The sequence below is a fragment of the Sphingobacterium sp. Ag1 genome (genome assembly GCF_000988325.1).
Lineage (GTDB): Bacteria > Bacteroidota > Bacteroidia > Sphingobacteriales > Sphingobacteriaceae > Sphingobacterium.
In genome coordinates this window covers 461,372-922,744 of the sequence record NZ_LBGU01000044.1, presented here as the reverse complement: position 1 = coordinate 922,744, position 461,373 = coordinate 461,372, and the positions used below count along the sequence as shown (strand labels likewise).

The following is a 461,373-nucleotide window of genomic DNA, read 5'->3' as shown; positions in this document are numbered from 1 at the left end:
ACCACCGCCTTCACGCTCCCACAATTCTTCTTCAAAGCGTGCCGATCCGTCTAATTTCTCCAGCGCCTGACATATTTCGTCCTGAATTTCTTTATAAGCTAAAGCAATCGCTTCTTTTGTTATCATCTACTCTATTGCTACTTTATTATGTTAATTTTTCGCTCAATGCTTGAATAATTTTAGATGCAGGGAGGTGTTCATACAAAATTTGATGCACGGCATCGCATATAGGCAATTCCACTGCATATTTTTTCGCATACTCTTGAATACATGCCGATGCGTAATACCCTTCAGCCACCATATTCATTTCCAATTGCGCAGATTGTACACTATAGCCCTTTCCGATCATATTACCAAAGGTTCTATTTCGGCTAAATTGGGAATAGGCTGTTACCAAAAGATCCCCTAAATAAGCCGAAGTATTCACATCCCTTGACGTATCACCATCTACTTTACCTACAAACCGGCGCATTTCGCGAATTGCATTGGAGACCAGCACAGCCTGAAAATTATCACCGTAACCTAAGCCGTGACAGATACCTCCAGCTAACGCATAGATGTTTTTCAATACTGCACCAAATTCTATTCCGAGTACATCTTCCGACAGAATCGTCTTGATAACCCTTGACGACAGAAAGGAAGCAACCAATGCTGCACTATCCAGGTTCTTACAGCCGAAAGTTAAATAAGACAATTTGCCTAAGGCAACTTCCTCCGCATGGCAGGGACCACCAACCACACAGATCTGTTCAATATCGACCTCATACCGTTGCTCCAAAAACTCACCGATAATCAAATTATCTTTGGGAATAATCCCCTTGATGGCGGAAACAACAATTTTATTTCTAAAATCTTCCTTCGTCACATTGGCCAGTGCATCCTTCAAATAGGCCGCAGGCGTATTTAAAATGACAATATCTGAATTAGTAATTACGTTTTTAGCATCGGTATCAATCGTCGTAATACTAAGATCAACCGAAACACTGCTCAGGTAAGTCGGGTTATGTTTGAATTTTTGAATATATCCTGCATCCTCTTCCTTTCTTACCCACCAAAAAATATGCTTGTCTTGGTCATTTTCACATAGCATCTTGATCATAGCAGTAGCCCAACTTCCGCTACCAATTATACCAATCTTTTTCCCCTGCATGTCTTTAATTTGTTTTCGACAGCAAATATACTTATTTACTAACGAGATATACGATTCACGCAGTGAGATATGATACTTTCGTTACTTTTTAAGCAAATAAACGCTCCCAGAATCCTAATTCCAAGCCAACATAATAATCGTTGTTTTCGAATTTTATAGGGTAAACGCGAATAAAATCATGCTGTTCCGGATTACCTCTTCCCGACACCAGATCGAATTCATGGCGATGAAAAGGACAGATTACTTTTCCACGTTCACACCAGCCATTTTTCAATGGTGCCCCAGCATGTGGACATTTAGGCGAGAAAGCATAGAGTTGGTCTTCGTACCAGGTAATACAAATAATTTTTCTACCGAATTTATGTTCGCTGATGCCCTGATTTTTAAGAAAATCGGCATGTTCAATTTTGTACCAATGAACCATTCGACAAGATAGCTAAAAATTACAGTGAATTTTCTATCTTTGTGCAATTTCAAAAATTTGCACTATATATGGCTTTACAATGCGGTATCGTAGGTTTACCAAACGTCGGTAAATCAACATTATTTAACTGTTTGTCGAACGCGAAAGCGCAAGCGGCTAACTTTCCATTTTGTACAATTGAACCAAATGTTGGGGTAATTACCGTACCGGATGCCCGTCTCAATAAATTAGCTGAATTAGTCAACCCGCAACGAATTGTTCCAAACACCATCGAGATTGTCGACATCGCCGGTCTTGTGAAAGGAGCTTCAAAAGGTGAAGGCTTAGGCAATCAATTCTTAGGAAATATTCGTACAACAAATGCTATTATTCACGTTTTAAGATGTTTTGACGATGGGAACGTGATCCACGTCGATGGTTCGGTAGACCCAATCAGAGATAAAGAAATCATTGACACCGAATTGCAGCTTAAAGATTTGGACACTGTTGTAAAACGTATCCAGAAGGTAGAAAAAATGGCTAAAACAGGCGGCGATAAAGATGCAAAAAGAACGTTTGACATCCTATCAATCGTCAAAGATCATCTTGAAGCTGGAAAATCTGCACGTACAGCAGCGATTGAAGCGGAAGATTTTGAGTTCATCCAGGATTTAGCCTTGTTAACAGCCAAACCAGTACTTTATGTATGTAATGTAGACGAAGGTTCTGTTAATACAGGTAACGCTTACGTAGAACGTGTTAAGGAAGCTGTAAAGGATGAAAAAGCCGAGGTATTGATTATCTCAGCACAGATCGAATCTGAAATTGCCCAACTGGAAAGCTACGATGAGCGCAAAATGTTTTTGGATGACCTTGGCCTTGAAGAATCTGGCGTACACAAGCTGATCCGCGCTGCATATTCGCTTTTAAATTTGGCGACTTATTTTACCGCTGGTGTACAAGAAGTTCGCGCTTGGACGATTGAGAATGGATTTACAGCACCTCAGGCTGCAGGTGTAATTCACACAGATTTCGAAAAAGGATTTATCCGCGCTGAAGTAATTAAGTATGACGATTTCGTCACGTTTGGCTCCGAAAATGCAGTAAAAGAAGCTGGAAAATTATCAGTGGAAGGAAAAACATATATTGTCCAAGATGGCGATATCATGCACTTCCGTTTTAACGTATAACCATCCCGCCTGTTCAAACAGGTAAGCATAAAAAAGAGGCGAACACTTTTGAAGTATTCGCCTCTTTTTTATGCTTTATCATCTCCTTTTTTATTGTCAAAACTATGCCCCACCTAGCGGACGGGCTATTATCAAATTCGCCTTGTAAGCACAGTGAGTCCACCATGAGTCCACGTTGAGTCCACTTTTTTATTGTACAGTCACCGTGCTCTCACCGTGGTCGAACCTCACTCACAGGGCGAAGTAAATACTGCATTGTTGTCAGGCAGACCTGTAGAAGCCTCTACTAAAAATACTTTTACATTAAGCTAGGGATACAAGGCTTGCTATTTAACAAAATAGCGATGCTCAATCACCTCTACTTTTTTGATATCCTTATCTTCCAATACTTTCTTAACATCACAATGGCCGGTTACGCCACGATAGATCAAGGCTCCACCAAGGGTTAGTCCAGACAATCCAGTAAGTGGGGACTTAAACAGTTTTTTAACACCCAAGCCCAATATGAATCCGCCGGCAATCACCGACAGAACACGCTCAGAGGTGCCAATATTTTCTTCGATACAATCGTCTTCGATCTTTGTTTTTATCTTATCAAATGCAAAGTTTAGTAGGTTACTCATAATTATCTCTATTTTATTTATCGTACATGTTATAAACAAATGGTGTCCTAAAAAAGTTTAGGAATAGAATAATAGTTTTTTATGTTGTTTCTCCGACGACATCTCTTATATTCGTATTTAACAAATTAGAAATACATGCAAATCAAAAAATATTCTGGTGAATTGGTACCCTTTAATGGTGAATCGCTACGCCATTCGCTTTCTCGTTCCGGTGCCAATGCTGACCAGGTCAATCAGGTCTACGATAAGGTACTCAACGAAATATATGATGGGATTTCAACAAGAGAACTCTATCAGCTGGCCTTTGATACGTTAAAAACAGTACGAAATTCTTACGCCGCTCGCTACAGCCTTAAGAAAGCCCTGCGTGAACTTGGCCCCGAAGGTTTCTACTTCGAAAAATACATTGCCCACCTTCTGCGATCCATCGGATATGAAAGCACCACGGGACAGACCGTACAGGGACATGCCGTTTCGCATGAATTGGACGTAGTAGCCTATAAGGACGGTAAACTGATCACCGCCGAATGCAAATTTCGAAACGATATTGACGCGAAAATATCCGTAACGACGCCCATGTATTATCTTTCAAGATTCAAAGATATCAGCAATATCAATTATCAGTTTTTTGGAAAACAGCTGCAATTTCAGGAAGGTTGGCTGATCACCAATGCATACTTCACCTCCGACTCGATTGATTTTGCCAAATACTATCATATCAACCTGCTCTCGTGGGATTATCCCAAAGAAAATAGCATTAAAAAAAGAGTAGATAAAGCAGTTTTTTACCCAGTAACCTGCCTAACAACTCTTTCAGACCTTGAGGAACAACAACTGCTCAAAAATCAGCTTATTTTAGTGAAAGATATCGTCAGTAATCCCGAAAAATTGGATCTCCTAAACTTAACAAAAGAACGGAAAGAAAAGGTCTTAAACGAGGCTCGCGAACTCATCAACTATCAGGTGGAAGAAGAGTATTAATTATATACTAAAAAAGGTGTTATGTATTGCTGTTCGAACAGCTATACATAACACCTTTTTCTCAGTAGTCGATATTACATCTAAAGCTTGGTCGGATAATAGATCCTGCCATATTTTGCAAGCTCGCTTAAATCCGTCTTTTCCCAAAATATACCATAAATGGCTGCTCCGGACCCCGACATAGATGCGTAAATTGCTCCTTTTTGGTATAAAGTTTCTTTGATTTCTTTCAACAAGGGATAACTTTCGAAAATACCATCCTCAAAATCATTTCGAATATGAAATTTCCACTCTTGGATAGGCAAACGAATCGCTTCTTCCAAACTAACTTCGGGTGCCTTAGGTTGCACAGCAGCAAAAGCTTCAGCCGTAGAAATATGAATATTAGGCATAATTACCACAAGATGGTAGCCATCCAGATTTAGATCTAAGTCTTTAAAATCTGTCCCAATACCTGTTGCAAAAACAGGATTATTTGCGATAAAAAAAGGACAATCGGCACCTAGCTTTTCGGCGTATCCCGCCAGCTGCTCTTCAGTAAGATTCAATTGAAAGAGCGTATTGAGTCCTTTCAAAACAAAAGACGCGTCCGCAGAACCGCCGCCTAATCCTGCTCCAATCGGAATTTGTTTGATCAAATCAATGGAAACGGGTGGAATGCCATAATCTTTTTTCAACAATTCAAAGGCTCTTATACAAAGGTTATCATGGAGATTCCCTGGGATACGTTCCCCTTGAATGTTTAGTGTTGTCTCCGCAGCAGTCGTTTCCAATAATTCGATAATATCGTAAATCGGAAGTGGATAGAAAACGCTATTCAGTTCATGATAACCATCCGTACGCTTGGCAATGACTTGCAGCCCAATATTTAGTTTAGCGTTTGCAAAAAGTATCATGTGAATTGCTCTAAATCGTATATTTCAAAATTAATAACTTACCAATGAAAAGATATTATCACTGAACCTAGATAACCGTCCTTTCGCTTTAAGGAAATCCAAAGAGATAATAAAACTGTAGGCGACAATCTCCCCACCAAGTCGTTCAATAAGTTTACTGGCGGCAACGACGGTACCCCCTGTCGCTAAAAGGTCGTCGTGAACCAATATACGGCTTCCTTTTTCAAAAGCATCTTCATGGATTTCAATGGTTGCCTGGCCGTATTCCAGTGCATAGGATTCAGATACGGTTTTAAAAGGCAATTTACCTTGTTTTCGGATTGGAATAAAAGGCAAGCCCAGCCTATTGGCAAGTAAAAATCCAAATAGAAAACCCCGACTCTCAATTCCAGCAATAGCATCTATCTCTATGCCTTGCAATTGATCAATAATCGCATCAACCATTTCGCTACACAATGCCGCATCTTTCAACAAAGGGGTAATGTCTTTAAAGACAATACCAGGTTTAGGAAAATCCACAATATCCCGGATTTCCAGTTTCAATTTATCTTGAATCATTCTCAAATATTAAATAAGGCGCAATCTTCGCAATCGCAAGATCTGAAAGTGTTCCTATTTTTGTCAAGTCCTCAATATTGACATAACTTCCATGCTGATCCCTATAATTGACGATTAGTTTCGCATCTTTAGGGCTAAGATACGGATGTTTGGCCAATGAATTTGCATCAAGCTTATTAATATTGATTTTTTTGATTCCATCTAAATTGGCTACAACAATATAGTCTTTAATCTGGTCATAGGTCTCGGCTGTAACTCCATAAACCTCCTTTAATTGTTCTATGCGGTAGAACCCACCAAGAACCTCTTTATATTTCAAAATGCGTTTGGATAGAACCGAACCTATCCCTTTAAGACTGATTAATGCTGTCGTATCACAGGTATTAATATCGATAAGCTCGGCTTTATTTCTTTCAAACTTATCGTAAAGCAAAGGCGCTTTATTTTGTTGTTTTGTTCGCGCTGAATCAGGCATTGTTTTGATTTGAATGTAGGGCTCTAATCTGTTGTAAAGTCGGCCATTGATCGAGTAAATTTTCTTCAGATCGGTTTTTACTCTAAACCTTCCACCTTTTTTTTCATAGTTTTTCACGACCGTAATCTGTTTATCAGAAAGCCCCAACTTATGCCAATCAGCGTGTGGTAAATTGTTTGGATCAAAATAGAATAGTTTGGTCTCTTCCAAAACCGAATGTTCAGATATTGCCCCCACGCTTTTGTCTTTAGTCGAATAGGTTGCCTCGACCTCCTGTTTGTTTACCGGACCAGAGACCTCAAGAGAGTCATGAAAGGATTGTTCAAATAATTTGGCCTGATTGGGAATTGGATCGCGCGTATTGCTTTTAATCAAAGCATAGATCGTCACAAACAGCATAATGATTACCAAAATAATGAAAAACCCATTTTGTTCTGTTTTATTAAATTTAAAATAAGCCAATAGCCTCTTCATAAGCCGCTAATAGTTGGAATATCTAAATTTAATAAATTATAAGGAAAATAAAAAGGGAATTATTAAAAACAATTCCCTTTTTATTAATTATTATCTACAAAGAGATTTATAATTTCGACTTATCCACTTTTTCAACTTGGCTACCATCCTTTAAAGTTTTTGAAATAGCATCAAATGGCCGAGAGACCACTTCATCCCCTTTTTTCAGCCCTGAGGTAACGATGATATTTTTATCATCCTGAATACCGGTCTTTACCAACACTTGCTTAACAGTTTTATCTTTTAGGACAAATACATACTCATCTACTTTCTTATTTGTATTGGTAGAATCTTTATCATCAGAACGCACAGTTACCGATTGAATCGGAACCACCAGCCCTTTATCATGTTTTGTAAATATCTGTACGGTTGCTGAAAGTCCCGGCTTAAATGGCGATGCCACATTCTCTTTCATCAAGTCCTGATACGATTCTGCACTGATTCGAACTTTTACATTAAAATTTGTTACCTGATCTGTCGATGATGTCGTCGTCGTTGTTGTTGCTATATTTTTAGACGAGCTAGCAATTTCCGTCACAACACCTTTAAACTTCCTATCCTTAAAAGCATCGACTTCGATCTCAGCTTGATTCCCTACCCTTACATTATTAATATCATTTTCATTTACATCGACATTAACCTCCATCGAGCTCATGTTGGCTATACGCATAATTTCTGTACCCGCCATCTGAGCCGTTCCAACTACACGTTCACCCTTTTCGATAGACAAGAGCGAGATGATACCATCTGAGGGCGCGTAGATTGTCGTCCGATTCAAATTATCCTGTGCTTCTTTTACTGACGCTTGTGATTGGTCAATGCCATATTTTGTCGAACGTACCGTTTCCCTTTGTGCTTGGATAGAAGCCTGTGCAGCAAAATATTCGGCAGAACTTTTATCCATTTCTGAAGCAGAAATAACACGTTTTTCGAAAAGCTCCTGATTCCGTTTATAGGTAGCTGCAACATTTTTGAAGTTTTCTTCTTGTTGTTTTAATTGCTGTTGTGCAGCTGCGAGATTGGCCCGCTGTGAATTCATTGCCGCAACCGAACGATCATAACCCGACTGCAAAATATCTGGTTTGATGCGACAGAGTACCTGTCCTTTTTTAACAAAATCACCTTCTTTAATGTTAAGCTCAACAACCTCTCCAGATACCTCCGAACTCAACTTAACCTCCACCTCAGGCTGAATCTTCCCACTCGCAGAAACTAATTCATCGACATCAGTCTCCTTTACGACATCCACAGCGACTTTAGTAATCTCTCCCTTTCCAAACCAGCCAGCTTTAAAACCTATGAAGCCAAGGACCACCAAGAGCACTACGATGATCAGTATAATTTTTCCAATGCTACGTTTTTTCTTTGCCATTTCTTTTGTTAGTTCAAATAGATTAATTGTTATCGAATTGAATTGGATTTCCAAGGTAATAATCGATGATCTTCGATCTGAATATTACGTTATATTTTGCTTGAATAAGGTCAAATTCGGCCTTATTTCGTTCTGTTTGAGCTGTAAACAATTCCAGTGAATTCGCCATACCAATATCATAACGCTCCTTTGTTGCCTTAAATGCTGTTTCAGCACTTTCAAATGCTACAGTAGCCGAGCTATAGCGTTGTTTGGCCGCATTCACATCCAATACAGCCTGATTAACGGCCTTGTTTAAGTTATTTTTTGCCAACTGCTCGGATGCTTCCGCCTGTTTCAAACCAATCTTTGCCTTCGCCACATTCACTTTATTCTGATTTCTCGAAAAAATTGGAATGGCCAGTGATAAACCGGTAAAAAAGGACTTATTATCGGAGATTTGTTGGCCAAACGGCACTCTAAAAAGAGTTGTAGGATCTAAGGGATCGGTTTGTCTTGTCGTTGCGGAGGAGTAATTCGTTCCATAGCTCACATTCAGATTAAGCGTGGGATAATAGCCTCCCTTCGCGATATCGATTTGTTTCAAAGCCACCTCTTTATCCAATGCAGATTTGTGAATATCGGGCTGTAAGGTGAGCGCTTTTTGGTAAACATCCACGGCATTCTTATCCACTGCATAAACCAATATGGCTTCCAGACTCGGGCGTTCCAAAGAAATAACGGTTTCAGGAGGCATTTCCATCAACTGCTTCAAGGTTAACAAAGACATTTCGTATGAATTTTTTAGATTAACTTTATTCAGCTCATTTGTGGCAACCTGATTTTTTGATTTGGCAAGATCGGCAATTGTTTTATTACCAACTGCAAATTGGATGGAGTCTAAAGAAAATTGTTGCTTTGATAAAGCAATCTGATCTTCACTGGCAACCATCATCTCATGATTGGTAATTGCTTCCAAATAATTCACCAACACATTGAGCACGAGATCATTCTTGATCTTATCTACCTGAGTCGCTGTGGACTCCAGTTGCAATTTATTCGCTTTGATCTGATTGACCTGCTGAAAACCCTGAAATAAGTTGACACTAGATCCCACGGAGCCACTGGTTCCTTTTGTCCAAGTGTTATTAACGATTCGTCCAGAAGTTAAATCGAAACCAAAACCATAACGGAAACTTTGATCCACAGTAGCACTGAGGTTTGGCAACAAATTACTTTTTGCCTGAAACAGGTCCTGCTCAGCAAGATCTTTGTTCAGGGCCGCTTGCTTTATCTGTACGTTCCGTTCCAATGTCATACGAATGGCCTCGGCCACCCCCACAACCTGTTGGGCTTGAACCAAAACATTAGTTCCAAGAAATAACCCAGTAAATACTACTGCAGAATAATAAAATCTTTTCATGTCCATATGTAGAACCATACATTTTTTTTTAGATTTGAACTTCATTTATCGGTTATGTATTTTGTCAAATCTCCATTTTTCCTTAGATGGCTATATCCCAAATCAATATGGAACATGCCACGTCATGAAAAAAAAGTCTATCTTACTTTTGACGATGGTCCAATTCCTGAAATTACACCTTTTATACTCGATATCCTAAAAAAATATCAGGTGAAGGCAACATTTTTTTGTGTTGGTGAAAATATTAAAAAAAATCCACATTTGTTTCAACGAATTTTAGCGGAAGGACATCAGGTGGGCAACCATACTTACAATCACCTCAAAGGCTGGGAGACAAATGATGAGCAGTATTTGGCAAATGTTGCAAAATGCCAGGAACTGACCCATACCGACCTTTTTCGCCCGCCTTATGCCCGAGCAACAAAATCCCAACTCCGTCAACTCTATAAAAAATACCGTGTGATCATGTGGGATATTATGTCGGGTGATTTTGATCCGAATTTAAGTCCCCAGAAATGCCTCGAAAACGTTTTGCCCAATATTAAAAATGGCTCTGTTATTATTTTTCATGATAATATCAAAGCCATTCCCCGTGTCGAATATGTTCTCCCTAAAACAATAGAATTTCTATTAAAAAATAACTATCAGCTTTCGAGAATAGATTAAGGTTTACTTCTAGCAAACGTCACCTCAGATTCATAATATTTACCTACACTGACACTGAAATACCCCAATGCATTGTTGCTTAAATTTGAAATCGGATTAGATGGCGAAGCCGAACCAGGATTAATCATTTGAAAACTATTCCAGTAATTGTAGGCGCCTACATCGATACATTGACGTAGGATACGCACACGATCACCAACTTTCAAATCTCTATCGCGGTCGACAATATCATGCTGCACCTCTAAGCCATTGTTATACTTATCATTAAAGACATCGATAAAACGTAATTTACCTCCATTCACCGACATCTTATACTTATAATAATTACCTTTTTCCGGGGGGTCAACAAATACGAGAGTTGGATAGTAAATGGTATCAGTAAAAATAATGCGCTGTGAAAGCCCTATAGAATCCACATCCACATAGCTGGGAACCTTTGATACCCCTTGAATCTCCCTCCCATCAGCGGTCTTTACCTGTAACTGATAAGTGGCCTTCTCCTGTAAGTGTAATGTCTTATTGGTATACAGCCCGTCAGCCCCCGCTTGAAACGTATAAGTGCGATTATTTTGCATATTCTTAACGATCACCTCTGCATCTGTTATCGGAGAAAACAGCGAGTCTTTAATACTTACAACCTGCTGTATACTAATCTCATGTTGTTGATCCGAAACCATCAAATCTGCGGTGATAACCAATTGACCTGTATTTTCGGGCAGTTCCAAATCTATTTTGTCTTCGCAGCTCCCTAAAGTAAATAATGCAACAGCTATAACTCCTAATATCTTCTTCATTCTTTGCTAAAATTTAAAATTCCACGTAATCGATGGTATCGCCCCAAATAATGCTATCCGATAAATCTCGGTTACATTGGATTGTCCTTCTTTTTCTCTAAAGTCTATCAAATACGCATTTTTTCGGTTATAGGCATTATAGAGACCAAACGACAAGCTCGAGTAGCTATTCTTTGTTCGCTTAATATCATAAGTTGCTGCCAAATCCAGGCGGTGATAAGCAGGCATCCGCTGCCCATTTCTTTTATCGTAATAGAAGATCGTACGATCGTCAACAAAATATTTCCCCGCGGGCATCGTTACAGCATCTCCTGTATAGTAGACAAAATTGGCACTTAAATTCCACTTCGGATTTAACTGATACTGCGCTACGATGGCTATATTATGGGTTTTGTCCTGCCGTGCACTAAACCACGCACCATCATTGATTTGTTCAAATTGCCGCTCACTTTTGGACAAAGTATAACTCAACCAGCCGCTAAATCGCCCAAGTCTCTTTTTTAGAAACCATTCAATTCCGTATGCCCTACCTTTCCCAAACAGCAATTCCCCTTCCAGTAATTCATTTGCCTGTAGATCGGCACCATTCCTATAATCAATCTGGTTCTTTAAGTCCCGATAATAACCTTCGACTGAAAATTCGTACCTATTAGATGCAAAATTTCGAAAGTAGCCCAGCGAATACTGATTGGATAACTGCGGCTTAATTGTATTATTGCTCAATACATATTGATCGGTAGGAAGACTGCTGGTCGTATTACTCAGTTGATGCAAATACTGAACATTGGTATTAAACGAAGCCTTTACCGTTGTCAAATCATTGATCGCGTAGTTTAAGGAAACGCGAGGCTCCAGATAGACGTACTTTTTACCCAACTTGCCATTTCCTACATAGGTAGAATCCACGGCCTCGCCAGCAGGATCGAAAGTATAAAATGTTCCCGGTCCCAATGCTGCGTAAGCGGATGCTCTCAGTCCATAGTTTAATTTTAAACGGTCGGTAACAGACCAGTCATCGGTTAGATATGCAGCAACATCAGCACCCTTACGATGTTGAATTTGCAATGAATTCACCTTCGAATCTTCCCCCGCTTCGATACTTGCCGGTCGGATTTCCTGCAGGGCTGCCTGCAATCCAAATTTTAGATTGTGACGGTCCGAAAGATTGTACTGAAAATCTTGTTTAAAATTGTAATTAAAGATATCTGAGCGGATCTTAAAGTTATTATCATCCTCAATCTTAACCTGATAATTGAATTTACTAAAAATTAACGTTGTATTGCTAAACAACCTATTGCTCCAGACATGGTTCCAACGCATGGTTCCAGTCGCATTTCCCCAATTGAAATCAAACAGATCATGATAAGCCATTGCATCCTTACCGAAATATCCAGACAAGTAAAGTGTATTCTTATCATTGATACGATAATTTAACTTTGCATTGAGGTCATAAAAAAAGAGCGCACTCTTCTTAATATTCTCATCACTTGAAAGCTTTAAGAAAAGATCGGCATAGGTACGTCTGCCGGAGATCATAAATGAGCTCTTGCCTTTTTGAATAGGTCCTTCCAATTTAAGACGCGAGGCGATAAGTCCCAAGCCACCTTCTACGTTGAAATGCTGATTGTTTCCGTCCAAGGTGGTTATTTCCATAACCGACGAAATTTTACCCCCATATTGAGCCGGAACCCCACCCTTGTAGAAATTCACGTCTTTGATCGCATCGGAATTAAAGGTCGAGAAAAAACCGAACAGATGGGAACTGTTATAGACAGGAGCCTCATCCAGCAAAATCAGGTTTTGGTCGCCACCACCACCACGCACATAAAAATTGCTGCTTCCTTCCCCACCACTGGTTACTCCTGGAAATAGCTGTATGGTCTTGAGAATATCCTTTTCTCCAAATAGTACAGGGACTTTTTCGATTTCTTTAGGGCTAAACTGCGTAAGCCCAGGCGTTAGATCCTTTATTGATTTGCGCCTATTTCCGGTCACCGTCACCTCGGCGAGCTGATTTTCCTCAGGTACCAACTGAATAATATAAGTGGAGTCCTTATCCAAATGGACAGAAAATCCTTTTGTTCGATAGCCTACCGACGATACTTCTATCCCTTTGCTGCCATCACGGACAGACAAGCTAAAAAAACCATATTTATTTGACGCAGTGGATTTTTTCTCCGCATCGTTTCGTATCACGGCACCAATAATATTCTCACCGCTGATACTGTCCCTAACAAACCCCGAAATAGATTTAGACTGTTGACTATACGCTTGCTGCGCGCAGAACAAAATGGAAGAAAGACAAAAAACAACCTTTATAGGTTTAAACATAATCAAGTGAAGTCAAAATTTTGCTGAAAATAATAAAAAAGCCTTACAATTTGTAAGGCTTAATAATAAGTTTATAATTTGTTAGTTAAGGTCTCTGTTTAACAAAAATAGCATTTTATTCATTTATGCCAAATATTTATCCATTTTTCTTTTCACTTTTCTTCGCTTGATCAAAATATCCCTTAAAAAAAGCCATTTGATAAACAATTGACCGAGACCAGTACTCCCAATTGTGCCCACCTTCACTTGTAACAAAGGTATGATTTATATTATGGTACATCAATTTATCATGCAGCGCAACATTCACCGTGTAGAAAAAATCTTCCTTACCACAATCGATGATTAAGCGAAGTTTATTATTGATTAATTTGGGAACCATATTCATAACAACACGATTATCCCATTCTTGCGGTACATCAGCATAATTCCCTATGCGATCTTTAATTTCCCAATTTAGGGGGAAAGGTCTAAAATCTACCCCACCGGCTGTACTTCCTGCAGCGCCATAGCTATCTTGATGTTTTATGGCCAGCGAGAGCGCGCCATGCCCACCCATACTTAAACCCGTAATAGCCCTTCCGCTCCGATCTTTGATCGTTGAATAATGCTGATCTACATAATCGATCAGCTCTTTGGACACAAAGGTTTCATATTGGTAGTTTTTATCGTTCGCGATGTCCCAATACCAGCTTCCAAAACCGCCATCGGGACAAACCACCATATAACCATACTGATCTGCCAATGCGCTTACACTTGAATTTTTAACCCAATTGCTATAATTACCAGAATATCCATGCAATAGGTAAAGGACGGGATAATTGATTTTGCTCGAGTAATTTTGCGGAAGAATTACGACTGTCTTAATTGCTTTACCCATAGACGGGCTCTGAATGGACAGGGTATCCACTTTGGCAGCATAGGAGTTCGTGAGGGTGCATAAAAATAAAGTGAATGCAATTAACAGCTGTCTAATACCGGCCAAACAAAATAGGCCGCTTTTGATAGGATCGGTTTGATGAGAATTATGCATCGAATAACTGAAAATAGGTCTAGTGTTTATCATAAATGTATTGATTTCTTTCAAAGAAATAAAGATAGGATTTTAAACCAAATGGACGCTCGCTAATTGTATAAAATCCAGTTCCATTGCTATCGAAAGCTATTGCTTCCCCCTGTGGCTCTACCTGATAAGGCAGAATAGCTGGCTTTCGTTGCAATACCTGCTTCCAGGATTCACTTCGGTTTCTCTGCCAATAGAAAATATGGGTAATATTCTTTACAAGCAGTTGTGTACCTGTCTGATCTATAGCAGAAGCCGTAGCAAAAGTAAATGGCAGCTCTGCTATCCTATTTAAGGTAAAATATTGCTGTTTAACATTTGTAAATACAGCGGCACTATAAACAGTCGATCGAAATTCACGTTTAGATATAACATACAACATGTTGTCAATTGGATCAATCATAATCGATTCGGCATCTAACCGTTGCTGGCCAGGAAATTTAAGAAAGATAGCCCGAATGGACTTCTTCGAAATAAGCCCAGGATCATCGGCCTGAGGCTCAGGAAATACATACAGGCATGTCCAGGTTCTTTTCCCGGCGTTGTTTCCGATGTCCGCGAGGACGAGAAAATAGGTATCTCCAATTTTCACCCGATCGATATCCTCACAGTCGACGACAGAGACCCCTTCAAGTGAAAATTTTTTCAGTAGTTTGGCCTGACGATCAATTAAATAAATAGTTGCACCGTCACCACTATCATTGTGTACCCAAAAATTACCCTCCTGATATGCCGGTGTAATACCCGACACTTCCTTCAATTGTGGATCAGTCAGTTCCCCAAGAGCAATTTGCGTTTTAAAATAATCCTTCCTATTTTGGCTGTACACCTGCAAACTTAACAGAGAAAATGTAAACAGCAGGCACAGATTCAATCGTGCAATATTCATGTTTAAAGATACGTTTTTATTGATATTTACATTCCAATTATGAAGAAGCTTTCCACATACAGTTCATTACTCCTTCTTTTAAAACTCTTATTTCCTTGTCACAGCCTACTCGCGCAGAATTCTTCATTTCGTGTAAAAGTAAAATCAGGTCTTCGACAAACACCCCCCTATCTTGTCAAGTACTACAACAGCAAAGATTGGGAGAAATTCAATACCGAGATACGCCAATTTGATTATGATCCCAAATTTGAATATGACATCAAGATCCTCAAACGTCAAAACGGTTCGCGTCCAACATACAGCTTAGCCAAAACGATCACAAAATCATTATCGGAAGAGACGGCCGTGGACACATGGGAAGTTGGAGAAAACTACGTAAATGCTCAGAACCTTGGTAAATTGAAGTGTCTGCAGATAAAATCTGATAAAAAAAATAAATGGGAATACCTCACTGCAACCATTCAGGGTTTCGATTACCAAGAGGGCTACCGTTACCGCATTCGGGTAAAACAAACGAAACAAAAAAATACAGACACCATCAGGTACAGCTTAATTGAAGTTGTCTCAAAAGAACGTACAAATGAACTGCCCAGTGTGGCCGCATTTCTGGCTCGTTTTAAATGGAATTTACTTCAGTTAAATGGAAAGGATGTCACCGACAGCAAAGCAAGCATTGGGTTCGATGCCCGAAATGGCACGATTACCGGAACAACAGGATGCAACAATCTTTGGGGAAATTTCACTATTAAAGGGGACAAAATCAGCTTTATACACCTAGCAAGCACCATGCGTGCCTGCAATGGCCAAAATATCGAAAATGACTTTTTCCAAATTTTTGAACAAAAACAAATTCAATTTGACATAGCCGAGCAAACCTTAAATTTATACAACGACAGAAAACTAGTCATGATTTTTGGGTTGGAGCGGGAATAAAAAACACCCAAAGTCTGGGAGACTTTGGGTATCTTAGCCATATTATTAACCTATTTTATGAAAAGTATTTATGCCATTTGGAAATGACATAAACAAATATGTGAAATAAATCGGAAACAATCGAAAGCACAATAATATTTTAACAAAATTTTAACATTTCAAAAAATAATGAGATAAATGAGCATAAAAATGATTCATTTTGACTCATCCCGATCCATATTTATCCTGTATCTTACAGGTTTAAACCGATACAATGATTAAAACATTTTTAACATCAACAGCCTTACTTTTAACCGCGACACTTTTTGCCCAGAAGAACCCTGTCATCAAGGGAAACTATGCCGATCCTGAAGGTATTATCTATGGCAATAAATACTGGATATTCCCGACCTATTCGGCACCTTATGAAGAGCAGATATTCTTCGACGCGTTTTCATCTTCCGACTTGGCCACCTGGACAAAACACAGCCGCATCTTGGAAAACAGCAATGTCAAATGGGCGAAAAAAGCTATGTGGGCACCAGCGGTATTGGAAAACAAAGGCAAATATTACCTATTTTTTGGTGCCAATGATGTACATCAAGGCGAGATCGGAGGCATCGGGGTGGCTGTGGCCGACAAGCCAGAAGGTCCCTATAGCGACCTATTGGGCAAACCCTTAATCAACGATATTATCAATGGCGCTCAACCGATAGATCAGTTTGTTTTTAAAGATAAAGACGGAACTTTCTATATGTATTACGGCGGTTGGAAGCATTGCAATATGGTGAAGCTCAAGCCAGATTTCACCGGCTTGCTCCCTTTTGATGATGGTAGCTTTTACAAAGAAATCACCCCTAAAGATTACGTTGAAGGACCATTTATGTTTATAAAAGATGGAAAATATTATTTCATGTGGTCGGAAGGCGGCTGGACAGGCCCCGACTACAAAGTCGCTTATGCCATCGCCGATTCACCATTTGGGCCTTTTGAGCGCATCGGGACAATATTAGAACGAGATCCGGAAGTCGCTGTTGGCGCCGGACATCATTCAGTCATCAAAGTGCCCAACAAAGACAAGTATTTTATCGTCTACCACCGTAGACCGCTTGGCAAAGATGGAGCCAATGAGCGCGTCACCTGTGTCGAGGAAATGAAATTTGACAAAAATGGACATATCATACCTGTTAAGATGACCTTTACAGGTGTAAAATATCCATTAAAATAGCAAAATACTCGTTTTTGTAAACAACAAAAAAAGCCCAGATCAATCGAACTGGGCTTCTTTTTTTATGAAAACAATTACCGCTTAAATGCTAGAAATTGCATTATTTAATGTTTCAGATGGACGCATTGCCTTAGCTGCTAATTCATCATTCGGGAAATAGTAACCGCCGATGTTTTGTGCATGCCCCTGTGCAGCGATCAGTTCTTCATTGATTTTCGCTTCATTATCTGTCAACACCGTTGCAACAGTTGCAAATTTCTCTGCCAATTCAGCATCTTTTGTCTGTGCCGCCAAAGCCTGAGTCCAGTATAGTGTCAAATAGAAATGTGATCCGCGATTATCAATCTGACCAACTCGACGTGCCGGAGATTTATCGTTCGCTAAGAATTTTTCTGTTGCTTCATCCAAGGTCTCCGCCAATACAAGCGCTTTTGGATTATTCTGTGTTTGAGACAAGTGTTCCAAAGAAGCACCAAGCGCCAAGAATTCACCCAATGAATCCCAACGCAAGTAACCCTCTTGAAGGAATTGTTCTACGTGTTTCGGAGCCGAACCACCAGCACCTGTTTCAAATAAACCACCACCATTCATCAATGGAACAATAGACAACATTTTAGCTGATGTACCCACTTCTAAGATCGGGAATAAATCCGTCAAATAATCACGCAACACGTTACCAGTTACTGAAATGGTATCTTCGCCCTTACGAATACGTTCCAAAGAGAATTTCGTCGCATCAATCGGAGATAAAATACGAATATCCAAACCAGTTGTATCAAAGTTTGGCAGGTATTTTTCTACTTTTTTGATGATTTCTCTATCATGTGCACGGTTTTCATCTAACCAGAATATAGCTGGAGTTTCAGATAAACGAGCACGATTCACAGCCAATTTCACCCAATCTTGAATTGGTGCATCTTTCGTTTGACACATACGGAAGATATCACCTGTCTCCACTTTTTGCTCCATGAAGACATTTCCTGCAGCATCCACCACGCGAATAACGCCGTTTCCTGCAGCTTGAAAAGTTTTATCATGGGATCCGTATTCCTCAGCTTTTTGCGCCATCAAACCTACGTTTGGCACAGAACCCATGGTTTTAGGATCTAAGGCACCATGCTCCTTACAGTCTTCAATTGTTGCTTCGTAAACGCCAGCGTAACAACGATCAGGAACCATCGCGATAGTATCTTCTTCTTGACCGTCTTTATTCCACATTTTACCACCAATACGGATCATTGCTGGCATAGAAGCGTCAATAATAACATCAGAAGGCACGTGGAAATTTGTAATGCCTTTATCCGAATTTACCATCGCTAAAGCAGGGCCGTTTGCGATAGCAGCGTCGATAGCAGCTTTCACTTCAGCCTCTTTCGCATGGCCTGCTATTTTAGCATAAACCTCACCTAAGCCGTTATTTTTATTGATACCCAGCTCTTTGAATAAATCGCCATATTGCGCAAAAACATCTGCAAAATAAGTTTCAACAACAGCACCAAAGATAATCGGATCAGAAACTTTCATCATTGTTGCCTTTAAATGTGCAGACAACAATACACCTGCCGCTTTCGCTTCAGCGATAGCATCTGCTACAAAAGCTTTCAATGCTGTTAAACTCAACGTTGAAGAATCAATAACTTCACCCGCTTTCAATGGCGAAAGTCCTTTTAATTCTGTTACTGCACCTTGCTCATCAACAAACTCAATTTTAAATTGGCCTTCATTTTCTACGGTTACAGACTGCTCTGAGCCATAGAAATCACCTGAAGTCATTGAAGCAACCTTTGTTTTAGAATCTTTCGCCCAAGCACCCATTTTATGTGGGTTTGCTTTTGCATAGTTCTTCACCGCTTTAGGCGCACGACGATCTGAATTTCCTTCACGTAATACAGGATTTACCGCAGAACCCAATACTTTGGCATATTTCGCTTTAGCTGACTTTTCCTCTTCTGTTGTCGCTTCATCAGGATAGTTTGGAACAGCGTAGCCTGCTTGCTGTAATTCAGCGATAGCACCTTTTAACTGCGGAATCGACGCGGAGATATTCGGTAATTTAATGATGTTTGCTTCAGGAGTTGTTGCCAACTGACCCAACTCAGCCAATGCATCAGCAATTTTTTGATCTTCTTTTAAAAATTCTGGAAAGCTAGCAAGAATACGGCCTGCTAAAGAGATATCTCTCAATTCAACATCGATATCAGCTGTAGCTGTAATCGCTTGAACGATAGGCAAAAACGAATAAGTCGCTAATAAAGGAGCTTCATCTGTTTTTGTCCAAACAATTTTTGATTTGTTTGACATAGTAATCTATTAGAAATATGTTTAATTTTTAATGCTATGTGAAATCATTGAAAAATCTGAATTTCTCAAAAATTCGCCTAAAGATAAGAATAAATGCCATAATTAACGAGGAATTGCACCCCTTTTGACAATAAAATTGTGAAAATAAATATATTTTGGCAATACAGAATAAGTCGCCCCTCCTCTACCCAAAAGTATTTCCTCTTGACATTTCAGTGACCAGATACTACAGGCGAAATCCTATTTTAGCTCAACATAAAAACACGACTTACAATGAAAACATTCAAATTGAACAATGGAGTTGAAATTCCGGCAATTGGATTTGGAACCTGGCAAATTCCTGAGGGCGACGAAGCTTATCAGGCAGTTAAAGAAGCACTTGCCGCTGGATATACACATATTGATACTGCGGCCATATATGGCAACGAAAAGAGTGTTGGAAAAGCGATAAAAGACAGTGGTATCGATCGTAATTCGCTATTTATCACAACAAAACTCTGGAATACCGAGCGTGGATACGATAAGACAATTGCTGCATTCGAAAAATCACTCAGCGATCTACAATTGGATTACCTCGATCTTTACCTGATTCATTGGCCTGCCAACGAAACGCAATTTGCAAACTGGTCTGACATCAACGCCGATACCTGGCGGGCTTTTGAGCAGCTGTACAAAGAGGGGAAAGTTAGAGCGATCGGCGTGAGTAATTTCCCCAAAGACTACCTCGCCAAATTACTGGAGTCAGCGACAATCATCCCTGCAGTGAACCAAATTGAATTTCATCCGGGTTACCTTCAGCAAGATACTGTGGCACTCTGCCAATCCAATGACATCCTTGTTCAGGCTTGGTCACCCCTGGGTTCGGGCAGAATATTACAGGATGAAACACTCGTTGCGCTGGCTAAGGAAAAGAATACTAGTGTTGGACAACTCTGTATCAAATTTGCTTTATCTCAGGGTATCTTGCCGCTGCCAAAATCAACCAATCCCGATAATATTAAAAGAAATTTAGCGATCGACGATTTTGAGCTGACAGCAAGCGATATCAAAACTATCCTCGATTTACCTGAAATGGGCTTTTCTGGTTCTGACCCTAAAAAAGTTGCTTTTTAAAGGCGATAATATAGGATTGATGGAGTCGCTCTTGGGCTGCTCCTCCAATCTTATATTGTTGAGCTTCCAGTACCAAAGAAACTGATTCTCGTTTCCTGAATACATTTAACATATTTTACTACCGTAGTGACCAAGTTGCCTAAAATATTCCGTACCTTTTCATTGAAAAAATGAATGAAATAGAACTTATAGATCAATCGGAATTTCCTGCGAAGGGAGAAGACTACTACTATCACCCCTTATGGACGACTTGTATACTGCTGTATAGAGGCTCTATGCAGGTCAATAGCAATGGTACGCCCACCGACCTTCAAGCCGGTAACATCCTGTTTATCGGATACAATAAGTACTATAGCTTTACGACAATCAGTACCAATGCTGTTTTTAAAATACTCCATTATGACCGGAATTTTTCCAACCGAATACGCTTGTCAATCAGTCGGTACGATGCTTATCGATTAATTAATTCCAACCGCTCCACACCCTTTACTCCTGCCGCCAACGATTTTGAAGCTATTTGGACATTGTTAACCACTTTACATAGCAACCGTAAAAAACCAATCGATCCGAAGAAGGATTTCCTCCAAAAAGCCAATATCAATATTTTTATGGCGATTATCTACCTTTTGGCCGATGTGATCTATACCGCTGGTGAAAGCTCCGGAAAGGCACGCAACAAGAGAAAGGAAGAAATTACCGTCCATTTTTTACAGCTTATCGCCGATCACTACAAAACGCAGCGCGATCTCGCATTCTACGCCGACCGCCTCCACATCTCCATCAAATACCTTTCGATCAGCGTCAAGGAGATTACACAAGAATCGCCCTCGGAAATTATCAGTAACTGGCTAGTCACAGAAGCTAGAGCGCAGCTCACCATTTCCACCAAAACAATCAACCAGATCTCACAAGAGTTTAATTTTTCAGATCAATATGCTTTTAGCAAGTTTTTCAAAAAACATGTCGGCATAACACCTAAGCTATTTCGTGAACAACAGGCAAATCTTGTTACCAATTGAACATCATAAAGCAGTAATCAAACATTTCTTGTCACCCCAGGGCATACTAACTTTGTATCACATATATAAACAAAGTTAAATACCATGAATACAAAGTCAAGAGCCCGAAAAATAGGTTTTTACTTGACGTTATGCTTCTTTACATTATTTTGCAATCAAACATACGGTCAAGACAGCATAAACAGCCGAAAAATATCAATTGAAAAACTGTTCGAACTTGCTATCCATAACCACCCAAATCTTATTGTTTCGGCGTCGGCCGTAAGTATCGCCCAACAAAAAACGGAAGTTGCAAAATTAAGAAGGCTTCCCGAAATTAGTGCTTCAGCATCGGCTTTTTACCTCGGCAACGCTGCGTTGATCGACAAAGACCTTTCGGGGTCGGAAAAAGTCCCCTTACCCCATTTCGGTAACAACTATGCATTGGAAGCGAAAGAACTTATCTGGAAGGGCGGTGTCGTAAAAAATAGCATCAAAGCATCCTCGCTGGGCGAAGAACTGGCTGAATTGGACCATAAAAATGAAGAACAGAACATTAAAATTTTGGTTTTAGGCTATTACCTTGATCTATTTAAACTGAAAAATCAAGAAGCTGTCTACAATCAAAATATTGAGCTTGCGCACAAGAGACTGGACCTGACGGAAAAATTATATAAACAGGGCATGATCACCAAAAATGATGTTATCCGCAACCAATTGCAAATATCCGAGTTGGAGTTAGCCAAAGAGGTGATTCAGAACAATCGGAAAATCCTGAATGACGAGCTTATAGTCGCATTAGGGCTACCGGAGGGCACAGTAATTGAGCCGGATGACAAACTATTAAACAGCAGTTTTCAGCTGACAGACCTCGCGAGCTTAAAACAAGACGCGTATGTATTCAGCCCGGGCCTTCAGCTCGCGGCCAAGGAAGCCGAACTTTTGCAGACAGAAAAAGCTATTACAAAATCAGAGCGATCCCCTGCCCTCAGCCTATTCGCGGGAAACAGTCTTGTGAAACCTATCACCAATGTGATGCCGGTCATCGACAAGTATATGAATACCTGGAATACCGGTATCTCCCTGAATTATACGATTTCTTCACTCTACACGACAGGAAAAAAGCTTAAACTAAATGATCTACAAATTGAAAAGAACGAAAAATACACAAGTGCTCTGAAACAAAAAACCAGCGTCGCTGTTAATACTGCATACATTAAATACAATGAGGCCTACTCACAACGCAAGACGCTGGAATACAATAAAGCCCTTGCAGATGAGAACTATCGTATTATTGAGAAAAAGTATTTGAACCAATTGGCGTTGATCGTCGATATCATGGATGCTTCAAACTCAAAACTTGAAGCGGAATTGAAATACACAAATGCTGAAATCAATATTGTGTATGCATATTACAAACTTTTAAAAGAGACTGGAAAGATCTAGTACATTTTCCTTTTGCCTAATTTAATCAGTTTTATATATGTAAGGCCTCATTAAGTAATTAATGGGGCTTTTTTATCGGCAATACTGCATTATCTTAACTCATTATTATGGCAAATTCATTTTTTAAAACGATCAGATCATCCATCAAGCACTGGTATATTCCATTGATTATCGGCATTCTATTAATTCTTTTGGGGTTCTATACCATTTACACACCTGTTGCCGCATTTCTCACATTAGCGATTCTATTTTCATGGTCATTTATTATTTCCGGTATTTTGGAAATTATCTTTGCCGTGCAGAACAAAGATGAAGTGGACGGTTGGGGTTGGTACCTCACCGGAGGGATTCTTTATACCCTATTCGGCATATTACTGATTGCCAACCCGTTGCTTTCAGCCAGCACGTTGGCGTTTATTGTAGGCTTTTATGCGCTCTTTAAATCCTTTCAGTTGCTATCCTTTTCTTTTGACCTCAAAAATTACGGCAGTAAATCTTGGGGCTGGAATTTATTATTTGCCATTTTAGGCATTATTTTCAGCTTTATCTTACTTTGGAATCCGCTATTTGCAGGTTTTTCGCTGGTCATATGGACCGGAATGGCCATAAGTACAGTGGGCTTTGCAGCCTGTGTCTTTGCATTTCAGCTGAAAAGTCTCAAAGACATCCCGAGCAAGCTGCCAGACGAGTGGAAAGAGCGTTATCAGAAGCTTAAAGAAGAATTTGATCAACACCGCAAATAAAAAAAGGGCTTAGTTGCCCTTTTTTTATCAATATTGCTCCGACTGTTAAGTTTATTTACTTATTTCGACAATCTTAAAAGGCACATTATGAAGTGGAAAATCTTGTTTATCCGTCTTTACCCGACTGATTTTCATGATCACCTCTAATCCCTCATAAATCTCGCCAAAAACGGTAAAATCGTGATCAAGTCTTGGCTGTCCGCCACGAGCCAAGTACTCCTGACGTTGAGCTGCAGTATATTTTATCCCTTTCTTCAATTCCAGACTATCCAGTTCTGCTACCGTGATTTTCTTTCCGACCACGAAATAGATCTGATTTAAAAAAGATGCTTTTGCGGGGTTTCCATCCCGTCCTGCACCCAAGGCACCTATTTTATGATACGCCCGGTCATCGAACTCTGCCGCCAATCGCGGTTTTCTATGAAGAGGATCTGCCGCCTCACGTTTTTCAATATCGATATCATGCTCTCCGCCCTGCACAACAAAATTTTCGATAATGCGATTAAACAATGCTCCTTGATAGACCGTATCCCGAATAGATCGCAACATCAAATCGCGATGATTGGGGGTATAATCATAAAGTACAACTTTAAAATCGCCAAAATCAGTCTTGAAAAGTAAATGTTTTGATTGGGCATAACAATTCCCCAATACAATAAAAACAAAGCTTAGGATGGTTAGAATTTTCCTCATCGTATGAATTAATCGGTTTCTTAGATTTCATATAAAAATACATTAAATTTCGATTTTTGAAAGACATTGAGCGGTAGTTTTCCAAATGCGCTTGAAGAATATCTGTACAGGATACTTCCAAAACTTTTCCTGCACTAAAAAATTACAGCCATCGTATGGAATTAAAACTTGCAAATAAGCGTAAATTTATCTTAGTTTGGATTAAAACTATTCAAGACTATGCAGTATACAGCAAATCCAGACCGATATCAAGATATGATCTATAATCGTTGTGGTCAATCCGGTCTTCTATTGCCTGCCATCTCATTGGGAATGTGGCATAATTTCGGTGACGACACAGCCCATCAAACGAAAGTTGATATTTGCACAACAGCGTTTGACCTGGGAATTACCCATTTCGATCTCGCAAACAATTATGGTCCGCCTGCCGGAAGTGCCGAAAAGGCCTTCGGACAAATATTAAAAGAACAATTTTACGGTTTACGCGATGAGATGATTATTTCATCAAAAGCGGGATATCACATGTGGGACGGGCCTTACGGAGAATGGGGAAGCCGTAAATATGTGATATCAAGCTGTGAGCAATCACTTAAACGCCTGGGTATCGATTACGTCGATATTTTCTATTCACATCGTTTCGACCCCAATACCCCCTTGGAGGAGACCATGCTGGCGCTAGATCAGCTTGTCCGTAGCGGAAAAGCGCTTTATGTCGGTATTTCATCCTATAATTCGCAACGCACAAAAGAAGCCCATGCAATCCTGAAATCATTGGGCACACCTTTTATTATTCATCAGCCTAGCTATTCTATGCTAAACAGATGGGTAGAAACCGATGGCTTGCTCGATACCTTGGATGAGATAGGCATTGGTTCTATCGTCTTCTCTCCTTTGGCACAGGGCATGCTCACCGATAAATATTTAAAGCATATCCCCGAGAATAGCCGTGCGGCGCAATCCAAATCACTTCAGACAAAATTTCTGAATGAAGAAAATCAAAAGAACATCCAGGCCTTACATGCAATTGCACAGCGTAGAGGGCAATCACTGGCACAAATGGCTATAGCATGGGTTTTACGCAAGAAGCAAGTTACATCGGCGCTAATTGGCGCCTCAAGACCACAACAGGTCATTGATTGCGTGGGTGCGCTGAAGAATCTGACGTTTAGCCCGGAAGAAGTTCACGAAATTGATCTTTATGCAAAAGACGGCCATATTAATATCTGGGCTAAATCGGCTGAGATTGATTAAGATCAATGCCATAAAAGTTTTCATCCAAGTAACTACTTTGCGCATGGCTGAATTCCATAAACTAAAAATGAGCCTGGATAATACCGGGCTCATTCCGATAATTAACCCATTTTTTTCAATATCTTTTCAAAGGTGTTGATATTCCGGCTTGTCATCTTATCTTTTAGATTCTTTTTCCCCAACACCTTTCCGAAGCTGGAATCCAAGGTATTGCCCTTGGGTACTCGCCAATAAAAGACCGTATCGACAATTTCTCCCGTCTCTCCCGGCACATGTGTCGAATTGCTGAATTCATCCATCAGTATTGTTTCGACACCTGTTGTCCCTACAAAAGCATAGACATGGAAGTCCGTATGTATTTCAAAAGGAATATTTGCCTGCAGCAATTCCACTTCTTCCTGTGATCGGATGAACAAAAAAGCTTCATAAGAAAAATATGCCGACATGGAATCCTCCAGTAACTGCTTGAGCGAGGCGGGCGCTTTGTCCGACGAAAAAACAATATTTCCAGAAGCCAGTACCGAAGTAACGTCCGTTACACCGGCGTCCTTAAAAACCTGACAGACATCTGACATCTTCATATTGGTTCCCTTCACATTGACGCCGCGTAGAAAAGCACAGTATTTCATAGTATTACATTAATCGATTATTTCGTCCATCGGATCCCAAAACAGCTTTCTAAAGTCCTTGATCCGTAAATTATTGACAACAAGCCCCTCGGCTTCAAGCCGTTCTTGAAATTCAGGCACTGCAAGCGTGCCGCCACTGGAAACAACACGGTGGGCGGGTACATCGCTGGGACATCCTCCCATAGCCTTTCCGACATGTCGCGAATGATTTGGATAGCCCAAGGCTTTTGCTATCGACCCATAGGTCGTCACTCTACCATTCGGAATCAGTTTGGCCAACTCATATATCTGCTGTTTGAATTGCTCATCCATGTTAATTTATATTTTATTTATGGTGTTTATTTATGTCAAAAAATTTTCTTTCCCTTTTCCACAGCAAAAAATGGAAAGCAATCTAAGTTACAAAAAGCTATTATAAGCGGTACGGTCTTTAATAGATTCACTTATCTAACTTTTTGTTTCCGTATGATTGTGGGGGAAAATATTCTTCCAATTGTCTATATACACGATTCCAGCTAGGGTTATCGTCAGCATTCAGTTTTACATATTGCCCCATTTTTGTTGTAATGCTTATTTTTATATCTATTCCGTCGTATGGCTGACGCGATTCCTCTTCTTTAGCGGCAATAAATTTTTCCAAATCAATTTTATCCAATAACAAGTTCCATTTATCTTCTGTGTTGACATATGATTTTAGGGTACTCTGCGCTGTATCAATTGCAGAAAACAGACAATAAATACTATCTCTTGTTATCTTCATCGTATAGCCTTTTGAAGGTGTTACTGTAAATCCGCCAACCATAGAAATTGACACTGCTGTAATCTCATTTTTAGTATTTTCTGCCGTCACCCGATGTGAGTTATGGGTACAGCTTTCTCCTAAGAATAGCTGTCCGACCAAAAGTGAGAACTGTAGGATCAATTTTCCGCCCATATCTTGTTCCTTTAAACGTTAATAAGTAAATAATCAAACAAAAAAAGCGTTATCTGTTGTCAACAGACAACGTCTTTTGCTGCTTTCCTAATTTACAAAAGTTATTAGGATTTCGTGCTCCCAATCGCTATATTCCTTACGTATCAAATCGATCCCTCGAAATATACTCTCAGCGTAAAACCCACCAATAAGCAAAGCCGCAACTATCGCCATGACCAGCCTTGCCAGACTAAAGGCAACACAGACTATTGCAGTAACAGCTCCTAGGAAAAATACATTAGCGGTTAATTTTTCTTCATTCTCTTCGCTCTTTTCGTCGGGCTGTAATTGCAGCATCTGATTGCTGTATATTCAATTTTATATTCAGACAAAAGCTGTCCAATTATTTCGTTGGTTTCGTTTTCGTTCAATCCTATTTTTTCTCCGAGATCAATTTCGTTTAGTTGACCATCATTGTCTATTAGTGCCCAGTAATATTTGTCTTTATTTTCCATGGTTATATGTTTTTTGTACCGCTATCATCATATGTGGACTGAATGGAAGAAGGTAGCTATCATTTTCAGTAATTTGAATAAGCTCCATGAGTACTCTCCGCCGTTGGTAGTTCTGCATATTGGCAAAAAAGTCTTTGTCCAACCATGCCATACCTTCAACTGCATACGTATTTAAATAGGTTAATTGTTGATTTAAAAATTCATTCTTTAATTGTTCGGGCCTATGATAAAATGCTTCTGCTAAAAGCCAAGGGAAATCAGGGGGCGGATTATGTTTGCCAAGTGTTAGTTCTTCCTTACACATTTCAAAAAATGACTTTTTGTGGATTAACCCATTTAAAAGACCTACCAAAGTGGATGCAGTATAATTAATGGCAAACCCCAATATAACGCCGTTGTTTTTGAAAACTCGTTTGGCTTCACAAATGGTTAAATCCCGGTCCTCTTTCTCTTGAAGATGATAAAGTGGACCGTGTAGTATAATAAGGTCGGCATAATTATTTGAGAACTCTAATTTTCGAGATTCTCCTTTGTGCACAGCAAATTTGTTTTTCAATTTATTAGCTCTGTCGCGGGCTATTTTTAAATGTTTTGTAACGGGCTCTACCAAATGAACTCGATGTCCTTTCTTTGCAAGCCATTCCGAATACTTCCCTGTGCCACCACCGATATCAATTATGGTTAATGGTGAAGCGATGATGTATTTTTCAATAAGTGATTTTATTCTTTCAAACTCAAATACTCCCATTCCCTTATCAAGTCTGGTTTCTTCCGATACTTTATCGTAGAACAACTCTATTTCTCTACTTATTAATTGTTTACTATTCATTATATTCCTTGTATAATAAGCATTTTAAATGCTATAACATCGTAAAATGATAAACCAATCGATTTGATAATCAATTTTTCGGTTGTGATTTAATAAAATAAGGGGATACAATTATCTGTGCACTGAAAGTCAAAAGATTTCACGCAGTTATAGCTCTTTTTCGAGCATGTCTTTTTTAGTTAAGACGCAGATAATATGTTAGATATAGTATAACAGACTACAAAGATAGATTTTTTTTTCTACCTATTCATTTCTTTAAATGAAATTTCTATGATGCCCTTTGCTCCTGACGTACAATCAATATTTTTACATTTAATCGAACCAAAGATTCTCTAATTCAAGTCGTTAAGCAGATTTACATATTGATTATCAATAGTTTACACCAAATTCTGTAGCAAGATTTTTAAAATACAAATATTGCCACGAATTTGCCACAAACTTTTAGCGTGTTTTTGAAAATTTTAGCAATTCCCATAACAAAAAAATCCTGCCAATCATTGATTTTGGATGATTTATCTTTTTTTTACCCCTATTATCCTTCGTTGAAAGTATAAAATAAAAACCTTATTTTGGCGTAAAGTAACTTTAAACATAGTGTTTTACTTTGTACCCCCGTATTCGCCAAAACCTGTCATTATTTTATGATTCCAAGTATTTCGGTTTCAAAAATCATTGTCGCACCGCTTTTTATTGCCTCGGAACTAATAAGTTTGGCTGGAATAAATAATTTATAATTACTTCCTACATTCATTAGAGTAATCCCTTCGATCAAACCCTTCATTAGATTTCGAACTTCATAGGTATTCGGAGGACTATATCCTCCCTGTTCTTTTACTTCCTTTCCGAACATTAATATTTTTTTATGGATAACTTGGATTTTATCCGATGCCGAAACTCTGGGGCCATTTCCTTGCTTCAATATTTCGTATTGTAAACCACTTGCAGTTGTTATAATGCCTGGTTTTTTTCTATTTTCTTCAAAAAATAGATCAGCCTCTTCTGGGGCAGTGAGTATCTTTGCTGTATTTGGTGTAAGTGTTTTTTGCGGCTGTATATTAACTTCAGATTCTACACGACTTTCTCTTTTACTTACTGTAGATTGTTTTGGTGGATTACTTCTATTTCCCGTAGAATTAATCGTGATACATCTTGCAACAAAGGTATTATCATTAGGTAGAATACGTTCTCCATTTTTCCAGCATTGCCCATTATTTGTAAATCCATCATACCCTACAACATAAACATCATTTCCATGAACCGCGATATGATAGGGCTCAGGAATAGATGAATTAGAATACCCCTTTTCACTAACGATCGTTTCTACTCCATTTTTAAGGTAAAACGGCTGATATTTCGAATTATACCCCATGACATACACATCATCACCTGAGACTGCAATATCTGTTGCCTTATCATGATCATCAGTATAGGGAAAAGAGGTGAGTCCTTTTCCACTTTCCCAATAACCAACTCTCGTTTTAGGGCCTACCCCGGAGATATAGAGTTTTTGTCCGACAGCGAGCATACGTGTGGGGCTAATCTCTCCTGCTGAAGCGTCAAATGGAGCTACCAACTGTCCATTTTTCCAATATTTCGTCTTCCAATCATAATAACCAGAAACATACACATCGCCATTATCATCTATTGCAACACCTGTTGCACCGCCGTCATTAGAGCCATCAGTAAGTTCCGTAGGTTGACCATTTTTCCAATAAATGGCCACATATCTTGAAGCGGCTGGTAATGGCTTATACTTTAAAAATATTCCGGCAAGAGCAATATTACCATTTTTTACAGCTATTGCGTTGATTTGTACCACTTCCGAATGACTATTTAATGCATATTCCTTACCATCTTTCCAATAAACAGATTTCTTATTATGAAATTCTGCCATAACGACGTCCTCACCATCAGAAGCGACAACCTGAACTTCAGCAGCATATCGCCCATCCGTTAGTTCAACAAGAACGCCATTTTTATAATAGGCAGCTATCCTTTCGCTTCCAAGCAAAAGATCGTTGAATGTTGCTTTGAAGCAGAATGCTTAGAGTTTTGAGCATAGGTGGTAAAACTAAATAGAAAACTAAGGAGCGCACAGCATCGTAATGCTAGCAAAATAGGGCTTTTCATGGTGTATCATTTTTCAATTTCAAATGTTTCAATATCATAAATAAATACTTGATATGGTGGAATATCTTTTGCTCCTTCTTTTCCATACACAAGATTATACGGGATAATAAACCTATAAACTCCTCTGGCTCGCATTAATTGAACGGCTTCCTGCATTCCTTTGGTTATAAAAGTACTGGCAGACATATTCCCACCATTTCCACCTCGATAGTGCCCTCTTTCGATACCGTCAGGAAAACTTATTCTATAGTTCACTGCAATTCTTTGATCAAAAGTTACTTTCGGTCCGGCCCCTTCTCTAAACACTTGATATAATAAACCACTTGGAGTTTCGATGATACCGGGAACTTTTCTCATCTGTGCAAGGTATTGATCAGCTTTCTCTTTCAAAGTTAAATCCGAAGTATTATTTGCAGAAACATTGTTTAATGTTGAATTAGGTACATTCCCACCCCCTTTCGATACCACCATAGAGCTTATTTCAGCACAATCAGTAAGATTGGTTTCCTGCCCATTTTTCCAGTACACTTTTCTATTAGAATTCTCCCCAGCAACATATACATCACTTCCTGAGACTGCTATGGCCAATGCCTGTGTAAAAGTTGGACCCTTAGCTAAAACAACTTCCTGCCCGTTCTTCCAATAGACGGCCATGGATTCACCTGTGTTAGGATCCCTGCTCATTCCGGCAACATAAACATCATTTCCCGACACGAAGATAGAACTGGTTAATCTCGTTGCATAGCGGCCGGTACCCGTAGAGAGTATAATTTCCTGTCCGTTTTTCCAATAGAGGGCCATCTGCTTATTTGTATTATCTGCTCCTTTGGACGCATAAGATTTATAACCTGACACATAAACATCATTTCCTGAGACAAATATAGACGAAACCTGCACACTGTTGGGATGATGCAATGTATTATCCAATGTAACTTTAGCACCGTTTTTCCAATAAGCCGCCTCGTCTGTAGCATTTGCCACATAAACATCATTTCCCGACACGAAATGCACACGATCATTTATCACACTAGATGGGACTTCATTTGGAAAGTTTGTTTCCTGACCATTTTTAAAATAATAGTATTCATTTAAAGTACCGGGTTGATATGGAAACATAAAAATATTTCCGTTAGAAATATCAATTCCGTTTAAATACGATGTTTGTTTATTCCCATATTGATCAATCTTAATCGGTATTGGCTGAAACTGTTCATTTTTCCAATAAGCAGCTAAACTATGGCCGTCAGCGTCCAGTATATTCCCGGCAACATAAATATCATTGTTATTTATGACTATAGATCTACCTAATGAAACAGTTGAAAATTGGGTTGGTCCCTGCCCTTGTTTAAGAACTACAGGTTTGCCATTTTTATAGTAAGCAGCAAAGGTCTGCCCTGTTTTTCTGTCATACCAGCTTCCAGTTATGTAAACATCCGTTTGACTGATCGATGAACTAGATTTTGGAGCGTTAGTTTTATCGTTTTGGGCGTAAGAAACAAAACTGAATAGAAAACTAAGGAGCGCACAGCATCGTAATGCTAGCAAAATAGGGTTTTTCACGGCGTAGTTTTTATACTATTAAACTTAATCTAAGCTATTCTCTTGTAGATACTGATTAATTAAAGCATTATTTCACAATTTCCAAAAGTTCATTTTCTATGATAAGTATTACTGCCTTATTTGTTTGTTTAGGGTGGCCAAGTTTGGCAGGGATATAGAATTTATATATGCTTCCTACATTCATTTGTAAGAGACCTTGTGCCTGACCTTGTATAAGGTCAGCAACGCGAACGATACCTGCTGATTCACCTTTGATCACTCCCTTAATTTCTTTTCCTTCCATAACCGTTCTTGTATGCGTTATTTTCACTTGATCCGATAAGTTAGGTTTAGGTCCTGTACCCTGACGAATAACTTCATACTGTAAACCACTCGGTAGCGTAATAACGCCGGGTTTCTTTTTATTTTCTTCAAAAAAATCATTAGCTTCCTTTTCTTTAGGACTTAAATCATCCTTTTCAAGGTTTGGGGGAACATTGGTACTCTCATTTTTTGCGACAACTCTATTTTGCTTCGAAATTCTATTATCACCTGCCTCACTAGATATCACGAAATTTGTTTCAGACCATGAACTGCCTTCAATTTTAGGTAATTTTATGATTTGACCATTCTTCATTAATTTAGGGGGCGCTATATCATGGCCATTACCAGCATTTCCCACAATATACACGTCATTACCCGACACCGCCATGGAAAGCGGTTTATAGATGAAAAATTCTCCATCTTTGAGATTCGCCAATAATTGTCCATTTTTCCAACATTTACCCACATCGGTTTCATCTGCATAGATGGTTCCACTGTTCGCATATCCGTTTCCATTACTGTCGTCAACACCAGCTACATATACATCATTGCCCGACACAGCAACACAGGTGGCCAGACCAAGTATATTGGATAGACTTTCGGTGTGACCGTTTGTCCAGTATCCAGGTTGCCGGCTTTGCATTTGGCCCACAGCATAAACCTTTCCTTGAAGTTGGGAAATGCCAGAGACCTCTTTTAAGTCACTGATTGTCTCTTGTATTTGGCCGTTCTTCCAATACAGCACCTCATGAGATGTATTACTCCCGATAATATATATATCATCATCTACTGCAGCGATGAAATGTGCAGAGCTAGAAGTACGGTTACTAAGGGGCAGTTCCACAGGCAGGCCATTTTTCCAGTACATCGCTAAATCACTGGGTGTCCTACTACGATCCCTGTGACACCCGGCCACGTATACGTCGCCATCTTTAACGATAATAGAATAAGCGTAATTCCAATCTTTTTTATCTTTTGTTAACCTTGTCTCCTGCCCATTTTTCCAATATACGCCCTGTCCACCAATATTGCCCGCTACATAGATATCATTCCCCGAAATAGCGATTGATGTTGCTTCTGCGTCAATTTGCCCATCAGTCAGCGTTACTGGCTGGCCGTTTTTCCAGTATACAGCAGTATGGCGCATTGTAGCTTCGTTGTAACAGGAACCTGCAACATAGATATCGACCTGTTTTGGGCTGCTCTTCGCGTTCCCTGCATGCTGTTTCGGCGCAGAAGCTCTAGAATTTTGAGCATAAGAAGTAAAACTAAAAAGAAAACTTAGGAGCGCACAGCACCGTAATGCGTGCAAAATAGGGTTTTTCATGGCGTAGTTTTTATACTATTAAATTTACGGAAATTTTGAATCAATATTCCAAATAAATTTTGTAGTTATATAAGCATAAAATCAATTCTCAAAGGAAGTTCAATTGATTAATACACAATTTATTTTCCTAAATTTATATGCAGAATAATGAGTTTTAAGAAATATAATTATGACCAATAATTCCAATGACTTGAAAGATGGAGATCGATGTAAGGTAATTTCTGGTACACATAAAGGCAAATCAGGTTTTGTAACTGATCTAAACATCAGCAAGACTGGTCATTTGACAATAACAGTAGTACAAGAAAGCGGCATCAGATTCAAAACACTTGCAAAAAATGTTGATGTGTTATTAAACAATTAGAATGGTATTTCTTCCTCAAATGGGGAAGTAAAAGAAGTTCATAATCTTCCAAACAGAGACGTATCACCTTACCTAAATAAAACCATCAAAATAGTTTAAATATTAGAGAATAAATCTCGCTGCAATAAAATAACCTCCACCAATTACTATTAATGGAAGAGCTATTGAAAGAAGTACCAATGTCCATATAAACACTCTGAAATAGCTATATAAACTTACTTTCGACGGATCGGCGGGATCATAGATAACAGTTGTTGTCTCCCCTATTTCCCAAGCCGGTGGATCAGTTCCTTCGGCTAGTTCGTATGTAATTAACTGGTTATCTTTTGTCCGAAAAGTGAAGATTGGGGCAAAAACCTCGCCATCAGATTCGTATCTATGAAAGTCAATAACAGTTGCAGTAACTTTATTACCATTTTTTAGAAATACCATTGTATTACGGAAGCTGTAGATTCCCAACACAAGGAAGACGAGCCCTAGTCCTAGGATCCAATAATATTGCCACATAGATTTATTTTTAGTTAGTTCCACTTCAAATTACATTTATATATCTACTTGATATACAATCACTAACGAATATAATACAATTTTCAAAAGCCGATGCAAATTATTGTCTTACTAACAATTCAAATTTGAATCTATTATTCAAAAAAAATCACGGTTTCTCAAAGTATCCTTATTAAGACATTTCATTGTGGATAGTAATTTAATGTTCGATATGGATAGATATTTTCAGCAATCAATAGGAGAAAACTCCAAACATCCCCTTATAAATAAGGATAAGCGTAATCGTATCAAATAACGCATGGGAAGCTATTGCAACCCAAAGATTGCCAGATTTTTTATATAACATAGACCAATATAATCCTCCCATCACGGCGGCAATAACAGCAAAGATGTCTTGTTGCAAATGGTAAAAACCAAAAAGTATACTTACTACAAATATGCTAACCATAGGACTGTATCCTTTAAAAATTCTCTTTTCTAGCACATTTTGAATGTAGCCTCGAAATACGATCTCTTCGTAAAGCCCACCAATAACCAAAGCTGCGATTATTGTAACTACCAGCTTCGCCAAGCTACTTTTGATAAAATTGTATTCTGTGTAATCCGGGACTTGAAAGAAGTATTTTATGCTAGGTATGTAAACTAATTGCATAAAAGCGATCCATGCTATCGCAGTAATAGCCCCTAAGAAAAAAGCTTTAACAGTTAACTTTTCTTTAAAAAGTCCGATATCCCGAAAAGTTCTTCCTTCCCTTCGAAGCATCAGATAAATTGCTAGCATGCAAACAAGAGAATAAGAATAAAAAGGTAAAGGCACAAAGTGGGGAAAAATCAAAAGGAATACAATAAAACCTATAATCCCCATTTTTGAAACTATCTTTTTTTCCATAAGCTGGTAAAATAAATGGTTTGTTAAACTTAAAGATATTTAAACAGCTATCAAATTTGATGCAATAAAATTATTCAAATTGTATATCATACCAGTCAATATGCAACCCTAGATTAAAAAAATCAAATGCATTGACTGGTTTGCCGACCTTCCGTTTGAATTCGATCCAACTTTGGTGATGCCCTCGCATTATATTGATTTCATGAGTCATCCTAATCCCTATCCCGGAAGAATTATTTTTCAAGACATCTATAATCAAAAATATAATAAAGTTCTGTAACTGGCATTTCATTACGCTAAGTTCTGGAAAAATCTTACTCCGAAATTGAGGAAAACCGTCGGTACTTTGACTATTGACACAAAATAGGCGTATTATCTACCTTAAAATTAAACTTTAGTATTTATAATCTATAAAGCACCAATCCGTTTCCGAAATAATTTTATCCTTATTTAGTGCCTGTATTTTAATGCGATGAACTTGTGCACCCGCACCGTCAAAAGTTACGGCCTTGGCTTTTGTTTTACCTTTTATATATGGATAGAAATTAATAGCCTCGTTGAAACTATGATGACCCGGTCCATCTGCGTAAGAGTATTCAATAATTATTTCATATTCTGTAGCTTGCGCTACTGGGGTCCATTCAATTTTCGTAGTTCGAGGAAATTGATCCAAAACAGCATAGTTTTTCGGTTCAAGAATTTGAGGAACATCGGCATTGCCATTCTCATCTTCTGAGACACCTTTATTTTGCTTCGAACTTCTATTCTCACCTTCCTCCCCCGCTACGACGAAATTTGTTCACACCATGAACTGCCTTCAATCTTAGCTAATTTTATGGTTTGACCATTCTTCATTAATTTAGGGGGCGCTATATTATGGCCATCGGTGGCATATCCTACAATATATACATCATTACCGGACACAGCCATGTAAAGCGGTTTATAGATCGTATATTCTGTATCTTTGAGATTCGCCAGTAATTGTCCATTTTTCCAACATTTACCGACATCACCTTCATCTATATAACCTCTTCCATCAAGTGTATAGCCGTTTCCATTACTGTCGTCAACACCGGCTACATATACATCATTGCCCGATACAGTAACGCAAGTGGAGATACCAAGTATCGCGGACAGGCTTTCGGCGCGGCCATTTTTCCAGTACGCAGGTTGTCTGCTTTGCGTTTCGCCTACTGCATAAACATTGCCATGTAGCTGGGAAATTCCAGTTACATGTTTTAATTCATTGATTGTTTCTTGTATTTGGCCGTTCTTCCAATATAACACATCGTGGTGGTCTGTAGCACTCCCGATAATATATAGGTCATCATCTACGGCTGCGATGGAAGTGGCATAGCTAAAATTATTACTGCCAACGGGTAGTTCAACAAGCTGGCCGTTTTTCCAGTACCTCGCTAAGTCATGCCATCTCCCGTCAGAGGACATATATCTATAAAAACCAGATACATATACGTCGCCATTTTTAACCATAATGGAATAAGCATGATTAGAAGCTGCTTCATCTTTTTCCAACTTTATCTCCTGTCCATTTTTCCAATATACGGCATGCCCAAGACTATTGCCCGCTACATAAACATCATTCCCTGAAATAGGCTTTCACTTCCTTTTGGTTCCATCTTGTAACATCCAACTGTCGTTTTGTGGAACATTCTTTTGAAATTCCATCCACCGTAATTCGAACATAGACTAGGCGGATATTTCGGCTTTTTTCTCTTGGGCTCTTCAGAAAGAAGGTTAGCCCATAACTTTGTTCTAACATAATCAAACTTTTTAAGGGTTATAAATGTCGAACCAAAGATTTTTTCAGTTTTCAATGTGGCATTTTGTGGCACATTTTTGCAGAAACTCAATGTGCCACGAATGTGCCACAAATATTATGAGTGTTTTTGAAAATTTTAGCAATTCCCATAAACAAAAAAAATCCTGCAAATCATTGATTTTGCAGGATTTATCTATTTTTTAGTGCTTTTTAAAAACTTTAAATTTGCACCTGGCGGAGAGTGAGGGATTGCCACCTAACCTTATATCAACTTATAAACCAATTAGTTACAAATTGAAAATCGAAAGATGCCACATATGGGCCACACACTCGTCTATCTTGTTAATTCTCTTAAAATCTTAATTACAATAAACTAAGTTCATTATACAAATATAAGTATTTTTAGATCAAAAACTTTTCAATATCAGACATTTGTACTTTATTTTTATAATCCCCCACACTGGGGATGGTGGGCTTCCAGTCGAAAACTTGATTCCACTATTATCCTTCTTTGAAAGCATTAAATAAGATAAATCTACTAGAGGACTCGCTAAGTGATTCAGGGCCATTTACTGGAACTTTGGCAGCCAGGTCAAAGGTCTATTGGGTCCTTTCATGCGCAAGGTCAATCATATCAAGCTCACAATGTCCCTAGAAACATTCAACTTCGCAGCCCAGTATTTACGTAATCAGAAAATGACAAAATTGATGAAATTTTTCAAACATGGCTAAGGCTTTTTCCTTTTCATTCATTGCTGCGTAAACGTAGATCATTTTGTAAAAAGAACCATGGCCGCCGTTATTAATCAGAAAAGATTCCATCTGGTCTTTTGTATTCGGATTTTCCAGACAACATGCCACCCCCAGCTCGAAATATTTTGAATTGGAAATTCCCCAGAAACCGGATGTTAAGAATTGTTGTTTATCCGTCAAAGCCATAAACAAATCAATATTCCCGTCGATGGATACCATTTTTTCGATCCACCTTCGCCATATCTCTTTATCTTTGATTTCGATTTTATTATGATAATTACCGTACATGGAACATAAGTCCTGAAGACCATTATGATCCACGGCCTTCTCTATGAGCGCCGAAAATTCACCTTGGCTGATGTCCTTATCGCTTCCATAGCTATCTGTTTTGGTAACTAATATATTTTTCTTTCCATAGAGTGTACAGTAAAAATCATATAACTCAAAGTAATTGTCCAATACCCCGTCCTGATAATCAAACTTACCCTTTACCATATCAACAATATTATATGCTTTATCAAAGGAGAGCTTTTTGACCTGATCATCATAAAAATCAGTGCTAAGGACTTCCATTTCGACGTTAAATAAGGACTGTTTATACTTATTACGGAATCTCCAACTATTTAGGATGTCACCCACTTTATGATAAGGAATTGCGTTGTTTTTAATGTCCTGTATCAAAAGGGCTATGATTGACAGGTTCTCGACGTGTTTCTCGAGATTCTTTTCTTTAAACTTTTCCAGATATTTATAAGAAAGTTTTAGATCATACGGGGCCATAGCTGCCAGAAAATTTAAAATTCCATAGCGCGTATGATCCCGGTCTGTAATTTCATATAACCGTAAGTTCATTGTATAAACCGATGCAGCATATTTCTTTAGTTCGTTCTTAGTTAACCAGTTTTTCGACAGGATTTTAGCAAAGGACTCATTAAAAAATTCAGAAATAAAGATATCTTTCCTCCACCCGTGGCGAAGTTTACTATTGAGAAAAGCTTCTTTTACATAGCTTATGGATTTCTCCATATTGAACTGCGAATACATTCCACTCAGGATAAAGCAACGGTCAATATATTCCGAATAGTCATTCTTCCAATTTTTTAGGGAATCTTCATAGGGTAAAAGTTCAGTTTCTGTGACAATATTGGCAAAGTTCTCCGCATCTATTTTGTTGAGCCAGGTCAAAAAAGCCAGCTCGTCAAAATCGAAAGCAAGTCCGCCGGCCAATTGCAGGTATTCCGTCCTGTTTCCTTTAGAGAAATAAAAAATATAAGCCCACAGCTCCGAAAGCAGCGTTTTTACCCTTGGCGTACTGTGATAAAAATGTTTAAACCTGTCTCTATAGGAGACCAGATTTTTGGAAAAGGATATTGGTTGCTCTAGAGCCTTGCAATAGAAATCATACAGTACGGAGTATTTAACAACATCATCCGATGCAGGGAAATTTGTCGATAAATCCACTTCCTGGATAAACCTATCGTCACCAGCTATAAAATAGCTCAGGGCAAACGGATGGATAAGCCTCTTGAAACTAAATTCCCGAACATGACCCTGGCTTGGTCTAAGAAGCGCAAATATTTCATCTACCTGCTTCTCTGTAACTGTTTTTTTCAGAACTGTCCTAAAGAAAAAAACGGATAGATTGTCAAGAATGGGCCTTCTCCTGTAGCTGGCAAGCTGGTCTGAAATAGCCTCCTGTAATGCTTTGTTATCAAAAAACAGAGGCAAAAACTCCACGGTCGACAACAGGTCCAGTAAAAAGCAGAGTTCGACACCCGTTAGCTCCCTAACCAGTGTGGTCATTTGCTCTTTAAAATGCTTTAAGCCTACCTTAAAATAAGATTTTATCGCATATTCCATGGGGGACTGATTATCAAGCAGTGAATTGGAGTATGTATCAAAGTCCTTGTAGGATTTGCGATAATTTTTTAAGAAGAATCCAACATAGGTTTTAGATCCCTCCTCCTGAATAGCGAATTTGTAGTACAGTTGCCCCTCAAGATCTTTCATTTCAGTGGTATTTTCAAATCTCCCGAATTTTCCACTGCACTTCTCAATGACGCTTAAAGCCGCATCCTTTTTTCCTTTTTCAAAGAACTTGAGCGCATTTTGATATGTTCCATAGATGTAACTCTTGGTATTCAGTATATCGTCATTTAACAAAAACTCCAGCGTTCTTGGTTTCTGACAAGCTAAGGCATTCATAAACTGCAATGACTCACTGATATACCATTGATCACCGTTTTTCTGATAAAACCTGATACTTGCCAGCAAAGCCAGGGCAGTAAAGTCATTTGTTTTTGTATACTCTTTCTGCAGGTACTTCATAAAGATATCATCAAAGAAATCTGGGCTAAGGACAATGCCAGTCTTGCGGATAATCCCCATATCCCTTTCAAACTTTTTCTTAAGTCTTCTGGCAAAGAAATACTCCTGATACCTTCGGTGCTGATAGATATACGTATCATTGTTCTGATCCCCTGCGCTCTTATCAAAAAATGTATTTAAAGTGTAGCTTGCAATCCTGTTGATATCCTTGAAGTCCAGCTGCGGGAACTCCTTACTCAAAAATTTGCCGATAGAGGAATGTTTAAATCTATACTGGTATTTTTTAGAGAAACGGTAGGATAATTTTTCGTTGATCCTGATGATTTCCTTTTCCTTCGGAACCAGTAAGTTAAGCTCCTCAAGGTCCTGACGGTGGTGTACTGTTTTCAGTAGCCCGTTTATTTTCAATTCCAACAGATCAATGATCGTCGTATTTTCTGTAATATCATTAATAGTATCCCATAGCAGTTTAACCAGGAAAATGTCCGTGATTCCATCAATAAGCTGACTGTTCCTTTCTCTTAGCAGGTACAGTTTATCTGTTTTTTCCTGTTTATCTTTCTGCTGGAAGTACCGTTCGAGGTCCACAAAAGTCAGGTCACTGATATCATAACTGTCAAATGAACCAAAGTAATCATTGACTGTAAGCTTATTAAGGCTTCCCCTGCGACAGGAGATCATAATTTTATCCGTACTGTGTACTTCTGAAAGCCTTTTTACAAACCGCAGCGTGAGGTCCGCATGCTGGCTGTTTAGTTCGTCCAGCCCATCAAGGATATAGATAAAGCGGATATTTTGATTCCGAATCCGGTAATCTTTCTGGCGTTGCCTGATCAGGTTTTCCAGGCTGTCGGAATAACAATCCTTAAGATTGACCAGCATGGGCAAAATATGATTCTTATCAAATACGCTTCTTGTCCCGAACAATTTAGCATACTTGAAAAACAAATATTTGATCAGAACGCTCTTTCCGGAACCGGCATTTCCTGTGAGCATGGAGAGCTTTGCCATAAGCTTTAATTCAGTCAGTTCTTTGCCGGGAAGCCTCACAATCGGCAGATCCAGGAACCCTGAAGATTGTATAAAATTGGAGTCCGCTATTGAAATATTGCTTTTGATGAAGTTCCCCTCATCGCCAGTACCAAAGTAAAGCTGGGCAAGATCCAAATTATGGGGCTGATTCAGGGCAATCTCAAAATTACTTTGAGTAAACCAATTAATGATAACATTTTGTCTACCAGACAGATAAACGATTTCCTTTGCTCCGTCTGAGGTTAATTTAGCGTTTGAGTTCAGAAAAATCGTGATCTCATCCAGTTTGTCCCCGAATAAATTCAGTGCTTTTACAATTGATTTTTTAATCTGGACGTAATCGGTCTGTCTATCAAAAAACTTGGACTGAAAGCCGACGATTTTTTTTGTTGATACAGATTTCTTTGGATAGGTTTCCAGCCCCGCCTGATTGAAATCGGCCATAATGCCTTCCGCAAATTTATGCTTTCTGCAAAAAATCTGGTAGCATAATTCTTCAAACGCTTTGGTGTAATTCTCATTTTTAACTCTAAAGGAATTCCAGTCTATCTTATTCATCAAAAGTATTTTTATAGGGATCTGAAAACAAATACAATGGCTATTATGCTATTAGTTGCAAATTAATTATTTTTGACGACAATTCGGGCCCTGATTGGGTAATATCCCAATATGAAGAATGCATGTTGCTCAGAACGTAATCAGGGACATTGAATCGCCATTCAGTTCGCTTCTTACCCTTTTTAACGATGTAACAACGAGAACATTTTATTTTTCAGATGGACGTGCCTGATGGCTGACCGCGCTTTCCGCTCCAAGTCCCCGCTGCGCTGCGTGATTTTCCCTTCAATCGCTCACGTAGTATTTTATACATTTCTGTTCTTATCCCAAAGCACATTGACCACCCTACATATTCCGCTCTTTAAAAAACCTTAGGTCAATTTAAGCAGCTTGCAGCGAAATGAGAATATTCTAAACAACTATATCGATAAAATGGAAAAGTCAAATTGAATTCTATTGTCCTAACTTCGTAGTAACTCAAAAGAAAATTTTGATATCTAACTCACTAAACATCATAATTTTTAAAAACCTTCTCCATATCATCTTCAAGTAACCTGTACGTCCAGTTTCTTAAAACACAGAATTTATCGACCTCAGGAGTTCTGAAGTCATAAAAAGTATGTCTATGGTTCAAAACATTATCATTATAAATAAATTGACCAAATGAAAATCCCCTGAGAACAGATATGTCGGCCTCTTTATGAGCCAGTTCCGATCTAAAAACTTCATCTGCAGGAATTTTACTGATATGAACGCCTACCCGACCCTGCTTTGAAGGTCTATAGCCAAAAAATCCACGACCGCGAAAGCCATCTTTATCACAATAAAAGAAGTATTCGTGCGGACAATTGTTATAAAACTGGAACTCTTTTTTATAAGCTGGAAAATTTTCTTCCACAAAACTTTTATAACACAATTCAACATGATTGAAAAAGGATTCAGTATATAATTCAGCCTGTGTTTGACTAAATTGATAAGCTCTCAACTGATTTAAATTTCTCCCCTTAGTGCTTTGTTCAAACTCCTTTGCCTCACAAACAGATTTGTCCGGCAAAGGCAGATGGTGATTTTCTATTATTGTATATCCCCTTTCTAATAAAACATCTACGATCTTATCGAGTTCTTCAAATGGCGGAAAATCTCCTACTGTATTTAGATCTGGTACGATAAAGTTTTCCGCTAAAGCCTTTTCCACAGCAATGTCCAAATCTTCTGAGAAGAGTCCTTCCCTATTTCTAAAATGATGGAAGACTTTAAACAGATAAATTTTATCTTTAAGTTCTTTGAGGTTTATAGGATATATTCGTTCAAACCTTGGAATATAGTAATCGTCTATTTTATAATTATAATTAAGTTTTTTATGATAATAGTATAATAGCAATGATACCTGTTCTAACAGCAATAAATCGGAACTATAATTCGGTAACCGGCCTTTTTTCATCAGTTCCCTTAATTGTTTAAGTACATTTTGCTTCACGATCTTTTGCGTGTCAGCAACTAAAAATTCCTGATTACTTCCATGTACACAACTTACTCCCAGATTCAGAAAGTAACAATAGTTATCTTCTGAAAAAGGATCTTTAAGATCCTCAAGTCTAATTTTATCCGAAGAATTCGCTTGTATTTGGTAGAGCGCATAGCCATTTTCATGTAATTCATCATTAGAAAGGATTATTCCTATTTCTCCATTTGTCTTTGGGTCAAACAGAGCTTTTGTATTCTTAAAATGTTTATCTAAATATTTATTGTACTTTCTAACATACTTGACCGCTTTGTCTTTTTTAAATTGTGATAATGTTCTTCTATGGGAAAAAGATGCATTTTCCATATAAAAAGCGAGCGCGCTCTGACCGATATAATTCTGATAAAATTTTTCAAGTATATCGTAGAACTTATCATCGCTTAATTTATTCAATTTATAACTATGAAAACAAATAACATAATCGCGAATTTTTGAGAAGTAAAATGATATGTTGAATGAATCTTCCTTGTTTGATCTAATCAAAATATTTCTTGAGAATAAATCCTCAGACAGACTTTCGTTGACACTAAGCTTAAGACCTTTCAGAATATTGTTTATATCGATCCCATTGTCATCACGCGATTCATGGGAAGTGTATTTACTGTTCAGCAACACTTTTCCTATTTTTGAAAGTATTCTTAACGCAGGTTGTATACCAATTTCTGTTTTTTCCAGTGATTCCTGCAAATAAGTTCGTATTAACTTTATATCGTTAATTTTTTCAGGAACCTCTTTACCCTTATACACTTGACTGAAGATTTTTAAAAAGAATCCATTTTTCAATTCATTCAACAGACTCTTTGAGATAGGGCCTTTAAATCCAAAAATACTTTCATACTTGGGAATGATCTTTATCAGATCCGATTCCGTAAAGTCCTCCAACAAAAACCCTGTTTTATCTAGTGGAAGATTGGTAATCTCAGGATATTTCTCTAGTTCTTCATGGAGGTGTGATTTTGTTCCATTTATCTTTAAAATGCCGTCCCAAATGGTTAATTTACAGCTGATACAAATTTTAATATTGTCAAAATTTCTACAGGATAGTGCTATTTCACTTAATTCATATGAGATATTTTGATTTGTACTTTCATCTACTGCATCAATAAAAATAAGAACTGTTTTGTTGATGCTTCTGCCTAACTCGTTAAGCTTCTTAAGTACCAGACCACTGTCGCTCTTTCCCGAAAAAACAACATTTAAATCTTGTGCAATATGCTCAAGGGGAGATTTGTGTAACAATGCCGCATTATAGAAAAACACGAATTTGTCTTCCAGACTTTGTAGAGCGAGTGAGCACATAGAATTTGTTTTTCCAACTCCAGCCGCACCCACAATCGCATAAATCTTTGCGTCGGAATTCAGGAAATTATCAAAATGTGCAAAAAGGTCTTCCCTCTCACTATAAAGTTCTCTTATGAATTTAGCAGAGGGCGAATGTATCGATCCCATAATAGGGCCCATCCTATCTTGGACCTGAGCTTTACAAAACAATCTTAAATTTTCGGAAGAAAAGGATATAAACTTAGCTAAAGCCTCATATCTTATTCGAAGATCTTCGTCCATCGATAAAGAATAGCCATTTTTAAAAAATTCAGAGTGTTCTGCTATATTTTTACCAGTCAGCTCTTCTTTTGACACTGAATCGAAAACCTTTGTATCCTTTCCATTGGTAATTATTGTGAAAGGGGCAATATTTCCTTCCAGGGCCCTAGCATATGATATTCCCTGCTCTATATCATTTTGATCAATTAAAATTGAATCATTCTTCAACTCTACAATAAATAGATTTGTTCCGTTTCTTTTACAAAGGATATCAGACCTACCGTTAATAGGACGAACCTTTTTGCCTAGTCTAATTTTAAACTTATATTCTAAAGAAATTTCGGACAGGTTAAACCCCAGATCCTCTATATAAGGTAGCAACAACTTTCCTCTTATTTCCTCTTCGTTCATCACTAAATTAATATTTATATCAGGCCTCCACTATACATTAAATGTACAAATCTATTGCGCAACGTATTTCGTTTCATCATAGAAAAGATTTACACAACTCAGTTCGTCACTGTAAATAAAGCACTTTTCTCTAAAATCCTTACCATAAGGACATTTTTCAACCTTTAAACTTTTTACGGAATAGAATTCAATTTTATTAACTACCTCATCCGTTGAAAGATCATAACCATCTAATGATTCTAAAAAACTATAATTTAAGATGTGACTATTAATATGGTGTGTACCGGTGTAAAAAAGAGAGATAACAAAAATTTTGTCTACCTTTTGAAAAAAATCATCTTGTCTCTTTCTAATTAACTTTCGTATTGTTCTGCCATCGTTTACTACGTCGGTGACAATAAGCACGTTCTTATACAAGCCATTATTCTCAAAATTTAGTAACCGTTCAGACTCATGATGCTCATCATGCCTGTAAGAATATGGCAAAAAAGTGTATGGCTTATTATATTTTATAGCAGCTTTTGTTGAAATTACATTTCCTTCATAGCCCAAACCAATTATCATGTCAACATTATTTTCTCCGATTTTTTTCTCCAAAACATCTACGATTGCATTCTTTATAAAATTTAAATTGTTTCTATTTTCAATTAGTTTCGATACATCGATCCAATTATGGGTTCGTGAAGTTTCACTATAATGATAATGCCCCGTATGGAAAATTTTAAGCTCTTTTACTTTATCATATAAAATATCTGTGAATTCTGGATTATAATAAATAAGATCACTAACACTTTCTGCTGAAGATATTTGTAATTCCAAACTGTCATCTAGAGATAGAATATCTTCCCCCATAATCTCAATTATTTCTGCTTCCATTGCTGGAGGATCTTTCTGGAAAATTATGTATTCCTCTTTTTGATGAATTGAGCTGTTCCTCCTAATATCCCACTCGTCACCAAAATCATTATCTTTTATTTTTAAAAGTCCATATATTTTATTCTTTAAAATTATGTCATCATTAATTTCGATAGGATAAATCTTAAAAGTTGCATCGTCGTCTAATGCTGTCAAACAACCAGAATCACTCACAGTTATTTCCGCACTTGATATTGGCCTTGAACTACATATATGCTCATTTCCACAGAAGATGTAATTGATGTCATATTGCGTTAACTTGCTGACAACCCTTTTCCTATTTTCTAAAAGCCATTGCCCCCCATGCCTATTATCAAATGCAGAAGTCATATTATGGTGGGTACAAGCAATAACTTTTTTACCCTCAATAGGAATGCTTTTATATTCTTCTTCAAAATCAGCAATAGAGATACTGCCGTCCAATTGCTGTAAATCAATATCAATACAAGAATTTAGGCCTAGAAGCAAAATTTTGTCCTCAACAACAAGGGTATCGAAAATTACTTTATTGGGATCAAAATTTTTATCAAGTAACTCTTTATAAAATTTGGCAAAATTTGCATATTTTGCGTTATTGACTGATTCTTTTGATGGAGTATCATGCTCTGCATAAAAACTTTGTAATTCTCTTCTATTCAAGTCATGATCACCTGGTATCAATAAAATATTATTTTTATCAATATTTAAATCTTCAATAATTCTTAAAATATACTTCGTTGCGAATTCAAATTCTTTTACTTCTCCGGCGTTGGTGATATCGCCAGTAATTAGAAGATAAATCTTTGCATCCAAATAGTCATTCTTGATGATTTTTGTGAATTTTTCGATATATCCAAAGGCAGATTCCGTTTCTGAAGATGTAGTTAAGCTATAATTCACTTTAGCTGCACCTCCACCTAAAACCTTGTTTAATGATACATGTAAATCTGAAATATGTAAAACTATTCTATTCATCTAATGGCTTTAAATTGGTATAAATATAGTATCCTAAGTCTTTGTTATTACTTTCAGAAACTGAAAATATGGCAATCGTCCTGTCAATATTATCCAGATTTAAATCCTCTCTTGTCAATGTCTCTATCTTGACCAATGAAACATTTCCCAAATATTTTCCTCCAGAAAATTCTATAAGATTTTTTGTTATTTTAACCTCCGTTCCTAAACATACAAGATCAGATACTATAATGTATTTTTTGTTTTCAAAATTGTGTTTTTCAAGTTTATTGTACAGTTTATTAATTGGCCCTATCTTGTCAAAAATAAGAATATCCAACTTTAATAATTTCGACAAAACTGACACTATGAAAGTACTCGTTAAACTTTGTCCAACCAAGATAGGACCACTATTAATTTTGTCAGACCATTTACTGTATATTTTCACTGCTAGCTTGTATAAAGCAAAATAAATAAATGGTCTTTCAAGACTAATTAACTTCTTTAGATCGATGAATGAATGTAGGTAGACAAAGGATGAAGCATGTTTTTTATCATAGGTCTGAATGTAGTTGTCTTTTAAAAGCTTTTTAAAATAGTTTTTAAATATGGAATTGGCGTTTAGCTCAACTTCATAAATTTCATCAAGTTCCCCATGAAAAAAGTAGCATATGTCATAACCATTGTTACCATTCAGTATATTTTTAGGGTTATCAATCGCCTCCAAGGAAAGTGCCTTAATTAAATCAGCAATTATATTTTTAAATATCAGTTTATAATCCAATCTTCTGATCTCAATGATTTTTTCTAAAATATTATTTTGAATATGGACGATGTGTCTAAAGTCAAGTATTATATATTTTATTTCTGGATCTTGTTCTTTCTGTAGGTGCGTTAAAAGTCTACAAATCGTTTCATACTGCAGGCTGCCAACAAAAATCCCTTCGTCATTATCTTTGATGTAATTAGAGGTAAAGACCTCTTCTGCATGCAAACTAAAATATAAATAGTTTGCATCTTTTATTTGCGAAACTATCATATTTAATTGTTTGGAATTTCTACTTCGATATGCACACCTCGAAATTTAACATTGAAAAATCTGACCGAAGAAAATTTGTGGTCATCATTATATTTATTGCAGATTCTTTGATAGAGCAAAACGAAATGATCTAAAATAGATTCTTTTAATGCTGTCATTTGAGGCATTTCTGATACAACTGAATCACCATTGATTAATAATTTCCGATGAATATCGAACAACTGATTTCGAAGGTGATCTAAATCAATTAACTCCTTTTGCATTCTGCTAGAAATAATGATCTGGGCATTGTCGCAATGCAGCCTAAAATATCCATTGGATTTTAGTACAACTGATAACATTAGATCAAATAATCCTCTCCGATCTTTAAGTGAGGAATAATATAAGGTTTCAATAATATAATTGAAATTCTCTAGAATTTTTGTATTGATTTTGAGTATGGTAAATTCTTGTAATCTTTTAATCAATTCCAATGGTTCATAAAGAAAATCCGGCGATTTTGATTTTAATGATTCAACCAATCCTATACCATTATCAGAAATTGAAAATTTTGTTGCAAATTTATTCACAAACATTAATGCAAAAGTATTTGATCTCGAGTGCAATACCCCATTAGTAATTAATTCAGACAAAATTTCAATATATAAATCTATCTTGTCTGCTGTATTAGCATTATCAAATAGCAAATCTTGGAAATGATCCCTAACAATATAGCTATACTCGGAAATTAAAAAGTCCCTTTTGTCATCTTCGGCTGTATATTCTTCTAATTTTTGAGCTAGATTATTTTCTGATAAAGAGTAAAAACGAACTCTATGGTCAGACCGTGGTCGGTTTGCAATAAAATCTCCTAAATATTCTTGCTTAAAATTAAGAATTTTCCTACCATGTGGATGATATGGATTTGTATTATCACCTGCAATATAGAAGAAATCACTTTTATATAAAAAATTAAGAACATGTTTAGTAGCTTGATTATTATATAAAGATAGATTTATAGGTTTTTTATAGAATTTACTTAATTGTTCTGTTAAGCTCAGCAACAAAGGAATAGTAATAGGTTCAATATTATAATTTGAATCAAATATTTGCGAATCTCCATTTTCGACCAACTTGAAAGAAATTCCACCCTCTGTTATTATAGAATTGGCAACATCCTTAAGAAATCTAGTATAAAAGAAATATGGAGTAAGCTTTTCATTATTTTTTAAAATACTTACCATAGATTTTCACGGCTATTAGTAATATAGATTTATACTACCTGGTTTTAGACAAATTTAACAAAATAAAACAATAGCTACATCATTATCTTATTTTATGCGCAAATTTTTACACTACCTTAAAATGTCAATATTTTAAAAGCTGCATATGTTCTATCTAACTAAGGAGACAGTCACTATTTAAATTATTTCTTATGTCAAGTAACACCGTGTAATAAGTAAAAGGTCAATCATGCGCGAAATCACTCGTAACCCTCGTTAATATTTTTCCTATTTTATAGTTTTATTAAATTTCTACTTTCCGAACCATAATTTTGTAAATTAGACATACAGAGCTAAAAACCTTATTTTATGAAAAATCTATTAAGTCCTTGGCAATGACGGTGCTCATTGGCCGGGCAGTCGCGAGGGACCCATCTGCAAGTTCTACTAAACTTAATCATACGGATGACCTAAAAACACGCGTCGCTGCCCTCGAAAAATCGGTGGAGGACACGAGATTCGCAGAAATGAGACTTCAGGATAAAAATGCAACCGAACGGTTCAGAAGCAGTATGACCCTCATTCGATCCGGTCTGGAAAATGGAACACAGATCGAAAGCACTCTTCTAAATTCCATAAAATTACTTACCCTAGCGGACATCACAATAATCCCTACCGACATTAACAACCCAACATCCAACTCTCTTGGCACTTCTTTTCCGACATGGCGATCGCATCGGCATCAAAAAACCTTTTGCCAAAATATTCTGGAAATACAACAGAAAACACAGCTTTCGAAAGGAGATTTAAAAGCATAATGAGCGCTATAATTAATAACCCTATTGTGCAGACGCTGGCCAATAGTAATCCGATATCCGGAACCATCAATACTATAATCCAACAGGCAGGACTCTTCCAGAACCGAACTTCACTGGTTAACATGTCATCACAACGGATCAAGGACAAAAAAGACGTCTCCCTGGCCGTCAATTTTCAGAGTCCTAACGGTCCCCATTTCGAAGCGGAACAGCTAAAGAAGTTCTATGAGGAAATCAAGGTAAGAGTCGACTTTTATCGCCAGTTAAATGAGCTGAACATGAAGCATGCAGATGCCATCAAGCTACTCCAACCCAAGGCTAAAGTAATCAAAAGAGGTATTAAGGTGAGTAAAACCGAAATATGTAAATTACTGCAAATACCCCTTCTAAATTCTCATCGGTATTTGATGCTAAGTACGACACACAGGATGTAAGAAAAATGAAAGATATCCTTATGGATGCAAAATTTGCAGATGCAGTTCCATCCTCGATAAGGCTACACAACAGCTACGTGATTTACTGGAATTCAAGACTATAGTGGATACAGAAGTTTATAATTATATAAAGGGATATATCGGTATTTTGAAGGCATTTAGGGATAACAACGGTGCCAGCTTATCCCCTGCAAAAGTGGATGCTACGATCAATACCCTAGAAGAAAAATTCAAATCCTTCGCCCAAAGCCTGCTGTATAGCATGGGTAAACATATAATCAATTCTTACTCTCTGCCGAGACACTAAACTTTTCACATTGCCTTAAAAGTTTATTGGCCGTGCCGACCTCCGATACCTCGGTCGTATGCGCTTTCCGCTTTATCTTTTGCAAAAACATAAGGTTGCCGCTTCAATTGCTCACGCAAAAGTACCGGCGCCACTTGTGCATCCGGATATCAAATACTGCTCGAAAACCGTAAGCAGATTGAGAATCAACATCATCACAAAACCCATCTAAATAGCAATTTATAGTAAAATCCCCTATGCTAAAAAAATTCCTTGTCCTAAATCTGGAAAGATTGTACCGAAAAGCCCAATCGTTTTACCGATATGAAAATGAAAATGTAATATTTAAATCATGTTTCACTATATTTTAAAACAATCTTGATTTGTAAACGTTTTGTTACAATAGGGCTTTTTTAGATCATTTTGATGTTGTAGAGATTCTTTGCAGAAGTGATTTTAATAACCTTAAAAACATAGCGTTATGAACGGAATCATCTTTCAAGCGAAAAGCCTACATGTCGGTTGTACTGCAAAATTTTTATTTGAACCTGCTATAAATTCAGCAAGCAGTCCAGCAGTAGTTGAGCTTAGTACCGGCGAAAAAGCATACGCTAAAATATTGAGAACAGTTACACCTGTAGTTACAATCATGGTAGGTGAATATCTGAATGAAAAAGGAAAACGAATGGGGGAATCCTCTTGGCTCATGTCCTACAATTATGAATTGAAATCATGGCAGATCATTGAAAATCTAAACTAACAAATCTGTTCTGTTTCTCCAAGGGATAATGATAAGTCGCGTATTGTGTAAATCTGCTTTGTAACCTGTGCAGCATTTATTACCCGATAAAAAGAATTTATCAAGGTCTAAGTCGATAATACAATATGTAGAAAAGTCCCGGTTGTATAACTGTACTGTTCCAGTCGTTCATCTCAATAGATCCCAGATTGGCTCTAGAGCAATGTAGCCTCGTCTTTTGCGACGAGTTTATATTTTACATAATGATATACGACCGTTTCTTAAGTTAGGCGGCAAATAGCAAAACTAAATAGAAAACTGAAGAGAGCATAGTACCGTAGTGCGTGCAAACTAGGTTTTTTCATGGCGTAGTTTTTATACAAATAAATTTAGGCAGATATTGAATCCTTAATGCAAAAAATTATCGCTGCATTTCAAATTTCATATCACCCATCGATTTCAGACTACCTATTACTAACAAACCAACAAAGAACTACTAATTAATAGATCACAAATTAAAAACCACATAATGTATTATACATAATAAATGAGATATAGTTCAACAATAACTGTAATTTTTGCTCATTTTCAAAGTAGTTATTCTCGAATAAACATAGAGTTTAAGAAAACATTGCACTATTTTTGTTACATTATTGTTACATTATATGTTTTAGGCACATATAGATGGGTCGTAGGTTAGAATGCATACAAATGCTATTTAATTCTATTGCCATTATCGGCGCTCATACACTAAGGGAGAAATATAGTCTTCGGCTTTGGGAATAAGATAAAATCATGGAATCTTTAAAAAGCAGCACTTACTACTGCCAATTCGAATGACTTCTATACATCAGATATTATGAGCTTGATCTTGCAACCAAAATATGTATCCAAAACACATTAGAGCTACACACCAAATTGACTGACATATCTTTGTTGAAGGCAAACAAACTTAACTTAAGAGTTTAAAAGGATTTATTGGCATCCATCCAGTGAATCTTACATCACCTTTGTTGAAAAATAGTAAAATAGAAGTACAAATACTTAGTCCAAAATTACCAAAAGCATTATACGATGTATATGCTTACTCATTAAAATATGAATAGAAAGAATTACTGGTTAGCAACAGGATTAGAATTAAATAAATTGATATGTGACGGACAAAAATACAATATAGACTATGATATCATGGTGGAAATTGAAGTCACAGCACTAGGATTCAAACGATTTCGCCAAATAGCACAAATTATTGAACCGCCAGTTCTAAAAACTGACCAGGTGAACATTGACAGATCCTATTTTTTTTTCAATAAAACACTACTCCCCGATCCGATCATTAGAGTCTTGTTCGAAGAGAGAATTCAGAACAACTATGAGTTTGAATTCAATGAAAATGAAATTAAATATTTATCCCAGCTTTTTTTTATTGTTAAAAATTACCAAGAGCACGAAGACCATGAGTTAAGTGATAAATTTGTTGCCTCTATTCTTTGCCAAATGGTAATTTTCTATAAAATGGTCATGGAAAAGATGGTTGCAAACCAACCACAGTTCAATTTCAATACGTACACGCAGAGAACGGCAAATGAATTCCTCAATCTCATTGCCACTAACTTTAGAAAGGAAAAAAAACTGACTTTTTATGTTAATCAATTGCTAATTAGCAAGAGAACGCTTTCCAATATAACCAGAACTGTATTTAACAAGAGCCCTAAGCAGCTTCTCGACGATCATATTATCGAAGCTGCTAAAATGCTTTTACACAGAACAGATATGAACCTAAAACAAGTAAGCTCTGACCTAGGCTTTTTAGATGTAAATTACTTTTATGTGTTTTTTAAGAAGTGTACAAATATGACCCCTAATGAGTATAGGAGCAAAAAGATCCCAAGTCAATCTGAACAATAATTTTAACTGATAAAGTGACCAGTTGGTTGTAACAGCAAAAAATCAAAAGCACATTTTACGATAAAAAGTGAGAGCATCCGCATTGAGCAGACACTCTCTTCATAAAACAGCTAAATATGGGCTTACTCATATTTTTTTATTGCCGGGCCAAAGGAAAAAAAACGAATTCAACGTACATGGCGCAATAAAGTTGGAACTTTGGTAATACCTAGCTTAATTTGTTATTTGCCTATATAAGTCAATGTACTCGTTTGCCGGTTTATCCCAGGAAAAATCCAAAGACATTCCCCGGTTCCTTAACGTCTTTACTTTGTCTGCATTTCCGATGGTGTTTAATGCCCGACGGATAGCATTAACGGCATCTGAAGGCTGAGAATCCCGAAAAACAAATCCAGATCCATCTATGGACCGGTCAACATCCGTCACGGTGTCCCACAATCCGCCGGTTCCTCTTACAACCGGGATTGCACCATATTTCATAGCGTAAAGCTGATTCAGCCCGCAAGGTTCAACCTTTGAAGGCATTAACAATAGGTCCGCTGCAGCGTAAACTTCATGGGCAAGGCCTTCATCGTAACCAAAAAAAACTGCCAATCTCTTCGGATATTTTGCCAAAAGAACTTCCAACCTATCCTCAATCACTTCGTTTCCGGAACCAAGGATGTACACACATAGATTGTTTGACGGCGACGCAAAAAGCTCCTCGATAATCTCTGGTAAGAGATCCGCTCCTTTCTCTTCCACAAACCGGCCAATGTAGGCCAGCAGATGCGGCATAGTGTACAGACTTTCCTTCTCACAGAGAGATTTCTTATTTGCCTTTTTACCGGAGGTCACAGAAGATCTACTATAATTTTTAAAAATTAGCGGATCGCTACTTGGGTTCCAGTAGTGCTCATCTATTCCATTGAGTATGCCAAACCCCTTCAAGGACTCCAAGCGGAATAGACTTTCAAGTCCGTTTGCACGCTGTTGTAATTCGCTAAAATATCCAGGGCTAACAGTTGTAAATGCATCACAGCACTTTATTGCGCTAGCAAGAGGGTTGATTACACCATCCCAATCCAACAACCCCGATTTCCACCGTTCAAATTCGGGCAATAATGCACTTTTATCCCAATTTAAACATCCCTGGGATTGAGTATTGTGTACTGTGATAACAGATTTTATCAAAGCAAGCGATCGGAACTCCGAAGTCCATTTCATCAAGAAAGGGATCAATCCAACGTGGTGGTCATGACAATGCACGACCTCAGGATATTTCGCCAGGCTTCTTAGCCAGGTAAGAAAAGCAAGCTGAAATGCAATCCACTGCTCAGCTTCATCAGGATAACAATAAACCTTTTCACGGTCCAATATATTGGGGATATGTACCAGATTAATGGGAAAACCAAGGACGTCCGACTTTTCCTTAAGTACGGTAAATGGAATCTGGTCACCTCCCTGCCTAAACGCACCTTCAAAGATAACCTCGAAGTCATGCTCCTTGGTAAAAGGAGTTATATAATATGGACAGACAACTTCTGAACTAATACCAAATTTCCGTTGATAACGGGGTAATGCGCCAACTACATCAGCGAGACCTCCTACTTTAGCTACTGGAAAACATTCGACACTTACATGAATAACTTTCATAGAATTATTATTAAATAGCTCAAATAAAAACGAGATCATTAAACATATGGATAAACTGCGCTCAGCCCAGATTACTTTTATATATATACCACATTCTAGGGAATACCTCTTTCACCCTTTTGCATATTATTGTAACTATTGTTAGAATATTCTTCATTATTTTGGTTACTGGAAAGAATTTAGCAATAAAATATAGCTGGCAGAAATTTTCCCGAAATTTTGCCCGAATACAAATGATTAATGCCCAAAAACAAAATTCTTAAGCCATAAACTACACTTAATTTTGCTATTTAAACAAAACTTAAATAAGTAAACAAATTAGTCTGGATCAAAACTATCGGTCTAGCTAGCTCAAAGTTTATTTTCATAGCGGTTGATTGCCAGCGGGAAATTATTTTTTTAAAATACAGCCAGCTAAATCAAAAAGGATATAAAAATCAGTGAATTGCTATTTGAGTTATCATTAAACCCATATCTCAAATGGTGAATTTTATAATATGGATTACACAGGTATGAAAATATAGGCCCCTAACGATGGACGAAATAATTTATATTGACCAGGAACCAACTATTTTAACAGTGCTTAATGCAAGTTTTAGTTCCGATGTCTACATACATACGCTGTCATCTACCGTTGAAGCTGAGAAACTGCTGCAGAGCAATCCACACATCAAAATTATATTTTGCGATCAGCAACCACAAGGTGAGCAAGGCATTGATTTTTTTCAACGAATAAAAGAATTATATCCAAAACCTATCCGGATACTTATGATGGCGACCATGGAAACGAACACCGTTATCGACGCCATAAACAGGGCCAATATATTCAGAATTCTAAGCAAACCCTGGATCGAAGATGAAGTCATATCCGCAATTTCAGAAGCAAATAAGTTTTACACGGCAAACACAATGCTCGAACTAAAAAACCAGCAGCTCCAAAAAGCTTACGCCGAACTTGATAAATTTGCGTACACGGTAAGCCACGATCTCAGGGAACCAATTTTAAGTGTCCGTGCCGCGCTGAGTCTGGGTAAAGAAATCCATGATATTGAAAAGGTCTATGAATTATTGAACGTAATGGATGCTTCCCTGACGTCACTGGGAAAATATATAAAAAGCTTGGGCGAATATTATGTAATGCGAAAAGGGGAACTGCTTATAACACATATTGATTTTCATGAAATTGCACAAAATATCAGAGAATTTTATAAGATCTCCATCCAAAATCTAAATCTCTCCCTCAGTATTTCCATAAAACAGGAAGAAATGTTCCATTGTGACAGAACGCTGATCGAGTTGATCCTGCATAACCTTCTTTCAAATGCATTTAAATATCAAAAGAAAGAAAATCCAAACAAAAACATCGAGATGCTAATAACCGCGAATAGCAAGGAAGCGGTAATTTCAATCGGCGACAATGGGATCGGAATCCCGCCTGACAGCATTGAAAATATCTTCACTTCATTCTGTAATGCCAGTAATCAGGCGCAAGGCACAGGACTTGGACTATACAGTGTACGTAGGGCGCTGTTAAAGCTAAATGGAAAAATTGAGATAAACTCAGAAATCAATAAAGGAACAACCGTTATTGCTCACATTCCCAGCGAAAAAGCCAGCGTTTTCTAAAGCTTGGCCAGCCCACAAAATGATGCTCGGTGAGCCGGGAGATTGATATCATACATACTTTCTTTCTATCAAAAGATAAATATGCGTTCAATTGCCCAAAGCAACAGTAATCATGCCCAAATTCACTGTAACGAAACCATATACATTGCGTAAATTTAACTCTGCAACACTCCCTAAGCTGAAAACATAACAATTTAAACTGACCAGCATAGTGAAAAACTGCGGGAGCATTGCTGCAGTAGATCAGGAAACTCCCTTTTCAAATTTTAAATTTAAATAGCTTGCCTATGCACCAGCACACATTAATAGTTGACGATAACAGATTAAATCATTTCATCCTCGATTTTCTATTGCGGAACAGTAATTCTGAAATCCAGCCCATCTCCTACTATAATGGATTTGAAGTAATTGAAAAGCTAAAACAATCGGATGGTCCCCAGGAGAAATTCCTTATTTTTCTAGATATAAACATGCCTGTAATTAACGGCTGGCAGGTACTGGAATTCATTGAAGAATCTGACCTCCTTGAAAACATCAAGGTAATCATATTAACCTCCGAAGTCACCCCTCAAATTAAAAACAGGGCCTTTTCTTATAATAGCGTCATCAATTTTGTGGAAAAGCCTATCAATAAAGAAAAGATTATGGAGCTGATCGATTGCGAGTAATAAGTATGTCTTTTATGATCCATCGCAAGCTCAACTGACAACCGCCTCATTACTTCACTTTCCAAGACGTGCAATTGTTACTTCTATACTTACAGACATGTCGTGCGACACAGCAAACAAGTACATCCCATCCTTTTGGCACTGCAGTTCCTATACCGCTCAAAGTTATCATTTCGGGGTACAACGCAGCAAATATATCATAGGGCGCTTATGTCCTTTTTAGAAACGTATGCATGACGGATAACAGCCGGGGCTAAGAACTGAATGAAATTAAAAAGCCCAGCGTATGCCAGGCCTAAAAACAAATTTAGTATGTTAATAATGGGATAATGTTCTAAGATAGGATATTTTTGAACTCTTTTAAACAGAAAATAGCCAGATTGCCCATATCCACACACTTATTACCTATTATCAAAGTTCTATCCAGCCGCTGCGCACATCACAAAGATAAACGAGGTGGAATAGCGCTATCAAAACATGAAGATATGATTTTAAATGCAATTGCTTTTGATTATCAAGATGCAGGCCCAATTGGTATGTACGCTCAAGACAAATTGATTGACAACTATTTTAGATCAGGTAGTTATCAATGATAAAGATATTTCCGGTAAACCAGGATAATATTAGTAGAATAAATTTAGAAAGTGAAAACGGTCATCCATCTTTAGTGATGAAAAATATAAATCAGGTGCGTTAATATCGAATTATTCGGCCCATTCCAGATGTCTAATACATATACTGATATATATACATTAGATAACTGAATATAAACCAAACAGTGATAGATAGATAGATAGATAGATAGATAGATAGATAGATAGATAAATAAATGAAACAGAACCTCTGCTTTGTCACAAACGTAACTGGATTAAAAAATAAAATATCAAAAACAAACATATTCACCAAAGAAGCAGTAGCAACTTTCTGTATAAGTTCTTAACTAGATTGAATTGGTGGTTATAAATAAAGATTCTGCTGCATAACAGCAAATGAATGTCAAAAATGAAAATGACAGCTCACACAAAATGGAGCTAGTAGTTTCGCTCTCTGTATACGAACAGAACAAAAACGGTAAAATTGGTAAGTATGTCCTAAATAATAACCTTGAACATGATATTATTACGTATTGTTGCTTCCTCATCGAGAAATTAACGGATTATAATTGGACACCGGTATCGTTGAGCGAAATGCTGGCCTTTGAAGATATTACATATAATACCATCAAAACAGTCAAAAGAATTTCCCTTGGTTCTCTCAAGTATTCTAAAGTACAAAGCGACCGTACCAGGACGCTACAGACTTGTCAAAGAAGCGTGGCTGCTTGGACAGGAGAAGGATAAAAAGCAACTGACAGCCGAGTTTGAAATCAGATAACAGCAAGAGGTCCAAGCAAAATACTAGAGGTCGTTCCGTCCGGAAGAACAACCTTTAGCATTCCTGATTTGCTACATTATGAATAAGACCTATTTCTTATTTCCCCTGCTCCACTTGTTTCAGTGCTTCATTATTTCTTGCTTTAAATTTGAAGGATTGAAAATCTTTATCTTTCGGTATATCTAACTCAATCCTTCCCAGTTCAGCGATTTCTATTTTAAAATTTTGACCTTTGAAGTCCAAAACGTGTCCGCCTTGTTGGCTACTCGAAGAAAGATAATGAAAATGAAAGCCGCTAATTTGTATACCGTTAAGATATTCCGGTAAATGATAGCCAACCAATGTTCCCCCAGTATTCCGGATATCAAAAAACTTCTGCCTGTCTAAGATGTTTGAAAGTAGAGGAAAGGGCTCTTCTTTTACTGCAGGGAAAGCTCTTGTCCTCACAATGCCAAAATCTCCGGAAACCCGGATGGCATACATTCCATTTTTATTGGCCAGTTTATTTTCGATAATTTCCAAAATTTCTTTCTGTTGCATTGAATCGGCAATTATAAATGTAGTATCTGCCTTAAAAAAGGTAACCGAAGCAAAGGAGGACTTGTGATCATTATCCAGAACAACGGTTTCTCCTGTGGATTTCGTTTGATAGGCCACTCCATTGAGCACAGTCAATTCTCCGTCCAGCATATCAGGTGCACCCAAACCGAAATCGCCTTTTAACTTCATATCCTTAACAGCCAATGAACCTTTATAGAGACCGCCAATAAAACCATCAATTACTCCGTAGTTATAAAGTACATTATTGTGCGGATGTGCTTCAGCTATAAGTTTGTTCATTTCGGCAATGATTACTTTGTTGTGAAACATTTGTGGCATGTAAATTTTTTGGCTCACTGGATTGTAATAAATATCAGCAATACTTTCACCAGTCAGATAGGATTGTCCTTTGTTTTCCGACAAATCATAAATCCACATTTTCCCGAAGCCTTTTACCGGGAATGTGACCCAATCGGAGATTAGCAAATGCCTGTTATCGATCCATTCTATACCATCAAAGAATCCGCCTGCAATATTGGGAACTTGGGTAAAAGCACTGTTTCCGGTTTTGATGTAGACAGAACCATCTCCATAATTTTTGCCATTCGTACAGACTACCAGTTGCTTGGTTATTCTATTGTAGTTAATTCCATTTGCGGTAGGTATATTTCCGATAATTTCAACGGATTTTGTTTTGGTAGCTATCTTATAGATATTGCCCGAAACGGTCTCCGTAACAGCAATAAAACCATTTTCTAACCCGCAAATATCGTTGAGCACAGTAGCCTGGGGTATAGACAATTCAAACACTGTTTTCCGTGTATTAATGTCAAAGCCTACAATACGCTCTATATCGGCAACATACAAAATACCGTTTTCAATCGTCATCCCTTTGGGGGCATTCAATACACCATTTGCAGGTAGAAATTTGAGTTCGATCATTTTTCCGTCCTCAGAAATCTCACTGATAAACCCGTCACCGTCCTTACTGAAAACATCTTGTCCTTGGTTAGACACAAAGAAACGTTTACCGTCAGTAGTAACGCTTTCAGGGGTTGCAAAACCATTGATTATCTGTTGTGAAAAGCTATTTGCCCCAATACAGATAAGGGCTGCTGTGCATATGTGTTTTAATTTCATTCCATTTCTTTTTAAAATTCAATAATGATCTTGCCGAAAGCATTACCCGATTTCAGTTTTTTGAACGCTTCCTGTGTTTGTTCTATCGTATAAACGCTGTCTATAACTGGTTTTAGGTTATTCTTTTCAATGGCATTTACCAGATCAGCCAGTTCCTGCGCATTGCCCACAGAATAGCCCTGCAAACGGATATAGTTCATAATAAGCGGAAACACATCAAATGATAATTTGCTGCCCGACATAAAGCCGACCAGACCCACAAAACCATGTTCTTTTACAGAAAGAATACTTTGCTCAATACTTTCATTGCCTGCAACATCTAGCGTTACATCAACACCGACACCATTGTTTCGCCGCTGTATTTCGTTGCTCCACTCCGGAAACTCCTTGTAGTTGATAACTTCATCTGCCCCCAATGCTTTGAGTTTGTCCTCCTTTTCTTTGTTTCCCGTAGTAGCAATAATTTTCAGTCCTGCCATTTTTGCAATCTGCAAAGCAAATAGAGATACCCCTCCACTTCCTTGTATCAGGACGGTCTGTCCGGCTCTGATATTCGCCTGCGTTACAAGCATTGCCCAGGCGGTCAGTCCCGCCACGGGTAATGATGTTGCTTCCGCATCTGTCAGGTTCTCGGGCGTACGCACGAGTGTATTTTCAGGCTGGACCGTAAACTCAGCCAATGTACCAGATACCTGCAGGCCGGCTCTTTGTATATTATGGTATGGTGTCATTTTTCCAGCCTCCCAACGGGTGATGAAAGGAATAAGCACACGGTCGCCCATCTTCCATCTTGTTACGTTCTTTCCGATACTTTCTACGACCCCCACACCTTCTGAAACTGGAATAAATGGAAGCGGAATATTAAAGCCCGTCGTATTTTCTACAGTGAGAAGGTCCAGATACTGAAGTGAAACGGCTGTCGTCCTGACCAGTACTTCGTTCTCTCCAATTTTGGGTATGGGAAGTTCAGTCACTTTTAAATGTTCCACACCGTAATTGTCTAATTGTATTGCTCGCATAATTTCAACCTATTTTTTACACAGCAAAGTTCACACTTCCTTTTTTTTGAAAATTATGCAAATCAAACAGATGGTTATGGAGTTTAAACGACCTCGACAAACATAATCAGCGATACCATTTAAAAAGTAAGCTTTTCACCTGTCCAACCTGTAGTGCGAAGGAACTGTTCCCAATTGAGCGTACTGGGATTTATACCCCTGCTCCACTCCAGGTTTCGGTCCTTTTTGAAATACCCATATTCAACAGCATATTCGGTCATTCCCAAAATCTCGCTTACCAAATCCTCATTAGCACGTAATTCTGGGAAGTGTTCAAGTATTTCCTCCCTTGAATAGGCGGAAGAATATTCAGCCTTTTTCCCGGTTACTTTTGTGAAGGTTTCCACCATTTCCTGTGGCGAGATGATATCCCCGAGCACTGGCAGCGATCTGCCGGAATATTTTTCCGGATGGGAAAAAATTTCCAGTACAGCAGGTCCGGTCGCTGTAAGTGGATCAACAAAGGGAGCCCGGAAATTCCTAGGCAAATAAATCGGAAATACAAGTTTATCACCTTTCACTTTTGGTGTATAAAATTCAATCAGATTGGTAAAAAAGAATGCCATGTATATAAACGAACTTGTTACCGGTAGTGTACGGATATATTCTTCAACTTTGGCCTTGTCTGTAAAATGAGGAGCAAATAATTTCCCTTCGGAAATTTTATCTACATTTTCCAGACTGCTGAAAACAATGTGCTGCACCCCAGCATCTACAGCGGCATCTGCCATCTGCTTACCTAATTCAAATTCATGTGTAAATGGTGGAGCAATATTTGGGGTGATAAGAAAAACGCCAGCACAACCTTGGAATGCTTCTATAAATTCTTTTTTATAGCCAAGATCAAGTGGTAGACTCACAAGTTCTGCACCTTGTTCTACTAGCTTACTTGCCTCTGCTGAATTACTTCTACGCGTAATGCCGCGTACACGATAACGCCCGCTGTCTAATAGTGAATTGGCTACACTAAAGCCCTGTTTGCCTAAAATGCCAGTGATAGCAATGAGCGGTCTTGCATCGTTCTGCCTCGAACCTTGTTCATTTAATTTTGATGTCATTGTGTTCGTATTTATTTAACTATAAATATTATAGTTGCAAAACTAATTTTAGCTTTCTAAATTTGCAATATCTATCAAAATGGATAGGTGCAAAAAAGTTACGCAATGAAAACAGAATGTATTGGCGATTACGTAAAGTTAAACGATAAAAAGTATCCTTGTACAGTAAGCCTCACAATGGACCTGATAGGCGGCAAGTGGAAAACGGTTATCCTGTATCATCTAAAGGATGAACCGAAAAGATATAATGAACTTCGTAAAGAAATGCCATCTGTTACAGAGATGACATTGAGCCTCCAATTAAAACAATTGGAAAAAGATGGCTTGGTATCAAGAAAAGTATATGGCAAAAAGCCGCCTATTAAAGTTATTTATGGCTTAACTGACTTTGGCAAATCATTGCTTCCGGTTTTAAAAGCCATCACAGAATGGGGTAATCAGGTCGTTGCTGAAAAAGGCGAATTCATTTACGCCGAAGAAAACTGACAAGCGATTATTAATAACAACTAGATGGCTTCTTTTGCTTTTGTAACACTACTGGAACTATGTTCCTTTCGATATTGCAATGGTGTGATCTCTGTTTGTTTTTTAAAGAAAATGATAAAGTTGGATGAATGTTCAAAGCCTAAACTATAAGCTATTTCAGCTATGTCCCAATTGCTGAACTGCAACAGCGCCTTGGCTTCCTTCACCATTCTTTCGGCAATCCATACCGAAGTTGTTTTACCGGTACATTCCTTTAAAGCCCTATTTAATGTATTGGTATGGATGTTAAGCTGTACAGCAAATTCATTGGCCGTGGTGAGTTTAAGGATTTGACTGGGCGCATCAATGGGATATTGACGTTCCAGTAGTTCGAAAAATAGCGTACTGATGCGTTCAGAAGCATTGCCCGGGCGGTAAAACGTTTCAGGGGGCTGTATCTTCAACGCCTCATGCATAACAATTTGCACATAACTTCTCAATAAATCATATTTATGATGGTAGTCCGAGCCAATTTCGCTAAACATGTTTTCAAAAATTCCCGTCAGTAACAAAATGCTTTCTTCATTAGGAAAAAACACGTGGTTGCCTCCGACCTTAAATAATGGTGACCGGGATAGGCTCTCATTTTTCAGGTCACGATTAACGAAATCTTCCGTGAAAAGACAGAAATAACCAGCTTGGTCCTGGGACGTCGGAGACCACGAATAAGGAATTAAAGGGTTAAGAAAAGTAATAGATGGTTTATCAATGCTTATCGCTTTATCGGCATAACTAATCACACCTGTTCCTTTCGTGATAATTGAAATTTTATAAAAGTCCCTACGGTTGGGTGGAAGAGCCGTACTATCGCACGCAAACTCTTCCCTGCGATATACATTGAACTGTCCAAATTTTGAATATTCCTGGTCATGTCTTCTGTAAAAATCTGCTATGTTCTCTTTGTTATTCATTGTATAAAGTTATTAAATTCAAATATTTCGGAACAGAGAATAACTTTTCTTTTAAATTTTAAGCTTTAAAAAAGGGATATTATAAAATAGCGTCTTCAAATGCACTAAACAACTGATAGGTATTACTTCACAATTTCAAATAGCTCAATTTCAAATATACGTAAAGTTCAAGAATCCTTATTTTTAGCATATTTATGAGTAGCATTCTATAAATGCTACCACCATTTATTAACATTATCCTAGTTCTTGATTAGTAATCCGATTATATTGTGACTTCCATCTGATGTGAGACCTCATTTCTTTCTAATTTCTGTACCCACCAAGGTACTATTGCCCTTCACATTCACTTTATCCGAAGTAGTAACCTTAAAACCGGTTCCCTGTTTCAGAACCTCAGATAGAATACCATTTAGTAAACTTATATCTTAAGGTTTATGTGGCTGAACTATGCGACGAAATATCCTTTGGTCCGTTAGCACTGAATCAGAATGGAGCCTATTTCCCTCTTTATTCCAAAGTACCCGCTTTACCCTCAAAATAAGCTTTCTATCAATTACTTCCAACTCTATATCATCATTCTGATTTTGGATTGCCGTAATTACGAGCAGTTTTCCTTTAACGGCTGCTCGTAGGATTTTGGCTGGTGCCTCACCTGAACCGATGTCCATAAAAAGGGCGTAATCTTTCCCTTGTTCAAACCGTATTTTTACTGTATTGGTTTGAAACCTGGTTTTATACTGCCAAGTCCCTTCAAATACAGACGTTATGGAAACAGGAATAACAGCATTTTGGGCATAAGATAGTTTTATACCTGATATTAAAAATATACCTATAAATAGCTTTTTGATGTGGCGGGATAGTAATTTCAATTTAGTTACTCTTTAAATTTTACCTTCTAAAGATCGTTAATTTTTTATTGTCATTAACTCATTTTATGACATATCATTTTATTATGTTTTAAGTACAAGGTTCTTAGGCTCAGGTAAGGTTTTCCCCCCTAGCTCGCGGTTCGACCGAATCGACCTAAACATTGTCCGGATATTTGAAACGTATTTTAAGGATTTGTCAGCATTTCTGTGAACCATCCTCATGGTCCATCAGACCCTGGTTACTGTTTAAAAATTGCCTATAGTGCTTAACGACGTGGGCATTGATTCTCTAGAAAAATGCCTTTTGCGCTTTCTCATACTATTTGTTCCTGATCACATATTATTTAGTGCGTAATATCGTAAAAACAAAAAAATATCTGATTTATATTTGCCTCACAAAACAAAAAAAGTTCTTGAAAACCTGTTTGCCCTTGCAATGTGAGCATACAAACGACTGTTAACATTGAAAATCTAATTATTCGCGCATAAAAGCTTAGCGAATAGCCAAAATGCAGAAAGTTTCATCTTAACAGCACTCAATACTTATAAGCACATCTACAACAAGAGCGTGGGACCATCGGGAATGCAATCAAATTAATTAAAGGGTTCAATCAAATATGGGAAAGATTAAAAACGATGAATTAGCCAAATTTATTTCAGCTAGAATTAAAGAAATCATGTATGTCTGCGGGCTCTCCATAGCAGAACTTGCTCTTTACACTGATCTTTCAGTTACTTCTATCAGACATTCTTTAAATATGAAACTTATTACTTCTGCTGAAACGATACTGCGAATCTGCCGGCCATTTTCAATTACCCTAGCTGACTTTTTTGATCAGGAAACCCCCATCATAATCGACACTAAAGCTCGGGCTGAACTCACAAAATTTAAAGCTAAACATCAAAAAAGTGAACAGGTCCCTTCGTACAAGCGTCAAACAAGCGATGTGCTCAAACAACAACGCGACTTTATGGTATGGATCATTCACTCTTCTGATTATTTCGCCAAACCAAAAACGATCGAACAAATGGTAACAGACTTCGCCAAGGATTACAACATGGTCTTTACCGCCTCAAGAATCTATGCATTACTCCGCAAACATTTAGCAGAACATGCCCTGGGGAAAAAGCTGCTTCCTCGTAAATCAATTCAAGGAAAAATTTCGGAAAGACCTTATGAATATTTTAAATTCACCAAATAAAAAACTAGCCGCTAAATTGGAACGGCCAAGATCCAGCATCAGCTGATTGAAATGGTTATTTTCTGTTACTGCAATGGGGCAATAAAAATATATGCTGAATATGAAAAAGCCAAGGCCAGTCTGGCCTTGGTTCTACTTAAATAAACATTTGAAATATATCACGACATTTCATTTATGAAACTAACTATTCTCATATTCTTTGCGTAGATGATCCAAAACCAACAAATTTACCTACCGTTAGCTTTATGCGTATTCCTTTTTCAGATTTTGCATTCCCATTGAAAAGGGGGCGGTAATCATTATGAGTTCTGCATATGCTATGACAATGCATTTTGCTTAATAATCTTATACCTTTCTTCCTAAAGGCTGAATTTTAAATATTATTTTCAGGTTCCTTTAAGCATTTACGACTTCAATACGATGTGTGCCATCTGATACACACATCGTATTTAATTCAATCTACATTGGATTCTGTTTGACTACGCCCAAAGTTCTGTCAATCTCTCCTTGAGGAATCAGAAATTCCCATTGTTTATCACCGGCTGGTACATCAAATGTAACTGCCAAGGTCGTATTATGATTTGCACCATTTCTATCCAGAGCCAGATTCAGGCGCTTTAGGTCATAAAACCGAAATCCTTCACCCCAAAGCTCTATTCTACGTTGCGTCAGAACTTCATCAAGTAAAGTCGCTCCACTATTGCTAGACAATGTGTAGGAAGGATCTCTGCTGATTGCAAGATCAAACAGTACTTTGCGTGCATCACTGTCTCTTCCGCCTATATGTACCAATGCCTCAGCTTCAATCAAATACATCTCCGCAGCACGCATAAACATCAAGTCCCCATTACTGTTTGCTGGATTGGGCAGTGTAAACTTTCGGGTCATATAAGCCTTCCTTACTCCGCCAGAAGCAATAGGAAAGTCAACTTCCTTGGCCGTCGGATCCCATAGCTTTTTCCGGATATCTGTTTTCGAAATTTTATTGTATAACTGGGAATTAATAGCCTTTGGATTTCCCCGGGTATTTGTGGAACTATAATTTCCGATAAAAGCATAAAATGAAAAGAAAAATGTGGGTTGGTCTTCCCGGTGCTGAATTCCCCAGATCCATTCAGGATTACCAAAATTGACAAAGGATGTTAAATACTGGTTACCTGTCATTAATGTAAAACCAGTCCTTGCTTCCTTTGCCATCTGCGCGGCAACAGGATAATTTTGTTGTGTCAGGGCTACCCTAGCCTTGATTCCTTTAGCTACGTTAATATTTAAATGCGAAATATCAGGACGTGGGACAGCATTTCCAAATAAGACGATAGCTTCGTCCAAATCTTTATTTATCTGTGTATAAACCTCTTCAACAGTATTTCTTGGCACAGCACCCTCTGTTTTCTGAAGAATTAACGACATACCCATCGATGAGTTATCTCCTCCCTTACTATAACGCTTTCCAAAAAGTTGAACCATCTGATAATAACTCCAGGCACGGTAGCTTAAGGCCTGTGCCTTCAAAAAGTTTTTCTCTTCTTGTGGGCCAACAGCGGCATCAATATTACTGATAATCTCATTAGCATTACCAATGAGCGCATAATAAAATCCATAGTTGAAACTTAAAATACCCTCATTCACATTTCGATGTGCCAACCATTTGTACTCAACATTAAAAAATCCGTTTGCCGCCCCGGTCATTACCATATCTTCCCCCAATACTTCCATATATAGCATATTTCCGGATTGCCCACCGGCTTCCTGATTGCTGTACCATTGACTATACAACATCCTATGCATACCATTTATAGCAGCATAAGCATTTTTTGTTGTCGCAAAAACTGTAGAAGGCGATATTCTAGATGTTGGGTCCTTTTGTAAAAAGTCCTTTTTGCACCCAGAAAATAATAGCGCGGTCAATAAAATAACCATACAGTTTGTCTTATTAATCATATTTCGTATCATATCTTAAAATCCAAAATTTACACCAAAATTAATAGTTCTAGCATGTGTATACGCTGCATTACCTGTCGGCCCTGTCAACCCGCCAACTGGATTGAACCCCTTCCTGGCTGACCAATAAAATAAATTCTCCGCGCTGGCAAAAACACGGGCTTTTTTTAGCCCAATTCTGTTTATAACGGCTGCAGGGAGACGGTAAGCTAAATTAACAGCACTAATATTCAGATAGGAGGCCTTCTGTAACCAGCGGGACGAAGTTGCGCCATTCTGCGACGTGCGATTTAAATCCATGAGCGGAATATCGCTATTATCTCCAGGGCTTTTCCAGGCATTCAATAGATCCCGGTGTAGATTACTTCCGTTAGACGGTCCCGAGCTCATTAGTCCTGCATACTGTCCTTCATAAAAATAGCCTCCCAGACTATAGGTCATTACAAATCCAAAATCAAAATCCTTATAGGAGAAGTTATTCACGATACTGCCGTACAATGGCGGTAAGGCAGATTTGTTCAGCCATCCCTGACGGGCAGAGTTATGGTTAAAAGTAACTGTATCTGTCACACCGTTTCCTTTATCGATTAACTTGAAGTCCGCATTCTCCGGATCGTAGGTCACCCCGTCGGCCAATCCCAAATAAAGGGCTCTTCCCGTTTCAGCATCCACACCATAATATTCTCTGGTAAAGTAATCATAAATCGATCTACCGACCACGCGTTTATACGGTGAGGATACAATCTCAGGAGTTTCCTCAGGCATTTTTGTGATCTTATTTTTGACGGTTGTCAGATTGACCGTCAAATTCCAATTAAAATCGGTCTTCCGGACAATATTGCCCGTCAACGAGATTTCGATCCCTTTATTGGTGACTGCTCCCACATTTTTTTGGATAGAATATGAATTACTCGTCGTACCACCGTTGTGGTAGGGCTGATTGACATTGAATAATAAGCCGTCTGAATTACGATAATAGTACTCAAAAGAACCAGTTAATCGTCCTTTCAGAAATGAAAAATCAACACCAATATCCAGTGGTTTTTGCGATTCCCAGGTTAAATCTGGACTTCCCAGCGATGTCAATATAGCTCCTGCGGCAGAAGCATTGTTGTAACCGATGGAATAACCGGGCTGATAAGGATAGTAGCTGCCCACATCAGCATTTCCTAACTTTCCATAAGATGCTCTGATTTTTAAAAGATCGGTAAATTCATTTTTAAAAAATCCTTCTTTATCCAGGCGCCAGGCCGCTCCCAGTGACCAGAAGTTTTTCCAACGCAAATTAGATATAAACCGCGAGTTCCCGTCGCGACGAATCATTGCACTCAGATAATATTTAGTATCAAAATTATAGTTTGCGCGTGCAAAATAACTTTCAATAGCTCCCTCCGTAAGCCCCGATGTCAGCGAACTGATATCAGCAAAATTTGAAAAAGTATACAGGCCCTCAAACCCCTGGCCCGTGCGCCGACCTGAAATTTCGTCGAGCTTGTAATCATAATTTTCATGTCCTAAAACACCCTCTAAATTATGTTTGCCAAACACATTATTCGAACGTAACAATTGATTAAAAGTATAGTTAAACTCCCTATACCAATACTGATTATAGCGTCCCGCTGGAGCTCCGTCACCCACCTCTGTATTCTGGTAACCTTCCTCCCGGTAATTCGTTATATCCGGGCTAAAGGTTGTACTAAAGGTCAGCCAAGGCAAGATATTTACATCAATATATGCCCGGGCAGAAACAAAATCCCGGCTTGACTTACTTCGGTTTTTAAGTGTTTCAGCGAGAGCATGACGTCCACTGTTAAAAGGCCTGGACAAGCCAAATTCCGAAACCAAATTTCCATAATCATAACGAGGTTTACCTAAGTCGTCATAGACAATTTCCCCTGTGCTGGGATCATGAACATATACAGGATAAATTGGTGCTATCGCCCTCGAAAAATAAAATGGGTTGCTGATATTTCCATCATCTGTATCCGCATAATCGTATTTACTGCTTGCTCCAGACAGATTAACCCCCGATTTTAGCCAAGGAGTTATCGCTGTATTTACATTGACCCGTCCCTGAAATCGGTCCAGAGAAGACCTTAATCCCCAGCCGTTATCATCCAGATAGCTTAGAGATGCGTACAGATCAGTATTCTTTATCCCTCTTGAGTAGTTAACTCCATATTCATTGCGCTTTCCAGATCTCGTTGACGCATCTTCCCAGGAAGGAGCATTTTTATATTTTAACAGTGCATTTGGATTTATTTTACCGTTAACGTCCACTAATTCATTGTTCGCTACATTAAAAGCATTGTATCCCCCAAGTAATTGTACAATATCGTTATATGTTTTTCCATTATACACCTGTTGACCGGCCTGATTTCGGGGCAATAGACCTGAACCGATTTGTCGTGCGATATCCAGAGGTATCCGATTACTTGCCGAGGAGGCATACGCTAAGCTGTTGGTATAGGCTTGCCACATCAATTCATAATATTCGCCGGGAGATACGGTACTATAATTGGGTACCGCATTCTTATTATAGCCCATCTGAACCAGCGCATTAAAATCCGCCTTTCCTTCCTTCCCTCTTTTTGTGGTAACCATAATGACACCATTTGCACCCCGTGAACCATACATAGCGATCGTCGCTGCATCTTTTAACACTGTGACCGTCTCAACATCTGCCGGGTTAATGTTCGCCATACCTCCGTCAAATGGAGCACCGTCCACAACAACCAGTGCGCTGTTGCCCGCTGAATATGATCCAACTCCCCGGATCCGTATCGTGGGTGAAGAACCCGGAGCACCAGAAGGCGCCGAAGTCTGCAATCCGGGGCCAGCTCCCTGCAGTGCTGTAAGGACATTTGAAATAGATCGTTTATCGATCTCTTTGGAGCCAATTTGTGCGGCCGATCCTGTAAAATCGGACTTTTTAACAGTTCCATAGGCAACAACGATAACCTCATCCAATTCCTTTTCCGAGTTCAATAGCGAAACATTAACCTGACCACTGTTACTGACTGCCCTGGTCACTTCCTGATAGCCGACGGCCGAAAAAATTAAAATCGATTTGACTGAATTCACCTCAATCGTATAGTTTCCGTTTCCATCTGTTTGCGTGGCTTTATTTTCCCCTTCAACTCGGATAGTGACACCTACTAGGCCAATTCCTTTATCTGAAGAGATCACTCTTCCACTAATTTTACGATTCTGCGCATATGCAATGCCTATCAGGCATATGGACGCAAGAAAAAAGCTCAGCAATTTCTGTTTCATGTGTTAGATTAATTAAAATTTAGTATTGGTATAAATTCGTCTCAATTAAAAATAGAACTCTAGAAATAACTATTCTAAACTAGACGACAAGTATTAAATAATATATAAATCCCCTGTATTTGTGCTTCCAACTACGACGAACAAGAAAAACAAAGAAACTCTCAGGCGGTGCTAACAGATCAAAATCCACTGCCATATTGACAAATAAAAACGAACAAAAAATTAAGGAGATATAGTGAATAAATTTTGGTTAGACTTGTTTAAGTTGTTAAAAATTGCTGAACTAAAATCTCCTATTGGATCACAATTAATACATTACAAACATAATATATAATATTGTTGTTTTATAATAAAAATCAAATTTTTAATAAAAAAACATCAAATTATTTAAATTATTGCAAAATATTAATTCCAAAAGCCATGTTATTTATCAAATCAATAAAAAAAAGTAAGACATAAATCTCGTAGCTGGAATTGAGAGAGGGTGTATAGATAGATCTCAAAAGCAGAGCTGCACATCTCCTAAACGACACATTAAATAACTATGGCGTCAAGAAACGCGGTATGCTGTGGCGCGAGAGCAGATTAGTTATTCTCCGTATTTTCCATTTCCTTGATGACCAACCCAAGCACGTGAATATATTTCCCTCTGATAACGGTGCCTTTCGTTTGCTCTACCTTCTCAAGCTCCATTAAGATCTCATTCTGAGAGCTCCCTGAATCCACCATTTTGGAGATCCTAAGAATGTCGGTTTTATAAAGCTCGTACAAACAGCTATATAGATCTATAACATTCGCTTTTATTATTCTGGCCTTTTGTTCAACCTTCATATTTTTTAACGTCTCAAGATCTTTATCGATTACTTTTATGTAATGACTTTTAACATATCCCGCCATAGAAACACACGGCTTATTGCCTCCAGAATCATTATGCATAGGCACTTCTATTCTAAATTCTCTGCTGATATCATAAAAATGCTCTTCCAAGCTACCTGGAACCTTTTTATCGTTTATAAAATTGGTATAAATTATCTTAACAGATGCATCTCGCACAGAACATGCAATAGTCAAAAGCGATAAAAAGAATAAATACCGGAGATAAAGCAGATTCATAAAATTTATTGGGATTCCTTGGTAATATTATACACACAAGTTTTATCTTTAACTTGTCAATTTCAAAACTAACTCAGGCTTATCTAGGTCTGCCGAAATCTCCAATATAGGATCGCAGCTATAAGAACAACGATATAGCAGATATAAAAAACGAACGTGAAAAAGAACCGCTGTTTAAGCGATAATACATTCCAATAACAGTCAATTGAATTGATGGCCTTAATAAGCCAATTTTTAAATGCCTTCATACTTTTACTCAGGTTCAAGTTCTTTCAAATAAGGAAATCATACTACCCCAAAATCCCAATGACCAGACAGGCATTGAAAAAAGATCTTTGTTTTTGTTTTTCAAGTTTACAGAACTAATTCAAAATTTTACAGGGCCTATTACCACCCGAAATGAACCAGATTAGGGCAAAAAAAACCGAAAGCAACAAAAACACTGAGAAACAGCTAATTACCGACAAACAACACAATACAAAGAAAATCAACGTTGAATAAATTTTCGCTTATTATGAAAACTTTTAGGCAGATTCGATTCTTTCTAAACCTCCTAATTTATGATTTACATAATTACGTCCCACAAGCGAAGCCATGATCCCAAATTCAACACTAAAGTCTGGGCGGTCATCAAAAATGATCACGCAGGCATTATACTCAAAAGATATAGAAGATGGACTTAAAACCGCCATGAGCCCGCGTTTACATCATTTGCATTGATAACCAATGCAAAAAAATCAGCTGCCGATTCCAGGAACATATGCTTGAATGAACTGGATCAGAAATGAAAATATAACAAAGGTGATCATTAAACGCCTAGACATTTCATCTGCAATATAATTTACGAAATGAGAAGTTCTATCGTAATGAAAATCGCTATTGTCTTGCCTGAGGCGCTTAAAAGATACCTATTTCTAAACTCCGTTGGGGTAAGTTTGGTCATTTTCTTAAAAAAGGTCATAAAGTTGCTCGTTTCAGTAAAACCTAAATTTGCGCTAACCATTTTTAATGGAATATTAGGCTGCTTCAGATACGCTTTAGCCATTTCTACGATATAATTATCCAGAATGCATTTAGGGCTCTTTCCAAATACCTCCTTGGTTATTTTAGATAGCGTTCTTTTGCTTACCAAGATATTTTGCGCATAAAATGACAGATTTTTATTGACGTTATGATAGGTAACAACATCTTCAAAGAACCGATGGGCACGCTCCTTATATAATTTATTGTCTATATATGCTTCCAGTTTCGCTGAACTCCGCTCCCGTAGAATTTTATAGTACATCACAAAATGCCCCAGAACATTAGCGATGAACTTTTCACAGAGCTCATGGTCTTCCGTCAACTGGAAATTTTTGATGATACTGCTTAAATGTTTGATATGGGCTACTTCATTTTCTTCGAATATAAATTCATAGTCATCACTTTTCCGAAAATCGAATATCACCCTAACCGTTGGATCGGTAAGCAATGTTTTATTGAAAAAGAACAGATCCATATTCCCGTAAACCTGGATATCAGCCCGCTTTTTTAGATCAATAATTTTTGTGGTGTACAGATATTGATGCCGATCAACAGCTGTAATACTTGAAATGGACAGAATATCATAGCTGCCCATACACCGATTTCCTGTAGCTACATCTTTTAAATAGTCAGCTCCACTTATCATTAAATAATTATGTGCTCTCATAATCTTTTATTCACGTTAATGCCGATAATCCTGTCTCTAGAAACAGTCTCGCGGTTCATGCCCTTAACCTGAAAATCATACTATCAGCTCTTGAATCCATAACAAAAAATACAATAGTTTGCCTATCCGCCAAACAGACAGATTCAGTCAAAAAAAAGGAGATCCACAAAATCTCCTTGTACTCCATTATTGAAAACGGTCCAGATCTAAGATCCAGAAATGCTGATAGATAATTATTCCAGATCTATCTAAAAAAGAATGTTTATAGGTTTTTGCAGAAGTTGTCGATGACTTTTACCCTATTGCGGAGAAACGTTTTCAGCTTGGCTTTATTTTCTGCAAATTTATTATCTCCGATCCCCCATTTTTTATAATCCTTCTTCTGGGAGTCCCGGATCTGTGCGGCGTAGACCTCGATAAACTGCATCAGCTCTTCAAATTTTTCGTTCTTATAATTATTCCATGAACCAACAAATAATTTTTTGACCTCCGGATCTTTTAAAATCCGCTGATAAAACTGGGAACCGATCCGCTCATCGGTCTCCCTTATTAGATCCATGTCCTTGTAATTGAAATAGGTGTTATCGTGATCCTCGCTAAATCCAAATGCGAAATCAAAATCCCATATTGGACCCATCGTATATTTTCCACCCATTTTTTTATGCATATATACGCTCTTTGGATGATTTATCTCATTATTCCAGGCAAGCATATTTACAATCAAAAAGTTCACAAACTGCTGTTTATCGAAGAGCTGGCCATAATCATTATTCGGGAAATTCTTCTCATAGACTTTGTCCTCAAAAGACTGAAATTCTGCTTTCCACTGATCAAATTGTGCATCCGACTCAACGTCCGGATCCTTTAACATCACGGGAAGATTAGCATGTTTGCTCCTGAACTTATAGTCCTCATCGAAATAGTTATCGAGCTCCCAGAGCACACCGCCCTCCCCTAGATCAACACGATTCTCTTTTATCTCGACCTGTTGGGTCAGATTATAATTCCCTCTATATTCACCATTGACAGTAAGATCAACAGCAATAATATCGTGGGTATAAGGCATCTCCAACTGTCTACCCATCTTCATTGCTACTGCATTGGTCATCAATGTATAATCATTATAGTTGGCAAGTAGTACCCAATCCTTTGCCTCGGGCAAACCTAAAATAACGGATTTCTTATCCAACTTCAATCGATAAGGCTTTTTTGGATTTGTCCAGGAATTGTTTCCGCGTCCCTTAATCTTTGTTTTTGACTTTGGCAGATCCGCAAACCGACCATTTCCGGCTATTTCGATTTCCGCATTGAGATAGATTTCCTTGTCCGTGACCTCTTTATTCTCTTCAATATTAACGTAAATATGGGGGATATTTGCCTCAATGCTATTATCTAAAACGGGAAGTTCTTCCACATCCTCAATTTTTGGTTCTATTATCGGTTTTTTGGTACAACCAATAACAGCCAGTATGCAGAGTATCCCCGTGATACAAATTTTAATATTCATTTTATATACTTTCTTAAAAATTTCCTTTATATTTTAATTTTCATCTCCCAGTTTAGCCTCAAGATTACTGATACGCTCTTTCAAGGAGGACTTTTCGATCTCGTAATTCAAGCGCTCCTTTTCCAGTTTCTCTATCCTTTCGAACATCCGTATTCCTATGTTTTCAAGGTCGCTCCTTTTCGTTACCGCTTGGTCAATCCTGGCGTTCTCCATGCGTTCTCTTGCCTCAGTCAAAAGTGTTTTAATCCAACTGATAATTGTACTTTTTTTTGCCACATGATATTTTTCCATTGCTTCCTGTATCAACAGGTTGCCAGAGGCAATTGCGCATACAATTGCTATTTTACTTTCTTTACTTAATCTTTTATTTTTCATTGGTAGAAATCGCTAGTGAATAGTATGGAAAAAATCCATCTCACACACTCAAAACTAACAGGTCCTTTTTTCTTTTCATGATTTGTCTGACAAAAATAACATTAACAAACCGCCTAGAACAAGTTAAAAGCTAAGGTTTTCGTCTATTTAAAAGACTTTTGCATTTAAAAAGAAGTGATCGTAGCTTTTGAAGAAAAGCATAGCAGTCCTTATAACCGTTTTTTAGGACGATCAGCTAATCTCTTTAAATTTCATGTTGATTTATAGCTGAGATTCCAGATCTTTTTTGGTAAAGTGAACAAATGCGGATGGCGGAAGACCGGTTTGGTTTTTAAAAGCCGTAGAAAAGGTACTTAAAGAAGCAAAACCACACATTTCCGCTAAATGAGCAAGTTTAAAATCTAAAAGCGTCGGGTCCTTTTTGATACGTCCAATAATATAGTTAATCCGGTTAGACTGCAAATAGGTATAGAAATCCGTATTCCGGTATTTTTGAATTATATAGCTCGCGTAGCGCTGGTTGGTCCCCATATTCCCAGCCAGTTTGTTCAAGGAAGTCGTTTTGTCCAGATAAAACTGCTCCATCTCCTCTCTTAAAAAATTCGCATATAATCGGTCCTCGGTTTCCTTTGAAATATTGATATCCTTGGCTTCTTTCTTTAAGTCCTGCTCCTTTTTCACCGAAAATAACGCTGATTCAGTGATAATCTGGTCAGTATCCACAACAGGTTCCGTACTTTCAAGCTCTTTTAGTTTAAGATAACGCTTCTTGTAGGAACGCTTTAACAAAAGTAAATAGCCTGCAATGGCAATTGAAAATAATATCACCAACAAAATCCCACCCACTGCCATTATATACCGGGAATAATAGACTTCTCTCGTTGAGCCGGCCTCTTCAAGAAGACTGTCACTGATCTGTTGAGCTATTTTTACGTCCTTGTCCTTGATATTGTTAGCACGCACCAGGTAGTCATTCGCCCTGGATGGCTCGCCGATCAACGTGTAATAGGTCGACCAGGTCTGATTTGTCAGCATCTCCAGCTCCTCCACATTTTTACCTTCCAAGTAAGGATCGATCAATTTCAACTTTTCATAAGCCTTGGCCGGATTCTTCCTGGCCAGAGCTACTTCGGCCATGATCCGAAAGATATAGGGCTTCAAGTTTGTATCCATATTCCCCAGCTTATTTAGGGAAGCCTGTAATAAAGTATCTGCAGCATCAAGATTACCCAGATGGAGCTCACATATTGCGCGCAGCTGATCATTTGTGGCCTTGATCAATACCGCACGTTTGTCATCGTCACTTTCAATACGAATCACCGAGGCGGCTTCCGATACATATTTCTTTGCCTTTTGGTAATCATTTTCCGCTGCTGCATGGAAAAACCACTCATGCGCAATATTGATTTTCGTGAGAATCTGGCGCTCTTTATCCTTCTGCTTTTCATTTGCTTCAGCGGCCTCCTTCAGATAGCGCTCCGAGACTTTCATAAGGCCTAGTCGGCGAAATGTGGTTGATAGAAGTCCTGAAGTAGATGCCTGCCAAGAATAATTGAGCGTCATTTCTGCAAGGGAATTTGCCTTAACAGCACATTTTATGGAACTACTCATATCCCCCTTATTTTCATAAAGCTTCGCTAGGAGCATATAGGATTTTATCTTTTGTTCATCAGTTTGCGCAGCTCTAAGCAGGGAATCTGCAACACGTTCCGCCTCAACCACATTTGTTGCCAATAAGGAGACATTCACCTCAATATAGCGCTTATCAAATTCCTTTTCTTGAACCGATTGCCCATAGATCTCTGGTAAGATAATTAGCAGCGAGAGGCAGATAAATAAAAGCTTTTTCATAACGTCTTAAGTTGTTCTTTATTTCCCGTTGTGCTATTTCCTGTAAAACAAATTTTCAGATCAGGTAAAAGAGAAAAATAACTGTTAAAAGGATTCCCAGCAAAATTGCACACAACAACTTTAACTTTGAATTACCCTTTTTATTTTCAATTCCTTTTTTCTTATGGTTGTCATTAAACGAAACAAAATCATAATAAGCCCGGAGCTGATTGGAATCGATAAGAACTTCTATCGCTTTCTCCACCTCCCGTTTCATATGCAGCAATGCCAGTTGGGTAGAAAGATATCCGACTTCATTCCCCAGGAGCTCTTTACTTTGAAAGAAATCATTAAAAGCATTGTCAAGATCGTCGGATACCATAAAATCCGGATCAGAAAAATGGAATTCAATCGCAATCGAAAGCTCCTTTTCAATTTTCATCAGCTGCACTAACAGCGCCTTTGGATTGTAAGTCTGTAAGTTCATTCAGGGAGAAGCATTTATGTACCAAGTGGCTTAAAGTACTAAATATCTCATTTATGACAAACTACATTTTCTTACAGAAAGAAACACAAAGAAATAAAACCGTAATAATCAATAATTTAATTATAAAAGAAAATCACTCTTAATTGATGGATTTCAAAACTATTTGTTGTTATGAATACTCTTCCCCATATCTTCATCCATGTAATAGCCTTTGTTGTTCTCATCTCCATCAACAAAACGCTTAAATCCTCCCTCAGCATTCATTTCCTCCGTATATAGCTCTTCATAATCCTTTGTATACATGGCGTTTGGCACAACATTAATATCAAATACTATTTCCTTAAAATCAGCTCCCTCAAAATTACCATACAGTGTTACATAATGCTTGACATAACCTATATTCTTTGCACTGTTATAGCTCAATGTCAGCAGCCGATCCTTACCCGGGGGAACAGAAAAGTGATCTGAATCATCATTTACCTTTAAACAGCCGCATGAAGTAATGATATCGGATATCATCAATGGATTCTTTCCGGTATTTTTGATTTTAAAAGATAGATCCTTTTGCTGCCCTGCTACCAGTGGATAATAATGGCGCTGGTTATCCTCAATCTCCATGGTCGTCTTTCTATCTTTGATGTTCAGGCAGCCCGAAAATAATACGGCTATCGTAAACACCAAGCAAGAATTAAAATATCCGTATCTCATCGCAGGCAATAACCGCATTTTTAATTTCCCTATTTTTATAGATTCTAATTTGTAATTTTTCATTTTCTTTTAGTTCTAAACTTTTATTTAATATTGCATATCGGTCGCCCAACATCAGATCCGCCTTGCCAAAACTCGCTATCCGATTGCCATTTTTGTATAATACTATTGCATGGGGTATCAGCATCCTATGCCGTTCATTTACAAGAAATCGAATCTGCAATTTTGTCGGTTTGACTCCATCTATGAGTTTCATATCGGAAATTGTTATATCCCGACCTGTAAGAAACCATCCCTGATTAAAATCTGTCAGGAATCCTGGAACATTATCGTAGAGAAAATCGCTATTTTCAGATGACTGCAGCCCCTGCAGTGAGAAAACTGTTAAAGAACTGATTCCATTTCTGGTTAACTTAGCTTCTTTTAAGTCTTTCCATGCCTTACAATAATCTAATAATTGGCCGTCCGTTTCTTTATAATTCTTTAGGAAGGGATAGCTCTCAAATTCAGACAGCTGGTTCAACACCGGATCAATATCTGATTGCAGCACAATACCATCATTCTCGATACGGAAAAATCCCCCCCGCTTCCCTCCCATCTGATAGGCTATCTGTAGGCTTGTATAAGCTAATGCAGTAATTAATTTATGTACTCTTTTTCTTTCATCCCCGTTCGTTTCGCGCGCGAGTACTTTTAACTTCTCATACATTTCCCGAAAACTCTTTTGGTCAAAATATGATCGTGATGCCGAAGTAAAGCTGGTGTATATACCTGAATCCAGGTTTTGTGAGCTCATCAAATTTTCTATTTGCAGATAATATCTTGTCAGTAAATCTCCCGTTACGGGATAAAAGCGCTTAAAATAATCAGATATCAATTTATCTACGGACAGTGTGGGATCGATCATTAGCGCACTCAATACATAAGTCTTCACATCATCGAAAGTAGAATAATCATATCCGCTGCCATTCAGAAATATTCCCCGGCAATGCAATGATTCAAAAAAACGCAGCTGCGACTGAACCCTTTTTAACACAGGATATGGTGTAAGGTAATCGTCAAAATTCGATACATAATCCCATAGGTAAACGTTAGTGGTCTTCTCATTCCAACCTTGTATCAACTCAATAAACTCACTGACATGTTTATTTTTGGGATCTAGCTGCCCTCTTTTCGCAAGATCGACCGTACTAATAAAAACGCCCGCGTTACTTTTCAATTTCATATCAGGCACAGTCTTCGTCGTCCCATAAGCCAATGTATAAAAATGATGCTCTGGAAATCGTTCTGCCAGCCTGTTTAATAAAGAAACTGTTGCCCCCGTCGCTTCTCCCGGTTTATTTCCCAGCTTTTGGCAACGGGAACACGTGCAAGCTAAATCATTATCGTTGGGCGCTATCATAAACCACCTACTCACTTTCTCCCCAAATTCATCGATAATGTAATTTTCCACTGCGAGGAATGTATTCTCAGAAGAAAAGCAGAACTGCTGCTGATCTCTTTTACCATGCACCAGCGCATAAGAATCCGGAGGAACAGCTCCGCGGAACATTTTGCCAAAATGATGCCCCCAGATCCCCCAGTCCTCATCCGTATTATGTGTATGCAGTATATCAGCATATTCTCCGGTAAGATTAGGAGAGAAATGTGGTTCCCGATATTGAAAAGCAAAAACACCCTTTTTATCGCTAAAATCAATATAAGCTGGTGGCAGATCGGAGACATCCAAAGACTGAAACTTAGCAAAATGATCAATTAACATGTAGCTCAGCCACTTTAATGTAACTTTGTCCCTTCCATAAATGGATATCCGGTTCTCTCCATTCTCAATGACATAATCGTATTTCAGATCCGGTACAATTTCCAGATAAATAATCCCGCCGATAAATCCAGCTTGAACGCTATCTGAACGCAGGATTTCGAATCCCTGATCAGCTTTTCTGCGTTGAAAAATGTGCTGATATAGATAATCGGCGCTTGTACTACTTTCCTTGTCGCCATTTGATGTAATAAGCAACCTCCGTTGGGCGAAATCGAACTGCCTATCCTTGCAGCTGAGGATCATCGGAAACAGTACCAAAAAAAACAAGAATTTAAAATGATACATGCACCTGAAAATATAGGTTATATAAATTTTTATAATTTCCCGAATTTACCGTACCGCCCGTCTGGAAATTATACCAACTTCCCATCACACTTGCACTGACATTTTTGGTAAAAGACCGACCGACACCGGCTCCCACCATCGCGTTGAAAACATCGAAACTATTATAGAGCTGATTGTTCAGAAGATCAGCATCCGGAGCATTACCTATACTGGCAGTCCCAAGCAGATAATTTCTTCTGCTATTCATGAAATATTGAACCTTTCCGGCAATACTATATAGATAAATCCGCTCGCCCTCATAGTCCAATAGATAATTGTTCATTTTCAGTCCCAGTCTTACATCCTCAAGTTCCTTGGTTAACCCCAGGTTGATATTGAACAGATTTTGACCACTGAAGAATCGTCTGTAGCCTAGTCCCATTTCCCCTTCCCAGCTCGGCTTCCACTCGTAAAATCCTGTCGCATTGACAGCAATCTTTGCAAAATATCTATTCGCAAGAGCAATATCGAACCTGGTGGAAAATTTTGTGGTCCACGGTTTTGTCCACTCAAACTGTCCCTGGATTCCCTTACCTTCCTCCCTTCCGGTATAATGGATCCGCCCGATATAAGATGAACCATCGTATGCAAGCCTACCATAATCCAGTGAAGAAATAGAAGATATCCTGTTGTCATCCCCAAACCTTGCGCGGAGATGTGAGATCGCAACATAATTCTTTAACGCCCGATGTCCCAGATAATTTAAATGATCCCTAAAATCGGCATATTCCATCAACGTAGGCTCATAAAACTTCTGATAGTAATATGCGGAATCAAATTCCCTTAATCCTTCGAAGGCTAAACCCTTCAAATGCTTCAGGGTTTTATTGTCCTTATAATTCAAGGCCGTATCTACAACTGCCAAAGCTGTCTTATGCTCCTTTTGTTTCAACAGCTGGCCGGCATAGATTTCTGTAGTATGGCTAAACGTATTGACCAATGGCTCATGATAGGGGCTTTTTTGAACCTGTCCATGCAATAAATTCCATGATGAACGCACCTGCGTTGAATCATGGTTCAATGCTTCTGCTAGTTTGATCTTAAAGGTTATATCGTCCCCATAATGCTGCTCAGCAATCTTTGCATAACGGAGCATCTCTTTTTGATCTTTCAGCTGATAACTTACATTGATCATGCACAACAATGCTTCCTGATTTTGGGGGGCCACCGCAAGCCAGCGCTTGATTAGCTGCTGGGCTTCGGGCAACCGATAATCTTCGCGTAACTCTTTCACAATGGGTGAAATAATTTCAGAATATCCCTCGATATATCGTTCCCTGTCCTCTGAGACCGAATTTGCCAGCACTTTTTCAAAAACGTCCAGGGAAAGCTCATATGACCCCTGCTTGAGGTAAATATCAGACTTTTTCAATAGTAAGTCCGGATCATTGGGATTATCCAACAATATATCATCCAATGTCTCCATTGCCTCCTTATATCTCCCAATCGACATATAGGCATTAAAAAGTCCACGTTGTGCGGCCCGTACGCTTTCGGTATCGCCAAATTGTATCGCCTGTTTCCAGTCCAGGATTGCTTCGGCAACGTTATTATCAACCATATTTTCCCTGGCTTCCCGAAGACTGATATTCACAAATGACTCCTTAAGATCTGTATCACCGGGATACTTATTAAAAAATACCTTGGTCAGCTCATTAACTTTCGCCTCGTTCCCCATCTTTTTAAATGCTGTAAGTTCCAATAGATCGAGCTTCTTGCTCTGTCCTGCACTTCGCCTGTGCTTATTTAAAACCAGGAGGGCTTCCTCTCCCTGTCCCTTGGACAGCAGGTCATTGAAAACATAACTGAACGCTTCCCTGTTATTAGGGCTACCATCGAAAATTTTACCATAAAAAACAGCTGGATCATTATTTCTTGCATTTCTCGCAGCTTCCTTGAGAAAATAACCGCGCTGACGGATTAACCGCTGATCTCCATAACCGTTATTTATCTGCTGATCGATCAAAGTTAAAATTTCAGGATATCTCAGCTCATGGTCCAAAATCGATATCTTTTTCTGGATCAAGGCCCCGCTGCCGGGAAACTGATTCAATCCTCGATCGCAATACATCAGCGCACTGTTGTAATCCCCTGATTTAATATAACTGTCTATGAGGGGTAGATAGTTGGCGAAATTCGTAGGTTGCTCATCAACCATTTTCCTTGACAACTCAATGGATTGATCAATCTTTCCCTCCTTTTTGATCAGTAATTGTCGTTGCTGACTGAGGTAGGCCTGATCACTTTTTAGCTCAGTATCCTCAGGGTATATCTGGGAAATCCGTTTCAATAAACGGTCCGCCTCCACATGATTTCCCATAGCGCGGTACAAGGCGATCTTTTTTCGCCAGAGACCTTTCCAATATGGATTCACTTCCAACAATTCGTTGACATAACAGATAGCACTTGAATAACGTTTTGTTTCAGTTTCAACTGTAACCAGCATATGTTTTGACTCCACATTTGCTGGTGCATACTCCAATGACTTAACCAGCTCATATCGTGCACGGCTATAATCTTTGCGGTGGATGTAATACTTTCCGATCAGCATGCGCATATCCGAGTCCTTCGGATTTTTCTTAAGCACCTCGTCAGCAATTTTTCTTCCTTCATCCCATTTACCCTGTTTATAGAGTTCATTGATCTCGTGTGCATCCTTATTTCTTTCAATGCTCGTAATTGCCCGCTGGGCGACAGCAGCCTGAGAAAAACATATCGATAATGAAAGGGCTATAAATAGTTTTGTTGTCTTAATTTTTTTAAACATCATCAATTTTTTTAAGCGTTTTTGGGGTGAGAAAATCCTTTACGGGTCATTTTACCCCATTTGATATCACGTCTGGTCAAATATTGAATGTATCCCCTGAGTGTAAAAATCACTATGAAAGGATGATACAGAATAGGCTCCAAAGCAGAAAATAGAACGAGTTTCAGGTATTCCCAAAAATTCCTGTACAGTTTGTCGAGCGTCAGATCATAAAGTACCGTGATCACCGAGACTGAGAAACCAATGAGATAGGCATACAATAACATCATCCAGAAAGTATCAAAGTTAATCTGATGAGTTATCAGTAGAAAGATCATAAACAACAACCCTACAAATTCAATTATCGGCGCCAAAAATTCGAAGAAAATTGTATAAGGCAATACTATAAATCCCAAACGGCCATAATCTTTATTAAAAATTAGCTTTCTGTGATCGACCAGAAATTGAAAAAGACCCCTGCCCCAGCGGCTTCGCTGACGGCTTAAAACCTTTAAATTAGGTGGACCTTCTGTCCAGCAAAGACTATACGGACACTGCGCGATTCGATAAGGTCTCTCATTCTCGAGCATATAGGCCGCAATACGAGCTGTCATATCCATATCCTCAGCATGGGAAGACGAATCAAAACCGCCAACGGCAATGATAATTTGAGTGTCGAAAAGACCATATCCTCCAGAAACATTTGGGATAGCATTGATCACATCCCATCCCATCTTACCAACGAGATAGGATCTCAGGTATTCCGTTTCCTGAAACAAAGGAATCAAGCTGCTTGGGGCCTTAACACGCGTAATACGCCCATTGTCTACCGTACATCCATTTGCCATCCGCATGGTTGCTCCCACCGCGATTACATGTTTGTCAGAATCAAGAATAGGGAGTACAATTTTACCCAGGCTGTCCTTTGAAAGAATACAGTCAACATCCGTATTGATAAAATAATCATACTGCGCTATATTTATTCCCGCATTAATCGCATCAGCCTTGGTTCCCCCATTTTCCTTATCGATCACGATCAATCTATTGAATTCCGGATTTGTAGAACGGAATAAACGTTTGATAGGCTTACAATGAACCTTATAAATTACATAATATGGGACCTCCTCCAGTTCAAACTCCTTGATTAGAATATCCAAAGTCTTATCCTTACTTCCATCATTCACAACGACAACTTCGAAATTCGGATAATCAAGATTCAACAGGGAATGCACGCTGTCAGAAATAATAACTTCTTCGTTAAATGCGGGTGCAACAATAGATACCGCAGGAGCCTTTTCCGGAAAATCCCTTAAATAATTCTCTTCCCGTTGGGTATATCTATATCGATAACGCACGGTATTATAATAGCTCATAATCATCAGGGCCAAATAGGACAACCCGAGAAAAGTAGCATAGAAATAGATTAGATATGTAAAAAAATAAACCATGATATTGTGAACTTTTAAGCAGTAATGAATAGTTTTTCAGAGAAAATCTGACTCAACAGAAGACGTTCCTTCTCTCTAGATTGCAATACTGCCTCCTCCTGCAAGTGAAGAAGCAGTAAATCTCCCTCCTTACCTTGAGAACGAATCGAACGTGCAACCAACATTTTAAGATTTTCATCTTCAGTCAGACAATATGCATCAGTAAGGAAATTTAATGCTTGCTCACCTTTCAGCTTTCCCATCGTTTTGATTATCGATTCACGGACCGATGTGGATTCTAAATAAAACCTCCCGATCAGCGTGGAAATACATTCCTGATAACCCAGATCCCCCAAAGTCAAAATGATCTGTGATCTAATGTCCCTGTTCTCTTGAACATCGAGCATGGTAATTAATGTCGGACATGCATCCTTTTGATTAAAAAATCCTATCTCCTGAATGATGAACTTGATATATTGGACATTCTTAGAATTGTTGACCCATCTGAGTAAGTTTGGAAGAGGAACTTCCTTGGATTTTTTCACTAATGTCGCGTGCAACCTCAGCTTATCCAGTTGCGTAAAAGCGACATCAAAATTCTCCTCCATAAAACGGAAGGGTGTATAACTATCCTGGCTGGCATACAGATTTCGGGCCGTCTTTCTTAGGTCCTTGTCTTTGTGGAACATTGATTTTGATAATATACCGCTGTTCACGCCATTGTCTATCTCACCAACGACCTGCAAAGCCTCTCTTCGCTTGGATAAGCTGGGTGTACGCATTCTCTTTTCCCAGAATCCCATTAACCGCAGCGCCTCCAAACAATACTTATAATTCATCTCATTGAGGTTTCCGCTTTTCGCTGACTCATTTTTCACCGACAGCACTAGATCGGTCAGTACATCAGTTTTCCATTTTCGGGATTTGGCAACATCATATCTTAATAACTCCTGAATTTCCCCGATCTCATAGTTCTTTTCCGATTTAAGTACAAAAGCTAACCTTTCTTCAAAATGCTCCCGGGTTTTCTTTCTTTGGCGCTCTACTTTGTTGATCTTGTATCCGATAAATAATAATCGCACAATACCAAAAAGAATGACCGCAAATAATACCATGACAAGTACAACTGTCATTCGAATAACCAATGGATATCCATTGTACAAAGCTCCTAAGTAGCTTACATAATAGAGATAATAATCATAATACATAATGTTCATATTTTAAGGTGTTTTTTATTCAATTAATACCGTTTCCTAAATAAGCAAATACGTTTTGCCTACTTGCTGGGACAAAATTGAAGATCTCTAAAAAAAAAAATGTCTCAGATTCTAACCTGAGACGTTTTCAATTAAAAACAAGTCATCATATAAACAAAAATAAAATTGTAAAATATTGTAAATGAGCTAATTAAACAATATTACAACGTATAAAACGAAATCTTTAAAAAGACAGATTTTCAACCATTTAAAAACTTTTTTTAGCAAAAATTTTCAATTAAGTTGAAAAAAAGACAGCACCTGAAGACCCGATAAATATGGAATCGCAAACTCGTTTTCAGGAACATAAAATTCCAACGATCTCCTAACGTTTTACCCGTAAAATCAATAAATACGGCAAAAATATATCCGATCAAATTCTTTGCTCACTAGATCTGTTTGATACAGACCAAATCTTCCCATAAGAAAACAAAACAATTATATTTCTGAGCTACCTGAAATATGGATATTCAATATAAAACACGAAATTAACGTAATGTGACAAACTGATAGGCTGCGGAATTTACATAAACGTCCTAAAAAATGTCGGTGGAGCGACCTGCAGCTTTCTTACATAAAAAAGACTGATGTTGATCTTATGAAAAGTTCTTTGCAAATGTTATTGAATATGGGATAGGCAACAATTGGACTAACACATTAGAAAAAAACACCTAATTATATTTCCGATGTAGCATAGAGAAGCTTACAAATGAACTACGCGAAGAAAAACGCTGTTAATAAATATGGAGAAAAGCTCGAAAAAGCGACAAATGTGGTCAGGAGATATTATTTTTATGAAATAGATGTCCAAAAATTGTAGGATACTTTAGCAATAGGATTAGCCCCCCCCCCGATTTAAGCGAGACATCTCTTACCATACTGAATGGGAGTGCAGCCAAATTCAAACTGAAAACTTCTATAAAAGGAAGCGCGGGAATTAAAGCCACACACAAAACTTAGATCGTCAACAGTTGACGTGAGTTGAGAGGCTGCGAGCTGCTGGGCAGCATAATTTACCCGAAGCTGATTGATAAAACTATTAAAGCCCTTACCGAATTCCTTTTTTAAAAATGGAGAGACATCATTCATAGGAATACCGATTTGTTTACAGAATTTTTCTTTGTTAAGTTCTGTATCCAGATAAACCCTGTCTTCAATAAACCATTCCAGCCTACGTTTGTACGATAATTCCCTCTCTCTTAAGTTTGAAATACGTGAAAATTCGACCTCACAATTTATCTGAACTCCTGGAAATTCATTTTCTATCCGGCTTTCCCCTATATACCCCCTATCGATATTTATTATTCGATGGGATATGAGATATAATTTTACTAGTAACGAAAAAAATGCCAAGTAAAATGTCTGAACAAAAAGCTCATGGATTTCCGACCTGCTCCGCAGTTCGACCATAACAAAAAGCTCCGCGATCAAAAACATAAACAATGTCGCATATATATATACTTTATAGCTATTTTTTTTCAATAGCCCAAGTATATAATTGGCAACCTTCATATCGTCCCTGAACACAATGTAGGTAACATAACCGAAAAAATGCAGCAAGCTGAAAAAATGTACAGATAAAGAATTCTCTACTTCAAAATCAAATAAAATAGAACGTCTGGTTCCAACTATTAAAAAAAGCAGTAGTCCAAATAGAAAGGGCAAGAAATGAACGACTGATTTTTTCAATGAACGATCCCTCTTTAAACCACCAATTAGTAATAATATTGCTGGACCATAAAGTAAACCAAAAGGAAGTGATAGGACAAGATATAATTCGTCCGTAAACAGATAATTCACCATCAAAATAGATGTCTGGTGCAACATAGCCAATATTAAAAACACGAGCAAATAGGCATTTATCCTTCTTTTTCTTTTTGACAGGTTCAAAAAGAAAAAGTAGAGCGAACTTATTAAGACCAATATCGTTAAAAAGGTTAGAAACATACTTCCATAGTTTTCGAATTCGAGGTTGCCGTCGAAATCGGAAACTAAAATAGAAAAACAAAATGCAGGTTTATGCGGGTTTGTAGAACACTTGTTTTATTTGTAGCTACACAGCTACAAAGCCCAGTACAGGTAAGAAATTTAAGGAATAAATAAGACCGGTCTGGAATGATCTGAAAACTGAAATCGCAACTTTGCGACAAAATACAACAATTGAATCTATAAAAAACGTCACTTGATCAGGTGACGCTTTTGTAGCATTTGTCTTCGAAGAATCAATTCTCCTGCGAACGCGGTTTAGAATATATAATCACGATCTCATTATTTCGACAAATCTATAGTACGCGACTTAGGCGGATACCAAAAATACGAGCCGCAACATTGGGAAGCATTTTGTCCCCGTTTTTCGCAGTATAAATTATTGTACCTGAAGGCAATTTACCAATCGTCTTAAGTCATCTCCGGATACTTCTGAACCGGTCATCAAAGAGTGAAAGCGATCGTGTAAGCTACAATTAATATTTTTTGCGAAAGATGCAAACTTCCCATCTTATTAAAAAAACTGCGCCTTCTAGGTCGCCCCCCTTTTATTAAATGGCTCTACCCGCTCATCCTTGCATTGCAAAATAGAGTCAATTAACAGAGAAAATCACTGCTTCCTTCCATGTAACCGTTTCAACTGGTCGTTTAGCCCCATTAAAAGTACTTGTTGCTTCTCCTGTGATGTTAAAATAGAGTTCTTGTGCTACGGCGAATTTTGAAAGCAAAAAGGCTTCAACATCAACAGTCCATTTTTGTTTGGTTCGGTCATCCCGGAGTTCTATTTCTCCCTTAGGAATTTCTATCATTTGATCATTTACACTTTTTTAATCTGACTTTCATTCTTTTACCTGCTGTTTGTGTTTTAAATTGAAATGAATAACGTGCAAAGCTCTAATTTACAAAAAAAGCAAGTTGTTTTTTAGCGTAGGTTTCGAATGTCATTTAGATTGCTTTTTCGTTGCCCTCATCGGCATATAAACTCGATGTTTTATTCCAACTTCAGGCAATTCATGAATTGCCTGAAGTTGGGAGGTTGACGAAAATACTTTATTCTATATCTTAATAACGTAATTCGTTTAACGTAGTTGACTACTTCGCTTTCACTACTTTTTATCAGTAAAATAAATTTCCAGACCCTGATCCGCAGATTTTAAATTGATGAGATAACCAGCCTGCTCCGTTATTTTAACAGGAACACCTTCCGATTCAAAAGCACTGTTGTCCAATTGCTCTTTGGGCTTGCTGATCTTGCTCATGATCTTGGATTTAGCAATGTAATAGGTGTCACCCTCCACTTTTAGGACCTTGAACCAACCAAAGCCCAGGCGGTCGTCAGCCCCCTGCGGTGCTTCGAAATGGCCAAAAAAGATATCACCTACAGCAGGCTTCTGTTCCATGGCGATTGTTTCGGACCGCTTTGCCAGCGGCGGCTTCACGCCATCGTAAACGATCATGCACAATACGGCTACAACCAGCAGCGAGGCCATCCAACCCAAAATGGTCATCTTGAACACAAAGGGTGGCCTAGGGACTTCACTGCTCTTTTCCTGATAAAAAACCTTCATTTCGGCTGTCCACAGACGCCTTGGGATAACCGCTCCGGTAGGTAGATCCCTAAATTCGCCAGCCTCTTTTTTAGAATTTACTGTACATACCGCCAAGTGCATCTTAGTTCGCAAGAACACCAGAACCATGGCCTGTTCTGCTGCCAGAGGATTTTGCAAATGGCCGGCGGCAAAACGCGTTACTTCATATTGTTGGAGTAGGAAAAACATAAGTTTAGAGTTTATAGTTATTTTATGTTGGGATTAGATGACACACTTTCCAGAAAGGACGTTAATCACTTTGCTTACTATAGCGATTATCGGCGACGACCTGCAAATAGTTATCTATATCCGCTAGTATATCAGGAGCGATCTGTGCAGACTTGGTAAACGGATGAAGTAATGCCTGTCCATACTGAATTTGGACAAAGGCCATCACAGATTCACCACCCCACATCCAATTATAAATTAAAGCATGTCCCTCTTCAGAAAATTTGGCAAGCTGCTTTATAAAAGCGAGCATAGGTAATATTTCATGATAGTTTTCACTAAAATTGAGAGCCATAAAAGTCCAGCATTGTTTGTCCTCGTCGTAATGCTCCGCTGCTGCGAAAAAGCGGTCATGGAGCAGTTCATCAACAACATCACGGTAGGATTGCTTCGCATACGCAGGGATAGTTTCCAATGCTGTTTTACTATACATTTCGCGGCTGTGCCACCATTCTCGCCAATTTTCATCAGGCTCTTCGGGGCTGGGCTTCGCCAAAAAGAACGTAGCTAAATTTTTCTTTGTGATTTGTACCCGAATATAAAGCGTATTTAGTTCCATAAGATTGTTTGTTAAATGATTCCTGCTTTAAATAGAAAATAACCAACGCTGATCAAGACCATCGGCAAGGCCATAGCCAATAAGATATTGCTGGCCAAATACACCCCCCAATAAGAGCGGATTCGTATATCGTTGCTATTATTCGGATCATAGATCAGACTTATTTTTTCACCGACGGCATAAGCCGGCGGATTGGCACTAGCTGTAGGCGAAAAACTTCTTACACTACCATCGATGCTATATTCCATCAGAGGCGTGTACATGGTACCACCATCACTGCCACGAGAGGGAATATTTTCGACGACGGTCGCCTGTACGCGCGAACCAGTGGCCATCAGTCTTCTTGCGCGGCTAAAAGAGACGATACTTAGCATAAGGAGTGCCAGTCCAATAATGAGCAGTATCATATGAATTGCTGTTGCCATTTTCATTTTTTAGAGTTGAAGTTTGGTTTCCTTTTTATTTATAGTGAATAGTGATTCCATGCCCCATATATTGATAAGCTTTTCAACCATTTCTAATTGTTCTAAATTTTCACTAGCGTTAATCTACTTTAAGGCACGGAACATTGTTTCAGTAATAAAACTCTCTTTTTCAGGCCGGATAAAGCCTTTAATCTTTTAAAATCTTGCCCCACATCAACATACCGAATTCGTATATCAGCTTTCCTTCCCGACACCGCGATTTTACCTTCACGCAATACAGTGGTAAGGTGGATATAATGCTCAAAGAGCACCAAAAGCGACCTGCTATTCGCTCAGCTTGCAAGCAACCCGTTGCGCAAAACTGTTTCGCTGCTCGGAAGAACAAGCATGCCCAGTTCTTTCGGAAGCCCCATTCTGTGACCATGATGAATGTCATTTTCATAAATCCGTATAGCTTTTATCGTTCGGGACTTCCTCGCGTTTTGATTTTAAGTTACCACCACCGAGCCTCAGGTAGCGCGTAAAATACGGTATCTGCTTTTGGTTGCCATGGAGCCTGATGAAAATACCAGCTCGCCTCCACCTTATCCATAAATTTCGCTATATCCATAGTCCCCCACTGATAGGCCGTCCCGTACCTTTTACCTCCATGTTGGATCTTGCCAAAAACAAATGGTGTCGAACTGCCCGAGACACCACCAGTAAACTGGACGGCTTTCTCGATGTGAAAGCTAGTACCCGCCGGAAACCTTTCCACCAGTGCATAGTCACCCAGCTGAATACGTTCTTCAATATAGGGCCAATCCGGATGCAGACTGTCCAAAAGCAGATAGGGATAACCATTTTCTGGGTACAGTTTAACCTTTTCACTGATTAGCACCGTCTGTTTATCCAGTATGACCGTTTTGCCCGCCCACTGCTTAAACGGTGGATATTGGCTGATACGCGTAGACTTAGTCTTGATGGTGGCATACAGAAAAAATCCGAAGGCCAGCATGGCCACCAATCCTATTGTGATGATTATTCCCATAATTTTCTTTACCGACATATTTCAGTTGATTTGTTTGCCTCGACCAATTCAGCCTTTCCGCTCCTATTTTTTGAACTCCCTTCAATTTCATACCGCAAAGAGCTAATGATGGCGACCATTTACTGCCGAGCTCTTTTTCCATATAAATAGCTGTATTCCCCATCAAATGCATACCCCAGCTCATCCCGCACTTCAAATCGGAATAGCTTTACATTTTTTGTTTTGATGGTTTTAATGGATTTTGCGATACTGTTAATGTAAAATGCCCACCGTTTGTCCGTAGCGTAAAAGGTATGATCACATTCCCGGTAATATCTTCCGTCCACGCATTCCGCTATAATGCTAAAACTGTCCGCATCCGCATCGCGTACGATTTCATCACGAAAATAGACATGCTTGCTGTCTTTCGCCACATTGCTGACACGATCTCCGTGGAGCACTTCAAAAGACGCAGCATCGGCATCTTCGACTTTTTTAAAATACGCACTATAGATCACATCGCCTACGAGCTGATAGATCCCGGGCAGCTCCCTGACATCAGCAAGGCGGTAGACTAGCTTGTGCTCAAAAACATAATCTTTGCCACCCGATGTTGCCATACCGTTTTCAAAATCAAGGATCTGAAAATCCGCAGGATCCGCATCGGGCAGTATACAGAACCTATTGTTATAACTTTCCAGGTAAACATGGTTTTTATCCTTTAAGTAATGAAAAGTAGAACCGTTGCTTTGAATGATTTCAAAGCTCGGAAAATCTATACAGGAATAAAACTTTCGGTACACCTCGATGTCGAAATGCAAGATATAGTTATTGTCTATGACCACAAAACCATTTCCTAGATCCTTCCTACCCATGATTTGCTTGTTTTAGTCCGTATTGTTTTCCTTATCCAAAAATGGAAATTGCTTATCAAATAATTCGCCGACCAGAGGCAATGGCTTTTTCACGTCATTGGCCGCATTGATGATACCAATGACCATTACAATAAAAAAAAAGATACCAGCATAAGCTAATGTTCCTGCAAGGGGGGCGGACACAATGGAGACGATTTGGACGATCACGCCAAAAAGAAAAGAAAAAAGGAGAAGCCCCAACCCCTGCTTGAGGTGATAGCTACTGAAATCATTTCGCTGCGATTTTCCGCCGAAATAAGCGGCTAGCCATAAGATGCCGATATAGCTAAGAATAGATTGTACTTTCGGGTTCATCATGTTTCATTTTTTTGTTTAAGCAAATATGTCAGAATCTGAATCAAAAATCTATCCTAAGGTGCCGACAAAACATCTACTGACCAAAAAAATGGTATATACAAAACATCTACAAAACCCATACAAACCTGACAAACAACATATTATAACAAGCTAAGATTAGCATCAGTATAAAAATCATTACGGAATTAAATATTAAATTTGCTACGCCGCACGTTTGTTGTTTATATATCATATGTATTTGAAGAACTTCTTTCTCCTGATCTTGATCCTTTCGAAACCTTGCTTTGCAGAAGCACAGTTAAACCCAGCTGCGCAGCAGACATTACGTAAATTGGAAAACCTCCGGATCAACAATCGGGCAAAGGAAGCGCTGGCACTCCTCGAAAAAACAATCGAAAACAAGAAAAATACGGCCGATGAAATGGCCTATTTCTACGCCCAGCAAAGCCTGATCTACGGTACACTCGACAGCCTGTTGTTGAGTAAGAGAAGTCTGGACAATAGCGAGAAATTCGCCCAGCAGGGAATGACAAACGAAGCAAAAGCCATGGCTTACCGTGCCGAGGCCGCACTGAACCGGCAACTGGGTTTACCCGATCAGGTCGTAAAAAGTGCCCTGAAAGGATTGCAGCTCCTTGAGAAAAGCGAAAAAGATCCACAAAATCAATACGCCCTGAATTACCTGCTGTATGGGGTATACAGCCGTTGGAACGAATATGAGAAAATGAACCATTACATTCGTCAATGCGAGCATTATGCACGAAAAGCCGATAATAACAATTCGCTGGTGAATGTCTATAATGGGCTCTCTAGCATGTTTCAGGCCCGGTATGAAAAGCAGAAGCAAAGATCACTGCTGGACAGTAGCTTCCATTACCTCCAAAAATCATTCGGCCGCTACCAGCAAGCTCCAAGTAGCATCAGTCCGAATAGTTTTGTGATCACCTGCATCAACTTGGCAAATTTTTACTTTGAGTTTTCAAATGCACCGCTGCACGAACGAAAAAAACAGGCATTCCATTATTTGGCTCTGGCAGAAACTGAGCTAAAAAAGCATAATGCTGCCGCAGATTACTGGGTTAATGTCTATGGGATAAAGAGTGATTTTGCTTTACTGGAAAACAACCTGTCACTTGCAGAACAGTATTTGTTGCAGTCTATCACCCAGATCAAACAGGACGAAAATACCTTTTATAAAGCAGAATATACGGTATTTAAGCACCTCGCTGAAATTGCGACCAAAAAGAATGATCTGAAAACGGCGCTCAACTACCAGCAGACAGCGGAGCAGCTGCTGAAAAAAACCTTCGATCAGCAGCAGTTATTTAATGTACAAAAGTTGGAGGTCCAGTATGAGACCGAAAAGAAAAACCAGCAATTGCTCTTGCTCGATCAGAAAGCTGAATTTCGGAAACGACAAAATTACCTTTACGGTGGAATTGCCCTTGCACTGCTGCTCGGGCTGGGTTTTATGTTCCGCTCCTATCACTTTAGATTGCGTTATTCCATCGAACGTGAACGGAAGCTTCAACAGGAAAAGCGCGATGGCGAAAAACAGACTGCAATGCAGCTCCAGCTGGAAAAGGAAGAACAGGCACGTTTGCGAGCCGAGCAGGAATTGTTGGAACTCAAGAGCAAGCGGCTTGAAAAAGAAGCATTGGCTAGCAGCTTAATGATCGAACATAAAAACGATATGTTGCAGCAGATCAAAACCCAGCTGAATGAGGGTGACGCCGCCCCTATAAAAAAGCTCCTAAAAGAGGAAAAGCTGATCAGTGCCGATTTTCAGGATGTTATCAATCAGATCCAACTGCTACACCCCGATTTTTTCAGTCAGCTTTCAGCCAAAGCTGTGAAGAAGCTCACTCCGCTCGATTTAAAATACTGTGCCTACATTCACCTGCAGATGAATACCAAACAAATTGCGCAGGTCATGCATGTGGAGGCCCAGAGCGTCAGAATGTTTAGATATCGCCTGAAACAGAAATTCGGTCTGGATAAGGATACAGATCTGGAAGAATTTTTGAGAGGATAATAAGATGAAGGCTTTTTTACAGTATCTTAATCGAAAAAATTAACGATTAAGCTATCTAATAATATTGAAATTATCACTAGCCTATCAAATAGGAGTTTTTTTTTATAATTCCAGAATTGCGCTCAAATCAAGCTTCCAACATACAGCTACCCATTTTATTTTCTAATTGGCACTTGAAGATCTGTTTAACCTTCAATTAAATAAAACTTGTTTTATTCTTCTTTTTCTTGCAACTCTACCTATGCTGAGCGTGATTAATAATTATTTCGATACTCCGTTCTCAAGCAATTTGGGGAACGTGTAGACAATTTGTAGATAGAATAACAGTATAAAGTTTGACTACCTTTACCCCACAGGCTGGAAAGTCAGCCGATCATTTTTTAAAGTAACATATGAAGAAATTAACTATTGGAGAAAATACGCTTTTCCTGAAACTGCTATTGATCAGCAGTAGTTTTATTTTATTGATGGCCTGTGGCAAGGATAGTGAGCCGATCGAGGATATTCAGCCTGAGCCTATCGAGGTCAACGTTTACGTAACAGGAATAAAAAAGGTGAATGGGGTAAACAGGCCATTCTATCTTAAGGACGGAAAGGAAATCATGCTTGCATATAGCGGAAACGTATCTGCTACCGCCAACGATATTTTTGTTTCGGATGGGAATGTCTACGTTGTAGGATTTATAAACTCCGATTTAACTTGGCAATACCACCCTAAGAGTGCCGTGCTATGGAAAAATGGTATAATCCAAAATCTGGAAATGCCCACAGCCACGTTAAAGTCCGAGGCTAGGGCTGTATTCGTTTCCGATAAAGATGTTTATGTAGCCGGGAGACATCAAAAAGCCGGGGGAAATTGGGTTGCTTGCGTTTGGAAAAATGGAAAGGTCATCAATGTGACGGACGGAAGCAATATAGCCAGACTGTATGACATATATGTACGCGGCAATGACCTCTATGTGACCGGATATGAAATAAATGACGAAATAGGAACCCGGGGAACATACTGGAAGAATGGTACTCCAACTGTGCTGGAAAATAAGAATAGCGAAAATATCGTCCCTAATCAGATCACTGTTCTTGGCAGCGACATATATGTTGTCGGTACGGGTTTTGACGGAATTGGACAGAGCGCCCAGTATTGGAAAAACGGAAAACAGTCCATACTACCATCACAACCTGAGCAGCCAGTGAATTATGGTCAGGCAATAACAACGGAAGCAGGTAATGTGCTCATAGGCGGAACCCTAAATAACCAGCCAACGGTATGGAGAAATGCGGTATCACTGAATTGGAATATCAATTCCGATCCTTCGATAGATGCTGAGCTTTCGGACATGAAAGTGCTAAAAGGGAATATTTTTGCAACCGGATGGAGAAAAAGTGGAAAAAGTAGAACACTATGGATATGGAAAAACGGACAGGAATATTTCAGTACTGCACCTGGTAGCCACTATACGCCGAACGGTCTCTTTGTTGTTGAAAGATATTGAGCAAAGTTTTCCATATAAGGTAGAAGTCCTCCCAAAAACCACTTTCTATTTAAAAGGTTCATTTTTACTCGTCTTATTTATCTTCCCATTCATCATCTTCTTCTTCATCCTCATATGACGTGTATGACCAGTCAGCTTCTATTCTGTCTAGGATTTTAGCAAAACGGCTTTGGTCACTTGTTCCGATAAAAACAGCATAACATTTATCATCGTCTTCAAATGAAAGACTTACGACCTCATAAAAATCGTCTGTATATACTTTTTGTTTTTCATAAGAAATTTCAGCGCTTGATCTGATTAAATGTCAAAAATTGTGTTTTGGTAAAATGTATGGCGGCATTTGCAAGACCTTTTAAAACTATTCAAATTGCAGAATGCCGATTAAATAATTGTTCAGTATGACTTAGTTCAAAAAAAATGGCTACCTAGGTAGCCATTTTCACTATTGTTTTTCTTATGATATCTCGATCATTTTAGGAGGTTTCTGCTTTGCATCTTCTTTTTTAGGAATGGTCAACATAAGCAGTCCATTATCATATTTTGCATTAATGTTATCCTGATCCACAACATCTTTTGGAAGCTCGAAACTTCGCTGGAAAGATTGATAACTAAATTCCCGTCTGGTAAAGTTATCTTCTTTAGTTTCTCTGTTATCTTCCTTCATGGATGATATGGTAAGCAGGTTACCATCGAGCTTGATCTGAAAATCATTTTTGTCCATACCAGGTGCTGCAACCTGCACCTCATAGGCGTCTCCAGTTTCCTTAATATTTACAGAAGGTACGGTCGTACTGGTGGATGAGTAATTGTTATTGCCCCAGTTAAAAAGTTCACGACCGAAAAAATCATCAAAGATGCTGGAAAAGCCTACATTGCTATTTCCGTTTCTTCTCATTAGATTATTCATTGTAATCTCCTTTTAAATAAGTTTAACAATCAATTTACTAACACTCCAGCTGGCCAGCTGTACGATATCTAAAACAAAAAAAATGCCATTTGCAGAAAGATGAAATTTTTTCATACCGGCTGTCAAATTTTCAGATTTCTCGCTTTAAACTGGGACTGGACCTATTTTAGGAAACGATATAAATTATCGGCTGGGAGCTTACCATTTATCGCTGCGCCACCAAAATTTAAAAGTGTCATAACATTTCCGGTACGAGCTTTTGCTGAAATTAAAAAAAAACTTTAAGTTTAAATCCGCATTCCAGTTCATTATTATAATTAAATATGGCAAATTACATTGGACTAACAAAAGATGCAGGCTGGCAATTTGGAATCAGAAAAACTGTGCCAACGAACATTGAAAGACTTTGGGAAGTCTTTTTTTCAGACAGGGGATTAGGCTACTGGACTGAAGGTGTTGACCAAAACTTTTCGACTTTTAAAGAATATTCACATATCCGAACTAAATGGAAACACAAAAATTTTGAAGAAAATGCCCATTTACAGATCAGATTTATTCCTTCTAAAAATAAGGATAAGACCACAATTTCAATTCATGTAGATCATTTAAAAAATGAAAGTCAACGTGAAGTATCCAAAAAGTACTGGTCGGTTGTTATTGAAAATCTTAACTTGTTAACAGAACACCTGATTTCAGTCTAAAGGGTTTAGACTACTTTATACCATCTTTAAGGAACTAAAGCCACGGCTAAAAAAAATGTATAAAATAGAATAATAGCAAGATTATTTTATCCCACCGATCTTTGTCGAAACGGATCTTTGTCGAATAAGCCTAAGTGAATCTTATACTTATTCACTTACGAAGATAACCTCAGCTCCCAAACCTTTCAGGTCATTCATGATCGGCCGCAAGCGGAGCTCATAATCTTCGTCAATCACCACGGGTAATGAGTGCGATAGTTCAAGGGCCTCAGGCAATGAAAGCTCCATTAAACCTCGAAGATAACTCAGCACCCTAATTTTATTTGAACCGACACTGGTCAACAATAATTTTCCGGGTGTCCAGGCTGCTGGAACAATTTGTTCAGAAACGGGTTCATTTTCATTCTCCTGACTCAGGACCTCAATGACTTCTTCCCAAAAAAGGTTATCCGGCTCAATTTCCTTGGTAAGCCAATCGACAAGTAATTCAATGTCATTTTGAAATTCTGCAATCTTATCCAAGAGATCAGAAAAGGCTACCAGACTATCCGCTATTTTTACTGCCTCCCATTTCCCTGCGCCATGGGGAGCATAGTATACCGGAAAACCTTCGTTTCCTTCTGTAAAATCAACAAAGAAAGGATCATCAAGACCATTCAATGCCACGACATACCAACCTGGCTGCCATTGTCCTACTGCAACTCCTGTTAGGTTTTCCTCCGTTATTCCATGAAACCTGAACCCGCTCTGCCAACTTTCCAGTTCATCAATTTTTGGGTAATGAAAAGGGAGGTACATATTGCCGCATACATGCTGCTTTGTTATAAACCGTTCGACCGGTAATGGGATTGTCTTCATATCTTGCTCGTAGGATTGTTATCAATTATGATACCGTTTCAGTTCTTCTCGGACCAGCCAGCAGTTTTTATTTTTCTTCCCATTCATCACCTTGTTCTTCATCCTCATATGACGTGTATGACCAGTCAGCTTCTATCCTATCTAGGATTTTATCAAAACGGCTTTGGTCACTTGTTCCGATAAAAACAGCAGAACATTTGTCATCGTCTTCAAATGAAAGACTTACGACCTCATAAAAATCGTCCGTATATACTTTTTGTTTTTCATAAGAAATTTCAGCCACCGGTGTCATGGTTTCCCTGATCAGTTGTACAGTTCTCGGATCAACACTTTCCAGAGAGATCGCATTATATTTCAGTCCTCCTAAAGTACCATTATAGACAGCCATCAATAAAAAGAAATCTGCTAAGCTGTTGGTTTCTAAATACCATTCCGGATCTTCCTCGGTGCCAGAATTTCCCCAAACCGGGGGATTATCCAAACTTAAATCATCTTCTTTTATACCCCAGGAAACGACCATTTGATTTTCTTCAAAGATCATTAGATACCCGTCCATTGAAAAACCACTTTCTTTTTCGGGTTTTAAAAGCTTATTGTAGGAATAGTTGACCTTTTCGTTTTTTCCGAAAGCCCGATAATAGTTTTTGAGTTCTTGGGGCAATTTCACTTGCAATCTCATTTCAAGCGCTAAGATTTCACTTTCAATAAATCCAAAATTCTCCTCCTTAGGTAAGTTGTACAATCTTCTTATTTTCTGTAAGTAATCCATAATGATCTCAACTTTCGATAACAATTTGTCAGAAACTGTATTAAATATCGTTTTCAATTGACGGCCTGCAAAACAGCAACCATAGCAGACAAGATAACCAGCCAATGTACGACAATCAAAATATTCAGTTTCTTTAGCAAGATAAATAAAATTCCGAATGTAATACCCCACGACAGAAACCACCAAATCTGATCAATTGATTTTAAGCCGTGCTGGAAAATGAAAGGAACGGCCGCTATTAAAACAGATATCCATTTATTTAGATGGTTGCTTGCCAGTGCCTTTATTGCAAATCCCCTGTAGACAATTTCTTCTGATATTCCAGCAACTAAACCCATCAGAATAAATATTATCCTTGCCGTTGTCGTTTTGGGCGTCAGAGAAGAAATGGCATTTAACTTCTGAAGGTCTACATTCCCATGACTCAGCGCCATTTCGATCATGATTAAGAGTGCAAATGCAAACAGCAGATATCCGACGGTAAAATAAATCGTTTTCTTCTTCGATAAGGTAAACCCGATTTCCTGCCAGCCCCAACCTTCCGATTTTAAAATTTTTGAAACCAAGAATAGCTGAACCAGGTACCAAACCGTAATAATGATCCAAAAGGTATTGAAAAAATCAAGGCCTAAACTTGTTATTACTCTGCGATTTAATAACAGCAAGGAAATCAGGGTTGATATCACGGGGAAGCCTATAAGTACCGCAAAAATTTTGTTCAGGGGCATTTTGGAAGTAATTGTATTCTGTTGCATCTTTTCGTATTTAATGGGTTTGCGATACAAAAGTAAACAGGGACCATATGAGTGAAGTTACCATATGGTAATTCTTAGATTTTTTGGGACCGCAGTCGACTTAGGCTCTGCGGGGTGATCCCCAGATAGGAAGCCAGATATTTTAGAGGGATTCGTTCAATACCCTTTTTTGTGTCAACGAGTTCCATATATCTTTCTTTCGCTGATTTGAGCAAAAGATCGATCTGTTGCTGTTGTTTTAAAATAAAAGAACTTTCTGCACAGAGCCTCGTGATCTTTTCCCCATAGTTTCCGCTATTAAATGTTTGTTGGAAATTGGCGTGAGATAAACGGAATAGGGTGGAATCTTCGAAAAGCCTTACTTCGATCGGTGTTGGCTTCTGTAATGTAAAGGACATATAGTCATTTATAAAATCATTCTCAAAAGCCATATCTATACAGACAAAGTTGTTCTTGTTCCAGATCAGGTTCCCTCCACTCCCTTTGATTATGATATTTAAATATTTCTCAGTTGTGTTTACCTCTTTTATGATACTGTCTTTTGGATACTCTTTGATCTCCCCCAATTTTTCAAAGTTATTCCAAACCTGGATATCCAAGTTGATAAAAGGATCAAAGATTTGTTTGAGTATACCTGCTGTCATAGTATCAGTTCGTTTAATTGGTGTTAATAGGTCTTGTATTTTCAAATATACAAACATATATAAGATGGTATAGATATCAGAAAAAATAGTATTTTAGTGATTAACAATATCCTATCCAAAACAAATTAAAATAAAATATGGAAGCAATCAACAGATGTCTAGCAAAACTTGACGAAAGGGAACAGAAACGTTATCATTTTGAATTTGCCAAACTGGATGAAGACCAAAAGCAGCAGTTGGAAGCACTGGTTTCCCGTATGGAACTAGCCGGAGCAACAAAGCCTTTGAGCTGGGCATGGAGTGAATTCCAGGAAGGTATCCCACAATGGGCCCGTTTTATGATAATAAAAGGTATGTACCAGTCTGCTACAGATGTCGAAGGAAATGCTGACGCTGCCATTGAATTTAATCGGGATGCGACTGAGATCTTCGAAGAGATGTCGGAAGCTATCGGTGCTAAAAGGTTAAAACAGTTCCTTACTGCTTATGGCAAAGGCATGTTATATAATATGATCGGTATCTTTGATGAGGGGAATCCGGATTATGAGAGCAAAGATAGCTGGCTACTGGTCAGTCAGGATCGTGAAGCGGATACCATAGGGAGGCCTATTGCCGGGCTACATGAAGATTTCCTGGAATTTGAGGGGGAATACAGTACTGAAGAATAACCAATAGTGAAAATGAAAACAACATTGATTTTTATTGGTATAGCCTTGTTGGTCATAATCGCAATAATGATCTTTAACTCCTGTTCCCGAAAGATCACAAGAACTTTGCTGACAGATAATAAGATCTACCACTGGAAAATCTACCATACCACCGAAAATAACTATCCTGCCGGAAAATTTCAGTATTTTGAAGTATTTCTGGGCGAGCAAAAATTGGTTCTGCCCAAAGAGCTAACCGGTGGGGTACGTGACATTTCACAGTTTCATGCTGCCGGTTCATTTGGTAATCATGAGACAGACTACAATGCTGTTCTCATCGTCTTTGAAGGCATTTCAAAAAATGAAAATGGCTTTGAGCAGCGTCATATGGTCAGCATTAAAGTCAGTCCACTAACTATAAATAAATTATTGCTGACCAATATGTGTAGCGGTCAAGCAACTGAAATGATTATAAAAAACGAAGAATAAACACTATGTGCAATGCATTGCTATCTTCCGTTTATATAATCTGTGATACTTGTATAAGAAACTGAGCGCCCCACCCATTCAATCACGAGTTATCTAATTGACATTCTACCAAAAAAATGCAGTTCTTCACCTATTTTTTGCTTTTATCAACCTACTTTTCCCTTTGCTTGCTACTTACCTTTGGATAACAACTTTTTTGGGTTGTTATTTAAGATAATATTAATGGACCGCTGGAACGAAGGGATTCGTTCCAGTATTTTTTTTAGGCCAATTCACTAAATTTTTCCGACTGACCATTCATATTGCAGCCATCTCTATAGCTCCTAAAATTTAAACCGATAGAACATGTCAGCATCATGGGGGTCAATTCAGATGGACCGGACAAAATTAAACGCGACATGTTAAATTAACAATAATTTCACGATCAGGTTCTCAGGATCTAAAAACCTCCTTTACGATATTGTACCGGGCTAATCCCCAAGTGTTTCTTGACAAAATGACGAAAATTGGATTCATCGGAAAACCCCATTTCATAAGAGATCTGTGAAATGGACATATCGGTATTACTGATGTAACGCAACGCCTCTTTCAAAACAATGTCGGTTATCACATTTTTTGCTGTTTTGTTCCAAACGGCCATGCATAGACCGGACAGTTTTCTCGGGGTAATATTCAGTTTAGCTGCATAATACCTGACCTCATGATGTCGTTTATAATGCTTGTGAACAAGAACAGAAAAACGGTTGACAATTCCCTGCGCCGTGAACCCCTGCTCTAAATAATATCTTCGATCAACCTCTTTGTTCCAGACTCCATCAAGTATAAGTGATTCAATAAAATTATGAACAAGCAGCGAGGCCATCGGGTCCTTTCTGGACATATAAACCCGTGTGTGTTCAATCACCTGCTGCCTCAGCACCTCCGGTTTTCTCGGGCTTCTAACTACTGTTAGAATCCGCCCGCAATCGAAGAAAAGCTCAGAATTTATCAGGACTGTATCTATCCTTGATCGCTCATAGAATCTCGCGGTAAATCTAATTAAATAGCCAGACAGCAAGCTCGGACAGCTAACTACAAAATTTTTTGCCGGACCAATAAACACCATAGAACTATCCATAACAGCAAAACTTTCATTTTCGAGGATAAGCTGAATTTCAGTAAAAGTTACCAGGATATTAAACAGATCTTGGCCTTTGTACCAGGGTGGGAATCTACCGGACTGCAGATCCCCCAATGCTACAATTTCAAATTCAAGCCCGCTTCCGTCCATATATCTGCTATTAGGATCATCCCGACCGATATCAAGCAGTCCTTCAGTTTTCATCATCAAGCCAAAATTTAATATCTTCCAAAACCATCTTAAGGTTGGTTTTATTGAATATGAAAAGAGTGCCACTAGCCTTGAAATTCTCAAGCTCATCGATATCCTCTGTTGTCGTATATCCAAAAAGTTTGATTGAAGGAAATTCGTCCCGAAGATGCAAGGCGGTCTGCTGACAATCCATCATAGGCATATGGAGATCCACAAGACACACCTCGGGCAGGTCGGCCATTTCCCCCAATTTCGCCATCAGTTCCACACCATTGCTGCAATTTAAAATGAGCTCAAATTCCCTGCTGTTGCCGACCATAAGCTCGGCCAGGTTTCTCTGGAAAAGACTGTCATCCACAAACGCAATCTTTATTTTTCTACGGGGATTATTTCCCATCTTCTTCCTGTGACAAAGTGTCAAGTAAAGGGACTTCCTGATCGGCATCGTCCCGCCGGACAAAATCAGTGGGGCCGAAACCGTTTTCCATCTCCACCTCAATAACCGCGATTACAGGTGCCTGGTATTCGAGTTTAGGTGATAATCTATTCTTAATCATTTGGTTATTTAGCATATAGAATATGCACAAGCTTTATTAAATTTCAATTAATCTAAAGACCCAACAATTACTAATGCGCCGACAAGTTTTCTTTAATGAGCATGTGCTGAAACTCCGATCTCTTCTGATCGTCATCTTCCGCTTCCGCTTTTAGCCTAGCTAATTTTTTCTTTAATCGAACAATTTCGTCGCTGTACTGCTTATCATGAATGGCATTATGCGTTTCCCTGGGATCCCGCTGCAGATCATAGAATTCCCATGCGGGATCAGTTGGCTTTTTATCAGTTCCCGTCATTTCCAGGGGTTGACCATAGAAATAAATCAACTTATAACGCTCATCACGCACACCGAAATGCGCTGGACGCTTGGGAGCATGTTGCCAATACCGATAATACATTGCGCTGCGCCATCCCCTGGGAGCAGATCCCAAGAGGTTGCTGCGAAAGCTTTTACCCTGTATATACGCCGGCTTTTTGATGCCCGCATAGTCGGCAAAGAGTGCTGCAAAGTCAATATTCAAGACCATATCATGGACTGTGCTGTTTCCCTGAATTTCCCTTGGATAACGAATAACAAAGGGCATCCGCAACGATTCTTCATACATGAGGCGTTTATCCATAAAATTATGCTCTCCTAAAAAGTAACCTTGATCTGAGGTCAAAATAACAACAGTATTTTCATCCAGGTTGGCGGATTTAAGGTAACGTAAAATCTTGCCAAGGTTATCATCAATACCTGCCACGCAACGTAAATAATCCTTAATAAATTTTTGGTAGATCTTTTTACGTGCATCCAAAGCATTTAATCCTTCCGTAGAAAAGGGAAGTTCAGGATACGTGGTCCAAAATGATCCCGTAGAAGCCTGCTCATAGCGATGTCCGAGTTCTTCCAATGGCTGCCCATCAAACGATCGCCCGGTTGTCCTCGCCCCTGAATCCAAAAAGGTGGGTGGATAAGGAAACTCCACATCCTTATAGTAATCCTTAAACCGATCTGCAAAATCAAATGGCTCATGGGTCGCCTTAAAATGGCACATCAGAAAAAAAGGTCGATCAATATCGCGTTTTTTTATCCACTCAAGGCTCATTGCTGTGGTGATATCGTCGACGTATCCCTCATAAGACTTACCCGGCTTTTCATCATCATTCCAATTATCTTTGGATAGATAACTCGGATTATGGTACTGCCCATGGCCGGGCAGTACCTCAAAATCGTCGAATCCGCTCGGCATTTTCTTGAGATGCCATTTTCCGAAAATAGCCGTCTGATAACCTGCCTTTTGGAGATCTTTGGCGATGTTTTCTTTTTCGGGGTCCAGGGCATCCTCTAGGGTATAAACCTGGTTTTTGTTGCTATATTGTCCCGTTAAGATCGTGGCGCGGCTGGGCGTGCAGATCGAGTTGGTGCAAAACACATTATTGAGTAATGCACCTTCCCGTGCCATTTGTTCAATGTTCGGATTTTTGATGATATCTCTGAAAATACCACCATATACGCCCCAGGCCTGTGCTGTGAAATCATCCGTCAGGATGAAAACGATATTTGGACGTTGATGCAGGTTGCTTTTTTGTGCCTGCCCCAACAAGGGCACTGCTCCTGCCAAAATGCAATATAATAAGCTCAATATATTTAACGGCGTTTTCATAGGTATAAGTTTATTGATTATGCACCTCTTGGATCCATTTTTCGTAGAGCTTCCTTAACTCCTGTACAACAACAGGATTATCTTTTGCAAAATTTCGCTTTTCCGAGACATCTTCTTTTAGATTGGCGAGAAAGAATCCCTGTCCGTCAAGTTCCTCTGCTTTGGCAAACATTGGATACCGAAGAAGTTTCCAGTCGCCTTTTCTAACGGCCCATTGCGGTTTGTCTTTGGTACCACCTTGACGCCAATAGAATACTTGATGCTGTGCGGGTGCATCGTTATCCTTAATGATACCGGTTAAGCTCTTACCGTCCAATTTACGGTTGGGCAACTTAATACCGCAGTATTCGGCCAATGTGGGATACCAATCAATATTCGAGGCAAACTGATCGCGCACCTGATTGCCTTTTATTCCTTTTGGCCAGCTGATAATAGCTGGGACGCGTGTACCAGCTTCAAATAAGCTGAATTTTGCACCCCGAAGATTGCCTGCCGTACCGCCGGCCCCAAAGGTCCGGGTTTCCTCAGAAAAACCCTGATCGGGCTGAAAAATGACAATCGTATTTTCGTCAAGTCCGAGTTCCTTTAGCCTATGGAGTACCAGGCCGATCTTCTCATCCATAGTAGAAATAAAGGCGGCATACTTGTCCCTGGGCGATGCCACTCCTTTTTCCTTATAGTATTTCAGCCATTTTTCCTCTCCCTGCAAGGGATAATGTGGGATATTGATGGCAAAATAGATGAAAAAAGGATTATTTCTATTGGCCTGCATAAAGGTATTCGTCTCCCGAACCATGAGATTAGGGAAATAGACCCCATCCTCATGGATCTCTTCACCATTTTTCCAGAGGTCATGTCTATTGGGTCCGTCCCAATAGAAAAAATGGGAATAATTATCTATACATCCGCCCATAAAACCATACGAATAATCAAAACCTTGTGCATTGGGCATCGTTTCTTTGGTATAGCCAATATGCCATTTACCGATATGGGCTGTTTTATATCCGGCGTCCCTAAACAATTCACCCATCGTATACTGGTCATTTGTCATGCCTGCCACCCCTTCGTCCGAGGATGCCATTTCCTGCAAACCTGCGCGCTGTGGATAACGCCCGGTCAGCATCGACGCCCTGGAAGGTGAGCAGATGGGCGAAGCGGAGTAAAACTGGGTAAAACGCACCCCGCTGGCACCCAAGCTGTCCAGTACGGGTGTGTAAAGGTCTTTACCGCCATAAGAATTCAAGTCTGTCCAGCCTTGGTCATCTGCATAAATCACGATGACATTTGGACGTTTATCTTTTGCCTGTGCACTGAGCTTTGAAAAAGATAGGGTGCCAATAAGGCCTATTAAGAGCAATTTATAGTTCATGTGTATATCTATTTTGATTATGGATTAATGCCAGTTCGGATTCTGTTCCAATGCCGGGTTCAATTGTACCTGATCGGCTGGAATCGGCCATAAGTAATCCCTGTTTTTATCAAAGGTCCTGCGGCTGACAACCTCGCCTTTATAATTGAGAACAGGCTGATTATTGGCCGTCTCTGCAGTTTTCCAACGTCTGATATCTGAATAATAAATTCCTTCAAAAGCTAGTTCAACACGGCGCTCCCTCCTAATAACATTACGCATTTCTTCTTTATTCAAACCCTCTTCTACTTTCGGCATATTCACAGATTTCCGCTGACGGAGCTGATTTAAGGCATCATACACTTTTGCATCTGGTCCGCTTGCTTCATTTCGGGCTTCGGCGAAAATTAAAAGTGCTTCTGCATACCGAATCAGAATTGGATTCAGTTCCGATCCATTATTGCCAATTAAAGGGATATTGGTATCATCTTTATAGGATGTGTATTTTTTTAATCCAAATCCCGTATTAACAACCTGACTGGCTTGGGTGATCTGCCCATTGTATCGATATCCGATACAGTTTATGGTCTGCAGCAGACGGGGATCCCGATGTTCATAAGGTTTTGCGGCATCATATTGTCCAGATTGATTCCACGGCTTTCCGTCATCCATGAGATAAGCATCGATAAGGTCTTTTGTCGGGGCCGGTCGGTTAAGCTGAAAACTGACATAGTCGAAGCTATTAAAGAAGCGTGGCATACGGTATTCGACATCGAATATAACCTCGGAATTGAGCTCATTTTCTAAAAGAAAAAGTCCTCTATAGCTGTCAAATAACTTATATGTATTCAGGTCCATCACTTTTTGCGCATCTGCATAGGCTTCTGCCCAGCGCTCATTGTATAAAAGAACACGTGCACGTAGGGTTAAAGCTGCTCCTTTGGTTGCCCGGCCAAGATCCGCACCACCGTATTTAAGGGGCAGGCTTTCGGCGGCTTCCGCTAAGTCCTTTAAGATCTGTTCAACGACTTCGGCTTTACTATTCCTTGGCAATGTGGCCTGTTTTTCGAGATTGGGCTGCTCCAGAATTAGCGGGACACCACCGAACACATCAGTTAAATAAAAGTAATTTAATGCCCTTAAAAATTTAGCTTCGCCTATAGCACGTTTCTTTAGATTTCCATCCATTTCAATGGATTGCACCCTGTCTAAAAAAGTATTTGCTCTCCCTATCCCCTTATAGGCTACCTGCCACCTGTTGGTAACCAAGGCTGTCAATCCATTATGGACACCCCGGGCAATAGCATCGGTACCATTGGCTTCATTATATGCATAACCGTTTGGTGTGATCATGTCCGTTTCGTAAAACCAGTTTGATCCTGCTCCCTCTAGCAGAACACGATAGCATCCCGTCAGTGCAGCCATCGCTTCATCACTGTTTTTCCAATAGGTCGCTTCACTATATTGATCAGCTGGATTTATATCAAGATTATTGTCACATGCAGACAGCCCAGCGAAAGACATCAATAACGCAAGTCGGAGTATTTTTATCGTTCTCATTCGTATCAGTTTAGAAAGTTAGGTTAAGTCCAGCTGTAAAAGTTTTAACAGTTGGATATTCATAAAAAGTCGATCCATTGAGGTTTTTTTCTGGATCAAAATCAGTCATTTTGCTAATCGTCAGGAGATTTTGTGCATTAACGAACACCCGCAATTTGCTGATGCCAACCTGATCTACCCAAGTTTTCGGAAGGTTGTATGCCAGCTGCAGATTTTTAAGGCGCAGGTATGCTGCATTCCTTAGCCAAAAACTGGAGCTCCTAAAATTCTCTGTTGTACTCCCCTCAAATGTTGTCAATATCGGCAACGATGCATTCGGGTTATCTGGCGTCCATGAATCAGTGACCCACTTCTTGGGCACAGATGTACCAAACCAGAATGGCATTGCGCCAATATTTTCAGCATAGGTATATACATTACCCACACCTTGGAAGAAACTTGACAGGGAAAGATCTTTATAACTTAAATTGATATTGAATTGATAAGTCAACCTAGGAATATTGGATCCGACAATCTGCCTGTCGTTTTCGGTAATGAATTTGTCATTGTTGAAATCTTCGTATTTAAGGTAGCCCGGCTTCGTATTATTGGTTTGAAAAGGACTGTTTTTGACTTCTTCTTCACTTTGGAAAATGCCATCCGCTTTGATCAGATAATAGGAATTGATCGGATAACCTTCTTTTAAGATCGTACGTCCGTTGTAGATAGTCCGGCCTTTAAGACTGACGATCTTATTCTTAATATAGGTAATACTACCACTTAGCTGATAGCCAAAGCCATTTATCTTATCTTGATAATTCAAACCCAGTTCTATTCCAGTGTTGTCCACTGTACCTACATTTTGAATAGGTCCTCCCAAAGCACCAACTTGATCGGGCAAGGTGACCATCTGCAGGATATCGGTTGTACGTTTTTTGAAAATCTCTCCTGTAAAACCGAGCCTGTTATTAAACAACTGGGCATCGACACCTATGTTTCCCATCGTAGTTGTTTCCCAGGTAATATTGGGATCATTATAATTGAGAACGGCACTACCGGATGCGATTGCCGATCCGAATGGATAGTCCTGTCCTAGGCTGATCAGGTTGACAAATCGGAATAGATCAATACGTTCATTTCCGAGGGAACCATAAGACGCACGTAACTTCAAATCATTTACCCAGGTAATGTCATGCATAAATGATTCTTGTTTCAGACGCCATCCGGCGGAAAATGACGGAAACATTCCCCATTGTTTTCCTTTTGCAAAACGTGAGGAACCGTCATAGCGCATATTTGCTTCAAATAAATACTTTTCTTTATAGCTGTAGTTGGCCCGGCCAAAATAGGACAGCAATTTAGACTTGAACGAAGTTCCACCTACCTGCGCATTGGATGATCCGGCATTCAGTTCATAAAGGTCATTTCCGAGATAACCCTCATTTTGGGCATAAAAATTCTCGTCCGATGCACTTTCCCTACTATGCCCTACGAGCAATTTGATCTGATGATCATCTGCAAATGTTTTTTGCCAGTCCAGGGTTTGGAAGAGCGTAATCGTAGATGCTCCGACGCTCGTTTTTCGCAGTCCTCTGTTAGAAGGACTCGCTCCATCGAAAGGAACACGCTGTGCATCATTTGTTTTAACCTGATAAACATAAACATCAGGAACGAATCGGCTGTTACGATCGTCTGTTTTGTTTATTGCCCCATTGATCTTATAGGTAATATCAAACGGAAGTTTATATTCTGCAAACACGTTTAAAAGCGCACGCTGCTGCCTTGTATTATTTTGCCCCTCATTGGCTAGTACCAACGGATTTCGGTACACATTGTGGCCCGGTGTCCGAATAAAAGTATTGGCATAGCGTCCGTCCGCCAAATAAGTCGGGTGGAAAGCTTGTGCCTTAAAGGTCATTTCCATCAGGTTAGCAACACTTGAAGTAGGCTCATCCAAGTCCTTGTAGCTTACATTTATAATACCGCCAACCTTTAGACGATTGGTAATCTGTGCCTGTGTATTATAGTTGACGCCATATCTGTTTGCAGAAGTTCCCATAACAGCACCATCCTGTTTCAGGTAATTTAACGACAGCGAATGGGTTAGTTTATCCGTACCTCCGGAAAATGAGACATGATGATTCTGGATGGCACCTTTGCCAAAAATAATTTTAAACCAGTCATTATTCGGATAGACAATTGGATCCTCTTTCATTCCTTTGGCATATTCCTCGATCAGTGCATCCGAATAATCAACTTGTGCTTTTCCCTCATTCCGTTGCGCCTGATTCCTGAGCTTCATAAACTCAATCGGATCTTTGACAAAATCCGGTAAATAGTTGGCTTCTTGATAACCAAAATAGTTATCGTATTTCACTTCAAATTTTCCTGCTACACCACTCTTGGTTGTAATCAAGATAACACCGTTCGCAGCTCTTGCTCCATAAATCGCCGACGATGCTGCATCTTTCAATACAGTGATACTGGCAATATCAGCGGGATTGACATTGTCCATGGAATATTCAATCCCATTTACTAGTACAAGTGGATTATTATTGTTCAGCGTGCCCTGCCCCCTGACTCTCACCGTGGCCTCATCCCTACCGGGCTGTCCCCCAGGTTGATTGACATAGACTCCTTGAACCCCCTGAAGCAATTGTGAAGCATTTGAAAGTGGCGCATTTTCTTGTCTTTTGAGGTCCACGGTCGTCACAGCACCTGTTAAATTGCTCTTTTTTGCAGTACCGTAGCCTACAACGACAACTTCCTCGAGCTGGTCAACTTTCGGGGTTAATTTGATCTGATATTTCAACAGTGCAGAGACCACAATTTGCTGATCCTGATAGCTCATAAACCGGATGAGCAATTGATCCCCTTCTTTTGCTTTTAAGCTGAAATTCCCCTGTTCATCTGTAGAGGTCAGGCCCCCTTGAAGATTTTGAATAGTGGCACCGGCAATAGGTTTGCCATCAGTACCCGTAACAGTTCCACTTATTTGCTTTTGCTGTTCAAGAATACCCTGCGTTACAATCAGGTTTTGTTTTTCCTTTTCTATCAGGATCTGTTTCCCACGCATCACATAATGCAGCCCGGTATTTTCCAAGGTTTTCTTTAATGCTTCTGGCAGTGAAACATTTGTCAGGTGGACAGAGATGAGATTTTTATTGATAACATCTTTCTGAAGATAAAGGATATGATATCCCGATTGTTTGCTTATGCTCGCCAAAATCTCCTTGAGGTTTCCATTAGTGACAGAAAGCTTTATCTGCTGAGAATAAACCACAGCATTCACGTAACTACTGCTTAGAAGCAGTATCACTACACTCAACTTTAATTTCATGATAGGTTTAATTAATGTAGGTGTCAGCCAATTGGAAATTGGCACAAATTTTTTATACATTTGACATTAGGTTTTAAATTGTTGCTGAATAGGTCTTTAACATATTGGAACCATGGGTACATATAGTCATGTGCGCATGTCGGCAGAAAATGTTCCTCCGATCTTACGGCTTACAGCGTTCGTCGCATCGATAATTGTCACGTTATACCACCTAGAAACCACTTTCATAAGTTCATTTAACTCGAGGCCATCGCTTGCAAAATATCCGTCTTTCCAAGAAAGCAGCTGCGCAGCGTCAAATTTTTGCTGTACAATACCGCCATGTTTATTTTCAGTCAGTACCTCAATTCCAGGCGTTAATGTATATTGTTTATTTTTAAACTTAAAATCTACTCCGCCTTCTACGAGTGAAGTCCGCACGTAATCTTCCTCAGCAAAAGATTGCACATTGAATTTTGTTCCTGTAACAAGGACCTCCCCCTTGTCTATCATTACTTTAAAAGGTGATTTTTTATTATGAGCAATTTCAAAATAGCCCTCCCCTTCTAAGTAAACAGTACGATGGTCTTTATCAAAAATCTGTGGTAATTTTAATGTGGCCCCAGCATTTAACCACACAATTGAACCATCGCCCAAAATGACTTCTTGCTTTCTTTGTGCCGGGACATTAATTTTAAGGAGTACCGGTTTGGTATCCGAATTACCGTCCTGCTGCATTCGTTTTAAGTCCTCAGCGACATTATATTTACCGTGTAATGTTTTCACTGAACCATTGGGAAAAATCATGGTCACCTCGCTGCTTTCGAAAGTCTTCGATTTGGCGAGAACAATTTCTTTCTTAACAAAAGAAGATTGCTGTCTAGTCGTTAGCAGCCAAAGACCAGAAGCAATCAAAAGAACTGCAACGGCGGCATAGGAAACAATCGTCTTCCAGCTGATTTGTTTTATTTCAGCTTTAGGAAGCATAGGTAATCCCGCCCGGATCCGTGCATCGACGTCCCTTTTATGTGCTTCATTCTTCCACGGTGATGGATTAATGATGGGATATTTAAGGAGATAATGTTCGATTGCCTTTATTTCCTCGGGCGTACACAGATTATTTCTATACCTGTCAAAAAGTTCTTTTGCTTCCTTTTCGTTCATAAAGTATTTGGTTTTATTATTGCCTATATACTATTAAAGAGTGAATCTGAAAAGCAAAGTAGTAGATGGAAGAAAAAAAAAATTAAAAAGTATCCAATAGGATCAATACCATCAGATAAGGTATGTACGCTTTGTCTATTTTAGTTTTTAGGATTTTGATCGCATTACTAATCTGTTTTTTGACCGTTTTATCAGATATATTGAGTTCCTCGGCGATCTCCAGATAAGACAGGTGCGATTTTCGACTCAATAAGAATATTGTCCTCATCTTCTCGGGAAGCAGATCGATATGACTTTGAATCATGGTATTTAATTCCTTAAAATCTAGTTCCTGATCGACAGCCGAATTGTACTTGCAATAGTGGCTGGCATAATCATCCAGGTTCTGCTCATTCTTTAGGATATCTTTGAGCCGTCGAAATGATAGATTTCTGGCCATGATAAAAAGAAAAGCTTTTAAGGATTTGATCTGTGGTAATTTGGCCCTGATTTCCCAAAGATCAGTGAAGGTCTGCTGAACAATGTCAATAGCTTCCTGTTCATCGGGTATTATTCGAATGACCTGTTTATATATTCCTTCCCAATGCTGTTTGTAAATCTGCTCAAAATCAATTTCCTCGGACTCTGATCTCGAAACTTCATGAATATACTGCAGATCGTTTTTCATAAGGCAGACTCTATTTTCTTGGATTGGTTATTCTTTACAAACAATCTTACAAACTTTTCTACACTTTTCAAAAAACAATCACGCTAGCTCAGTCAGAGATCTATGCTTAAATACTGACTTTGAACAATAAACTTATATTTTATTTTTTGCTCCAACAAATAACGCGCAGACACGGATTCCGATTTCACCTATTGCCGGAAGTAATTCCATATACTGGCCTATACCAAACGTTCCATAATTGAGGGATAACGTATTTCCACAAAAGTTTATCAGATACACAAAACAGCCCAACATCAATAATATTCCTAGCACCTTGCGAAGGAAATCTGATTTATGGACCAGATATCCAAAAGGTAAGATCCATCATTCCCAGAAAACAGTCATGATCAAAATTCCATTGTCGTATTGGTCAGCATGACTTTATTATGAGCCTCGGTACCCCCTTGGACTTTCCTTTGTTTCAAACCATCAATTATTGTAAGTATATGATACACTTATTCTGTAGGTTCATCAGTGAAATGGGAACGGTGATAGTTGCCAAGAGAGCCATAGTCCTAGCAACTATTTCATTAGTAGAGCTTAATAAATAATCAAGGGCAATAGCCAGGAAAATAAATGCCAGGTAGCACAGTACACTGCTTGCCAGACTCAGACGAGACATAGTTTCATGGTCAAGGATATTATGAAAGGTTTTAACAGGATCATCCCATGCAAATAACTGTTTAGGAACATACGCCATGCCCAGGTTCATTCGGTAACCATGAAACGGACTACAATGCATGGTAAATAGTGTAAAAAAAACTCCCATAGCAATATTCAGCCATTTTGTAAATTTTGTATTTGACATCAAGGATAGAAAAATCATAAGCGCAGGAATCGCTAATATTAGGGTAGCGAGCAGCAATTTCATCTGACTGTCAAACATATTTTGTCCACTGAGAAGTCCTTCCACTTTTTTAGGGAGGTAAAGCTCAAAGTAATCCCCCTAAATGTAGCAGAACATAATAGCCGTCCATAGAACAGACAGTTTTATCCTGATGTTTACCTTATAATCTTCCAATTTACTTTTCATAATACTTAGTTTATGCTTTATTTTTTGCTCCTATGAATAATAACCATAGACAGGTTCCAATTTCACCTATTGCGGGTAATAATCCCATGTATTGACTAACTCTTAATGCTCCATAATTGCCTGATAACGTATTTCCAAAAAAATTGATCAGATAACCTAAACAGCCAAGCATCAATAATATTCCTAGCACCTTGGGAAGGAAACCGGATTTATAGACCAGATATCCAAAAGGAAAGAGCCATAATCCCCAGAAAATAGTCGCGATCAAAATTCCATTATCATATTGGTTCAGGTATAACATGACTTGATTATGAACCTCAGTACCCGCTTGAACATTCCTTTGTTTCAGACCATCAATTATTGTAAGTATATGATACTTATGCTGTAGGTTCATTAGGGAAATGGGAACGCTGATAATCGCCAACAGAGCCATAATTTTAGCCACCTTATCATTGACAGATCTCAATATATAATAAAGGATAACAGGTAGGAAAATAAATGCCAGGTAGCACAGTACACTGCTTGCAAGACTCAAGCGAAAAATCGTTTCATGGTCCAGGATATTATGAAAGGTTTTTGCCGGATTATCCCACGCAAATAACTGTTTGGGCACATAAGCCAGGCTGAACATTCCTGTGATCACGACCACTAAATACAGTAGTCCTGCGATCCTTGAGAGTTTTCTTTTATTTTCCATCGGTTAGTTTAGTAGATAAGTATCAAACTATCAGCTTTTGTTACAGAAATATATCAACAAAATCCTCCTATTTTCTTAAAAGCTTTAATTTTTATACCGATTTTTTCATGCTCAAAAAGATATAGAATTAATAAATAGGCCACTTGTTAAAGTGGCGCTTTTATCTTCAGCAGCCTTCACAGCAGTGAGGTTATCAAGACGTTAAACAATATATGACTACTATTCTACTATTCCTATAAATCTATAATAGGCTACTAAAGCAGACAGCAGTTATCGACGTTAAGATTGAGGCTATTTTCAAAGTCCAAGGAAATATAATATCTATAAAACAAAGCAGCTCCAGAACACCTAGTATTCGGATCGGCATGATTGATTTGCCATCCTTATCTGTTTGTTGAGCAGTCTAAAGAAATCTCTAAAAAAGGGTCTGCATATAGATAAACAATACAATTTTTTAACAAAATGACATATCCAGATAGTCCTACCGAATTTTATTGGCAATTTCTTCATATCACTGGCAGGCCAATTGATTACCTTTCATGCAAGACAGATACAGAACTGAGATCAACAATGCTCCGCTAAGTTATGGAAGTTTTCGTCATGTCCTAGGACCACTCGAAACAGGCATGCCTTATGCTTGATACACTTATAAAAGATCAATAGAAGACAGATCCATCGACGATTAAGTTTGTTTACACTTTAATTGCTCCTTTTTGAATCGCATCAAAGTTATCTGGCCAGACTGTTTTATCGTCAAAAATTGAATTTTTAAAATTTGCTTTGTCCAAATGGTAACATTTCATTATTGCACCTCTTAAAACAGCTCCTTGAAAATCAGTACCGTCTACATTTGCGTCTATTAAGTTCGCATTTTCTAGGTTAGCCTCATTAAATAATGCGAAATTAGCTAGACATCCTTTCAAATTTGCCTGAACCAAATTAGTCTTCCTTAGATCTGCAGTGATTAGATTTGTACCTTGTAAGTTACACCTTTCTAAGCTTGCGTTGTACAAAAAAGCTCCTCTTAAATTGGAATCAATTAAGCTAGAAGTTGATAAATTTGTGTTTTCTAGCTCTGCTCGATGCAAATTCAAATTATCCAATGACACACCAATTAAATTATCATATGGCACTTCAACATGTTCGTCTGTTAAACAATAAATTATCATATAAAAAAATTAATGACCTCCCCAATCTACTAAATCTACTGTTGTCTGGTTCATAGGTACGATCCTGTTTGTTTGGCTCGAAGACAATGTCCCCGGTATCTCGTGGGTTCAATGCCAAATATTTTTCCTGCCACATAGCGATGATTCCCTTCAGTAATTACTCCGTTTGCAACTTTTATCGGTGGTGGCTTCAATCCCTGTTCTAACATCCTAACATAACGTTGAACCATGGGCAAAGAAACTCTTCCCTGAACTGTTTTGAGCGTCGAGTTTTTTAACGCTTTCTCAATTGTTTTGACAGTTACAAGAAAATATCACAGTCCATTTCTTGGACTGTTGTCATATATACCTATAGCACCCCCATAAAAAACTCCATGCTCTTTTATTTCAAAACAGTTCAATATGTCTTCAAGCCGCACAGACAGAATAGGGCTATCGTCTCCATGCAGTATAATTTTTTCTCATCTTAACTTATTTTCCGCCAGCATTGACGAGGTAAATCCGGAAATCTGAGACCAGTCAATATGGATAATTTGGACCAACAAAAAATCAATCTAAATAAGTTTAACTAGATTTTTTATATCTTTTTGTACATTATCTCTTCTGATCAATTCTCAAAGGAATACAGTCCGAGTTTCAGAAATCTCTACTAAGCCTCCTACATTTATAATAAAATATTATTTAAGAATTTATAACATCCTCATCTAAACGACCAACTATAACCGCTTTTTCCAATTGACCTATGTTTAATGATTTTCGACCTTTTTCCTTATTTCTAAAGAGGTCTTTGATCAGGCTAGAAACATAGTCTTCTTCATTGCCAAAATAGTCTCCTATTTTAAATCCGCTTATATCAACGTTAAATTTTTCAGCAAAGGCAATAAAAAAATCATCTGCATCATCACCTGTTATTTTTAAATCAACCAATAATTTTGTATCCCTATTAATTTCCGTTTTTTTAAACAAAAAAGGAAATGGTAAGGTATAACCCCAACCACCATCATACACGAATGTTCTGATTTCGTTTAAAATTTCATCTTCGATATCCATGATCTTAGAATCTAAGGAAACTATATTTATAATTGTTATGCTTTACTTTAGATACATCCAGCCATTCTTTGGATCCGCTTGAAGCTTATAATAGTCTCCTCCGCCCATACTAAATGCTTTAGCGCCCGCTGCAATTTCTTTTCTAAATTCCCATAAATCTGTTGATGTTATCGCCCATCCAGCCACAGGGATGGCTCTACCTAATAATCCACCCAAACGCTTAAAAATTAAACTAGTAGTCTTCTTGCCTATAGTTTTTGCAACTTTATCACCTGCTTTTTTTTCAATTGTTCGTACTGTTACTCTTGAAGCGAGAGAAGCAACTGAGGTACTCTTGTTCTTACCTAGTGCAAGTGCATGGCCGTAAAAATACTTAACAATAACTCCATCTTTCGGAAGAACGGTTGCCCCAGCATAATCAAACCAGGTCCCCAAGGATTAATTTTCTTGTAATCGGTCACTGTAACTTCTTGCAATGTTTTAGTTGTATCAAGGCCCATAGGATCAATAAAACTAAGAGGATTGTTCAATACATAGGCATAAGGACTTGAATTATAATGAACCGCAGAATTATCAGCTGTAATCACATTGCGTGGACCTAATAAACTAAAATAGTTACCTGCATTTACTCTACCTTCACCAAGGTCCACATTATATCCCAAATTTGAAAGTTCCTTAGCATAAGTATCATCATATGCACTCCAATATTCATCCTCTTGAAGCGGATCCACCACATTCCACCGTCCGATCTCTGCATCATAGAACCTAGCCCCGTAATCGTACTGTCCATTAAGTTCATTCTGGATCTCCTTACCGTTATAAAGATACTTATTATTTCCTCCAGCGACAATACGTTGTTTTCCAAATGGATAATAATCGTCTTTTTGCAATACCTCGACCAACCCATTACTGGGGTTACGAACTGTCAATTTGACCCAACATTATCGCTGATTCACCTAGATCTGGTGAGTTGAATACTTCTCCATTGGAACTAAAGAAACCATGGTCGCCTAGTCTACCTGATTTCCTCACGAAGAAGTGTATTTGAATCCCCAGCCCGATAGGTAGCCCCGTCTCCATAGATCTCATTTGCAGCAGCTTGATCAACAACCCGACTGTCGTAAAAGACTTCTCCGTTCATGCTCACCCAGTACTGCAGCATACCTGTAGACTCTGTGAATTTTATCGGATTATTATAAACGTAACGGTAACGAGACCAATTATACGCCTTCTCCGCCAACGGATCTACCGCATTAGAACGGTCGATCTCAGCATCGTAGAACCTAGCACCATAATCTAATTAAATACAAAATACTATTCCAATGGAAACTCAGATCCGATTAAATTTCAACATCAAAATTATATAGGAGCTTACGTTCGACATCCAATATGTATAAATCTACAGAGTAAACATGATCAGATTCTTTTTTATAAAAGTAACTGTAAAAATTATCATTTGATTTCAACACTTTATACGCGTCATTTATTTTTTGACGAACATCTGGTCTATCGATATTATATTTAAAAATCAAGTCAAAATCTTCCACTAATAGCTTTGGTGTTTTTTGCCATTTCGAAATCTGCATATTTTTTCTATACTTATCAATTTTAGAAAACCCTGTGGCAAAATGTATCTCTCCATTAAGATTGAAACGGACTATTTCAAGGGAAAAGCCATCATTGTTAGCCGATTCTTCATTATATAGAAAGATTTGTTCTTTAGGTGTAATATTTACTCCTAGAACATCTTTATAAAAATCATCTTCCATTCTACGGCTTGTACAGCCACTTGCTAGAATCAAAAGGATCAGGATTAAATCAACTTTAATCCTTTTTAACTTTCCCATCTCCATATCTAAATATCCTAAATTTTGTACCTTCACCTGCGATAGCCTTTCCAGCATGGGTCCCCCAATTTCTTAAAACTCGCCTCACTGTCCCATCGTTTTCTTTTATATCAAAATCGTACTCATCCAAAAAACCATTCTTTCCGCCCAATGAAACTCTTCCAGTTAAAGCGTCCTCTAATTTTATATAAATTGTTCCATAAACCAATCCTGTCGCTTGGTTCGTTGAAAAGAAAAAATTATAGGGTCCCTGCTGCTCTTTTAAACCTTGCAAGTATTCAACTGTCACAGGAGATAACTCAATTTTTGCAGCAGCGACATACAACGGGGTACCTCTATTAGATTGATACCACCCATTTGCTTCTGGAAGCGTCAGATAACCATCATAGTCAGGCCGATCAGGCAAACTCGCATAATGAGTAGCATATTTCAATGCTGCCTCTTTGTTCTCAAATCCAAAATTCGGATCACCTGCTTTATAAGTGCTATGTTTTTGAGCATCCTCCCGCCGCATGCCCTGAACAAAGTGTTCTTTTTTCATCACAACTGCTTGGCCTTTCAAGCCATCTTCATCTGTACCTAAGAAATCTCCATCTACATCATAAATTGTGGAGACACTCATCCCATCGGGATCAATAAACCGGACCGGATTATTGAAGGCATAGTTGTAGGGGGAATGTCTTCGCATCTGCGCCGCCAGTGGATCCACCACATTCCACCGTCCGATCTCTGCATCATAGAACCAAGCCCCGTAATCGCATTGGTTACCACGACTTTTTCGTAGTCGGCCCGATTCTGCGGCAGCTTCAAACCGCTTTTCTCAAAGAAATTTACCTACCCAAAGATAGTTGTTTGTTTGGTTTGTGCAAGTGGTATTTTACGGTTGGTCTGTTCATCTGTTGCAGCAAATGTAGCCTCCGAAGTTTAGGCCGGTAAAGGGCTTTCGCGGCATAAATGCTCATTTCACTCCGCTTTTATTCTACGTTCCCTTGACAGGCCTACCTTCTCCTGCTTCTGGTGGCCTAACAGAAGATCACCCCGAACCCATGACGACATTGGGCGCCTACAGGTCGGCCTTCCGGCGATGGAATGGGCTTTGATCTGTGCGCTGGATTTTGTGCGGCCCTTTCTGTCGCCGGAGGTTCCTCAGAGGTTTGGGGAGTGGAAGACTCCCCAATATACAATCGCCATGCTGCCGCAGGCCCGCACACTGCCTGACCGGAGGGAGGTGTGCAAATGAGCGTAAGCCGTGGGGCTATTTGATGCCGGATGATGACAAGAGACAGATACTTCTTGTATTTGATACAATCATAAGGGATTATAAGGATAGAACAAACTATACGAAATATCCAGACCAGCGACATGGCCTTTGACCATACAACAGTGGAGAGGTTTCAGGATATTGAAAAGCTCAGCGAAAGCAAAAAGGATCACGTATTTGCACTGCTCGATGCGTTCCTCGCTAAGAGCAAGATGCAGGCTATACTCAAATAAAACAACAACGACCAATCTTTATCGGATTGGGCATTGTTGTAAACACGTTAAGATTATTCCCGACAATCGACTATATCCCCATCAATTTATCATAGTTCCATTTCAGTAAATAGATAGAAACAACCCAATAATTAATCAATATTGCTATTATAATAATCCAGGCTATGATTATATACTTTTTCTTCTTTTCAGGGGCTTCCTCTTCAATGGACTGAACAATAACACGCCATTTATTATCATATAGAAAGATATACCAGTTAAACAACACCGGCGGTAAAACGGCTAATAAAAGATGTTTAAACTCTAACCTAACCGGTAAAATCCTAACGTTAGTAATAACATAATGTTCATTAATCAATGAACCAAAACCCCACAGGGTTAATGCGATCAAACAAACATAGGCTACAAAATCTTGTGGAAAAATTGTGCTGCTCTTTGCCGCCAATCTATAAAGAACATAGAAAATATAATGATATATCTTTTTCAAAACATTAAAATTTTTGGGATCCCCATGGTAAAATCCTGAATGGCACCCGGCTTCCCTTGTTAATTGTACTATCAAGATGACGCTGATCTTTTGACGCCGCATTAATATATCCACCAATACCCCCAGGATAAACTAGTTCCATCCCACTATATGCTGCACTTACTGCTGTTCCATAAAGACCGCCATATAAGCCCAAAGCTCCCGTTCCGGTATTTAATGCAGCCTTTCCCGGAGACGTAGAATTTGGACTATTGGGGCCAATATGAGGATCATAATAATTATAAACTCCACCGATATCAATTGCAATTCCAGCCCCAAAGCTAAAACCTCCTAATACCTTTCCAACATTATACGTACTTGTATATTGATTACCCATCCAATTGCTCGGATACAATTTCGGGCTAAAAGGTTTCGTAGATGTGCGCACAGCACCGTAATGCTAGCAAAATGGTTTTTTTTATGGCGTAGTTTTTATACTATTAAATTTACGGAAATTCTAAATTAATATTCTAAAAAATTATTTCTGTTTTAAAAATATAAAGCTCTGAAAGAGCGCGGCCCATACAAAGTAATCCCAAGTACAAATAAGGGTGCATCAAGTCTTTAGTTGATCGCCATCCGTTACAGCTTTCAACCAGTTTTCAACCACAGTTCATGTGAAATAGATACTTTTCACATTTTTTAACATAATTAAGAGACATTTGACATATATTTGTGTCAAATGAACGAAGAGAAATTAATTAGTAGCGCAGCAAAAGTTTTAAATGAGGATTTTTATGCCCCATTAGAAAGAGTGGCCGAAGCTGCCCAAATAAGCAAGCGAACTTTATACCGATATTTTAAGGACCGAGATGCTCTTATAGCAGCCTGCTATGCCGATATGTTAGAAACCTGGTATCAGGCAATGGTTACCGCTTTTAACAGCGAAAATGATCCGATCAAACAATTGGAGGCAATGCTATATGCTGCTATTGATTGCGGTTCAAAGTATATTTTCTTACACACATTGGAGGAGAAGCATATTGACCGGGCAGCCATAGATAAAGATAAAGTAATGGCCTATGAGCGAACAAAAGAAAGATGGTTCGCTATAGTACCTGAATTGCAGGAAAAAAATATTGTAGACAATCGCTTATCTGCTCCCTGGATCAGACATCTCTTTGAAACCATAGCAAGGACAAGCGTTAAGGCATTAAATTCTGGTGATGTTGCTCCAAATGATCTTAAAAAATTTGCTTGGCTGTCCTTTAGCCGCAGTATAGGCATAATATAATCTATTTATATAAATTAACATGATACAATCTTTTTTACTTATAGGGCAATCAAATATGGCGGGACGCGGTATTCAGAACTCAGTACCGCCTATAATCAATGAATCAATAAAGATGCTTCGTAACGGCCGTTGGCAGATAATGGCTGAACCCCTGCACAACGACAGGCCTATGGCAGGTGTTGGGCTCGCGTCTACTTTTGCTTCCTCTTGGTATGCGGATCATCTTGGACAAGAAATCGGCCTTATCCCCTGTGCCGATGGCGGTACCAGCCTGGATGACTGGCAAGTCGGTGGCGTACTATTTGATCATGCTGTTTTTCAGGCAAAACTGGCACAGCGAAGCAGTAAGTTATCGGGAATTCTTTGGCATCAGGGAGAAAACGACTCATCAGCAGAACAGGCCGCAAAATATGTCGAAAAATTTGAAGTTATTGTCAGGGAGCTACGTAATCAGTCAGGAGCTCCTGAAGTTCCCCTGATCGTTGGCGGGCTTGGTGATTTTTTGCCCAACGGGCTATTCGGGACACACTTTCGTGACTATAATATGGTAAATAATGCCTTACAGGAATATGCAGCATCGCACAGTAATTGTCATTTCGTTACCGCAAAAGGTTTAACCGCTAACGAAGATCAAATCCATTTTAACGCGCCTTCGCTTAGAAAATTCGGGCTTCGATATTATTGGGCATTTAACAATGATGCAGATGTGACTGAAGTTTTACCTGATGAAGACGAATTACTGGAAAAGATTTACGGACGTAAATTGTCGTCCAATGAGCAGAAATTTGTTTTGGAGGTTCAGTTTGCATCTGGAAAAATTACATTGCACGAATTTCAGGAGCAAATAAAGCTCATCACTCAATAACATAATAATTTGTATTCAGGTCATGCCTGCCAAGAAATGCTAAATACCATAAATTATATCATCGAAAATTATAAATCAATATTGAGGCCAGTGTTAGGATAAAACTAATCGAAAAAGTGAGTCTCATGCTACTGGATCCCGGAACTCAACAAAAAATGTGGTCCCAGCATTGAGCTCACTTTCTATCGTGACTGAAGCATTTAACTTAGCTGCGATCTGTTTAACAATTGAAAGACCAATCCCATTTCCCTCGTATCCTTCCGTGTTTGGCATCCGTGAAAAAATTTCAAATATACTATCAACTTTGGCCATATCCATACCAATGCCGTTGTCTTCTATCCGGTATATAGTGGAATCGACTTTACGGTAACTGTCCACCTGAACAACTGGCACCGGCTGTTTACTACTGTATTTGATGGCATTGCCAATAAGATTTAAAAATAGTTGATAAACAAGTGTGCGTTCACCCAGGATCGGAAGCGTTTCTCCAAGATTAAAATCAAGATCATCAGAACCATACCTAAGTCTACAGCTTTCCACAATATTCAGGATCTTTGACCGCGGCTCAATAATCTCAAACTTTAACTCTACATTGGTGACCTTTGACATGGTGTAGACCTTATCCATCATATCGTTCATTAACCTGGCATTATCAACAATATTCTGTAATGATTTAGCAAAAAATTCATCTGTAACCTGCTTATTGTGAAGAAGCATCTGGGCAGTAAGATGAATACTGGTCAGCGGATTTTTCAGATCATGAGTTAGGGTGTAACCAAAAGTATCCAGTGCATTATTGGAACGAATAAGCTTTTTGTTGAGTTCTTCTAATTCACCGCCGCGTTGTGCAACAGCCTGTTGGACGATATATTTGATATTTTTTATAAACGTAAGTTCTGAAGTAAGCCACTTTTCCGCTTTGCCATGTGTGATTTTTTTCCACGCTTCAAACGATGATCTTGGAGAAGGAAATGTTATTTGGCGTTCCTGATCCAGACTCATAATTTTCTCAGGCTTACCTGCCCAGGTTTCTTCAATGATACGTGGCCCCCTGAAAACATAAAGGTACCAATTATTGCTAGGCAAAATGGCAATTCGTACGAATCCGGGGCAATTGTCTTCTCCCTCAAAATCTGTATCGGAAATAAATTTTTCGGTGACAAAGAACTCTTCCTCACCAATGGCTTCCTCTATCCTGCGCAGGATTATGTTATCGGGAACCTCCCCCATTGCATGAAAACCCTGAGCGTGCTTTATGATAATACCTTGTGCCCGTATCAGATCCATTATGCGCCCCGAAAAGCTCTCTAACACCTTTTGAAGGTTACTTTTTACCAGTAGGTCTCCTTTTAGATCTTGTTCAAACTCAGCCAGATTTCTTTGTAGAGCTACATTTTCTTTCTGTGATTCAGCCAGATAATAATTGACAGCATATTGCGTAAGAAAAATACAGAGATGTCTTTGACTCAAGTCCACATGCAACGGCTCACGGTTTTGGCAGGCAACCAGCCCCCACAGTTTACCTTCTACGATAATACTGAAGCTTGCGCTCGCCTTTGCTCCTGAATTGCGCAGGTATTGAAGGTGTAAAGGAGACAATGCCCGAACACTACAACGTGTAAGATCAAGATCCTCGGCACAACGGCCCATCATATTATAAGTTATTCCGTCGATATCAGCTGTATGGCGCGCATGAAATACACGATAAAGCTCCCTGGCTTGAGAAGGAATATCAAATTCCGGATAGCGGTATCCCAATAGTGGTTCGAGTTCTGCGTGTTTGCATTCTGCGATAACCTTGCCGCTATTATCTTCCAAAAATTGATATACCATAACACGGTCATAGTGCGTAATTTTTTGTATTAGCTCAGTCAAAGACTGCCAGGCAGAACCATCCTGGCGGTGGCTCTCGAGATACTTTGCATAATAGTACAATTTTGTGGTCTTGACCGCTGCCGGATTGCAAGCTTCCATCTCTAGATATAATCTTTCATTATATCGATAAATACTGAGAAAAAAATCGTCATCCTTGATTTTGATACGTTCCACATAACGATAGAAGATCTTATCAGAGATTTCTTCTTCAATTTGTTTAATGCTCAGACTCGGCACGGGAACGATAAGATAAAGTATCTCCTCCAGCGATTTTTTCAATAAAGAAACTGTCTCTAATCCGGTAATATCAAAACAATTTTCACTAGCAGCAATACAGCCCTCTTCATCGAAGATGAACAAATACCCGAAAAACTGGACTTTTCCACATAGATGGATCTTCTCTTCATGACAGCTGATTTCTCGCATTTGTTATTCTAATTTAGTAGGACTTTAATGAGTGCTTGAAGTATTTGACAAACGCTTTAGGCGAATGTACTAAATATAAACCGTCCGCCTTGCATTTATTTGCTCCATTCAATCCAAAAACAGCACTATTTTAGTTAACGCTGATAAAAGAAGTATGCTAGTACACGCTGGACTGATATAATTTAACAATCTGAATCAAATAAAATTTCCCCATGTTTTTGAGCCCATTTTTTTAGCTCAAGTAAAACAAGGTCGAGCGTTTTTCCATGTTCTGTTATTTCATATTCTATTCTAACTGGATAGTTACCGTAAATTGTCCTTTTTATAAGGTTGTTCAACTCTAAAAATCGTAATTCCTTTGAAAGCATTCTTTCTGTGATTCCAGGTATTGATTTTGATATTTCACTAAAACGTTTGTTTTCAAATCGAAGTGAAATCAAGATTGGTAATTTCCATTTCCCATTCAAAACAAATAAGAAATCGGACACCAATTTTAGAGCCTTTTCACATTGTTAGGACTACTTTCAAAAATGTTCTTAGGAGATGACCAATTGAAACTTTAGACTTGATGGTTATTGTACAATCTCTAAAAGTTCTGTTTCCATAACAAATATTATTGCGTGATTTGTTTGTTTAGGGTGACCAAGTTTGGCAGGAACATATAATTTATATATGCTACCAACATTCATCTGCAATAGCCCTTGTGCCTGACCCTGAAGAAGATCAGCTACTCTTATAATAATCGGTGATTGACCTTTGATTACACCCTTAATATCTTTTCCTTCCATAACCGTTCTTGAATTCAATATTTTCACTTGATCCGATAAGGTAGGTTTAGGACCTGTGCCCTGACGGATAACTTCATATTGTAAACCACTCGGGAGCGTGATAACACCAGGTCTCTTTTTATTTTCCTCAAAAAAATCATTTGCCTCCTCTTCTTTGGGACTTAAATTTTCCTTTACAAGGCTTGGGGAAACATTGGTACTCTCTTTTTTTGCGACAACTCTATTTTCAGAAATAGTTCCATTCCTTTTTGATACCACCATAGAGCTTATTTCAGCACAGTCAGTAAGATTGGTTTCCTGCCCATTTTTCCAGTATACTTTTCTATTGGAATTCTCCCCAGCAACATATACATCGCTTCCTGATACTGCTATAGCCAATGCCTGTGTAAAAGTTGGGCCCTTAGCCAAAACAACTTCCTGACCGTTCTTCCAATAAACGGCCATGGATTCACCTGTGTTAGGATCCGTGCTCATTCCGGCAACATACACATCATTTCCGGACACGAAAATTGACCTGGTCGATCTAGTTGCATAACGGCCAGTTCCCGTAGAGAGAATAATTTCTTGCCCATTTTTCCAATAGACGGCCATCTGCTTATTTGTATTATCTGCTCCTTTAGACGCATACGACTTGAAACCTGAAACATATACATCACTTCCTGAAACAAATATAGACGAAACCTGTACACTGTTTGGAACATGCAATGTATTATCCAATGTAACTTTAGCACCGTTTTTCCAATAAGCCGCCTCGTCTGTAGCATTTGCCACATAAACATCATTTCCCGACACGAAATGCACACGATCATTTATTACACTTGCTGGGACTTCATTTGGAAAGTTTGTTTCCTGACCATTTTTAAAATAATAGTATTCATTTAAAGTACCGGGTTGATAGGGAAACATAAAAATATTTCCGTTAGAAATATCAATTCCGTTTAAATACGATGTTTGTTTATTACCATATTGATCAATTTTGATCGGAATTGGCTGGAATTGTTCATTTTTCCAATAAGCAGCTAAACTATGGCCGTCAGCGTCCAGTATATTCCCGGCAACATAAATATCATTGTTATTTATGACTATAGATCTACCTAATGAAACAGTTGAAAATTGGGTTGGTCCCTGCCCTTGTTTAAGAACTACAGGTTTGCCATTTTTATAGTAAGCAGCAAAGGTCTGCCCTGTTTTTCTGTCATACCAGCTTCCAGCTATGTAAACATCCGTTTGACTGATCGATGAACTAGATTTTGGAGCGTTAGTTTTATCGTTTTGGGCGTAAGAAACAAAACTGAATAGAAAACTAAGGAGCGCACAGCATCGTAATGCTAGCAAAATAGGGTTTTTCACGGCGTAGTTTTTATACTACTAAATTTACGGAAATTTTGAATCAATATTCCAAAAAATATCCCGATTTAAGTCTATACAAATTCCGTCGCCTGTATTTGCAACCAACTAAGCATCTTGCCTAATATCTTCCCACCTATTTCTTGTCATTTCAAACTTTACCTCTTTACTCCCATGCATTCCATTTTTCTCCCAGCCTAATTTCAGATAACCGCAAGAACAGCGACCCCAAGGATAAAAAGACACTGCAAGATAAAAATAAGAGGCTTCAAGGGTTGCTCCGAATATAGCTCCAGGCACCATTTAAATGCGAATCGAATCACACGGTAAAGCAGAAAAGAAATGAGGCTTGACAGCAGCACAAACAAAATGACCAACCCCAAAAAGCCAGCCCCACCAAGGATCACAAAGAGATCCTTCCACAATAAACCACCAAGAAACTCTCCGGAAACGAATTGAGCATTACCCATAACTGTAATATGGTTATGCGATCTGTTAATATAGAGACCTATAGCAAGAACGACTACTGCTGTAAGTCCATAAAAATCTCTTCTGTTAAAATGTCCTGCCAAAATGATCATCACGAGCACCATAAATACAAGGCCTCTCCCATCATGCAATAAGTTATGCACTGAATTTGTACCGAAAATCCCCTCGCTTACATAATTTAAAATAGCCATCAGGAAAAATAAAAATACGATGCATTTAGTTGATGCACGCCTAGTTTCTGCATACGGGTTTTCCGCGATAGCATTCATCTGTGATCTTACATTAGAGTGAAACTGCTGAATTTTTGCAACGATAGCCGCATTTTTGATGTTACTTTCTGCCCGTTGAATAATAAGCACAAAAATTGCGAGCATGGCAATGATGAGAGTTACCATTTTTATAAAATTAATTTTTAAAGGTTGGTATTTATAATTGACCTGCCAAATAAAGGTCGATAGGTACCTCTAAACGGGAACTCCTGCCCTTCTGTTTTGACCAAAACCGACACAGCAAATATAAAAATTGAACGTTTAAAAATCTGTATGATAAGTCTTTCCAGTTTAAAACCTGATTAATTAGAAATAATAAAATGAGAAATAGGCTGATTATGATCAGGACGTGCCCGTGTACTTTATCAGAAAGTACGCGCTAAAGTACACGGTCGTGCTATCCGCTATATCTTTTGCAACCCGCAAAAGGATGCCGCTTTTATCACTCACCCAAGTTAGCTAAATACAATGCGACAATTCCCGCAACGACCTACTTGGAATAAAATACTTAATTTATCCTCCAGCTAAAAAAACAAAAGCAGGAAATCCTGCTTTTGCTTTTTTTATGCTACAAATAATCTATTTATTAGCTTTATCCATCATTTCTTTGGCTGTAATTAACCCCAATGCCCATTTTATTGATATGCTAAACAATATTTAAAAAATACTTGGATTATTTTTCAGAACCATCATAATCATAAACTTCAAGCGTCCACTCGATCATTACTTCACCGATCCAATCTAAAAAATTGGTATTACATTCTTCAACATCTGCGAGATCTTCATATTCAATGTCCCATTGCCAAAATACCACAGGACATAGTCCATCCTTTATCTTAGATAGATCCAAACAATAATGGTTTCCCTGTCCGTCTGGCGAAAAAGGGAAAAAAGGCTTTGGCATTTCTTGTTCAGCTTCAAAATGTTCAAAATTGTAAACAAAATCCAAAGAGCTACCACCATAGTTCTCTGATAAACCATAAACTTCTGTTCCTGCAAGTGAAAATTTATTATGTTTCTTTAAAATATATTTAAAGTCTTCGGGAAGTTTAAATCCAATCTGGCTTTCTAAATTTTCGAGACGCGAATCCAAAATGGGTTCACCTAAATATAAAATTGAATCAGAGAATTTATACAATTCCTCAAGCCTTTTATCACATTCTACTATTATTTCCATATTTAATTATTGGAGAACAGAATAAATAATTGAAAGTAAATACTCCTTATTCTCATCATCCTTTGGAGGCAAAAGAAATCCGATCATTAGTTGAGCTTTCTTCGAACTATCCGGGATCATGATCTCTGTTCTCTCATTTTTAATATTAAAATTATCATCCTCTACAATGGTATTTTTCACCTGATAGCCATATTTCTCAAACGAGGAACAAATTTTCCGATACTCATTGATCAAATCATCCACATTTTTAAACCAAATCCGTTCATTAACTGAAAAAGCACCAAACTGAACTTCTTCTTTCTGTATAACTGAAATTTCACCTTTTTTTATCTCGGATTTAATTAAAGGGTTCTTAATGAAATCCGCCTCGTACGTGTATGTATTATTCGCTACAATATTTCCCTTCTCATCTTGAAAATTAATTCCTCTATTAACGCCGTATTTAAATTTTAATTGGGAATTCATGGTCATGGCTCTCGGATCTAAACTTAAATCTAAATCTAGTAATAGTTTTCGAAGTTGTCCATATGCCTCGTTTTGAGCAAATAAAATTGTACTCAGTAATGTAAATATTATGACTAATGTATTTTTCATAAACTATGTTTAAAAGAGTAACAAAAGCAGGAAACCCTGCTTTTGCTTTTATTATGCCAGAAATAATCTATTTATTAGCTTTGTCCATCATTTCTTTGGCTGTAATTAACCCCAAAGCCCATTTTATTGATATGTACTTTTTCGCCTGTGGTTTTAGAAAAGTATAATATGAAGTTCCCACACCTGAACTATTTACATATTCAGGAACATAAAAAGGATTAAAGGTTTTTACCTTTTCAAAAGTCCAACTAAAATTGAATCTTCTCTTAGTGGCCTCCATGAGGTAAAAGTTCAATAGAAAAACATTTTCTTTGTTCCACGCTGTCTTCCTCATCCGTTCATCAATAAGATCCATTTCTTCCTCAGTTGGAGTATAGCTAACATTCAATTTAAAGTTTTTATTAAATCGCTCTAATATTTCTAATGACTTTTGTTCAATATTTTCAGGAGTAATTTTTTCGATTTCATCCTGTGAATCACTTTCTAAAAGACCTCCCAGATCAATGGGTTCCTCAAAGTTCAAAATCCGTAGAGCTTCGTCTTTATCATAAACATAAAGCGCATAATTTCCAAGATTAGGTCTGACATAGTAAATTTCCTTTGTCTTGTGTTTAGTACAAACCCTGGAAAGTTCTAAATTGGATTCAAAGAAAGCAAACTCATAAGGATTATGTTCGTCACTATTAGTTTTGATAATTGAATAAGGTTTCTGTCCCATTAGATTAAATTTTGATAATGTAACTTTGTTGGACTAGGTTAGGTTTATATTTTTAGACGCAAGAACTACCATATTTGGCCGTTCACAATCTGCAAATTAAGATCATTATTACTCTTTAAATGACGTCAGATGGTTTTTACTGCTAAGTATAATTCCATTTGGATATTCATGTTAACTAATCTAAAATTAAAAAGTAATATCGCTATGTGTGAAACAGCATTTTTTATAAAACAAAGTAGGTAAACCCTACTTTGTTTATTATTTAAAGACTTTTATAATCCTAAATATAATTTAAAATCAAAATGTTTTCTCGCCTTTGGATCTAGCACACGATAATAACTTTGTGCTTTGCCGTCCCTACCAATATACTGGGGAATTAAAAAAGGATTGAAGGTATTCAGAACCTCAAAATTCCAGTTAGGAAACTTAAATTTTCTCTTGGTGACTTCCATCATATAGAAGTTCAACAAGAAGCGATTTTCTTTATCCCAAACAGTCTTTTTTACCCTTTCATTTATTGTTGCAAAATCACTCTCTTCTGGATTGTAATCTACCCCCAATTTGAATTTTTCGTTAAAACGGGCGAGAATATCCTTTGATTTGATTTCTATATTTTCAGGTGTAATTTTCTCGAGCTCCTCCTGAAAATCTGTTTCCAATATTCCATAATCGTAGGCTTCCATAGAATTTAAGAATGCCATAGCATTATCCTCAATATCAAAACTCAAAAAGAATTTCTTATTGTCACTGGCCATTACTCTAAATTCGTCCTTCTCCTTGTGCTTTGTACAGGTTTTATGCGTATTTAGATTTTGCTTGAAAAATTCAAAATTCTGCAAATCTTTTCTGATTGCTTCAAAATTATTAAGATCATAGTTTGTCTCAACGATTTTAAAATTCTGCTGTGCCATTAAATTCATATATAATATTGGCAATAAAATTAATATAATTTTTTTTATGTTCATGACCTTTAATTAGGAGTTTTATAAGCTGGTACGCTCGTTCCGCCCAATTTTACAGTTGTGTTAAATAGATTGATAGTAGAGGTTGTTATAAACCGAACCCTCATAACACTTCCCTCCATTCTATATATACTAAAAAATTGTACTAGATCAATGTTTAAATTTCTGGCATACCCCATTAAAGGGCCAGTCAAATTAACGCCTGCAGGTGAAGCAATGATCATGACACCGCCTGGTACACCGTATGTCAAGTTATTAATTGATAATGCGTTCATTTCTCTTTTTACCTGCGCAGTCGCCAATCCAATATTTCTGAATGTATTTTTAACTTCATAAAACACGCCGTCCGGAACATAATTTGTACTTGTAGCCAATGGCGAAGTTGCATCAGGAACAGTACCATAATAATTTCTTCCGATCGTATTGTCTTTCACCGTAGGCCCGATATTGAATTGTGCCCAATCTATAAATACCTTTTCAAACATATGCCCTAGATAGTTTTCGTCAGTTCCTCTTAATTGCCCTCTACCTTTCCCAAGAACATACTGCGCGTAAATTTCTTTCGTTAATGGCATATACCAGCCGAACATGTCAGGATCTGCACCACTTTGGTTGTAATCAGGAGATATAATGTATTTAAAACGATCATCCGTTACATCGGTAGAAGAAATACTATTCCTTCCAATATTAAAGGAGTAACTTACTCCGGAAAATCCTGTTAAAGCACTTTTAAATATGTTTTGGCCATTTGCCAGTCCATTAAAGATGCTACCAACCGCTCCAACTACTGAATTCTGAAGCATTTTGGAACCGTTTACGTTAATATTTGTTATCCCTTGACCGAGTGCTGCTCCTGCGAATGCTCCCCCTACCACGGCAGTCCATGAATTTTGCCAGTCCCATTTTACGGGGTTCAACTGTCCATGATTCGCTTGAACACCACTGATATAACTTCCTACGATTGCTCCAATCAACCAACCCCAGAATTCGCCGCTTGGATCGTTATACATCATAGGGTTATTCATCACATAACCGTACTTATTGTAGCTTTGGGTATTGGTTGGTTCCTGTATATTCTCATCTGCATTTAAGAACCTTCTCAATAATGGATCGTACAATCTTCCATTCATATGGACGATACCCACCTCAACAAAATGCTCATGGCCGGTATATCCCCGATCAAGTAGTAATAATGAACTATCTGTTATATCAACCCCAGTAATAACTGCATGATTCCCAATTTGTAAATGCGTAAAATTACCCCACGCATCAAAATGTCGCTGTTCCAGTTTATTTCCTGATTCATCGCTGATCGCCAAAATACTTCCCAGATAGTCTTTATGTAAAAATTTATAAGACCCCTCGCTTTCCTGATAGTTCTTTAAAAAAACAATATTTGTTTCATATGGGGTTCCGCCAACATATAAAATATGCTTTTCCTGACTGTTTGTATTATCCTTTACGATCTCAAACGTGCCGTCCTCGCTGTACAGCTTAGTGAAATTACCCTCCTCTTCAGGACCAAAATTACCTCCATAAGTCACTTTTTGCCTCATGCTGGTTAACCCATACTGAAATCCAACATCACCCTTTTCCCCATCTATATAGACAGGATCATTATTTTCGTTATAGAGGATGGTTTGAATTAAGTCGTTATTATAATTCTCTATTCCCTGCGAATTCAATGTCATACCTGTTGCCTGATAAACTTTTGAGGAATTCTCAAATTTCATCGTGCCTACCTGATCATTTTGGGTTATTCTTCCTTTGATATCATAGGTATTTCTGTTCGAGTTTGGTTTTACTCCCGAAATCGGATTAGTCCAATTGATAAGTCTGTTGTTATCATCGTAATCAAAAGATTCATTAATAGTAAAATCGCCTCCGGTAATCCGCGTATTCAGCTCATTCTTAATGGCATTAAAAGAATATGAAAGTTGAAGAATACTAGGCTTAATTGTTGACGAATGGTTTATACCGGACAAATAACCGCTACTATCATAAGTATTCGTAATATCAGCAGCACCCAATTTTGCCGTTAGAACCTGCCCTTTGACATTCGTCGTTTTTATTTCTGAAAGAACCTTCCCTGATTTGTGGTCTTTAACCTGAAAAAGTGCTCCGTTCCATACATTATAAACATTTTCTATTGCAACCTGCGTCAAAAAGTTGGAAGATTGCAAGGTCTTTTGGTACGATTCTACTCGGCCTTTATTATCATAAATAGTATTTACCTGGGAATAAATCCTTCCGTTGCTATTTTCAGTATAACCTACCAATCTGCCATAAGTGTCATAATTATAATTAACTACAAACGGTTGACCGTTAGATTTACCGGATTTTGTATTTACCAAGCCATTGGGATAATAGGTAAATGCAATATCTTTGTTTGTTTCAGGACCTCCATTGGCAGATAGTTCAGTTTGTGCGTTGAGCTGGCCATATGCATTATAACTGTAATTCTTTTCACCTTTGGGACTAATTACCTTTTTTGCTCGCCCAAAACCATCGTATTCATAGTTATATATACCATTGGAAGGATCATGGAATTCTGATTTTCTACCCCAAGAGTCATATTGCGTGGATACAATGTTATTATCATACTTTGCCTCAATTTGATCTCCGGCAGCATTGTAGGAATAGGTAATAATTCCTCCTTTATCAGTTGAAGAAATCAAATTGCCTAAAGCATCAACCGTTTTTGCAGTCGTTCTTCCATACCCGTTAACCTCTTTCACAGTTGTTGTTAAGCCCGAAATAGTTGTCAAAGTTTGTTTACCACTAAAAGCCGTTGATGTTATTGCCACTGGATAGACAGTGTCGTCATAACCTAAAACATTCCATTGACTGGCGCTTTGACCTTCAAAATAAGGCTCAGATTCTTTGATTTTTCTGCCTAAAACATCGTACTGTGTATCCTGAGAAACAAACTTCCCTTGTTCAAAAGCCTTGGAGGAAACTTTGTACTGCTGCCCCAATGAATTAGTGAATTTTTTAGAAACATTTCCGTCAGGCGCATTTTCGGTTACTGTAATATTATAATCAGCATCTCTTTCATATAAAAATGTAGCCGTACCAGATAAATTGGTTGTAGAAGTTAGAATTTTTCCCCAACCATCAAAAGTATTTGTTACTGTAGTATTGAACGCATCGGTTTTAGAAAGGATTTGCCCCCTGTCGTTATAATTTGTTACAACCTGCAAACCTAAATTATCAGTTTGTACATTTACAAATCTTCCTTTGGGCTCATAAGTGTATCCGGTGGTTATTGTCTGCGAATCTATGCTGTTACTTGATACTTTTTGCGTTATATTCCCGAAATCATCATGTAAAAAGGTATCCAGCGTAAAGCCAGTATTATCTCTATTCCAATTCTTTATAGTTTTTATCAGGTTATTTTCATAGGTAAGTTCCTGCTTACTGCTCTTGCTGTCATTATAGGCCTGAACTAATTCTGTTTTAGAAGTTGTGCGTCCAATGTAGTAGTCTGCACCAATGCCCGCAGGATTGTTTGCGTACAAGTAATTGTTAGTTTTTATGGCGTAAGTATTATTTACTTTTGTCACGTCCTGCAATGGTAAATAGTACGCACCATAAGTAACAGTGTTCTCTGTAATAGTTCCAGTTAAGAAATCTTTTGCTCTGGTCACTTTTGGTAGAATTGCCGTTACTACGAACGGTTTCTCATCATTCGAAATGGAAGTACTTATCTGGCCATTAACAAGTTTATCGTATTGATACGAGGTTGATTTGAAGCTCAATAATTCACCATTGTTCTCGGAGATATCTAAAGGAAATACTTTAGACTCATCATTTGTCCGTATGCTCCATTCTTTAACAGGAACTCCTTCTTTTTGAGGATCTGTTTCCGTTCCTGACCATATATATGTGTTGAATAAATTATAGGTTGGATAGATCTTTGAATTCCACGAAGAACTTGCCATCTGGCGAAAACCAACAGTCTTTTTATTATGCAGATTTATTATAAGCCCGCGATAACGAAACTGTTTAACTCTCATCACATTTGCCTGTACACTACCTTCACTAAGCAATGAAACTAATTGTGTACTGACATTCTCAAGCTCAATTAAAGGATATTGTACAGTTTGAACAGGCTTGTAATAATTTTTTACGGTCGTGTTATTATCATTATATATAATCGATGTTGAGACTCCCCCTTGAATGATTTTATTTGTTGATAATCCCTGAAGTGTATTAAAATGGGTATAACCATTGATTCTTCCAACATATTGGCTTGATGTCGGGCTATAAATGTAAAATTCATTTTGCCTCATCCCTAAAACCTCTCTATAGATATTAGGTGAATCGTAGTTATTCGTAACTGTAGGCCGAACATTAAATTGAATTTTTCCATTCTGAAAGCCTATATTTTCACTAACTTTTATTGAAAATGATGAACTTGCAGTTGTTGGTGAAGCAATATTATAATTTGTACTAAAATTGATGATATCGGATTTACCATCAGTATTAATGTCTAATACTTTGGCAGTAGAATAATTACCGTATTGAGAATAAGTATTATTTTCCGTTCCGAAAAAATCAGTATAATACGCACTTTTCAAAAAGCTTGTTCCGGTGTTCAGATTAATGATATAGTGGTCATTTAAATCTGTTCGCACAAATAAATCTGATAGCCCATCCCCATTAAAATCGGCAAGCTGCACCCACGACGGATTTCCAGAAAAATCGGCAGAATAAACTTCTGTGACACCCCAGTTGCCTTGCGCGTCCTGATTTATATTATACCCTTTTAAAGTATTTCCGGCGACAGTTTCACCCTCGATCACCGAAGGCGAGGTAACGTATGATTTCCCAATATCAACAATGCCATCACCGTTAAATTCACCAAAATAGAGATTCTCGCTTTTGTCAAAAGCAAATTCAAAAGGTGAAGAAGGGTCCATCTGTTTAATAACCAAATATTTATAATCGTCATAATTGTATGTCTCACAATCTCCGTCTGGCGGTATATAATAGGTCGAAGCTCCGTTAACTGACTGATTAGTACACCACGTTTCCGTAGTATGGTTCTTTTTTTCAATCAAAATTTCAGGTATTCCATCGCCTTCAATATCATACGGTATCAATTTTTTTATAGTTGTTGATTTATTGAAGGTATTGTACGGATTTGGTATTGTCCAATGCTCGCTCTCATCCCATTGGGCTTTTGGAATATATTTTGTACTCACTAATGTCAAGGCATTAGGATAGGTAAACGGCAGACCATGTGAATAATCAATAGGCTTCGTCAAATCAATCAAATAATATTTGACGGTAATATCCTTTGCAGCGTTAATTGAGTACGAAACAAAACCTTCTCTACTGGTGACACTATTATTAGAATCTTTCAAAGCTGTAGCAACAGCTCCCTGATAAACATTTTCTGTACCCAAATAATATGCAGGGCTATCGAACCCATTTCCCAATAGCATATAATAACCAGCCGGTTCAGTCCCGGACCCATTTTTATAGACAATAAAATCGGTTATTTTTATACCACGAAAATCACCACTTAAGGTTAAATCATAAAACTTTCTCCATGTCCCGTCAGAAACACTACCAGGAGGACTATTGTTACTGAATTCCTCTCTATAAAACCGAACCGGATTTGAAGGTTCGTTGGACGCATTAAACTCCTGAATTTGTTCGACCAATTGGTATTTTGAAATGTTTAACTTGTAGGTTATAACATATTTTTTATATTGTAAATCATTGGTCTTTACTGTTATATGGTTTAATAATTTGTTTTGAATAAGTGATACACCATTGACATAGGATTGCTCAATAAGCTCTCTTGTGGTCGTTTGATTGTAGGTAAATACGATTTCATTAAAATGAGGTTTTCCTAAATTTTCATTTCCACCCCAGTTTATTGTAGATATTACCGCAACATGGTTCCCGGGATCTTGTATGTATTCGTATGTGACATAGTTTCCCTGCGCATCTTTCCATTTTACAATATTATATTCCAATGGGGTTCTGGCATCACTGTCACCAGAAGTCTCCGCGCCATACCAGGATTGCGTTCCATCCGGAAAAGTTACTTCCCAATATTCGGGTCCATGCCAAGTCTGGCCGGTAATTGCACCGACAGACTTAAATTTCGTATTTGAATATTTTTCGGTCACATACTCCGCGCCATCTTTTCCATACTCGCCTGATTTTAAAATCAATCTTTGGCCATTAAAACTATAATAGTCTGAATAATCAAGCTGGATACCTTTCATAACCCCATCTCTTTCAATGTCTCTTCCTGTTCTTGAAATCGAAGAAATCCCGGAAATATTCCAGCCATATCCAGCTACACCATTGGCCGATCCATTTGTATATACGAGACTGACGTTAGGTCCAACATTCTTGACGCCGGGTGGCAATGCGATTGGCAAAGTAAACTGAAGCTGTCCTCCTCCATTGACATCAATATTTCCTTTAGTGTCATGTACGAATTCCGAAGGAGGTATTAATTGTCCAAAAGTTAACATCGAAATGAAAACAGAAAAAAAGGACATTAAGAATCTCTTGTTAATTTTGTTTTTCATAGCTACTTATCTTTTGGTGATGTTCTTGCTAAAAATTCTGCCGTCCTTTAAGGTAAAGCGCACTACATATACGCCCCATTCAAATCCGGTCATATTCATCTTCAGTGACCTATTTAGGCTGGGAATGTTCGCTTGTTGAAATTTCCAGTGGACGGTACTGTGCTGATATAAGGAAACTGACTCTATTAATCCATCTACTTCTTCGGTCCAATCGATCGTCAGGTAATCGTTGACGGGAACCGGATAGAGGCGTATCTGTTTCCAGAAAGCAGCCTCGTCGGAAATTGTCGACTCGGTAACTGATGCCGTTTTTGCAGTTGAATTCGGTGCGTTTTTTGCGCCCGCATCCGGACCGCGATATCGCTGATTGCCAGCCTCATCGTACTTGAAATAAATTTCTGTTGTCTGGGAGTACCCTATTATGCCAATCAATATGGACATCAGGGATAAAAATTTTCTTTTCATAGGTTCATAAAATTATTGTGTTAATAATAGAAATGTTTTTACTTCAACAATTCCTGCTGGGCATAGAAAGCCCCTGTGATGCATAGATTCAATGCATCCGTGTAATCTTTACGCATAGTGTATGTTTATTATTTAGGTTGTCTTTTCATCTTCTGCTTTTGGCAGTTATTTGTGTTAATATAGATTGGGGAGATCTATTCATTTCTGTGACAAATTTATCTGACGGGTACGCCAAAACTCGACGTGTTATAATTGGCCAGTAAATTTCGTATGGTCGAAATTAAATATTGTCAAATCGCAAACTTGTAGGGATTCCCCCATTTTTATATCCGTGTTTTTACGGTAAAAGACCTTAAAAGTGCCTTTTGAAAAAACGCGAATTCGTGAAGGTAAACTGAATTTGAAAAGATGACAATCATCTCAGTTATAAATTTTAAGAAAACAGTTATAAATTTCATAACCGCGGTTATAAATTATTTTTTAATATATTAGCGTTAAAATTAAAAAAACATGTCTATGATAGGAACCAAGCTTGCAAGATTACGTAAGCAAAAGGGGCTTTCACAAGATGAAATAGCAGCACTACTCAACGTTTCCCAACCCGCATATCACAAGTGGGAATCAGGCTTATCCAAACCAACAAACGATAATATCCTTAAAATCTGTGAAGTTTTTGAAATAGACGTTGACGAACTTCTACATGATGAAACCTCCACTTTCACGGGTAATACCATAAGTGATTCAACGGTATTGAACTCTTCCAACTCTGTTATTTCCAATATTAATATGTATTCTCCTGAATTAATGGGTCAGCTCTTGAAGAATCAGGAGCAGATCACCCAGATACTTTTAACACAGAATAAATTGATAGAGACAATGATGCAGAATATCCATAAATCTTAAATAATTGTAGCGAATATGAACAGAAGCCCTTCAGAAATGAAAGGCTTCTTTTTTGTATCATGGCAAATCCATTATATTTAAACCGAAATTTGATGAACCATGAAGCTTAATAAAAGATCCCTAAAAATTGTAATTCTTTCGGTTATAGGATTATTATTCCTTCCTGTAAAACTGTTTATTTTAAAAAATGATCTTAAACCGATCAGCGGAGTAATAACGGAAGTCAAAAAATCTTCAACAAGAGTAGCTTACTATAAGTTTAAACTTGCTGGCGATTCATCTTTATATTATAATTCAGGAAGAGGCTTGCTATCCAATTTCAAAAATGACAAAGAAACCTTATATAATCGTAAAGATAAGGTGATCAATTTCTATATAAATAAAAAAGACCTTTCTGCTATTAATAAAGGAAGAGAGATAAAATACATGGGCCTTAACAATCAAAATCTATGGATAGACCTGTACTATCATTCAGTTTCCGCTCTTTGGAATGTTGTATTTGGGATGCTATGTATTGTGATGATGGCATTAAATACCTATGCCGTGTATACCTATAAGCACAAGTTATTTGAAAAATTCATCATTCTATATTTACTCCTTGGTATAGCTATGTTTGCGTTATAAAAAATCACTTTCCACCAATACCAGACAAGATCGAAAATAATATAACCGCTGAAAAACCGACAATCTCATTTTATGGCGCAGTCAGAATTTTCAGCGGCTCATTATATTTTACTTACTACTAACGCTTTACTTTTAATAATCCCGTATCTTTCAATTTACCTTGAAACAGTTCTTAATCAAATCATTCCAAAGTTTTTATAGGCTTGCTCGGAATATACTCCCTTACCATAACCATTAGGCTTAAAATTAAATGTAAAACGAAGAGCATCCTTCAAAGCATTTTTATTGAAGGGAATATGAATAGCAGAAGCAGTTCTGTCCGCAATCCTAGTGCGCAGTGCTGCAGGAAGTTTTGACAGAAGCGGGGTACAATCATAAATCGGCGTACTAACATCCACATATGTAATTATTAAAGGTATTTTGCAGGTATCAACAGCGTATTCAATCTCAAAGGGAACCCAATCGTCGTCATTCTTTGTAGTTTCACCAATTATAAGTATCATATTCTTACTATTATTAAGTCGTTCTTTTAAACTTCGTCTTAAGGTTTCTTTAGAGCTGGTGTCTCTGACAGCGCCAGTTTTATCATGACTGTTTACAATTGTGAAGTCATCACTTGTTCTACCCGACCAGGCCTTAATAATATTATAATATCTTATATCCGAATCAAGAGGATAATTTGTTCCATTTGCATGGAACGCTACATAAGTTCCGTTTCTATACGCCATAATAATCAGTTTTTTTCTAAGGTAAATAATGTTTTAAAAGATCACGAACCTCAAAAAGGTTTACTCCAAATTCTTCCGCGTCACTGGGATGTACAACAATGATCAGCTTTTTGCTAAAAACAGTATGTTCACTTGCTTGTGTGAATGATTGTGCTAAACGAGCTATTACCCGTTTTCTATGGGTCTTCACCCTTCCACGACCTGTGCCGACCAGAGGTAAAACAATTGGGTCATTTTCGCCTTTCGCAATTATAAAATCCCAAAGTCCGTCCAAGGAAGTAAGCACTTCCTGCAATGTTGAACCTGCTGTATTATCATAATTTAGATTTGACATAGCTAACCAATAAAAGGTCTCTCCCATAATATCCATTCTTACCGTAGTACCAAGTGGGTACTTCTTGTCCTTACCTGCCCTTTTTTGATATACAACGAAATTTAAACCTACAAGTCCATTATCAATGAGGTTATCCAGCGCCTGCATATTCTGCTGAAAATATCTTTTCGTAAATTGGCCCTGCAAACTTCCTTGTGCGATAATACCCGTTTGAATATCTGTATCAAATGTGGTATTCGTACTTATGACCTTTTGACCCTTCTCGTTAAAAATATCTCCGATCTTAACAACTATTACCTGGTCTCTTCCCGCAACTTTGTAAGTTATACTGGTAATAGGCCTTCTTGTAATGATCACAATAATCAAGGATATCCCCACTAGGATAAGAAATGTGTAAGATGGAAGCTTATTCTGGTCTAAAAGTTTGAAAAAAGATATCATTTCAAAAATTGTCCAAAACGCTCCAAGAACCGCAAGAAACATTTTTAAGGAATCGTATGTCCACAATGCATACTCCCAATAAGACTTAGTCTTGATAGACTGCCATGTATAACTTAAATTCATAATAATACTATAGGTCAATAGTTTTCTTTCACAGCAATATAGTGATTTCTTATCAATTAACATCAACTTTATATCATTGCCGTAGCTGAATAAAATTTCAATTCAAGACCTTTCATAACTAACATCGTCGGCATATTTTTATTTTGACATTATTAATTACCTCGTATTTCCAAAGCAAACGCCAAAGCACATTTATTTTCACTACTTATTGCCGGTACCATAAAAGAGCTTTCGGCTCCCCTAACATAGCACATTGAAAGCTGTTCCCACTGCTTATTCCGACACCTACCATCTTCCAATTCCCTATGAACTATACTGCTCTATGACCTGGTAGTTTTTAGGGTATAAAAATTATTGAAATCAGTTTTTGTCAAAAGAACAGTCGAAAAAGACATTCAAAGGTACATCGGGCATCCAACCCACATCCCGCAAAAGACTACGGCATAAACACATGCCATCGCACATACCCATCCTTTATTCCGTTTCCTTTTGCCTTCTGCAATTGCCCAATGTCCTGATTGACTTTCTTTTTTTTCCTGTTTTTTCTTTTGAAAAAAATGATTGGGGCGGAGCCTCGGCAGGACTTACAGGAAAGCGAACGTAACAAGATTGTATAACAACTCAAAAACAAAAGTTATGAACATTTCAGGAAGGCTGACCTCACAAGCAACAGTCAGCAAAACAACATCGGGTAAGGAAGTGGTAAACTTCACAGTGGCCGTGAGTGACGGCTACAAGAACAAACAGGGGCAATGGATAGACAACACCGAATTTGTCGATTGTGCCTATTGGAAAAACACCGTTGTCGCATCATGGCTCAAACAGGGTCTATTTGTGGAACTTTCAGGGCAGATCAGCGCAAGGGCGTGGACAGGTAAGGACGGGCTGATAAAGGCAGGGCTAAATTTCAATACCTCCTCCATTAAACCAGTTTGGGGAACAGCATCACCAACCGAATCCGTACAGGATAGCAAGCAACAGGAAACTACCAATACTGCCAAAGAGGAAGAAAAAGACGACCTACCATTCTAGGCAGAACAGCGTACGAACTTAAATCATTTCAACATTTAATCAATAAAAATCATGGCACATAATTTAAATTACAACAATAGAACGGGCAGGTATTCCTTTTTCAGTGTGAAGGAAAAGGCATGGCATGGACTTGGGCAGGTCGTTCAGGACTACCCCACTAGTGCCGAGGCAATCAGACACGCAGGGCTCGACTATGAAGTGGAAAAAAGCCCACTCTACACCAAAGGTTCGGGAATCGTTAAAATTGCAGATGGTATCGTTTTACAGGATACCGAAATCGAAGTTCCTAACTATTTTGCCAATATCCGCACGGATAACAATACTGTATTGGGAGTAGTTGGCAAAGACTATCACATTGTTCAGAATAAAGATGCCTTTACTTTCTTCGATTCCATAGTAAGGGGTGGTAGTGGCATACTATACGAGACTGCGGGGGCTCTCGGTCAGGGCGAACGCATTTTTATTACCGCCAAACTACCCAACTACATCCGTATAGGTGGCTCGGATGATGTCATTGAAAAATACATCTTTCTAACTACCTCCCATGACGGAAGCGGAAGTATAACGGCAGCCTTCACCCCTATCCGTATAGTTTGTCAGAACACCCTTAACGCATCCCTGCGAAACATGAGCAATGTAGTTCGCATCAAACACACAGCAGGGGCTAAACAGCGACTGAATGACGCTCATAAAGTGATGGGCTTGGCTAACACCATGACCACACAAATGGACGGGATTTTCAACAAGTGGGCTACCATCAAAGTAAAGGACAGCGAAGTCAGAAAGCTGATACAACTTGCCTTGTGCCCGAATAAAGAATCCTACAATCTACTAAAAAAAGGTGCGGAAGAGGAACTTTCCACAATGTTCAAGAACACGGTTGACGATGCCTTTGCCTACGCTATGATAAACGACACACAGCAGTTAGAGACAACCAAAGGGACATTATTCGGGGCTTACAATGCGGTAACCGGATATTTTCAGAATGTCAGAAACTACAAGGATAGCGAAGCCAAATTACAGAGCATCGTACTTGGTGGCACTGCGCAATTGAAATCGCAGAAGGCTTTCGAGCTATGCACCTCTTATGAAAAAATCGGAGCAGATATATTTCAATTGAATTAAACAAACCTTAAAAGGTGGCAGGATTCTCAAAAAACTGCCACCCATTAAAAACAGACGATTATGAAAGCATTAAACGAATTGACCAACACCGAAAGTGCATACCAAATGGCAAGGCTGTTCCCGAACGAACTAAAGGCTTTGACAGAATTCATAAAATCTGAAATAACACATTTTCGAAAACAGGAAGAACCTATAAGGAAGGCTTGGGCTAAGGAAAGTATTGCTACAGCGGATTATTGGTATATGCTCATCCGCAATGCAGAGGAAATTTTGACGGATTTCAATATACAATTGTATCGCAGTCCACGAATATTTGCAGACCAGTTTTTCTACTCGCACAATTCAGTTTTTGCCATACACTGCCTAATTCGGTATGCAGGTTCAGGCAAAGCATCATACCAAATGCGCTTGGCAATAGAACTCTTTTTCGGAGAGGAAGAAGTTAAAGAAATGGAATTTAATAGTAAAGAAGATGAAAACACTAAATCAAATGAATAACCTCGACAGGGCTTATCTAATCGCCAACCTTTTTCCCGATGAACTGAAAAACCTGACGGATTTCATCAAAAAAGAAGCAGATTTCTTTCAGGACAACAGGGAACAGATTTTTAAAAACTGGTCGGAAAAGCATATTACCGCTGAATTATGGTACAATCTGATAGCTTTTTTTGAGCGGAGATACGAAAAGAACCGTACAAGGTTATACAGAAATAAAAAGACTTTTAGAGATCAGTTATTTGACGGTTACGATGCCCTGTTCGCCATTCACTGCTTAATAAAATATGCAGACGAACAAAATTGCAGTTCCGAATTAAAACAGGCAATACACCTGCTATTTGGAAATAGGAAATTATTAACACTAACCTTAAATGAAATTAAGCCATGAAACTATCCGACACACCAACAAAGCATTTCATAATTGAAGCAAATACATATAGTGAATTTGACTGCTGTGATTATGCCATTGTCCACATTTCCGATGAATGGATAACGACTCAGAAAAACAGAATTGCATCTTTAAAAACAGATTTCCCCTGTCGGGAATATACTTACGAGACTTTTGAAGATTTCTCCGTGAATTTCCACATGGATGACTGCGAAATCATAACCAATACACTGGATTTACTTGAAGATAAAAAATATTCATTTATAGAATTGGAAACTGAGGAATTGCAACTTCTATCCGCTCCCCAAGAACAGCTGGCTTCTAAAAAACTGATACTGTACAAAAGCTTCGAAGGTCATTATGTTGCAAACGGAATGGAAACAGGCGAAGAATTCTGGACAGCAGAATTCCCTTTGAAGGAAATAATTGACCTGATTTTAAACAACTTAAATGTAAAACCATGACACGTTCAACCTTACATATCAGATTATCACACGGAGAGCAGATTATCTGTGTTGCCAACCTTACAACTACTGCTGAGCAGAGTAACATTGTAGAGAAGGTCTTTAAGCCATTGCTAAACTTCAATACTCCCGACATACCATTAAACCATGAGCCATGAAAAAATCAGATAAAGTTACTGAGATCATGCTCGTGAAAGCATTCAGTCCACTTGGTAGGAAAAATCATGAAGTAGCCATCATCCCCCTTACGGGGGACTGGCTAAAAAAGTCACTTGAAACCACTGAACTTCTTGAAGTGCTGAATTTAGATTCCGATTCAGGATATGTTTCAAGGAAAGACCACGGAGCATCATTTCTTACGTGCAGAAGCAACAAAGTGCCATTTTATGAGCAGTGGTTCGGTGAGAACGACATGGCTTTCTTGGATGCACAAACCGAGGAAATTGAACATCTATGCAAACACTTTGAATGCATCCAAAGTGAGAATCTAGTTGTCTGTCCAAATGGACTTGCAAATTACGAAACACGAAAGGGAATCAACCTAATTACAGTTGACTTTGACATCAGGTTGATACAGGAAATTTTAACGTCAAAAAATTAAATGACATGACACGTTCAAACTTACATATCACGCTATCGGATGGAAAGCGGATGATCTGCGTTGCCGATAGTACAAGTGCGCCTGAGCAGGGCTACATTGTAGAAGAGGTTTTTACGCCTTTGCTAAACTTCAACAACACTGACCAAGAGCTTGCTTTTCTAAAAATTCATTGTACAATGGACGAAAGACGGGTGAATGCGGATTACCGCTATTACATCAACCTCATTACAAAAGAGGTCATGATGTTTGAAGAGCATTTTAACTACTCCGCGGAAAAATTCAGAAAGGGCAAAAATATAACAGAACGCTATACAAACTACGTGGAGAAGTTAAATAACCAAGATAATGAAAAATCAAATTGATACAGAACTCCAAGCCGTAGATATCATTGCCGAAATGGTGATGAAGTTCGGACAGCTTCACGTCCTAATACTCGGGAAGAAGACTGGAAACAACTGCACAAAGTAAGGCAATGCCTTGAAAAAGTATTCCATAACAATGGCTACCGCCTGAACTATAACGGAAATTAAAAAAAACACCTCATAAAACTTTAAAAATGGAAACACTGGCAAAATATAAGTTCGCAGACTGGCTATATAACAGGTTTGTCGAAAACTATAAAAATCAGAACGTCGTGGAAGCCTTCATTTTCTACGATATTCTCTCCCATTATCAAATATTCGCAATGGAAGTTCGCAAAATGTCCGATCAACGAAGGCATATCAAAGAACTGTACAGAGATATCAATAAGGCTCTGAAAAACGGAACCGCTCATAAGCTCTTTCTCACAGGCGAGGAAGGTACAGCAGAATTTCAAAGGGAAATGAAAGCCTATGAAAACCATCTACGGGAACAGGGCTTTTCAGAATCCTACATAACTGATCGTGTAAGCGATAAAGCAATGAACTATTATGGAAACAGCTAATTTTTTCAGACAAATTGCACAGATGGACATCAACAGCAAATTGACGCTATCCATTACAAAAGCAACAGAAAACAGGATACTCGTATCTATCTTGATCGAGAACGACAGTTGCGGAGACAAGGCTAAAAACGTTATTCCTCCCTTTAACTTGAAAGGAAGTCCCGAAGAACTTGACAATGGTTTTTTTGAACATATCAAAAAACCCGTTCAGAGGGCAGATGAACTGATTTCAAATATGGAGAACTTTCTTAAAGGGTTGGAAACGGCTAAGGCTAATTCTGCAATGGAAAAACAAAAGTCAGAACAAGAAAAAGGAAAGTCCAAAAAATACAGCGAAGCAATGATAAAAGCGGACACCCTTGCAACAGCAGGTAAATATAAAGAAGCTTGGACAGTACTCCCAAAAGTTGCTGATTATCCCGACCACAAGGACGAAATCAGAAAGAAACAGGACCTCTACGAAAAACAATTTGCGCCCGATCTCTGGTCAACTTCTGAACAGAAATCAGAGCAAGTCGAACAACAGGAACATAACCCATAAAAATCAATAATATGTTAGTAGCAACAGAACTTCAACGAGTATTTATACTCAAAGAAAAAGAACAGGAAATCAGGCTTGACGACCCTGAGCCAAAATGGAATCTTCAGGCAGTTTTAAACTTTTACTCCAACAACTACCCTTCCCTAACAACGGCGAAGATTTCACACCCCACGATTATTAATGATGAAATCGTTTACAGGTTTGAAACTGTAATAGGAACGAAAGGCTAATAAAAAAAACAATAAAATGAATTATGCAAAGAACATATCCGGACACAATAAAACTACAAGAAAAACCACGGGTAGTAGAACTGTACACCAAGTTGGGCGAATTTGCAAGCTGGATGAAGCGTCCCAAAGATGCGCAAGAAATTCAAAAGGACACACGAAAGTCCCTTCCCCCAACGATGTTGCCAATGCCTTTTTAAAGGCAAACTTTCTGCCAAGATTGGCAGAAACAGAAACTATACAGTCTTCTGATAAATCAAAAATGGAAAAGGACTTTTATAAATCTCTTTCCGAAGTTGAGGAAAAATACAACATATCTTTACAGGACTGTAAAGAAATACCTTTCCCTTATAACATTTCTATTTCCTTATCGCAACTCAGAAAAAGGATGAAAAAGTGTACCGACGATTGGCGGGAACTACGGTTAATTTACGACCGCGATAGCACTTACTTCGCGCAGGAAGACAGATATGATACAGGAATGACGTTGTACTATATCCCTGTGATTCCGTTGTATACACTATTGAATAAACGACAAACTTCACAAGTTGGTAAGCTTTTATTATCTGTCTATGCTTATTGCTATCAAGTTTTAAAAATAGAATATTATCGAAACGAAAATTGCTATCTCAATTGGAACTATGATCGTATACAGGATTGGATGGAATCTGATGGTGAAACAGAAATTTTGGAAGAACTTAAAAAAGCTAAAAAAATCGGGGACATAATGAAACCGAAATTATGCGACCCTGACAACCTTGCTACTTTTGAAACACGTTTGACAAACTATCTTCCAACCGATGATTTTGGCGAAAATTGTCTACAAATCGCAACTCGATTTTTTAATCTCTTTATAAGTCATCCGAATACTGCCATCGATGTCAAATATTATCCATTAGCATCTAGGGAAGTATTGGAATATGAAAGTTATAATGTGACATTGGATAACTACCTGTCGTTTTCAGCTGACGTAAATGGACATCTCCACGAGACGTTGTTTACGATGGTCAATGATGACCTTCAGGAATATGGTGAAATTGATGAACCTACCCGATTTATTCCAATTGATGGCAGGGACATTCCTGATAATAATTTTGAGTTTGAGCGTGAAGTTTTCAGCAGTATCAATGAGTTGATCGCACTCATGGACTTTTAATGGAAAAAAATTATAAACAATCTTACAAACACTTGAATCATGGAGGATATTACAAACAGCTTCGAAAAGTACTTTTATCCATCTTGTGCATTGGTATTTTACCAATCAGAAAAAGGATATAATGATACTTACATCGAGTACAACGACATAGATAGGAATGGAAGTCCTATTAATGCACACCCATTAACCCTTTTAGAAGCGAAAAAACTTGCAGAATCGTTGTATACGGACGAAGAAAAGGGCAGATTGTTAAAATCCGACGGACTATTACCAAGTAACATCCTATCCTTTGATGCACAAAAAGCAAAAATAATCTGGTTTACGAAAGCACAGAAACGTCAGCTTTACTTCAGTGAAAACTTGGGAATTGTTTCGGGGCGAGCCTATGTGCCTGCGATGATCTGGAAAGCAGACAGAGAAGCACTTTCTGTTTTTGCTCTTTCATCGGACAGAAGACCAACCACAAACTCAGGAATATACCATGCCCCATTTTTTAATATCTATCAAAGTGGAAACGTGTGTTTAGGAACAGTGGACATTCAACTCAGAGAAATAAATACCGTAACGGCATTCACCAATTTGTGGGAGTCCTATTTCTTTAATAGTTATTTTACCCATCTTATGAGTGGGCATAATCCTGTTGATGGTAATTGTGTAGTGTTATGGAACGACTTGGTCGATTCCGATAAAGAATTCCCATGTGATAAATTAATAAAAACTAATCAAAAGCTTAAAGACATACTGCTATGAGAACGCCAAAACAAACAGTCCATTTTTTGGACAGCAATCTTTTAAGCCCCACAAATCCTATCCGTGTCAACGTAATCGGTGCAGGTGGCACGGGTTCAAAAATGATAACCTGCTTAATGGAAATTAATCACAGCCTGATTGCGTTGGGCTATGCGGGTCTGCAGGTTCATCTTTGGGATAATGATGTGGTAACCGAAGCTAATCGGGGTCGTCAGCGATTTGCTGAATCCGAAAAAGGTCTGCAAAAAGTGGTAGCAATCATTAATAGGATAAACCGTTGGGATGGTCTTCGGTGGAAGGCTGAATCAGCAAAATTCCAAAGAAATCAAAATGGTGTTATACCTGCAAATGCAAGCGCCGCAATTTACATATCTTGTACTGATACCGTTTCTTCAAGATTTGAGATTTCAGAAATTATTAATTCTCTCGGGACATTTCACGATTATCGGCAAGATCAACCAAAATATTGGCTTGACTTTGGAAATAGCCGATTTACGGGACAAGTCCTTTTATCGACCATTAAAAAAATTGAACAGCCCAAATCAAAGAAATTTAAAACAACCGATATGTTGCCATCAATAATCGAGGAATATGGGAAATTGATGGTCAACTCGGAAGCTAAAGATGATACCCCGAGTTGTTCCCTCGAAGAATCTCTTCAAAAACAGGATTTATTCATTAATTCTACACTCGCACAGATGGGAGCTTCCCTACTTTGGAATCTTCTAGTTAGTGGCATGACCGAATATCGGGGGTTCTTTCTGAACCTTAAAGATTTTAGATCTCAACCCATAACCGTTGGCAATTGAAAAAATTGCCGGCGGCCAAAAGCCTATGGCTTTTGGCGCAAAAATCGGCTACAACGGCTGGCACTTTCCTACTTCCACCACCAGCTCAGCCGTTGCGGATTATCTGTGGGATACATGGTATCCCAATTCGCTTCGCGTATAAATCTTATGGAGATAACTTTGCATTTTTATTTTGCGGGTCTTTAAACATGTTCAAGTCTAAGCTGATAATATGCTGACATTTTATGGTTGTCAACAGCTTTATATAATGAAATTATTTTGACGTAAGCCGTACTGAGGTCGCCCTTAGGGTTTTCATTGATCCAGTTTTCTAAAATCGGAATTGCTGTCATTTGACGTCCCATTTGTTCCAACACGCTCACTCTTTCCAAAATAAGAAATATATCCTTTGGATGGATCTGCAACAGTTGATCGAGACACTCTCCATACTTATGAATAATACCTGATAAACGATATAGTGCTGTTGCACAATTCAACAGAATTTGGTTATTCGGAAATTTTTTTAATCCATCTTCTACAAAGTCAAGGACCGAAGACCTATTTTTCCTATCCCACGATGGATCTTTTTGAAGCATCATTAAATAGATTGAGCCTTTTTTCATATAGAACAATTCGATATCATCTTCCACCAAATATTTGATAGCATCTTCACAGCAACTTATCGCCTGCTCGTAAGCCGAAAAGCCGATCTCTGAAATCGTAATGGGATCAAGAAGCATCTTTATGAAATCAGTATAATAACTCTTTTCCTGAGGATAGTGATCCAGTATTTTGTGATAAGTTATCAATGCATTTTCGATCTCTCCCCTACGTAGATATTGCGCTGCCAACTGTTTCATGTGGCTCACTTCGCGCTCGTTTCTTTCCATGATATGTGTTTTTTTCTAGGTTATCAGCTGGATGTATCATTAGTATTATCCATTCAGCATCAAGAAATATAGTGCATTGAAAAATCACCACAAAATGATTTGCCCACTTTTTCAAAAAGTGTCGCATTTCTACTATATAAGGATGTCGCAATTAGTTCAAAAGGCAATATGAAGTTAATAGAAGCTAATTATCCATCATCGAGGTAATTTCCCTATCTATTTTCATATCCTTCGTTAGAAGTCTCCTCTTCATGATGCAGCAGCACTCACTTCACTTCGACGCTTATCAACATATTGGGTAAAGTTGATGCCATTAATCGTGCGGAAAACTTTGGAAAAATTTGTCCGCGAAGATATTCCACATTCCTCCGCGAGACTTGCACTGCTATATTGTAGATATTTTGGATCAGTATTTAGTTTTTCTGTAATGTATGCAATACGCAGTTCACAAAGGTAAAGGTGAAAGTTTGCACCTCTATGCTCCTGGATAATTTCAGAAAGATAATTCTGATTCACACCAAATCTTTTGGCAAGTGATTTAAGTCTAACCGTCTTATCAAGAAATTCCTTTTTAGATTCGAATTCTTCAAGTTTGGAAAGTATATCATCAACAATATTTCCGCCAATACCCGTTCTCTTGTAGGTTCGCATACGAAAGACCCCTTCCTCCGATGTATTCAAAGTACCTCCAGCCAGTTTAATTCCTAGTATACTATTTAGTCCTCTAACGCTCTTCCTCGATTTGATCCGCAACATCAAATAGAACGAGCAAAATATAATCAAAAAGAAACCGATCATATAAGCACCAATTTTGATCCACGAACTTTGCTGCAATTGGCGTTGTTTCTGCAATAACTTATCAGCATCATATTCCTTATGAATTTTGGCGGATAGATAAACAAAATCCTTTTCCAGAACATTATCTACCTTAAGAAGCTGAGTGGTATAGTATAGAGTTTTGGCATTATTGCCACGATTACCGTAATAATTTATAAGATCCTCATAGATATGTCGGACTTCGGGCAGAACAAATGAATGCTTCACAAAAATAGAATCTATCTTTTCAAAGTATTTTATCGCGTCCTCCGTATTTCCCAGTGCCCATTTACATCTACCGAGGTAAGAATAGGATACTGTTAACCATGCGAAATCGTTGATCTCACTAAGCCTTTGGGTGGAACTTAGTAGAGCAGCAGTCGCACCGGTGTAATCTCTATTGCGAAATTTACGGATTCCCTCTTCTTTGAGGAAATAGCTATGTTCCTGCTTATGGTCGGGATTTTTCCAAGTTCTGGCAAGACCAAGAGCAACCAGTGAATCCGCTTTTTTGAAATTGCCCAATTTACGGTAGCAGACTGCCATTTGATGAATTGTGTTCAGGTAGCCCCTCTGGTTGCCGAACATCACATTAGGATGCAGGTTCTTTTGGGTCTCACCTTCAAAAAATTCCCTTGCCTCCTCAAAATCATTTAGGGCTTCGCCATAATAACCGATGTAACTTTTAACAACACCGATGTGATAATTTATCTTATTTCTATAGTATGGATCTTTGTTTCTTTTGTTTTTTTCAAATGCCTTCAAATACTCATTTAATGCAAGCTTATATTTTCTAAGGTAGAAATAGTACACCACTCCTTTGCTTAAATAGGCACTGCTGATCAAGCTATCGTTCTTCTTAGCTTTAGCAACATAAATAGCACTATCAGCATATTTTAATTTAATCTCGGGATCGCCTGAATAATACCGGGCATCTGTATATCCGAGAAATAGTTGCTGTTGATTTTTTTCAAGTTTAGCTTTTCTGATAAGCTTTTCAACAAGAGGAAGTGCAGCCGAATCATTTTCCGCCAAATTTTCATATTGCCTCTGAATGAGGTAAAAATCACTAAGCTTTTCCTCCTGCGCAAATAGGAATTCGCACAGAACTAGAAGTAGGATAATTAAAAAATGCTTTTTTAGGCAACTCATGGCTATGTATTACCATAAAATTAAGAAAATTTCCCATATAGCACGCCGAAAGAGACCCATCTTAAGGAAAATCCTTTTTTACAAATATAAACCCTGAATTTCAACCATTTAACGAAAATCGCATCAAAGCAGAAGGTGTGAATTTGATTTCTAATACATGTGAATGCCATCTAATACACCTTAAAAAAGCAGCAATTTCAAAAATTTTCCACAAAAATATTAGGTGACTTTTTTTCAATTATTTACATCAACCGCAACTTGCTTTTCTGCGGTGTGGATGTGATTACTGATACCACAAGTCTTTTTTTCCGATCTGAAAGACTGATAATTTGGCTCCAGAATTCAACTACGTCTCGGCCGAGATAATCTAAAAAATTTTACAATGAAAAAAACAACGGTTATCTCAATATCGGTAATCCTCTTCACCCTTTGTGCACTGCAATCGTGCAGACAGGATGAGATGGACATAGCGCCAGAAACAAGCAGTCTGGCAGAAAAAGAAAATCAGCAGAATCTCTATTTAAAAACAGAGACAGACAGTCTGCAAACGTCATCGGATTTACAGTTTGATGGTGATGGAAATGAGATCAAAGATCCCCCTCCAAAGGACAAGGACCAATGGAGACATTAAACTGTGAAAATATTTGCGGACAGTGTGCATTTGGATTCTGATACAACAAGTTCTTGCATCTGACCTAGAGGCAGTTCTACATTTGGTGAAATAGAAATTTTGAAAACAGATTTACATCTGCTCCAAAAAGGATCATCTCTTCAAAAATTTATTACAAAAACAAGAAAGCCACATTATGAAAACTAAGACCTTCATTTCGGAACTGATCATTTTCCTTCTCATTATCCTATGGGCGTATACGTTCGCCAGTAAGATCTTTGATTTCGACACATTTGATCGGCAGATAAAAGGAGCATATCTATTGTCAAGAGCTGGCTCTGTACTACCTTATCTATTACAGGCGGTACACCTCGTGATTGTGGTATTGCTAGTCAATAAAAAATGGAGATGGCTGGGATTGTTTTCTTCCCTCAGTGTTCTTACTCTTTATACTGCGTATCTGATTTATATTTTAAAATTTGCGCCGACCATACCATGCTCCTGTATCGCCGTGATGAAAGGGATGAACTGGAGCGAGCAATTGAGTTTTAATTTTATTGCCCTGGCAATCAACATTATTGGTCTGATCACTTTTTTTACGCTAAAGCGTGCCCCACACGGTGTTCAGACCACTTAAACCAAACTAATAACCAAACAGGGGTAGCCGAAAACCTGAACCAAGAGTAGGCAAAAAACTAAAGTTTAGCTTTTTGATCTATAAAAGCATCAACATCATGAAAAATTTGAGACTAACCTTAGGGGTTGCAGCTATTGCAATCGGAAGTTTCGCAGCATTTTCTTTTGCTCCAGTAAATAGCAATGCAAAAGTGGCTTTACAAGAATTTTACGTGAATCCTGACGGTTCACGAGGACCACAGGTGACAGGTGAAAATCTTTGCCCAGATGATAATCCTAATATTCTGTGTTCACAAGAATACAATACAACGACTAATCTACCAACAGGAAATGCCAGCAAGATGCATTATGGTGAAATAGAATAAAAAAGGCTGTCCAAAAGGACAGCTTTTTTTATTTTTTACAATAGATTATTAATAAATGCTATAAATTCATTCTTTCTTGATCTAGGTTCGGGAGGTATAGGAGCTATATTTCCCTGTTTATCTACAACTATCAATCTAGGATATGCATAAATATTTAGATATTTCATCATAGGATGTTCTCTGCTTTTACCATCCGTATATAATTGCAACGAATTTGAACTTGAATATTTTCCAATTCCCTCTAACCACAAGTCTCTCTTGTCAATACCAATTGAAATAAATTGGACATTTTGGCCCTTTATTTCATTTTCTATTTGTTCAAGTACAGGAACCATCAATTTGCATCCTCCACATCCGTTATACCAAAAATCTATTACAAGTACTTTCCCTTTGAAATCAGTTAAATTGTGTAACTTTCCCATTGAATCTGGCAGAGTAAAATTATAAAATGGTTTTCCAACACTAAGTCTTCCTTCCATATCATTATATAATTTAACTACAGTATTATAATTAGGATTATTAAAATCAGACTCATTGCAATAGTATTGATAAAGCTTTACAGTCGTCGAATCAAAACCACTTCTTATAGAGGCTATTAAATGTCTCGACAATAAATAGTCTCTAATTTCTGGATACTTTTTTAGTCGCTTCACCAAAATTTCTGCATATCGAATCCTATTCTTTTTTTCAAAATTATCAGCACCCACTTTGACGGGGTTTTTAAACTCACTTAAAATCAAATACGAACCGATGGTACCACCATACCGCACTACATCTTTCTTATAAAATACATCCATCCGTTTCTTACGTATGATATATTTATCAAATAAAAATCTAAGTGAATCGCTTTCACTCCTTTTACTTGATCTCATAAGGGCCGTCATAACACTTGCATATATTTGAGCCTTAATTAGATCTTTAATATAAAGATCAACAGTGTTATCTTCTTTTAAGGTCGAATTAACCACACTTAATTTTTTATCTGTTGATTCATACTTATAACTTATACTCTGCTTCGCATAATCAGGATCTTTGGCATAAAACGTAAGGCACCTACCAATTGCTTTTTTATATAAATCTATTTTCTTGCTCCCTTTCCCACTGACGTTAACTTTCATTATTCCCCAACCAAAAAAGCCAGCTTCTTTTATGGCAGGAACATCGAAGGTGAGGTTATCATTGGGCTCAATTAAAACATAATAATCGCCCGGCATAGTTACATATTTGTTATTTACCCTTAGACACATAAAGCTCGGATGTTTTATATCAAACGAAAATTGACATTTTCCATTGTTGATAAGAGCCGTATCTGCAAAATATTGTAAACCTAAATTTAACATCGGATCAGTTATGCCAATAGTCACCTGGAGCACTGTTGTGTCTATCTGAGGCATATTAACAGATATTCTTGTGTTACCTTTTGCTATGCAAAGGCAATACAAAATGGACAGAAGGGGTAATAATATTTTTTTCATGTAATTAATCATTTTGTGCAATACCATTAAAATTGATAACAAATTGAGGGATCGGTAAGATATACCTTGGATCACCCGCAGGCAAAGAATATATTTGATCACCAATTTTCCGGGTTAGTGTTTTCGCATATCTAGGATCGCGATTTAATCTTTTGAGGTCCTGCCAACGCAGGCATCTTGTGAGCAGTTCTTTTCTCCGTTCATTTAATATAATATCTAATGTTACATCAGCGGTTCCTCCATTGTAAGGTACGAACTTGCCAGTTTTGAATCTTTTTATTAGTAAGGTATTCAATTGATCAATTGCACCATTTATATCACCAAGTCGCAACCTAGATTCAGCACCAATTAACATAACTTCGGGTGTTGAAGTTCCTGAAAACATTGCAGGTCTGTAATGTCCTTTAAAACTAAATCTCCCATCCGCTTCCTTTTTAAAAAAAAGTACTTTTCGCAGATCATTCCCCTGATAGCTGTTATACAAGTCCTGATTTATCCTGCCAACTGTCGCATAGTTTACGGACATGCGCGGACTTAATGGAATATGCATCTCTTTACTCTGAATACTCAGAGGACGGCTTCCTGCAGGATTTACTGTATTATAATCCTCGACGTAATTATGGTATTTGAGACTTGAATCTGAAGCATCTTTAGCTTTCTGAAATTCGTCCATATACAGATACGTCCTAGCCAATAGTGCGTAGGCTCCTCCTTTTGCTATATGCGTTTGTGAAATCTTTTCAACTGGCAAAGTCTCCGAAGCAATTATAAGGTCTTCTACAATTCTTTGATAGGTCTCCCCTAAAGTAGACCTATAAATTTGTTCTCCAATATCATCAGTCAATTTCAAAGGAATACCTAAATCAGTTTTAGAATTATCTTCATCATAATATTTACAAAAAGTCATTGCTAAATTTAGAAATTGTCTTGATCGATGGTACAGCGCAGTCCCCCTTAGACGATCATATAACAGCTCATTATTGGCTGTACGGTCAATTTTTTTTAGTGCCGTAAGTACTACATTACATATCTGTACCTGACTATACGCTACATTCCACTCATTTTGAATGCCTGCTAATTCTTCATAAACAGTAACGTTCCAAGTCGCTAAATTGCGTTGGAAGGCAAGCGGTAAAGCATTGAATTGATCAACTGTATAATCCGCTTCGTCAGACGACATTTCTGTAGAACCACGACCATCCTGTTCAAAAGTTGAAATATTTAATAAAAGATCAAGGTCATTAAGGGTGGTGGGAACGATAAGTTTTACATTTTGCTTCTCTTCCAACCATTCTTTAGAACATGCGTTCAATAGAATGAATGCTATTCCGATAGCAATAAAATATATTCTTTTCATAGCTTTACTATTTAAAGTGCACAATTAAGACCAACTGAAAAATTACGGGTGGGCTTAAAGTTTGGATAATCTGGATCTAAATAGTCAACCTTGGTTGATTTCCACAAGATCCCGAGGTTGTTCGCCTGAAAAAAGACTTTTAAGCTCTTAATCCCTATCTTCTTTATCATACTTGTTTTAAAATCGTAAGAAATTACAACGTCCTGCAATCGGATATGGTCTCCTCTTTCCACCAAGGCCTTGGAATTTCTATAGTATTGGTCAGCAAGACTATTCGCCGGATATAGCAGCGCAGGAACATTTGTTGATAATTCATCTCCAGGATTCTGCCATCTGTTATAATAATCACCATGCCCATAATAGTTATTGAACAACCCAGAATAGGAAATACTATTCCTTCTAAAATAGTAGCCGAATCGATATGTGATATTGAAAGAAAGTTCAACTCCATTGTAATTGAATGTATTTCTCAGCGCTCCGAAGTGTGTCGGCAGTGCAGTACCATGGTAAACAAGATTATTCTCAGGATCTTGACCTAAATATTGCGTTATTTGAGAATATTCAGTGGAAGGCTGGTTCTCCAAATACCCCCTTGATTGACCAGTTATTGGATCTAAACCAGCCCAAGGATAAGAGTAAATACCAAATAATGCTCTCCCCACAACCGGTGAATATGCCGATGCATTTCGGTAGATGCTGTTATCGGAAATAAAATTGGCCAAGGTTGTCGCCTTTTGATATTTTGTTACTTTATCCTTTGCAATTGAGAAAAGCATAACGGTTTTCCAGATAAAATTTTTGGATCGTAGATTGATTGAATTGATTTCTACATCCAAACCTCTTCCATTCATGTCCGCAAGGTTTCCTCTGTATGATGTAAACCCTGTGGTAGGATCAATTGGACCGTTACCGATCAAGTCCGTACCTTTTCTGCTAAAATACTCCACACTTCCGGAAATACGACTATTTTGTGTTTCGAAATCTACTCCTATATTCCATAATCCGTTTTTTTCCCATCTTAAATTTTTATTGGGTGGGTTAAGTAAATAGGCGGCGGGCATTTGATTGACACTATTAGTTGTTAACATAGCAGTTGTGTATGCAGTAATTGTCCGGTCCACATTACCACTATAACCAAAAGTAGACCTCAAGCTTAAATTTGGAAGCCATAAAATCTTGTAAAATTTTTCCTTGCTGACATTCCATTTACCACCAATTGACCAAAGAGGAACTGATTTCTGGTTCGTTTCCACACCAAATAAATTTGACTGATCAATTCGTGCACTTGCTGAAAAAACGTAGCGAAGGTCATAGTTATATGCACCATTGAAATAAAAGGACCGCATTCTATCCAAGGTTTCAGAAAAATCATTGGTATTAACAATTGAAGCTTGGCCGCCATTTCCATATAAGTTAAATTGAGTAAGGTAATCAACTGCGACACTTGACCCAACACTAGGATCAAAACCATACAAGCCACTCGATATACCTGTTGCTTTTGATTGCCTTACCTCAAACCCTGCTATTGCATTAAATTGATTTTTGTTCCACTTATGGTCATAGTTTAGCTGAAATCTTCCATTTAAAGCATTAAGTTCTGTATTTGTATTATCTAACTTCCCTCCTAAAGGAATGTTTCTAATTAATATTCCATTATCGACAGAGGTATAGAGATTTATTAAATTTCTCATATAGTAACTCTGTTGATCATAATAATTTCGAGAACTACCAATTTGACTTTCGTACTGGAATCTTGCTTCAGCGGATAAAGAAGAAATGATATTGTATTTTAAAGCTGTATTAACTCTAATTTCGGAATGTTTTGCCTTATTGTCTTGAAAGTTCAATTCATCCAGTGGAACAAAATCCCAGTTTAATAGTCCTTCCGAAAGTGCTTTTTGCTTTAAGGAAGTACTAAAGTCCTTTATTACAGATGTAGGGTCACCATTGTCTGCAACCAGTCTCGCATAAGGATACATCAATTGCTGACCCATATTGGTTAGCATTGACGCAACGTTAGAGTATGATTGATTATTTTGATTGTACGAAAGTCCAGCCGAGATCTCCAGTTTCTGGTTTGGACGGAAAAGCTGGTTGCTGTTTAAACTTATTCTATTAAAATCACTCCTCTTTTCTGAATTTTGGTTTTTGTCGAATCCTGCTGAAAAGTAATAAGTATACTTGTTGGTTCCTCCATTAAAATTTAGAGCATATTGTTGTTTCACGCTAGGTCTGTATAGGTATCTGCTTATGTCTTTCCGCAAATCATATTCTCGGAGTGAATTAATCTGATCTGTTGCCTCCCGTTCAGTCAGTTTTCCATTTTTTTGGTCATTTAAAATACTGACAACAGGTGAGTAGGGACTATTGCTAGCGGTATTGCCTATGACATCATCGTAAAACCCCTTTTCAAAAAGCATCTTTTCAATATCAATAAAGTCCGTTGGTTTGATCTGTGGGATATAATTCAGATCAGGCTTCTGACCTATGGTGAGGTTGGAGGTAAAACCTATGCTCATCGGCTGGTCTGCTCGTCCTTTTTTAGTTTTTATGACGATCACACCATTACCAGCACGGACTCCCCAAATCGAAGCTGCGGCCGCATCTTTTAAAATATCAATATCCTCAATATCGTTCGGATTTATATTGTTGATATCACCTTCGTACGGAAAATTGTCAACAACAATAAGTGGCTGGTCATTACCAAAGATCGTAGCCTGTCCCCTGATCGTTAACTTCGGCGAACCTGAACGCTCATCAAATAAAATTGAAGGTGCTATCCCTTTCAGCCTGCTGATCACGTCAGTTGAAACCTGCCTATTGAATGTCGCATTGTCCACTTTGGAAAATGAACCCGTAGCCCTCTCCTTTGGGATCGACTGATAACCACTGGCGACAACACTGACCTCCTCTATCCTATTGGAATTGGTTGTCAGTACGATCTGTTCGGCATTCTTTGCGGCTACCTCAGTTTGACTAAAGCCTAAGTAAGAAATTTGCAATTCAGATTGAGCATATACGTCGGGAAGCTCAAAAGATCCTGTATTGTCCGAAGTGGTAATAAAATTGGTGCCCTTAACTTGGATCGTAGCTCCTGCCAGTGGGTTGCCTTTTTCATCGACTACCTTACCTTTTATCGTCTCCTTTTTTTTTGAACTGGGCGTATTTTTTTCGTTTGCTGCTTTCCTTGCTTTTAAAATAATGACACCTTCAGCAATTTCATAAGAGATCGGCTGGTTTGCAAACATTTTACTGAGGACCTCAGTAATGCTCGCATTTTTTAGATTCAATGTTATCGGATTTGCCTTATTTAACAGTTCGTCATTGTAGGCGAAATCATACTTGGTAGTTTTCCGGATTTCAGAAATCGCTTTGGATAAAGGCGCTTTCTGCAAGGTCAGATTGATCTGCTGTGCCTTTATTAGGGTACTACTAGCAAGTAGCATAAAGAATAATGTACTCTTTATACCACTGCGCAATAGCTTTCTCCTGTCGGAAAATAGTTCCAACCGCGGAAGGATACTTTCCTTGTTGGAAAAATCATGTTTTTTCATAGATTTGTGTAGGGTTAAATTAAGTTTTCGTTGCTGGAAACTCTAGTGTATAGACCCGATCGCCGGAGTGCGCGAACACTCCGGCATTCTTTCAGGCCAACATATGAAACAGTAATTACTTATTGTCTATTATATCAATCCTCCTTCCTGTAACTTTAAAGTTTAAATCTGTGATCTGTTCCAGTGTATACAGAACAGTAGATAATTTCTTTTCCCTGCTTATTGTAGCATGTACCTTGATATTTGGTACTTTCTTATAATCAACATCGATGTCATACCAGCGTTCAAGCTGCTTCAACACCTCTTTCAAAGGTGTAGCTGCAAACTGGAACTCGTTTGAAGTCCATGCTGTATATACTTCGGTATCCACATCTTCAACAGAGCAAATAGAAGATAGAGAATACAGTTTTCCTTGTTGTCCCGGTTTCAAAAGGACAGGTGTAGGATTTTGAGAATTGGTAAGTTCAACACTTCCACTGACGAGCGTAGTTGAAATTGCGGTTTCATTCTCGTAGGAATTGATGTTGAATTTCGTACCCAGGACTTTTAGCCTTTGCCCCCTTGAAGTAACAATAAAAGGCTTTTTGGCATTATGGGTAACTTCAAAATAACCCTCTCCTTCCAGTTCAACTTCTCTTTTATTTCCAGTGAAGCGGGTTGGATATTTTAGCGTGGATTCTGCGTTCAGCCAGACCTGCGTTCCATCAGGAAGTACTGTCTTATACTGTCCCTTTCTTGGTGTACTCAGCGTTGCGTATTGCATTTTACTGTCGGATATCGATCTTCCGTCAAGGTAGATCTGCCCATCCTTATCCATTGTCAAAGTTTTACATTCAAGTGCAATTCTGCTACCATCACCCAAGCTCAAAGTAGCCTGATCTTTTCCGGGATCAATGTCTGCCGAAGTGGTTATGATATTCTCTCGGGTGTTATCCTTCTTATGCTTGTACATTAGTAATGGAATTGACAAGAACAAAAGCACCGCAGCAGCAGAAACCCAGTAGCGAAGCTTCTTGACGGATTTTTTACGATCGAGTTTTGCATGTAATTTTTTGAGCCTGTCTTCGGTCGTAGACTGTGCCGAGTCGAAATCTACTAGATTCTTTGCCAACTGCTCGTTGTCAAGAAGTTCCTGAAAAACTTTTTTGTTGTACTCGTTTTTATTCGTCCAAATTTTTACCGTACTGAGTTCGAGCGGAGTCAGCTGCTCACCCCGCACATATCTTGTGAGAAGGGGTATGATAAATTGTTCCTCAAAAATCCGTTGGTTTTCCATTGGTTCCATTTATTATAGAAACCGGAAAGGATGTGGCTTTGTCCAAAAGAATTTGAAAAAAAATGAAAATTTTAGAGATAAAGTAACAAAAGCGCGATTCCTGCACCAGAGAGGCGTTTTTTTAAGATCGAAATAGCTCTGGCTTTCTGGCTGCCAACCGTGCTCACACTGATCGAAAGTTCCTCAGCAACTTCCTTTGCTGTTTTCCCTTCCATCAGCCGCTCCATAATAATCCGGCATTGCTCCGGCAACAGTTCAAGAGCCTGGTACAATTCCCGATGAACCTCAGAAAGTACGATCTGACTCAAAATATTGTTTTCGTCGGATTCATTAAAAGTTGAGGTATAGCCATCAAACCTTTTCTGGCGAACCTTCTCCTTTTCAATTGCCTTAAAACAGGAATTTTTTGTCGAGATATATAGAAATGCCTTGATGCTGTTGAGCGATTCAAAGGAGTCTCTTTTTTCGTGGAGTTTCACGAAAATATCAAGCACAATCTCCTGTGGATCTATCTGATCGAAACTGACAAGAAGCCTATTTGCAAAAAAAATTAATGCGGAATGATATAACCTGAAAATCCGGTCAAAAGCCAATCGATCACCGCTCTGAAAGTCTATGAGCAGTGCCCTTTCTTCGATCGTACGCATGGATGTCATAATAGGGCAATTGGTAATGTAGAAGCAAAGTTAGATTTTTTTTCCTGCATTAAAAAAATCTAATTTGATGTAGTGTCCCAATTAAGTGCTAAAGTATTGTAAAGCATATTTAAAGGACTTAAATCATTTCCTAGTTTTAATTATTTACGTTAAATTACCAGTATTATTCTTTTATAGAGCCGATGATCGAAACGCAGATAAACATTTCAGTAAACAGAAAAACAGACATAGAAGTGATAAAGGATATATTGATCCGAAATAAGATAGATTCTCCAATCTATATTGCAGAATATGGAGAACATTTCGGTATCGATTTCACAAGTACTTATGAACAGTGGGAACTTGACAAGCATATATGCCAGTCATTTCCCGGCTATGATCTGTCATCGGAGCTACCCCGTGGAAGAAAAGAAATACGGTTAGAAATTTCCAGACATCAGTCTGATCTGTGTACAACAGATTGGGGATATCCGATTGAAAATCCCTTGAATGAAACTAAGTACCTCGTTAAAAAGTCAGTTGAAAAACCCGACGAAGCTCCCGTTAAATTTAATCCAGAAATTAGGGTACTTTTTGGTTCTGAAGAACAAACTTATCACATCAACATTATTCCGGGCATCAATAACGCCACTCAGGAAAAGGGGTTTTTGCTGCTTAATGAGTTTAAGGTTGAAGCCGATCCTGAGATTGTTGATTTCTTTCCGGATAAATTATATAAATCAAAGCTTGATGCATTCCATAGCGGAAGGGATAAAATAGAAGAAACCGTTGACAAAGATTACGGGCAGTACCTTGCAATAAAGAAGAAAGAGAAACAGCAAAGAGAAAAAATTCCCAGAAAAATAATTCGGGAATTCGTAAAAAACTGTAATAGTAGCAATTATGACGCCATTATAAAAGATTTATCGCAGGTGATCAATTTCGAGATCAGGGTCAACCGCCGGCAAAAATTTGCCACCTCAGGACTTGCTGACTTTAAAAATTATATCGAAGCATCCTATCAGGAACTATGCAAAAGGGATTTCAAGATTAAATCCACTTGGTCATTTCATGAGCAGGATGTAAGAATTATCCTAGACACATTTACTCCCCCCGAAGAAACGGACGATGCACCAAAGAACAATTATAGAATCTTCCTGAATTTTAGGCTGGAAGAAAATAAAATAGCGCAGATAATTTTAGAACGATGATTATTCAAATCTGACAGCGTTCTTGATAGTGCTATAGGAAAGGATAAACGGATCAAAGTGTTGAGGAACGACTTGATCCGCTTATCCTTTTTTTTTGGCCTCTTTCCAAAAAGTGGAACCTAATATTCCCTCCAATAACTGTCTGTCACATTTAAATCGGAAAAAGCGCTGACTTAAACGTTAATTTGTCCTCCCCTGTTCAGCCCCTGAGATTTGGACCAAAAACCGTCCAGTAGTAATTTAAGCCGGATTGCTCCACTAAAGATCGATAACCTTGTACTAAACAGGACTCCTTGTCAGTTATCCAATTTTTTGCCTTTTGTCAAAAGTTTGCTGGTTTGATAAACTTAACTTAGTGTTAATAATTCATTAAACGAAGAAATATGCGACACTAACCTAAAAACCACATAAAATGTTAAGAACAATTTTCAGAAACTTAATTTATGCAGTATTCGCGATTATGCTGCTACAGTCATGTGAAAGGGATATGGAAACAAATTCCCAAACCGATGAAACTTCGGTAGCCAAAAAATGGTATGAGGACAAGGGCAAGCCCTTTCCTTTGGATTGGTCAAAATTACAAGTAATAAAGGGGAATAATAAAACGACACTTGTGGTTCCCATTCAGAACGGCACAATCCTCGGCTGGGGATATTCGATGAAGCAGAACATGGTTTTTAATGTTGAAGAAAATAAAGTTGCCAGCACCAATAAAGTAAGTCTTTTCGCAGACACACGTACTGTGGCGGAATTCTCAGAACAGGCCATTGCTAATTTCGTAAAAAAACAAGTGAATCGAACTGAGGATCTGGGAAAAGTATATTATATGGTATATGATCTTGATGATACCTTGTTGTACAGCCAATCACTTGACTCAACTGGCCTTAAAAAGGCAAACCTTCAATTGAAGATTAAGGATGCCGACAGCACCGTAAATAAAGAAAACGTCAAACCTGACACAAGTAAAAATATACCTGTTGTATGCAGCGAGTGGTATCTGGTAGAATACTTTGACGATGGTACTGCATATTGGACTTATCTATATACAACCTGCAGTGGCACCGCAACTGGAGGTGGCGGCGGAGGTGGTGGTGGTAGTCATGGAGGTGGCAGCGGAGGCACTTCAAGTTCATCTTTTGTGGCGGCTGCGCCGGTAACTACCATCGACATTGAACAGCGACTGGATTGTTTCAAAAATATCGTAGATAATGCAGATACAAAATATAAGGTTACCTTGAATGCACACAGAATAGATTTAAATTCTGATAAGCCCGGTCACGCATTTCTAACGATTGAAAAATCAAACGGTACCCAGCTTCAAAGACTTTCTTATGGCTTTTACCCGCAATCTGTTGCAGGATCAGCTACAATGCAACCTACGCCCAGTGCAATGGGAGAAGAATCTAGTGATTTAGACCGGAAAAGCGATGCAAGATATAGTCTGTCTGTCACCAAAGCGCAATTCAATTCGATAATCAGCCAGTCTATTGCCTTATCAAAAGTCCCCTATGATCTCAATGAAAACAACTGTACTCATTATGCTACCGATGTATTTAATTTACTCTTACCAAGTAATGGACAGTTAAACAATAATGGTTTTTTAACACCAGATGGCGTTTATACATATTTAGCAAATTTTAAACAGGCAGGCAATCCAAATGTCACATTAGGTCGGATTGATCCCCCAAAGAGCACAAATTGTCAATAAGCGATATGAAAAGAAAATTTATTATAGGAATTGTACTATCTGTTCTGGTGATACCCAATACACCGGTTATAGGTACGGAGATATTGAAGGCCATTGATGGTGACCATTTTCGATATGCTAATGCAAACGCTTCTTTTACCGGTGTAGAGTATATTGATACGTATACTCCTTGGATGAGCAAGTGGGTAACATTTGGATTTATCTATGATACTAAACCGGAAATGGTCAATATGGAAATTTTTAGGTTGTATAGAATTAACCCACTGTGTTTCTGGCGCTGGCGCTATTATTTAACCGTTAGCAAAAATTTCGAATACCGCGACTGGGAAAAAATAAAGCCAAATAGAGTTCCCTTCAAACCATTAAATAAATGGCAGGACTTCTAATTTTCCCTAAAAAAATCAAATGGAAGTAGCCTAGTATTTTTCTGTAATAAACGGTCTATATACTTGGAAAAACTCTCATTAGTTGGGAGTTTTTCTAATAAAACCCATCAAAGTTATATAATACCCAATAGATAAATGCAGCGGTCCTTCCTACCGCAAATAATGCTGATCGCCTGTAAATAAAAAAAAGATATGAAGAAGAAAACAATTAGAATGATGAGAAAAGCAATTATTATAGTGCTTACCACTATGATCGTAGTTCCCAATCTGCCTTTCATAGGTAAGGACATTTCGCATCGGTTAGATGAGGGATATTTCAGATATTCCAATTTAGATGGATCATACAAGATAACTCAAGATTTTCATTTTAAAAGCCCCGGTTTCGAAACATTCGGTTTTGAACAATGGATAAAAAGGACATCTCCCGCCGAAGAAAACCGGAAACTTTACAGATTGTACAAAATCAATCCATTATGCTTTTGGCGATGGAGCAATTATCTTAGACATGGTGTGCATTTTGGCTATATGGACCCAAGTGTCATTGAACAGAATATGGATAAGAAAAAGGTCGATACTAATAAAGTAATGTAGCATTAGGTCGTGTAGTTCCGAGGACTAACACAGATAAGCAAAAAAGGATATGAAAAGAAAATTTATTATAGGAATTGTACTAAGTGTTTTGGTTATACCCAATACACCAATTATAGGTACGGAAATAGTGAAGGCCATTGATGGTGATCATTTTCGATATGCTAATGCGAACGCTGCTTTTACATCCATTGATTACATGGAAGTTTATCAACCATGGATAAGCAAGTGGACAACTTTTGGATTTATCTATGATACGCAACCGGAAATGGTCAATATGGAAATTTTTAGGCTGTATAGAATGAACCCATTGTGCTTTTGGCGTTGGCGCTATTATTTAACTGTTAGCAGACATTTCGCGTATCGCGATTGGGAAAAAATAAAGAAAAACAGAGTTCCCTTCGAACCAGGGAATAGATGGCAGAAGTTTTGAAAAAGTAATATGAAGAAAACAATTCCAGTGATAAAGAAAGTGACTATAATAGTCCTTGCCACTATTCTCCTGATTCCAAATCTACCTTTTATCGGTAAGGATATTTCCCACCAGTTAGATGAGGGATATTATCAGTATGCAAATTTAGATGGTTCATATACAATAACCCAAGATTTTAATTTTAAAAGCCCAGGTTTCTCATCCCTTCATTTTGAATATTGGGTAAAAATAACATCTCCCGCACAGGAAAACCGGAAGCTTTACAGATTGTACAAAATCAATCCATTATGTTTTTGGCGATGGAAAAACTATTTATTTAATGGTGTTCATTTTGACTATATGGCCCCTAATATCATCGAAAAGAATAAGGAGAAGCAAAGGGCCGATTCCAACAAAGTCATGTAGCATATGCTTTTATAAGTAGATCCAATGCACTTGAAAATTCCCACTTGATGGGAGTTTTTCTGGTATGCACCATAAAACTATCATCAAAAATCAAACGCATCTTTAAAAGATGCGTTTGACAACTATTAACAATGAATCCTAAACAGGTTCATACGGGTCTCTGAAATATACCAATTTTTGCCGGACAACAATATGATCAACTTGTCGCCGATTTTAATTGTCAAATTTAGGCATTATTTTATATTGAGCCTACGGTTTCCCGTAATCTCATTTAATTTTTTTATAAATAACACTTAAAACATCTTATTTCTGGGAAGCCCAATCTCATGCTCCTGTGGATAAGGCGCTCTAAAAGTCATACTGACATCTTCCTTGATCCGCTGCTGCGCCTCATACTTCTTTTCCTCATCATGCGAATACCTTGGATCAGCAATAAATGGCATTTTAGCCATTTTGGTAATGGTGATGGTCGGAAAATGGAAATCCACTTCCACAATACCCAACAGCAGATAACATCCTCCACCCTGAAATGGATATTTTTCAAGACAGTCCGGAAAGTGGGCAGTATCAAAATAGTTTCCTTCAACATCGATCCAGGTTCCAAAATACATTATACCACGCTTTGTCGGTACATGTTTCCTTGAAATCAGATAGGCTAACATCTTCACCTGTTTTTTGTGATGATCCGTAAGGTCCTTGGCCATAACTGTTCCCCTATACTTTGTCTGCAGCAGATCAAAAGGGGTACTGGATACAGGAAAACTCAAAATTTCAATCTCATCAAATGCATCCTCAAAAATATTTCGTTTCAGTTCCGGAAACTTAAACTCCTTTACTGGTTCTTCAAAAAGAGTCCGAAATCTTTTCTCCGGTTTAAAATCCCCCAGTAGAATCCGCGCTTTGAGCAATAGCTCATTCTTTGGAACACCTGAAAAACGGAATGCTCCGATAAAGATCAACGTCTGCAAAGTCTCAATACCAATTGGAACTCTCTTGATAAAATCTTCCATTGACCTATACTCCCCATTTGCCTTTCTTTCCGTTGGTATCAGCTGGGCAAGTTTCGATTCAACTTTTTCAAGTAACATCAGCCCAAGATAAATTTCATCACCGTAGATCGTTGTTTCATACTCACTTTTATTCACGCATGGATTAAGTATCTTCCCGCCCGACATTCTTGCTTCATGGATATATACTTCCGTCCGGTAGAATCCACCCATATTGTTGATGGCAGAAACAATAAACTCCAATGGATAGTAAACTTTTAGGTATAAACTCTGATAACTCTCCACGGCATAAGAAGCCGAGTGGGCCTTACAGAAAGAATATCCAGCAAACGACTCAATCTGCCTGTAAATTTCCGCACTTAATTCCTCCGGATGCCCCTGCTGTTTGCAAGATGCAAAAAAATCATCCTTAACTTTTTGAAGTGCCGAAAGTGACCTCCCTTTTCCGCTCATTGCTCTACGGAGGATATCACCATCGGCCGCAGAAACACCGCCGTAATGCAGCGCAATCTTGATGACATCTTCTTGATAGACCATGATTCCGTAGGTCTCTCCTAACTGCTTCTCAAAAACAGGATGGAAATATTCAAACTTATCTGGATTATTGTGCCTGAAAATATATTCACGCATCATTCCGGATTGCGCTACTCCTGGACGTATAATAGATGAAGCAGCGACCAATACCTTATAATTATCGCACTTCAGTCTGCGCAGCAATCCCCGCATAGCTGGACTTTCAATATAGAAACAGCCAATCGTTTTGCCCTGGCTTAAATACTCATTACATTTTTGTTCATCCTTGGAAATTGAAGTGTCTTTAATATTAACCTTGATTCCCCTTTTTTCTTCCAAAAGCCGTACTGTGTCGTTGATGGTGCCCAATCCGCGTTGTGATAGAATGTCAAATTTTTCAAAACCGATCTCCTCGGCAACATGCATGTCCCATTGTACGATCGGAAAACCTTTGGGTGGCATTTCCAGCGCTGTAAAATTTGTCAGCGGCTCCTCAGAAATAATGATGCCGCAGGAATGCATACTCCGTTGGTTGGGAAATTTTTCGAGCAACCTTCCATATTTCTGAACCTGCCTTATAATCTCATCGCGAAATACCTTTTCCGGATTTTTGCTCAATTCATCCAGCTCCTCTTTCGGTAAGCCAAATGCTTTTCCCACCTCACGGATAATCGACTTGTATTTAAATTCCACATTTGTGCCGCAAAATGCCACGTAGTTTTTGCCATATCGGTTAAATATATAATCCAAGATGATATCTCGCTCTTGCCAACTCCAGTCAATATCAAAATCGGGTGGGCTTTTACGGTTTAAATTCAGAAAACGTTCGAAATACAGATCAAGCTCTATTGGACAAATATCTGTGATCCCTAGGCAATAGGCTACAATACTATTTGCACCACTCCCACGCCCCACATGCATAAAACCCATGCTATTGCTATATCGAATGATATCCCAGGTGATCAGGAAATAACCGCTAAAGTTCAATTCGTTTATAACTTTTAGCTCTTTTTCAATCCGCTGTTTTGCCTGTTCATGATTCCTGCCATACCTTCTTTCCAGTCCTGCATAGGCTAATCGGGTAAGTAGTTTAAGATCATCGACTTTGGTCCCCGTATAATGCTTCCTGTTCCTTGGCACTCCAAACTCAAATTCAAACCTGCATTTCGAAAGCACCTCTTTCGTATTCTCAATAATCTGTGGATAGTGCCGAAAGATTTCCTGTATTACCTCAGGCGAACGAAAATATTCCGATTTCCTGCACACTTCCTTCTCTGAAAGCTTGGAAAGAAGGGTATTATTATCAATGGCACGCAAAATCCGATGGAGATTATATTCTTTTTTTGTGCTGAACGTAATGGGGCAAAGAATAACCATCTTGGGGATCAGTTTTTTATATTCCGGGCGGATCAACAGATTGAGTTCCTCTTCATAGATGCCCAAATATTCATTTTCGCGAAGGTTTTCGGGGACTTTTGCCAAAGGATAAATAATAAAATTATCAACTAATGGTGGCTGTGACGGTAATTCAATGCCATTGCAATTATACGAAGCGAGCATTCTGTTCACTTCTGACAGTCCTTTAAACTCTTTTGCAATTGCAATATAATATAGTTCACTTCCCATACGCACCTCTACACCAACTATCGGGCGGATATTATTTTCCTCACATTTCTTTTTAAATTCATAAACACCTGTCACCGTATTGATATCTGTCAATACAAGTTCCTTTACTCCCAGGGCGGAAGCTTGGGCAACAAGATCATCGATAGACAATGTACCATAACGAAGACTGTGAAAGGAATGACAATTCAGAAACATAGTAATGGGGGTTAACGTGAAAAATTAAATCCGACAGCCCTACCAACCGCATCTTTGCCAAAACGGTTTTTAATCTTATCCATCGCCTGATATAAACTGATCAGCTCAGCATTATCCTCAAACAAGTTCATTTGGTAGCTGCCATGTACCAGATCAGTTAACCGCAGACCGACCATCCTAAGCCGCATGCGTCTTGAATACACCTTGTCGAACAGCTCAAGGGCAACCCGGGCCAGCGTATGGTCAGAGGAAGTATAGCTCACACGGCACTGCTTCGTCTCTGTATCAAAATTAGAATACCGGATTTTGACCACAACTGTTGAGGTCAACCATTTTTCACTTCGGAGCTGGTGGGCTAATTGTTCTGCCATACCTGAAATCAGGCTCTTGACCTTATCAACATCCATTGTGTCGCTGTCAAACGTTCGTTCCTTAGAGATTGACTTTCTTTCTGAAAACGGAATAACAGGTGTATTGTCGATCCCATTTGCTTTTTTCCATAAATCTGCGCCATTCTTGCCGATCATCTGCTGAAGGACATCAACAGGCATTCCTGAAAGTGTGCCTATAGTTCTGATGCCTACTCGTGAAAAAAGCTGAAATGTTGCGTTTCCCACCATCGGCATCTTTTTTATCGAAAGGGGGTTTAAAAATGATTTCACGCCAAACGAAGGTATCTCCCGATGTCCGTGAGGTTTTGATTCGCCCGTCCCGATCTTACTTACGGTTTTATTTGTAGACAAAGCATAACTGATCGGTAGGCCTGTTTCCTTCTCAATCCTAGCACCAAGCTCATTGGTCCATTTGTAAGCGCCAAAAAACTTGTCCATCCCGGTCAGATCCAAATAAAATTCGTCGATCGAAGCCTTTTCCATTACCGGAGCACTTTCTTCTATCACATCTGTAACCATATGGGACATTTTAGAGTAAAGCTCCATATCTCCCTTAACAACTTTAGCTTGCGGACAAAGACGAAGCGCCATTTTCATAGGCATGGCGGATCGTACCCCAAACGTTCGCGCCTCATAGCTACATGAAGAAACTACCCCTCTGTCTCCTCCGCCAATGATCAGAGGAATACCGTTCAAACTGGAATTTACCAGTCTTTCACAGGACACAAAAAAAGTATCTAAATCTAAATGTACAATTGACCGCTCCATAATTTTACTAATTTATTTAGCAAAATTGTGACTATTTTTCACAAATACTCTTACATTTGTTGTGAAAAATATTCACAAAATGTCAGCAATTTCGATTTTAGCCGATAATATCAAGCATTTAAGGATGAAAGATCCCACAATGACACAGCAAAAGTTCGCGAACCAATTGTCAGACACATATCGTGTAGCGATCACCCGAGATTCTTACGCCAGATATGAACTTGGCAAAGTCAACGTTCCTATGGATGTATTAGTGGCATTATCCAGATTTTATAATATAAGTACCGATCTGCTATTGACAGTCGATCTGAGAAAATACAAGCTGGAAGAAATGCTCAATCTTCCCGACAATAGAATTTTACTGCCGATAAAAACAGATTCACTTGGTGAAAATAAAATTGAAATTGTACCCTACAAAGCTTCGATGGGATACTTGACCGGCTATTCAGATCCGGAATATATCGAAAGTCTACAAACCATGTCCCTTCCTTTTTTACACAACGGAAAATACCGAGCATTCCCAGTGGAAGGAGATTCCATGCCTCCGTACCAAGATGGTACATACGTGATCGGGCAATATGTGGAAAGTATTGCTGGCATCAAAACCGGGAAAACGCATATACTGATTACCCGTTCCGGATTTACCTTTAAGGAAGTGGAGAGTATAAACGATGATTCTATTACGGTTAAATCGAAAAACCTGTTTTATGAGAGTTACGAAATTCCATTTGCTGATATATGGGAAGTGTGGCAATATGCAGGCAGTTTTTCGCCTAAGGAGCAGGAAATTATCGATTACACCAATGAGGATATCAAAGGTATGCTACTCAGGTTAATGGAGGAGATAAAGGACCTTAAAAATAAGCTTAACTAAGATTTATTAGTTAGTTCTTAAATGTCTCTAAACTAAAGCCAATTAATAAATTATACTTAAATTTGTCTACAGCCATTTTCCCAAAAAATGACTTTCTACACTAACCATACAAGCACGCCAGACCATATGTTTCAATCCCTTTATGAAACATATAATAACCGTGTTTTTGGTATCGTAATCGGAAGGATAAAAGACAGGGACGACGCACTTGATGTAATGCAGAACATCTTTTTCCATTTATGGACAACCAGGGATTCGCTCACAAAAGAAAATACCGAACGTATCGTTATAAAAACCTGCATACAGGAGATTTCCAATTTTTATTCGAAACAGAAAAAACAACCTTTTCTCCGCGACGCTGCTGAAGTTCAATTATCTGATGAATCACTTGAACTATTGGAGGAAAAACTTCAAAAAGAAGAGCGCTTAAAATCAATGGAGTTTAGTATAGAATTGCTACCGACTCCAAGAAAACAGATTTTTAAAATGAACAAACTAGAAGGGATTTCTCAGGAAAAAGTTGCCCACCACTTCAACCTTTCCAGAAAAGCCGTCGAAAAACAAATTTCTAAGGCGATGGTATTCCTAAAAAAACATCACAAAACATCATAAATAGCGTTAATATCCGTTAAAAACCGTTAATATTTCCTATTAAGAGGGGGGATTTTTTCCACTTTCAGGTATACATAATAAAGGCCCTTTATTATGGACAGCGAAGAAAACAAACCGCTTACGGATCGAGAATCCAACGAACTGTGGGAAAAACTTACTTCTCGCATAAAAGCCCACGAGAAAGAAAAAAGAAAAAGAAAGGTAGTCCGCTTTGCTTCAATATCGGTTGCTGCTGCTATCTTATTAGTAAGCAGTCTCATCTCCTATAAAGTCTTTATCATGCCGGACATTTATCATGCGGAAAATACAAACTTAAAGATAACCCTAAAGGATGGTTCAGTTGTCACACTTGATAAGGGTGCAAGTCTGCGGGTGGATAAATCGTTTCCTTCGGCAACAAGGGATGTATTTCTTGAAGGGAATGCAATTTTCAATGTCAGCAAATCCAACGAGCATCCTTTTATCGTTCACGGCAAGGAATATAACACCAGAGTCCTGGGAACTGTATTTAAAGTTATACAAAGGGGTAAAACATTCAATGTTGACCTTTACGAAGGTAAAGTCCAGGTCACAAAAAATGACAAGCCAAAAGATGTTTTTGTCCTGCGCCCCAAAGAGACTTTTTCAAATCTGGGGATGGCCAAAGTAGCTACTGTTGTAGCCACTAAAAACCACGAGAAAAGCCAGGATACCAAGACTGCCACACTCTCATTCGACAATACGAACCTTGCGGATGTCGTGCAAGTGATAGAGCAAACTTTTGGCCTCAAAATCAAATATCCTAATGAATTGGGAAATCAGAAAATATCCATAACAAAAGAAAAAACCACCCCAATTGAAGTACTAAAATTGATTTCCTTACAACTTGACCTAGATGATAAAACATTTGAACTGGAGAAATAGGCTCTGGAAACTTAACTCCCCTGCCTTAGTTCCAGACACATAGCAATTTACTGCTGGATATAAAAAAAGACCGACGGGGGCAACCGTCGGCCATGTATTCAGCTTAATAAAACTTAACGGAGTTATTAATTATTAAATACAATGCAAAAATATGAAAAATCTTTGCACGGCTGCCCTATTCTTTTTACTCGGCAGTCAGGGGCTTCAAGCCCAACAGAAACTCTCAGAAACTACGAGAGTCAATTTTGAAACAGGAAAAACGACGGCAACGCAAGCCATAGAGAAATTTCTATCAGAAAATGTCAGAGCGTTCGCCTTTTCAAAAGACGATCTTCAGGGCTATATCGTCCAACCAACCAAATGCAACAACGAACCCATACTGAATTGTCTGAACAAAATTCTTCGGGATATCCCCGTAGAAGCGTTCATCTACGACAACAGTTTGGTTATTCGTAAGAAAAAGAACAAATCAACCTCCAAGAATACCGAGCTCATTCCATCTGCTGTTAAAGACACCGCAAACCAATTGGCAGAAAGAGAAGCCAAAATAGAACAGGTTATCATAAACGCGGGCTACTATGCCGTAAAGGATAAAGAACGGACAGGAAGTATCGCTAAGGTAACAGCTAAGAATATCGAAAACCAACCGGTTACTAATGTACTGTCTTCTTTGCAGGGAAGAATGTCAGGAGTTAATATCACCCAAAATTCTGGTGTTCCCGGCGGAGGATTTGAAATTCAGATCAGGGGGCAGAATAGTTTACGTACCGGATCTTTTACAGCACCAAATGGTAATGCACCATTATACGTTGTTGACGGTGTACCGATCAATGAAATTCCCTCATCACAAATATCCTCGGTTACTTTCCCCAACGGCAGTATTAACCCTTTAAACAGCATTAACATAAATGACATCGAAAGTATAGAAGTATTGAAGGATGCCGACGCGACCGCCATTTATGGCTCGCGCGGATCAAATGGCGTTATCCTGATCACAACTAAAAAAGGAAAAGCCGGAAGGATACGGCTAAGTCTTTCATCCAATTATGGAATCAGTGAGGCGGTATCCAACCTCAAACTCCTGAATAAAGACCAATATCTTGAAATGCGCCGCAAGGCCTATGCCAATGATGGTATTTCAAACTATCCTGCCAATGCATACGATATAAACGGCACCTGGGATAGTAACCATGAAACGGACTGGGTAAAAACCCTGATCGGAAAAAACGTCACACTAAGTAACACCCAGCTATCCCTAAGCGGAGGCAGTGAAACAACGAATTTTATGCTGAGTCTCGGCCACAACGAACAGACCACGGTATTTGGTCAGGGATTTAAATACAGCAGCAATTCTTTTAATTCCAATATTTCGCACCGTTCAGCAGACAATAAACTATCCATCAGCGTTTCCAATATGTTTACCCAGCAAAAAAACAATGTGGTAAAAACCGACATGACAAGAAACGCTTATATGCTGGCGCCGGTATCACCGCGGATCTATTTGGAGGACGGAAACCTCAACTGGGAAAAAAATACGTTCACAAACCCGCTGGCGGCGTATAACGCCTCGTATGAAAACGACACAAAGCTTTTTCAGACCAATGTCAATGCAGAGTACCGCATCTTTAAGGACCTAAAAGCAAAGCTTAATGCAGGAGTCAATTACACGGCAATCGATGAGCTTGCCCTGACGCCCAATACGGTATACAGTCCTTATCTCGCTTCCGGAATGTCGAGTTCCAGCTCCCAAGCCGATAAAAAGTCACAGCAAATATTTTCATTCATTGTAGAGCCCCAATTAAACTGGCAAAAGAGATGGGGTGCCCATCAGCTCGATGCTATAATCGGAGCCAGTTTCCAGAGAAGCCTTCGCAAGGCGGATGAAAGACTTGGGATAGGCTTTGAAAGTAATCAATTCATCACCAATATTGGTACCGCCAAATCGGTCATGACGTTAGAAGATTCCAACGTTGAATATCGTTATGCGGCTTTATTTGGAAGACTGAATTATCAGTTCAAAAACAGGTACATTGTAAACTTAACAGGAAGAAGGGACGGCAGCAGCCGTTTTGGGCCAAACAACCGTTTCGCAAACTTTGGTGCCATCGGAGCAGCATGGCTGTTCTCCAATGAAGCATTTTTAAAACCTTTTAAGTGGCTCAGCTTTGGAAAACTTCGTGGGAGTTATGGTTCTGCGGGTAGCGACAATATCGGTGATTTCCAATATCTTGATAATTATGTAGTCAATTCTACCCTGATCTATAACAATACCACGGGTATTGTGCCATCCCGTTTATATAACCCAGATTATAGTTGGGAAATAACACGTAAACTTGAAACAGCAGTTGAGCTCGGCTTTTTCAAAAACCGCTTAAATATGACTACCGCATGGTACCGTAACCGATCTACCAACCAACTGGTCGGTTACCAGCTATCTGCAGTAACTGGGTTCACCAGCGTCATTGCGAACCTTGCCGCAACAGTTGAGAATACTGGCTGGGAATTTGAACTTTCGGGTCGTCCAATTATAGGCAAGGATTTTCAATGGGAAACCGCTTTCAATATCAGTTTCCCCCGAAATAAACTGCTTTCATTTCCAGGTCTTGCAGGTTCCACGTATGCTAATCAATACATCATTGGACAACCTACCAACATTATTAAACTCTATCAGCTTCAGGGAATAAACCCAAAAACAGGGCAATACCAGTTTACTGACTTTAATGGGGACGGTAAAATATCTACGCCTGACGACAGACAGGTTATTGAAGACATCAGTGTTAAATTTTTTGGAGGCTGGAGCAATACAGTCCAATATAAAAACTGGGATCTTTCCTTTCTTTTTCAGTTTGTTAAAAAGAAAGCACGGAATTATATCGGCATCATGACTATGCCCGGAACAATGAATAACCAGCCAGTCCAGGTACTTGATGTCTGGTCACCGGAAAACCCCAATGGATTCTACATGCCATACAGTACATTAAATACGACCAGCCACAATTTACTCCGTTCAAGTACCGCCGCCTATTCGGATGCTTCGTTCATCCGGTTAAAAAATGTACAGCTGGGCTATAAAATTCCGCTAAGAAGCGGTCCATTTAAAGAAGTTAAAATTTACTTTCAGGGGCAGAACCTTTGGACTTGGACCAGATTCTTCGGCGTCGATCCCGAGTCCTCCTCTCTTGGATTCCTTCCACCTTTGAGAACATACTCTCTTGGCGCACAGTTTAACCTATAAACCTTTACAAAATGAAAACAATACAATTTATCATACTATTTATTGCAGCTACAGTAATCACTTCATGTGAGAAAATGATTGAAGTAGAAATTCCAAATGACCAGATCGATAAACAAACCGTCTTTAAAGACGTACAAACAGCCAATGCCGCCTTATCAGGACTTTATGCTGATGTTATGAAGAGTTCCCCAATAGCTGGAGGCGACCTCGAGACGTACCTCAGTGCCTATACCGACGAACTGGATAACTATACTACTGTGTCCTCAGACAGCAGGGATCTATTCCTTAACCAGCAGATCGACACGAATTCTATCATTTATAACGTGTGGGCAAATGCCTATAAACATATTTACTCCGCGAATTCCATTATTGAAGGTGTAAGCGCTTCAACTGGAATTTCAACCCCGGACAAAAGATATTTAAAAGGAGAAGCATTACTTGTGCGGTCAATCATGTTTTTCTACCTCAGCCAGCTCTTTGGCGACATCCCCTACCCTGAATCCACGGATTACAAGATCAATAATAGCATTGGCAAGACATCATTTGTTCAGGTTTTATCCAATCTGGAAAAAGATCTTGTTGAAGTATCTAATCTTTTGCAAAATGATTACCGTAACGCTGAACGCATTAACCCCAACAGAATGGTAGCACGGTTGATGCTTGCTAAAGTTTATATGGCAAAACAGGATTGGAATAATGCAGAAAACATTTCAAAAGAAGTCGTAAACAGTTCATTATATCAAATGGAACCTGACGTCGCCAAAGTCTTCCAGAAGAACGGAAAACATATCTTATGGCAGCTTAAGCCAAACAATAATCTATCTGTGCCACAAGCTGGCATATACTATTTCACCAGTTCAGCACCTTCCTCCTATGCACTGACCAATGCCTTGGTAAGCTCATTTTCAAATAACGATTTGCGTAAACAGAAATGGATGGCCCCAGTAGTTTTCAACGGCGTGACTTATTACAGAGCGGAAAAATATAAAAACCGGGGCGGAAATAACACAACAGAATATTCCATAGTTTTCAGGATAGAAGAGGTATTTTTGCTGTTGGCCGAAGCTTTGACGAGGCAGGATAAACTAGCAGAGGCTTTGCCATATGCAAATATGACAAGATTGAGAGCGCAGCTAAATCCCTTGCTTTCTCCCATTACAAAAACCGTCCTATTAGACGAAATTCTTCTGGAATACAAACGGGAATACTTTACAGAGATGGGACATCGGTTCCTTGATCTAAAAAGAATGGATAAACTCAGTACACTCCAAGGCAAAAAACCAAACTGGAAGGATTTCCATAGGCTTTGGCCAATCCCTCAAAAGGAGATCCTGCTGAATACCAACCTACAACCTCAAAATGCCGGTTATTAATAATGAAAAATTTATTCAAATTAGTATTGTTATTAGGGCTTCATATAACATATGCCCGGCAACAAAACGATACCGTCGATACTTGGAGGGCAAAATTTGCGTCTCTGTCAAACGTTGTATATCAATCCGAGAATGTCAACTGGATTGGTATCAGAAAAGTGAGCAAACAGCATGGAGACAGTATTTTCGTGGTCAATACAAAGAACCACGGAAAGACTGTTTACAGAATCATGAATTCACAACTTAGCTTCTTAAATGAAGAAGCTGTATTGGGCAAGCAGGGGCAAAAAGTATTATTTCTCAACCTTATTACCGCAAAGACGTCCGACTTTGACAATGTAATGGACGTTTACGCCCTTCAAGACCAAAACCGATTCGCCATACTATCTAATGACCACACCCTTAGGTTATATGATCTTTCTGGAAAACAGCTTTCCGAAATAGCCAATGTTGATAATAAATTCAACCTTGTCGCCACCGATTCTAAAAACACAATATATCTCAGCAAACAGCTCGATGGAAAATGCGAAATCGTAGCAACAACTGGCACCAGACAGAGTGTCATCTACAAGACAGCAAATAAAATCCGCAGAATGTCGCTAACCGAATCTGGAAAACATTTGTGCGTTGTAGAGACAAATCAGGATAAAGATCAGGACAGATTAACCATCCTAGAAGCTGGGAAATATGGAAAAAAAGTGCTCGAGCTTGACATTCCAAAAAATGCTGTTGCAAAACTTACTACGATACACAACGGCGGTTCTTACCTTATCAGCGCTCGTGTTGAAAGTGAGCCACAAAAAGACGCTCTTGTCGAGGTATGGTATGGAAACGATCCTTATGTGAACCAACATTTTAAAATGTTTACCGGTCAACATTTTTGGATATGGCAACCCAAGGACAATAAACTGCAAAATATACCGGTACCGGAAAACTTTGACGTCCGGTCGATCAACAATGACCGCTATTTCCTGACTTATCTTCCCCGACTTGGGCACAATTTCCTTACAAGTGAGCCCAAGCTCAATGGAGCTCAGATATACGATCTAAAATTAAATTCACACATGGATCTGGGAGATGTTAAACTCGTTAAAAGAATTGGCAAAGAATGGCCGGAACTACTAAACAACCCAATTTACTGCTCTTATGATGGAAGATGGTTTGTAGCGAGCCATGACGGAATAAAGTGGACTTTATACCAAGCCAATGGAAACAAAGTAACAACAATTGAAAAATCAGGATTGGAACAACCCGTATTTTCTTCGAAGTCTGACCATATCTATTTTGAAAGCAGTGACGGTCTGTGGGACTTTGACCTCAAGATCAAGAAATTAACAGCTCTGGGCATTGGAACAGGAAAAACGGCTAAGATCAAAAATTACACCCTTAAAATTGATGGATTTACAGCAATTTCTTATTTACCTACCGATAGACTTCTTGTTGAGGTTAATGATCAAGACGAAAATGCTATTTCGTATCAGCTCTTTGGAGGCGGCAAAGTACTTCAGCTCATTCCGGCGACAAAGAATAGAATTTATAAACTAATGTATGATCCTTCAATGACATCATTTTGTACTGTGGAAGAGAATTTTAATATTCCTCCCGCTCTATATAGCTATCATGAACCAAATAAAAAGACCTTACTTTTTGATGGAAATGTTAAGGACAGTGGTGCAAAAAGAATAAAGCAAGAAATTTATAGGTATGTTGCGGCAGGTAAAAATCTTAGCGGTATTTTGTATTATCCCACGAACTTTGATCCTAAGAAAAAGTACCCTATGATCGTTCGCATTTATGATATGCAAAGGCACCTTTCCAACTCGTACCTGTCGCCTAATAAGACTTTTCCGGACGGCTTCCAATTGAGGACTCTGCTGGAACGCGGATACTTTGTATATCTTCCGGACACCATGGTAGGTGAAGAAGGCCCCGGGCTCTCAGCGCTGGAATGTGTTCACAATGCATTGGACGCTGCGCTGAAAAATCCTTTTATTGATCATAAAAAAATTGGTCTCTGCGGCCAGTCCTACGGCGGTTATAAAACCGATTTTATTGCTACCCATTCAAAGCGTTTTGCAGCTTACATCTCCGGAGCAGGGATCAGTGATATTATTAATAATTTTTATTCATATAGCTACGAATGGAATAAACCCTTATACTTTATATATAATACAGTTTATCAGATGGGCACTAACCCCGCTAATGACAAAGAGAGGTATCTGGAAAATAACCCTATCCTTAGCGTTGAAAGGGTCAATGCACCAATGCTGCTATGGACCAGTAAAAAGGACCGTACCGTTATACCAAGTCAAACGATGGAATTTTACATCGGGCTTAGACGCTATAAAAAAGATGTGGTTGCCTTATTTTACCATGGTGGAAATCATTCATTTCCTGACGGTACGCCAGAACAAATTGATCTGGGCAAAAAGGTACTCGACTGGTGGGATTATTTTTTAAAAGATAAAAAAGATGTTCCCTGGATCAATAAACAAATGAAGAAGGATGCCTTATAGGCATCCTTTCATACTTACTGAATACTTCTGCTAAGTTGTTGTGAACAGGTTGTTTCGTCAGCGCTACGGAATTTAAAGAGCTGAGAAGAGCCATCCTGATCCCATGTACACAGTTCACCTGGTTGTTCATTACATTCCTGTTGAACAACTTCACAATGGCTACCATTAATTCGGTAGGTAGGCATTGCAGTTTTCATTGCACTGCTAGCATAAGCACCTCCTAGTCCCATTGCTGCAATAAGACCTGGCAATACTAATTTTTTCATGCTATCATAATTTAATTGGTTACTGCCTAATCTGTTACAGGGTTTTCGGCAATCCCCTATATATCCCCATCCACCAGTGATTCCCCGAACCACCGATTTCGTTTACTATCGTAATTAAAGGCTCCTTCACGTATCCTATACCGCTGCAATTCATTACCTATAAGTATATAAAGGTATTTCCCATCGGAAATCATCGATGACATAGCTTTGCCGCCCTTATTACGTATATAAAAGCTACCTATATATCGCTGCTCATCTGTCCGATAAACATCTATGATTGAAGAACTCTTCCATGAACTTGAAGGTTCATGCTTCCCTTTTAGATTCGACCGGTTAAAAATTAGGTCGCCAAATAAGGCTTGACTTTTGTTCACACTGACGGAAGGCGCATTCATTTTGTTTCTTCCGTCCGAAAGTTTTGTTACTGATAGATTTGCCCTTGTCGTGGTATCAATGGTATTAAATCTGTTAACAACCTGTAAACTACTGTCCATCACAATAAACTGGTTCCGGTAAAAGTAGGTGTAGACCACCTTACTACTTTTTGGTTCAGAAGTTAATATGCCATCCACATCAAATACACCATCGATCTGCCTTTGTAAGACCTCTGGCTTAAGGGATATTTTTGGGTTCCTATTCAGGTCGAGTAAACCCATGCTATGTTGGAGGTCTGCACGTCGTTGCGTACGAATTGCAAATTTCATCGAATCCAAGACCGTAAGCTGGTTAAAGAATGCATCTCCATAGCTTATTGTATGGGCTGTAGAATCTCCGAGCTTTCCTCGATAGATCACCGGCACGTTTCCGTCATAAAGGTAATAGTACGGCAATTTCACCTTGATCTGTACGTTCCTAAAGGGATGATTCAAATTATCCAAAGAGATCTTTGTACGGCTGAAATTCTGCAATCCTGTATCAATATGTGCTATAAAAAGAGGTGTGGTTACATTGCCGAGGTAAATCTGATCGCCAGCAATTCCGGCAAAATAGTAGGAGTTCACCCCAAGATCAAATACTTTGTCCTCAAATATGGGATGCTGCAAGAAACGACGTGTAAAATTGTTCTCTTTTTTAATGATGTGCTCCGAACGTAAAAACATGACCACGACCGCACCACAGCAGATCATAATACTAAACAGTTGAAGCGATATTGATAAGCCCAGCTTTTTATGAGGGTGATCTTTTTTCTCTTTATAAAATATGGCGGCGGAGATAAGCAAAACTACTCCGATATTAAAGATAAGGTGTTCTCTCCAACCAAGTTTTTCCAAGATTCCCCCACAACTGCATGGTACAAAGTCACTGTAGTTGAGGATCAGAAAAATGTAAATAGTAAAGGCTGACATTAATCCCAATGAACAATATAAAGCCAGCTTTTGAAAATGCGCAAGACAGAGATAAAATGCTAAGGTCAGTTCTACGATGACTACAGCAAATGAAATAAATTGCGCATAGGCACTTAGCAGGGGTGATTGAGCCAGTTGCACCCGGAAGTTTTCAAAGTCTAGAATCTTACTCATCGCGGCATACACAAATAGAAATGCCACCAGTAAACAGACCGTAGTTACAAAATATTTTTTTATGAGGCTCATCATAATCATCGGCATTGATTATGACAAAGTTCGCATAGAAAACGGCAATAAAAATTGCTAATAGTTACTAATGAATTGCTAATAGTTACTATTATATTCCAAATAGTACCAGATTTATACCAATTAGTAATTATAGCTTATTTGTAGTTACCTAATCATAGGTTCGCGAGCCGGGGAATTTGGGTCGGGTTTATTCCATATCTGACGAAAGTCTTGTACATATTGCTATAATCAGGAAACTTATTCTTAAAGGCAATTTCTTTCAGACTCATTGTCGTATAAATAATATCCGATGCTGCCTCCATCATTTTTAGCTTTAATAAAAAGGCATAAAAGGTATCACCAAAGCACACCTTACAATCTTTTTGAAATTGATTATAATTTAATCCTTTTATACGCACGAGTTCACGCAAGGCTAGTTTTTCCTCAGCTTCATACGATTGAATGATGTCGATAACATAACGGGAATTATGAGGTATATTTTTTATGTCGCTTTTGGCAATATTTAAATCCAGCAAAAATAAATAACCCCCGTCTTCTTTTTCAAAGCGGACCAGCCCACCAACTAGATGAACTAAGTTTTCGTCCGTGAAGTGCAAATAAATGGGAATTGCTTCCAATACTACAATCTCCGTTTGCCTTATTTTTGTAATGACATGAGCGATTGCAGGCTCAGCAATGTTATTTATATCGAAAGGACCGAACAGTTCTTTATTAAAGCTTGTGAGGGGTAAAAAACCAATTTTCTGCCAAAAATTCAGATAAAAACTACCTATAATATTTAATTTAAGTGCTAACTGCTTTAGGTCACACAAATAAACTGCAGATTTCACAATATTAAGTACAGAGAAAGCAGCGAGCTTGGTCTGTATAAAACCTTCCAAAAGTGCTATAATGTACAAATTCATCGCAATTACGTTTTTGTTATCATCAATAGACCTTAAATTGCGCCTAAACTACAGTACTTTCTATATAGTAGAATTTAGGTGTATCTAATTTAAATCTAATTTTTTTTGAACAAAATTGAAAATTCAAAATAAAAAAGTGTTTGATTTCGAATTAATTAAAGGAACAGAACTTATTAATTGTAACAAAAAAAGGACAGCCAAATAGCTGTCCGATCGTGCATGTTTCCTCTTGTAGTGTAGGAATTTCAACGTATAAATATGGTAAATTTTAATAAAAAAATTATCTAATCGGCCCTATAACGATTGGGCCTGGCTTTTTGTTATTAAACTGGAAGGAAATTTGTTTCTCATTCCCAAAACTGTCCGCAATCCAAACATCAAATTGCTGAGAAAATGTAGACTCTGAGGTGTAGTAAAGGCGAAACTCCTTTTCAGGAAGTACATACAGATCATTTGGAACATATGGCTTTTGTGCCAAATAATATAACATACCATTTCCTTCATTTTGAAAGTAACGGATCGAATAATTATTACTCGCGTAATTTCCCTTTGAAATTATCGAAAACCTCATTTCAACCGTTTCACCGATTCCGATTTCCTTTGGTACCGGCATAACTTTAACTTCAAAAGGAAAAACTTCCTGCACATCCAGAACTTCTTTTTCACATCCGGAAAGTGACATAATTCCCACAATTGCAAATAATCCAAGTGCAACTGATGCTAGGGACATTTTCAATTTATCAAATAAATTTTTCATAGTATTTTCTGATTTTCAAAAGTTAAAACGTAAACCAACCCCAGTGGAAGGTCTGAACCGCTGCAGATCAGTACCCCATAGAACCCGGATTCTCCCCTGCAGCATAAAAACAATCCGATCTGAAAGGTATGTCTCCAAGGAAATCCTTCCGCCGCTCCCAAAAACAAATCCATCTCTGTTATTCAGGACTCCGCCATCCATAAGAACACTATCTCCCCTGTTTACTGATTCATAACCCGCAACTCCTGTTATAGCGCCATTTAAGGTGATAAACTTTCTTGCATCCGAAAGTAGTTTTAAACTATAACCAGCCTCTCCCAAAAAATTTTCCAAAGGGATTTCACCGTTTTTATAATCGGCAGTTCTTTTTTGGTACTCCGCTCCCCAGATCCAATAATTACCATATTTTGCAAAGCTGTTCAGGGTCAGATTTATAAAGAAATTTTTTCCTACTTTTTCTGTATTTAAAAGACCCGTATTTAATTCCAATGATTTCTGTTTGTAGACCATTCTCTGTGCATATAAATTGATGTTGACTATGGTCAATACCAAAAAGATGATGTATTTTTTCATGAGCAGCTACTTTAATGGTTAACCTTGATGTTCATTTCAGAAACGGGCTTCGCTGCCACCAGGTCTGAATTTTCAATTTCCAGGATCTGGTTCCTCGCGCCGTTCCTTTCAAATACCTCTATCCGCAGTACCTGCTCGTCACTAATTGTAAATTGATCAAGCAGAATAACGTTGCCCGCAGTTGAATTGTCCATAATAACTTCAAGTCCCGGATACTGCCTTAACGGAACAAGCTGCTTTTCCTGAGAAACCGTTCTTTTTGCGACCTGTTTGTCTACAATTTTATACGTGTAGAAATCCACCATGAAAGGTACATTGGACCTATTCTTTATTTCCAGATGGAAATAAAACTTTCCATTATGCACATAGATTCCTCGAAGTACCGACTGAATTCCATAAGATCTGGCAGCAATATGCCGCACATATCTTTTGTTCTGCTGATATATTGTTTTTAAAACAGCCTCTGTTAAAGATGGCGGATTAAACCCAAGCTCCTCAAACTGTACATTTCTTGCTTCTTCACGATCAGCATCATTTTTCATCTTCTGAAGATCATAACTTAAAGTATGGGGATCAGCATTATAGATCACATTAAAGCTGTAGAATTGCCCGTCCTCCGTAATCACACTAAAGTTGGTTTCTTCAGCAAAATCCTTCACGGCTGCCTTTACACGCAATACATTCGCTGCATCCTCCGCTTTCCCTGCGATCAGGTAGCTGGACCCCAGATCCGTATATCTTATGGCCACCGGAAAAATAAGGTGGCATGTTTTGTTATAGGTTACTTCTAACCTATAGGGCTCAACCCTTCCCGCATCTAAGGACTGCTGGCCGAAGGTCCTGAAAAACAGCCCCACGAAAAGAAGTATCACCAATAAATTCTTAATTGTTATCATCGTATAAACTCTTTGTTTTATTAAATTATTTTTTTGTTACCAGTAGCACAGGAAGGCCGGATCTTACGGTTACCTTGACGGCTCTAAGTTTCTTGGAAAAGTATCCGGAAACTCCCTGCAGGAGTCCTCTACTCACATCGCTGGCAACCTGTTGTCCTGCGGAACGTGACATCGAAATATTCATTCCGGAGCTTTGGCTCATGTTGGCCGCTATTTCGCCAGCAGCATTGATTTCATCGGATCTTGGCACAAGTAAACCAAGCTGACCGTCGGTACCATAAACAAGGATCTCTACCGGAATAATATTTCCGGATACCTCCACAGTGCTTACCTTTAACAGCAACCGGCTTCCCTGAAATTTGGACTCGGCGATCAGTTCCGTGCCTTTTGGAACATGATATCCAGCAATACTGGCATTTTCGGATAACCGGAGCTTTAATGATCCATCACCAGATAAGGTTTTTGTTTCCATGACGGTTGCACGTATAGTGTTCCGCACCATAGTGCTCTGACCAATTTGTCCAGGTGTAATAAAACCGAGGTTTCGCTGGCTTGCACCATTTAAAAACAGCGATTCATCCTCTTCCCTATAGAGCGTAGAAACGACACTCTTTTTTACGCCCTTCATACTTTCGGTTTTCTCCTGTTTGCCTCCGGCCGCGTCTATCTCACGCGATGTTGAATCTGTAGACGGACTTACATGGATAGCGGGATTAGCCGAAACTGTATTTCCTGCTGGTAGATACCGGGAAGCCATTTCATAGGACTTCTCCATAAGGGCCAGCTGATCATTTAAGGAGGGTGTCTGCGGAACATTCTTTTCCGAAAGGCGATCTTTGAGTTCATCAACCTGTTTTCGGAGCGCCAACTTTTCACTGTCATCATCGCGGTAAAAGGAACCGAGGGCTTGCTGTGCATTCTGATAACTGCTTAAAGAACTATTATGCGCACCGCTCATTCCATAACCTGTTGAGTTGTCCACGGGGACCTTCGCCACCGGCACCTCCCCGTTAACGGAACTATCCGCGCTATTCCAGTAATCCGATAGTGACATCAGGGAATTGCGCTTCGCTGCTTCCCTTTCGTCCATCATCTCCTTTTCGTATGCCTTTTGTTTATCGGCTTGCAATCCTTTATCACTTGCCTCAGGAACGGCATTCTTTAACCCCTTATCTTTATTCTCCTCACCTACACCTTTTGGTTTAAATATCAAGTAAAGGCAGGCGATAAAAACAATAGCCATTAATCCAAAAATGACAGGCTTTTTAAATCCTTCCTTTTTAGCAGAATTACTTTCTGAACCTTCCCTCGGATCATCATCCACGATAAGGCTAATCTGCTTATTCTCTTTCTCTTCCATTTCGGTAATTTTTAGCGTTATCGATCGAATCGCTGACCGTTGATCCATGATGAATGGATGCCGGTAATTCGATGTGGCTTATTTTGATATTATCACCTCTACCCAGGTCATAAAAGACCTTTACAAGTACACCTACTCCCATCAGAAGATAAAATGCAAATAGAAATAGTACATATCTGATCTGCGTCCTGACAGGTAAATTCCGCCACCGCAGGTCGAGCTTCTCAAGCTCATTATCGATTGTTGTTCTTATATTTTTCATTTTTAAAAATTTTGATCTAGGTCCTTCTTTAATATGGGAAGGACTTAAGTTTCTAATCTATTTTCCTAAATCTATCGCTCAATGACCTCCTCATCCTTATTGGAAAGGACCGAAAACTTTAAAATCTGGAAACCCTGTGGATTACTATCTGATCGTACACTATTGAGGAGATTGCAGCTTGTGACAAGGCTCCTTTTTGTCAGGTTACTTGACCTGATGATAAATTGTTTGGAGTAGGTCGTAACGGAATAAGGGTATGTATTGAAATCGCATACAACACTGTCCACTTCAATGCGCTGCTGAACGTTGCCCGAGATTATTCTGTTATAATATCCCTTCTCCGAAAGGTCCCGATAATAATCAAACGCACTTTTATCCGCCAGGTCAAATGCGCGCTTCATATTGCTTTCAATGGCTGACTTATCAGGCGCCAGTGTAAAGAATAGTTCATGAAACCTCCTGACATGTTCGCGCGCTTCGACCGGTCGATTGATTGATGCATCCTGGGAAAGTGCTAACATCAGTGATTTTCCATTATCGAGCACATAAATCTTTTCCCGTTGCAATGCAGCAAATGAATAAGACTTCCAAACAGCAAACCCTGCTACGCTCAGACATAAAACCGCAAAAACAATGGCATAGAGTCTGATCTGCTTAAAGCTATTTTCAATGTTTCTCAGTGTTCTGAATTCCATAATCAACTGCTTTTTTGTCCACTACTTTTATTATCAAGTAACTCACCGCCAATATTGCCCACGGCTGCACCGGCCACTGCTGCACCAACATTTCCGGTGCGCATTGCTGTCTGGCTAACATTACGCGTGAAGTTACCTGCACCTCCTGCCTGGATAATCCAGCTGGTCACCGTAGGAATAGTAAAATATCCCACAATTCCGATGATCATAAATATCAGGTAAACACTATTTTCTGGATCGGGTACAAAGGAAGGATCACTGAGTAATTCTATATCCCGCTGAACGCTCATCGCATTGATTTTTGCCAGCATCGCGCTAAAAAGATCGGCTACGGGAAGCCATAGATAAACACTGATATACCTGCTGAGCCACTGCGTCAGTGTACTCTGAAATCCGTCCCATACGGATATGGCAAACGCAATAGGTCCGAGAATCGATAAAACGATCAGGAAAAATGTGCGGATCGTATCGACCACGAGCGCTGCTGCCTGGAAAAGTAGTTCTAAAATTTCCCTTATCTGTTTCTTGATTTCCTGCTTAAGTTCATAAACTGCCTGATCGCGGTACATACTCACCATTGTTCCAATATCTTCGAAGGACCAACCCAGATCATCCAGTTTTTTATCGAACTCCTCATCCGAAACCAGATAGGCAGTAGCAGGATTTCTGAGCATGGCTTCTTTTTCAAGTACATCCTTTTGCTGCTGCAAGGTGTTGAGATCCAAAACCTGTCCTTCAAGCATGGAATGCGTTCCTTTAACAATTGGGCTGAGTACGCCATTAATAGTACCTAGGACAATCGTGGGAAAGAACATGATACAAAGACCTAGTGCAAACGGTCTTAACAGCGGAAAAACATCTATCGGCTCGGCCCTGCTTAACGCTTGCCAAACTTTGAGCGCAACATAAAATAACGCTCCCAATCCGGCAACCCCTTTTGCCACCACTGCCATCGTTTCTGAAAGAGGCATCATCTCATCGTAGAGACCTCTTAGGATCTCATGTAAATTAGTAAATTCCATCAGTCTGAGAATTTGGTTACCAATATTTTTGATTAGCAGATCCGTAAAGATCCATGACGCGTTTGGTATCGTTTTGCTTTCTTGCCCGAAGGATACTAACGGAAATGTTCTTATTGGTGTAATATTTTACAAGACTGTGGTATTCCTTTACCTCCTTATAAACCCGGTCAATGATCTCCATGCGCTCCTTGTCATTAAGGGAAAGGGTACTTGAAGAAACGATCTGCTTTAGTTCTTTGAGCAGTTCGGTGCTCTCCTTCAGCAGTGCGGAATATCCGTTCCCGATAGCAACCAGTTCCGAAGCCGAAAAATTCTTATCATTTAGCATTTTCCCGAAATTGTTGACGTACAGATTGCTTACATCCCCGACTAGCAGTACAGTCTGTTGAACTTTCCGTGCATCTTTGACCAGATTGTTGACGGCTTTCAGTTTGTCATAATACTGTTTTCCCTGTTCGTACACTTTTTTGACTTCATTGAAGTTCTTGACCACATTACTTACTGTACTGGAAGTCTGTACGATCTCATTTGCGGAATTCAGAATTCCGGAAGCCAGGTTGGTGGGATCTGTAACGACCCATTGCCCTTTTACACTTTGTGATAGGGTAATCATCATTACCATAAACACGGTCATTAATAAATTTTTCATTTTCTAAATTTTTTGGATTATTTAAATTTTTTGATTATTTAAATTTTTGAATTGTCTGCGGATGGTAATCCTTTGATTTTCCGAAGCGAAATCTTCTTGATGGCTGCTTCCACATCACCTCCCATTTCATGGGCCAAGTCCATCACTTCCATTTTTTCGGATTCCTCTGTGGTATAGGCCAAGTATTCCTGCTGGCTGACTTCTGTGGCGTAGACTGCGGAGTGTGTTCCTCCAAGACCGATCCATACCTCCTTATATTTTCTTGACGGATCATTATCCTGATTGATTGAAAGTATCTGTGATTTCTCCCGTTCGGTCAGTCCGAGCATTTTTTGGATGTCGTCAAATTTGTTGGCGTATTTCCGCTGGTCGAGTAAGATCTTGCAGTCACTATTATTGATGATCGTTTCCTTTACGATCGGAGATTGTATTATATCGTCCACCTCCTGTGTGACTACAATTGCTTCACCGAAAAACTTTCTTACTGTCTTAAAAAGATACTTTATATATTCTGCCATGCCTTCTTTCGCGATGGCCTTCCACGCCTCCTCAATTAGTATCATTTTTCTGATGCCTTTTAGTCTGCGCATCTTATTGATAAATACCTCCATTATGATAATCGTTACCACTGGAAACAGGATTTTGTGGTCTTTTATGGCATCAATTTCAAATACGATAAATCGTTTGTTCAGAAGATCAAGCTCCTTATCGGAATTAAGTAAATAGTCATACTCTCCGCCTCTATAATATGGCTCAAGCACATTTAAAAAGTTAGCCAGGTCAAAATCTTTTTCCCGTACTTCCTTCGCTTGTAGCACCTTTTTGTAATCGCTTTTCACGTATTCATAGAAGCCATTGAAGCAAGGGGTTTCGCTATTATTTTTGATCCTTTCAATATATCCTGCTACCGCATTAGATAACGCAACTTCTTCACTCCGCCTTGGTGCTTCATCATCACGCTTCCATAGTGTCAGGATCAACGTCTTTATACTTTCTCGCTTTTCAATATCAAACACGTTATCATCCGTAAAGAAGGGATTGAATGAGATCGGGTTGTCTTCAGTATAAGTAAAGTAAACCCCATCCCTCCCTTTAGTCTTACCTTTGATCAGTTCGCAAAGACCTTGGTAGGAATTACCAGTATCCACTAATAGTACATGAGTTCCTTGCTCATAATACTGTCTCACCATGTGATTGGTGAAGAATGATTTTCCACTTCCATTTTTTTTGGTGGGCTGGCGGGCTACTCAGTTAAGAATAGCCCGCCAACCCCCAGATGGCCCTAAAATAAAACGGTTTCTATTCGTGATAATCCCCTTTTTCATGGGCAGGTCACTGAGGTCTAAGTGTACCGGTTTCCCAGTCAACCGATCTGCCAGTTTAATCCCAAAAGGAGATAACGAATCCTGATAGTTGGTTTCCTGCGTAAAAAAGCACAACGCTGGTTCTATGAATGTGTAAAAAGATTCTTCCGATGGAAAATCACCCGCATTGCCTGGAATACCCGCCCAAAACAAAGTAGCCGCATCTACCGTATTATGTCGGGGCTTACATTCCATCAGCGCAAGCGCACTTCCCACATCATTTTTAAGATTTCGCAGCTCCTCACGGTCTTCGCTCCATGCAAACACATTATAATGTGCCCTGATCGAAGGCGAACCGTGCGAGTGTGCTTCATTTAGATACCTTTCTATCCATTCCTTATTGATCTGGTTTGCCCGGCTATAACGTGCCAGTGAATGCATATTCCTGGCCGATTTTTCAAACTTTTTTAGGTTATCGGCACTGCTATCAATAAATAAGTATTGATTGTAGATATGATCACAACTCAGCAGCAGTCCAACAGGACTTGCAAAAGACAGCAGGCAATCACTTCGGTCTGTTGAAAGGCGGTCATAACGGTTACAATCAGAAACAGTGCCCGGTAGATCATCGGTGCTGGATAAAGTATGAAGAACCATTCTTTTACTCCCAATTCTAAGTTCCTCTGCGCCTAACGCCATATCCTGCAGAACAGGGTTTTCATCACGGGACAACGTAAAATATTGTTCGAGAATTCCGATCTTTCCCTCACCGCCCAATATTTCAGCTTCATTAAGTTGATCCATAGTAATATGACCACTGTCGTTAATGATCCTTTGGAACTGGCTCACGGATTCCAGAAAACGTCTCATCCCTTCCTTGTCTCTTATCTCCTTTGGAACTAGATTGCCCTTGCACAGACTGCTGAAATTGCTCTGCGATTGCATCCGAGCCTTGGTCGTTTTTGTGAGAAAAACATAACAGTAATGGTTTAAAAAGGGCCGCTCATTAAAGTGAAGCTGGAAAGACCGTGACAAAAAGCTATGTTCGCTTTTTTGCAGATCCGGCTGGTATTGCTCCTTTAGGTACCAGTCCTGTTTGTGAACAATGCTATAATCAGGCAAGGTCTTTATTGCTTTACTCCAAGAGGAATGAATAGCTTCGTACACGTCCGTTCCCACAGTAAAAATTTCCGGGAGTTTTACCTGGAAACAAACTGTAAGATCTCCCTCCTTGGAAATGATACAATCATTCTCAATAGCAAGGAGCGGAAACCTACTTTCTAATGTTGTGGTTTTAGAAGTATTTCTCATAATAAAATTATAGATTTTGGTATTAAAAATTCTGATGATTTTTACCGAAGGATTACTTGTTGCTCAGGTATGATTGCACAGGTTTTCGGGAAATAATGTACTTGGGATGCTTGCCCTTTGCACCCAACTTCATCAGCCCATGTTCACCGTACTTGTTATTGAGGCTGAAAGTTTTCCAAACAATTAGCGTTGCAGAAGTGCACCCTACAGTAAGACAGATATACACATTGAAATCGGCCATGTAAAGGACCAAGACCAGGATCAGAACTACCAATAAACCTCCGGCAAATCCAAATAGGTACTGTGCTTTTAATCCTTTAAACTCCACCGTGCTTCCAATTCCCTTATTTATATTCCAGGTTTTCATAAGAACGTTAAAGGAAAAATGAGCGCAGGATAGTGGCGGCAACAATTAAAAATATACAGGCCCCAAACCAGCTCGCAGCTGTCTTTGATGTATCAGGATCACCGGAGCTGAACTTGTTATATACCTTCACACCTCCTATCAACCCGACGACAGCACCGATCGCGTAAATCAGTTTCGTCGCAGGATCAAAATAGCTGGTTACCATTTGTGTTGCCTCCTGGATACCAGCAGCACCGTTTCCTTGTCCAAATGCTTCATTGCTGAGAAGCGAAATAAAGAGTACCCCCAGCAAAATTTTTTGTCTTGATTTTTCCATTTTTCATTACATTTTAAGTTTGAAACACCCGTCTATACGGGCTTGGAAACAAAGGTGTTGTAGGTTAGGACGGATTTGGGGGTACGTGGTACGGGAAGTACTAAGTTTGCCGTTATTATCCTAATCGGAGTTCGGATAAACACAAAAAAAAACGCCAGACTCTCAAGTCTGGCGGTTAGAATTTAACTTACTATATTTTCCGGCCCTTCTTTTTTGTTTGATTCACGTTCTGTACTTTACCTACTTGCTTGACGGGTTGCTTCAGTCTATTTTCCGATATCAGTTCATCGATGCCCGATTTATTCCAGGGAACCAACTCCTTCTTAAATTCAAGTCGTTGGCTATTTCTGTATCGTCCTGTAATGGGTTTACACTTACCTAAACTACGTATTTTTACCTTACTAGGACAATCTCAATTTTTCTGAAAACTCCTTTTCAAGTTTGCTTTTTTCACCTCGGACGTTTCGTCTAATTCTGGGTTAAATTCTTTCTTTTCTATATGAATTAGAAAATTTCGATCAATTTTCATAGATGGATATCTCCCCAAATAATAAGGAAAATAAGAAGGCCATATCCAAGTACCATCTGTATAATAAGAATCAGGCGCGATTAGTCCCTTGGTCTCAACATCAACAAAATATCCCATCCATGCCAGTAATAATATTCCATTATCCAAATATTTTATAATCTTTCCAACATCAGAATAAGGCTTCACCTCTTTGCGAGCAAGCTCATTAAGCCTAACTGCTTCCTTAATATCATTATATTCTTTTATAAATCCAACTAAGTTCATTTTATTTACTTATTGTGTTAAAAAATGCTCTATTACCAATTCTATCGGTAATCAGAAAGATCTTGACCTGTTTCTTTTTTTAAAAAATCGCATTCCAAAAGGAACATGTCGCAGCTGTGATAGCAACAGCTAAAAAAATTGCGATTATAATCATGTAACATGATCACGCGCGATAAAGAATAGTTATCTCGAAGAATAATTGCCGATCAAGAAAAATTCAGACCGAAAAGATTAAAGTAGGTTGAGATTCACAAACTAAATCTTACTCATGAAGAATTTGAAGGGCTTATACAGCGTTATATATCTCACATTTAAAGGGATGTTCTACAGAATGGATTTACACCTCATATTAGGCCCTTACTTGTCGAACTTATTACCTCATAGCGGCGGCCTCAATAATTTGGTCAAAATCCTAATATATCATAAACTAACTCATTATTTAAGTTGACTAATAAAACAGAACATAATTTTTTATCTCGATCGATCCCTAGTATGCAGTTTTTAGCAATAGGATAAGTATGAAAAGGTTTTTCTCCCCAAAAAAAACATAAAGATTTATTGGAACGCAATATTTGAATAGGTTCTGAAATCTCCAATTCGTTTTCATCCTCGATACAGCATTCGTAAAATTCATCTCTACCAATCCAATTATCATTATCGAATTTAACAGTATCTGGTTGTATAGCCACAATTGTTATTTCGTACAATTTTCTTGTTTCCCTATTAAATCTGAACTCAATAAAATTTTCTCCATACAAATTCCTAGCATACAGAGTGTTAGGTAAAATCGTGCTACGTGACAATTTCAACGTTACCGGAATTGGACTTGATGAACTGTAAGAAATAAATTCACTAAAAGGTTCTGAAGTAATACTTTTAAAATATAATTTCATTATTTTATCTTAAATTGTTTTATCTAAAATGGATAACCGCAGGTAGTTCACCGACAGCTCTTGGTGGTCCGAACATTATCTCATTACCACCTGAATGGAACATTTTTCGATATTGAAGAGGCCCCCGAGACAACACATCGTCAATTGCCGAATGTAAAGCTTTTTGGTATATTTGACCTAATAATCCTAAATAGTCCGGACCCAATTTAGCTCCATTTGCCGCCAGCTCTTCAAGATGTTTCATTGCATGTGGCGATACAAAAACACTCGTACCATTGCTAGTATACGTATATAATCGAGGAATACCAAAACTACCTAACATTTCACCGGTATTAGTCACCGTATTAGCTGCAAATGAATGGACATTCTGAACATTTTTGACGACCTTAACTTCCTCAACCGTATTAATGACATTTTCTATGACCTCAACACCTTTTGAAAATCCTACCCAGCTTCTCATGTATCCGGCTTGACCTCCTCCCATAGATACCATTGTACCGTATCCAGTATATAAAGGTTTTAGAGTCTGACGAATATGATCCCTGCTTGACTGAGTAACATACGCAAAAGTACGGCTCATCTGTGTCGTAATGTCGCTCTGTCTTTGGGCCCAAGCGCTAGCATCGGTCTGGAAGTTTTTTAAAGACTTTACGAAATTGGAGTTATATATCGATTTCCTAAAATTTACAACAACCTCGTTTAACTGTACACTCCATGCTGGTTTCTCAGGATCGCCATCACTCCATCCTCCAGTTGGATCGAACATACTGATGGGATTGTTACCCATACCAACATAAGCCGATATATATTGACTCATCGGGTCAACTGTGAGCCAACGCCCTACTGCTGCATCATAATTCCTTAATTCGAAACTATTCCAGCCGGTCTCCTTGTCCTTCTCAGCATATTGTCCTTGATAGCCATATCTGCTGTCTATACCACTCGAGCGGACTTCCATCCCATATGGATAGTAGTCTGCATTATACAACACATCAACAAAGCCACTTGGTAACTTATTCCTGCCAATTATTGCGCGTGTATTGCCGAGGTGGTCCGTCAGCGTATAGCTATAACTTGATCCCGGTCGGTTCAACATCCCTAATCTATCAGCTCCATAAACCGGTTGTTCCAAAAGCTGTAAGCTACCACCATTCTTACTTTCAAAGACCGCCATCAATGAACCTCGAGTATCATAACTATACCAGGTCACCGAATTGGTACGGTGATCCTTCTTCATGATCCGCTTGCCACCTTCGTCATAAGTAAAACTAAGTATTATTGTCGATTTCGCAGCATCGCTATAGATTGTAGTCACCTTGCCCGAAACATCATAGTCCAGATACATCCCCGTTGTACCTTTGACCTGTGAGGCCAGCTGCCCCTGAGCATCATACGTGTAAGTAGCATAGCCCGTCACAGAATTTAATCTATTAGTCCCGGCCTGATAATTATACGTAAAGTCATTTATAACATTACCAGCTCCATTACTCCGCTGCAACCTGAGCAGGTTACCATGACTGTCATAACTGATACCTTTTTCCTGATTAGCATTTGCTGTAGCTGTAAATACCTTGGTTCCATAGTTAGGTATTCCCCACGTATTGGCCAATAACTGTCCTTTGGAATCATAAGTATAAAGGTTCATTGCTGCAGGATCCACTATTGTATTTGATGCGCTCACCTGCGTCTGCGAACCGATTCCATTTACAAGTCCGCTAAATGTCCCCGGGGCAGATGTATGTTGAATCCCATTGATGTTTGTCCCAGTACGCAAATAGTCATTGGCATAATATTCCATATTCTGGCTGAAAACATCCTTCCCAAAACCGTTGCCTACACCGTCTTTGCCTGGATCATTTGCCCCGTTGAGACCAACATTCGCATTGTTAATGCTCTTGAGCTTCCCGTCCACCGTGTACACATAATCAATTCCCTGCAGCTTATCGCCATACTCCACTCGTTTAACTCCCCCAGTGAGCGAATAGATATACCGGGCATGCAATACTTTGCTGGAGTTAGCATCTTCTGTGTTTGTATATACGGTTTTCAGCTTACCATTCAGGTCATATTCATAATAATGCACAAACGTCTCGGCAACAATATTCTTCTGATAGACTGACTTTGTCAAACGACCAAATTCGTCATAGCTGTAGTCCATGGTTTTGTTTCCCAGACCGGTTACATTGGTGACTGTCCATAGCATGTTGCCATCTCCATCATAGTTATACCAACTACGGCTTATAAGTTTGGTCGCATCTTTCACATTATCCGTAAGCTGGCTATATTTAGCGGTATAGCTTACGGCCCCGCCCAAGAAATAAGTATCCTGTACATATCCCGACAAGCCATGCGACGCATTGGCGATATCATACTGGATTTCACTGACATTGTGCTGCGTACCGGTAACCGAGGGAAGCCCCTGTGCATCCAGCATCGCCTGGGTGATATTCTCAAACTTGATCCCAGTACTACTTGGCAGATATTCGCCTGACTCTATCGCCCTGCCATATGTATCGTAATTGGTATAGCTGTAACTTCCTTTCTGTTTCTGGAGAGCACTCTGCGAAAAACGGATCTTACTTTGCGTATTATACTTGATTTCAGAACGGCCCTGGTCAGGATCTGTACTTGCAGCTAGCAGTCCCTGTGCATTGTACTCAAAAATTTTAACAAAGGGAACGCTTGCTAGAGTCGCATAATTGGCAAGCCCTCCGTTGACCAGCTTTTTTACTCCCTCGGGCGGAATGGTTGCCAAAAGGCGACCTAGCTGGTCATAGAAGTTCATTGTTATCGTGCCAAGCCCTAAGTTGTACGTTACTGTTTGTGCCCCATAAGTAGTCCGCAGCTCATAAAGACCTTTATCCAATGTAAGCTGGTTTGGAATATTGGGTATGACCTGGTTTCGTACATAATCCACCAAACTGGAGGTACTTCCATTAAAGGAAACAGATTGCGCAGCTAGCACCGGAAAATATGCATTCTTACCATTTGCCGCCACATTAATCGACTTGCTGATCATCAGTTCTGTGCCTGCGAGAGCAGAAAGCACCAGACGACCGTCAACAGCAATCGAAACGCCAACATTACGGTCCGCATCCAGGTTAACTGACATCACGCGCTGTGCGGAATCCATAACTACACGACTGCCCACCTGTGCATCTGTAAAGTATTTGGTACGGATGCTCTCATAGAGTTCCAACTCTTTTGTAACCGGCACTGTAAATGAAGCTACTTCCCGATCCTTCCCCATTCGGAGTTCATTTCCCACATTTGCAGAACGGCTAAAGATTCCACTGCCATTTGAAGCTTCGTCGCTCATTGTATACGGATGGGTTGTCACATCCTGATAGGGCTCCCAAACATTAGCAGTGCTGTAATACCAACCAAGCGTACCAGCTGCTGTGCCACCAGCAGCATCCGAAGTCTGCGTTTTATCTTTTATTTCCGAGGAACCATTCACATACCTGCCGAAATTTCGGAATGTGTATGCCTCGCCTGAATTAGCAGTGAAAAAATCACTCTTATAGGAAAACGATCCATTATTAATCGGCGCAGTAAGTGTCGTTCCCACAATCTTGCCCTCTGCAGAATACAGAGGCTGACTAGCCATTACGTGACCTAGCTCTAAATTCTTGCTCTGCTGTTGCAACACCCGGCCGAGATCATCATAGAAAACTTTGCTCTCTGCAACCACTTGGCCACTGGCATTAAAACTCCGGTTAAGGATCCAGTTCATGTCTGTATTGGCCTGGGGGCTATTCGGCGGAAGGGGAATTTTAAAATATGAATCAACCTGCAATACTGCTGTCGAACCTGACATCAGGTGAACCCCGTTTTTCAGCGTGATCGACTGACCACTCCTGGCCGTCAGACTCTGGCCTGCGGATAGCACATAGCTCGTCTGGCCCGTAGCCGGGAGGACTATCGGATCAGGTGTAATGATCTGCGTCTGCCCCTGTACATCGGCCAAAAACATGCATACAGATAAAATATAGCATAAGAATGCTTTAAAAACTGGCCGGCTTGTTTGACTTTCTCTATTCATGACACTGGCTTTTATTAGTTTGGCAATCCGTTAAAACTCCTTGTACTCTGGTTCAGCTGCGTCTCGGAGACCTTGTATGGTGCCCGCCCAAACTGTTCACGGTAGGTCGCGACCAATTGTCCCATCACATTGTATTCATAACGCGTAAAAAGGTTGTTACGGTCCAGCATATAGGTAAGTTCCCCAGTAGCCGTATCATACACGGAGGCTGAACTGACTCCGTTCTTTGGCTGAAAACGGAAATCGTCGACATACGTCGTAGTTGTACCATCATTTTTAGCAAAGACCTTCACCGTTGTTCCACCGCTCAATGTGATGTCAAAATTCACCAGTGTCCAATCACCTGAAGTTTTTGTGCTTACGGTCGATGGGGCTGAAATCACCTTATCAACTCCGTCAAGCTGGTAGTACAATTTAACGTTGTTTAGTGCTCCCTTATAAACCCAAACACTTGCCGTATAGGTGCGTGCAGCGGTGAGCTCGGATACAGGAACACTGTACTCAAAGCCAAACTGATTCGCCGTAAGCTGTAAGCTCTGTTTTCCTGTATGGAAAGCTGAGGTAGAAACTGTTCCTGTTCCCTTCTTCACTTCCAGTTTCTTCGTATTGCTGATGTTCTCATCTTCGGCACTACTAAAGGCCATTTCGCCATATTTCGCAAATGTCCCACTCAAAACAGGTTTCGCATTGTTATAACCGTAACGCGTGCTCACCTCATTGCCTTTAAAATCTTTGGTGCTGAGAATATGGCTATAAGGATCCATTAGGACAACTTCACTGTTTTTCTTCCATGCTGCATTTGCTCCAGTGGGATTGCTGCCAGGGAAAGCCACAAAATTACCCACAGCGGTCATCCCGTTAGTCGCGACTCCCGATGGCATCCATACGTAACCTGCAGTCTGGCGCCAGACATTACCATTGGCTGAAGCATTACTGTTCTGAACAATGCGGTTCCCATTTTCATCCAGAATAGAGGCCCCGTTACTCCAGATATTATAATTTGCCGAGACCAGATATTCAGGAGTACCAGCTGCATTCAGCCGATATACATTACTTGACGAAATTTGTGTGAGCATGTTCTTCCGGTTATCAGTAAGCTGGCTAGGACCCATTTCTACAAAATCACGATATGCTGGAGTACTTACGCTCAAAAAGTTGTTACCATAGGAATCTGTGCTAATGGATTCTGTAATTGCTCCACTGAAGAAATCAAAGGCATTAACTTTTGATGAAGTTTTCGTATTATGGATATAATCATACTCCACAGTTCCAATATTGACCAATGGATAATCCTCCCGCGCAGTCATCGTACCAAAGGTTACCCAGTCATTGTAGGAATTATTATATACGTTTTTCACTTCCGAAAAACGTTCTGTAAGCAATCCCTGATATCCGAATTTTTGAAGTCTCACTTTATAGTCTGTGAAGAAATCGCCCGCTATACCTTCATGGAGATACTGCTTTACCATGCGTTTCATCAACTTACCGTTTCCATCATAATGACTTACTGATTTAGGGGCTCCCAAGAGGGAAATAAATTTTCTCATCACCAGATTTCTTGTAGAATAAGAGCTACCAGAAGATTCCGATGGGGTAGCTTCTAAAAAGCTTATTTTCAGATCTGAAAAGGAAAAAAACTCGGAAATAGTCCTTTGAGAAGACAAATTTTTCGATTTGTCAGGATACTCTATCTCCGAAGTAGTTGACACTCGCGAATACATCACGCCTGGTCCTGGCAATTCACCGGCATATCGAACTGATTCGTCAATGTCTGGATTTAATTGTTTGGTATACAGGTCTGAAAAGTATTTGTCCAACGAATAGGAAAATTTAAATCTTTCTAGAGCCAGCGGTTCATATATGACACTTCCGGAAGAAATATAGCTTGTTTCCCCTCCATAAGAATACATGTTATTGTTTTTTATCCCGTCTAAGCTGGTTAGCGTGATCGACTTCACACGGACACCGGCGCCCCCATACTTATTCGTATTCAGTGCTGAAGCTGAAAAATTTACCCCATTCACATTCGTATTGTCATAGCGTCCATCTCCAATATTAAGAATATTTCTGATCTGGTATTCATCCAGTTTAATAGTAATATAGTCGCTCTGGACATCCATGATCTCTACCGGGGTACCCCCATATAGGTCGAAACCTTGTCTATAGCTCGTTCCAGGAGGCCCATCCTGTATCAAATATGACCTAAAAAAATAGGCATTATACTTGGTGCCTACCTCGAAAAAATGTCGGCAGTGATCGGTTATATTTCCAAAACTCACTTTACATAAATTCGTTGCGATAACCTCCATTGAAGTGAACCAAATGGACCTATCAGATGCGTAGACTGTCTTGGAAAAATCGTGCGCCTCATATCCAACATCTACTACAGCTCCCGTTGTTGTTTTTATTCTCCTCAAAGACCATACATCAACCGACTTTGCTGAAATGCGATTAGGAATCCGATTGATATTTTTCTCACTTGAAGCAAAATGGTCGGACTTAAACATTCCCCAATAATCATACTTATCTTTCAGGAACGGAGGATTTTTTGTTCTTCTTATATTTTTCGCCCCAAGGCTACCTACGACTGCACCTTTAATGACATAATCGAAACTCGCCCCAATTTGGGTAACTTTCTCAATATATCCACAATAAATTGGCACTGTTTCATCTGTCTCAATTAGATCCCCCTCTTCAAATTGAACATTTGCCCCAGTGATTGTTCCGTTATTAATAGTGCCGCTTCCTTTTTTTTGATCCGCCAACGGTAGATCATAGCCAAATTCGGTTGCAGGTAAGTAGCTTATACCACCTTTGCCCCTGACCTTCATCGTTTTCAGTGTAAGTTTGCCCAGTTTGCTACCTGGACTGGCAAAATTAAAGCTCGTAGTACTTCCTTTTGCCAAAGAGTAATCATAATTTAAATCAATAACTCTTAGTGACTTGGACTCCAGAGAAGTCCGTCCATAAGTATTTACATCATTCAGGTCAAATACATTATTGGGAAGCTCGCACTCATTACATGCAACAGTCCTTCCAGATGACACCAAGCCGCTACCCCCGCCCAAAGATGAGCCCAAATTGGAATATGTACCATTTTTAAGGATATATATATGGCTTAGACGCAAACTCTGGGTCGAATTTACATTGTAGACTCCCGTATTGTTATAGTCAGTGGATACACTATTCTGAGTGGACCAATTTTTGTTGAAGGATTCTATTGAAGCCGATTTACCATCTGTTCTGGCCTCCTTTTCAAAAAAAGCCGTATGTGTGCGGGTCTTAATGGAATTCAAGTAGTATACTTCCTTTTTACCCATTGATACAGTTTTGAACTGTTCGTCAAAATTCTCCGTAAATCCTTCAGTCGGTGTCCGCCAGACGAATTCATCGTTCCACTTTCCATATTCAAAACTTACCCAATAGCCATAATCAGCCTCATCCAGCACACCGGCGGTTCCCCTGTCGACATAGTCGGGGCCTGTAATGGCTGTCAGGTGCCAGGTGTAAGCATAACCGGCAGACTTTGTCTGTCTATTAAAACGCAATCCCGAAGTTTGATTTTTGTTTTCCTGATAGATCTCCTCACCGTAATTATATGCAGGAAGGTTATAGTGATAGGTCATGCCGTTTTCATTGGTAATAGCAAATCCTGCTATTCCGGCATAATCCCTTCCCTGTACAATTGGCCCGGCATGCTTGGTCCGGTTGAGCCCCAAAGCAACCGGCGTAATGAATTTACTTTTTCCCGATATGGAATTAATAGTGCCCGTTGGACCTGTCTGAAAATAGGTGATACTCTTAGAACCTACTAAATTTTGATTAGTGGGCTGATATTTTTGTACGCCATATAAACTTGTCGTTGGGATACTTGAAAAAGGTGGTGCACTAAATTTAATAGCTGATGAATTGGGACTAAAAGCAGCATAATCCTGTAACAGTGAATTAGAAAAATCGCCGACGAAGCGGAATCCAAGACCGGTTAAATTGGGCTGGAAGTTCCCATACTGTACCGTCTCACGTCTGGAAGTTGCACTTTCACGTTCGATAACGTTTTGTTTGGTCACACCTCCCTGAAACATGTAGGGGCGTATCGCACCTCCTATACCTTGCCCGGTTACCGTATAGCTATCAAAAGCTGGAAAGGCTCCTCCTTGCTCCTTTTCCGGATTCATTCCATCCAATATGGAACGCTGAGGTAAATGATAACTGTCATTGACAACATCACTTGCCATTGGGAGGTCAATATCTTGATTGGCATTTAAAACGCCATAAATTTTGCTTGTTTCAGTCTCGTCTGTCCAATATCGTGTCCTGGTATTTGAATATCTTAATAAAACAAGGTTTAATGTTGAACTGCTGGTTTCTGTACGGACCACACCTTCATTACTATTGGTCAGACTACCACTATAGCCGACGGCTGAAAATGAAAAACCTCCATTTGATGCCAAAGACGCTCCCAGTATACCATAAGGAGCTGACACTGATATTCCAATGCCATTGGTTTCTCCCACAGAACCGGATAAACTAAGCGAACTATTTCCAAGCTGGTCAAAACCGACCCCTACTCCTCCGGAAAGTGTCAATCCACTGCTAAATGGATTTGAACCAATCCCTACACTGACACTAAAAGGTGAATATGAGCCACCAACACCAAATGTGTAACCTACATTCCAACCATAGCCGACCCCACGATAGGTATCCGATGCTTTAACAAGTCCCAAGTTTACTGATCCATAATTGGCAAGCGGTATAGTGACACCTACAGAAGTTACATTGGTAACTCCTCCAGCCCAATAGTCCCGTCGGCTAGCCTGGGTATTCGCCCAATCATCCGGAAAACCATTTACTTGCCGTGTGATCGAGCCTGGATTTAGGGTCCAACCTAGACCTACCCAACTACTTTCCTGTTCCGGATTGATCCCCGCATGATAGGACAGTGAAAGAGGATAACTTCCCTCCGGCCCCGGAACTTCCAGCAGGGGCAGACTATAGACAAAATCACCGGTAACCGGATTGACCATCGTCGAGGTGTCAACGGGCTCAAAGCTTGAGGCATCTGGCGACGAAGGTCCTGAGGTCAACGCCAACGCTGTAAGCGGGCTAAAGGTATGATAAAGTATAGTACCTAGGCATACCAGGGCAAATATCTTTCTCTTTCTTTTCATTTTGAATATTGGTTAATCAAGCTTATCTAATCCAGCACTGAGTTCGTCCAAACGATCCAGCGCCTGCTGCTCAAATGCAAAATCATAATCGGGAAGTCCTATTCCGATATCCTGAACATGTATTGTAAACACCCTTTCCGCATTTAGCTTTTCCCGATCAATTGCAAAGATCACTTCTGTCCGATTGGTCATGCCATACGTTGGCGAAAATTGAAAGTCCGCTATCTCCTCTTGTTTCCCATTAAAACGGACACTAATATAATCACCTAGCTTAAATGATAGGCGGCTGACTAAAACGGAATAAGAACTTGGATCGATTGCTGACAGCATATCCCTATCGTTAATCTGGTAGGTTAGCTTAAAGTAAAGTAATTTTCGGGCCGCGGCGCTGTCCGCTTTATTACCCATCATTACGGTAGGTACATACGATATGGACACTTTTGCCCCTTTAATTTCCCTACTGTCAGACACACCATGTTTTTTGTCCTGCATATATTTATAGAGCTCTTCTCGGTTCGTGATCTTCATCTGACAACCTAACAGGACAGACAGAATACAGATATTGAGAAATAAAATTCGAAGAAACATCATTACCTCCTATTTTTTTTTATTGAGCTCGGCAATGATCTCATCTGTAATGTCTGTACCATCCTTAGCATAGGCAATCGTACCTGCAGGATTGGCAATCAAGATCATACGATACCCCTTACGTTTACCATATTCCTTTAAAAATCCATTTATGGTATTTATCACACCTGAAAAATCTGTCTGACGCTGTTTTTCCAATTTCTCTTTTACAACCGCCTGATAACGCTGTAGATCAGCCTGCCTTTCTGAAATCAAACGCTCCTGCTTAGCACGCGAAGTAGCATCTAGCTGGCTTCCGTTTCTTTCATAATCCTTCAGGGCTCCCTGAATCTCTTGCATCAATGTATCGATATTACCTTCATATTTTTTGGCCTCATCCCCTAATTTCCTATTTACCATAGCTGCTTCCGAATATTCCTGAAAGAGCTTCGCTGTATCCACATAAACAATCTCATCTTTCTTTCCGATTAGGTTCCACACACCAAGAGCTAGTCCCAACAATACTAGCACGTACAGCAAAGAGCTATTTACTTTCATATAATTAATTTTTATTGATAAGGTATTATTCTAAAATTTTAGTTGATAAAAGGTTATGATTAGTTTTTCAATTAATCTAGTTTACTTTTGCGTGTCCATTAATGTGGACATATTATTAAACATTCTTTGCTTCGATATCCCACGCTTTTGGAACATTTCGAAGCTCTATTTTTTGATTATATATTCCCTTACAGCCAACTATCTTCACTTTGACTTTCCGGCTCCAGATTTTCCCTTTTTACAACTAAGTCATTGGTGCCAGAGGTTTCGGCCTTGATTCGCGCTTTCCAAATTCTTGCTTGCCTTTGTACTTCTGCAATTGCTCAGTCGCTTAACGTTTTAACTGCTCTTCTTTAATTTCCGACAATGCTGTCTCTGATTTTTCAAGGCGTTCAATTACCTGCTTTAACATCTTATCCTTTTCTATCAGATGTAGGGTTAGCTCTTCTATTTTCTTTAAAAGAATTTTATTCATTTCCCCCAACGAAATACCGTTTGCCTCAACTTCACTTGCCTTTGGTACTTCCGGCAAATGCCCATTTTTTTGAATAAATTTTTCGGTTTCGGTCAGCGTAGGGAGCTTATAATCTTCCTCAAAGACATAATCCGCCCAGCCCGCGATTTCGACTTTGATCTCCTGGCCTCGGATCTTACCATTGACGGCCAGATCGTAGTCTCCAGGAGTCTGTGTTTTGATGCCCACTTTCCCTGAAAAGTAAAAATCTCCTGCACCAATAGGATTGTTCAGTAGAGAACTTATTGTAGGTTCATTTCCATTGACTTCCTCTAGCCTAGGGCCATAAAAATATTGCCGGTCATTTACATTGGGGTCGTAAAAAAGATAGGCACGATGGCGTGTAGTTGTTGCTGTGGTAGAAAACTTATAATCTATGGCAGAAGCTATTTTTTTTCCCGTTATACCGTCATAAATAGCTCCTGAACTTACAGTGGAAGGATCACTTGATCCGTGAACGTACCCCACCAAGAGATACCATTTGTCTAGGTCAGGGAGATTGCCATTCCAAAAATAAGCGTTGTTATTTACTACGCCGGTTAAAGTTGTAACTGCAGCGCCACAACCAAAATAGGCCGTTCCACTTTTGGAATTTGTTTTTTTTATCCATACCGAAAAGCGATATGTTTTTTGACTATTAATCGCTATATCTGTAGAATTCCATCCACCGTCGCCTGCTTGATCCCCACTAGGTGTCCCTTTCCACAGAACAACCTGAGTTCCCAAAGGTCCTATTCCCCACTCACGCTCATTCTCGCTGACGAGACCATTTGCCGTAAGACCTGAGGTACCGCCAGTACCGGTAACCCAATCATTTAGATTTAACAAATTTTGTGCACTGCTTCCCAAAGCATAAGCTCCCATAAAAAATAAGAGCCCTAATTTCAAACTGTTCATGGTTAGGTTGTAATTAATTAACAAATTAAATACTCATAATATAACTAGGTATCAGCTAAAATATTGAAAACAGACTGTTTCCTGAAAGTAATCACATAATTAAATATAATGAAAATTTCGGAAAACTATATTCTTAACAAAATTTATTTCTTAAATATTTGGAACTTTGCTATTTGAAGAACTCTTTATTTCCAAAGATTGAATAATCGCTATACAGGCACTTGGAATAAATTTATAAAATTTGAGATTACAAAAAGGTTGATCGCAACCAATAAGTGAAATAATAGAAAATAAAAATAAAGGTATTTTAATAATACCAAAAATCGCAGTTCTTAAAGTTAAGGCGTAGTTTTTATATCTCTTTCTATTATTAGACATCCAACCCACTAACAGGCAAATTTTCTTAAATCTATAAGTATTAATTAAAATTGCTCTGAATAATCCGCTACCATGTTTTGATTGTTTTTTATCATTAACGTCTACATGCCTCTCCACATTTTTTTCCGAGATTTGGTTTGGGAAAGCATTTCTTTATTTTCCTGTCTTTTTAGAGTAAGGTCAGATAGAATCTGGCTTACAACCTCTTTTATTTTTACAGGTAACGAAACTGAACTATCCGGTTTTAACACATTTTTCTTTGTTACTTCTGAAAGCCAGTCGATATAGCTTTTAGCATCTTCTATATTAACAGGGTTCATTTCTCGGTATCCTATACCTTTTGAATCATCAAGTCCTATATAAAAGCCATAATCTGGGAAATCCAGTTTATCGTAAACAATGATGACATTCTCAATTGATTTTTGCGGAACATTATTTTTATGGCTGGCAATTAAGCATCCTTTATATTCATCAAATACATAATCAGGATCATTCTTTGATATCATAGCTATTTATTTAATAAAATTTTGGCAATTAATGTGTAGAATTAGTGTTGACTCAGGAGAGACTTAGATAAAATCTCCAATGTCAAAATTGTCAACCTCGTTGCTTTGGTTTTCCTTTTGGATGACATTATGTTTTTCCAGCAGCGATTTATCCAAAAGTCTTGCAATTTTTTGTGAGGCTCCTTCGATCGACTGTTGCATCATCGCAAATAATTCAGTTCCTTCGATTTTTTGTATAATATCGGTCGCTTCCTTTTCCTGAGCGCTATCAAGGTTATCCTGCTGTAGTAGATTACCCACCTTTGTAAGCTCATTTAAAGAAACGGCCTGTCCAAAACGATCATCATCGGGTGGAACATCATCCTCATCATCAAATTCTTTTCTATCCGCAACGGAATTGTGTTCTTTCTGATGGGCATTTTTATTAGAATCCGTATTTTCCTGCTTCGCATTATTGGCAACTATTTTTTCAACCAACTTTTTTCTGTTGGCAAGCCAAGCTGGGGTCTTTTCCTTAACCGGATTAACAACTTTGCCAACGACATCGGGGAACCTGATCTCTTTCTGCGCCACGACTTTGGACTGAGTTCGTACAATTTTTACTTTGTCAACCAATAATAAAGCAATAACCAGGATTAGACAGATCAATATTACTATCTGAATTAATGTATCCATAATATTTAAAAAAGAGATTTTGATTTCTCCTGGAACTCTTTGACCAACATTTCTTCAAACAGCGTGAAATGATGCGTTAATATGTTGTCCAGTAAGGCATAAAGTGGTATTTTGTCTTCACCAATCACATTCACAATTCTCGACAACCAAGTATTGTGCTCATTGCTAACATATATACTCTTGTCACTACGCCTATCCATGACCTGATCTGATAGAAATAGTGATTCATAATTCAAATTTTCATAAATTACCTTCTGATTAAGCTTCACGGTAACTTCAACTTTGGTATTTTGCTTTTTCATCTATAAAATGGGTTTAAATCTTTTGTTAAAATATTCGGTGATTTCATCACCATATTCGCGGAAATGATTTTCAAGTATATTGTCTATATATGAATACAGGGTAATCTTATCTTCACGGGTCAACTGAACTATGCGCAACAGGCGCTCATGATATTCTGAACGGATGTAGACCACCTTTCCACTCCTGCCGGGCGGAAACCGGTTAACGAGAAATAATTCTTCATAATCCATCTTTTTGCCCGTTCTTGACTTACTTCGCTCAACCTTAGTCGCGGGATCGGTATTTTTATCTGGAGTCTTCTCCTTATTTGCCGGGGGTAATGGTTCATCACCACTCATTATGTTCATCATAAATTCCTCATCAATGATGGGTTTCTCAAATTCTTTACGGTCTTTCTTTATTGCCATATCACGTCTTTATAATTTTTAGGAACTCTTTCACAAACTGATCCACACGCGTAGCTTTTAAAATCGGCATATCAGCAGGCAGCAATGTTGATTTAAATACGTAATTTCCGGTGTCATCGATCTCCTTGCGAAATCGTTTGCTATCCATGATTCTTGTTTCCATCATGTTCAGGGACAATCCCTCAATAACAGTTTGATATGCTTCGTATAAACCCGATCTTTCCCTCCCATCAACTTGATTCCAGAATAGAAAGAGAGATTGCTCAACAACATTCGCATTCTGTGCAGGAAGTTTAAGGAAGACATCACTGAAAGCTAATGTGCTTTCCACGACCAGTCTGTCTGCAGTTATCGGGCAAAAAATATAATCCATCCCTTTTAATGATCCGATAACCCCCTTAGTGTTGGCTGTCCCCGGCAAATCAAAAATCAAAATATCTGGCTGCACTGCACTGTTCTCAATAAAATTAAAAGCTGTTTCAAGCGCATCCTCCGCCTTACACTTTATGATTGGATAGGCCCTCTTATTAATCGAGTTGAACTGCTTTACAGCCAATTTTTTGTGAAAATCACTTTCCATAATTGCCTTTTTATCCCGCTCACGCATATTTACCAAACTATGTTGCGGGAAATCGCAATCAAGCACCGCAATATTGTAGCCCAAACGGTAGTGTAGAACACTGGCAAGAAGTACGGTCATTGTCGATTTGCCAACGCCACCTTTCTGCGTATAGATACTTACCTTCAAAGTTTTCTTCTTTTTTTCCATGTTGTTTTCCTTTATATATTTTAAGTTTAAGAGTTGTATTCCTTAAAAATTTGCTAAGCGTATGGTTGTAGGTTAAAAAATACTTATGGTAAATTTTACGGAGTCTAAAAAGGTGTTATATATGGTTTGTAAATAATATACACGACGTGGAAATTAGTAGCACAGCTACCAAAATTTCAGTACTCTAAACCTTATACTTTCCCGTTTTCATGGTTTTATGCTTTAGTGCTTTTATAGTTTTATCCTTTTACACTTTTAAAACCAAAAGCTTTTATTCTTTTAAAACTTTATATTTTCAAATCGTGAAAACTGACAATATTTCCTCCCCAATTATCTGATACAAAGGAAGGCAACAGTATGGATGGAAAAGCGGTAGGTTTACTATCTTTCCTGTTTTTACCTAACCTTTCCCAAACTATTTTATGATTTGATCTTTATTGTAAACTTTATAGTATCTCTTCCCAAGAAGAGAGCAAGTTGTGTTTTGAGTGCCTCAAAACTCGTTTTGTGCCCCAAAACTACTTGCTCTGACGAGGGCTGGGGAATCCTCCAAAGTCGGATATACCATTTATGATTTCTTAGCTATCTTATGTGAACCAGTAGGAAAAACAAGGTTTTTGATGGCTCATTAGCATGAATGTTCATCGTTTTCTATTAGGTTTTGAAAAAAGATATGACAGCAAATCGGAAAGGAGGTCGAAAACCCAAAATCGACAAAGCTACCCATCGCTATGTTTTCCGTCTCACAGATACAGAAAACGTAAGGTTTTTATCATTATTGGAACAATCTGGACTTGACAATAAAGCTAAATTTATTGTATCACTATTGTTTGAAAGGAAGATAAATTCGGTAATTATAGATAAAGGGGTTATGGATTACTGCACAAAATTAACACAGTTTTTCGCACAGTTCCGAGCGATCGGTGTCAATTATAATCAAATAGTAAAGATCCTACACACAAATTTTGGAGACAGGAAAACTGTATTTTATATCGGAAAACTTGAAAAAGAGACCGTAGAACTCGCTGCGATCTGTCGTGAGATTTTGATTCTCAGCAAAAAATTTGAAGCAGAATACATTGTAAAAAACGTGAATAGATGATTGCAAAAATAGCACATGGATCAAAAATTTATGGTGCCTTACTATATAATCACCAAAAGGTATTACAAAACACCGGGAAAATCCTATCACTTAATAATATGCTCGAAAGTCCGGATGGAACATATACAACCGGACAATTACTCTCTTCTTTTTTACCATACCTGGCGGCCAATAGGAAAACTGAAAAAACCGCTATACATATTTCAATCAACCCAGATCCAAATGATTTGGTTTCAGATGAAGAATTTATAACAATTGCGAAGGAATATATTGAGCGTCTGGGATATGGTGACCAGCCTTTTGTTATTTTCAAACATCATGATATAGACAGAACGCACATCCATATTGTTTCAACTTCCGTTGATAAGAACGGCATTAAAATACCCGATTCTTTTGAAAAAAAAAGATCAATGGAAATATGCAGGGATATTGAGAAAAAGTATAAGCTGACTCCTGCAAATGAAAAACAAATAACTGACGAAAATACCATTTTTTCACCCGTCGATCATACAAAAGGCAATATAAAAAGTCAGCTAGCCACTGTCGTCAGATATCTTCCAAAATATTATAACTTTTTAAATCTTGGTGGCTATAACGCGCTGTTATCCTTATTTAATATTTCCGTCGAATCTGTTAAAAAGGAATACAATGGTGAAATTAAGGAAGGGCTGATTTATTTCGCTCTGGATAAATATGGTGAGAAAGTGAGCAATCCATTTAAAGCATCCCTCTTCGGTAAACATGCAGGGCTCAGTGCACTCCGCTCCCATTTTGAAAAGAGCAAAGAAGGATCCGGAGATGTTAAGGCAAAGACAGTTCAGATGATTGCGCAAGCATTGAATTTAACATTTGACGAAAAGGATTTTAAGGACTATTTAACTCAGCATGGTATAAATACTATTATGCGAAGAAATGAGCAAGGAAGGTTATATGGGATTACCTTCGTAGACCACAACACAAGAAATGTATTCAATGGCTCGCACTTAGGAAAACAATTCTCTGCAAATGTATTTCATGAACTTTTTTCGAAGACCGAAGCTCAAGAAAATCTGAAAATTGAACATTTATTACCTAAAAATCCTTCACTAAAACCAACGACATCGCTAATAGAAGACCTGCATCCAATATTTCAACTTATCATGAATACAGACGAGATATTTAGCGATTGGGGGCTACTGGAATCGCTTTTGCTTGGTGGAATGACCGGAGATCCCGACGAGCAGCTGTTTGAATTCAATATGAAGAAAAAGAGGAAAAATAGGAAGCCCAACTAAAACCGAGCCTCTCAAAACCTACAAAACACGTACTAAGATTTAAAATATTAAAATTTAAATATTAACCACAGAAATTGAGTTTAATATTCTGTAAATTTATGTTTTTAAGAAGGGGGACCAATGGATAAGGTAAGAGCTCGAACATTCATTATGGGAGACCTGCATGGAGCATATCCGGCTCTCGTACAGTGTCTAACCAGATCTGGTTTTAATTACGAAAATGATATTTTAATTCAGGTCGGTGACGTAGCAGACGGCTATAATGGTGTTTATGAATCTGTTGAGGAACTGTTAAAGATGAAAAATCTGATCGCTATCAAGGGTAATCATGATGCCTGGTTAAACGAATTTATTCAGACAGATTTTCATCCTGTATCCTGGGCTTATGGTGGTAAGGGCACCATCGAATCCTATTTAAAATATAAAGATGACCCAAAGGTCTGCTTTGCAAAGGGATCGGGTTATAAAACCTCATTAAACTCCACCGATATTCCACCACATCATAGACAATTTTTTCAAAATCAAAAACTCTTCCACGTCTTAGATTCGAACTTATGTTGCGTACACGGTGGCTTCGACCGATATACCGATTTTTTTAGGCAAACCAAAAAAAACTATTGTTGGGACAGGCAGCTATGGACCGAAGCATTGAGATACGAAAATATGGGTAATCTTGCATCCACTTTTGAAATGGTTACACAATTCAAGCATATTTTCATTGGTCACACCTCTACATTAAATTGGAATACTGATCAACCAATGACCGCTTTAAATATTACAAATTTAGATACTGGTGCTGGATCTACTGGAAAATTAACGATTATGGACATCGATTCTAAAGAAATCTGGCAATCGGACCCATTACCAGAGCTTTACCCTCAAAGCAATGCTGTTCATGAACCCAGCAAGTCGTACAAATAGAATCAGTCCACGTATGCTTAAGATTCAATAAGTAAAATTATATTGATTTTTCCTTCACTTGTTTCGTGAACTTCAACACCGCTTAACACCAGATCAGCTAAATCATGTCCCCAAATTCCATATTTTCCTTGGGTTTCATTTCTGTTGATGATTCCAGTCCTTTTTTGTAAAGGAATGGTTTTCACGGCTGAGGTTAACTCCTCCTCTTTATATATTTCATGATACTTTTCACTAATTAAGAGTACTAAATCCCTTCGAGTAAAGCCCTTATCATTTCTGAACTCAAAGGTAGCTGGTTTATTGAGCGGGTAATCAAAAATTATGTTGATCTGTGTTTTTTTTATTACTAATTCATCAGCATTAATTAATTGATTAATTTCAGAACCAGGATTTTCTAAACTAATCCAGGGGATTTTTCCATCCTCCCAATCTTTTTTTTGTTCTTCGGTGGCTTTAACATTAAAATCAAATTCACCTATAAGTTTTCCTGCATTTGAATATAATTCATCATTCTTTTTAAATTCTTTTTTCTGAACTGATTCAATATACTGCTCTTTGGATGGGTTTCCAGAATTTGGATTGCAACTTAAGAAAAAAGCGACCAATAAGAAAAGAAAGATTTGTTTAATATACATTTCCGAGGTATTAGGTTTAATTAAAGGAAAAAGTACTAGCAAGCTTCGTACACTAAAATCAATGACAATCAATTTCGACCAAATTTAATCGGTGCTTTTCCACATTGTTAATGTACAAAAATAAAATTAATGAAAATCGAAGGCAAAATATCCTATTTGGATTTCTATACATCATAACCTATATCGGAGTTCTATTTGGCGCCAAATATCCTCAGCCAGATCTTGGTCCTCACCATGTTCAAAAGACCACTTTCCATTTTTTTTAATAAGCTTCTGAACCAATCCATCCAAAAGTATTTCGAATTCAGTCTGATCCTTTAATAGATCTTTCTTCAATAATACAACCTGAAAATCCCGAAATTTAAATGTAATCCTAAATATTTGTCTATTAAAATGATCTGCAAATTGTCCTATCGTATCATGCATAGTATTTATCGAAATTCTTTCTAATAATAGGAATTTTGAAGCAAATTTAAAAGGGATCAAAAGTTTTTTGGTTCAGGAAATTCGATCCTAAAAAATTCGTGCGTGGAAATTTTAAGTGCAACTGCTATATTTTCACATCGCATATATCTGAAAAAAGAAGCGAGCGTCCTGTGACCAGTGATCTTCATAAGGTCAAATGGTGAAATGCCCGCTAAGTAACCATTGGTTGCAAAGGTTCGTCTGGCAGTGTGGCTACTAACTAAAAAAGACAGGAGATGAATCCGTTCGATTCTTCGCCCTCCTTCAGTACGGGAAAATGCGACCTCCCTTTCAATGTTTGATTTCGCCACGATCTTTTTTAAAGTCAAATTGTAATGTGCTTCAGAAAAACCCTTTTGGATCGTTTTTCCATATTTATTTATAATTTTTATAACAATATCACTTGCAGGAATTACAACGGGTTGACCATATTTCCCGGTAATAATTTCAAAGAACAAATCGGTATCCACAACCCTTGTCCTCGCTTCAATTTGTTTCAAAAAACGAAACATATCACTAACCCTCAATCCTAGAAAACATTGACAAATGAAAATATCTATCACTTTTTTCTGTCCAGGAGGTAAATCCAACAGGTATAATTCTTTCAATTCATCAACTGTTAAGGTTACTGCAGTCGTTACTTCGGTCGGGAATATGGAAAGCTCGCCATCGAAATTCAAAATTTTTTCTTTTTGGAATCGTCTGATAAAAAAATGAATGGTATTGAGATTGCCTGATATTGTATTCTTTGAATAATTACTGGCCATTAGAGAATGATGGTATTTTGCTAACAACTCTTCACTGACCATCTCCATAGGCAGTGATGAAATACCTTCCATTGAAAATTTGCGAAAAGTATCAATATGAAATCTCTTATTTTTAATAGAATATCTGCTGTACCGATCCCCGTCCATCTTTTTAACCATCCCTGCCTCCATATTGTCAATTACATTTTTACATTCAGTAATAAAACACTTTACCATAACGACTTTTATTTTTGGCTAGCAAATCTAAAGGCTTTGAAAATTATATGCAAAACATAACACATGAAATTAATCATCTGTTTTTCAAACTGTTAATACTCAAAAAAGAGACAATATTAAAAAAAATAAACTTCACTTATAGCATTTAAATAGCCTATCAAATCAGAAAAATCTACCGAAATATCATTTTTCTATACCATTAATCTACTGGCAAAAATTGGGAAACTATAGGTCAATTTATCCCCCAATTCACTACGCTAAAAAAAAATTTACTCGTTGTTTATATCTATGCGGAAAACAGTTGAATATGCAAGAAGACGATGTAAGGGGATTAGCCAAGATCATGGCTTTTATGAGGGCAGTTAGTATTCTATTAGTTCTCATGAATTTCTACTGGTTCTGTTATTCATTTTTTCGAGAACATGGATGGACGCTTGAAGTGCTGGAAAGAATTTTGACAAATTTTCAGCGGACTTCCGGCCTTTTCAGTACTTCTTTCAATAGTAAGCTTTTCGCTCTAATTTTACTGGCGCTAAGCTGCTTGGGAACAAAAGGGGTAAAAAATGAAAGGATCAAATGGCAGAACATTAATACCTGTCTCATTTTAGGTTTTCCCCTATATCTACTAAATTTCCCACTTCTCAGTATTTCCGGTCCACTTTACATGCTTAGTACCACATGTGGTTTCATTCTCATAATGGTCGCTGGACTTTGGATGAGCAGGTTATTGAAAAACAGGTTGATGGACGACCCTTTCAATAATGAAAACGAAAGTTTCATGCAGGAAAAAAGGCTTATTGAAAATGAGTTCTCGGTCAATCTGCCAACAAAATTCTATTTTGGTGGGAAATGGAATAACGGCTGGATTTCGGTGGTCAATGTATTTCGCGCATCCATAGTCTTAGGTACCCCAGGAAGTGGTAAAAGCTATGCGATAGTCAACAATTACATAAAACAACACATTGAAAAAGGTTTTGCAATGTACATCTACGACTTTAAGTTTGATGATCTTTCAACTATTGCCTATAACCATCTATTGAAGCATACTGATAAGTACAAAGTAAAACCACAATTCTTTGTAATCAACTTTGATAATCCCCGTGAGAGTCATCAATGCAATCCACTAAACCCCAAGTTCATGACCGACATTTCCGACGCATATGAAGCATCATACACCATTATGCTCAATCTCAATAAAACATGGATTCAGAAGCAGGGTGACTTTTTTGTGGAATCACCAATTATCTTACTGGCAGCGATCATCTGGTTTTTAAAGATATATGAAAGTGGCAAATACTGTACTTTTCCACATGCGATCGAATTACTTAATAAAAAGTATTCCGATATATTTACCATATTAACAAGCTACCCGGAGCTCGAAAACTACCTTAGTCCCTTTCTCGACGCATGGGAAGGAGGAGCACAGGACCAATTGCAAGGACAGATAGCTTCCGCCAAAATACCTCTATCTCGTATGATATCGCCACAACTCTACTGGGTAATGTCCGGCGATGACTTTACTTTGGATATCAATAATCCTGCTGAACCAAAGATCCTCTGTATTGGAAATAACCCCGACAGGCAGAATATTTACTCGGCAGCACTAGGACTATACAATTCCAGAATTGTAAAGATGATCAATAAAAAAGGAAAGCTAAAAAGCTCAGTTATTATTGACGAGCTACCAACAATATATTTCCGTGGATTAGATAATCTGATTGCCACTGCAAGAAGTAACAAGGTGGCTGTCTGTCTCGGTTTTCAAGACTTTTCTCAGTTGGTACGAGATTACGGTGACAAGGAGGCAAAAGTAATCCTCAATACTGTTGGAAATATATTCTCAGGTCAGGTAGTTGGCGACACCGCCAAAACTCTCTCAGAAAGATTTGGTAAGATCGTCCAAAAACGTCGATCAGTATCCATCAATAGAAATGATACGAGCACTTCGATTTCGACACAGCTGGACAGTCTGATCCCCGCCTCTAAAATATCAACTTTATCCCAAGGTATGTTCGTCGGCGCCGTTGCTGACAATTTTGGTGAAAAAATAGAACAAAAGATATTTCATGCCCAGATCGTTGTGGACACAGAAAAAGTGGCTAACGAAACCAAAAATTATAAGCCCATTCCAGAGATTCGTTCCTTTCTTTCTGAGACTGGTGAAGATATAATGGAAAAAGTAATTGACGAAAATTATCGTCGCATAAAACTCGATGTTTCCTACATTATTGTGAATGAATTGGCAAGAATCGAAAAGGACCCTGAATTAGCTCACCTGATCAAAAAGAATAAAAAATAAAATTAATGCTAAATAACAGAATTAATCAGCCAGATCGCTCTGGCTGATTATATATTTATCAAAATGCAGAACCATTTAAATTTTAAATTGCTGTGCTTTCTTTATTTTCTCATCCTCAACTTCAACATTTGCATTCGTGGTATCCTCTTCCTTACTTGTATCCAGCGATAATTGAATTTTCCTTTCAATAGCTGCCAATTCTGTTTTCAGAGCGCCTAGCTGCTTCTCTTTATTCCAGCTGCCATTAACGATATCATTAAGTACAAGTTGGTCATCTCTAAGCTGTTTGAGCTTTTTCTCCTCTTCCCCAATGAGCCCGGGAAGCTTCTGCAGGGCATTAATAAAATTCATACTTGCCCGCTCAGGATCATTTGCCATGAAACCGTTGTTATGGGTGTATTTGATATTACCTTCACCACAAACGAAAAACCTGTTATGTCTTTCAATATTGCTGGAGCCATCATTTTGAATTATCTCTGTTTTTACGAGCAGCCTAAAACCATATAACGATCCTATTTCCTCATAATCCCCGCCCGTTCTAGAAGCAGCAGCAAGCTTATTTAATTTAGCACCTATCTCCTTTACGTCCGCATCTTTAGGAACACCATCCAATACGATCTCATTTAAAACACTACCATCAGCTGATCTTTGAACACGGTTTTGAAAATTATTCCAATCGGCACTAAGTCTTTCTAAGCGTGAATTTCTGGTTTCAAGTTCTTCGACCAAACTTTCCAGTTTTGAGTTAGAACTCCATTTAGACCGCAAAAAAGCATATTTTTCACTTTCCAAAGCTGCAATTTTCTTTTCAATTTTTGCTTTCTCCAACAGGTCAGTATTCCCGGAGAGCAGAGCAACATATTCATTAAAATTCATGCCTGAAACCTCATCCATACCGCCTTCATCGAGTATCCTAACTGTTAGTGTATTGCTCTTTAACTGACTGATAAACCGCTGCTTATTTGCTAGCGTATTAAATTTGTAGGCGTCCAATGATTTTTCAACAGCATAAATAAAAACATCAACCTTATTATTAGCAAAAAATTTAGCTATCTCATTGCCCTTGCGTACTGCACGACCATCGCGCTGCTCAAGATCTGATGGTCGCCAGGGAATATCCAAATGATGTACTGCAACTGCCCTTTTTTGGGCATTCACTCCTGTGCCCAGCATTTCTGTCGATCCAAAAAGGACTCTTATCTTACCTTCATTGGTAGATTTGATCAGTGCTTTTCGCTGATCTTCGGTCTTTGCCTCCTGGATAAAACGGATCTCATCTGCAGGTATGCCATGATCATTGACAAGCTTTCTTTTGATCTCGCTATATATATTCCAGTCGTCAACCTTAAACGTTCCAAGGTCAGAAAAAACAAACTGCGTACCCTTTTGCGCATGATAGTTTTTATAATATTTAGCAATATTGACCGCACAAACGGAAGCTTTATTTCCGGGATCATCGCGATAGCGTGGAGAGATCAATCGCATATCCAAAGACATTTTTCTCGCGTAATCGGTTGCAATCAGCATCTTAGCTTTCTGCTCACTAGGCGACAGCGGGGCTCTACCCAAAAGTTCAGCATTACCAGTCTTGGCAAATTCCATCAATTTTTTAATGAACACCTCCTGATCTGCCGTTGGGGGAATATTGTATAGTATTTCGTTTTTTTCAGGCCGGTCAATACCAATATCCGCCGCTGTACGATAATCCGTAATTTCTGTATAAAACTGTGAGAGTTCAGGAACCTTGATAAAATGCCTGAACCGTTCCTTTTGAACAATATTGTTCGCTACCGAGAACTCATAATCTATGGATTTTCGGGCATAAATTGCTGCCCATGCGTCAAAACAGTTAATTCCCTGTCTTTCGAGCGCTTTGGGTCTTAAAAACTTGAAAAGACAATATAGTTCAGTAAGAGAATTTGAGATTGTCGTGCCGGAAAGGAATGTAGCACCAAGATCTTTTCCGGTTCTTTCCTGGATAGTACGTATTGCAAAGAGTAGGTTTAGTGCTTTCTGGCTGCCCTGTACGTTGCCAAGCCCTGCAACGCGCTCATGTCTGGTATTGAACATGAGATTCTTAAATTTATGGCTTTCATCGACAAACAGGTGATCGATTCCCATCATTTGAAAATCTACAACATCATCTTTACGGTTTTCAATATCATGCTCAAGGGTCTTCAGCTTGACATTCAAATTCTTCTTTCTTATTTCCACACCTTTCAACATTGCACCTGACACATCTTTGCCTTGATTACGTAAGGCATCTAGGTTTTGTTCCACAGAATGAAGTTCTGCCTTCAGAATGTCTTTTTGCAACTCGGGAGACTGCGGAATCATGCCAAATTGATCATGCGTAAGGATAATGCAGTCCCAATCATTATTTTTAATATCGCCAAAGATCTTTAGCCTTTTTTGGGGTGTGAAATCCTTTTTTCCGGGATATAGAATTTTTGCGAACGGATAGGCTTTTCTATAGGTTTCCGCAATCTCGTGAACATTCGCCTTTAGAGCGATGATCAAGGGTTTATGGACCAGGCCTAACCTCTTCATTTCCTGTGCACCCGCACACATGATGAGCGTCTTTCCACTTCCCACCTCATGGTCACAGATGCCCCCATTGTTGCTTTTGATCATGTAGATGGCATCCTTCTGACTATTATAGAGATCTTCGATACCAAGTGCCCTGCGGTCAAGTCCGGGAAAAGTCTGATGACTACCGTCATAATGTGGTCTTACATGGCAGTTAAATAGATCATTATACCTAGCAGTAAGCTCTCTTTTAAACTCATCGCTCTGCTGATAAAGCCAGTCCGTAAATTCATTCCGTATTTCGTCTATTTTTCCATTGGCCATTTGGATTGCATCCATGTCCTTGACCTTTACAGCAGTTCCATCCGCGAGGTATTCGGTTTTGGTAATATCGGGAGTGGTATTTACTAGGGCGTGCCGAAGAAGGTTCAATCCATCAAATGTTCTACTCTCAGATTTTATAGCATATTTTTCAGTGATCTTTATATTGCTCGACCTAGAGCTAACTGAAAAGTCATCGCTACTTTCCGAATAGGTAATCTTTATTTCCGCATCCAAAAGGTGGGTTGCAAAATGGTCATAAATATCAGTCTCGATCCAACGCTCACCCAGGTTAAAATCGAGCTCTTCAAATTTTATAGGTTCTGGTCGGACCTTTTCAAGCGCTTCCAAACTCCGCTGAGCCTCTTTATCTTCGGGATGGGCAGCAAGGTAATCCCTCACTTGATTAGCCTTTTCAATGACGTTTCCAGCAAGAAATTTTGGGGAAACCTCCATATTGGCAGACATTGGATTATAAAAAATCTGTCCCTGTAAATCTGCGCGTAGTTGACTTTCGGGCAGGCCACTGATCTGCTCCATGAAATCAAGCTCAACAGAACCATATTGGTTAAGGGAAGCAGCCAATGCCTCCGCAGCACTTGTTACGACAATTTCTGCCATTGAGTAGCTAACAGGACGCTCAAAAATATCCGCCTTATGTATTACACCTCCAATGGCGTGTTCAAGAAATGGAACTTCATTTCCTGAGCCATCCATCTTGATGAATCTGATATTCTCAGCCGTATTTAGATTACCAAAACGAGCCGTAAACTCGTCATAACTGCTATTCAATAGTTTCCTGCCTTCCTTATCCTCCTGCCTATTTTTAGCTTCAAAATCATAGAGCAAATGGTAATTGTCCCTAAGTTTAATATAGTACTCAATACGCTCCTTGTCCTTATTCGATAATTCAATGGGATGAAAAATAAAGTTTCCTTCCCGATCGTTCAGTTTTAGTTTACCAACCCCGTTACCAAAAACCACCAATGTGTTCTCCCGGTAAAATGCTTTACGTTCTTCTTTAAATACGGCTGGCTCATTTTTTGAAGCCGAACCATTCGCGATTTCATGAAACAATGACGGTAATTCTGCACTTTTCTTTGACGCTTTCGAGGAATGTTTTTTTACGCCACTTTCCGAAAACTTTTGAACCGATGCACCATTGCCTTTATCTTTAATATCCGTTGGATCAATTTCATTGAAATCAAAAAAAGAAAGTTGTTTGGATGTTGTAACCTTCTTTTGTACCGGCCCTCTACCCTTTACTTTGATCTTTTCTATGGATAAATCAGTGATCACCTGTTCCGAAAAAAGACTAAGCTGTGTCGCTTTTTCCGAATTGCTAATTCTCTGCGCGGCTTCAATGTCTGGATCTACTATAATTTTTTTATTGATCGATCTAACTTTAAATTCATCAAACAACGCGCGGTCGAAATACTGCTGAAAATCGTCAGAAAGCCGTTGCTGTAAATCCTCTGCGATCCCTTCAATACCACCATCATGGATATGAATTGTTGTAGGCTTTCCAAATTGATCGGTATCCTGAAAGGAACGGGTTGCAATAATATTGTTTGGATTATACAATAATAGGTTGCAATTCCCTGTAGACCCCGTGAAGTCCTGTGCACGTATCGACGATGAAGGGGTCCGGGTGTTCTTTTGTAAAACAATCAGGTCAGTTCCGACAGATGTTCCACTTTGTTCAAAAAGGTTATTGGGTAAACGTAGTGCGGAAACCAACCGGTGTTCCTGCATCAATGCCTCACGGATCGGGAAATTGGACGGACTGTTTAAGACTCCTTGGGACGTTATAAAAGCAAGGAGGCCACCTTCACGTAACTTATCGGTGGCCTTCAAAAAGAAATAATTATGTATGCTCTGAGCAGCAAATTTTCGAACTTTGTCCTTTCCCCTTGAATACGATAAATCAAAAATGGAAGTTGTTCCAAAGGGAATGTTTCCAATAATCAGGTCGTACCCTGTATCTTGCTCGTGTATAGTTTCAAAACTATCTACGCGTATATCCGCAGTGGAATCATACAGATTTTTTAATACTTTCCCTGTTAGTAGGTCTTGCTCATAAGCGCATATCCGTATCTCCTGAAGATCTTTGAACGGCTCGATAAACGCTCCCACCCCTGCCGAAGGTTCAAGCATAGTTCCGATCTCTATTCCTGTAGCTTTGATTGAAGTTGCAATGCTCGCCGTGATCTCTTTAGGCGTGTAAAATGCATCAAGGATAGAGCCCTTAATTTTGGTTACATAGTCCTGATAGATGCTGTCATTTTCGGAATTGTCCTTAATGAGGGCGAACAGCTCCTGTGTCATTGAAAAGTACGGCATATCCGAAGCCTTCCAGTGATTGATATCATCTGGGGAGCCTACTGGATTTAAAATAAATTTCAAGCCTCCGAATCCTGAAAAGCTATTCAGTATAAGTTTTTCATCCTCGGTTGCTTTCCTGCCCTCCTTTTCAAGTTTGAAAATCGTTCTGATCGCATCTATATTCTGCGACAAATGGCGTTTCTTATCGAATGCCATTTTGCTCGATCCAAATAGCGATGAAACCTGTTAACTCTGTATATAGCAGATCGTAATCAGTTGTATATGCAAAATCATCGGCAAGCTCATAATGCCCAAAAATTCCCTCACATTGCGGCAGTATCTTTAACGCAAAATCCCGAAAATCGAGCTCGTCAAAAACATCCGCAAATTCATAAGTTAATATTTCAAACAGTGTGTCGAATCTGGAAAAATGTAATCCCTCATAAAGAATGCTGTCAGCGATGGCATTGCATTCGTCAACAGGATTACCTGACCGGAATGCACCCTCATAGGCGTTTGCTGCCCATCGTCCACGCTGTTCAATAAATTTGGTATCACTTGATCGTTCCGGGAAGCTTGAATCGATATGGTCCTGCAATTTTAGTCTGTAGTAGGAATAATCCTGATTAAGGTTTTTCATGTCGCTATAATTTTTGTAAACTTTATAGCGATAAACCTAGCCAGCTGGACGAGTATTCCATTGATTATGACCTATGCGTTCCTCTTCTTTCCACTATCTTCCAAGAGCAAATAAAAAAGAAGCCCAGGACCATAACTGACACTAGGCTTCACTAACCAAACACAGCATGAACTATTTATATTTACTTTTTTTGTTTTGAATTTGAATAAGTTCAGACCTGGCTATCCAATAAATTACGATTACCACCATAAAACAGGTGGTAAGAGTGATAGACAGCATTATAAAAAGGAGAAGAAAATGCAAAAGAACTGCGGCTATTTTGCGCCACATTCAAACTATTGCTTTAAAATACTACAATTCGTTTTTTATACGTTTATATATACCTGCCTGGGTTGAATTTTGGTAAGCAGAAAAAGTAAAAAGTATCAGAATTAAAACGTTCAGAAATACTTCATTATATTTGAAAACGAAATAAAAGACTTAAATATATCACAACCAAACAAATTTTATTGAATGAAAAAATTGACAACCAGAATTGCGATTGCTGCAATCTTTTTATCTCTGTTCTCTTGTGGTAATAAGAAAGGAGAGAACAATAATGCGAAACAGGATACACTAAAAACAGAAGAAAAGATTTCTACCCAAACATCTTCTTCTACATTTTCGATTGATGCTATACCTTTTTCAGATAAAAGTATAGGTAACTTTCCTTTTTTCAATATGCCTGAAGGTCTCGTTTCGCAGAATAAACCAATAGAAAAGAAATATGATCAAATATTTTTTCCAATTGGAGGCGTTATGACTCCATTCGAGGGAAAAGCATGGAAAGCCAATGTTGTTGTAAAAGAAGGAAGCAGTGAACAATGGTCGCTGCCATACTTCCAAAAAAGCTTTGAGGAGGCTATTTTATCTGCAGGTGGTGTAAAAATATTTGATGGCGAAATCACCAATGAAGAATATGAAAAATACAGTAAGCAAGCAACAAACCTTGGTGAAGATGGTGGAATGGGCTATGCCGACGAAAATATCAAAGTTTATGTTATCAGACGCAAAGATCAGGGGAATATTTATATCCAGTTAACTGGTAACACCGCATACGGAAAAATCAATATTCTACAGGAGGAAGGATTTAAACGAACTATTACGTTGATAAAATCTGATGAGATTAAAAAGCAGCTAGATGAAAAAGGGAAGGCAGTATTGCACATCAATTTTGATACTGATAAAGCAAGCCTTAAACCCGATGGTTCAGATGCCGTAAAAGAGATTGTAAAGGTATTAAATACAGATAAGGCATTAAAAATTGCGATTAATGGCTATACTGATAATTCTGGTAATGAAGAACATAATTTAAAACTTTCTGAGGCAAGAGCTCAGTCTGTAAAAGATGAGATCGTTAAAGCAGGCATTGCAGTAGATCGTTTGTCGGCAAAAGGTTTTGGTCAACAAAACCCAATAGCAGACAATACTACCGAAGAAGGGAAAGCCCAAAACAGAAGAGTAGAATTGATTAAGAAATAAAAAGAATATCACTTGGTTTAAGGCTGACATTTTTGAACTTAAATACGAGTGGTCAGTAAAAAATAATAGTCCAGTTATTTCCTTTATAACTGGACTATTATTTTAAAAAAAACCTGCTTTAAGATACTAACCCAATCATGAAGAGGCATCCTCCAATTTCCACTTCCACTTATTCCCGCTATATTACCATAGCACGCTAAAAAAAGCCCAGAACCATAACAGGTTCCAGGCTTCACTAACCAAATCACATCATGAACTATCTATATTTGCTTTTCTTTTTTTGTTCAAATTCAAATAAGATGGACCCCGAGTCATCCAATAAAATATGTGCATTGAATGGCTTCTTTTTCCTGTCCATCAATTTTTTGATCAATGGTGTTCTTCTTTTAGTGAGCAGTGCCTCAATTTCTTGGTAATTCAGCTGTACTCCACATATTGAGCGAAACAAAATCCAGCCGCATGCTTCAGCTGTACATTTGACGAATTTTTCACGCAACACCACATGGGAATGGCACTTAGGACAGCTCAGATTTACAACATTCACTGGATTTGCGCTCACTTTAAGTAATTCATTGGTTATTTCATGGACCATGAGCGCCACCTCAGTACGAAATAGCCCTGCATCCATCTCACCGCTTTCAATTTTTTCGAATGCAATTTCCCATTGTGCTGTCATTGTAGCGTCTGCGATCTTTTTATCCGCCACAATTTCGTAAACAAGCATCCCTTTGTCGGTGGGGATAATACTCTTTCTTTCCCTACTGATATATCCCCTGTCAAACAGTGTCTCAATCACCGCTGCCCTCGTTGCCGGCGTTCCGATACCAATGCCTTTCAGGATTTTTCTCTCCTCTTCGTTTTCAACAGTACTACCAACATTCTCCATTGCGGACAAGATATCTGCCTCTGTATAAAGCGCAGGCGGCATAGTTTTTTTCTCGACGACTTTTAGATCATCAATTTTAAGCTGCATTCCGACCAGTAGGTTAGGAAAATCAACGACTAGCTCCGCACCTTCATCATCAAAATTACCATTGACTGCTTTCCAGCCCGGTGAAACAATTTCTATGGCCTTCAGATTGAAATCATAATGTAAAACTGAGATTTTTATATTCGTGATTTCCCTATAGCAGGCTGGTGAAATAGCTTCCAAAAGGCGCCTTGCGATTAAATCATACAATGCAACTTCAACTGCCTCCAGACAGCTCGGAATATTATCAGTAATAAGGATACCATGATGGTCTGTAACCTTCACATCATTGACAATATGCTTATTGTAACGTTCCCATTTTATATTCTCCACAAAATCTTTAAAGGATTGGCGTGAACCTAAGGAGAGTATCAATGATGGTATTTCCGGCCAAACGTCTTCGGGAATATGTTTTGAACCGGTTCTAGGGTATGTGATGAATTTCTTTTCATAGAGTTTCTGCGCAATTTCAAGCGTCCGCTCAGCGGAATACCCAAACTGTCGATTCGCTTCTTTTTGTAGACCGGTGAGATCAAAGAGAAGCGGTGCCTGGACAGTGTCTGATTTCTTTTCCACCTCCTTAACAACTGCCTTACCACTGCGTTCAAGGCTCCGCCTGATAGACTCTGCTTTATCTTTATCCTCAAACCTATCTAGCGAAATGCACTTAAAACCTATCCCCTCTTTTGTAAATCCAAATTCCAGCTGAAAATAATTTTTGCTCTCAAAGGATTTATGGGCAAGAAAACGTTTACAGATCAAAGCAAGTGTCGGTGTTTGCACTCTTCCCAGCGAAAATAGGCCATCCCCCATAGCAACCGTCAATGCCTGGGTTGCATTTATTCCTACCAGCCAGTCGGATTGCGATCGCTGCCTACCCGCTTCATAAAGGCCATTAAAGTCACTTCCCTGTTTTAAATTTTTGAAACCCTGAATTATTGCCCTTTCGGTAAGGCTGCTAATCCACAGTCGCTCAAAAGATTTAGTGCATCCAAGAAATTGATATATGTAGCGAAAAATCAATTCGCCTTCCCGTCCAGCATCGGTTGCAACGATAATACTGTCACATTGATTAAAAACATAATCTATCACAGCAAGCTGCCTTTTTGACCCTTCATCATTAACGTAACCACTGCTTGATTTCACTTTTCTTCCCCTCAGTTGAAATTCAGTAGGAATAATGGGCAGGGATTCTTTATTGAATCCCTTAATCCCATAATCTTCCGGCATAGCAAGACCAACCAAATGTCCAAGAGCCCAGGTAACAAGAAATCCTTCACCTTCACAGTACCCTTCTTTCTTCTGGGTTGCTCCTACAATCCTTGCCAGTTCGTACGCTACTGCTGATTTTTCTGCTATAATCGCTTTCATCAGATTTTAATGTATTTTCGGTCTTCTTGTATTTTCTTTTTTTACGGCATCCTTTTCTGCAGTATTTTGTGTTACCCCCTCTTGTTTTCCTGCTTGCGCCTGTCCTTCTTTCTGCGATTCACCTTGTTTTTGGGTTTTCTCCAGTTGTGGATTGTCAAAATCAAATTTCATCTTGCCCTCTTCTTTATCGTACCACATAAAGCCGGAATATAATTTGGTTTGCTCCCTATTGATTAGTTTCTCGGCAACAATAACCCCACCATCTTGGAGTTCCTGTTTCTCTTGCTCGGTGAAGATTTTACCCCTAAATTCACTGGGGATCCCATTTTGCTGTGCCTGTTGTTGTCTTTCGCTCTGCCCTACAAAAACAAGCTTTTTTTCATCTGCGCTATATTGAAGGTGTTGGTTGAAAACTTCACCCGATTTCGTATTCACCATCCCTTCAACAAGGACCTGTTTGCCCTCCAGGAGTTCAGCCTTTTGTTCCGGACTTAGCTTAACACCCCCAAACTTTTCACTGATCTTAATGAGTTCAACAGGAAAGGATACAACCTCATTGGTCAGTTTATCTATGCTGAGGAGAGACTTCACTTTGTTACCATTGGAATATGTCAGCTCTGCCACACGGCCCATGTTTCCTGTCATTTTTAAATTTTCTTTATCCTCTGGCGTAAACGCATGTCCAAAAAATGGCTTTTTAAGCTCGGGTCCCACACGAACCCCGTGCACCATAACATCGACCCGGTCATCCACCCTTTTCAGGGACAATCGTGCATCTCCTTTCATAGCTACTCCCTTAAAATTTCCCTCGATCTGATAAACCCCATCAGTTTTATATCCTTTTAATAATTTGTCAAGCTGACCACTCTTTTCAAGAAGTTCGCGGTTCAGATTCAGTTGTTCAAGCGATGCCCAGTCAATCTCCTCAGCCTTGTATTTGTAAGGTTTGGTGTCATTTGTTGGCGCTGCGCCCTCCGATGTTTGATTTGTTTCCATATTCTTTTGATTTAATTTGTTGTCATATTTGATTTCTAGTGCATCCAAGAGTTTGTTCCCCTCTGGTGTTGGGTAGTCAATTGCGCTCTGTAATTTTCTGGCAACCTCGTCCAGGTCAATTGCAGGTGTTCTGAAAAACCGGAAGGATATAGGATCATTTAGCCTGCGCCAGAAATTGGAGAAGAAATTGCTAATGGCATCCCCCTTATCGACACGCATAAAGTCCAATAGATTAGACTTCTTGGGCTCAGTTGTTTGAAGATTACCTTCATCATCAATACCTTTGACGGCTTCTATGCGACTTTTCTTTTTGTCGAGTACCAGAAGTATATCTGAAAGAGGTTCTGGAACTTGAGTTTGATTTTCTTTTGAATTAGTTTGCTTGCTCATAATATCAATTGTTTTATTCTGATCGAATCTATTTGAACTGAGGGTACTCATAGATTGGTTATCTATTACTTTCCTTCATAGGCGTATACTTTCCGCCTTGGTAACTGTCGCGAATGAACTGGTGAACGTCAGAACTTTTGTAGAATACCTTTCCGCTTATTGTAAAGTATTTGATTTTACCTATGGTCCGGTAGCGTTGCAGGCAGCGATAGGTTATCTTCAGCATCTGGAGGACATCCTGATTGTCCAGCAATTCTTCCCCATCAATACTCAGCCTTTTCTTTTCCCTATTTTCAATGTCACCCGCGAGGATATCGAATCGTTTCATGATCCGTTCCATCCAACTCAAAAATTCAACTCTGTCTATATTCATAACTATTTTGTTTTGATTTACAGAGCCAAAATTGATGTTCATTTTCCGCCAAATCGTACAAGGTTACCTAGTCATTTCATACCAAGGAAGCGAGTTTTTTTCATCTGGAACAGTTCCTATGAAAGGCATAATAGAAGTATTTCTAGGTATCTGACGGGGAAATCTGACTATATCTTGGTAAAAAAAAGCGGGCAATGAAAATCATTACCCGCCAGAAGCAAAGTCCAATTATTGCACAACCTTCAAAATTCTTTATCCATATATTGTTCCAACGAATTTCTCAAAAAATGAAGATACCGCGCTTTTTGCCCTGCCCTAAATTTCATCTGGTGGAAAGCATGATGTATGTCTCCTAAACTCACCTCAAAAATATCTTCAAACATCTGGCTAATCTTCCGCAGTCCGGCCTTGCCATTTGAAACACTTCTTGAAATATGGAGCGCATAAATCAGCTCTATTAGTGCGTTTTTAGAATCGGTCCAGGAAAACTGGGCATCCTCATTAAGCTCGAGGGAATCCGAATTTTCTATCTCAGGTCTTGCGCCGTGTGATGAAAGATAGGTATGCAGGAGATCAAAGCCAATTACTCGCGCAATTTTAAAATCATAAAAAGTAGAGAAATCTGGATCGACCTCGAAGAAAAAGCTGTCAAGACCATCAAATACATTGATATTTCCCAAGCGAAAATATGTTTCATCCCGATCGGTCCGACCAGAACGGTAATATTTATAAAACTCCGAATTACTGATATATTTTTTGTATTCTTTATTCAGTAATTTAAGCTGTCCTGTATAAAAACAGGCATGATATTCTGAATTTGTAGGACTAAGCGTTTCAATTTTTAGGATCTTATTGTAATAGATGAGCCTACCAAGAATTTCGGGTTTTACATGTTTAAAAAAGCATATCTCATCTGCAACGCTTTCAAAACCTTTCAATAAAATTTCAGTTTTTAGATCAGTCAGTAGTTTTCGTAAGAAGGATATCATATGATGTGCTTCATTAATAGCACTGTCCTTGCTTCTTGATACATTGATCTCTTCTTTCTCGATCGACAATAAAATGTTTTTATATTCTTTTTTCATATGTTTTATTTTCAAAGTGATCGCCCCACACTTTTAAAATCCACATCTTTTTTAGAATTAACAAAATAAATATACACTATAATTTTTTTCACACACATTGATTGCTTGGATCATTTATTATTTGTAGCAATCAAATTGGTATCCGCTCGGATCTTGAAAAAATCTGAGATTATTAATAAGCTTATTACCCCAATGGAATTCTAAGGTATTAAATAAAAAATATTAGTACTATGAAGAAATTATCTACCCTAGGTAATTTTTCAAAAATGCAACCAATTAATATACTGCAGGAAAGATTTATTGCTGTATTTTGTTATAAATGGTAAATGATTCCGTTCTATTAACACAACATTTTTCGTATTCTTATTTTTTCAAGATAGTTTTTAGATAAACAAAATAAGTACTATTTGACTAGTTTCTTTTTGATAAAAAGCAAAAAAAGGGGGTAAATAAAAATTTTTGGCGTATATTCCAGTTATCTATAAACACAAAACACATAGATAGAACTATGGAAGAAAATTTAGCGAAAGAGTCTTTGCTCGACTTTCTTGGAAATATCCATTCCATGTCACCGGAACTACGAGCTGCACTTTATTCAAATACCTACTTACAGAAATTAAATAAGAGGCATATTTTGCTGGATATAGGTGAAATTCAGAAATCACTTTTTTTTATTATAAAAGGAGCAATTAGATCCTCCTATCTTGACAGTTCCGGAAAGGACACGACCTCCTGGCTTCTTTTTGAAGGTGATATTGCAATTTCTGTATATAGTTTTTTTAGTCAAAATCCATCATTTGAGGTCCTCGAAACTTTGGAAGATACAAGTCTTCTTGTACTTAGCCACGACAAACTCATGAGGCTGTACCAGGAGTTTCCTGAATTCAACTATATAGGAAGAATTCTAACAGAATCCTATTATATTAAAGGTGAAGAAAAGGCGAACGAATTACGCGTTTTTAGCGCTACGGAACGATACCAGCATTTAATCAAAAAATATCCCAGTATTGTCGCTCGTATTCCATTAGGTATGATTTCCTCATATCTTGGGATAACACAATCAATCTTAAGCAGGATTCGCGCAAAAAAGGAACAGTAAACTACTTTATTGCATTCCCCGTTTTCTCCACAATCTTTTAATTCGGAAATGGAAGGAAAAAACAAGTCTCAATTATTTTTTTTCAATCATTGATCAATAATAGATCCTATTATTGGCTAATGATACAATGGGGCCATCAATCATATATTTATCGAAAGCAAGCAAATATTATTTTTCATCACCCCAATATTTATTTAACCATTTCAGCTGAGAAATTATATTCAAATTAGATACATAATAAGTGAGCAAATACATCATTGTTCATTAAACAAAACCGAAATTATAAACTATTAAATTAAGAAGATGAAAAAAAGACAAAAGAGATCGCCTCCTAAGGTATGTTATATCGAATTAGCCTAGAATTACCGCCCCACTAAAAATTTTCCTGACTTCGATCATAATTAGATGCAACAATTTATGAATCTATGAATAAATTAGTTAATATAATATCCACTGTATTAATGATAACACAAAAAAGACTTTAAGGATTATCAACTCTATAACAAACAAGAATTAAACTCTTTTAAATCAATTCTTAAACATCTGATTTTCATCAATATAATTTTTCAAAAATTTTAATTTCAGAAAAATATGAGTTTGGGTAGCGTCCTGTCAAGTTCACAAGACAGGGCTTTAGATTTTAAAAATGTAAAGCCTTTTTTATTTTGTGTAACAATGGATTATCTCGCTGGGGAGACCACCGGCATGGCCTTTGAACGCAAGACAGAGGACAGGTTACAGGATATTGAAAAGCTCACTGAAAGAGAAGAGGATGATGCATTTGCACTGCTTGACGCATTCCTCGCCAAAAGCAAGATGCAGGCGGTATGCAAATAAAATAGCAACACCCAATCTTTTTCGGCTTGGGTGTTACTCGATCCCTCCTATATAGTCCTGTTAGGTTTTAATTCTGCCAACGATCGATTTGCGGTCAACTTACTGCCCAGTGCGTCATAGGTATAAACGATAGTATCCTACGGTGTTGGTGGCTGAAAAATTGCTAGATTTGAAGGTAAAGTCTCAATTGGTTTAATTTTTTCAAAGAAAGTCGTTGCCTTTATTAGCATTGTAATCGTATTGATAATGGCTTCAGCAGTCACATTCTTAACTAGGATTAAATTTGGCTCTATTGAAAAAAAACCATAATATGAATATTCACTTTCGAAATCTTGGACTATACGAATCGGGTCATAGAAATATAAATTAAAATAATCTTGATCTATATGCACAAAGATATCCCCTCTATATCCTTTTGCCTCCGCCTCATAATGCGATACTTCGCTATTATCCAAACAATATATTTTAAAATTATCCATTATTATGTTAAAATTATTTTACAGGAATCACTTTAATTTGATTTAACAAGTTTTGAAACTGTGAAACTGGCATCGATTTGGTAAGCTCCTCCAAATTTAGAAATATTATTGGGATTTACATCTAAAGAAAGCCTATGTGTGGTCTTCACATTTCCAGTAGCAATATTTATTTTTACATCATTTGGCCTAAGTTTGAAACTATTTCCACCTCTGTAAACAGGAACTGATTTTCCATTATAAAAAACTTTAAAAGCTCTCCGTATCACATTGCCGAAAACTTTACCTAATGAAGACCTTCCCCCAAATGCTAGCTCCATCACCCTATCTCAAGCAAAGCCATAGGATATATAAGGAAAAAATAAGCTCCATTGCGAAAATTTCCTAGCACTTACTTCTCATTCCGATACTTTTGATTCATTCAAAAAGTATTACATGGAATTTATATCAAAACAAGATCTTGAATTATTCCGATTAAAAATGATCGGTGATATAGAAAAAATATTGGAATCAAATTTTAATTATGCGAAAGAGGATTTCGGTTGGCTAAGAAGTAAAGCCATTCGCAAAATGATGGACATCTCGCCTGCAACGTTGCAAAACTTAAGAGTATCAGGAAAAATTAGATTCAAAAAAGTAATGGGTTCATATTACTATAATAAACTTGACCTCCTAAAACTCTTTAGCGATGAAAAGTGATGCTTCTAAAAAGGGGCTGGAATATCTAGATAATATATGTGCAGATGCTCGTCTAAACGTTTGGCACATCAGTTTGCTACTTGCTATTGTGAGGCTGGCATATCGGCAAAATGAGAATAGGATCATAAGAATAAGCAGAAGGAAACTGATGCACATGTCACACATTGATACAGCTCCAACTTATCATAAATATTTTAAGCAGTTGCAGGAATTTGGCTATATCAAGTATATTCCTTCATACCACCCAGGATACAAAAGTACAATTGAGCTTCTTGACCCTTTTTTTCGGCAATCAAAATAAAAGCCTCTGATAAAATTGTATTTATCAAGGCTTTTTTTTAGATAACTTTTAGTAGGAGACATCCGAAGGTTTATACTTTATTTGGACTGAGATTTCCTAAAATCTTCAAAATCCTTTTTAAACTGTAACAAGATCATTTTTAGATCATCTCCCACCTCGTCCTCTTGTACTTTCTTAACAGTATCCAACCTTTCCTTTAGTGCATTCATTTCTCGGCTAATGGTCTCTTGCTCAGTGATTGCATATTCTTCAGTTTGTTGGACCGAATAATGTCCCAACATCTCCTTAACGACATGAATGGAAACTCCATTGTTGAGGGTTACAGTACTGGCAAATGTACGGCGGGCCTTGTGCGTATTGAGTTTCTCTCGAATATCACAAAGGTCAGCTATTTCCTTTAAATATTCATTCATTTTCTGATTTGAACGTAGGGGTAATACAGTTCCTCTCTCCAGACATAAAGGATCTTTGTCGTATTTTGCAATTATTTCAAGCGCCTTTGGAAGAAGTGGGATATCTGTATCTGATTTAGACTTTTGCCTGTCAGACATGATCCACATACTTCCATCATTCCCTTCTTTGATACGATCCCACTTAAGTTGGACCGCATCTATGTACGATAGGCCTGTATAACATTGAAAGACGAAGATGTCCCGTACGACTGATAACCGCGCGGACGAGAATACTTTTTCTTCGATTCTCTGCAATTCTGGTCTGGTTAGAGGCTTCCTCTTCACCTTCGTCTTCTTGCCTGTAAATAGTTTAAAGGGATCTTTGGGAATAATGTCTTTAGCAACAGCTCTCAGAACAATTTTCTTAAAATTGCTGATATATTTTAATGAAGTATTATTGGAGCAATTTCGAACTGTCCGCAAATAGTGATTATAATTTTTCACAAATTCATAGTTTAGCGCAGCAAATGGTAAATCATCAACCTTGTACTTAAACCGGATAAACTCCTTTACATGTGAACGTGCTGTTGTATACCTTTCAAGAGTACCTGGGGCCTTATCTCCTATTTCTACAAGCTCCGCAATCTCTTCGTTATGCTCCTGAAATTCCTCCAGGACTTTATTTCTTCTTTTATACCGGCCATTGACATAGTCAATCAGATCAACGGCATTAATGGGCTTTTCCTGATTTAGTAGCTCCGTTCTAAAGGCGTTTACTTTGGTTGTTAATGATTCCAAAAAGAAATTAAGCTCCCTGGCATCTTCCTTTACTCCAATGGCTCTTTCAAGCTGCTGATCCCACCGGGCAGCTTCCCAGTGCCTTTTGGTTGAAGATTCTTTTGCTACTCCGTCAACGCTTATTCTGATATAGATCAAGCGTTTGTTCTGTGTCTTGTTTTTTGGACTCTTTAGAAAGAAATTCAGTCCATAACTTTGTTCTAACATAATAAACCTTTTTTGTTATAAATGTCGAACCTAGACTTAAAGTAATCAAGACGTTAAAGTAATTTACAAGTTGAAAATCAACCACTTAAACCACATTCTGTGGCACCTGGTTCAAAATGCAAAAAGTGCCACATATGTGCCACAGACTTTTAGGGTGTTTTTGAAGATTTTGCGAACTGCCATAAACAAAAAAAATCCCGCAAATCGTTGATTCTGCGAGATTTAACTTTTTTTTGATGGTTTTTAAAAACTTTAAAAACACCTTTCTGCGGAGAGTGAGGGATTCGAACCCCCGAACCTGTGACAGTTAACGGTTTTCAAGACCGCCGCATTCGACCACTCTGCCAACTCTCCGCGACAAAAGTACGAATTTTCACACTCCCACCAAATTTTATTTTATATATTGCGCTTATTGAGCTTTTATAAACTGAATATCAGCACTAAATTTTACTTCGTCACTTACCATTACCCCTCCTGTTTCCAACGCCGCATTCCAATTAAGGCCAAATTCTGAACGTTTGATTTTTCCTTCTACTATAAATCCAGCTTTCGTATTTCCCCAAGGATCTTTTTGGATACCCGCAAATTCCAAGTCGAAAGACACCGGTCTAGAAACGTCACGGATTGTCAAATTTCCCTTAATTTCATTATTCTCCAAGCTCGTTGCTTCAAATGTAATTGCTGGATATTTCTCTACATCAAAGAAATCTGCACTTTTTAAATGACCATCACGTTGCTCATTACGTGTATTAATCGATGCCGTGTCAATAACAACTTTCGCAAGGGCATTTTTAAAATCTTCGCCCTCGGCGTCAACATCTATTTTAAAACTGTCAAAGTTTCCTTTAACGTTTGTAATCATCATGTGTTTTACTTTGAATTCTATCTCGCTATGTGCAGCGTCTAGTTCCCATTTTCCTTGTGCCATAATTTTATGTTTTTTCTATTTGTTTAACAACACAAAGTTAACAGCAGTTTTAATCAATTTGTTTGACCTACATCAATAAAATAATCTTATTGAAAAGCAATCAGTTATTGAAAAACCACAAAAAAAAGTCAGTGATATTTTGGAAATATAACACAAATGTCTACTTTTGCATTACCGAAAACGACGCGCCAATAGCTCAGCTGGATAGAGCATCGGTTTTCTAAACCGACGGTCTCAGGTTCGAATCCTGATTGGCGTACTTAAAAGCCCCTCTGTATAACAAAGGGGCTTTTTTTATACATCAATCTCAAAATATCCACGATAGATACGCAAGCTTGAAAATGAAAACAAGTCGTACTGATCTTCCACCTATCTCCCCTTCTCACTTTTTAAATTGCCCCTATTATTTCCTCACAAACGCTCCTACACGTTTATCTTTAATGACTCCCGACCAGTTTAAACCATAACCAAAATCGTAAGCGTGTCCTGCTTGATCAACATACACTTCCATGTCAAAAGGCACGTCCTCAGCTTGTTTCTCAACCGTAGCCATGTTTGCGGGCATTTGAACAGGCAACAGACCGGAAGGTTCGTACTTTCCAAACATAACATCCAATACAGCCTGTGTTGATACACCAAAATTTAGAATAATACCTGATACCTCCTTTTCAAACTCGGTAAATACCATGGGCTTGTTTGCTGTCACAGACACCAAAATAGGTTTACCCTTCATCATATCCTTCGTATCCAATATTGTTTGAAGATCCATCACATTCGCAGCAGTCACCATTTTATTCTTATAAGACCTATTCTTAATCGATGGATCGATTACAGGATCACCCGCGGCAATACTCTCCGCTCGTGCATCTGAGGCTGTATAAGTGCCATACTGCAAGGAAATCGGAACATAGCCATTTCCACCATTCTTGCGATCTCTTTCGCTATATCCACCTTCGGCACTGATCGGGCTCTGTATAAACACGACTGCAAGGTCAGCTTCACTAGGGTTATCAGTTAAATCTGCATATTTCCGCAAGAGATCAATATTGACAGGGTATTCCAATCGTGCCGGTGTATAGTTTCCCCACCAATCTTTCATTGCTGCCCTATACATCTTCGGAACATAAACTTTCTTCCGTCCACGAATAGGCAATTGCTGATCACTATTCTTTAGTAAAACAACTGACTTTACTTGTGCCTCGTATCCCTCCTTCATATAGAGCGGATTTCCAACGGTAGCTTGGCTCTCCTTGACATCCAAATACGGATTTTCAAATAGTCCTACTCGGAAAATATTCAACAGAAGCCTTCTGGCAGAAGCCTCGAACCGTTGCCGCATAAATTTCTGTCCGTGCTCTTTCACGCCCAATTCATAAGCGGCCAATACAGGAGCCTTATCGTTATTGCCACCAAATTGATCTACGCCTGCCATTAATGCCTTATAATGGCGCTCTGCCACCGACAACTGTTCTACCCCCCAAGGTTTGCCTGCAAATCCATCAGGCTTAGGTGCTTCATCCCCCGTAATCAACCAGTCCGAACAGATCACACCATCGTAACCGTAAGTGCCACGCAGCAAGTCTGTAAGCAAATATTTGCTATAACCATTTCCCACATTTTCACCATTTTTCTTGTCCTGACCAAAAGAAATCGTATAGTACGGCATAACTGCGGCTGCCTTGCTCGTCTTTCCAGCCAATTGGAAAGCTCCATTGACAAATGGCATAATATGTTGCTTCAGGTTATCCCCTGGATATACCGCAAATTTTCCAATAGCCCAATGGCCGTCCCGACCGCCTTCCTCTGGCCCACCACTGGGCCAATGTTTCACCATAGCGTTGACGCTCTTATAGCCCCATCCTAATGCAATTTCGTCTTTTCCACTCGATGTCTGAAAACCATCGATATAAGCTCTAGCCATCGCTGTTGTCAACTCGGGACTCTCTCCAAAAGTCATACCGATACGATACCAACGCGGTTCGGTACCCAAATCTATCTGTGGTGATAATGCCGTCGTGATGCCCAAGGATCGATATTCCGTAGCCGCTACTTGACCAAAACGTTTGACGATAGCTGGATCGAATGTCGCCGCCATCGCAAGCCCATCCGGCCACATCGAAATTTGCCCCCCTGCCCCAGCGTTGAACTCTGCACTGACAACAGCATTATGACGTGGGTCGGAACTATTATTCGCCGGAATCCCCCATCCCAAGCCTTCCACAAAACCTTGTAACTCATTATTCCAGCGGGCAGCGGTCTCTGGATCTTTTACTGCTGTCAACAGGACATGCCTCAGCCCATCTTTCTCCAGAAACTCACGCTGCTGATCGGTCAGAGCCCAAGGTGAAACTAGACCTTCCTGATAGTTTTTTCCTTGATAAGTACCTCCCATAAATCCAAAGGCCGGTGCCGGTAAAGCTTGATGCCTGCTATACAACATAAGCCCAGCAATCTGATCAACAGACAATTTTGAGGCGAGATCTCTAGCTCGCTCCTCTGCTGTCAAACGCCAGTCTTCATAACGGTCTAATTTTCCATTTCGATTGAGATCCTTAAATTTATTTCCAGCAATACTTAGGATCTTCACGCCCGAAGCTGTTGAGTACCCCAGAACAGGGCCATACTGATTCTCAATCTTTTGATAAACCTGGCCGTGTGCTGAAAAAGTTAAAAATAGACTGAAAGATGAAGCGAATAGTAGGTTTCTTACATTCATAAAATCTGTTAGTTTAATACATGAGTTTGTAGTCAAACATTCGCCTCACGGCTAATAAAACATTTGGCTTAACACGTTATAATCAGTTATTTACATTGCTTCATAATGAAGCAATACAAGTGTACAATCTTTTTGTTCAATTACAAAATAAAATCAACAAAATAACACAAACAACTAATTACCAATAAATTGATTTATCAAAAAAGCACCTAATGTAATTTTTGCATAAGGAATTGTTCGAGTTTTATCCCGCAACTTACCTCTCGTTGCGATATTTTTTTGTAATATTAACCCAAAGACAGCAGTTATATGGATTTCAGAACACAGCTTATTAACGCATCAGCAGAGAGCTATGAAAAATTTCTACCTCACATTTCTGTGGATACCGTCGTCTTTGGCTTCGACCAAGGTTCCTTGAGAATCCTTTTGCTAAAAATGAATTATAATAAAGAATGGTTTCTGCCTGGTGGCTATGTCGGGAAAGAGGAAGATACGGACGAGGCCGTCAAACGCGTACTTTACGAACGCTCAGGTGTCAAGGATATATTCTTGGAAGAATTTGCGGTATTTGGATGCCCACAGCGCAGCCAGCAATCCTTTGCAGATTACCCAGACACATTGTGGAACAAACAGCGATTTATTTCAATTGGTTATTACGCGCTTGTAAACTACAAACACGTAATTCCTCAACCTGATTCCTTAAGTGAGACTTGTCAGTGGATCGACTTTAGAGACATCACTGAGCTCAATATCACTATGGATCATCGCGAAATCATCAACAAGGCTCTCCGGACTCTTCGCGAGCGGCTTTCCTATAAACCAATAGGATACAATTTGCTACCAGACAAGTTTACACTGACCGACCTGCAAGGACTCTATGAAACAGTGCTTGGTAAGAAACTTAATCGTGGCAATTTTTATCGAAAAATGAAAAATATGGGTATCCTCCAAAAACTTGACGAACAGCGGAAAGGCGGAGCCCATAAAGCTCCTGATCTCTATAAATTCAACGTGGAGACCTATAACACTATTTTACAGGAAGGTCTAAATACCTGGTAGTCAGATCACCGATACATTTTTACCAAATACATAATAGATCAAAAGCTAATTGCTGCTGGCATAGACCAGCATACTTCCATCGACTAAACTAACCTGCGAGAATCTGAGATTTGCAGCATTTAAGTCTAACCTTAAATTGATCTATGCAATATATTTATTGACAATATTTTCCAAATCTTCCAAATCAAAAGGTTTAGATAGAAAATCATCCGCTCCGGCACGATCTGCCAGGGATTGAATATCGTTGTTTGCCGACACGTAAATTACGGGAATATGGCTAAAACGCTGATCTGATTTAAGCAATCTGGTTGCTTCAACCCCACCTATGTTTGGAATCCAGTTATCCATTAAAACAAGATCGGGCTCTGCAGATTCCACCTTTTGGATAATATCATGTGAAGTTTCCGAAACTTCAACGTGAAACCCCAAATCAGTCAAAACAACCGTTATAACCTCCAAAATAATGGTATCGTCCTCAAATATCAATACAGTTTTTGTTTTACTCATATAAAATAGTTTATATATACCGTCATTGTTTTACATGAGGCACAAAAGATTCATGCCTGCCTGCAATCCCCTATAAGGTATAAAGTTTTTTCCAAATCTTTTGATCCCCAACAGCTGTAAAGTTATGCTGAATACCTGAAAATCGTATGGTTTCTTTACTACCTAATGCCAAATATCCTAAATTTTCTAGACTCGCGTCAAATAATTTAAAAACACGCTCCTGCAAATCTTTATTAAAATAGATCAACACATTCCGACAAAGGATTAATTGAAAGCTATTAAATGATGTGTCTGATACCAGATTATGGGTAGATAAAATCATTTTTTGCTTAAGATCGGCATCGAATTTTGCCCATTCATAATTTGCTGTGTAATATTTCGAAAAGTCCTGTTTTCCTCCAGATTCTATATAATTTTCGGAAAAAGATTTTATCTGGCTCAATGGATATACACCATTTCGGGCAATATCGAGTACCCGGGGATTAATATCCGTTGCATAGATCAATGACTTGTGATACAGATTAGCCTCTTTTAGCAAAATGGACATCGAATAAGCTTCCTCTCCTGTGGAGCATCCAGCAATCCATACACGGATCAACGGGTATGTCCCCAATTGCGGCAAAATTTCCTCCCGCAGTTGACGAAAGAATAAGGGATCCCGAAACATCTCGGTTAAGTTGACAGTAATCTCTTCAACAAAGTGCTGCAAAAATGCGGCGTTGTCCTTCAACATAAAGCGAAGTTCAGCAAAACTTGCCAAACGGTCATTCGTCATAAGCCGATTAATCCTCCGCTTCATCGATGCACGGCTATACTGCAAAAAATCATACCCGTAGTCGCGATAGATATCTTCAAGCAAAATATCTATTTCATGGTCTTTTATGATACTATAGCCCAACATTTAGATTAACCGTTCAATTTCACCCATCAATTTATCAACATCAATCGGCTTCGAGACATAAGACTGGGCTCCAGCTTCCAAGCATTTCTCCCGGTCTCCACTCATCGCCTGCGCTGTCACGGCAATAACTGGAATTTTGCCCAGCAAACTCGAATTTCGGATCAGCTGAATCGCCTCATAGCCATCGATTTCAGGCATCATCATATCCATCAATATCAGCGCTACACCTTTATTCGTCTCCAAGATCTCGATAGCCTCGCTCGCACTCGTGCTGCTCAACACTTGATATCCCTTCGCTTTCAACGTCAAACGCAATGCAAAAATATTGCGTTGATCGTCGTCCACAATTAATATTACCTTATTCTGATCCATAAATCCTGCATCCTCAATTTTCATATAGCCACACACGCAATAAAGAAAGTAGTTGATCAATATCCACCGGCTTCGAGATGTAGTCCGACGCGCCTGCCTGGATACATTTTTCACGGTCCCCGATCATTGACTTTGCCGTAACAGCGATGATTGGTAGTCTGGCATAATCTACATGTTGTCTGATATTCTTAATAGTTTCGTAACCATCCATCTCGGGCATCATCATGTCCATCAATACAATATCAATAGGTTCTCCTGATGTCAATACTTCCAACGCTTCCTTACCGTCCATTGCAGGAATTACTTTCACTTGAAATTTTTCCAACGCTTTAGTCATCGAGAAGATATTCCTGACGTCATCATCAGCAACAAGGACCCTCTTGCCCTTCAACACGTCGGTCAACGCACCAAGTCCATTGTTCTTCCTTCTTGCGTCGTCTGAATTATTAACCTCAATCAAATGAAGAAATAAGCCGACCTCATCCAAAATCCGTTGATAAGAATGAGCCGTCTTTACAACAACGGAGTCTGCATATTTTTTAATTTTCAATTCTTCAGCTTTGGACAGATTCTTACCTGTAAAGATAATGATCGGCAGGTTCTCCAGTCCTTCATGCTGCTTGATGGCTTCCAACGTATGATATCCCATTTCGTCAGGCACACCCATATCCAAAATCACACAATCCACATCTGCTGTACGTAAAGCAGTGATACTATCCGAAACATTATCTTTTACTTCAAGTGATATATTAAAACTACTTAAAAAATAAGACAATGCACTTGCATGCTTTGGATTCTCTTCAACAATAAGCACCTTCTTCGGCGAACGGCTTAATGCCGATTCAATTTTTTGGAATACCGAAGTCATTTGTTCCAACGCAACAGGTTTATTAATAAAATCGATCGCCCCTTTTAATAAACTTTCTTTCTTCACCTCAAGCGAAGACATGATATGCACTGGAATATGCCGCGTAGCCTTATTACCTTTCAATTGATCCATGACAGCCCATCCATCCATAATTGGCAATTGAATATCGAGCAGAATAGCAACTGGATGATACTTCTGTGCTGCTGGAAGTGCATGGTCACCACGAACAACAACTACGCCTTTATAGTTTTGCGTATGTGTATATTTCAAAAGTGCCTTGGCAAAATTAACATCATCCTCCACAATCAAAATCACCTTGTCTCCCTCTGCAACCGTATCTCGATCATCTGGAATCTCCTCGGGGACCCTAATTGTGACCGGATTATAGGTATCTTCTTTAACAATCTCAATCACCTCTTCTACTTCCGAAGATATCTCCTCAACCAATTGTTGCTCCTTGGTCAAAGCTTCTTTGACTTCAACTTTAGTCTTTGGAATAATGAACAAAAACGTACTGCCTTTGCCTACTTCGCTTTCCAACCTGATCTCTCCACCGAGTAGACGCGCAATCTCGCGGCTAATGGAAAGCCCCAATCCAGTACCTCCAAACTTCCTCCGCGTTGAGCCATCAGCTTGTTGGAAGGCCTCAAAAATAATTTTTTGCTTTTCAGGTGGTATACCAATACCCGAATCAACTACAGCAAATACCAATCGGTCACTATCGTTCGGATCTTCATAGATTTCCAGACGTACTTCGCCTTCTTTGGTAAATTTTATCGCATTTGAAATCAAATTACGGAGTACCTGATCTATACGAAGCCGATCGCCCTCAAAGCGAGGTGCGATCTTAGCACTGACAGTCGTCTTAAAAGACAAACCCTTCTCCTTTACAATGGGTAAAAACAGGCTATTCAAATCGGACAAAATATCATGCAGATCCAACGACGCATAATCTAAGGTCATTTTACCGGACTCAATTTTCGATAGGTCCAAAATCTCATCGATCAAGGTTAACAAACTCGTCCCTGAACTTTGAATGACTTTAGCTGATTCAATCTGATCTGAATTTAAGTTTTTCTCTACATTCTCCGATAGCAAACGAGATAGCAGCAATATCGAATTGAGTGGTGTACGGAGTTCATGGGACATATTAGCCAAAAACTCAGATTTATATTTAGTACTCAGCGCCAATTCTTCTGCTTTCTGCTGAATTTCCTGATTTCGTTCGGCAATCATCAAATTCTTATCTTCAAGCAATCGTGAGCGTTCCTCTAGTTCTTGATTGGACTGCATCAGTTCCTCGTGTTGCACTTTGAGCTCTTCCTCTGAAGACTGCAAACGCAATGTCTGCGCCTCCAATTCAGTATTTAGGCTTTCAAGCTCGGCATGTTGCGTTAATAGCTCTTCAGACTGTACCTGTGTTTCCTCCAACAATGTCTGGATTTTCGCCCTTCCTTTTGCTGAAACTAGTGCAATACCAATCTGTCGGGCACATTCAGTCAAAAATACTTGTTCTACCGCAGTAAAACTCTCCATTTGGCCAACTTCCAATACACCCAGCACTTGATCATCAACCAGCATCGGTAAAAAAATAATATGCTGCACATGGATCTTTCCATTGGCAAAGCTAACCACGTAATCCGTAGCATGCAGGTTTTGAAGTATCTTAGATTCCCGGTCCACAAATACCTGTCCGATGTAGCCTTCGCCTGGTAAAAAATACTGCTGTGTCTGCATATCCAAACCGTATGTCCCAGAAAGTTCCAACTTGTCATCGTTAAAAATATAGATCGCACCACTGATAGCACCGGTATAACCCACAAGGCTTTTGATGGAATCCGCAGCAATTGTTTGCTCGCTCTTATTCCCCATTAATCCCGTGTAAAGTTTAGCATAGCCCGCATGAAGCCAATCATTATCTGTTAGCTGTTCAAACGATTTTTTCAACGCTTTGGACATCCTATTGACGGCTTTCGCAATTTCGCCGAGATCATCGTCTCCGATCTCCTCTGCCTTGACATCATAATCCCCCAAAGCGATCCGGTTTGTGATCTTCTGAACCAAATTTAGTCGTCTAGAAATACCTTCGTCCTTCTCACGTAATGATTTCTCGAGTGCTGCACGTTTTAAAAAGTCGGCACGTAATCTGAAATAAAAATAGCTGGTAATAATAAGGGAAAGCAAGGCACTGATAACAATAAACAAGGTTGTAATAAACGAAGAATTATCCAGATTAGCCGATTTCCTATCGATATTATCTTCCTCATACTGATTAATATCCTTGATAATTGCGCGGCACTTGTCCATGGCCATTTTACTCTCATCCAGTTGCGCTAAGCCGAACACGCCACCCTTTCTCTTCGTTGCAACTGATTGCTTTAAAATGTCGAGCCGCCATTTTGCCGCAATTACAAGACTGTCTACCCGAACCTTCTGTACCGGATCCTGCTTGGTGAGTGCTTCTATCTCCTGCAATTCTTTGGGCAAACTTTCTAATGCATTATTAAAAGGTTCTAAATAGCTTTCTTTCCCAGTCAGAAGAAAGCCCCGGTTTCCGGTTTCAGCCCCTTGTAACGAAGCAAGTAAACTAGTTGAAGTGCTGATAATTTTTCTTGTTACCGCAAGCTCCTGGCGATGCCTATTTTGTTCCCGTATACCAATGTAGGATGCTGTAGAACTAATAAGCAGCACGACCAATGAAAAACCGATCCCCCACGTTAGATTACTGATTGTCTTACTATTTGGCATTCCTAAGTTAATTTAATGGTAAGGTAAAATAGAAGGTTGCACCACGCTCACCCGAACTCTCCACACCAATCGTTCCCTGATGGCTTCGTATAATTTCGGCGCAGATGTAAAGGCCTATCCCGAGTCCCTGGAAATCAAATGACGTTTCTTCCACACGATAAAATTTCTCAAAAACATCGGCTTGCTTCTCCGCAGGTATCCCTATTCCGAAGTCGATTACACTGATCTTCACGGCGTCATCGACAACCGTACAATCAACGATGACTTTTTCTGTACCTGCAGCATATTTGTATGCATTCGTCAAGAAATTCACCAATACCTGCTCAAGACGGATCTCATCACCGTATATTTGTACCGCTGTGATATCACCGGTTCGAATAAGCTTCATGCTGCTTTGGTCATGCGTCTGAACAATGGAGTCGACGGCACTTTTCACCATATGCTCAAGTGAGAATACTTTTTTATTGATAAGCAACTTCCCGTTATCAATTTTTGATAGATCTAAAAGATCCGATATAAGACTGTTGAGTTTATCTATTTGTCCTTGCACCCGATGAACATACTTTGCTTCCGCACTTTCCTCTTCCAATTTCAACTTACGGTCAAGCAACTGCATATAAGCCTTTATACTTGTCAACGGTGTTTTCAACTCATGACTGGCAATGCTCAGAAATTCATCTTTCTCTTTTTCCGCCCGCTTCTGTGCGTCAATATCGGTAAAAGTCCCTATCCAGTTACTTTCGCTATTCTGCAGGATTGGCCATACACGTAACAACTGGTACGAGTATTCACCGCAAATGCTCTTTTTTAAGCGAACTTCCATCTCCAAAGGTTCACCTGACTGAAGGCTACCATGAAGCGCGGCAGCAATAGACCGATCTCCAGGATAGGTCTGCGGAAAAATAGTGGCGTCGTCAGAAAATTGAAACCAGCGGCCATTAACAAAATCAATATTGCCGCTCTTGTCACAAGTAAATGCAATTTGAGGAAGCGATTCCAAGAGCGTATGCAAATAGTCTACTTTCGATCGAAGCTCCTGCTGCGCCTGCTTTCGTCTTTCCACTTCCAGCTCCAGCGTCTGCTGAACATCTTTCAATGCCTGCGTTTGCTCATAAAGCCGATAAAACGTCTTGACTTTCAACATCAGAATATCGGGATCAACAGGTTTGGTAACATAATCCAAACCACCGGAGTCATAGCCTTTCGTAATAAATCTTTTATCTGTATTGACCGCAGACAAAAATATGATCGGTGTTTCCTTTGTCTTACTAAATCCGGCAATATTTTCGGCGACTTCAAAGCCGTCCATATCCGGCATTTGAACATCCAATATGATTAATGCATAATTATTTTTTAGGATCTTTTTTAAAGCTTCTTCCCCAGATTGAGCGGTGTCAACTTTAAAATTCTTGGATTCCAGCAATTTTTGTAAAGAGTATATATTATCCGGATTATCATCGACAATTAATATCATAGTGTATTAAAACTTAGCATCAAGGTTAACAAATCTAAAAAAATTAACTGAATACCCCCAACATAAATACGCAAAGACAACAGTAAATTGAAAACACAGCAAATAAGTAAAACTTTAGTCCACGAAACCCTGTTTTAATGAATAATGATAAGTTTTACATCAAAAGGTATTTACTGTGTTCCGGGCAAGTTTTATCTTGATCCATGGCAGCCAGTTGATTTGGCAGTCATCTCTCATGGTCACGCAGATCATGCCCATTGGGGAATGAAGAAATACCTCTGTCATCATTTTACAGTCAATATCTTACGCAGCCGCATAGGTCCAGACATCCAGGTTCAGGGCCTTGCCTACAACGAAGCGATATACATCAATGGTGTCAGAGTCTCTTTACATCCTGCTGGCCATATCATTGGCTCTGCACAGATACGCCTGGAACATAAAGGTAAAGTTGTGGTTTTTACGGGTGATTACAAGATTCAGAATGATGGCTTGTCCACGCCTTTTGAACCTATAAAGTGCCATGAGCTTATTACGGAAAGTACATTTGGGCTCCCCATTTACCGCTGGGAGTCTGTCGAACAGCAAAATGAACGCTTACAAGCCTGGATTAAAAACAACCAAAACAACAAAAAAACCTCCGTGTTTATTGGCTATTCGCTTGGAAAATCACAGCGCATTCTCAATGCTGTTCATGAGATGGGTCCCGTATACGTTAATTACAGTATTGCCAAGCTAAACGAAGCCTATAGTCAAGCAGGTATAAAATTGCCAAATTACCGCATCGCCGATTTAAAATCGGAGCTCAAGCAGCTTGACAATCAAATTGTGCTGCTGCCGCCCGCTTTGCTGGACAGTCAACTTCTACAGAAAATACCGCATGTCGCCCATGCGATCTGCTCCGGATGGATGCAAATCCGTGGCGCACGGCGATGGCGCAGCGCTGATGCCGGCTTTGCGATCAGCGATCATGCCGACTGGCAGGGCTTATTGCAGGCGATACGTGGTAGTGCTGCCGAAAAAGTATATGTCACACACGGACAGACGGCAACATTTGCCAAATATCTGAATGAAATCGGTATTGAGGCCGAAGAAGTTAAGACGCAATACGGAGATGAAGAGGACCCTCAAACCCAAACAACAGAATAGCGTATGAAAGAATTTGCTACATTGATCCATGCGCTTGACAGCAGCAATAAGACCAACTCGAAGAAAGAAGCTATTTTAACCTTTTTCAACCAGGCTTCCGAAAAAGACAAACTTTGGTTTCTTGCCCTGATGACTGGCAAAAGACCAAAACGCAGCATCGCGATCAAGGATCTCAAAACATGGACCTTGGAAATCACAGGAATCCCCGAATGGTTATTTATAGAATCGTATGCTGCAGTAGGTGATCTGGCCGAGACCTTGTCGCTGCTGCTCCCACCACCGTCACAGCTGATCGAAAAAAGTCTGAGTGAATGGATGGACGAGATCATTGCCATCCGGGATGACAGTATAGCCCAAAAAAAAGCTTTTGTTCTTCGTTCCTGGAATGCACTAAATACCGTAGAGCGTTTCATTTTCAATAAGCTGCTTGGCGGAAGCTTCAGGTTAGGTGTTTCGGATAAGGGATTAATCAATACAATTGCGCAGTACACCAACAGCGAAGCAAGCGCAGTAGCGCATAGTATCATGGGCGAATGGAATCCGCATGCGGTAGAATTCGACAAACTCGTCAATGGCGCTTACAGCGATACCAACCGCTCCAAACCTTATCCATTCTGCCTTGCCTATCCCTTAGAAAAGGGCCCCGAAGAGCTAGGCTCCCTAGCCGAATGGCAGGCCGAATACAAATGGGACGGTATACGCGGCCAACTCATCAAGCGCGAAGATGAAATACATATCTGGTCTCGCGGAGAGGAACTCGTGACAGCGCAGTTCCCTGAAATTACCGAAGCCCTCAAACAATGGAAAGGAAGCTTTGTGCTTGACGGTGAGATCCTCGCCGTCAGAGACGGCCGTGTCCTCAACTTCTCTGAACTGCAAAAACGAATCAACCGAAAGACCATTCCAAAGTCGCTGCGTGAAGAAGTACCTATTTCAGTCTACCTTTATGATATTGTCGAACTGGATGGTATCGATCTGCGCGATAAGCCTCTTGCATACAGACGCACACAACTGGAACAGCTTTCAGCCGCAAACTCAGACAACACGCTACAGCTTTCCCCCTTAATACAGGTGCAAAACTGGCCAGCCCTCCAAGACATACAGGCAAACTCGCGCGAGGTAAACAGCGAAGGACTAATGCTCAAGAAAAAGGACTCCGCTTATCATGCCGGCCGCAAAAAAGGCGACTGGTGGAAATGGAAGGTAAACCCCATGAGCATAGACGCTGTCCTCATTTATGCACAGAAAGGAAGTGGCCGCCGAAGTGCCCATTATACCGATTATACTTTTGCCATAAGGGATGATGATCAGCTTGTAACGATCGCAAAAGCCTATTCAGGTCTTACAGACAAGGAAATTCTAGAAGTTAGCCGCTTTGTGAAACAAAATTCATTAGAGAAATTCGGCCCAGTAAGAACCGTTAAACCTGAACTAGTTTTTGAAATTGCCTTTGAAGGCATTGGATACAGCAAACGTCATAAATCTGGTGTAGCGCTACGTTTTCCGAGGATATTACGCTGGCGAAAAGACAAGACCGCCGCAGAGATCGATAGTCTTGAAGATATTAAAAAGTTGATACAATAAGGCATAGCTTCATACACATTGAACGCAAAGATAGCACATAGTGAAGGTTTTCGAATAATCAGTGATTATTTCAAATCGCAGGGAAATACCCCTTTTAGCTTCCAGACCAGGGCCTGGGAAAAATATGCGCAAGGATACAGCGGGCTGGTTATCGCGCCCACAGGGTTTGGAAAGACCTTCTCCCTATTTATGGCAGTATTGATGGACTTCCTCAATCATCCGGAACATTACCAAAAGGGCCTAAAGCTCCTCTGGATTACACCTCTACGCTCCTTGGCCAAAGATCTTGCGCGGGCCATGCAAACAGCAATAGACGAAATTGGACTCGACTGGATCGTACAGGTGCGTAATGGTGACACCGATCCCAAGATCAAAGCGCAGCAAACCCGCTCCATGCCTGACGTTTTGCTTGTTACTCCAGAAAGCCTGCACTTATTGCTTGCTCAAAAACAACGCGATAAATATTTTAAAAATCTCCGATGTGTGACGGTAGACGAGTGGCACGAGCTCATGGGCAACAAAAGGGGCATAATGGTCGAACTGGCACTTTCCTTTTTGGAAGCATATACAAAAAACCTACGCGTCTGGGGTATCACAGCCACCATCGGCAATCTCAATGAAGCAATGGATGTTTTGCTCCCCACAGCCATAAAACGTATCCAGATTATTGCCAAAGAGAAAAAGAAAATTGCCATCAAACCGATATTCCCCAGCACAGTGGAACTGCTTCCCTGGGCAGGGCACCTCGGCGGCAACCTCGTAGATCAGGTCGTCCCGATTATACTTGCCAGCAAAAGCACCATTATCTTTACCAACACACGGAGCCAAAGTGAGATGTGGTACCAATTGCTGTTGCAGGCTCACCCCGATTTTGCCGGACAAATCGCCTTGCACCACAGCTCCATTGACGCGCATATCCGCGAATGGATCGAAGACAATCTCAGCAGCGGCAAACTTAAAGCGGTCGTATCAACCTCTTCCTTGGACTTAGGGGTAGATTTCAAACCCGTGGATACAGTCGTACAGGTTGGATCAAGCAAAGGTGTAGCTCGATTTATGCAACGTGCTGGAAGAAGTGGACATAGTCCATTTGAAACTTCCACGATCTATTTCGTTCCCACACACTCCCTGGAGCTCATCGAGGTCGCCGCCTTGAAGGAGGCCGTAAAAACGCAGACGATCGAAAACCGGGATCCCATGGTTCAGACCTTCGATGTGCTTGTTCAATTCATGGTAACCATCGCCTTGGGCGGTGGATTTCGTTCGGAAGAACTGCATGCAATCGTCGCCAGTACCCATGCCTTTCACTACATGGAAACGGAAGAATGGCAATGGTGCATGTATTTTATTACCGCGGGTGGAAAAATTGGAAAACGCTACGAAGAATTTCACAAGGTTATCCAGGATGAAGAAGGCAAATGGATCATTAAAAACCGCCGTCTTGCACTGCTTCACAGACTCAATATCGGTGCCATTGTCGGTGATGCCATGATGCGCGTTAAGTTTCTCTCCGGTGGCTACATCGGCATGATCGAAGAATATTTTATTAGCAAACTTAAAAAAGGTGAACGCTTTATCCTTGCGGGGCGGATACTCGAACTTGTGATGGTGAAGGAAATGACCGTATTCGTAAGAAATTCGTCGGGTAAAGCCATTACTCCGAGCTGGCTCGGTGGCAGACTTCCCTTATCGTCCAATTTGAGCCATTTCCTGAGAAAAAAATTGGCTGCAGCAGCCAGCGCTCCTTCCAGTGAAAAAGAGCTTCATTTCCTGGCGCCACTGATCGAAAAACAGGCTGAACTTTCAGCCGTGCCAAGTGAAGCGGAATTCCTCGTCGAACATATCAAAACCAGGGAAGGCCATCATCTATTTTTCTACCCCTTGGAAGGCCGATTGATCCATGAAGTCATGGCAGCGCTTGTCGCCTACCGCATCAGCAAGTTGTACCCGATCAGCTTTTCCATGGCCATGAACGACTATGGCTTCGAACTCTATTCCGATAAGGAAATTCAGCTCAGTCAAATGCAGCTCGAACAGGTATTGAGCCGCAGCAATTTGATGGAAGATGTGATCAGTAGTATTAACTCTGCAGAAATGGCCAGCCGCAAATTTAGGGATATCGCCGTCATTTCGGGGCTGGTTGTCCAAAACTATCCCGGCACCCAGCAAAACAACAAATCGTTGCAGGCCTCATCAGGGATTATTTTTCGTGTATTAATGGAACACGATCCCACTAATCTTTTGCTCAAACAGGCTTTTACCGAAGTATTCAACCAGCAACTGGAAGAACATCGGTTAATAAATGCATTCGAAAGGATCAATCAGAGCAAAATACGTTATACCTTTGTCGAAGAGTATACGCCATTGAGCTTTCCGATAAAAGTGGATAGCCTCCGGCAATCCCTGTCGAGCGAAGCCTTGATTGAACGGATTCAACGCATGGAAAAGACCAATGCTCAAAAAAAGAAGCGCAGAAAATGAAAATCGGAGAACAAACAATTACATTCAATAAACAGGAATTAACCCTTAACACACAACGCTCTATATACTGGAAAGACCAAAAAACGTTAATCTTATCTGACCTGCATCTGGGCAAAGCGGCACATTTCAGGAAGCATGGCATTGCTATCCCGATGGATACCGCCATAACGGACCTTACTCGATTAGAATCCCTAATAGCGTTCTATCAAGCTAAGCAAGTCATCGTTGTCGGCGATCTCATTCATGCCGGCATCAATCAGGAAGTACTTTTACTGGAATCATTCAGACAACGCCACCCTGAGCTCCACCTTCATCTTGTCAAAGGCAATCACGACCGCCTATCGCAACAAATGGGCATTCGCTTCGGTATAGAGCATCATAAAGAAGTTTTCGAAATGCAACAGATCCAATTTAAACACCACCCCGCTGATGCAGCAGATTCCTCTTCATTTCGGATTAGTGGCCATATCCATCCGGGTATCAGCCTGGTTATTCCACCGAAACGGAAGGTTCGCCTACCCTGTTTTCTGGTATCTACTCATCAGATTATCCTTCCCGCTTTTAGTACTTTTACGGGATTGGACAGCAAAGACCTGTCTTCCCTATATCAAAGTTATGCTATTTCGGACGATCATATCTTCCCGATCAGAAGAAACTAATCCAAGCAGCAGTTTATATTACATCTTGAGCTCCCCGGGAGAGATTCCGTAATATTTTTTAAAAGCACTGCTAAAATTATTCTGGTGACCATAGCCCGTCAACAAGGCCACTTCATAGACGGTCATTTTATCTTCGAGCAGATAACTTTTGGCTTTTTCCATGCGCACCCGTGTAAGGTAGTCGTGAATGGTCACTGAAAAATATTCCTTAAAGTCCTTACGCAATTTACTTTCACTGGTTAGCACCTCCGCGGCCAGTTCTTTTTGCGTCGGTGGATTGGCAATACGCTGTTCAAGAATCTGCCGTGCCATCTCCAACCTTTGCACATCCTCCTCATGAAAGAGCGAATCATTGCTTTCAGTTTTCTCATTATATTGCTCAAACTGATACATCAGCAGCTCAACAATACGCGACTCGGTATGAAGCCTGCGGATTTCGCCCTTTTTTTTGGATTCAATCAGCTCGCTTATGGTATGCTGCATCTCATAGGTCGCCATCAGATCTTCTTCGGAGAAGGAAACGTATTCGCCTTTTTCGATCTCGTGCACAAATTGCTGATGCAATAACGAATCGCGTTTGATCAGATTGAGGTAATACTCTTTGGAAATAACGGCTATAAAATAAGTATACTCAATACCGGGTTCCACTTCATGGATGGATTTGACCGAGGGAATGTAGCGTATATTATGCCGGCTCATGCCGTAAGGCAATTTGCTATCCGTCGGCTTAAAGAAAATAAACTGGCTGGTTATGGTCTCGCCCTCGATCTCCGTAAGAACCTGCACTGGCCGATCAAACTGCATTTTCGAATGCAAGATAAACAATCCTGAAGTCGATAGCTGAAAATTCTCCATATGGACCGGATCTTTGGATATGGATATCCTATTTTCGACCAAAGGTTTGTCGGGAACATAGCCATCCGGAATTTCTTCTTCAAAAAGCCAATCTGCCAACTCTACTATTTTACTTTTCACCAACATGATTACAAATCCTAAATAAGCCTGAAGCAGTTAAAAATAACGAAATAAGATGGTATTCTAAAATTATTTATAATCTTTCTAAATAACAGGATTAATCCAAGTCAATATCCATTTCCTCCAACTGAACATAAGGTTTCAATGTTCTTGGATTCATAATGACACTGGACTCGACCGAAAAGATCGTATAGATCTCCTTTTGGGCCAACACTTCCACTGGGGTACCATGAAAGAGCTTGCGGCCATTTTTGAGCATCAGAATTCGATCGGCATACATGGCAGCAAAATTGACGTCATGCACAATCAGCACCACCATAAATCCTTTTCGGGCAAGTGCCCGTGAAATGGCCAGTACTTTCTGCTGATAATGCAGATCCAATGCAGAAATAGGTTCGTCCAATAACAACAGTGCATCTGGATTATCCCATATCTGCGCCAGGATACGTGCCAGATGAACACGCTGCTGTTCACCGCCGGAAAGGCTCAAAAAATCCCGTTCAGCAAAGGCAGATACTCCACAAAGTTCCATGGTTTCGGCCACGATTTTATAGTCCTGTTGTTTGGGCGTATTCCTATAATGCGGATACCGACCCATCAGCACGATCTCTTCTACGTTAAAGCTCAATGTCATCTGCTGTTGTTGGCTCAGCAAAGCCCTACATTTGGCCAAAGCCGCAGGTTCGTATGCAGACAGCGCCTTGCCATTGAGATGAACAGCTCCCGAATCCGGTTTCTTTTCACCACAAAGCACCCCCATCAGCGTCGACTTACCAGCGCCATTGGCTCCGAGGATTGCCAGAATTTCACCTTTACGTACCTGAAAGGTAATATCCTTCCGAAGCTTTCGTCCGTTCACTTCGTAGTTGATCTTCTCTACACGTAGCATAATGCAATTATTTTTAAAGCCTCTGTCAAAAGACTATTTATCTTTGATTAAAATATACAAGAATACCGGTGTGCCCAGTAAAGCTGTAATCACGCCGATGGGCAATTCGATGGGTGCCACAGCGACCCGTGCAATCACGTCTGCCAACGTCAGCACCAGCGCCCCCAATAATAATGAACCCGGAAGCACAAATCGGTGATCCGCTCCACCCATCAAGCGAACGGTATGCGGAACAATCAGTCCGACAAAACCAATAATACCCGATACCGCAACTGATGCTCCCACAGCAAGTGTGGATAAAACAACCACCCAGCGTTTGACGCGATCGGTACGCATACCCAAAAGATCTGCCTGCAACTCCCCAAGGGAAAAGGCATTCAGCGACTTTCCAAATAAGGGCAAGATCAGCAGCGGGATCAAAATAAATGGCGCCAAAGCTCTTAAGTTATCCCAAGTAGCCCCACCAAGACTGCCCAGCATCCAAAAAGTGATGGTACGTAACTGTTGCTCTGTAGACATATAGGTCATCAAACCTGTCAGCGCACCCGCAAAGGCATTGATGGCAATACCTGCCAACAACATCGTCGTCACATTGGGGCGGCCATTTTTACTGGCAATACGGTAAACCAAAAAAGCGGTCAAACCAGCGCCCACAAAAGCGCCAAAAGCCAATATATAATAGCCAATCCAAGCAGCCAAAGAGGTAAAGAGAAAAGTCTCAAAGGCAATGATCAGTACCGCAAAAAGGGAAGCTCCAGATGAAATCCCGATCAATCCGGGCTCCGCCAAGGGATTGCGGAATATACCCTGGATCGCAGCACCGGATATACCCAATGCTGCCCCCACCAAAAGTCCAAGCAAAAGACGCGGCATACGAATCTCAAAAAGAACATCTGCTTGCATATTATGCACAACTCCGGCACTCCCCAAGTGCAATTTTTGCATCAACATTGTTAAGATATCCGCGGGTGGAATATGGTAAGCCCCCAACCCCAAGGCAACAATACTGACGACACCCAATACCAGGCCCAAAGCCACTAGAATAAATTTCTGTTTCTTTTGCACTGGCTTTATTTTGAATCCATCACTTTTCCAAATCCACGGTGCAATGCTAAGATTGCATCTGGCAACCGATTACTGAAATTGACCAGCAGCGAGGCATTCATCACCAAGATACGTTCGTTTTTACCCGCATTCGTGATACGCATACCCGGCAATTTAAGGATAGCATCCTGCCCCCCAAGACTACTTGCGCCAAAATCAAATAGCAACACAATATCTGGATTGGCCTGCACCAGCGCTTCAGTAGTATAGGGTTTGAAATCCGAAAATTCCTGAACGGCGTTTTTACCACCAGCCAGATTAATCATCGCATCCAGACTACTGCCTTTACCCGCCACGCTCATGGTACCCGTACCACGGGCATATAAAAACAATACTTTGGGTGCTGCTTTACCTTGGTTTTCCTTTTTCACCAATTCTATGGTATGATCCAGGCTCAATTTTGTTCGTGAAACCAGACTTTTACCGGCAGCAGATTCACCGACGGCATCTGCCACCTCCTGGATGTAACGAAGCGCACCCGAAACAGAATAGCTGGGCTTAATGGAGACAAACTTCACGCCAGCCGCGCGAATCTGATGAATGACTGCTTTGGATACATCACCTTCATTTGCAATGACGATGCTTGGCTTAAAAGATAATAAACCTTCGGCCGATATCGAACGGTTCTTGCTTACCCTCGGCAAGGCCGCCGCTGCTTTGGGCGATATACTTGTCACATCGGTAGCGACCATGCGCTCACCTATTCCCAGTCCGTAGATCGTTTCGGTCAACGAACTGTTTAACGTAATGATTCTCTGCTGTGCCCTCGCCCATCCACCGATTTGCATCAAAAAACACAGTATAATAACATAAAATCTACTCATTGTAATTCTTTATCTCCAGTATGGCGGGATTTCCAGGAATGGTTTTACCTCTCGCCGTAAAACTTGAGTACAAAACAAATCAATAATCAGTCTAAATACAAATTATATCATTTCTTTTAAACTAGTACATCATAACATAAAAAAGAGAATAAAACACTTATAAACAACGATTTACACCTAAATATAAACTGCTTTTCAGTCCATAAAAAACGAATTAAATAGAATTTATGACGTTTTGCATAGAGAAAAATCCAATAGGATTACCTTTTTTTGTAACATTATTTAGAATTATTAAAAATAAAAATAGTGTTTAAAAGCAGTTCACCTATTCGAACAAGCACCCTGATCGCCCTTTGCGCCTGCCAGATCTACACTGTGCAAGCACAGGAAAAATGGAAAATCTCCGGTGTATTGAAAAACGAATCCAATAAAGGCGTCGCCAATGCGACCGTCTATCTTTATCCAGATAAATATGCTTTTAAAACAGATACTGCAGGGAGATTTCAATTCACCCAGCTCTATGCGGGGCGCTACGAATTACAGGTACAGGCCATGGGTTATCAACAGTACCGTCAAGTTATCGATTTGGAAGACAAAAATCAGCAGCTGAACATTGTGTTAAAAGCTGAAGAACGGCAGATGGATGTAGTTGATGTGCAGGGTAAAGTGCAGGCTGTAGACAATCTCGTCAAGGCCGAAAATGCAGCGATGCCCGTTAAAGTTATTACCAAGCGTGAGATTGAACTTATGGGCAGCCGTCGGCTAGATGAGGTACTCAAGGAACAGACAGGTATCGCCATTGTGAACGATATTGCCGGTGGATCCAGAGCCGTCGGTGCACAGATCCAGGGATTCAGCAGCAACTACGTGATGGTCCTGGTAGACGGGCAGCCTATGCTGGGGCGCAACAGTGGCAACTTTGACCTGTCCCGTATTTCGGTGACCAATATTGAGCGTATCGAGATCATCAAGGGAGCTTCCTCCTGCTTATACGGCAGTGACGCATTAGGTGGTGCGATCAATATCATTACACGCCATGGTGCTATCACACCACAGGCACAGGCATCGTTTCTTTACGGCAGTCTCAATACCGTCGATGCCACTTTGGAAGCTGAGACACCTTTTGCTAATCAGCGTGGCAGCGCAGTGTTTTCGGGCAATTACTACCGCACGGATGGTTTTAATACCGACAAGCAGTATCTGGACTCCAAGAGTACCACTTTCCCACCCTATACGAACTATAGTTTCCAGGGCCGGGTACGTTATCGTACAAGCAAAAATAGCACTTTGGGCGTGACAGGGCGTTATGCAGCCCGAGAGTCCGAAATGATCAATGCCTGGTCTGAGTCGGCTACACTACAGGATAAACAAAAAGATCAGGACATCAATCTTTCGGCAAGTTACGACCGTAATTTTACGTCTGGATTGCGTAGCATGACGCGTTACTATTTCTCGCGTTTCCACTCCCAGATTGCCGCACAATGGTTGCAGCAAGGTATCGTTGCAAGCGCCGAGCAGTTTGGTCAGAATGTTCACCGCATTGAACAGCAATTTGCGTATAGCCCTGCACAACAGGTTAAACTTACCGGCGGTATAGGTGGTAGCCTTGAACGGATGGACAACCAAGATCTGGATGCCAAACGCTCTTTGAACAGCGCGTTCGCCTATTTGCAGATCGAATGGAAACCTGCCGACCGATTGCTAACTACGTTGGGCTTACGCTATGATCAGACGAATGTCTACAATGGTCATCTCAGCCCGAGTTTAGGCCTGCAATATCATCTCAGTCCTACACTTTTGATCAAAGGTGGTGTTGGTGCAGGATTCAAAGCCCCCGACTATAAAATGCGCTATCAGGTCTTCTTCAATCCAGCAGCCAACTATCTTGTCGTCGGTTCAGAGCGCGTAGCCGATGTGATTGCAGCCATGGATCAAGCCGGAGAACTCAGTTATAAAAACAGCTATATGCTCAATTTGGTGGCGGGCAACCTCAAAGCCGAAACCAGCATTTCAAACAATATTGGATTGACCTGGAACCCGTCCAAGAGATTTCAGGCCGATTTCTCGGTCTTCTACCATCGGATCAACAATCAGATCAACACGGTTAGTGTAGGTAACGGTACCAAAGTCGCACAGATCTATAGCTACCGCAACCTGCCCAAAGCGATGAATAAGGGGTTTGAAGTTTCATTGACCTATCAGGCGACCAAAGATCTGCAATTGTCGATGGGCTATCAATACCTCATTGCCAATGACCTGAGTGTTTTGGATAGTATTGCCAAGGGAAGTTACCCCTATAACCAAATCAACGATCCCGCTACAGGCGAATATCGTCAGAGTAAAAAATCGGATTATTGGGGTATTGAGGACCGTTCGAGACACATGTTCAATGCAAAAGCCCAATATGAGTATAAACCCTGGGGCGTCAACATAAACGCGCGGGTTAATTTCAGAAGTGCCACACCTTTTCAGGAATACAATGGCAACCAGTTTATCGACAAATACGACATCTTTATCCCCTATCACACACTGGTGAATATGACTGTGGAAAAGAGTCTGATTAACCGCAGATTGACACTGCGTCTAATCGGTGACAATCTATTCAATTTTACAAGCCGTTATTTACTCGGGCAACCTGGACACGTTATTATGGGTGGTGTCAGCTACCGTTGGATAAAAGAATAATAAGCACTAATGAACAAGAATTTAGCACACCAAGTACAAGATAAAAGATGAGAACGATTCGCATGATTATAGGAGAATGTAGCATCTGGCTTTCCTTTCACAAGATTGGCCGTTGTATTTTTTCAGCACTATTGCTATTGACAGTCGTATCCTGCGGGAAAGACAAAGATTATACTATCGGATTGGAAGATGGCAAAAGTACTCTGATCAGAGATCTTGCTGGCGATACCGATGCAGCCATGGGCGAAGGTACTGAAGGAAAAGAGCAAAGACCATTTTTTATATTTCTTTTTCGTTTTAAAGACCAAAAGCAAATCTGGGTTAAGACCAAAGCCGATTCTGCGCAGTGGCTTAAAACAAAAGATTGGGATATTGCCTTTACAGGTCCTTACAATTCGGAGATCTATGTGAACAATGCCCAGCATGAATACAATCCGGGTTATGGCGGACAGGCAAATAATACCGCTGTGGTTTTACTGCGACAAGCCTATCAGAGTGTCACTATAGCTCCTTCGGATGAAGAGTTTAATAAAAGTGAAGTAAACAAAATTGGCTGGGCAGCAACCGATGGTTCGGATGGCTGGTTTCGCTATAGTTTGAGTACCCATATTATGCAGGCGCTTCCCAATCGTACCTATGCGATTCGCTTACCCGATGGCAAATATGCCAAGTTGCAACTGATCAATGCCTATAAGGGAAATCCAGCGGCGGTAACCAACCTCAATTGGCCTGCCCCATACTATACATTTAAATATTATGTACAGCAGGATGGCAGCAAAGATTTAAATACAAACACATTATAATACGGAAAATTACACAATTAAATTAAAGATGAATAGATTATTTACAACAGCAGCACTACTATGTGCATTGAGTTTAGGTTTTACTTCTTGTAGCAAGGATGATGATAAGGTGGAGCAAGTCGAGCCGGAATACCAAGCTAAGGTTATGGTCAAAGACGGTGAAACTGTTGATTTAACAAAAGTTTCCAAAACCATCAATACACAAGGAACAATCAAGCGTACAGGCAATACCTATTCACTTCGTAACTTCAAACAATTTACAATCGGTGAAGATGGAAAAGCGACAACAACTGCATCAGCAGATTATTATTTTGATTTCAAAGAGAATGATGCAACCAGCGATGCTGACAAAATGTTAAGTCTATCTGGGACAGCAGCTGTAACTTTAAAAACGAATGCCGAAAAGGGCTATACATTATCCTATATTGATAAAAATTTTGATCAAGTCCAAGCTTCCGACCAATTAATCTCTATTGAGAATAACGCCAGTGAAATCTATAAAATGATTATCCCTCCTGCAACGGAAAGGATTAGAACTGAATCAGGTTGGTGCAATTATAGTATGATCAATCATATAGTAACTGTAGTAGAAAATAGAACACTTGTAATATCAAAAGATAAAAAACCTTTATTTAAAGTACGCATGAACAGCATCTATTCAGATGGAAAACCAAATGCAAGTGAAAAAGCAAGCAATATGGTTTTCTACTCCATCGATTACCAAGAATTTAAATAGTATCAATAAAGCAGCTGGTTTAAGATCCAGCTGCTTCGTTAACCAAAAATCAAAAACCGAAAAAAATATATTAAATACCAATTTTCATATACACTTTATCAGCAAAAGATTTTATCTTTACTATTATTTAGAATAAATTTAAATAAAAATAATATACTAATATCCCTACTGCATGTATAGAAAAGGGACAAGTTATCAACTAACAAAAAAACAAGTTACAATGACAATAAAGAAACGCAGTAAACTATTAAAATTCATACCGGTATTGGCATTTTTAATTGTGTTGGGGTCTTGCAGCAAAAGCGAGCCCACAGCAGTAGAGCCTGAACCAGATCCAGTTGCACCAGAAGCTATGTTCAATCGCTTGATTACGGTTAAGAATTTTGGCGAAGATTTACCCGCGGGTAGTGCACCAACCACAGCGCAATCACCAATATATTATAGTTTGGAACAGAACAAAGCTGTGACGCCGGATTATAAACTAACCGCACGGTGGGATATCTCTTGCTCAGAAATATACCGCAGTTTTATCAATTGCAACAACACAGCAAACGGATTTGGTAAGGGTGGTCCAGGGAAAGGTGGTATCTTAATTGTCAAGAAAAAATTTGAAGATGTAATCGATATCCCCTCAGATGTCGAATTCCGAAAAGGTGAAAAAGCCTATGGCACAGATGACTCAGGAGCGTTTGGTGAAGGCCTAGGTTGGTATTTATATGATTTTGATGGCGTAATCAAAGGTGGTGGAGCGGAAAACAAAAAACACGTTTGCTATCCCATCGAAAGCAATACATTGATCGTCCGTACAGCCCAGGGGAACTACGCCAAGATCAAGATACAAAGTATCTACAAAGACCTCTTGGATCCAAAAGACTGGTTTAAAGATTCACCAACACCATTCTTTACATTCCAATATGTACTTGCCAAAGCTGGTAGTACCAAATTTTTGATTGCTAACTAAATACGATAAGCTACGCATTCTGATTTAGACACTAAACTAACATGAAAAGAATATACAGCATTTTAAGCTTCCTTTTTTTAGGATTGCTGCTAACCCGCTGCACCAAAACGGAAGAATTAGCCTTACTTCCTGCAGATAAGGTACTCGAATACAAGGTCACCAACCTCCCCAATGATGATGTCATTTACGGTGCCATTGACAATGAGGCCAATACAATTACGGTATATCTCCCTTATTATTATGGCTTGCTCGTCATCGATCCGACTATTAAAGTTGCTAACGGAGCCAGTTTAACAGAAGAAATTTTGCCCGTTAAAACAGATGAAAAAAGACAGACGTATACCGTAAAGTCCGCTACAGGTACCACAAGAACCTATAGCTTAAAGATTGAGCTACAAAGTACGCCATCTTTTGAAGCGACTTTTGCATCGACATCTTCCATTTCACTTACAAAAGGGCCTGGAGGTGCATTTCCAGCGATAAATGGGACTTTCATGCATACCAATCCCGCATTGGTCAGTATCGCATTGATTAATCAAGAGACCAAAGAACGCTATAAGATGGCTACGCCCAATAGCTTGAAAGTATCAGGAAATGTTGGTTATCAATTAAGTTATACGGGAACTGAACGAGAAAACCGTATTCCGTCCGATATTAAAGCAGGCACCTATGATGTAGAGGTAACCAACATCAACCATATAATTACATTAGCCAATCCGCTCAAAATTACATATCGTCAACCTGACGTAATTGTTAGCTTATTGGGTCTAAATCTCGCAAAAAATAAAGATTGGACCATAAAAGCTGGCCTAGATAAGGTTATTCTAGATCCTACGGCCGTTATCATGACACTCAATGGAAAAGATTATCCATTGACTATTAAATCTAATAACCGTACCGAAATAACAGTTTCATTACCAGCGACTCTGCCAATCGGAACCTTTGATAATTTGCAGATCAAATTCCAATTTAAAGACTGGGCCGATGTTGTAAAAACACAGTTGTCTCCAAGTACAATAACGGAATCCTAAACAAGCATCCACAGTATGCCATGGTGGCATCAAAATTAAATAAATTAAAACAAGAGGAGATCTCAACATGAACTCAAACATCAAAACTATCTTAAAATCAGCGATGGCCGTGACTGTGCTATCGGCAGCAGTATGGGCAGCAGCCCCAACAGCAGGATCAGCAACAGCTCCTTTGGCTTTAAACCAGGCCAAAGCAAATAGTAACTACACTGTTGTAGGTCAATGGTGGAGTCCAGCCGCTGCAGCAACTTGGCCTGCGGTATATGTAGACCTTGCTACAGGTGCACAAAGCCTGAGTAGCTCCGGTCAAGTTGCATTCTTTAGCCATGTAAATGGTTCTATCAAGGCTAATGGATCTTATTCGATCAGAACGGTAACAAAAGACATCGCTTCCGTTACAGCATCAGATTGGGCAACAGCGACTCCGGTATCATCACAGGGCAGTGGCGAATGGTATGAATATGATTTAGATAGCCATGCAAACCAAGCAATCCAACCTTTGACCGTATTGGTCGGAAATTCTTCCGGAGCTTCATATGCGGTTAAGTTAATTAACTTTACAAATGTTGGCCAACAAGTAGTGGCAGGTCAATTACAAGTAAAAGCAGATACCAATATCGAAGTTAAGGCATTATAGTCTTTCCTATTTAATGAATGAAAGATTCCGCAACCTGGTGGATGGGTTGCGGATCTTTTTAGCCTAATCAACATCCGCATAACGATTTTTTTAACCAAAAAAATTATGCAACACTCATTTTTGAAAAAACAAATACATATCCTTCAATTCCTGGCTATTTTTGTGCTAGCACTAGCATGCTCGTCCTGTAAAACCGAATATCCTAGCCTACCCTTCAATGACATCGAATCCTTTAACATTCAGGACGCTGATGGTAAAACCTTATCAGCCAGCATTGTGGATGACCGGATTATCTTATATTGGCCACCCTTAGTGGAGCAACCCGAAAGCATTACACCTACGATTAAAGTTTCCGAATTAGCGACTATTACCCCGGCATCAGGTACACCGATAAAACTCCAATCCGAAAAACCCATCACCTATACTGTTCGCGCACAGGACGGATCCAGCAAAAATTACACATTGACCTTCCAATACAATCAGCCCATCGTGCAAGCTACATTCAATAGTTTATCGTCTGGTCAATACTACATCACTGATCCGAATACGTTTACTTTTATCGGAGAAAACATTATCCCTAGCGAGACACAAACTAAAGGCTATTTAATAGATAAAGACGGAACAGAAACATTACTTTTGTTTAGCAAAAATATAGTACCGACTAATTTTGCTGTTACTTTTACGGCTCCAGATGACTTCAAAGCAGGTACTGGCTATAAGATCAAATTGGTTTCAGGCCGTTATTCCATCGTAAGCGATTCATTTGAAGCTGTCTTACCTAGCGTCCTCAATGTATTAATAAAGAACAATCTGTTATATAGCGTTAAAAAAGGAGAGAACTTTGTGGCTCCTTTGCAGAGTAAAGTCCTTTATGAGCGTTATTTTAAAACCGATTTTGACCATTTCATCGCAGTGGATAACCTGAATAAAGAATATAGTATAAACAATGTGATGTTTGATGTCAACGCAATGACAGTTACCATCCCTATACCTTCAAATGTAATGGGTAGTGGAATCAACAAGCTAAAAATGGTGGACAAGTCAGGAAAAGTATTATTGGAGGATACGTATTATATCACCTTAAACTAATACGCCTCATCAATTCGTTTTAATCGTGTTTGTCACTAATCAAACAAAGCATTTTATCATGATCGCATTAGCAGCTATCATTGTATACAGCTGCGGCAAAGATAAGGCTACGCCAGAAGATCCGACGATTGTCCCTCAACCTGAAGAAACCTTACGCCAACAATATAGTAAATCGGTAACGCAATGGCCAGCTGCCACTTGGTACAACAATAGCAAGGTACGTGAACTAGCCGCTTTACCCGAAAACCCATCGAAAGATAAGGCCGAGCTTATCGCACTTGGCAAAGCCTTATTTTTCGACCCCCGAACCGGTAATGGCATGAAGACTTGCGCTTCATGTCATCATCCGGACACCTACTGGATCGACCAAAAAACAACGGCAGATGGTATCGCACTGCATCACCGCAATACACCTTCCCTAGAAAATGTCTGGTACCTGGAAGGCAAGCTCTTTCACGATGGCCGCGCAAAAACCTATCGAGAGCAGATCGCCGAAGCCATCAACTCCCCTATTGAAATGGGCGGCAATACGACTGCCTTACCCGCTAAACTGCAAGTTATACCAGGCTATCTTCGTTTATATGAGGCGGCTTACTCAAGCCAGACGATGAGTGTCGAAGGACTGCTGGATGCCATAGCAGCGTATTCAAAGTCGATCAGTAGCGGTGAAACCGCCTTTGACCGTTTTATCAAAGGAGATTACCCGGCATTAAGCGATGCACAGCTTGAGGGCCTCCATCTGTTTCGAACCAAAGGAAAATGTATCAACTGCCATAATGGAGCATTCTTTACCGATCTCGATTTTCATAACCTGGGTTATGCTGTTACTAGCAAAGGTGCCTTGGATAAGGGTCGCTTTGAAGCGACAGGCCTGGAAACAGACAGAGGTAAATTTCGCACACCGGGTCTGCGCAATGTGGTCCATACGGCCCCCTTCCTACACAATGGTAGTATTGCAAACTTAAGTGAACTGATCAACCTGCTGAGTCAGGGCATGCCCCAAAAGCTGGGGCAACAAATCAACGGCACCTTATCGTCGCATATCCAAAACGTCCGATTGAGCAGCAAAGAGCAGGAAAATATAGTTGCTTTTTTGTGGAGCTTATCCAGCGAACCGAAGTACACCGAGCGGCCAGTATTACCCTAAAATAAAAAATCCCAAAGGGGATACCTTTGGGACATTTTGAGTACTCCACAGTAGTGGAGGCATCAAAAATTAAATAAATTGGCACAAAATTAGGCTTTTATATTAAATAAAAAAGTAAAAAAGTATTAAATTTCAGATAATTATCCATTTTGCAGCGAATCAACTACACACATAAGGAACAAAATCCGCATCATACAATGCGTCGAATCCGCCAAATAGTTGGTCTATTTGTTACAATAACTGCTATAACCGCTTGCCAGCGTGGCAATAGAGCAACGACGCTGCCTGATGAACTCATTAGTCCAAAAACAGGAACAAAAAAAGAATTGACGCTCGACTCAATCTACCTGTATGCCAAACAGCTCTACCGCTGGCAGGAAGCTCTCCCTTCGTATACTAGTTTTGATCCGCGGGCACAGTATGCCCAAATAGAACCCGAGCAAACGGCCTACGAGCGTGAACTTTTTGCCCTCAGCCAATACGCCTTGCGTATAACGGAAAAGCCTTATGAGTGGTCGACCATCCCCAATAAACCCAAATATTCATATTTGGAGCGTCGCCGGACTGAAAAGAAGAGTAGCGGTCACCTAGCAAGTACCACCACCCCCTATCGGTATGCGACTCATCTGTCCTACTGGTCTGTGGGAAACAAACGGATTGCTTATATTTATATCCCCTCTTTTCCCCAACTCCAGACAGTGAAGGCCGAACTCGATCAACTTACGGTCGAACTCGCACAGCAGCAAGTTACTCATTTAATACTCGATCTACGACATAACGGTGGCGGGTATGTGGAGACCGCAGAATATTTGGCCAACCTCATTAGTCCACCCAAACTAGATAAAAAAGTTATGTTCAGCGAGCAATTTCACCCGAATGTACAGCAAGGAAGAGCAAAACTACTCCTTAACCAACCCTATCTTGATGCAAATGGCAAAGTGGTCCAATACAAAGGACGCCCTGCCACCCTTGCCGATGTGGACTATAGTGAAAAGGCCAATACGCATTACTTTATCAAAAAGGGCAATTTTAATTCTTTGCAGCAGCTGTCATGCATTGTATCAGAACGCACGGCTTCGGCTAGTGAACTACTGATCAGCTGCTTCAAACCTTATATTCCGATACGCCTTATTGGTCAGCAGACTTTCGGCAAACCCGTAGGCTTCTTTTCCATACGCATAGGGGCCTTCGATATTTATCTGGCCTCATTTCTCATTCGGAATGCTGATGGCTGGTCTGATTATTTTGATGGCATACCCGTCGACCTGGCCCTAGCTCCGGTCGAAACCTTCCGCCATCCCGGAGATCCCAAGGAAGCCTGGCTTGCAGCAGCATTAAAAGATCTTGTAGGAGACCTACGGATCAAAGCAATTTCATCCGCATCTTATTTTCCACCGCCAGCAGACGAAAATTTGCTACTGAAAACAAATTTTAGGCTAAAGTGAGAAACTGATTGAAGCTGGATTCTGTCATACTCCTATGTAAATTAAAACCATTTTTCATAGATGATAAAGCAGAAAACAGCATACATTTGTGGAAATAAATACGAATCTTTGTATAGAATCGTTATAAATAAAAACAAGAACATGTTAAGTCAACATATCAAAGAGCAAACGCACGCAGCTCACCAAAACGTAGAAGGAACGATCGTGCGCCAATTGAAAAATATTCGTTCTAAAGCAGATTACGCAGAAGTATTAAAAGGTTTTTATGCTTATTTCCGTGCTGTGGAAGACAGCATCGCTCCTTTCGTAACCGCCGAAGTATTGCCTGATTTGGCTGAACGCCGCAACTCATCCTACATCAAAAGTGATATCGAAGCTTTGGGAGGTACAGTAGATAACCTTCCGGAAGCCACGGCTCCAACGGTAGCCAACGTACAGGAAGCACTTGCATCATTGTATGTCCTAGAAGGATCCATCATGGGAGGCCCATATATCGTACAGATGCTCAATAAGTATGGTGTTACTACCGGCACTTCTTTTTTTGAAGGTTATGGCGAAAATAGCCGTGACATGTGGGCCGGTTTTACAGCGGTATTGAACAAGTATTCAGAAGATCCGGCAACTTACGATCGTGCAGTAGAGATTGCAAACCAAACTTTTTATAACTTTGGCGAAGTATTCACCCCTATTACCAGCGCAAACTAAAACAAGAGCAATCGTGTTTAATTCCTTAAATGGAGCAAAAAGACAACAAATCAAAATGGCTTAAGCGTGCCGGAATTGGAGCATTTCTCTTCTTTCTGGCCAAAGGACTCGTATGGCTCGCTGTATTCTTTTTCGCGGCAAAGTCCTGCAGCATATCTATTTAACACAACGTATGAAGCATTCATCTAACGTACTTTTTTGAGCGTCAGATGAATGCCTCTATTCAATTAGACCTTTTCAAATCCAATCCTCTTTTTTAGTGCAGGCTAGCCTGTGTTTATTACCTCGAACGCTCAGGTCTTCGGGTGGTGTTCGTATTGTGTTCGAACCACCTTCGGAGATGGACAATCTGGCGACCATTCGTGACCTGATTCCGACCAGATAATTCCTGTACAGGGTCTGGTCGGAATCAGGTCAGCATCTGTACAATATCTGTATCGCATCCGAATAAGGTACGAAGCAGGTACGAACCTACTCGATACCGCCGCCCTTCTTACCTTGTACTTTTGTAATCACTGCCCGATACAGTTCCACACCCTTATGGCTGATAACCTGGCAAGCAATTTCTTCCCTACTGATAATATATAACCTCTTCCATTAGCAGAATTCATTTTTGATTGTACAAATTTTATTATAAAACAAGCAGAAATCTCCCTATAATTGCATTCGGGAATATTTCATTTCATAGTGAAATTCCTAAACAGACATGACCATAAATTGTAAAATGTTACGCTATCACCAACATGTCCTATCAATAATTATATGAAATAACGATACCATGAAAAGGAATATCTTTTTTATTTTAATAGGCTTTGCATTAATGGCTAACCTAGCGATCTGCCAAGAAAAAGACGTCGATTTTAGCAAAGCCTATATTGCCCAAAACGACGGCAAGACAACCGTTGAAATCAATGAGGCACAGGAACTCATCTATATTATCTTTGCAATAACTGACTTTGGCAAAGAAAATCCAAACATGACCAAGCAGAACACAGCCTATTTTGAAGAGGTCAAAGCGCATTTTACTCCATTTTCCAATCTGCCTATCGTAAAGAAATTTGATCAGCAGCTGCGAGAGAATCTAACCAACTATTTCCTCTTAGCGGCCAATGTATATGGCTTTAAGTTCAAAAACGATCAATTAGTCCCTACCAACATCTATATTTTTCCGGCAAGAGGAGTTGGAAATTATCAGGTCAAATCAAATCCCATCCCCGGTTACAAAAACGACCTGGAAGAATTTGCCAGACAGAGTGGATACCGGGCATTCTACAAAGCGCATCAAGCCTATTACGACAGCCTTCGTACAGCATATCAGGAGTATGCTTCCATTGCCGAGCAGAAAGAATGGTTAGAACATAAATTCGATTATACAATCAATAGCTACCGTGTATTGACCTCCCCACTGATTGCAGGAATGAATGCGACCCACACCTTCAAGTACAAAGGTTTCAAAGAAATTCTGCTTTTTTTACCAACCCTCCGCGAAGATGAATCCTGGAGCCCCAAATTCAAAAAAGCATTCAATACACGCATCATTTTCACAGAGATAGACCACAACTACGTAGGCCCATTGAGCGAAAAAAACAAAAAACAGATTGATACAATATTCAATAACAGGGAAGTATGGGTAGATGCGACGAACAAAAGTACGGTCCATTATCCAACTCCGGTAAAAGTGTTCGACGAATATTTAACATGGGGACTTTTCATTTTATATTGTTACGACAAGTTTGGGGAAGATCACGATCTTTTTGGGCAGATTGTCGAAAACGTCAATGACATGATGGTCAACAAAAAAGGATTTCCCAAAGCCGATGAATTTAACGCCGAATTGTTTCGTCTTTATAAGGACAATAACCCCAAAGATATTCAGCGCTTATATAAGCCACTATTAGACTGGTGCGCGAAAGAAAATTAACGCTATCCCGATAAAATTTAGTAAATTAAAGCTGAGAAAGGAAATAAGCCGCCAGAAATGTGAATGTATACGACCATGAGGAATTAGCATAGCATAAGGGGATGATCGTCGAAATATATTTAAACACAATACGTAAGGGAAAACAATGATGAATATTAGAATTATCGGTTCTGGCAGTTATATTCCACCCCACAAAATAACCAATGCGGACTTTGCCGACCATCTTTTTTTGGACGAAAATGGGCTACCGTTCAAACAGCCCGCTTCTGTGATCGAAAAATTTAAGGCAATCACCGGCATTGAAGAACGCCGCTACGCCAACCCGAACCAAGTGGCCTCAGACCTTGCTTTCCTAGCTGGTCAACTTGCCATTAAAGACGCAGGCATTGATGCCGAAACATTGGACTATATCATTGTTGCACATAATTATGGCGATGTACAATCGGGCAAAATCCAATCGGATACCGTACCGAGCTTAGCAAGCCGGGTAAAGAAAAAATTAGGGATCAGGAATCCAAAATGCGTGGCTTATGACCTGCTTTTTGGTTGCCCCGGTTGGAACGAAGGTATATTGCATGCCAACGCTTTCATAAAATCAGGTATGGCGAAGCGCTGTATGGTCATTGGCGCCGAGACGCTTTCCCGCGTTATAGATCCTTTTGACCGGGATTCGATGATCTATGCGGATGGTGCTGGAGCCGTCATTGTAGAAGCAACTGCAACCGGGCAAGGTCTGCTATCGTTTGAAAGCGCAACTTACGCGCTTGAGGAAGCTGAATATCTCAACTTCGGAAGCTCGTATCAACAAGAGCAGGATCCTGATATCCGGTATATCAAAATGAAAGGACGCAAAATATATGAGTTTGCCCTCAGCAAAGTTCCCTTAGCCATGCAAGCTTGCCTCCAAAAAGCGCAGATCGATATCACAGCAGTCAAAAAAATACTGATCCACCAAGCCAACGAGAAAATGGATGAAGCAATTCTCACGAGATTCTACGCACTATACAATACTGTACCACCACCCGATATTATGCCAATGACGATTCATACCTTAGGAAATAGTAGCGTCGCCACTATTCCTACCCTCTATGATCTTATTTCGCACGGTCAGTTAGACAATCAATCCCTGCAGGAAGGCGACATTATTCTATTTGCGTCTGTTGGTGCCGGCATGAACATCAATGCTTTTGTCTATCGCGTATAGCTTTGCCGGGGCGATATATCCTGCTCGTATATCGCAAGTTTTAAGCGTGGTAAGAATTTATTTTATATAAAAAAAAATAAAACACTGTATATATCAATAATTTATACTTAAATTTGGATTATAATCGGCTCCGCCTTTGCTTATCTGAAATCGTCAAGTTATACTTTCCGCTCAGTTTTCGCATTTTCAGAAGCTTTTTTTGTAGCAAAACGGAGGTAAAGACCTTTTTGGACTTGAGTTAATCCAAGATCATTAAAATCAAATCCTATTTTTCTTGCAAAAAATCGATTAACTATTGTTCATATTCACTTATCACAATAGTGCAGTACAGATTACTTTAATATAATATATAAAACAATGCAAGAAGGAACTATTAAATTCTTTAACCAAACAAAAGGATTTGGTTTTATCACACCAGCTGCTGGTGGAGACGATATTTTCGTACACGTATCTGGTTTAATCAACGAAGTACGCGAAAATGACAGTGTAACATTTGACGTAGAAAACGGCAAAAAAGGCGTTAACGCAGTTAACGTACGTATCGCATAATTAAGTAAACACACAAGAAGATCGTCACGAATCTTCTTGCGAAGTGTAACGGGTAACCGTTACACTTTTTTATACCCCTTCCATGCGGGGCCAGCGCCCCAAAGAGAAGAATTTAGTTTCACCCTGCCGCTCGTCCAGATTTTTACAATCCGGCCAACATCACTTCTTCCTGGCGCAGAAAATATGGACTGCTATCTCTGAATTTTCCTCGCTTCCTAGAATACTTCCTGATGATACCCGAGACAACATCATCGGTTAGCTCGTGCCCCTCCAATGTAGGAAAACCCTCCCAACGTACAATACCGTCGGGATCCACCAAAATACAATGGGGAATTCCCTGCACTTCGAGCTGTTTTTTCAATCTAGCTTTCGTATCGATCGCCGAAAAATAGTCTATTTTAATTTCTCTCGCCTTTTTAATGACTTCTGCCTTTTCATCCGAAAGACCAATGATCACAAGCTTATCACCGTATTTCTTATGCCATTCATTGAGCTCAGGAATTACTTTCCGACACGGCCCACACCAAGTTGCCCAAAAATCAATGAGGATAAATTTACCTTTTGTATCCGGCACATCAGTCAGCCATTGCTCGACCTCAAGTTTTGGCGCCTGTTGATTCAAAATTGATTTCGCCCACAATTTCTTATTGTTGTTGCTTTCTTGCGTGTGACCGATTATATGGATCATGCAAAGCGCAAATAGTAAAAAAGCTTTTGGGATAAATTTTACATTCATAAAACAGCTTGTTTAGTTCCCCTAATTTATGGATTTTTTTCCACAATCATTTGATCCTTTCACCCCACACAGCAATTTTCCAAAGAGACCTTTGCTGCTTTTCTTAAGCAAAACAACAGCTATACTTTTAATCGATATAAAAACTACAAAAGACTGCATATAAGCAGATAACATATTTATATAAGCCGAAAAAAATATGATTAATTTGCTGTACGGCTCATATTTTTTCTACTAAAACGCTACCGATACCACTATAAAATAATAGCGCGCCATCGAAATTTTCGGCTTAAAACACCTTCCTAATCCAAGCTAACAAAAGCTAAATTAAGGCACTCGCCCTATAAAAACAACGAATTGATCCTGCCTCTTTATCTTATTCGTCAAGATCATGCACAAGTTGACCGCATACCAAACTCCATTTTCTAGAATCACGACACTCGGCAAAGCTTATTGAGCAACTAAACAGGCAACTGACAAACTGGCGTAAGGCCAAAAATTATTAATCATAAAATAGTATAAATAAGCTATTTAAGAAACGTACTATAAACAAATACCACACACTATTCTCTTTATAAAACATCCATTTTACGCATCGGATATCATCCGTCAGGAGTTCGTCATGCGATGGCAGGATAAACTCTTGCCTGGAAGGGTATGGCGGTCGACGATCCCCACCTCGATTTTATTCCTTCCAGGCTTTAATTTATACAGGATCAAGATGCCCTTTTCATACACAAGATCTCCCGGCAAACCATGTTGTCAAGTCTGCATCAGTAAGCCGAATTTTAGATCCTACTATTGACCTTTTAAGATGAATGTCCTTTATAACCAGATGGCGAATAACCACTGATGTTCTTAAAGAATGTAGAAAATGCCGATAGCGATTCAAATCCTAGATAAAATGCAATCTCCTTTATACTTTTATCTGAAAATTTTAAGAGTTGCTTAGCCTCTTGTATCGTTCGTTGTTGAATTACGCTAGAAGCAGTAATATGGAGATGTTTTCTGCACAGGATATTCAGATAATTACTCGTCACATGTAATCTCTCCGCATACCAACTCACGTGTTTTTGGGCTGCGAAATTTATATTGACAAGATCCCAAAAGGAATCAATAATGACATTTGAATTCCCCAGAAGATTTTCCTTTAAATAATCTCCAGCTTCCTTTTTTATCAAAGACACTAATATATCGATTCTCAAACGGACAATTTCGCTCCACTGGCCATCCGATTCTTGTGCCAAAAGATCGCGTTGGATATTTTTCATTTCATTGAATATCACCTCAAATAAAGATGTACTGAGTTTAAAAACGGGGTGCAAATTATGACGAATGAAATAAATCTCACTAAGACTGGAGAAAGTTTCAAATACTTTCTTTCCTACGACAATTTTCTGGGCCCTTGTCTCCGCGCCGGTAATCCAGTGGTGATGCTGTCCTGGAAATAAGAAATGAAGTTGGTTTCCTTTGATCGGATATTCCGCTGCGTCGATGAAATGCGTGCCGCTTCCTTCAGAAAATAGTACCATCAAAAAATAAGTACATTTTGTTGTCTTATTATAATCCTCTGTCCCGATTATTTCTTTGTAAAATACCCCCTCTTCCGTGAGCGTAATTGGCAGTTTTTCTGTTTTCATTCAAGGTAAAATTAAAGTAAGTCTACGTGTTTACAAGCAGCTGAAACACCGCTATTTTATGTAGTCTTACTAGGACTATTAGCTAGTCTCACTAGGGTTACTTCCGCAATTTAAATACCAATTATAATTTGCCGAAACATTCAATTTATCTGCATAAAATGATACGGTTTGGCCCACCATACAAAACTGACCGTACGAAATCTGTACCTGATCGATAGTTTGGGAGGAAGAACACTTGTGCTATTGCCCTTAATTTGAGGCATAAGATCCCCAGAATTTAGGCATAAAAGCTTTTCTGGGGATTGATTGTTATTAATTTATTTGTATTTACATATGCGTACCGCCATCGATACGGATTTCCGTTCCGGTGATGAAGTTTCCATCTTCAGAAGCTAACATCGCAACAACTCCTGCAACAGAATCCGCCGAACCAAACCCTTCTCCAAGACCTGGCGTCAGTTTAGCAATAAGAGACAGATCCGCATCTTCCGGAAATCCAGGATTATGCACCATACCAGATTCAATACTACCTGGAGCAACGGCAGTAACGCGGAGGCCTTGTTTAGCGTATTCCGAAGCTATCGCATGTGTAAAGGATTGAATTGCACCTTTTGTAGCAGCATACGCGGCCATGTATGGATGGGCAAAGGAGGCTGAAGTTGAACTAAAGTTGACAATGCTCGCACCCGCAGTTCTTAAAAGTGTTGGAATACATTCCCGCGTAATCAAAAATGTTCCGGTGAGATTGATTTTAATAATATTATTCCAAAAATCTAATGTCATTTCATGCGTGTGGGCAGCGCGTAGTATCCCTGCTGCATTTACCAGCGCATGGAGCCCATCGACTTCGGCAATTGCTGCACCTATTTTGGTGTGAACTGCAGATTCATCTGAAATATCACAGACCACAGTGCTTAGATTTTCGCCATAACCTAAAAGACTCGCTTCTTCCTTAGTCTGTCTCAGGCCCGACTCAACGATATCCACCGCAATTACCCGTGCTCCTTCTTTTAAAAATCGATAAACGGTAGCCCTTCCAATACCGGAACCTGCGCCGGTAATCAATGCTGTCTTACCGATAAATCTAGACAACACCCTGTTGCTTGTACTGCTCATAATACCACAATTAATTACAAATTCGAACACATGTTTCCAACAATGTCCGCTCTTCAAAACTCATGTGAAATTAAGTGAAATTATATTCCGAGAGGTTGCGTCAATTATTGTATCGCTTTACAGAATTATATATTTGCCTGTGTTTTTCTTAAGGTAAAGTACATACAAAAGGCCAAGAAATTATCTTGGCCTGATGCAACATATTATTTGGGGTGTTTTCGTAGCCCTATACAGCAAAAATACTGCCGAAATTACAAAAACATACTCATTAGTCTATTTTTCCTAAAGGCCCTATGCTCCAGAAAAATATAAAACGGCAAAAATCACCTGTTCCCAGGCAGCTGTGTAAGTCAACAACAAGCCGGTCGGTGCCATTTATGACAACAAGTACATTAGCGCCATTTACGGCAACAAGCCAAAATGTTCTTTGAGCGCTGTACGTGCGGCATGATAACCGCACATGCCATGCACCCCACCTCCCGGAGGCGTCGATGATGAACAGAGATAAATGCTGTCTACCGACGTACGATACGGGTTTAGGGCCAAAATAGGTCTACTGTACAGTTGCGAAACATCCATAATACCACCATTGATATCACCACCAATGTAATTGGGATTGTACAACTCGAGCTCCGCAGGAGAAAAGGTATGCTTGGCCAGAATGGTTTCTTTAAAACCCGGAGCAAAGCGCTCGATCTGAGTTTCGATCGCTTCGGTATAATCCACCCTACTTCCATTGGGGACATGACAGTAGGCCCATCCCGTATGCTTTCCATCGGGAGCACGACTGGAATCAAATGCACTCTGCTGTGTAAACAGCACAAATGGCTTGTCGACTTGCTTTCCAAGATGACTCAGCCGTTCGCTCTCGGCAATTTCAGCGTAGGTATTGCCCAAGTGCACGGTAGCGGCCTGCTGACAGCGCCGATCTTTAAAGGGCGTCTTTTCTGACAATGCCCAGTCAACTTTAAAGACCCCCATCCCCTGTCGAAAGCCTTCAAGACGCCTGCGGTAGCTGCTAGCCAGATTTATTCCTTTAAGCGCGAGCAACTGCCGGGGTGTGATATCACAGAGTAGGACTTTATGGGACGGCAGATCACGGATATCCTCTACCCAAAAGCCCGTTTGGATCTCCCCGCCCAACGATTGGTAATAACTTAATAAGGCATCGGCAATGGACTGCGAACCACCTACTGGAATTTGCCAGCCATATTTGTTGCCTACCGCAGCGAGCACAATAGCAATGGCGGAGGTTGTCCAATTGCTTAGCGGCTGAATACCATGGGCGGCCATGCCGGCCCATAATGCCTTAGCCTGTGCACTGGCAAAACGCTTTGCCGTCCAACTTGCCGGCTGAAGCGCATCCAGACCAAAGGAAGCTAATCGCAACGGATGCTTTGGTAAGGCCAAGGGCCCCATAATATCGTCCGCTAGTTCGTCCCAATGTGTTGCAACCTTTTCCACCAGCTTGCAATAGCTTTCACCGTCCACTCCCAGGCCCCCGACGGTTTCGGCAAGACTATGGTAAAGAATTCCCGTTTCCCCATTGTCCAGTGGGTGTGCCGCCGCATATGTCGGCTTCACAAACGATAGCCCAAAAGCTTCCAAAGGCAACTTCCTGAAAAATGGCGAGGCCATGGCCATGGGATGGATTGCCGAACAAACATCATGTTTGAAGCCCGCAAGTGTAAGTTCCTTGGTCCGCATTCCCCCACCGACCGTATCGGCACCTTCAATCAGCAGGGTACTGAGCCCCTGTTGCTGAAAGGTAATGGCTGCCGCCAATCCGTTCGGTCCCGAGCCAATAATAATTGCGTCAAATCTTCGCATGTGTTATCGTGTTACAGTCCATTAGTCGCAGCCCGTATTGGGCTGATCCTTTTTAGAACCTTTTGATGATGTGGAATCCGACTGTGCTTTGCCATTTTCCTTTTTCTTGCCTGCAGATCCACAGGATACTGTAAATGTCGTTAAAACAAACGCTAAAAGTCCAAGATTGATTATTTTTTTCATATGTTATCCATTTAATTTACGATGCTGTTGAAATCCTGTGGTCTTAAATCGTATGTTCATCTAAAAAATATGCGCGATACCGTTGCTTTAACTCCTGCTGTTGTGTGCTATCGAGCTTGATCTTCGGATCGGTCTGCGATACGACCGTCGAAACAACCTTATGCACACCTTTGCCTTTTTCAATAAATAACACCGTTGGTGAAGAAATCCGTTTGATAGAGTCTACGCCCACAGCCGTATAGGGATTGAGGATATCATGAAATTTGGCCAAAATAGCTTCATAGCCGGGGCTACCCACCTTGGTTGTGATCACCTTACCTTCTTTATCCTTCTCTTTGAGATCCCGGATATCGTGGATATTGAGGTAATAGATGGCCGCCTTTTCCTCCTGGGCAAATTCCAGCAATGGCGTTATGGCATTGCGAAACCATGGACAGCTGGGCCATCCAAACAGAACAATGCCGTTTTCCAGCTCCAGCACATCCTGTTCGGTCGCATAAACGATCCGCGGATTGTCGGGAATCTGTACAGGTACTTTGTTCGTTTTATTCATGCTTTCGAGCTCCTGCTTAAAGCGCACTCCTTCTTCCTTTTTGAATGAAACCTGACTGTTTTTTACGGCTTCCTTGGTATCCTGCCTGGATTGGCAGTTCGTCATATTGAGTAACACTGCCACTGCTAACAGCATCGTAGCCAATAGTTTTAAATCTTTCATATCATGTATGCATTTAAGTGTGATTCCTCGTGTTAATTCACCGATTGCTTGTAGGTTTTAATATGTTCACCGATATCCCATACCTGCGCTTTTGGCAGCGATTCATTGATCAGGCTACTTGCAATGGCCGAACGATAACCCGAAGCGCAGTGCACGACAATAGGTTTATCGACCGGTAGCTCGGCAATATGCTGCTTCAGTTCCGCCAGCGGAATGTTATGCGCCCCCTTGAATACTGGCCCGGCCTTAGCCTCCTCGGCGGTGCGTACGTCGACGATAAAATAGTGATCTTGCGCCCGGTCGAAAGCAGTCTGGTCAAAAGCTGTCGAAGGCTGCCCTGCGAAATCCCCATACAGCACAATCCCTTTTACAAACTGCTCATAGCCAATTTTGGCCAATTTTTCAAGCTGCAGCTGCCCCTGTTCTTTGGTATCCACAACGAGATAAAAACCGTCTTTCGGTTCAATAAAAGTCCCGACCCAAGATTCCGACTTGCTCCGTTCGGGGATATTAATGGCCTCCGGAAAATGCGACGCTCTAAATTTTGAAGCTGAGCGTGTGTCAAGGACAGTGCTTGATCCATGAGGCACCGCAGCTGCCGAAACCAATGAAATACCCGACAACGAAGCCAACAATGGCTTTGCTCCCCGACGATTTAACGCCACATTATAGGGAAAATAGATCGGTATGGGTGGACGGTCTGCTAGTATCTGTTTGACAAACGCTTCTTCGGATTGTTGCTGGAAGGCAAAATTATGCGTTCTTTCTGCACCAATGGTACTTTGCTTCGCGCCTTTTATGGCATTGCCACAGAGCGACCCAGCACCATGGCCCGGATACAGAAGCACCTGATCGCCTAAGTTGGCATAGACATCATGCACGGTATGATAGAGCTGCCGCGCCAATTTTTCGCGTACTGTCGCCTGCTCACCCGAATACTCGCGCAAATCGGGCCTTCCCACCCCGCCAATCAGCACCGCATCCCCCGAAAAGATCGCCACATCGCGACCGTTTTCTTTTAACAGAATAGAGATACTATCAGGTGAATGACCAGCGGTGTTGATGGCATGCAACACAATATGGTCCGAAATCTTCAACCTATCGCCATTATCAAACGTATGATGCGGATACGTTGCACGGACAAGCTTGCTCACATAAATCGGAATTTTCTGCTCTTGATGGATCTCCAGATGTGAACTCACAAAATCAGCATGCGGATGGGTCTCCACAACGGCGATAATTGTGGCACCCTGTTCCTTTGCATAAGCGTAATAAGGCCTGGGATCACGGGCAGGGTCCACAAGCACAATTTTCTTATCTGCCAAAATCGCATACGAAAACTGTGCGAGGCCCTCATCTTCGAACTGTTTGATCCTGTAGCCCGCCCCGCTGTGATCAGTATTTCCAAAACAGGATATGCCCTGGCCTGCCGAAGCAAGCGTGAAAAAGACAGCTGAACGGTGGATAAATGATCTTCTATTCATAACATGCTATTTTTTAAGGTGATTAATAGGTAAAGAGGGTGTTTTTCATATACCATTCTTTACCGGTGAGATAGGATTCTTTAACCCGGTCGAGCGTAATTTCAAGGTTATTACCACTGGCGTCTAGCCCCTTGAGTCTAATCTGTTCTGGCGTTGGTCGTTCGTAAGCCCATTTCAGGATACCTAAGCTATCGCCTTCTGCTTTTCCATACAGGGCCTTCAGTCCCACATCCAGTTTTTCATCGAGTTTTTTTCGTTGCTCCTTACTAAATTTCTGATTTTTGTCGATCAGGTACAGTGCATGTTCTGCCGAGTCTATTTCATAATACAGGTAGTTCTTTCCTCCCGCCCGGCCTGTAAATTCATACGTTTTGAGCACATCATTCAAGGCCGGAGTGCCATTGCCAAGATCGATGGAATTGGCTTTATTGACCTTATAGACCAAGGTCGAATAGCGTTCAAAAAAGGCTTCATGCCAACGTACCGAATCGGCCGGTGAATAAGGCTGCGGCTTTCCATTGAGCAGAAAACCCGAAACTTCATAATGTCCTGCTGCTTTTGCCAGCCCTGGAAGCACCGGTTCCTTTAAACGCCCTTCATCATAGAAACGCTCATAGCGGTAAAAGCCGTAAACAAATATAAACAGCACCACAATGACTGACTTAAGGCCGAAATACAGGGGTTTATTCCACTGCTTGAGAAACTTGGGCACATAGTAATAGGTGCTCACCGGTTCACGCAAGATAAAGAGCTTCCAGATCGCTGGCAGGTACTGGAGCAATAGAAAAAGGGAAAGCAGAACAAAATACGAACTGTATACGTGTACCGCGCCGTCATAGGCGATATTGGCATGAGCGATGTTAAAGAGCACGCCCGCATTGATAATGGCCCCGATGACAACAGTAGGCCTGAAGAAGAGTAAACTTCCTGCGGCGATCTCCAAAAAGCCTAAGAAAATCTCATACTTATAGGATACACCGACGATCTGCCAGTACAACTTAAAGGGAGCATATTCGCCGATGTCGGTATTCAGATTGGCAAGCGATGGAAATGGCATCTGCATCGGAAAGAACTTGATAAATCCAAAGGCGATAAGTCCCAAAGCAATGCGGTAACGTACCAACACCCGCAACCAATAATAAAGCGCATCGTAGCGCTGCACCTTGCTATTCCGGGCCAATATCGTCCAGATGGAAGCGCCCAGCACAGCTATCACGCCATTGAGCCACCAGGAAGTGTACGACGCGAACCCCCATTTGCCACTTTCGCTGTCTATTTCTATCCAACCTGTGCGCGAGCCACCGGCGATCGTTGCCATCCAATCGTATAACGAATCGGGTTTAAATACTTTTTCGTACCAGTCCCCATCCAGGGGTACTACCATCAGGATAAAGAAAATAAAAGTAAATCTAAATCCCACTTTCTCCCAGTATTTCCAACCCTGCCCCTGCTGGCTGGTTGGAGTGCTTTCCAAATATTGAATCGTTGCCATAAGCTTAGTCTAAATGAATCGTTAATAAATACGGATCGGCTTTCTGCGCCCCTCCTGCAACAGGTATTTCTTGTTTATTTTCTCCAGGCGCACATGCAGGGAATCGCCGAGTTGGTTGACACCATCAAGCACAAGCGTGCGCTTATCCGGGCGATTGACCACAAAGGAAAAGGTGTGGCCTTTACTGACCTTTCCCGTCAATTTGATCGCTGTCCCCTCCTTGTTTGCTCCTTTTTTGATCGCATAAGCAAAGAATTCGCGGCCACCATTGCCTAGGTATTCGTAGTTACGCTCGCGGTTGAAGGCGATACGTGGTTTGAGGCTATCAACCCGTACAGAACGGTTTCCGCGTATGCTGAGCGTATTCCATTTTTCAAAAACTACGTCCTTCCACCGCAATGTATCGCTCAGCGAATACGGGATGGTATCGCCCTTCCACACGAAATCTTTCACATTGTATACCCCTGCTGCTCCTTCCAACCCTTTTTCATCGGGGAAGGGATAATCCGAATTTTTCCAGCTCAAGTAAGCCTGCACGCTAAATACAGCGATCAGCAGCAGGAATAAGACCTGCAGATAAGGGCGAATGCGCGCAATGCGGCGTCCATATACAGGCCAAAACCCGTCGGGAACAGTTGCTCCCTTTTTGATCAGGAGCTGATAAAAACGGGGCCAGTCGTACGAGAAGATCACGACCGCAAGCAGTAGTAAAAATGAACTAAACACCTGTTCACCGATTTCGTAGACATAGTTGACAATAACAACATTGAGCAATACAGCGATAAGCAACCCCGACCCGATGATTGCTGTGCGCCGGTTCAGTAAAAAGAGTCCACTCACAATCTCCAGTGCACCAATTACCGGTAGATAGCCCGCGGTTGCAATGCCGTTGGTCAGGTAATAGAGCTTCCAGAGCAGAAAATCACCATATTCGGTATGCAGCTCGCTAATGGTCGGTTCGGGAAGTTGTATAGGGATGATTTTGACAAGACCAATGAAAATCATTGCCAGGGCTAAACGATAGCGTAGCAGGACGCGAAGCCAATAAAATACGCTATCATCATTGGCCTGAAAACTTTGCCTGATTTTACGACCAAAGGCCCAAAATAGCAACAACGCGAGCAGCAGCGCAATAGCCCAATTGTAATATCCGCGTACATCCGTACCGACGTAAGGGCTCTCCGCAATAAAAGATGTGCGGTAAGTGGCCAACGCAAACCAGTTCTCCAAGGAAAACAGATCCCCAAATGAACGGTCCTTAAAAAGATTGGGGTCGTAAGGGATACTTAGTATCAAAAAGAAAATCAGGCCAATGTATGCGATCGCTGAGCGATGGCGCTTAAAAAAATGAGAGTCTGTTAATATGGTCATTTCAATACGATTAAATGAAAAAAAACACCTGATTCATCGATCAATCCAAGCCAGGATTTTGCTGTAGATCCGGATCTATCGAAACCTGAGCGTACGGTATCGGTAGCAAAAGCCTATTCACGGAAGAAATATTAAGCACCTGCTGTGCACGTCCCGTCCGCAAAAGATCATACCAGCGATGGTTCTCCAGCGCAAATTCCACGCGATTTTCATCTTCCACAGCCTGCAGAAGCGCTTCAGCTCCCAGACCTTGCAACGGTTTAATGTTGGCGCGCGAGCGTACGGCATTTAAGTCAGCCAATGCTGCTGTCAGATCGCCCGAACCATTCCGTTGAGCCAAGGCTTCGGCACGGATCAGATAAAGCTCGGCCGTACGGATCAAAAAGACGGGATCAGTACGGTCTGTTCGGTAATAGAGATTGCCAATCAGGATATTCGGATCGGTGGATGAAGAGGTTTTGGATACGAGCGCAGCACGGTCTCCCCCGATCGTGGGATCCACCAGCAGGTCGTAGATCCCCTGCGAAGGTCTGATCCATGCAGTCCCGCCATTATTGCCCGATAACCATTGACTGGCCTGACCGCTGGTATTGTTGATATCATAGACCAATTCGAAGACAGACTCTTTGGTGTTGGAGGTATTGTTGGCATAAAACGAGCGGTATGGATTGACCAAGCTATAATTGGCGTTGTCGTCAATAATATAGGATGCATATTTTATGGCTTCGCTCCAGTTTTTCTGGTAGAGGTAAAATCTTGCCAGCAGCGCGCGGGCTGTTTTCTTGGTAGCGCGGATGCGATTGGTGTCATTGGGCAAGAGCTGTTCCGCCTTTTGGAGATCCTGCAGCACCTGTGCATAGGTGTCGGCCAGGGAGCTTCTTTTGACCTGCGGCAGACTGCTGGCCGAAGTTGTCGGCTGCAACACGATCTGTACACCACCCCAAGTTCTGGCCAGATCAAAATACGCCAGTGCGCGCACAAAATAGGCTTCCCCCACAAGCTGGTTGCGGTAGGCTTCGGTGAAAGTCGTCGTCAACGCTAGGTTGGGTACTTTGCTGATTACATGGTTGGTCCTGTTGATGGTGGCATAGATCTGGTTCCAAGCCGTAGCCAACACCGCGAGGTCGGATTTAACCGTATGATTGGTCAGGGTCTGATGGACAGTCTGGCTACCTCGATATACAATATTGTCTGCCGAAAAGAATCCCAGCAGCTGAAAGCTATAGCCATAATAATCGTTGGACCGAAGTGCAGAGTAAATGCCGCGTACTGCTGTTGCAGCAGAACTCGCATCGACAATAGTCACTTCATCAGATACAGAACTTCTGGGCTCAACTTCCAAAAAAGAACTGCAGCCACTGAGCTGAAGGACAAGAAGTGGATAAAGGAAATATATAATTTTTTTCATGAGCTTTACGGATTAAGGTTAACGTTTATAGAGTAACATTGAGCCCAAGTTGAAACGTACGGGGCTGTGGTGGAGTTCCAAATGAACCTATCCCCTGCGCATTTGGGTTGCTGGTGACATTCGATTCCGGATCGCCTGTATATTTGCTCCAGACAAAGAGGTTGGAACCTACAAAATAGATACGCGCAGCAGTCAGTTTAGCCCGCTCTACCAGCTCTTTCGGGAGTTTATATCCAAATGACAATTGTCTGAGTTTCAAAAACGAGGCATCTTCGAGATAACGGCTATTGGCATCGATGGTATAGTTGAGCCCTTCCGATGTCAGTCGGGGCACATCGGTGATATCCCCGGGTTGTTGCCATCTGTTAAGCACATTTTGAAACACCCCACCACTGCTCGGATTACGCTCTCTGAAATAGCGATTGAGGTTCACCGCGTAATTGCCATATTGAAAACTAAAGTCTACACCCAGATCGAAGTTTTTATAGGTAAAGGTATTGCCTATACCACCATAAAACTTGGGATAGGCATTGCGAAATACCTTGCGTGCCGAAGTGGGCAAAGAACCATCGCTCAGCTGTCCGTCAAATACCGCCTTTCCGGTCTGTGGATCGACATACAACTGCTCATACAGCCAGAATGAGTTGAGCGAATAACCTTCTTTCAGGATCACCCAATCGCGGGTATACTGGGTGATCTGCGTTGGCAGTTTCTCGATTTTATTTTTATTACCCGAGATGTTGAAGCTTGTATTCCAGGTAAAGTCTTTTGTTTTCACGTTGAGCGAATTGATCAACACTTCATAGCCTTTGTTGCTGATCTCGCCCACATTGGCCCAATATTTTGAAAAACCAGAACTACCGACAATAGGTCGTTCGAGCAGCAGATCGGAGGTATATTTATGATAAAGATCCACGGTAATGGACAGGCGATTTTTGAATAACGCCACATCTAGCCCAAGATCGGCCTGTGCTGTTTTCTCCCAGCGCAGATTTTCGTTGCCCAGCTGGAAAGGCCCTGTACTTGGCAACACCTTGCCATAGCTGTCCGCATATTTTTCATTGCCCGACCAAAGACCTCTGGCAGCGAAATTGCTGATTCCGGCTTGATTGCCCGTCAATCCATAGGAAGCCCTTATTTTCAAGTCGTTTAACCAGGTTTGATCTGCCAGAAAGGCTTCTTGGCTAATCCGCCAGCCCGCCGAAAAAGCGGGAAAATACCCCCATCGGTTGTTGGCACCAAACTTGGACGAGCCATCTGCCCGCAGGGTTGCCTCTGCAAAATAACGGTCAGCATAGCTATAACCTACCCTTCCAAAATAGGAAGCAATGGTATATTTGGTCCAGTTGTCGGCGGCAATGATATTGGCTGCCGATGAGATCTGTTTAAAGGAATCATTGGCAAAACCATTCCCCTCCAAATACTTGTAATCAAGCACATTGCTCTGCAAAGTATTTCCCAAAATAGCATTGAGGCTATGCTTACCGAAGGCATTCTGATACGACAAGGTTTGCTCATTGATCCAGGTTGCATTTCTTGATATTCCCGAGGTGGCCTGATTGTTATTCGCAATACCGATACTGGTTTTACTGTTCCAGTATTGTGATTCGTCGTAGAGGTTATAGTCGGCACTAAAGCTGGATTTGAATTTTAGTCCCTTTAGCAGATCGATTTCCGCAAAGGCACTTCCCACATAACGCAGACTTGTGGTATTAACATCGTAGTTGTCTACCAGGATATACGTATTATCGGTACCGTTGATTGATCCATCGGTATTGAATATCGGCACATTCGTTGCCGAAGAAACGGCCGAATTGAACAGACTTACCTGTGGGCCATCGCCTGTACGTGCCTGATTGCGGTAAGTTCTGGAAAAATTATTGGTCAGACCGATCTTCACACGGCTGCTGATCTGATGGTCAAAATTAAACTTGAGATTGGTACGCGAGAAGTCGATCACCTTGATAAAAGCTTCCTGGCCTGTGTAGCCGGCACCAATATAAAACCGCGATTTGTCGCCGCCCCCTTGTATACCGATGTTATAATCCTGCAGCTTCCCGTGGCGCAAGAGGAAACCAAGGCGATCGTAAGTAGGCTGATCTTCGGGATTTCCTTTCCCGCCTTCCGAGACAGGACGGTAAGGCCTGTTGGCAAAAGTCTGTTTCAATGCCGGATTGTCTAGTCCGGAGTTTATCCACCACTCGTTGGCGAGGGTTGCCGTTTCGGGACCTGTAGCCAGTTTGGGCAACAAAGATTTATTGGCTTCAGCCCAGCCTCCCTGCAGGTTGAGATCAATTTTGGTCCGGCTACCGTAGCTTCCCTTTTTGGTGGTAATGATAATTACACCATTGGCCCCCCGGGAGCCATAAATTGCAGTTGCCGAAGCATCTTTGAGCACCTCAATCGACTCGATATCTGCCGGGTTGATATCTGTGAGCGGTGAACTGGTCCGTCCACCAAGTCCGATATTCTGAAGCGAGGTATTGTTTAAGAATACGCCATCAATAATATATAAGGGATCGCTACTGGAGTTGATGGATGTTGTTCCGCGGACCCGCAGAAAGATACTTTCGCCGGGGACACCCGAGTTGGTGGAAACCTGCACTCCGGAGAGTTTACCCTGCAACTGGGCATCAAAACTGGCTACCGGAATTTTGTTGACTTCGGCAGCGTCGATCTTGGCAACTGCGCCCGTAAGGCTTCTTCGTTTTTGTATACCGTAGCCCACAACGACCACTTCATCCAGGTCAGAAACGCTCGGTTGAAGCAAGATCTGAATCTGCGCCTCCCGTGCGGTAATCTTTCGACCTTTATATCCCAAAAATGAAGTGGAGAATGTCAACGGAAGCCGTTGCCCCGTGACAAACTGAAATCTTCCCGACGCGTCGGTCTTTACTTGGTGCGTAACACCTTCGAGCTTTATGGTAACACCTTCAATAGGCCGATTGGTAATCGAATCCAATACAACACCTTTTAAGGTTGCGTTAATAAGGGGCTCAGCTTGCTGCGAAAATGCAGGCAATAGCAAACCATGTGACAAAAAAATTGTCACGGCGTACTTCCATACGCTATTTTTCATAGGTAAAATTTTAACAGTGAATATTTACAAGTGCCAACGCCAATTGATTACTTGTCAGAAAAAGCTGCTTTTATAGAAAGAAATACTTCCCTTTAACCGCAGCTACACATTCGCTTATTGAAATCAGAACAAAAGGATGTACCATTGCGCAGACCTGCGCTCGGTTGGAAAGGGTTTAGATAAAATTTGCCGTTCATAAATAATGAATTAAGTGAAACATTGTGATCATTACGTGCGGAAGATGCGGCTTGTACGCAAGACAGGCTTATCTCCTAGGTTGATAAAACAAATATAGTAAACATAAAATAAATTCTATAATATTAGTAGACTTTATTTTCAATAATCTTTTCCTGACCAAAAATAGAGTCAATCAATGTCGTAGAGCTGACAGAAATATGTACATTTGAATACAGACAAATATCTATCAGGTCATGCAGCTATTTCCTCCAAAAGTTTTATCGTCCTACATCAAACATTATCTTTTTTTGGAAAGTGCTGGCGATCAGCATAAAAAACTGCGGTTATTTTCCGATGGCAACACGGGAATGGTATTTCTGCTCAATGAAGGCCACCTGTCCATCAACGAGAGTCAGCCGCTCCCCGCTTCTTTCTTGTATGGTCAGATCAGCCATTTCCAGGATCTCGCGCTGCTGGCACAGACTTCATTTGTTATTATTGTCTTCCAACCCGATGGGCTCTATAAGTTACTCGGTATTGCTGCTCATGCACTAAAAGATCAAATTATTGTTACGCAAGATGTATTTAGGAAGTATGTTGCACAGCTTTATGAGGACCTGCTGCAGGCGAAGTCGCCAAAGGAGAAAGTACAGCTGTTAAATGCCTTCTTTTATGCCTATGCAGTCCGGCAGAAGTTTCCAAATCGAAGCCCACTGCCTGCAGTTCTGCAACATATCACAGCACAAAAAGGATTGGTTACCGTCGGACAAATCGTCCAATATAGCGGCTACACCGAACGGCATATGGAAAGAATATTCGCGGAACAGGTGGGAATGAGCCCCAAAAAATTTGGTAATATTGTCCAATTCCATTCCTTTTTGAAATTGCTACGCAACAAATCAGCTGAAACAAACTTAACGACGATCAGCCACGAAAGTGGATATTTTGATCAATCTCACCTCATCAGGGCATTTAAAAAATATACTGGTATCACCCCTTCCGAATATTTAAATAGTACAAATCGGCTAGCGATCAATTTTATGGAATTTAAGAATAGCGCTGGTGAGATGTCGGGTTTATACAATTTTACCTAGGGATCCGCATCTAGCTTTGTCTATAGATCAATGAAAGAAATATGGACAACTTAAAAATTGCTACCGCACAATTTGAGCACAAGAGTGCTGACAAGGCTTATAACCTAACCGTTATCGAACGACTTGCACAAGAGGCCGCTGCACGAGGGGCCGAAGTAATCGCCTTTCACGAATGCTCCATAACGGGATATACCTTCGCCCGAAATTTAGACAAGCAGCAGATGCTTGCGATTGCCGAACTTGTTCCCGACGGCGAAAGTACACAAAAGCTGATTGCAATCGCCGCTAAGTACAACATTATTATCCTCGCCGGCCTGTTTGAAAAGGATGAGGACGACAATTTGTACAAGCCATATATCTGTGTAGACAAAAATGGCTTGATTGCAAAGCATCGCAAGCTTCACCCCTTTATAAACCCCCATTTGAAAGCAGGGCAAGGCTATACTATTTTTGAAATTAATGGTTGGAAATGTGGCATTTTAATCTGTTACGACAACAATGTCATCGAAAATGTACGCGCAACAAAATTGCTAGGTGCCGATATCCTCTTTATGCCCCATGTAACCATGTGTACCCCTTCTTCCCGACCCGGTGCAGGTTTTGTCGATCCACAGCTCTGGAAAAACCGCGAAAACGATCCAACCAGCCTGCGCCTAGAGTTTGACGGAATGAAAGGACGCAGCTGGCTGATGAAATGGCTGCCAGCCCGGGCCTATGATCATGCGCTCTACGTTGTTTTTTCAAACCCCATCGGGATGGATGACGATCAGCTAAAAAATGGTTGCTCTATGATCTTAGATCCTTTCGGGGATATCCTGAGCGAATGCCGTACATTTGAAGATAGTTTTACACTAGCCACCATTACACCCGAAAAACTGATTCAAGCCGGTGGCTATCGTTACATCAATGCCCGAAGGCCTGACCTTTACGGTGACATTATCGGCCAACAGCATGAGTCCCAACAAAAAGTGGTCTGGTTGCATACCGACAATAGCTAGTTCCGCAAAACCGAACGGCTACTTTAAGACCTTTATACATCGTCTTAAAGTAGTTGATCCAATAATCCCACCGATCAACCTCCAAATGTTTACTCGATGACAGCACTTCCAATCTTAAAAAAAGCACTTGTTTTTTCTCATAATACAAGCGACAAAAAGCCATTGGACAGCGACAAAAAAAGACATAATGGACTATAAAAATACGTATCTCTTAGGGCAAAAGGAGTCTTCCTATACTTCTTAAAAATGCCGACAAACTTCATATCGCCAATAAATCGGAGGAAGAAAACAGCACTGACCATATACATTCCATACCGAATATACTTGGGGTCCATCGAGATCTTCAAAACCCCGGTGGCACATAGATTTACCCACGCAAAAATCAATAATCCGATGGCTACCAATAAAGTGCCTAGTCTGGAGGGGTTAAATATCCTTCTTCCATTCAAGTCGGTCGGAACGGCAGCGTTCATTCCCCATTGGCCGCCGAACAGCCAAAAAAAATGCAGCAAAGCCAAAAAAATAAAAATAGCGGCAATTACGCTAGAAAGTACAAGCTCCATCAGGTAAATATAACGTATTTTACATGGCCCGTTTTGGGTTTTTCCAGAAATAATTTATAAGCAGCATAGGTTTTACGTTGTGGTCTAAAAACGAAACAAGATAAGCATACCGACAACTGCGGCAGACTGCTGTGATTAACAGCATGATTACCAATTCGATACTTTTAAAACTCCATCTTTTTTACTAAATTTAATCGCATAGGGGGCAAAAGCGCCCCTTGTGAACGTTTCAGGTCTGTTTCACAAGCTACAACGCTATTGACTGCTCAACCTTTAAAACGAACTATCATATGGTAAAATTAATCAAAGTTGGGATTTCCTTATTGATTCCGCTCGTTTTCGTACAATGTTTAGGGCTTATAAATGAGTCGTCTGAAAACTTCGATTGGCTCGTGGGAAAATGGCAGCGTACCAAAGAAGCCAACGATAAAAGGACCTTTGAATATTGGAAGAAAATCAAGGATACTGAATATGTTGGTTTTGCTTTTACCTTACAAAACCTAGATACCATCCACCAGGAAAAAATGCACTTATCAAAATCTGATGGTGCATGGAATTTAAAGGTCAAGACACCTGATGAGAAAGATTTTATCGCTTTTGAGATGACCATGATGAAAAATGGTCTGTTCGAATGTACGAATGACTCGCTGCCCTTTCCTAAAAAAATTACCTACTGGCGGGAAGGTGAAAAGCTGAAAGCAAATTTAGCTGGCGACAGCCTCCAAATTCCCTTCGAGTTTGGCAAGGTTTCAAAATAGCCGGGTAGCCGTCCTTTTTCATGAACAAAGAATAATCGAACTCTCCCTATTCAACACCTGATCCTGTGGTCAATGCCCTGAGTATGCACTACCGAATGGCCAAATCGGAAAGAAAAAAAGTCCGCTTTTATCTGAAAGGATCGAGCAAATGGAGACAGCATTGTGCCGATCTCAGGAACCAATCAATTGAAGCAAAAAACATATTTCTGTCAAAAACACATTTATCTGTGTTAAAAAACCGTCAGCTTTTCAGTAAAAATCAGTAATATCGTCTATATAAATAAAAAAATGAGACTTAACGTCATTTTTTTTATCCAACTAATCAATTGTATTACGAAAATAAACAATACCGCTCATGTTAAGCATCTGTCGATAACATATCCTTTTAGATATTAACAAAAAAAAGGACCGCTGACCAAAATAAAAAAAGAAAAACTATACATTATAAAAGAATTCTGAACAAATGGTACAATCCATTAAATTTCGAGCGGAATTTTGCAATTAATATGGGAAAAATCACCAATATCGCCTTAGCTGAATGGGTTTCCATGCGGATCTTAGAAATCCTTGACAAAACATCAATGACATTAGCGGGCCTAGCTAATTTTTGCGAAATACCCGAAAGCCGACTTCAGAGCTACTGCCACAAAAATTCGGCGATCTCTGTAGAAGCTGTAGCTACGCTCTGTGAAGCACTGTCTATTCCGATGCCCCAATTTTTTGATGGATCAATTTCATTAAGAATAGAAACAGGTGCCCACAGTAATGTCGGTCGATTTAGGACCAAATTCTTTCCTTTAGGCAAAAAGTTCTTTACTGATGAGGTCACTGACAAATACCAACTCCAAAGGACGCAAAATCTGGATCACCGTTATCAGCGGGAATCTGTCATGCAGCTGATTTTTGACTCGGATTATTTTAACGATCCCCGTACCATTGAACAGGTTATCGCTGACCTTGAAAAAACTTATCAGATTACTTTAAAGGTTGAACGAATTACTTCACTATTGCGTAAATATGTAGCGGAGGGTTATCTGGAGCGGAAAGTCTTGCCCCGTGGCTTTAGTCGTTCACGACAGTATACCTACTGTAGAACTTCAAAAAAACAGCAGATTGCCGCGAAAGATGAAATCGCGGTAATCGAACGGACAAACGTTTTGAACCGGTAATTTTAAGCTCGTCCAATAGGCAGGATCGCAGCAGTTCACTGCGTCCCACGCTAACCCCAGCTGATCCTAAAGTTCATCCTGCGGCGCTTTTAAACAAAATCGTCTAGACCATCTTTCCCACTAACCGCATTAAGGGCCTTCGGTCGCCGATAGAAAAGACGCCTTGAAACCCCTTATGGCCAGAAGATTAAGAACAACGCCTTCGTCTCGTCGTAAGGTCCGGATGGTAATGGTGCAAAGTTTATCCTGAAGATCGGCCGAAATGTATTTCAGATCAGCAATATGCCGGCTGAGGTAATTGATCAGTTCAGTGCGTTTGGTGAGCACCTGAGCAGAAACGGAAAAGGTCAGTAAGTAATATTTCATATTTTAATAAGTTTTTAATCATTGCGCATTCCGACAATTAAAGCCAGATTTTTCAGATTATCGGCCCAAGGTTCGCTAACGTGCCGTAAATATAAAAAACTTCTGACCATTATACAATAATAGTCAGGAGTTAAAATTGTTATTTCCACTTTAATACTTAGAAAATAAAGCAATAGCATTCTTGTTACTATATTAAGCATGGAAAAGACGACCGACGCTTATTGTCTATTTTCTGATTTCGAACAAATTAATCGCATAGAAATACAGTATAAATAAACTTTGTTTAGTATTACAAAACTTATGTATATTTATATTCATGAAAAATTCACCAACCTATCACTGGAATCGTGGCAGCAGTCCACTTTCCAGCGTCTATCGTTATGCGATGAGACGCATGAAAACCCTATTGATTTTATTATTTCTCGCTGTATGCAGCGCTGTAAATGCACAACGTATTGTTATCATCGGTCTCGACGGTTTTAGTTCCGAAGGCTTTAGGGGTTCAAAACATCCAAATATCGACAAGCTGTTTGAAAAAGGCCTGCTGACACTATCCAGCAGGCCCGTCCTTCCATCAGTCACACTCCCCAACTGGACAAGCCATCTCACGGGACAGGGCCCCGAAGAACATGGTATCACGGCCAACAACTGGACGCTGGACAACCGCCCCTTGCAAGCTTTGGAGGTAGATCAAGAGGGTTATTCGCCATCCATATTCAAACTAGTGAAGGAGCAGAAACCGAATACAAAAACCGCATTCTATTACAACTGGGCTGAGCTCATCAATCCCATCAACAAAAAATACCTGGATGAAGTCTCCTTTGAGCAGGACGATAAGTACGAGAACAACTATGCGAAAGCCTTAAAATTTATCGAGGACAATAAAGACAATCCGATGTTGGTATTTCTATACAGTGTGCATACCGATCATGCCGGACATGGCCACGGCTGGATGTCACCGGAATATATAGCGTCAATCGAAGAAGCAGATGTTGCCATCGGGAATTTTATACAGACATTAAAAGCACAAAATCTCTATGAGGACTGCTATTTCCTATTACTGACCGATCATGGTGGCATCGAGAAGGGTCACGGCGGCACGAGCATGAACGAGATGCAGATCCCTTTTGGCATTACGGGCAAAAAAATCAAAAATCTAGGCGTGACCAATGCCTTCTTCAATAGCAATAGAAATACCTCGTGGATACTGGCCCGCCTATTTGGACTAAAAAATCTACCAAAATCCTGGTCGGGAATTGCTCCTACCGAGATCTTCAAATAAATTTGAAGACCTCGGCAAATATATAGAATACCCGAGCAAGTATGGCCGGACAGCAAGTAAATAGCCAGATACCGGGGTAATTATAGCTGAATAATCAGGTAATCAAGTCTAAACACCCCGGGTTAGCAAGCCCGGCGGTATTCACCATCAAATAAGCCGCTTTCCACAGAAGGAAAACGGCTTATTTGATGGACCGAGCGCTTATTTGTCGGCGCCCCCAACACAGCAGCAGACCAAACGAATATTAATAATTTATTAATATTCGTAAAACGCTCAGGTTTAATTGCCTATTTACATTTGGTCTTTGCTTAACTAGAATGGCTAATTGTGAATTGAAAACGCTTTCGGATCAGGAACTGGTGGAATTGGTCCAACTAAAAGACCATAAAGCCGCATTTTCCGAACTTTATAACCGCTATTGGGAACCTTTGATCAATCATGCCGGTAAACGGACAGGCTCCTTGGCCATGGCCGAAGAGATCGTGCAAGCTATTTTTGTCGATTTTTATCTGCGGCGGAAGGAGATCACACTCAGCCACTCCCTTTCGGCCTATTTAAAAACGGCGATTAAATTTCAGGTCTTTAAAACCTATCGGGCGCAGCAGGTGCAGGATAAATATATCCAATCCGCCGCCCAGCTCGGCTATACCGCTCCGATTCAGCCCGACACGCTGCTCGAAACCAAGCAAATCCATGCAGAGATTATTCAGATCACCGAAAAAATGCCCGCCACCTGCAAAGAGGTCTTTCTATTGAGCCGCTTCGAAAAACGTTCCAATCAGGATATCGCCGACCAGCTCAACATTTCGGTGGCCATGGTGCGCAAGCACATCACAAAATCCATGAAGATCATGCGCACGGAAATCAAAGCACATCAAATGGATATTTTCTACCTGGTTCTGCTGCTCTACACGCACAAAAAATAGGCAAAGTATTTTTTTTCAGATTTCCGTTCCCGCTTTTGCAGACTTCGGGTACTCCTTAGTATAAAGCACAGGAAATGGACGATCAACATCAACAGATACGTGATATACTCGCTAAATACGAAGCCGGCACAATAACGGAGGATGAGCTCCAGGTTCTTGAAAATTGGTACGCTTCCTTTGAAGCCAATCCAGATCTCATCGACAGGTTAAGCGCCGAAGAGCGTGTATTCCGGAAAAGCCAATTGCAGGAAAAAATCTTCGATCAGATCGACGCGGAGACATCCGCATCGACCGCCCTTCCAAAGAAGCGATCCTTCCTTCATCCGGGAAATAGGCTATGGCAAGCAGCAGCATCCCTCATCTTCCTTTGCACGGTGTCGTTTTACATCTTCAAACAGCAGACAGACCAGTCACCTACCGCTATTGAAAGGCAAAGCAGCAGCATTTATCCCGCAACGGATAAAGCCATCTTAACCCTCGGCAATGGTGAAAAAATCCTGCTGGACGAGTCCAAAAATGGCGAGCTCAGCAGCGAAGGAAATATCCATATCAACAAACTGAAACCCGGTAATCTGGTGTATACGGCCGGCAAGAACGTCGATAAGGTACATGTCAATACGCTTACTACCCCACGGGGTGGCCGCTACCAATTGACATTAGCCGACGGTACGCAAGTTTGGCTCAATGCACAATCATCGATCAGCTATCCTTCAGCCTTCCGGGGTTCTTCGCGCGAGGTGAGCATCAGCGGTGAGGTGTATTTTGAAGTGGCACACAATGCGGCTATGCCTTTCCGGGTACGCTCCGAAAATCAAGTGATCGAAGTACTGGGAACCCATTTTAATGTTAATACCTACACATCCAAATCCAGAACCAAAACAACCCTCCTGAGCGGCTCCATCGCCTTGACCAATGCGCATCAGCGCGTTGTCCTCAAGCCTGGAGAACAGGGTATTGTTGCGGGAGAATCCATGTCCATTAAAAATGTGGACCCCGCGGAAGTGATCGCCTGGAAAGAGGGCTACTTTGACTTTACAGATGCCGATATCGGCAGCGTCATCGACGAACTGGGCCGCTGGTACAATGTAGATATCCAGTATCAGGGTACCCCAATAAGTGAAACCTTTACCGGAAGAATCCCGCGGTCCTGGTCTTTTGAAAAAGTACTGAATCTATTAAAAACATTTAAAAGCATCCAGGTCGAGATGCAAGGAAGGAGGCTTATCGTAGAAACAAAATAAGACAAGCACTGACATCGGTGACTGCCCTAGGACAGCGCCTGATAGAATATTATACCGCATGCCCAATTCCAAAAAAAGCCAATAGTGGTCGCAACACTACTGGCCAAAAAGCCGGAATAGGCCAATGAATTTCTCGATCCAATGAACACATATTTCAGCTTAACAAATGTATAAAAAAAATACAAAAATACTATTGAAAATGAAGCTAAGCACCTTCATGACACTCTTTGGCATGCTACAGATCAGCTTCGGAGCAATAGGACAAAACATCAGTCTCTCCGAGAAGAACAGCTCCCTGGCCAAAGTCTTCAAGAAAATAAGTACACAGACGGGGTATGGATTTCTGATCGAAGGCAGCCTGCTGCGCATCGCCAGACCCGTTACCATAGAAACCAGCAATACCGACATCAATCTTGTATTGGCCCAAATTTTCAAAAACCAGCCGCTCAGCTTTGTGATGAAGGATCAGTCGGTGATCGTTTCGGCAAAAAGCATGGCCGCTATCCCCCTTCCGCGATCCGCCAGCATCGGCAACAGCACCACCCAACAGCAAGGATATATCAGCGGACGAATCATCAATGAAAATGGGGAAGTCCTCGCCGATGCAAGCATTACGCTGCTCCGAAGCGGCCAATCCTTAAAAAGTAAAGCCGATGGCAGCTACAGCTTGAACCTCGCCCCCGGCACCTATACCATCGAAGTCAGCTACATTTCGCATCAGACAAAAAGAATCACCGACATCGTGGTGCAGTCCGGCAAACAGACCAATCTCAACATCGTTTTGAAGAGCGTGGTGAAAAGCCTGGAGCAGGTGGTCGTGACAGGAAGTTATAAACAGGAAAGTGTGGCTTCCTTATATGCCAAACAGAAGAATGAAGCCACCATCTCCAACGGGATCAGTCGCGAGCAAATTGCCGTTTTACCGGATAAAAACGTTGGTGAGACCCTCAAACGCATCTCCGGCGTCAGTACAAACGACAACCGTCGGGTGGTGATCCGCGGTATTGCCGAGCGTTACAACCTGGCCATGATGGATGGCGCCACCCTCCCCAGTACAGACGTGCAGGTGCGGGACTTCGAATTTGATATTGTCCCCAGCAACCTGATCGACAATGTCATTATTCACAAAACTTCGTCCCCCGACCTGAGCTTTGGTTTTGGCGGTGGACTGGTACAGATCAACACCCTGGCCATTCCGGTCAAAAACTTCACTTCCTTTTCGGTGGGGAGTAAATATATCAATGGATCCACGGGCAAAGATTTCCTGGGCTATGGCCGCGGCAGCTTAGATTACCTGGCCTTTGACGATGGTACAAGGGGCAATTTCCCGCGCGATCTGACCGTTTTCGACGGGATCAATTACGACCCTGCCAATCCCTATAAACCCGTGCCTGAAGGCGTGAAACCTTTTACACCGGAAATGATCGCTGCACAGAACGAGCGTATCGGCGGACTGGAGCGTTTGGGTACCCGAAAATATACGGCGCTACCCGGGCAAAACTACCAGTTCAGCCTGGGACGGAGTTATAGTGGTACAAAGGGCGTCTTTGGATTTGTCGGCTCGCTCAGTTACCGAAATGAGCAATCTATTGATCATATCTCCAATTTTGAGCGCGGCAACTGGCAAAAAGTAGAGGGGACAACTTTCGATGTCAGCACGGGCAAAGAAATCCATCCAACGACCTCAACACAGTATAACTTTAATTCAAGCTTAGGCGCTTTGGTCAACCTGGGCTGGAACAGCAAAAATCACAAGATAACCTCGCGGAATTTCTATTCCCGGATGTTCAACAATCAGTTTTCCGTAATCGAAGGCTGGGGAAATGATATTGGTTACGATTCGAGGCCAGCTATCCGCGAATATGACCGTCCCAAATTTATCGATATGCTGCAGAATAAGCTGGATGGCGAACATCGGTTCGGCAATTTCAAACTCGAGTGGAATATTGCCCGCAATCAGCTGAACAACCGCGAGAAAGATGCCACCGAAGCCTGGCTCGCTCCGATCGGTTTCTTAAATGATACCCTTTATAATGTGATCCCTTCGCACTACGCCAATGCTGGCGACGGAACATTTACACGCTCCGAGTACCATTATAAGGAGACCAACAAAATTGCGGAAGGTGCATTGAGCTACCGGACAAATTGGCTCGGTCAAAAGCAGACGCTCAAAGCCGGATACCAATATATGGATCGGCATGGCTTGTTCGAATGGGTTTCGCTGCCTATCGTCTCTGTCGGTGCCAATACCTTTACGCCTGTCAACACCTGGTCGAAATACCTGGAGTTCACAGATCCCTTACATGGCATGTTTTACTACCCGGCAGCATTCTCCGTCAGTGCCTATGAAGGAAAAAATATAAACCAGGCCGTCTATGGTCTACTCGACAACCGCTTCAACTCGTGGATCCGACTGGTCTGGGGTGTACGTGCCGAATACTTCAAGTATAAAAGCCTGCAAAATGGCGATAATGACCTGCAGATGGATGCCAGAACCATTGCGATGCGCAAGCAACGCTTTGTCGATCCCAAAACGGGCAAACTGGTGGGCATGACGGCCGATCCCGAAACCGAAGAGAAAACCTGGCGCTACCTGCCATCGGTGAGCCTAACATTGACGCCCATACCCGATTTCAACATCCGCATGGCCTACTCACAGTCCGTGGTTCGGCCGGCATTGATTGAAAACTCCAAGATGGTACGGCAGGACCCCGCATTGGGCGGTGCTTACCGTCGGAATGAAGGTGTGCTGTCGACCTTAATTGACCATTATGATATGCGTTTTGAATGGTATCCTTCCATTGCCGAAGTTATTTCCATCGGCTTTTTCTATAAATATTTTCAGAACCCCATCGAATTGTACCGGCAGATGATGGATTCGTCGCACCGCATCTATGTGACCACCAATAACTCGGAATGGGCCAAAGTAAAGGGACTGGAGTTTGATATCCGCAAAAACCTGGGCTTTATGGCGCCCGGTTCCCTACTGGAGGATTTCAATGTCAGCGGAAACATTACGCTTCAAAGTTCTGAAGTGCAGTCGGCCGAATTTAGGGCAAAAAGTATCGGCACCGATAAATACGGAAATACCTTTGAATACCGTGAAAAGCAATTCCTGAAAAGCAAGCGCCCACTTTATGGACAGATCCCCGTTGTCTATAACGCGGCCATCCAATACGCCGGGGACCGCTTAGGAGCCAACGTAGCCTTCAACCATATGGGTTATAAAACTTTTATGACAGCCATGAGCGAAGATCTGGTTGAATACGAGCGCCCGCGCAACCAACTCGACGCACAGTTAAGCTACAAATTGCTGAAAAACAAAAACCTCGATCTTAAACTGAACCTGAGCAATCTGTTGAACAGTCCGTTTCGCTTCTATGTGAACAGACCCGAGACGTTCAAAGTTCAGGATCGCTGGAAAGGGCTGTCAAACTCCGAATGGCCCACACAGGAATGGGACGAGATCTACGAATGGAAGTTTGGTTTTTCCCAGAAATATGAGGAAGGTTACTACGAGACCTCCGAAGACGGAACAAAAAAGATGCGCATAGGCGACAAAGAAACTTTTAACCGGAAAGTGGGGAGTTCCTTTAGCCTTTCCATCGGATATACCTTTTAAATCAACCGATATGAAAACAAAAATAATCTTAATAGCCACAGCGATCTCGTTTTTTCTGCTATCCACCTTCCTTTCATGCGATAAAGGTGGCGACCAACTGCTGTATCATTCCAATGTGCATATGATCAATTTAAGTGGTTACAACAACAGCAACGAGGAACTTATCCTGCAATTGGACACCTTTAGCGCTACGGTAACACCAGCCTTTAGCCGCATCGCTTTTGCTGCGAATTATAATTTCAATGACCCGGCCAAGCAGCGTTTAAAATTTACCATGAAGTCCAAAGCGACCGATAAAATTCTGCTGGAACGGGAAATCAAAGCCAACGATACGGCGGCTATAACAGACCTCAATATTATTTACATGGACGGTAAAGTAGCCGATTTCCCAAAAGTGCCGGCACCTGTGGAGGGTAAAGTACAGTTGATCTATATGCTCCAGTCCAACATCTTAAATTACCGGGAGCCCGTGGACATTGTATTTGGAAAATACTATTTCACGCCCAAAGTGTTTGAAGAGGTCATACGGATCAAAAATCTAACACCCAATACGTTCTCCCAACCCCTCGTTTTTGATCCCTTCCCCTTAGGCATCCAGGACTACAAGGGAGAAAAGACCTCGGTACTCTTTCGGGCCTATATTTATAAAGCAGGCACCGACATCCCCTATACCGAAGGATCGTCTTTTGAATTCAGCCAGCTTAGCTCGGGTGCACCTGTCCCTTCACCCACAAAAGCCATTTCCAAGTTGTTTATCATCAATGAAGCACCCATCAACACCATGATGCGGTTTAATAAGGTTTTAGAATTATAAAGTATGAAAAATTTGTCAACAAAGTTGTATTCCCTGGTCACTGCGCTCCTGCTGATCGGCATTCCCTTCCTGTTCAGTGCCTGCAACAAGGACGCTGCGGAGGTGGAACGCGCGATGCATATTCTGATCAATGGCTATAATGGCAGTGACCATCCTTTGCAGATCGCCATTGATACCACTGTATTTGATCATAAAGATGGCGCTTTTATCATCCAGCCGCAGCACAATATCCATTTTGCAACGGCTTACAGCTACAAAATACCAAAAAAAAGACTAGTTACCTTAACCGATACGGAGACCAAGGAAGTGGTTTACAGTGCCGAATTGCCTGAAAACACGATCAAAGTCAATTTCAACTACGTCTATTTTGATGGCAAGGCGCAGGAAGTGACCCCACCTGCTGCAGACCCCAATGTCAATAAACTGGGCTTTTATATTTATGATAAAAACATTGATTTCCCGATTGATATTTCATTGCAGAAGGTCAATGCAACGACGGGCGATATCCGTAAGGAGTACATCGCAAAAAATGTGCTTCCCGGAAGGTGGTTTTATGTGGACTATCTACCATCGAAGGATTTTGAGAAAGGCGTTGATCTGTCGAATGCCACGGTCAATTTTACCAAAGCCAATACCGATGATGAGTGGGCTTTTGACGGCGATGAAGCAAAAAGCAAACTGCCTGCAGTCGGGTTCTTTCTGCCAAAATTAAACGACAAGGGCAAAGTTCAACCCTATTTTATTGCGCCAAAAGCACCGAATCAAACATTCAGCCGGCTTTTCTTTTACCTGGATTAGGACGGTCAAAAAAGGAAGCAGGGCTGTCCTGCTTCCTTCATTATACCCGATATTGGCCGAAAGCCTTTACAATCCAACTATCCCGATAATTAACCCGGTCAATGCGATTGCTAGTCCACTCTTCTTTGGTCAATTATAAATTGTCTGGGCGAAATACCCGCATGTCTTTTAAAGTAATTTGAAAAACCAGCGATATCATTAAATTTCAGTTCTAGAGCAATTTCCTTGATGGATTTTTTAGAAATGATAAGCTCATGTTTGGCTTCGTTCAGGACTTCTTTGGCAATAAAAGAATTCGCCGTCATATTGAGATGCTTTTTGCAGAGTATATTTAAGTAGTTTGCCGAGATTCCCAATTTTTCTGCATAGAAACTAACCTTTCTGTTCTCTCTGCAATATTCAATAATCAATATCGAAAATCGGGTAAATAGCGCCTCTGGCTTCCCATAGCTTCCACGATCGATTCTGCCCAGCATCTCCCGATTGACCATCAGGCTAATTACGCGGAATTTAGAGAATATGATTTCCGAAAGCCAATGTTCATTTCTTAGCTCTCTTTTAATGCCATTGAACTCACTGAGAATCGCGTCAAAATTCTCGGTGCAAAGGCTCAGCGTGGGATTTTTCATATAATATTCCACGGGATAGACCAGGTAATCCTCCATGATGCTGAAAGTCGCCCCCGCAACAAAAATGAGGTGCAGCTTCACGTTGCCCTCAATACGCCAGGTATGAACCTGACCAGGAAAAATCAAATGGATCTGACGGTCATAAATCGGGTATTCCACAAAATCGATGGTATGCGTACCACTCCCATGTTCGAACAGCATAAATGAAAAGAAATCCAGCCCTCTAGGTATAGCCTGATAAAGAGGCTGGTCAATTTCATAACAGATAATATCACCGGGAAGTCCCTGCTTTTGTTGAAAATCCTTAAATAATTCCGTCTTGTATTTTTTCTTTTTCATTGCATACTATAGCTAAAAATCCATTCAGTCAACATAGCAGCTTCCATTTGACACGCAACGCTTTTATATGTTGATATAAAATTGGATAGGGTAAAAATAAAAGTAAATTCCAGTTTTTCTCAATAGCAGGAATGTTACATAAGGGCCAATTTAAGCCCCTGCCGATCCGATGGTATTCGTTAAAACCTGCGGTAACTGCTTTAAAAGACTCCCATTAAAAAAAGGCATAACTACTGTAACAAACACGACAAACACCTTATTTCTTACGAGTTAAGCATAACTAACTGAACGAGAAAGCTGACTTTGCAGCGACAGCGCCGTTCAATCACAAGCCCTTATTCGGCTCTATAACGAAACGAAGAAGTAAATTTCAGCGATTGATTTAGTTATAATTATATAAAGCGATTGGATAATCTAATAAAACAATTTATTATGTTGAACCAGGAATTTATCATTCCGAAACAGGAACTTTGTATTAAGGTCCGCTGGAAATCGCCCCGATTTGCCCAGCTGTTTTTCATAAGCAGAAGAGCGCTCATTTCTCTGAGCGCTCTTAAAAAAAAGCATAAAAATGGCCACATAGAAATCTTTGTGGCCCCCGATAGGTAAATTGTGAAGCTATAGCAAGTACATGTCCCGAAAACTTTTGGGCGTTTGTGCTGTCCGAAGTTTAAAATATCTTGAAAAATAAGACACATCGGAAAAATTGAGCTCAAAAGCCGTTTCTTTAATAGAAACCCCGGCTATCAACAATCTTTGCGCTTCCAATAAAACCCTGTCGTCGACAAGCTCAGTTGCTTTACAATAAAAATCTTTTTTACACAGTACATTCAGGTAATTGGGGGTCACCTTCAATTTCTCTGCGTAGAAAGCAACCATTCGATGACTCGTATAATATTTATCTATAAGTGCCAAGAATTCAAATAGTAGCGGGTGACCTTTGTATACGGTCTTATCCTCCACCAATTGAGCAGCCATCTGACTCACATAATAGCCTATGACAAATAACCGGGCAACAACGAGCTTCCTAAACATTTCCTTGTTTTCAATATCTCGACGGATACCTAAAAATTCGTTCGACAGACTTAAAAACTCCTCCTCATTCAGATCAAATACCGGGCTTTTGCGATAAACCGCCATTCCAAAACGGAATGACCCAGCAAATATTTTAAATATTTCTGTAGCGATCAGGAACTGATATACCACAGCATCCTTGCTGATTTCAAGCAGATGCAGCTGGGCGGGAAGGACGAGATGCAACTGCCACGGTCTTATCAGATGATCGATAAAATCAATTGTATGGATTCCTGTGCCACTTTCAACCAGCAAGAGCAGAAAAAAATCATGCCGGCATATTTCTGTTGTGTCCGACTTGCCGATCAGCGGATAGTACAACACCTCGTTATTTGAATCCAGCTTATTTTGGTATTCTTCAAAGTTACGCTCCAAACATCTTGTTCTATTCATTTGTAAACATTTTCACTATCGAATGGACGACCGAAAAATACTTTTTAGCAACGTGTAAGCATTTTGCATCAACCCGTACAGCCATGACGACGCGACCACCAATCTCGCATGGACACAACGGCAATACGCCGCAATTTACAATCCCTGTCAGTAAATTTCGAAAAAGTAATAATTACAGCAACTTCTCCAATAAATCCCGCAACTTTCGGTAAAAACAGCGGCCAGCTTCACCTTCCAAAGCGAAGCTTATCCAAAAATGCGGGTTTTTCTACCGACTGTCCTGTACCAGCTATAAAAAGACCAGATGTTATTCTTTTTTATGCTTAAACGATAAATGCACCAGTCGGCTGAAAAACTCAGGTGTAACACCGATGTAAGATGCGATCATCCGCTTGGGCAATATGTGGCATAAATCGGGAAATCTGTTTAGAAAGCAAAGATACCGTTCAAATGCCGGCAGCGTTTGCCTTTCAACAATCCGGCGCTGCGATGCTGCGATGGATCTTTCATATAATATTCGAAAACAACGTTCCAGCTTTGGAACGGCATGGTAAAGTGCTTCAAAGTCTGTATGGGAAATTACCAGGATCTCACTTTCAAATATCGCATCGATGTAAAGAATGCTCGGGTGCTTCAGCTTCAAGCTGGTTAGATCACCTATCCAAAAGTTGTTTGGTGCAAATTGCAGCACGTGTTCAAATCCCTTATGATCCAAAGCATAACTGCGCAGGCAGCCTTTCACCACAAAAATGATCGATTTTTGAACTTCTCCAACCTGTAGGAGCATTTCCCTCCGTTTCACTTTCTTCAGCGAGACCACTGCTGCTATCTTTCTCTTTTCTTCAGGTTCCAGTTCCACGTACTTGACGATATTTTCAATAAGCAAATTAATCATTGGTAAGTCGTTAATCCTTATTCCTGTGACAGATTATATCCGTTTAAATTGCACTATTGTCACCACCCGCAGATGGAATATACAAATAAACAGATTATTCGCATTCTATGGGTTTTCCAATTTATTCAATCACTTTACAAAATCATAATTTCTGTGTGTTTGTTGCTAACGGAAACTTCTACTGCCCCAATGAAGGGAATTCCAATTTCTTGTTATTAATTGCATTTCTTAACCTGCATTAAGTCTCGTCGCCCGTCAGATCCCTACCTTTAGGTTAGAATTATTAAACGAAAAAAACGCCCACTGGAGAATACAACAATCATCAAATAAAAGCATTATGAGTTCAAAGCCTACCCGTCACCAAGTGAAAGACCACTTGCTTACCCCCCCAAAAATCGGCGCTGATCATCAGGGGTTATCAGCCGCTAAAGGTCAATTCAATCGTTTCCATGGACAGGCAGTTATTGGCCAATCATCGTGTCGGTGTTGCAAGCGCGGCATCAGCTCTTATCAGATTCTTCGGCTTTCTTTTTTCCAAGTGCATTTGGTGCGAACAGGTTACAAAAAGTATATACCCGACTGCACACAGCATTGTCAATTGATGCGGAAATAGATAAATTGTACCAAACTTCTTCATTTTTGTGCATAAATAAGTCCAGGTTATCTTTCGACATTTGTGGCTGTAAAAAATAGGCACATCTTCACGGTACAACGAATTGAATAGCAAACATTTGCACAGAATAATCCGATCCAATTCACTTTAGCATCCTACAGATCAGACCAAGTAAGTAAAGCCACAATGAAATACGATGGAAAATAAAAAAAACTCAAAAAAGGTGTACATCACCCCCATGCTCGATGTGACAATTATTGAAATGGAAGAAGGCATCGCTGCCGGTTCTGGAGCCACCATGCGCCCCGGAGACCCTATTACACCAGATTCTCCAGGTGCAAATGATTGGTCCAATAAGGGCGATATCGGTGGTGGTTCAAACGACTTTGATTTTTAAGGTATCCAATGACACGATTTAACATGAAACAACTCAGACAACACATTCGCCCTTTCCTTTTTTGGGCCGTATTCGGTACGATATTCATCGCGATGAACTCCTGTAAATCAAACCAGGAAGATTTAGCACCCGAACAAACACATGGCGATGTCTTAAAGGTAAGCGTTAAGGGTAGTAGCCCGAGAACAACATCGGAAGTCAATAGCCTGACGGCAAAGGCCGCCCTTGCAAACCATGTGGCTGATCGGCCGTTGGATGAAACGTTCATTGAAGCCAATGGCTTTGATGCCCTAGTCTCCTCAAAAGGCCCGTTTGTAAAACAAAACCTGCTGGCGTCTGCAAAAAAAGCAGCCACAAACACGACGGCTTCCGCTTTGCCGGATACAACCAGCTATCGGTTATTGATCTTCAGCCAGGACGGCACAAACCTGCTGCACAATGTCGTTGCCACAGTGGGTAAAAACCCCGAAATTCCTGTCGAAATAGGCATGCACTATAAGTGGGTAGCGTTTTCGATCAACGCAAGCACAGTACCCGACCTGAACAAGGGAAAAATTGCAGCTGCGGATATAGCCAACAAAGATGTGCTGTATGCATCGGGCACACTGGATACCCAAGCTGGGGAAAATCTACTGGAAATCGTATTTGACCATAAAACAGTCCGTTTTGATGTCAATATCGATACCAGGGGAATATTTGGCGGCATTCAGTCCTTTGAATCACTTCTGATCGGCACCGGCACGGGAGCACAGTTCAAGAGCCTGGTCAACGCAGCAGATTTCGATCTGCTGACGGGCCAATTCGGCACCCTGAAAACCGTTGATGCCCCATATACTGCGGCCAATATTGCAGATAAGGACCCTGCGGTGACCGGTGATCTGGTAAAGACGGTTTCTATTTACACCATCCTCCCAACCGGTACACAGATCGTCGCCAAGAATTTAACGATACAGCCGATCTTTTCGATCAAGCTGGACCATGAGATTTTATATCCCCCAGCAACGACAACATTATCTACCCGGAAATATGGCACTACGTCAACCTATTTGCCCTTAAACAACCCATCGTTCAACCCTGGAGCAGGCGATCAATATGAGCTGAGCACCCGATTGATCGAATCGGCAATTAAAGTCAATGGCATCTCCTGGGCGAGAAGTGATCTATGGTACGATGGTAGTTCCGGTCAGATCGACAAATACCGTTTCAAAGCCGACGCTGGAATCCCGCCCTATGATGGCAATTCTCAATCAGAATATTGGAATTGGAAAGCGACGACACCAGCAGGTATCGCGGGCAGTGGAGACCCCTGTGCGCTGGTATATCCCGCAAATACCTGGCGTATGCCTACCCAAAGTGAGCTGACAAGCGTGGTCAATACAAGCAGCTACGAATATTACGGTCTACCCAACCAGGGTGGCTCCATACGTACCGCAGATACTTACCAGTGGTATGCTGTTGTGAACCAGAGCATCAATGTTGACAGTGGTTCTCCGAAAGGTCAGGGCGATTTTTCGGGATATAGTGATAAGCTGATCTTCACCTTCAATGGTTACCGCCTGGACGGCACGATCAATGCCACAAGAAAAAGCATAGACTCACACATCAACCGACCGTTTACACAACAGGTATCGATGGGTTACTGGTCAAGTACAGGAAGCCGCAGCAATGCGGTCTGCATGGTAGATGATGCAACGGTAGATTACCAAAAGCCTTTTTATTATTCCATACGCTATCAGACAAAAGCATTGCGGGCTTATGGTGGCAATTATGGATTTAATGTCCGCTGTGTAAGAAAATAACAGCAGTACGAAGCCCAGCACGAATAAGTTGCTGGGCTTAATCCATCTTCCGCCAAAGATTGAGACAATAGTCACATGCCCGCCGACACGGCAGATTTTCCTTGCTCCGGCACCAATATCCAGGACTTTGTCCCTTGGTGATTCATTGTCACTGGAACTTCAACATGAGGGGTAAAAATAAGTCCTTATCGTAAGCATTAATCCAACGCAATAAACTTTCTAATGCTCATCATATACCCCAAATGCAGTCCTTCATGAAAATTATTCCATTCGAAGGCATCGTATATGGAGGTTAAGTGAAAGCCTGTTCCGGTTGTGCGTTCCTGATAACGAACAAACTCCTTATTATTAAAATCACGGATGGTCGGTTCAATCTGCTCGAACAGCAATCTTTTAAGCAGATCTGCTTCCTGTTGTGATACAAGCGCTGTCGGCCGTGTTCCGGATTGGTAGTTTATAAACACCTCCTCGGGGATATGTCCCTCTACCCCCGATCCGATGTAAATCAATTTATGCTGTGTAGCAATGATATGCCCGATATTCCAGATCAGGTTATTGCTGAAGCCCTCGGGGATGCGATTGAGCTGTTCCAAAGAATAATTTTCGAAGAACTTGAGGTAAGCCATACGGCTTGTTTGCCAGGCGCGAAAGAGTGAATCCATAAGATTTAAATAGGGTTAAAAAACGCGATCCTGATCGCTTTCCGAATGCACTTGGCAATAGTTATTGCCTGTAGTTTTCCATTTTAGCCCCCAGTGATGCAGATTCAGGATAATCTTCAACAGTTCCCTACCCTTTTCTGTTAGGCTATAGCGTATCTGAGGCGGTACGGTGTTTTCAATTTCTTCGGTAACGACAAGCGATTCCTCTTTCAGCTCCTTTAAACGTTTGCTCAGTACCTGATCTGAAAGTGTCGGAAACATTTTTTTTAAGGTGCTGAATTGCGATACATCCGCTGCAATACAGTATAGAATCTGCATTTTCCAACGCAACGCTATTTGCAACAGTACTTCGTTCACATCACATGCCTGTGCCAAAGTCTGTAGATTCTCCGTGTTGGTGGATTGTTTTTTTCGGGGTGTTGCCATTTTAAATATCGAGTTATAGCCACTCACTTCAGGATGAGTTATTGTGCGGACAAAAGCTTGCCTATACCTTTGTCAGGTATTAAAAACAGTATAAAATTATAAAAAAATGAAACAACTGCGAACTTTATTTCTGCTTGTCCTGCTAAGCTGCGCCATGTTAAGTGGATACGCTCAACACCAAGATCATCGGCCTACCTATGTGCTGGTTCACGGGGCCTGGCATGGCGGCTGGTGCTGGCAGGCCGTCGCACAGCAGCTCACCGATGCTCACTACAAGGTATACACCCCGACGCTGACGGGGCTTGGTGAACGTAAACACCTGATCGAACCTTCGGTCGACATCAACACCCATATCCAGGACATCGTCAACCTGATCGAGATGGAAGATCTGCACGATGTGTATCTCGTTGGGCACAGCTATGCCGGTGCCGTGATTGCCGGAGTTGCCGATCGCATTCCCTCACGATTACACAAATTGATTTTTCTCGACGCCATGATTATTGAAGATGGCCAGAGCCCCATTTCATTGCAACCCAAGGCAGTGCAAGAAATTCAGCTCAAAAACATTCAGCGGAAAGAGAATTTTGCGCCTTTTGATGTTGCACTGTTTGGTGTTACAGCCCCCGGTATGGTTTCCTGGGTCAAGGAAAGGCTCAGTGCACAACCCTTTGGCACATTTGCACAGCGGCTGCACTTAAAAAACAAGTATGGCAATGGATTACCCTTGGTCTATATCGCATGTACCTATCCACAGCTGCCCATTATGAAGGAGATGAGCGAAAAGGTGCGCGCCGACAACACACTCAACTGGCACTATCGGGAGATCGCGACGGGCCACGATGCCATGCTCACAGCACCTACAAAATTGGCTGATATGCTGGTGACACTGGTGGACTAACGTTCGAATGCACTGTTGGAAGACCTTATTACGATTGACCAAAAAGCTGATTTGTTTTTTATTGAACTTTTTGAAAGGAGCATTGTTCAATTGGAAAGGAATTTTGTTCAAGTCGTAAAGAAGAAAGCATGAAAGCACAAATCGGACTCGTTATCACGGCAGTTGCTGGAGCAGCACTGCTTGTCTACAGGCGTTGGAAACAGCGTTCTGTACAAGAATCAACCGCAAAAACAGACCGCAAGCAGACGGGCAATCTAACAAACCCACCTTCGTGGTACCGTCCGCTTAAAATGCCCGACATCGACAGCAGCGATATTGTGTCATTGCAATACGCCCCCGCCACGGTATCGCCTGAAAGAAATGATTCGGCGCAGGCGATCAACAAAAACATTTCGTATTATCACAAAGGTAATAGGCATCAATAAGGTAGTTAAACAACTACCTTATTGATACCCAAGATCATGAACCGGTCAATATTCATCCCTAACAATGTGGCTTCAATAGCAGCCATAAACAATTGCGACCTATCATATCTTTATGTAAACTGGATATATTAATAGCTCATAATTGATAGCTCATATCCCCCAGCTTGCTGATGACTCTTTTTCCTGTGGTCGACTGTTGAAGAATAGTAACACCGGCGCTGCGGCCCGCAAGCTGTATTTTATCCAACATCTCGACATCCAGCCCCAGCCACATCACATGGAATATTCCTAAAGTGTCTCCGTGCGAGACCAATAGCGTATACTCTTCCTCCCCGTAGCAGATGTTTTCATACAGCGGCTTCAGCCTTTGCCAAACATCATAACGAGATTCTGCATCACTAAAGCATCTATCAAAGCAGGTTAGCTCTTGGTTTTCGATATTGTCCTTCAGCCATTGTACCGACTGCCCCACCGCTCTGCCTAGATTCCTTTCCTTTAACGCCTTCATGAACTGTGGGTTGCGCCCAAAGGCCTCTCCGATTATTTGGGCAGTTTCACTGGCTCTGCGAAGTGGCGATGAATACAGGGAAAAATTTTTATCCCCAAACTCCAATTGCAGATTAGTGGCGATATTTTCCGCCTGCTGCCTTCCAAGTTCTGTCAGCTCCCAGTCTGTCCACGAACCGACCATCCCATTTAAATGATGGATAGATTCGGGATGTTGTACAGTGATGATAGTTTTCTTCTCAAACATAAATATTGATTACAGTTTATCCAACCAGGATCACTTGTAAGGCAAATATACCAAAAAAAGGGGGTACGACATGCCCAGGTTATTGATCCAGTTCTTTCAGGTACTCGATCATGGCATCGAGGCTCTGCAGCAGCTTTTCACCTTCGAAGCCCACCTTTCGGAAACGGATATTCCCTTTTTTATCCAAGATCAACGTTGTCGGAATAGAGGTTATTTCCAGTTTACTGCTCAACTTCTTATCCTGGTTATAATAAAATGGAAAGTCAAATTGGCGATTGGCCTGCGCCCATTTGTACGCATCGTCCCAGCTATTTCCACTTCCCGAATTGAGCACAACGAATTTCACCTGCGGGTCATCCGCATATTTTTTGTACACCTGATGCAGATAAGGAAAAGAGGCTATGCAGGGCTTGCACCAGGTTGCCCAAAAATCAATGACAACAATCTTGCCCGCAAGTTCCGCCTTAAGCAAGGGCTTTTTGTCCATATCAACGATGCTGAGGTCTTCTGGAAGAGGTGTACTGTCGATGATCTTCTGAAACTCCGCGTAATAGCCCTGTTTCCATTGCTTGTCGAGCTGGCTAAAATAGGCCTGCCGCTCGGCGGCATTGCCTATCCCCTTTTTATCGAGCGCGCTGTCGAGCAGCTGCCGGATCTGTGGGTCAAAAGGCGCATAGCGATAGGCTGCCTCCAGTACGGGTATCGCACGGTCTTGCTCATTCCACCGCTGATACTGCAGGGCGATGGACCGGAGCAGTGCCGACGATTTGAGCGTAGGGATGCTTTTGGCAAACCAGTCCTGCGCTACTTCGGGCTGATTTAACTGCGCGGCTATAAGCCCCTGATTGGCCATAAGTTCTGCTTTCACCGCAGCGATTTTATCAGCCTTGGCGGGGTCATGCGCCACCAGATAACCTGTTTCGGGGAAATAGCGTATTAAGCTCACCGGGTAGGCCGCCACACTGTCCAACAGGTATAGATTGAGCTTGGATGCATCGTTGAGCAGCAGCTTATGATCCAACAGCAGCTGCACATATTGATTGTAGGCGCGCCATTTGTAGGGATCCTGCTCCCATCGGGTGATCAGGGGCAGGTATTTCTTGGCCTGTACGCTGTCGCCATGCCGCACATAGTAGGTAAAAAGATAGTCGTAAGCGCTGCCATAGGCCGCCTCATTATCGGCGGTTTTAAGGGCAAGAAGCTGTCCGATCTTGGCGACCACCGCCGTGGAATCCGGCTGGTTAAACAGTTTATTGAGCCGATAGGCTATGCCGATCTTCTTGTTGGGAAACTCGTCGATCACAACCTGACGGATCGAATCTACTTTTTGATTTTGACCGAGTATCAGATAACCCATGGTCACCTTGTTGAGGTTCCCCTCAAAAAGCGGATTGCTGCGGAATTTCTTTTCAACCACGGCCAAGCCCTTCTTCAGGAGCCTGGCCTGCTGGGCAGGGTTACTTTTTTTCATCTCGAGGACGATCAGCCGGAGCTGGGCCTCGTAGTTGTCGGGATACAAGCTCAGCTCTTTTTTGAGGTAATACTCCTGTTTCTCCACAATGCGATCCGATGTTTTATCCTGGACGGGTACGCTATACGATTTCCCCAGGAAATTACCGGCGATCAGTTTCCCCTGTTTATAGACGTAGATCTCGTATTGACTGCTATCGCTTGCCCGCTGCACAAATTTCTTGTCCTTGTCGGCGATCGTAAAACAGGAAAAGTTGGCGTAGGGCGGCAGTTTAAAGCGTACACGCCACAGTCCGCCTTCGCGCTGCATGGGCATGCGGCTCGGAAATTCGTAAAAATTGGAGTAGTTGAAGTCCACGAAAAATGGCCCTGCGCCAGGAGCAGCGGCAGATTTACCGGGATCAAAGCTGATGGTCACGGTATCACCGGCGGCTGCTTTTTCCGGTAGGATGCTGACTTGCGCCTGCGCTCCCAGGGTTGCTGGCAGTAACAGCAGCAGCAAGGCCTGTCTAAACTGCAGCGAGGCCTGTTTATATAGCTTAATCATTCTGTTGGAGATTACCATTGGTTAATAAAATAGCACTGGCGATCGGTATTTTGGTATCGCTTTGACTAAAGTCTGTTTTGACCTTCGAAAGTACAGGCAGGGCCCGGTTTGTGCGGACCAGGTCAAACCAGCGGTGGCCCCATTCGCCCAGCAGCTCCAGCTGCCGTTCCTTTTCGAGGGCCAGGGCGATAGCTGCTTTGTCCAGCGTTTGTGGCAGCGCAGCGAGGCCTGCACGCTCGCGGATCTGGTTGATATCCTGTAGTGCCGCCTGCAGCTTATTTTGGTTGAGCCGCGCTTCCGCACGGATCAGATACTGCTCGGCCAGGCGCAGCACGGTATTGTATTCGGCAACCGGTGTCGCTGTGCGCAACTTGTACTTGTACGGCATATAAAGTGTTTTATTGTTTACCACATACGGTTTTAACCATTGTGATTTACGCAAGTCGTTCTCCTCATAAGCCGCCACGGTCGCATCATACAGCTGATAGTAACTCCGTGCCGTCGCTACGGCCGGAACGATGCTGAATCCCTCCCAGGTGTTGACACCTGCCGTCGAAAGATTGACAGTCTGCAGCTGCCAGATGGCCTCTTTGCTCGTCTTCAAAAAGACCGTATTGAGGTCGCGCGACAGTTCGTACCGGTTATCCCCGATGACTTTGTCGGCTGTCGCTTCCGCATCGGCCCAGTCCCCATGATACAGGTATACCCGGGCCAATAGCGCATCAACCGCTTTCCTATTGGGGCGGGTACGCTCATTGCCCTGGTAGGTATCGGAAATATCCACAGCAGCCTGCTTCAGATCGCCCACCATAAAAGCATAGAGCTCCTCCCGGGACGCTGGCCCTTTTTGGTTGTTGCTTTCCAGATCTTTGGTGTCTGTGATTAGGGGCACTTTTTGGAAGAGGTTGCTCAGGTAAAAATAATTGAATACCCGCGTAAAACGCGCTTCTGCCGAGAGCTGTGCTTTTACCTTGGCGCTGAGTGCCGAAGCTTCAACTCCCTCGATTATCTTATTGCTGTGATTGATATAGCTATAGGGTTGCGACCACAGCCGATCGAGGTACGAGGTCGCGGGACTCAGCCGATTGTATTTGTACTCATCGTAGCTTGTAAAGGCCGAGTTGTAATCGTCGGCCAGGCTGGACAGCACGATGCTCATCAGTCCACTGGCAAACTGGTTATTGTAGTTGTTCATACTCGTATAGAGTCCGCCCACGGTTGCTGTGGCCGTTTTTTCGTCACTGAAAGCCGACGCTGCCGCCACTTCCGTCTTGGGGGGATCCACTGCCAGAAATTTGTTGCAGGAGAGGTTCAACAGGGGCGTTGCAAAAAGGCTGTAGATGATATATTTGTTCATGGTGTAAGTCTTTAGTTTTATGATCATTAAAAAGTGAGCTGAACCGCGAAGGTATAGGTACGCAGCGATGGTGTGGCGCTGCTCCGCACCGAACCAAAAGGATTGACATCCGAAACATAAGTGCGGTCAAAACCAGGCATCTCGGGATCCATACCTCTAAAGCTTGTCCAGGTAAAGAGGTTCTGCGCATTGAACTGCAGCACAGCACGGTTTATATTGATCTTCTGTGCCCATTTGGAGATGTCGTAACTGAGCGATACATTTTTTAAGCGGATGAAAGAGGCGTCGTCCCACACTGCCGATGAATAACGGTAGTAATTGCGGAACGCCAGGTTGGCTTCGTTGGCGCTGTTGGCGGTTGCACGCGGCACATCCGTCACATCGCCCGGCTGCTGCCAGCGGCGCAATACATATTCATCCAGGTTGCCCAGTGCACCGATGGTCGTGGCCTGCGGGCCATAACCAATGGAGGGTCCCTCCTGTTTGACAAACTGAAACAGCAGTCCAAGGTTCACATGGCCATAACTCAGGTTGTTGTTGATTCCGCCATAAAACTTCGGCAGCAGTGAACCCAGGGTCACATAATCATTGAATTCGGTGATTTTCCCATCACCATTCACATCCAGGAATTGAGCGATACCCGTTTGCGGATCCACTCCCGTGAACTGAAATCCACGCACAATACGGGTAGACTCGCCAATGACGTATCGCCTTACATCGCTGCTACTTTCAAGATTAGGATAGTCCAGCAGGGTATTGGAAGGGAAAGTCATATTGAAATTGGTTTTCCAGCTGAACTTTTCCTTTTGGATATTCACGCTGCTCAGCTCAAATTCAAGGCCCTTATTTTCGATCAGTGCGGGGGTATTACCAAAATAAGAATTATAGCCTGTCTGCGGTGCGAGCACGATATTGATCAGCTGGTTATCTGATCTATTGTTGTAATAATTGGCCGTCAGGAAAATACGGTCCCTGAAAAAACCAAGGTCGAGGCCCAGTTCTTTCTTTTTGATTTCTTCCCAGCCAAAATTGGGATTGAACACCCGCGTCGGATAAAGCCCCGTGATGCTCTGGTAGGCAAAGCCTGTGCCCCAGGTATCGAGGTACTGGTAATCGCCGATCTGATCATTGCCCGTCACCCCCCAGCTGCCACGGAGCTTACCGAAGCTCAGGATAGACTGATCCTGGAAAAACTCTTCACTGCTGAATACCCAGGCTGCACCAACCGATCCAAAATTACCGTACTTATTGTTGGGACCAAAACGCGAAGAACCATCCCTTCGGTAGCTGAAATTCAATAGGTATTTGTCGGCATAGGCATAATTGATACGTCCAAATGCAGATTGATAGCGGTAATCGGCATACTGATTGTTGCGGATTGCGAGGATCCCTGCAGCAGCTATATTATCCAGCTGCGAATCACTCGGGTAGCTGCTGCCATCGAAGTATTTCCCTTCGGTGACCCTTTGCTGCCAGGTGCCACCCAAAAGCAACTTGAAATCATGTTTACCAATTGTTTTGCTGTAGTTTAATTGCGGCTCAATGATATAGGACTGGTAATCCGAATTCCCGTAAGAGGCCATTGATCCCGTGCTCGTCAATGGATTAAATCCCGCATTGGGCAGTAGACGCGTCTGGTCCATGCTTTTAAGATTATAGCCCACATTGACTTTCGCGACCAATTCAGGTAAGATGGCGTATTCGGCAGAAAAATTGGCCAGCAGGGATTTAGCTTTAGAAATACTCGAGCGCTCCATATAGGCTGCAGGGTTCTGTAAGGTCTGCTGAAACCAGTAATAGTTGCCATTTTCATCGTATAAAGGATAATTTGGCGCCAGGTTATAAAACTGTGCAATATCTGTGGGGACCGTGTTGTTGCGGTCGAGGTTGAGGTTGAAACTGCTGTTGAGTTTAAATCGCTGGTCTTTGGACTGTGTAGACAGGTTCAACAGTGCACCGCCACGCTGATAGTTTTTATTACCGGGCAGGGGATCACCCTGACGGTTGAAATTGGCGCTGGCCAGGTACTGCGTGTTTTCGTTGCCACCGGAAAATGACAGCTGATACGTGGAGAAAGGAGCCGATGCACCATAAAACTCCTTTTGCCAGTCGCTGTAGGCAGACTGATCCCAGGTAAGCAGATCCGGCGCATTATCTGGCGTTGCCGTCCAGTTATCGTTTTTGAAGCCCTCTTTCCGGATGTCCAGGTATTGCTGCGTGTTCAGCATCTTCAGGTTGCGAATGGCTTTACTGGAGCCCACATTGGCATTAAAGTCTATTTTAAGCCCGCCCTTATTGCCCTTTTTTGTTGTGATCAAGATCACGCCGTTCCCACCCCGGGAGCCATAAATGGCTGTGGCATCCGCATCCTTAAGCACATCGATGCGTTCAATATCCTTGGGATTGATCAGGCTCAGCGGGCTTTGATTGCCATTGGCTGCGGTAAACTGATTCATGCTTTCGTCCGAAAATGGGATACCGTCGATAATGTAAAGCGGACTGCTGCCATTGGTCAAGGAGTTGACCCCGCGCAGCTGCACCTGAAAGGAGCTGCCCGGCAAGCCCGAATTGGAAGCGATATTAAGTCCCGCAACGCGGCCCTGCAAGGCTGCCAGGGGATCGAGTACCGGTTGTGTTTCGATCTCCTTGCTGGTCACGCTTGATACCGAACCGGTATTTTTGCGTACGGAAGACGTGCCGTAACCGATGACCACTACTTCATCCAGGTTGCCCGGATCGACCTCGAGGCTTATTTCCAGGGGACCGTTGCCTGCGGCCTTCACTTCCTTGCTGCGGTAGCCGATATAACTCAAGAGCAATATATCCTCCTGCTGCAGCCCACTTAAACTAAAGCGGCCGCTGGCATCGGTAACCGTGCTGGCGATCTTGTTTTTAATACGGACGCTTACCCCTTCCAGCGCGGCACCGGAAGCATTGCTGACCCGGCCAGAGATGGTGGTCTGCAAGGATTTGCTAGCCCCTTTTCCTTGGAGCACAATGGTATTTTTGACGATTTGATAGCGGATGCCCTTTGTCGAAAAGGCCTGTTTAAGAAGCTCCGGGATATTGGCATTGTTTAAATTGACATCGACCCGCAGATCGGGGTTAATTTCATGGGGGTCGTAAACAAAGCGATAATCGCTGCGCTGCTCAATGGCTTTGACGAGCTGTTTAAATTGAACATGGTCAACTGCCTTGTCTGCCTGCTGGCTAAAGGCATAGCCATTGACATGCATCAGCATCAATAGCAGTGTTTTTACGGATTGTTTCATAGGGTATTTAGATTGAATATTCGTTTGTTTTGGGCTTGGTTAGGGCACAAGGACGAGTCGGTCCTTGTCGATGGTATAATTTATGCCGGCAAATCGCAATATTTTAAGCACTTCGGCAAAGGACTCTTTTTTGCTGATTTTTCCGCTTAGGACTTTATTATTATAGACGGGTGACAGGCTATAGGTAAAATTGTACCACCGGGCGAGATCGGCCAAAATATCGGGAAGCGGGGTCTGGTCAAATTCAAAGTAACCGTCTTTCCAATTGGCCGCATCCTGTGCGCTGTTTTCCTGCAGCAGCTGGAAGACGCCGTTCTGTACATTCAGTTCGATCGACTGTCCCGGCAGCAATACCTGCTGAAGACCCGCATTGCTGACCCGTATTTTTCCTTCATCCAGCTGTGTGGTCAACAGCTGGCTATCGTTTTCGTATAATTTCACATTGAAAGCGGTTCCCAAGGCTTCGATGCTGGTGTTGCCGACATGAACAATAAAAGGTTTCGCTTTATTTTTTGCCACCTTGAAATAAGCTTCACCCGTCAGGAAGACCGCGCGTTCCTGTAGGTTATATCCCGATCCGATTTCCAGCTTGCTATCGGCATTTAGCCAGACGACGGTACCATCCGGAAGCTCCATTTTGAATTCTTGCCCCTTTTTGGTTTTGACAGCCACCTTCGCCCCTTTTTCCTGCGCCATATAGGCGGGGCTAAACGGCTTCTTGTCGTCGAGGCTGACCACTTCGTTGCCGATCAGCAGATCCGCCTGGAATTGACCGATACTAAAAGGCAAAGGTTTCGGTGCTCGTTGGGGCTTGGAAAAGAAATATATAGCGACGCCTGCCATCAAAAAGAATACCAGACTGGCAGCTACCTTTAGATAGGCACGGCGTTGGCGATGCCCCCGCAATACGGGTCCAAAAATATGCTGTTGGAAATGTCGGTCTTCGGCCGCCAGATCAAGCTCAGGTATGTCTTTTTCATTATTTATCTTGCTGAGCTGATTGTACCAACTTTCGACAAGTGCCGTTTCCTCGGCATTGCACAGACCTTGTTGGTAGCGCTGCAGTAATTGTTTCGATAAGGGTGGTTTCATAGGTGCTATCCTGTTTATTGATTAGAAGACAGGATGGCGGCCCTTTAGTGGTAGAAAAAAATGAAAATAGTTCGTATTTTTTTTCTTAATACCGTCAACGCATTGGATATCTGCTTTTTGACTGTCTGCTCCGAGATCTCCAATTCCGCGGCAATCTCCCGGTAACTACGTTGTTCGAAACGGCTTTTTTTGAAGATCAAAGCCATTTTACGGGGCAGCTTTTCAATCGCCTGATCGATCTGCGCAGCCAATTCCTTCTCCCGCAGCAATTCGTCGGGCATAATTTCAAGGCTCGGAGCGGCATGCTCCAGGTAATGTTCATATTTACGTCCGACATCCTGGCTGGCGATGCGGTTGATCACCAGGTTCCGGGCCGAACGAAACAGGTAAGCCTGATAGGAATGCTCAATTTCCAGTCGTTCCATGCGGTCCCAGAGATTGGCAAATATTTCCTGCACAATATCACGGGCTTCGTCACGATCGTCCAACATGCGGAAAACATGCACATACAACTTCACCCAATTTTCTTCGTAAAGCTGGGTAAACAATTGTCGGACATGTGTGACACTCATCTGCTGGTTTAGTTATTGTTGATGAATCAAAATTAGGTTTTATTTTTAGGAAAGTCAATTTATGATGGATTTATACACAAACCAGTAGAATAATGCAATCACGAATCGCCTTTCGTTATATTTCATTTATTTTGCAATCTTCTTCACGGCACCTAGACCGATCCCTGAGCATCCAAATTTTAGCGCCGTATTGTTTAAAGAATGTACATTTAGGTTCAATTGTCTGGACCTTGACAAGGTCATTAGCTCCACGCAGCAAAGCCCATTTCGTATTTTTTTTCGTATATTATCTCACTATGAAAATAGTAGACATCACAAAAGACACTTTAATCAGTGCTCAGAAAGAAGGATTTACCGTATTAATCACCAAATTTAATTCAGATCCATTAGACCCAACCTGGATAGTCGATAAGATCGAAAAATACAAAATTGAAGCGCGCAAAAAAACACTGAGCGAAAACTACCAGCTATGCTATTCCATTAAAGAAGCTATTCTAACGATTGATAATCGTCCCTTTATCGGAAAGTTACAGCTCAGCCATTAATATCGTTTGATCAATCAATAATTCAATACGCAATCGGAAGAAGTAGTGATTCAGCAATCCGTTAAGTTAATGTACAACAGCTGCAGGATTACTAAAAAACAGGCGTAAGAATTTAAAGCATCCTATTTTTTTTAACCTAGCGGATCAAACTATGCTTAAGGTTGGTCCGCTTCCCAAAACTACGCTTACATCACTTTCTCTACTAAATCATAGAGGTCATCAAGTTCAAACGGCTTTGCCAGAAAAGCATCTGCTCCGCATTCGGCGGCTACTCTTGGCGCTCTAGCACTTGCAGACATCATGATAATGGGTATGTGGCTATATTGTTGCCCTGTTTTTAGCTCGCGCACAAGTTCATCACCTGTCAACCAGGGCATCATTAGGTCGATAATCAACAAGTCAGGTTGCACAATTTCAATAAGGGCGATCAGTTCCGTACTTTTTGATGTGCTGATCACTTCAACGCTGTCACTTTCTAAGGCAATGGCTAATACATCTAAAATAAGAAGTTCATCATCGCAAATGACTATTTTCTTTTTCATTTTTTCGAATCTTTAATACGGTTATAGTTTCATAAGATATGCCCTCGTGGTTATACAATGACCGTGTAAACCCTTATATAGCAGACTTTGCATCTTGTAAACTGCACACTATAGACAGTCGAGGTTCCACTATAGTTTTAATAAAGACGAATCAAAATCAGCAATAGGATTTATCCGTACTATCGCATCTTTTCTACGTTCTATACGCGGGTATTTTCCATTTTTAATCTATATTTGTACAATCGACAATTATTAACATTTCTGATCATACACATGAACGTACGCGTCCTATTTTTATGGCTATTGCTAAGTTTACCTATCTTAAATTTCGCCCAAAACTGTACTTGTGAATCCAATTTTTTGTGGGTAAAAAAAACGTTTGAAGAGAATGATGCCGGTTTTCAATACGTCATCAGCAAAAAGGGCCGGGATGCCTATGAATTGCACAATGCGCTATATCTCAAAAAAGTAAAACAATTGCCCAATAATCAGGAATGTGCTGCATTGCTCAATCAATGGATCCGTTTCTTTCGCAATGGACATATCGGCGTAAATTATATTGGAAAAACAAAGAACGTCGAAAAAGCTACCGAACAACATAAGCAGCCTACTGAAAAGGACCTAAATCCATTGGACGCCACAAAGCCATTTTTCGAAAAATTAAATGAAAATACCGTTTACATCCGCATTCCTGATTTTGAAATAACTGAAAAGAAGGCGATTGACAGCATTATATTGGCCAACCGAGCAACCATCTTATCGACCGAAAACTTTATTATTGACGTCAGAAATAATCCAGGCGGAAGTGATGCGAGTTACAGTAGCCTTATCCCCTTCTTATACACGCAGCCGATTAGAACCGTAGGTGCATTATTTTATTCGACTGATTTAAATAATCAGCGCATGCTGGAGCTGAGTCAAAATCCCGATTTTGACGAGGAGTCTAAAAAGACGTTCAAAAACTTCTACGAAAAATTGCAGGCCAATAAAGGTGAATATGTCGATTTATTCAATAAAAAAATAAACATAACCAAGCTGGATACCATTCAGCCCTACCCCAAAAACATCGGAATCGTTATCAATGAAAATAACGGGAGCACGACAGAGCAATTTATATTGACTGCCATGCAAAGCAAAAAGGTAAAATTGTACGGTCGAACAACCAAAGGCATGCTTGATATTTCTAATGTAAATATCGTTACATCACCCTGTGGCGATATTGAACTGTACTATGGATTATCTAAAAGTTTTCGTATTCCAGACTTCCCTGTAGACGACATTGGATTACAACCGGACGTCTTTATTGATAAAACCATTGATTCTAAGCATTGGCTAAATTTTGTGCGCGACCACCTCAATGGGAAATAAGATGGGGATAAAAAAGTAGTGTCCTATCACACTACTTTTTTACCGCCATCATTACTTTATCGAGCAATTCGCTCAGCTTTATTAATTCCTCTTCCGACAGGCTTTTAGCCGCTTCTTTGGCCACGGTTTCCCTGAAATTCTCCGAATTGTCGATGATGAACTTGCCCTGATCCGTTACGCTCAAATTGAAAATACGGCGGTCGGTCGAGGACTGCTGCTGCTCAATGAGATTATTGGCGATCAAAAATTTGAGCTGTTTGGAAACTGCGGGCGGACTTATATGAAAGGCCTGCGCGATCTGCTTTACGATACAATGATCGTGACGGTAAATATATTCAATCATATTGTAGTGGGTCGCTGTTACACCATTGATGTCGCCCCTATTCATATTGGCCAAGATGAAGCATTGTAAATCGGTAAATACTTCATAAAATTTGCGTTCGGTTTTGTTCATCACCCCTAAAATAGTTAACTTAGTTAATAATTACCAAAGTTAATGATTATGGAACACATAAACATCATACATGCCCGGCAAAATAATCTCAAGAATATTTCTGTACAGATCGAAAAGAAAAAAATTACTGTTTTTACAGGAGTCTCCGGGTCGGGCAAGTCGTCTTTGGTCTTTGAAACAATAGGTGCCGAAGCCCAAAGGCAGTTCAGCGAAACACAGGGCAGTTTTATCCGAAACCGGCTGCAGCATATTGGCGTTCCTGATGTGGACAAAATCGACAACCTGAACGTCCCCATTATCATCAATCAAAAAAGATTGGGCGGCAATGCACGGTCGACCGTAGGAACGGCCACCGATATCTATGCTTCCCTCCGCCTGCTTTTCTCGCGTATGGGGACACCCTTTGTAGGCTATTCAAATGCCTTTTCATTCAATAATCCCTTGGGGATGTGCAAAGCCTGTGAAGGGCTGGGCATGGTGCAGACCGTAGATGTCGATCGCCTTATCGACAAGCAAAAATCGCTGGACGAGGGGGCAATCCGCTTTCCGACCTTTCAACCGGGTGGCTGGCGCCTGACACGCTACACCCAGTCAGGCTATTTTGACAACGACAAAAAACTGAGCGATTATACGCCGCAGGAATGGGATCTCCTGTTGCATGCCGCCGAACACAAACCCAAACATCCTGCCCGGGAATGGGGTAAAACGGTACAGTATGAGGGCATTATCCCCCGCATTGAGAAAGCATTCCTCAAGAAGCAGTCGAAGGAAATCCTGAGCCGAAAAGAAGCATTGAGCAATACGATCATTACCAAAACTTGCCCTGTATGCAAGGGAAAACGGTTGAATGATACGATTCTGTCCTGCAAAATAGCAGGCAAAAACATTGCCGACTGTACCGCGCTCTCGATCGATGAGCTGCTGGAATTTGTTGCTTCTTTACATTCCGGCACTTTTGATGTCATCCTTACCGAACTGAAACATAAACTTCAACATATCGTCAACATCGGTTTGCAGTATCTGACCTTGGATAGACGCACAGACACCCTGTCGGGCGGAGAAAGCCAGCGCATCAAAATGGTCCGGAACCTGGGGAGCAGCCTCACGGATTTACTCTATATTTTTGACGAGCCGAGCATCGGGCTTCATCCAATGGATTTACAGAACATCGCGGCAATTATTAAACAGATCCGTGATAAGGGCAATACCGTATTGCTTGTGGAGCACGACCCCGATTTGATCCGCATAGCCGACCGGGTCATCGATATGGGACCAGCGTCGGGGAAAAACGGTGGCGAGATCGTGTATAACGGTACGGTTGCGGGACTAAAAACATCCAGCGGAAAAACAGGCCAGTACTTTGCCAAAGCAGCCCAACTGAATACTAAACCACGATCGGCACAGGGATATCTGGAAATCAGACACGCCAATCTGCATAATCTGAAAGACATCCAGGTCAAGATTCCCCAGAAGGTGATGACGGTGGTTACCGGCGTGGCGGGCTCGGGCAAGAGTACGCTGATCAACAAAGTGCTGCCCAAATTTTATCCAGAGGTCACCATTATCGACCAGTCGTTATTTTCGACAGGTGCACGCTCCAATCTGCTGACCTACCTCGGCTTATCGGATGCGATACGTGCATTGTTTTCAAAAGCAAATCAGGTATCCGAAAAATTATTTAGCCGAAATAGCCTGGGGGCCTGCGAAAACTGTAAAGGTATCGGTATCGAAAAAATTGATCTGGCCTTTATGGATGATATTGAACAGACCTGCGAAGTATGCGGTGGCTCCGGTTTTAAGCCCGAGGTTTTAAAATATCATTACCATAGCAAAAATATTGTTGAGGTGATGGATATGACCGTCGCAGAAGCCTACGATTTTTTCCCGGACAAGATCTACCGCCAGTCCTTTGAGATGCTGCTCCAACTCGGCTTGGACTATCTGACCTTAGGACAACGGTCGGACAGCTTTTCGGGTGGGGAAAGACAACGCCTGAAACTGACCAAAGAACTGAAGAACTCCAACAAGATTATCGTGCTTGATGAACCCAGCACGGGCTTACATCCAAACGATACGGAAAAGCTATTAAAGTTTATCAATAACCTGGTGGACAACGACAATACCCTAATCGTTATCGAGCATAACCTTGATGTCATTGCGCAGGCCGACTGGATTATCGATATTGGACCCGGAGCGGGCAAATATGGCGGCACCGTGGTGTTTACAGGTACCGTTGCCGATTTGCTCCAGGATAAAGTCTCGGTAACGGGGTCCTGTTTACGGCAACATCTCCGTAGCGGCCCTACTAACCCGAAAAAAGACGAGAAGAAGCCGGCCCTTTAAAAAAATCCCGCTCCAAATATTTAAATCAGAAACCCTTCATTGCCACCTCTTTTCTAATCGAAACGTTTGACGAGGTGATGCGAAGTGCGGCAGCATCCTGTCGTCTGCGTTATCATCAGCTCTTGCTGGTAGAACGCGGCGCTGGCCACATTTGATGGCGCTCTGTCTTAAATACGTTCTGTAACGTATAAGTCCGCTATAAGCAAAATAGGCAAACGAATGGCTTAGCACATCCCTTCCCTAAGTAAGTGTCTTTGAACGGGCGCTGGCTTTTTTGATAGATTAAAAATTCGAAATTATGCTTGCAATGAATTACAGGGGCCCCTATCGCGTACGTGCCGATAAAAACGCCCCGCTACCCGATATCCTCCATCCACAGGATGCGATTGTCCAGGTACTGCGTTCCTGTATCTGCGGATCAGACTTGCATCTCTACCACGGACTAGTACCCGACACGCGGGTGGGCTCTACTTTCGGTCACGAATTTATCGGTGAGGTGGTCGAGGTGGGAACGGCAATAGAAAATTTAAAAGTTGGCGACCGGGTGATGGTGCCTTTTAACATTGCCTGCGGCAAATGTGCTTTTTGCCGGCAGGAACTGTATGGCAACTGCCATGAGTCGAACCCCGAAGCCACCGCAGTGGGTGGCATCTTTGGCTATTCGCATACCGCAGGGGGCTATGCCGGCGGGCAGGCCGAATATGTGCGGGTGCCCTATGCCGATGTAGGCCCCGTGGTGATCCCCGACTGGATGGACCCCGACGACGCGGTCTTGTTGACCGATGTAGTGCCTACAGGCTATCAGGCGGCCGAAATGGCTGGAATACAGCCCGGCGATACCGTGGTTGTATTTGGTGCCGGCCCTATCGGTATTATGGCTGCCAAGTGCTCCTGGCTATTTGGTGCAGCACGGGTTATTATTATCGACCAGGTGGACTATCGACTTGAATTTGCCGAACGCTATGCGCAGTGTGAGGCCGTCAATTTCCGGTCCATTGGCGATCCGGTTGTTTTTATCAAGACAATTACCGATTCGCTGGGGGCCGATGTGTGTATTGATGCCGTAGGTTGTGAAGCTGCCGGCAATGCGATGAATACGCTTTTAGGAAGATACATGATGCTTCAAGGCGGATCTACTACGGCACTTCATTGGGCAATTAACAGTGTAAAAAAAGGCGGCATCGTGTCGATCGTCGGTGTTTATGGCCCGATCAACAGTCTCGTGCCCATTGGCAATGTGCTCAATAAAGGGATTACAATCCGGGCCAATCAGGCCTCGGTGAAGCGGCTTTTGCCCAAACTGATCCAACATGTACAAGACGGCATTATCAATCCCAAGGAGCTGATTACACACCGCGTTCCCTTAGAGGAGGTAGGCGATGCTTATCATCTTTTCTCTTCCAAATTGGACAACTGCATCAAAACCGTGTTAATTCCACCATTGGCTTCAACTTAAGATATTTTATTATGATTACAGATCAAACAACACCCGAAGAATTTATCAACGATAGAAAAGGACACTATAGCCATATTAAGGGCTGGGGGATCGATTTTGACCCCAGAAATGATCCGACCTTCCCCATTAAGAAACGAAATAACGAAGAACAGCAAGGCTACGCCTGGCAGCGTCCTCCATTACAAGAAGAGACGGTCGAAATACTCAAGTCTGTTGAACGGCCAAACCTGACAGCCGTGTATGGTACGAGCAGTCCGCCAAGCGGGCTGAGCGGCGCAATCCGGCGCATCGCTTTCAAATACAGCGAATCAAGCTACGGACGCTGGCTTCCACTGGTCCTGGCAGACCGTGTCGATATGCTGGAAGGCGTTGCACAGGATATCGCAAAAGGCCATCTCCCTAATATCGCCAAAGAACTCGGCCTAGGCGCAGAATGGAAATTTAATAAAAAGGCATTTATCAGCAAATCTATTGTAGCCGGTCTTGCGATTGGGTTGGTGGCCTATCAGTTTTGCTCGAAAAAAAAAATGAAGTGATCGATCCTATCCAGTAATCGATCCTCTCCACGAGCTGTTGGCGCTGAAACGCTGTCGCATGTCGACTGCGCGCGACGAATAGCAGTACAGCATCTCTCGCCCGAAAATTAAAAGGTCGATGTATAGTGATTGGACACAAACATAGCGTCACAGGAAAATCGCGCATTTTCCTGTGACTTATAATAGCTTAGCACCTTTCAGTTCAACTGGGACTTTCTGAATTCCAGTGGTTTCATCCCCGTCTGCTTTTTAAAAAGTCGGGTAAAATAGGATGGATTTTCAAAACCAAGTTCATACGCAATTTCAGCGACACCCTTCTCCCCTAAGCGCAGTAAATTCTTGGCTTCTGAAATCATAAAAATATGGATCAGCTCCATGGCCGTCTTGCCTGTTTCCTGCCTGAGCAGGTCACTGAGGTAGCGTGGCGAAACAAAGAGCTGATCGGCCAGGAAGGCCACATTGGGCAGGCCGCTTTTTGCCAGCAGACCCTGATTGACATAACTGCGCAGCTGATCGTTAAACCTGGATGCTGTCTTGCCGATCACCTGCGCCCGATCGATAAACTGTCTTTTGTAATAGCGCTGCGCATATTTCAGGATCGAAGAAACATGGCTCAGCATAATTTCACGGCTGTATTCATCGGGATTATTCTCGTATTCGTCCTGGATTTTTGCATAAAGCTCCAAAATAAGCTGTTCTTCTTTCGGGGAAAGATGCAGCGCCTCGTTCACTTCATAATCGAAAAAGCTGTATTTTTCAATTTCCTTGAAAAGTTCATGGCCATGCAAATAGTCTTCGTGGATCATCAACATATAGCCCTTTTCTTCGAACTCCAGGTTTTTCATCTCGATGATCTGCCGGGGTTTCGCAAAGAAGAGACAGCCGTTATCGTGATCATAGCGCGTACGGCCGTACATCAGATTGCCGGATTTAATCTTCTTGAAAGCGATCACATAACAGTCGGCGGTAAATTCCCTATCCCCCAGCTTACAATCGGAAAGGCAGCCAACCAAGCTGAAGAGCGGATGCTGCGGCGCTGCCCAACGATTGCCCAGATGAAGTTCTGTCAGGGTTCTATAGTGTTGCATCGGTTTTCATTTTATCAAAGTTAAACAATATTCTACCGGAAGTAGCGGTTTTTTAATGTCCGTGCGCTGCAATGCTGACCTCTTTCCAGTGCTGGATATCTTCAAGCCTTTGCGTATACACATCATGGACGACCTGATAGGCAATTTTACCGAACAACAAACGCTTAGGCGGATTTTCACTGTCGATGATGTTTAGCACAGGCTCTACCGTAGCTTCCGGTTTGCCCCAGGTATCGGGGTTATCACCCGTCGCTGCAAAAGCTGCACGCACGGCATCGTAATCGGTAATATCCGAAGAAGTCTGAACCGCAGATGCTCCTGCCCAGTCTGTCGCAAAACCGTTGGGTTCAATCAAGGTTGTTTTGATGCCCAAGTGCGCGGTTTCCGAACCGATGGTTTCGATCAGTCCCTCTACGGCAAATTTTGACGCATTGTATAATCCCAATAAAGGAATCGTGGTTAGGCCAAGGAAACTGGAGACTTGTATAATATGGCCGCTCTTCTGTGACCGCATGATCGGCAATACCGCCTGCGCTACCCACAGGGATCCGAAGAAATTCGTTTCCATCTGATCACGGGCCTGCTGCTCGGAGGTTTCTTCGGTGCTACCAAATAAGCCAAATCCGGCATTATTGATCAGCACATCGATGCGCCCAAAATGGTCTTTGATCGTGTTGACAGCGGAAAAAACAGCTTCGCGGTTGTTCACATCCAATTCCACTTCGAGTATACTGTCGCCATAAGCCGCTTTTAAATCAGCCAATGCAGCAATATTTCTTGCTGAGGCGGCAACTTTATCACCCCTTTTAAGTAAGGCCTCAGCCCATAATTTTCCAAATCCTTTGGAAGCTCCTGTTATAAAAACTATTTTGCTCATTTTTTATTCTTTTGTTTATCCAAAATTACCGCTATTGGAACGGGGAGACTAACTCATTTGAGCGGAAGAATAGCACAGATTTACGGAGGGATCATTTTTGTGGCAAAGCCGAACCAAATCGCCGCCGAGCAGCGGCCGATGCAGTCTCGAAGCTGTGCGGAAGCAGACCCGAATCCTTACTGAATCGCGTACGGACCTGACCAACCACCTTTTTGCATAATAAAATACCTCGCCTACAGTGCTTAGTCTTAATGCTTAGGCGGTCTCTGGAGAATAAGTACCTGATTAGGCCTCTGCTTCGAACCTGCTTCGTACCTGCTTCGGAGCATCAATAGATGTTGGACAGACACTGTACAGTTGTTGACCAGACTCCGTACAGGAAAAATCTGGTCAGCCACTGTTCAATATTGCTTGCCATACTGTCCATTTCCGAAGGTGGTACGAACAGCATACGAACACAACCCGAAAACAGTATAGCTCAGCAGCCATCTCAAACATACACAAAGCATCGTTCGAGGTTCTACGTGCAACACTTTTTCATTTGCCTTGTCACTGAAATCAGTTAAAATTTTCTCGTATTCGGAAATACTTCGCGTTCGCCCAAAGATTAACCTACCAAATGTGGTAGGTTATTTTGAAACACTGGTTTTAATGCGCTGTTAGGTACACTTTTGTCAAAATTCAAAAATTACAACGGAAAATTTTGACAAGGCTGCTATAGCGCGATCGCATGACCACAGGAGGGGTTCGGCCGATCGCTGCGCACGCAACTGAAAGAAATTTTCCGGTCTAGGGGAATCTTATTGACCTAAATTAGTATGAAAAAAGCATTATATATTCATTTGGAAACTGTGTTTGGCGAGGCCCATCAACCTGAGGATTCGACGCTTCAGCCGCATATCCCCATGTCCAATGGCGAATCTCGCTATTATCGAAATGCCTCTGGCCAAGCCTATCTGCAAGAATTTGACGGCCTACTTGCTTATATCAATATTCTGGATGTTACGGCGTCCAACAGGATGGTTATTCCCCTACGTATCCTTCAGGCAGATCTCCATCTGTTCTACCTGATCGGAAAGGACGGTGCCATTCAAATCAAAGACATGAAGCAGGATGTCACCTACACTATTTCCTCCAGTCGAGGCCGGTATATCTACTTACCATCAGGAGATTATGCACTTCACTTACCTGGTGGAAGTTATACAATTTTCAATTTTTACTTCCGGGGTAGTATTTTCCGCAATGGAAATGAGCGGCCATTCCGGTTTCTCCATCCCTTGATTGATGCCTATCGCAGCAACAGCCCCTTATCGTCCTGTAGTGTTGATTTTCGGGTCGGATCAATAACCATTGCACGACTGCAACACTTCGTATTAAATCTGAGGGCAGGCGATTTAGACAATGATAAATTTATCTACGAAGAGCTCAATGGACTGATCAAACTATCCAAAAAGAAAATCTTTAACGAATATGAACGGCAGCTGGGAAGCGATCAGGAGGCACAGGATATATACGATGAAATGAAAAATAGGATTAGCCGGCATGGCCAGGAATTTAGAATCGCAGCGCTCTGCGATTTCTTCGGCAAGAGCCAGCAATACATCGGCCGGATCTACCGAAAGAAATACAAACAGTCTTTGCAGGCAGGAAGAAAGCAGCTGCTTATTGAGCATATCAAACAACAAATTCTGTTGGATGACAGTATCAGTCATGTAGCTTATTCATGCGGTTTCAACAGTATCCACCACTTCAGCAATTTTTTTAAACAAGAGACTGGGTTGTCACCGAGTGAATATCTTGGTGGCTTTAGAAAGGAGTACTAGTTTCAGATTTGGCAAATCAACCATTCCGCTTCTTGCAAACCCATGCTTATTCTTCGGTTTAACTTTGTCTTATACAGTTTGTAAACGATTATGATATAAAAAGACAATACAATGAACCGCAGCAACAGACATATCGACAAGTATAATATCGGGACTACCCTACTTTCTGTTAGTCCGGGGCATTATTTGCGGTGTTTTGTGTTCCGAAATCTGTTTCCCAAAAAAGCGGCCCTCTTCCCGCGATGTCGGTGAGTAGCAAGATCAAACAGGAAATCCATCGGTCTCTGGCAGATGGCTCCGCAGCAAAAGAATACAAACACAACAATACAGACAAGCTTATGGAAAAGCGTATCAGGATATCATTACATCAACAGGATCAGCCGGCAAGCTCCTCCAAACGGGGTGGTTCAATCCGCCGGGCTGCACGCTGGATCTACCGTCACTTGCCGCAGGTGGTGATCTTTGGCTATGCCTTTCTATACATGTATACGGGATGGGCCAAGTTTATGAACCTATCGACCTTTATTAGAGGCAATAGCAAGATCCCCTATCTGGGCACTTATGCGAAGGTGATCGGCTATGGCATCCCTGCTTTGGAGATTGTGCTCGCTATCCTGCTCATTGTGCCGATGTATCGGATTAGGCGCTTCGCACTGTGGACATCGACCCTATTGATGACTGTATTTACCATCTACCTTAGTCTGATGGTCGGGTTTGCAGACAAAAAGCTCTGTCACTGTGGTGGTGTGATCGAATCCATGGGCTGGAAAACGCATATCGTATTTAATCTATTTTGGCTGATTGCGGGAATCTTTGCCCTGGTAAGAACAAAAATTAAACATTCCAAAATTTAAAAAAATGAAAAAATTTAAAAAATTAGGACAAGTGCTACTTGGAGTAGCATTCCTAAGCTGCGCAGTTATGACGCAGTCGTTTACAACAATAGTTAAAGCTGATAAAAAATTAGCGAGTCATTTTTACGGTTATGACGAATCAAGCGATACCTATCTTGAGATCACAGGAACGCCCAATGAGAACGACAACTGTGAAACGTACATGGAACCAAAATGTGTTGTCGGAACAGACAACCCGATTCCAGACGGTTTCACTTGGGACGATGTTCAAAATGATCCCAGTGTAAGCAGTGAGATTACTTACCAGAGTGCCAATTCAGGTAGCTACACCCGCTAAGAATAGCTTTAACAGTTTGAGATTTTATTATCTCCTTAGTAAGAACAAGGCCCGGCTAACACCGGGCTTTGTTGTAATAAACCGCTAGGAACAAAGCATTACTTCAACAGATTTTCAATTGTCGCTACTAATTCCTTTCTCCTTTCAGCACCAAAGGGCCGTGTTGCATTGGCTGTTACCAATTTACCAGTTCGATCTACAATCATTAATTGCGGAAACGAGCGATACTTATAATGCAATATAAATGGATGATTTTGTCCCTGTCCTTTGGTATAAACATTGAGATTATATGGCGATGTATAGATTCCTGACTTTACACCCTCGATCCACCTTGCTCTGCTCTTATCAACATTTACACTAAGAAAAATGACATCTTTCTCATGAAATTCATCAATGACATCTTCCATTACTTTTGCTAATTTTCCACATCCTAAACACCCATTATACCAAAAATCAATGACCAATACTTTGCCTTTCAGATCTGAAGGTGTTATTTCTTGCTTCTGCACATCCTCAAAAATAAAAGGAAATAGTATTTTACCTGTTGCCCTACTTTCTTGCTGTGCCAGTATAACCGCTCTGCTTATACTATCTCTTACAGTCATGAGTGCACTATCTAAATAGTTGAGCGGAAATTGATCATATTGGATTTCATTCAGAATGCTTTCAGCGATAGCGCGATCCCGAGCTAGTCCACGATTGTTTTCATTTATCTGATTATAGATAGCACTATAAGTAAAGGTATGACCGTGTATTGTCCTTTCAAGATTAAGCTTATTAAATTGACGCCTAAAACCGTATTCGCCCAGAAGTGCAGGTTCTACGCTATGCCGGGCATAAAATGTCCCTCTACTATTTAGTGTTATCTGTTTATATTTATCATAAACGTATGCCATCGTGGTCGCGTCGGAATTCATGCGTCCCAAGATGGAAAAGAGGGCCAAATCTATTGCTGCCATACAATTACTCCTCAAAATTTCCCTTTCGTCTACTGAAAGAGATGTCGCATAGGAGTGTATAATAGAATCCATTAGATTGTGGTTATCACTTCTCGCTTTAATGAGATTGTCTACATGTTCTTTTGTAGGCTTGACCTGTTTGGATCTTGGATATTTCCTCAGTTGAGCAAGCCTGAGCTGACATTCGACCAAGCTAGACTGTTTTTTTGAAAACGCGATTTTACCCTCTTTATCTATTTCTAAGTTGATTACTGAGCCATTTTTGATCAACAGGGGCCTATTTCTTCCAGTAAGTTTTTCATTATGAATGACGAGATAGCTATACTCCTGTCCGATATCCAATAAAAAACTATTTCCTTTGGACAATTTCCACACTTTTTTATTTGATGCATCTTCAATGTTCCTTATCAGATAATCATGCGCAGTATATAAAATTATAGAATCAGAAACCTGTGTGGCCTCCACTTGTGGGACAACGAATTTGACCTGTCCCCTTGTGATACTCACCGCTGACAGCAATAGAAATATGACTGTATAAATATTAAAATTTTTCATTTTTGTTCTTGTTTTAACGTTCGTTTTGCATAATATGACTAAATGCAATCTCATCATCAGGAATAGGAAATGTATATCGGTTACCATTCGCCGGTAATGTAAAGTTTTGAGCACCTACCTGCCGTTTGAGTTCGATTCCACCGCCCTCCTTATTTAGGCGTTTGAGGTCCGTCCAGCGCAGTCCGCGCCATACCAATTCTTTTCTTCGCTCATCTAAAATCAACGCTAACAATGCTTTACTGTCCATGGATTCAATGGGGTTGTATTTACCTTTTGCGTACCGCCTGATCAGCAGATCATTCATCACTTTAATTGCAGACGCGTCGCTTCCAGATCTAATCAGACACTCGGCTTTGATCAGATAGATCTCATCTGTTGCTAGTCCTGTGAATGGATAAGATCCACCTCCAAGATATCCACGTTTGACATTGTAATTGCCCAGACTATTTCTCATAAAATAAATCTCTTTGCGCAGATCATTTGGTTTATACATTCCGTAAAGCTGCGTATCAACACCGACTGCAGTGCGGTTGAGATAGCCTGTTGTTCCGGCATAATTATTTACCTGCGTTGAAAAGTAGATCACTTCGTCCATGACGTAGGTAAATGGCGTTTGGCTGCTTAAGCTTACGGAGTTGTAATCCACGAGATTATTATGGATAGCTAATGTGCTGTCTGCATATAGCAATGCCTGAGAATAATTTCCTACCGCATGGTGTATCCTTGCAGCAAGTGCGTAGCAAGACGCCTTCGAGGCATGATTTCGTTTAGAAATATAATCGTTGGCGTCCAAGAGCTGAGTTGCTTTTTCAAGATCTGTCATTATGAAGTTGTAAGTCTCCGCCAAAGATGATCGTTGTACGACCTCGTCAACATTTGGCGAGAGCTTCAACGGAAGTCCGAGATCAACATTTGCTGTATTGATGTCATAATATTTACAAAAATTACGTGCAAGCTCATAGTAGGCATATGACCGAGCGAAGTAAGCCCAACCTAGCAAATTATTGTGACGCCTCGTATCCTTTACGGAAGACAACTTACTCATTTGATCAATAATACTGTTGGCATAAAAAATAGCAGCGTAAGGCTTATTCCAATCCATGATATTGATATCACCATTGTAAATATCCTTTTCCCAGATATAGGCCCGTCTTTCGGTCTGTGTAAGCGTGCTTTCCCAAGCCTTTTGATCTACGATAAAATATTCATCGCTAGAGAGCTGTCCCAGCGCTGGGGAGATGGAATTCATGACGCCGTAGTTTTCCAGCAGCCCTTCCATATCTTCCAATGTTGTTGGCTGTACGATTGAAGAACTGGGCTTCATATCAAGAAAATCTTTACTACAGGCCGATAACACGATCAATATAAGCAGTGTATATATAAGTTTATTTTTCATAGTATTAAAAATTAATTGATTTTCAGATTAGCGCCCAATAGAAAAGTCTTTGGAGCCGGAATACTATTATTAAAGTCGGGATCTTGCCTTACCTTGGTACGCTTCCAGAGCAATCCCACATTGGTCACCGTGCCGAAGAGTTCAAGCCCTTTTATTCCCGCAGGAAGCTGACGAAAACTGTATCCAATGCGAATATCTTTTAAGCGGATATGATCTGCAGGTTCCACCAACTTTTCCGAAAGATTGAAGAATGTACCGCGATTATTGTTTAACGGATCGCTGAGTGATGGAATGAAAGTCATGTTTTCGTCCCCTTGCTCCTGCCATCGGTCGGAGAAACCCTCCTGCCGATAATTTACATTGCTACCGTTAAAGACATTATTCCGTCTAAAGTAATATCCCAGTTTATAGACCAGATTGAATGACAGGCTAAGGTTTCCATAGTTGATGGTATGCATAAAATTCCCATAGCTCGTTGGTGAAAGCGAGCCATGATAGATCAGCTGTCCGAGATCATTCGCATTTAGCAATGAGGCATATTCAGCACTTGGCTTCCCATCCTTCATGCCCTGAGGATTACCCATAGCATCTAGCCACGCCCACTGAAAAGAAAACAAGGCAAAGTAAGGATAGCCTTCTTGTGGATTTTCTCTGTTATTGGAAGCAATTGATACATTAGTTCGATTGCCCACATAGTTTTTCAGCACCTTACTGTGCATAAAGCTAGGCTGCAGGCTCATCAACCATTTTACTTTATTAAATTTCAATGTAGACTTTAGTACTAGATCCAAGCCTTGTGTGCGTGTGCTTGCCGTATTTCCCCTAAATTGGGTGACACCTGTCTGCGGAGCGAGCAGTGATGTCCCCATCAAATCCAACCCGTCTTTGATAAAATAGTCTGCTGTCAATTCAAGCACATCATTGTATAAGGAAAGGTCGACTCCTATATTCCAATTTTTAACTTTTTCCCATCTTAGGGAAGGATTTGGCGGATTGACTACCGTCAGATTATTGGCATTCCAAGGCGTCAGCCCCACCGAGGGCTGAGCCGTGAGGTAAGCAGAAAGCGAACGATCTACATTACCGCTATAGCCAAAACTAGATCGGAGAGCCAGGCGGCTCAGCAATTTTCTTTCATGACCATTCTGGCTGATCGCATTCCATCGCCCGCCTACAGACCACAGCGGTACCCCCCTCTGGTTGGATTTTACGCCGAATAAATTGGATTCATCCTTTCTCGCGCTAACTGAAAGGATATACTTGTTGTCATAGGAGTAGCTACCATTAAAGAAATAAGACAGGAAACGGTCTACGCTTGCCGTACTATTATCGTTATTGGGGATGCGGCCACTTCCATTGCCAAACCAAAAAGGATACGTAGAAACATAGTCTATTGCTGCATTCTGATTTACTCTTGTCTCATTATTAAAACCGTAAAAGTAGTTTCTATAACGTGAAGCATTATCTTCCCTAATTTCCCAGCCTAATAAGCCATTGATACTGTTCTTTTTGCCGACTCTTTTATCTACCGTTACAGAAGCTCTAAAGCTCTTGGATATCGAACTTATGTTGTTCTGATCCAATATATCTCCCCAGGGGATAGGTCTTATCAGGGTGTTCTTTGCCGGATCGAGATGACTATAGGTATTGACCATATTTCGTACATAGTATGAATCTTTCCCGTATAAGATCTCATTCTGACCATTATTGCGCTGTAGCATATATTCGGCTTTACCTATAAGCCAATCTAAAGGCCTTACTTCAAGGCCAGCGCCAATCCGTATACTTTGCGTTGCAGCGCTGTAATTGGCATTGTTTTCTTCCCAGGGTCGATAAGACCAATCCAACAGTTGATTACTGCCCGGATTGGCAGCATACGTCATATTGAGTGTACCATCACTTACGACAAGTGCTTCGCCGTTAATTCCGATGAGATCTAAATAGGGATAGTTAGGTGTAAACGATTGGCTATTGCTTTTATTGAGTTGATCACTGAATTGGATAAAATTGGTCAGGTTGAGCCAATGATCTACCAATTTCAACGAACTGTTAAAATTAAAACTATGTCGGCGGTTGTTATCTGTGGCCGATGGTTGCTGATCCCGATCGTAGCCATACGAACCAAAATAAGTATACCGATCCGATCCACCACGAAGGTTTATTGCATATTGCTGCCTTAGCCCTACCCTGTACCAATGTTCCAAATCATTCCGAGTATCGGTTTTACTCAGATCGAGCAGATTTTGCTCTAAGGTAGCCTGCGATATTTCACCTTTACGTTGTTTTTCGAGGAGTGCTAATACGGGCGAAATCTCACCGTAGCCATTATTTATGATTGAATTATACCGACCTTTTTCATAGAGGAAGCGTTCAAGCGCTATAAATTCCGAAGAGGTCATCTGTGCAGGATAATATAGATCAGGCTTTGCCGTAAAATCGACATTAACTGCAAAGTTCACCTGCGGCGCGCTGGATTTACTTCCTTTTTTTGTGGTGATTACAATAACTCCGTTTCCTGCCCGTGCTCCCCATATAGAAGCAGCACCCGCATCTTTGAGTATAGATATCGACTCAATATCATTTGGATTGATGGCATTGATATCTCCCGAATAAGGAAAATTGTCCAATATAATCAGCGGTTCGTCATTGGAAAATAGTGTACTACGCCCCCTTATTGATATCCCTGCCTGATTGGTATTAGAAACTGTACTTTTATCAAAAAGAACCGCACTACTTACACCATTTAGTCTATCCAAGATATTAGCTGAAAGCTGCCTATTTAAAAGCTTGTTATCCACCTGCACAAAACTCCCCGTCGCCCTTTCTTTCGGAATCTTTTGGTATCCTGTAGAGACTACTTCCACCTCATCCAATTGATTCTCTATCGGTATCAATTTTACTTGCAATAATACCCCAGAGACATAGGGTAGTTCTAAGTATTTGAAACCCATATGGGCAAACGAAACAGTACCAGTTGGTTTGGAAACTAGCAATGAAAACGAGCCATCCTTATTAGACGAGGTCCTACCCTTTTCACCATCTACGCGAATGGATACCCCTTGGATGGGCTTACCATCGATTGAAGATACAACAGTACCGAGGATAGCCAATGGCCCATCCGCCCCGCTGTCCTTGCGGGGCGTCTGAGCTGATAAACTAAACATATGAAACAAACAGGCCAGTATAAATAGGGCTTGTTTTTTCTTCAATGCCTTTAAAAAACAAGTTAAATAGGATTGAAAAACAACTGTAAATACTATAATGAGTGTTATAATCTGTATAACTGGAATATTGGCTACCCTATCTAATAAGGCAGTTAATGATTTTGATCTTTTCATATTCTGCTTATTGTTAAGGTTAGTCTACTATTCGAACAAATAGATCATGAATTCTTTTCGTGATCGAGAGCTCTTGTCTACTGATCTGGGTGGTATCTGCATCGTAGATATCGATGTTATCGATTGAAATGGAATTGGTATGCGCCATAAAATAGGCAACCAGTAAACGAAACAGATCGGCTGAAAAAACTTGTTTATGGCTTGCTACATAGATTTCGTTCATATAGTTCGTATCCGTGTGATTTTTTAATAACAGATTGACTGTATTCTGAATACTTATGAGGTCATATTTCTCCCAGAATTCGGTAATCTTTTGGATTGGATCATATCCAGCATCGTGGATTTCATAGAGTGCCAGTTCTAGGGCTAGCACATTTGAATATTTTTGGTTCATTTTATAGGTTCAATAAAGATGACTTGGCCCTACCCGTTCCAACAAAACGGGCATAGCTTTCCCCTTTGCAAAAAATTTGCATTCAAAAAGGGTTGTCAATAGCAGTATTATTTTAACACCGCATGTCCAACAAGAAAAAATTAACAGATCCGCAAAGCGCCCAAAAATTGGTTACAAGTCATCTATAGGGGTTGTTATAGCGCTTCCTCTCGGAATAAAATAAAAAACCCGACCTATCTAGTATAGAATAACGATACAATATTATAGTATTTAATTTTGTTGTTTAAAAATAAAACGCTACTTTTAAGATGTCTTAAGGCTCGAGAGAGCAATTTTATTAATTACACAAAATTAAGGGTGTAGTGTTATGAATACAGATCGGGAAACCTAGTCTAAGGGCCTTTCTAGTGCTTACCTGTTCGGCATGAACTATTTTGCGGATGCCGCTGCCCCTATTTTGGTTTTATATTTTTTAACCGATTATTCAGGCCCACGAATAATCTTGCTTATTAGAATTGAATTGGAAAACTGAATGCTAACCTGCTTGAGGTAAGCCTGGCGTTTTTGGTGGTCTTTGAATCGTTTTTTCATAATCCATTTTGGTTATATATTAAAACGATTACACTCGGAGAAGTTCGGGAAGGTGAAATTTGGATTAAAACCAATAGAGCGAACTTCAACGCTTTGAACGTGGTGCCGCCAAGCAACCTACTTAAGTCGAAACTTAAGCTCCACAAAGTCTTACAAGAAGTTCGCTCTACTGAATTATGTACGAATATACAAAAACTCAATAGAATACGAACTCCGTGTCTACTCATGTGGAATTTTGGCGGCTTTCGTTCACGAGTGACAATCGTTTTTTGAAACGCGAGCATTTCAAAGTTGTCGTAATAATTTAACTAATTCAAATATACAAAGTTTGACGTTAAACGCCAAACTTATTTAAAAAAATATTCATCATATGGGATTAAATAGATTAAAGGAAGTTTTTAAAAAATACAAAATCCAGAATAGAATCATCGCTAAATATTTCGGTAAATCAGAAGAAACTATTTCAAAGTGGGTAAATAATAAGAGGCAACCTTCTGTTGAGGAATTGAACTCTATTGCGAGGTTATTAAGAATTGATGTCAGATTATTATTAACTGAAACAACTTGGGAAAATGAAACCTCAGAGACTTATGATGAGGTCAAGGAAAGATTTAAAGAAGACGGTGATAAAAAAGATTCATAGGCTGAAATAGCAAAGTAATATGTTTAATCTCTGTGCGTCTATATACCTAAACTTAAAATAAAAATTCAGATAGATAGTTTTACAGCAACAATTAAATTACGGGAAAGAAAATGCAAAAACTTACGAGCGCACAAGTTAATTTTTCAATATAACCATTTACGTTGATAAAAAACAAGATCTTAAAACAACTAAAAGAAATTAACACTTAATAATCCCAAAATATGGCGGACCCAATTTGCAGATGGAGAAATCCTTTTATAAGAAACGTTATTGAGCTAATAAATGTACTTCCTAAGAATGAGTTACCACAACAAAACGCTCGCGATTTTGTAATAGCTAATTTTCCTCATAATGCTAAATTCTATACAACTCCTTATCAACTAGCTTGCCAGTTAGGATTGTATCATGAAAGTAATGGTCGTTATTTTCCTAAATTCAAATATAATCCCAACGAAAATGAAGTATTTGACTATCTAGAAAATTGGATAATACACTACTCTGTGCCTAACCCCTATACAAGAAATTTCGATAATTTACCCCCCATTTCTATCCATAGTGAATTGAGTAGAAGATTATTAGCAAACAATAGGCCGGTTAACTGGATAGATACTACCACAGATATTTTTAATATAAAAATAGGTAATGAGGATATTCTTAGAAATTCAATAAATTACTATTCTCCAATCTTAATTATTTTAGATGGGATGGTCCAATTGAAAGAGGGCAAAACTTACGATGAATTAGCCGAATATATAGATGTTGATATTTTAAGAGATAGGGATGATCGAGAGTACTTCTTTGATTTATTCCCTCTCCCATTAAATAAGGAAGGAGGCTTAACGAACCCTGACGAAACGGTTGAGATAAAGCTAGACACACTTGTTTTGACGCAAATTAAAGAAATGCCCAATCTGTCAGAAACAGAAAAAAAGCAAATTATCTCAGCAAGAATAGGCCAAGGTATTTTCAGAAGAAATTTAATAATAGATTGCGGATATTGTCCTATCACCGGAGTAGATGACACCAATCTTCTCATCGCTAGTCACATCAAACCATGGAGAACTGCTAATAACGAAGAGCGTATAAGTCATAAAAACGGTATACTATTAACACCGACATATGACAAACTTTTTGATAAAGGCATGATAAGCTTTACTAATGCCAAGGAATTAATTATATCAAATTCTATTTCAGAACAAAATAGACAACGATTAAACATAGTAGCCGGAACAATATATGATTCTTTTCCTTTATTAGGACGGGAAGAATTTTTAGACTTTCACAGAAGTGAGATTTTCATAGAGTAAATCAAACTATGTTGTCTACGTCATCTAGGAAAACATGCTTCCGGTGGTAGTCAAGGTATTCTTCTCTGCCCTCAGGAAAAATGCGCATTTTATTTTTAGCATTGGGATTGATACTCAGTCTTTCCCATGTAATAGCACTCAGCTGAGTACCGCATATAAGTTCACCGTTATCGCTAAAAGTGATATACCCTTGATCGAATAGTCTATCATAGGTAGGAGACAAAGACAGTCCATTGAGATGATGCAAAGCCTGATCATCCCTATTTTCTTTTTTACAAATATTGTAAGGCTTTATATGACTTGCTATCAAAAGCCGCTCATCTGTAATTTTAGAAAATGGACATTGAGGCATATAGTCCAATACTTCCTTTCTATATTTTTCTTGACCAAGACGATAAAGCCGCTTCACTTCTTCTACTGCCCCTGGTGCAATTACTTCTGCTTCAAAAGGAATTTCAATTGTATTAGGATGTACAAATGATCTAAACTGATAATCCAACAAGACACGAAAATAAAAAATTGGTTCAGCATTAAGACTATCAGTGGGAACCAATTTTAAGATAGACAGATAGCTTATCTTTGGTAAGATCAGCTCTCTCCAAATACTCCATATTTTATTGTCTGACCGGATATATCCTCTATTTTGCTTCTGACTAATATTATCAGAGGCATCATATATTGTAAAAAAAAGATATTCTTCTGGAAGGCTTTTTATATAATTTAACCTATCATAATAAAATTGGCTAATGTCAAAGTGATAGAGCTGCTCCTGCGCAAAATACTCTTCTTTTGCATCTTCCAGATACTTTAATAAATTTGATTTACTAAAAAAACATCCCATGTTGGAAATAATCGTTCCGGCATATTTCGCTGCTTCTTCGGTTTTGCGCTTCTTATCCGGATCTTTATATTCCTTTCCCCAATCATAATATCCAAAAAAATTTGATATCAGCTGTCCTTTTTCCCCTTTATACGTGCCCACATGTTTCTTGGCCTCACCATTTCCATCAAATTGAGCCAATTTGTTAGATCTATGGATAAAGCTATCTTCGGCCCTAAAATCCTGAATAGAATCAACTATATAATATTCTATATCACCGACCTTAATTTTTTGGTATTCTAGATCTTTCTTACTTTCCATATTTGGTAATATCCATTTGTTTCAACAATGCGATCATAACATCCACAACGATACTATTCCCCGCCTGACGGTATAATTGGGTATCACTCACCACACGTTTAAAATCATCTGTAAATCCCATTAATCGAAGGCATTCTTTGGGTGTCAATTTGCGAATCCGACCTTTATTATGAGTAACGTAATTATCCACTCCTGCCCTATGCATTTTGTGCATAGACTGTAATAATGGACGGGCAACTTCAAGGTCAGTTTTGGTACTCGTCTTGAAATTCTTTGTTCCTCCAGCCAATACATAATCTCTTACCTTATCTGAAAGGTAATATTTCTCTTCAACCTGGTTAACATCAAATATAAATTCATCAAAATCTCCGCCCAATACCGCTGAATCTATCGTAGCCGGTTCATAAACAAAATCGCCGTGCCAATTAAATTGCTGGTTTGCCTTTTGGCAGAGCATTACCTCGCCATTGATCTGGGTATAACGTTTATCTCTATTTTTTGTGCTGGTCACAAATTTAACACCTTTTTGCTTCAGGTAATATTTGGAATCGGTGTAATCCTCCAAGAAGTCCTGCATAGTGCGTTCCAGTTGTATAGGTCGTGGGAAAGTAAAATCCACATCGTGATCCTTAAAACCTATCACAAAAATACGTTCTCTATTCTGTGGAATACCAAAATCTCTACTATTAAGGATCTTTGAATGTATTTTATAACCAAGATCATTAAAGACATTCTTGACTACTTCCCAGGTACGGCCACCGTCATGATTAGTAAGTCCCTTGACATTCTCATAAATAAAGACTTTAGGCTGTGTTTCCTGTACAATACGGGCATAATCGTAAAACAGTGTACCACGGATATCTTCCAGTCCCAACCTCTTACCCACCATGGAAAATGCCTGACATGGACTACCTCCTACCAGTAGATCTATTTTCCCTTTATACTTATCTGCTTTAAAAGTAGTGACATCATTGTGCCATGCACTTTCTGCTATTTCGTAATTGGCATAATAGCTCTGCTTAACGTGCTGATCGATATCCCCAGCAAAAACAATTTCATGCTTCAAGCCCAATCGATGAAAGGCATATTCAATAGCTCCTATACCACTGAATAATGTGCCTATCCTGACGGTTGAATTTGGATTTGAAAATTCACGCAGACGCCAGTCCAGCACCTCGTCAAAAAGTTCCAATTCAGGAACAAGGCGGGAACTTTTATTTACCTTTTTCTTTTTATTTGATTGATATTCTTCCAAACGTTCTTTGACGAGTGACATAACCTCTTCATCTTCAAAAAGTGTTTTCATTATTCTATCGCCTTTAAGCTCAATCTCCATATGCTGAAGGTCAAGGCCAAGCTCTTTACAAAGTTCGGGTAGCTTCTTAGGATCAAAATTCCGTTTTCCGCTTTCCACTTTGGACAAAGTAGTAATATCCACTGCTATAGATTTTGCTAGATCAGATAGTGTTATAGACTTGTCTATCCTTGCATCTTTTATAATAGTACCGAAGCTTCTTTCCATCATGTTGACAATATATGCCAAACTTATGGAATCATATTCATAAGTGCAAATCACTTTACCAGAAAAATTAGTATTTTTTATTAACAATCTATTTTTCAAACACAAAAAAATTCATCGATTAATCTTAAACTTAATTAATGCTGTGGAAAAAGACCCACGATACAATTATGAGATAATCTTTGGCCCACACTTAAAAACTAAACACTATAGCAATCATCTAGTTATTCCTATCCTTTTAATAAAAGTATTACTACCTCTGAATATAGCTAAATTAGGAAAAATGCCATCTATTATACTTAATTTAGCAAAATGGCCAACTACAATGATGAAAATGATAGAATTCATGTCCCTCTCTTTGAGGAAGCTGCAGGGTTCTATACCACTTCCAAGCGTAGCTATAACATGTCCAAAATCAGAAGTCGTAATTCTAAACCTGAACTCGCCCTTCGAAAGGCACTATGGTCAAAAAATATCCGTTTCCGCCTTCATGACAAATCCCTACCGGGAACTCCAGATATCGTCATAAAAAAATATAAACTTGCGATTTTCGTAGACGGTGAATTCTGGCATGGGTTCGACTGGAAAAACAACAAAGAGCGTATTAAGTCCAACCGCCTTTTCTGGATCCCTAAGATAGAACGCAACATGCAAAAAGATATACGAGTCAATAAAGCCCTACGGGATATGGACTATGTTGTATTCAGGTTCTGGACGCAGGACATTCTTAAAAACCTTCCTAAAATACTGAATCAAATAGATTTATTTTTAGAAACTAGGAAACTTTGGAAATAAACGCATCATACTTTAAATACATTATCCCGATGCCAAGCTAAGTTTTCCTGCGATGGATAATACCTGTTTACCTGAGGAAGCAAAATAGATTTGCCATTTAATTTCGACAAACTATATGGATGATCGACCAGTTCGTCGATATGAGCGGAAACCATAATGGTATAATCTTCACTCACGCCAACCAGTCCCCTATCAAATGCACGATGCAGGTTTGGGCATAGTGCTATGCCATTGGTAACCTTGTCGTCATGCGTCACCGCAAAAGGAACGATATGACATGCATCGATAAAGTTGTATTTAAAAATAGATCGCATCCGCATTCCTGTCATGGCACAGGTATCCTGATAAAGCTGCGGAATATAGCGTTTGAACAACCCCGATCTGACGAACACATCTTCCTCGGTCTGAGTAGAAATATGTTTATACTGAGTCTCGGGCTCATTGAGCACCAAAGACTGCATCTCATGGTAAAAGCCGTCATTGAGCTGCTTATGTTCATAATAGGCCTGTCGTTGTTCGGGGAAGTAAGCAGAAAGTAGCTGATCCCGAACAACAGCCCGATTTAATGGATCACTGAGCAAAGCAGCGAGCTTATTATCGAATGAGCCGTAGACCACGACTTCAGAAAGCGTCTTTACACCTTTGATATGTGCATTGATCTGAAAGCCAGGATTCGGATATAAACACCAAAAGCTTTGCCCTGCTGCCTTGTCGGACTGCAAGTAATAAAAGGGCTGCGTAAAATCGGACTGATGTGCCGTCCGCACTAGCAAGCGCCAGTTCTCCTGAAAAAGTCCAACAAGGTCCACATTAACTTCAAAGCGATTGTTGAGCACGATACCTTTGTCGATCAGTTCGACCAAGGTTAAAAGCAAGATCGGCTTATGTGGAGCCAACCCATACTTGGTACTGCCCCTATTTATTCGGGCAAAAGCGTGGAGATAAGTTTGCAGATCCTCATTCATACCGAAGCAAAATAGAAAATCATTTCTACATAATCAAACCGTCAAGATCTCGAAAACCTAATTTCCAAAGCTGGGTACCGACGTTTCATCGTTCGAATGGCGAATTCCCTATTCTCAAACTTACCCTCATCCCATTTCCAAAATACTGGATATAACTTTTCTTTAGGATCAACGAGTACACGCCAGGCTTCAAAACGGGTGCCGGAGGTCTCTCTTAAAATTTCTATGTGTTCTTTGAATTCGCACATACTGTTAACATTGTTATGTTTTATTTAAAAAGCCTCCCCTTGTTAACCGTCAAGGGAGGCTATTTTGGCTAGATGCCTACTTTGGCTAATTGTTAACCAGCTTTGGGCTTCGATATAAATCAAAGTTCGTAAGATTATTTGGGATAACACTTGTTCAATTCTTTGAAACTGTTGTTCAAAAGTCTTTGCCAACTTTTGAGCAACAGTAGCCCGCGATGACTTTGCTCCTCTTTTGCTTCTGAATCGACCATGTTATCAAAAAGAGTATTTTGAGCTAGTAATCAAATAACATTTGGACATAGACTAAACAGCTTGCTGCCCCGCAGTACGCTGATTGCTCAATTCATCATTTTGTGAAGCTTTGATCGCATTGACCAAAGGAACCAGATTGCTATTGATCCAAGTACTCAACCCAGCTACATCGGAAGCAGTGGTACTAGTCAGGTCCGCTTGAGTTATAGTCGAAATCGCGGCAGCGAGGTTCACTATCCCTTTTGTCGTCAACGAAGCATTGCCGGTAGAAATTTGTAGCCATTCGTTAGATAACATCCCTGTACTCATCCAGTATTTGAGACCACCGACAGTAGTCAAAACAACTTCTCCTTCGTACCTCGGGGTCAATGTTCCGACAGGTGTCTGTAAGACTGCATTTCGACGCATATACCTTGCAATTCCCGTTTCTTTGGCCATCAGGTTATCCTTGAGCAAATTGCTACTGGTACCAGCTGTAAAATTCAATTGATGAGCGGAATCGGATGCATCAAGTGTATTTGAGCTGATGATGTTGTTGATCGCATTAGCACCTACCCGCAATGCATAGGCCTGTGACTGACCTGACACATCAATGATATTGTCCTTTACAACCGAATAACTCAATCCATTTAAGTGCAAACCATTGGACTTATAGTTGACAACCGTATTCCCGATCACCTCATTGTGGCTACTCGGTGAATTAGCTTCATTAGCGATGACAATTCCTTGGTGTCCAAAAACGCTATCAACATATATGTCAGGGTTGCCGATACACTTATTGTAATTAACTTGTGTATGCTTCAGACCTGTAGCAGTTAGCGAGCGGTCGGCAAAGTCTGTTATCGTGTTATTAGAGATACTAGCATGTCTTATTCCCTTATCACGTCCATCCAATACGATGCCTGACCTACCAAATGAAGGATTGGCGCTTGAGGTTTTATTACCCGAAATGATGTTTTCATCAATAGAAACCTGTTCTATATTTCGGGCGTAGATTCCATATCCCGCACAATCGTAAACCATGTTATTGCAAATAACCCCATTGATAAGTTGGGCGATATAGATACCCGAAAGCGCCGCAATGCTTCCAATATAATTTTGCCCTATTTGCCTCATCACATTCTGCGTGATCAAAAGCTTTTCGGGAAACACCTCATTCCCGCTGTCTTCAACGGAGATACCGTTACCACAATTATCAATCGTATTATTGGTTACAGTAAGGTATCCACTACCTCGCTTAATACCTATTCCGCCCAAGGCACCCTGAGAAAGAATATTATTCGAAACAATACTATTGGCGATATAAGTTTTATCTGTAGAGTTGGCTCCATTGATATATATACACAAGTCTCTTGCTCCTTCCACAATATTGCCCTCACACCGTGCTGATGGTGCCGACGAAAACATGATACCGGAATCCGGCGCATCAGTGATCCGGCAATTTTTCACCACGGTATTCTTCCCTGTACAGGTTATGATATCGGCAACCTTAAATAATGTATTTGTCGAAGAGTTACCTTCGATTATGAGACCATCATACGTTACATTTTTATGTCCACTATTGTGGATTAAATAGTAAGTCCCCTCGCTATCGACCAGACAGTGGTCTTTCAGTTTTAAAACACCACCTGTCCCCTTAAAAACGATATTGGTTTCCACCAGGATCTTGGAAAAAATATAGCGTCCTCCTGCTCTAAAAGATGGAGATAGATAACATGTGCCTCCGTTAAATTTCTGTGCTAGATAACTGATGGCAGTTTGAATGGCTAAGGTGTCATCTTTTATGGAGTCGCCCTTTGCACCAAAATACTTTGCATCTACTTCACCCCCAAAATTGTGCACCAGCTTTCCTCCAAGACTAAGGGTAACCACACTTCCATCGTCCTCCGGCCCAGGGTCGGGGCTATTTTGAAGGTCTATATAATGGTAAACTATTGGCGCAGGTGTATCCCCTTTTTCGTGATAGCCTAATAGCTCAACTCCTGTATAGGTTCCGGTTTCGAGTGCAGCGATTTCAGTCGGATCCAGTGCCTTCATGTCCTGCATTCTGTTTTTAATTAAAAATTGATTTGCCATCTTGTTTTGATTTAAATGTGTATAGCGAAGGTATATGGGATTAGGATGTAATCTTAGAAATACAAGGGCGATGTCGGCGGTATGTTGGAGATACCGAAAAGTCTATAATGCACTAGGCTGGTTAAGGGAGATTTTTACCTCGATAATCATAACCTTTGCCATGAAATAGACAATGTAAGTAAAAAAGCCTCCCTTTTAACAGCTAAGGGAGGCAATGTCGGCTATATGTCCGCTTTGGTTACATGTTAACCAGCTTTGGGCTTCGATCTAAATCAAAGTTCGTAAGACTATTTGGAATTACACTTGTTCATTTCTTTGAAAAGATTGTCTAAATCTTACTAGTTTGTAATTTAAATCTAGTTATGTTGCCAGTATTCCCGCAGCTCTTAACTTAGATTTTAAGTCACGAAGTTCAACCAATATGCTGCTAACCTCCGATTGATTATATACTGTTGACGGAGGAACACCAGAGTCAGCTGAACTGAGTGATTGATTTACCAATCCTTTTACAGTTGCCGTCGCAGATGGTAAAATATTATTTGTGGAGTATTTTAACGGAGCTAATCCAATGATTGTATAGAGGATTCCTGAATTGACGTTATAATATTTTTCTCCAATTTTATAGTCGGTGTTAAGAATGTTGGGATTGTCTACTGCTTCAGCAATCTGAATCGCATCAGAATTGATTCGCCCCCCTTCCTTAATATAACTGAGCTCGACTTGGTTCCAGTCTTTCTCAAAGACATCGACAATCATATTTCCTTCCAGAGATTTTGTGCAGAACATGATAAATGCTGCTTCTGGAATAATTTTTATCTGCAGATCCCATGCCTTATCGTTCGGTGTGGTAATAAATTTATTGTTTCCAGCGGTTGCAATATTGGTATAACTTGCTCCTTGATCTATCGAATTTTTAATCCATAGATTTTGTTTTTCAAGTAATAATTCATCTGATATAATGTTCTTGGCAGAATCCAACAATACAAATGAAACTCGTTGCAATGCTTTCACCCGCAATACTGGTGAATTAGAAATCTTAAGAGTAATACCAAAGACACCTTCTCCAGAGTGATGTGCATTTAAACCATTACCAAAATAAAAACCATCAAAATAACTACATCGTAGTCGATTTGTCCCATTTGAACTAATAAATTTGGTATGGGTTTTAAAATCTGGGCTAGTATAAAAATGTCTGAATTTCCGCGGTTCTCGCAGAGGGAATACTTGGTTATCTTGATTCCAAAAATCCTGATCTAAACCGATTGTTGAAGCTTCAAATTTGAAATTTGTGCAGTCAAAATGTAATTTACCAAAAACAGTATTATTTACATTTTCAACCCTCGCATCTTTAAATGTGATATTATGAAATGGTATATTGGCTACAATAACATAGCTATTATGCCCATTCCATTGATTTGTATTGCTTCCCCCCTCAAATCTACAATTGAAAAAATTTAAAGTATTGGGCTTATATAACCCGTCGCCTTCTATATTGACGTAACAACGCTCTTTCAATACAGATTGCTGGATAATATCTCCAGAATTCCCATTACTGCATTCCGCATTATGAAAAGAATTAGCATTTACCCATCCTGACGCTCCTAAGTTTCGTAAGGAGATATGATTGAGTGACGCCTGATTTTCTTTCATATAAATATCGTTCCATGCACAACCATAATCGTGTGCTAGAAGTTCAAAATTTGTTGTAAATCCACTTATCTTATCTAAGACAATATTATTTCTTAAGCCATTTTTAACAACAACTCCTTTGAAGTTGTCATCTGATAATACAGCTGGTAGTTCCGCTAGAACAGAGATTCTAATGGAACAGTTGTATAATCCATTAAGTAATATTGCTGTTCTATTTCTTGGACCTTTGTACACCAATAGATCAAAGTCAATATCTAATAATTTGTTTGTTTCAATAGTATCTGTTATAAAAACTCCTTTACTGCTATGGGAAATTAATTTTCCTCCTTTTACTTTAACAAGATCAGTATTTTTGCCTGCACGGGATTCGATAAAAGACAGCGCATTTTTTAATGCATTTGTATCATCTGTCACTCCATCTCCTTTCACACCAAAATAGGCAACGTCTACATTATACCCGAATTTATGAATCAGTTTTCCCCCTCCATTTAAGGTAATCACACTCCCGCCATCTTCTGGTCCAGGATCAGGTTCTGTTAATGGATTAACATAGTAGTAGATGATTGGCGCAGGTGTATCTCCTTTTTCGTGATAGCCTAATAGTTCAACTCCTGAATAGGTTCCGGTTTCGAGTGCAGCGATTTCAGTCGGATCCAGTGCCTTCATGTCCTGCATTCTGTTTTTAATTAAAAATTGATTTGCCATATTTCTTTGATTTAAATGATATAGACAAAAGTATGGTTGCTACGGAGGCTATCTGAGGAAAACAAGAGTTATGCAAGCGGTACGGGGGAGATACCGAAAAGTCTGCTTGGAAGTATGCGACTCGATCTGATTCAAAACTTTTAAGATTCTCTGGATTTAGTGCTGTTAATTTTCTTACAAATGTTGTTCAAAAGTTGACGGCTATTCATAATTTTCATTCCGGAACAGCATTTGTGGCATTCGCGCCAAATGAATGTCATGAAAAATTTGAGCGAAAAGTTCACACACTTCAGGTATAAGGAAAAAGACCAAGAGAATTTTTGTGCTTGGTTTCACCCTTGTTTTCAAACAAGTCAGGATGTAGCGGACTTAAATGACCTTTACAAGTATCTGGATGATGAATGGTTTGATGACGATGTAATTGAAACTGACGACTAACTACCGCATGGGGCATTTGTAAAAGTCATCATCTAAAATCTATAGCGCATTTTTTAAGGATAAATTATTACTTTCGTAGAGCATATTTGACCAAATAATAAAAAGCCTAGTGAAAAAGCTTGCATAATTAACCGTAAGCCCGTTGATTTGAGAAGTTTTAATAACTACCAAAAACTTGACGCTTTTTTTTACTTTTCGATCTAACAACACCAATTATGTTACATAGCCTAAAATGGTCTTATATCTTTAAGCACTGGATAGGTACTCTCCTATTGGGTACTACACTTTTGACTATATCTCCAGGATCTAACCCGTTAAATTCTTCTGGTATTGGTACGACGATGCTCTTTTTGATACTTTGGTTTTGGTATAGCTCGCTTTATTCCATTCCTACACTGGCATGTTATATATTGGCATTCTGCTGGTTTAAGAACAATACACTCAATGTCAATTGGATCAAAATGACTTTAATACTAATTACACTGGCTGGAATTACAATGACAGTTGGACTAACAGTGCAATCAATAGAGTCGGCGATATATTATTCGATCGCCGCAATAATTACTGGGATATTGTTTAAGATTGAACTTTTGTCAACTTGTTCAAAGAATCATACAACATTGGATTAAGACGCGTAAAATACCCCTTTCAATCACACTATAATTTATTGCATTATTTTAAGATCTCGAAATACCTTTTTGGTAATTTCCTTCCTACAGCTGGAAAAATCTGATCTATTGAATTTACGGTCCTGTATAAGTCGTGTGGCGAAGAAATACACATTTTGACCAGATTCAAGGTATCCTACCCACCACCCTATGTTCGTATTATGTTCCTTTGTCCATCCAGTTTTTGACCGTATTAGAAAATCTTTTTCTTTCTCTGTAATCATTACCTTCTTGACAATATTCATATTTCGTTCAGAAAAAGGCAAATTCCCATCATATAATCGTTTCAAAAATTCAACCTGATTGACAGGAGAAATACCCATTGCTCCAAAATTCCAAAAATCTTCTCCTTTTTCTCTGAGATCGACATTTCCATAGCCGGATTCTCCTAAAAACTTTTTGTAGGTAGATCTGCCTATTTTCTTTGCAAGCTCAATAAAAGCCCAGCCTGCAGATACCTGAAAAGCTTCTTTTACTGAAATATCTCTGTAGATATCTGGACGATAGCCATATTTAATGGTATCTGTTGATCCCGGCCATTTCACCACAGCATTTTCATCTTTGACTGTATTTGTCTCTAACGCGATGAGCATATTGATAACCTTAAACGTAGATGCAGGTACACTTTCAATCTTGGAATCCGATGTATCGGATACAAACCAGATGTCATTTCTATTATCATAAATAGCTATAGTCCCGCTTACCCCACATTCCTCAAAATACCCCTGAATATTGGGCATTACGATTTTCGTACCTTTAGAAAACATCCCTTTTGTCTGTCCATTTACCCCAGAAACATAAAAGGCGACTATAAACATCAACAGTGTAACTCTTAATATCATCTTTATAAAATAGTTATCAGAACTGAAAAATTCTTGTTGTAATTCATCACTCAGTCTTCTATTCAAGCCCACATAGGATAAGTTAATACTATTTTTCTAAATTATTAACTTTGAACCAATATGCTGCAAGTAACTATTGATCTGTCAATGATCAGCAGTTATTGATAAATAAACATAAAATTTATAATTTATGGAGGTCATGAAATCGGCCGGAGACCGTATAGATATCATATTGAAAGAAATGTCTGTAAAAGATTCTGAGTCATTTTACCGATTGTACTTTGAAGATGAATCGACCATTCAGGACCAGACAACCAATGAGGAGCATACGAATCCGGTACAGTTTACAGAACATATTTTATCTCTTTGTGAGGAACTCTACAGTATACGAACTGTGGAAAATAAGCATATAATTATTGGTGACTGCGCCTTGCACCACTGGAATCAGGAAGAAAAGAAAATTGAGATTGGTGGTTCTCTGCTGCCCAAATATTGGGGAAAAGGAATAATGTCTGCAGCCTTTGAGTTGTTGATAGCATTGGCAAAAGAAAAGTACCAGGTAAATGTTTTGGTAGCAAAGACTGAAATGACGAATCTTAAAGCACTGAAATTTGCTGAAAAATTGGGTTTTCAGAAGATGAGTAATGATGGAGATATCATTATTCTTGAAAAACGGGTTTTATAGTGTTTTTGTACACAGTAGAGGGAAACTAGTGCTTTGTAAGCGGCACATGTGAAATACCGAAAAGTCTGTGAGGAAGCTTGAAGCGGCATGAAAAACCATGAAGCAAAAATGCTTCCCTCAGTTCTACAGAGGGAAGCTTAGGATTCGAAGAAAAATCACCTAGTAAAGAGGATATCTTTGTGAACGCAACAGAGCTAAATGGCTTTCCATACGCCTGGAGTACCACTGGTTATACAGATCCATCCTAACTCAGAATTTGGAGCTGTAACTGAATTATTATACAACAGATCTCCGGCAACATAATTTCCATTTGTAGGCATATTGTCCGCATACGTAATTTTTCGCCAACCGTTCCAACTCTGGTTTCCTCCTTTTTTCTCCCATTTGACATTAGAGGAAATATCCGATATAGTACTTCCAAATGATGCCCTAAGATGAATATTTCTCGGATCTAAACTCCCAGCATGTTTAATCACAATTTCGCCATATTCTGCTGTCGAGTGGACTTGAATGTCATTGATATTCCGAGATATATTTTCTGTTACATGTAAGACATCAACAGCGGAATCGGATTGAAACATATAGTCGATATAACTCTTATTGATTTCGGTTTTATAGAAACTGTTACCATTGAAACGCACCTCTTTAAATTTACCCAAATTGAAAAGAAACCCACGATGTGACATATAAGCGGCAGTATGATCGGTATTGCCACAATCTGTAAAGGAGTTATTAGAAATATCAACGGTGATATCAATATCCGAACTACCATTAAACAAACCCAAGCCACCTGGAATTTTCTCTAGCTGGTTGTTTCGTATGATAACATTTTTAACGTTCTTAACGTAAAAGGAGGGATTTGAAAGACTCGACGATCGCTCTCTTGTATTTTCGACAATATTATTTTCGATGACTATCTTACCAACTGGAGTAAGGGTATTCGTATAGGCATCAATAAGAGGGAAATAATAGGATTGTGTGACAATATTGTCTGCAATCAAAATATCGTCCAATACGCTATTATTTCTTGACCATATTTCTGCCAGCCTACCGATAGTATTACATACATTATTTGCATATATAGAACTTTTTTGGCTTTCATTCATTGCGGCTATGACAAATGCCTGTTTGAAATTCTTTATGACATTACCTGTCACTATGGAGGCTGAAGAATGCAATTCGACCGCTGTTGAGGTTGGGATCAGTCCTTCTGCTATAAAATCCCTTTCATTAATAAAACTATTGTTAGTAACCATCGGATTCTCCCCACACAAATAGATGACAGAGTGATCAGTTTGAGCATTGTTTCCACTAATCCCATTTCCAAAATTCTTAAAGACATTGTTGGTTATAACAATATTATTTGCAAACCTACTCTGAACTCCATCGCCAAACAAAAGGCTTTGACGCGCTGGATTATTTAGAATTGTATTTCCCGAAATTGTGATTCCGTCACTATTAAAAAAACATCCAATAGCAATACAAAAATTCATTACCGCTCCCGGCACAAAGTTATTGACTCCATTAAAGTCTAAAGTCAAATCGAAAACTTTAAAATTATTAATGGGGCCGTCTGCATAAATGAATTTTACATTTGCCGCCGCAGTATCCAAAACATGATCCTGCAATTTCAAAGTCGCCCCATTCCCTTTGACGGTAAGATTAGATATCATCAAAAATAGTACATTATTGGGCGTTGAAAATTTCCCTATACTATACGTTTTTGGAAGAAATTCAAAGACTGTTGATTTGCTTTTTACGGCATATCGATTTGCATTAATAATAGCAGTCGAATCATCTGTCAGGCCATCTCCTTTTGCCCCAAAATATTCAGGGAAAACTATATCGAAATGATGAACCAGTTTACTCCCGACTGTGGTAACAATGACACTCCCGCCGTCGTCAATTCCGGGGTCAGGGGTTGTTGGCGCTAAATAATAGATAATCGGAGCCGGTGTATCCCCTTTTTCATAGTAGCCTAATAGTTTTACTCCCGCATAAATTGGGTTAGTTCCTTTTAGTCCATCGATTTCAACTGCAGAAAGACCTCTCATCTCTTGCATCGTGTTCTTAATTAAAAATTGATTTGCCATATTCTTTTGTTTTTATGTGTATGACAAAAGTATGGCTGCAAGTTGGGCTATCGGAGGAAAACAAGGTGTATGTAAGCGGTATGCGGGAGATACCGAAAAGTCTTCAAAGGTAGGCAATAGACTTTTCAATAATTTAAAATAGTAGAATCAGCACTGAAGAACTAATAATCACGCAGCCCAATCATCAGATCGGGCTGTATAGATTACAAATCGGAAAAATTGATATAATAGCATTTAATCTTCACTAAATTTTGAAATCAATTTTTCTTTGATATCGATAGAAAAATATAAGTGGTGTCTTTTATAGCTGTTATTATCATAATACTGCTTTTGAAACTCATCATAATTATCATTTTTATATATCACTATATTTTGATATCCTACTATATTGACAGTTTTATCTTGACCCGAATATAGCGCAAAATCAGAATTTAAAAGTTGCTTGTCAATAACAATTGTTACAAAATTGTCATTGGTCGTTTCAATATATTTAGATGGCTTGAAAATTGAATAATGTTTATCAAGTGTGATGATACATTTATTACCTAATCTTTTCCAAACGGTAATGTAATGACTATCATCAAGCCTATATATAGACCTAGACTGATCAAATACTAGAAGTAACAGAGCAATAATACCAATGATTTTAATAATTGTTCTCATTTTTTACTTATTATACATAAAAGTTTTTTGTCTAAAAAGACTTATTCCTGATTGATGCCCAAGATATTGTGCACTCTGAGTTGTCATTCCCTCAGCCGCTAACCCCATCTTTTGATAACTTTCCAAGAGATTCATAACAAATCTGGCCTCTGCCCAAGATATCCCCTTTCTGCCTGCAATAAACCCTGCCGAGTAATTTCCAACATCTCTAGCACTAGCAATCTTCCCTAAAAAACTTACGCCACGATAAAGATATGTAATTGGCACCTTATAACTAACTCCGCCATATCGTTTAAAGTCATATTTTTTTCCTCTTGTCCCATTTACCATGTAAGAAAGGATATTAGGGTCTTCCTTCTTTATATATTGATAAAAGAAGAAATCTCCAGTATCATTCAGATCAATCATCGTATTCTTAACTACCTTTCCATCATCATCAAAGAATGAGTATTCTGTTAACATCTGTCCAATCTTTTCACCTGTTCGCTTTCCCTTGCTATCAACTACATAAATATTTTTGTCAGAATTTCTCGTGCCACCAAACACCTTATATTTACCATCTTCTGCTTTCTGTACTTCAAGGTCGTCATTATCCTGTTCAGATTTCAACATATCGTAAATCCCGTCAATATCATCACCTGTATAAGTGGTACCAATGCTAGTGTGTACAACCTTTGTTCCATCAGGATCAATAAAACTTAGAGGATTGTTTACCGTATAATTATAAGGAGACCATAGCCTATACTGTTCAGCTAATGGATCCAGCACATTCCATCTGCCAATCTCTGCATCATAAAACCTTGCTCCGTAATCATACTGATCTCCAAGCTCGCCCTGTATCTCCTTTCCATTATAAAGATAATTATTATTTCCACCTGCTACAATCTTACGTTTGCCAAAGGGATAATAATTATCCCGTTGCGCCACATCAACCGCTGTAGCGTTACTGCCACGTTTCAGTGTAGCACGTACATTGCCGAGATGGTCTGTCAGATTAAAATGATAAATATAATTTGTTCCACTTTTTAAGGCATAGCCCTCCGAATTATGTATTAAATCAATAGCACCATTATTATATTCAATTCCTTCAACATAGTCTCGTGTCGTGGTGATTATGTTAGATGCAATGCCGATCTTAGAAAGCTTCTGCAACTTCACTCCGGCAGCATTATACAAAAATGCCACATCCACCCCTGCTTTATTAGCCGTTTGCGGTAAGTTAAGGTAATTGTACGTGATAACCATACCCATACGGTCAGTCTTGGCATTACCATTAGCATCATAGGTATAATTACCGGATAAGCCACCGCTCAGGCCCATGAGTTTATTCCCCGCATAGGTATAGGTAGTGGCAGCAAGCGCATCGCGTTTTAAGGTCTTGATATTGCCCATACCAAGGTCATCGTAAGTAATCACTTCCGCTATGCTTGCTGTGCCTGTTTGACCATTACTCCCGCTAGTCAATCTGTTCAGCCGATCATATTGATAGCTAAAGGTATTGGGCAAAGTGGCATCCTCACCCCACAATTGCTGGCTGATATTGCCATTCCACTGCGGATTTGTACCGTCCTGGTATTTCAGCTGCTGGCTGAATTTTGGGGAAGTACTTTTTGAAAGCCAGCCCCGTTCATTGTAGCTATACGTAGTGGTGTTGACGAATGAAGCCTCCGTGCCAGACTTGCCCACGGCTTTACTTTTCAGCTGACCGATCTCATTATAATTATTGGAAGCCAAGATTACTTCCGCCTGTGACCCGATCCGCTCCTTTGTTGAGATCAACCGACCCACATGGTCATAATCATTGCTGCTGACAATGGTTGTCGCAGATCCCGTCGCAGGTGTGTGTAAACGGGTACTAGTTTTTAGCTCCCCAGGAAAATTATATGTATTGGTCACATAATCTGTTCCTCCAAGATGATTCTTTGAGGCAGTCTGGATAACCCGACCATAATCATCATAGTACAGCAATGTAAGTAAGGGCTGGGTGCCATCTGTCCTATAGACTTTCGTGCCTGTTAACAGTGACATGATCTTGGTACTTTTGGTTACTCCACTGACAGGAAGTGTGGCCGATCCGGTAAATGTATAGTCATCGTAATAATTGACCTGAAGCACCGTCATATTGTCTTTGTTCTGGGGGATAGTATTGTTTGTATACCCCTCCAAAACAGTCCCTCGCTCTTCCCACATCGGTCCCGTAAAGTCTGCTAATGCTTGCTGCAGATAATCATGATTATCTCCGACATGACCTTTTTCAACTCCTGTCATAACCACCCGTCCAAATGCGTCGTATTTAATAAAACTCCATTCCTCCCGTTTGAGCTGCTCAGGATCACGTGTGAACACCACTTGGTCGTTCTTATTATAGACGAGATAATCCCAGCCCCGACCCGGGATCTTCTTCTTTATTACACGCCGACGGCCATCGTATTTATAAGCGTAAATATAATTGTCAAAATCAACATAAGTGGGATCCGTGGAAAGCTCGCTAAAACCGTTACCCGTCACTGCAGAGGGGATAACATAACGCAGCGCACCAAAATCATCGTAAACATAATATGTGTTTAGCGCTTTGCTTTCGCTCTCCCAAACCCGTTTCAGTACCACACGCCCTTCAAAATCTTTATATTCGTCCATCGAACCGCTGCGATCAGTCGTATTTACCGCATTTTCATCCCTGCTGGTGGTCCGATAAAGCTTCCCCGCAGGATAGTTCGTTGTACCAGTGGCGCCATTGGCCGTTACCGTCCATAGCTTAACAACATCGAGGCCAGTAGCAGTGTTGGTTCCGTAGTTTGTTTTTACCGTATGCCCCGTGCCCATGGTTGCTAATGGTTGCCATGCTGCCCCGGGGGCCCCCTGCTCTAAGACACGGTTCAATGGACTATTCTCAAAAACAGTCACGGCATAGGGACTTGAGGTCGTTACTACAGCGGCGTCCCAGCTTACCCCATCTTTATAAAAGTCTGATTGTGTAGTTTTGGCTACCGTCCGGAAACTGCCGTTGCCAGATTTCTCCGCATAAGGTAAATACTTTATGCTCTCTCTCCCGAACCCGTCGTATTCAATATGCTGCACAATATCCTTAAACGTAGGGCTAGCCATCAACTGAACCGTTTGGCTCGGCCGGCCTAGACCATCAAAATATTGAACTGTCTGATTCTCCTGCGCGATCGTCCGTTGGCTGGCCAACTTAGCCAATTTCACTGTATCCCGAAAAGTCCGTGTCAGAATATAGTTTTGGCCTACTGTCGGTGTGCTGATAAGATTCTGAACTCCCGCTATACTGATCGTTACAGTTTTTCCAGCTGGTTGCACAGGGATATAAAATCCATCCTTTAACGTAATACTCTTTAGTGCCTGGATACTTGTCTGACCGCTATAAGAAGTCAAGGGAAGATCGTCCACCAAGGCCTGACCATGGACTACAGGAATACTTATTAGAGATAATATGCTGATTATAATTTTTTTCATAATAGTCTAGCTTAATTAGAGCTGTAATGATAATAATGCTTTTTTCATTTCTAAGTTTTTTAGAAGCATGAACAAAATCTATTCACAAGAATCACTAATAACAATTGAATTATATCCACTCGTTATAACCAAGTTATCTCTCGTAGCATAACCGTTATACAATGGTTCACAAAGATTGGCGGTTCCACCTCGATAGCTCATATAAAAGTTTCCAGATTCGGTCGGACCGGTCATAACAACTTCGATACGACATTCGCCCAGAGGTACATACATAATACCCAAAGTACCAATCTCACCATTAGCATTCGCTGTGAACGTGTAATTTTTCTTGGGTGTAAAAAAAGTAATGGAAACAACATTGCCGGGATAGCTGTTTTTATAAAATGAAACCTTCGCCATACATTCACCAATATTATTCGCATATGTCTGTCCAGTAGTATTTACCTCAGTAAGGGCCTTGTTATCGGCATCCAACTGCGATATTGTGGAACTGTATTTTCCGCCGGCCACGCTATACTTTTCGGTGCTTCCCACGAGCCCAGAAGAACAATTGTTTTTCGCGATATCCCTTGAAAGATAGTTATTATAATAAACGGGTGCCGTATAATTGCCACATGTTCCTGTTCCGTTGGCATGGTTTTGTCCCTTTTCTGCAATTTCATTGAGGGCAAACTGGTTTGCCTCGGCAACACTTTTTACGGACAGATACTTACCTGCCGCCACCTGATACACCACAGCACTTCCCGTTTTGCCAAAATCACAATTATTTTTTATAAATGTCTTTGACTGCATAGTATTGGTATAATAGCAAACCCCATGCGTGTTAGCATATTGCTGCCCGTTAGCTGCAATATCTTGTGCAGCCATCGCATCAGCATCAGCCTGACTAACGGCAGAAAAGTAAACACCATTCGGCACTACATAACTCATCTGCTGTGGTACCATATTCACTGGACATCCAGTTTTGGTAAAATTCTGCGTTTTTAGGACATTTCTGAAAAGTTTCTTATTATTCGTCTGGGCGTTATATGCATAGGTTTTTATGTAATTACCATCAGCCCTCTTTGTTGCCGAAAGCCGATGTAACGCATCATACTCATAGCTGACATCCTCCCCAGTTGGACCTGTTACTGATGAGACACCGATAAGTGGAAAATGGGTAAAAGTAGATACTGAGACGCCTTTACCAGCCAACTTGCCCCTTAGATTAATCAATTCCGCCGCAATCGTATTTTCTGATAATAGCGTTGGATTAAACTTAGCTGTATCAATATTGTATTTCAATTTTAAATCGTCGTATGCCCCCAGGCCAATGATATGAGCTACAGGGTATCTCCTCCGATAGCCCCAAATAAAAGCTTCGCCTGCTTGGTTTTTGGTTATTTTAAAAAGTGGATTTCCATTGTTATCGATTTTAAGCAATTCCTCCTCTTTTGTAAATCCTCCACCCAACACCAAACTGCCTCCTGTTTTAGTGACTGGGACAAAATTTAACACAGGGTCTACCGCATTGAAACGATATAAGCTCCTAACATTATTACTCCCAGGAAATATGGTCTTAAATTCGGCACCAACAGTATATTCTTTTGTGTAATTCTCAGCAAATTTTGCAATATGTTCAGTTTTCAAAAGATAATCCTCAAGAATATTCCTCTGCTGCATTTTCAACACATCCTGCGTAATCACATCAGTGCCCGTCAAGCCGGTATAAAACGAAGGATATATAAATTTTGTAATATGTTTATCTTGATTACTGCCTACAGAAGTCGAAGTCGCTAGTTGTTTTTTCTCATTATATGTATACAGTTCATTGCTTGTCAAAGGAATGCCTCCCCTATATTCAGTAATGATTGTCTGTTTCAATACTTGTGTCCCAATATTGAGATCGTACGCCCTAAAATCGTAAACAGATTCGATATTGGCATACAGGTTAGGAACAGGAGTATATGCGTCGGCAAAAGTCGCAAACGGTCGTATTTTAATACCTTTCAGATTCTGCTGGTTAATTGTTTCGTAATTATATTGTTCGTTTCGCAAAAGGTTACCGGTATTATCCTTGATTTCCTTTTGCACAAGAATTGACTGATCCCATAAGTTATAAGAAGATATAAACCCTGTAGGATGTTCCCTGGACATTGTTCCATTAAGTATTCTTGAAAAGAAGCTATTGTTTATACCGAACCCTTGGTTCCATTGGATAGGTGTACGTTTCTTAAAATAAGATATCGTAGAGCCATTTCCATTGGATTCAGTTACCTTAGCATAACTTACAACATTATACTTAGAAAAAAACGGATCATTATCAAAAATAACATCACTTGAATATAGCCTCACCCGCCCACAATAATAGCTGGGTTGCCTAACATCTAAATAGAGCGCGACCTTGTCCTCACAGAACATACCGGCATCTATTTTTACGGGAATATCGCCTTCAGCATAAGTATATGTTGTTCGTTCCGACATCATCCCATTATTATTATAATCTTCAATACTTTTAAGTCTAACACCTGGCCCTGTAACAGTACTTGTCCCATCAAAAAATTCGTTGGGTTCATAAAAAAAGCTTTTATAACCGCCAGTAGGTAAAAAGACACGAGAAAGACAAAAAATATTGGAAGCAGAACCGTCTAAACTCCGATTACCTGACAAATTCATAAAGAGAGATTCATTCCTTAAATTTTTTAAGTTATATCCAGGCTGGGAAGGATCGATGGTATAGAAAATATCATTTCCGCTTTCATTTGGTATCGGCACATTACTGTTGAGCTGATCAGTAAACATTAAGTCTCCCCAGAAATTAGGCTTTGTCCTGTAATTGTTAGTGTTTCCGTGTCCATTATAATCAAATCTATATTTGATCATTTCTGAGTCGTTTTTCCCGGAAATTCTAATTGAATCGAGGAATATAAAGCCAGACTCCGCAGATTGGTAAAAAATCACCTTTTTTACCCGCTTCTTAGCAAGATCATACATACAGATTGAATCCACTAAATTGGCATTCGCTCTACGATAGAACTTTATAAATCCATCTTGACATAAAATAGAATCGATAAAATTGGTACTTTTAAAGCCTCCGGACTCACTTGATACCTCATTTAATATCGTTTGTCTAGGGATCGCCGGATATCCCTGATCAGGAGTTTCATTTATGACTAGGCTTCTTTGACCAGGATTAGATTCGTTAACATTACGAAGAACGTACTTAAATTTAGCCCAATTATTTCCTGGTGTTGTAATTTTGGTCAAAGGCCACCCGTTCGCTCCTCCTTTTCCCTGATAATAGGAGGAAAGCAATTTCTCCTGCAATTGTACCCCAGTCTCCGGATCAACGCCGCATGTAAAAAGATTACCTTTAGAATCGTACATATCTATACGAGAAACACCGTCTTGAGCATCAACCTGAAAATTAAATTTGAAGAGTTCACTATGGGGGGTAAATATCTTATTCTGCGCAAAATTATCAACAATAAAACTCCCTTGTGCACCAGGAATTGAATAGTCAAAAATATCATACTCGCTGTCCATCAGGGAATATCCACTCGTTAAAGGTAGTCCGCCATTGGTAACAAGACCTTCCGTAAACTGAGTTAGCTTCTGATCCCGCAGCAACTTATTTGTTTCATTTACATAGCTATCTATTTGTGTCCCGCTTGGGCGTACATAGTGTTCATCCGGTCGGCCATAAATCGTTCTGACGATCCTGAAGTTGGTTGAAAGCGACCAATCTATACCTACGTCTCCAGAAGTGCTCCCATATTTGACTCCCCCCCCTGTGTATGTGAGGTCTATTGGCAGTTCTATAGAATTGTCTATTTTAATTGTCATTAAGTTAATAGACACTTGATTGGTACCATTTTGTTGCGATCCCCCCGCATGGATTTTTTTCATAAATTCGCTGGTATTCACCGACGGTGGGACTACAATATTTGACGAAAAAGTCTGACCCTCGGCGAACTTTGTATAAACGCTCAACAGTAATAAAATAACTAAATAAGAAAGTCTACATGATGACATAGCTAACTGGCTTTGATATGGTTGTTAATAATTGACTATTATCTTCCTATAAAAGGTTGATTTAAATAAAATATGTAATACATTATGACAAGTGAAGAGCTCCCCATTTCCTAAAGGGTTCTATTATTTACCGTCATTAAAAGCAACTTTAATTTCCTGCGCCCTTATTTTACCCTTGACCGACAGTTTTCCTGTAGGCGCTTCTGTTCCAACCCCCACGTTACCATCCAAATAAAATAAATTAGCCGCATTATACTGCCATTGAAAAGATGAACCAAAAAATTGCGGCACAACGGTACCATTACCTGTATCGTAAAATTCGACAAATGCTTTTACTGAATATCCATTAGCGTGGTTGGTATACACTTTAACAACATTGTCCTCCACGATAAGCAAAAGATGATTGGAAGTTGAGCCTGCGAGTGCAACTGCCCTGATTTGCCAAGTTGTTGTCGGAGAGTCGTACCACACCAGATATTCAGCACCGGTGCGCGTGCCTATCGGACTCACAGCTAGTTTTACACGATATAGACCGCCAACCTTCAACGGTTGCCCGCCAGCATCTGTGAGCTCAACTTTGGCTGTAGCGCTTACGCTAACGGTCTTTATAAAGGTTGATGTCTGTGCCATTGAATTGGAAATACCAACGAGAAAAAGCAACAGGAAAATAATCTGATAAACTAGAATTTTATTCATACGTTTTTTATTTCGGTTAGCTTAAGTCACGTAAATGGATCACCTCCCGGTTCCAGAAACTATATATTATATTTTTTCTCAGCCTAATTGTGTAGAGTTTAACTTTCCATAAAACAAACACGACTCGCTACAGGTTAATAAATTATTGATATATTTATAAATACAAATTTATAAATTCACAAACATACTTTAATATTATTTTTAAGTTAATTAATTGAAACTTATTACGAGTTAAGCTTAAAAATTATCCCATATAATTAAAGAATAAAACAATCTATTTATGCCCGCCGCCACTCCTTTAAGTAGAAATTCATACAGATTCACAATACTTAACGCATCAATACTACATGAAAAGATTTTTAGCTATACTTCTACTATTTTCCTGCTGCTTTGCTGCCTGTTCCGAATTTAGAGAATATCCTTTGGAGAAAGAAAGTGTCGAACTGTTAGCTCCCATGGACAGTCTTTCCACACAGACAGTGTTGTAAGCTTTTATTGGAAGAATCATCAAGATGCAGACAAATACCGCCTCCAAATTGCACGTCCAAACTTTGATTCTATCCAAAAAGTAATAGTAGACACAGTAACCACATTGGATCATCTGAATCTTACAGTGAGCCCAGGAAAATATATCTGGCGCGTGCGACCGGAAAATTCGGGCAGTGAGATCAGGGCCCTCGGGTAGCACAAAAGAATTTTGCCCGAAATGTAAGTGATCTGAGTTTTTACAGTCAAAAGAAAACAACAGCTTTGTTCCCATTGGATGCGGAGTTTAAAAAAAGTCTGAAGCGTATCACTTCCCAATGGCCGCACCCATTACTATTTTACAATATCATATTGATTTATATACTCGGTATATCCTGTCGTAACTTTAGCATTCGTACATCCGATGATATTATTATTTCTACAAATAGCTATTGTAGTATAATTGAGACCAACTCCATTAAAGAAATTTCTTATTGTATTTCCTTCTGTAATAGAATTTCCGCATAGGCCATAACCGGAGGAACGCCTCAAAAAGATCTATGTCGGATAGCTCACCATTAAAACCGGAACTCCCCTAGGTACGGAAAGTAAAAAAGCACCTTAGTAAACTAAGGTGCTAGCTTGTTTGTTAATTTGTCAATTTCTAGATTTTACTACAGTTTATATCCAAAGCCAAGGCCGATCCAGGGCTTGTTTTGAAAAACCCAGTCTTTTCTCGTCCCGAACATTTTGTCAAATCCAACAAATGCGCCAAAATTGAACCTGCTGCCAGCCTCGTATGTCACGCCAAATGCCGCAACTGTCCAGCTGATATGGTCAGACGGTTCATAACTTTCATCTCCATCTGATCCTTTCGGTACATATTTATCGTTACTAATTCCAGTTCCCAGCAGTAACCTAATAAAATTCGCTTTATAGGGGTTGTTGTTCACACGGATTCTATATCCCATCGCATAGGTCAAAGATACATTTGCAGTAATATTATCTAGGGTCTTAGAATCGGCAAATCTATATTTAAATGGTATCGTTACTGGTAACGCCGTGAGTTTTTCACTTGCTAGATACTTTTGGTATGGTTTGATATCCTTTTCAGCATATTGAAAATAATAATCACTGATATGATCTGTATTGTTACCTTCATTATCAAAAACAATTTTGTTGCCCTGATATTCGACAACCGGCAATATGCGGATAATATCCTTTATGGTATCATTGAGTAAAGAATACCTCAAAAAATGCCCCTCCCTGGGGGAAAGAATATACTCTGTCTTATCATCCTCTTCCGGAAGTCCGGTTTTCGGATTGTAGGCTTTCTTTACCTTAAGATCCGTTCGAGTCTTGTAAACATTGACATTTCCGGTAACAGATCGGAGAAAAGGCAGTTGCTTGGCGCATGAAGTCAGCAAAAGCACACTGACTCCCATTAAAAATAGATTTCTTTTCATAAATATAATAGTAGTTAATAACACCTTCAATATAACACTAGGCTAAATTGATTAAGTATTCAGGAAATCCTCCGCTTGCCTTTTTTGATCTTTTGTGGGTTCTACATTGTCGTCAAATATCTGAAATCTGGCATAGGCAGATTTTATCGTCGAAATGTTATACTTGTTTTTAGAATTAGCGATCGCCGTAGCCATACTATTCCGCGAAACAATATTTCTCATCCCATAAAGAATGCCCCTTGCGTCAGTAAAGATATCTTTATTGTTATCATCTGAAACAAACACCTGAAATGGTTTTGGCTGCAGCTCGGTGGCATGTTGCGACATGTAAGTTTTAACTGTATCGACCGCATCCAGAATCTTTTTATAATTGGCAAAATTAAAATCTCCGGGCCCCGGTAGAACAGCTAAAATATCGGGCTTATTGATACCAATCCCATTTATTTCATATTCTACTTTAACTAACCCTAATTCACTACTGGCTGCAATAGCTCCAAAGTTGAAATTGACGTTTGACTTAGCTTCGGAAACTTTTAATACCACTCTGAGCCCAGCGCCCCAACGTGTGCCATAGATCTTGCCACCGATCGGGGATTGTACAGTTTTTTCCGTAAAAATCATCGCTTCATAGGATAGAATAAATGAACTATAGTTACCTCCGATAGATCCTACCCCTATCCCCAAATTTGCGGCCAATTGAACATTAAAGGTACTTTGTAATACCCTGAACTGAGAAAATGGATCTGTTCCGGGATCTAATTGTATTGGTTTTAATTCATCGCCGTTATCATCAAATGCCAACGCTGAAAATGCCCCTTTGTCTGTCAACGTCGGGTTAATAGGATACCATAATAAATTTGTCATGATTAATAGGTTTATAAGTTAATAATTTAATATTGTATTTATCAGAAAAGACATCCGGCCCATCCTTTCGGCATTTGCCATCATGTCTATGAATGCCAGGCCAATAAATAAGACCCATCCATAAGATGATCTATAACTTCTTTAGCGTAATTAGGGGCAACAACGAAACAACCTAAAGATCTTCCGGCATTCTCGTCGCTCACATATTTACCTTCATGTATGACGATATAACGCGCTGAAGCATTGTTGTTTGTTGTCTGAAGACCTTCAATTTTTAACGAGCGGCCATTTTTGCCCATATAGGTGCTTTTAGTCTTAAAAATACCCAGACACGATTTATTGGATTCTGGTGTATTTGAAAATTCGGTAGCATACAGATCTCCAGATTTTCTGCCATGCGAGACCATATAGCTCTTTACATCCTTATTTTTCAAATCAAAGATGAACAGCCGTTTTTCTGTACTGGGTTTGTTATAATCTACGATAGCCCAGTAATTCGCTTTACTGCCGGGAGCATATTCAAATAATTCCTGTAAGCGTTCTCTTTGCCCGATTGCATCAGCGAGTTCAAGGGCCACCACCTTAAGGGCATCCAATTGGGTTGACTTCAATTCGAATCTCTGCAAAGTTTCTTTGGACGCTTCATCTAATTGTTTGTCGATATATTCCTCGATCTGCATCAGCATTTCATTACTTTCCTTCTTGATCTGCAGTCCCTTTTCCGAATTGTTGACGTGGATAACAGGGTTCCAATGAAGGGCGGCACTGCGTAATGCCAACGCGCTAAATTCTACGGTAAAGGCGGGGCACTGTTTTGCCAATACCTGAAATTCCAGACCGACACCAGTCCCATAGTTTTCAGCATCCCTCTCATTGCATTTGGCCCCTTTTGAAAAAAATTCGAGATATCCATCGCGGCTAGATTTATATTTCTGAAAAATCTCCATCAGCATATTTTTAACAGCTGTTGGAATCGACCCTGCACTGATAACATCAAAACTTGTTTGAAATAAGCCTGCCTCTGAATTTTCAGCGGTAGGTTGAATCTTCTTAGCAGGGTTTCCCCACCCATATTCTTTTCCTCTATCCCATCCACAGCAGAATTTTCCATTGCTTTCCATTACACCAAGTCCAAGCATCAGCAGAAATAGCCCCCTGAGAATATTAGACTCATCATTCAACTTGTTTCCGGTTTCATCGATGATCGTGGCTTGGAAACGACGCAAAGCATCTACGTCTTCAGATGCGCTAAGCGGCTTGCACATTTCTTTAGCAATTCTTTCGCCTTTTTTCAACCGCTCATATAAAGCTGCATAGACAAGTCCCATACCATAATAGTATCCATATGGAGCTTGTCCCCTATTTCCATTTTCCCATCTTATTCTTGAAATACCTAGACGGTCTACGATATATGGAATCGCTATAAACGAATTGTCACTTAATGCATCTTTATCAACTTCAAGATCCAATAATCGCAAAGTGTTTTCGTTAAGCTTGCCGTCATCTTTAATACCGTGGGAAGCCTGAAACGAGATGATTGCGTCTCTGGTCTGGTTACCAAAGGATCCATCAATATTTCCAAGACTAAAACCTAATTCTGTTAGTCTAATTTGGACAGACTCTACATGCAGTCCTTTATCTCCAAAAGAAGGGGTGATAGATAACTTTTTCATAATTTTTGGTTTATAAATTTTAAACGTGAAAATGTCCAACAAAAGTGAAGCAACGCTAAACAAGAAAACTGAAAAATAGGTATGGCAATTGGACAAAATATGGCTGTCTTATGCTTCAACATATAAGCAAATGTATTGTTTGGAGAATTTTTAAAAAATATGTAATTTTTTTACACGAGTAAAATCGGTACTATGGATTAAAGAATTTTAAAGATGCTGTATTACACTACTTTCTTAAAGACTCCTATGATATACCCTTAAAAGTCGAGCATGTACATGGTGATATTCCAACTTTCACCCGCAGTAATTTAATAACTGGAATCAGCGGTACTTGCTTAATAAGCTATTTTTTTCAAAACAATTATCACAGAAAAAAGCTACCAATAAAATAAACCTACTTTTTAAATAATATCAAAGAGGAAAAGGTGATGATCGCTGAATAATCTTAGATCTGAAATAAACAACTTAAACAAAAAGCTTTTCTTATAAGGTTAAAGGGGGCTTCTACCTAAATGTTCGCATGAACAGAAAAACCAAGAGAACTTTTGGAGTTGGTTTCATCCTTGTTTTCAAACAAGGCAGGATGTAGCTGACTTAAATGATCTTTACAAGTATCTGGACAACGAACGGTTTGATGACGATGTAATGGAAACTGACGACTACCGATATTATAGCACAATGACCAAAGATCAAATCCGAGATGAAATAAGATCACTCGAACCGAAGATTAATGGCTTAACTATTTACGATAGATCATTCATGGAAATGCGTTAAATACTTTCGAATAAATATTGACTTGAAATAGTTTCGATGTGATATGACAGTTAAAGGGCAGAAAATTAAGTTTGCAATGCTAACAAACAACAAGGGTTTTGGCCGAAACCAAAACCCCAGGAAACATTTCTTCCTTCGCCAGCATTACCTGGATCAGGTTCTGTGGGTATATTCTCAGACTTTTTCAAATCACCCCAAAATGTTTCCAATATAAGGACAAAAGCCAATCGTATTTAGTTTTATAAAAAATCTAAGATTTACCTTAATCAAAAAAAAGGCAACAGAGCATAAGCAACTACAGCCCTACTATCTCTCCAACCGTATTTTTAACTCCGCTTAAAGGATGCCTGCCAGGAATATGCCAATTCACATCGGCTTGGAATATATCCTGCAATTCATCGATTGAATTGCTGAAATATGCATCGAAAAATTTGTTTACTAGCACTAGGTTTGGATGTTCATTCATGATGTTTTAAAATATAATTGTAATTATTGTTCCATACACTGGGGTTGTTGTACACCTAAACCAAACGCCGGAGGTCGCTATCTTCAATAAAACGTTTCTGATCTGCCAAAACAAGAAATCGGCTATAGATATTTTCAAAATGGTCAGCCGGGAAATCTATTTTCATATTTTTTAACCGATCTTTTAATGCTGCACGTCCACTCCTTGCGGATAAAAACAACTCGGGCAACCTCCCCCCTATGATTTGGGGATCAATAATTTCATAGTTTCTACGGTCTTTCAGCACGCCATCCTGGTGGATACCGGAGGAATGCGCAAAGGCATTTTTCCCAACAATGGCCTTATTGGCCTGCACAGGATTTGACATCGCCCGTTCTACCATACTGCTTAGTTCTACAATATATTTTGGATCAATTCCGGTCGCCATCCCCAGATCTTTCTTTACAATGAGTGTCAAAATAATTTCTTCCAAGGCAGCATTTCCTGCACGTTCTCCCACACCATTAATCGTTCCTTCCACCTGAAGTGCGCCTGCCATTAACCCAGCTATACTATTCGCTGTAGCCATACCTAAATCATTATGACAGTGGACAGAAAGAATTGCGTTCTCTTTTTCCCTTCTATTTTGATTCACATAGGCTATCTTTTCAAAGTACTCAAAGGGTGTACAAAAACCATTGGTATCAGGAAGATTCACAACTTTCGCCCCCGCTTCAACCACCGTATTGGTCATTTGAACCAAAAAATCGTTGTCTGCGCGGCCAGCATCTTCGGCGAAAAATTGTACTTCATCACATTTATCCGACGCATACACCACCATTTCGTAAGCTTTCGCCAAGATTACCTCACGGGTAGTATTAAACTTATGTTTAATATGAATGTCCGATGTTCCAATTCCGAGCTGAATCCGTGCTACCTTTGCCTTACTCAAGGCCAAAGAGGCCTGTTCAATATCTGTCCTGTTGGCCCTAGCCAATGCGCAGACGGTTGCCTTTTTCACCAGCTTACAGACCTCTGTGACTGCCTTAAAATCTCCAGGTGAACTCATTGGAAACCCTGCCTCTATCACATCTACCCCCATTGCATCTAGTTTTTCTGCAATTTCTAATTTATCATTCAGTGTCAATTGGCAGCCCGGACCCTGTTCTCCATCACGTAAAGTAGTATCGAAAATCTTAACTTGTTTCATAGTCAACTTATTGTTATAGATCAAAAGTACCAGAACTATAAAATTTAATATATTTGAAAATAAAACAATTGTTATTCAATAATGCCAAAATCCACCATTCCCTTCGTTCAATGTGCCAAGAACTTCCGCGATGGGACAATTGAATTACGTAACTATGGGCAATTCAATACAGAAATGCATGCTCATGAACAAGTACAGGTACTTAGCCCAACAAATGGTACCCTTTTTATCTATACAGAAAAAGCCAGTTTCTGTGTACCGAGTACTTTCTTTGTATATATCCCAGCACATGTTCCGCACAAACTCATTTCCCGCTCACAGCAACTGTCAATAAAAACCATTTTTGTCGATATGAACAATATGCACGAGGAAGTTAAGGTGTATCCATCAAATGAATTGTTGAATCATTTTTTGCTTTTTGGCCAGCAACATTGGAAGTTGAAAGACCACGACACGTTGACCGCGTCCACCTTGGAGGCCTTTAAGTCTATGCTCCCTATACTATTGGCAAACCCGATCCTGTTGCAAATCACGCCTGCAAAAAGTGAATTGATGATCCAGGTATGCACGTATATCCTCCAACATCTCGACAATAAATTGTCAATCGCTGAGCTTAGCGCTAATTTTTTTCTTTCGGAGCGAACACTTTTCAGGCAGTTTAAGGAAGAAATGCGGATCACCGTATTCCAGTTCATAAAACAGCATAGACTTCTAAAGGCTCTTCAATTATTGGAAAATAAGGATATGCATATCGCTGAAATCGTTTATCAAATTGGGTATGAAAGTGTACCGAACTTTTCCAATCTATTCAAAGAATATTTTGGACTGTCACCACAGCAGTATAGAGCGAGACTATAAAAATAATCTTATTGAATATATCTTCTATCTACTTCTAATTCGAATCGTGAAAACGTTACATCTTCTGCGCCAAAGGCCCATCTTTAGTGACCAGACTAGACCAACCGGGACAAGATCCCACGGTTAGCTTTGCAACCAATCTGGAAGCTAGAAATATATTAGCCTCTGTTTCTTCACCAAAATCCCAAGTGACTTCAACAGGCGATCATGCGTCAAATGGTTCAAGGTTTTCTTTAACAAACTCCACAGGATTTAAAAACGGTAGATTCTCCTTTTTATGCCATTCAGGATCGCTAGGAGTAGGAACGCTATTGTATAACCATATATCTCCAACTATTTTACTCTCTATCAATAAATATGCATAACAAACCTTATCATCATCTTCGATAAGTACAGCGAATTCTGGACGATCATTTGATACATATCTTGTTAAAATTCCCATAGAATATCTAATTTAAACAAAAAAATTTGTACTCTTAAAGGGTCTGCTAATTCATTAATTAACGCACTTTTGATAACACTTGATTTTACTGTGGCAACAATGTACATAGCATACATTCGCGGATAAACTCTTATCATCCGAATTCATTCTGCTTGCGTACATGTTTAGTACCCTGAAAGAGAGAAACATCCATTTTGTCCGAAATAAATTTCTTTTTTATAATATACAATTTTTTGTATCTGTTTTGAAAATTCTTTAAATTAAAGAAACCAATTAACCGCCCTTAGCAGAAAGGAGTTTATATGCCTTAATTTTATCGTCTACTGTTAGAAAAAAATATGAAAAGTGTCCCCAAAGTTTGATCACTAAATAGTGAATCAATCAGGTAGCCTATTGATATCAATTAAAAAAATCATGTTGAAATTTGGAACAATTCCAGCAGTAGCTTATTTATACACATTTGCAAAATAGAAATTTCACTAATGCTGACCATTTTAGTTATATTTTCTATAGGGTAGCCTGCGAAGGGGGTAGCATTCAATCCTTATGCGGAATAGAAAAGTCTATTAACAAGATAGTTTCCCATGTTTATCGGATTGAAAAAGAAAGAAAAAATTTGCAGATAAATTCGTAAAGGAACACAACACAGACCATGAAAAACAGAATTCTACTTTCTGCCCAAAAACTTTGGGATACCGTAGTGCATGACAAAACATTTCCCAGTAAACAACTGTTAATCGGACAACTGGAACAGTACAAAAAATTGCTCAATATTTTTCAGGTTGGCGATTACTACTATCTTCTTTTCAACATTATACAAGGAGAAATAGTGGATATAGGAAAAGATGTAACCAATGTATTAGGTTATGAACCCGCTGAGGTTACAATGCAGCTCTTTACGGACAACATCCATCCGGATGACAGGGCCTGTTTCCTGCACTTTGAAGAGAAAGTAATTTCATTTTATAACTCTGTTTCCATCGAAGAATATCCGTATTATAAAGTGCAATATGACTTACGACTAAAAACAACCGCTAACAAATACAAACGTATTCTAATCCAATACATCCTGGTAGATTATAACGAGTTAAATGTTTGCCAAAGCTTTCATGTCCATACAGATATTTCACATATAAAGCCCACAGGCGAGCCTTGTTTTTCGATTATCGGAATCGAAGGCAGGCCTTCTTACTACGATATACGGGAGCCAATTTTGGTAAAATCTTTCGACATGTTTACCCGGAGGGAACGGGAAATCCTAAAAGAGATAATAGAGGGAAATACAAGTAGGCAGATTGCCGATAAGCTATTTCTTAGCGTTTTTACTGTTGATACACACAAGAAAAACATTTTAAAAAAAGCGCAGGCACATTCTTCTGTTGAGCTTATAAGCAAGTCCGTAAGAGAGGGGTGGATATAAAAATGGACAAAGATTAAATAGAAAATACCGAGAACTCGGTATTTTTTTTTGCTTTTGGCTTAGATAAATTTGCTGTATCAGTATAAGCCAAAAGAGGGAATCCCAGCATTAGCCAACGTTTTTTAATAAAACCGAATAGTTGAAATTATTCATCAAATAAAACACAACCTAGTTATGAAAAGAATTTACATTTTTTTGATGCTGTTATTAAGTAGTTCGCTTTCTTTCGGGCAAGGGGGAGAAATAATTTACAAGGATGGTGGAATTATATTTAGCTATTCCTACAAACGTGCGGGAACTTATAAAAGCAAGGATTATATGGGGTCCAGCGGATATGGAACTTGTGAACAACAAATAAATATATTCTATGTCACGGTCAAAGTTAAAAATAATACTCCTGAACTGGCAACCTTTAGAGATTCCTATATAGAAATTATTGGGAGCGATTATAAAGCGCCAGATTGTAAACAAATAACTCGTACTTATAACGGTTGGCCAATGGTTTTTCCTTCTAATCCTACAGCCACTTTTATGGATTTGGGAGCGGGGCGGGAATACCAGAATACCATTGAATGCATTACTGTTGGTAAAGATGAACCTTATGTCGGAAAATCCACTAGGATTGAGCGTGGAGAAAGACCCTATGTCAAGCCTGAGTGGGGGGAATGGAAAACTTTCACAGGTACTGATTGTAATACGAATATACTGTATAAGGTTCTGCACGGAGGTAACGGCTGGGGCGGGCAGACTGATTTTTTCGAGGTAAAAAGCAATAATGACAGAACGGTTTCATTTGTATTTCAATTGTTAGATGCCAATGGTCGAGTTCATTTTGGGGATACTCATACAGTAAACCCAGGTGAAACGATTAAATTTGAGCATAAAATGCAAAATAATGTCCGCATTACATCATACCGTTTGGATAAACTAATTTATGTTTCTACAGGAAAACCGGTATGTGGGACCTCTCAAGAAGAGGAACTGCTGTCATTAAAAAAGAGAAGGTATGAGTTGTGCCAGGAATTAAGTACGGTACTTGGTAATAGGCAGAATGCAGTATTTGACAAGATTTGTAGAAATCTTAATAAAAGCTATGCTGAAAATGATATAAACCAATTAAAAAATGAGGTTAATGAATTGGAACAGGAACTGCGATATCAAAAAGGCGTGGCGCCCCAGCGTGAAACTCAACAAGACCTGGAAAAACAAAGAAATGAACTTTGTAACGAGCTTAGTGCACTTGTTCAGAAATCGGGCAAACCAAGTCAAGTGAACGAAGACCTTTGCCTTTCAGGCGTTCATTTGCCAGGTAGTTTACAACAAGATATAAATACGCTAAAAACCGAAATAGCCAGGCTAAAAACGCTAGATCGAGAGGAGGAAAAACAAAACGATGAACAATTGCTTAAACAACAGGAAGAACAGCGTCGCGCTGAAGAACAACAAAATCGTTTTGACAATTATATAACCCAAGGCGACAAGGCCTACGCGGACGGGAATTATGACAGTGCAATGAGTCTCTATTCGGAAGCGCAAAATATAGCGCTAAATGACACGCAAAAACAGACTGCTTCTGAAAAATACAATCGGGCATATGAAGCTAAACGAACTGCTGCCAGACAAGAAAGATTAGCTGTTCAGGAAAAACGGGATGCAAATGAAGATTTGGCCTATACGAGTTTAGCATCAGGGACGATCGGTATCATGTCATTGATTAATGATCAATATACAAACAAAGTATCATCCGGTAAAGTTCAGGTAGGTTTGGGTTATGAGCAAATGCCTATAATAACTAATCAAAACAATTCGTATTCGGCTCCTGCCTCGTATGCGGATAAGACAAGCTACCCACTTGTTTACTTTGGATTGAATTTAGAATTCCTCAACAATAAACCGGTAAATCTCCATGTTCGTCCTCTTGTGTCAATTGGTATCAATGCTTTTTCAAAGGGAACCAGCGGCACACACACCGCAACAGGGATTGAGGGCGGTATACGGTTTTGGTATAAATCGCAGACTAGATTTAAGTTTTTTGCTGATTTTGGTTGGTATAATCGTGTTGGGGACAAAACTGCTGATAAAGACGCTCAGTCCGGTGGGGCTACTACCACCGATGAAGTGAGGGAAGGAAAATACAGTTACCATGTGTTGCGTTATGGTGGCGGACCTATGTTACATTGGCGTCATCACGGCCGTGAGTCATGGTTAAAACCGGGGATTTATTTTGAACAATTTACATTTGCCAAACATCACAAACCGACAATGTCATTTGGTTTAAGTGCTAATATAGAAAGCGAAATCATTTTGGAAGGGACATACAGCAAAAATTATCCAGTAGCTGGAAATCTTCAATATCCTAATGCGTTTACGTTCGCTAATCAAGATTATTTTTCGATTAAAATAATCAGGCAAGGAAAACTTTGGTAAACTTTTAAAAACGATAATTATGAAATTAATTATAATAACGGCAGCAATATTTGGACTTCTGTTTTCCTGCAATGAAGATTCATTGGTAGAGGGGTATAACACTAATAATGAAGATAGAGGTAATATCATAGGACAATGGGAGCTTACACATACGTCAGCATTTACTAATGGTGTTGAAACTTTCTCGACCGATATTGTGCCTGATTGCCCCACTAAAAAAGATTATGAAGAGTTTAGATTAGATGGAACAGGAAGGTATTATGATTTTGATAAAAGCTGTGAAGATAAAGGGCATGATTTAAAATGGTCAAAATCAGGCAATATAATTAGTTATGGTTCGGGTGGATTTACCGAAGAGATATTATTGCTGGATAAAACGACTTTGAAGGTTAAATGGAAGGGTTCAAACACAGTTTATTATATAGATACCTATAAAAAAAGATAGCTACTACAATATAAATGTATGGCCGGGATACTATTGTGTTTGCTTTAGGCTATCTTTGCGGCACATGAGGTTCCCCGGAAGAAACAGGGAACCTCAATTCTGACTACTCGGGCGAGAAAATAAAACTCTTGCGCCTGAGAGGAAATTTTACTGTCGGAGATGCTAATTTCTGCAACTTGTTTTCAACGATTCACTGACATAACCTACTTGATTTCCCACAAAGTTATTTTGATCGAAAGACCCAAAGGATCTTAATAAATACATTTAGGACGCCAATATCTCATCGCCAAAATTCTTAGAGTTTAATATCGACGAATAACCAATACTTTTCTATCATTCCCTCAGCTTCTTTACGTACCACTTTTCACAAATATTTTTTAGGCGAAACAGCATGGGTTTTGATATTGTTATCTCTTAAAGATTTTATAAAATATGTAAAGATTGACATTCGAAGCTTATGAATAGCATGAATGACAAACCCTAAAAAATATTACTATGTCATTATTTTCAAACGATTTGAGCAAAGAACCCGTATTTGACGGCATTGGTTACGAACCTTCTTTTTTTTCAAGAAAGACGATGGTTGCGGCCAAGACAAATTACAGCAAAAAAAAGTACAGTGATGTCAACAAGGACACCCGAAAAAAGATCCTCGTACTTTGCACAGAAGAACGGTATATGATCATGAAAAATGGAAAGAAATTTTCAACAGGCAATCATCCGGTCGAAACACTTGTTCCCATTCTTCATTTCGAACAGGCTGGATTTGAGGTTGACTTCTATACACCAACCGGTGCTCCTGTAAAATTCGAAATGTGGGCTATGCCGTACGAAGATGAAAACATCGGTAACATCCTCGACAAGTATAATACACAATTTTCAAACCCGCACAACCTACGGCATTTTATAGCTGATACGAACAAAGGATACGTTGACTACGTTGCCGTTTTTATTCCAGGTGGACATGGCGCAATGCTCGGGCTACCTGAAAATAATGATGTAAAAGAACTTATCAAATGGGCAGTAACTGAAGATAAATATCTCTTGGCAATCTGCCATGGCCCCGCAGCGCTCTTAAGCGCAGCAGATTGCGGAGACGCTGAGTTTCCCTTTAAGGGGCATAAGATCAATTCGTTTCCCGATGAAATGGATAAAACTTTGCCAGAAAGTGGATACCAGCCGGGCGAGATGCCCTGGTTTTATGGCGAAAAACTCAAACAACTTGGGGTTGAAATCTTGAATAAAAAAATTGCCGGCGATTGTCACGTTGATAGAAAATTGATTACTGCGGATAGCCCATTGGCGGCCGATAAATTCGGAAAACTCTGCGCAGATGAACTTCTCGCCCATGAAAAATCAAAAGTGGAAAATGGATAGGCGATTTTTTTCAAATAAAAAGCTCCCTTATTAACCGATAAGGGAGTCTTTTTGGCTAGATGTCCGCTTGAGCCAAATGTTAAACCGGCTTTGGGCTTTGCTCTAATTTAAAGTTAGGTATATTTCTGGATTTCAGCTTATTCTTTCGTTAATAAAAGGGCTATATCCTGTTTTGCAAGCACAGGTGTCAAATATGCAAAATCTTCCTTTGAAGCTTTGCTTCTGTCATACAGCTTATTTCGCTTTATAAAAAGTTTCACTTAAATTACTTGCTGATCGGATTCATCATTTTCAATGCTTCTGCTGGGTTGGAAAGATAACTGCGGTAAATATCATCGGTCTTCCCTACCCTGATTTCAAGTTCATCATCGCTGAATCCCTGAATAAAACGTGTAGCTACTTCAGACGCGGGAATACCATTTTGTCCACCAATTGGTGCCGAAAATTCGGTATCAACTAAGGGCGGCATAAGTTCAAAGACCTTTACTGTCGAAGAGATGTTATCGAGCGCTATTCTTAACGACTGTGTATAAGAATGCAGAGCAGCCTTACTTGCTGAATATGTTGCAAGGCCTCCCGGCACATAAGCAACAACAGAAGAAACGTTAACTATTGCCGATTCTTTTTTGGCTTGAAGCAAAGGCAAGAGCTTCTCATTTAGTCGGATTATGGATAAGTAATTGGTAAGCATTTCTTCGCGCGCTTTTTCCTCTGCGTTTATATTTTCTGTTAACAGATTATAAACATGTGCTGCACCTGCATTATTGATCAATATGTTAACATCGCTGTGTTTGCTTTGAATTTCTCTTATCAGAGCGTCGGTATCTTCCGGTTTTGAGATATCACACTGAATTCCTATGGCGCCGGGCAAAAGTTGTAAAGCTTTATCTAACCGTTCTTTTGTACGGCCTGTTATAATCACTTTATTTCCATATGCTGCAAATAGCTTGGCAAGTTCCAAACCTATTCCGGCGGTACCGCCAGAAATAATAACCGTGTTGTTTTTTGTGTTCATATTTCTTATTTTTTGAGATTAATTTTGTTAATGATCAGCTGCTGCCACCACAATTTTTTTATTGCTTTTCCGCATCGAGAAAAATAACAGCAGAGGTAGTGATAGTGCAAATGCCGCACCGATGAAAAGATAGGCGTCGATGTAACTTAACATGAAAACCTGTTTTTGCGCAATCATATCCATTAGACCGATGGCCCGATGCTGTGCATCATCATGCCCAAAACCTTTGGTTTGAAAAAGAGCTGTATACTTATCCAGTCTTTCTACCACTGAATTATTTGTGTAGGTGATGTTTGAAACTAAATCCGACCTGTGCTGAGCCATTCTTCTGACAATAAACGTATTGATGATAGAAATACCAAAAGAGCCGCCCAGCTGCCTCATCATATTATTTATGGCTGTTCCCTGTGGTATATCTTCGGGTCTTAATGACGAAATAGCAAGCGTAGAAAGAGGAACTGTCAGCAATGCCATCCCCAGTGCCCTAAAAATCAAATTAACTGATATTGTTGTGAACGGGACTTCTAGAGTTACCCTTGACATCGACCAATTGAAATAGATGAAGCAACAGAAGCCGATGAATACAACTAATGCAGGTGGTACACCCTTCTGTAGCACACGCCCTGTAATTATCAGCGCAAATACGGCTATGATAGATCCCGGAAGGAGCATTAAACCAGCCATTGATGGGGTAAACTGTAAAAGCCGCTGAGCAAATACTGGAGTCAGATAAATAGAAGTAAACATCCCCATACCGGTAATAAAAGTGAGCAACGCAGAAATACTTAATGAAGGGGATCTTAAAATAGATAATTTCACCACAGGATGTGCTGTGGTAAGTTCCTTGTAAACAAAAAGAAGAAGTGAAAGAAATGCAATAACTGCAAGTATGGTGATATACCGGGTTTCAAACCAATCTTCTGTTTCCCCACGTTCAAGAATGGTCTGTAAAGAACCAATCCCTGCGATCAATAATAAGATTCCTGCCCAGTCTATTTCTTTGATCTTTTTTCTGGTTGGAGATTCCGGAAGTATCCGATAACAGATAATAGCAGTAATGATACCGATAGGAATATTAATATAAAAAATCCATTCCCAGGAAAAGTTATCAATTATGTGTCCGCCAAGTGTTGGCCCGATCGTCGGTCCGATAAAAACACCGATACCGAACAGGGCACTCGCGATATTTTGTTTTTCTTTTGGAAAGCATTCGTAGACCACCGTCGCAGAGACAGAGAGTAATGCCCCCCCGCCGATACCCTGAAAAAAGCGAAAAGCCACCAATTCCCAAATACCGGAGGCGTTGCCACACATAAAAGAACATAATGTAAACAGTATAAGAGATCCAATATAGTAGTTTCTACGCCCCAGGTTATTCACAAGAAAACCGGTCATCGGAATAATGATAACGTTTGCGATGCCGTAAGAAGTCACAACCCAAGAAGTATCTTCCAATGTTGCACCCAAGCTTCCGCTCATATGATTGATTGCCACATTGACAATGGATGTATCAATCAATTCCATGATAGCCGCTGATATAACGGTAATGATCAGGAGTATTCTATTCATTTTTTTATTTTTAAACCCTTAAGTTATAATATACCGATTGGTATATTGTAACTTAAAAAAAATCCTTAAAATAGTTAAGGTTGTCTTGTATTGTTGTCCTGTTGCAAATGTAACCATTCCATCAGCCTTGGTTCAGCAAATTTGTGAACTACTTCAGCACAATATCCATGACATTAAGGATGACCAGAACTGGCTCAGGTTGAATACTCGTATTATCATCGTTACGGATAAACACCTGTCTTTTGGTTGGAAACTTGATACCTTGTACCTCTGTATAATCATATAGATAATGTGCACTTGCAACATTTTCGGAAATTTCCACATTATAATCGTGCCTGCGTATAAGTCCCGTCTTGTCGATGTAAAATGTCTGAATACGACTATGGCTTTCAAGTGTTTCAGGAAAAACAACTCGCAACCTACGGAACGTTTCACCGTCTTCTTCCCAAGCATCAATTTCGGTTACTTCAAAAATCGGATCCGCAAAGCAGAACGGTGCATTGAAATAAATCCAGATCGCATAACTTGCAAAATAAAATGTCTGTAGGCGCGTCCAAGGCGTTTCCCTCTTGTGGTTAAAAAAAGACTGCCTGGGACTGGGCAGTTCTTCAATTATTTCATTATCCAGTGTTAAAGCAGCAACATGATCAGGTTCAAACGACGTCTTCCAATCTGCATAGACCGGTTGAAAAGACGCAAATTGTCTTTTTGTATCTACAGACACATATGTATCGTTTATTATTCCTGACTGTTGTTTCCGAATCCAAGTTAGCCCATCGACTTTTAGATGTGCAGATATGTTAGTAAACATATTCCAATTTTGAAGGCCTCCATGTGCCTCGATCGTTAATTTTAAAAGATTGTTCATAAATTATTATCGCATTATTTTATAGCCATACGAAGTTGAAGCAGCATTTATGCATTCACTGATTCGGTTTAACACAATCAAGATGTTGCTGAAATGCTTCAACCGCCAATTCACTCTTGTCTGAATCGTACACAAATATATAAAAATATAATACCGTTCGGTATATTATTTTACATATATTTTCATTTACCAATTTGTGATACCACTTTGTAATGCCGCGACTTCAGTAATCAAGAGTTTTCATCTCCAGCATCGTGTTCTTGATTAAAAATTGATTCGCGATATTTCTTTGATTTAAATTATATAGGCAAAGTACCCCACGTTAAGGGGTTATCTTAGACATAAAAGGGTTATCTCCTCGGTATCGGAGTTATACCGGAAAGTCTTTCAAGCTGATTACTTATTGGAAACCGTAGGCGATTTAATCAATAGCCGTAATGCCCGCCTCGGTAATATAATTATTTCTACACCTAACATAGATCTTTCTTTCTGATTTGAAAACCGGCAAAATTTGCCTATGTTCAAACTGTTCTGAATATTTTGATAGAACTCGACACCTCCACATACAGCAGGACGTAATCAGTTGTATGTGTAAAACGTCAGTCAGCTCATAATAGCCAGAGGTCTCCTCATATTGTGGAAGGATCTTCAATCTAATAAAAATCTTGAAAGTTATATTTCATTTTAATATTTTTATATAGGCTTTTACAGCTAAGTCTAAAAGCGAGACTTGAAGAATGGTGTATGTTACCAGCCTCTTCCTCATCTCTCTTGCATAACCTTTTTTCAGGGAAGGTTGAAAATAAAGGAATTCTAAAGAAATAGCGGCCAGAATAATAATGTCGACTAAATAAGATTGTCTGCCATAAAGAAATACTCAGTTAAATAAATTTGAAACGATTATGAAAACAATTGATGATATTTATAGTACTATTGCCAGCAATATTAATTCTGTAATCAACGAAGAGTGGATTGCGGCAGCGTTAGACATAGAGGCTATTGGAGAAATGGTCAGTTTTACGGGAAGTTATGTCAATAAAAATGATCAAAAACAGCAACTTGACGTTGATCAGTTCGATTTCGGCTTAACATTTGATATTCTTGAACTTCAGAAAATAACAACGGAAGATGATAGAAACAGGTGGAATAGAGCTATTTTTTCCTTACAGTCAGACGGTGAGTTTGACATACAGCTTATCTGGGATCAGGAGCTCCATGATGAAGTAATAAGATTATCAAAAGGATAAAATTCAATACGAATAAAAGACTTCAAATTGAAATTGCAAATTATATTTCTTCAAAAAATTCAACTTTTATGACGGTAGATGAAATTTATTTAAACATTGGAAAAAGTATTGTAAATGCGATAAATGATGAAAAATGGAGTCGTGCAACATTAGATATCGAAGTTGTTGGTACAGGTGTAGTAAGCTACAATGGCGAATATAGCACGGATAATAACGAAACTAAAAATATATCGGTAAGGAATATTTCCAGAGATATTCGAAATTGGATCAGAGAATTACACCATATTACGACAGAAGAAAATGACAAAAAATGGAATAACGCCATTTTCAATCTAAATGTAGAAGGCAAATTTAATATGGAATTTATCTGGGATGAAGCACTTGATGCAGAAATAACCAAATTATCAAAAGAATAGAGAAAGCTAGTTAACTTCATTGATGTTTCTCACTTTGACAGCAGGCATCGTCTTGAAAATATCCTCCATGTACTTTCTATGGTTGGCCCCAGCTAGGACTACAACTCTTTTGGCGCCTACCATCTTAGCCCTGTTGACAACGTTATCGCACATTCCCTCATTTCTCATAATCCACCAATGTATTTTTGACAGCATATCTTCTTTGGGAAACTCATTCATATTATACATAACAGGCAAGTAAAAATCTCCCGAGGCGGAAATTTCGGCGGCCTCATCCGTGTTCAACCATTCCGTTATCATATTTGAAGACTTTTCGATATGAGCATATTTCTCAAAGCCTTTGTCAATAGCTATCAAAGCTGTTTTTAAATGATTTTTTGAAGAATCAACTATATTTTTACTGAACAAGGCAAACTTTGCGTCAAATGCTCCCCAAGATGCTTGCCAATTCAGATCATAGTCCTGGCAATCCATAGACATCAGTTCCTCGATGCCCAACTCCTGCATCATCGGGAAGGCGATATAAGCATACTCAGAAGTTTTTAGCCTTTTCATACTACGGCCTGTGGTATCTACACCAGGGCTAAGCAGTTTTTCGATATAGGTTTCAAGTTCGCTATTAGGATGATGACACAGAAAATTATACACCTGCCAAAATTGGTAATGCCCATTTGCCACATCTTGATCAAGATAATAGGCATGCGCTAAATCAGCTTTTACATGATAATCATGGGGTTGCAGCGTAGATCGTCTCTTCAAGCTGTCAATGGTATGCTGCAATAATACCTCTTTTATAGTTCGATTGCTTCTTAGTTTTTTTAGCCGATCGATATTTGGCTGTTTGCACCAATAATCCATCAGCAACCGCTCGTCCTCTTTACTCAAAAACTCACCAAAAAAGGCGTCAGGTTCAAATTTTCTAATTTTATGATGGATGCTAGAAAAATCCTGGACAGGATATTTACTGTAATCATGGGAAACACCTATTAATAAAACCTCAATATCCTGTGCTTTGGCATTGATCGATATTAAGAAAAATAAATAAAAGAAATACTTCATATTTTGTGCCTTCTTGTTTCGTTCAGGTATTAGATGGTTCTTTTTTCAGCGTCGCACTTGATACTACAGTTTACAAATCCGCTGCCAGGCGCTTATGCCGTCTACAGAACTAAAAATACAAATAAATCCCTAAAGTTTAACCTCATCGGCAAAGCATTAAAGCCGCATAAAGCACAATATAGCCCGGATGTAAACACGATTCGCTCATTATTACCTATGATAAGTCCAAGCTATTTATAATCCCTTTTTACCTGCCATCCAGTAGCCGTGTAAATAAACGGTACCATTGGTGTTTTCTCTAATGATTTTTTTGAAGAGTTGAGCCGATTTTGCATTACCTGTCAACACGAACTTAGCTTCTTGCCAATCTGGAGTATCAATCACCGGCAGTTTGCCTACCCACTCCTGCTTGTTGGACAAAAAGTTTTTGGGGAATATCAGGCAGTTTTCCAAACCCAATAATTTTGGAACATCTTTGTTCTCTTCCTCTAATTCAAAAATAAACATAAACTGATGCTTGTTCTTCTTCAACACCGGAAGAAACGAACAAGCAAGTGCTAACGAAGTTTCATCGCCAAAAATGACAAACCTTTGCGTGGTTTTATTATAGTACCTACTTAACGCTCTTGGCTTATACATCACAATTTGATCGCCCACTTTCAAATCCGCCATAAGACGACTTCCACAACCTTTACCATTCAAATAAACGACAAATTCAAACAAGCCCTTTTCAGTATCTGCATGCGAAACGGTATATCTTCGAGCCTCTGTATCATTAATTCTGAAGTCTATAAAGGAACCGACCGTACATTGTACATTTTTTAAATCCCCTTTAAAACAAATCTTCTTCACAGATTCAGATAAAGAGACTGTTTCGACAACTTCGGTCAAAGGCAGCTTGGGCGTTAAGAATTCTAAGGTATCAAATAACCACTTTGGTGCACTTGGCATAGTATTTTATATTTTGTTCAAAGCAAAGTACAGCAGAACCGATCGTATAAAATAGAACGGAAAAGAGTAGGTATTGGATTAATCGTGGTTTTTGCCCACGAAATGGCAGGGCGTGGTTTACCTCCGCTCTTTAAACATTGCTAGCAAATTATCAAGGCCACCTTCCGCGTGTAATATTTCTGTGTTTTCCAACGTATCTTTGGTTATTACTGCCGCCCTTGCCTGCATTTGTTTTTCATACTGTGAAATTGCCGTCTGAATATCCGGAAAATGATCGCTGGTCAAATTTTCGGCCAGCTCAAAAGCGTCCTGCATCGCCTGGTTTACACCCTCACCGGCATAGGGCGGTATACGATGAGCCGCATCGCCAAGCATGGTCAAGTTGGGTAATGTGGGCCAAGTCTGGTCCAATGGAAAGTGATATTGCGGTCGTGGCATAAACCAAATTTCATCACTTGCAAAAAGTTCATGCCATCGTTCACTCCAGGAGGAGAACGCGACTTTAAACCAATCAAATACCTGTTGCTTGTTGTTAAAGTCAATGCCGCTTTCCTGCACCCAATTTTCAGGAACTTTACAACCGGTATAAAACGATAAACTGCCCTCTCCTTTTGCACTTAAGATAATGGATTGTCCGTTTCCAAGCGCAAAGACTTTTCCGCCTTTTGCGATTTCCCAAAGTTTCGGTGCGTTTTTTTCAGCCTCGTAGACATTTCCCTCAACAATCGTGACGCCAGAATAAATTGGCTTAATATCGGTGAGATAAAGGCGGATTTTTGAATTTGCACCATCCGCTGCGACGACAAGGTCAGCGTAAAAAGATTTTCCGTTTTTGAAATGCAGAAGCCAGCCATGACCCTGTTCTTCCATTGAAACAAACTGACTGTCCCAGACAATGGTACCCTCATGCAATGCGTTTATTAAAATATCACGCAAAGGGGCACGATCAATTTCAGGACGATCTTCCTGATCCTTATGTGGAAGCTCGTGCTCATCCATTTTGATGATGGCCTGCTTGTCCAACACCCTTAAACGTCCCGCCTCGGGTCGAAAGCTAGCTTTAAATTCTTTCATCAAATTTGCCCTGCGAAGAGCTTCCAAGCCACTTTCTTCGTGCAGGTCCAGTGTTGCTCCCTGCTGGCGAACTTCTTTATTGCTATCACGTTCATATACGGTTACATTTGCTCCTTTTAATTGTAAGAGTTTGGCTAATGTGAGTCCGCCTGGACCACCGCCAACGACTGCCACTTTTTTGTCTTGTAATTTCATATCCAGTACAATTTAATTTTTTTGACTGAACAAAATTAGGTGGATCTGAGCGTTGAAAATTGTATAAAACGCTCATTTTGGTTCTTCAAAAGTTCTTTTGGTGAAACACCTGCAAGTTTCTTGACTTCTTTAATAAAATGGGATTGATCGGCAAAGTTTTGTTGTGGAAACAATTTGCCTTCTTTGATGTGCTGAAAGGAAGCACGGAAGCGGATAATATTGCAATATGCTTTTGCTGTAAGTCCGAACTGCTGATCAAAATAACGGTTGATCTGCTGCCGACTCCAAAACGATTGTGCTGCAAGTTCTTTGATTGTAATCGCCCCGTTTGATGTATAAATGAGGTCGAACAGTGTCCGTTTCCTGTTGTCAACTTCACGTGGCAAAAGTGACTGTATTTTTTTTGTCGCTTTCGCACAGAATAAATCAAAGTCATTCAGGTCGTCGGCACTAAAGTTCCAAAAATTAGGAGGCAAGAGGCTTGCCCTGTCCACCAAGTTGGCGATGCTGGTCTGAAAAATAGATTGGATTGCAAGCGGGTTAAAACTGATGGCGTAAGTCTGTCGCAAAGGCGCAATGGTCGCCCGCCCCGGCTGAGTTTGGATGCCCAAAAGCGTCATGTGGAAAGGATCTGTTGCAGATTGCGTAAAAAATAGATCAACTCTTCCGTCTGGCAGTACAACAACCTCTTTATCGCAATCCGATTGGTTTTGTAAAAGCCAAAAGCTGTCAACAAAATCCGCTAACGGCTTGTTAGGTTTTACTGTCTGATATTTTAATTCATTTTCCATTGCTTTAGTGAGTTTGTGCGCAATAGCCTTCCCCGCAAAATTCACTACGGCACATCCGGTGAAAAGCCCCACACATTCAATCAAAATTAAGGATTATTGTATTACCACACATGAAATAGATCAAATACCAAGCCTATTCGGATGACGGTAGCGGCGATCCGTGTTTTTCAATGACAAATGCTTTAAGCTCTGCCATTTTTCCATCTTCAAATCGCCAAATGTCGCAATAATCGAAATGCTCATATTTTCCGGCCTTATTTCTCAACCGGATTTCTCCGGTCACCATAACAGAATCGCCTTCCTCAATAGATTTTTCGACATTAAAAACTGGTGGTTTCTGATAGAACTCTTTCATATAAGCTCGGACTTCTTCTTTTCCTTGGAGGGTACGGTCCCCTACAAAGACCCATTTCGTGTCTGCAGTACAATAAGCTAAGAAGCTTTCATAATCTCCTTTTGCAATAAATTCGTTGGCGCTGTGTAATATTCTTATATTTTTCATTTTCATCAAAAAATTCAGGCAGAGAAAAGCCTAGTTTTAAATGGAAGCCTATTTATTCATCCTTTTGTTCGTTGATCAGACGAAATGTCAAGTTGATCCTTGCGCTCATCTTTTGCGTAGATTTTGCGATTCGATGTTCCCATGTCTCCTGCAAATTGCCTTTCATCAACAGCAGAGCACCATGGTTCAGTAGCAATGAATACTTCTTATTATGATCGTCCACTTTCCTGAAATCAAAATAGCGTGCTTGTCCCAGACTCACCGACCCGATCACGGGTCTATTGCCCAATTCGCTCTCGCGATCGCGGTGCCAGGCGACTGAATCGTTGTTATCGCGATATAGATTGAGCAAAACGGAATTGAATGTACAATAAAACCGCTGTTCAATCCGCTCCTTCAATGTTTTTAGAGGTTTAAGCCATTCGTTCACAGCGATCGTTTTGCCCGCCATTTGATAAGTCGCATTTTCATCGCCATACCAGGCTGTCAAGCGAGGAGTCGATACCGTTCGGTCGTACATTTTCTTGGATGTCTGCTGCCAAGGTACTTCCTTGAGCAGAAAATCAAACAACTGATCAGCTTCTTCCTGCGTAAGAAAGTCCGGTTCAAAGTCCAGGAGATCTTCCGGAAAAATATATCCTTCATGTTGAAATAAGCGAAGCTGATCCATGGAACAATGAGTTAAATTTATACGATTTTCCGAAGCACCCAAAGCCTATGCCTGCAAAGAAAGAACAATCCTCGCCGCAGAGCGTTTGCTATTTTTTATCAGCATACTCCTTTTTTGTCAGCACAGTAATGGAACTAATATCATCTCAAATTGCTTATGTATGAATTAATCTCTTTGTACTGATTATTGTTTAGAACAATTTTCCTCTCGGAATTTACTAAAATGTAACTTGGGTGGATTCGCGATATTCGATGTTAAATGACCTATTCATTTTTGTGAGAACGATGACCTATTTATCCCTGCCTATACAATAAGCGTTGCGAGCAACCTAAATTTGATTTGTAACTAAAAACCTGTACATTCAATAGAAATTAGCCTCTTTCCATTATGCAAAACAACAATTGGTTCCAGTTTAAAAAAATCCGGCCAAAAAGAATATTCTTGTTAATTACACTATTAACTATTTTTCATCATATAAGTTCTGCGCAAAAAGATCCGCAGCTTAGGGAAGCACTGTCTATCATGACAAAAGCGTCTATTTCGGGAGATATCGAAGGGATTCTAAGCCAAACATCGCCCCGCATAATTGAAAGCATGGGGGGGATAGATCAAGCAACAAAAATGACCAAGGAACTCTATTCTTCTCTAATAAAATACGGGGTTAAAATTGATTCGGTAATCAACTACGTCGATATGGATGTCTCAAAAATTAATGGGATTGCATATTGCTTTATTCCCCAAGTATTGGTCATGTCCATGTCTGAAAAAGACAATATGGCGATCACGTCAGCTAACTTATTAGCGCTAAAAGAAGACGAAACCAAGAAATGGACTTTTTTTAATTTCAATAAAATGGATCAGGAAAAGATCAATATGTTTATTCCGGAATTTAATGGCAAGATTTCCCTTCCACCGGGTCTAGAAAAAAAAACATTGGTCGTGAAGAAAGAAGAAGTAGCTAAAACTGTCGATCAACTAATGAAACTGATAGATGAATCGGTCAAAAAACACAAATAGTTTTAAGTCATTTGATCTTCGTCTGACAATTTTAAAGCAAAAAAGTTTCCCTCGAAGTAAAGGGAAACTTTTGGGTAATGGATTATCTTTATGAAATCAGATTTATTATTTGACTAGTCCACTCGTTATCAGCAACCTTTGTCACCAACGTATTTATAGTATAAAAGAAAATCGTAGTTCCTATTGGATAAACTGTTGACGGATATGTCGAATTTAGATAGACTTTGTCTATCGCGACATTGCTGGTAGAGTAAATAACATTATTATACCCTATTATTTCCCAGTAATTTCCTGTTGATATAATCCATAAATAGCTACCTCTGTGGTGCAATTTGATCGTATTCTGCATGCCAATCTTATTGCCAGCTACTGGATTTACCGATACTGTATTAGCGGAGTTATCACCTTTCATGATTCTGAATATTTTACCTCGATGTAGAGTAACGTCAGGCAAATTCACAATTCTATTAGCAAGAGTGGCATCTACATTTACTGTATCATAGGCCTGTGTCAATGTTACATCAGTATTTGAATTCGAGATATTTTGCAAACTCAAATCTAACCATGATGAACCTAACCACCACACCGGTTTCCCAATGGTGGTATCATAGTACGAAAAACCTCTATTGGATGCTGATAAAGTAGGTCTATTTATTGTAGCTCCAAATATAATGGGCTGCATTGGGTACCATCCTTGATTTGGCGAATTGTTATACTTTACAAATACAGAAGTGTCCAGTGTGGTTCCTGTATTATTTGTATATAGATCCCCTAACTTTCCTCCAATATTACCGTTTGGATCGCCCCCAGCAATTAATTTGGCAACTGGGAACACGACAGATCGATGCAATGGTATGGCGATTATTTGCGGTGAATTAGAATAAAAGTCATTAAAGACTATATCGCCCTCTAAATGACGCGGTTTTAACACAAGTGGTTTGGTCGTACCTGAAGCAGGGTTATATACTTTCCAGGAATGGAAAACAATATTCGTATAGCTTCCAGCTAGATTATCCGGATCATCTCCAATAGTACATTCGTAAGCCATCTCTTCATCAGTCAGTTTTCTTCGATCAATAAAACCGGTAATATTTAAATTGGACACTTTATGTGAGGCCGCAGCTGTCTTTACAAACAACCCTGTAGTATATTTTGCATTGACTGATTTTATATCAATATTTAAGTTTTTAATCTCGACGTCACCGGGTTCATTAGATCCATAGATCGCAACGGTATTTCTAATTTTCCCGACCAATGGCAACCGAACAGGTTTATCGGTACCAATATCAGTAATCTGTATATCGAGATTATCGCAACCATATAATGTTGTACCTACAACATGGTTGGAAATCAATACTCCTGCAACATCATAATTTTTACCGACCACCGTGATCGATGAATTATTGACAGCCGCAGCATAAATACCGCGGTGGACATCTAGTGCTTCCACATTAAATCTACAGAAATCTCCAGACTTCCATAGCGCAATAGGGTAACCGGTGTTGTTAGATTTTACATTCAGCGATGATCTCGTCAGATTGCCTTTATCTTTTCCGTACTCTCCACTAAAGATACCATACGATACTCCTTCGGTATTTAAATTGACTGACATGCCCGAACAACCGTCTTGAAGTTTGATTACTACCCACCCCAGTCGATATTGTACCGCAACGTTTTGTATGGTACCTTTAAAGCTTAGATCTATTTTACAATTTCTACAGTTACTTAACTTCAAAAATGTGTTATCAATATTAGAACGGCGCGTTTTTCCAACCGCATTGGCTGTTGGTGTAGCAGCTAGTGTGTATGAAAAAGAATTAACTCCGACCTCACAGATTTTGTAGAGCCCATTATAGCTCGGATCGCTAAAATCCGTCAAGACAACCTGCAGCCCATCGATAAATCCATGTGGCACTGCCGTTGTAATAGTAGCTTTATTGCCGACAAAAGTAGCGGATGCCGTTATTAAATCGTTAGCGAAATCATCGTTCAAAAAATAAGCTCCTTCTTCGGATAAAATTTCGATTCCTTCCAAATCAATAAAGTCAATGGAAGCCTGAGTTGTTATTTTGTAGATTCCCTTTTCTATCATCAGTTTACTACACTTGCTCTCTTTGATTAAGGTCAATGCTTTCTTTATACAAAGACTGTCATCGGCCACTCCATCTGCTAAAGCACCAAAATAAGAGAAATACAGAACCTGAAAGTTGTGGATAAATTTACTACCCTGCACCTCAATGACACTGCCTCCATCGTCGCCCCCTGGATCAGGATCAGTTAGCGGATTCACGTAATAGTAAACGATTGGAGCTGGCGTATCCCCTTTTTCGTAATAGCCTAATAATTGAACTCCTGTATAGGTTCCGTTTTGCAATGCAGCGATTTCAGTAGAGTCCAACGTCTTCATCTCCTGCATCGTGTTCTTAATTAAAAATTGATTTGCCATATTCTTTTGTTTTTATGTATAGAGCAAAAGTATGGCTGTAGGCCGGGCTATCTAAGGAAAAGAAGTGATATGTAAGCGGTATGTGGAAGAAACCGAAAAGTCTGTTTTTAAACTATGATGCGTGTGGTTATCAGCGAAAATAAATAGGCTGGATCCAATCGCTAAATACGCGATGCCGAGATGGATATTGATACGACCGATAATTTTTGTGACTTCAGGGGCGAAAAACGTATGCGTTTTAAAAAAATTAAAAGGAAGCGTTCTTTATTTTTCAAGCTCGTTAATTACCACCTTGGCCATTTCCTTCGAACTGAATGGATTTTGACCTGTAATCAGATTACCATCTACAACAACATGAGATGTCATTGGAATAAAAGCTTTTTTGAGATCTGCATCCCGCTCTTTGATGGCCGCTTCAAGATTGAAGGGTACCTCCCGTCTTCGTCTGGCAATCGATTCCTCAAACCAGTCAAAGCCAGTCATTGATTTCCCTTTAATCAGGTACCCACCGTTGCTAAGCTTAACATTTAATAATCCCCCCACTCCATGACAGATCGCCGCGACTTTCCTTCCTTTTTCATACTGATTCCTAACCATTGATTGTATCGTAGTGTCATCTGGAAAATCGTACATTGTACCATGTCCCCCAGCTAAATAGATCAGATCATATTCTTGTTGTGCCAGCTCTGCTAGTTTTTCGCTATTTGCAAGAGATAAACGAAAATCATCTTCATTCCAATAGTGTTCAGAAATTTTATCCAGTGTAAAGTGTTTTAGACTCTCGGGATCTACCGGAACGTTACCGCCTTGAGGACTTGCAATGGTAATATCATAACCCTTCTCTTTAGCCGTATGGTAGATGTGCGTGAGCTCACTAAGCCACAAACCGGTTTTCAGATGACCATTTGCATACATACCGATATTGGTTACTATAATTAAGATTTTCATCATACCCATATTTTTTTCTTAATTTAATGATGATCTGAATTCCAATGGAGAAAACGATGTTCGGCTTTTAAAAAGGCGGTGAAAGGACTGCGGATGCTCAAAACCAAGCTGATACGCAATTTCAGAGACCGACATTGAGGTCGTAGAAAGTAATTCTTTTGCTTTTTCGATCAATCGGTTTTGGATATGCTGCTGTGTGGTTTGCCCTGTCTGCACTCTCAACATATCACTCAGATAATTCGCACTCAGGTGCAGCTGATCGGCTATGAAATGAACCGAAGGTATACCGTTAAGGGTTAATTTATCATTTTTGAAATAATCATCCAATAATAGCTCCAGCTTTGAAAGAAGATCACTATTAACTTTCTTTCTGGTCAAAAACTGGCGGTTATAATACCGGTCACAATATTTTAACAGCAGATCAAGATTGGAAACCAGCAGGTCCTGTGAGAACGTGTCCATGTTTCCTTCAATTTCACTCCCTAGGTTATTGATTATATCAAAAATTGTCTTCTCTTCCTTTTCAGAAAGGTGCAATGCCTCATTCGCGGTATAGGAAAAATAACCATATTCTTTAATTCCGGATGCCAATCCATACCCATGCAGAAAATCCGAATGTACCACCAGAACAAAGCCCCTCACTCCATTAAGAAGTATATCATCAAACTGAAGAACCTGATTTGGGGCAATAAAGTACATAATGCCCTCATTAAAATCATAATATTGCTGGCCATACCTGCATTTTCCACCGGCACAGTCTTTTTTTAAAGCAATAACATAAAAATCAGTAGTAATGGCCCCAAGAATAGTCTCCGATTCCAGTTTAACATCATCAAAATTAAATACACTGATCAATGGATTTGCAGGTCTTTTTAATCCCAAAAACTGGTGAAGCGTACTTATAGAGGATACTTTCTCTGGAGTTTTCATTTGCTTATTTTCAGATTTGTACATGACTAATTTACTTATTTATTTTGTCCCCTGAAAGCTGTTCATCCTTAATGATTTTGATTCCCTGCGTATATGAGGTGACCTGAAAATCTGGAAATCTCTTTCTGAATTTTGAGTCATCAAATATATTGTCGTACTCATACCTGGGGAGAAGCTCCAGTAACTCCTTTACACTTTTGTTGAAAAATGAACCTATTTTAAACATCAATTTAGGAATGACAGCATAGTGGAGGTCTCTGTTATAAATCGCTGAGGCCATTCGAATAAACTCTTTGTAGGTAGGATGGTTTCCATCTACCGGAAGATGCCATGTCTGACCGAATGCGTCAGGAGTATTGCCAATCAAAGCAGTGGCTCGGCTCGCATCCGGAGTCCAGATGAGGCTTCTTTTCTTATTTACACTCAAAGGTACTTTCAACTTTTTATGTTCCTTGATATTGTTAAAAATCAAGGTATTGGTAATACTCTGTGTTTTGCCGGGGCCGTAAAATTCAGGTGCACGACAGATCACAGCCTCAAGTTCCCCTGACTCCATTTCCTTCAACAGCATTTCGGCCATTTTTCTTCGGACTGTTCCTTTCCTTCCCACAGGTCCAAAAACAGTTTCTTCTGTCAATACCCGGTCATCCTGGGGATACATATACGTATTGTCAAAGAATACCAGTTTTGTATGGTTAATCTTACAGGCATCAATCACATTGCGAAGGATAAGCGGGAACTGTTTTTCCCAGCGATCTGAACTGATCGGAAGGCCTAATGTAAAATAAGCTATTTCACTTCCTTTTACTGCCTCGATTGCTTTCTCACGGATCGACAGATCCGCAGAAAAAACCTCGTCTGTGTCGTTTACTTTTTTCGCATTCCTGCTGACAATTCGTATAGATGAAGTAAAATTTCTGTTGAGTTCTCTTGCGAGCTCTTCGCCAATCTGACCGTTAGCCCCTAATATCGTTTGCATATCTTTTGCTGTTTTAAATTATTAAACAAAGTTCAGAAGATTTATAAGGATCTCAGTAGCCCAATTCAGGTAAGTTGTAACAGAATCTCTGTTACATCACCTTTCCTCCTGCAGGATCTTGCCACCCTACGTTATCTATAGTGGTCGGCTCAATGTAAAGGGATTCTTCAACAATAAAAAAATGGCAAATAGCGAGCTATCGCCATTTTTTTAATCCTGACGTTATTTAACCAGTGTTGCTTCCAGTTCTACCTTCAAAGTTTCAAACAATGTCTTGACTTCCAAAACTGTACTTGTTTGCTTCACTTTATTTTTAGTAATCCAATCCTGAATTACATCAAAGTTTTCAAATAGCGCTGTAGAATCGGTCGTGTAGATATTGAGGCGAACGAGATGTCGAGCTTCATATCCACTTGATTGAATAACTTTTTCAAGATTTTCAATAGTATGAAAAATCTGCGTTCTCATATCAGCAGTGCTCGATACACCATCATCACTAATAGCACATTGTCCCGACACATATAAGGTTGAATTGGCATGTTTAATTTCAACAGCCTGCACATAATTTCTGGCTTCCTGCCAGTTCCAAGGATTGATTATTTTCTTTTCCATTTCTGTAAAATTATTATGGAGCAAAGCTCAAAATATTTTTACATTCACCTGTGTGACAAACCTCACAATTAAATAAAATCAAGAAAACAGACGGCTTAATGTCTCTCTGGATACGCCTAGGTAAGAAGCAAGCAACAATTTTGGAATCCGTTGCAGTAAAGCGGGATTTCTTTTGATCAGCTGCTCATATCTTTCCTTTGCTCCCGAGGTTAAAAATGATAAGATCCGTTGCTGTGAACCGATATGGCCGGCAATTGATTTACGAAGGAAAAAGCGTTCCATCTTTTGAAGCCTATTGCACAACCTTTCAAAATTTTCCAGCGATAGACAAAGTAATTCTGTGTTCTCAAGACATTCCAAAGTAAATGAAGCATTTCCGCCTGTATAAAAGGCCGAAACATCGGTTTCCCACCAGTCTTCCATTGCAAACGAAACAATATGTTGCTTAGCGTCACCGTCTGTATAATAAAATTTAAGAAGACCAGACAATACAAAGTAAATATAGTTGACGGTATCTCCCTCCCTAAAAATACATTCCGACTTTCTATACTGCCGTTGAATAAAACATGCTTTTACCAAGGCAAATTCATCTTCAGTAAGTACAACGACTTTCTCTATATGTTCTTTTAACAGATTATATTTATCTTCCATTAGATTGTCAGTACCATTTGATGCTGATTACAAGTATTAAAACTTCCATTGTATAATTAACTAAATGAAGTGTTTTTTCAAAAATAATGATACAAATCCGCACCGCAAAAAATAGTGCAGAGAGTTTAAATATTCGCAAAAATTAATTGAATTGAGCTCTATATTGTTGTGGACTTTGTTTGGTTTTTAATTTAAACAATCTGCTAAAGGATTGCGGTTGTTCAAAACCTAATTCAAATGCAATTTCAGAAACGCGGAGAGCTGTTGTAGATAACTTATTCTTTGCCCGATAAATCATTTTATCATGAATGATTTGCTGGGTGTTTTGACCGGTAAGGTTTCGCAACAGATCGCTTAAATAACTCGCTGACATATGCAGCTGATCAGCCAAATAATTCACAGTAGGAACTCCTCCACTCAGGACCTTATCGCTATTGAAATAATCCTCTAGCAATTGATCAATACGCTCGGCAATACTTGGATAGTTTTGTTTTCGGGTCAGAAACTGCCTGTTATAAAATCGTTGGGCATAGTTTAGCAACAGTTCAATCTGGGCAATGATCACATTGTGGCTCATCTCGTCTATACGGTTCTCAAGCTCTTCTTCTATATTTCTGAAAAGTGATAGAATGGTTTCTCTTTCTTTGTTCGAAAGGTGCAATGCTTCATTGGTAGCGTAGGAGAAAAAGTGATACTGATGGATCTTTTGGGCTAACGGATAGTGCAATAAAAAATCAGGATCTATGAGCAGCGTGATCTGTGGGCGAAGTATGCTTTGTTCTCCAGTTTCCTTCTGCTTATCCGTTTCTATAGCAGAGAGAATCTGCTGAGGAGCAACAAAAAACAAACCGCCCTCTTTAAAATCAAACTTGGTATGGCCATAGATTAGTTCCCCTCCGGCATCTGGTTTAAAAGCTATTTTATAATAGTTCAACACATGTGATTTAGGAGGAGCATGACCTTCAAGTGGCTTGTCTACCCCATTTAACAAAACAATTAAGGGATGCTGCGGTGGCGGAAAACCTGATGCCTGCATGACATCGGCCAGCGTATTAAATCTTTTTACGGAATGATTTGATTTTTTGGAAACCATATTATAAAAATTCTAGGTTACAAGTTAAACAATATTCGCTTTTCCTCACAAAAAAGAAAAGCGAATAGATCGGAAGATTGTTAACGACGACATAGATCACTAGCCTTGGGCTGCTTGAGAAATCGGTTTCCAAGTTTCCCATTCCTGGATACGCTCTGAATAAATTTGTCGGATATGTTTCAGATCATTTTTACCCAAAAGGAGTCGCAACGGTGGATTTTCGGCATCCACAACAGCAAATAGCGCATCAGGAGTTGCATTAGGATTTCCCCGTTCCATCGTTTGTAAATTTTTCATCACCTGGCTTTTCAAATCGTCATAATACGGCAGCTTTTTGCTGGCTATTTTCAGTGATTCGGTGCTACCAAATTCGGTATTGTAAGCCCCAGGTTCAATTAGCGTTACTTTGATGCCAAATGCCGCAACTTCTTTAGACAAACTATCGTAAATAGCTTCAAACGCAAATTTCGAAGAACAATAATACCCGATTAGGGGATTACTATAAATGCCGACAGCGCTGGATGTGCCCAAAATATGGCCATGCCCTTGGGCTCGCAATATAGGCAATGCCGCCTGAATCACATGGATAGGTCCTATAATATTTGTTTCATACATGACTTTTACCTCATCAGTGCTACTCTCTTCAATGGATCCCACCAGAGAATATCCTGCGTTATTGAGCACAATATCCAATCTGCCAAAATACTGCTTGGCTTGGTGGATCGCATTTTGCACTTGGGAGCGATTGGTTACATCCACTTCAAGAACCAAAACCTGATCGCCATACGTTTCTTTTAACGCGGCAATACTATTTATATTACGTGCTGTAGCTGCCACCTTGTCGCCACGTTTCAAAGCGGCTGCTGTCCATATTTTTCCAAATCCTCTTGAAGATCCTGTAATGAACCAAACTTTTTCCTTTTGCCTATTTTCCATTTCTAACTAATATTAATATGAATGCAAAGTTGCTTCTAAAATGGATTTACTTACGTTGCCATAATGAGGATTATCCTAACCAAAATAAAGAAAACGGGCTGTGAAACAGCATTGGGATGATCTAGAAAAAAACATTAGTCGTACAGCAAGACGAAGTAGCTAAAGTCAACATCTGCAAAAGGCAACCCGACATATACAATAAACACCTAAGGTTCAACATTGTATACCATATACTAAAAAAGGCCGGAATAGTCCAGCCCTGATATATAGTTATGATCCCAATAATGGGATAGTCGGTTTCAAAAATGCTGGCTTGACAAAGTGTAAATCAAGCCAGCAAAAGCAATCGTCTCATTTTTCGTATTAGGAACAACCGGAATGCAGTATTCGTTTGATCTTTTATAAAAAAGCCGAGCATCTGACTTAAGCCTCTCTTCTGTTATCCAAGAGCGCGCCGGCACGAAATTCTTTTAAACTCATGCCCTTATGTCTTTTGAAGAACTTATTGATATGGCTTTCGTCTGTAAATCCAAATTCATAAACCAGCTCGTGCACCCTTTTATCGCTGAACCGTAGCCTATGCTCTATGAGGCGAATTCGATAGGACGATATATAGTGTTGCATAGTCTCGTTGCACTGCTTTCGGAAATAACTGCCGAGGTAGGTTGGCGACAGGCCGAACTGATTTGCGATGGCTGAAATCTGAAGTAAATCCGGCCGCCGGATGTTTTCCTGTATATAGTCCAGTATCTGCAATATTCGCCCATCCGACCTAGAAGATATGCTAGGAGGTTTCATTCCGGCAATGTTCCTTCCTGCGATGACAATGACAGCATTGACCAAATGACGGATAAGGTCTTCATTGTAAATAGATGGATATGCTGTCGCTTGCCGTAAATTCTGCATCAGTAAGGCAACCATCTGCTTATCTGCGGGGTGGATAATGACGGAGCCCGATAAATGCGATGCATAATATAAAATACAGGCGATGTGGTCTATACTTTTCCAATCGTATTCTTTGATATAGTTCTCCCCAAAACGCACGACCATAAACTCACAGGTGCCTTTCAAATCAAACTCGTGGCGGTCATTTGGTGTAATCAGAAACATATCTCCTTGATGGTATGCAAACTTATTTCCATTGACAACGTGGCTTCCAGTTCCCGAAATGACATACACGAATTCAAAAAAATTAAATTCCCTCTCACGCAATGGACATTGGTCAACCTTTTCATAGAAGACCTCTAATGATTGGTAAATATTTTCTTTCGCCATGAGGTAAAGATACCCAAAAACACTTTAAATGTACCTGTTTTAGCACCTCTTATCGGTATATCTTTGCTCAATAAATAGAATTGAAATGAAAGCAATCGTATTGGAAAAATTCGGAGACACGGATAGCTTAGTCTACAGAACTATTCAAAGACCTGATGTAAAATCAGATGAAGTACTGATCAAGGTAAAGGCCATCAGTGTAAATCCTGTAGATGCTAAAGTCCGTAGCAGACAGGCGCCGTTGGCTGAAGACTTAGCTCATCATCAACCCTTAATTTTGGGATGGGATGTTTCCGGTGAAATAACCGCAATCGGACCTGGAGTTAACCAATTCAACATTGGTGACGAAGTTTTTGGCATGGTCAACTTTGTTGGCCACGGTAAAGCGTATGCTGAATATGTCGCTGCTCCGGCAGAACATCTTGCTTTGAAACCCAATAACATCAGCCACATCGAAGCTGCTGCCAGCACCTTATCGGCGTTAACGGCTTGGCAGGCATTTGATAGTTACGGGAAATTGAGACCTACTGATAAAGTTCTCATCCACGGTGCTTCGGGAGGCGTAGGACATTTTGCAGTCCAGATTGCAAAACATATCGGAGCCTATGTTATTGCTACATCATCCATTTCCAATAGGGATTTTATACTCGGCATGGGGGCAGACGAACATATCGATTACCAAAAGACACATTTCGAGGATGTACTTTATGAGGTTGATTTTGTGCTAGAAGCCATTGGAGGTATTAATTTTCAGAAGTCAGTACAGGTACTAAAACCATTTGGAACAATAGTTACCTTACCTTCTGGTCATACGAAAGCGGATGAGCTTCAGGCTCAAAAAAAACAGTTACATGCCTGTTATTTCATGTCGGTTTATTCAAGTGGTCGCGATATGCAGAAAATAGCATCCTTATTGGAAAATGGTATTTTAAAACCACACATTTCGCATGTTTTCGGTTTCGACGAGATGGCAAAAGCTCATCTACAAATCGAAACCGGCCGTACCGTCGGAAAGATAGTGATTACCTTATAAAACGGTCAGCGATGCAAAAATGTATCGAGATCACCATATACTATAATCCCTGCAGGTCTTTAACTAGCGGCTAATACTAAGACTCGTCTTTGGTATTTTTCACCAGACCGATACCGGCAAAAAAGAAAATCAAAGCCAATACGCCCACTACCCCTAAATTGGTGTACGCGGTGCTTTTATTGATGAGTTCATAGCCTGTATAAATTAAACCGACAATACCAAGAATAGTCAGTATTGTTCCGAAAAAGCGTTTTACGTTCATAAATGCTCGTTTAAAGTTATTGATTTTTAAAAATGAAATTTATTTATAATATTTATCCACTATACTTTTTAGGTTAATCCCTTTCCCCAATACAGGTTTAAAAATATCCCCTTCACTCTGCATTCTTTCAATCGCGTTTAAAATATGAAAATCGCTTATTTTTAACCCTTTTTTCACTTCGTCCCAATGAAGTGGCATAGACACTGTCGCTCCTGGCTTGGGGCGGACAGAATATGCGGCTGCAATGGTCGCATGTGGCCTGTTCTGCAAAAAATCAAGATACATTTTCCCTTTGCGGTCTTTTATGGACCGCTCTAGACTGGTGAATTTAGGAAGCTCATTATGGACTAGCGTGACAATTACCCGGGCAAACTCTTTAGATTGTTCGTAGGTATATTTGCCACCGAGTGGTATATAGATATGAAGCCCTGTAGAGCCACTGGTTTTGCAATAGCTAGTCGCCCCCATATCATCCAATATGCTCTTTGTGACCTGAGCAGCTTCAACAACCTGATCAAACGAGTTTTTGTCCGGATCAAGGTCAATTATACAAAACGACGGATTTTCAGGCTTTTTAACCGTACTGCTCCAGGGGTTCATTTCAATGCAGCCAAGATTTGCCATATAGAGCAATGTGGCTTCGTCCTTGCCCACAAGATAATGACGGTCCTTTTCATCCGTTTCGCTGTGGTAGAGATAGGTCTCTGCCCATTCCGGTGCCGTATCAGTCACGTTCTTAAAATAAAAACCTTCGCCTTCAATGCCGTTCGGAAAACGGTTCATACTCTGCGGCCTATCCTTAAGATAGGGCAATATAAATGGAGCAGCCTGATAGTAATAATTGATGACGTCTCTTTTGGTTATTCCTTCTTTTGGCCAAAACACCTTATCTAAATTGGTAAACTTTAGTTCATGGCCATTTACCTTTCTGACCTGGGTTTTATCTGTCGGATTTAATAGTGTTTTCCGCGGTCCTTTTACTCTGGGTGTAACAATTTTATCTTCCATATCGTCTACCATTTTTTCTGTAGGAGTTTCCTCCTCAAGAATTACTTTTTTGGCACTTTTATCTTCCCGCATTCCGTCAAACGAAGGATGCCGCATAATACCGTCGCTGGTTAATTCCGCAAAGCTCACCTCACAGACGAGTTCCGGTTTAAGCCATGTCACGGTAGCATGTGGCGGATTTGGCCTGAAACGCGAGGGCTTATTGACGTCGGGTTCTTCAGAAAAAGGTGCTTTGTTAATAACAAGCGGCTTAAATAGCTTCATCATTTCTTTTTGAAGCTTAACATTAAAGCCAGTACCGACTTTTCCGGTGTAGATCAATTTTTTTCCTTCGTAGACGCCTACAAGAAGGCTACTAAACTGCTTACTTGACTCATCATTCAGTGTATACCCGCCTATGACAACTTCCTGTCTTTTGTTTGCTTTAATTTTAAGCCAGTCCTTAGAACGATAATGGATATGATAGGTACTATCTTTACGCTTCGCCATAATCCCTTCTAAACCAAGCTTTTTAGCTTCCTCCAGAAAATGTATTCCGGAAGTTTCAAAATGTTCACTGACCAGGATGCTGTTGCCTTTGGGAATGATTTCTTTTAAAATTGCCTTACGCTCGAGCAATGTCAGGTCTTTCAGGTCCTGCCCCTGATACCAAAGGATATCAAAAACGTAATATACCAAATCGCCATCCGCTTCACTCCGCCAATTTTGGAGCGAGCCAAAGTTGGCCGTGCCGTTTCCACCTAAAACGACGACTTCCCCATCCAAGATAGCATCTAATTTCAGCTCCTTCAATTGATCATAGATGGGATAGAATTTTTCATTGAAGCTCTTGTCATTACGGGATTTTAGTTCCACCTCGCCTTTATTCATAAAAGCTACTGCGCGGTACCCATCCCACTTGACTTCATAGATCCAGCCCTCATCATCAAAGGGTTTATCGACCAAGGTAGCGAGCATAGGCTCAATATGGGAATAGAATCTTTGTTTTGGCGCATTTTTTAAAAGTGCCTGAATATTCGTTTTCTTTTTGGAAGTCGCAGTAGGAACAGCTTCAAGCTGCTGATTGATTAGCTCGGATGCTTTCTTTCTTGTCGTGCGCTTATCTTTTACCGTACTGTCTTTTTTGATGATATGTTCACCATAAACCTGATCGGGTGATTTTTCCATCTGCGGAATGGTCTTGCCTGAGATCACTGATTTATCTTTTGTTGTGATATCTTTCTCACTGGCATATTTATCGTCAAGTTTCATAAGTAGCCATCCGTTATCTCCACGCCCGTGGGCTTTAACAAGAGCGAACTCTCCTTTTAGCTTTTGACCATTGAGCTTAAATTTAAGCTTGCCGGAATAGAGCTGATGCAACAGGTCCTTTTCTTGTTTAGCTACTTCCTTAATGCCACTTTCAGCTGGCTCATACGTTCCTTCATCCCAGACGATCACGGTACCGCCACCGTATTGACCTTTGGGGATCACGCCTTCAAAGTCTCGGTAATCATAGGGATGATCTTCTACCATCATAGCGAGGCGCTTAATATTAGGATCCATAGAAGGTCCTTTTGGCACCGCCCAGCTTTTCAGAACACCATCCATTTCAAGACGAAAGTCGTAATGTAAATGAGAGGCATCATGTTTCTGCACAACAAAGCGTAGTTCAGTCCCACTTGGCTGTCCCCCAAACGGTTCTGGGGTTTTCTCTTCAGAACGCTTTTCACGATATTTCGATAGTCCCATAGCTATTTATTTACTTTACCCCCATTTTCTCTATAACACAATAGCAGCATGAAAAAGGTTTAAAATATTTCCCTCAAAATGTTGTTCAACTGTTTACTACTATTAATCATTTTACTTCACAATAACATCTGGGGTATTTCTACCTAATTACAGTTAGGAAAAATCTGAGCGAAAAAGAACAAAATAATTTTTGGATTTGACAGTCCGAGACCTGTTCAAAGGGGTTATACAGCATCGGTTAAGATGGCGTTTACTGTCAAATTCTGTAAACAATGAAGCTAATCTTCATAAATTGAATTAACTTTACAAACGACAGCAATTTATCCATCATGAAGTTAGAACTATACCAAATAGATTCCTTTACAGAAGAAATTTTCCGGGGAAATCCAGCCTGCGTGGTGCCGTTAAAAGAGTGGTTACCCGATGAGACACTGTTTAAAATTACGCGTGAAAATGCGGTGGCGGAAACGGCCTTTTTCATAGACAACGGTGATACAATCCACTTAAGATGGTTTACACCTGAAATTGAAATGGACTTATGTGGCCATGCAACCTTAGCGACCGTCCATTGCTTGGTTAAACACCTGAATTATCAAAAAAGCAAAATTGTTTTTGAAACGCAAGTAGGTGAATTAACTGTCGATATAAAAAACGAAGTTTATTATATGGATTTTCCATCCAGAATGCCGCAGCCTTCCACACTGCCCGACGTTATTAAAAATTCGCTTAACATACAACCCAAAGAGATTTATAAATCAAGAGATTATGTTTTACTGTACGAATCTGAGGAAGAGGTCAGAAACATCCGCATTGACAGATCAATTTTTGATCTGATTAATCTTGATCCCGGAGGTGTGGTCGTCACGGCAACAGGGAACGACAGTGATTTTGTATCCAGATACTTTACACCGCAATCAACGATACTGGAAGATCCCGTTACTGGTTCTGCCTATTGTTCCCTTATTCCGTTTTGGGCATCAAGATTGGGAAAGGATACTCTTTTTTCCCGTCAGCTGTCAGAAAGAGAGGGGCAACTTTATTGCGAAAACAAAAACGATAGAGTGATCGTGGCCGGTAAGGCCCGTACCTATTCTCAGGGTTTCATTTGGATCGATTAACGATCATTGCTTTAGAAGTACATCGTTAAAATGCTGTAATAAGAATAAAAAAAAACAACTTTAATCCAAACAGGAAAAAGCGAAGTGATCATAGCTTGTTAACCGCTTACATCATTTTAATTCACTAAATTTATAATATGGACAATAAGGTTATAGATAAGGTCGCATTGATCAGCATTTCGGATAAAAAAGTGTTGACGGCACTTTCCAAATCAAAATCAAAGCTCTATTTGCCAGGAGGCAAAAGAGAACCTAATGAATCTGACATAGAATGTCTGAAGCGAGAAATTAAGGAAGAACTCAACGTTGAGGTCCAAGAAGATTCGATCCGTTATTTTGAGACCTTCCAAGCCCCGGCCGATGGCAAAGAGGCCGATGTAATCGTGAAGATGACCTGCTATTTTGCGGATTATTCGGGCACACTACAGGCAGCAAGTGAAATCGATTCATTTGAATGGATAACCCTCAGTGATGTTGGCAGAACCTCTGCCGTCGTCCGACTTATATTGGGTAAACTGAAAGAACTAGACCTGATCAACTAGTGCCAACCGGAGCGGCTGTGACTTTAATGGGCTTCGAATAAATAGCAGCTGGTTTGAAAGTTTTCGCATGGCTCAGTAAAACAGTGAGATAAATACAAAAAACCTTGAGGGGGGATCTCAAGGTTTTTTACTACCTGTTTTTAACCTAATTTATGAAAAGTATCCTTATAACAACGGTTGATTCCCTTTCGTTTTATTTTTTGTAAAAAAGGCCGATTTGCCTGATTGAATCGAATTAGCATTCGATAGACTATGGCTGCGATCTAAATCATTTGCTCCAATCACTATGTTATCGCTAATACAGATTATTTGATAAATACAAGTTAAACCATTTAGCATCTTGCTATCCCTAACGAATACCAAATCATTAACATCGTTAATGGGGAAAAACTTAACTTGATTAATTGTGTAGAGATCAATTTTGCTGAGTTTCTTAAAATACTTCGCCATACTTTTATTTTAAGCAGTATTTAACATCGAATTCAAGATTTAAATTAAATACTTCCCTTTGTTTTTACACAATAATTATTGATCTTAATAATAATATTTTGACGGAAAAAAAGATATGGATTGGATTACACGTGAAAGACCAAAGATAGATAGGATTGCTTGTCCATGGCTGATAAAGCGTTTTATAAATCCGGACGCAAAAATAATATATGCCCCCCTAGATATGGTCTTTGAAATTGCTAAACAAACGAACGCCATTCCGTTTGATATTCCTGATGTAGAATACACTCATTATGCAGACGAGTGTACATTTGACTATTTCCTTAAAAAACATGAATTAAACGATCCGGCATTAAAACGAATTGCTGCAATTGTCCGTGGTGCAGACACGGATAGACATGATTTAATGCCACAATCTGCAGGTCTCGAGGCGGTTTTTTCAGGTCTAGCTTACAATATCAAGGACGACAATCAGCTTTTGGAGATCGGAATGGTCATTTATGATGGCCTTTATAGCTGGGCTCAACACCTCTATCGACTGAAACACAGCAATGAAGGGCCAACTGAGGTTTTGCTCCTTAAAATCTATCATGAACATTTAAATGATAAGCAAAAAGAAAAATCTCCGGAATGGACCGCATCATTGCGGGAAATGATACAGGATCAAATCGATACAAATACAACATTAAGCTTAAATCGACTTTCCGAAGAACTGGATATTAGTTCAAGCTATTTATCACGCGAATTCTCAAAATATTTTGAAAACTTAAATTATGGTGAGTACATCCGTAAAAAAAGAATAGAAAAAGCCATTGAACTGATGTCTGACCGCTCAATTTCCCTTACTGACATTGCCTATCTGACAGGTTTTTCTGATCAAAGTCATTTCACACGCATTTTTAAAAAATTTTCAGGAATTAATCCTTCAGAATATAGGAGGAAATCTTTTAAAAAGTAAGGAATATACAAAATAGTAAAATTTATTCTATTTTGAGATGTTACGTATTAGTTATACTTGCTTTTATAAAGCAGATATTATGAAACTAAACCGATACCACTCCTCTTACCATAAAACTTTTTGTGCAGCGATCATTATTATACTCTTATCATCATTACATTTAAGAGCCCAACAACCGAGCAAACTAGTTGCTTATGTTGGTATAGTAAACCCCATTGTTTCCCTATCATCTGGTACGATAACGCCAAATTTTAAAGATAGCTATCAGGTAGGTATGCCGACAGGTATCAATATACTTAGAGAAGGACACTTGGGATTTTCACTGGAAATGGTTCCCTACATTAAAATAGCATCCGGGAACAGCAAAATGAGCAATTTCTTGTTCCATCCGGGCGTATTATTTCCCATCGGAAAGGAATTCACATTTATCGCTAGGGTCGCATTTGAAACTTCTGGACGATATGGGCTTACACCAGTATTAAGCAAGGTCATAACACATGGTCAGGCTGGAAAACTTTTTCTAGCCACCCCCTTCCCCGTCCGATTTGGCAATGAACAAAAAATTTCTATTGCTGCTGCTTTTCAATTCGGATATATATTCTAAATCGAATGGTGATCGATTAAAATTCCCAAATCGACAACAATAGTGGTGTTCATTTGTTGCAAGGGATAGTTTATTATTTATACGTAGTAATATTTTCAAAATATAATAGATCAGAATGGATAATTTTAGAAACTTAACGTCACGCAGAACGCTATTGAAAATGGGATTGCTCCTAACAGGCAGCGGACTAGTTGGCCTTAAAACAGTTCATGCGTTTTCTACGACCACGTCGAATACGCCTGATCTAACCGAGGCTGAAATCCAGGGAATTGAAAAGGCTTTAGGAAAGAAAGGAAAATATAATACAAAAGAAGTTACACATAATACCAATTTTCCCCGTAATGATCTAGCTGTGACCGTCAAAGGTAAGGATGTTCCTATATCTTTTGGCTTTGGAGGATGGGCTGCGATAAAGAGGACCATGGATGGAAAGAGTGCTGTGCTTATGAGTGATTGTGTTCTACTTCAGGAAGAAGTAAATCCCCTTATTACTGCTGCCCTTGAATCAGGTCTGGAAGTTGGGGCAATCCATAACCATTTCTTTTATGAAGAACCCCGAATCTTTTATATGCACATCCACGGTATGGGGGAACCAGTCGAATTGGCTCAGAAATACGCAGCAGCTATCTCAAACACTAAGATAGCTGTTGGAAATCAACCAGCACCATCGGATCAAAAACAAGATCCCGGGGATAAGATATTTAATGTTACGGAATTAAATAACATTATCGGTCATGAGGCAGCGATAAACGGCTCAACAATCAAATATACAGTGGGACGATCCGATTTAAAAATTATGGCAATGGGAGCCGAAATGACATCATCGATCGGTTTAAACAGTTGGGCGTCATTTACCGGATCCGAAAACGAAGCCTATATTGCGGGTGACATCGCAATGTTAGACCATGAGGTCAATCAAGTTATCAGTACTTTAAGGAAACACCATATCGAAATTGTAGCAATCCACAACCATATGCTTGGAGATGATCCACACATGATCTTTCTTCATTACTTTGGAGTCGGTCCTTCTAGGGAGCTGGCACTAGCTTTCAGAGATGCACTTCTTGTACTCGGCAAAAAATCGCATGGGCATAATCATTAATCGAATTAATTGATCTATACGCTCCATTGTACTTTTGATAAGACGTGGTGTAATATGCGCTTATTATATACGGCAACGTTAAATTTGACTATAGGATGTCCGCTAATCTATCTTTCTGTAAATAGCGGTAGGTCCATCCATTGCATCGATTGATAGGATTAATTCTTCTGAACTAACGGAATAGATCTGTGGAACGCCATCTTTGACATCATCATATATGATATACGATTCTTCCTTCCCTGTTATTTTACTTAGCTTTCTTTCAATGGAATACAGCCCCTTTTTTGTCGTGTTGTTACCCGTCATGAAATAATAATCTTTCACGCCAAATTGTACAATTTTACCATTTCCTTTATCAAAATTTTCCCGCTGCCCGGTAAATTCAATTATGGAAGCTTTTATCTCCCATTTACCAATAATTGATGCCATTGGCAACTTTTCATCTTTACTGCAGGAAAAAATTACTGCAATTCCGAAAACTAATAATGTAACTAATGCCGATCTTCTTTTCATCTCTGTGCCAGATTAATTGATTAGGTTATACTTATTCCAAAGAACGTATTTAGATTATATAATGCTACAGTTAATTCATTGAAAATATTGGCTATTCTTTCTCTTTCTTCTTTATTGATGGAATTTTAAAAAAAAAGGGACGAGTGTTTATGGTATATAGACTTTATATATTACTACTAATTTTATCGTATTTTTAAAAAAAGCTTCATTATATTAGACTTTATTAAACTGATCTAGAATCTTAACTAATACGATGACAACTGAATTATTTGAATTTGAAATTCTAAAGGCTAGCAGAATCAGGTTATTACAAGTAATGGAAACAGTTGATAATACCATATTATTTAAAATTCCAGAGACCTTTAACAATAATATCGTTTGGCAAATTGGCCACTGTATCACTTCTCAGCAGCGGCATATGTACATGCGTAGTGGACTACCAATGCATATATCGCAGGAATTTATGGAAGCATTCAAAATTGGAACGGCACCACATACGTGGAAGAATACACCAGACCTTGATGAAATAAAACATCTATTGCTTTATACAGTAAACCAACTTAGTAAAGATTTAGTATCAGGTATATTTGTTGAATATCAATCGTTCAGTTTACCAATTGGTTTCTCCATCAATAATCACATTCAAGCACTTCAAGCCGCTAACTTTCACGAAGCCGAGCACAGCGGAATAATATTAAGTTACTTAAAACTTCTAAGGCAATAAAATGTTTCCAGTCTTTCTTTGGGGACAGTTACGACAGTGGATACGATATCTTGATATGGCTTCAAGGCCAATCGATATTGAATCTACAAAGATATCCATTTTCAGGATGTTAATTTTTAGATAATCATCTCAAAAACTGGATTTCAAAAAAGAGTTTTATACTGTCTATTTATTTGTAATTCCCTATTTGACGAGTCTGTACTGGAAGTTTACGAATTAAACCACGATACACATTTGGCCACAAATTGCTCAAACTTTCGGTCCGTATTTCGCATGACTGGGCCATGACCAAAGCATATCATAGAAGGATTTAATCCTGCTAACTTTTGGAGCGATCTGATGTTTTGCTGTTGATCCGACGTGAATATTTTTGGAGGGAGCCCTAGGCCAGGCACTGTAGTGAGCAGATTCATATTTGTTGCAGCATCCCCGATTATCAATAAACCATCCCGCTCACGGAATAAAGAAATATGACCGGCTGAATGGCCCGGAGTTTCTATGACCCGAAAGTTTCCAATGCTATCATTTTCAACGAGTGTACCATCGACTTTGTGGCCCTGCCCCGCCCAGTATTTTTGTTGAAGTTTTGCTAACCAATGTTTGGGATTTGGATAGTCGTTGGTGACCATACCTGTTTCAGTCCTAAAAACTTCATTTTCATGGCAAAGTAAAGGTATTCCAAATTCATCACATAGTTGATCACTACAGCCCTGATGGTCTGCATGGGCATGTGTAAGCACATGTTGATAGACGGGTATTTTCTGAAGGGCTCCCTTCACCGTATTATATGAACTGCGTATCCCACAATCAACCAACACACCCTCTACTATATAGCAGTTGATACTATTTCGTGGCATCAATGGTACATGAAAAACTTCTTTGGCAATTTGATGTAACATAGCTTTTTTTTGCAAAACTATGGCACTCTATAGAAATAAATAAGGACATTTGTCCTATAATACTTTGGCGCTATGTATTTGTCCCTTCGCTCTTGTAAGAGATCGCTGCGTGATGCCCAGATATGAGGCAAGGTCTTGTGTCGCTATGCGCCGAACGAGCTTTGGTTCATTCGAAAGGACATGGACGTATTTATCGAGCGCTGATTTATTATTGTAATTCAGTATGTATTGTTCCTTTTGGATATACTCCTGTTCCATCACAACTTGTATGACCTTGTTCCAAGAAGTCACTCGACCAAGCAGATATTGATAGTCAGCATAGTTTATCCGATGAATTATACTATCTTCTACAGCCCTGATACTCCTTCTGGATTTTTCCTGAGCAACAAACTCTGGGAATGAGGTTACAAACTCATTTTCAAATTTGAAACAGGTTATATTTTCTTTCCCCTCCTTGTCGATGGCATATGCTTTTACCGCACCACTGGATATGAATCCAATATGACGACAGGGTTCGTCCGCACGAATAAAAAAATCACCCTTTTTCAAATAGTGTGGTTTGAAGAACTGAACAGAAAAATTCTTTTCTTCAGCTGACAGTACCCCTATCGAGAATAGATATTTTTTTAGTGCATCTGTCATATCATCATATTGTGTCTTCTATTGCTGTTCTTAAAAAAACTCGGGGCCATACCAAATCCAGCATACAAAAGTAACAATAATTGACTATTGAAAAAAGTTGCTCTCTTTGTTCGGATTTCTCCATCTACCTGTGTCATAATATGCGTATTTAAACGCTCGGATTCTTTTCGCATTGTTGGAGAATATTTCGCGATGATAATTTCTGAAATGTCAATATCTTAATAAGGAACATTGCCCTTTCTTAGTCTCAAAACAACATGTTGAATTTGAGGGAAGAGTATTAAAATAAGAATGACAAAAATTAAACCTGTTAACATCAAATCATAATAATCCCTAATAGCACGAGCCAATATCTGCTGACCTACCATCTGATTCAAGTAGCCCGAGGATACTATTTTAGACGTATATATATCGCTGCCTGCATTTGCGTATTGTGCCTGAATATCCAACAAGGTAACAGGCAACTGAGGGTTCGTCTCCGTGAGTGATTCCCGAACTTTTTCCCTTACAGATGATTTTGCAAATAATTGAAGCTCGTTATTAAGTGCCAGACTAGCTGTAAATCCTATGAACCTTGAAAATATACCAATCAGAGCGGCATTTACGGCAATTTTCGAAGGCGCTGATGCGGCGGTAAATGAAACAATCGGAACAAACAACACCCCTGTTGCCGCGCCATACATAAACATAGGCAGAAGGAAATCGGTTGTTTCGCCCTGTACAGAAACAAATAGTATCATATAGGCATAATATAATGCCATCAAGCCAAAACCAATAATAATCATCCTGATCAGGTTATACCCCATCAAGACAAATCGAGAAGTAATAAACATACTCAGTGTAGTTCCAGCAATTACCGCAATCCATACGGAAATGGTACTCAGTGGATGGTTTCCTAAAATCGCTTCAAGATAACCATAGGCTAGCCCAGTACTTCCTTTAAAAATATAAAAGGTAAAAAGAAGCAAAAGTCCTATAGTGAAATTCTTTGCCCTAAAGATCTGTAAATTGATTAATGGTCTTTTAAGTTTTAATTCTCTGCTAATAAAAAGAGAAAGAATAATTAAATTAACTAAACAAAGTGTGCTGATTAATGAACTATCAAACCATCCCAATTGTCGTCCGTACACAAGGATATATCCTACGATCATGATAAAAGACACATAAAGTAAATAGCCGATCCAGTCCACCTGATAGAGTGGTATTTTTCTGGTAAACCGGGCCCTACTGTTCATGGTAAGTAAAACAACACTTGTCAGCATAATGACTACAATAACAAATCCGTAGAATATCCAGTTGAAGTCAAAGAAATGAAGGATGACACTGATATAGATGGAGTAAAATGGTACCGCTATTTGTATACTGCCATAAAGGAGACTATAAGCAATCACACGGGCACGTACAGACTGTAACCTTGGAAAAATAAGCTGTAACACAATTCCCGACATTAATGCACAGGTAATGCCCTGCAAAAACTGACAGAAAACAAATAATATCCAATCTCTGAAATAAAAACAGACCACAGCACATAGCACATTTACCGCAAGTGCCAGCAGTAGATATTCCCGTGGTGCGAAATACTTTACAATTCTAAAATCCAGCGCCAGGAAAGCTACGGTTGAACCATAGATAACGACCATACCATATTGTACATCTGTGGCTTCTATTCCGTAAAATCCCATTGCAGCACCTGGAATTCCGTAAAAGGCAAAACTAAACAGGCTGGTCATGAGAATAGCAAATATGACAGACCTTGCCATCCATTCTGATACCCAGGATTTAAAAATCGGTATTTTGTGTACTTGCATCGTTAGTTTTTTAAAACATAAACATTCGCATTCATTCCGGCAGAAAGCTTGGTTAATCTTTCGGGCGTATCGATCAATTTAATCCGAACTGGAATACGTTGGATGATTTTAACAAAATTACCGGTAGCATTATCCGGCGGAAGCAGCGAATACCGGGATCCTGTGGTTGGCGAAAGGGACTCGATAGTACCTTTGAATTTTTCATTCGGAAAAGCATCGACTTCAATAGATACCGCTTGACCGATTTTGAATTTCCCAATCTGTGTTTCCTTAAAATTTGCCATTACCCACTTTTCCTCGGCTCTGTTCACTAAGAATGCCAATGTCTGTCCGGGCTGTATCAGTTGTCCCGCCTGAATGGTCTTTTTCCCAATTTGTCCATCAAAAGGTGCTGTGATAACGGCATATCTAATATCCAACTCTTGCCTTTTGAGAAGTGCTTCTTTGATCTTTATTTCTGCTTCTATTGCATTGTGCTGTACCCTGAAATCATTTAATTTGGATTCAGCGACGTGTAAAGAAGCTTTGGTCTGGTCATAATCTGATTGGGTGATGGATAAAGTAGCACTGATGTTGTCGAATTTTTGTTGTGTTGTCGATTCGTCCGCCAGTAGATTTTTATAGCGGTCAAATTCTTTTTGCTGCTGGTTCAATCGTGCTTTAGCACCTTCCAATTGGGCCTTAATGACGGCAATGCTTTTAACCTGAGTTTCCTCACTTGCTGCCAAGATCGGTAATTTGGCTTGCGCGCTCATGAGTTCTGCTGACGCAGCATCTCTCTTTAACCCGTACTCGTCCTGTTCGATCACTACAAGGGTATCGCCTTTTTTTACCTGCTGGTTGTCTTTATAATATATTTTACGGATATAGCCCCCTACTTTTGCGTTTATCGGGGAAAGATAGGCATCAATCTGAGCGTCGTTGGTCTGTTCATAGCGATATCCTTCGAAGAAATAAACAGCTGCCCAAATAATAATTCCCACGAATAATGTGATACCGAGCCATTTGGTTAGGTTAACAACAATTTTATCTGTTTTATTTTTGTTCATGATATTTGTATTAAAGAATTCCGATAATTGCCAATAGCCTGATATGCGTAAGTTTGACGTTTGTTTGTGCTGTTGTCAGATTAAATTTAGCTTCTAACAAAGCATTTTCGGCTTCCAGAAGATCGGTCAGAAGGGATTCCTGGTTTAAGTAGCTACTTCTGATAACACGAGCAGTTTCGGCGGTTTTAATGATATTTTGCTCCGCTGTTTCCATGCTTTCCAAGGCCTGTTTTTGCTGTAAATAAGCCTCTTTTACCTCAAGGTAGATCTCCTCTTTTTTAATATTTGCTTTTTCTCTTGCCTCATTACTGATCACTTGAGCATGAGCGATAGAATGCTTACTTTTGTAGAGATTATCAATAGGAAACTGGACTTTGATCCCGGTCTGACCAAATCCCCATAGATCATTAGAATATGGATAAAATGAAATCTGCGGATAGGTGTAATTGTAAGTTGAATACAAGGAGATTTTGGGTAACAACGTCGCTTTTACCTGCTTGATGTTCATTTCGCTCAATTTAATATCGCTATGCACGATGTTGTACTCGGGAGATTTGTTTAAAGCGATGTCTACATAATCCTTATAACCACCTTGAGTGATAGCCTCTAACTCGATTGTATCTTGGTATTTTATTGCAAGCTCAGCATCATTTTCATTCCCCATCAGAATATTGAGCCGCTGTTTAGCGATTTCAATCTTCTTTGCAACATCAGAAAGGTTGAGTTCCAGCTGCGCCAATTTTACGGAAGTTCTTAGTACATCGCTCTTTAGCACGGTGCCATTTTTATGCAAGCTTTCCACGAGTGCCAATTGTTTTTTTTCGGCTTCAATTTCTGCAGCAAGAAAATCCTGGAAATGCAGAAACTTATACAGATCAAAGTAAGCCGCTGCAACATTGTATTTTACACTGTGTTTTTGCAGATCGACTTCATATTGTGTACGTATCGCTTCTTCCTTTTTCATGGCGATGTTTCTTTTGTCCTTACCACCATTGTAAAGATTGACGTTCAGGTTGTAACCCACGCTGTAACCATAACCTTTTACAGGCACATCCTGCGGAGAAGAAAACAATCCATTGTCATAGATAAGGAATTTGGAATTGAGTTTTACATCCCCACCAACAAAAAGCTCAGGCAACAAATGGTCTTTCGCTTCCAATATTTCTAAATTACTTTGCTGAAGTTTTAGATCGGATAGTTTCAGTTGACGGTTGTTTGTTTCGGCTATTTTCCAAATTTCTTCTAAGCTTAACATCGGCACATTTTCTGTATGCTGGGCATAAAGAAAATGTGTAAACAGCGCTAGCATGATACCCAAAATCGGGACCATTTTATATTGTTTCATCGGTTTTGTTTATATATTTCTTTCTTTTTACTAGCCATGGTTTTACAATCTTTTTCAATTCATCAAAAGCAAAAGTTAAATCTACCATTGGCATAAAAGCATAGTTATACCCATAAGCAAACCAGAAAATATTTGCCCTGTCAATTCCTTCATCTGAATGATGTAATTTATCAGCAGACTTTTGGGCTTGTGTTTCAAGTTGAAAATCTTTGCGCGGTGTTATGATTCTATGTTTCATAATGACTTCACTATTATTACATAGCAAAAGTATCCAGCATGGCGAAATATCATTTTATATAATTAGCCTAATATTTGTTAAATTTGGCCATATGGAAATTCTGAGCCAAATCATACATATTGTTGATCAAAATCCTGATTCTATCCTGGTGATGCGACAGCAGACGGAACAACGTTTGCCTGCCCACCAGCATAAGAAGGCTCAGTTGTTATTGGTCTATGGCGGGATTGCTTACCTGCAGACTGACGAAAAGGATTTCTATATTCCCTCAAATCATTATATCTGGATACCAAAAAACTATCGGCACAACTTGATGTTCAACACCCAGGACCTGTTTATTATCAATATTTATTTTCCGGAGGAAAGTGCTGGTAATTTTTATGAGGAGTTGGGCATTTATCCCGTGAGTAGGCTGCTGGCAGAGATGCTTTCATTTAGTGAGAAGTGGCAAGGTGATTATTACAAAGGTTCGTGGGAATTTGAATTTTTAATTACGCTAAAAGGCCTACTATCAAAAGAAAGTCTCAAAAAATTCTCCATTCAACTTCCAACAACAGACGATCAAAGGCTCAATACCATAATCGACAGTTTTAGAAATAGGTTAAATGAAAATCTAAGCTTAGCAATGATTGCGCAGCAATCGGGAATGAGTGTTCGTAGTCTCACCCGATTATTCCAGCATAAACTGCACATTACATTTGTTCAGTATTTAAAAATGCTACGGATTATTAAGGCAATGGAATTAATCAACGATACAGATTTGAATATGACTGAGATTGCCTACGAAATTGGTTATTCAAATATAGCGGCTTTCAGCAATAACTTTTATCTGCTTACCAACATGAGGCCTACGGAATTTAAAACGAAGTGAGGAATAAATTTTTACCGTCCCGCTGTATTGGTTTTGGTCTGCGCATTATTGTCAGAGCTGTGTCATAGTTCTATGTCGATAAATTTCAGGCCAACTGAAATTGACGTCTAATCCTTGAAAACTAACGGGGTAACGGTAGCTAAAGCAAATTCTTGATCCACGTCAATCTTTTTTTTCGAAAAATAAAGGAACTTAGTTTATACAAAAAAACAAAAGAAATCGTATAAACAAATTTAAAAGAAATAGGATGAAAAAGATAGCAATTAATGGATTTGGCCGCATCGGACGTGCTGCCTTAAAAATAATAACAGAAGCTGTCGATCTTGAGGTCGTTGGAATCAATGATCTGATGAGTATTGAAAACGCTGCATATCTGCTTAAATACGATAGTAATTATGGGAAATATGAAAGAGATGTGCACATCGAGGGAGATACAGTTGTGGTCGATGGAAAACCGATTAAATATACAAGTATCAGGGAGATCGAAAAGTTACCTTGGAAAGATATTCAAGCGGATATCGTTATAGAAAGTACGGGCATTTTCACCAACAAAGCGGACGCCGAAAAACATTTGACCTCCGGAGCAAAATTTGTCGTCATCTCGGGCCCTACTAAAGATACGCCGACAGTGGTCCATGGGGTAAATACTGAAGATGGCAGGGTTTCTGTTTTTTCGTGCGCAAGCTGTACGACCAACAATATAAGTCCAGTAATCGAAATATTGGGTAGAAGACTGGGAATAAAAAAAGCAATACTAAATACCACACACGGTTATACGGCTTCACAGGCATTGGTCGATGCTCCATCAAAAAAAGAACCGCGTATGGGAAGGGCTGCAGGCATTAACCTTGCCCCCGCGGCCACTGGTGCTGCAATAGCGACGACAAAAGCACTTCCGCAATACGCCGGAAAGTTTGACGGTATAGCTGTGAGGGTGCCTGTTCCAGTAGGATCCATTTCCGATATTACGTTTATTGCAGAAAGGCCCACCACAATCGAAGAGATCAACCAAATCTTGATCGAAGAATCAAAAACTGATCGTTATAAAAAGGTGCTTACGGTGATTGATGAGCCCCTGGTATCTACCGATATTATCAAAAGTCCATTTGCAGCGACAGTAGATCTAGAAATGACTCGAGTTGTCGATGGCGATCTGGTAAAAGTGATGGCTTGGTACGACAACGAATGGGGATTTACCAACCAAATGATTAGACAAATTCAATCGATTTAGCGCAATAGCAACGAAAAACTTAACGTGCGAGGGGTTATCTAAAGGTTAGATAGCCCCTTCTTAATACAATTTTATACTTCTTGCAGCCCAGTCAAATAAAGTAAGCAGCATGCGTATTCAAATATTCAACTTTTAAACAAATCTTTCATTTTGTTAAAGTCCTGCTTAGGTTTTTTACAGCGATAGATCGTTTGCAGCACCCAATCTTCGCTACTTGCATCGGGACTATATAATTTTCGCACAGGAACAACTTTTTCGAAAAAAGGACAAAAGAAATCGTCACTGGTATCGTTATAACAAATGGCAATCACCGTTCGGGGCATGCAGCCTGTCGGTGCCCAGTTATAAAGCAGCATCTATACAAGCCAAGACTTAACTTTATGCCGTCTTCATCCTTATTAATCAGATCGTTTAATTGTCTCATTTTAGCTTGCCCAAAAGCAAATGAGATGCATAACAAATAGTAAGATTTTAATGATCAATTTCATACAGCGTGTACTTTCTACCTATTCTAAATTATAAAAGCATTGATTTCCTATCGCGACACCACCATATTCCAACACAAGCCTATCATTTACATTATGTAAGTACAGCCGTCATTGTAAGCCCTTTTTAAGCTATCGGAAATTGGTTTATCAAATACAATCGGGCCTACAAAATCTTATAACTTATTCTTTCATATAATTCGATGTTCCGTTTACATCAACCTGCTTACCTAAATACTTTGGTTTTCTATTTCTCATGATATCCAAAACGGCTTTCGCAACCGATAGTTTTTCTCTAAATGCATAGTATTTATATCCCGGATAAACTCCTCGATCCGCACTATAACCGAATGATTTTATGCCCAATTTATCACCCAGATAAACACATCTATTTAGATGATATTTTTGAGATACCAAAATTGCGGTATCAACATTAAATATATATTTTGCCCGGTACATGGTCGAGTAGCTATCGAACCCAGCATAATCAATGTAAATTTTTGTGGTATCGATACCATTTTTCTGACAGTACAACTTCATTACGCTAAGCTCATCGTACTCGTCTCTTCCGTTGTCTCCTGACAACAATATTTTATCCACTTTGTGGTTTTTATACAACGAAATCCCGGCATCGAGTCTATCTTTCAGATACCTACTTGGCTGATCACCATTGATACCAGCACCAAAAATAATGGCTACCTTGGTTCTTGGCACATCGGTGAGTTCGGTAAAAATCGCCGACTCTGTTTTAGCCGTTACATTGCTGTTGGTTAACACCACAACAACCAGGGCTACTACGCATAGGACCAGAACAGCTAAAACCACCCTTTTAATCTTTTTCATGAGCTTGATGTGTTTACAATAAATTATTATTTTAAACCCAAATTTAACTGTAAAACCTACTGAAAATTGAAGCAACTATAATTCGCTGCAGATCAATTATCATTCGTAGCTCCTTGCAGTCTTTTCGCAATATTTCCGATGGCTATTAATGCATTAAAATTTAAATACAACCAACATCGCTTTATGATCGGTTGGCCACACACCTTCGGGAAGTAGGAAGTTATCTTCACTATCTTTTTCCTGCTTCCGTCCATATTTTACGGTTTGTTCCGGACCGACAACGTTAGCTTTTAATGGTTTCAACGGTTTTTTGCTACGGTAATAAACATAGTCGATCCGATCTCGATCATCCGCTGTGGGTGCCCATGCTAATTTTTCCATAGGAACATCTTTGTTGAAAGCCGGATAGGTAAAACCAGGATGAGTAACCGGGTTAGGATATAATTGACGGAAACTATCTATAAATCCGGCTTTTTCCAATAAAACCGAACAGTCCCAGGGAACCACTGCTCCATGATGGTCAAAAAGATCTTTTGTTGCCAATGTCCAATCCAAATGTGAAGGCTCATTAAAATCACCTGCAATAATAAACGATTGTGATTGATCCTCTTTTTCTACGTCGCTCAGGATATCCTGGATAGCCTCATCACGTTTGCTTTTACGATTAGCCTCAATAATGGTACCCACCCCTGAAATAGGACGATCTAACTTCTTCCAGGTCACACCATCGTAACCACGTGGCAAATAGCAGGCATAATTTGTGTAGTCCAAGTGTAAAGAATAGCATACAAAAAAACGCTTCCCAATCTTGATCTTACTTTTTAAAACACCGCCCATGGTACTATCTTTTTCATAAAGCGCATGTTGTGATTCAATCGGATATTTGGAAATAAAACCGACATCCAATTTTGCATCACTAGACTGGCCAAAATATATAGCCCCCTTAGTTTTGAGTTCCGTTAGTATACGCTGAATAAAATCTGTTCCCTTGTAATTACGGACTTCACTAAAGAGAACGACATCTGCATGCTTCGCAATAATTTCGTTTGCAATCGCAGAAAACCCATTGGGCACAACAGTCCCCTCCTGCCAAATATTGATCTGCAGTACTTTTAACTCATTTTTTGCCTGGGCGAAGAGTGTATGCCCTAAAAGGCTTATCACCAAAAGCAATATAATTTTTCTTAATTTCATTGGAGTTGTCTATTTCTACGGCCAGTAGTACCGCACCTAGATATGTCAAATGCGGTTTTTACAATTATTTAGTCAGCGAATTTACGTCTTATTTCTGAAATTGTTCAGTTCCTGCAATAATTAGCTATCGGCCTATTGTTGTGGCTATTGATGTCCTCGTTATTAAAGCACCATCTGGGGTGTAAAAAATTATGTACAGCATTGCCCTAATCCCAAAACAACTGATTTTTTCATAAAGATAGCCCTTCCGCATAAGCTTTGATTATATACAGGATCTCTCCATAATTTAGGAGGTCTTTATCTTTTAGTTTTAATATCTTTGCTATATGAATATTGAACAGATCAAACAACCTTTCTTCAAAAAATTCCCTGGAGACTTTTCCAATAACCCTACACAGCGAGGCACCCCAAAAGTGCTATTTGCTACGATTGAACCTGCTGGGTTTGAACAGCCTCAACTAATTGTTTTTAACGAGGCTCTTGCTGAGGAAATAGGACTAGGTAAATTTGAAGAAAAGGATCTTAACTTTCTGGTAGGGTCTCATCTACCCGATAATATTCAGACCTACGCTACGGCTTATGCCGGACATCAATTTGGTAATTGGGCAGGGCAACTGGGCGACGGCAGGGCTATTCTGGCTGGCGAAATTACCAATACTGCCGGTAAAAAGACCGAAATTCAATGGAAAGGAGCCGGTGCAACCCCCTATTCAAGGCGTGCAGATGGAAGAGCCGTATTACGGTCTTCTGTACGCGAATATCTAATGAGTGAAGCCATGTATCACTTAGGCATACCTACTACCAGGGCCTTAAGCCTGGCCTTTACAGGAGAAGATGTCCTTCGGGATATCATGTATAACGGCAATCCACAATACGAAAAAGGAGCCATAGTGATCAGAACCGCCGAAAGCTTCCTTCGCTTTGGACATTTTGAACTGATGTTTGCTCAGGGTGAACATACGTTATTACAGGATCTGCTTGATTTTACAATTGAAAATTACTTTCCTGAAATTGTCTCATCCGATCAGCAGAAATACAAAGATTTTTTTGAGAATATCTGTAGCCGCACGGCAGATTTAATGTTAGAATGGTACAGAGTAGGTTTTGTACATGGGGTAATGAATACAGACAATATGTCCATCTTAGGCCTAACGATCGATTATGGTCCCTATTCAATGCTGGATGAATATAATTTAAATTTCACCCCGAATACCACCGATCTTCCTGGAAGGAGATATGCTTTTGGAAAGCAGGCGCAGATTGCCCAATGGAATCTATGGAAACTCGCAAATGCCCTCCAGCCCATCATCAACGATGAAAAATTCCTTGAAAACACCCTAAATAATTTTGGCGTGTATTTTTGGGAAGCCCATGACAAAATGCTCTGCAAAAAATTCGGATTTGATGAACTAAAAGAAGAGGATGAGATGTTTTTTAACAACTGGCAGGGCTTAATGCAGGACCTCGCATTGGATCATACCTTATTCTTCAATCAATTGGAGAAAATAACACCAGACACAGATTTACAAAAACATTTCAGCCAGGTAGCTTACAGCGCTTTAAATGAAGAAAAGCTCAGCAGACTGAAAGACTTCATGGAACGCTATCAATCCCGTCTGAATTCAAATGCTATTTCAAAAGCTGAGTCCGTGGAATTAATGAAAAAAACAAACCCCAAATTTATTTTGCGGAACTACCTGCTTTACCAATGTATTGAAGAAGTTAGTGCAGGAAAAACAGCACTCTTAATGAAACTAACGCAAGCATTAGAAAATCCATACCAGGAATTATTTCCGGAATTTTCCGTCAAGCGCCCTTCAAGCTATGACGACACCGCAGGATGTTCTACACTTTCATGCAGTTCGTAGTATGAGATGCCCCGTTCGTTAAACATTCAGGGCGGGTTTAAAAGCTAAAGTTTAGGATTTGTAGATTTTCTAAAAATAATCATACACAATAACCAGCCAGCAATTAAACCTACCAAGAGATAAGACTCCAGATGCATATCCTGAAAACGAATGCTGGGTATATCACTATCCGAAGCGAACTCGGCTCTTCTTAACAGGTCATGTATCTGAGCAACTTTAAATTTTAAATAAATCACGCGCATACCACAAAATATAGATCCCGACGTACAGATCAATAGTATAGCTAACAGTTGATTTCTTACTGAAGATAATTTACAATAATTTTTGACTGACAGATACAAAAAAGGGAGAATCCAAAGAGAGAAAATAAAAATCAGTGTTGGCAAAACCTGGCCAGGTAAACGCCAACTGTCCTTAAACAAAGGGCTTTCACCTATAATTTCCGTAGTAAAAAACGTCAAAAATTGATCTCTAACAAAGAAAGCAATTAGACACAATACGGTTGACAATCCAATAGCAATGCTGTATTTTTTCATCTTTTTCTTTTCATGAACTATGAGTCGGCAAAGCCGGAAACCTCAGTTTTAAAGTTTCTGTATTGCCAGATAATAATATTAAATATACGACCGCTTTTTTCGATAAATAGGGACAATTTATAAATCGTTGCGTTGTTTTTATATCCGCGATTGGCATACGCCCCTCGAACGTACCACTTGCCTGGGCTATCCTGATGGGATCTTTCAGCTTTGGGGATAGTACCGTCCTAGTTTCAAAATAAAAACTTAAAAGCTATAATCTACCCCAAAACTGATATAACCAGGCAAAAGCTTATATTCGGTGCTGGTATTATAAAGGTCTGTCAATTCAGCATTTCTGAAAAAGCGAGTATTGAAAATATTTTTTGCTGTCATGGTAAATCTTGTCCTATGCTGCCGCAATTCATAAGCTAAGGAGAAATCCGAGAAATAATAGGTCTTGGAATCCTGACCAAGGAAACTGCCAAAGCGATAGGATTCATTCTTTAGATTACACTGTATGTTTTTTCCCATATTCAAAAATACATTCAGAAACCCGCGGCTATTATGTAGTGTAGTTTTGCTATCTGAGCGATAAGTAATCGACTGCAGGGCGTAACCTGTGTAAATATTCAACCTGGATTTCCATGCACTTCTAAACGATAGTCCATAATCGTATGTCTCTGTATGGATGCGACGATTGCCCACCCCCACCACCAATGTTTCGTAATCTGCTGTATTTGCGCCTAAGTCCAAACGAAAATTTCCTCCTACAGCCTTCAGGTAGTAATTAAGATCTGCCTTATAATTGCTGCTCTTTTTGTTTTTGAGCAATACCTGTTGCACAAGGCTAAAATTGGGGTCTAAACTGCTTTCCGTACCCACATAATCAAACAAAATCTGATGTCCGACCGAGAGGTTCGCAAAAAAACGATCTGTCATACTGCCATAGGTATACATCAGCGTACCACCAGAACTGCTTAGCGTCGCTAGCTTATCCATTCCTCGAATAAAGTTTCGAACCCCTGTCGTGTAATAATGGGGAACGAGCTCGATAAGTGAGGTATTCTGTTGCTGAAAATAGAGGTCGGTTTCCAGGCGCCCTTTTGGGTGGATAGCCCATTTCCCCGATAATCCAGGCGAAAGCAAGAGGTTATTTTTAGGTTTGGCTTCCCCAAAATCTGTCAACCTGTTCTGTACGAGACCTACATGCAAGCGAGGTGTTAATTCCAATTTATCTCGTTTAAAAGTGTACTTGGAAATAAAGTTTGTCTGGAACACATTTAAGTCCATCACATTAGAAAATCCCGAGGGAGAGACTGCTTTCCCCCCTAACTCATCTGGATTTGACAGCAAATCTAATTCTGTATTAAGCTGTTGCTGCTGGTAGGCCATATTGAATGCCAACTCAAAGAAGTCACCATTTTTTTTCCGGCTTACATAATGCGTAGTGGCACCCAAATACTGTAGATTATTTTCAATATGTTGTTTTACCGCACGGATATCTTCCCCCCCAAACAAGTCTTTATAATAATATTGATCGATACTGTAATCTACTGGCGATTGCTGGTTTATCCAACGTAGAGAACTGACCAGTACATCCCGCTCCGAAAATTTGTAGCTATAACTCAGATTGTGGTTGGTCAAATACCCCTTGCTTTTGGTCAGTTCCTCACTTTGTACACCATTGAACAATAATGCGCCCAAATCATTTTTCCTCAAAGAACCTAGTGTACCTGAATAGCTCAACAATGTACGCTTATTGGGCTCCAACTGCAGCTCCAGTTTCGTGAAGTAGTTATCGATGTTTCTGATAAACTGATAATCTTCGGTGTTGGTAAATTGGATATCCTCCAAATGATAGTTCTGCACGGTATTTCGGTAAAATGATTTTTTAGTAGGATTTGCAAAACCCAGCCATTTGATTTTTAACTGTGGGGTCGGATTTAAAATGGTATTCAATGACAACAACTTGTCGTTATTGAAATTGGTTCTTTTATAATCAAAACCAGGCAGATTTGGCGTATTATCTATTAAAGTGGGTGTTGTTACCCCCACACCAATCTGACCTGGTTCATCTGGAGAACCAGATTGAATGAGGTGGTTGATGCTGCTTACGGCATCCACTCCGTTATTGTTAGCAGCACCCAATAGATAATATTTGTTTTTCTTCCCAAAATTCATCAGGTTAGCACTCGCCTGATAATATTTTGGGCCTATGGGAACCACCAGTGCATCAACAGAGCCAAGCCACTGTGCCCTGCTTTCCTCCTTAAGTTGCAGATTTAGTGCAATCTTGTCCGAATTTTCAATACCTTTCAGCTGCTTATTATTGGAATACCGCTGCAATATCTGAATTTTTTCCAAGGGACGAACAGACATGCTTTGCGTCAGCAAGCGGTAGCCCTTTTCGAAAAAATCATCCCCTTCCACCATCACTTTTTCCACTTCTTTATTACCTATTTTGATACTGCCATCGGTACCCACCTGAATACCTGGGATCTTTCGAAGTAGATCTTCTACCGTACGCTCGTCGCCCTGTAAAAAGGATTTCACAGCAAGCTCAATGGTATCTCTGCCCCGACGATAAGGCCCTTTGGAGTGGACAATCACTTCCTGCAATTGTTCCACTCCCCCCGCTGATAACTGCACATCAATTAGCGTATCGGCCTGCGTTGGTGTGATGGAAAGGGGAACAGGCTTAAAGCTCAGCGCCTTGAATAGCAACGTAAATGATCCACTTTGGGCCGTTTGCACATGATATTTCCCCTGGCCGTCGCTAAACGTATAAGCCAGCATTTTGTTATCGCAATCACGCCGTAAATCAATACGTACCCCTCCTAAAGGTTTTCCTTCAGTACTGACGCTTCCATGGATAGCAACTTGTCCATATACGGCCATACACAACAAACAAAAGCTGAGTAAGGCCGCTATCCGCTTATTGATGTTCCCATTCATATACTTGCTCTACACTACCCCTAACTTTTTGTTTCTCAACGCTTACGCCTTCCATCATTGGCATTTTGCTGTACATAATGCGCATTTGCTCTTCATTGAATTGGTCGTCTTTTTTAATAAACTCTTCCAGGCTCAATTTGGGCAAAGACTGAATATATTTATCATTTACGGGAATATCGCCAGTATAGGGATAATTTACCTCCTTCAAGTACCAATAGTTCGGATTAGCACTTTCGTTATAGAGCATCACGATAAGGCCCGGCAAGCCGCCAAATTTTGATGGTCCCACAGGTACGGGAATATCATTCGTATAATAAGCTACCAACGTAGTCCCTCGATAAGAGGCCGTTGCCTTATGGCATACATGTTTGCCCAATGTATCCACATCGGTGTAATCCGTATTCCAGACCAGTGCCGGGAATTTGTCCGTCACCAAATAGTTAACACCTTGAATGGAGCGGGTTTCTAACTGTTGGTCAGCCTTATTTTGATGGATCACGACCCTGTTATACCTCTTGCCAGAACCGATTGTTATCGAAAATGAAGATGCTACTTCATCGTCGGCATCGGCATCTTTATTGAGCTCTTGCTTACGAATTGGCATGGAATCTCGAACAGCAATCTTCACTGTTCCATCATAATAGACAGCTTCTTTAAAAGTAGCCATTGCCGATGGAATGTATTCATATACGGCATGAAGCCGCTGTGCAGAAGATAATCTGGAAAGGAACAGAAATAAAAAGAATATATAATATTTACGCATGATAATTTAGTTTAGAAAGACGAGGCGCAAGCCCCGCTTTTGTTTTTTGTGATAAAAAAAAAGTTAGTTGTTTGCAACCCAGTCATGCATTGCAGCAAAGAAACCAGCACAACCACTAGCCGACGATGCATAATCCGTGAAGACTGCGCTACCTAACAAAACGCCATCACAGCTGAATATACTTACTTTAAAATTACACCGTACGAATACGGCATTCGTTTCCGTAGTTTCCTCGGTTACCCGAACGGTATTGTTCGCAAGGCGCTGGGAAGTTGTTTTCACAGATTTATTTCCGTTGACCATTGTTATCGCGGTCTTGGCCGAAGCAACAGATGATAGCATGACTACTGCTACCAAACTCATCATTAATCTTTTCATTGTTTTTAAATTTACTTGTTAAACCATGGTATGATTTGATGGCATACCCTTGTATATGACGGTAAAAATAAAGACACATTGAATTATTAAAATGATGATTAAATATCTGTAAATGGTCACTTAGAATTCGTAGCTGATCCGTTACTATTTGCAATGGGCTTGTTCACTGAATAACTAAAATTATGGAGCAAATCGTTATGAGATAAAAACGTTCAAAGCCCTACTGGATACCGATTAAGGGTGCAGTATAAACTGGACGTCAACTTCCCGCTTCTGCTTTTTTTGAATACCGTAGATGAATTAGCGAAAAGCTATATCAATCAGATTCGACAACGTGCAGACCGAAAATCTGAAGTGCTTAAATAGGATCCAATGGCCTTGGATGATCTGTTTTTATGAAATTTTCATTTTGGTCAAAAGAATATAGCGCAGAATTCCTGTCACTTAAATACTTGCCTTAAGATAAGTGTTTGAGGTATTTTATGCTTTAGTTTTACAAGATTAATGTTTCTTTAATCATGCAAAATCTTTTTCTAGCTATTACAATAAGTTCTCTTGTCCTATTTTGGTTCGCTGTAAGGCACAAACCTTCGACACGAGTTTATATTTTTTGGTCGCTCTTCATATCATTCGCCGCACTTACAGGGCTCTTTATACAGTTCCCTCCTTCTTTTGCCTTATTGCTATTCGGTACAGTTATAATAATAGCCTGGTGTACGGAGTTATTGACTAACATAAAAATAAATATGCATTTGCTTTTGGCGATCCATATCTTGCGTATTCCCATAGAATTTATTCTCTATTCTTTATTCAAAGAAAAAATGCTGGCGCGAGAAATGACCTTTATTGGCTACAATTATGATATAATTTTCAGAGTTACAGCCTTAGTATTTTTGATAATTGGCATTTTCTTTCGTAAAATTTTCTATTTCAAGATTTTCAGATTATGGAACATATTCGGTATTTGCTCAGTTCTAATCGTTGTTATTCTGGGAATACTATCATCCCCAATTCCCATACAATTGATCGCCTATGATCAGCCAAATATTGCTATGCTACAATTTCCATATGCTTTACTGCCCAATTTGGTAGTACCCTTGGTAATCTTATCCCATATCATACTGTTGAGGAATTCAGTTACATCAACATTTAGATAATACATAGTTGGAAGAGCCTCTTCGGATTTCTATTCCTGCCGACTGCCATCTTTAGGAATTTCAGGCAATTGCGCACTATGCCCATCAATTTTTTGTGCTGCAGCCATTGAAACTACCAAATCATTCAGCATAGTGCTTGCTGCTGTTGGCGAATTTGGAAGCAAGACCAAATTGCTTCTGCTATTGGCTCCAATGGCATTCAGCGTATCATAATGTTGCGTCACCACGATTAACGCAGAAGCTTCCTGTGCATTGATATTGGCAGCATTCAGCATTTTCACCGATTCTTCCAATCCCTTTGCAATCTCTCTTCGCTGGTCTGCAATCCCCTGCCCCTGTAATTTTTTAGATTCTGCTTCAGCTTTTGCAACCGCAACAATTCGTATTCTTTGTGCCTCAGACTCATATTCTGCGGCAGTTTTTTCGCGTTCAGCAGCGTTGATTCTGTTCATAGCATGTTTCACCTGTTCATCAGGATCAATATCTGTCACCAATGCTTTGATAATATCGTAACCGTAGCTTTGCATCGCATCCTGCAATTCACTTTTTACAGCAATGGCGATATCGTCTTTTCTTACGAAAACATCATCTAATTTTGTTTTTGGAACTTCAGCACGTACAACATCAAAAACATACGATGTAATCTGATTTTCGGGATTCTCCAGACGATAATACGCGTCTTTTACATTATCTCTGATTACCTGATACTGAACAGAAACTTTCATCTTAATGAAAACATTATCCAGTGTTTTGGTATCAATTATGACATCCAATTGCTTTATCCGAAGATTCAGCCGCTTAGCGATCTGATCCAAAAATGGAATTTTTAAATGCAAACCGGCATGACTTACTTTTAAAAATTTTCCCAGCCTTTCTATCACGGCCGCAGACTCTTGCTTTACCGTATAAAATGAAGCAAATAATGTAATAAGTCCAAAAAAGACCAAAATTCCTAAATATAGCATAACCTTAAATTTAATATTGGTGATCTACAAACTTACATGTTTACATTGTCATTCTTCTGCTACTTATAATTTTTCGATAAAGTTCCGAAACTCGGTCATCCATCCTAAAGATAGCCTACAGTACATCCTATGAGAGTCAACGGAGATAAATAATCCCAATATCATACACAAATTTCTCATTTTGATAGTATCAGAGGAAATATTTTCTGTTAGTTTTGATAAGCGCTTGTGGTAGGCGCAAAATGATTAATTTGTTGTTGGGACGATAAATTCGTCCCACTTCACTCGCGCTTACAGCAGCTAACTTCGACCACATTTGTTATTTTCTAAATCGGTCATCCTTTTCTTCGATCATCTAACGGGCTACTTGTCTAAAAGAGGACACCTGCTCGTGGAAAGCGGATAAAAACTGCTCAAATTGATAGCAATAATACCCAAATTAAATGTAACAAAAATATAGACAGTCGGTATCTTAGCTATTATAAAAATAATGTCCTACCTATGATGTTAAAAATGCTGATCGTCGATGACAACAAATTAAATCACTTTATATTGGAATTCCATCTGCGGGAAATTGGATTATTTTCCAGCCTCATATCATTGTATAGCGGATCAGAACTGATTGAAAAACTAGAGGAATTGTGCCCGATTGATGGGAAAATTCTTATTTTCTTAGATATCAACATGCCTACTATGAATGGCTGGCAAGTATTGGATTTTATCGACCAATTTCATCTTAAGACCAATATTAGTATTATTATCTTAACATCGGAATCTTCCCCACAGACACAGGAAAGAGCGTTCACCTATCCTAACGTAATCAATTTTATCGAAAAACCGATCAATAGAGATAAGATCCTAAGTATACTTCCCTGAATTCTGTTGGCGTCTGTTTTGTGACCTTTTTGAAAAAGGTCAAGAAATTATTGGTTTCCGAAAAGCCCAAATTAGCGCTAATTTCTTTTAAAGTTAATTCGGGTCTTGTAAGATATTCTTTTGCTCTTTCAATAATGTAACTATCCAATATCTGCTTGGGACTTTTTCCGAAAACTTCCTTTGTCATTTTCGACAAAGTCCGCTTGCTTACCAAAATCTCATTTGCATAGAATGCCATCTTCTTGTTGCTATGGTGATAACGTACAATAGCCTCGAAAAACTTATTCGCCCTTTCCTGGTTATAGTTTTTGACGATCTGCTCTTTTCTACTTTTTTTATTAAACACAAGGTTATAGTGTAGCACAACATGCCCCAACATGCTCGAAATAAATTTTTCTCCCAATACGTTATCTTCATTTTTCTGATAGCAACGAATCATATATCCCATATACTTGAGATATTCCATTTCACTTTGGTCAAATTCAAAGCTAAATTCATTGCTTTTCCGATTATCAAAAAGGATACGTACAGTAGGATCCACGAACAGTACACGATTAAGAAAAAGAATTTCCATATCCCTCAAAATCTCTACTTCAGAATTACTTTTCAATTGAACGACCTTGGCAATTTGCCTATACTTACCTGGTCCAACATTTAAAAACCTCGAAATCGTCATGATCTCAAAACATTTAAAATATGTATCGCATTTCTCTGGTTCATCTAAAAGTTCAGAACCTGATATCATTAAATAATTTCTTTTATGCACAGGCTATCTTTCGTACCGACTTTATTGCAGATGTCCTACACAAAAATTCACCACTTCTAAGACTTTTAATCTGCAAATTAATACCCATCAAAGTTTCATTGAAAATAAAAAGTAAGATACTTGAAATTACTGTTGAAATTTCAAACATCTTACTAGGGTCTTAAACTGATCCCCTATAAGGTCATTACATAATTATCGATCACTTTCACTCTTTGACGCAAAAATGTTTTTAGCTTCGCCTTATTGAGCGCTAAATTGTTATCACCTGTTTTCCAAATATTGAAATCTTTCTTTTGAGAATCCCTAATCTGAGCGGCATAAATCTCGATGAATTGCATTAACTCTTCAAACTTTTGACTGCGATAATCCTTCCAGGTCTGCGTTAGTAATCTTCTTAGGTCCGGATCTTGGAGAAGATGCTGATAGAATTTGGATCCTATACGTTCGTCATCGTCCCTGATCAAGTTCATTTCTAGATAATTGAAATAGGTCCTTCCATGGTCTTCGCTGAAACCAAAACCGAAGTCGAAGTCCCAAATTGGTCCCATCGTATATTTCCCATTAACCTTTTTATGCATGTAAACGCTTTTAGGCTGATTGACCTCATTATTCCAGGCAAGCATATTAACAATTAAAAAATTAACAAATTGCTGTTTATCAAAAATCTCTCCATAATTATTATTTGGAAAACTCTTTTCATACAGCTTATCTTCAAATGACTGAAATTCAGCTTTCCAAGTACTAAATTGCTCCGGAGATTCTGGGTCCGGGTCTTTCAACATTACAGGAAGGTTGGCTTTTGCACTCCTAAATTTATAAGCTTCATCAAAGTAATTGTCTATTTCCCACAAAACGCCCCCATCTCCTAAATCTACCCTGTTTTCTTTCACTTCCACCTGTTGTGTCAAATTATAGTTTCCTCGATACTCGCCATTGACCGTTAAATCGACAGCGATAATATCGTTTGTATAAGGCATGCCTAATTGTTTGCCCATTTTCATTGCTACAGCGTTGCACATTAAGGTATAATCATTATAATTTGCCAATAAAACCCAATCTTTAGCTGCAGGGAGGCCAAGTACAATCGCCTTTTTATCCAATTTTAACCGATACGGTTTTTTAGGTTTGCTCCAGGTAGAGTTTCCTCTTCCTTTAATCTTTGTCTTTACTTTATCCATATTGGCGAATCTGCCATTACCAACAATATGAACCTCCGCATTGAGATAAGTATCTTTATCAACCACTTCGGCACTGCCTTCGATATTAATATAGATATGTGGCACACTTGCTTCAATACTTTTATCCAAGATTGGCAATTCTTCAACTTCTTTTTCCCCCGTTATGTCAGCAGGCTTTTTGGTGCAGCTTGTAATTATGATTGTACCTAGCATAATCCCGTAGATTCCTAACTTTATTCTTTGTTTCATTTTCATAACATCATTTTTTTACGTTATACATTTGTTTTTACTATGCAGATCTTGCTGCTTTATTCTATCGATTTTGCCTCAAGGTGTAGCAACTTTGCACGTAATGCAGCTCTTTCACGCTCCAATATATTTTTTTCTTGTTCAAGACGCGCAATCCGTTCATACATCTTCACGCCGATATTCTCAAAATCTGCTCCTCCTGTCACCTTGCTTTCAGTTGCTTCCAGCATTAATTTTGCTTCTGGCAAAAGGGTTCTAATCCACGAAATTATTGTGCTTTTCTTTGCGACATCATATTTTTCTGTCGCTTCCTTCATCGTCATATTACCATAGACTATAGCAAATACGACATCAATTTTGGTTTCCCTATTCACTCTCTTGCTCTTCATTTTAATAATTGTTAGGAATGCTCCAAGCCATCAAAGAGCTCATCCCCATGAGCTAAATGATATGATGGTCTCTTGCGAGCAGTTAGATTTTTCCGACTTCTCATTGGCGCATGTTGGCAAAACTAAGGTTAGAAAATCTCCTGCACAACCTCAACTGAGCACATTTTCGTTTACTCAGAAAACTTTCTGCCAAATAGCAGATCAACATTTCCAACAAACTTGGAGCAATAGCGTCCAATAAACCATTTATCTCAAATGGTTCCAAAAACACTTTCCGGAAATAAATTATTGATTTCTTTTTCTATTTGGTTAACCCTACTGTCCCCCGCTTTCTTCAAGTTCCTTTTTAGTAAAGTGAACGAAGGCCGAAGGCGGAAGTCCAGTTTGATTTTTAAACGCTGTCGAAAATGTGCTTAATGAGGAAAATCCACACATCTCTGCAAGATGCGCCAACTTGAAATCAAGAAGGGTCGGATCGCTTTTGATTCTGCCGATAATATAGTTTATCCGATTTGTCTGCAGATAAGTGTAAAAGTCCATACTTCGATATTTCTGAACGATATAACTGGCATAGCGTTGATTGGTCCCAATACTGCTAGCGAGTTTTGCCAAAGAAGTCGTTTTATCAATAAAAAACAGATCGCGCTCCTCAAACAGAAAACCTTGATACAGCCGATCCTCAGTTTCTTTCGAAATATTAATTTCCTTGGCCTCTTTCTTTAATTCAATTTCCCGCTTGGAAAGGGCTATTGGATGACTGACAGAGGAAGACCCTGCATCAAGGGCCTGATCCTTAACATCGCGCTCCCTTAATTGATGATAACGCTTCTTATAATGGCGCTTTAGCAAGATCAAGTAACCACTAAAAATAATAAAACATAACACGACCAGAACAAGACCGACGATAGCCATCATATATCTATTTTCATAAATCTCTTTATCTGTGCCGATTTCGTCGATTAGACCATCGCTTATCTGCTGGGCTATTTTTATACTATTATCCTTAATGTGTATCGCTTTAGCAGTATAGTCATTGGATAAAGAAAAATCGCCTCTCATTTTATAGTAAACGGCTTTTGTCTCATAAGTCAACATTTCCAGTTCTTCCACATTCTTCTCTTTCAGATAAGGATCGATTAAATTCAGGCACTGATTTGCCTTCTCTAAATCTTTTTTTGCGAGAGCTGACTCAGCCATTATGCGATAGATATAGGGCTTTAAGTTAGTTTCCATACCTCCCAGCTTTTTCAACGAGGCTTCAAGAAGAGAATCAGTATTGTTGATATCTCCTATATGGAGTTCGCAAATGGCATTGAGCTGATCGTTTGTTGCTTTTATTAACAAGGCACGCTTATCTTCATTCCCTTCCATCTTAATATTAGAAGCCGCTTGGAGAACATACTTTTTTGCCTTATGGTAATCATTTTCGGCAACAGCATGAAAATACCATTCATGTGCTATATTTATCCTTGTTAAAACTTGTCTTTCCTTATCACTTTGCTTCTCATTTGCTTTCTCGGCCTGCACAAGGTAACGCTCAGAGACCTTCATCAATCCCAACCTTCGAAAAGTTGTTGACAGAAGTCCCGAAGTTACAGCCTGCCAGGAGTAATTAAGTGTCATCTCTGCAAGCGAATTAGCCTTAATGGCGCTCTTGATCGACTTACTCATATCACCCTTATTTTCGTAGATCTTGGCCAAAAGCATATAGGATTTAATCTTTTGCTCATCACTTGACGCCACGGCTAACAAGGAATCGGCAACACGCTCAGCTTCTACAACATTGGTTGCAACCAGCGAAACATTCACTTCAATATATCTCTTGTCAAATTCATCTCCCTTGGTCTCCTGACCAAAAGTATAGTACTGACAAAACAATAGAAAAAAACAAATTATTAGTACTTTCTTCATAGGTTTCAAAACTTTGCTCAAATAGATCAACGCTTTGTTTCTCAAAAAGAGCTTGTTAAATAGTAAGTAACAGGATCGCAAGTAGGATGAGAACGCTGGCAACAACCGCCCACCAAAAACTGATCTTCGGAGACTTCTGCTGTCCAGTGGAGCTTTTCATTTGTAGATGGGCGTCGTTTAAGTTCACATAATCATAGTACGCTCGCAACTGGTTAGAATCTACAACAACATCAATAGCCTTCCTTACTTCTCTTTTCAATTGAAGCAGCGTGAGCTGTGAGGATAGATACCCCACTTCATTTCCCTTCAAATCACGACTCCCAAAAAAGTCCGCAAAGGCTTGATCTAAATCGTCAGCAATTGAAAATCCTTCATTTGAAAAATGCTTCTCGATTTCGAGATTTAGGTGCTTCTCGGTATCAATAAGAGTTAAAAGCAAAGCCTTTGGATCGTAGACAGTTGAACGCATCGAAAATTATGTATATACAAAGAGCCGGCAATCTACTAAATATCCTATAGATGACAAATTATATCACGCTGGATTAAAAGAACAAACTTACAATCAATTATTTAAATATCATTATTTTTTAAACTACTAAGATTTAATTAAGGCTACTTATTGTCATGAATACTTTTTTCAAAGTCCTCATCCATGTAATATCCTTTATTATTTTCTTCTCCGTCCACCATACGCTTTACCCCCCCACCGGCATTCATTTCCTCTGTATACAGCTCCTCATAATCCTTTGTATACATGGCGTTGGGAACCACATTGATATCAAAAATAATCTCCCGAAAAGGTGATTTTTCAAAATTACCGTATAAGGTGACATAATGTTTGACATAACCTATGTTTTTTGCACTATTATAACTTAACGAGAGCAACCGCTCTTTGCCCGGAGGGACAGAAAATGCACCTGATTCACCATTAACTTTCAGGCAACCACAAGAAGTAATAATATCTGTGATTATCAATGGATTTTTCCCTGTATTCTTAATATTAAAAGACAGGTCTTTTTGCTGGCCAGCCAATAAAGGGTAATAATGTCGCTGATTGTCTTCTACCGCTATTGTTGTCTTCTTGTTTTTAACGTCTAAACAACTCGATGACAGGAGACTCATTAAAACACTTAACAAAACACTAAAATAACTGTATCTCATCGCAGGCAATAACCGAATTTCTGATTGTTCTATTTTTGTAGATTTTAATATATAGTTTTTCATTTTCATTGATCCTTAAATCCTTATTTAATATCATTAATCCATTTTCCTTGTCAAGATCGCTTGTGCTGATCCGATCAACAAAACGATCATTTACAAATATTTCTATCGCCTCTGGTGGTAACATTCGATGACGCTCGTTCAGAAGGAAGCGAATACTCAAATGCTGCGTCTGTTTAAAAGGACGAAAAAAAATCTTGTCGATGACAATGTCAGCTGAGCACAGAAACCATCCCTGGTTAAAATCCGACCGGAAGCCAAGTACATTGTCGAATAGGAAATGACTGTTTTCGTGTTCCCCGTCAGCCGATAAAACGCTTAACCCGGCTATTTTATTTATTTTATGAGGTCTCTCCAACTGATCTCGCCATTCATGGCAGTATATGCTCAGCTGCCCCTCTTCTTCCTTGTAGATGGACACACCTCCTTTTCCCTGATTTTTTTCCAGACCTAATAACGCTTCATTAATTGTATTCGCGATGACAAGTTCTTCATCTTTTATTTTCATAAATCCACCGGCCCTAAACCCTTGCTGATAGCAAATCTGCAATGAAGTATAATTCATCGCGGTTATCAGCTTAGCTAGACGTAATTTTTCTACTCCATTTGTCTGTGGCTCCAGACGCTGTATATCCTTGAATAGTTCCAGGAATTTTTCTGAATCAAAATAATTTCTCTTAGCCGTATAAAAACCTGTGTATATGTCAGCAGCGCTGTTTTCCTTTTCGGCTCTTCTTTCCAATTGTAGATAATAGGATGTTAGCAAGCTAGCAGTGACGGGATAAAATCTTTTGAAATAGTTGGCCACCAGCTTCTCTACCGATAGCTGCGTATCAATCATCAATGCACTTAACACATAGGTTTTTACATCGTCGAAACTCGAGTAGTCATAACCGCTCCCATTCATGAAAATTCCTTGACAACCCAATGATTGAAAAAATCGGAGGTGCGATTTCGTTCTGGATAAGACGGGATATGGGGTAAGGTAGTCATCAAAATTACTTACGTAGTCCCAAAGAAATAGTTGGTCTGATTGTTTCCGCCAATCATTTACCAGACTTGAAAATGCCTGCACATGTGCGTCATTGAGGTCAAGGTCCCCCTGCGTGGGCAGGTCAATCGTACTGATAAAAACGCCGACGTTCTTATTTGTTTGTGTCGAAGGGGCATTTTTTGTAGTCCGATAAGCCATCGTAAAAAAATGATGCGACGGATAGCGTGTTGCCAACCTGTTTAAAAGAGCAATAACTCCAGCAGTTGCCTCGCCAGGTTTATTGCCCAGCTTACGACATTTTGAACAGCTACATACCAGATCATTGTCATTGGGAGCGATCATAAACCATTTGGATTCGCTCACGCCATAATGATCGCTAATAAACCGCTCCAGGGCTTGAAACATGGTGTTTGAGGAAAGACAATATTGCTGTCTGTTCCTTTTCCCATCGACAAGTGCATAGGCATCGGAAGGCAAATCCTGCGGAAGCACCTTATATAAATTATGTCCCCAGATTCCCCACTCGCGCTCAATACTATGCGTATTCAATATGCCAAGATTGTTTTCATCTAGGTTCGGCAAAAAATGTGGCTCTCGGTAACGAAAAGCAAAAGAACCGGTCCTATCCTCAAAATCTATATATGCTGGCGGTAAGTCCGCAACCTCCAGTGGCTGAAATTTGCTGATATGATCGATTAGCATATAACTTAGCCATCTTAATACAGACCTGTCTTTTCCGAAAATAGCAAGGCTATGGACTCCGTTTTTTATTTCAAAATCATGATCCATATCAGGCACTACTTCCAGATAGATCCTTTCGCCATGATAATTGGCCAAATTTTCATCTGAACGTATTAAATTCAAGCTTTTGGCTGCACCTGCACGACCGCTCATATGTTGGTAAAGGTAATCTGCCGCCACAGTGCTCTCTTCGTCTCCGTTGGATGTTATCAAAAACTCATCACGCGAAAAGTCTACACCTTTATCCTTACAAGATAGGTAAAGCGGACATAATAGCAAAACGGATAAAAAGAGTTTAAAATGAGACATAAAGCTGAACATAAAGGTTATACAAGTTTTTGTAATTGCTCCCATTGACAGTGCCTGCAGCTTGGAAATTATACCAAGTACCCATCATGCTTGCACTTACATTTTTCGAAAACGACCTGCCCACACCCGCACCGACCATCGCATTAAAAACATTGAAACTATTATATAGCTGATTGTTCAATAGGTCGGCATCCGGCGCGCTACCTATACTTCCAGTCGCTATAAGATAGTTTTTTCGGTTGTTCATAAAATACTGTGCCTTTGCAAGCACACTATATAGGTAAATGCGCTCCCCTTCGCTGTCAAGCAAGTAGTTGTTCCATTTAGCTCCCAGACGAAAATCAGCAATTTCTTTCGTCAAGCCTACATTAAGATTGAAAAGGTGCTGTCCAGTAAAAAATCTTCTGTAACCAAGACCAACCTCTGCTTCCCAAGTAGGTTTCCACTCGTAAAGCCCTGCTGCATCAACAGCGATCTTTGCAAAATATTTGTTGGCAAGGGCAGCGTCAATTCGTGTTGAGAATTTAGTAGTCCAGGGTCTGCTCCACTCCACCTGCGCTTGTACCCCTTTACCTTCCTCCCTGCCTGTATAGTGTAAACGTCCCACATAGGAAGAACCATCCGCTAGCAAGCGTCCATATTCGAAAGAGGAAATTGAGGATATTCTATTATCATCACCAAATCTTGCACGTAAATGCGAAATGGCAATATAATTTTCAAAAGTTTTCTGCGCTAAATAATTGAGATGTGCTTTGAAATCATCCAATTCAAGGAGCGACGGTTCGTAGAACTTCTGATAGTAATACGCGGAATCAAAGTTTCGAAGACCTTCGAAAGCGAGACCTTTTAAATGCTTAAGATCTTTGTTGTCTTTACACAGTAATCCTTTGTCAATAACGGATAGCGCGGCCTGGTGATTCTTTTCATTGAGCAGCTGCTTAGCATACACCTGCGTTGTGCTAACAAACGTATTAACCAATGGTTCATGGTAAGGGCGTTTTTCCACCTGTTCATGAAGCATCTTCCAAGAATGAGGAATTTGTTCGGGCTGTTGGTTTAGTGCCTCCGCCAATTTAATTTTGAACTTAGGATCATCGTATTGTTTTTCGGCACGTTGTGCATACAGAAGCATCGCTTCCTGATCCTTTAACATAAAGCTGATATTGATCATATTGAGCAGTGCTTCTTGATTGGTGGGGTCAATAATAAGCCATCCTTTGACCAGTCGCTGCGCTTCAGGAAGCTTATAATCCTCACGCATACTTCTGACTATTGGTGAAATCATTTCGCTGTAACCACCGATATAACGTTGGCGATCTTCGGGCAATGACTTTGTTAGCACCTGCTCATAGGTCTCCAGCGCAAGCTTATATGCGCCCTGTTTCATGTAAATCTCAGATTTCTTTAACAGTAGATCTAGGTTATCCGGCTCAGCAGATAGCAAATCATTCAAGCTCAAAAGTGCTTCGCCGTAGCGTCCCGATGTCATGTAAGCGCCGTAAAGCCCACGTTTTGCAATACGTATAGATTCTGGGTCGCCATAGCGTATTGCTTCCTGCCAGTCCAGGATTGCCTCTGCCACATTACTCTCCAACACATTGTTCTTGGCCTCCTGAAGGCTGATTCCAACAACTGACTCTCTGAGTTCCGTATCTCCGGGATATTTAGTAAAGAGATATTTGGTCAACGCGGTTACCCTGGACTGATTTCCCATTCTTTTGTGAACCATAAGTTCTAGCATATCGATTCGTTTGCTACCGCCCACATGCACCTTGTGCTTCTTCAGCACTGCAAGTGCTTCGTCGTATTGTGATTTCGCTAGAAGGTCGTTGAACACATAATTAAAAGCTTCCTTGTTTTTTGGTGCTTCCTCAAAAATTTTTCCGTAAAGTGTTGCTGGTTCATTATTTTTAGCACTCCGTGCCGTTTCCTTTAGGAAATAGCGATATTGTTTCTGTAGCATAGGGATATTTCCGGCTCCACCTTTGATGCGGGCATTGAGGAGCGATAGAATCTCAGGATAACGTTGATCGTGCTCAAGGATAGCGATTTTCTTCTGAAACAGCGCATCACTTGCAGGAAATTGATGTAACGCTCGTTCAGTATAAACCAGGGCATTGGCATAATCTCCAACCTTAATGTAGCTGTCGATTAAAGGCATATAGTTCCAGTATTGAAGTGGACGCTCATCAATCATTTTCTTAGTCGCTTCAATAGATTGATCCATCTTCCCTTCCTTTTTTACCTGCAGAAGCCGCTGTTCGACCAGATAAGCCTGATCTTTTTTTAGCTGGCTATCCTCCGGATAGATTTGGGAAATCCGCTTGAGCAAGCGGTCTGCCTCCACATGATTACCCAGGTGACGGTAAAGCTCAATTTTCTTACGCCAAAGCCCTTTCCAATAGGGATTAACCTCCAACAATTCATTGACGTAGCAAATTGCACTTGAATATCGACCGGTCTCTGTTTCAACAGCTACCAACATATGCTTAGACTCGACATTTGCGGGCGCCGATTTGAGGGATTTGACAAGCTCATATCTTGCTCGGCTATAGTCCTTGCGGTGAATATAATATTTCCCCACAAGCATACGCATATCTGAATCCTCCGGATTTTTTTCGAGAATAGCATCTGCGATCTTCTTTCCCGTATCCCATTTCCCCTGTTTATATAATTCGTTTATTTCGTAGGCCTTTTCATTTCTATCAATTGTGGTCGATGCCCGCTGCCCGTAAACAACCGGAGTGAAATAAATTGATGCTGAAAGAGCTAAAAGTAACTTCGTTTTATGGATATTTTTAAACATTATTAATTCATTTAAGCATTTTTTGTCTGAGAAAACCCCTTACGAGTCATATTTCCCCATTTGATATCTTTCCGTGTTAAATATTGTATATAGCCCCGCAAGGTGAAAATGATGACAAACGGGTGATATAATATCGGTTCAAATGCTGAGAATAATACCAGCTTGAGATATTCCCAAAAGTTCCGGTAAAGTTTTCCCAAAACCAGATCGTAGGAAACTGTGATAACAGATACTGAAAATCCAATAAGGTAGGCATATAGCAGCATCATCCAGAATGTATCGAAGTTGATCTGGTGGGTAATCAGCAGAAAAATCATGAATAGAAGACCTGTAAATTCGATAATAGGAGCTAGGAATTCGAACATGATCATATAGGGTAATACAACAAAGCCTAAGCGTCCATAATCCTTATTGAAAATCATTTTCCGGTGATCGACAAGAAACTGAAACAGGCCTCTTCCCCAACGGCTTCTTTGACGGTTCAATATGCTTAAATTTGGCGGTCCCTCAGTCCAACACAAACTGTAAGGACATTGAGCGATCCTATATTCACGATTATTTTCAAGCATATAGGCAGAAATCCGCGTAGTGATATCCATGTCTTCGGCATGCGAAGAAGAGTCAAAACCACCTACTGCAATAATCACTTTAGAATCAAATAGGCCAAATCCTCCAGAAACATTTGGAACAGCATTGATCATATCCCATCCCATTTTTCCTACCAGATAAGATCTTAAATATTCTGTTTCCTGAAATAAAGGAATCAAACTTTTCGGAGGTCTTACCCGTGTGATCTCGCCATTTTCGATCCGACAGCCATTTGCCATACGCATGGTGGCCCCCACGGCTATGACCTGTTTTTCTGAATCCAAAATAGGGAGGACGATTTTACTGAGGCTGTCTTTAGCAAGAATACAATCAACATCGGTATTGATAAAGTAATCGTTCTGAACCACATTGATCCCGGCATTGATAGCATCCGCTTTTGTTCCGCCATTTTCTTTATCCAACACGATCAGCCGGCTATATGCTGGATTTTTTGACCGAAACACGCGTTTAATAGGTTTACAATTCACTTTATAAACTAGATAATACGGAACTTCTTCCAGCTCAAATTCCGTTAAAAGGATATCCAAGGTTTTGTCTCTGCTACCGTCATTCACGACGACAACTTCAAAGTTGGGGTAATCGAGATTCAACAGCGAATTGACACTATCCAAGATGATGACCTCTTCATTAAACGCAGGTGCGACAATAGAGACTCCTGGCGCCTTATCGGGAAACTCCAGCAAATAGTTCTCTTCCCGCTTCGTGTATCGATAGCGATAACGGAGGGTATTATAATAGCTCATTACCATAAGTACAACATAGGAAATACCCAATGTCGTGGCATAGAAATAAATGAGATAGGTAAAAAAATAGACCATCTTAAATAAATTTTAAACTGATATAACTAATCTTTCTGCAAACACTTGATTTAACAGTAATTTCTCCTTTTCACGCGACTGCAAAATCGCCTCCTCCTGAAGATGGAGAAGTAAAATTTCCCCTTCTTTTCCCTGTGCCTTGATGGAACGGGCGATTAACATTTTTAAATGATCATCGTCAGAAAAGCAATAGGTATCTGTTAAAAACGGGATAACTTTCTTGGATTTCAATTTGCCCATTGCTTTCACAATTGCCTCACGTACAATAGACGATTCAAGGGAAAATCGGTTGATAAGCTCTGAAATACCATCATTGTATTCAAGCTTCCCCAAGGTCAAAACAATTTGTGCGCGGATATCTCTATTTTCCTGCGTTTCCAACATTTCAAGAAGAGCAGGACAAGCTTCTTTTTGCTCAAAAAACTCTATTTCCTGTATAATGAACTGGATATAGTTAACATTTCTGGAATTATTAATCCAACGGAGAAGATTTGGAAGCTTAATTTCCCGCGAACGTTTCAACAATGTAGCATGAAGGCGCAATTTATCCAATTGTGTAAATGCTTCATCGAAATTCTCCTCCATAAAACGAAAGGGATTATAATTTTCCTGACTTGCATATAAATCTCGTGCGGTCTTTCGTAGATCTTTGTCTTTATGAAACATGGATTTGGAAAGAATGCCGCTGTTCACCCCAATGTTGAACTCACCCACAACCTGTAAAGCCTCCCTACGTTTGGACAATCCAGGTGTACGCATACGCTTTTCCCAAAAACCCATGAGTCTGAGTGCTTCTAAACAATTTTTGTAATTAAGCTCATTTAGCCGACCGCTTTTGAATGACTCATTTTTTACGTGGAGAACGATATCGGTCAATGCATCCGTTCTCCATTTTTTTGATCTCGAAACATCGTAGTGTAACAGTTCTCGGATTTCATCCACATCATAGTTATTCTTTGCTGTCATAACAAAAGCCAACTTTTCATCGAAATGCTCACGAATTTTCCTCCGCTGTTTTTCCGTCCTGTTAATGCGATAGCCGATATAGAGTAATCGGACAATACCGAACAAGACAAGGCCCAATAGCCCCAATACCATGGCTGCGGTAATCCTTACGACCAATGGGTAACCATTGTACAAAGCTCCTATGTAGCTTAAATAATAGAGGTAGTAATCATAATACATTTTTTGTGTTATTTAAATTTTTAATAGATAATTATTGCTTGTCCTACAGCACAAAAACATCGTGATTGGAACGCTGATACAAAATTGATTATCCACAAAACAAAAAATGTCTCACTTTCAAATAGGTCCATTTTCCATAAAAACAAAGACAAAGCATTAAACAAAAAAACAAAACACAAAAATCACAATATCAATACATTAACTACCAAAATCAGCTTACAAAAAATATGCAGATTTTCAGTGAAACTAAAATCTTAAATGGTAGAAGATTTCAGATTGGTTGAAAAAGAGACAATCTGAAAAAGACAAAATTTGATCCACGAGAAGAATCTCGACTGATAGCCAGCATATTTCCCATTCACATCAGATAAGACGGATCGTCGTTAGGTTTTTGTAGCTTTCGTTTCAATCCAAACGGTAAGGGACAGCATTGAAAACGGTTCACTTCGCAATCCTTTCAAAATACAGCACAATTTTCCCTGAATACATATGGTTAAAGGATAAGGGTAATGTAAAGTCTGATACTTGAAATTGCCTACAACCGAAATGACAAAGCCGTCATCTTCAAAGCGGTCGAACAAATAACGACGACATGAAATCCGATAAATTTTAAGAATATTATAAGGGGGGTAAAATGGGACCGCTTTACCGGGTGCTCATGGGGACAGCAGTTATACCGAAAAAGCATAATCCTAGCGGCTAGATGCAGCTCAAAGTAAAAAGAAAATAGATGGCTAGGAAGCAGTTTTGCAGAACTGTAGGGGTGTACAGCCAAATTCGGCCTGAAAACTTCTGTAGAATGAAGCTCGTGAATTGAATCCGCAGACAAAACTCAAATGATCAACTGTCGTTTGAAGTTCAGTATTTTTCAACTGTTTTGCTGCATAATTCACGCGAAGGTGGTTAATAAAGGCATTAAATCCTCTGCCGAACTCCTTTTTAAGGAACGGAGATATATTGTTCAGCGGTATTCCAAGCTGATGACTGAACTTCTCCTTATTAAGTTCGGTATCCAAATAAGCTTTGGTATGGATAAACTGTTCGAGCTGTCGACGATAAAGCTGTTCCCGTTTATCCAACGATGTTACATTCGAGTCAATATTTTCTATTTTACACAATAATGCATCGCTTACCGCGATGGTTAATGTGAGTTCTTCTGAATTTGTTCCCTCAGATTGTCGCAGATAAGTGAAATAAAATATAAACAAAGACGAAAGGAACGTTAAAAAAAATGAAAGCACAAATATCTCATGGATAATGACATTTCTATAGTGACCGATCATAATCAGAATTTCTACAATGAGCAGAAATATAAATACGATAGGGAAATAAACTTTACTCCCATATCTTTTCATCAGCCTAAATAGATCTACACCCGTTTCCTGTTGATTTTTTAACCCCACATACGTCAGATAACTGGAAAAATGCACGAATGACATTAAGTGAACCAACAAGGTGTCGTCAACATCAAATCCATCTAAGATCCACCATTTCAATTTTACAATACCAAACAACAATAAGCTACCGACAAATGGTATAAAGTGGAAAATAAACTGCCAACCTATATTTTTGGACTTTAAGCTACTTACCAACAATAAAATAGCGGGCCCAAACAGTAGCCCAAAGGGTAGGCAAAGAACCAAATAGACCTCATCCGCTGACCAAATCTTTAAACCACAAATTAAAATTTGATGACATGCGGCAATTAGCAAGAAAATCATCAGGAATTTATTGCATAACATCTGTCCTTTCGAACAATTCAAAAAGAGGAGATAGCCTGCGCAAAATAGCGTTATTATGGTTAGGGTCGTAACAAACATATCTTTTAGCGATCTTCTGAATTCCCTCCCTTTCATGGCAATCAGGCTGGAATTAGAATTGATGGCTAAAATAGAAAAATCAGTCAGTTAAACTTATCAAATATCCTAGACTTGTTTTTTCTGTAGCTATTCAACTACATCGCAACATCGAACATCAAATTTGACCAATAACTATCTTATCACGACCAAGTTTCAATTAATAATAAGATATTTCCTTAATAAATATGGAATTTCACCTGAAACCGCTATTGTTCCATAAATGTCGTATAATTATGGACAGCAATTGGCGCTCGGGTTTGCACATTAATTTCCCGCAATGCATTAATTATGGCTGATTTGCTATTCCAGATACGACCTATCTCATCAGCATCGAGTCCGATTTGAATGTTTGCTTTAAAATTATTCCTTTCCCAATTGGTACGCTGAACGATGGTTGGTATTGATGCTAATTCATAAGCCATAATGGTGAATCCGTTGATGTAGTTCATTGTATCGTTAAACCAATTGTATTTTTCGATTTCTGATGCCCAGCCGATAGCACTCATTTCATCAAACCAAGTTGGAATATCAGCCATTATTTCATCCTTTTCCATCCCATAATGGAGTAAGGTTAGCCTAAGATCTCGGTAGGTATCTTTCAATAAATACAAAAGTTCACGCTTCCTATGTATGGATGCTACACTCCATTCTTTTAGCTGATGTGGCTCAAGATCCAAATGCAAACCTTGAAGTTTTGCATCTACATCGACGGAAAGATTAAATTTAACGTAATATTCCAGAATATAATCTATCATCATTTGACGATTTTCAGGATATATCCACTGTTCATTTCCGATTAGATAAATAGATTTTATGCCCAGTTGCTTAAGTTTTCTGTTCCATTTGGCAAGATTTTCTTTCTGTATCGGGTGTGCAGGAATCTTCGAATATCCGCCATATACCCGAGTAACTTTATTTTGAATATAGCTGTCAATGGTTTCACTCATCCTGGCCTCATCCATAATCACATTGTTGATACCATAAGGACGTTTTTCAGAGCCCCAATGCCATATGCTAAGCTCCGGAACTTTGTTTTCCGGGGCCGGTCCCGGGCTAGTCCCATTCTTTCCCTCCTCTCCAGTACCTAAATTATCCTGTGATAAATCATTTTTTCCACAGGATATAATTGCAAAACTAATGAAAGCTATGCCTAAAATTCTATACCCGTTCATTGATCGATAATTGAAACGTTTTCCATTCCCTCCTTTGGTAAACTTTCCGAAGTTTATAAAAATTTTTCACTTTACCTATAGCCTACAGTAAAATCACAACAGGCCATTACGCCCCTTATCGCGGAATTTTACAGGAATTGAATGAATAGAATTTATTCTGGTTGGATAATGACATAATGGATAAATTGAAATTCGGTTTTAATGCGTGTGCGGATGCGGGCAATTGCTTCGGTAATATCTTCTGTATCAAGATCATCCTTAAAATCAATGATAAGCATCAGTATAACGTCTTCAAGAGACTGTTAGGTAGACAGCAAGCTCCGACTTTCCCTGGCGAGAATAAACGAAACAAAACCAACAGCACCCCAACAATTACAGAAGCTAATCCATCCAATTCGGGAATCTGCAGGGAATGGCTTAGCGACATGAGGATCATGACAATCAATAGTCCCGCCACTGCTGCTCCATCCTCAAAAACAACAAGAAAACTGGAGGGGTCTTTGCTTTTAATGATCGTATCCCAACAGCCACCCCCCTTTCAGGCTTTGTTGAATGCTTTTACAGCAATAATAAAGGAAGTACCCTCAAAAATAAGCGCGAGAATCAAGACGATATATCCCAGAAAGGATCTTTCATCAATTCGGGCTCCCGTATATGCATCAATCCCTGATAGATGGACAGCGCTCCACCCAAACCGAATATGAGAATAGAAACCACAAAGGACCAAAAATAAAGCTCTTTTCCATAACCAAAGGGATGAGACTGGTCGGGCGCCTTTTTACTACGTTTCAATCCATATAATATCAACAGCTGATTAGCCGTATCAACTGTGGAATGAATTCCATCAGAAATCATAGAAGAACTGTTGGTAAAAGATGCGGCGATAAATTTGGTCAGCGCTATCAGTAGATTGGCAGCAAGGGCACTATAAATTGATGTTTTATTATTGTCTAGGATATAATAGCCTCTATTTTTTGCTGTCCGCCATAAAATATTATACTTAAAATTATTCGATATTATTATTTTCAAACTGCCGTCACCCAATTTTTGTTTGCTTTAAATAGCTTCAAACATGGTTTAGTGCGATTTTTGTTATTTATCATTAAGATGACCCGTACTTTTACCTTTTTTAAAGTAGTTTTATATCCATATAATTGTCTTTATAACACCATACGACATCTTTATGAACAGCTCCGAACAAATAGAACAATTACGAATTGAAAATCTCGAGCTCAACAACCGGATTACTGAACTAACTGACTTTATCGACAGTGCATCATTAGCACTACATTGGGTTAACCGGGAAGGGGTTATTATTTGGGCCAATCAAGCTGAACTTGACCTTCTTGGTTATCGTAAGGAAGAATATATTGGTTTCCCCATTGCAGACTTTCACACAGATCAGGATACCATTTCGAAAATCCTACACATGCTTTTAAATAATCAACGTGTGGTGGATTATCCAGCAAGTCTGAGGTGCAAAAATGGAGATATAAAGCATGTTGTTATAAATTCCAGTGCTTTGATGAAGGACGACGAATTTGTCCATTCGATGTGTTTTACCAAAGATGTTACGGAAGCCGTACTTGCAGAAAAAAGAAGAGATAAACTCACAGCAATCCTGCAAGAGAAGGAAGAGCGACTTCGCCTTGCCATCGCCTCTACCGGACTTGGGACCTGGGATTGGGACGCTGCGAAAGGAATAGTTCAACTTTCCCCACAGGCTCAAGAAATTTTGGAACTTTCTGCCCCAATCCAAAAGAAAGAAGCGATGATAACGCTCATCCATCCGGCCGATCAATCCGCTATTTTCCAGCAAATGAAAGGGCTGAGCGAAAATAAAATGGACGGCCATTTTGAGTTTACCTGCCGCATTATAAGACCTATCACACATGGGATTGCCTTTGTAAAAATCACGGGATCGGCTTTCTTTAGCGGCAGCAAAGAATCGCGCAGAATTATCGGAGCGCTTATGGATGTGACAGATCAGAAAAAAGCGACAGAAAAAAGTGCCGAACTCGCAGCCATTGTTAACTCATCCTACGATGCGATTATCGGAAAGACCCTAGACGGTATTATAACCAGCTGGAACGACGCTGCGACGAATCTTTTTGGCTATTCAAACGCGGAAATGATCGGTCAGTCCATCCTAAAATTAATTCCACGAGATAGGCATTCTGAAGAAGATTATATCCTGGGGCGAATGCGCATGGGGCATTCCATCAAGCATTTTGAAACTGTTCGGCAGACAAAATCAGGCAAATTGGTCGATTTGTCGCTGACGATATCCCCCATAAAAAACAATCTCGGCGAGATCATTGGTGTATCAAAAATTGCACGGGATATCACCGAAAAAAAGCAGGAAGAGAAGCGAAAAAATACGTTTATATCCGTAGCAAGCCACGAACTCAAAACACCGCTCACCACAGTCTTGATGAGTGCGCAGATGATGCAACAGCATGCAACTATATTTGGTGAAAAAAGTGCCCAGATAGGAACTAAGATCGAATCCCAAGTAAAAAAAATGATGCTCATGATTGCGGATTTTCTAAGTATAACGGAGGTAGACGAAGGTAAATTGCAACTTCACCAAACCACTTTTCAGCTTGACAAATTAATGCGGGACTGTATTAATGATCTGGAAACGAATCGGCACAGCATTGAACTGCGTTGCGATCCTACCGTTCATATTTTAGCTGACTGGCCCAAAATGGATCAGGTTTTTGCCAACTTACTTAACAATGCCATAAAATACTCTCCCCACGGCGGAACGATTATTATTGGCACGCAGATAATAGGCGAAAAAGTACGTATATATGTTCAGGATGAAGGGATTGGGATCGAGCCCAAACATCAAAAGAATATTTTTAAATCATTCTATCGGGTGGATAACCTAAATACTTCTAACATATCTGGATTTGGCATCGGCCTATATTTGGTCGCAGAAATCCTGCGAAAACATGGTTCACAGATACACGTTCAAAGCGCCAAGGATAAGGGATCTATTTTCTATTTTGATTTCCCGTTCACCTACGCTTCAAACTAAATAAATCTATAAGCCTACTGGCCTACATTCCAGCAGATCTACAGTATTAATATAGCGACTAGAGCAGCCCGACCTCACTTTGCCTAATAACTAACTCTTTTTGGGCAAATTGTAATTCGAGTTTTTTCTTGAATTGTTTCCAGTAGGCATGGTCGATTTCAGCAACCATGATTTCATAAACCACATTCTCGTCTTTAATTGGCTGTTTTTTAGGATCGACCCATATACCAATGGCAGGGGCACGCGTATAAGCTGTTATCCCACCAAAGTCTTTAATGAGCTGCTTACTAATATCCTGAAATAGTTGAGCGGAGAAGGGTGTTCCCGACGCATCGTAGAGTGGAAGAAAAAGTTCAATTTTTTTGATGGGCTGGCTGTTACTTTTTGCTTTTTCTATCGCCTTACATGCATCTTTAGCACTTAGAATTTTCAAAGGCTGGAAATTTTTGCCTTCCTGTTTATTATAATTTATGAAGAACTGTTGCAGTTCATCGAGCACGGTTTCAGGCAATTGGGCGACACGATGAATGTGACCAAAGACGGCTGAAGCCTCTGGCACAACCAAAAACCGGTCATTTTCGACAGTGTCGCCATCTTTATCCTGCTGTATCGCCTTTATTGCACCAATGATTCTGCATTTCAATATACAGCCAGGAAACGTCCCTTGTTCCGAAATAACGATAATATCCAAGGGGTCACCATCCTCTCCTACCGTGCCCGGGATAAAACCGAAATCATAGGGGAAAACCGAACCCAAAGGAAGGTATTTTGCTAGAACAAATCCGCCACATTTTGGCTCATAGTTGTATTTGGCATTTGAATTTTTGGGTGTTTCAACCGTGCAGAATATGTATTTCATCGTCATTTCTAAAATGGGTTTCGGCTCAATATCGATTTATTAAAACTAATGAGTTTTATAGTTGAACAGCAGCATCTACAATTTCGTTTACGATTTTATAACAAATTTAAAGCGCCTTGGTCTTTACACCTTTGTCTTTTTGATAACTTGCTCTACCCTTTCCAAACGCTTTCTCCAGGCCATGACTTGCGGTTCTTCATATCTTGGGAGGCCACCCTCCTGCATTAATCCCAGTACTTTCGCCAAACGCTGACTTAAGTCCGCTGTCCCACCGTTCAGCTTCTTCCATTTGCGCTGATCTTTCAACAGATCATTTTCATAGGCGGCGAGCGCCTTCTTTATCGTACTTAGCTCTTTCTTGTACATTTTCTGCCTATGATATACAATCATGAGCCGATTATATGCAGCGGTATGCAGCTTATCCTTTGCGATAACTGTATGATAGTTTTTGACAGCATCCTCCAATTTGCCTTCGGATTCTAACAATTTAGCCTGTTTCATTAATTCGTTGATAGACAGACGTGCTGTGGATCTTTGATCAGCCATTTCAATTCGATTGTTCGAGACCATAAAACGCGGGTATGAGCCCGGATCATAAAGCGATTGCCTTTCCTAAGGAATCTCGATAGAAGGACAAGATTCAGCAAATAATAGTTTTCAACTGATTACATCTTCCCTAGAACCTTTTCACACCGCAACTATTCCAGCGTTGCTAGCTGAAATTCTTCAGTACAATGTTAGCATTTTAAACGAATGCACAATTGGTTAAAACTAATTCCTGTATAGTTTGGTTTACTTTCTAAAATCTCAAACTTAATCATTTTAAAACTAAGTCATTATGAGCACTATTCTGATAAAAGATATCATTCAGCAATTAAAGGATGTGGAGCACGCCGATCTATGGATCGATGAAAATTTTGAAAAAAAATTAGCTACGGTGACCGAATCATCTGTTTATGAGCGTCCTATCCCAGAAATGCACAGTGTAGCGGAACTGATGTCGCATCTCATTGAATGGCGTAAGGAGGTTCTGAGCCGTTTGAAGGGAAATCCACGGGGACTCGAAATGAACGAAGCTAGGAATTGGCGAACGAATGACGAACTGAAGACAACAGGTTGGAAAAAGCTGTTGGAAGATTTCTGGGATAGTCAGCGACACGTTATTCACTTTCTCAACGGCAAAGACGATTCCTTCCTCGAACAACCCTATAAACATGCGAATCCTGATTTCCCGCATAATCTCAAATACCTCCTGACAGGCCTTATCCATCACGATTTTTACCATCTGGGTCAGCTGGGTATCACCATTAAATTTTTGAAGCTAAAAGAGGTGTTAATGTAATATGAAATAGTTGTGTTGGTCATTTTTTTGAAACGATACTGTTTTGACCACTGTTTATCTAGAAATCAAAACTCATAAGATCATGAAAAGAATATTTTTGACCCTAGCAATTGCATTTTCTATTGTTGCTGTCCAAAGTTGCGGCAATGCAAATAACGACAGCAAAAAAACAGCCGACAGTATCAACGAAACAAAAGCACCAGAAAACATAGACGATAATAATACGGCAACGACGCCTGTTGCTGTCAGTGAAGACGATGCAAAATTCGTTACTGAAGCAGCGAACGGTGGCATGGCTGAGGTAGAACTTGGAAAACTGGCAAAGGAAAAAGGCCAGCATCTAGATGTAAAAGCCTTCGGCGAAATGATGGTTAAAGATCATTCCAAAGCAAATGATGAACTTGCCACGCTTGCACAAGCAAAAAATATCACGCTACCAGCCACCTTGGGTACAGATGAGCAAAATTTGAAGGATGAATTGTCCAAAAAGTCGCCCGGAGACTTCGATAAATCGTATATCGAAGATATGGTTAAAGACCATGAAAAGGATATCAAGCTGTTTGAGGACGCTAGTAAAAACCTTAAAGATACCGAGCTGAAAGCGTTTGTAGATAAAACTCTACCAACACTTAGAAACCACTTAGATCATGCTAAAAGTGTAAAAGATAAGTTGAAATAATAGCAAAACACAGGGGCTGGTGTAGGATATTGGTCCCTGTCTTTCTTAATTACACCTCAACTGCCCCGACGATACGAAATCCTCCCCTCGGTATTATCGCGCTCCGATCTTTTTTTAACGAACTGTCTGCTTGCGTTTCTGACGCAATCGCCCCTATATTTGTCGTATTTCCACAGTATCTTCCTGGGAAATCGTAATGATATTTGTCATGTACATTTTAAATAAATTCGTTATGAACACACGTATCAAAACCAATACTATTTTTAAATCATTACTTTATATCATTATGATGATTACTGTTATGCAATCTTATGCCCAAATTAAACCCTCGGCTCAAGGTTTAGTACACCTTAAGGACATCAAGGTATATTATGAAGTTTATGGTACTGGAAAACCGATTGTATTATTACACGGCGCTTTTATGACCATCAGCACCAACTGGAGTCAGCTCATACCCGAACTGTCAAAAAACAGGAAAGTCATCGCCATTGAGTTGCAGGGCCATGGCCATTCACCCTATTCTGATAGAAAATTTGACCACGCCATACTTGCAACTGATGTTGCCAAAGTGATGGATTATCTGAAAATTGAACATGCTGCAGTGCTTGGCTACAGCTTTGGAGGGGCAGTAGCTTACCAATTTGCCATTCAGTATCCGAAGCGCTTAGATGAATTAGTCATTATTTCTGCTACCTATAAAAGTAAGGGATGGATGCCGGAAATTAACAAAGCCTTCCAGAACATGAAACCAGCATTATTTGAAAATAGTCCGATGCAGCAAGCCTATGAAACCGTTGCTCCCGACAAAACAAAGTGGACAAAATTTTTGGAACAGATGATCTCATTGGCACAGCAACCATATGATCTGGGAGACGCAAATATTGCCAAAATATCTTCACCTGTACTCTTGATTGCTGGAGACAACGACGGTCTAGACAAGATCGAGCTGGTAAAAACATATCAATTATTGGGCGGTGCAGTAGTTGGTGACTTTGGACAAATGCCGAAATCCCAATTAGCCATTATCCCAGGACAGGGCCATGTCAGTCTGATGAGCCAGACAAGTGTCATTTTAGGTTTCCTGAATAGCTTTTTAAAATAATCTACACAACAGATACTGTACTTATTGTTTCTCAAACTGCGCCGTCTTACCAATAACATCTGCTAAGGAAACACGAAAATTAAGATAAACAGGTTTTTCATCTGCTTCGGAATATAAGCCTTGAAATCATTTGATTGGCTAATGAATAGTGAATCAAATGATTTTCCCTATATTTAATCACCGTCATGCGACGAACATAATCGTTGACAGTTTGAAGGATAAAGAATGGTTAAACTACCTCAATCTTATTATACTAATACAAATACCATCTTCCTGGCGGAAGATCTGTTAGGAAAAGTTCTCTATACGCAAAAAGATGGCCTGGTAACAGCGGGTAGAATTGTCGAAACCGAAGCTTACTTTGGCATTATGGATAAAGCATCCCATGCATTTAACGGAAAGAGAACATCGAGAACCGAGCCGATGTACAAGGACGGTGGCGTCGCCTATGTATACCTCTGTTATGGTATTCACCATCTGTTGAATATTGTGACTTCTGGAGCAGACGATCCCCAATGCGTTCTAATTAGAGGGATTGAACCGTTGGTTGGCATTGACGTAATGGCATTGCGGAGACCCGTGCGGCCCGAAAAACCCTCCTTCTCCAACGGACCGGGATCTACGGCTAAAGCTTTGGGAATTGACGCTTCATTTAATGGCGTATTATTGACCGGTGATAGCATATGGGTTGAAGATCAGGGAATAAAATACAGTTCAGCACAAATCGGAAAAGCAGCACGAATCGGTATCGCTTATGCTCAGGAGCACGCAGTCCTACCCCTGCGTTTTTTTGTAAAGGACAGTAGATATGCCAGGAAGGGATAACATAATAATGCGGTTTATTGCTGAACTTTCGGGCCAGCCTGCTGTTTTTTGATTATTTTCCGGAATAGGATAAATTCTAAGATGGTGCTGGCTAGATAAATAATGGAGAACAGAAGCAGCATTTTTAACGGGTCAAGAACCATATGATATTTATAAAATCCAACCAAAATATAAATGATCAGTAAGACCAGGCAAACAGCCGGTATTCCCGAAAATGTCAAAAACGATAATGCTTTATTACGGCGAATTTTTTCGATATGATTTAGAAAAAATAGTAAGGAACATAAAGTCACCGCGAAAAGATATATTGTTGAAAAACCCAAATTGACAATAATATCCAGAATAACGATGATTGTCTCCAGAAATCCCGTAGCAGCCGTATCCGTCTCTGCGATAACAAGTCGGTACAGTATAAATAGCGCGAAACTTATCAATACATTAACCAACCAAAATCTGAATATAATTTTTCCCATATTACTTCGTATTTTATAATTGCTGTTGCTGATTTCTTGGTTTTATGAATAATATAACCGAGATAACGTTTTGTTTATGCATTGATAACTCCTTCAAGTACGCTTACAAAGATATCAAGTTATTTTCTGGCACTGATACACGAATATAAAGTCAATCTCGGCGAATAGTAATTATTATGCCTTCCAATAAGCCTAACAGCAGATAAAAACGGTGCCAAAATCCCCCCGTCTATTATTCACTTTTAACGAACATCTTGCTAAAATTCAGAGCTTAAAACTAGCCTATTTTTGGAGGCTGTACAGATCAAGCACGGACATAGCACTGTTCGGGTACAAGAGGTGAGTCGCTTACATTCGAGGTCAATAGAGGTAATTTCACAAGCCTTTCCTGCAAATCGCATTTGCAACTAAAATTAGTATATTGCGCTGCAATATGGTGTAAATTTTAAATTATCCGAATCTATTGACTAAATACCCTAAAGCAATTAAATTCAAATATTCACGGCGCAAATACCAATTACGGGTATTTCGAAAATTATTGGAGTATCTTAAAGATGGTCATTTACATGTGGTAGCACCTCCCGGATCCGGTAAGATGGCCTTGGGGCTTGAAGCGAGCAAAAAAAGAGTTCGCTGGCGATAATTCCAAGACGTTATGTCTGGTACAACAAAATATTTTCTAATATAAATAAAATATGAAAATAATTTCTTCACTCCTATTGTTACTAGTATTTTCATCGGGATGCAGTCAAACCAAGCAAGAAGTCATCATAGAAAAATACCTCAAAAACGGTGCTTACCGCTATCACTATACCCTACAGGGGTGGGAGGATAATATCAATAAAGCCCTTCAAAGGGATTCAACCATTGCTATATTATGGCAAAACAAGGCTCTTCCGTATTGGAAAATGAAAAAATATAATCTAGCATTACAATGCTATAATAAAGCGGTCCTTTATGACCGAGAAAGCTACCTCGGAAGAAGAGGCTATTTAAAATGTATTTTTCAAAGAGACTACACAAGTGCAATCACCGATATGGAAATGGCCGAAAAAGAATTTGGCTACGGTTATCAAAATGATCACTCTTATCAGTTTTACATTTCATTATGCTATTTACAACAAAACAATTTTGAAAAAGCAGCACAAATCTTGACAAAAGACTTCGAAAAAACAATAAAAGATCGCGGAGAGAACTGGATTCATTTTTTGGATTTATTTTATATGGGTATCATTCAATATGAATTAAGGAATTATGACAAGGCAATTTTATATTTCGACAAGGCCCTGCATGATTATGTAAATTTTTCAGATGCAAAATATTATAAAGGACTCTGCTTACTACAGAAAAATGATGTCGTCAATGCCGAAAAAATCATGCGGGAGGCTAAAGTCAATGCTGAACAGGGTTTTACAATAACGGAGGATGACTCATTTTATGAATCCTATCCGTATAAAGTAAATTGGCATATGGCAAAATGGACCATACCGAATTACGTAGAAAATTAGGATTCTACTCAAATTAATACTAATCGATCAGCGCTACAATTGCTGGATCTTCAGGATCTGTTTTTGGAGGAAAATGCTTGATAAGCCTGCCGTTTTCATCGATCAGATATTTCTGAAAATTCCACAGGACAGCAGAACTTTCTACGCCGTTCAAGCTTTTATTGGTTAACCACTGATAAATAGGCGCTTGCCGCTTTCCTTTAACATCAATCTTTGCTGCCATCGGAAAAGTTACGCCGTAATTCCGTTGACAAAAAGCAGCTATTTCGGCATCTTTATCAGGTTCTTGGTCCAAAAAATCATTTGATGGAAAACCTACAATGACTAACTTATCACTGAATCTTTTATACAAACGTTCAAGTCCCTCGTACTGTGGTGTAAACCCACATTTAGAAGCGGTGTTTACAACAAGTATCTTTTTACCTTTAAATTGCGCAAAATCGATGGACGAGCCATCCAACCCTTTCACTTTAAAATCATATAGCGTAGCTGACTTCAAGGCCATATCTACTTTAACATTACCATTGGTGAATAAATAATAGGCTACACCTGCGGCGACTACCGCCACGATGAATAAAATTATAAAGAGCATTTTTTTTATTTTTTTTTGAAACATGACAATCTATAGCTACACGAAACCAGCCCAACATCGTCTGAATTTAGGTCGATGAATACCCTTGGACCTAGGACCAAGGATGGTACATGACAACCTTGCCGACCAACGCTGTACAAGACAAAACGTATGCTGCGAAGTTTTATAAACGGTAAGCGCAACGTTCATTATAGATTAAAGTTACTAAAGAAAGTCTGAATTGAAAATGAAAAGTGCTTTTCTGATCGGATAATAAAACCCTATAAAAAACCGAATCTTCATAACGAAGATTCGGCCGTACTATTAAACTATATAAACCAATTGTGTTCGTTAAAAGTTGACTTATTGTGGGGAGGTTGGTCTATTATTGCAAAACTGTAGATCAGCAATATTACAGCAATTTAATTATAAAGCAGTAATTGATCTAAGTGATCTGACAAGATTTTCTTTCGAAAAAAGAAAACAATACGATCTAAATGCTGTATATTAAAGGAGCTCAATGGTCGATTTTTTTGACTACAACTATTTCTTCTTTAACAGAAGACCAAAAGTTCATTTGAGTAGTCGTTTTTTAACTCGAATAAATTAAACTAATATAAACACCAATCCGATTTTCTATGAAAATTACGTTAACATTAACCCTTATCATGTTTGTACAAGTCCTGTTTGGACAGAAGTCTTTAACGTCTCAATGGCAATCGGACACTACCCTAAGATCTCCAGAGTCCGTGTGGGTAGATGCCAAAAACAAAGTACTCTATGTATCAAATACGATTGCTTTCGAACCTAACACAACGGCATTCATCAGTAAACTGGATATGGACGGAAAATTTATCAAAAAAGATTGGGTGACAGGATTAAATGCTGTTTTGGGCATAGGAATCCACAAAAACCGGCTCTATGCAGCAGAAGCATTCGCTAAATCGATTGCCGTCATCGATATAGATAAAGCAAGCATCGTTAAAAGAATTACCATCGATGGTGCTGAGCTGCTCAATGACATTACAGTTGACTCAAAGGGTATTGTTTATGTTAGTGATACGCGACTTGGAAAAGTCTATCGCATTGAAAATGACGCCCCTATGCTATATACCGAAAATCTCAAAGGTGCAAACGGACTGCTGGCTGTCGGCAAAGACTTGTATGTGTTATCGGATGGTGCTCTTGTTAAGATAGATCAGGATAAAAAAACCACTGTGATATCGAAAGGTATGGAAGGTGGATTGGACGGTGTCGTACAAATTAAACCCAACGAATTTGTAGTTTCGGGCTGGCAAGGACTGATCTATCATGTCAAACCTGACGGCTCCAATACGGTATTGATTGATACTCGGGACAAGAAGATAAATGCCGCCGATATCGGTTACGACAAATCTTCGGGTATGCTTTATGTGCCTACCGTTAGGTGTAACAGTGTTCAGGCATACAAACTGGACTAAATGATTTAATGGATATATAAGCAGATGAAGCTTTCCACGTTTACTCCTTATACCAAGTCATTTAGAAAGGCTTTTTTGATTATTCCCTTTTTCGTTATAATAGATGTGTTTTGCGAAATTGTACAACCTCGTCTAATGTCTATTATTGTCGATGACGGAATCTTGCATAAAGATATCAATTACATTTTGAAAATTGGATTGGCAATGATCGGGTTAGCTATCGTTGCCATCGTTGCCAATTTGTGCAACATCTATTACTCTGCACATGCATCTGTGGGTTTTGCGACGAATCTCCGGACTGCCCTGTTTCGAAAAATACAATCTTTTGCTTTTGCGGATACCGATTATTTCAGTTCGGCGTCGCTTACTACGCGGCTCACCAACGACACCAATATGATGCAGCAAGTCATGATGATGTGCCTGCGTATGCTCCTCAGGGCACCACTTATGATGGTTTTTGCCATTATCTTTGCGGTTTCTATAAATAAGGATCTGTCCATCGTGATGGCCATTGCGTTGCCTATATTGGCCCTAAGCATTTTCATATTATTACGCAAAGGGCTCCCCTTTTTTATCAAGATGCAGCAGGCGGTCGATCGTATCAATAGTGTTGTGCAGGAAAATCTACTCAATGTGCGGGTGGTTAAAGCTTTTGTACGTCAAGACTTTGAGAAAAAGAAATTCGACAAAGTCAATTTCGACCTGATGGATGTTGCGACCAAAGCTTCAAGCATCGTTGTCCTTATTATGCCTGTCATGCAATTGGTGATGGGCTTGTCGCTCGTTGCCGTGACCTGGTTTGGCGGACAGAAAGTAATGACCGGAACGCTTGCGCTTGGTGGACTGATGTCCTTTCTAAGTTATATCACACAGATCCTTATTTCTTTGATGTTGCTCTCATTGACTTTCATGATGATTTCAAGGGCAATCGCTTCGGGTGATAGAATTGAAGAAGTTTTAGAGAAACAGCCTTCCTTAACGGATACGGTGGAAGGTCTCCAAAACAAATACGCTATCACAGCAGGACGGATCGCCTTTCAGCAAGTTACTTTTCGGTACAACAAACAAAGTGAGAAACCCAACCTCGACAACATTAGCTTCGACGTGAAGCCTGCGAGTACCTTAGCTATCATAGGTGGCACAGGTTCCGGAAAGAGCACGTTGGTACAATTAATCCCACGACTGTATGATGTGTCTGAAGGTAGCGTGTTGGTCGATGGCATCGATGTCAGAAACTACCAGCTACAGGAACTGCGCAGCCAGATTGCGATTGTCTTGCAGCAAAATCAACTTTTTTCAGGAACTATTTTAGAAAATCTCAAATGGGGAAATGAGCAGGCAACGGATGAGGATATTTATGCTGTTGCCAGGATTGCCTGTGCAGACGATTTTATACGCTCCTTCCCCACCGGATATCACACGCTACTAGGACAAGGAGGCGTCAATGTTTCGGGAGGACAAAAACAACGCATATGTATTGCCAGGGCTTTATTGAAGAAACCTAAAATCTTGATTATGGACGACAGCACAAGTGCTGTGGACATCGACACCGACCGGAAAATACGTGAAGGTTTAAAAAATTATCTGCAGGATACCACACAATTAATTATTGCACAGCGTATTTCTAGCGTCATGCACGCCGACCAGATATTGGTCATGGAAGAAGGCCGCATTGTCGGTTCCGGATCACACGAGGTACTTCTGCAAACAAATACCATCTATCAGGAAATTTATCAGTCCCAACACCTGCAAAAAGAAGAAGCCTAATGAGTACCTCAAACAAATCCATCCCCGTGAGTTTACCCGGCCCCGGAAGTTCAAGACGCATTAAAAATGAAAAGCCTCAACAGGGATTTAGGGCTCTATGGCGATTGATGCGCTACCTGTCTTCGCAACGGCTGATGCTCCTGCTGATTTTAATTTCACTTTTGCTGGGAACTGCGGGAACACTAGCGGGCAACTACCTTTTACGGCCTGCAATCAACAATTATGTACTTAAAAAAGATATTGTTGGTCTAGGACATATCGCCCTCGTCATGATCGGAATTTATATCGCTACAGGAATTTTCAACATGTTGCAATACCGGCTGACCATAAAAGTTGCGCAGAAAACGATTTCAAACCTCCGAAATGAGCTGTTCGACCGCATGCAGTACCTACCTTTACAGTTTTACGATACCCATCAACATGGTGATCTGATGAGTCGCTTCACCAATGACATGGATACCGTAAGCGACGCCCTAAATAATAGCATTACACAGCTTTTGATCAGCTCAATTACCTTGTTGGGGACACTCGGCCTCATGCTGTATATCAGCCCTATCCTATCTATTATTGCATTGATCATGATCCCACTGATGTTATATCTGGCGAAACTGATCATCAACAAAAGCAAGCGTTTCTTTGCCGCCAACCAAGCTGCACTCGGCAATGCCAATGGCTATGTAGAGGAAATGATCAGCGGACAAAAGGTGGTGAAGGTCTTCGGGCACGAAAACGCCGCCATCGAACAATTTGAACAGCTTAATCAAGTGCTCCGGGAAAAAGCAACAAAGGCACAGTTTTATTCTGGCATGATGATGCCTTTGATGGCGAATATGAGCACCATTAACTACGCGTTGACCACCATCGCAGGTGGTATTCTAGTGATCACACGTGGATTCGATTTAGGGGGATTAACTGCATTTTTACAGTATGCACGGCAATTTGGACGGCCTGTCAATGAGATTTCCAGCCAATACAATAGCCTACAGGCAGCGTTGGCAGGCGCAGAACGTATTTTTGCCGTTATTGATACGGCGCCTGAAAGTGAAACGGTCGATCCGCAGCCAATTCCGGCACCGGTGCAGGGCCAAGTGACACTATCGCATGTAAATTTTGGTTATGTACCCGAAAAACAGGTTTTATTTGATATCGACATCGACGTAAAACCAGGTCAAAAGATCGCTTTTGTGGGTGAAACTGGTGCCGGCAAGTCGACAATTATCAATTTGCTGCCTCGCTTCTACCCTTTGCTATCCGGGGATATTCTGTTAGATAAGACATCGATTTTTAAGCTGGATCGCGATGAACTGCGTAAAAAACTATCTATTGTATTTCAGGACACCCATTTGTTTACCGATTCGGTTATGGAAAACATCCGGTATGGCCGGCTCAGCGCAACAGATGACGAAGTGATAGCGGCAGCGAAGCTTGCCGCAGCAGATAGCTTTATCATGCAATTGCCGCAAGGGTATAAAACCGAATTGACCAATGATGGAGCCAATCTGAGTCAGGGACAACGGCAGTTAATTAACATCGCCCGGGCAACTATAGCCAATACGCCAATCTTAATATTGGATGAAGCGACCAGCTCGATCGATACACGAACTGAAATCGCTATTCAGGAAGGTATTGACCGGTTAATGCAAAACAAAACAAGCTTCGTC

General features: G+C 39.9%; 396 protein-coding genes, 2 tRNA genes, 2 pseudogenes and 1 riboswitch (2 of these 401 only partly in view). Of the genes and pseudogenes, 142 read left to right on the top strand and 258 right to left on the bottom strand.

The window, feature by feature from the left end; all coding sequences use genetic code 11:
* The 3 genes from hemF to AAW12_RS24700 form a co-directional block, all read right to left on the bottom strand.
* A protein-coding gene (hemF, locus tag AAW12_RS24710) for an oxygen-dependent coproporphyrinogen oxidase (protein ID WP_046676251.1) crosses the window boundary here: on the bottom strand, positions 1–126 show its 5' end (the start). It extends 771 nt beyond the left edge of the window; 126 of the gene's 897 nt are visible here — the first part of the coding sequence; it begins with the start codon at positions 124–126; the stop codon falls past the left edge of the window.
* A 19-nt stretch (positions 127–145) separates the two neighbouring features.
* On the bottom strand, positions 146–1,150 hold the full coding sequence (locus AAW12_RS24705; protein ID WP_046676250.1) for an NAD(P)H-dependent glycerol-3-phosphate dehydrogenase: 1,005 nt from the start codon (positions 1,148–1,150) through the stop codon (positions 146–148).
* Between the two features lie 88 nt (positions 1,151–1,238).
* Positions 1,239–1,574: a Rieske (2Fe-2S) protein gene (locus AAW12_RS24700; protein WP_053003994.1), complete on the bottom strand. Its 336-nt coding sequence runs from the start codon at positions 1,572–1,574 to the stop codon at positions 1,239–1,241.
* Between the two features lie 68 nt (positions 1,575–1,642).
* Between AAW12_RS24700 and ychF the strand changes: the two genes are divergently transcribed.
* Entirely contained in the window at positions 1,643–2,743 is a 1,101-nt protein-coding gene (gene ychF / locus AAW12_RS24695) for a redox-regulated ATPase YchF (protein WP_046676249.1), read from the top strand.
* 326 nt (positions 2,744–3,069) lie between these two features.
* On the opposite strand, the gene AAW12_RS24690 is transcribed toward ychF, so the two are convergent.
* Complete coding sequence (locus AAW12_RS24690) at positions 3,070–3,366, bottom strand: DUF2892 domain-containing protein (protein WP_046676248.1); 297 nt, start codon at positions 3,364–3,366, stop codon at positions 3,070–3,072.
* A 135-nt stretch (positions 3,367–3,501) separates the two neighbouring features.
* Here AAW12_RS24690 and AAW12_RS24685 point away from each other — a divergent pair, with 135 nt between their 5' ends.
* Positions 3,502–4,347, top strand: a complete 846-nt coding sequence (locus tag AAW12_RS24685) for an ATP cone domain-containing protein (RefSeq protein WP_046676247.1) — start codon at positions 3,502–3,504, stop codon at positions 4,345–4,347.
* Positions 4,348–4,427: 80 nt separating this feature from the next.
* Here AAW12_RS24685 and ispE read toward each other — a convergent pair whose 3' ends face one another.
* The 5 genes from ispE to AAW12_RS24660 all read right to left on the bottom strand — a co-directional run bounded on the left by ispE (position 4,428) and on the right by AAW12_RS24660 (position 9,563).
* Positions 4,428–5,243 carry a 4-(cytidine 5'-diphospho)-2-C-methyl-D-erythritol kinase gene (gene ispE, locus AAW12_RS24680; protein WP_046676246.1) on the bottom strand — a complete coding sequence of 272 codons (816 nt, stop codon included), beginning with the start codon at positions 5,241–5,243 and terminating at the stop codon, positions 4,428–4,430.
* A gap of 30 nt (positions 5,244–5,273) precedes the next feature.
* Positions 5,274–5,801 carry an adenine phosphoribosyltransferase gene (locus AAW12_RS24675; RefSeq protein ID WP_046676245.1) on the bottom strand — a complete coding sequence of 176 codons (528 nt, stop codon included), beginning with the start codon at positions 5,799–5,801 and terminating at the stop codon, positions 5,274–5,276.
* Entirely contained in the window at positions 5,788–6,750 is a 963-nt protein-coding gene (locus tag AAW12_RS25945) for a helix-hairpin-helix domain-containing protein (RefSeq protein WP_053003993.1), read from the bottom strand. The genes AAW12_RS24675 and AAW12_RS25945 overlap by 14 nt, the downstream gene beginning before the upstream one ends.
* Before the next feature lie 106 nt (positions 6,751–6,856).
* Positions 6,857–8,161: an efflux RND transporter periplasmic adaptor subunit gene (locus tag AAW12_RS24665; RefSeq protein ID WP_046676244.1), complete on the bottom strand. Its 1,305-nt coding sequence runs from the start codon at positions 8,159–8,161 to the stop codon at positions 6,857–6,859.
* Positions 8,162–8,183: 22 nt separating this feature from the next.
* Positions 8,184–9,563 (bottom strand): TolC family protein, encoded by a 1,380-nt coding sequence (locus tag AAW12_RS24660; RefSeq protein ID WP_197084173.1) that lies wholly within the window; start codon positions 9,561–9,563, stop codon positions 8,184–8,186.
* Positions 9,564–9,677: 114 nt separating this feature from the next.
* Between AAW12_RS24660 and AAW12_RS24655 the strand changes: the two genes are divergently transcribed.
* Positions 9,678–10,229 (top strand): polysaccharide deacetylase family protein, encoded by a 552-nt coding sequence (locus tag AAW12_RS24655; protein WP_410528176.1) that lies wholly within the window; start codon positions 9,678–9,680, stop codon positions 10,227–10,229.
* Here AAW12_RS24655 and AAW12_RS24650 read toward each other — a convergent pair.
* The 4 genes from AAW12_RS24650 to AAW12_RS24635 form a co-directional block, all read right to left on the bottom strand.
* The gene (locus AAW12_RS24650; RefSeq protein WP_046676242.1) at positions 10,226–11,023 is read right to left on the bottom strand and encodes a DUF4249 family protein; all 798 of its coding nucleotides are present in this window, start codon (positions 11,021–11,023) and stop codon (positions 10,226–10,228) included. The two genes, AAW12_RS24655 and AAW12_RS24650, sit on opposite strands and share 4 nt — an antisense overlap.
* Before the next feature lie 6 nt (positions 11,024–11,029).
* Positions 11,030–13,354 carry a TonB-dependent receptor domain-containing protein gene (locus tag AAW12_RS24645; RefSeq protein ID WP_046676241.1) on the bottom strand — a complete coding sequence of 775 codons (2,325 nt, stop codon included), beginning with the start codon at positions 13,352–13,354 and terminating at the stop codon, positions 11,030–11,032.
* Positions 13,355–13,490: 136 nt separating this feature from the next.
* Entirely contained in the window at positions 13,491–14,417 is a 927-nt protein-coding gene (locus AAW12_RS24640; RefSeq protein ID WP_316933112.1) for an alpha/beta hydrolase family protein, read from the bottom strand.
* A complete protein-coding gene (locus AAW12_RS24635; RefSeq protein WP_046676240.1) occupies positions 14,404–15,303 on the bottom strand; it encodes a hypothetical protein in 900 nt (299 codons plus the stop codon). The genes AAW12_RS24640 and AAW12_RS24635 overlap by 14 nt, the downstream gene beginning before the upstream one ends.
* A 39-nt stretch (positions 15,304–15,342) precedes the next feature.
* Here AAW12_RS24635 and AAW12_RS25940 point away from each other — a divergent pair, with 39 nt between their 5' ends.
* Together AAW12_RS25940 and AAW12_RS24625 are read left to right on the top strand one after the other, a co-directional pair.
* Complete coding sequence (locus tag AAW12_RS25940) at positions 15,343–16,236, top strand: DUF4377 domain-containing protein (protein WP_053003991.1); 894 nt, start codon at positions 15,343–15,345, stop codon at positions 16,234–16,236.
* Between the two features lie 253 nt (positions 16,237–16,489).
* Entirely contained in the window at positions 16,490–17,443 is a 954-nt protein-coding gene (locus AAW12_RS24625; protein WP_156167768.1) for a glycoside hydrolase family 43 protein, read from the top strand.
* Positions 17,444–17,524: 81 nt separating this feature from the next.
* On the opposite strand, the gene AAW12_RS24620 is transcribed toward AAW12_RS24625, so the two are convergent.
* Positions 17,525–19,744 (bottom strand): NADP-dependent isocitrate dehydrogenase, encoded by a 2,220-nt coding sequence (locus tag AAW12_RS24620; RefSeq protein WP_046676239.1) that lies wholly within the window; start codon positions 19,742–19,744, stop codon positions 17,525–17,527.
* A gap of 273 nt (positions 19,745–20,017) precedes the next feature.
* On the opposite strand from AAW12_RS24620, the gene AAW12_RS24615 reads away from it, so the two are divergent.
* The 4 genes from AAW12_RS24615 (at position 20,018) to AAW12_RS24600 (ending at position 24,044) form a co-directional block, all read left to right on the top strand.
* On the top strand, positions 20,018–20,857 hold the full coding sequence (locus AAW12_RS24615; protein ID WP_046676238.1) for an aldo/keto reductase: 840 nt from the start codon (positions 20,018–20,020) through the stop codon (positions 20,855–20,857).
* A gap of 170 nt (positions 20,858–21,027) precedes the next feature.
* Positions 21,028–21,876: a helix-turn-helix domain-containing protein gene (locus AAW12_RS25935; RefSeq protein WP_053003990.1), complete on the top strand. Its 849-nt coding sequence runs from the start codon at positions 21,028–21,030 to the stop codon at positions 21,874–21,876.
* 84 nt (positions 21,877–21,960) lie between these two features.
* Positions 21,961–23,301: a TolC family protein gene (locus AAW12_RS24605; RefSeq protein WP_053003989.1), complete on the top strand. Its 1,341-nt coding sequence runs from the start codon at positions 21,961–21,963 to the stop codon at positions 23,299–23,301.
* Between the two features lie 107 nt (positions 23,302–23,408).
* Positions 23,409–24,044 carry an HdeD family acid-resistance protein gene (locus tag AAW12_RS24600; RefSeq protein WP_046676237.1) on the top strand — a complete coding sequence of 212 codons (636 nt, stop codon included), beginning with the start codon at positions 23,409–23,411 and terminating at the stop codon, positions 24,042–24,044.
* Positions 24,045–24,095: 51 nt separating this feature from the next.
* Here AAW12_RS24600 and AAW12_RS24595 read toward each other — a convergent pair whose 3' ends face one another.
* Positions 24,096–24,737 (bottom strand): peptidylprolyl isomerase, encoded by a 642-nt coding sequence (locus tag AAW12_RS24595; protein WP_046676236.1) that lies wholly within the window; start codon positions 24,735–24,737, stop codon positions 24,096–24,098.
* 219 nt (positions 24,738–24,956) lie between these two features.
* Here AAW12_RS24595 and mgrA point away from each other — a divergent pair, with 219 nt between their 5' ends.
* Positions 24,957–25,988 carry an L-glyceraldehyde 3-phosphate reductase gene (gene mgrA, locus AAW12_RS24590; RefSeq protein WP_046676235.1) on the top strand — a complete coding sequence of 344 codons (1,032 nt, stop codon included), beginning with the start codon at positions 24,957–24,959 and terminating at the stop codon, positions 25,986–25,988.
* Between the two features lie 101 nt (positions 25,989–26,089).
* Here the strand turns inward: mgrA and AAW12_RS24585 are convergent, their stop codons facing one another.
* From AAW12_RS24585 to AAW12_RS24490, 18 genes are all read right to left on the bottom strand, one after another.
* A complete protein-coding gene (locus tag AAW12_RS24585) occupies positions 26,090–26,617 on the bottom strand; it encodes a DUF1697 domain-containing protein (RefSeq protein WP_046676234.1) in 528 nt (175 codons plus the stop codon).
* Positions 26,618–26,626: 9 nt separating this feature from the next.
* Positions 26,627–26,929: an MGMT family protein gene (locus AAW12_RS24580; protein ID WP_046676233.1), complete on the bottom strand. Its 303-nt coding sequence runs from the start codon at positions 26,927–26,929 to the stop codon at positions 26,627–26,629.
* Positions 26,930–27,056: 127 nt separating this feature from the next.
* The gene (locus AAW12_RS24575; protein ID WP_046676232.1) at positions 27,057–27,551 is read right to left on the bottom strand and encodes a hypothetical protein; all 495 of its coding nucleotides are present in this window, start codon (positions 27,549–27,551) and stop codon (positions 27,057–27,059) included.
* 284 nt (positions 27,552–27,835) lie between these two features.
* Entirely contained in the window at positions 27,836–28,045 is a 210-nt protein-coding gene (locus tag AAW12_RS26125; RefSeq protein WP_083295741.1) for a hypothetical protein, read from the bottom strand.
* Complete coding sequence (locus AAW12_RS24565; protein WP_046676230.1) at positions 28,035–28,874, bottom strand: class I SAM-dependent methyltransferase; 840 nt, start codon at positions 28,872–28,874, stop codon at positions 28,035–28,037. The genes AAW12_RS26125 and AAW12_RS24565 overlap by 11 nt, the downstream gene beginning before the upstream one ends.
* Before the next feature lie 634 nt (positions 28,875–29,508).
* Positions 29,509–30,885: an FKBP-type peptidyl-prolyl cis-trans isomerase N-terminal domain-containing protein gene (locus AAW12_RS25930; protein WP_053003988.1), complete on the bottom strand. Its 1,377-nt coding sequence runs from the start codon at positions 30,883–30,885 to the stop codon at positions 29,509–29,511.
* A 125-nt stretch (positions 30,886–31,010) separates the two neighbouring features.
* The gene (locus tag AAW12_RS24555) at positions 31,011–32,564 is read right to left on the bottom strand and encodes an FKBP-type peptidyl-prolyl cis-trans isomerase (RefSeq protein WP_046676229.1); all 1,554 of its coding nucleotides are present in this window, start codon (positions 32,562–32,564) and stop codon (positions 31,011–31,013) included.
* 67 nt (positions 32,565–32,631) lie between these two features.
* Positions 32,632–34,194 (bottom strand): FKBP-type peptidyl-prolyl cis-trans isomerase N-terminal domain-containing protein, encoded by a 1,563-nt coding sequence (locus AAW12_RS25925; RefSeq protein ID WP_053003987.1) that lies wholly within the window; start codon positions 34,192–34,194, stop codon positions 32,632–32,634.
* Positions 34,195–34,660: 466 nt separating this feature from the next.
* The gene (locus tag AAW12_RS24540) at positions 34,661–35,065 is read right to left on the bottom strand and encodes a DUF3592 domain-containing protein (RefSeq protein WP_197084172.1); all 405 of its coding nucleotides are present in this window, start codon (positions 35,063–35,065) and stop codon (positions 34,661–34,663) included.
* Between the two features lie 232 nt (positions 35,066–35,297).
* Positions 35,298–35,954 (bottom strand): CPBP family intramembrane glutamic endopeptidase, encoded by a 657-nt coding sequence (locus AAW12_RS24535; protein WP_046676226.1) that lies wholly within the window; start codon positions 35,952–35,954, stop codon positions 35,298–35,300.
* 394 nt (positions 35,955–36,348) lie between these two features.
* A complete protein-coding gene (locus AAW12_RS24525) occupies positions 36,349–36,627 on the bottom strand; it encodes a hypothetical protein (protein ID WP_046676224.1) in 279 nt (92 codons plus the stop codon).
* 110 nt (positions 36,628–36,737) lie between these two features.
* A complete protein-coding gene (locus AAW12_RS24520; protein WP_046676223.1) occupies positions 36,738–37,487 on the bottom strand; it encodes a hypothetical protein in 750 nt (249 codons plus the stop codon).
* 64 nt (positions 37,488–37,551) lie between these two features.
* Positions 37,552–37,734 (bottom strand): hypothetical protein, encoded by a 183-nt coding sequence (locus AAW12_RS26405; RefSeq protein ID WP_197084171.1) that lies wholly within the window; start codon positions 37,732–37,734, stop codon positions 37,552–37,554.
* A gap of 681 nt (positions 37,735–38,415) precedes the next feature.
* Positions 38,416–42,405: an NACHT domain-containing protein gene (locus tag AAW12_RS24510; RefSeq protein ID WP_046676221.1), complete on the bottom strand. Its 3,990-nt coding sequence runs from the start codon at positions 42,403–42,405 to the stop codon at positions 38,416–38,418.
* A 505-nt stretch (positions 42,406–42,910) separates the two neighbouring features.
* On the bottom strand, positions 42,911–45,880 hold the full coding sequence (locus tag AAW12_RS24505; RefSeq protein ID WP_046676220.1) for a type I restriction enzyme HsdR N-terminal domain-containing protein: 2,970 nt from the start codon (positions 45,878–45,880) through the stop codon (positions 42,911–42,913).
* Positions 45,881–45,931: 51 nt separating this feature from the next.
* Positions 45,932–47,749 (bottom strand): metallophosphoesterase, encoded by a 1,818-nt coding sequence (locus tag AAW12_RS24500; protein ID WP_046676219.1) that lies wholly within the window; start codon positions 47,747–47,749, stop codon positions 45,932–45,934.
* Positions 47,742–48,767 (bottom strand): hypothetical protein, encoded by a 1,026-nt coding sequence (locus tag AAW12_RS24495; protein WP_046676218.1) that lies wholly within the window; start codon positions 48,765–48,767, stop codon positions 47,742–47,744. Before AAW12_RS24495 ends, AAW12_RS24500 begins: the two co-directional genes overlap by 8 nt.
* Before the next feature lie 2 nt (positions 48,768–48,769).
* A complete protein-coding gene (locus AAW12_RS24490) occupies positions 48,770–49,990 on the bottom strand; it encodes a hypothetical protein (RefSeq protein WP_046676217.1) in 1,221 nt (406 codons plus the stop codon).
* A 374-nt stretch (positions 49,991–50,364) separates the two neighbouring features.
* Between AAW12_RS24490 and AAW12_RS24485 the strand changes: the two genes are divergently transcribed.
* The 4 genes from AAW12_RS24485 (at position 50,365) to AAW12_RS25920 (ending at position 54,154) form a co-directional block, all read left to right on the top strand.
* Positions 50,365–50,787: a hypothetical protein gene (locus tag AAW12_RS24485; RefSeq protein ID WP_046676216.1), complete on the top strand. Its 423-nt coding sequence runs from the start codon at positions 50,365–50,367 to the stop codon at positions 50,785–50,787.
* Positions 50,787–51,221: a hypothetical protein gene (locus tag AAW12_RS24480; protein ID WP_046676215.1), complete on the top strand. Its 435-nt coding sequence runs from the start codon at positions 50,787–50,789 to the stop codon at positions 51,219–51,221. Before AAW12_RS24485 ends, AAW12_RS24480 begins: the two co-directional genes overlap by 1 nt.
* Positions 51,222–51,988: 767 nt before the next feature.
* A complete protein-coding gene (locus AAW12_RS24470) occupies positions 51,989–52,267 on the top strand; it encodes a hypothetical protein (protein ID WP_046676213.1) in 279 nt (92 codons plus the stop codon).
* Between the two features lie 1,077 nt (positions 52,268–53,344).
* Positions 53,345–54,154: an AraC family transcriptional regulator gene (locus tag AAW12_RS25920; RefSeq protein ID WP_053003986.1), complete on the top strand. Its 810-nt coding sequence runs from the start codon at positions 53,345–53,347 to the stop codon at positions 54,152–54,154.
* 213 nt (positions 54,155–54,367) lie between these two features.
* On the opposite strand, the gene AAW12_RS24460 is transcribed toward AAW12_RS25920, so the two are convergent.
* Complete coding sequence (locus AAW12_RS24460) at positions 54,368–55,789, bottom strand: glycogen synthase (protein ID WP_046676212.1); 1,422 nt, start codon at positions 55,787–55,789, stop codon at positions 54,368–54,370.
* Between the two features lie 534 nt (positions 55,790–56,323).
* Here AAW12_RS24460 and AAW12_RS24455 point away from each other — a divergent pair.
* From AAW12_RS24455 to AAW12_RS24440, 3 genes are all read left to right on the top strand, one after another.
* On the top strand, positions 56,324–57,415 hold the full coding sequence (locus AAW12_RS24455; protein ID WP_046676211.1) for a sensor histidine kinase: 1,092 nt from the start codon (positions 56,324–56,326) through the stop codon (positions 57,413–57,415).
* Positions 57,416–57,702: 287 nt separating this feature from the next.
* Positions 57,703–58,083, top strand: a complete 381-nt coding sequence (locus AAW12_RS24450; RefSeq protein WP_046676210.1) for a response regulator — start codon at positions 57,703–57,705, stop codon at positions 58,081–58,083.
* A gap of 1,025 nt (positions 58,084–59,108) precedes the next feature.
* A complete protein-coding gene (locus tag AAW12_RS24440; protein WP_156167767.1) occupies positions 59,109–59,423 on the top strand; it encodes a hypothetical protein in 315 nt (104 codons plus the stop codon).
* Between the two features lie 130 nt (positions 59,424–59,553).
* On the opposite strand, the gene budA is transcribed toward AAW12_RS24440, so the two are convergent.
* The 3 genes from budA to AAW12_RS24425 form a co-directional block, all read right to left on the bottom strand.
* Positions 59,554–61,137, bottom strand: a complete 1,584-nt coding sequence (gene budA / locus AAW12_RS26555; protein WP_197084170.1) for an acetolactate decarboxylase — start codon at positions 61,135–61,137, stop codon at positions 59,554–59,556.
* An 11-nt stretch (positions 61,138–61,148) separates the two neighbouring features.
* The gene (locus AAW12_RS24430) at positions 61,149–62,156 is read right to left on the bottom strand and encodes a zinc-dependent alcohol dehydrogenase family protein (RefSeq protein WP_046676207.1); all 1,008 of its coding nucleotides are present in this window, start codon (positions 62,154–62,156) and stop codon (positions 61,149–61,151) included.
* 119 nt (positions 62,157–62,275) lie between these two features.
* Positions 62,276–63,253, bottom strand: coding sequence for an NmrA/HSCARG family protein (locus AAW12_RS24425; protein WP_046676206.1), 978 nt, complete (start codon positions 63,251–63,253; stop codon positions 62,276–62,278).
* Between the two features lie 105 nt (positions 63,254–63,358).
* On the opposite strand from AAW12_RS24425, the gene AAW12_RS24420 reads away from it, so the two are divergent.
* A complete protein-coding gene (locus AAW12_RS24420) occupies positions 63,359–63,739 on the top strand; it encodes a winged helix-turn-helix transcriptional regulator (RefSeq protein ID WP_046676460.1) in 381 nt (126 codons plus the stop codon).
* A gap of 20 nt (positions 63,740–63,759) precedes the next feature.
* Here the strand turns inward: AAW12_RS24420 and AAW12_RS24415 are convergent, their stop codons facing one another.
* Both AAW12_RS24415 and AAW12_RS24410 read right to left on the bottom strand, forming a co-directional pair.
* Positions 63,760–64,689 carry an AraC family transcriptional regulator gene (locus AAW12_RS24415; protein ID WP_046676205.1) on the bottom strand — a complete coding sequence of 310 codons (930 nt, stop codon included), beginning with the start codon at positions 64,687–64,689 and terminating at the stop codon, positions 63,760–63,762.
* A 425-nt stretch (positions 64,690–65,114) separates the two neighbouring features.
* Positions 65,115–65,558, bottom strand: coding sequence for a hypothetical protein (locus tag AAW12_RS24410; RefSeq protein ID WP_053003985.1), 444 nt, complete (start codon positions 65,556–65,558; stop codon positions 65,115–65,117).
* Positions 65,559–66,175: 617 nt separating this feature from the next.
* Here AAW12_RS24410 and AAW12_RS24405 point away from each other — a divergent pair.
* Positions 66,176–66,760 (top strand): helix-turn-helix domain-containing protein, encoded by a 585-nt coding sequence (locus AAW12_RS24405; RefSeq protein ID WP_046676204.1) that lies wholly within the window; start codon positions 66,176–66,178, stop codon positions 66,758–66,760.
* A gap of 459 nt (positions 66,761–67,219) precedes the next feature.
* Here the strand turns inward: AAW12_RS24405 and AAW12_RS24400 are convergent, their stop codons facing one another.
* From AAW12_RS24400 to AAW12_RS24300, 21 genes are all read right to left on the bottom strand, one after another.
* Positions 67,220–68,701: a RagB/SusD family nutrient uptake outer membrane protein gene (locus tag AAW12_RS24400; protein ID WP_053003984.1), complete on the bottom strand. Its 1,482-nt coding sequence runs from the start codon at positions 68,699–68,701 to the stop codon at positions 67,220–67,222.
* 15 nt (positions 68,702–68,716) lie between these two features.
* Positions 68,717–71,977, bottom strand: a complete 3,261-nt coding sequence (locus AAW12_RS24395; RefSeq protein WP_046676203.1) for a SusC/RagA family TonB-linked outer membrane protein — start codon at positions 71,975–71,977, stop codon at positions 68,717–68,719.
* 585 nt (positions 71,978–72,562) lie between these two features.
* Positions 72,563–73,090 carry a hypothetical protein gene (locus AAW12_RS24390; RefSeq protein ID WP_156167766.1) on the bottom strand — a complete coding sequence of 176 codons (528 nt, stop codon included), beginning with the start codon at positions 73,088–73,090 and terminating at the stop codon, positions 72,563–72,565.
* Positions 73,091–73,931: 841 nt separating this feature from the next.
* On the bottom strand, positions 73,932–74,780 hold the full coding sequence (locus tag AAW12_RS24385) for a helix-turn-helix domain-containing protein (RefSeq protein ID WP_084823320.1): 849 nt from the start codon (positions 74,778–74,780) through the stop codon (positions 73,932–73,934).
* Positions 74,781–75,042: 262 nt separating this feature from the next.
* A complete protein-coding gene (locus AAW12_RS24380) occupies positions 75,043–76,287 on the bottom strand; it encodes a CotH kinase family protein (protein ID WP_053003983.1) in 1,245 nt (414 codons plus the stop codon).
* 33 nt (positions 76,288–76,320) lie between these two features.
* Entirely contained in the window at positions 76,321–76,662 is a 342-nt protein-coding gene (locus AAW12_RS24375; protein WP_046676200.1) for a hypothetical protein, read from the bottom strand.
* Between the two features lie 261 nt (positions 76,663–76,923).
* The gene (locus AAW12_RS24370; RefSeq protein WP_046676199.1) at positions 76,924–78,513 is read right to left on the bottom strand and encodes a helix-turn-helix domain-containing protein; all 1,590 of its coding nucleotides are present in this window, start codon (positions 78,511–78,513) and stop codon (positions 76,924–76,926) included.
* 55 nt (positions 78,514–78,568) lie between these two features.
* Positions 78,569–78,979, bottom strand: a complete 411-nt coding sequence (locus AAW12_RS24365) for a hypothetical protein (protein WP_046676198.1) — start codon at positions 78,977–78,979, stop codon at positions 78,569–78,571.
* Between the two features lie 159 nt (positions 78,980–79,138).
* A complete protein-coding gene (locus AAW12_RS24360) occupies positions 79,139–79,687 on the bottom strand; it encodes a DUF1573 domain-containing protein (RefSeq protein WP_046676197.1) in 549 nt (182 codons plus the stop codon).
* The gene (locus AAW12_RS24355) at positions 79,668–81,794 is read right to left on the bottom strand and encodes a DUF4838 domain-containing protein (RefSeq protein WP_046676196.1); all 2,127 of its coding nucleotides are present in this window, start codon (positions 81,792–81,794) and stop codon (positions 79,668–79,670) included. The genes AAW12_RS24360 and AAW12_RS24355 overlap by 20 nt, the downstream gene beginning before the upstream one ends.
* The gene (locus tag AAW12_RS24350) at positions 81,781–84,603 is read right to left on the bottom strand and encodes a tetratricopeptide repeat protein (RefSeq protein ID WP_084823319.1); all 2,823 of its coding nucleotides are present in this window, start codon (positions 84,601–84,603) and stop codon (positions 81,781–81,783) included. The genes AAW12_RS24355 and AAW12_RS24350 overlap by 14 nt, the downstream gene beginning before the upstream one ends.
* Positions 84,604–84,611: 8 nt before the next feature.
* Positions 84,612–86,027 (bottom strand): glycosyltransferase family 2 protein, encoded by a 1,416-nt coding sequence (locus tag AAW12_RS24345; protein ID WP_046676195.1) that lies wholly within the window; start codon positions 86,025–86,027, stop codon positions 84,612–84,614.
* 14 nt (positions 86,028–86,041) lie between these two features.
* Positions 86,042–87,223 (bottom strand): HEAT repeat domain-containing protein, encoded by a 1,182-nt coding sequence (locus tag AAW12_RS24340; RefSeq protein ID WP_156167765.1) that lies wholly within the window; start codon positions 87,221–87,223, stop codon positions 86,042–86,044.
* Between the two features lie 894 nt (positions 87,224–88,117).
* Positions 88,118–89,089 carry a helix-turn-helix domain-containing protein gene (locus tag AAW12_RS24335; RefSeq protein ID WP_046676193.1) on the bottom strand — a complete coding sequence of 324 codons (972 nt, stop codon included), beginning with the start codon at positions 89,087–89,089 and terminating at the stop codon, positions 88,118–88,120.
* A 752-nt stretch (positions 89,090–89,841) separates the two neighbouring features.
* Positions 89,842–90,057 carry a hypothetical protein gene (locus AAW12_RS24330; RefSeq protein ID WP_046676455.1) on the bottom strand — a complete coding sequence of 72 codons (216 nt, stop codon included), beginning with the start codon at positions 90,055–90,057 and terminating at the stop codon, positions 89,842–89,844.
* A gap of 297 nt (positions 90,058–90,354) precedes the next feature.
* Positions 90,355–91,026, bottom strand: a complete 672-nt coding sequence (locus AAW12_RS24325; RefSeq protein ID WP_046676192.1) for a hypothetical protein — start codon at positions 91,024–91,026, stop codon at positions 90,355–90,357.
* A 61-nt stretch (positions 91,027–91,087) separates the two neighbouring features.
* On the bottom strand, positions 91,088–91,624 hold the full coding sequence (locus tag AAW12_RS24320) for a hypothetical protein (RefSeq protein WP_046676191.1): 537 nt from the start codon (positions 91,622–91,624) through the stop codon (positions 91,088–91,090).
* Between the two features lie 11 nt (positions 91,625–91,635).
* Positions 91,636–92,049: a DUF3592 domain-containing protein gene (locus AAW12_RS24315; protein WP_197084169.1), complete on the bottom strand. Its 414-nt coding sequence runs from the start codon at positions 92,047–92,049 to the stop codon at positions 91,636–91,638.
* A 493-nt stretch (positions 92,050–92,542) separates the two neighbouring features.
* Positions 92,543–93,079: a hypothetical protein gene (locus AAW12_RS24310; RefSeq protein WP_197084168.1), complete on the bottom strand. Its 537-nt coding sequence runs from the start codon at positions 93,077–93,079 to the stop codon at positions 92,543–92,545.
* Between the two features lie 119 nt (positions 93,080–93,198).
* A complete protein-coding gene (locus AAW12_RS24305) occupies positions 93,199–93,933 on the bottom strand; it encodes a DKNYY domain-containing protein (protein ID WP_046676188.1) in 735 nt (244 codons plus the stop codon).
* Between the two features lie 12 nt (positions 93,934–93,945).
* Positions 93,946–94,290 carry a DUF4870 domain-containing protein gene (locus AAW12_RS24300; protein ID WP_197084167.1) on the bottom strand — a complete coding sequence of 115 codons (345 nt, stop codon included), beginning with the start codon at positions 94,288–94,290 and terminating at the stop codon, positions 93,946–93,948.
* A gap of 232 nt (positions 94,291–94,522) precedes the next feature.
* On the opposite strand from AAW12_RS24300, the gene AAW12_RS24295 reads away from it, so the two are divergent.
* Positions 94,523–96,325, top strand: a complete 1,803-nt coding sequence (locus tag AAW12_RS24295; protein WP_053003981.1) for a hypothetical protein — start codon at positions 94,523–94,525, stop codon at positions 96,323–96,325.
* Positions 96,326–96,717: 392 nt separating this feature from the next.
* Positions 96,718–97,818, top strand: a complete 1,101-nt coding sequence (locus AAW12_RS24290) for a hypothetical protein (RefSeq protein ID WP_046676186.1) — start codon at positions 96,718–96,720, stop codon at positions 97,816–97,818.
* A 454-nt stretch (positions 97,819–98,272) separates the two neighbouring features.
* Here AAW12_RS24290 and AAW12_RS24285 read toward each other — a convergent pair whose 3' ends face one another.
* Positions 98,273–98,725: an Hsp20/alpha crystallin family protein gene (locus AAW12_RS24285; RefSeq protein WP_046676185.1), complete on the bottom strand. Its 453-nt coding sequence runs from the start codon at positions 98,723–98,725 to the stop codon at positions 98,273–98,275.
* 323 nt (positions 98,726–99,048) lie between these two features.
* Here AAW12_RS24285 and AAW12_RS24275 point away from each other — a divergent pair, with 323 nt between their 5' ends.
* Positions 99,049–99,426: a hypothetical protein gene (locus AAW12_RS24275; protein WP_046676183.1), complete on the top strand. Its 378-nt coding sequence runs from the start codon at positions 99,049–99,051 to the stop codon at positions 99,424–99,426.
* Between the two features lie 147 nt (positions 99,427–99,573).
* Here AAW12_RS24275 and AAW12_RS25915 read toward each other — a convergent pair whose 3' ends face one another.
* From AAW12_RS25915 to AAW12_RS25910, 4 genes are all read right to left on the bottom strand, one after another.
* Positions 99,574–100,284, bottom strand: coding sequence for an SMI1/KNR4 family protein (locus tag AAW12_RS25915; protein ID WP_053003980.1), 711 nt, complete (start codon positions 100,282–100,284; stop codon positions 99,574–99,576).
* A 67-nt stretch (positions 100,285–100,351) separates the two neighbouring features.
* Positions 100,352–101,053, bottom strand: coding sequence for a hypothetical protein (locus tag AAW12_RS24265; RefSeq protein ID WP_046676182.1), 702 nt, complete (start codon positions 101,051–101,053; stop codon positions 100,352–100,354).
* Between the two features lie 53 nt (positions 101,054–101,106).
* Positions 101,107–101,808: a CPBP family intramembrane glutamic endopeptidase gene (locus tag AAW12_RS24260; RefSeq protein WP_197084166.1), complete on the bottom strand. Its 702-nt coding sequence runs from the start codon at positions 101,806–101,808 to the stop codon at positions 101,107–101,109.
* Positions 101,809–101,882: 74 nt separating this feature from the next.
* A complete protein-coding gene (locus AAW12_RS25910; RefSeq protein WP_156167764.1) occupies positions 101,883–102,452 on the bottom strand; it encodes a Crp/Fnr family transcriptional regulator in 570 nt (189 codons plus the stop codon).
* A 137-nt stretch (positions 102,453–102,589) separates the two neighbouring features.
* Here AAW12_RS25910 and AAW12_RS24250 point away from each other — a divergent pair, with 137 nt between their 5' ends.
* The gene (locus AAW12_RS24250; protein ID WP_046676181.1) at positions 102,590–103,120 is read left to right on the top strand and encodes a hypothetical protein; all 531 of its coding nucleotides are present in this window, start codon (positions 102,590–102,592) and stop codon (positions 103,118–103,120) included.
* Positions 103,121–103,132: 12 nt separating this feature from the next.
* Positions 103,133–103,588 (top strand): hypothetical protein, encoded by a 456-nt coding sequence (locus AAW12_RS24245; protein WP_046676180.1) that lies wholly within the window; start codon positions 103,133–103,135, stop codon positions 103,586–103,588.
* Positions 103,589–104,027: 439 nt separating this feature from the next.
* Here AAW12_RS24245 and AAW12_RS25905 read toward each other — a convergent pair whose 3' ends face one another.
* The 21 genes and pseudogenes from AAW12_RS25905 to AAW12_RS24155 all read right to left on the bottom strand — a co-directional run bounded on the left by AAW12_RS25905 (position 104,028) and on the right by AAW12_RS24155 (position 123,382).
* On the bottom strand, positions 104,028–104,915 hold the full coding sequence (locus AAW12_RS25905; RefSeq protein ID WP_053003978.1) for a helix-turn-helix domain-containing protein: 888 nt from the start codon (positions 104,913–104,915) through the stop codon (positions 104,028–104,030).
* Entirely contained in the window at positions 104,902–105,297 is a 396-nt protein-coding gene (locus AAW12_RS24235) for a response regulator transcription factor (protein ID WP_053003977.1), read from the bottom strand. Before AAW12_RS24235 ends, AAW12_RS25905 begins: the two co-directional genes overlap by 14 nt.
* Positions 105,287–105,457 (bottom strand): hypothetical protein, encoded by a 171-nt coding sequence (locus AAW12_RS26400; protein WP_156167763.1) that lies wholly within the window; start codon positions 105,455–105,457, stop codon positions 105,287–105,289. The genes AAW12_RS24235 and AAW12_RS26400 overlap by 11 nt, the downstream gene beginning before the upstream one ends.
* A 70-nt stretch (positions 105,458–105,527) precedes the next feature.
* Positions 105,528–107,102, bottom strand: a complete 1,575-nt coding sequence (locus tag AAW12_RS24225) for a sulfatase (protein WP_046676178.1) — start codon at positions 107,100–107,102, stop codon at positions 105,528–105,530.
* Between the two features lie 10 nt (positions 107,103–107,112).
* Positions 107,113–108,471 (bottom strand): sulfatase, encoded by a 1,359-nt coding sequence (locus AAW12_RS24220; protein WP_046676177.1) that lies wholly within the window; start codon positions 108,469–108,471, stop codon positions 107,113–107,115.
* A 24-nt stretch (positions 108,472–108,495) separates the two neighbouring features.
* Positions 108,496–110,010: a RagB/SusD family nutrient uptake outer membrane protein gene (locus AAW12_RS24215; RefSeq protein WP_197084165.1), complete on the bottom strand. Its 1,515-nt coding sequence runs from the start codon at positions 110,008–110,010 to the stop codon at positions 108,496–108,498.
* Positions 110,011–110,020: 10 nt separating this feature from the next.
* Positions 110,021–113,389, bottom strand: a complete 3,369-nt coding sequence (locus tag AAW12_RS24210) for a TonB-dependent receptor (protein ID WP_197084164.1) — start codon at positions 113,387–113,389, stop codon at positions 110,021–110,023.
* A gap of 66 nt (positions 113,390–113,455) precedes the next feature.
* Positions 113,456–114,472: a FecR family protein gene (locus tag AAW12_RS25900; RefSeq protein WP_053003975.1), complete on the bottom strand. Its 1,017-nt coding sequence runs from the start codon at positions 114,470–114,472 to the stop codon at positions 113,456–113,458.
* Positions 114,473–114,554: 82 nt separating this feature from the next.
* Entirely contained in the window at positions 114,555–115,139 is a 585-nt protein-coding gene (locus tag AAW12_RS24200; protein ID WP_046676175.1) for an RNA polymerase sigma-70 factor, read from the bottom strand.
* 132 nt (positions 115,140–115,271) lie between these two features.
* Positions 115,272–115,499 carry a DUF4386 family protein gene (locus tag AAW12_RS26850; protein WP_156167780.1) on the bottom strand — a complete coding sequence of 76 codons (228 nt, stop codon included), beginning with the start codon at positions 115,497–115,499 and terminating at the stop codon, positions 115,272–115,274.
* A 112-nt stretch (positions 115,500–115,611) separates the two neighbouring features.
* Positions 115,612–116,091: a DUF4386 family protein gene (locus AAW12_RS26765; protein ID WP_053003974.1), complete on the bottom strand. Its 480-nt coding sequence runs from the start codon at positions 116,089–116,091 to the stop codon at positions 115,612–115,614.
* 130 nt (positions 116,092–116,221) lie between these two features.
* Positions 116,222–116,908: a DUF4386 domain-containing protein gene (locus AAW12_RS24190; RefSeq protein WP_046676174.1), complete on the bottom strand. Its 687-nt coding sequence runs from the start codon at positions 116,906–116,908 to the stop codon at positions 116,222–116,224.
* A 692-nt stretch (positions 116,909–117,600) separates the two neighbouring features.
* Complete coding sequence (locus tag AAW12_RS24185; RefSeq protein ID WP_053003973.1) at positions 117,601–118,077, bottom strand: pentapeptide repeat-containing protein; 477 nt, start codon at positions 118,075–118,077, stop codon at positions 117,601–117,603.
* A 681-nt stretch (positions 118,078–118,758) separates the two neighbouring features.
* The gene (locus AAW12_RS24180) at positions 118,759–119,127 is read right to left on the bottom strand and encodes a DUF1493 family protein (protein WP_053003972.1); all 369 of its coding nucleotides are present in this window, start codon (positions 119,125–119,127) and stop codon (positions 118,759–118,761) included.
* 42 nt (positions 119,128–119,169) lie between these two features.
* The gene (locus AAW12_RS26390; RefSeq protein WP_156167762.1) at positions 119,170–119,343 is read right to left on the bottom strand and encodes a hypothetical protein; all 174 of its coding nucleotides are present in this window, start codon (positions 119,341–119,343) and stop codon (positions 119,170–119,172) included.
* Positions 119,344–119,471: 128 nt separating this feature from the next.
* Entirely contained in the window at positions 119,472–120,056 is a 585-nt protein-coding gene (locus AAW12_RS24175; RefSeq protein ID WP_084823315.1) for an RHS repeat-associated core domain-containing protein, read from the bottom strand.
* Positions 120,057–120,142: 86 nt separating this feature from the next.
* A pseudogene (locus AAW12_RS26385) lies at positions 120,143–120,412 on the bottom strand (hypothetical protein); the annotation flags it as partial.
* A 55-nt stretch (positions 120,413–120,467) separates the two neighbouring features.
* Positions 120,468–120,974, bottom strand: coding sequence for a hypothetical protein (locus AAW12_RS24170; protein WP_046676172.1), 507 nt, complete (start codon positions 120,972–120,974; stop codon positions 120,468–120,470).
* The gene (locus AAW12_RS24165) at positions 120,952–121,701 is read right to left on the bottom strand and encodes a hypothetical protein (RefSeq protein ID WP_231585354.1); all 750 of its coding nucleotides are present in this window, start codon (positions 121,699–121,701) and stop codon (positions 120,952–120,954) included. The genes AAW12_RS24170 and AAW12_RS24165 overlap by 23 nt, the downstream gene beginning before the upstream one ends.
* An 837-nt stretch (positions 121,702–122,538) precedes the next feature.
* Positions 122,539–122,955, bottom strand: a complete 417-nt coding sequence (locus AAW12_RS24160) for a hypothetical protein (RefSeq protein WP_156167760.1) — start codon at positions 122,953–122,955, stop codon at positions 122,539–122,541.
* Positions 122,956–122,959: 4 nt separating this feature from the next.
* Positions 122,960–123,382, bottom strand: a complete 423-nt coding sequence (locus tag AAW12_RS24155) for a hypothetical protein (RefSeq protein ID WP_197084163.1) — start codon at positions 123,380–123,382, stop codon at positions 122,960–122,962.
* Positions 123,383–123,676: 294 nt separating this feature from the next.
* On the opposite strand from AAW12_RS24155, the gene AAW12_RS24150 reads away from it, so the two are divergent.
* Positions 123,677–124,228, top strand: coding sequence for a TetR/AcrR family transcriptional regulator (locus AAW12_RS24150; RefSeq protein ID WP_046676168.1), 552 nt, complete (start codon positions 123,677–123,679; stop codon positions 124,226–124,228).
* 19 nt (positions 124,229–124,247) lie between these two features.
* Entirely contained in the window at positions 124,248–125,093 is an 846-nt protein-coding gene (locus AAW12_RS24145; protein WP_084823314.1) for a sialate O-acetylesterase, read from the top strand.
* Between the two features lie 123 nt (positions 125,094–125,216).
* On the opposite strand, the gene AAW12_RS24140 is transcribed toward AAW12_RS24145, so the two are convergent.
* The 10 genes from AAW12_RS24140 to AAW12_RS24095 form a co-directional block, all read right to left on the bottom strand.
* Positions 125,217–127,394 carry an ATP-binding protein gene (locus AAW12_RS24140; protein ID WP_046676167.1) on the bottom strand — a complete coding sequence of 726 codons (2,178 nt, stop codon included), beginning with the start codon at positions 127,392–127,394 and terminating at the stop codon, positions 125,217–125,219.
* Positions 127,395–127,576: 182 nt separating this feature from the next.
* Positions 127,577–127,882 carry a winged helix-turn-helix transcriptional regulator gene (locus AAW12_RS24135; protein WP_231585345.1) on the bottom strand — a complete coding sequence of 102 codons (306 nt, stop codon included), beginning with the start codon at positions 127,880–127,882 and terminating at the stop codon, positions 127,577–127,579.
* A gap of 84 nt (positions 127,883–127,966) precedes the next feature.
* Positions 127,967–129,532: an FKBP-type peptidyl-prolyl cis-trans isomerase N-terminal domain-containing protein gene (locus AAW12_RS25890; RefSeq protein WP_053003971.1), complete on the bottom strand. Its 1,566-nt coding sequence runs from the start codon at positions 129,530–129,532 to the stop codon at positions 127,967–127,969.
* 200 nt (positions 129,533–129,732) lie between these two features.
* A complete protein-coding gene (locus AAW12_RS24125; RefSeq protein ID WP_046676165.1) occupies positions 129,733–130,413 on the bottom strand; it encodes a hypothetical protein in 681 nt (226 codons plus the stop codon).
* Between the two features lie 547 nt (positions 130,414–130,960).
* A complete protein-coding gene (locus AAW12_RS24120; protein WP_046676164.1) occupies positions 130,961–131,464 on the bottom strand; it encodes an SMI1/KNR4 family protein in 504 nt (167 codons plus the stop codon).
* Positions 131,465–131,470: 6 nt separating this feature from the next.
* Positions 131,471–132,058 carry a hypothetical protein gene (locus tag AAW12_RS24115; protein ID WP_046676163.1) on the bottom strand — a complete coding sequence of 196 codons (588 nt, stop codon included), beginning with the start codon at positions 132,056–132,058 and terminating at the stop codon, positions 131,471–131,473.
* A 67-nt stretch (positions 132,059–132,125) separates the two neighbouring features.
* Positions 132,126–132,776, bottom strand: coding sequence for a hypothetical protein (locus AAW12_RS24110; RefSeq protein WP_046676162.1), 651 nt, complete (start codon positions 132,774–132,776; stop codon positions 132,126–132,128).
* 272 nt (positions 132,777–133,048) lie between these two features.
* Positions 133,049–133,687 carry a hypothetical protein gene (locus AAW12_RS24105; RefSeq protein ID WP_046676161.1) on the bottom strand — a complete coding sequence of 213 codons (639 nt, stop codon included), beginning with the start codon at positions 133,685–133,687 and terminating at the stop codon, positions 133,049–133,051.
* Positions 133,688–133,746: 59 nt separating this feature from the next.
* Positions 133,747–140,298 (bottom strand): RHS repeat-associated core domain-containing protein, encoded by a 6,552-nt coding sequence (locus AAW12_RS24100; RefSeq protein ID WP_046676160.1) that lies wholly within the window; start codon positions 140,296–140,298, stop codon positions 133,747–133,749.
* Positions 140,299–140,304: 6 nt separating this feature from the next.
* Positions 140,305–140,763 carry a hypothetical protein gene (locus AAW12_RS24095; RefSeq protein WP_046676159.1) on the bottom strand — a complete coding sequence of 153 codons (459 nt, stop codon included), beginning with the start codon at positions 140,761–140,763 and terminating at the stop codon, positions 140,305–140,307.
* Between the two features lie 516 nt (positions 140,764–141,279).
* Between AAW12_RS24095 and AAW12_RS24090 the strand changes: the two genes are divergently transcribed.
* Positions 141,280–141,666 (top strand): helix-turn-helix domain-containing protein, encoded by a 387-nt coding sequence (locus AAW12_RS24090; RefSeq protein ID WP_197084162.1) that lies wholly within the window; start codon positions 141,280–141,282, stop codon positions 141,664–141,666.
* A 99-nt stretch (positions 141,667–141,765) separates the two neighbouring features.
* A complete protein-coding gene (locus tag AAW12_RS24085; protein WP_046676157.1) occupies positions 141,766–142,290 on the top strand; it encodes a hypothetical protein in 525 nt (174 codons plus the stop codon).
* Between the two features lie 176 nt (positions 142,291–142,466).
* On the opposite strand, the gene AAW12_RS24080 is transcribed toward AAW12_RS24085, so the two are convergent.
* On the bottom strand, positions 142,467–143,018 hold the full coding sequence (locus tag AAW12_RS24080; protein WP_046676156.1) for a TIR domain-containing protein: 552 nt from the start codon (positions 143,016–143,018) through the stop codon (positions 142,467–142,469).
* A 16-nt stretch (positions 143,019–143,034) separates the two neighbouring features.
* Positions 143,035–143,916, bottom strand: coding sequence for a macro domain-containing protein (locus tag AAW12_RS24075; RefSeq protein ID WP_046676442.1), 882 nt, complete (start codon positions 143,914–143,916; stop codon positions 143,035–143,037).
* 636 nt (positions 143,917–144,552) lie between these two features.
* On the opposite strand from AAW12_RS24075, the gene AAW12_RS24070 reads away from it, so the two are divergent.
* From AAW12_RS24070 to AAW12_RS24005, 14 genes are all read left to right on the top strand, one after another.
* Positions 144,553–144,948, top strand: a complete 396-nt coding sequence (locus tag AAW12_RS24070; protein ID WP_046676155.1) for a single-stranded DNA-binding protein — start codon at positions 144,553–144,555, stop codon at positions 144,946–144,948.
* Positions 144,949–144,999: 51 nt separating this feature from the next.
* Positions 145,000–146,073: a DUF932 domain-containing protein gene (locus AAW12_RS24065; RefSeq protein ID WP_046676154.1), complete on the top strand. Its 1,074-nt coding sequence runs from the start codon at positions 145,000–145,002 to the stop codon at positions 146,071–146,073.
* Positions 146,074–146,133: 60 nt separating this feature from the next.
* Entirely contained in the window at positions 146,134–146,571 is a 438-nt protein-coding gene (locus AAW12_RS24060; RefSeq protein ID WP_046676153.1) for a hypothetical protein, read from the top strand.
* Positions 146,546–146,959 carry a hypothetical protein gene (locus AAW12_RS24055; RefSeq protein WP_046676152.1) on the top strand — a complete coding sequence of 138 codons (414 nt, stop codon included), beginning with the start codon at positions 146,546–146,548 and terminating at the stop codon, positions 146,957–146,959. The genes AAW12_RS24060 and AAW12_RS24055 overlap by 26 nt, the downstream gene beginning before the upstream one ends.
* The gene (locus AAW12_RS24050; protein WP_046676151.1) at positions 146,956–147,423 is read left to right on the top strand and encodes a hypothetical protein; all 468 of its coding nucleotides are present in this window, start codon (positions 146,956–146,958) and stop codon (positions 147,421–147,423) included. Before AAW12_RS24055 ends, AAW12_RS24050 begins: the two co-directional genes overlap by 4 nt.
* Positions 147,424–147,577: 154 nt before the next feature.
* The gene (locus AAW12_RS24040; protein WP_046676150.1) at positions 147,578–148,024 is read left to right on the top strand and encodes a hypothetical protein; all 447 of its coding nucleotides are present in this window, start codon (positions 147,578–147,580) and stop codon (positions 148,022–148,024) included.
* 5 nt (positions 148,025–148,029) lie between these two features.
* Positions 148,030–148,386, top strand: a complete 357-nt coding sequence (locus tag AAW12_RS24035) for a hypothetical protein (RefSeq protein WP_046676149.1) — start codon at positions 148,030–148,032, stop codon at positions 148,384–148,386.
* Between the two features lie 194 nt (positions 148,387–148,580).
* Entirely contained in the window at positions 148,581–148,949 is a 369-nt protein-coding gene (locus AAW12_RS24030) for a hypothetical protein (RefSeq protein WP_046676148.1), read from the top strand.
* The gene (locus AAW12_RS24025) at positions 148,936–149,490 is read left to right on the top strand and encodes a PRTRC system protein E (protein ID WP_046676147.1); all 555 of its coding nucleotides are present in this window, start codon (positions 148,936–148,938) and stop codon (positions 149,488–149,490) included. The genes AAW12_RS24030 and AAW12_RS24025 overlap by 14 nt, the downstream gene beginning before the upstream one ends.
* 11 nt (positions 149,491–149,501) lie before the next feature.
* Positions 149,502–149,720: a PRTRC system protein C gene (locus AAW12_RS24020; protein ID WP_046676146.1), complete on the top strand. Its 219-nt coding sequence runs from the start codon at positions 149,502–149,504 to the stop codon at positions 149,718–149,720.
* A gap of 23 nt (positions 149,721–149,743) precedes the next feature.
* Positions 149,744–149,917 (top strand): hypothetical protein, encoded by a 174-nt coding sequence (locus tag AAW12_RS26380; RefSeq protein WP_156167759.1) that lies wholly within the window; start codon positions 149,744–149,746, stop codon positions 149,915–149,917.
* Between the two features lie 188 nt (positions 149,918–150,105).
* A complete protein-coding gene (locus AAW12_RS24015; RefSeq protein WP_156167758.1) occupies positions 150,106–150,873 on the top strand; it encodes a hypothetical protein in 768 nt (255 codons plus the stop codon).
* A 39-nt stretch (positions 150,874–150,912) separates the two neighbouring features.
* Entirely contained in the window at positions 150,913–151,623 is a 711-nt protein-coding gene (locus AAW12_RS24010) for a PRTRC system protein B (protein ID WP_046676144.1), read from the top strand.
* Positions 151,620–152,432 carry a PRTRC system ThiF family protein gene (locus AAW12_RS24005; protein WP_046676143.1) on the top strand — a complete coding sequence of 271 codons (813 nt, stop codon included), beginning with the start codon at positions 151,620–151,622 and terminating at the stop codon, positions 152,430–152,432. Before AAW12_RS24010 ends, AAW12_RS24005 begins: the two co-directional genes overlap by 4 nt.
* 182 nt (positions 152,433–152,614) lie before the next feature.
* On the opposite strand, the gene AAW12_RS24000 is transcribed toward AAW12_RS24005, so the two are convergent.
* Positions 152,615–153,301 carry a tetratricopeptide repeat protein gene (locus tag AAW12_RS24000; RefSeq protein WP_046676142.1) on the bottom strand — a complete coding sequence of 229 codons (687 nt, stop codon included), beginning with the start codon at positions 153,299–153,301 and terminating at the stop codon, positions 152,615–152,617.
* Positions 153,302–153,550: 249 nt separating this feature from the next.
* Entirely contained in the window at positions 153,551–155,269 is a 1,719-nt protein-coding gene (locus AAW12_RS23995; protein WP_046676141.1) for a helix-turn-helix domain-containing protein, read from the bottom strand.
* A gap of 382 nt (positions 155,270–155,651) precedes the next feature.
* Between AAW12_RS23995 and AAW12_RS26375 the strand changes: the two genes are divergently transcribed.
* The 3 genes from AAW12_RS26375 (at position 155,652) to AAW12_RS23985 (ending at position 156,880) form a co-directional block, all read left to right on the top strand.
* Positions 155,652–155,900 (top strand): hypothetical protein, encoded by a 249-nt coding sequence (locus AAW12_RS26375; RefSeq protein ID WP_156167757.1) that lies wholly within the window; start codon positions 155,652–155,654, stop codon positions 155,898–155,900.
* Between the two features lie 175 nt (positions 155,901–156,075).
* Complete coding sequence (locus tag AAW12_RS23990; protein WP_046676140.1) at positions 156,076–156,516, top strand: MauE/DoxX family redox-associated membrane protein; 441 nt, start codon at positions 156,076–156,078, stop codon at positions 156,514–156,516.
* A gap of 97 nt (positions 156,517–156,613) precedes the next feature.
* Positions 156,614–156,880, top strand: coding sequence for a hypothetical protein (locus tag AAW12_RS23985; RefSeq protein ID WP_046676139.1), 267 nt, complete (start codon positions 156,614–156,616; stop codon positions 156,878–156,880).
* A gap of 35 nt (positions 156,881–156,915) precedes the next feature.
* On the opposite strand, the gene AAW12_RS23980 is transcribed toward AAW12_RS23985, so the two are convergent.
* From AAW12_RS23980 to AAW12_RS23960, 5 genes are all read right to left on the bottom strand, one after another.
* The gene (locus AAW12_RS23980) at positions 156,916–158,355 is read right to left on the bottom strand and encodes a TlpA family protein disulfide reductase (RefSeq protein WP_197084161.1); all 1,440 of its coding nucleotides are present in this window, start codon (positions 158,353–158,355) and stop codon (positions 156,916–156,918) included.
* Between the two features lie 4 nt (positions 158,356–158,359).
* A complete protein-coding gene (locus AAW12_RS23975) occupies positions 158,360–159,712 on the bottom strand; it encodes a RagB/SusD family nutrient uptake outer membrane protein (protein WP_046676137.1) in 1,353 nt (450 codons plus the stop codon).
* An 11-nt stretch (positions 159,713–159,723) separates the two neighbouring features.
* On the bottom strand, positions 159,724–163,266 hold the full coding sequence (locus tag AAW12_RS23970; protein WP_053003969.1) for a SusC/RagA family TonB-linked outer membrane protein: 3,543 nt from the start codon (positions 163,264–163,266) through the stop codon (positions 159,724–159,726).
* A gap of 115 nt (positions 163,267–163,381) precedes the next feature.
* Positions 163,382–164,542, bottom strand: a complete 1,161-nt coding sequence (locus AAW12_RS23965) for a FecR family protein (protein WP_197084160.1) — start codon at positions 164,540–164,542, stop codon at positions 163,382–163,384.
* Between the two features lie 71 nt (positions 164,543–164,613).
* Positions 164,614–165,189, bottom strand: a complete 576-nt coding sequence (locus AAW12_RS23960) for a sigma-70 family RNA polymerase sigma factor (protein ID WP_046676136.1) — start codon at positions 165,187–165,189, stop codon at positions 164,614–164,616.
* A 242-nt stretch (positions 165,190–165,431) separates the two neighbouring features.
* Between AAW12_RS23960 and AAW12_RS23955 the strand changes: the two genes are divergently transcribed.
* The 6 genes from AAW12_RS23955 (at position 165,432) to AAW12_RS23930 (ending at position 169,908) form a co-directional block, all read left to right on the top strand.
* Positions 165,432–166,388, top strand: coding sequence for a hypothetical protein (locus AAW12_RS23955; protein ID WP_197084159.1), 957 nt, complete (start codon positions 165,432–165,434; stop codon positions 166,386–166,388).
* Between the two features lie 412 nt (positions 166,389–166,800).
* Positions 166,801–168,096, top strand: a complete 1,296-nt coding sequence (locus AAW12_RS23950) for a hypothetical protein (protein WP_156167756.1) — start codon at positions 166,801–166,803, stop codon at positions 168,094–168,096.
* A gap of 5 nt (positions 168,097–168,101) precedes the next feature.
* Positions 168,102–168,482 carry a hypothetical protein gene (locus AAW12_RS23945; protein ID WP_046676133.1) on the top strand — a complete coding sequence of 127 codons (381 nt, stop codon included), beginning with the start codon at positions 168,102–168,104 and terminating at the stop codon, positions 168,480–168,482.
* Between the two features lie 192 nt (positions 168,483–168,674).
* Positions 168,675–169,073: a hypothetical protein gene (locus AAW12_RS23940; protein WP_046676132.1), complete on the top strand. Its 399-nt coding sequence runs from the start codon at positions 168,675–168,677 to the stop codon at positions 169,071–169,073.
* A 49-nt stretch (positions 169,074–169,122) separates the two neighbouring features.
* Positions 169,123–169,503 carry a hypothetical protein gene (locus AAW12_RS23935; protein ID WP_046676131.1) on the top strand — a complete coding sequence of 127 codons (381 nt, stop codon included), beginning with the start codon at positions 169,123–169,125 and terminating at the stop codon, positions 169,501–169,503.
* A gap of 9 nt (positions 169,504–169,512) precedes the next feature.
* On the top strand, positions 169,513–169,908 hold the full coding sequence (locus AAW12_RS23930) for a hypothetical protein (RefSeq protein ID WP_046676130.1): 396 nt from the start codon (positions 169,513–169,515) through the stop codon (positions 169,906–169,908).
* Positions 169,909–170,201: 293 nt separating this feature from the next.
* Here the strand turns inward: AAW12_RS23930 and AAW12_RS23925 are convergent, their stop codons facing one another.
* Complete coding sequence (locus AAW12_RS23925) at positions 170,202–173,249, bottom strand: DNA polymerase III subunit alpha (protein ID WP_046676129.1); 3,048 nt, start codon at positions 173,247–173,249, stop codon at positions 170,202–170,204.
* An 11-nt stretch (positions 173,250–173,260) separates the two neighbouring features.
* Positions 173,261–174,409 carry a DNA polymerase IV gene (gene dinB / locus AAW12_RS23920; protein ID WP_046676128.1) on the bottom strand — a complete coding sequence of 383 codons (1,149 nt, stop codon included), beginning with the start codon at positions 174,407–174,409 and terminating at the stop codon, positions 173,261–173,263.
* A 79-nt stretch (positions 174,410–174,488) separates the two neighbouring features.
* Between dinB and AAW12_RS23915 the strand changes: the two genes are divergently transcribed.
* The 6 genes from AAW12_RS23915 (at position 174,489) to AAW12_RS25885 (ending at position 183,922) form a co-directional block, all read left to right on the top strand.
* Complete coding sequence (locus tag AAW12_RS23915; RefSeq protein ID WP_197084158.1) at positions 174,489–175,283, top strand: S24 family peptidase; 795 nt, start codon at positions 174,489–174,491, stop codon at positions 175,281–175,283.
* An 87-nt stretch (positions 175,284–175,370) separates the two neighbouring features.
* A complete protein-coding gene (locus AAW12_RS23910; protein WP_046676127.1) occupies positions 175,371–175,895 on the top strand; it encodes an RNA polymerase sigma factor in 525 nt (174 codons plus the stop codon).
* A gap of 93 nt (positions 175,896–175,988) precedes the next feature.
* Positions 175,989–176,798, top strand: coding sequence for a FecR family protein (locus tag AAW12_RS23905; RefSeq protein ID WP_053003967.1), 810 nt, complete (start codon positions 175,989–175,991; stop codon positions 176,796–176,798).
* 151 nt (positions 176,799–176,949) lie between these two features.
* Positions 176,950–180,033, top strand: a complete 3,084-nt coding sequence (locus tag AAW12_RS23900; protein WP_046676126.1) for a SusC/RagA family TonB-linked outer membrane protein — start codon at positions 176,950–176,952, stop codon at positions 180,031–180,033.
* An 11-nt stretch (positions 180,034–180,044) separates the two neighbouring features.
* On the top strand, positions 180,045–181,406 hold the full coding sequence (locus AAW12_RS23895; RefSeq protein ID WP_046676125.1) for a RagB/SusD family nutrient uptake outer membrane protein: 1,362 nt from the start codon (positions 180,045–180,047) through the stop codon (positions 181,404–181,406).
* A 2-nt stretch (positions 181,407–181,408) separates the two neighbouring features.
* Positions 181,409–183,922: an alpha/beta hydrolase family protein gene (locus tag AAW12_RS25885; RefSeq protein WP_053003966.1), complete on the top strand. Its 2,514-nt coding sequence runs from the start codon at positions 181,409–181,411 to the stop codon at positions 183,920–183,922.
* Positions 183,923–183,936: 14 nt separating this feature from the next.
* On the opposite strand, the gene AAW12_RS23885 is transcribed toward AAW12_RS25885, so the two are convergent.
* The 27 genes and pseudogenes from AAW12_RS23885 to AAW12_RS23755 form a co-directional block, all read right to left on the bottom strand.
* The gene (locus AAW12_RS23885; RefSeq protein ID WP_046676124.1) at positions 183,937–184,188 is read right to left on the bottom strand and encodes a DUF6520 family protein; all 252 of its coding nucleotides are present in this window, start codon (positions 184,186–184,188) and stop codon (positions 183,937–183,939) included.
* 56 nt (positions 184,189–184,244) lie between these two features.
* Entirely contained in the window at positions 184,245–185,783 is a 1,539-nt protein-coding gene (locus AAW12_RS23880) for a MauE/DoxX family redox-associated membrane protein (RefSeq protein ID WP_197084157.1), read from the bottom strand.
* A gap of 152 nt (positions 185,784–185,935) precedes the next feature.
* A complete protein-coding gene (locus AAW12_RS23875; protein ID WP_046676123.1) occupies positions 185,936–186,688 on the bottom strand; it encodes an AraC family transcriptional regulator in 753 nt (250 codons plus the stop codon).
* Between the two features lie 280 nt (positions 186,689–186,968).
* The gene (locus AAW12_RS23870) at positions 186,969–187,445 is read right to left on the bottom strand and encodes a DUF3872 domain-containing protein (protein WP_046676122.1); all 477 of its coding nucleotides are present in this window, start codon (positions 187,443–187,445) and stop codon (positions 186,969–186,971) included.
* Between the two features lie 15 nt (positions 187,446–187,460).
* A complete protein-coding gene (locus tag AAW12_RS23865) occupies positions 187,461–188,018 on the bottom strand; it encodes a conjugal transfer protein TraO (RefSeq protein ID WP_046676121.1) in 558 nt (185 codons plus the stop codon).
* 11 nt (positions 188,019–188,029) lie between these two features.
* Entirely contained in the window at positions 188,030–188,914 is an 885-nt protein-coding gene (gene traN / locus AAW12_RS23860; RefSeq protein ID WP_084823310.1) for a conjugative transposon protein TraN, read from the bottom strand.
* Positions 188,915–188,939: 25 nt separating this feature from the next.
* A complete protein-coding gene (gene traM / locus AAW12_RS23855; RefSeq protein ID WP_046676120.1) occupies positions 188,940–190,274 on the bottom strand; it encodes a conjugative transposon protein TraM in 1,335 nt (444 codons plus the stop codon).
* Entirely contained in the window at positions 190,255–190,536 is a 282-nt protein-coding gene (locus tag AAW12_RS23850; protein ID WP_046676119.1) for a nitrogen regulatory IIA protein, read from the bottom strand. The genes traM and AAW12_RS23850 overlap by 20 nt, the downstream gene beginning before the upstream one ends.
* Before the next feature lie 71 nt (positions 190,537–190,607).
* Positions 190,608–191,231, bottom strand: a complete 624-nt coding sequence (gene traK, locus AAW12_RS23845; RefSeq protein ID WP_046676118.1) for a conjugative transposon protein TraK — start codon at positions 191,229–191,231, stop codon at positions 190,608–190,610.
* Between the two features lie 2 nt (positions 191,232–191,233).
* The gene (gene traJ, locus AAW12_RS23840) at positions 191,234–192,253 is read right to left on the bottom strand and encodes a conjugative transposon protein TraJ (RefSeq protein WP_046676117.1); all 1,020 of its coding nucleotides are present in this window, start codon (positions 192,251–192,253) and stop codon (positions 191,234–191,236) included.
* A 16-nt stretch (positions 192,254–192,269) separates the two neighbouring features.
* Positions 192,270–192,902 carry a DUF4141 domain-containing protein gene (locus tag AAW12_RS23835; protein WP_046676116.1) on the bottom strand — a complete coding sequence of 211 codons (633 nt, stop codon included), beginning with the start codon at positions 192,900–192,902 and terminating at the stop codon, positions 192,270–192,272.
* Positions 192,903–192,940: 38 nt separating this feature from the next.
* Positions 192,941–195,517, bottom strand: a pseudogene (locus tag AAW12_RS23830) (TraG family conjugative transposon ATPase).
* Positions 195,518–195,569: 52 nt separating this feature from the next.
* Positions 195,570–195,884 (bottom strand): DUF4133 domain-containing protein, encoded by a 315-nt coding sequence (locus AAW12_RS23825; protein ID WP_046676115.1) that lies wholly within the window; start codon positions 195,882–195,884, stop codon positions 195,570–195,572.
* A gap of 7 nt (positions 195,885–195,891) precedes the next feature.
* Entirely contained in the window at positions 195,892–196,200 is a 309-nt protein-coding gene (locus AAW12_RS23820; protein WP_046676114.1) for a DUF4134 domain-containing protein, read from the bottom strand.
* A gap of 412 nt (positions 196,201–196,612) precedes the next feature.
* A complete protein-coding gene (locus tag AAW12_RS23815; RefSeq protein ID WP_046676113.1) occupies positions 196,613–196,993 on the bottom strand; it encodes a hypothetical protein in 381 nt (126 codons plus the stop codon).
* Positions 196,994–197,397: 404 nt separating this feature from the next.
* On the bottom strand, positions 197,398–197,886 hold the full coding sequence (locus AAW12_RS23810) for a hypothetical protein (protein WP_046676112.1): 489 nt from the start codon (positions 197,884–197,886) through the stop codon (positions 197,398–197,400).
* Between the two features lie 19 nt (positions 197,887–197,905).
* Positions 197,906–201,931, bottom strand: a complete 4,026-nt coding sequence (locus tag AAW12_RS23805) for an RHS repeat domain-containing protein (RefSeq protein WP_084823309.1) — start codon at positions 201,929–201,931, stop codon at positions 197,906–197,908.
* Positions 201,932–201,945: 14 nt separating this feature from the next.
* Entirely contained in the window at positions 201,946–207,099 is a 5,154-nt protein-coding gene (locus AAW12_RS23800; protein ID WP_156167755.1) for a chitobiase/beta-hexosaminidase C-terminal domain-containing protein, read from the bottom strand.
* A 12-nt stretch (positions 207,100–207,111) separates the two neighbouring features.
* The gene (locus tag AAW12_RS23795; protein ID WP_156167754.1) at positions 207,112–207,690 is read right to left on the bottom strand and encodes a hypothetical protein; all 579 of its coding nucleotides are present in this window, start codon (positions 207,688–207,690) and stop codon (positions 207,112–207,114) included.
* 6 nt (positions 207,691–207,696) lie between these two features.
* Complete coding sequence (locus AAW12_RS23790) at positions 207,697–208,224, bottom strand: OmpH family outer membrane protein (protein WP_046676108.1); 528 nt, start codon at positions 208,222–208,224, stop codon at positions 207,697–207,699.
* 331 nt (positions 208,225–208,555) lie between these two features.
* The gene (locus tag AAW12_RS25880) at positions 208,556–209,635 is read right to left on the bottom strand and encodes a tail fiber protein (RefSeq protein WP_053003965.1); all 1,080 of its coding nucleotides are present in this window, start codon (positions 209,633–209,635) and stop codon (positions 208,556–208,558) included.
* Positions 209,636–209,785: 150 nt separating this feature from the next.
* A complete protein-coding gene (locus AAW12_RS23780; RefSeq protein ID WP_156167753.1) occupies positions 209,786–210,130 on the bottom strand; it encodes a hypothetical protein in 345 nt (114 codons plus the stop codon).
* On the bottom strand, positions 210,115–210,519 hold the full coding sequence (locus tag AAW12_RS23775) for a hypothetical protein (protein WP_046676106.1): 405 nt from the start codon (positions 210,517–210,519) through the stop codon (positions 210,115–210,117). Before AAW12_RS23775 ends, AAW12_RS23780 begins: the two co-directional genes overlap by 16 nt.
* Positions 210,520–210,582: 63 nt before the next feature.
* A complete protein-coding gene (locus AAW12_RS23770; RefSeq protein ID WP_046676105.1) occupies positions 210,583–211,194 on the bottom strand; it encodes a hypothetical protein in 612 nt (203 codons plus the stop codon).
* 5 nt (positions 211,195–211,199) lie between these two features.
* Positions 211,200–211,496 (bottom strand): DUF3408 domain-containing protein, encoded by a 297-nt coding sequence (locus AAW12_RS23765; RefSeq protein ID WP_053003964.1) that lies wholly within the window; start codon positions 211,494–211,496, stop codon positions 211,200–211,202.
* On the bottom strand, positions 211,497–211,904 hold the full coding sequence (locus tag AAW12_RS23760; RefSeq protein WP_046676104.1) for a DUF3408 domain-containing protein: 408 nt from the start codon (positions 211,902–211,904) through the stop codon (positions 211,497–211,499).
* A 1-nt stretch (position 211,905) separates the two neighbouring features.
* A complete protein-coding gene (locus AAW12_RS23755; RefSeq protein ID WP_046676103.1) occupies positions 211,906–212,673 on the bottom strand; it encodes a ParA family protein in 768 nt (255 codons plus the stop codon).
* A gap of 673 nt (positions 212,674–213,346) precedes the next feature.
* Here AAW12_RS23755 and mobA point away from each other — a divergent pair.
* From mobA to AAW12_RS23740, 3 genes are all read left to right on the top strand, one after another.
* A complete protein-coding gene (gene mobA, locus AAW12_RS23750) occupies positions 213,347–213,775 on the top strand; it encodes a conjugal transfer protein MobA (RefSeq protein WP_046676102.1) in 429 nt (142 codons plus the stop codon).
* A complete protein-coding gene (gene mobB / locus AAW12_RS23745; RefSeq protein WP_046676101.1) occupies positions 213,772–215,049 on the top strand; it encodes a conjugal transfer protein MobB in 1,278 nt (425 codons plus the stop codon). The genes mobA and mobB overlap by 4 nt, the downstream gene beginning before the upstream one ends.
* Before the next feature lie 120 nt (positions 215,050–215,169).
* Positions 215,170–215,970, top strand: coding sequence for a metallophosphoesterase (locus AAW12_RS23740; RefSeq protein ID WP_046676100.1), 801 nt, complete (start codon positions 215,170–215,172; stop codon positions 215,968–215,970).
* Between the two features lie 17 nt (positions 215,971–215,987).
* On the opposite strand, the gene AAW12_RS23735 is transcribed toward AAW12_RS23740, so the two are convergent.
* From AAW12_RS23735 to AAW12_RS25875, 3 genes are all read right to left on the bottom strand, one after another.
* Positions 215,988–216,605: a hypothetical protein gene (locus AAW12_RS23735; protein WP_046676099.1), complete on the bottom strand. Its 618-nt coding sequence runs from the start codon at positions 216,603–216,605 to the stop codon at positions 215,988–215,990.
* Between the two features lie 171 nt (positions 216,606–216,776).
* A complete protein-coding gene (locus AAW12_RS23730) occupies positions 216,777–217,031 on the bottom strand; it encodes a hypothetical protein (protein ID WP_156167752.1) in 255 nt (84 codons plus the stop codon).
* Between the two features lie 56 nt (positions 217,032–217,087).
* Positions 217,088–218,053, bottom strand: coding sequence for a hypothetical protein (locus AAW12_RS25875; protein ID WP_053003963.1), 966 nt, complete (start codon positions 218,051–218,053; stop codon positions 217,088–217,090).
* A 301-nt stretch (positions 218,054–218,354) separates the two neighbouring features.
* On the opposite strand from AAW12_RS25875, the gene mobC reads away from it, so the two are divergent.
* Positions 218,355–220,352, top strand: coding sequence for a conjugal transfer protein MobC (gene mobC / locus AAW12_RS23720; protein ID WP_197084156.1), 1,998 nt, complete (start codon positions 218,355–218,357; stop codon positions 220,350–220,352).
* A 75-nt stretch (positions 220,353–220,427) separates the two neighbouring features.
* Here mobC and AAW12_RS23715 read toward each other — a convergent pair whose 3' ends face one another.
* The gene (locus AAW12_RS23715; protein WP_046676096.1) at positions 220,428–225,743 is read right to left on the bottom strand and encodes an N-6 DNA methylase; all 5,316 of its coding nucleotides are present in this window, start codon (positions 225,741–225,743) and stop codon (positions 220,428–220,430) included.
* A complete protein-coding gene (locus tag AAW12_RS23710; protein WP_046676095.1) occupies positions 225,730–226,167 on the bottom strand; it encodes a DUF1896 domain-containing protein in 438 nt (145 codons plus the stop codon). Before AAW12_RS23710 ends, AAW12_RS23715 begins: the two co-directional genes overlap by 14 nt.
* A gap of 513 nt (positions 226,168–226,680) precedes the next feature.
* On the opposite strand from AAW12_RS23710, the gene AAW12_RS23705 reads away from it, so the two are divergent.
* Positions 226,681–227,688 carry an OmpA family protein gene (locus AAW12_RS23705; RefSeq protein ID WP_046676094.1) on the top strand — a complete coding sequence of 336 codons (1,008 nt, stop codon included), beginning with the start codon at positions 226,681–226,683 and terminating at the stop codon, positions 227,686–227,688.
* Between the two features lie 256 nt (positions 227,689–227,944).
* On the opposite strand, the gene AAW12_RS23700 is transcribed toward AAW12_RS23705, so the two are convergent.
* The 4 genes from AAW12_RS23700 to AAW12_RS23685 form a co-directional block, all read right to left on the bottom strand.
* The gene (locus AAW12_RS23700; protein ID WP_046676093.1) at positions 227,945–230,029 is read right to left on the bottom strand and encodes a type IA DNA topoisomerase; all 2,085 of its coding nucleotides are present in this window, start codon (positions 230,027–230,029) and stop codon (positions 227,945–227,947) included.
* A 6-nt stretch (positions 230,030–230,035) separates the two neighbouring features.
* Complete coding sequence (locus tag AAW12_RS23695) at positions 230,036–231,415, bottom strand: DUF3945 domain-containing protein (protein ID WP_053003962.1); 1,380 nt, start codon at positions 231,413–231,415, stop codon at positions 230,036–230,038.
* Between the two features lie 58 nt (positions 231,416–231,473).
* A complete protein-coding gene (locus tag AAW12_RS23690) occupies positions 231,474–231,788 on the bottom strand; it encodes a helix-turn-helix domain-containing protein (RefSeq protein ID WP_046676429.1) in 315 nt (104 codons plus the stop codon).
* A 242-nt stretch (positions 231,789–232,030) separates the two neighbouring features.
* Positions 232,031–232,873, bottom strand: coding sequence for an RteC domain-containing protein (locus tag AAW12_RS23685; RefSeq protein WP_046676092.1), 843 nt, complete (start codon positions 232,871–232,873; stop codon positions 232,031–232,033).
* Between the two features lie 508 nt (positions 232,874–233,381).
* On the opposite strand from AAW12_RS23685, the gene AAW12_RS23680 reads away from it, so the two are divergent.
* Together AAW12_RS23680 and AAW12_RS23675 are read left to right on the top strand one after the other, a co-directional pair.
* Positions 233,382–233,972: a Crp/Fnr family transcriptional regulator gene (locus AAW12_RS23680; protein ID WP_046676091.1), complete on the top strand. Its 591-nt coding sequence runs from the start codon at positions 233,382–233,384 to the stop codon at positions 233,970–233,972.
* A gap of 591 nt (positions 233,973–234,563) precedes the next feature.
* A complete protein-coding gene (locus AAW12_RS23675; protein ID WP_046676090.1) occupies positions 234,564–234,809 on the top strand; it encodes a hypothetical protein in 246 nt (81 codons plus the stop codon).
* A 137-nt stretch (positions 234,810–234,946) separates the two neighbouring features.
* Here AAW12_RS23675 and AAW12_RS23670 read toward each other — a convergent pair whose 3' ends face one another.
* Both AAW12_RS23670 and AAW12_RS23665 read right to left on the bottom strand, forming a co-directional pair.
* Positions 234,947–235,288: a hypothetical protein gene (locus AAW12_RS23670; protein ID WP_046676089.1), complete on the bottom strand. Its 342-nt coding sequence runs from the start codon at positions 235,286–235,288 to the stop codon at positions 234,947–234,949.
* Between the two features lie 32 nt (positions 235,289–235,320).
* On the bottom strand, positions 235,321–235,605 hold the full coding sequence (locus AAW12_RS23665) for a hypothetical protein (protein WP_046676088.1): 285 nt from the start codon (positions 235,603–235,605) through the stop codon (positions 235,321–235,323).
* A gap of 115 nt (positions 235,606–235,720) precedes the next feature.
* Here AAW12_RS23665 and AAW12_RS23660 point away from each other — a divergent pair, with 115 nt between their 5' ends.
* Positions 235,721–235,984, top strand: coding sequence for a helix-turn-helix domain-containing protein (locus tag AAW12_RS23660; protein WP_046676087.1), 264 nt, complete (start codon positions 235,721–235,723; stop codon positions 235,982–235,984).
* Positions 235,974–236,285: a hypothetical protein gene (locus AAW12_RS26550; RefSeq protein WP_046676086.1), complete on the top strand. Its 312-nt coding sequence runs from the start codon at positions 235,974–235,976 to the stop codon at positions 236,283–236,285. The genes AAW12_RS23660 and AAW12_RS26550 overlap by 11 nt, the downstream gene beginning before the upstream one ends.
* A gap of 77 nt (positions 236,286–236,362) precedes the next feature.
* Here AAW12_RS26550 and AAW12_RS23650 read toward each other — a convergent pair whose 3' ends face one another.
* The 3 genes from AAW12_RS23650 to AAW12_RS23640 form a co-directional block, all read right to left on the bottom strand.
* Positions 236,363–237,682 carry a site-specific integrase gene (locus AAW12_RS23650; RefSeq protein WP_046676085.1) on the bottom strand — a complete coding sequence of 440 codons (1,320 nt, stop codon included), beginning with the start codon at positions 237,680–237,682 and terminating at the stop codon, positions 236,363–236,365.
* A 269-nt stretch (positions 237,683–237,951) separates the two neighbouring features.
* A tRNA-Ser gene (locus tag AAW12_RS23645) sits at positions 237,952–238,036 on the bottom strand.
* 55 nt (positions 238,037–238,091) lie between these two features.
* Positions 238,092–238,610: a YceI family protein gene (locus AAW12_RS23640; RefSeq protein ID WP_046676084.1), complete on the bottom strand. Its 519-nt coding sequence runs from the start codon at positions 238,608–238,610 to the stop codon at positions 238,092–238,094.
* 185 nt (positions 238,611–238,795) lie between these two features.
* Here AAW12_RS23640 and AAW12_RS23635 point away from each other — a divergent pair.
* Positions 238,796–238,869, top strand: a tRNA-Arg gene (locus tag AAW12_RS23635).
* A 144-nt stretch (positions 238,870–239,013) separates the two neighbouring features.
* Here AAW12_RS23635 and AAW12_RS23630 read toward each other — a convergent pair.
* Positions 239,014–241,326 (bottom strand): glycoside hydrolase family 3 protein, encoded by a 2,313-nt coding sequence (locus tag AAW12_RS23630; RefSeq protein ID WP_046676083.1) that lies wholly within the window; start codon positions 241,324–241,326, stop codon positions 239,014–239,016.
* A gap of 309 nt (positions 241,327–241,635) precedes the next feature.
* Here AAW12_RS23630 and AAW12_RS23625 point away from each other — a divergent pair, with 309 nt between their 5' ends.
* Complete coding sequence (locus AAW12_RS23625) at positions 241,636–242,385, top strand: NUDIX hydrolase (RefSeq protein WP_046676082.1); 750 nt, start codon at positions 241,636–241,638, stop codon at positions 242,383–242,385.
* A gap of 141 nt (positions 242,386–242,526) precedes the next feature.
* Here AAW12_RS23625 and AAW12_RS23620 read toward each other — a convergent pair whose 3' ends face one another.
* From AAW12_RS23620 to AAW12_RS23600, 5 genes are all read right to left on the bottom strand, one after another.
* Entirely contained in the window at positions 242,527–242,892 is a 366-nt protein-coding gene (locus AAW12_RS23620; protein ID WP_046676081.1) for a response regulator, read from the bottom strand.
* Positions 242,893–242,962: 70 nt separating this feature from the next.
* Complete coding sequence (locus tag AAW12_RS23615) at positions 242,963–243,793, bottom strand: CheR family methyltransferase (RefSeq protein WP_046676080.1); 831 nt, start codon at positions 243,791–243,793, stop codon at positions 242,963–242,965.
* Positions 243,794–244,189: a response regulator gene (locus tag AAW12_RS23610; protein WP_231585344.1), complete on the bottom strand. Its 396-nt coding sequence runs from the start codon at positions 244,187–244,189 to the stop codon at positions 243,794–243,796. It lies immediately after the preceding gene.
* Positions 244,179–247,781 carry a response regulator gene (locus tag AAW12_RS23605; protein ID WP_046676079.1) on the bottom strand — a complete coding sequence of 1,201 codons (3,603 nt, stop codon included), beginning with the start codon at positions 247,779–247,781 and terminating at the stop codon, positions 244,179–244,181. Before AAW12_RS23605 ends, AAW12_RS23610 begins: the two co-directional genes overlap by 11 nt.
* Positions 247,782–247,788: 7 nt before the next feature.
* Positions 247,789–249,255 carry a response regulator gene (locus AAW12_RS23600; protein ID WP_046676078.1) on the bottom strand — a complete coding sequence of 489 codons (1,467 nt, stop codon included), beginning with the start codon at positions 249,253–249,255 and terminating at the stop codon, positions 247,789–247,791.
* Between the two features lie 144 nt (positions 249,256–249,399).
* On the opposite strand from AAW12_RS23600, the gene AAW12_RS23595 reads away from it, so the two are divergent.
* From AAW12_RS23595 to pdeM, 4 genes are read left to right on the top strand one after another with little or no spacing between them, the layout of a single operon-like run.
* Complete coding sequence (locus tag AAW12_RS23595; RefSeq protein ID WP_046676077.1) at positions 249,400–250,401, top strand: ligase-associated DNA damage response exonuclease; 1,002 nt, start codon at positions 249,400–249,402, stop codon at positions 250,399–250,401.
* A 3-nt stretch (positions 250,402–250,404) separates the two neighbouring features.
* Entirely contained in the window at positions 250,405–251,985 is a 1,581-nt protein-coding gene (locus AAW12_RS23590; protein WP_046676076.1) for an ATP-dependent DNA ligase, read from the top strand.
* Positions 251,986–252,003: 18 nt separating this feature from the next.
* Complete coding sequence (locus AAW12_RS23585; protein WP_084823307.1) at positions 252,004–254,466, top strand: ligase-associated DNA damage response DEXH box helicase; 2,463 nt, start codon at positions 252,004–252,006, stop codon at positions 254,464–254,466.
* Positions 254,463–255,125 (top strand): ligase-associated DNA damage response endonuclease PdeM, encoded by a 663-nt coding sequence (gene pdeM / locus AAW12_RS23580; protein WP_046676075.1) that lies wholly within the window; start codon positions 254,463–254,465, stop codon positions 255,123–255,125. Before AAW12_RS23585 ends, pdeM begins: the two co-directional genes overlap by 4 nt.
* Before the next feature lie 18 nt (positions 255,126–255,143).
* Here the strand turns inward: pdeM and AAW12_RS23575 are convergent, their stop codons facing one another.
* The 4 genes from AAW12_RS23575 to AAW12_RS23560 all read right to left on the bottom strand — a co-directional run bounded on the left by AAW12_RS23575 (position 255,144) and on the right by AAW12_RS23560 (position 258,917).
* Positions 255,144–256,106 carry a helix-turn-helix transcriptional regulator gene (locus AAW12_RS23575; protein WP_046676074.1) on the bottom strand — a complete coding sequence of 321 codons (963 nt, stop codon included), beginning with the start codon at positions 256,104–256,106 and terminating at the stop codon, positions 255,144–255,146.
* Positions 256,107–256,197: 91 nt separating this feature from the next.
* Positions 256,198–256,989 (bottom strand): heme ABC transporter ATP-binding protein, encoded by a 792-nt coding sequence (locus AAW12_RS23570; protein ID WP_046676073.1) that lies wholly within the window; start codon positions 256,987–256,989, stop codon positions 256,198–256,200.
* 33 nt (positions 256,990–257,022) lie between these two features.
* Positions 257,023–258,054: a FecCD family ABC transporter permease gene (locus tag AAW12_RS23565; RefSeq protein ID WP_046676072.1), complete on the bottom strand. Its 1,032-nt coding sequence runs from the start codon at positions 258,052–258,054 to the stop codon at positions 257,023–257,025.
* Positions 258,055–258,059: 5 nt separating this feature from the next.
* The gene (locus tag AAW12_RS23560) at positions 258,060–258,917 is read right to left on the bottom strand and encodes a hemin ABC transporter substrate-binding protein (RefSeq protein WP_046676071.1); all 858 of its coding nucleotides are present in this window, start codon (positions 258,915–258,917) and stop codon (positions 258,060–258,062) included.
* A gap of 306 nt (positions 258,918–259,223) precedes the next feature.
* Here AAW12_RS23560 and AAW12_RS23555 point away from each other — a divergent pair, with 306 nt between their 5' ends.
* The 13 genes from AAW12_RS23555 (at position 259,224) to AAW12_RS23495 (ending at position 273,830) form a co-directional block, all read left to right on the top strand.
* Complete coding sequence (locus tag AAW12_RS23555; protein WP_231585343.1) at positions 259,224–261,602, top strand: TonB-dependent receptor; 2,379 nt, start codon at positions 259,224–259,226, stop codon at positions 261,600–261,602.
* Positions 261,603–261,649: 47 nt separating this feature from the next.
* Positions 261,650–262,405 carry an HmuY family protein gene (locus AAW12_RS23550; RefSeq protein WP_084823306.1) on the top strand — a complete coding sequence of 252 codons (756 nt, stop codon included), beginning with the start codon at positions 261,650–261,652 and terminating at the stop codon, positions 262,403–262,405.
* 28 nt (positions 262,406–262,433) lie between these two features.
* The gene (locus AAW12_RS23545) at positions 262,434–263,141 is read left to right on the top strand and encodes a hypothetical protein (RefSeq protein WP_046676070.1); all 708 of its coding nucleotides are present in this window, start codon (positions 262,434–262,436) and stop codon (positions 263,139–263,141) included.
* Between the two features lie 220 nt (positions 263,142–263,361).
* Positions 263,362–264,102 (top strand): HmuY family protein, encoded by a 741-nt coding sequence (locus AAW12_RS23540; RefSeq protein WP_046676424.1) that lies wholly within the window; start codon positions 263,362–263,364, stop codon positions 264,100–264,102.
* A 41-nt stretch (positions 264,103–264,143) separates the two neighbouring features.
* Positions 264,144–265,133, top strand: coding sequence for a hypothetical protein (locus tag AAW12_RS23535; RefSeq protein ID WP_053003961.1), 990 nt, complete (start codon positions 264,144–264,146; stop codon positions 265,131–265,133).
* A 67-nt stretch (positions 265,134–265,200) separates the two neighbouring features.
* Positions 265,201–265,770 (top strand): hypothetical protein, encoded by a 570-nt coding sequence (locus AAW12_RS23530; protein ID WP_046676069.1) that lies wholly within the window; start codon positions 265,201–265,203, stop codon positions 265,768–265,770.
* A gap of 105 nt (positions 265,771–265,875) precedes the next feature.
* Entirely contained in the window at positions 265,876–266,859 is a 984-nt protein-coding gene (locus AAW12_RS23525; RefSeq protein ID WP_046676068.1) for a hypothetical protein, read from the top strand.
* Positions 266,860–266,917: 58 nt separating this feature from the next.
* Positions 266,918–268,006 (top strand): cytochrome-c peroxidase, encoded by a 1,089-nt coding sequence (locus AAW12_RS23520; protein WP_046676067.1) that lies wholly within the window; start codon positions 266,918–266,920, stop codon positions 268,004–268,006.
* A gap of 197 nt (positions 268,007–268,203) precedes the next feature.
* On the top strand, positions 268,204–269,451 hold the full coding sequence (locus tag AAW12_RS23515; RefSeq protein ID WP_156167750.1) for a S41 family peptidase: 1,248 nt from the start codon (positions 268,204–268,206) through the stop codon (positions 269,449–269,451).
* A 141-nt stretch (positions 269,452–269,592) separates the two neighbouring features.
* Positions 269,593–270,156: a biliverdin-producing heme oxygenase gene (locus AAW12_RS23510; protein ID WP_046676422.1), complete on the top strand. Its 564-nt coding sequence runs from the start codon at positions 269,593–269,595 to the stop codon at positions 270,154–270,156.
* A 778-nt stretch (positions 270,157–270,934) separates the two neighbouring features.
* Positions 270,935–272,077, top strand: coding sequence for a DUF4932 domain-containing protein (locus AAW12_RS23505; protein WP_046676065.1), 1,143 nt, complete (start codon positions 270,935–270,937; stop codon positions 272,075–272,077).
* Between the two features lie 145 nt (positions 272,078–272,222).
* Positions 272,223–273,281, top strand: coding sequence for a 3-oxoacyl-ACP synthase III family protein (locus tag AAW12_RS23500; RefSeq protein ID WP_197084155.1), 1,059 nt, complete (start codon positions 272,223–272,225; stop codon positions 273,279–273,281).
* 357 nt (positions 273,282–273,638) lie between these two features.
* Positions 273,639–273,830: a cold-shock protein gene (locus AAW12_RS23495; protein ID WP_046676064.1), complete on the top strand. Its 192-nt coding sequence runs from the start codon at positions 273,639–273,641 to the stop codon at positions 273,828–273,830.
* A gap of 142 nt (positions 273,831–273,972) precedes the next feature.
* Here AAW12_RS23495 and AAW12_RS23490 read toward each other — a convergent pair whose 3' ends face one another.
* The 11 genes from AAW12_RS23490 to AAW12_RS23445 all read right to left on the bottom strand — a co-directional run bounded on the left by AAW12_RS23490 (position 273,973) and on the right by AAW12_RS23445 (position 288,881).
* Positions 273,973–274,566 (bottom strand): TlpA family protein disulfide reductase, encoded by a 594-nt coding sequence (locus AAW12_RS23490; RefSeq protein WP_231585342.1) that lies wholly within the window; start codon positions 274,564–274,566, stop codon positions 273,973–273,975.
* 806 nt (positions 274,567–275,372) lie between these two features.
* Positions 275,373–276,203 (bottom strand): helix-turn-helix domain-containing protein, encoded by an 831-nt coding sequence (locus AAW12_RS23485; protein ID WP_046676063.1) that lies wholly within the window; start codon positions 276,201–276,203, stop codon positions 275,373–275,375.
* Between the two features lie 327 nt (positions 276,204–276,530).
* Positions 276,531–277,319 (bottom strand): SDR family NAD(P)-dependent oxidoreductase, encoded by a 789-nt coding sequence (locus AAW12_RS23480; RefSeq protein WP_197084154.1) that lies wholly within the window; start codon positions 277,317–277,319, stop codon positions 276,531–276,533.
* A gap of 402 nt (positions 277,320–277,721) precedes the next feature.
* Positions 277,722–279,149 (bottom strand): phytoene desaturase family protein, encoded by a 1,428-nt coding sequence (locus tag AAW12_RS23475; protein ID WP_046676062.1) that lies wholly within the window; start codon positions 279,147–279,149, stop codon positions 277,722–277,724.
* 21 nt (positions 279,150–279,170) lie between these two features.
* On the bottom strand, positions 279,171–279,332 hold the full coding sequence (locus tag AAW12_RS26370; RefSeq protein ID WP_156167749.1) for a hypothetical protein: 162 nt from the start codon (positions 279,330–279,332) through the stop codon (positions 279,171–279,173).
* A gap of 43 nt (positions 279,333–279,375) precedes the next feature.
* Positions 279,376–280,047: a hypothetical protein gene (locus AAW12_RS23470; RefSeq protein WP_046676061.1), complete on the bottom strand. Its 672-nt coding sequence runs from the start codon at positions 280,045–280,047 to the stop codon at positions 279,376–279,378.
* A 32-nt stretch (positions 280,048–280,079) separates the two neighbouring features.
* Positions 280,080–281,531 carry an MBL fold metallo-hydrolase gene (locus AAW12_RS23465; RefSeq protein WP_053003960.1) on the bottom strand — a complete coding sequence of 484 codons (1,452 nt, stop codon included), beginning with the start codon at positions 281,529–281,531 and terminating at the stop codon, positions 280,080–280,082.
* Positions 281,532–281,553: 22 nt separating this feature from the next.
* Positions 281,554–283,023: a hypothetical protein gene (locus AAW12_RS23460; RefSeq protein WP_053003959.1), complete on the bottom strand. Its 1,470-nt coding sequence runs from the start codon at positions 283,021–283,023 to the stop codon at positions 281,554–281,556.
* Between the two features lie 21 nt (positions 283,024–283,044).
* Positions 283,045–284,394 carry a hypothetical protein gene (locus AAW12_RS23455; RefSeq protein WP_046676060.1) on the bottom strand — a complete coding sequence of 450 codons (1,350 nt, stop codon included), beginning with the start codon at positions 284,392–284,394 and terminating at the stop codon, positions 283,045–283,047.
* 40 nt (positions 284,395–284,434) lie between these two features.
* The gene (locus AAW12_RS23450; RefSeq protein ID WP_046676059.1) at positions 284,435–285,802 is read right to left on the bottom strand and encodes a RagB/SusD family nutrient uptake outer membrane protein; all 1,368 of its coding nucleotides are present in this window, start codon (positions 285,800–285,802) and stop codon (positions 284,435–284,437) included.
* 25 nt (positions 285,803–285,827) lie between these two features.
* Positions 285,828–288,881, bottom strand: coding sequence for a SusC/RagA family TonB-linked outer membrane protein (locus tag AAW12_RS23445; RefSeq protein ID WP_046676058.1), 3,054 nt, complete (start codon positions 288,879–288,881; stop codon positions 285,828–285,830).
* Positions 288,882–289,312: 431 nt separating this feature from the next.
* On the opposite strand from AAW12_RS23445, the gene AAW12_RS23440 reads away from it, so the two are divergent.
* Positions 289,313–290,152, top strand: coding sequence for a helix-turn-helix transcriptional regulator (locus AAW12_RS23440; RefSeq protein ID WP_046676057.1), 840 nt, complete (start codon positions 289,313–289,315; stop codon positions 290,150–290,152).
* Between the two features lie 41 nt (positions 290,153–290,193).
* Positions 290,194–291,150, top strand: coding sequence for a nitrilase family protein (locus tag AAW12_RS23435; protein ID WP_046676056.1), 957 nt, complete (start codon positions 290,194–290,196; stop codon positions 291,148–291,150).
* 137 nt (positions 291,151–291,287) lie between these two features.
* Here the strand turns inward: AAW12_RS23435 and AAW12_RS23430 are convergent, their stop codons facing one another.
* The gene (locus AAW12_RS23430) at positions 291,288–291,713 is read right to left on the bottom strand and encodes a DUF3995 domain-containing protein (protein WP_046676055.1); all 426 of its coding nucleotides are present in this window, start codon (positions 291,711–291,713) and stop codon (positions 291,288–291,290) included.
* 290 nt (positions 291,714–292,003) lie between these two features.
* On the opposite strand from AAW12_RS23430, the gene AAW12_RS23425 reads away from it, so the two are divergent.
* Together AAW12_RS23425 and AAW12_RS23420 are read left to right on the top strand one after the other, a co-directional pair.
* A complete protein-coding gene (locus AAW12_RS23425; RefSeq protein ID WP_046676054.1) occupies positions 292,004–292,471 on the top strand; it encodes a DUF6265 family protein in 468 nt (155 codons plus the stop codon).
* Between the two features lie 506 nt (positions 292,472–292,977).
* Positions 292,978–293,640, top strand: a complete 663-nt coding sequence (locus tag AAW12_RS23420) for a hypothetical protein (protein ID WP_046676053.1) — start codon at positions 292,978–292,980, stop codon at positions 293,638–293,640.
* A 129-nt stretch (positions 293,641–293,769) separates the two neighbouring features.
* Here the strand turns inward: AAW12_RS23420 and AAW12_RS23415 are convergent, their stop codons facing one another.
* The gene (locus tag AAW12_RS23415) at positions 293,770–294,006 is read right to left on the bottom strand and encodes a hypothetical protein (RefSeq protein WP_046676052.1); all 237 of its coding nucleotides are present in this window, start codon (positions 294,004–294,006) and stop codon (positions 293,770–293,772) included.
* Positions 294,007–294,322: 316 nt separating this feature from the next.
* Here AAW12_RS23415 and AAW12_RS23410 point away from each other — a divergent pair, with 316 nt between their 5' ends.
* The 6 genes from AAW12_RS23410 to AAW12_RS23385 all read left to right on the top strand — a co-directional run bounded on the left by AAW12_RS23410 (position 294,323) and on the right by AAW12_RS23385 (position 302,689).
* Complete coding sequence (locus AAW12_RS23410; protein ID WP_197084153.1) at positions 294,323–295,288, top strand: alkaline phosphatase family protein; 966 nt, start codon at positions 294,323–294,325, stop codon at positions 295,286–295,288.
* 317 nt (positions 295,289–295,605) lie between these two features.
* Positions 295,606–296,214: an RNA polymerase sigma factor gene (locus tag AAW12_RS23405; protein WP_046676051.1), complete on the top strand. Its 609-nt coding sequence runs from the start codon at positions 295,606–295,608 to the stop codon at positions 296,212–296,214.
* Positions 296,215–296,288: 74 nt separating this feature from the next.
* Complete coding sequence (locus AAW12_RS23400; RefSeq protein ID WP_053003958.1) at positions 296,289–297,455, top strand: FecR family protein; 1,167 nt, start codon at positions 296,289–296,291, stop codon at positions 297,453–297,455.
* A 166-nt stretch (positions 297,456–297,621) separates the two neighbouring features.
* Entirely contained in the window at positions 297,622–301,077 is a 3,456-nt protein-coding gene (locus AAW12_RS23395) for a carboxypeptidase regulatory-like domain-containing protein (RefSeq protein WP_316933111.1), read from the top strand.
* Positions 301,078–301,087: 10 nt separating this feature from the next.
* Positions 301,088–301,891 (top strand): hypothetical protein, encoded by an 804-nt coding sequence (locus AAW12_RS23390; RefSeq protein WP_046676050.1) that lies wholly within the window; start codon positions 301,088–301,090, stop codon positions 301,889–301,891.
* A gap of 3 nt (positions 301,892–301,894) precedes the next feature.
* On the top strand, positions 301,895–302,689 hold the full coding sequence (locus AAW12_RS23385) for a hypothetical protein (protein ID WP_046676049.1): 795 nt from the start codon (positions 301,895–301,897) through the stop codon (positions 302,687–302,689).
* Positions 302,690–302,799: 110 nt separating this feature from the next.
* Here the strand turns inward: AAW12_RS23385 and AAW12_RS23380 are convergent, their stop codons facing one another.
* The 3 genes from AAW12_RS23380 to AAW12_RS23370 all read right to left on the bottom strand — a co-directional run bounded on the left by AAW12_RS23380 (position 302,800) and on the right by AAW12_RS23370 (position 306,019).
* A complete protein-coding gene (locus tag AAW12_RS23380) occupies positions 302,800–303,657 on the bottom strand; it encodes a helix-turn-helix domain-containing protein (RefSeq protein WP_053003957.1) in 858 nt (285 codons plus the stop codon).
* A 618-nt stretch (positions 303,658–304,275) separates the two neighbouring features.
* Positions 304,276–305,124 carry an AraC family transcriptional regulator gene (locus AAW12_RS23375; RefSeq protein ID WP_053003956.1) on the bottom strand — a complete coding sequence of 283 codons (849 nt, stop codon included), beginning with the start codon at positions 305,122–305,124 and terminating at the stop codon, positions 304,276–304,278.
* 307 nt (positions 305,125–305,431) lie between these two features.
* Positions 305,432–306,019, bottom strand: coding sequence for a Crp/Fnr family transcriptional regulator (locus AAW12_RS23370; protein ID WP_046676048.1), 588 nt, complete (start codon positions 306,017–306,019; stop codon positions 305,432–305,434).
* 836 nt (positions 306,020–306,855) lie between these two features.
* On the opposite strand from AAW12_RS23370, the gene AAW12_RS23365 reads away from it, so the two are divergent.
* On the top strand, positions 306,856–307,029 hold the full coding sequence (locus AAW12_RS23365) for a hypothetical protein (protein ID WP_197084152.1): 174 nt from the start codon (positions 306,856–306,858) through the stop codon (positions 307,027–307,029).
* 23 nt (positions 307,030–307,052) lie between these two features.
* Positions 307,053–308,828, top strand: coding sequence for a hypothetical protein (locus tag AAW12_RS25870; RefSeq protein ID WP_053003955.1), 1,776 nt, complete (start codon positions 307,053–307,055; stop codon positions 308,826–308,828).
* 197 nt (positions 308,829–309,025) lie between these two features.
* On the opposite strand, the gene AAW12_RS23355 is transcribed toward AAW12_RS25870, so the two are convergent.
* Both AAW12_RS23355 and AAW12_RS23350 read right to left on the bottom strand, forming a co-directional pair.
* Positions 309,026–309,490: a DinB family protein gene (locus tag AAW12_RS23355; protein ID WP_046676046.1), complete on the bottom strand. Its 465-nt coding sequence runs from the start codon at positions 309,488–309,490 to the stop codon at positions 309,026–309,028.
* Between the two features lie 15 nt (positions 309,491–309,505).
* The gene (locus AAW12_RS23350) at positions 309,506–309,916 is read right to left on the bottom strand and encodes a winged helix-turn-helix transcriptional regulator (RefSeq protein ID WP_046676045.1); all 411 of its coding nucleotides are present in this window, start codon (positions 309,914–309,916) and stop codon (positions 309,506–309,508) included.
* A 106-nt stretch (positions 309,917–310,022) separates the two neighbouring features.
* Between AAW12_RS23350 and AAW12_RS23345 the strand changes: the two genes are divergently transcribed.
* Together AAW12_RS23345 and AAW12_RS23340 are read left to right on the top strand one after the other, a co-directional pair.
* Positions 310,023–310,814: an alpha/beta hydrolase gene (locus AAW12_RS23345; protein ID WP_053003954.1), complete on the top strand. Its 792-nt coding sequence runs from the start codon at positions 310,023–310,025 to the stop codon at positions 310,812–310,814.
* Between the two features lie 128 nt (positions 310,815–310,942).
* Positions 310,943–311,239 carry a hypothetical protein gene (locus AAW12_RS23340; RefSeq protein WP_046676044.1) on the top strand — a complete coding sequence of 99 codons (297 nt, stop codon included), beginning with the start codon at positions 310,943–310,945 and terminating at the stop codon, positions 311,237–311,239.
* A 136-nt stretch (positions 311,240–311,375) separates the two neighbouring features.
* Here the strand turns inward: AAW12_RS23340 and AAW12_RS23335 are convergent, their stop codons facing one another.
* The 6 genes from AAW12_RS23335 to AAW12_RS23310 all read right to left on the bottom strand — a co-directional run bounded on the left by AAW12_RS23335 (position 311,376) and on the right by AAW12_RS23310 (position 320,303).
* A complete protein-coding gene (locus tag AAW12_RS23335) occupies positions 311,376–311,993 on the bottom strand; it encodes a histidine phosphatase family protein (RefSeq protein ID WP_046676043.1) in 618 nt (205 codons plus the stop codon).
* A gap of 79 nt (positions 311,994–312,072) precedes the next feature.
* On the bottom strand, positions 312,073–314,010 hold the full coding sequence (locus AAW12_RS23330) for a TlpA family protein disulfide reductase (RefSeq protein WP_046676042.1): 1,938 nt from the start codon (positions 314,008–314,010) through the stop codon (positions 312,073–312,075).
* The gene (locus tag AAW12_RS23325; protein ID WP_197084151.1) at positions 314,003–315,367 is read right to left on the bottom strand and encodes a RagB/SusD family nutrient uptake outer membrane protein; all 1,365 of its coding nucleotides are present in this window, start codon (positions 315,365–315,367) and stop codon (positions 314,003–314,005) included. Before AAW12_RS23325 ends, AAW12_RS23330 begins: the two co-directional genes overlap by 8 nt.
* Before the next feature lie 26 nt (positions 315,368–315,393).
* Positions 315,394–318,639: a TonB-dependent receptor gene (locus AAW12_RS23320; protein ID WP_053003952.1), complete on the bottom strand. Its 3,246-nt coding sequence runs from the start codon at positions 318,637–318,639 to the stop codon at positions 315,394–315,396.
* A gap of 39 nt (positions 318,640–318,678) precedes the next feature.
* Complete coding sequence (locus tag AAW12_RS25865) at positions 318,679–319,731, bottom strand: FecR family protein (protein WP_053003951.1); 1,053 nt, start codon at positions 319,729–319,731, stop codon at positions 318,679–318,681.
* A 44-nt stretch (positions 319,732–319,775) separates the two neighbouring features.
* Positions 319,776–320,303, bottom strand: a complete 528-nt coding sequence (locus AAW12_RS23310) for an RNA polymerase sigma-70 factor (RefSeq protein ID WP_046676041.1) — start codon at positions 320,301–320,303, stop codon at positions 319,776–319,778.
* 296 nt (positions 320,304–320,599) lie between these two features.
* Between AAW12_RS23310 and AAW12_RS23305 the strand changes: the two genes are divergently transcribed.
* A complete protein-coding gene (locus AAW12_RS23305; RefSeq protein ID WP_046676040.1) occupies positions 320,600–320,848 on the top strand; it encodes a hypothetical protein in 249 nt (82 codons plus the stop codon).
* 185 nt (positions 320,849–321,033) lie between these two features.
* Here AAW12_RS23305 and AAW12_RS23300 read toward each other — a convergent pair whose 3' ends face one another.
* Positions 321,034–321,390: a response regulator gene (locus AAW12_RS23300; RefSeq protein WP_046676039.1), complete on the bottom strand. Its 357-nt coding sequence runs from the start codon at positions 321,388–321,390 to the stop codon at positions 321,034–321,036.
* 360 nt (positions 321,391–321,750) lie between these two features.
* Here AAW12_RS23300 and AAW12_RS23295 point away from each other — a divergent pair, with 360 nt between their 5' ends.
* A complete protein-coding gene (locus tag AAW12_RS23295) occupies positions 321,751–322,758 on the top strand; it encodes a S41 family peptidase (protein ID WP_197084150.1) in 1,008 nt (335 codons plus the stop codon).
* A 31-nt stretch (positions 322,759–322,789) separates the two neighbouring features.
* Here the strand turns inward: AAW12_RS23295 and AAW12_RS23290 are convergent, their stop codons facing one another.
* Positions 322,790–323,212: a MarR family winged helix-turn-helix transcriptional regulator gene (locus AAW12_RS23290; RefSeq protein WP_046676037.1), complete on the bottom strand. Its 423-nt coding sequence runs from the start codon at positions 323,210–323,212 to the stop codon at positions 322,790–322,792.
* 48 nt (positions 323,213–323,260) lie between these two features.
* Here AAW12_RS23290 and AAW12_RS23285 point away from each other — a divergent pair, with 48 nt between their 5' ends.
* The 3 genes from AAW12_RS23285 (at position 323,261) to AAW12_RS23275 (ending at position 327,547) form a co-directional block, all read left to right on the top strand.
* Positions 323,261–325,555, top strand: coding sequence for an ATP-binding cassette domain-containing protein (locus AAW12_RS23285; RefSeq protein ID WP_156167748.1), 2,295 nt, complete (start codon positions 323,261–323,263; stop codon positions 325,553–325,555).
* Between the two features lie 298 nt (positions 325,556–325,853).
* A complete protein-coding gene (locus tag AAW12_RS23280; RefSeq protein WP_046676035.1) occupies positions 325,854–327,011 on the top strand; it encodes a zinc-dependent alcohol dehydrogenase in 1,158 nt (385 codons plus the stop codon).
* A gap of 11 nt (positions 327,012–327,022) precedes the next feature.
* A complete protein-coding gene (locus AAW12_RS23275; RefSeq protein WP_046676034.1) occupies positions 327,023–327,547 on the top strand; it encodes a hypothetical protein in 525 nt (174 codons plus the stop codon).
* Positions 327,548–327,744: 197 nt separating this feature from the next.
* Here AAW12_RS23275 and AAW12_RS23270 read toward each other — a convergent pair whose 3' ends face one another.
* Positions 327,745–328,635 carry a helix-turn-helix domain-containing protein gene (locus tag AAW12_RS23270; protein ID WP_046676033.1) on the bottom strand — a complete coding sequence of 297 codons (891 nt, stop codon included), beginning with the start codon at positions 328,633–328,635 and terminating at the stop codon, positions 327,745–327,747.
* Positions 328,636–328,687: 52 nt separating this feature from the next.
* The gene (locus AAW12_RS23265; RefSeq protein WP_046676032.1) at positions 328,688–329,512 is read right to left on the bottom strand and encodes an SDR family NAD(P)-dependent oxidoreductase; all 825 of its coding nucleotides are present in this window, start codon (positions 329,510–329,512) and stop codon (positions 328,688–328,690) included.
* A gap of 818 nt (positions 329,513–330,330) precedes the next feature.
* On the opposite strand from AAW12_RS23265, the gene AAW12_RS23260 reads away from it, so the two are divergent.
* The 3 genes from AAW12_RS23260 to AAW12_RS23250 all read left to right on the top strand — a co-directional run bounded on the left by AAW12_RS23260 (position 330,331) and on the right by AAW12_RS23250 (position 332,526).
* Positions 330,331–331,335, top strand: coding sequence for a helix-turn-helix domain-containing protein (locus AAW12_RS23260; protein WP_046676031.1), 1,005 nt, complete (start codon positions 330,331–330,333; stop codon positions 331,333–331,335).
* Positions 331,336–331,583: 248 nt separating this feature from the next.
* Positions 331,584–332,189: a DoxX family protein gene (locus tag AAW12_RS25860; RefSeq protein ID WP_156167747.1), complete on the top strand. Its 606-nt coding sequence runs from the start codon at positions 331,584–331,586 to the stop codon at positions 332,187–332,189.
* A gap of 67 nt (positions 332,190–332,256) precedes the next feature.
* Positions 332,257–332,526 (top strand): hypothetical protein, encoded by a 270-nt coding sequence (locus AAW12_RS23250; RefSeq protein ID WP_156167746.1) that lies wholly within the window; start codon positions 332,257–332,259, stop codon positions 332,524–332,526.
* A gap of 98 nt (positions 332,527–332,624) precedes the next feature.
* On the opposite strand, the gene AAW12_RS23245 is transcribed toward AAW12_RS23250, so the two are convergent.
* From AAW12_RS23245 to AAW12_RS23230, 4 genes are read right to left on the bottom strand one after another with little or no spacing between them, the layout of a single operon-like run.
* Positions 332,625–334,040, bottom strand: coding sequence for a TlpA family protein disulfide reductase (locus tag AAW12_RS23245; protein WP_197084149.1), 1,416 nt, complete (start codon positions 334,038–334,040; stop codon positions 332,625–332,627).
* A gap of 13 nt (positions 334,041–334,053) precedes the next feature.
* Positions 334,054–335,436: a RagB/SusD family nutrient uptake outer membrane protein gene (locus AAW12_RS23240; RefSeq protein WP_046676028.1), complete on the bottom strand. Its 1,383-nt coding sequence runs from the start codon at positions 335,434–335,436 to the stop codon at positions 334,054–334,056.
* An 11-nt stretch (positions 335,437–335,447) separates the two neighbouring features.
* Positions 335,448–338,774, bottom strand: a complete 3,327-nt coding sequence (locus tag AAW12_RS23235) for a SusC/RagA family TonB-linked outer membrane protein (RefSeq protein ID WP_084823303.1) — start codon at positions 338,772–338,774, stop codon at positions 335,448–335,450.
* A gap of 19 nt (positions 338,775–338,793) precedes the next feature.
* Positions 338,794–339,168 carry a hypothetical protein gene (locus AAW12_RS23230; RefSeq protein WP_046676026.1) on the bottom strand — a complete coding sequence of 125 codons (375 nt, stop codon included), beginning with the start codon at positions 339,166–339,168 and terminating at the stop codon, positions 338,794–338,796.
* A gap of 961 nt (positions 339,169–340,129) precedes the next feature.
* Between AAW12_RS23230 and AAW12_RS23225 the strand changes: the two genes are divergently transcribed.
* Together AAW12_RS23225 and AAW12_RS25855 are read left to right on the top strand one after the other, a co-directional pair.
* Positions 340,130–340,402 (top strand): helix-turn-helix domain-containing protein, encoded by a 273-nt coding sequence (locus AAW12_RS23225; protein ID WP_084823302.1) that lies wholly within the window; start codon positions 340,130–340,132, stop codon positions 340,400–340,402.
* Positions 340,403–340,623: 221 nt separating this feature from the next.
* Complete coding sequence (locus AAW12_RS25855; RefSeq protein ID WP_053003949.1) at positions 340,624–341,709, top strand: HNH endonuclease; 1,086 nt, start codon at positions 340,624–340,626, stop codon at positions 341,707–341,709.
* Position 341,710: 1 nt separating this feature from the next.
* On the opposite strand, the gene AAW12_RS23215 is transcribed toward AAW12_RS25855, so the two are convergent.
* Positions 341,711–342,850 carry an HNH endonuclease gene (locus AAW12_RS23215; protein WP_046676025.1) on the bottom strand — a complete coding sequence of 380 codons (1,140 nt, stop codon included), beginning with the start codon at positions 342,848–342,850 and terminating at the stop codon, positions 341,711–341,713.
* Positions 342,840–344,375, bottom strand: a complete 1,536-nt coding sequence (dcm, locus tag AAW12_RS23210) for a DNA (cytosine-5-)-methyltransferase (RefSeq protein ID WP_084823301.1) — start codon at positions 344,373–344,375, stop codon at positions 342,840–342,842. Before dcm ends, AAW12_RS23215 begins: the two co-directional genes overlap by 11 nt.
* Before the next feature lie 306 nt (positions 344,376–344,681).
* Between dcm and AAW12_RS23205 the strand changes: the two genes are divergently transcribed.
* On the top strand, positions 344,682–345,164 hold the full coding sequence (locus tag AAW12_RS23205; protein WP_046676024.1) for a very short patch repair endonuclease: 483 nt from the start codon (positions 344,682–344,684) through the stop codon (positions 345,162–345,164).
* A 5-nt stretch (positions 345,165–345,169) separates the two neighbouring features.
* Here the strand turns inward: AAW12_RS23205 and AAW12_RS23200 are convergent, their stop codons facing one another.
* The 3 genes from AAW12_RS23200 to AAW12_RS23185 form a co-directional block, all read right to left on the bottom strand.
* Complete coding sequence (locus AAW12_RS23200; RefSeq protein WP_046676023.1) at positions 345,170–346,129, bottom strand: HNH endonuclease; 960 nt, start codon at positions 346,127–346,129, stop codon at positions 345,170–345,172.
* 551 nt (positions 346,130–346,680) lie between these two features.
* Positions 346,681–348,705, bottom strand: coding sequence for a right-handed parallel beta-helix repeat-containing protein (locus AAW12_RS23190; RefSeq protein ID WP_046676021.1), 2,025 nt, complete (start codon positions 348,703–348,705; stop codon positions 346,681–346,683).
* A 360-nt stretch (positions 348,706–349,065) separates the two neighbouring features.
* Entirely contained in the window at positions 349,066–351,060 is a 1,995-nt protein-coding gene (locus AAW12_RS23185; protein ID WP_046676020.1) for a hypothetical protein, read from the bottom strand.
* 258 nt (positions 351,061–351,318) lie between these two features.
* On the opposite strand from AAW12_RS23185, the gene AAW12_RS23180 reads away from it, so the two are divergent.
* Entirely contained in the window at positions 351,319–351,498 is a 180-nt protein-coding gene (locus tag AAW12_RS23180) for a hypothetical protein (protein WP_156167745.1), read from the top strand.
* 215 nt (positions 351,499–351,713) lie between these two features.
* Positions 351,714–352,127, top strand: a complete 414-nt coding sequence (locus AAW12_RS23175) for a hypothetical protein (RefSeq protein ID WP_046676018.1) — start codon at positions 351,714–351,716, stop codon at positions 352,125–352,127.
* Between the two features lie 35 nt (positions 352,128–352,162).
* Here the strand turns inward: AAW12_RS23175 and AAW12_RS23170 are convergent, their stop codons facing one another.
* Positions 352,163–353,008, bottom strand: coding sequence for a penicillin-binding transpeptidase domain-containing protein (locus AAW12_RS23170; RefSeq protein WP_084823300.1), 846 nt, complete (start codon positions 353,006–353,008; stop codon positions 352,163–352,165).
* A 190-nt stretch (positions 353,009–353,198) separates the two neighbouring features.
* Between AAW12_RS23170 and AAW12_RS23165 the strand changes: the two genes are divergently transcribed.
* The gene (locus AAW12_RS23165) at positions 353,199–353,693 is read left to right on the top strand and encodes a GNAT family N-acetyltransferase (RefSeq protein WP_046676017.1); all 495 of its coding nucleotides are present in this window, start codon (positions 353,199–353,201) and stop codon (positions 353,691–353,693) included.
* Positions 353,694–353,887: 194 nt separating this feature from the next.
* Here AAW12_RS23165 and AAW12_RS23160 read toward each other — a convergent pair whose 3' ends face one another.
* The 5 genes from AAW12_RS23160 to AAW12_RS23140 form a co-directional block, all read right to left on the bottom strand.
* Positions 353,888–355,786 (bottom strand): hypothetical protein, encoded by a 1,899-nt coding sequence (locus AAW12_RS23160; protein WP_046676016.1) that lies wholly within the window; start codon positions 355,784–355,786, stop codon positions 353,888–353,890.
* A gap of 234 nt (positions 355,787–356,020) precedes the next feature.
* Positions 356,021–356,449, bottom strand: coding sequence for a hypothetical protein (locus AAW12_RS25850; protein ID WP_053003948.1), 429 nt, complete (start codon positions 356,447–356,449; stop codon positions 356,021–356,023).
* 3 nt (positions 356,450–356,452) lie between these two features.
* A complete protein-coding gene (locus AAW12_RS23150; protein ID WP_046676015.1) occupies positions 356,453–359,923 on the bottom strand; it encodes a DUF6443 domain-containing protein in 3,471 nt (1,156 codons plus the stop codon).
* A gap of 78 nt (positions 359,924–360,001) precedes the next feature.
* Positions 360,002–363,811: a DUF5977 domain-containing protein gene (locus tag AAW12_RS23145; RefSeq protein ID WP_156167744.1), complete on the bottom strand. Its 3,810-nt coding sequence runs from the start codon at positions 363,809–363,811 to the stop codon at positions 360,002–360,004.
* Between the two features lie 249 nt (positions 363,812–364,060).
* Complete coding sequence (locus AAW12_RS23140; RefSeq protein WP_046676013.1) at positions 364,061–364,633, bottom strand: hypothetical protein; 573 nt, start codon at positions 364,631–364,633, stop codon at positions 364,061–364,063.
* 347 nt (positions 364,634–364,980) lie between these two features.
* Between AAW12_RS23140 and AAW12_RS26365 the strand changes: the two genes are divergently transcribed.
* Positions 364,981–365,121 carry a hypothetical protein gene (locus AAW12_RS26365; RefSeq protein ID WP_156167743.1) on the top strand — a complete coding sequence of 47 codons (141 nt, stop codon included), beginning with the start codon at positions 364,981–364,983 and terminating at the stop codon, positions 365,119–365,121.
* A 651-nt stretch (positions 365,122–365,772) separates the two neighbouring features.
* On the opposite strand, the gene AAW12_RS23130 is transcribed toward AAW12_RS26365, so the two are convergent.
* The 4 genes from AAW12_RS23130 to AAW12_RS23115 all read right to left on the bottom strand — a co-directional run bounded on the left by AAW12_RS23130 (position 365,773) and on the right by AAW12_RS23115 (position 371,530).
* A complete protein-coding gene (locus AAW12_RS23130; RefSeq protein WP_156167742.1) occupies positions 365,773–366,564 on the bottom strand; it encodes a hypothetical protein in 792 nt (263 codons plus the stop codon).
* A gap of 51 nt (positions 366,565–366,615) precedes the next feature.
* Entirely contained in the window at positions 366,616–367,428 is an 813-nt protein-coding gene (locus AAW12_RS23125; RefSeq protein ID WP_046676010.1) for a hypothetical protein, read from the bottom strand.
* Between the two features lie 86 nt (positions 367,429–367,514).
* The gene (locus AAW12_RS25845; RefSeq protein WP_053003947.1) at positions 367,515–369,101 is read right to left on the bottom strand and encodes a murein L,D-transpeptidase catalytic domain-containing protein; all 1,587 of its coding nucleotides are present in this window, start codon (positions 369,099–369,101) and stop codon (positions 367,515–367,517) included.
* 886 nt (positions 369,102–369,987) lie between these two features.
* Positions 369,988–370,082, bottom strand: a riboswitch (TPP riboswitch).
* 314 nt (positions 370,083–370,396) lie between these two features.
* Entirely contained in the window at positions 370,397–371,530 is a 1,134-nt protein-coding gene (locus AAW12_RS23115; RefSeq protein WP_053003946.1) for a 2-isopropylmalate synthase, read from the bottom strand.
* 81 nt (positions 371,531–371,611) lie between these two features.
* Here AAW12_RS23115 and AAW12_RS23110 point away from each other — a divergent pair, with 81 nt between their 5' ends.
* Positions 371,612–372,388: an AraC family transcriptional regulator gene (locus AAW12_RS23110; RefSeq protein ID WP_046676009.1), complete on the top strand. Its 777-nt coding sequence runs from the start codon at positions 371,612–371,614 to the stop codon at positions 372,386–372,388.
* Positions 372,389–372,593: 205 nt separating this feature from the next.
* Here the strand turns inward: AAW12_RS23110 and AAW12_RS23105 are convergent, their stop codons facing one another.
* A complete protein-coding gene (locus tag AAW12_RS23105) occupies positions 372,594–372,830 on the bottom strand; it encodes a hypothetical protein (RefSeq protein ID WP_046676008.1) in 237 nt (78 codons plus the stop codon).
* Between the two features lie 652 nt (positions 372,831–373,482).
* Here AAW12_RS23105 and AAW12_RS23100 point away from each other — a divergent pair.
* From AAW12_RS23100 to AAW12_RS23085, 4 genes are all read left to right on the top strand, one after another.
* Entirely contained in the window at positions 373,483–374,250 is a 768-nt protein-coding gene (locus AAW12_RS23100) for a LuxR C-terminal-related transcriptional regulator (protein ID WP_197084148.1), read from the top strand.
* Between the two features lie 174 nt (positions 374,251–374,424).
* A complete protein-coding gene (locus AAW12_RS23095; protein WP_046676007.1) occupies positions 374,425–376,677 on the top strand; it encodes a hypothetical protein in 2,253 nt (750 codons plus the stop codon).
* Positions 376,678–376,696: 19 nt separating this feature from the next.
* Positions 376,697–377,122 (top strand): hypothetical protein, encoded by a 426-nt coding sequence (locus tag AAW12_RS23090; protein WP_046676006.1) that lies wholly within the window; start codon positions 376,697–376,699, stop codon positions 377,120–377,122.
* Positions 377,123–377,617: 495 nt separating this feature from the next.
* Positions 377,618–378,499, top strand: a complete 882-nt coding sequence (locus tag AAW12_RS23085) for a DJ-1/PfpI family protein (RefSeq protein WP_046676005.1) — start codon at positions 377,618–377,620, stop codon at positions 378,497–378,499.
* Between the two features lie 265 nt (positions 378,500–378,764).
* Here AAW12_RS23085 and AAW12_RS23080 read toward each other — a convergent pair whose 3' ends face one another.
* The 3 genes from AAW12_RS23080 to AAW12_RS23070 all read right to left on the bottom strand — a co-directional run bounded on the left by AAW12_RS23080 (position 378,765) and on the right by AAW12_RS23070 (position 381,951).
* The gene (locus AAW12_RS23080; RefSeq protein ID WP_046676004.1) at positions 378,765–379,514 is read right to left on the bottom strand and encodes an SDR family oxidoreductase; all 750 of its coding nucleotides are present in this window, start codon (positions 379,512–379,514) and stop codon (positions 378,765–378,767) included.
* A 27-nt stretch (positions 379,515–379,541) separates the two neighbouring features.
* Complete coding sequence (locus AAW12_RS23075; RefSeq protein WP_046676003.1) at positions 379,542–381,083, bottom strand: DHA2 family efflux MFS transporter permease subunit; 1,542 nt, start codon at positions 381,081–381,083, stop codon at positions 379,542–379,544.
* 148 nt (positions 381,084–381,231) lie between these two features.
* Positions 381,232–381,951: a hypothetical protein gene (locus tag AAW12_RS23070; protein WP_046676002.1), complete on the bottom strand. Its 720-nt coding sequence runs from the start codon at positions 381,949–381,951 to the stop codon at positions 381,232–381,234.
* Positions 381,952–382,853: 902 nt separating this feature from the next.
* Between AAW12_RS23070 and AAW12_RS25840 the strand changes: the two genes are divergently transcribed.
* Together AAW12_RS25840 and AAW12_RS23060 are read left to right on the top strand one after the other, a co-directional pair.
* Positions 382,854–383,198 carry a hypothetical protein gene (locus AAW12_RS25840; RefSeq protein ID WP_053003945.1) on the top strand — a complete coding sequence of 115 codons (345 nt, stop codon included), beginning with the start codon at positions 382,854–382,856 and terminating at the stop codon, positions 383,196–383,198.
* Positions 383,199–383,266: 68 nt separating this feature from the next.
* Positions 383,267–383,614 carry an immunity protein YezG family protein gene (locus AAW12_RS23060; RefSeq protein ID WP_046676001.1) on the top strand — a complete coding sequence of 116 codons (348 nt, stop codon included), beginning with the start codon at positions 383,267–383,269 and terminating at the stop codon, positions 383,612–383,614.
* Positions 383,615–383,620: 6 nt separating this feature from the next.
* Here the strand turns inward: AAW12_RS23060 and AAW12_RS23055 are convergent, their stop codons facing one another.
* From AAW12_RS23055 to AAW12_RS23025, 6 genes are all read right to left on the bottom strand, one after another.
* Positions 383,621–384,673 carry a DUF5694 domain-containing protein gene (locus AAW12_RS23055; RefSeq protein ID WP_046676000.1) on the bottom strand — a complete coding sequence of 351 codons (1,053 nt, stop codon included), beginning with the start codon at positions 384,671–384,673 and terminating at the stop codon, positions 383,621–383,623.
* Between the two features lie 234 nt (positions 384,674–384,907).
* On the bottom strand, positions 384,908–385,624 hold the full coding sequence (locus tag AAW12_RS23045) for an FAD-binding oxidoreductase (RefSeq protein WP_046675998.1): 717 nt from the start codon (positions 385,622–385,624) through the stop codon (positions 384,908–384,910).
* 117 nt (positions 385,625–385,741) lie between these two features.
* Positions 385,742–386,893 carry an FAD-dependent oxidoreductase gene (locus AAW12_RS23040; protein WP_046675997.1) on the bottom strand — a complete coding sequence of 384 codons (1,152 nt, stop codon included), beginning with the start codon at positions 386,891–386,893 and terminating at the stop codon, positions 385,742–385,744.
* Between the two features lie 35 nt (positions 386,894–386,928).
* Positions 386,929–387,684 (bottom strand): helix-turn-helix domain-containing protein, encoded by a 756-nt coding sequence (locus tag AAW12_RS23035; RefSeq protein ID WP_046676396.1) that lies wholly within the window; start codon positions 387,682–387,684, stop codon positions 386,929–386,931.
* Positions 387,685–387,817: 133 nt separating this feature from the next.
* Positions 387,818–388,186 carry a nuclear transport factor 2 family protein gene (locus AAW12_RS23030; RefSeq protein WP_084823331.1) on the bottom strand — a complete coding sequence of 123 codons (369 nt, stop codon included), beginning with the start codon at positions 388,184–388,186 and terminating at the stop codon, positions 387,818–387,820.
* 52 nt (positions 388,187–388,238) lie between these two features.
* Positions 388,239–388,856: an alpha-ketoglutarate-dependent dioxygenase AlkB family protein gene (locus AAW12_RS23025; protein WP_046675995.1), complete on the bottom strand. Its 618-nt coding sequence runs from the start codon at positions 388,854–388,856 to the stop codon at positions 388,239–388,241.
* A gap of 387 nt (positions 388,857–389,243) precedes the next feature.
* On the opposite strand from AAW12_RS23025, the gene AAW12_RS23020 reads away from it, so the two are divergent.
* Positions 389,244–389,873, top strand: a complete 630-nt coding sequence (locus tag AAW12_RS23020; protein WP_046675994.1) for a hypothetical protein — start codon at positions 389,244–389,246, stop codon at positions 389,871–389,873.
* Between the two features lie 88 nt (positions 389,874–389,961).
* On the opposite strand, the gene AAW12_RS23015 is transcribed toward AAW12_RS23020, so the two are convergent.
* From AAW12_RS23015 to AAW12_RS22975, 9 genes are all read right to left on the bottom strand, one after another.
* Positions 389,962–392,319 carry a hypothetical protein gene (locus tag AAW12_RS23015; protein ID WP_046675993.1) on the bottom strand — a complete coding sequence of 786 codons (2,358 nt, stop codon included), beginning with the start codon at positions 392,317–392,319 and terminating at the stop codon, positions 389,962–389,964.
* A 264-nt stretch (positions 392,320–392,583) separates the two neighbouring features.
* Positions 392,584–393,270 carry a type 1 glutamine amidotransferase domain-containing protein gene (locus tag AAW12_RS23010; RefSeq protein WP_231585341.1) on the bottom strand — a complete coding sequence of 229 codons (687 nt, stop codon included), beginning with the start codon at positions 393,268–393,270 and terminating at the stop codon, positions 392,584–392,586.
* Between the two features lie 15 nt (positions 393,271–393,285).
* A complete protein-coding gene (locus AAW12_RS23005; RefSeq protein ID WP_046675991.1) occupies positions 393,286–394,221 on the bottom strand; it encodes a helix-turn-helix domain-containing protein in 936 nt (311 codons plus the stop codon).
* A gap of 7 nt (positions 394,222–394,228) precedes the next feature.
* Positions 394,229–395,176 (bottom strand): NAD-dependent epimerase/dehydratase family protein, encoded by a 948-nt coding sequence (locus AAW12_RS23000; protein ID WP_046675990.1) that lies wholly within the window; start codon positions 395,174–395,176, stop codon positions 394,229–394,231.
* A 222-nt stretch (positions 395,177–395,398) separates the two neighbouring features.
* Positions 395,399–395,788, bottom strand: coding sequence for a RidA family protein (locus AAW12_RS22995; protein ID WP_046675989.1), 390 nt, complete (start codon positions 395,786–395,788; stop codon positions 395,399–395,401).
* A gap of 78 nt (positions 395,789–395,866) precedes the next feature.
* The gene (locus tag AAW12_RS22990) at positions 395,867–396,439 is read right to left on the bottom strand and encodes a Crp/Fnr family transcriptional regulator (RefSeq protein WP_046675988.1); all 573 of its coding nucleotides are present in this window, start codon (positions 396,437–396,439) and stop codon (positions 395,867–395,869) included.
* A 142-nt stretch (positions 396,440–396,581) separates the two neighbouring features.
* Entirely contained in the window at positions 396,582–397,532 is a 951-nt protein-coding gene (locus AAW12_RS22985; RefSeq protein ID WP_046675987.1) for a helix-turn-helix domain-containing protein, read from the bottom strand.
* Between the two features lie 99 nt (positions 397,533–397,631).
* Positions 397,632–398,468 (bottom strand): SDR family NAD(P)-dependent oxidoreductase, encoded by an 837-nt coding sequence (locus tag AAW12_RS22980; protein WP_046675986.1) that lies wholly within the window; start codon positions 398,466–398,468, stop codon positions 397,632–397,634.
* A gap of 423 nt (positions 398,469–398,891) precedes the next feature.
* A complete protein-coding gene (locus AAW12_RS22975; RefSeq protein WP_046675985.1) occupies positions 398,892–399,743 on the bottom strand; it encodes an AraC family transcriptional regulator in 852 nt (283 codons plus the stop codon).
* A gap of 85 nt (positions 399,744–399,828) precedes the next feature.
* On the opposite strand from AAW12_RS22975, the gene AAW12_RS22970 reads away from it, so the two are divergent.
* Positions 399,829–400,776 carry an NADP-dependent oxidoreductase gene (locus AAW12_RS22970; RefSeq protein WP_046675984.1) on the top strand — a complete coding sequence of 316 codons (948 nt, stop codon included), beginning with the start codon at positions 399,829–399,831 and terminating at the stop codon, positions 400,774–400,776.
* Positions 400,777–400,852: 76 nt separating this feature from the next.
* Here AAW12_RS22970 and AAW12_RS22965 read toward each other — a convergent pair whose 3' ends face one another.
* Together AAW12_RS22965 and ligD are read right to left on the bottom strand one after the other, a co-directional pair.
* A complete protein-coding gene (locus tag AAW12_RS22965; protein WP_046675983.1) occupies positions 400,853–401,038 on the bottom strand; it encodes a hypothetical protein in 186 nt (61 codons plus the stop codon).
* Positions 401,039–401,077: 39 nt separating this feature from the next.
* Positions 401,078–403,777 (bottom strand): DNA ligase D, encoded by a 2,700-nt coding sequence (ligD, locus tag AAW12_RS22960; protein WP_046675982.1) that lies wholly within the window; start codon positions 403,775–403,777, stop codon positions 401,078–401,080.
* Positions 403,778–404,106: 329 nt separating this feature from the next.
* On the opposite strand from ligD, the gene AAW12_RS22955 reads away from it, so the two are divergent.
* The 5 genes from AAW12_RS22955 (at position 404,107) to AAW12_RS22930 (ending at position 408,551) form a co-directional block, all read left to right on the top strand.
* Complete coding sequence (locus AAW12_RS22955) at positions 404,107–404,895, top strand: PhzF family phenazine biosynthesis protein (protein ID WP_046675981.1); 789 nt, start codon at positions 404,107–404,109, stop codon at positions 404,893–404,895.
* 137 nt (positions 404,896–405,032) lie between these two features.
* A complete protein-coding gene (locus AAW12_RS22950) occupies positions 405,033–405,437 on the top strand; it encodes an NUDIX hydrolase (RefSeq protein ID WP_046675980.1) in 405 nt (134 codons plus the stop codon).
* Between the two features lie 565 nt (positions 405,438–406,002).
* The gene (locus tag AAW12_RS22940; protein WP_046675978.1) at positions 406,003–406,845 is read left to right on the top strand and encodes a chromate resistance protein ChrB domain-containing protein; all 843 of its coding nucleotides are present in this window, start codon (positions 406,003–406,005) and stop codon (positions 406,843–406,845) included.
* 79 nt (positions 406,846–406,924) lie between these two features.
* Positions 406,925–407,449 (top strand): hypothetical protein, encoded by a 525-nt coding sequence (locus AAW12_RS22935; RefSeq protein ID WP_156167740.1) that lies wholly within the window; start codon positions 406,925–406,927, stop codon positions 407,447–407,449.
* A gap of 115 nt (positions 407,450–407,564) precedes the next feature.
* The gene (locus tag AAW12_RS22930; RefSeq protein ID WP_046675977.1) at positions 407,565–408,551 is read left to right on the top strand and encodes a DUF1259 domain-containing protein; all 987 of its coding nucleotides are present in this window, start codon (positions 407,565–407,567) and stop codon (positions 408,549–408,551) included.
* A 102-nt stretch (positions 408,552–408,653) separates the two neighbouring features.
* Here AAW12_RS22930 and AAW12_RS22925 read toward each other — a convergent pair whose 3' ends face one another.
* Positions 408,654–409,064, bottom strand: coding sequence for a hypothetical protein (locus tag AAW12_RS22925; protein ID WP_156167739.1), 411 nt, complete (start codon positions 409,062–409,064; stop codon positions 408,654–408,656).
* A 253-nt stretch (positions 409,065–409,317) separates the two neighbouring features.
* Here AAW12_RS22925 and AAW12_RS22920 point away from each other — a divergent pair, with 253 nt between their 5' ends.
* Positions 409,318–409,788: a DinB family protein gene (locus AAW12_RS22920; protein ID WP_046675975.1), complete on the top strand. Its 471-nt coding sequence runs from the start codon at positions 409,318–409,320 to the stop codon at positions 409,786–409,788.
* Positions 409,789–409,997: 209 nt separating this feature from the next.
* Here the strand turns inward: AAW12_RS22920 and AAW12_RS22915 are convergent, their stop codons facing one another.
* From AAW12_RS22915 to AAW12_RS22890, 6 genes are all read right to left on the bottom strand, one after another.
* The gene (locus tag AAW12_RS22915; RefSeq protein WP_046675974.1) at positions 409,998–410,687 is read right to left on the bottom strand and encodes an MBL fold metallo-hydrolase; all 690 of its coding nucleotides are present in this window, start codon (positions 410,685–410,687) and stop codon (positions 409,998–410,000) included.
* A 54-nt stretch (positions 410,688–410,741) separates the two neighbouring features.
* Positions 410,742–411,329: a Crp/Fnr family transcriptional regulator gene (locus AAW12_RS22910; protein WP_046675973.1), complete on the bottom strand. Its 588-nt coding sequence runs from the start codon at positions 411,327–411,329 to the stop codon at positions 410,742–410,744.
* Positions 411,330–411,547: 218 nt separating this feature from the next.
* Positions 411,548–413,137 carry an MFS transporter gene (locus tag AAW12_RS22905; protein WP_046675972.1) on the bottom strand — a complete coding sequence of 530 codons (1,590 nt, stop codon included), beginning with the start codon at positions 413,135–413,137 and terminating at the stop codon, positions 411,548–411,550.
* A gap of 2 nt (positions 413,138–413,139) precedes the next feature.
* On the bottom strand, positions 413,140–414,186 hold the full coding sequence (locus tag AAW12_RS22900) for an HlyD family secretion protein (protein WP_046675971.1): 1,047 nt from the start codon (positions 414,184–414,186) through the stop codon (positions 413,140–413,142).
* 10 nt (positions 414,187–414,196) lie between these two features.
* The gene (locus tag AAW12_RS22895) at positions 414,197–415,531 is read right to left on the bottom strand and encodes a TolC family protein (RefSeq protein ID WP_046675970.1); all 1,335 of its coding nucleotides are present in this window, start codon (positions 415,529–415,531) and stop codon (positions 414,197–414,199) included.
* Complete coding sequence (locus AAW12_RS22890; RefSeq protein ID WP_046675969.1) at positions 415,518–415,769, bottom strand: hypothetical protein; 252 nt, start codon at positions 415,767–415,769, stop codon at positions 415,518–415,520. Before AAW12_RS22890 ends, AAW12_RS22895 begins: the two co-directional genes overlap by 14 nt.
* 91 nt (positions 415,770–415,860) lie before the next feature.
* Between AAW12_RS22890 and AAW12_RS22885 the strand changes: the two genes are divergently transcribed.
* Both AAW12_RS22885 and AAW12_RS22880 read left to right on the top strand, forming a co-directional pair.
* A complete protein-coding gene (locus AAW12_RS22885; protein ID WP_046676394.1) occupies positions 415,861–416,640 on the top strand; it encodes a helix-turn-helix domain-containing protein in 780 nt (259 codons plus the stop codon).
* 247 nt (positions 416,641–416,887) lie between these two features.
* Complete coding sequence (locus AAW12_RS22880; RefSeq protein WP_046675968.1) at positions 416,888–417,871, top strand: type I glyceraldehyde-3-phosphate dehydrogenase; 984 nt, start codon at positions 416,888–416,890, stop codon at positions 417,869–417,871.
* Positions 417,872–418,539: 668 nt separating this feature from the next.
* On the opposite strand, the gene AAW12_RS22870 is transcribed toward AAW12_RS22880, so the two are convergent.
* Together AAW12_RS22870 and AAW12_RS22865 are read right to left on the bottom strand one after the other, a co-directional pair.
* Complete coding sequence (locus AAW12_RS22870) at positions 418,540–419,199, bottom strand: vancomycin high temperature exclusion protein (RefSeq protein WP_046675966.1); 660 nt, start codon at positions 419,197–419,199, stop codon at positions 418,540–418,542.
* A 153-nt stretch (positions 419,200–419,352) separates the two neighbouring features.
* Positions 419,353–420,393, bottom strand: a complete 1,041-nt coding sequence (locus AAW12_RS22865; RefSeq protein ID WP_046675965.1) for an endonuclease/exonuclease/phosphatase family protein — start codon at positions 420,391–420,393, stop codon at positions 419,353–419,355.
* 326 nt (positions 420,394–420,719) lie between these two features.
* Between AAW12_RS22865 and AAW12_RS22860 the strand changes: the two genes are divergently transcribed.
* Complete coding sequence (locus AAW12_RS22860) at positions 420,720–422,261, top strand: protein adenylyltransferase SelO (RefSeq protein WP_046675964.1); 1,542 nt, start codon at positions 420,720–420,722, stop codon at positions 422,259–422,261.
* A 44-nt stretch (positions 422,262–422,305) separates the two neighbouring features.
* Here the strand turns inward: AAW12_RS22860 and AAW12_RS22855 are convergent, their stop codons facing one another.
* The 5 genes from AAW12_RS22855 to AAW12_RS22830 form a co-directional block, all read right to left on the bottom strand.
* On the bottom strand, positions 422,306–422,797 hold the full coding sequence (locus AAW12_RS22855; RefSeq protein ID WP_046675963.1) for a hypothetical protein: 492 nt from the start codon (positions 422,795–422,797) through the stop codon (positions 422,306–422,308).
* Positions 422,798–423,043: 246 nt separating this feature from the next.
* Entirely contained in the window at positions 423,044–425,734 is a 2,691-nt protein-coding gene (locus AAW12_RS22850) for a hypothetical protein (protein WP_156167738.1), read from the bottom strand.
* The gene (locus AAW12_RS25835; RefSeq protein WP_053003943.1) at positions 425,715–426,497 is read right to left on the bottom strand and encodes a GLPGLI family protein; all 783 of its coding nucleotides are present in this window, start codon (positions 426,495–426,497) and stop codon (positions 425,715–425,717) included. Before AAW12_RS25835 ends, AAW12_RS22850 begins: the two co-directional genes overlap by 20 nt.
* Positions 426,498–426,560: 63 nt before the next feature.
* The gene (locus AAW12_RS22840) at positions 426,561–426,875 is read right to left on the bottom strand and encodes a hypothetical protein (RefSeq protein WP_156167737.1); all 315 of its coding nucleotides are present in this window, start codon (positions 426,873–426,875) and stop codon (positions 426,561–426,563) included.
* Positions 426,876–428,061: 1,186 nt separating this feature from the next.
* A complete protein-coding gene (locus AAW12_RS22830; RefSeq protein WP_046675960.1) occupies positions 428,062–428,997 on the bottom strand; it encodes an SPFH domain-containing protein in 936 nt (311 codons plus the stop codon).
* A gap of 501 nt (positions 428,998–429,498) precedes the next feature.
* Here AAW12_RS22830 and AAW12_RS22825 point away from each other — a divergent pair.
* Positions 429,499–429,873, top strand: a complete 375-nt coding sequence (locus tag AAW12_RS22825; RefSeq protein ID WP_084823296.1) for a response regulator — start codon at positions 429,499–429,501, stop codon at positions 429,871–429,873.
* On the opposite strand, the gene AAW12_RS22820 is transcribed toward AAW12_RS22825, so the two are convergent.
* The 14 genes from AAW12_RS22820 to AAW12_RS26695 form a co-directional block, all read right to left on the bottom strand.
* Positions 429,839–430,549, bottom strand: coding sequence for a helix-turn-helix domain-containing protein (locus AAW12_RS22820; RefSeq protein ID WP_197084146.1), 711 nt, complete (start codon positions 430,547–430,549; stop codon positions 429,839–429,841). The two genes, AAW12_RS22825 and AAW12_RS22820, sit on opposite strands and share 35 nt — an antisense overlap.
* Positions 430,550–430,812: 263 nt before the next feature.
* Entirely contained in the window at positions 430,813–432,066 is a 1,254-nt protein-coding gene (locus AAW12_RS22815; protein ID WP_197084145.1) for a CotH kinase family protein, read from the bottom strand.
* 59 nt (positions 432,067–432,125) lie between these two features.
* Positions 432,126–432,455 (bottom strand): hypothetical protein, encoded by a 330-nt coding sequence (locus tag AAW12_RS22810; RefSeq protein ID WP_046675956.1) that lies wholly within the window; start codon positions 432,453–432,455, stop codon positions 432,126–432,128.
* A 315-nt stretch (positions 432,456–432,770) separates the two neighbouring features.
* The gene (locus tag AAW12_RS22805) at positions 432,771–434,366 is read right to left on the bottom strand and encodes a helix-turn-helix domain-containing protein (RefSeq protein WP_046675955.1); all 1,596 of its coding nucleotides are present in this window, start codon (positions 434,364–434,366) and stop codon (positions 432,771–432,773) included.
* A gap of 55 nt (positions 434,367–434,421) precedes the next feature.
* Positions 434,422–434,835: a hypothetical protein gene (locus AAW12_RS22800; protein WP_046675954.1), complete on the bottom strand. Its 414-nt coding sequence runs from the start codon at positions 434,833–434,835 to the stop codon at positions 434,422–434,424.
* A 143-nt stretch (positions 434,836–434,978) separates the two neighbouring features.
* Positions 434,979–435,488 carry a DUF1573 domain-containing protein gene (locus tag AAW12_RS22795; RefSeq protein WP_053003941.1) on the bottom strand — a complete coding sequence of 170 codons (510 nt, stop codon included), beginning with the start codon at positions 435,486–435,488 and terminating at the stop codon, positions 434,979–434,981.
* A gap of 19 nt (positions 435,489–435,507) precedes the next feature.
* Positions 435,508–437,631 carry a DUF4838 domain-containing protein gene (locus tag AAW12_RS22790; RefSeq protein ID WP_046675952.1) on the bottom strand — a complete coding sequence of 708 codons (2,124 nt, stop codon included), beginning with the start codon at positions 437,629–437,631 and terminating at the stop codon, positions 435,508–435,510.
* A complete protein-coding gene (locus tag AAW12_RS22785; protein ID WP_046675951.1) occupies positions 437,618–440,437 on the bottom strand; it encodes a tetratricopeptide repeat protein in 2,820 nt (939 codons plus the stop codon). The genes AAW12_RS22790 and AAW12_RS22785 overlap by 14 nt, the downstream gene beginning before the upstream one ends.
* Before the next feature lie 11 nt (positions 440,438–440,448).
* On the bottom strand, positions 440,449–441,864 hold the full coding sequence (locus AAW12_RS22780; RefSeq protein WP_046675950.1) for a glycosyltransferase family 2 protein: 1,416 nt from the start codon (positions 441,862–441,864) through the stop codon (positions 440,449–440,451).
* Positions 441,865–441,876: 12 nt separating this feature from the next.
* Complete coding sequence (locus tag AAW12_RS22775; RefSeq protein WP_046675949.1) at positions 441,877–443,049, bottom strand: HEAT repeat domain-containing protein; 1,173 nt, start codon at positions 443,047–443,049, stop codon at positions 441,877–441,879.
* 734 nt (positions 443,050–443,783) lie between these two features.
* Positions 443,784–444,770, bottom strand: a complete 987-nt coding sequence (locus AAW12_RS22765) for a helix-turn-helix transcriptional regulator (RefSeq protein ID WP_197084144.1) — start codon at positions 444,768–444,770, stop codon at positions 443,784–443,786.
* A 344-nt stretch (positions 444,771–445,114) separates the two neighbouring features.
* The gene (locus AAW12_RS22760; protein ID WP_046675946.1) at positions 445,115–446,080 is read right to left on the bottom strand and encodes a hypothetical protein; all 966 of its coding nucleotides are present in this window, start codon (positions 446,078–446,080) and stop codon (positions 445,115–445,117) included.
* Positions 446,081–446,232: 152 nt separating this feature from the next.
* On the bottom strand, positions 446,233–446,358 hold the full coding sequence (locus tag AAW12_RS26760) for a hypothetical protein (RefSeq protein WP_262506887.1): 126 nt from the start codon (positions 446,356–446,358) through the stop codon (positions 446,233–446,235).
* 325 nt (positions 446,359–446,683) lie between these two features.
* Entirely contained in the window at positions 446,684–447,109 is a 426-nt protein-coding gene (locus AAW12_RS26695; protein ID WP_231585340.1) for a cation diffusion facilitator family transporter, read from the bottom strand.
* 154 nt (positions 447,110–447,263) lie between these two features.
* On the opposite strand from AAW12_RS26695, the gene AAW12_RS22750 reads away from it, so the two are divergent.
* A complete protein-coding gene (locus AAW12_RS22750; protein WP_046675945.1) occupies positions 447,264–449,126 on the top strand; it encodes a PAS domain S-box protein in 1,863 nt (620 codons plus the stop codon).
* Positions 449,127–449,184: 58 nt separating this feature from the next.
* On the opposite strand, the gene AAW12_RS25825 is transcribed toward AAW12_RS22750, so the two are convergent.
* Both AAW12_RS25825 and AAW12_RS22740 read right to left on the bottom strand, forming a co-directional pair.
* A complete protein-coding gene (locus AAW12_RS25825) occupies positions 449,185–449,985 on the bottom strand; it encodes an inorganic diphosphatase (protein ID WP_197084143.1) in 801 nt (266 codons plus the stop codon).
* Positions 449,986–450,108: 123 nt separating this feature from the next.
* Positions 450,109–450,531, bottom strand: coding sequence for a hypothetical protein (locus AAW12_RS22740; RefSeq protein ID WP_156167736.1), 423 nt, complete (start codon positions 450,529–450,531; stop codon positions 450,109–450,111).
* 292 nt (positions 450,532–450,823) lie between these two features.
* Between AAW12_RS22740 and AAW12_RS22735 the strand changes: the two genes are divergently transcribed.
* The 4 genes from AAW12_RS22735 to AAW12_RS22720 all read left to right on the top strand — a co-directional run bounded on the left by AAW12_RS22735 (position 450,824) and on the right by AAW12_RS22720 (position 453,933).
* Positions 450,824–451,327 (top strand): DinB family protein, encoded by a 504-nt coding sequence (locus tag AAW12_RS22735; RefSeq protein WP_046675943.1) that lies wholly within the window; start codon positions 450,824–450,826, stop codon positions 451,325–451,327.
* A gap of 82 nt (positions 451,328–451,409) precedes the next feature.
* Positions 451,410–452,006, top strand: coding sequence for a DUF4142 domain-containing protein (locus AAW12_RS22730; RefSeq protein WP_046675942.1), 597 nt, complete (start codon positions 451,410–451,412; stop codon positions 452,004–452,006).
* 232 nt (positions 452,007–452,238) lie between these two features.
* Positions 452,239–453,108: an alpha/beta fold hydrolase gene (locus AAW12_RS22725; protein ID WP_046676390.1), complete on the top strand. Its 870-nt coding sequence runs from the start codon at positions 452,239–452,241 to the stop codon at positions 453,106–453,108.
* Positions 453,109–453,333: 225 nt separating this feature from the next.
* On the top strand, positions 453,334–453,933 hold the full coding sequence (locus AAW12_RS22720; protein WP_046675941.1) for a DNA-3-methyladenine glycosylase: 600 nt from the start codon (positions 453,334–453,336) through the stop codon (positions 453,931–453,933).
* 14 nt (positions 453,934–453,947) lie between these two features.
* On the opposite strand, the gene AAW12_RS22715 is transcribed toward AAW12_RS22720, so the two are convergent.
* On the bottom strand, positions 453,948–454,406 hold the full coding sequence (locus tag AAW12_RS22715) for a hypothetical protein (RefSeq protein WP_046675940.1): 459 nt from the start codon (positions 454,404–454,406) through the stop codon (positions 453,948–453,950).
* 695 nt (positions 454,407–455,101) lie between these two features.
* Between AAW12_RS22715 and AAW12_RS22710 the strand changes: the two genes are divergently transcribed.
* Complete coding sequence (locus AAW12_RS22710) at positions 455,102–455,914, top strand: tetratricopeptide repeat protein (protein ID WP_046675939.1); 813 nt, start codon at positions 455,102–455,104, stop codon at positions 455,912–455,914.
* A 19-nt stretch (positions 455,915–455,933) separates the two neighbouring features.
* Here AAW12_RS22710 and AAW12_RS22705 read toward each other — a convergent pair whose 3' ends face one another.
* On the bottom strand, positions 455,934–456,506 hold the full coding sequence (locus AAW12_RS22705; protein ID WP_053004028.1) for a glutathione peroxidase: 573 nt from the start codon (positions 456,504–456,506) through the stop codon (positions 455,934–455,936).
* A gap of 617 nt (positions 456,507–457,123) precedes the next feature.
* Between AAW12_RS22705 and AAW12_RS22700 the strand changes: the two genes are divergently transcribed.
* The 3 genes in view from AAW12_RS22700 to AAW12_RS22690 are tightly spaced (at most 24 nt apart) and all read left to right on the top strand, a layout consistent with a single transcriptional unit that may run on beyond the window.
* The gene (locus tag AAW12_RS22700) at positions 457,124–457,945 is read left to right on the top strand and encodes an ATP/GTP-binding protein (RefSeq protein WP_156167735.1); all 822 of its coding nucleotides are present in this window, start codon (positions 457,124–457,126) and stop codon (positions 457,943–457,945) included.
* Positions 457,946–457,969: 24 nt separating this feature from the next.
* Positions 457,970–459,712: an ABC transporter ATP-binding protein gene (locus AAW12_RS22695; RefSeq protein ID WP_046675937.1), complete on the top strand. Its 1,743-nt coding sequence runs from the start codon at positions 457,970–457,972 to the stop codon at positions 459,710–459,712.
* Positions 459,712–461,373, top strand: partial view of an ABC transporter ATP-binding protein gene (locus tag AAW12_RS22690; RefSeq protein WP_046675936.1) — the 5' portion only. 144 nt of this gene lie beyond the right edge of the window; only the first 1,662 of its 1,806 coding nucleotides appear in the window; its start codon is at positions 459,712–459,714; its stop codon lies beyond the right edge, outside the window. Before AAW12_RS22695 ends, AAW12_RS22690 begins: the two co-directional genes overlap by 1 nt.

Bases quoted from the DNA above. Each gene is read 5' to 3' on its own strand.
- AAW12_RS23370 (WP_046676048.1), bottom strand. From the start codon at position 306,019: ATGATTAATTTGCTTATTGAAAATATCGTCAAGTACGTGGAACTGGAA.
- AAW12_RS23950 (WP_156167756.1), top strand. From the start codon at position 166,801: ATGTTAAGAACAATTTTCAGAAACTTAATTTATGCAGTATTCGCGATT.
- dinB (WP_046676128.1), bottom strand. From the start codon at position 174,409: ATGGAGCGGTCAATTGTACATTTAGATTTAGATACTTTTTTTGTGTCC.
- AAW12_RS23505 (WP_046676065.1), top strand. From the start codon at position 270,935: ATGAAAAGGAATATCTTTTTTATTTTAATAGGCTTTGCATTAATGGCT.
- AAW12_RS24325 (WP_046676192.1), bottom strand. From the start codon at position 91,026: ATGTTTTTCCTACTCCAACAATATGAAGTAACGCGTTTTGCCGCCGGC.
- AAW12_RS23530 (WP_046676069.1), top strand. From the start codon at position 265,201: ATGAACTCAAACATCAAAACTATCTTAAAATCAGCGATGGCCGTGACT.
- AAW12_RS23910 (WP_046676127.1), top strand. From the start codon at position 175,371: ATGACTTTCTACACTAACCATACAAGCACGCCAGACCATATGTTTCAA.
- AAW12_RS24260 (WP_197084166.1), bottom strand. From the start codon at position 101,808: ATGCAACAGAATACAATTACTTCCAAAATGCCCCTGAACAAAATTTTT.
- AAW12_RS23885 (WP_046676124.1), bottom strand. From the start codon at position 184,188: ATGAAAAAATTAGTATTGCCAGGTCTTATTGCAGCAATGGGACTAGGA.
- AAW12_RS23240 (WP_046676028.1), bottom strand. From the start codon at position 335,436: ATGAAAAATAAACTTATATATACACTGCTTATATTGATCGTGTTATCG.
- AAW12_RS23350 (WP_046676045.1), bottom strand. From the start codon at position 309,916: ATGGCAACACCCCGAAAAAAACAATCCACCAACACGGAGAATCTACAG.
- AAW12_RS25910 (WP_156167764.1), bottom strand. From the start codon at position 102,452: ATGACAGCAGGTATACTCAAACAAATCTTTGATCCTTTTATCAACTTG.
- AAW12_RS24150 (WP_046676168.1), top strand. From the start codon at position 123,677: ATGAACGAAGAGAAATTAATTAGTAGCGCAGCAAAAGTTTTAAATGAG.
- AAW12_RS24115 (WP_046676163.1), bottom strand. From the start codon at position 132,058: ATGAAAAATACATTAGTCATAATATTTACATTACTGAGTACAATTTTA.
- AAW12_RS24420 (WP_046676460.1), top strand. From the start codon at position 63,359: ATGAAAACAGAATGTATTGGCGATTACGTAAAGTTAAACGATAAAAAG.
- AAW12_RS24365 (WP_046676198.1), bottom strand. From the start codon at position 78,979: ATGAACTTACAGACTTACAATCCAAAGGCGCTGTTAGTGCAGCTGATG.
- AAW12_RS25875 (WP_053003963.1), bottom strand. From the start codon at position 218,053: ATGGTAAAGTGTTTTATTACTGAATGTAAAAATGTAATTGACAATATG.
- AAW12_RS24025 (WP_046676147.1), top strand. From the start codon at position 148,936: ATGGAAACAGCTAATTTTTTCAGACAAATTGCACAGATGGACATCAAC.
- AAW12_RS23000 (WP_046675990.1), bottom strand. From the start codon at position 395,176: ATGCAAACGATATTAGGGGCTAACGGTCAGATTGGCGAAGAGCTCGCA.
- AAW12_RS24430 (WP_046676207.1), bottom strand. From the start codon at position 62,156: ATGCGAGCAATACAATTAGACAATTACGGTGTGGAACATTTAAAAGTG.
- AAW12_RS23485 (WP_046676063.1), bottom strand. From the start codon at position 276,203: ATGAAAACAGAAAAACTGCCAATTACGCTCACGGAAGAGGGGGTATTT.
- AAW12_RS24440 (WP_156167767.1), top strand. From the start codon at position 59,109: ATGGAGCTAGTAGTTTCGCTCTCTGTATACGAACAGAACAAAAACGGT.
- AAW12_RS24395 (WP_046676203.1), bottom strand. From the start codon at position 71,977: ATGAAACAGAAATTGCTGAGCTTTTTTCTTGCGTCCATATGCCTGATA.
- AAW12_RS24510 (WP_046676221.1), bottom strand. From the start codon at position 42,405: ATGAATAAGATAGACTGGAATTCCTTTAGAGTTAAAAATGAGAATTAC.
- AAW12_RS22830 (WP_046675960.1), bottom strand. From the start codon at position 428,997: ATGCTATATTTAGGAATTTTGGTCTTTTTTGGACTTATTACATTATTT.
- AAW12_RS24595 (WP_046676236.1), bottom strand. From the start codon at position 24,737: ATGAGGAAAATTCTAACCATCCTAAGCTTTGTTTTTATTGTATTGGGG.
- AAW12_RS23245 (WP_197084149.1), bottom strand. From the start codon at position 334,040: ATGAAAAATTTTAATATTTATACAGTCATATTTCTATTGCTGTCAGCG.
- AAW12_RS24485 (WP_046676216.1), top strand. From the start codon at position 50,365: ATGACGGTGCTCATTGGCCGGGCAGTCGCGAGGGACCCATCTGCAAGT.
- AAW12_RS25940 (WP_053003991.1), top strand. From the start codon at position 15,343: ATGAAGAAGCTTTCCACATACAGTTCATTACTCCTTCTTTTAAAACTC.
- AAW12_RS23045 (WP_046675998.1), bottom strand. From the start codon at position 385,624: ATGCCAAGTGCACCAAAGTGGTTATTTGATACCTTAGAATTCTTAACG.
- AAW12_RS23380 (WP_053003957.1), bottom strand. From the start codon at position 303,657: ATGAAAAAGAAAAAATACAAGACGGAATTATTTAAGGATTTTCAACAA.
- AAW12_RS23105 (WP_046676008.1), bottom strand. From the start codon at position 372,830: ATGGGAATTTTAACAAGATATGTATCAAATGATCGTCCAGAATTCGCT.
- AAW12_RS23475 (WP_046676062.1), bottom strand. From the start codon at position 279,149: ATGCGAAGATTTGACGCAATTATTATTGGCTCGGGACCGAACGGATTG.
- AAW12_RS24290 (WP_046676186.1), top strand. From the start codon at position 96,718: ATGAAGAAATTAACTATTGGAGAAAATACGCTTTTCCTGAAACTGCTA.
- AAW12_RS23455 (WP_046676060.1), bottom strand. From the start codon at position 284,394: ATGACCATATTAACAGACTCTCATTTTTTTAAGCGCCATCGCTCAGCG.
- AAW12_RS23905 (WP_053003967.1), top strand. From the start codon at position 175,989: ATGGACAGCGAAGAAAACAAACCGCTTACGGATCGAGAATCCAACGAA.
- AAW12_RS23025 (WP_046675995.1), bottom strand. From the start codon at position 388,856: ATGGATCAGCTTCGCTTATTTCAACATGAAGGATATATTTTTCCGGAA.
- AAW12_RS23040 (WP_046675997.1), bottom strand. From the start codon at position 386,893: ATGAAATTACAAGACAAAAAAGTGGCAGTCGTTGGCGGTGGTCCAGGC.
- AAW12_RS24400 (WP_053003984.1), bottom strand. From the start codon at position 68,701: ATGATTAATAAGACAAACTGTATGGTTATTTTATTGACCGCGCTATTA.
- AAW12_RS22970 (WP_046675984.1), top strand. From the start codon at position 399,829: ATGAAAGCAATCGTATTGGAAAAATTCGGAGACACGGATAGCTTAGTC.
- AAW12_RS23735 (WP_046676099.1), bottom strand. From the start codon at position 216,605: ATGTATATTAAACAAATCTTTCTTTTCTTATTGGTCGCTTTTTTCTTA.
- AAW12_RS23375 (WP_053003956.1), bottom strand. From the start codon at position 305,124: ATGAATAGAACAAGATGTTTGGAGCGTAACTTTGAAGAATACCAAAAT.
- AAW12_RS24310 (WP_197084168.1), bottom strand. From the start codon at position 93,079: ATGGGAATAATCATCACAATAGGATTGGTGGCCATGCTGGCCTTCGGA.
- AAW12_RS24050 (WP_046676151.1), top strand. From the start codon at position 146,956: ATGAAACTATCCGACACACCAACAAAGCATTTCATAATTGAAGCAAAT.
- ychF (WP_046676249.1), top strand. From the start codon at position 1,643: ATGGCTTTACAATGCGGTATCGTAGGTTTACCAAACGTCGGTAAATCA.
- AAW12_RS24640 (WP_316933112.1), bottom strand. From the start codon at position 14,417: ATGATAAACACTAGACCTATTTTCAGTTATTCGATGCATAATTCTCAT.
- AAW12_RS25825 (WP_197084143.1), bottom strand. From the start codon at position 449,985: ATGAAATACATATTCTGCACGGTTGAAACACCCAAAAATTCAAATGCC.
- AAW12_RS24065 (WP_046676154.1), top strand. From the start codon at position 145,000: ATGGCACATAATTTAAATTACAACAATAGAACGGGCAGGTATTCCTTT.
- AAW12_RS23625 (WP_046676082.1), top strand. From the start codon at position 241,636: ATGGATTTCAGAACACAGCTTATTAACGCATCAGCAGAGAGCTATGAA.
- traK (WP_046676118.1), bottom strand. From the start codon at position 191,231: ATGGAATTCAGAACACTGAGAAACATTGAAAATAGCTTTAAGCAGATC.
- AAW12_RS24080 (WP_046676156.1), bottom strand. From the start codon at position 143,018: ATGGCGTATAGAAACGGAACTTATGTAGCGTTCCATGCAAATGGAACA.
- AAW12_RS23960 (WP_046676136.1), bottom strand. From the start codon at position 165,189: ATGCGTACGATCGAAGAAAGGGCACTGCTCATAGACTTTCAGAGCGGT.
- AAW12_RS24275 (WP_046676183.1), top strand. From the start codon at position 99,049: ATGGCAAATTACATTGGACTAACAAAAGATGCAGGCTGGCAATTTGGA.
- AAW12_RS23990 (WP_046676140.1), top strand. From the start codon at position 156,076: ATGAAAACTAAGACCTTCATTTCGGAACTGATCATTTTCCTTCTCATT.
- AAW12_RS24645 (WP_046676241.1), bottom strand. From the start codon at position 13,354: ATGTTTAAACCTATAAAGGTTGTTTTTTGTCTTTCTTCCATTTTGTTC.
- AAW12_RS23600 (WP_046676078.1), bottom strand. From the start codon at position 249,255: ATGATATTAATTGTCGATGATAATCCGGATAATATATACTCTTTACAA.
- AAW12_RS25945 (WP_053003993.1), bottom strand. From the start codon at position 6,750: ATGAAGAGGCTATTGGCTTATTTTAAATTTAATAAAACAGAACAAAAT.
- AAW12_RS23450 (WP_046676059.1), bottom strand. From the start codon at position 285,802: ATGAAAAAAATTATATATTTCCTTTATCCACTTCTTGTCCTTCAGCTC.
- AAW12_RS23770 (WP_046676105.1), bottom strand. From the start codon at position 211,194: ATGGATACATTAATTCAGATAGTAATATTGATCTGTCTAATCCTGGTT.
- AAW12_RS24055 (WP_046676152.1), top strand. From the start codon at position 146,546: ATGAAAACACTAAATCAAATGAATAACCTCGACAGGGCTTATCTAATC.
- AAW12_RS25850 (WP_053003948.1), bottom strand. From the start codon at position 356,449: ATGAGAACAATTATTAAAATCATTGGTATTATTGCTCTGTTACTTCTA.
- AAW12_RS23815 (WP_046676113.1), bottom strand. From the start codon at position 196,993: ATGAACTTAGTTGGATTTATAAAAGAATATAATGATATTAAGGAAGCA.
- AAW12_RS22720 (WP_046675941.1), top strand. From the start codon at position 453,334: ATGGTTAAACTACCTCAATCTTATTATACTAATACAAATACCATCTTC.
- AAW12_RS23865 (WP_046676121.1), bottom strand. From the start codon at position 188,018: ATGAAAAAATACATCATCTTTTTGGTATTGACCATAGTCAACATCAAT.
- AAW12_RS24125 (WP_046676165.1), bottom strand. From the start codon at position 130,413: ATGGTAACTCTCATCATTGCCATGCTCGCAATTTTTGTGCTTATTATT.
- AAW12_RS26365 (WP_156167743.1), top strand. From the start codon at position 364,981: ATGAAAAGATTTTTAGCTATACTTCTACTATTTTCCTGCTGCTTTGCT.
- AAW12_RS24540 (WP_197084172.1), bottom strand. From the start codon at position 35,065: ATGTGGCAATATTATTGGATCCTAGGACTAGGGCTCGTCTTCCTTGTG.
- AAW12_RS23125 (WP_046676010.1), bottom strand. From the start codon at position 367,428: ATGACAAATTTATTATGGTATCCTATTAACCCGACGTTGACAGACAAA.
- AAW12_RS25865 (WP_053003951.1), bottom strand. From the start codon at position 319,731: ATGAAACCACCCTTATCGAAACAATTACTGCAGCGCTACCAACAAGGT.
- AAW12_RS25900 (WP_053003975.1), bottom strand. From the start codon at position 114,472: ATGAACGAAAAGGAAGCAAAAGAACTTTTTGACAGGTATAGAAATAAT.
- AAW12_RS22985 (WP_046675987.1), bottom strand. From the start codon at position 397,532: ATGGTTTCCAAAAAATCAAATCATTCCGTAAAAAGATTTAATACGCTG.
- AAW12_RS24330 (WP_046676455.1), bottom strand. From the start codon at position 90,057: ATGATAGAAATTCCTAAGGGAGAAATAGAACTCCGGGATGACCGAACC.
- AAW12_RS22990 (WP_046675988.1), bottom strand. From the start codon at position 396,439: ATGGAAGATAAATATAATCTGTTAAAAGAACATATAGAGAAAGTCGTT.
- AAW12_RS23730 (WP_156167752.1), bottom strand. From the start codon at position 217,031: ATGCATGATACGATAGGACAATTTGCAGATCATTTTAATAGACAAATA.
- AAW12_RS24060 (WP_046676153.1), top strand. From the start codon at position 146,134: ATGAAAGCATTAAACGAATTGACCAACACCGAAAGTGCATACCAAATG.
- AAW12_RS23670 (WP_046676089.1), bottom strand. From the start codon at position 235,288: ATGGATAATTTTAAAATATATTGTTTGGATAATAGCGAAGTATCGCAT.
- AAW12_RS22965 (WP_046675983.1), bottom strand. From the start codon at position 401,038: ATGAACGTAAAACGCTTTTTCGGAACAATACTGACTATTCTTGGTATT.
- AAW12_RS23015 (WP_046675993.1), bottom strand. From the start codon at position 392,319: ATGGCAAATCAATTTTTAATTAAGAACACGATGCAGGAGATGAAGACG.
- AAW12_RS24215 (WP_197084165.1), bottom strand. From the start codon at position 110,010: ATGAGAACGATAAAAATACTCCGACTTGCGTTATTGATGTCTTTCGCT.
- AAW12_RS23190 (WP_046676021.1), bottom strand. From the start codon at position 348,705: ATGGCAAATCAATTTTTAATTAAAAACAGAATGCAGGACATGAAGGCA.
- AAW12_RS26125 (WP_083295741.1), bottom strand. From the start codon at position 28,045: ATGGAAAATAAAGACAAATATTACTGGGCACTAATAGACAATGATGGT.
- AAW12_RS24100 (WP_046676160.1), bottom strand. From the start codon at position 140,298: ATGAAAAACAAAATTAACAAGAGATTCTTAATGTCCTTTTTTTCTGTT.
- AAW12_RS24370 (WP_046676199.1), bottom strand. From the start codon at position 78,513: ATGAAAAAGCTTTTATTTATCTGCCTCTCGCTGCTAATTATCTTACCA.
- AAW12_RS24600 (WP_046676237.1), top strand. From the start codon at position 23,409: ATGGCAAATTCATTTTTTAAAACGATCAGATCATCCATCAAGCACTGG.
- AAW12_RS23520 (WP_046676067.1), top strand. From the start codon at position 266,918: ATGATCGCATTAGCAGCTATCATTGTATACAGCTGCGGCAAAGATAAG.
- AAW12_RS23175 (WP_046676018.1), top strand. From the start codon at position 351,714: ATGTTACATAGCCTAAAATGGTCTTATATCTTTAAGCACTGGATAGGT.
- AAW12_RS23165 (WP_046676017.1), top strand. From the start codon at position 353,199: ATGGAGGTCATGAAATCGGCCGGAGACCGTATAGATATCATATTGAAA.
- AAW12_RS24390 (WP_156167766.1), bottom strand. From the start codon at position 73,090: ATGAATCTGCTTTATCTCCGGTATTTATTCTTTTTATCGCTTTTGACT.
- AAW12_RS22865 (WP_046675965.1), bottom strand. From the start codon at position 420,393: ATGAAATTAAGAAAAATTATATTGCTTTTGGTGATAAGCCTTTTAGGG.
- AAW12_RS23430 (WP_046676055.1), bottom strand. From the start codon at position 291,713: ATGGAGCTTGTACTTTCTAGCGTAATTGCCGCTATTTTTATTTTTTTG.
- AAW12_RS24360 (WP_046676197.1), bottom strand. From the start codon at position 79,687: ATGAGATACGGATATTTTAATTCTTGCTTGGTGTTTACGATAGCCGTA.
- AAW12_RS23445 (WP_046676058.1), bottom strand. From the start codon at position 288,881: ATGAAAAATAGCGTATGGAAGTACGCCGTGACAATTTTTTTGTCACAT.
- AAW12_RS23080 (WP_046676004.1), bottom strand. From the start codon at position 379,514: ATGAACACAAAAAACAACACGGTTATTATTTCTGGCGGTACCGCCGGA.
- AAW12_RS26400 (WP_156167763.1), bottom strand. From the start codon at position 105,457: ATGATTAAGAATAGATTATCACCTAAACTCGAATACCAGGCACCTGTA.
- AAW12_RS23660 (WP_046676087.1), top strand. From the start codon at position 235,721: ATGGAATTTATATCAAAACAAGATCTTGAATTATTCCGATTAAAAATG.
- AAW12_RS24685 (WP_046676247.1), top strand. From the start codon at position 3,502: ATGCAAATCAAAAAATATTCTGGTGAATTGGTACCCTTTAATGGTGAA.
- AAW12_RS23880 (WP_197084157.1), bottom strand. From the start codon at position 185,783: ATGATGAGCCTCATAAAAAAATATTTTGTAACTACGGTCTGTTTACTG.
- AAW12_RS23020 (WP_046675994.1), top strand. From the start codon at position 389,244: ATGCAAAACAACAATTGGTTCCAGTTTAAAAAAATCCGGCCAAAAAGA.
- AAW12_RS24380 (WP_053003983.1), bottom strand. From the start codon at position 76,287: ATGAATATTAAAATTTGTATCACGGGGATACTCTGCATACTGGCTGTT.
- AAW12_RS23820 (WP_046676114.1), bottom strand. From the start codon at position 196,200: ATGGAAAAATCAAGACAAAAAATTTTGCTGGGGGTACTCTTTATTTCG.
- AAW12_RS24200 (WP_046676175.1), bottom strand. From the start codon at position 115,139: ATGAAAAACGATCTGCAGTATATTCATGAAGTTTCGAGATCAGAGTCC.
- AAW12_RS22790 (WP_046675952.1), bottom strand. From the start codon at position 437,631: ATGTCTCATTTTAAACTCTTTTTATCCGTTTTGCTATTATGTCCGCTT.
- AAW12_RS24455 (WP_046676211.1), top strand. From the start codon at position 56,324: ATGGACGAAATAATTTATATTGACCAGGAACCAACTATTTTAACAGTG.
- AAW12_RS23930 (WP_046676130.1), top strand. From the start codon at position 169,513: ATGAAGAAAACAATTCCAGTGATAAAGAAAGTGACTATAATAGTCCTT.
- AAW12_RS24040 (WP_046676150.1), top strand. From the start codon at position 147,578: ATGAAAAAATCAGATAAAGTTACTGAGATCATGCTCGTGAAAGCATTC.
- AAW12_RS23200 (WP_046676023.1), bottom strand. From the start codon at position 346,129: ATGAATGAGGATCTGCAAACTTATCTCCACGCTTTTGCCCGAATAAAT.
- AAW12_RS24110 (WP_046676162.1), bottom strand. From the start codon at position 132,776: ATGGGACAGAAACCTTATTCAATTATCAAAACTAATAGTGACGAACAT.
- AAW12_RS24245 (WP_046676180.1), top strand. From the start codon at position 103,133: ATGAAAACAACATTGATTTTTATTGGTATAGCCTTGTTGGTCATAATC.
- AAW12_RS22710 (WP_046675939.1), top strand. From the start codon at position 455,102: ATGAAAATAATTTCTTCACTCCTATTGTTACTAGTATTTTCATCGGGA.
- AAW12_RS24335 (WP_046676193.1), bottom strand. From the start codon at position 89,089: ATGTTGCACCAGACATCTATTTTGATGGTGAATTATCTGTTTACGGAC.
- AAW12_RS23480 (WP_197084154.1), bottom strand. From the start codon at position 277,319: ATGAGCAGTACAAGCAACAGGGTGTTGTCTAGATTTATCGGTAAGACA.
- AAW12_RS23465 (WP_053003960.1), bottom strand. From the start codon at position 281,531: ATGAATAGAAGATCATTTATCCACCGTTCAGCTGTCTTTTTCACGCTT.
- AAW12_RS24095 (WP_046676159.1), bottom strand. From the start codon at position 140,763: ATGAAAAGAAAATTTTTATCCCTGATGTCCATATTGATTGGCATAATA.
- AAW12_RS24635 (WP_046676240.1), bottom strand. From the start codon at position 15,303: ATGAATATTGCACGATTGAATCTGTGCCTGCTGTTTACATTTTCTCTG.
- AAW12_RS23760 (WP_046676104.1), bottom strand. From the start codon at position 211,904: ATGGCAATAAAGAAAGACCGTAAAGAATTTGAGAAACCCATCATTGAT.
- AAW12_RS26405 (WP_197084171.1), bottom strand. From the start codon at position 37,734: ATGTTAGAACAAAGTTATGGGCTAACCTTCTTTCTGAAGAGCCCAAGA.
- AAW12_RS23100 (WP_197084148.1), top strand. From the start codon at position 373,483: ATGAAAAACAGAATTCTACTTTCTGCCCAAAAACTTTGGGATACCGTA.
- AAW12_RS23895 (WP_046676125.1), top strand. From the start codon at position 180,045: ATGAAAACAATACAATTTATCATACTATTTATTGCAGCTACAGTAATC.
- AAW12_RS22850 (WP_156167738.1), bottom strand. From the start codon at position 425,734: ATGAATGGGAACATCAATAAGCGGATAGCGGCCTTACTCAGCTTTTGT.
- AAW12_RS25880 (WP_053003965.1), bottom strand. From the start codon at position 209,635: ATGAACAGTTTGAAATTAGGGCTCTTATTTTTTATGGGAGCTTATGCT.
- AAW12_RS22925 (WP_156167739.1), bottom strand. From the start codon at position 409,064: ATGAAAAGAAGATCGGCATTAGTTACATTATTAGTTTTCGGAATTGCA.
- AAW12_RS23420 (WP_046676053.1), top strand. From the start codon at position 292,978: ATGGGAAAAATCACCAATATCGCCTTAGCTGAATGGGTTTCCATGCGG.
- AAW12_RS22975 (WP_046675985.1), bottom strand. From the start codon at position 399,743: ATGGCGAAAGAAAATATTTACCAATCATTAGAGGTCTTCTATGAAAAG.
- AAW12_RS22785 (WP_046675951.1), bottom strand. From the start codon at position 440,437: ATGTTTAAAAATATCCATAAAACGAAGTTACTTTTAGCTCTTTCAGCA.
- AAW12_RS23705 (WP_046676094.1), top strand. From the start codon at position 226,681: ATGAAAAAATTGACAACCAGAATTGCGATTGCTGCAATCTTTTTATCT.
- AAW12_RS25935 (WP_053003990.1), top strand. From the start codon at position 21,028: ATGAATGAAATAGAACTTATAGATCAATCGGAATTTCCTGCGAAGGGA.
- AAW12_RS22820 (WP_197084146.1), bottom strand. From the start codon at position 430,549: ATGACGATTTCGAGGTTTTTAAATGTTGGACCAGGTAAGTATAGGCAA.
- dcm (WP_084823301.1), bottom strand. From the start codon at position 344,375: ATGATGGAAAGAAGCTTCGGTACTATTATAAAAGATGCAAGGATAGAC.
- AAW12_RS22995 (WP_046675989.1), bottom strand. From the start codon at position 395,788: ATGGAAAAGAAAATAATCAATCCTTGGAACTGGCAGGAAGCCAGAAAT.
- AAW12_RS23205 (WP_046676024.1), top strand. From the start codon at position 344,682: ATGGCCAACTACAATGATGAAAATGATAGAATTCATGTCCCTCTCTTT.
- AAW12_RS23640 (WP_046676084.1), bottom strand. From the start codon at position 238,610: ATGGCACAAGGAAAATGGGAACTAGACGCTGCACATAGCGAGATAGAA.
- AAW12_RS22860 (WP_046675964.1), top strand. From the start codon at position 420,720: ATGAATATTGAACAGATCAAACAACCTTTCTTCAAAAAATTCCCTGGA.
- AAW12_RS22950 (WP_046675980.1), top strand. From the start codon at position 405,033: ATGGACAATAAGGTTATAGATAAGGTCGCATTGATCAGCATTTCGGAT.
- AAW12_RS22730 (WP_046675942.1), top strand. From the start codon at position 451,410: ATGAAAAGAATATTTTTGACCCTAGCAATTGCATTTTCTATTGTTGCT.
- AAW12_RS23710 (WP_046676095.1), bottom strand. From the start codon at position 226,167: ATGAAAAACCTTAATCAGGATTATTCCTACTACAGACTAAAATTGCAG.
- AAW12_RS24425 (WP_046676206.1), bottom strand. From the start codon at position 63,253: ATGACATCAAAATTAAATGAACAAGGTTCGAGGCAGAACGATGCAAGA.
- AAW12_RS23560 (WP_046676071.1), bottom strand. From the start codon at position 258,917: ATGAGTAGATTTTATGTTATTATACTGTGTTTTTTGATGCAAATCGGT.
- AAW12_RS25905 (WP_053003978.1), bottom strand. From the start codon at position 104,915: ATGATGAAAACTGAAGGACTGCTTGATATCGGTCGGGATGATCCTAAT.
- AAW12_RS23690 (WP_046676429.1), bottom strand. From the start codon at position 231,788: ATGAATATAGACAGAGTTGAATTTTTGAGTTGGATGGAACGGATCATG.
- AAW12_RS26375 (WP_156167757.1), top strand. From the start codon at position 155,652: ATGAAAAAAACAACGGTTATCTCAATATCGGTAATCCTCTTCACCCTT.
- AAW12_RS23510 (WP_046676422.1), top strand. From the start codon at position 269,593: ATGTTAAGTCAACATATCAAAGAGCAAACGCACGCAGCTCACCAAAAC.
- AAW12_RS22920 (WP_046675975.1), top strand. From the start codon at position 409,318: ATGACAACTGAATTATTTGAATTTGAAATTCTAAAGGCTAGCAGAATC.
- AAW12_RS22840 (WP_156167737.1), bottom strand. From the start codon at position 426,875: ATGAAAAGATTAATGATGAGTTTGGTAGCAGTAGTCATGCTATCATCT.
- AAW12_RS23755 (WP_046676103.1), bottom strand. From the start codon at position 212,673: ATGGAAAAAAAGAAGAAAACTTTGAAGGTAAGTATCTATACGCAGAAA.
- AAW12_RS23790 (WP_046676108.1), bottom strand. From the start codon at position 208,224: ATGAAAGTAAATAGCTCTTTGCTGTACGTGCTAGTATTGTTGGGACTA.
- AAW12_RS24075 (WP_046676442.1), bottom strand. From the start codon at position 143,916: ATGAATTTAAGTTATACATGGCAGTCTATCAAGACTAAGTCTTATTGG.
- AAW12_RS23405 (WP_046676051.1), top strand. From the start codon at position 295,606: ATGGCTAATTGTGAATTGAAAACGCTTTCGGATCAGGAACTGGTGGAA.
- AAW12_RS22940 (WP_046675978.1), top strand. From the start codon at position 406,003: ATGGATTGGATTACACGTGAAAGACCAAAGATAGATAGGATTGCTTGT.
- AAW12_RS23145 (WP_156167744.1), bottom strand. From the start codon at position 363,811: ATGAAAAAAATCCATGCGGGGGGATCGCAACAAAATGGTACCAATCAA.
- AAW12_RS22780 (WP_046675950.1), bottom strand. From the start codon at position 441,864: ATGGTCTATTTTTTTACCTATCTCATTTATTTCTATGCCACGACATTG.
- AAW12_RS24620 (WP_046676239.1), bottom strand. From the start codon at position 19,744: ATGTCAAACAAATCAAAAATTGTTTGGACAAAAACAGATGAAGCTCCT.
- AAW12_RS23825 (WP_046676115.1), bottom strand. From the start codon at position 195,884: ATGAAAACCTGGAATATAAATAAGGGAATTGGAAGCACGGTGGAGTTT.
- AAW12_RS22705 (WP_053004028.1), bottom strand. From the start codon at position 456,506: ATGCTCTTTATAATTTTATTCATCGTGGCGGTAGTCGCCGCAGGTGTA.
- budA (WP_197084170.1), bottom strand. From the start codon at position 61,137: ATGAAATTAAAACACATATGCACAGCAGCCCTTATCTGTATTGGGGCA.
- AAW12_RS22725 (WP_046676390.1), top strand. From the start codon at position 452,239: ATGAACACACGTATCAAAACCAATACTATTTTTAAATCATTACTTTAT.
- AAW12_RS23800 (WP_156167755.1), bottom strand. From the start codon at position 207,099: ATGAAAAGAAAGAGAAAGATATTTGCCCTGGTATGCCTAGGTACTATA.
- AAW12_RS24170 (WP_046676172.1), bottom strand. From the start codon at position 120,974: ATGGGAAAGTTAAAAAGGATTAAAGTTGATTTAATCCTGATCCTTTTG.
- AAW12_RS23550 (WP_084823306.1), top strand. From the start codon at position 261,650: ATGAGAACGATTCGCATGATTATAGGAGAATGTAGCATCTGGCTTTCC.
- AAW12_RS24000 (WP_046676142.1), bottom strand. From the start codon at position 153,301: ATGGAAAGAAACGAGCGCGAAGTGAGCCACATGAAACAGTTGGCAGCG.
- AAW12_RS23985 (WP_046676139.1), top strand. From the start codon at position 156,614: ATGAAAAATTTGAGACTAACCTTAGGGGTTGCAGCTATTGCAATCGGA.
- AAW12_RS23610 (WP_231585344.1), bottom strand. From the start codon at position 244,189: ATGAAAATTGAGGATGCAGGATTTATGGATCAGAATAAGGTAATATTA.
- AAW12_RS23570 (WP_046676073.1), bottom strand. From the start codon at position 256,989: ATGCTACGTGTAGAGAAGATCAACTACGAAGTGAACGGACGAAAGCTT.
- AAW12_RS22765 (WP_197084144.1), bottom strand. From the start codon at position 444,770: ATGATTTTCTTGCTAATTGCCGCATGTCATCAAATTTTAATTTGTGGT.
- AAW12_RS23615 (WP_046676080.1), bottom strand. From the start codon at position 243,793: ATGTTGGGCTATAGTATCATAAAAGACCATGAAATAGATATTTTGCTT.
- AAW12_RS23540 (WP_046676424.1), top strand. From the start codon at position 263,362: ATGACAATAAAGAAACGCAGTAAACTATTAAAATTCATACCGGTATTG.
- AAW12_RS24575 (WP_046676232.1), bottom strand. From the start codon at position 27,551: ATGGGCGGAAAATTGATCCTACAGTTCTCACTTTTGGTCGGACAGCTA.
- AAW12_RS23030 (WP_084823331.1), bottom strand. From the start codon at position 388,186: ATGAAAAATATAAGAATATTACACAGCGCCAACGAATTTATTGCAAAA.
- AAW12_RS23650 (WP_046676085.1), bottom strand. From the start codon at position 237,682: ATGTTAGAACAAAGTTATGGACTGAATTTCTTTCTAAAGAGTCCAAAA.
- AAW12_RS23390 (WP_046676050.1), top strand. From the start codon at position 301,088: ATGAAAACAAAAATAATCTTAATAGCCACAGCGATCTCGTTTTTTCTG.
- AAW12_RS23715 (WP_046676096.1), bottom strand. From the start codon at position 225,743: ATGGCATTCGATAAGAAACGCCATTTGTCGCAGAATATAGATGCGATC.
- AAW12_RS26550 (WP_046676086.1), top strand. From the start codon at position 235,974: ATGAAAAGTGATGCTTCTAAAAAGGGGCTGGAATATCTAGATAATATA.
- AAW12_RS23400 (WP_053003958.1), top strand. From the start codon at position 296,289: ATGGACGATCAACATCAACAGATACGTGATATACTCGCTAAATACGAA.
- AAW12_RS23160 (WP_046676016.1), bottom strand. From the start codon at position 355,786: ATGGCAAATCAATTTTTAATTAAGAACACGATGCAAGAGATGAGAGGT.
- AAW12_RS23095 (WP_046676007.1), top strand. From the start codon at position 374,425: ATGAAAAGAATTTACATTTTTTTGATGCTGTTATTAAGTAGTTCGCTT.
- AAW12_RS23300 (WP_046676039.1), bottom strand. From the start codon at position 321,390: ATGAAAAAGAAAATAGTCATTTGCGATGATGAACTTCTTATTTTAGAT.
- AAW12_RS23875 (WP_046676123.1), bottom strand. From the start codon at position 186,688: ATGAATTTGTACATTATAGCACTTTTGGAAGGTTTTATACAGACCAAG.
- AAW12_RS23915 (WP_197084158.1), top strand. From the start codon at position 174,489: ATGTCAGCAATTTCGATTTTAGCCGATAATATCAAGCATTTAAGGATG.
- AAW12_RS23385 (WP_046676049.1), top strand. From the start codon at position 301,895: ATGAAAAATTTGTCAACAAAGTTGTATTCCCTGGTCACTGCGCTCCTG.
- AAW12_RS24140 (WP_046676167.1), bottom strand. From the start codon at position 127,394: ATGCGAGAAATCAGCTGTCATGAAGAGAAGATCCATCTATGTGGAAAA.
- AAW12_RS23970 (WP_053003969.1), bottom strand. From the start codon at position 163,266: ATGAAAAAACATGATTTTTCCAACAAGGAAAGTATCCTTCCGCGGTTG.
- AAW12_RS22775 (WP_046675949.1), bottom strand. From the start codon at position 443,049: ATGTATTATGATTACTACCTCTATTATTTAAGCTACATAGGAGCTTTG.
- AAW12_RS24020 (WP_046676146.1), top strand. From the start codon at position 149,502: ATGTTAGTAGCAACAGAACTTCAACGAGTATTTATACTCAAAGAAAAA.
- traJ (WP_046676117.1), bottom strand. From the start codon at position 192,253: ATGGAATTTACTAATTTACATGAGATCCTAAGAGGTCTCTACGATGAG.
- AAW12_RS23110 (WP_046676009.1), top strand. From the start codon at position 371,612: ATGCCAAAATCCACCATTCCCTTCGTTCAATGTGCCAAGAACTTCCGC.
- AAW12_RS22885 (WP_046676394.1), top strand. From the start codon at position 415,861: ATGGAAATTCTGAGCCAAATCATACATATTGTTGATCAAAATCCTGAT.
- AAW12_RS22890 (WP_046675969.1), bottom strand. From the start codon at position 415,769: ATGAAACATAGAATCATAACACCGCGCAAAGATTTTCAACTTGAAACA.
- AAW12_RS26380 (WP_156167759.1), top strand. From the start codon at position 149,744: ATGCAAAGAACATATCCGGACACAATAAAACTACAAGAAAAACCACGG.
- AAW12_RS23270 (WP_046676033.1), bottom strand. From the start codon at position 328,635: ATGCAACACTATAGAACCCTGACAGAACTTCATCTGGGCAATCGTTGG.
- AAW12_RS22870 (WP_046675966.1), bottom strand. From the start codon at position 419,199: ATGAAAAAGATTAAAAGGGTGGTTTTAGCTGTTCTGGTCCTATGCGTA.
- AAW12_RS24180 (WP_053003972.1), bottom strand. From the start codon at position 119,127: ATGGATATCGAAGATGAAATTTTAAACGAAATCAGAACATTCGTGTAT.
- AAW12_RS23345 (WP_053003954.1), top strand. From the start codon at position 310,023: ATGAAACAACTGCGAACTTTATTTCTGCTTGTCCTGCTAAGCTGCGCC.
- AAW12_RS23775 (WP_046676106.1), bottom strand. From the start codon at position 210,519: ATGATATCAAAGAATGATCCTGATTATGTATTTGATGAATATAAAGGA.
- AAW12_RS24105 (WP_046676161.1), bottom strand. From the start codon at position 133,687: ATGGCACAGCAGAATTTTAAAATCGTTGAGACAAACTATGATCTTAAT.
- AAW12_RS22910 (WP_046675973.1), bottom strand. From the start codon at position 411,329: ATGACAGATGCACTAAAAAAATATCTATTCTCGATAGGGGTACTGTCA.
- AAW12_RS22700 (WP_156167735.1), top strand. From the start codon at position 457,124: ATGAAAATTACGTTAACATTAACCCTTATCATGTTTGTACAAGTCCTG.
- AAW12_RS24535 (WP_046676226.1), bottom strand. From the start codon at position 35,954: ATGGAAAAAAAGATAGTTTCAAAAATGGGGATTATAGGTTTTATTGTA.
- AAW12_RS22805 (WP_046675955.1), bottom strand. From the start codon at position 434,366: ATGAAGAAAGTACTAATAATTTGTTTTTTTCTATTGTTTTGTCAGTAC.
- AAW12_RS23170 (WP_084823300.1), bottom strand. From the start codon at position 353,008: ATGATATTAAGAGTTACACTGTTGATGTTTATAGTCGCCTTTTATGTT.
- AAW12_RS23685 (WP_046676092.1), bottom strand. From the start codon at position 232,873: ATGAAAAAAGAATATAAAAACATTTTATTGTCGATCGAGAAAGAAGAG.
- AAW12_RS23235 (WP_084823303.1), bottom strand. From the start codon at position 338,774: ATGAAAAGATCAAAATCATTAACTGCCTTATTAGATAGGGTAGCCAAT.
- traM (WP_046676120.1), bottom strand. From the start codon at position 190,274: ATGGAAGAGAAAGAGAATAAGCAGATTAGCCTTATCGTGGATGATGAT.
- ispE (WP_046676246.1), bottom strand. From the start codon at position 5,243: ATGATACTTTTTGCAAACGCTAAACTAAATATTGGGCTGCAAGTCATT.
- AAW12_RS23325 (WP_197084151.1), bottom strand. From the start codon at position 315,367: ATGAACAAATATATCATCTACAGCCTTTTTGCAACGCCCCTGTTGAAC.
- AAW12_RS25855 (WP_053003949.1), top strand. From the start codon at position 340,624: ATGGCGGACCCAATTTGCAGATGGAGAAATCCTTTTATAAGAAACGTT.
- AAW12_RS24300 (WP_197084167.1), bottom strand. From the start codon at position 94,290: ATGATGAACCCGAAAGTACAATCTATTCTTAGCTATATCGGCATCTTA.
- AAW12_RS23765 (WP_053003964.1), bottom strand. From the start codon at position 211,496: ATGAAAAAGCAAAATACCAAAGTTGAAGTTACCGTGAAGCTTAATCAG.
- AAW12_RS24495 (WP_046676218.1), bottom strand. From the start codon at position 48,767: ATGATAGTTTCGCAAATAAAAGATGCAAACTATTTATATTTTAGTTTG.
- AAW12_RS24405 (WP_046676204.1), top strand. From the start codon at position 66,176: ATGGGAAAGATTAAAAACGATGAATTAGCCAAATTTATTTCAGCTAGA.
- AAW12_RS23575 (WP_046676074.1), bottom strand. From the start codon at position 256,106: ATGTTGGTGAAAAGTAAAATAGTAGAGTTGGCAGATTGGCTTTTTGAA.
- AAW12_RS24705 (WP_046676250.1), bottom strand. From the start codon at position 1,150: ATGCAGGGGAAAAAGATTGGTATAATTGGTAGCGGAAGTTGGGCTACT.
- AAW12_RS23805 (WP_084823309.1), bottom strand. From the start codon at position 201,931: ATGAATAGAGAAAGTCAAACAAGCCGGCCAGTTTTTAAAGCATTCTTA.
- AAW12_RS22935 (WP_156167740.1), top strand. From the start codon at position 406,925: ATGAAACTAAACCGATACCACTCCTCTTACCATAAAACTTTTTGTGCA.
- AAW12_RS23115 (WP_053003946.1), bottom strand. From the start codon at position 371,530: ATGAAACAAGTTAAGATTTTCGATACTACTTTACGTGATGGAGAACAG.
- AAW12_RS24015 (WP_156167758.1), top strand. From the start codon at position 150,106: ATGAAAAAGTGTACCGACGATTGGCGGGAACTACGGTTAATTTACGAC.
- AAW12_RS24035 (WP_046676149.1), top strand. From the start codon at position 148,030: ATGACACGTTCAAACTTACATATCACGCTATCGGATGGAAAGCGGATG.
- AAW12_RS23440 (WP_046676057.1), top strand. From the start codon at position 289,313: ATGCAGCTATTTCCTCCAAAAGTTTTATCGTCCTACATCAAACATTAT.
- AAW12_RS23700 (WP_046676093.1), bottom strand. From the start codon at position 230,029: ATGAAAGCGATTATAGCAGAAAAATCAGCAGTAGCGTACGAACTGGCA.
- AAW12_RS23290 (WP_046676037.1), bottom strand. From the start codon at position 323,212: ATGAACAAAACCGAACGCAAATTTTATGAAGTATTTACCGATTTACAA.
- AAW12_RS23035 (WP_046676396.1), bottom strand. From the start codon at position 387,684: ATGGAAAATGAATTAAAATATCAGACAGTAAAACCTAACAAGCCGTTA.
- AAW12_RS25885 (WP_053003966.1), top strand. From the start codon at position 181,409: ATGAAAAATTTATTCAAATTAGTATTGTTATTAGGGCTTCATATAACA.
- AAW12_RS22815 (WP_197084145.1), bottom strand. From the start codon at position 432,066: ATGAAACAAAGAATAAAGTTAGGAATCTACGGGATTATGCTAGGTACA.
- AAW12_RS23230 (WP_046676026.1), bottom strand. From the start codon at position 339,168: ATGAACCAAAAATATTCAAATGTGCTAGCCCTAGAACTGGCACTCTAT.
- AAW12_RS23535 (WP_053003961.1), top strand. From the start codon at position 264,144: ATGAAAAGAATATACAGCATTTTAAGCTTCCTTTTTTTAGGATTGCTG.
- AAW12_RS23590 (WP_046676076.1), top strand. From the start codon at position 250,405: ATGAAAGAATTTGCTACATTGATCCATGCGCTTGACAGCAGCAATAAG.
- AAW12_RS23250 (WP_156167746.1), top strand. From the start codon at position 332,257: ATGACGCAGTCGTTTACAACAATAGTTAAAGCTGATAAAAAATTAGCG.
- AAW12_RS24235 (WP_053003977.1), bottom strand. From the start codon at position 105,297: ATGGGAAATAATCCCCGTAGAAAAATAAAGATTGCGTTTGTGGATGAC.
- mobB (WP_046676101.1), top strand. From the start codon at position 213,772: ATGATTGCAAAAATAGCACATGGATCAAAAATTTATGGTGCCTTACTA.
- AAW12_RS23500 (WP_197084155.1), top strand. From the start codon at position 272,223: ATGATGAATATTAGAATTATCGGTTCTGGCAGTTATATTCCACCCCAC.
- traN (WP_084823310.1), bottom strand. From the start codon at position 188,914: ATGATAACAATTAAGAATTTATTGGTGATACTTCTTTTCGTGGGGCTG.
- AAW12_RS23870 (WP_046676122.1), bottom strand. From the start codon at position 187,445: ATGAAAAATTTATTTGATAAATTGAAAATGTCCCTAGCATCAGTTGCA.
- AAW12_RS23320 (WP_053003952.1), bottom strand. From the start codon at position 318,639: ATGAAACAATCCGTAAAAACACTGCTATTGATGCTGATGCATGTCAAT.
- AAW12_RS22800 (WP_046675954.1), bottom strand. From the start codon at position 434,835: ATGCGTTCAACTGTCTACGATCCAAAGGCTTTGCTTTTAACTCTTATT.
- AAW12_RS24580 (WP_046676233.1), bottom strand. From the start codon at position 26,929: ATGGATGAGCAATTCAAACAGCAGATATATGAGTTGGCCAAACTGATT.
- AAW12_RS24450 (WP_046676210.1), top strand. From the start codon at position 57,703: ATGCACCAGCACACATTAATAGTTGACGATAACAGATTAAATCATTTC.
- AAW12_RS23995 (WP_046676141.1), bottom strand. From the start codon at position 155,269: ATGAGTTGCCTAAAAAAGCATTTTTTAATTATCCTACTTCTAGTTCTG.
- AAW12_RS24005 (WP_046676143.1), top strand. From the start codon at position 151,620: ATGAGAACGCCAAAACAAACAGTCCATTTTTTGGACAGCAATCTTTTA.
- AAW12_RS24650 (WP_046676242.1), bottom strand. From the start codon at position 11,023: ATGAAGAAGATATTAGGAGTTATAGCTGTTGCATTATTTACTTTAGGG.
- AAW12_RS22715 (WP_046675940.1), bottom strand. From the start codon at position 454,406: ATGGGAAAAATTATATTCAGATTTTGGTTGGTTAATGTATTGATAAGT.
- AAW12_RS24190 (WP_046676174.1), bottom strand. From the start codon at position 116,908: ATGGAAAATAAAAGAAAACTCTCAAGGATCGCAGGACTACTGTATTTA.
- AAW12_RS24665 (WP_046676244.1), bottom strand. From the start codon at position 8,161: ATGGCAAAGAAAAAACGTAGCATTGGAAAAATTATACTGATCATCGTA.
- AAW12_RS24355 (WP_046676196.1), bottom strand. From the start codon at position 81,794: ATGTATCATTTTAAATTCTTGTTTTTTTTGGTACTGTTTCCGATGATC.
- AAW12_RS25835 (WP_053003943.1), bottom strand. From the start codon at position 426,497: ATGCGTAAATATTATATATTCTTTTTATTTCTGTTCCTTTCCAGATTA.
- AAW12_RS24285 (WP_046676185.1), bottom strand. From the start codon at position 98,725: ATGAATAATCTAATGAGAAGAAACGGAAATAGCAATGTAGGCTTTTCC.
- AAW12_RS25920 (WP_053003986.1), top strand. From the start codon at position 53,345: ATGAATAGAAAGAATTACTGGTTAGCAACAGGATTAGAATTAAATAAA.
- AAW12_RS23620 (WP_046676081.1), bottom strand. From the start codon at position 242,892: ATGAGTAAAACAAAAACTGTATTGATATTTGAGGACGATACCATTATT.
- AAW12_RS24295 (WP_053003981.1), top strand. From the start codon at position 94,523: ATGTATTTGAAGAACTTCTTTCTCCTGATCTTGATCCTTTCGAAACCT.
- AAW12_RS24470 (WP_046676213.1), top strand. From the start codon at position 51,989: ATGAACGGAATCATCTTTCAAGCGAAAAGCCTACATGTCGGTTGTACT.
- AAW12_RS23470 (WP_046676061.1), bottom strand. From the start codon at position 280,047: ATGAAAGATTTAAAACTATTGGCTACGATGCTGTTAGCAGTGGCAGTG.
- AAW12_RS23305 (WP_046676040.1), top strand. From the start codon at position 320,600: ATGAAAATAGTAGACATCACAAAAGACACTTTAATCAGTGCTCAGAAA.
- AAW12_RS23335 (WP_046676043.1), bottom strand. From the start codon at position 311,993: ATGTTTGAGAAGAAAACTATCATCACTGTACAACATCCCGAATCTATC.
- AAW12_RS23150 (WP_046676015.1), bottom strand. From the start codon at position 359,923: ATGAAAAAAATTATAATCAGCATATTATCTCTAATAAGTATTCCTGTA.
- AAW12_RS23545 (WP_046676070.1), top strand. From the start codon at position 262,434: ATGAATAGATTATTTACAACAGCAGCACTACTATGTGCATTGAGTTTA.
- AAW12_RS24490 (WP_046676217.1), bottom strand. From the start codon at position 49,990: ATGGTAAGTATTTTAAAAAATAATGAAAAGCTTACTCCATATTTCTTT.
- AAW12_RS23680 (WP_046676091.1), top strand. From the start codon at position 233,382: ATGGAAGAAAATTTAGCGAAAGAGTCTTTGCTCGACTTTCTTGGAAAT.
- AAW12_RS23415 (WP_046676052.1), bottom strand. From the start codon at position 294,006: ATGAAATATTACTTACTGACCTTTTCCGTTTCTGCTCAGGTGCTCACC.
- AAW12_RS24220 (WP_046676177.1), bottom strand. From the start codon at position 108,471: ATGAACTATAAATTGCTCTTAATAGGCCTTATTGGCACCCTATCTTTT.
- mgrA (WP_046676235.1), top strand. From the start codon at position 24,957: ATGCAGTATACAGCAAATCCAGACCGATATCAAGATATGATCTATAAT.
- AAW12_RS23010 (WP_231585341.1), bottom strand. From the start codon at position 393,270: ATGATGAAAATCTTAATTATAGTAACCAATATCGGTATGTATGCAAAT.
- AAW12_RS24070 (WP_046676155.1), top strand. From the start codon at position 144,553: ATGAACATTTCAGGAAGGCTGACCTCACAAGCAACAGTCAGCAAAACA.
- AAW12_RS22930 (WP_046675977.1), top strand. From the start codon at position 407,565: ATGGATAATTTTAGAAACTTAACGTCACGCAGAACGCTATTGAAAATG.
- AAW12_RS24250 (WP_046676181.1), top strand. From the start codon at position 102,590: ATGGAAGCAATCAACAGATGTCTAGCAAAACTTGACGAAAGGGAACAG.
- AAW12_RS22905 (WP_046675972.1), bottom strand. From the start codon at position 413,137: ATGCAAGTACACAAAATACCGATTTTTAAATCCTGGGTATCAGAATGG.
- AAW12_RS24320 (WP_046676191.1), bottom strand. From the start codon at position 91,624: ATGGAACTAAATACGCTTTATATTCGGGTACAAATCACAAAGAAAAAT.
- AAW12_RS24340 (WP_156167765.1), bottom strand. From the start codon at position 87,223: ATGAACATTATGTATTATGATTATTATCTCTATTATGTAAGCTACTTA.
- AAW12_RS23850 (WP_046676119.1), bottom strand. From the start codon at position 190,536: ATGAAAAATATAAGAACAACAATCGATAATGAGCTTGAGAAGCTCGAC.
- AAW12_RS23675 (WP_046676090.1), top strand. From the start codon at position 234,564: ATGAGTTTGGGTAGCGTCCTGTCAAGTTCACAAGACAGGGCTTTAGAT.
- AAW12_RS22855 (WP_046675963.1), bottom strand. From the start codon at position 422,797: ATGAAAAAATACAGCATTGCTATTGGATTGTCAACCGTATTGTGTCTA.
- AAW12_RS24655 (WP_410528176.1), top strand. From the start codon at position 9,678: ATGCCACGTCATGAAAAAAAAGTCTATCTTACTTTTGACGATGGTCCA.
- AAW12_RS24120 (WP_046676164.1), bottom strand. From the start codon at position 131,464: ATGGAAATAATAGTAGAATGTGATAAAAGGCTTGAGGAATTGTATAAA.
- AAW12_RS24225 (WP_046676178.1), bottom strand. From the start codon at position 107,102: ATGAAAACGCCGTTAAATATATTGAGCTTATTATATTGCATTTTGGCA.
- AAW12_RS24185 (WP_053003973.1), bottom strand. From the start codon at position 118,077: ATGATAATTTATTGTTTAACAGACGAACATGTTGAAGTGCCATATGAT.
- AAW12_RS23185 (WP_046676020.1), bottom strand. From the start codon at position 351,060: ATGGCAAATCAATTTTTAATTAAAAACAGAATGCAGGACATGAAGGCA.
- AAW12_RS24375 (WP_046676200.1), bottom strand. From the start codon at position 76,662: ATGAAAAATAAAAGATTAAGTAAAGAAAGTAAAATAGCAATTGTATGC.
- AAW12_RS22915 (WP_046675974.1), bottom strand. From the start codon at position 410,687: ATGTTACATCAAATTGCCAAAGAAGTTTTTCATGTACCATTGATGCCA.
- AAW12_RS24690 (WP_046676248.1), bottom strand. From the start codon at position 3,366: ATGAGTAACCTACTAAACTTTGCATTTGATAAGATAAAAACAAAGATC.
- AAW12_RS23055 (WP_046676000.1), bottom strand. From the start codon at position 384,673: ATGAAGTATTTCTTTTATTTATTTTTCTTAATATCGATCAATGCCAAA.
- AAW12_RS23525 (WP_046676068.1), top strand. From the start codon at position 265,876: ATGCAACACTCATTTTTGAAAAAACAAATACATATCCTTCAATTCCTG.
- AAW12_RS23810 (WP_046676112.1), bottom strand. From the start codon at position 197,886: ATGAAATTATATTTTAAAAGTATTACTTCAGAACCTTTTAGTGAATTT.
- AAW12_RS23435 (WP_046676056.1), top strand. From the start codon at position 290,194: ATGGACAACTTAAAAATTGCTACCGCACAATTTGAGCACAAGAGTGCT.
- AAW12_RS22900 (WP_046675971.1), bottom strand. From the start codon at position 414,186: ATGAACAAAAATAAAACAGATAAAATTGTTGTTAACCTAACCAAATGG.
- AAW12_RS23835 (WP_046676116.1), bottom strand. From the start codon at position 192,902: ATGAAAAATTTATTAATGACCGTGTTTATGGTAATGATGATTACCCTA.
- AAW12_RS22760 (WP_046675946.1), bottom strand. From the start codon at position 446,080: ATGAACGGGTATAGAATTTTAGGCATAGCTTTCATTAGTTTTGCAATT.
- AAW12_RS23330 (WP_046676042.1), bottom strand. From the start codon at position 314,010: ATGATTAAGCTATATAAACAGGCCTCGCTGCAGTTTAGACAGGCCTTG.
- AAW12_RS23900 (WP_046676126.1), top strand. From the start codon at position 176,950: ATGAAAAATCTTTGCACGGCTGCCCTATTCTTTTTACTCGGCAGTCAG.
- AAW12_RS22955 (WP_046675981.1), top strand. From the start codon at position 404,107: ATGAAGTTAGAACTATACCAAATAGATTCCTTTACAGAAGAAATTTTC.
- AAW12_RS24585 (WP_046676234.1), bottom strand. From the start codon at position 26,617: ATGAAATACTGTGCTTTTCTACGCGGCGTCAATGTGAAGGGAACCAAT.
- AAW12_RS24660 (WP_197084173.1), bottom strand. From the start codon at position 9,563: ATGAAAAGATTTTATTATTCTGCAGTAGTATTTACTGGGTTATTTCTT.
- AAW12_RS23075 (WP_046676003.1), bottom strand. From the start codon at position 381,083: ATGAATAGAATACTCCTGATCATTACCGTTATATCAGCGGCTATCATG.
- AAW12_RS24625 (WP_156167768.1), top strand. From the start codon at position 16,490: ATGATTAAAACATTTTTAACATCAACAGCCTTACTTTTAACCGCGACA.
- AAW12_RS22895 (WP_046675970.1), bottom strand. From the start codon at position 415,531: ATGAAACAATATAAAATGGTCCCGATTTTGGGTATCATGCTAGCGCTG.
- AAW12_RS23605 (WP_046676079.1), bottom strand. From the start codon at position 247,781: ATGCCAAATAGTAAGACAATCAGTAATCTAACGTGGGGGATCGGTTTT.
- AAW12_RS24415 (WP_046676205.1), bottom strand. From the start codon at position 64,689: ATGAATAACAAAGAGAACATAGCAGATTTTTACAGAAGACATGACCAG.
- AAW12_RS23285 (WP_156167748.1), top strand. From the start codon at position 323,261: ATGGAACACATAAACATCATACATGCCCGGCAAAATAATCTCAAGAAT.
- AAW12_RS24145 (WP_084823314.1), top strand. From the start codon at position 124,248: ATGATACAATCTTTTTTACTTATAGGGCAATCAAATATGGCGGGACGC.
- AAW12_RS22795 (WP_053003941.1), bottom strand. From the start codon at position 435,488: ATGAGTCTCCTGTCATCGAGTTGTTTAGACGTTAAAAACAAGAAGACA.
- AAW12_RS24700 (WP_053003994.1), bottom strand. From the start codon at position 1,574: ATGGTTCATTGGTACAAAATTGAACATGCCGATTTTCTTAAAAATCAG.
- AAW12_RS23355 (WP_046676046.1), bottom strand. From the start codon at position 309,490: ATGGATTCACTCTTTCGCGCCTGGCAAACAAGCCGTATGGCTTACCTC.
- AAW12_RS24615 (WP_046676238.1), top strand. From the start codon at position 20,018: ATGAAAACATTCAAATTGAACAATGGAGTTGAAATTCCGGCAATTGGA.
- AAW12_RS24675 (WP_046676245.1), bottom strand. From the start codon at position 5,801: ATGATTCAAGATAAATTGAAACTGGAAATCCGGGATATTGTGGATTTT.
- AAW12_RS22740 (WP_156167736.1), bottom strand. From the start codon at position 450,531: ATGGCTGATCAAAGATCCACAGCACGTCTGTCTATCAACGAATTAATG.
- AAW12_RS24605 (WP_053003989.1), top strand. From the start codon at position 21,961: ATGAATACAAAGTCAAGAGCCCGAAAAATAGGTTTTTACTTGACGTTA.
- AAW12_RS23215 (WP_046676025.1), bottom strand. From the start codon at position 342,850: ATGGAAAGTAAGAAAGATCTAGAATACCAAAAAATTAAGGTCGGTGAT.
- AAW12_RS23280 (WP_046676035.1), top strand. From the start codon at position 325,854: ATGCTTGCAATGAATTACAGGGGCCCCTATCGCGTACGTGCCGATAAA.
- AAW12_RS22980 (WP_046675986.1), bottom strand. From the start codon at position 398,468: ATGGAAAATAGGCAAAAGGAAAAAGTTTGGTTCATTACAGGATCTTCA.
- AAW12_RS24500 (WP_046676219.1), bottom strand. From the start codon at position 47,749: ATGAATAGAATAGTTTTACATATTTCAGATTTACATGTATCATTAAAC.
- AAW12_RS25870 (WP_053003955.1), top strand. From the start codon at position 307,053: ATGAAACAACTCAGACAACACATTCGCCCTTTCCTTTTTTGGGCCGTA.
- AAW12_RS23495 (WP_046676064.1), top strand. From the start codon at position 273,639: ATGCAAGAAGGAACTATTAAATTCTTTAACCAAACAAAAGGATTTGGT.
- AAW12_RS22825 (WP_084823296.1), top strand. From the start codon at position 429,499: ATGATGTTAAAAATGCTGATCGTCGATGACAACAAATTAAATCACTTT.
- AAW12_RS23090 (WP_046676006.1), top strand. From the start codon at position 376,697: ATGAAATTAATTATAATAACGGCAGCAATATTTGGACTTCTGTTTTCC.
- AAW12_RS22810 (WP_046675956.1), bottom strand. From the start codon at position 432,455: ATGAAGAGCAAGAGAGTGAATAGGGAAACCAAAATTGATGTCGTATTT.
- AAW12_RS23695 (WP_053003962.1), bottom strand. From the start codon at position 231,415: ATGAGCAAGCAAACTAATTCAAAAGAAAATCAAACTCAAGTTCCAGAA.
- AAW12_RS26760 (WP_262506887.1), bottom strand. From the start codon at position 446,358: ATGCTTATCATTGATTTTAAGGATGATCTTGATACAGAAGATATTACC.
- AAW12_RS23595 (WP_046676077.1), top strand. From the start codon at position 249,400: ATGATAAGTTTTACATCAAAAGGTATTTACTGTGTTCCGGGCAAGTTT.
- AAW12_RS23180 (WP_156167745.1), top strand. From the start codon at position 351,319: ATGAAAAATTTGAGCGAAAAGTTCACACACTTCAGGTATAAGGAAAAA.
- mobA (WP_046676102.1), top strand. From the start codon at position 213,347: ATGACAGCAAATCGGAAAGGAGGTCGAAAACCCAAAATCGACAAAGCT.
- AAW12_RS24565 (WP_046676230.1), bottom strand. From the start codon at position 28,874: ATGAATAGTAAACAATTAATAAGTAGAGAAATAGAGTTGTTCTACGAT.
- AAW12_RS24505 (WP_046676220.1), bottom strand. From the start codon at position 45,880: ATGAACGAAGAGGAAATAAGAGGAAAGTTGTTGCTACCTTATATAGAG.
- AAW12_RS23925 (WP_046676129.1), bottom strand. From the start codon at position 173,249: ATGTTTCTGAATTGTCATTCCTTTCACAGTCTTCGTTATGGTACATTG.
- AAW12_RS23665 (WP_046676088.1), bottom strand. From the start codon at position 235,605: ATGGAGCTAGCATTTGGGGGAAGGTCTTCATTAGGTAAAGTTTTCGGC.
- AAW12_RS24085 (WP_046676157.1), top strand. From the start codon at position 141,766: ATGAAGCTTAATAAAAGATCCCTAAAAATTGTAATTCTTTCGGTTATA.
- AAW12_RS23515 (WP_156167750.1), top strand. From the start codon at position 268,204: ATGCGTCGAATCCGCCAAATAGTTGGTCTATTTGTTACAATAACTGCT.
- AAW12_RS23265 (WP_046676032.1), bottom strand. From the start codon at position 329,512: ATGAGCAAAATAGTTTTTATAACAGGAGCTTCCAAAGGATTTGGAAAA.
- AAW12_RS24265 (WP_046676182.1), bottom strand. From the start codon at position 101,053: ATGGATTACTTACAGAAAATAAGAAGATTGTACAACTTACCTAAGGAG.
- AAW12_RS25845 (WP_053003947.1), bottom strand. From the start codon at position 369,101: ATGAAAAAGTTATCTATCACCCCTTCTTTTGGAGATAAAGGACTGCAT.
- AAW12_RS24350 (WP_084823319.1), bottom strand. From the start codon at position 84,603: ATGATGTTTAAAAAAATTAAGACAACAAAACTATTTATAGCCCTTTCA.
- AAW12_RS25925 (WP_053003987.1), bottom strand. From the start codon at position 34,194: ATGAAAAACCCTATTTTGCACGCATTACGGTGCTGTGCGCTCCTAAGT.
- AAW12_RS23070 (WP_046676002.1), bottom strand. From the start codon at position 381,951: ATGAACAATCTTTTAAAATTAACGATCGAGGCACATGGAGGCCTTCAA.
- AAW12_RS23490 (WP_231585342.1), bottom strand. From the start codon at position 274,566: ATGAATGTAAAATTTATCCCAAAAGCTTTTTTACTATTTGCGCTTTGC.
- AAW12_RS22735 (WP_046675943.1), top strand. From the start codon at position 450,824: ATGAGCACTATTCTGATAAAAGATATCATTCAGCAATTAAAGGATGTG.
- ligD (WP_046675982.1), bottom strand. From the start codon at position 403,777: ATGGGACTATCGAAATATCGTGAAAAGCGTTCTGAAGAGAAAACCCCA.
- AAW12_RS24315 (WP_197084169.1), bottom strand. From the start codon at position 92,049: ATGGCAACAGCAATTCATATGATACTGCTCATTATTGGACTGGCACTC.
- AAW12_RS24210 (WP_197084164.1), bottom strand. From the start codon at position 113,389: ATGTATAAAAAATTTGTGCCAATTTCCAATTGGCTGACACCTACATTA.
- AAW12_RS23260 (WP_046676031.1), top strand. From the start codon at position 330,331: ATGAAAAAAGCATTATATATTCATTTGGAAACTGTGTTTGGCGAGGCC.
- AAW12_RS23795 (WP_156167754.1), bottom strand. From the start codon at position 207,690: ATGATGTTTCTTCGAATTTTATTTCTCAATATCTGTATTCTGTCTGTC.
- AAW12_RS24090 (WP_197084162.1), top strand. From the start codon at position 141,280: ATGATAGGAACCAAGCTTGCAAGATTACGTAAGCAAAAGGGGCTTTCA.
- AAW12_RS22880 (WP_046675968.1), top strand. From the start codon at position 416,888: ATGAAAAAGATAGCAATTAATGGATTTGGCCGCATCGGACGTGCTGCC.
- AAW12_RS23340 (WP_046676044.1), top strand. From the start codon at position 310,943: ATGAAAGCACAAATCGGACTCGTTATCACGGCAGTTGCTGGAGCAGCA.
- AAW12_RS23425 (WP_046676054.1), top strand. From the start codon at position 292,004: ATGGTAAAATTAATCAAAGTTGGGATTTCCTTATTGATTCCGCTCGTT.
- AAW12_RS23460 (WP_053003959.1), bottom strand. From the start codon at position 283,023: ATGGCAACGATTCAATATTTGGAAAGCACTCCAACCAGCCAGCAGGGG.
- AAW12_RS23740 (WP_046676100.1), top strand. From the start codon at position 215,170: ATGGATAAGGTAAGAGCTCGAACATTCATTATGGGAGACCTGCATGGA.
- AAW12_RS23310 (WP_046676041.1), bottom strand. From the start codon at position 320,303: ATGAGTGTCACACATGTCCGACAATTGTTTACCCAGCTTTACGAAGAA.
- AAW12_RS24305 (WP_046676188.1), bottom strand. From the start codon at position 93,933: ATGGGTAGGAAGGATCTAGGAAATGGTTTTGTGGTCATAGACAATAAC.
- AAW12_RS23630 (WP_046676083.1), bottom strand. From the start codon at position 241,326: ATGAATGTAAGAAACCTACTATTCGCTTCATCTTTCAGTCTATTTTTA.
- AAW12_RS23945 (WP_046676133.1), top strand. From the start codon at position 168,102: ATGAAAAGAAAATTTATTATAGGAATTGTACTATCTGTTCTGGTGATA.
- AAW12_RS24385 (WP_084823320.1), bottom strand. From the start codon at position 74,780: ATGAGAGCACATAATTATTTAATGATAAGTGGAGCTGACTATTTAAAA.
- AAW12_RS25840 (WP_053003945.1), top strand. From the start codon at position 382,854: ATGAAAACAATTGATGATATTTATAGTACTATTGCCAGCAATATTAAT.
- AAW12_RS23005 (WP_046675991.1), bottom strand. From the start codon at position 394,221: ATGTACAAATCTGAAAATAAGCAAATGAAAACTCCAGAGAAAGTATCC.
- AAW12_RS26370 (WP_156167749.1), bottom strand. From the start codon at position 279,332: ATGAAAAAAATAATCAATCTTGGACTTTTAGCGTTTGTTTTAACGACA.
- AAW12_RS22695 (WP_046675937.1), top strand. From the start codon at position 457,970: ATGAAGCTTTCCACGTTTACTCCTTATACCAAGTCATTTAGAAAGGCT.
- AAW12_RS23935 (WP_046676131.1), top strand. From the start codon at position 169,123: ATGAAAAGAAAATTTATTATAGGAATTGTACTAAGTGTTTTGGTTATA.
- AAW12_RS23940 (WP_046676132.1), top strand. From the start codon at position 168,675: ATGAAGAAGAAAACAATTAGAATGATGAGAAAAGCAATTATTATAGTG.
- AAW12_RS24345 (WP_046676195.1), bottom strand. From the start codon at position 86,027: ATGGTTTATTTTTTTACATATCTAATCTATTTCTATGCTACTTTTCTC.
- AAW12_RS23980 (WP_197084161.1), bottom strand. From the start codon at position 158,355: ATGAAAAAAATATTATTACCCCTTCTGTCCATTTTGTATTGCCTTTGC.
- AAW12_RS23975 (WP_046676137.1), bottom strand. From the start codon at position 159,712: ATGAAAAGAATATATTTTATTGCTATCGGAATAGCATTCATTCTATTG.
- AAW12_RS22750 (WP_046675945.1), top strand. From the start codon at position 447,264: ATGAACAGCTCCGAACAAATAGAACAATTACGAATTGAAAATCTCGAG.
- AAW12_RS23395 (WP_316933111.1), top strand. From the start codon at position 297,622: ATGTATAAAAAAAATACAAAAATACTATTGAAAATGAAGCTAAGCACC.
- AAW12_RS23140 (WP_046676013.1), bottom strand. From the start codon at position 364,633: ATGAATAAAATTCTAGTTTATCAGATTATTTTCCTGTTGCTTTTTCTC.
- AAW12_RS23410 (WP_197084153.1), top strand. From the start codon at position 294,323: ATGAAAAATTCACCAACCTATCACTGGAATCGTGGCAGCAGTCCACTT.
- AAW12_RS23275 (WP_046676034.1), top strand. From the start codon at position 327,023: ATGATTACAGATCAAACAACACCCGAAGAATTTATCAACGATAGAAAA.
- AAW12_RS24480 (WP_046676215.1), top strand. From the start codon at position 50,787: ATGAGCGCTATAATTAATAACCCTATTGTGCAGACGCTGGCCAATAGT.
- AAW12_RS23060 (WP_046676001.1), top strand. From the start codon at position 383,267: ATGACGGTAGATGAAATTTATTTAAACATTGGAAAAAGTATTGTAAAT.
- AAW12_RS24460 (WP_046676212.1), bottom strand. From the start codon at position 55,789: ATGAAAGTTATTCATGTAAGTGTCGAATGTTTTCCAGTAGCTAAAGTA.
- AAW12_RS23225 (WP_084823302.1), top strand. From the start codon at position 340,130: ATGGGATTAAATAGATTAAAGGAAGTTTTTAAAAAATACAAAATCCAG.
- AAW12_RS23130 (WP_156167742.1), bottom strand. From the start codon at position 366,564: ATGAAAAGAAATCTATTTTTAATGGGAGTCAGTGTGCTTTTGCTGACT.
- AAW12_RS25915 (WP_053003980.1), bottom strand. From the start codon at position 100,284: ATGAAGACAATCCCATTACCGGTCGAACGGTTTATAACAAAGCAGCAT.
- AAW12_RS24030 (WP_046676148.1), top strand. From the start codon at position 148,581: ATGGAAACACTGGCAAAATATAAGTTCGCAGACTGGCTATATAACAGG.
- AAW12_RS24010 (WP_046676144.1), top strand. From the start codon at position 150,913: ATGGAGGATATTACAAACAGCTTCGAAAAGTACTTTTATCCATCTTGT.
- AAW12_RS23085 (WP_046676005.1), top strand. From the start codon at position 377,618: ATGTCATTATTTTCAAACGATTTGAGCAAAGAACCCGTATTTGACGGC.
- AAW12_RS23965 (WP_197084160.1), bottom strand. From the start codon at position 164,542: ATGGAAAACCAACGGATTTTTGAGGAACAATTTATCATACCCCTTCTC.
- pdeM (WP_046676075.1), top strand. From the start codon at position 254,463: ATGAAAATCGGAGAACAAACAATTACATTCAATAAACAGGAATTAACC.